Annotated in this window: 450 protein-coding genes, 5 tRNA genes, 7 pseudogenes, 1 riboswitch and 1 other annotated feature (1 of these 464 cut by a window edge); of the genes and pseudogenes, 303 read left to right on the top strand and 159 right to left on the bottom strand. The window is 54.2% G+C overall.

The annotated features are described in order from the left end of the window. The 6 genes from uvrY to LJA86_RS09950 all read left to right on the top strand — a co-directional run. A protein-coding gene (gene uvrY / locus LJA86_RS09975) for a UvrY/SirA/GacA family response regulator transcription factor (protein ID WP_008500346.1) crosses the window boundary here: on the top strand, positions 1–123 show its end. The gene continues 534 nt to the left of window position 1, outside the view; 123 of the gene's 657 nt are visible here — the last part of the coding sequence; the start codon falls outside the window, past its left edge; the stop codon is at positions 121–123. Further along, on the top strand, positions 120–1,952 hold the full coding sequence (uvrC, locus tag LJA86_RS09970; protein ID WP_008500347.1) for an excinuclease ABC subunit UvrC: 1,833 nt from the start codon (positions 120–122) through the stop codon (positions 1,950–1,952). The genes uvrY and uvrC overlap by 4 nt, the downstream gene beginning before the upstream one ends. A gap of 56 nt (positions 1,953–2,008) precedes the next feature. Further along, positions 2,009–2,557, top strand: coding sequence for a CDP-diacylglycerol--glycerol-3-phosphate 3-phosphatidyltransferase (pgsA, locus tag LJA86_RS09965; RefSeq protein ID WP_048029399.1), 549 nt, complete (start codon positions 2,009–2,011; stop codon positions 2,555–2,557). Positions 2,558–2,709: 152 nt separating this feature from the next. Then, a tRNA-Gly gene (locus LJA86_RS09960) sits at positions 2,710–2,785 on the top strand. Positions 2,786–2,831: 46 nt separating this feature from the next. Next, positions 2,832–2,905: transfer RNA gene (locus tag LJA86_RS09955), tRNA-Cys, on the top strand. Positions 2,906–2,916: 11 nt separating this feature from the next. Next, positions 2,917–3,003: transfer RNA gene (locus LJA86_RS09950), tRNA-Leu, on the top strand. Between the two features lie 283 nt (positions 3,004–3,286). On the opposite strand, the gene LJA86_RS09945 is transcribed toward LJA86_RS09950, so the two are convergent. From LJA86_RS09945 to LJA86_RS09920, 6 genes are all read right to left on the bottom strand, one after another. Then, complete coding sequence (locus tag LJA86_RS09945) at positions 3,287–3,748, bottom strand: OB-fold putative lipoprotein (protein ID WP_229226083.1); 462 nt, start codon at positions 3,746–3,748, stop codon at positions 3,287–3,289. Positions 3,749–3,954: 206 nt separating this feature from the next. Further along, the gene (locus LJA86_RS09940; RefSeq protein ID WP_229226082.1) at positions 3,955–4,671 is read right to left on the bottom strand and encodes an ABC transporter ATP-binding protein; all 717 of its coding nucleotides are present in this window, start codon (positions 4,669–4,671) and stop codon (positions 3,955–3,957) included. After that, positions 4,668–5,543, bottom strand: coding sequence for an ATP-binding cassette domain-containing protein (locus LJA86_RS09935; RefSeq protein WP_229226081.1), 876 nt, complete (start codon positions 5,541–5,543; stop codon positions 4,668–4,670). Before LJA86_RS09935 ends, LJA86_RS09940 begins: the two co-directional genes overlap by 4 nt. Then, positions 5,540–6,814, bottom strand: a complete 1,275-nt coding sequence (gene livM, locus LJA86_RS09930; RefSeq protein WP_229226260.1) for a high-affinity branched-chain amino acid ABC transporter permease LivM — start codon at positions 6,812–6,814, stop codon at positions 5,540–5,542. The genes LJA86_RS09935 and livM overlap by 4 nt, the downstream gene beginning before the upstream one ends. A gap of 11 nt (positions 6,815–6,825) precedes the next feature. Next, positions 6,826–7,740, bottom strand: a complete 915-nt coding sequence (locus LJA86_RS09925; protein ID WP_032646250.1) for an ABC transporter permease subunit — start codon at positions 7,738–7,740, stop codon at positions 6,826–6,828. 99 nt (positions 7,741–7,839) lie between these two features. Beyond that, positions 7,840–8,961: a branched-chain amino acid ABC transporter substrate-binding protein gene (locus tag LJA86_RS09920; protein ID WP_023312277.1), complete on the bottom strand. Its 1,122-nt coding sequence runs from the start codon at positions 8,959–8,961 to the stop codon at positions 7,840–7,842. A 423-nt stretch (positions 8,962–9,384) separates the two neighbouring features. On the opposite strand from LJA86_RS09920, the gene LJA86_RS09915 reads away from it, so the two are divergent. Next, on the top strand, positions 9,385–10,053 hold the full coding sequence (locus LJA86_RS09915) for a YecA family protein (RefSeq protein WP_048223766.1): 669 nt from the start codon (positions 9,385–9,387) through the stop codon (positions 10,051–10,053). A 156-nt stretch (positions 10,054–10,209) separates the two neighbouring features. Here LJA86_RS09915 and tyrP read toward each other — a convergent pair whose 3' ends face one another. Beyond that, on the bottom strand, positions 10,210–11,421 hold the full coding sequence (gene tyrP, locus LJA86_RS09910; protein ID WP_229226080.1) for a tyrosine transporter TyrP: 1,212 nt from the start codon (positions 11,419–11,421) through the stop codon (positions 10,210–10,212). Between the two features lie 229 nt (positions 11,422–11,650). Between tyrP and LJA86_RS09905 the strand changes: the two genes are divergently transcribed. Beyond that, complete coding sequence (locus LJA86_RS09905) at positions 11,651–11,992, top strand: hypothetical protein (RefSeq protein WP_048223763.1); 342 nt, start codon at positions 11,651–11,653, stop codon at positions 11,990–11,992. 36 nt (positions 11,993–12,028) lie between these two features. Here LJA86_RS09905 and ftnA read toward each other — a convergent pair whose 3' ends face one another. Together ftnA and yecR are read right to left on the bottom strand one after the other, a co-directional pair. Next, complete coding sequence (gene ftnA / locus LJA86_RS09900; RefSeq protein ID WP_014884366.1) at positions 12,029–12,526, bottom strand: non-heme ferritin; 498 nt, start codon at positions 12,524–12,526, stop codon at positions 12,029–12,031. A gap of 202 nt (positions 12,527–12,728) precedes the next feature. After that, a complete protein-coding gene (gene yecR / locus LJA86_RS09895; protein WP_045908178.1) occupies positions 12,729–13,067 on the bottom strand; it encodes a YecR family lipoprotein in 339 nt (112 codons plus the stop codon). 234 nt (positions 13,068–13,301) lie between these two features. On the opposite strand from yecR, the gene azuC reads away from it, so the two are divergent. After that, positions 13,302–13,385, top strand: a complete 84-nt coding sequence (gene azuC / locus LJA86_RS09890; RefSeq protein ID WP_014884364.1) for a stress response protein AzuC — start codon at positions 13,302–13,304, stop codon at positions 13,383–13,385. A gap of 109 nt (positions 13,386–13,494) precedes the next feature. Then, a complete protein-coding gene (locus LJA86_RS09885) occupies positions 13,495–13,746 on the top strand; it encodes a DUF2766 family protein (protein WP_008500405.1) in 252 nt (83 codons plus the stop codon). Positions 13,747–13,788: 42 nt separating this feature from the next. On the opposite strand, the gene LJA86_RS09880 is transcribed toward LJA86_RS09885, so the two are convergent. Both LJA86_RS09880 and LJA86_RS09875 read right to left on the bottom strand, forming a co-directional pair. After that, positions 13,789–15,132: an anaerobic C4-dicarboxylate transporter gene (locus LJA86_RS09880; RefSeq protein ID WP_069718974.1), complete on the bottom strand. Its 1,344-nt coding sequence runs from the start codon at positions 15,130–15,132 to the stop codon at positions 13,789–13,791. 156 nt (positions 15,133–15,288) lie between these two features. After that, the gene (locus LJA86_RS09875) at positions 15,289–15,792 is read right to left on the bottom strand and encodes a non-heme ferritin-like protein (protein ID WP_045908180.1); all 504 of its coding nucleotides are present in this window, start codon (positions 15,790–15,792) and stop codon (positions 15,289–15,291) included. A 787-nt stretch (positions 15,793–16,579) separates the two neighbouring features. On the opposite strand from LJA86_RS09875, the gene araF reads away from it, so the two are divergent. From araF to otsA, 5 genes and pseudogenes are all read left to right on the top strand, one after another. After that, a complete protein-coding gene (gene araF / locus LJA86_RS09870; protein WP_008500409.1) occupies positions 16,580–17,569 on the top strand; it encodes an arabinose ABC transporter substrate-binding protein AraF in 990 nt (329 codons plus the stop codon). A 71-nt stretch (positions 17,570–17,640) separates the two neighbouring features. After that, the gene (araG, locus tag LJA86_RS09865; protein WP_045908182.1) at positions 17,641–19,155 is read left to right on the top strand and encodes an L-arabinose ABC transporter ATP-binding protein AraG; all 1,515 of its coding nucleotides are present in this window, start codon (positions 17,641–17,643) and stop codon (positions 19,153–19,155) included. An 11-nt stretch (positions 19,156–19,166) separates the two neighbouring features. After that, positions 19,167–20,156: an L-arabinose ABC transporter permease AraH gene (gene araH, locus LJA86_RS09860; protein WP_175430159.1), complete on the top strand. Its 990-nt coding sequence runs from the start codon at positions 19,167–19,169 to the stop codon at positions 20,154–20,156. A 176-nt stretch (positions 20,157–20,332) separates the two neighbouring features. Beyond that, positions 20,333–21,138 (top strand): annotated as a pseudogene (otsB, locus tag LJA86_RS09855) (trehalose-phosphatase). Beyond that, a complete protein-coding gene (gene otsA, locus LJA86_RS09850; RefSeq protein WP_045908185.1) occupies positions 21,113–22,537 on the top strand; it encodes an alpha,alpha-trehalose-phosphate synthase in 1,425 nt (474 codons plus the stop codon). Before otsB ends, otsA begins: the two are co-directional and overlap by 26 nt. Before the next feature lie 15 nt (positions 22,538–22,552). Here otsA and uspC read toward each other — a convergent pair whose 3' ends face one another. After that, entirely contained in the window at positions 22,553–22,981 is a 429-nt protein-coding gene (gene uspC / locus LJA86_RS09845) for a universal stress protein UspC (protein WP_229226078.1), read from the bottom strand. Between the two features lie 795 nt (positions 22,982–23,776). Between uspC and flhD the strand changes: the two genes are divergently transcribed. From flhD to cheW, 6 genes are all read left to right on the top strand, one after another. Next, positions 23,777–24,127: a flagellar transcriptional regulator FlhD gene (gene flhD / locus LJA86_RS09840; RefSeq protein ID WP_008500415.1), complete on the top strand. Its 351-nt coding sequence runs from the start codon at positions 23,777–23,779 to the stop codon at positions 24,125–24,127. 2 nt (positions 24,128–24,129) lie between these two features. Continuing rightward, a complete protein-coding gene (gene flhC, locus LJA86_RS09835) occupies positions 24,130–24,708 on the top strand; it encodes a flagellar transcriptional regulator FlhC (RefSeq protein ID WP_008500416.1) in 579 nt (192 codons plus the stop codon). Between the two features lie 123 nt (positions 24,709–24,831). After that, entirely contained in the window at positions 24,832–25,719 is an 888-nt protein-coding gene (motA, locus tag LJA86_RS09830; RefSeq protein ID WP_008500417.1) for a flagellar motor stator protein MotA, read from the top strand. Next, a complete protein-coding gene (gene motB, locus LJA86_RS09825) occupies positions 25,716–26,645 on the top strand; it encodes a flagellar motor protein MotB (protein WP_032658606.1) in 930 nt (309 codons plus the stop codon). Before motA ends, motB begins: the two co-directional genes overlap by 4 nt. A 4-nt stretch (positions 26,646–26,649) precedes the next feature. Then, positions 26,650–28,677 carry a chemotaxis protein CheA gene (cheA, locus tag LJA86_RS09820; RefSeq protein ID WP_229226077.1) on the top strand — a complete coding sequence of 676 codons (2,028 nt, stop codon included), beginning with the start codon at positions 26,650–26,652 and terminating at the stop codon, positions 28,675–28,677. A 19-nt stretch (positions 28,678–28,696) separates the two neighbouring features. After that, complete coding sequence (gene cheW / locus LJA86_RS09815; protein WP_008500420.1) at positions 28,697–29,200, top strand: chemotaxis protein CheW; 504 nt, start codon at positions 28,697–28,699, stop codon at positions 29,198–29,200. A gap of 106 nt (positions 29,201–29,306) precedes the next feature. On the opposite strand, the gene LJA86_RS09810 is transcribed toward cheW, so the two are convergent. Further along, positions 29,307–30,566, bottom strand: a complete 1,260-nt coding sequence (locus tag LJA86_RS09810) for a dicarboxylate/amino acid:cation symporter (RefSeq protein WP_229226076.1) — start codon at positions 30,564–30,566, stop codon at positions 29,307–29,309. A gap of 430 nt (positions 30,567–30,996) precedes the next feature. Between LJA86_RS09810 and LJA86_RS09805 the strand changes: the two genes are divergently transcribed. The 16 genes from LJA86_RS09805 (at position 30,997) to LJA86_RS09730 (ending at position 49,366) form a co-directional block, all read left to right on the top strand. Beyond that, complete coding sequence (locus LJA86_RS09805; RefSeq protein ID WP_008500422.1) at positions 30,997–31,569, top strand: Csu type fimbrial protein; 573 nt, start codon at positions 30,997–30,999, stop codon at positions 31,567–31,569. A gap of 12 nt (positions 31,570–31,581) precedes the next feature. Continuing rightward, positions 31,582–32,130, top strand: coding sequence for a spore coat U domain-containing protein (locus LJA86_RS09800; RefSeq protein ID WP_045908190.1), 549 nt, complete (start codon positions 31,582–31,584; stop codon positions 32,128–32,130). A gap of 16 nt (positions 32,131–32,146) precedes the next feature. Next, the gene (locus LJA86_RS09795; protein ID WP_196347193.1) at positions 32,147–32,905 is read left to right on the top strand and encodes a molecular chaperone; all 759 of its coding nucleotides are present in this window, start codon (positions 32,147–32,149) and stop codon (positions 32,903–32,905) included. Beyond that, complete coding sequence (locus tag LJA86_RS09790) at positions 32,881–35,265, top strand: fimbria/pilus outer membrane usher protein (RefSeq protein ID WP_229226075.1); 2,385 nt, start codon at positions 32,881–32,883, stop codon at positions 35,263–35,265. Before LJA86_RS09795 ends, LJA86_RS09790 begins: the two co-directional genes overlap by 25 nt. Continuing rightward, positions 35,262–36,224 (top strand): spore coat U domain-containing protein, encoded by a 963-nt coding sequence (locus tag LJA86_RS09785; RefSeq protein WP_045908193.1) that lies wholly within the window; start codon positions 35,262–35,264, stop codon positions 36,222–36,224. Before LJA86_RS09790 ends, LJA86_RS09785 begins: the two co-directional genes overlap by 4 nt. An 84-nt stretch (positions 36,225–36,308) precedes the next feature. Further along, positions 36,309–37,976 carry a methyl-accepting chemotaxis protein II gene (tar, locus tag LJA86_RS09780; RefSeq protein WP_063621994.1) on the top strand — a complete coding sequence of 556 codons (1,668 nt, stop codon included), beginning with the start codon at positions 36,309–36,311 and terminating at the stop codon, positions 37,974–37,976. Positions 37,977–38,020: 44 nt separating this feature from the next. Continuing rightward, complete coding sequence (gene tap / locus LJA86_RS09775) at positions 38,021–39,622, top strand: methyl-accepting chemotaxis protein IV (RefSeq protein WP_229226074.1); 1,602 nt, start codon at positions 38,021–38,023, stop codon at positions 39,620–39,622. 19 nt (positions 39,623–39,641) lie between these two features. After that, complete coding sequence (gene cheR / locus LJA86_RS09770; RefSeq protein WP_008500429.1) at positions 39,642–40,508, top strand: protein-glutamate O-methyltransferase CheR; 867 nt, start codon at positions 39,642–39,644, stop codon at positions 40,506–40,508. Next, positions 40,505–41,554 carry a protein-glutamate methylesterase/protein-glutamine glutaminase gene (locus tag LJA86_RS09765; protein ID WP_032642396.1) on the top strand — a complete coding sequence of 350 codons (1,050 nt, stop codon included), beginning with the start codon at positions 40,505–40,507 and terminating at the stop codon, positions 41,552–41,554. Before cheR ends, LJA86_RS09765 begins: the two co-directional genes overlap by 4 nt. Positions 41,555–41,571: 17 nt before the next feature. Beyond that, the gene (cheY, locus tag LJA86_RS09760) at positions 41,572–41,961 is read left to right on the top strand and encodes a chemotaxis response regulator CheY (protein WP_008500431.1); all 390 of its coding nucleotides are present in this window, start codon (positions 41,572–41,574) and stop codon (positions 41,959–41,961) included. A gap of 10 nt (positions 41,962–41,971) precedes the next feature. Further along, positions 41,972–42,616 carry a protein phosphatase CheZ gene (cheZ, locus tag LJA86_RS09755; RefSeq protein ID WP_008500432.1) on the top strand — a complete coding sequence of 215 codons (645 nt, stop codon included), beginning with the start codon at positions 41,972–41,974 and terminating at the stop codon, positions 42,614–42,616. Between the two features lie 148 nt (positions 42,617–42,764). Further along, positions 42,765–43,913: a flagellar biosynthesis protein FlhB gene (gene flhB, locus LJA86_RS09750; protein ID WP_021240449.1), complete on the top strand. Its 1,149-nt coding sequence runs from the start codon at positions 42,765–42,767 to the stop codon at positions 43,911–43,913. Further along, positions 43,906–45,984 carry a flagellar biosynthesis protein FlhA gene (gene flhA / locus LJA86_RS09745; protein ID WP_045908197.1) on the top strand — a complete coding sequence of 693 codons (2,079 nt, stop codon included), beginning with the start codon at positions 43,906–43,908 and terminating at the stop codon, positions 45,982–45,984. Before flhB ends, flhA begins: the two co-directional genes overlap by 8 nt. Continuing rightward, entirely contained in the window at positions 45,984–46,376 is a 393-nt protein-coding gene (flhE, locus tag LJA86_RS09740) for a flagellar protein FlhE (RefSeq protein WP_196347196.1), read from the top strand. The genes flhA and flhE overlap by 1 nt, the downstream gene beginning before the upstream one ends. Positions 46,377–46,638: 262 nt before the next feature. Further along, on the top strand, positions 46,639–48,222 hold the full coding sequence (locus LJA86_RS09735) for an MFS transporter (RefSeq protein WP_045908199.1): 1,584 nt from the start codon (positions 46,639–46,641) through the stop codon (positions 48,220–48,222). A gap of 4 nt (positions 48,223–48,226) precedes the next feature. Further along, positions 48,227–49,366 carry a glycoside hydrolase family 88/105 protein gene (locus LJA86_RS09730; protein WP_111967061.1) on the top strand — a complete coding sequence of 380 codons (1,140 nt, stop codon included), beginning with the start codon at positions 48,227–48,229 and terminating at the stop codon, positions 49,364–49,366. Between the two features lie 76 nt (positions 49,367–49,442). On the opposite strand, the gene argS is transcribed toward LJA86_RS09730, so the two are convergent. Beyond that, a complete protein-coding gene (argS, locus tag LJA86_RS09725) occupies positions 49,443–51,176 on the bottom strand; it encodes an arginine--tRNA ligase (RefSeq protein WP_008500436.1) in 1,734 nt (577 codons plus the stop codon). Between the two features lie 239 nt (positions 51,177–51,415). Between argS and LJA86_RS09720 the strand changes: the two genes are divergently transcribed. Further along, a complete protein-coding gene (locus LJA86_RS09720) occupies positions 51,416–51,985 on the top strand; it encodes a VOC family protein (RefSeq protein ID WP_069718983.1) in 570 nt (189 codons plus the stop codon). Positions 51,986–52,054: 69 nt separating this feature from the next. Continuing rightward, positions 52,055–52,798 carry a copper homeostasis protein CutC gene (gene cutC / locus LJA86_RS09715; protein ID WP_045908202.1) on the top strand — a complete coding sequence of 248 codons (744 nt, stop codon included), beginning with the start codon at positions 52,055–52,057 and terminating at the stop codon, positions 52,796–52,798. 262 nt (positions 52,799–53,060) lie between these two features. Here cutC and cmoB read toward each other — a convergent pair whose 3' ends face one another. The 5 genes from cmoB to LJA86_RS09690 are packed head-to-tail and all read right to left on the bottom strand — an operon-like array spanning position 53,061 to position 56,641. Continuing rightward, positions 53,061–54,032: a tRNA 5-methoxyuridine(34)/uridine 5-oxyacetic acid(34) synthase CmoB gene (gene cmoB, locus LJA86_RS09710; RefSeq protein WP_045908203.1), complete on the bottom strand. Its 972-nt coding sequence runs from the start codon at positions 54,030–54,032 to the stop codon at positions 53,061–53,063. Continuing rightward, positions 54,029–54,772: a carboxy-S-adenosyl-L-methionine synthase CmoA gene (cmoA, locus tag LJA86_RS09705; protein WP_045908204.1), complete on the bottom strand. Its 744-nt coding sequence runs from the start codon at positions 54,770–54,772 to the stop codon at positions 54,029–54,031. The genes cmoB and cmoA overlap by 4 nt, the downstream gene beginning before the upstream one ends. 40 nt (positions 54,773–54,812) lie before the next feature. After that, complete coding sequence (locus tag LJA86_RS09700; RefSeq protein WP_021240443.1) at positions 54,813–55,208, bottom strand: MAPEG family protein; 396 nt, start codon at positions 55,206–55,208, stop codon at positions 54,813–54,815. Positions 55,209–55,259: 51 nt separating this feature from the next. Beyond that, positions 55,260–56,078, bottom strand: coding sequence for a DUF72 domain-containing protein (locus tag LJA86_RS09695; RefSeq protein ID WP_229226073.1), 819 nt, complete (start codon positions 56,076–56,078; stop codon positions 55,260–55,262). Continuing rightward, positions 56,075–56,641 (bottom strand): hydrolase, encoded by a 567-nt coding sequence (locus LJA86_RS09690; RefSeq protein ID WP_229226072.1) that lies wholly within the window; start codon positions 56,639–56,641, stop codon positions 56,075–56,077. The genes LJA86_RS09695 and LJA86_RS09690 overlap by 4 nt, the downstream gene beginning before the upstream one ends. A gap of 263 nt (positions 56,642–56,904) precedes the next feature. Here LJA86_RS09690 and aspS point away from each other — a divergent pair, with 263 nt between their 5' ends. The 6 genes from aspS to ruvB all read left to right on the top strand — a co-directional run bounded on the left by aspS (position 56,905) and on the right by ruvB (position 62,160). Continuing rightward, a complete protein-coding gene (gene aspS / locus LJA86_RS09685) occupies positions 56,905–58,677 on the top strand; it encodes an aspartate--tRNA ligase (RefSeq protein ID WP_032675040.1) in 1,773 nt (590 codons plus the stop codon). A 1-nt stretch (position 58,678) separates the two neighbouring features. Beyond that, on the top strand, positions 58,679–59,122 hold the full coding sequence (nudB, locus tag LJA86_RS09680; protein WP_008500446.1) for a dihydroneopterin triphosphate diphosphatase: 444 nt from the start codon (positions 58,679–58,681) through the stop codon (positions 59,120–59,122). 27 nt (positions 59,123–59,149) lie between these two features. Further along, entirely contained in the window at positions 59,150–59,890 is a 741-nt protein-coding gene (locus tag LJA86_RS09675) for a YebC/PmpR family DNA-binding transcriptional regulator (RefSeq protein WP_008500447.1), read from the top strand. A 34-nt stretch (positions 59,891–59,924) separates the two neighbouring features. Next, the gene (gene ruvC, locus LJA86_RS09670) at positions 59,925–60,446 is read left to right on the top strand and encodes a crossover junction endodeoxyribonuclease RuvC (protein WP_003859749.1); all 522 of its coding nucleotides are present in this window, start codon (positions 59,925–59,927) and stop codon (positions 60,444–60,446) included. Positions 60,447–60,526: 80 nt separating this feature from the next. Then, a complete protein-coding gene (gene ruvA / locus LJA86_RS09665) occupies positions 60,527–61,141 on the top strand; it encodes a Holliday junction branch migration protein RuvA (RefSeq protein WP_023617042.1) in 615 nt (204 codons plus the stop codon). An 8-nt stretch (positions 61,142–61,149) separates the two neighbouring features. Further along, entirely contained in the window at positions 61,150–62,160 is a 1,011-nt protein-coding gene (gene ruvB, locus LJA86_RS09660; protein ID WP_229226071.1) for a Holliday junction branch migration DNA helicase RuvB, read from the top strand. A 52-nt stretch (positions 62,161–62,212) separates the two neighbouring features. On the opposite strand, the gene znuB is transcribed toward ruvB, so the two are convergent. Together znuB and znuC are read right to left on the bottom strand one after the other, a co-directional pair. Next, positions 62,213–62,998 (bottom strand): zinc ABC transporter permease subunit ZnuB, encoded by a 786-nt coding sequence (znuB, locus tag LJA86_RS09655; RefSeq protein WP_048029424.1) that lies wholly within the window; start codon positions 62,996–62,998, stop codon positions 62,213–62,215. Further along, positions 62,995–63,750 (bottom strand): zinc ABC transporter ATP-binding protein ZnuC, encoded by a 756-nt coding sequence (gene znuC / locus LJA86_RS09650; protein WP_048029425.1) that lies wholly within the window; start codon positions 63,748–63,750, stop codon positions 62,995–62,997. The genes znuB and znuC overlap by 4 nt, the downstream gene beginning before the upstream one ends. Positions 63,751–63,827: 77 nt before the next feature. Here znuC and znuA point away from each other — a divergent pair, with 77 nt between their 5' ends. The 3 genes from znuA to lpxM all read left to right on the top strand — a co-directional run bounded on the left by znuA (position 63,828) and on the right by lpxM (position 67,199). Beyond that, positions 63,828–64,772 (top strand): zinc ABC transporter substrate-binding protein ZnuA, encoded by a 945-nt coding sequence (znuA, locus tag LJA86_RS09645; protein WP_045908280.1) that lies wholly within the window; start codon positions 63,828–63,830, stop codon positions 64,770–64,772. Positions 64,773–64,787: 15 nt separating this feature from the next. Beyond that, complete coding sequence (gene mepM, locus LJA86_RS09640; protein WP_048029426.1) at positions 64,788–66,107, top strand: murein DD-endopeptidase MepM; 1,320 nt, start codon at positions 64,788–64,790, stop codon at positions 66,105–66,107. Between the two features lie 120 nt (positions 66,108–66,227). Further along, the gene (lpxM, locus tag LJA86_RS09635) at positions 66,228–67,199 is read left to right on the top strand and encodes a lauroyl-Kdo(2)-lipid IV(A) myristoyltransferase (RefSeq protein ID WP_045908211.1); all 972 of its coding nucleotides are present in this window, start codon (positions 66,228–66,230) and stop codon (positions 67,197–67,199) included. 45 nt (positions 67,200–67,244) lie between these two features. Here the strand turns inward: lpxM and pyk are convergent, their stop codons facing one another. Both pyk and LJA86_RS09625 read right to left on the bottom strand, forming a co-directional pair. Then, positions 67,245–68,687, bottom strand: a complete 1,443-nt coding sequence (gene pyk / locus LJA86_RS09630; protein ID WP_008500455.1) for a pyruvate kinase — start codon at positions 68,685–68,687, stop codon at positions 67,245–67,247. Positions 68,688–68,827: 140 nt separating this feature from the next. Beyond that, a complete protein-coding gene (locus LJA86_RS09625) occupies positions 68,828–69,697 on the bottom strand; it encodes a MurR/RpiR family transcriptional regulator (protein WP_023312229.1) in 870 nt (289 codons plus the stop codon). Positions 69,698–70,053: 356 nt separating this feature from the next. Between LJA86_RS09625 and zwf the strand changes: the two genes are divergently transcribed. The 3 genes from zwf (at position 70,054) to kdgA (ending at position 74,255) form a co-directional block, all read left to right on the top strand. Continuing rightward, complete coding sequence (gene zwf, locus LJA86_RS09620; RefSeq protein WP_023312228.1) at positions 70,054–71,529, top strand: glucose-6-phosphate dehydrogenase; 1,476 nt, start codon at positions 70,054–70,056, stop codon at positions 71,527–71,529. A gap of 233 nt (positions 71,530–71,762) precedes the next feature. Continuing rightward, positions 71,763–73,574 (top strand): phosphogluconate dehydratase, encoded by a 1,812-nt coding sequence (edd, locus tag LJA86_RS09615; protein WP_048029427.1) that lies wholly within the window; start codon positions 71,763–71,765, stop codon positions 73,572–73,574. Positions 73,575–73,613: 39 nt separating this feature from the next. After that, positions 73,614–74,255, top strand: coding sequence for a bifunctional 4-hydroxy-2-oxoglutarate aldolase/2-dehydro-3-deoxy-phosphogluconate aldolase (gene kdgA, locus LJA86_RS09610; RefSeq protein WP_008500459.1), 642 nt, complete (start codon positions 73,614–73,616; stop codon positions 74,253–74,255). Between the two features lie 42 nt (positions 74,256–74,297). Here kdgA and purT read toward each other — a convergent pair whose 3' ends face one another. Further along, positions 74,298–75,476, bottom strand: a complete 1,179-nt coding sequence (gene purT, locus LJA86_RS09605; protein WP_229226070.1) for a formate-dependent phosphoribosylglycinamide formyltransferase — start codon at positions 75,474–75,476, stop codon at positions 74,298–74,300. Positions 75,477–75,647: 171 nt separating this feature from the next. Here purT and LJA86_RS09600 point away from each other — a divergent pair, with 171 nt between their 5' ends. Further along, the gene (locus LJA86_RS09600) at positions 75,648–76,298 is read left to right on the top strand and encodes a tellurite resistance TerB family protein (protein WP_008500461.1); all 651 of its coding nucleotides are present in this window, start codon (positions 75,648–75,650) and stop codon (positions 76,296–76,298) included. A gap of 85 nt (positions 76,299–76,383) precedes the next feature. Then, the gene (gene ptrB, locus LJA86_RS09595; RefSeq protein WP_045908214.1) at positions 76,384–78,444 is read left to right on the top strand and encodes an oligopeptidase B; all 2,061 of its coding nucleotides are present in this window, start codon (positions 76,384–76,386) and stop codon (positions 78,442–78,444) included. Here ptrB and exoX read toward each other — a convergent pair. From exoX to LJA86_RS09580, 3 genes are all read right to left on the bottom strand, one after another. After that, positions 78,441–79,103 carry an exodeoxyribonuclease X gene (gene exoX / locus LJA86_RS09590; protein WP_008500463.1) on the bottom strand — a complete coding sequence of 221 codons (663 nt, stop codon included), beginning with the start codon at positions 79,101–79,103 and terminating at the stop codon, positions 78,441–78,443. The two genes, ptrB and exoX, sit on opposite strands and share 4 nt — an antisense overlap. Before the next feature lie 24 nt (positions 79,104–79,127). Continuing rightward, positions 79,128–79,778: a carbon-nitrogen hydrolase family protein gene (locus LJA86_RS09585; protein WP_045908215.1), complete on the bottom strand. Its 651-nt coding sequence runs from the start codon at positions 79,776–79,778 to the stop codon at positions 79,128–79,130. A 110-nt stretch (positions 79,779–79,888) separates the two neighbouring features. Further along, positions 79,889–80,119, bottom strand: a complete 231-nt coding sequence (locus LJA86_RS09580) for a DNA polymerase III subunit theta (protein WP_008500465.1) — start codon at positions 80,117–80,119, stop codon at positions 79,889–79,891. Positions 80,120–80,256: 137 nt separating this feature from the next. Here LJA86_RS09580 and yobA point away from each other — a divergent pair, with 137 nt between their 5' ends. From yobA to LJA86_RS09560, 4 genes are all read left to right on the top strand, one after another. Continuing rightward, positions 80,257–80,628 (top strand): CopC domain-containing protein YobA, encoded by a 372-nt coding sequence (gene yobA, locus LJA86_RS09575; protein ID WP_048029432.1) that lies wholly within the window; start codon positions 80,257–80,259, stop codon positions 80,626–80,628. Between the two features lies 1 nt (position 80,629). Beyond that, the gene (gene copD, locus LJA86_RS09570; RefSeq protein ID WP_229226069.1) at positions 80,630–81,499 is read left to right on the top strand and encodes a copper homeostasis membrane protein CopD; all 870 of its coding nucleotides are present in this window, start codon (positions 80,630–80,632) and stop codon (positions 81,497–81,499) included. A 16-nt stretch (positions 81,500–81,515) separates the two neighbouring features. Continuing rightward, the gene (locus LJA86_RS09565) at positions 81,516–81,854 is read left to right on the top strand and encodes a YebY family protein (protein WP_229226068.1); all 339 of its coding nucleotides are present in this window, start codon (positions 81,516–81,518) and stop codon (positions 81,852–81,854) included. Between the two features lie 655 nt (positions 81,855–82,509). Further along, positions 82,510–83,001 carry a hypothetical protein gene (locus tag LJA86_RS09560; RefSeq protein ID WP_063621985.1) on the top strand — a complete coding sequence of 164 codons (492 nt, stop codon included), beginning with the start codon at positions 82,510–82,512 and terminating at the stop codon, positions 82,999–83,001. Between the two features lie 304 nt (positions 83,002–83,305). Here LJA86_RS09560 and LJA86_RS09555 read toward each other — a convergent pair whose 3' ends face one another. Beyond that, on the bottom strand, positions 83,306–84,247 hold the full coding sequence (locus LJA86_RS09555; RefSeq protein ID WP_229226067.1) for a VirK/YbjX family protein: 942 nt from the start codon (positions 84,245–84,247) through the stop codon (positions 83,306–83,308). A gap of 166 nt (positions 84,248–84,413) precedes the next feature. Here LJA86_RS09555 and pphA point away from each other — a divergent pair, with 166 nt between their 5' ends. Further along, on the top strand, positions 84,414–85,058 hold the full coding sequence (pphA, locus tag LJA86_RS09550) for a protein-serine/threonine phosphatase (RefSeq protein WP_048223724.1): 645 nt from the start codon (positions 84,414–84,416) through the stop codon (positions 85,056–85,058). A 34-nt stretch (positions 85,059–85,092) separates the two neighbouring features. Here the strand turns inward: pphA and LJA86_RS09545 are convergent, their stop codons facing one another. From LJA86_RS09545 to yebS, 4 genes are all read right to left on the bottom strand, one after another. After that, positions 85,093–85,332 (bottom strand): YebV family protein, encoded by a 240-nt coding sequence (locus LJA86_RS09545; protein WP_008500472.1) that lies wholly within the window; start codon positions 85,330–85,332, stop codon positions 85,093–85,095. A 105-nt stretch (positions 85,333–85,437) separates the two neighbouring features. Continuing rightward, the gene (gene rsmF / locus LJA86_RS09540) at positions 85,438–86,880 is read right to left on the bottom strand and encodes a 16S rRNA (cytosine(1407)-C(5))-methyltransferase RsmF (protein ID WP_229226066.1); all 1,443 of its coding nucleotides are present in this window, start codon (positions 86,878–86,880) and stop codon (positions 85,438–85,440) included. Between the two features lie 77 nt (positions 86,881–86,957). Next, positions 86,958–89,591, bottom strand: a complete 2,634-nt coding sequence (locus tag LJA86_RS09535; protein ID WP_045908226.1) for a PqiB family protein — start codon at positions 89,589–89,591, stop codon at positions 86,958–86,960. Further along, positions 89,560–90,843 carry a membrane integrity lipid transport subunit YebS gene (gene yebS, locus LJA86_RS09530; RefSeq protein ID WP_045908227.1) on the bottom strand — a complete coding sequence of 428 codons (1,284 nt, stop codon included), beginning with the start codon at positions 90,841–90,843 and terminating at the stop codon, positions 89,560–89,562. The genes LJA86_RS09535 and yebS overlap by 32 nt, the downstream gene beginning before the upstream one ends. Positions 90,844–90,975: 132 nt before the next feature. Here yebS and LJA86_RS09525 point away from each other — a divergent pair, with 132 nt between their 5' ends. From LJA86_RS09525 to htpX, 4 genes are all read left to right on the top strand, one after another. Continuing rightward, the gene (locus LJA86_RS09525) at positions 90,976–91,473 is read left to right on the top strand and encodes a GAF domain-containing protein (protein ID WP_008500476.1); all 498 of its coding nucleotides are present in this window, start codon (positions 90,976–90,978) and stop codon (positions 91,471–91,473) included. A 96-nt stretch (positions 91,474–91,569) separates the two neighbouring features. Further along, positions 91,570–92,256 carry an RNA chaperone ProQ gene (gene proQ, locus LJA86_RS09520; RefSeq protein ID WP_014884292.1) on the top strand — a complete coding sequence of 229 codons (687 nt, stop codon included), beginning with the start codon at positions 91,570–91,572 and terminating at the stop codon, positions 92,254–92,256. A 19-nt stretch (positions 92,257–92,275) separates the two neighbouring features. Then, a complete protein-coding gene (prc, locus tag LJA86_RS09515; protein WP_025910096.1) occupies positions 92,276–94,324 on the top strand; it encodes a carboxy terminal-processing peptidase in 2,049 nt (682 codons plus the stop codon). Between the two features lie 193 nt (positions 94,325–94,517). Beyond that, positions 94,518–95,399: a protease HtpX gene (gene htpX, locus LJA86_RS09510; protein WP_014884290.1), complete on the top strand. Its 882-nt coding sequence runs from the start codon at positions 94,518–94,520 to the stop codon at positions 95,397–95,399. Between the two features lie 50 nt (positions 95,400–95,449). Here the strand turns inward: htpX and LJA86_RS09505 are convergent, their stop codons facing one another. After that, positions 95,450–96,823: an MFS transporter gene (locus tag LJA86_RS09505; RefSeq protein ID WP_229226065.1), complete on the bottom strand. Its 1,374-nt coding sequence runs from the start codon at positions 96,821–96,823 to the stop codon at positions 95,450–95,452. Between the two features lie 178 nt (positions 96,824–97,001). Between LJA86_RS09505 and kdgR the strand changes: the two genes are divergently transcribed. Further along, positions 97,002–97,793 carry a DNA-binding transcriptional regulator KdgR gene (gene kdgR, locus LJA86_RS09500; RefSeq protein ID WP_111966417.1) on the top strand — a complete coding sequence of 264 codons (792 nt, stop codon included), beginning with the start codon at positions 97,002–97,004 and terminating at the stop codon, positions 97,791–97,793. Between the two features lie 66 nt (positions 97,794–97,859). Here kdgR and LJA86_RS09495 read toward each other — a convergent pair whose 3' ends face one another. Beyond that, a complete protein-coding gene (locus LJA86_RS09495; protein WP_045908230.1) occupies positions 97,860–98,099 on the bottom strand; it encodes a YobH family protein in 240 nt (79 codons plus the stop codon). 161 nt (positions 98,100–98,260) lie between these two features. Here LJA86_RS09495 and mgrB point away from each other — a divergent pair, with 161 nt between their 5' ends. The 7 genes and pseudogenes from mgrB (at position 98,261) to rlmA (ending at position 103,494) form a co-directional block, all read left to right on the top strand. Beyond that, a complete protein-coding gene (gene mgrB / locus LJA86_RS09490) occupies positions 98,261–98,404 on the top strand; it encodes a PhoP/PhoQ regulator MgrB (RefSeq protein ID WP_006175995.1) in 144 nt (47 codons plus the stop codon). A 74-nt stretch (positions 98,405–98,478) separates the two neighbouring features. Further along, positions 98,479–98,769 carry a YebO family protein gene (locus tag LJA86_RS09485; protein ID WP_024909723.1) on the top strand — a complete coding sequence of 97 codons (291 nt, stop codon included), beginning with the start codon at positions 98,479–98,481 and terminating at the stop codon, positions 98,767–98,769. A 23-nt stretch (positions 98,770–98,792) separates the two neighbouring features. Continuing rightward, the gene (locus tag LJA86_RS09480) at positions 98,793–99,782 is read left to right on the top strand and encodes an MBL fold metallo-hydrolase (RefSeq protein ID WP_229226064.1); all 990 of its coding nucleotides are present in this window, start codon (positions 98,793–98,795) and stop codon (positions 99,780–99,782) included. Between the two features lie 525 nt (positions 99,783–100,307). Continuing rightward, a pseudogene (locus tag LJA86_RS09475) lies at positions 100,308–100,452 on the top strand (DUF2627 domain-containing protein). 13 nt (positions 100,453–100,465) lie between these two features. Beyond that, a complete protein-coding gene (gene cspE / locus LJA86_RS09470; protein WP_001062678.1) occupies positions 100,466–100,675 on the top strand; it encodes a transcription antiterminator/RNA stability regulator CspE in 210 nt (69 codons plus the stop codon). A gap of 219 nt (positions 100,676–100,894) precedes the next feature. Beyond that, positions 100,895–102,613: a peptidoglycan glycosyltransferase FtsI gene (gene ftsI / locus LJA86_RS09465; protein ID WP_045908232.1), complete on the top strand. Its 1,719-nt coding sequence runs from the start codon at positions 100,895–100,897 to the stop codon at positions 102,611–102,613. Positions 102,614–102,678: 65 nt separating this feature from the next. Continuing rightward, the gene (rlmA, locus tag LJA86_RS09460) at positions 102,679–103,494 is read left to right on the top strand and encodes a 23S rRNA (guanine(745)-N(1))-methyltransferase (RefSeq protein WP_045908233.1); all 816 of its coding nucleotides are present in this window, start codon (positions 102,679–102,681) and stop codon (positions 103,492–103,494) included. On the opposite strand, the gene mntP is transcribed toward rlmA, so the two are convergent. From mntP to manX, 5 genes are all read right to left on the bottom strand, one after another. Beyond that, a complete protein-coding gene (gene mntP / locus LJA86_RS09455; RefSeq protein WP_045908281.1) occupies positions 103,491–104,057 on the bottom strand; it encodes a manganese efflux pump MntP in 567 nt (188 codons plus the stop codon). The genes rlmA and mntP overlap by 4 nt on opposite strands. 10 nt (positions 104,058–104,067) lie before the next feature. Further along, a riboswitch (yybP-ykoY riboswitch) is annotated at positions 104,068–104,257 on the bottom strand. Between the two features lie 198 nt (positions 104,258–104,455). Beyond that, positions 104,456–104,914, bottom strand: a complete 459-nt coding sequence (locus tag LJA86_RS09450) for a DUF986 family protein (protein ID WP_048223714.1) — start codon at positions 104,912–104,914, stop codon at positions 104,456–104,458. Between the two features lie 55 nt (positions 104,915–104,969). Next, positions 104,970–105,821: a PTS mannose transporter subunit IID gene (locus LJA86_RS09445; protein WP_176610059.1), complete on the bottom strand. Its 852-nt coding sequence runs from the start codon at positions 105,819–105,821 to the stop codon at positions 104,970–104,972. A 12-nt stretch (positions 105,822–105,833) separates the two neighbouring features. Further along, positions 105,834–106,634 (bottom strand): PTS mannose transporter subunit IIC, encoded by an 801-nt coding sequence (gene manY, locus LJA86_RS09440; RefSeq protein ID WP_024909729.1) that lies wholly within the window; start codon positions 106,632–106,634, stop codon positions 105,834–105,836. 47 nt (positions 106,635–106,681) lie between these two features. Further along, positions 106,682–107,647: a PTS mannose transporter subunit IIAB gene (manX, locus tag LJA86_RS09435; protein ID WP_045908235.1), complete on the bottom strand. Its 966-nt coding sequence runs from the start codon at positions 107,645–107,647 to the stop codon at positions 106,682–106,684. Positions 107,648–107,912: 265 nt separating this feature from the next. Here manX and LJA86_RS22270 point away from each other — a divergent pair, with 265 nt between their 5' ends. Continuing rightward, on the top strand, positions 107,913–108,122 hold the full coding sequence (locus LJA86_RS22270; protein WP_072052259.1) for a protein YoaL: 210 nt from the start codon (positions 107,913–107,915) through the stop codon (positions 108,120–108,122). Further along, positions 108,110–109,669, top strand: coding sequence for a CNNM family cation transport protein YoaE (gene yoaE / locus LJA86_RS09430; protein WP_008500492.1), 1,560 nt, complete (start codon positions 108,110–108,112; stop codon positions 109,667–109,669). Before LJA86_RS22270 ends, yoaE begins: the two co-directional genes overlap by 13 nt. Positions 109,670–109,675: 6 nt before the next feature. Here yoaE and LJA86_RS09425 read toward each other — a convergent pair whose 3' ends face one another. The 4 genes from LJA86_RS09425 to pabB all read right to left on the bottom strand — a co-directional run bounded on the left by LJA86_RS09425 (position 109,676) and on the right by pabB (position 114,865). Beyond that, entirely contained in the window at positions 109,676–111,274 is a 1,599-nt protein-coding gene (locus LJA86_RS09425; RefSeq protein ID WP_069719002.1) for a cyclic diguanylate phosphodiesterase, read from the bottom strand. A 130-nt stretch (positions 111,275–111,404) separates the two neighbouring features. Next, entirely contained in the window at positions 111,405–112,769 is a 1,365-nt protein-coding gene (gene sdaA, locus LJA86_RS09420; protein ID WP_008500494.1) for an L-serine ammonia-lyase, read from the bottom strand. A gap of 185 nt (positions 112,770–112,954) precedes the next feature. Continuing rightward, the gene (locus LJA86_RS09415) at positions 112,955–113,533 is read right to left on the bottom strand and encodes a CoA pyrophosphatase (protein WP_048029449.1); all 579 of its coding nucleotides are present in this window, start codon (positions 113,531–113,533) and stop codon (positions 112,955–112,957) included. Positions 113,534–113,539: 6 nt separating this feature from the next. Further along, positions 113,540–114,865, bottom strand: a complete 1,326-nt coding sequence (gene pabB, locus LJA86_RS09410; RefSeq protein WP_229226259.1) for an aminodeoxychorismate synthase component 1 — start codon at positions 114,863–114,865, stop codon at positions 113,540–113,542. Positions 114,866–114,926: 61 nt separating this feature from the next. Between pabB and LJA86_RS09405 the strand changes: the two genes are divergently transcribed. Beyond that, positions 114,927–115,109, top strand: coding sequence for a YoaH family protein (locus LJA86_RS09405; protein ID WP_008500497.1), 183 nt, complete (start codon positions 114,927–114,929; stop codon positions 115,107–115,109). 6 nt (positions 115,110–115,115) lie between these two features. Here the strand turns inward: LJA86_RS09405 and LJA86_RS09400 are convergent, their stop codons facing one another. Further along, positions 115,116–115,460, bottom strand: a complete 345-nt coding sequence (locus LJA86_RS09400; RefSeq protein ID WP_008500498.1) for a RidA family protein — start codon at positions 115,458–115,460, stop codon at positions 115,116–115,118. Between the two features lie 133 nt (positions 115,461–115,593). On the opposite strand from LJA86_RS09400, the gene LJA86_RS09395 reads away from it, so the two are divergent. The 5 genes from LJA86_RS09395 to rnd all read left to right on the top strand — a co-directional run bounded on the left by LJA86_RS09395 (position 115,594) and on the right by rnd (position 121,973). Then, positions 115,594–117,504 carry an ATP-dependent DNA helicase gene (locus LJA86_RS09395; RefSeq protein WP_229226063.1) on the top strand — a complete coding sequence of 637 codons (1,911 nt, stop codon included), beginning with the start codon at positions 115,594–115,596 and terminating at the stop codon, positions 117,502–117,504. Positions 117,505–117,570: 66 nt separating this feature from the next. Further along, on the top strand, positions 117,571–118,266 hold the full coding sequence (gene tsaB / locus LJA86_RS09390; RefSeq protein ID WP_024909864.1) for a tRNA (adenosine(37)-N6)-threonylcarbamoyltransferase complex dimerization subunit type 1 TsaB: 696 nt from the start codon (positions 117,571–117,573) through the stop codon (positions 118,264–118,266). A gap of 37 nt (positions 118,267–118,303) precedes the next feature. Continuing rightward, a complete protein-coding gene (locus tag LJA86_RS09385) occupies positions 118,304–118,885 on the top strand; it encodes a Slp family lipoprotein (protein WP_028018678.1) in 582 nt (193 codons plus the stop codon). Between the two features lie 203 nt (positions 118,886–119,088). Beyond that, complete coding sequence (fadD, locus tag LJA86_RS09380; protein WP_229226062.1) at positions 119,089–120,774, top strand: long-chain-fatty-acid--CoA ligase FadD; 1,686 nt, start codon at positions 119,089–119,091, stop codon at positions 120,772–120,774. Between the two features lie 71 nt (positions 120,775–120,845). Then, positions 120,846–121,973, top strand: a complete 1,128-nt coding sequence (gene rnd, locus LJA86_RS09375) for a ribonuclease D (RefSeq protein WP_229226061.1) — start codon at positions 120,846–120,848, stop codon at positions 121,971–121,973. Positions 121,974–122,046: 73 nt separating this feature from the next. On the opposite strand, the gene minE is transcribed toward rnd, so the two are convergent. The 3 genes from minE to minC are packed head-to-tail and all read right to left on the bottom strand — an operon-like array spanning position 122,047 to position 123,863. Then, complete coding sequence (gene minE, locus LJA86_RS09370; RefSeq protein WP_008500504.1) at positions 122,047–122,316, bottom strand: cell division topological specificity factor MinE; 270 nt, start codon at positions 122,314–122,316, stop codon at positions 122,047–122,049. Between the two features lie 3 nt (positions 122,317–122,319). Further along, entirely contained in the window at positions 122,320–123,132 is an 813-nt protein-coding gene (gene minD / locus LJA86_RS09365) for a septum site-determining protein MinD (protein WP_008500505.1), read from the bottom strand. 23 nt (positions 123,133–123,155) lie between these two features. Beyond that, positions 123,156–123,863, bottom strand: coding sequence for a septum site-determining protein MinC (minC, locus tag LJA86_RS09360; protein ID WP_045908243.1), 708 nt, complete (start codon positions 123,861–123,863; stop codon positions 123,156–123,158). Between the two features lie 123 nt (positions 123,864–123,986). On the opposite strand from minC, the gene LJA86_RS09355 reads away from it, so the two are divergent. From LJA86_RS09355 to LJA86_RS09345, 3 genes are all read left to right on the top strand, one after another. Continuing rightward, complete coding sequence (locus tag LJA86_RS09355; protein ID WP_008500507.1) at positions 123,987–124,262, top strand: YcgL domain-containing protein; 276 nt, start codon at positions 123,987–123,989, stop codon at positions 124,260–124,262. A gap of 47 nt (positions 124,263–124,309) precedes the next feature. Continuing rightward, a complete protein-coding gene (locus LJA86_RS09350; protein WP_024909871.1) occupies positions 124,310–124,969 on the top strand; it encodes a fumarylacetoacetate hydrolase family protein in 660 nt (219 codons plus the stop codon). 93 nt (positions 124,970–125,062) lie between these two features. Beyond that, on the top strand, positions 125,063–125,500 hold the full coding sequence (locus LJA86_RS09345) for a YcgN family cysteine cluster protein (RefSeq protein WP_229226060.1): 438 nt from the start codon (positions 125,063–125,065) through the stop codon (positions 125,498–125,500). Between the two features lie 102 nt (positions 125,501–125,602). Here LJA86_RS09345 and dsbB read toward each other — a convergent pair whose 3' ends face one another. Then, positions 125,603–126,133, bottom strand: coding sequence for a disulfide bond formation protein DsbB (gene dsbB / locus LJA86_RS09340; RefSeq protein WP_045908244.1), 531 nt, complete (start codon positions 126,131–126,133; stop codon positions 125,603–125,605). Between the two features lie 143 nt (positions 126,134–126,276). Beyond that, positions 126,277–127,815, bottom strand: coding sequence for a Na(+)/H(+) antiporter NhaB (nhaB, locus tag LJA86_RS09335; protein WP_229226059.1), 1,539 nt, complete (start codon positions 127,813–127,815; stop codon positions 126,277–126,279). Positions 127,816–128,016: 201 nt separating this feature from the next. Between nhaB and fadR the strand changes: the two genes are divergently transcribed. Next, positions 128,017–128,736, top strand: coding sequence for a fatty acid metabolism transcriptional regulator FadR (gene fadR, locus LJA86_RS09330; RefSeq protein ID WP_008500512.1), 720 nt, complete (start codon positions 128,017–128,019; stop codon positions 128,734–128,736). Positions 128,737–128,844: 108 nt separating this feature from the next. Here fadR and LJA86_RS09325 read toward each other — a convergent pair whose 3' ends face one another. Then, a complete protein-coding gene (locus LJA86_RS09325) occupies positions 128,845–130,377 on the bottom strand; it encodes a SpoVR family protein (protein ID WP_023293929.1) in 1,533 nt (510 codons plus the stop codon). Positions 130,378–130,698: 321 nt separating this feature from the next. Between LJA86_RS09325 and LJA86_RS09320 the strand changes: the two genes are divergently transcribed. Together LJA86_RS09320 and dadX are read left to right on the top strand one after the other, a co-directional pair. Further along, the gene (locus LJA86_RS09320; RefSeq protein ID WP_045908248.1) at positions 130,699–131,997 is read left to right on the top strand and encodes a D-amino acid dehydrogenase; all 1,299 of its coding nucleotides are present in this window, start codon (positions 130,699–130,701) and stop codon (positions 131,995–131,997) included. A gap of 9 nt (positions 131,998–132,006) precedes the next feature. Next, on the top strand, positions 132,007–133,077 hold the full coding sequence (gene dadX, locus LJA86_RS09315; protein WP_008500515.1) for a catabolic alanine racemase DadX: 1,071 nt from the start codon (positions 132,007–132,009) through the stop codon (positions 133,075–133,077). Positions 133,078–133,174: 97 nt separating this feature from the next. Here dadX and LJA86_RS09310 read toward each other — a convergent pair whose 3' ends face one another. Further along, on the bottom strand, positions 133,175–134,908 hold the full coding sequence (locus tag LJA86_RS09310) for a potassium/proton antiporter (RefSeq protein ID WP_229226058.1): 1,734 nt from the start codon (positions 134,906–134,908) through the stop codon (positions 133,175–133,177). A gap of 97 nt (positions 134,909–135,005) precedes the next feature. After that, positions 135,006–135,920 (bottom strand): muramoyltetrapeptide carboxypeptidase, encoded by a 915-nt coding sequence (gene ldcA / locus LJA86_RS09305; protein ID WP_223539152.1) that lies wholly within the window; start codon positions 135,918–135,920, stop codon positions 135,006–135,008. 106 nt (positions 135,921–136,026) lie between these two features. Between ldcA and emtA the strand changes: the two genes are divergently transcribed. After that, the gene (gene emtA, locus LJA86_RS09300) at positions 136,027–136,638 is read left to right on the top strand and encodes a membrane-bound lytic murein transglycosylase EmtA (RefSeq protein WP_024909815.1); all 612 of its coding nucleotides are present in this window, start codon (positions 136,027–136,029) and stop codon (positions 136,636–136,638) included. A gap of 38 nt (positions 136,639–136,676) precedes the next feature. On the opposite strand, the gene ycgR is transcribed toward emtA, so the two are convergent. After that, positions 136,677–137,408, bottom strand: a complete 732-nt coding sequence (gene ycgR, locus LJA86_RS09295; RefSeq protein ID WP_048029456.1) for a flagellar brake protein YcgR — start codon at positions 137,406–137,408, stop codon at positions 136,677–136,679. A 208-nt stretch (positions 137,409–137,616) separates the two neighbouring features. Here ycgR and LJA86_RS09290 point away from each other — a divergent pair, with 208 nt between their 5' ends. Beyond that, positions 137,617–137,871: a GlsB/YeaQ/YmgE family stress response membrane protein gene (locus tag LJA86_RS09290; RefSeq protein WP_008502662.1), complete on the top strand. Its 255-nt coding sequence runs from the start codon at positions 137,617–137,619 to the stop codon at positions 137,869–137,871. Positions 137,872–137,983: 112 nt separating this feature from the next. After that, on the top strand, positions 137,984–140,086 hold the full coding sequence (locus LJA86_RS09285) for a TonB-dependent siderophore receptor (RefSeq protein ID WP_045908252.1): 2,103 nt from the start codon (positions 137,984–137,986) through the stop codon (positions 140,084–140,086). Positions 140,087–140,150: 64 nt separating this feature from the next. Here the strand turns inward: LJA86_RS09285 and LJA86_RS09280 are convergent, their stop codons facing one another. After that, complete coding sequence (locus LJA86_RS09280; RefSeq protein WP_048223696.1) at positions 140,151–141,836, bottom strand: alpha,alpha-trehalase; 1,686 nt, start codon at positions 141,834–141,836, stop codon at positions 140,151–140,153. 425 nt (positions 141,837–142,261) lie between these two features. Here LJA86_RS09280 and LJA86_RS09275 point away from each other — a divergent pair, with 425 nt between their 5' ends. Next, positions 142,262–143,599, top strand: a complete 1,338-nt coding sequence (locus tag LJA86_RS09275; RefSeq protein WP_048029459.1) for a carbohydrate porin — start codon at positions 142,262–142,264, stop codon at positions 143,597–143,599. Between the two features lie 13 nt (positions 143,600–143,612). Here the strand turns inward: LJA86_RS09275 and LJA86_RS09270 are convergent, their stop codons facing one another. After that, entirely contained in the window at positions 143,613–144,569 is a 957-nt protein-coding gene (locus tag LJA86_RS09270) for an AraC family transcriptional regulator (protein WP_048029460.1), read from the bottom strand. 115 nt (positions 144,570–144,684) lie between these two features. On the opposite strand from LJA86_RS09270, the gene LJA86_RS09265 reads away from it, so the two are divergent. Then, positions 144,685–145,872 carry an MFS transporter gene (locus LJA86_RS09265; protein ID WP_048223694.1) on the top strand — a complete coding sequence of 396 codons (1,188 nt, stop codon included), beginning with the start codon at positions 144,685–144,687 and terminating at the stop codon, positions 145,870–145,872. Between the two features lie 41 nt (positions 145,873–145,913). Here the strand turns inward: LJA86_RS09265 and gap are convergent, their stop codons facing one another. Together gap and LJA86_RS09255 are read right to left on the bottom strand one after the other, a co-directional pair. Next, entirely contained in the window at positions 145,914–146,924 is a 1,011-nt protein-coding gene (gene gap / locus LJA86_RS09260; protein ID WP_048223692.1) for a type I glyceraldehyde-3-phosphate dehydrogenase, read from the bottom strand. A gap of 78 nt (positions 146,925–147,002) precedes the next feature. Beyond that, the gene (locus LJA86_RS09255) at positions 147,003–147,983 is read right to left on the bottom strand and encodes a GlxA family transcriptional regulator (protein ID WP_032675009.1); all 981 of its coding nucleotides are present in this window, start codon (positions 147,981–147,983) and stop codon (positions 147,003–147,005) included. 149 nt (positions 147,984–148,132) lie between these two features. On the opposite strand from LJA86_RS09255, the gene LJA86_RS09250 reads away from it, so the two are divergent. The 5 genes from LJA86_RS09250 to LJA86_RS09230 all read left to right on the top strand — a co-directional run bounded on the left by LJA86_RS09250 (position 148,133) and on the right by LJA86_RS09230 (position 153,544). Continuing rightward, positions 148,133–149,104, top strand: coding sequence for a fatty acid desaturase (locus tag LJA86_RS09250; protein ID WP_229226057.1), 972 nt, complete (start codon positions 148,133–148,135; stop codon positions 149,102–149,104). After that, a complete protein-coding gene (locus tag LJA86_RS09245) occupies positions 149,097–149,855 on the top strand; it encodes a phosphate/phosphite/phosphonate ABC transporter substrate-binding protein (protein ID WP_229226056.1) in 759 nt (252 codons plus the stop codon). Before LJA86_RS09250 ends, LJA86_RS09245 begins: the two co-directional genes overlap by 8 nt. 385 nt (positions 149,856–150,240) lie before the next feature. Beyond that, positions 150,241–151,158: a retron St85 family RNA-directed DNA polymerase gene (locus LJA86_RS09240; RefSeq protein ID WP_229226055.1), complete on the top strand. Its 918-nt coding sequence runs from the start codon at positions 150,241–150,243 to the stop codon at positions 151,156–151,158. Continuing rightward, positions 151,155–152,813: a retron Ec78 anti-phage system effector ATPase PtuA gene (ptuA, locus tag LJA86_RS09235; protein ID WP_229226054.1), complete on the top strand. Its 1,659-nt coding sequence runs from the start codon at positions 151,155–151,157 to the stop codon at positions 152,811–152,813. Before LJA86_RS09240 ends, ptuA begins: the two co-directional genes overlap by 4 nt. Continuing rightward, entirely contained in the window at positions 152,810–153,544 is a 735-nt protein-coding gene (locus LJA86_RS09230; RefSeq protein WP_229226053.1) for a retron system putative HNH endonuclease, read from the top strand. Before ptuA ends, LJA86_RS09230 begins: the two co-directional genes overlap by 4 nt. A gap of 439 nt (positions 153,545–153,983) precedes the next feature. On the opposite strand, the gene LJA86_RS09225 is transcribed toward LJA86_RS09230, so the two are convergent. Then, positions 153,984–154,901 carry a LysR family transcriptional regulator gene (locus tag LJA86_RS09225; RefSeq protein ID WP_229226052.1) on the bottom strand — a complete coding sequence of 306 codons (918 nt, stop codon included), beginning with the start codon at positions 154,899–154,901 and terminating at the stop codon, positions 153,984–153,986. Positions 154,902–154,923: 22 nt separating this feature from the next. Then, on the bottom strand, positions 154,924–157,212 hold the full coding sequence (locus LJA86_RS09220; RefSeq protein WP_229226051.1) for an FdhF/YdeP family oxidoreductase: 2,289 nt from the start codon (positions 157,210–157,212) through the stop codon (positions 154,924–154,926). Between the two features lie 1,004 nt (positions 157,213–158,216). Here LJA86_RS09220 and LJA86_RS09215 point away from each other — a divergent pair. From LJA86_RS09215 to comJ, 28 genes are all read left to right on the top strand, one after another. Continuing rightward, entirely contained in the window at positions 158,217–158,711 is a 495-nt protein-coding gene (locus LJA86_RS09215) for a hypothetical protein (protein ID WP_023344390.1), read from the top strand. Positions 158,712–158,734: 23 nt separating this feature from the next. Further along, positions 158,735–159,238: a type VI secretion system lipoprotein TssJ gene (gene tssJ / locus LJA86_RS09210; RefSeq protein WP_023618341.1), complete on the top strand. Its 504-nt coding sequence runs from the start codon at positions 158,735–158,737 to the stop codon at positions 159,236–159,238. Positions 159,239–159,266: 28 nt separating this feature from the next. Next, positions 159,267–160,610, top strand: a complete 1,344-nt coding sequence (gene tssK / locus LJA86_RS09205) for a type VI secretion system baseplate subunit TssK (RefSeq protein ID WP_029740099.1) — start codon at positions 159,267–159,269, stop codon at positions 160,608–160,610. A 17-nt stretch (positions 160,611–160,627) separates the two neighbouring features. Beyond that, positions 160,628–161,866, top strand: a complete 1,239-nt coding sequence (locus tag LJA86_RS09200; protein WP_045908263.1) for a DotU family type VI secretion system protein — start codon at positions 160,628–160,630, stop codon at positions 161,864–161,866. Positions 161,867–161,869: 3 nt separating this feature from the next. Further along, complete coding sequence (gene tssM, locus LJA86_RS09195; protein WP_229226050.1) at positions 161,870–165,490, top strand: type VI secretion system membrane subunit TssM; 3,621 nt, start codon at positions 161,870–161,872, stop codon at positions 165,488–165,490. A gap of 16 nt (positions 165,491–165,506) precedes the next feature. Next, on the top strand, positions 165,507–166,223 hold the full coding sequence (gene tagF / locus LJA86_RS09190; RefSeq protein ID WP_045908265.1) for a type VI secretion system-associated protein TagF: 717 nt from the start codon (positions 165,507–165,509) through the stop codon (positions 166,221–166,223). 11 nt (positions 166,224–166,234) lie between these two features. After that, positions 166,235–167,251: a type VI secretion system protein TssA gene (gene tssA / locus LJA86_RS09185; RefSeq protein ID WP_229226049.1), complete on the top strand. Its 1,017-nt coding sequence runs from the start codon at positions 166,235–166,237 to the stop codon at positions 167,249–167,251. Between the two features lie 75 nt (positions 167,252–167,326). Further along, positions 167,327–167,851: a type VI secretion system contractile sheath small subunit gene (gene tssB, locus LJA86_RS09180; RefSeq protein WP_008502644.1), complete on the top strand. Its 525-nt coding sequence runs from the start codon at positions 167,327–167,329 to the stop codon at positions 167,849–167,851. Between the two features lie 3 nt (positions 167,852–167,854). After that, positions 167,855–169,354, top strand: coding sequence for a type VI secretion system contractile sheath large subunit (gene tssC / locus LJA86_RS09175; protein ID WP_021240385.1), 1,500 nt, complete (start codon positions 167,855–167,857; stop codon positions 169,352–169,354). Between the two features lie 369 nt (positions 169,355–169,723). Next, on the top strand, positions 169,724–170,113 hold the full coding sequence (locus LJA86_RS09170; RefSeq protein ID WP_048224474.1) for a T6SS amidase immunity protein Tai4 family protein: 390 nt from the start codon (positions 169,724–169,726) through the stop codon (positions 170,111–170,113). Positions 170,114–170,293: 180 nt separating this feature from the next. After that, positions 170,294–170,776 (top strand): Hcp family type VI secretion system effector, encoded by a 483-nt coding sequence (locus tag LJA86_RS09165; protein ID WP_008502640.1) that lies wholly within the window; start codon positions 170,294–170,296, stop codon positions 170,774–170,776. Between the two features lie 593 nt (positions 170,777–171,369). Then, positions 171,370–172,359, top strand: a complete 990-nt coding sequence (locus LJA86_RS09160) for a hypothetical protein (protein WP_069719021.1) — start codon at positions 171,370–171,372, stop codon at positions 172,357–172,359. Beyond that, positions 172,353–172,769 (top strand): hypothetical protein, encoded by a 417-nt coding sequence (locus tag LJA86_RS09155; protein ID WP_083261442.1) that lies wholly within the window; start codon positions 172,353–172,355, stop codon positions 172,767–172,769. The genes LJA86_RS09160 and LJA86_RS09155 overlap by 7 nt, the downstream gene beginning before the upstream one ends. Positions 172,770–172,855: 86 nt before the next feature. Continuing rightward, positions 172,856–174,619, top strand: a complete 1,764-nt coding sequence (gene tagH, locus LJA86_RS09150) for a type VI secretion system-associated FHA domain protein TagH (RefSeq protein WP_229226047.1) — start codon at positions 172,856–172,858, stop codon at positions 174,617–174,619. Then, complete coding sequence (locus LJA86_RS09145) at positions 174,616–175,413, top strand: PP2C family protein-serine/threonine phosphatase (protein ID WP_008502637.1); 798 nt, start codon at positions 174,616–174,618, stop codon at positions 175,411–175,413. Before tagH ends, LJA86_RS09145 begins: the two co-directional genes overlap by 4 nt. A 16-nt stretch (positions 175,414–175,429) precedes the next feature. Continuing rightward, the gene (locus LJA86_RS09140; RefSeq protein ID WP_048029471.1) at positions 175,430–176,428 is read left to right on the top strand and encodes a hypothetical protein; all 999 of its coding nucleotides are present in this window, start codon (positions 175,430–175,432) and stop codon (positions 176,426–176,428) included. A 9-nt stretch (positions 176,429–176,437) separates the two neighbouring features. Further along, positions 176,438–177,250, top strand: a complete 813-nt coding sequence (locus LJA86_RS09135) for a type VI secretion system accessory protein TagJ (RefSeq protein WP_229226046.1) — start codon at positions 176,438–176,440, stop codon at positions 177,248–177,250. Further along, positions 177,243–177,806: a type VI secretion system baseplate subunit TssE gene (gene tssE, locus LJA86_RS09130; protein ID WP_024909842.1), complete on the top strand. Its 564-nt coding sequence runs from the start codon at positions 177,243–177,245 to the stop codon at positions 177,804–177,806. The genes LJA86_RS09135 and tssE overlap by 8 nt, the downstream gene beginning before the upstream one ends. A 2-nt stretch (positions 177,807–177,808) precedes the next feature. Beyond that, positions 177,809–179,680: a type VI secretion system baseplate subunit TssF gene (gene tssF / locus LJA86_RS09125; protein ID WP_048029473.1), complete on the top strand. Its 1,872-nt coding sequence runs from the start codon at positions 177,809–177,811 to the stop codon at positions 179,678–179,680. Then, complete coding sequence (gene tssG, locus LJA86_RS09120; protein ID WP_229226045.1) at positions 179,677–180,720, top strand: type VI secretion system baseplate subunit TssG; 1,044 nt, start codon at positions 179,677–179,679, stop codon at positions 180,718–180,720. Before tssF ends, tssG begins: the two co-directional genes overlap by 4 nt. A gap of 38 nt (positions 180,721–180,758) precedes the next feature. Further along, complete coding sequence (gene tssH, locus LJA86_RS09115) at positions 180,759–183,374, top strand: type VI secretion system ATPase TssH (protein WP_229226044.1); 2,616 nt, start codon at positions 180,759–180,761, stop codon at positions 183,372–183,374. A gap of 24 nt (positions 183,375–183,398) precedes the next feature. Next, positions 183,399–184,817: a serine/threonine protein kinase gene (locus tag LJA86_RS09110; RefSeq protein WP_229226043.1), complete on the top strand. Its 1,419-nt coding sequence runs from the start codon at positions 183,399–183,401 to the stop codon at positions 184,815–184,817. A 65-nt stretch (positions 184,818–184,882) separates the two neighbouring features. Next, complete coding sequence (gene tssI, locus LJA86_RS09105; RefSeq protein WP_229226042.1) at positions 184,883–187,588, top strand: type VI secretion system tip protein TssI/VgrG; 2,706 nt, start codon at positions 184,883–184,885, stop codon at positions 187,586–187,588. Positions 187,589–187,599: 11 nt separating this feature from the next. Then, positions 187,600–188,175, top strand: coding sequence for a hypothetical protein (locus LJA86_RS09100; RefSeq protein ID WP_229226041.1), 576 nt, complete (start codon positions 187,600–187,602; stop codon positions 188,173–188,175). 3 nt (positions 188,176–188,178) lie between these two features. Continuing rightward, positions 188,179–189,255, top strand: coding sequence for a hypothetical protein (locus LJA86_RS09095; protein WP_229226040.1), 1,077 nt, complete (start codon positions 188,179–188,181; stop codon positions 189,253–189,255). A 73-nt stretch (positions 189,256–189,328) separates the two neighbouring features. Next, the gene (locus LJA86_RS09090) at positions 189,329–189,769 is read left to right on the top strand and encodes a DcrB-related protein (protein WP_045418995.1); all 441 of its coding nucleotides are present in this window, start codon (positions 189,329–189,331) and stop codon (positions 189,767–189,769) included. 3 nt (positions 189,770–189,772) lie between these two features. Further along, positions 189,773–194,116: an RHS repeat-associated core domain-containing protein gene (locus tag LJA86_RS09085; protein WP_229226039.1), complete on the top strand. Its 4,344-nt coding sequence runs from the start codon at positions 189,773–189,775 to the stop codon at positions 194,114–194,116. Further along, positions 194,116–194,598 carry a competence protein ComJ gene (comJ, locus tag LJA86_RS09080; protein ID WP_229226038.1) on the top strand — a complete coding sequence of 161 codons (483 nt, stop codon included), beginning with the start codon at positions 194,116–194,118 and terminating at the stop codon, positions 194,596–194,598. The genes LJA86_RS09085 and comJ overlap by 1 nt, the downstream gene beginning before the upstream one ends. Positions 194,599–194,673: 75 nt before the next feature. Here the strand turns inward: comJ and ychF are convergent, their stop codons facing one another. Together ychF and pth are read right to left on the bottom strand one after the other, a co-directional pair. Continuing rightward, positions 194,674–195,768: a redox-regulated ATPase YchF gene (ychF, locus tag LJA86_RS09075; protein WP_003856650.1), complete on the bottom strand. Its 1,095-nt coding sequence runs from the start codon at positions 195,766–195,768 to the stop codon at positions 194,674–194,676. A 126-nt stretch (positions 195,769–195,894) separates the two neighbouring features. Beyond that, the gene (pth, locus tag LJA86_RS09070; protein WP_023336005.1) at positions 195,895–196,479 is read right to left on the bottom strand and encodes an aminoacyl-tRNA hydrolase; all 585 of its coding nucleotides are present in this window, start codon (positions 196,477–196,479) and stop codon (positions 195,895–195,897) included. Positions 196,480–196,753: 274 nt separating this feature from the next. Between pth and ychH the strand changes: the two genes are divergently transcribed. Then, positions 196,754–197,029, top strand: a complete 276-nt coding sequence (gene ychH / locus LJA86_RS09065) for a stress-induced protein YchH (protein ID WP_024907062.1) — start codon at positions 196,754–196,756, stop codon at positions 197,027–197,029. A 121-nt stretch (positions 197,030–197,150) separates the two neighbouring features. Beyond that, entirely contained in the window at positions 197,151–198,209 is a 1,059-nt protein-coding gene (locus LJA86_RS09060) for a MerR family transcriptional regulator (protein WP_048029738.1), read from the top strand. On the opposite strand, the gene dauA is transcribed toward LJA86_RS09060, so the two are convergent. From dauA to lolB, 4 genes are all read right to left on the bottom strand, one after another. Next, complete coding sequence (gene dauA, locus LJA86_RS09055; protein WP_048029739.1) at positions 198,195–199,874, bottom strand: C4-dicarboxylic acid transporter DauA; 1,680 nt, start codon at positions 199,872–199,874, stop codon at positions 198,195–198,197. The two genes, LJA86_RS09060 and dauA, sit on opposite strands and share 15 nt — an antisense overlap. A 124-nt stretch (positions 199,875–199,998) precedes the next feature. Further along, a complete protein-coding gene (gene prs / locus LJA86_RS09050; RefSeq protein ID WP_003856663.1) occupies positions 199,999–200,946 on the bottom strand; it encodes a ribose-phosphate diphosphokinase in 948 nt (315 codons plus the stop codon). Positions 200,947–201,071: 125 nt separating this feature from the next. Next, the gene (gene ispE, locus LJA86_RS09045; RefSeq protein ID WP_229226037.1) at positions 201,072–201,941 is read right to left on the bottom strand and encodes a 4-(cytidine 5'-diphospho)-2-C-methyl-D-erythritol kinase; all 870 of its coding nucleotides are present in this window, start codon (positions 201,939–201,941) and stop codon (positions 201,072–201,074) included. Then, positions 201,938–202,549, bottom strand: coding sequence for a lipoprotein insertase outer membrane protein LolB (gene lolB, locus LJA86_RS09040; RefSeq protein WP_048029741.1), 612 nt, complete (start codon positions 202,547–202,549; stop codon positions 201,938–201,940). Before lolB ends, ispE begins: the two co-directional genes overlap by 4 nt. Before the next feature lie 201 nt (positions 202,550–202,750). Here lolB and hemA point away from each other — a divergent pair, with 201 nt between their 5' ends. The 6 genes and pseudogenes from hemA to kdsA all read left to right on the top strand — a co-directional run bounded on the left by hemA (position 202,751) and on the right by kdsA (position 207,795). After that, positions 202,751–204,007: a glutamyl-tRNA reductase gene (hemA, locus tag LJA86_RS09035; protein WP_024907067.1), complete on the top strand. Its 1,257-nt coding sequence runs from the start codon at positions 202,751–202,753 to the stop codon at positions 204,005–204,007. A gap of 41 nt (positions 204,008–204,048) precedes the next feature. Beyond that, positions 204,049–205,131: a peptide chain release factor 1 gene (gene prfA, locus LJA86_RS09030; protein WP_021240360.1), complete on the top strand. Its 1,083-nt coding sequence runs from the start codon at positions 204,049–204,051 to the stop codon at positions 205,129–205,131. Then, the gene (prmC, locus tag LJA86_RS09025) at positions 205,131–205,961 is read left to right on the top strand and encodes a peptide chain release factor N(5)-glutamine methyltransferase (RefSeq protein ID WP_048223649.1); all 831 of its coding nucleotides are present in this window, start codon (positions 205,131–205,133) and stop codon (positions 205,959–205,961) included. Before prfA ends, prmC begins: the two co-directional genes overlap by 1 nt. After that, positions 205,943–206,065, top strand: a pseudogene (locus LJA86_RS09020) (siroheme synthase); the annotation flags it as partial. The gene prmC and the pseudogene LJA86_RS09020, both read left to right, overlap by 19 nt. Positions 206,066–206,094: 29 nt before the next feature. After that, on the top strand, positions 206,095–206,904 hold the full coding sequence (sirB1, locus tag LJA86_RS09015) for an invasion regulator SirB1 (protein WP_024907069.1): 810 nt from the start codon (positions 206,095–206,097) through the stop codon (positions 206,902–206,904). Between the two features lie 36 nt (positions 206,905–206,940). After that, positions 206,941–207,795 (top strand): 3-deoxy-8-phosphooctulonate synthase, encoded by an 855-nt coding sequence (gene kdsA, locus LJA86_RS09010; RefSeq protein WP_229226036.1) that lies wholly within the window; start codon positions 206,941–206,943, stop codon positions 207,793–207,795. A 114-nt stretch (positions 207,796–207,909) separates the two neighbouring features. On the opposite strand, the gene chaA is transcribed toward kdsA, so the two are convergent. Further along, complete coding sequence (gene chaA / locus LJA86_RS09005) at positions 207,910–209,010, bottom strand: sodium-potassium/proton antiporter ChaA (RefSeq protein ID WP_008499517.1); 1,101 nt, start codon at positions 209,008–209,010, stop codon at positions 207,910–207,912. A 270-nt stretch (positions 209,011–209,280) separates the two neighbouring features. Here chaA and chaB point away from each other — a divergent pair, with 270 nt between their 5' ends. Together chaB and LJA86_RS08995 are read left to right on the top strand one after the other, a co-directional pair. After that, positions 209,281–209,511, top strand: coding sequence for a putative cation transport regulator ChaB (gene chaB, locus LJA86_RS09000; RefSeq protein ID WP_045908986.1), 231 nt, complete (start codon positions 209,281–209,283; stop codon positions 209,509–209,511). A 177-nt stretch (positions 209,512–209,688) separates the two neighbouring features. Continuing rightward, on the top strand, positions 209,689–210,384 hold the full coding sequence (locus LJA86_RS08995; RefSeq protein ID WP_023618421.1) for a gamma-glutamylcyclotransferase: 696 nt from the start codon (positions 209,689–209,691) through the stop codon (positions 210,382–210,384). A 30-nt stretch (positions 210,385–210,414) separates the two neighbouring features. On the opposite strand, the gene LJA86_RS08990 is transcribed toward LJA86_RS08995, so the two are convergent. From LJA86_RS08990 to LJA86_RS08980, 3 genes are all read right to left on the bottom strand, one after another. After that, the gene (locus tag LJA86_RS08990) at positions 210,415–210,654 is read right to left on the bottom strand and encodes a DUF1883 domain-containing protein (RefSeq protein ID WP_008499520.1); all 240 of its coding nucleotides are present in this window, start codon (positions 210,652–210,654) and stop codon (positions 210,415–210,417) included. Between the two features lie 211 nt (positions 210,655–210,865). Next, complete coding sequence (locus LJA86_RS08985; RefSeq protein ID WP_229226035.1) at positions 210,866–212,650, bottom strand: methyl-accepting chemotaxis protein; 1,785 nt, start codon at positions 212,648–212,650, stop codon at positions 210,866–210,868. A 106-nt stretch (positions 212,651–212,756) separates the two neighbouring features. Continuing rightward, complete coding sequence (locus tag LJA86_RS08980) at positions 212,757–213,110, bottom strand: DsrE/DsrF/TusD sulfur relay family protein (RefSeq protein ID WP_045908984.1); 354 nt, start codon at positions 213,108–213,110, stop codon at positions 212,757–212,759. Between the two features lie 72 nt (positions 213,111–213,182). On the opposite strand from LJA86_RS08980, the gene nasR reads away from it, so the two are divergent. The 7 genes from nasR (at position 213,183) to LJA86_RS08945 (ending at position 225,498) form a co-directional block, all read left to right on the top strand. Beyond that, positions 213,183–214,367 carry a nitrate regulatory protein NasR gene (gene nasR / locus LJA86_RS08975; protein WP_045908983.1) on the top strand — a complete coding sequence of 395 codons (1,185 nt, stop codon included), beginning with the start codon at positions 213,183–213,185 and terminating at the stop codon, positions 214,365–214,367. Between the two features lie 228 nt (positions 214,368–214,595). Beyond that, complete coding sequence (locus tag LJA86_RS08970) at positions 214,596–215,843, top strand: CmpA/NrtA family ABC transporter substrate-binding protein (protein WP_045908982.1); 1,248 nt, start codon at positions 214,596–214,598, stop codon at positions 215,841–215,843. Between the two features lie 2 nt (positions 215,844–215,845). Beyond that, positions 215,846–216,724, top strand: a complete 879-nt coding sequence (ntrB, locus tag LJA86_RS08965) for a nitrate ABC transporter permease (protein ID WP_045908981.1) — start codon at positions 215,846–215,848, stop codon at positions 216,722–216,724. Positions 216,725–216,733: 9 nt separating this feature from the next. Continuing rightward, the gene (locus tag LJA86_RS08960) at positions 216,734–217,522 is read left to right on the top strand and encodes an ABC transporter ATP-binding protein (protein WP_021240347.1); all 789 of its coding nucleotides are present in this window, start codon (positions 216,734–216,736) and stop codon (positions 217,520–217,522) included. A gap of 13 nt (positions 217,523–217,535) precedes the next feature. Continuing rightward, positions 217,536–221,522 carry a nitrite reductase large subunit NirB gene (gene nirB / locus LJA86_RS08955; protein ID WP_229226034.1) on the top strand — a complete coding sequence of 1,329 codons (3,987 nt, stop codon included), beginning with the start codon at positions 217,536–217,538 and terminating at the stop codon, positions 221,520–221,522. Then, positions 221,519–224,044, top strand: a complete 2,526-nt coding sequence (locus LJA86_RS08950; RefSeq protein WP_229226033.1) for a nitrate reductase — start codon at positions 221,519–221,521, stop codon at positions 224,042–224,044. Before nirB ends, LJA86_RS08950 begins: the two co-directional genes overlap by 4 nt. Positions 224,045–224,091: 47 nt before the next feature. Beyond that, positions 224,092–225,498 carry a YchO/YchP family invasin gene (locus tag LJA86_RS08945; protein ID WP_229226032.1) on the top strand — a complete coding sequence of 469 codons (1,407 nt, stop codon included), beginning with the start codon at positions 224,092–224,094 and terminating at the stop codon, positions 225,496–225,498. 3 nt (positions 225,499–225,501) lie between these two features. Here LJA86_RS08945 and narL read toward each other — a convergent pair whose 3' ends face one another. Both narL and narX read right to left on the bottom strand, forming a co-directional pair. Continuing rightward, positions 225,502–226,152: a two-component system response regulator NarL gene (narL, locus tag LJA86_RS08940; RefSeq protein WP_008499531.1), complete on the bottom strand. Its 651-nt coding sequence runs from the start codon at positions 226,150–226,152 to the stop codon at positions 225,502–225,504. Further along, positions 226,145–227,941, bottom strand: a complete 1,797-nt coding sequence (gene narX / locus LJA86_RS08935; RefSeq protein WP_048029745.1) for a nitrate/nitrite two-component system sensor histidine kinase NarX — start codon at positions 227,939–227,941, stop codon at positions 226,145–226,147. The genes narL and narX overlap by 8 nt, the downstream gene beginning before the upstream one ends. Before the next feature lie 309 nt (positions 227,942–228,250). Here narX and LJA86_RS08930 point away from each other — a divergent pair, with 309 nt between their 5' ends. The 5 genes from LJA86_RS08930 (at position 228,251) to narI (ending at position 236,689) form a co-directional block, all read left to right on the top strand. Next, complete coding sequence (locus tag LJA86_RS08930) at positions 228,251–229,648, top strand: NarK family nitrate/nitrite MFS transporter (protein ID WP_196352995.1); 1,398 nt, start codon at positions 228,251–228,253, stop codon at positions 229,646–229,648. A 381-nt stretch (positions 229,649–230,029) separates the two neighbouring features. After that, complete coding sequence (locus LJA86_RS08925; protein WP_196352994.1) at positions 230,030–233,773, top strand: nitrate reductase subunit alpha; 3,744 nt, start codon at positions 230,030–230,032, stop codon at positions 233,771–233,773. After that, positions 233,770–235,305 (top strand): nitrate reductase subunit beta, encoded by a 1,536-nt coding sequence (gene narH, locus LJA86_RS08920; RefSeq protein WP_063621892.1) that lies wholly within the window; start codon positions 233,770–233,772, stop codon positions 235,303–235,305. The genes LJA86_RS08925 and narH overlap by 4 nt, the downstream gene beginning before the upstream one ends. Continuing rightward, on the top strand, positions 235,302–236,012 hold the full coding sequence (gene narJ, locus LJA86_RS08915) for a nitrate reductase molybdenum cofactor assembly chaperone (RefSeq protein WP_167211144.1): 711 nt from the start codon (positions 235,302–235,304) through the stop codon (positions 236,010–236,012). Before narH ends, narJ begins: the two co-directional genes overlap by 4 nt. Further along, positions 236,012–236,689: a respiratory nitrate reductase subunit gamma gene (gene narI / locus LJA86_RS08910; protein ID WP_023312107.1), complete on the top strand. Its 678-nt coding sequence runs from the start codon at positions 236,012–236,014 to the stop codon at positions 236,687–236,689. Before narJ ends, narI begins: the two co-directional genes overlap by 1 nt. Here narI and LJA86_RS08905 read toward each other — a convergent pair. After that, positions 236,686–237,582, bottom strand: a complete 897-nt coding sequence (locus LJA86_RS08905; RefSeq protein ID WP_229226031.1) for a DMT family transporter — start codon at positions 237,580–237,582, stop codon at positions 236,686–236,688. The genes narI and LJA86_RS08905 overlap by 4 nt on opposite strands. 107 nt (positions 237,583–237,689) lie before the next feature. Between LJA86_RS08905 and LJA86_RS08900 the strand changes: the two genes are divergently transcribed. Further along, entirely contained in the window at positions 237,690–238,133 is a 444-nt protein-coding gene (locus tag LJA86_RS08900; protein ID WP_021240337.1) for an Lrp/AsnC family transcriptional regulator, read from the top strand. Positions 238,134–238,210: 77 nt separating this feature from the next. Here LJA86_RS08900 and LJA86_RS08895 read toward each other — a convergent pair. The 4 genes from LJA86_RS08895 to LJA86_RS08880 form a co-directional block, all read right to left on the bottom strand. Then, positions 238,211–238,295, bottom strand: a tRNA-Tyr gene (locus LJA86_RS08895). Between the two features lie 35 nt (positions 238,296–238,330). After that, positions 238,331–238,415 (bottom strand) — tRNA-Tyr (locus tag LJA86_RS08890). A 157-nt stretch (positions 238,416–238,572) separates the two neighbouring features. Next, positions 238,573–239,415: a formyltetrahydrofolate deformylase gene (gene purU / locus LJA86_RS08885; protein WP_023312104.1), complete on the bottom strand. Its 843-nt coding sequence runs from the start codon at positions 239,413–239,415 to the stop codon at positions 238,573–238,575. Positions 239,416–239,461: 46 nt separating this feature from the next. Next, entirely contained in the window at positions 239,462–239,920 is a 459-nt protein-coding gene (locus tag LJA86_RS08880; protein WP_045908969.1) for a YchJ family protein, read from the bottom strand. 114 nt (positions 239,921–240,034) lie between these two features. Here LJA86_RS08880 and rssA point away from each other — a divergent pair, with 114 nt between their 5' ends. From rssA to galU, 3 genes are all read left to right on the top strand, one after another. Continuing rightward, complete coding sequence (rssA, locus tag LJA86_RS08875) at positions 240,035–240,937, top strand: patatin-like phospholipase RssA (protein WP_045908968.1); 903 nt, start codon at positions 240,035–240,037, stop codon at positions 240,935–240,937. Positions 240,938–241,028: 91 nt separating this feature from the next. Further along, a complete protein-coding gene (gene rssB, locus LJA86_RS08870; protein WP_032647605.1) occupies positions 241,029–242,042 on the top strand; it encodes a two-component system response regulator RssB in 1,014 nt (337 codons plus the stop codon). A 200-nt stretch (positions 242,043–242,242) separates the two neighbouring features. Beyond that, on the top strand, positions 242,243–243,151 hold the full coding sequence (gene galU / locus LJA86_RS08865) for a UTP--glucose-1-phosphate uridylyltransferase GalU (RefSeq protein ID WP_008502780.1): 909 nt from the start codon (positions 242,243–242,245) through the stop codon (positions 243,149–243,151). Positions 243,152–243,353: 202 nt separating this feature from the next. On the opposite strand, the gene hns is transcribed toward galU, so the two are convergent. Further along, positions 243,354–243,767, bottom strand: coding sequence for a histone-like nucleoid-structuring protein H-NS (hns, locus tag LJA86_RS08860; protein ID WP_008502781.1), 414 nt, complete (start codon positions 243,765–243,767; stop codon positions 243,354–243,356). Positions 243,768–244,316: 549 nt separating this feature from the next. On the opposite strand from hns, the gene tdk reads away from it, so the two are divergent. After that, entirely contained in the window at positions 244,317–244,931 is a 615-nt protein-coding gene (tdk, locus tag LJA86_RS08855; RefSeq protein WP_021240332.1) for a thymidine kinase, read from the top strand. Positions 244,932–244,999: 68 nt separating this feature from the next. On the opposite strand, the gene adhE is transcribed toward tdk, so the two are convergent. Continuing rightward, a complete protein-coding gene (gene adhE, locus LJA86_RS08850) occupies positions 245,000–247,678 on the bottom strand; it encodes a bifunctional acetaldehyde-CoA/alcohol dehydrogenase (RefSeq protein WP_028013432.1) in 2,679 nt (892 codons plus the stop codon). Positions 247,679–248,156: 478 nt separating this feature from the next. On the opposite strand from adhE, the gene LJA86_RS08845 reads away from it, so the two are divergent. The 7 genes from LJA86_RS08845 (at position 248,157) to LJA86_RS08815 (ending at position 256,042) form a co-directional block, all read left to right on the top strand. Next, complete coding sequence (locus LJA86_RS08845; protein ID WP_008502784.1) at positions 248,157–248,804, top strand: YchE family NAAT transporter; 648 nt, start codon at positions 248,157–248,159, stop codon at positions 248,802–248,804. 770 nt (positions 248,805–249,574) lie between these two features. Further along, on the top strand, positions 249,575–251,206 hold the full coding sequence (oppA, locus tag LJA86_RS08840; RefSeq protein ID WP_008502785.1) for an oligopeptide ABC transporter substrate-binding protein OppA: 1,632 nt from the start codon (positions 249,575–249,577) through the stop codon (positions 251,204–251,206). Positions 251,207–251,290: 84 nt separating this feature from the next. Beyond that, on the top strand, positions 251,291–252,211 hold the full coding sequence (oppB, locus tag LJA86_RS08835) for an oligopeptide ABC transporter permease OppB (protein ID WP_008502786.1): 921 nt from the start codon (positions 251,291–251,293) through the stop codon (positions 252,209–252,211). 12 nt (positions 252,212–252,223) lie between these two features. Then, on the top strand, positions 252,224–253,132 hold the full coding sequence (gene oppC / locus LJA86_RS08830; protein ID WP_008502787.1) for an oligopeptide ABC transporter permease OppC: 909 nt from the start codon (positions 252,224–252,226) through the stop codon (positions 253,130–253,132). Between the two features lie 11 nt (positions 253,133–253,143). After that, positions 253,144–254,157 carry an ABC transporter ATP-binding protein gene (locus tag LJA86_RS08825; RefSeq protein WP_024907097.1) on the top strand — a complete coding sequence of 338 codons (1,014 nt, stop codon included), beginning with the start codon at positions 253,144–253,146 and terminating at the stop codon, positions 254,155–254,157. Beyond that, positions 254,154–255,158 (top strand): murein tripeptide/oligopeptide ABC transporter ATP-binding protein OppF, encoded by a 1,005-nt coding sequence (gene oppF, locus LJA86_RS08820; RefSeq protein ID WP_008502789.1) that lies wholly within the window; start codon positions 254,154–254,156, stop codon positions 255,156–255,158. Before LJA86_RS08825 ends, oppF begins: the two co-directional genes overlap by 4 nt. Positions 255,159–255,172: 14 nt before the next feature. Next, on the top strand, positions 255,173–256,042 hold the full coding sequence (locus LJA86_RS08815) for an ion transporter (protein WP_229226030.1): 870 nt from the start codon (positions 255,173–255,175) through the stop codon (positions 256,040–256,042). Positions 256,043–256,073: 31 nt separating this feature from the next. Here LJA86_RS08815 and LJA86_RS08810 read toward each other — a convergent pair whose 3' ends face one another. Together LJA86_RS08810 and cls are read right to left on the bottom strand one after the other, a co-directional pair. Further along, complete coding sequence (locus LJA86_RS08810; protein ID WP_006810881.1) at positions 256,074–256,403, bottom strand: HI1450 family dsDNA-mimic protein; 330 nt, start codon at positions 256,401–256,403, stop codon at positions 256,074–256,076. 33 nt (positions 256,404–256,436) lie between these two features. Further along, positions 256,437–257,897, bottom strand: a complete 1,461-nt coding sequence (cls, locus tag LJA86_RS08805; protein ID WP_008502791.1) for a cardiolipin synthase — start codon at positions 257,895–257,897, stop codon at positions 256,437–256,439. 144 nt (positions 257,898–258,041) lie between these two features. Here cls and LJA86_RS08800 point away from each other — a divergent pair, with 144 nt between their 5' ends. Both LJA86_RS08800 and leuE read left to right on the top strand, forming a co-directional pair. Further along, positions 258,042–258,215, top strand: coding sequence for a YciY family protein (locus LJA86_RS08800; RefSeq protein WP_021240326.1), 174 nt, complete (start codon positions 258,042–258,044; stop codon positions 258,213–258,215). A gap of 111 nt (positions 258,216–258,326) precedes the next feature. Next, positions 258,327–258,962 (top strand): leucine efflux protein LeuE, encoded by a 636-nt coding sequence (gene leuE / locus LJA86_RS08795; protein WP_069719050.1) that lies wholly within the window; start codon positions 258,327–258,329, stop codon positions 258,960–258,962. A gap of 109 nt (positions 258,963–259,071) precedes the next feature. Here leuE and LJA86_RS08790 read toward each other — a convergent pair whose 3' ends face one another. Both LJA86_RS08790 and LJA86_RS08785 read right to left on the bottom strand, forming a co-directional pair. Beyond that, entirely contained in the window at positions 259,072–260,082 is a 1,011-nt protein-coding gene (locus tag LJA86_RS08790) for a tyrosine-type recombinase/integrase (RefSeq protein ID WP_032667446.1), read from the bottom strand. Positions 260,083–260,178: 96 nt separating this feature from the next. Beyond that, complete coding sequence (locus LJA86_RS08785) at positions 260,179–260,478, bottom strand: helix-turn-helix domain-containing protein (RefSeq protein WP_032667448.1); 300 nt, start codon at positions 260,476–260,478, stop codon at positions 260,179–260,181. A 120-nt stretch (positions 260,479–260,598) separates the two neighbouring features. Here LJA86_RS08785 and LJA86_RS08780 point away from each other — a divergent pair, with 120 nt between their 5' ends. From LJA86_RS08780 to LJA86_RS08760, 5 genes are all read left to right on the top strand, one after another. Beyond that, the gene (locus LJA86_RS08780; protein ID WP_032667449.1) at positions 260,599–260,874 is read left to right on the top strand and encodes a regulatory phage cox family protein; all 276 of its coding nucleotides are present in this window, start codon (positions 260,599–260,601) and stop codon (positions 260,872–260,874) included. A gap of 166 nt (positions 260,875–261,040) precedes the next feature. Continuing rightward, the gene (locus LJA86_RS08775) at positions 261,041–261,541 is read left to right on the top strand and encodes a replication protein B (protein WP_229226029.1); all 501 of its coding nucleotides are present in this window, start codon (positions 261,041–261,043) and stop codon (positions 261,539–261,541) included. Between the two features lie 66 nt (positions 261,542–261,607). Beyond that, a complete protein-coding gene (locus LJA86_RS08770; RefSeq protein ID WP_032665602.1) occupies positions 261,608–261,817 on the top strand; it encodes a DUF2732 family protein in 210 nt (69 codons plus the stop codon). Positions 261,818–261,848: 31 nt separating this feature from the next. Beyond that, on the top strand, positions 261,849–262,112 hold the full coding sequence (locus tag LJA86_RS08765) for a DUF5405 family protein (RefSeq protein ID WP_032667451.1): 264 nt from the start codon (positions 261,849–261,851) through the stop codon (positions 262,110–262,112). Position 262,113: 1 nt separating this feature from the next. Further along, positions 262,114–264,405: a replication endonuclease gene (locus LJA86_RS08760; protein WP_229226028.1), complete on the top strand. Its 2,292-nt coding sequence runs from the start codon at positions 262,114–262,116 to the stop codon at positions 264,403–264,405. Positions 264,406–264,637: 232 nt separating this feature from the next. Here LJA86_RS08760 and LJA86_RS08755 read toward each other — a convergent pair whose 3' ends face one another. From LJA86_RS08755 to LJA86_RS08745, 3 genes are all read right to left on the bottom strand, one after another. Continuing rightward, entirely contained in the window at positions 264,638–266,854 is a 2,217-nt protein-coding gene (locus LJA86_RS08755; RefSeq protein WP_229226027.1) for an AAA family ATPase, read from the bottom strand. A gap of 502 nt (positions 266,855–267,356) precedes the next feature. Continuing rightward, entirely contained in the window at positions 267,357–268,382 is a 1,026-nt protein-coding gene (locus LJA86_RS08750) for a phage portal protein (RefSeq protein WP_032674964.1), read from the bottom strand. Position 268,383: 1 nt separating this feature from the next. Beyond that, positions 268,384–270,153: a terminase ATPase subunit family protein gene (locus tag LJA86_RS08745; RefSeq protein ID WP_229226026.1), complete on the bottom strand. Its 1,770-nt coding sequence runs from the start codon at positions 270,151–270,153 to the stop codon at positions 268,384–268,386. A 166-nt stretch (positions 270,154–270,319) separates the two neighbouring features. Between LJA86_RS08745 and LJA86_RS08740 the strand changes: the two genes are divergently transcribed. The 11 genes from LJA86_RS08740 (at position 270,320) to LJA86_RS08690 (ending at position 275,994) form a co-directional block, all read left to right on the top strand. After that, positions 270,320–271,174: a GPO family capsid scaffolding protein gene (locus tag LJA86_RS08740; RefSeq protein ID WP_229226025.1), complete on the top strand. Its 855-nt coding sequence runs from the start codon at positions 270,320–270,322 to the stop codon at positions 271,172–271,174. 55 nt (positions 271,175–271,229) lie between these two features. Beyond that, positions 271,230–272,297: a phage major capsid protein, P2 family gene (locus tag LJA86_RS08735; protein ID WP_032674961.1), complete on the top strand. Its 1,068-nt coding sequence runs from the start codon at positions 271,230–271,232 to the stop codon at positions 272,295–272,297. Between the two features lie 3 nt (positions 272,298–272,300). Further along, a complete protein-coding gene (locus tag LJA86_RS08730) occupies positions 272,301–273,056 on the top strand; it encodes a terminase endonuclease subunit (RefSeq protein ID WP_032674960.1) in 756 nt (251 codons plus the stop codon). A gap of 99 nt (positions 273,057–273,155) precedes the next feature. Beyond that, on the top strand, positions 273,156–273,662 hold the full coding sequence (locus tag LJA86_RS08725) for a head completion/stabilization protein (RefSeq protein ID WP_050595300.1): 507 nt from the start codon (positions 273,156–273,158) through the stop codon (positions 273,660–273,662). Beyond that, entirely contained in the window at positions 273,662–273,865 is a 204-nt protein-coding gene (locus LJA86_RS08720) for a tail protein X (protein WP_229226024.1), read from the top strand. The genes LJA86_RS08725 and LJA86_RS08720 overlap by 1 nt, the downstream gene beginning before the upstream one ends. Further along, positions 273,856–274,077 carry a hypothetical protein gene (locus LJA86_RS08715; RefSeq protein WP_032674959.1) on the top strand — a complete coding sequence of 74 codons (222 nt, stop codon included), beginning with the start codon at positions 273,856–273,858 and terminating at the stop codon, positions 274,075–274,077. The genes LJA86_RS08720 and LJA86_RS08715 overlap by 10 nt, the downstream gene beginning before the upstream one ends. After that, positions 274,061–274,570 carry a lysozyme gene (locus LJA86_RS08710; protein ID WP_032666307.1) on the top strand — a complete coding sequence of 170 codons (510 nt, stop codon included), beginning with the start codon at positions 274,061–274,063 and terminating at the stop codon, positions 274,568–274,570. The genes LJA86_RS08715 and LJA86_RS08710 overlap by 17 nt, the downstream gene beginning before the upstream one ends. Beyond that, positions 274,567–274,992 carry an Rz-like lysis system protein LysB gene (gene lysB / locus LJA86_RS08705; RefSeq protein WP_229226023.1) on the top strand — a complete coding sequence of 142 codons (426 nt, stop codon included), beginning with the start codon at positions 274,567–274,569 and terminating at the stop codon, positions 274,990–274,992. The genes LJA86_RS08710 and lysB overlap by 4 nt, the downstream gene beginning before the upstream one ends. Continuing rightward, complete coding sequence (gene lysC, locus LJA86_RS08700; protein WP_074173243.1) at positions 274,880–275,125, top strand: Rz1-like lysis system protein LysC; 246 nt, start codon at positions 274,880–274,882, stop codon at positions 275,123–275,125. The genes lysB and lysC overlap by 113 nt, the downstream gene beginning before the upstream one ends. Next, entirely contained in the window at positions 275,088–275,555 is a 468-nt protein-coding gene (locus LJA86_RS08695) for a phage tail protein (protein WP_229226022.1), read from the top strand. The genes lysC and LJA86_RS08695 overlap by 38 nt, the downstream gene beginning before the upstream one ends. Beyond that, the gene (locus tag LJA86_RS08690) at positions 275,548–275,994 is read left to right on the top strand and encodes a phage virion morphogenesis protein (protein WP_229226021.1); all 447 of its coding nucleotides are present in this window, start codon (positions 275,548–275,550) and stop codon (positions 275,992–275,994) included. Before LJA86_RS08695 ends, LJA86_RS08690 begins: the two co-directional genes overlap by 8 nt. A 77-nt stretch (positions 275,995–276,071) precedes the next feature. Here the strand turns inward: LJA86_RS08690 and LJA86_RS08685 are convergent, their stop codons facing one another. Continuing rightward, positions 276,072–276,965, bottom strand: a complete 894-nt coding sequence (locus LJA86_RS08685; RefSeq protein WP_162790826.1) for a hypothetical protein — start codon at positions 276,963–276,965, stop codon at positions 276,072–276,074. Between the two features lie 276 nt (positions 276,966–277,241). On the opposite strand from LJA86_RS08685, the gene LJA86_RS08680 reads away from it, so the two are divergent. The 16 genes from LJA86_RS08680 to LJA86_RS08605 all read left to right on the top strand — a co-directional run bounded on the left by LJA86_RS08680 (position 277,242) and on the right by LJA86_RS08605 (position 291,344). Then, entirely contained in the window at positions 277,242–277,883 is a 642-nt protein-coding gene (locus tag LJA86_RS08680; RefSeq protein ID WP_032674954.1) for a phage baseplate assembly protein V, read from the top strand. After that, positions 277,880–278,230: a GPW/gp25 family protein gene (locus LJA86_RS08675; protein ID WP_063618480.1), complete on the top strand. Its 351-nt coding sequence runs from the start codon at positions 277,880–277,882 to the stop codon at positions 278,228–278,230. Before LJA86_RS08680 ends, LJA86_RS08675 begins: the two co-directional genes overlap by 4 nt. Before the next feature lie 5 nt (positions 278,231–278,235). After that, complete coding sequence (locus tag LJA86_RS08670) at positions 278,236–279,144, top strand: baseplate assembly protein (RefSeq protein ID WP_229226020.1); 909 nt, start codon at positions 278,236–278,238, stop codon at positions 279,142–279,144. Then, positions 279,137–279,670, top strand: a complete 534-nt coding sequence (locus LJA86_RS08665) for a phage tail protein I (RefSeq protein ID WP_229226019.1) — start codon at positions 279,137–279,139, stop codon at positions 279,668–279,670. Before LJA86_RS08670 ends, LJA86_RS08665 begins: the two co-directional genes overlap by 8 nt. Before the next feature lie 7 nt (positions 279,671–279,677). After that, on the top strand, positions 279,678–281,537 hold the full coding sequence (locus tag LJA86_RS08660) for a phage tail protein (RefSeq protein WP_229226018.1): 1,860 nt from the start codon (positions 279,678–279,680) through the stop codon (positions 281,535–281,537). 1 nt (position 281,538) lies between these two features. Then, positions 281,539–281,964 carry a tail fiber assembly protein gene (locus tag LJA86_RS08655; RefSeq protein ID WP_032674950.1) on the top strand — a complete coding sequence of 142 codons (426 nt, stop codon included), beginning with the start codon at positions 281,539–281,541 and terminating at the stop codon, positions 281,962–281,964. Positions 281,965–282,086: 122 nt separating this feature from the next. Beyond that, positions 282,087–283,280, top strand: coding sequence for a phage tail sheath protein (locus LJA86_RS08650; protein ID WP_032674948.1), 1,194 nt, complete (start codon positions 282,087–282,089; stop codon positions 283,278–283,280). 12 nt (positions 283,281–283,292) lie between these two features. Next, entirely contained in the window at positions 283,293–283,811 is a 519-nt protein-coding gene (locus LJA86_RS08645; RefSeq protein ID WP_032674945.1) for a phage major tail tube protein, read from the top strand. A 60-nt stretch (positions 283,812–283,871) separates the two neighbouring features. Further along, a complete protein-coding gene (locus LJA86_RS08640; protein WP_032674944.1) occupies positions 283,872–284,180 on the top strand; it encodes a phage tail assembly protein in 309 nt (102 codons plus the stop codon). Continuing rightward, positions 284,177–284,335, top strand: coding sequence for a GpE family phage tail protein (locus LJA86_RS08635; protein ID WP_240326290.1), 159 nt, complete (start codon positions 284,177–284,179; stop codon positions 284,333–284,335). Before LJA86_RS08640 ends, LJA86_RS08635 begins: the two co-directional genes overlap by 4 nt. Then, positions 284,325–286,772 (top strand): phage tail tape measure protein, encoded by a 2,448-nt coding sequence (locus tag LJA86_RS08630; RefSeq protein WP_032674943.1) that lies wholly within the window; start codon positions 284,325–284,327, stop codon positions 286,770–286,772. The genes LJA86_RS08635 and LJA86_RS08630 overlap by 11 nt, the downstream gene beginning before the upstream one ends. A 12-nt stretch (positions 286,773–286,784) precedes the next feature. Next, on the top strand, positions 286,785–287,249 hold the full coding sequence (locus LJA86_RS08625) for a phage tail protein (protein WP_032674942.1): 465 nt from the start codon (positions 286,785–286,787) through the stop codon (positions 287,247–287,249). Next, positions 287,246–288,415, top strand: coding sequence for a phage late control D family protein (locus LJA86_RS08620; RefSeq protein ID WP_032674941.1), 1,170 nt, complete (start codon positions 287,246–287,248; stop codon positions 288,413–288,415). The genes LJA86_RS08625 and LJA86_RS08620 overlap by 4 nt, the downstream gene beginning before the upstream one ends. Positions 288,416–288,491: 76 nt before the next feature. Then, a complete protein-coding gene (locus LJA86_RS08615; protein ID WP_014884122.1) occupies positions 288,492–288,713 on the top strand; it encodes a DNA-binding transcriptional regulator in 222 nt (73 codons plus the stop codon). Positions 288,714–289,088: 375 nt separating this feature from the next. Continuing rightward, a complete protein-coding gene (locus LJA86_RS08610; RefSeq protein WP_162790825.1) occupies positions 289,089–290,108 on the top strand; it encodes a ComEC/Rec2 family competence protein in 1,020 nt (339 codons plus the stop codon). A 282-nt stretch (positions 290,109–290,390) separates the two neighbouring features. Continuing rightward, entirely contained in the window at positions 290,391–291,344 is a 954-nt protein-coding gene (locus LJA86_RS08605; protein ID WP_229226017.1) for a bifunctional helix-turn-helix transcriptional regulator/GNAT family N-acetyltransferase, read from the top strand. 39 nt (positions 291,345–291,383) lie between these two features. Here LJA86_RS08605 and LJA86_RS08600 read toward each other — a convergent pair whose 3' ends face one another. Beyond that, positions 291,384–291,680: a YciI family protein gene (locus LJA86_RS08600; protein WP_023327637.1), complete on the bottom strand. Its 297-nt coding sequence runs from the start codon at positions 291,678–291,680 to the stop codon at positions 291,384–291,386. Between the two features lie 220 nt (positions 291,681–291,900). On the opposite strand from LJA86_RS08600, the gene tonB reads away from it, so the two are divergent. Next, the gene (gene tonB, locus LJA86_RS08595) at positions 291,901–292,623 is read left to right on the top strand and encodes a TonB system transport protein TonB (protein WP_048223630.1); all 723 of its coding nucleotides are present in this window, start codon (positions 291,901–291,903) and stop codon (positions 292,621–292,623) included. Positions 292,624–292,662: 39 nt separating this feature from the next. Here the strand turns inward: tonB and yciA are convergent, their stop codons facing one another. The 4 genes from yciA to LJA86_RS08575 all read right to left on the bottom strand — a co-directional run bounded on the left by yciA (position 292,663) and on the right by LJA86_RS08575 (position 294,932). Then, positions 292,663–293,058 (bottom strand): acyl-CoA thioester hydrolase YciA, encoded by a 396-nt coding sequence (gene yciA, locus LJA86_RS08590; RefSeq protein WP_008502796.1) that lies wholly within the window; start codon positions 293,056–293,058, stop codon positions 292,663–292,665. A gap of 104 nt (positions 293,059–293,162) precedes the next feature. After that, positions 293,163–293,702, bottom strand: coding sequence for a septation protein A (locus LJA86_RS08585; RefSeq protein WP_028018783.1), 540 nt, complete (start codon positions 293,700–293,702; stop codon positions 293,163–293,165). Positions 293,703–293,758: 56 nt separating this feature from the next. After that, the gene (locus LJA86_RS08580) at positions 293,759–294,502 is read right to left on the bottom strand and encodes a YciC family protein (protein WP_033145752.1); all 744 of its coding nucleotides are present in this window, start codon (positions 294,500–294,502) and stop codon (positions 293,759–293,761) included. A gap of 25 nt (positions 294,503–294,527) precedes the next feature. Further along, a complete protein-coding gene (locus tag LJA86_RS08575; RefSeq protein WP_032674935.1) occupies positions 294,528–294,932 on the bottom strand; it encodes a YkgJ family cysteine cluster protein in 405 nt (134 codons plus the stop codon). Between the two features lie 282 nt (positions 294,933–295,214). On the opposite strand from LJA86_RS08575, the gene ompW reads away from it, so the two are divergent. After that, complete coding sequence (gene ompW, locus LJA86_RS08570; RefSeq protein ID WP_032674934.1) at positions 295,215–295,847, top strand: outer membrane protein OmpW; 633 nt, start codon at positions 295,215–295,217, stop codon at positions 295,845–295,847. 46 nt (positions 295,848–295,893) lie between these two features. On the opposite strand, the gene LJA86_RS08565 is transcribed toward ompW, so the two are convergent. From LJA86_RS08565 to trpL, 9 genes are all read right to left on the bottom strand, one after another. Then, complete coding sequence (locus LJA86_RS08565; protein WP_196346458.1) at positions 295,894–296,232, bottom strand: hypothetical protein; 339 nt, start codon at positions 296,230–296,232, stop codon at positions 295,894–295,896. A 126-nt stretch (positions 296,233–296,358) separates the two neighbouring features. After that, positions 296,359–296,592, bottom strand: a complete 234-nt coding sequence (yedF, locus tag LJA86_RS08560; protein WP_003856774.1) for a sulfurtransferase-like selenium metabolism protein YedF — start codon at positions 296,590–296,592, stop codon at positions 296,359–296,361. Then, complete coding sequence (gene yedE, locus LJA86_RS08555; protein ID WP_229226016.1) at positions 296,589–297,800, bottom strand: selenium metabolism membrane protein YedE/FdhT; 1,212 nt, start codon at positions 297,798–297,800, stop codon at positions 296,589–296,591. Before yedE ends, yedF begins: the two co-directional genes overlap by 4 nt. Positions 297,801–297,981: 181 nt before the next feature. Then, complete coding sequence (trpA, locus tag LJA86_RS08550; RefSeq protein WP_045908897.1) at positions 297,982–298,791, bottom strand: tryptophan synthase subunit alpha; 810 nt, start codon at positions 298,789–298,791, stop codon at positions 297,982–297,984. Further along, a complete protein-coding gene (gene trpB / locus LJA86_RS08545; RefSeq protein WP_024907111.1) occupies positions 298,791–299,984 on the bottom strand; it encodes a tryptophan synthase subunit beta in 1,194 nt (397 codons plus the stop codon). The genes trpA and trpB overlap by 1 nt, the downstream gene beginning before the upstream one ends. 10 nt (positions 299,985–299,994) lie before the next feature. After that, complete coding sequence (trpCF, locus tag LJA86_RS08540) at positions 299,995–301,353, bottom strand: bifunctional indole-3-glycerol-phosphate synthase TrpC/phosphoribosylanthranilate isomerase TrpF (protein WP_229226015.1); 1,359 nt, start codon at positions 301,351–301,353, stop codon at positions 299,995–299,997. 3 nt (positions 301,354–301,356) lie between these two features. Continuing rightward, a complete protein-coding gene (gene trpD, locus LJA86_RS08535) occupies positions 301,357–302,952 on the bottom strand; it encodes a bifunctional anthranilate synthase glutamate amidotransferase component TrpG/anthranilate phosphoribosyltransferase TrpD (RefSeq protein ID WP_229226014.1) in 1,596 nt (531 codons plus the stop codon). Beyond that, positions 302,952–304,514, bottom strand: a complete 1,563-nt coding sequence (locus tag LJA86_RS08530) for an anthranilate synthase component 1 (protein WP_063621873.1) — start codon at positions 304,512–304,514, stop codon at positions 302,952–302,954. The genes trpD and LJA86_RS08530 overlap by 1 nt, the downstream gene beginning before the upstream one ends. A 25-nt stretch (positions 304,515–304,539) precedes the next feature. Next, positions 304,540–304,633: a sequence feature (Trp leader region), on the bottom strand. Beyond that, a complete protein-coding gene (gene trpL, locus LJA86_RS22265) occupies positions 304,610–304,654 on the bottom strand; it encodes a trp operon leader peptide (protein ID WP_106993556.1) in 45 nt (14 codons plus the stop codon). It overlaps the preceding feature by 24 nt. A gap of 139 nt (positions 304,655–304,793) precedes the next feature. On the opposite strand from trpL, the gene rnm reads away from it, so the two are divergent. From rnm to rluB, 3 genes are all read left to right on the top strand, one after another. Then, positions 304,794–305,675 (top strand): RNase RNM, encoded by an 882-nt coding sequence (rnm, locus tag LJA86_RS08525; protein WP_229226013.1) that lies wholly within the window; start codon positions 304,794–304,796, stop codon positions 305,673–305,675. After that, the gene (locus tag LJA86_RS08520; RefSeq protein WP_003856793.1) at positions 305,672–306,292 is read left to right on the top strand and encodes an L-threonylcarbamoyladenylate synthase; all 621 of its coding nucleotides are present in this window, start codon (positions 305,672–305,674) and stop codon (positions 306,290–306,292) included. Before rnm ends, LJA86_RS08520 begins: the two co-directional genes overlap by 4 nt. Positions 306,293–306,387: 95 nt before the next feature. Next, complete coding sequence (rluB, locus tag LJA86_RS08515; RefSeq protein WP_008502809.1) at positions 306,388–307,263, top strand: 23S rRNA pseudouridine(2605) synthase RluB; 876 nt, start codon at positions 306,388–306,390, stop codon at positions 307,261–307,263. A gap of 35 nt (positions 307,264–307,298) precedes the next feature. On the opposite strand, the gene cobO is transcribed toward rluB, so the two are convergent. Continuing rightward, positions 307,299–307,889 carry a cob(I)yrinic acid a,c-diamide adenosyltransferase gene (gene cobO / locus LJA86_RS08510; protein WP_229226012.1) on the bottom strand — a complete coding sequence of 197 codons (591 nt, stop codon included), beginning with the start codon at positions 307,887–307,889 and terminating at the stop codon, positions 307,299–307,301. After that, entirely contained in the window at positions 307,886–308,647 is a 762-nt protein-coding gene (locus LJA86_RS08505) for a YciK family oxidoreductase (protein ID WP_229226011.1), read from the bottom strand. Before LJA86_RS08505 ends, cobO begins: the two co-directional genes overlap by 4 nt. 251 nt (positions 308,648–308,898) lie before the next feature. Here LJA86_RS08505 and sohB point away from each other — a divergent pair, with 251 nt between their 5' ends. Then, positions 308,899–309,945 (top strand): protease SohB, encoded by a 1,047-nt coding sequence (sohB, locus tag LJA86_RS08500; protein WP_048029763.1) that lies wholly within the window; start codon positions 308,899–308,901, stop codon positions 309,943–309,945. A 34-nt stretch (positions 309,946–309,979) separates the two neighbouring features. Here sohB and LJA86_RS08495 read toward each other — a convergent pair whose 3' ends face one another. Continuing rightward, the gene (locus tag LJA86_RS08495; RefSeq protein ID WP_003856804.1) at positions 309,980–310,231 is read right to left on the bottom strand and encodes a YciN family protein; all 252 of its coding nucleotides are present in this window, start codon (positions 310,229–310,231) and stop codon (positions 309,980–309,982) included. Between the two features lie 399 nt (positions 310,232–310,630). Between LJA86_RS08495 and topA the strand changes: the two genes are divergently transcribed. From topA to acnA, 5 genes are all read left to right on the top strand, one after another. After that, complete coding sequence (topA, locus tag LJA86_RS08490; protein WP_059365098.1) at positions 310,631–313,228, top strand: type I DNA topoisomerase; 2,598 nt, start codon at positions 310,631–310,633, stop codon at positions 313,226–313,228. A gap of 187 nt (positions 313,229–313,415) precedes the next feature. After that, positions 313,416–314,390, top strand: coding sequence for an HTH-type transcriptional regulator CysB (gene cysB / locus LJA86_RS08485; RefSeq protein WP_008502814.1), 975 nt, complete (start codon positions 313,416–313,418; stop codon positions 314,388–314,390). A gap of 338 nt (positions 314,391–314,728) precedes the next feature. Continuing rightward, on the top strand, positions 314,729–314,869 hold the full coding sequence (locus LJA86_RS08480; protein ID WP_213327741.1) for a YmiA family putative membrane protein: 141 nt from the start codon (positions 314,729–314,731) through the stop codon (positions 314,867–314,869). A 310-nt stretch (positions 314,870–315,179) separates the two neighbouring features. Then, a complete protein-coding gene (ymiC, locus tag LJA86_RS08475) occupies positions 315,180–315,278 on the top strand; it encodes a small membrane protein YmiC (RefSeq protein ID WP_032623144.1) in 99 nt (32 codons plus the stop codon). 161 nt (positions 315,279–315,439) lie between these two features. Then, a complete protein-coding gene (gene acnA, locus LJA86_RS08470; protein ID WP_229226010.1) occupies positions 315,440–318,115 on the top strand; it encodes an aconitate hydratase AcnA in 2,676 nt (891 codons plus the stop codon). Between the two features lie 182 nt (positions 318,116–318,297). Here acnA and ribA read toward each other — a convergent pair whose 3' ends face one another. Next, positions 318,298–318,888: a GTP cyclohydrolase II gene (gene ribA, locus LJA86_RS08465; RefSeq protein WP_008501210.1), complete on the bottom strand. Its 591-nt coding sequence runs from the start codon at positions 318,886–318,888 to the stop codon at positions 318,298–318,300. A 197-nt stretch (positions 318,889–319,085) separates the two neighbouring features. Here ribA and pgpB point away from each other — a divergent pair, with 197 nt between their 5' ends. From pgpB to yciH, 5 genes are all read left to right on the top strand, one after another. Next, the gene (gene pgpB / locus LJA86_RS08460) at positions 319,086–319,853 is read left to right on the top strand and encodes a phosphatidylglycerophosphatase B (protein WP_229226009.1); all 768 of its coding nucleotides are present in this window, start codon (positions 319,086–319,088) and stop codon (positions 319,851–319,853) included. A gap of 148 nt (positions 319,854–320,001) precedes the next feature. Beyond that, positions 320,002–320,310, top strand: coding sequence for a LapA family protein (locus LJA86_RS08455; protein WP_008501212.1), 309 nt, complete (start codon positions 320,002–320,004; stop codon positions 320,308–320,310). 6 nt (positions 320,311–320,316) lie between these two features. Further along, the gene (gene lapB, locus LJA86_RS08450; protein WP_063621868.1) at positions 320,317–321,486 is read left to right on the top strand and encodes a lipopolysaccharide assembly protein LapB; all 1,170 of its coding nucleotides are present in this window, start codon (positions 320,317–320,319) and stop codon (positions 321,484–321,486) included. Positions 321,487–321,671: 185 nt separating this feature from the next. Beyond that, positions 321,672–322,409: an orotidine-5'-phosphate decarboxylase gene (gene pyrF, locus LJA86_RS08445; protein WP_229226008.1), complete on the top strand. Its 738-nt coding sequence runs from the start codon at positions 321,672–321,674 to the stop codon at positions 322,407–322,409. Further along, positions 322,409–322,735: a stress response translation initiation inhibitor YciH gene (gene yciH, locus LJA86_RS08440; RefSeq protein ID WP_045908885.1), complete on the top strand. Its 327-nt coding sequence runs from the start codon at positions 322,409–322,411 to the stop codon at positions 322,733–322,735. Before pyrF ends, yciH begins: the two co-directional genes overlap by 1 nt. A gap of 104 nt (positions 322,736–322,839) precedes the next feature. Here the strand turns inward: yciH and osmB are convergent, their stop codons facing one another. The 3 genes from osmB to LJA86_RS08425 form a co-directional block, all read right to left on the bottom strand. After that, complete coding sequence (gene osmB / locus LJA86_RS08435; RefSeq protein ID WP_008501216.1) at positions 322,840–323,058, bottom strand: osmotically-inducible lipoprotein OsmB; 219 nt, start codon at positions 323,056–323,058, stop codon at positions 322,840–322,842. 260 nt (positions 323,059–323,318) lie between these two features. Further along, positions 323,319–324,071 carry a DNA-binding transcriptional regulator YciT gene (locus LJA86_RS08430; RefSeq protein WP_045908884.1) on the bottom strand — a complete coding sequence of 251 codons (753 nt, stop codon included), beginning with the start codon at positions 324,069–324,071 and terminating at the stop codon, positions 323,319–323,321. Positions 324,072–324,115: 44 nt separating this feature from the next. Beyond that, positions 324,116–324,298, bottom strand: a complete 183-nt coding sequence (locus LJA86_RS08425; protein ID WP_045908883.1) for a hypothetical protein — start codon at positions 324,296–324,298, stop codon at positions 324,116–324,118. 193 nt (positions 324,299–324,491) lie between these two features. Here LJA86_RS08425 and LJA86_RS08420 point away from each other — a divergent pair, with 193 nt between their 5' ends. Beyond that, positions 324,492–325,361, top strand: a complete 870-nt coding sequence (locus LJA86_RS08420) for a crotonase/enoyl-CoA hydratase family protein (protein ID WP_032674921.1) — start codon at positions 324,492–324,494, stop codon at positions 325,359–325,361. On the opposite strand, the gene pdeR is transcribed toward LJA86_RS08420, so the two are convergent. The 6 genes from pdeR to LJA86_RS08390 form a co-directional block, all read right to left on the bottom strand. Then, the gene (pdeR, locus tag LJA86_RS08415; protein ID WP_111966564.1) at positions 325,358–327,349 is read right to left on the bottom strand and encodes a cyclic di-GMP phosphodiesterase; all 1,992 of its coding nucleotides are present in this window, start codon (positions 327,347–327,349) and stop codon (positions 325,358–325,360) included. The two genes, LJA86_RS08420 and pdeR, sit on opposite strands and share 4 nt — an antisense overlap. A 323-nt stretch (positions 327,350–327,672) precedes the next feature. Then, the gene (locus tag LJA86_RS08410; protein ID WP_032647557.1) at positions 327,673–329,607 is read right to left on the bottom strand and encodes an exoribonuclease II; all 1,935 of its coding nucleotides are present in this window, start codon (positions 329,605–329,607) and stop codon (positions 327,673–327,675) included. Between the two features lie 88 nt (positions 329,608–329,695). Next, positions 329,696–330,682: a CMD domain-containing protein gene (locus LJA86_RS08405; RefSeq protein ID WP_008501221.1), complete on the bottom strand. Its 987-nt coding sequence runs from the start codon at positions 330,680–330,682 to the stop codon at positions 329,696–329,698. Positions 330,683–330,836: 154 nt separating this feature from the next. Next, positions 330,837–331,625 (bottom strand): enoyl-ACP reductase FabI, encoded by a 789-nt coding sequence (gene fabI, locus LJA86_RS08400; protein WP_003856831.1) that lies wholly within the window; start codon positions 331,623–331,625, stop codon positions 330,837–330,839. A gap of 270 nt (positions 331,626–331,895) precedes the next feature. Then, on the bottom strand, positions 331,896–334,991 hold the full coding sequence (locus LJA86_RS08395; protein ID WP_229226007.1) for a multidrug efflux RND transporter permease subunit: 3,096 nt from the start codon (positions 334,989–334,991) through the stop codon (positions 331,896–331,898). Between the two features lie 95 nt (positions 334,992–335,086). Further along, positions 335,087–335,473, bottom strand: a complete 387-nt coding sequence (locus LJA86_RS08390; protein WP_229226258.1) for a transporter — start codon at positions 335,471–335,473, stop codon at positions 335,087–335,089. Positions 335,474–335,744: 271 nt separating this feature from the next. Here LJA86_RS08390 and LJA86_RS08385 point away from each other — a divergent pair, with 271 nt between their 5' ends. Both LJA86_RS08385 and LJA86_RS08380 read left to right on the top strand, forming a co-directional pair. Further along, positions 335,745–336,449 carry a response regulator gene (locus tag LJA86_RS08385; protein ID WP_229226006.1) on the top strand — a complete coding sequence of 235 codons (705 nt, stop codon included), beginning with the start codon at positions 335,745–335,747 and terminating at the stop codon, positions 336,447–336,449. Next, the gene (locus LJA86_RS08380; RefSeq protein WP_229226005.1) at positions 336,446–337,510 is read left to right on the top strand and encodes an ATP-binding protein; all 1,065 of its coding nucleotides are present in this window, start codon (positions 336,446–336,448) and stop codon (positions 337,508–337,510) included. The genes LJA86_RS08385 and LJA86_RS08380 overlap by 4 nt, the downstream gene beginning before the upstream one ends. On the opposite strand, the gene LJA86_RS08375 is transcribed toward LJA86_RS08380, so the two are convergent. From LJA86_RS08375 to sapA, 6 genes are all read right to left on the bottom strand, one after another. Next, positions 337,491–338,432 (bottom strand): ATP-grasp fold amidoligase family protein, encoded by a 942-nt coding sequence (locus LJA86_RS08375; RefSeq protein ID WP_229226004.1) that lies wholly within the window; start codon positions 338,430–338,432, stop codon positions 337,491–337,493. The two genes, LJA86_RS08380 and LJA86_RS08375, sit on opposite strands and share 20 nt — an antisense overlap. A gap of 148 nt (positions 338,433–338,580) precedes the next feature. Beyond that, positions 338,581–339,387 (bottom strand): putrescine export ABC transporter ATP-binding protein SapF, encoded by an 807-nt coding sequence (gene sapF, locus LJA86_RS08370; protein ID WP_008501227.1) that lies wholly within the window; start codon positions 339,385–339,387, stop codon positions 338,581–338,583. Between the two features lies 1 nt (position 339,388). Then, positions 339,389–340,381, bottom strand: coding sequence for a putrescine export ABC transporter ATP-binding protein SapD (sapD, locus tag LJA86_RS08365; protein WP_025756605.1), 993 nt, complete (start codon positions 340,379–340,381; stop codon positions 339,389–339,391). Continuing rightward, entirely contained in the window at positions 340,381–341,271 is an 891-nt protein-coding gene (gene sapC / locus LJA86_RS08360; protein ID WP_229226003.1) for a putrescine export ABC transporter permease SapC, read from the bottom strand. Before sapC ends, sapD begins: the two co-directional genes overlap by 1 nt. Then, entirely contained in the window at positions 341,258–342,223 is a 966-nt protein-coding gene (sapB, locus tag LJA86_RS08355) for a putrescine export ABC transporter permease SapB (RefSeq protein WP_023616846.1), read from the bottom strand. Before sapB ends, sapC begins: the two co-directional genes overlap by 14 nt. Then, entirely contained in the window at positions 342,220–343,860 is a 1,641-nt protein-coding gene (gene sapA, locus LJA86_RS08350; protein ID WP_048223600.1) for an ABC transporter substrate-binding protein SapA, read from the bottom strand. Before sapA ends, sapB begins: the two co-directional genes overlap by 4 nt. Before the next feature lie 377 nt (positions 343,861–344,237). On the opposite strand from sapA, the gene LJA86_RS08345 reads away from it, so the two are divergent. Then, on the top strand, positions 344,238–344,786 hold the full coding sequence (locus LJA86_RS08345; RefSeq protein WP_229226002.1) for a hypothetical protein: 549 nt from the start codon (positions 344,238–344,240) through the stop codon (positions 344,784–344,786). Positions 344,787–344,848: 62 nt separating this feature from the next. Here LJA86_RS08345 and LJA86_RS08340 read toward each other — a convergent pair whose 3' ends face one another. Next, positions 344,849–345,124 (bottom strand): hypothetical protein, encoded by a 276-nt coding sequence (locus tag LJA86_RS08340; RefSeq protein WP_008501233.1) that lies wholly within the window; start codon positions 345,122–345,124, stop codon positions 344,849–344,851. A gap of 81 nt (positions 345,125–345,205) precedes the next feature. Continuing rightward, positions 345,206–346,183: a phage shock protein operon transcriptional activator gene (gene pspF, locus LJA86_RS08335; RefSeq protein ID WP_229226001.1), complete on the bottom strand. Its 978-nt coding sequence runs from the start codon at positions 346,181–346,183 to the stop codon at positions 345,206–345,208. A gap of 166 nt (positions 346,184–346,349) precedes the next feature. On the opposite strand from pspF, the gene pspA reads away from it, so the two are divergent. The 15 genes from pspA (at position 346,350) to LJA86_RS08260 (ending at position 360,784) form a co-directional block, all read left to right on the top strand. Then, complete coding sequence (gene pspA / locus LJA86_RS08330) at positions 346,350–347,018, top strand: phage shock protein PspA (RefSeq protein ID WP_023617933.1); 669 nt, start codon at positions 346,350–346,352, stop codon at positions 347,016–347,018. Positions 347,019–347,067: 49 nt separating this feature from the next. Beyond that, positions 347,068–347,292 (top strand): envelope stress response membrane protein PspB, encoded by a 225-nt coding sequence (pspB, locus tag LJA86_RS08325; protein ID WP_023312045.1) that lies wholly within the window; start codon positions 347,068–347,070, stop codon positions 347,290–347,292. Further along, positions 347,292–347,651: an envelope stress response membrane protein PspC gene (gene pspC / locus LJA86_RS08320; protein ID WP_023617934.1), complete on the top strand. Its 360-nt coding sequence runs from the start codon at positions 347,292–347,294 to the stop codon at positions 347,649–347,651. Before pspB ends, pspC begins: the two co-directional genes overlap by 1 nt. A gap of 12 nt (positions 347,652–347,663) precedes the next feature. Next, complete coding sequence (gene pspD / locus LJA86_RS08315) at positions 347,664–347,888, top strand: phage shock protein PspD (protein ID WP_023312043.1); 225 nt, start codon at positions 347,664–347,666, stop codon at positions 347,886–347,888. Positions 347,889–348,084: 196 nt separating this feature from the next. Continuing rightward, complete coding sequence (locus LJA86_RS08310) at positions 348,085–349,782, top strand: alpha-amylase family glycosyl hydrolase (protein ID WP_267491593.1); 1,698 nt, start codon at positions 348,085–348,087, stop codon at positions 349,780–349,782. A gap of 14 nt (positions 349,783–349,796) precedes the next feature. Beyond that, positions 349,797–351,089: an ABC transporter substrate-binding protein gene (locus tag LJA86_RS08305; protein WP_063621847.1), complete on the top strand. Its 1,293-nt coding sequence runs from the start codon at positions 349,797–349,799 to the stop codon at positions 351,087–351,089. A 22-nt stretch (positions 351,090–351,111) separates the two neighbouring features. Beyond that, the gene (locus LJA86_RS08300; RefSeq protein ID WP_045908871.1) at positions 351,112–351,993 is read left to right on the top strand and encodes a carbohydrate ABC transporter permease; all 882 of its coding nucleotides are present in this window, start codon (positions 351,112–351,114) and stop codon (positions 351,991–351,993) included. After that, positions 351,980–352,822: a carbohydrate ABC transporter permease gene (locus LJA86_RS08295; protein WP_008501243.1), complete on the top strand. Its 843-nt coding sequence runs from the start codon at positions 351,980–351,982 to the stop codon at positions 352,820–352,822. The genes LJA86_RS08300 and LJA86_RS08295 overlap by 14 nt, the downstream gene beginning before the upstream one ends. Positions 352,823–352,850: 28 nt before the next feature. Beyond that, positions 352,851–353,903, top strand: a complete 1,053-nt coding sequence (locus LJA86_RS08290) for a zinc-dependent alcohol dehydrogenase (RefSeq protein ID WP_229226000.1) — start codon at positions 352,851–352,853, stop codon at positions 353,901–353,903. A 17-nt stretch (positions 353,904–353,920) separates the two neighbouring features. Beyond that, positions 353,921–354,709 (top strand): sugar phosphate isomerase/epimerase family protein, encoded by a 789-nt coding sequence (locus tag LJA86_RS08285; RefSeq protein WP_229225999.1) that lies wholly within the window; start codon positions 353,921–353,923, stop codon positions 354,707–354,709. An 11-nt stretch (positions 354,710–354,720) separates the two neighbouring features. After that, positions 354,721–355,779, top strand: a complete 1,059-nt coding sequence (locus tag LJA86_RS08280; protein ID WP_154818043.1) for a Gfo/Idh/MocA family protein — start codon at positions 354,721–354,723, stop codon at positions 355,777–355,779. After that, positions 355,773–358,052 carry a glycoside hydrolase family 65 protein gene (locus tag LJA86_RS08275; protein ID WP_229225998.1) on the top strand — a complete coding sequence of 760 codons (2,280 nt, stop codon included), beginning with the start codon at positions 355,773–355,775 and terminating at the stop codon, positions 358,050–358,052. The genes LJA86_RS08280 and LJA86_RS08275 overlap by 7 nt, the downstream gene beginning before the upstream one ends. After that, a complete protein-coding gene (gene pgmB / locus LJA86_RS08270; protein WP_045908866.1) occupies positions 358,042–358,707 on the top strand; it encodes a beta-phosphoglucomutase in 666 nt (221 codons plus the stop codon). The genes LJA86_RS08275 and pgmB overlap by 11 nt, the downstream gene beginning before the upstream one ends. Positions 358,708–358,720: 13 nt before the next feature. Further along, positions 358,721–359,803 carry an ABC transporter ATP-binding protein gene (locus LJA86_RS08265; RefSeq protein ID WP_048223583.1) on the top strand — a complete coding sequence of 361 codons (1,083 nt, stop codon included), beginning with the start codon at positions 358,721–358,723 and terminating at the stop codon, positions 359,801–359,803. 66 nt (positions 359,804–359,869) lie between these two features. Beyond that, positions 359,870–360,784 carry an OmpG family monomeric porin gene (locus tag LJA86_RS08260; RefSeq protein ID WP_048029790.1) on the top strand — a complete coding sequence of 305 codons (915 nt, stop codon included), beginning with the start codon at positions 359,870–359,872 and terminating at the stop codon, positions 360,782–360,784. A gap of 34 nt (positions 360,785–360,818) precedes the next feature. On the opposite strand, the gene LJA86_RS08255 is transcribed toward LJA86_RS08260, so the two are convergent. Next, a complete protein-coding gene (locus tag LJA86_RS08255) occupies positions 360,819–361,829 on the bottom strand; it encodes a LacI family DNA-binding transcriptional regulator (protein WP_032674909.1) in 1,011 nt (336 codons plus the stop codon). 155 nt (positions 361,830–361,984) lie between these two features. Here LJA86_RS08255 and LJA86_RS08250 point away from each other — a divergent pair, with 155 nt between their 5' ends. From LJA86_RS08250 to tyrR, 3 genes are all read left to right on the top strand, one after another. Then, on the top strand, positions 361,985–363,382 hold the full coding sequence (locus tag LJA86_RS08250) for a YcjX family protein (protein ID WP_223539060.1): 1,398 nt from the start codon (positions 361,985–361,987) through the stop codon (positions 363,380–363,382). Continuing rightward, a complete protein-coding gene (locus LJA86_RS08245) occupies positions 363,379–364,431 on the top strand; it encodes a YcjF family protein (RefSeq protein ID WP_229225997.1) in 1,053 nt (350 codons plus the stop codon). Before LJA86_RS08250 ends, LJA86_RS08245 begins: the two co-directional genes overlap by 4 nt. 112 nt (positions 364,432–364,543) lie before the next feature. Continuing rightward, complete coding sequence (gene tyrR, locus LJA86_RS08240) at positions 364,544–366,085, top strand: transcriptional regulator TyrR (protein ID WP_229225996.1); 1,542 nt, start codon at positions 364,544–364,546, stop codon at positions 366,083–366,085. A 44-nt stretch (positions 366,086–366,129) separates the two neighbouring features. Here tyrR and LJA86_RS08235 read toward each other — a convergent pair whose 3' ends face one another. Further along, complete coding sequence (locus LJA86_RS08235; RefSeq protein ID WP_229225995.1) at positions 366,130–367,338, bottom strand: aldose 1-epimerase family protein; 1,209 nt, start codon at positions 367,336–367,338, stop codon at positions 366,130–366,132. A gap of 275 nt (positions 367,339–367,613) precedes the next feature. Then, the gene (gene tpx / locus LJA86_RS08230; protein WP_023335907.1) at positions 367,614–368,120 is read right to left on the bottom strand and encodes a thiol peroxidase; all 507 of its coding nucleotides are present in this window, start codon (positions 368,118–368,120) and stop codon (positions 367,614–367,616) included. A 107-nt stretch (positions 368,121–368,227) separates the two neighbouring features. Between tpx and ycjG the strand changes: the two genes are divergently transcribed. Beyond that, complete coding sequence (ycjG, locus tag LJA86_RS08225; protein ID WP_048029793.1) at positions 368,228–369,193, top strand: L-Ala-D/L-Glu epimerase; 966 nt, start codon at positions 368,228–368,230, stop codon at positions 369,191–369,193. Here ycjG and mpaA read toward each other — a convergent pair. Further along, entirely contained in the window at positions 369,184–369,897 is a 714-nt protein-coding gene (gene mpaA, locus LJA86_RS08220; protein WP_048029794.1) for a murein tripeptide amidase MpaA, read from the bottom strand. The two genes, ycjG and mpaA, sit on opposite strands and share 10 nt — an antisense overlap. Positions 369,898–370,082: 185 nt before the next feature. Here mpaA and LJA86_RS08215 point away from each other — a divergent pair, with 185 nt between their 5' ends. The 3 genes from LJA86_RS08215 (at position 370,083) to LJA86_RS08205 (ending at position 374,810) form a co-directional block, all read left to right on the top strand. Continuing rightward, the gene (locus LJA86_RS08215) at positions 370,083–371,699 is read left to right on the top strand and encodes a peptide ABC transporter substrate-binding protein (RefSeq protein ID WP_229225994.1); all 1,617 of its coding nucleotides are present in this window, start codon (positions 370,083–370,085) and stop codon (positions 371,697–371,699) included. Between the two features lie 263 nt (positions 371,700–371,962). After that, the gene (locus LJA86_RS08210; RefSeq protein WP_229225993.1) at positions 371,963–374,380 is read left to right on the top strand and encodes a glycogen/starch/alpha-glucan phosphorylase; all 2,418 of its coding nucleotides are present in this window, start codon (positions 371,963–371,965) and stop codon (positions 374,378–374,380) included. Between the two features lie 91 nt (positions 374,381–374,471). Further along, on the top strand, positions 374,472–374,810 hold the full coding sequence (locus LJA86_RS08205; protein WP_069719078.1) for an STAS domain-containing protein: 339 nt from the start codon (positions 374,472–374,474) through the stop codon (positions 374,808–374,810). A gap of 133 nt (positions 374,811–374,943) precedes the next feature. On the opposite strand, the gene LJA86_RS08200 is transcribed toward LJA86_RS08205, so the two are convergent. From LJA86_RS08200 to LJA86_RS08185, 4 genes are all read right to left on the bottom strand, one after another. Then, a complete protein-coding gene (locus tag LJA86_RS08200; RefSeq protein ID WP_080347316.1) occupies positions 374,944–375,510 on the bottom strand; it encodes a DJ-1/PfpI family protein in 567 nt (188 codons plus the stop codon). 217 nt (positions 375,511–375,727) lie between these two features. Next, positions 375,728–375,868, bottom strand: a complete 141-nt coding sequence (locus LJA86_RS08195) for an Ecr family regulatory small membrane protein (protein WP_045909000.1) — start codon at positions 375,866–375,868, stop codon at positions 375,728–375,730. 74 nt (positions 375,869–375,942) lie between these two features. Next, positions 375,943–377,175, bottom strand: coding sequence for a sensor domain-containing diguanylate cyclase (locus LJA86_RS08190; RefSeq protein ID WP_229225992.1), 1,233 nt, complete (start codon positions 377,173–377,175; stop codon positions 375,943–375,945). A 92-nt stretch (positions 377,176–377,267) separates the two neighbouring features. Continuing rightward, complete coding sequence (locus LJA86_RS08185; protein WP_229225991.1) at positions 377,268–379,391, bottom strand: putative bifunctional diguanylate cyclase/phosphodiesterase; 2,124 nt, start codon at positions 379,389–379,391, stop codon at positions 377,268–377,270. A gap of 457 nt (positions 379,392–379,848) precedes the next feature. Here LJA86_RS08185 and LJA86_RS08180 point away from each other — a divergent pair, with 457 nt between their 5' ends. The 4 genes from LJA86_RS08180 (at position 379,849) to dbpA (ending at position 384,076) form a co-directional block, all read left to right on the top strand. Next, positions 379,849–380,991 carry a methyl-accepting chemotaxis protein gene (locus LJA86_RS08180; RefSeq protein ID WP_069719081.1) on the top strand — a complete coding sequence of 381 codons (1,143 nt, stop codon included), beginning with the start codon at positions 379,849–379,851 and terminating at the stop codon, positions 380,989–380,991. 243 nt (positions 380,992–381,234) lie between these two features. Then, the gene (zntB, locus tag LJA86_RS08175) at positions 381,235–382,218 is read left to right on the top strand and encodes a zinc transporter ZntB (protein ID WP_023292275.1); all 984 of its coding nucleotides are present in this window, start codon (positions 381,235–381,237) and stop codon (positions 382,216–382,218) included. A gap of 292 nt (positions 382,219–382,510) precedes the next feature. Beyond that, positions 382,511–382,675, top strand: a complete 165-nt coding sequence (locus LJA86_RS08170; protein WP_304665500.1) for a hypothetical protein — start codon at positions 382,511–382,513, stop codon at positions 382,673–382,675. Positions 382,676–382,702: 27 nt separating this feature from the next. Next, positions 382,703–384,076 (top strand): ATP-dependent RNA helicase DbpA, encoded by a 1,374-nt coding sequence (gene dbpA, locus LJA86_RS08165; protein ID WP_229225990.1) that lies wholly within the window; start codon positions 382,703–382,705, stop codon positions 384,074–384,076. Between the two features lie 42 nt (positions 384,077–384,118). On the opposite strand, the gene ttcA is transcribed toward dbpA, so the two are convergent. The 12 genes and pseudogenes from ttcA to LJA86_RS08105 form a co-directional block, all read right to left on the bottom strand. Further along, a complete protein-coding gene (gene ttcA / locus LJA86_RS08160) occupies positions 384,119–385,054 on the bottom strand; it encodes a tRNA 2-thiocytidine(32) synthetase TtcA (RefSeq protein WP_048223561.1) in 936 nt (311 codons plus the stop codon). Between the two features lie 49 nt (positions 385,055–385,103). Further along, on the bottom strand, positions 385,104–386,342 hold the full coding sequence (locus LJA86_RS08155) for a site-specific integrase (protein ID WP_229225989.1): 1,239 nt from the start codon (positions 386,340–386,342) through the stop codon (positions 385,104–385,106). Position 386,343: 1 nt separating this feature from the next. Beyond that, on the bottom strand, positions 386,344–386,556 hold the full coding sequence (xisR, locus tag LJA86_RS08150; RefSeq protein WP_072060267.1) for an excisionase family protein: 213 nt from the start codon (positions 386,554–386,556) through the stop codon (positions 386,344–386,346). Between the two features lie 64 nt (positions 386,557–386,620). Beyond that, the gene (locus LJA86_RS08145; protein ID WP_020882485.1) at positions 386,621–386,863 is read right to left on the bottom strand and encodes a DUF4060 family protein; all 243 of its coding nucleotides are present in this window, start codon (positions 386,861–386,863) and stop codon (positions 386,621–386,623) included. A gap of 38 nt (positions 386,864–386,901) precedes the next feature. After that, positions 386,902–387,987 (bottom strand): RecT family recombinase, encoded by a 1,086-nt coding sequence (locus LJA86_RS08140; RefSeq protein ID WP_214605186.1) that lies wholly within the window; start codon positions 387,985–387,987, stop codon positions 386,902–386,904. Between the two features lie 9 nt (positions 387,988–387,996). Continuing rightward, positions 387,997–391,134: a RecE family exodeoxyribonuclease gene (locus tag LJA86_RS08135; RefSeq protein WP_229225988.1), complete on the bottom strand. Its 3,138-nt coding sequence runs from the start codon at positions 391,132–391,134 to the stop codon at positions 387,997–387,999. A gap of 140 nt (positions 391,135–391,274) precedes the next feature. Beyond that, complete coding sequence (locus tag LJA86_RS08130) at positions 391,275–391,439, bottom strand: YdaE family protein (RefSeq protein WP_229225987.1); 165 nt, start codon at positions 391,437–391,439, stop codon at positions 391,275–391,277. Then, positions 391,432–391,587 (bottom strand): annotated as a pseudogene (locus LJA86_RS08125) (hypothetical protein); the annotation flags it as partial. The pseudogene LJA86_RS08125 and the gene LJA86_RS08130, both read right to left, overlap by 8 nt. A gap of 286 nt (positions 391,588–391,873) precedes the next feature. Next, positions 391,874–392,536 (bottom strand): hypothetical protein, encoded by a 663-nt coding sequence (locus tag LJA86_RS08120; protein ID WP_227160055.1) that lies wholly within the window; start codon positions 392,534–392,536, stop codon positions 391,874–391,876. Continuing rightward, entirely contained in the window at positions 392,536–392,922 is a 387-nt protein-coding gene (locus tag LJA86_RS08115) for a hypothetical protein (protein ID WP_148746213.1), read from the bottom strand. The genes LJA86_RS08120 and LJA86_RS08115 overlap by 1 nt, the downstream gene beginning before the upstream one ends. Then, positions 392,915–393,754: a ParA family protein gene (locus LJA86_RS08110; protein WP_229225986.1), complete on the bottom strand. Its 840-nt coding sequence runs from the start codon at positions 393,752–393,754 to the stop codon at positions 392,915–392,917. Before LJA86_RS08110 ends, LJA86_RS08115 begins: the two co-directional genes overlap by 8 nt. Before the next feature lie 55 nt (positions 393,755–393,809). Further along, positions 393,810–394,280 (bottom strand): helix-turn-helix domain-containing protein, encoded by a 471-nt coding sequence (locus LJA86_RS08105; protein ID WP_229225985.1) that lies wholly within the window; start codon positions 394,278–394,280, stop codon positions 393,810–393,812. Between the two features lie 13 nt (positions 394,281–394,293). On the opposite strand from LJA86_RS08105, the gene LJA86_RS08100 reads away from it, so the two are divergent. The 5 genes from LJA86_RS08100 to LJA86_RS08080 all read left to right on the top strand — a co-directional run bounded on the left by LJA86_RS08100 (position 394,294) and on the right by LJA86_RS08080 (position 397,616). Further along, positions 394,294–394,512, top strand: coding sequence for a transcriptional regulator (locus LJA86_RS08100; RefSeq protein ID WP_229225984.1), 219 nt, complete (start codon positions 394,294–394,296; stop codon positions 394,510–394,512). A 2-nt stretch (positions 394,513–394,514) separates the two neighbouring features. After that, a complete protein-coding gene (locus LJA86_RS08095; protein ID WP_229225983.1) occupies positions 394,515–395,066 on the top strand; it encodes a toxin YdaT family protein in 552 nt (183 codons plus the stop codon). A gap of 84 nt (positions 395,067–395,150) precedes the next feature. Then, positions 395,151–396,068, top strand: a complete 918-nt coding sequence (locus LJA86_RS08090; RefSeq protein WP_229225982.1) for a replication protein — start codon at positions 395,151–395,153, stop codon at positions 396,066–396,068. Then, on the top strand, positions 396,065–396,751 hold the full coding sequence (locus LJA86_RS08085) for a replication protein P (RefSeq protein ID WP_229225981.1): 687 nt from the start codon (positions 396,065–396,067) through the stop codon (positions 396,749–396,751). The genes LJA86_RS08090 and LJA86_RS08085 overlap by 4 nt, the downstream gene beginning before the upstream one ends. A 277-nt stretch (positions 396,752–397,028) precedes the next feature. Continuing rightward, positions 397,029–397,616 carry a LysE family translocator gene (locus LJA86_RS08080; protein ID WP_229225980.1) on the top strand — a complete coding sequence of 196 codons (588 nt, stop codon included), beginning with the start codon at positions 397,029–397,031 and terminating at the stop codon, positions 397,614–397,616. A gap of 57 nt (positions 397,617–397,673) precedes the next feature. On the opposite strand, the gene LJA86_RS08075 is transcribed toward LJA86_RS08080, so the two are convergent. Continuing rightward, entirely contained in the window at positions 397,674–398,567 is an 894-nt protein-coding gene (locus LJA86_RS08075; RefSeq protein WP_110973592.1) for a LysR family transcriptional regulator, read from the bottom strand. Between the two features lie 462 nt (positions 398,568–399,029). On the opposite strand from LJA86_RS08075, the gene LJA86_RS08070 reads away from it, so the two are divergent. Then, positions 399,030–399,248, top strand: a complete 219-nt coding sequence (locus LJA86_RS08070; RefSeq protein WP_229225979.1) for a hypothetical protein — start codon at positions 399,030–399,032, stop codon at positions 399,246–399,248. A 443-nt stretch (positions 399,249–399,691) separates the two neighbouring features. Then, positions 399,692–400,675, top strand: coding sequence for an MDR family oxidoreductase (locus LJA86_RS08065; protein WP_028013340.1), 984 nt, complete (start codon positions 399,692–399,694; stop codon positions 400,673–400,675). Between the two features lie 51 nt (positions 400,676–400,726). Here LJA86_RS08065 and LJA86_RS08060 read toward each other — a convergent pair whose 3' ends face one another. Together LJA86_RS08060 and LJA86_RS08055 are read right to left on the bottom strand one after the other, a co-directional pair. Beyond that, positions 400,727–401,383 carry a TetR/AcrR family transcriptional regulator gene (locus LJA86_RS08060; RefSeq protein WP_045903081.1) on the bottom strand — a complete coding sequence of 219 codons (657 nt, stop codon included), beginning with the start codon at positions 401,381–401,383 and terminating at the stop codon, positions 400,727–400,729. Positions 401,384–401,654: 271 nt separating this feature from the next. After that, positions 401,655–402,836 (bottom strand): diguanylate phosphodiesterase, encoded by a 1,182-nt coding sequence (locus LJA86_RS08055; RefSeq protein WP_229225978.1) that lies wholly within the window; start codon positions 402,834–402,836, stop codon positions 401,655–401,657. Positions 402,837–403,324: 488 nt separating this feature from the next. Here LJA86_RS08055 and LJA86_RS08050 point away from each other — a divergent pair, with 488 nt between their 5' ends. The 45 genes and pseudogenes from LJA86_RS08050 (at position 403,325) to LJA86_RS07835 (ending at position 437,242) form a co-directional block, all read left to right on the top strand. Beyond that, positions 403,325–403,774 carry a VOC family protein gene (locus tag LJA86_RS08050; protein WP_177317574.1) on the top strand — a complete coding sequence of 150 codons (450 nt, stop codon included), beginning with the start codon at positions 403,325–403,327 and terminating at the stop codon, positions 403,772–403,774. A gap of 365 nt (positions 403,775–404,139) precedes the next feature. Continuing rightward, complete coding sequence (locus LJA86_RS08045; RefSeq protein WP_028013336.1) at positions 404,140–404,364, top strand: DinI family protein; 225 nt, start codon at positions 404,140–404,142, stop codon at positions 404,362–404,364. Positions 404,365–404,469: 105 nt separating this feature from the next. After that, positions 404,470–404,712, top strand: coding sequence for a hypothetical protein (locus LJA86_RS22260; RefSeq protein WP_224065701.1), 243 nt, complete (start codon positions 404,470–404,472; stop codon positions 404,710–404,712). A 39-nt stretch (positions 404,713–404,751) separates the two neighbouring features. After that, the gene (locus LJA86_RS08035) at positions 404,752–405,354 is read left to right on the top strand and encodes a DUF1367 family protein (RefSeq protein ID WP_229225977.1); all 603 of its coding nucleotides are present in this window, start codon (positions 404,752–404,754) and stop codon (positions 405,352–405,354) included. Positions 405,355–405,358: 4 nt separating this feature from the next. After that, positions 405,359–405,553, top strand: a complete 195-nt coding sequence (locus tag LJA86_RS08030; protein WP_229225976.1) for a hypothetical protein — start codon at positions 405,359–405,361, stop codon at positions 405,551–405,553. An 8-nt stretch (positions 405,554–405,561) separates the two neighbouring features. Further along, complete coding sequence (gene rusA / locus LJA86_RS08025; RefSeq protein ID WP_229225975.1) at positions 405,562–405,924, top strand: crossover junction endodeoxyribonuclease RusA; 363 nt, start codon at positions 405,562–405,564, stop codon at positions 405,922–405,924. Then, the gene (locus LJA86_RS08020; protein WP_229225974.1) at positions 405,921–406,751 is read left to right on the top strand and encodes an antitermination protein; all 831 of its coding nucleotides are present in this window, start codon (positions 405,921–405,923) and stop codon (positions 406,749–406,751) included. The genes rusA and LJA86_RS08020 overlap by 4 nt, the downstream gene beginning before the upstream one ends. Before the next feature lie 204 nt (positions 406,752–406,955). Continuing rightward, positions 406,956–407,267, top strand: coding sequence for a hypothetical protein (locus tag LJA86_RS08015; RefSeq protein WP_072049799.1), 312 nt, complete (start codon positions 406,956–406,958; stop codon positions 407,265–407,267). A gap of 125 nt (positions 407,268–407,392) precedes the next feature. Beyond that, entirely contained in the window at positions 407,393–407,584 is a 192-nt protein-coding gene (locus tag LJA86_RS08010) for a hypothetical protein (protein ID WP_028013331.1), read from the top strand. A 1,080-nt stretch (positions 407,585–408,664) separates the two neighbouring features. Then, positions 408,665–408,967 (top strand): hypothetical protein, encoded by a 303-nt coding sequence (locus tag LJA86_RS08005; RefSeq protein ID WP_014832171.1) that lies wholly within the window; start codon positions 408,665–408,667, stop codon positions 408,965–408,967. Further along, positions 408,967–409,503: a lysozyme gene (locus tag LJA86_RS08000; RefSeq protein ID WP_229225973.1), complete on the top strand. Its 537-nt coding sequence runs from the start codon at positions 408,967–408,969 to the stop codon at positions 409,501–409,503. The genes LJA86_RS08005 and LJA86_RS08000 overlap by 1 nt, the downstream gene beginning before the upstream one ends. After that, a complete protein-coding gene (locus tag LJA86_RS07995; RefSeq protein ID WP_047652138.1) occupies positions 409,500–410,018 on the top strand; it encodes a hypothetical protein in 519 nt (172 codons plus the stop codon). Before LJA86_RS08000 ends, LJA86_RS07995 begins: the two co-directional genes overlap by 4 nt. A gap of 388 nt (positions 410,019–410,406) precedes the next feature. Then, positions 410,407–410,820: an Ivy family c-type lysozyme inhibitor gene (locus tag LJA86_RS07990; protein WP_229225972.1), complete on the top strand. Its 414-nt coding sequence runs from the start codon at positions 410,407–410,409 to the stop codon at positions 410,818–410,820. Positions 410,821–411,271: 451 nt separating this feature from the next. After that, a pseudogene (locus LJA86_RS07985) lies at positions 411,272–411,487 on the top strand (terminase small subunit); the annotation flags it as partial. Positions 411,488–411,489: 2 nt separating this feature from the next. Then, positions 411,490–411,561, top strand: a pseudogene (locus tag LJA86_RS07980) (lysozyme); the annotation flags it as partial. Positions 411,562–411,662: 101 nt separating this feature from the next. Then, positions 411,663–412,070 (top strand): lysis protein, encoded by a 408-nt coding sequence (locus LJA86_RS07975; RefSeq protein ID WP_229225971.1) that lies wholly within the window; start codon positions 411,663–411,665, stop codon positions 412,068–412,070. Between the two features lie 189 nt (positions 412,071–412,259). Then, positions 412,260–412,646 carry a hypothetical protein gene (locus LJA86_RS07970; RefSeq protein WP_095451522.1) on the top strand — a complete coding sequence of 129 codons (387 nt, stop codon included), beginning with the start codon at positions 412,260–412,262 and terminating at the stop codon, positions 412,644–412,646. Positions 412,647–412,703: 57 nt separating this feature from the next. Continuing rightward, on the top strand, positions 412,704–413,696 hold the full coding sequence (locus LJA86_RS07965) for a terminase small subunit (protein ID WP_229225970.1): 993 nt from the start codon (positions 412,704–412,706) through the stop codon (positions 413,694–413,696). Next, positions 413,674–414,981 carry a terminase large subunit domain-containing protein gene (locus tag LJA86_RS07960; RefSeq protein ID WP_229225969.1) on the top strand — a complete coding sequence of 436 codons (1,308 nt, stop codon included), beginning with the start codon at positions 413,674–413,676 and terminating at the stop codon, positions 414,979–414,981. Before LJA86_RS07965 ends, LJA86_RS07960 begins: the two co-directional genes overlap by 23 nt. A 1-nt stretch (position 414,982) precedes the next feature. Then, a complete protein-coding gene (locus LJA86_RS07955) occupies positions 414,983–416,371 on the top strand; it encodes a DUF4055 domain-containing protein (RefSeq protein WP_229225968.1) in 1,389 nt (462 codons plus the stop codon). A gap of 1 nt (position 416,372) precedes the next feature. Next, positions 416,373–417,470, top strand: a complete 1,098-nt coding sequence (locus LJA86_RS07950) for a phage minor head protein (protein WP_229225967.1) — start codon at positions 416,373–416,375, stop codon at positions 417,468–417,470. 80 nt (positions 417,471–417,550) lie between these two features. Then, a complete protein-coding gene (locus tag LJA86_RS07945; protein ID WP_024907199.1) occupies positions 417,551–418,321 on the top strand; it encodes a hypothetical protein in 771 nt (256 codons plus the stop codon). Between the two features lie 11 nt (positions 418,322–418,332). Next, positions 418,333–419,286, top strand: coding sequence for a major capsid protein (locus LJA86_RS07940; protein WP_046092056.1), 954 nt, complete (start codon positions 418,333–418,335; stop codon positions 419,284–419,286). Then, complete coding sequence (locus tag LJA86_RS22255; protein WP_420707831.1) at positions 419,268–419,567, top strand: Ig-like domain-containing protein; 300 nt, start codon at positions 419,268–419,270, stop codon at positions 419,565–419,567. The genes LJA86_RS07940 and LJA86_RS22255 overlap by 19 nt, the downstream gene beginning before the upstream one ends. A 36-nt stretch (positions 419,568–419,603) precedes the next feature. Then, positions 419,604–420,086, top strand: a complete 483-nt coding sequence (locus LJA86_RS07935; RefSeq protein ID WP_229225966.1) for a DnaT-like ssDNA-binding protein — start codon at positions 419,604–419,606, stop codon at positions 420,084–420,086. After that, on the top strand, positions 420,086–420,436 hold the full coding sequence (locus LJA86_RS07930; protein ID WP_229225965.1) for a hypothetical protein: 351 nt from the start codon (positions 420,086–420,088) through the stop codon (positions 420,434–420,436). Before LJA86_RS07935 ends, LJA86_RS07930 begins: the two co-directional genes overlap by 1 nt. Before the next feature lies 1 nt (position 420,437). Continuing rightward, on the top strand, positions 420,438–421,022 hold the full coding sequence (locus LJA86_RS07925; RefSeq protein ID WP_229225964.1) for a hypothetical protein: 585 nt from the start codon (positions 420,438–420,440) through the stop codon (positions 421,020–421,022). Beyond that, positions 421,019–421,429 carry a DUF4128 domain-containing protein gene (locus LJA86_RS07920; protein ID WP_100121980.1) on the top strand — a complete coding sequence of 137 codons (411 nt, stop codon included), beginning with the start codon at positions 421,019–421,021 and terminating at the stop codon, positions 421,427–421,429. Before LJA86_RS07925 ends, LJA86_RS07920 begins: the two co-directional genes overlap by 4 nt. 69 nt (positions 421,430–421,498) lie before the next feature. Continuing rightward, on the top strand, positions 421,499–422,170 hold the full coding sequence (locus tag LJA86_RS07915; RefSeq protein WP_229225963.1) for a phage tail protein: 672 nt from the start codon (positions 421,499–421,501) through the stop codon (positions 422,168–422,170). 65 nt (positions 422,171–422,235) lie between these two features. Next, on the top strand, positions 422,236–422,547 hold the full coding sequence (locus tag LJA86_RS07910) for a phage tail assembly chaperone (protein WP_045336376.1): 312 nt from the start codon (positions 422,236–422,238) through the stop codon (positions 422,545–422,547). Continuing rightward, entirely contained in the window at positions 422,544–422,858 is a 315-nt protein-coding gene (locus tag LJA86_RS07905) for a DUF1799 domain-containing protein (protein WP_229226256.1), read from the top strand. Before LJA86_RS07910 ends, LJA86_RS07905 begins: the two co-directional genes overlap by 4 nt. Continuing rightward, positions 422,855–425,767, top strand: coding sequence for a phage tail tape measure protein (locus tag LJA86_RS07900; protein ID WP_229225962.1), 2,913 nt, complete (start codon positions 422,855–422,857; stop codon positions 425,765–425,767). The genes LJA86_RS07905 and LJA86_RS07900 overlap by 4 nt, the downstream gene beginning before the upstream one ends. A 119-nt stretch (positions 425,768–425,886) precedes the next feature. Then, positions 425,887–426,243, top strand: a complete 357-nt coding sequence (locus LJA86_RS07895; RefSeq protein WP_229225961.1) for a hypothetical protein — start codon at positions 425,887–425,889, stop codon at positions 426,241–426,243. Positions 426,244–426,307: 64 nt separating this feature from the next. Beyond that, a complete protein-coding gene (locus LJA86_RS07890) occupies positions 426,308–426,655 on the top strand; it encodes a phage tail protein (protein WP_229225960.1) in 348 nt (115 codons plus the stop codon). Beyond that, positions 426,652–427,407: a phage minor tail protein L gene (locus tag LJA86_RS07885; protein ID WP_023344272.1), complete on the top strand. Its 756-nt coding sequence runs from the start codon at positions 426,652–426,654 to the stop codon at positions 427,405–427,407. The genes LJA86_RS07890 and LJA86_RS07885 overlap by 4 nt, the downstream gene beginning before the upstream one ends. A 1-nt stretch (position 427,408) precedes the next feature. Next, complete coding sequence (locus LJA86_RS07880; RefSeq protein WP_126287784.1) at positions 427,409–428,131, top strand: C40 family peptidase; 723 nt, start codon at positions 427,409–427,411, stop codon at positions 428,129–428,131. Next, positions 428,131–428,721, top strand: coding sequence for a tail assembly protein (locus LJA86_RS07875; RefSeq protein ID WP_046092069.1), 591 nt, complete (start codon positions 428,131–428,133; stop codon positions 428,719–428,721). The genes LJA86_RS07880 and LJA86_RS07875 overlap by 1 nt, the downstream gene beginning before the upstream one ends. A gap of 35 nt (positions 428,722–428,756) precedes the next feature. Beyond that, on the top strand, positions 428,757–429,491 hold the full coding sequence (locus LJA86_RS07870) for a YnfC family lipoprotein (RefSeq protein ID WP_227879205.1): 735 nt from the start codon (positions 428,757–428,759) through the stop codon (positions 429,489–429,491). Positions 429,492–429,544: 53 nt separating this feature from the next. Further along, complete coding sequence (locus LJA86_RS07865) at positions 429,545–432,733, top strand: host specificity protein J (protein WP_229225959.1); 3,189 nt, start codon at positions 429,545–429,547, stop codon at positions 432,731–432,733. Between the two features lie 41 nt (positions 432,734–432,774). Continuing rightward, positions 432,775–433,089 (top strand): hypothetical protein, encoded by a 315-nt coding sequence (locus LJA86_RS07860; RefSeq protein ID WP_229225958.1) that lies wholly within the window; start codon positions 432,775–432,777, stop codon positions 433,087–433,089. Further along, positions 433,090–433,761 carry a hypothetical protein gene (locus tag LJA86_RS07855; protein WP_069719125.1) on the top strand — a complete coding sequence of 224 codons (672 nt, stop codon included), beginning with the start codon at positions 433,090–433,092 and terminating at the stop codon, positions 433,759–433,761. Between the two features lie 107 nt (positions 433,762–433,868). Next, the gene (gene cor / locus LJA86_RS07850) at positions 433,869–434,102 is read left to right on the top strand and encodes a phage exclusion lipoprotein Cor (protein ID WP_119312063.1); all 234 of its coding nucleotides are present in this window, start codon (positions 433,869–433,871) and stop codon (positions 434,100–434,102) included. 62 nt (positions 434,103–434,164) lie between these two features. After that, complete coding sequence (locus tag LJA86_RS07845; protein WP_229225957.1) at positions 434,165–435,361, top strand: tail fiber domain-containing protein; 1,197 nt, start codon at positions 434,165–434,167, stop codon at positions 435,359–435,361. Positions 435,362–435,551: 190 nt separating this feature from the next. Then, entirely contained in the window at positions 435,552–435,971 is a 420-nt protein-coding gene (locus tag LJA86_RS07840; RefSeq protein WP_063618883.1) for a translesion error-prone DNA polymerase V autoproteolytic subunit, read from the top strand. A gap of 2 nt (positions 435,972–435,973) precedes the next feature. Further along, a complete protein-coding gene (locus LJA86_RS07835; RefSeq protein ID WP_229225956.1) occupies positions 435,974–437,242 on the top strand; it encodes a Y-family DNA polymerase in 1,269 nt (422 codons plus the stop codon). Between the two features lie 376 nt (positions 437,243–437,618). On the opposite strand, the gene LJA86_RS07830 is transcribed toward LJA86_RS07835, so the two are convergent. Both LJA86_RS07830 and LJA86_RS07825 read right to left on the bottom strand, forming a co-directional pair. After that, the gene (locus LJA86_RS07830) at positions 437,619–437,957 is read right to left on the bottom strand and encodes a hypothetical protein (RefSeq protein WP_126296580.1); all 339 of its coding nucleotides are present in this window, start codon (positions 437,955–437,957) and stop codon (positions 437,619–437,621) included. Positions 437,958–438,130: 173 nt separating this feature from the next. Continuing rightward, positions 438,131–438,358, bottom strand: a complete 228-nt coding sequence (locus tag LJA86_RS07825) for a hypothetical protein (RefSeq protein ID WP_025910815.1) — start codon at positions 438,356–438,358, stop codon at positions 438,131–438,133. A gap of 148 nt (positions 438,359–438,506) precedes the next feature. Between LJA86_RS07825 and LJA86_RS07820 the strand changes: the two genes are divergently transcribed. Further along, positions 438,507–438,671 carry a YnfU family zinc-binding protein gene (locus LJA86_RS07820; protein ID WP_213758942.1) on the top strand — a complete coding sequence of 55 codons (165 nt, stop codon included), beginning with the start codon at positions 438,507–438,509 and terminating at the stop codon, positions 438,669–438,671. A 247-nt stretch (positions 438,672–438,918) separates the two neighbouring features. Here the strand turns inward: LJA86_RS07820 and LJA86_RS07815 are convergent, their stop codons facing one another. Next, positions 438,919–439,137 (bottom strand): cold shock domain-containing protein, encoded by a 219-nt coding sequence (locus LJA86_RS07815; RefSeq protein WP_045370991.1) that lies wholly within the window; start codon positions 439,135–439,137, stop codon positions 438,919–438,921. 287 nt (positions 439,138–439,424) lie between these two features. Between LJA86_RS07815 and cspF the strand changes: the two genes are divergently transcribed. After that, positions 439,425–439,637: a cold shock-like protein CspF gene (gene cspF, locus LJA86_RS07810; RefSeq protein WP_071787680.1), complete on the top strand. Its 213-nt coding sequence runs from the start codon at positions 439,425–439,427 to the stop codon at positions 439,635–439,637. 51 nt (positions 439,638–439,688) lie between these two features. On the opposite strand, the gene LJA86_RS07805 is transcribed toward cspF, so the two are convergent. Both LJA86_RS07805 and LJA86_RS22250 read right to left on the bottom strand, forming a co-directional pair. Then, entirely contained in the window at positions 439,689–440,363 is a 675-nt protein-coding gene (locus tag LJA86_RS07805) for an SOS response-associated peptidase (protein WP_229225955.1), read from the bottom strand. A 313-nt stretch (positions 440,364–440,676) separates the two neighbouring features. Further along, positions 440,677–440,766 (bottom strand): annotated as a pseudogene (locus tag LJA86_RS22250) (hypothetical protein); the annotation flags it as partial. Positions 440,767–440,899: 133 nt separating this feature from the next. On the opposite strand from LJA86_RS22250, the gene LJA86_RS07800 reads away from it, so the two are divergent. Further along, complete coding sequence (locus LJA86_RS07800) at positions 440,900–441,634, top strand: YnfC family lipoprotein (RefSeq protein WP_229225954.1); 735 nt, start codon at positions 440,900–440,902, stop codon at positions 441,632–441,634. 94 nt (positions 441,635–441,728) lie between these two features. After that, entirely contained in the window at positions 441,729–442,244 is a 516-nt protein-coding gene (locus LJA86_RS07795; RefSeq protein ID WP_126533792.1) for a GNAT family N-acetyltransferase, read from the top strand. 33 nt (positions 442,245–442,277) lie between these two features. Here LJA86_RS07795 and LJA86_RS07790 read toward each other — a convergent pair whose 3' ends face one another. Then, positions 442,278–442,688, bottom strand: a complete 411-nt coding sequence (locus LJA86_RS07790; protein ID WP_045908849.1) for an ASCH domain-containing protein — start codon at positions 442,686–442,688, stop codon at positions 442,278–442,280. Further along, positions 442,682–442,984 carry a hypothetical protein gene (locus LJA86_RS07785; RefSeq protein WP_126533793.1) on the bottom strand — a complete coding sequence of 101 codons (303 nt, stop codon included), beginning with the start codon at positions 442,982–442,984 and terminating at the stop codon, positions 442,682–442,684. Before LJA86_RS07785 ends, LJA86_RS07790 begins: the two co-directional genes overlap by 7 nt. Before the next feature lie 405 nt (positions 442,985–443,389). Between LJA86_RS07785 and LJA86_RS07780 the strand changes: the two genes are divergently transcribed. The 8 genes from LJA86_RS07780 (at position 443,390) to LJA86_RS07745 (ending at position 448,998) form a co-directional block, all read left to right on the top strand. Continuing rightward, positions 443,390–444,913, top strand: a complete 1,524-nt coding sequence (locus tag LJA86_RS07780; protein ID WP_126533794.1) for a cyclic diguanylate phosphodiesterase — start codon at positions 443,390–443,392, stop codon at positions 444,911–444,913. 476 nt (positions 444,914–445,389) lie between these two features. Next, positions 445,390–445,734: a DUF1294 domain-containing protein gene (locus LJA86_RS07775; RefSeq protein WP_196346425.1), complete on the top strand. Its 345-nt coding sequence runs from the start codon at positions 445,390–445,392 to the stop codon at positions 445,732–445,734. Between the two features lie 72 nt (positions 445,735–445,806). Then, positions 445,807–446,247 (top strand): VOC family protein, encoded by a 441-nt coding sequence (locus LJA86_RS07770; RefSeq protein ID WP_045908846.1) that lies wholly within the window; start codon positions 445,807–445,809, stop codon positions 446,245–446,247. 152 nt (positions 446,248–446,399) lie between these two features. Beyond that, positions 446,400–446,849: a hypothetical protein gene (locus LJA86_RS07765; RefSeq protein WP_111966586.1), complete on the top strand. Its 450-nt coding sequence runs from the start codon at positions 446,400–446,402 to the stop codon at positions 446,847–446,849. Between the two features lie 258 nt (positions 446,850–447,107). Continuing rightward, positions 447,108–448,139: a methyltransferase gene (locus tag LJA86_RS07760; protein ID WP_196352180.1), complete on the top strand. Its 1,032-nt coding sequence runs from the start codon at positions 447,108–447,110 to the stop codon at positions 448,137–448,139. 89 nt (positions 448,140–448,228) lie between these two features. Further along, the gene (locus tag LJA86_RS07755; RefSeq protein ID WP_023616678.1) at positions 448,229–448,426 is read left to right on the top strand and encodes a hypothetical protein; all 198 of its coding nucleotides are present in this window, start codon (positions 448,229–448,231) and stop codon (positions 448,424–448,426) included. 3 nt (positions 448,427–448,429) lie between these two features. Beyond that, complete coding sequence (locus LJA86_RS07750) at positions 448,430–448,852, top strand: GFA family protein (protein WP_045908843.1); 423 nt, start codon at positions 448,430–448,432, stop codon at positions 448,850–448,852. A gap of 68 nt (positions 448,853–448,920) precedes the next feature. After that, complete coding sequence (locus LJA86_RS07745) at positions 448,921–448,998, top strand: hypothetical protein (protein WP_223239581.1); 78 nt, start codon at positions 448,921–448,923, stop codon at positions 448,996–448,998. Between the two features lie 337 nt (positions 448,999–449,335). Here the strand turns inward: LJA86_RS07745 and ompC are convergent, their stop codons facing one another. Beyond that, positions 449,336–450,445 (bottom strand): porin OmpC, encoded by a 1,110-nt coding sequence (gene ompC / locus LJA86_RS07740; RefSeq protein ID WP_045908842.1) that lies wholly within the window; start codon positions 450,443–450,445, stop codon positions 449,336–449,338. A 388-nt stretch (positions 450,446–450,833) separates the two neighbouring features. Then, entirely contained in the window at positions 450,834–454,358 is a 3,525-nt protein-coding gene (nifJ, locus tag LJA86_RS07735; protein ID WP_229225953.1) for a pyruvate:ferredoxin (flavodoxin) oxidoreductase, read from the bottom strand. A 271-nt stretch (positions 454,359–454,629) separates the two neighbouring features. On the opposite strand from nifJ, the gene LJA86_RS07730 reads away from it, so the two are divergent. Further along, positions 454,630–454,896, top strand: coding sequence for a DUF333 domain-containing protein (locus tag LJA86_RS07730; RefSeq protein WP_023312003.1), 267 nt, complete (start codon positions 454,630–454,632; stop codon positions 454,894–454,896). On the opposite strand, the gene hslJ is transcribed toward LJA86_RS07730, so the two are convergent. From hslJ to LJA86_RS07700, 6 genes are all read right to left on the bottom strand, one after another. Next, positions 454,897–455,334, bottom strand: a complete 438-nt coding sequence (hslJ, locus tag LJA86_RS07725) for a heat shock protein HslJ (protein WP_045908840.1) — start codon at positions 455,332–455,334, stop codon at positions 454,897–454,899. Between the two features lie 129 nt (positions 455,335–455,463). Next, positions 455,464–455,592, bottom strand: a complete 129-nt coding sequence (locus tag LJA86_RS07720) for a DUF2474 domain-containing protein (protein ID WP_008501283.1) — start codon at positions 455,590–455,592, stop codon at positions 455,464–455,466. Continuing rightward, positions 455,592–456,602 (bottom strand): cytochrome d ubiquinol oxidase subunit II, encoded by a 1,011-nt coding sequence (gene cydB, locus LJA86_RS07715; RefSeq protein WP_229225952.1) that lies wholly within the window; start codon positions 456,600–456,602, stop codon positions 455,592–455,594. Before cydB ends, LJA86_RS07720 begins: the two co-directional genes overlap by 1 nt. Further along, complete coding sequence (locus tag LJA86_RS07710; RefSeq protein ID WP_063621811.1) at positions 456,602–458,002, bottom strand: cytochrome ubiquinol oxidase subunit I; 1,401 nt, start codon at positions 458,000–458,002, stop codon at positions 456,602–456,604. Before LJA86_RS07710 ends, cydB begins: the two co-directional genes overlap by 1 nt. A gap of 120 nt (positions 458,003–458,122) precedes the next feature. Continuing rightward, positions 458,123–458,617 carry a YbjP/YqhG family protein gene (locus LJA86_RS07705; protein ID WP_229225951.1) on the bottom strand — a complete coding sequence of 165 codons (495 nt, stop codon included), beginning with the start codon at positions 458,615–458,617 and terminating at the stop codon, positions 458,123–458,125. Continuing rightward, positions 458,614–458,985 (bottom strand): hypothetical protein, encoded by a 372-nt coding sequence (locus tag LJA86_RS07700; RefSeq protein WP_045326584.1) that lies wholly within the window; start codon positions 458,983–458,985, stop codon positions 458,614–458,616. The genes LJA86_RS07705 and LJA86_RS07700 overlap by 4 nt, the downstream gene beginning before the upstream one ends. A 458-nt stretch (positions 458,986–459,443) precedes the next feature. Here LJA86_RS07700 and LJA86_RS07695 point away from each other — a divergent pair, with 458 nt between their 5' ends. Next, a complete protein-coding gene (locus LJA86_RS07695) occupies positions 459,444–459,632 on the top strand; it encodes a hypothetical protein (RefSeq protein ID WP_032645155.1) in 189 nt (62 codons plus the stop codon). An 82-nt stretch (positions 459,633–459,714) separates the two neighbouring features. After that, positions 459,715–461,124, top strand: coding sequence for a PLP-dependent aminotransferase family protein (locus tag LJA86_RS07690; RefSeq protein WP_032674890.1), 1,410 nt, complete (start codon positions 459,715–459,717; stop codon positions 461,122–461,124). Positions 461,125–461,373: the final 249 nt, after the last annotated feature.

Raw genomic sequence — 461,373 nt, 5'->3', positions numbered from 1 at the left:
AAAACGGTAAACAGCTATCGTTATCGGATGTTCAGTAAACTGAACATTCATGGTGACGTCGAACTGACGCATCTGGCCATCCGACATGGTTTGTGTAATGCGGAGACGTTGTTAAGTCAGTGAGTGATGTGTTCGATTCAAAAGCATTTCTGAAAACCGTAACCAGCCAGCCTGGCGTCTATCGCATGTATGACGCTGGCGGTACGGTTATCTATGTGGGGAAGGCAAAAGATCTTAAAAAACGCCTTTCCAGCTATTTTCGCAGCAACCTGGCCTCCCGTAAGACCGAAGCGCTGGTCTCACTCATCCAGAATATTGATGTCACCGTCACGCACACGGAGACAGAAGCGCTGCTGCTTGAGCACAACTATATTAAGCTGTACCAGCCGCGCTATAACGTCCTGTTGCGCGATGATAAATCCTATCCGTTTATCTTTCTGAGTGGCGACACCCATCCGCGCCTCGCCATGCACCGTGGTGCAAAACATGCGAAGGGTGAATATTTCGGACCGTTCCCCAACGGCTATGCCGTGCGTGAAACGCTGGCGCTGCTGCAAAAAATCTTCCCGATCCGCCAGTGTGAAAACAGCGTTTACCGTAACCGCTCGCGCCCGTGCCTGCAGTACCAGATTGGACGCTGCCTGGGGCCGTGCGTGGCTGGACTGGTGAGTGAAGAAGAGTATGCGCAGCAGGTGGAGTATGTGCGCCTGTTCCTGGCCGGTAAAGACGATCAGGTGTTAACGCAACTGATCGCGCGGATGGAAAAAGCCAGCGCCGCACTCGAGTTCGAAGAGGCCGCGCGTATCCGCGATCAAATCCAGGCGGTGCGCAGAGTCACGGAGAAACAGTTTGTCTCGAATACCGGTGACGATCTCGACGTGATCGGCGTGGCCTTTGACGCCGGGATGGCCTGCGTGCATGTGCTGTTCATACGCCAGGGCAAAGTGCTTGGCAGCCGCAGCTATTTCCCGAAAGTGCCTGGCGGTACCGAACTGGGCGAAGTGGTGGAAACCTTTGTCGGCCAGTTCTATCTGCAGGGGAGCCAGATGCGCACGCTGCCTTCTGAGATCCTGCTCGATTTTAATCTTGACGATAAAACCCTGCTGGCCGATTCGCTCTCTGAACTGGCGGGGCGCCGGGTCAATGTACAAACCAAACCGCGCGGCGATCGTGCGCGCTATCTGAAGCTGGCGCGGACCAACGCGGCAACGGCGCTGAGCACGAAGCTGTCGCAGCAGTCGACGGTGCACCAGCGTTTAACGGCCCTGGCGGCGCTGCTGAAGCTTCCGGAAGTGAAACGGATGGAGTGTTTCGACATCAGTCATACGATGGGGGAACAGACGGTCGCGTCCTGCGTGGTGTTTGATGCTAACGGCCCGCTGCGCGCCGAGTATCGCCGCTATAACATCACCGGCATCACGCCGGGCGATGACTATGCGGCGATGAATCAGGTGCTGCGTCGTCGCTATGGTAAAGCCATAGAAGAGAGCAAGATCCCGGATGTGATCCTGATTGACGGCGGGAAAGGGCAACTCGGCCAGGCGAAAGCGGTATTTGAATCGCTTGATGTCAGCTGGGATAAAAACCATCCGCTGCTGCTGGGCGTCGCAAAAGGGGCCGATCGTAAGGCCGGTCTGGAGACACTGTTCTTCGAGCCGGAAGGTGAGGGCTTCAGCCTGCCGCCGGACTCTCCGGCGCTGCACGTCATTCAGCATATTCGCGATGAATCGCACGATCACGCCATCAGCGGTCACCGCAAAAAACGGGCGAAGGTGAAAAACACCAGCTCACTCGAGACGATCGAAGGCGTGGGGCCAAAACGTCGCCAGATGCTGCTGAAGTATATGGGCGGATTGCAAGGATTACTCAACGCCAGCATGGAGGAAATTGCAAAAGTGCCGGGTATTTCGCAAGGGCTGGCAGAAAAGATCTACTACTCGTTGAAACATTGAGGGCTCTGTAGCAACATAGAGCTAAATTTTACTGACAACAAATAGTTACCGTCACTATGCAATATAACATCCCTACGTTGCTCACTCTTTTTCGTGTCGTACTCATCCCGTTCTTTGTGCTGGCGTTTTACCTGCCGGTTGTCTGGGCACCCTTTGCCTGCGCATTGATCTTCCTTATCGCAGCGGTAACAGACTGGTTTGATGGCTACCTTGCGCGCCGCTGGAATCAAAGCACCCGTTTCGGCGCCTTCCTCGATCCGGTGGCGGATAAGGTGATGGTCGCGATTGCGATGGTGCTGGTGGCTGAGCACTATCATACCTGGTGGGTGACGCTGCCTGCGGCAACCATGATCGGCCGTGAGATTATTATCTCTGCGCTGCGCGAGTGGATGGCGGAACTGGGGAAACGCAGCAGCGTGGCGGTCTCCTGGATTGGAAAAGTGAAAACGACGGCGCAGATGGCGGCGCTGGTTTGGATGCTCTGGCGTCCGAACGCCTGGGTTGAGTGGGCGGGGATTGCCCTCCTGTGGGTGGCGGCAGTCCTGACGCTGTGGTCAATGCTGCAATATTTGAACGCTGCGCGCGGGGATTTGCTTGATCAGTGATCGTTTCGCCGTAATTTTCAGCAAACGATCCGGGGATGCAAAAAATAACGTTGACTCATAACGTCATATCAGTAGAATGCAACGCATCGAACGGCGGCACAGCAAGCCGGACGATAGTGAAATCAAGTGGTTAGACGTTTACTTGATGACATGCGGGAATAGCTCAGTTGGTAGAGCACGACCTTGCCAAGGTCGGGGTCGCGAGTTCGAGTCTCGTTTCCCGCTCCAGATTAAAGACATGCGCAACAGCGGGTGTCAGTTTGAAAAGTTTTACGGCGCGTTAGCAAAGCGGTTATGTAGCGGATTGCAAATCCGTCTAGTCCGGTTCGACTCCGGAACGCGCCTCCACTTTCTTCCCTGGCCGGATGGTGGAATCGGTAGACACAAGGGATTTAAAATCCCTCGGCGTTCGCGCTGTGTGGGTTCAAGTCCCACTCCGGCTACCATGGGAAACAAAGAATAATCAAAGCAATAAGCAGTGTCGTATAAACCACCGAAAGGTGGTTTTTTATTTTCTGAATTTCACTCTTCCGTCATTCAAGCTATTCAATAGTATCCTGGCCGGCTACATATTTACGTCTTCATATGGATTTCTTGCCCCGATAATGCAACTCAACTGGTGCGTGGGGTGATGGGGTTTATGTAGGCATATCTGGAATCGATTAGGATTATGATGTTGAAGACATCATGAGCGGGAGAATGGAATGGGAGGGCAACCCTCCCGATTCGTTATTTTGCAAATAAACAATCTCGTCCAGCTGGTGCACCCATTACTCGGATCATTTTTTTACAAATCACAGTGACCTGCTGACCTTTTTTCAATGCTACGGCGGTGGACTTTTCTGAGTTTTCCATCTCCATTCGTGCAGGCATGAACTGGTTGTCTGTTTGTAAGCCGATGATAATGGAGTCTGTAAAATCTTTATCAATGGACTGTACAACACCCTTGACTGCGATGAGCTTACCCTTCATGTTTTCATCGGTTGCGACTTCATTCTCTTCATAAGCTTTAAAAAGCTCTTTCGCGGAGGTCGTATACACTTCTTTTTGCGGTACTGACTTCTGCGTATCCGTAACGGATGCAGAAGACGAAGTCGCGCCTGCTTGCGATTTGTCGTCTTTACCGACGATGTATCCCAGAACCATCAAAGCAATAAAGATATAGAAAATCCATTTAATAAATTTCTTCATGTAATTACCTGTTAGCTAATAGTTTTACTGTGTGAGAATGTGAAGATATCACTTTATTACTTTATCGCATAAGGACGCTTATTGCATATAAAAAGGATTTACACGAGTAAATTATTTTATCCCTTTTCAAGGGAAGCATTATTGGGATATCACGAAAGGGTAGCCTCGGACTATATGTGGTTTGTTGGTGCATGAACATTGTGTAGTTACACCCCGCCCAAATACGCCTTCCTCACCTCCTGATTCCCCAGCAATTCCTCACCGCTGCCGCTCAGCCGGATCTGTCCGTTCACCATCACATACCCCCGGTCAGACAGCTTCAACGCATGGTGCGCATTCTGCTCCACCAGAAAAATGGTCATACCGCTGCGGGCCAGCTCTCGCAGCGTCTGGAAGATCTGCTTCACCACAATCGGGGCTAAGCCCAGGCTGGGCTCATCCAGCAGCAGCAGCTTCGGACGGCTCATCAGCGCCCTGGCAATCGCCAGCATTTGCTGCTCCCCGCCGGACATGGTCATCGCGCGCTGTTTACGGCGCTCTTTAAGGCGAGGGAAAAGGTCAAACATGGTTTGCATATCTTCAGCTGCAAACTGATTGCCGATGGGAATGGTCCCCATCAGCAGATTCTCTTCAACGGTCATATCCGGAAAGATTCGTCTGCCTTCCGGTGCCTGCGCAATGCCGCCGGACGCGACGTAGTGGGTGGATTGATGGCTGATGTCTTCACCACAGAACATGATCTGCCCGCTGCGGATACGGGGTTGACCAAAGATGGACATCAGCAATGTCGATTTACCCGCGCCGTTTGCGCCAATCAGCGCCACGGTTTCCCCCTTATTCACCTCAAGAGAGACCTGCTTCAGCGCCTGAATGACGCCGTAAAACACATCCACTTCGCGAAAAGCCAGCAGCGGTTCGCTCATAGGGAGACCTCGCTTTCATCCGTGCCCAGGTAGGCGGCAATGACCTTTTCATCATGCTGGATCTGCTCGGGTTTCCCCCTGGCAATCACATCGCCGTGGTCGAGCACGATAATTTCGTCCGAAATTTCCATCACCATCCCCATATCATGCTCAATCAGCAATACCGTGATGTCATGATGATCTCGCAGAAAGCGAATAATCCCGCTCAGCTTGTGCGTTTCAACCGGGTTCAGCCCCGCGGCGGGTTCATCCAGACAGATCATTTCCGGCCCGGTACACATTGCCCGGGCGATTTCCAGACGCCGCTGCTGGCCGTAGGACATTTCTCCCGCCAGGCGATTGGCGCACTCCACCAGATCCACCACTTCAAGCCAGTAAAAGGCTCTGTCCAGGGCGTCGCTTTCCGCCCGCCGGTAGGACGGCGTATTCAGGATCCCGGCGAGCAGATTGCGGTTCACCCGCATATGCTGCGCCACCAGCAGATTTTCCACGACCGACATCTCGCGAAAAAGACGGATATTTTGAAACGTGCGCGCCAGCCCGGCTCGGTTGACCAGATGGGTTCCGCCTAACATTTTGTAGAAAAGACGCTGCCCGAGCTGCGCGGGGTTAATCCAGTCGCCGGGCTGGAATTTTTGCCCGAGTACCTGAATGACGTTGGTCGTTTTATGGCGGGTATTAAATAAAATGTTGCCGCCAGAGGCTCTGTAGAAGCCCGTCAGGCAGTTAAAGACGGTGGTTTTTCCCGCCCCGTTTGGCCCAATCAGGGCGGTAATGGAGCCGCGCTGCACGTCCAGGTTGACGTCATTCAGGGCCTTAATCCCGCCAAAATGCATCATCAGATGCTCAACGCGTAATATTGTTTCGTTCATGGCGCGACGCCCTTACGCACGGCAAATCCGCTGCGGTTAATGCGGATCAAACCGCGTGGACGCCAGATCATCATGACCACCATCAGCATGCCAAACAGCAGGACGCGGTACTCGGCAAAACTGCGCAGCAGTTCCGGCGTGACCGTGAGCACGAAGGCGGCCAGCACCACGCCCAGCGTCGAGCCCATACCGCCCAGCACCACAATGGCGAGGATCAGTGCCGATTCAAAGAAGGTAAAGGAGGTTGGATTCACGAACCCCTGATAGGTGGCGAAGAACACCCCGGCAATGCCCGCGGTCGACGCACCCAGCGTAAAGGCGGAAAGCTTCACCAGAACATGGTTCAACCCCATTGAGCGGCAGGCAATTTCGTCTTCACGCAGGGCTTCCCATGCCCGGCCAATCGGCATGCGCGTCAGGCGGTGCTTGATGTAGAGCACCAGCATCACCACCAGAAAGAGCACCGCGTAGATAAAGATAAACTTCATGTTCGGGTTGTAGGTCAGGTGGAAAAACTCGTGGAAGGGCACGCCGCCTTCTTTCGCGCGTCGTCCAAATTCCAGACCGAAAAAGGTCGGGGGAGGGGCAGACACGCCGTTGGGTCCGCCGGTGAAGGTCAGCCAGTTGTTCAGTATCAGGCGAATGATCTCCCCGAATCCGAGGGTGACGATGGCCAGATAGTCACCGTGCATGCGCAGCACCGGGAAGCCGAGCAGGGCGCCTGCGGCGGCAGCCATGATTGCCGCGAGCGGCAGCATGCTCCAGAACCCTAAACCGAGATACTGGTATCCCAGCGCCAGACCGTACGCACCAATCGCATAGAACGCGACATACCCCAGATCCAGCAGACCGGCCAGGCCCACGACGATGTTCAGTCCCAGGCCAAGAAGCACGTAGATCAGCCCGAGGATGGCGACGGTTAGCACATACTTTGTGGCGACAAACGGGAAGCAAACCGCAAGAGCAATCACCAGGGGAATGATCCAGCGCATGCGGCTTTTGTAATCCGGAGGTCGGACATAAACGCCCGCGCTGTCGGCCTCGAAGCGCGCCTGGAAACGGGCCCCGGCAGCGGTACCTAAAAAAGCGCTCAACAGAAAACGCCCGAACATGACGATGCCCACCATCCAGGCCAGGCGCTGCCCGGCGAAGGTAAAGCTATACCCGTCCAGCACCACGCCCGCGATGGGGCCGAAGATAATCAGCGCAATCAGCCCGGAAAAAATCGCGTCCAGAATGCCGCGTTTAAGTGAGAAACCGTGTGATGTCATCATTCTCTCCCTCACACTTTGGCCACTATTGGGCGCCCGAGCAGTCCCTGGGGACGGAAAATAAGGATCATGACCAGCAGGCCGAACGAGAAGACGTCTTTATAGTCCGAGTTCACCATGCCCGAGAACTGCGCTTCCGCCACGCCCAGGATAAGGCCACCGAGCATGGCGCCGGGAAGGGAGCCGATGCCGCCAAGTACCGCCGCCGTGAAGGCTTTAATACCGATCACAAACCCTACGTAGAAATCAAAGGTGCCGTAGTTCATGGTGATCAGCACCCCCGCCAGGCCCGCCATCGCCGCGCCGATGACAAAGACCAGCGAAATAATTCGGTCGGTGTTAATGCCCAGAATGGAGGCCATTTTGCGATCCTGCTGGACCGCGCGGCACATCCGTCCCAGCCGGGTACGGTTGATTATCCAGGTGAGCACCAGCATGCCGGCAAACGAGGCAACCAGGATAAACACTTTGGTGTAGGTTATCTGCACGAACCCTTCGCCCAGATGCAGGCGAATGACGCCGTCCAGCATGGTCGGTACCCCTTGCTGGCGCGGGCCCTGGCTCAGCTGCGCGTAGTTTTGCAGGATAAGCGACATCCCGATGGCGGAGATCAGCGGTGCCAGGCGCGTGGAGTTGCGTAGCGGCTTGTAGGCGATACGCTCGATAGTCCAGCCGTACACCCCGGTAACCACAATGGTGAACACCAGCGTGCCGAGGATCAGCAGCGGGAACGACTGCAGGCCGAAGAACGAGAGCAGCGCCAGGCCAATAGCGCAGAGATAGGCGGAAATCATATACACTTCGCCGTGGGCGAAATTAATCATGCCGATAATGCCGTACACCATGGTGTAACCGATGGCGATCAGGCCGTAGACGGAACCCAGCGTTAAACCATTGATTAACTGTTGCAGGAAGAATGTACTCATCTTAGCGCGCTCGTTTTATAGGCTGCGCGAGCCGCGCAGCCTGATGTTTATTACGCGCCGACGGGAGAGCCCGTCGGCGTTGAGCGTGACTCCGTCCCGTTACTGCACTTCCTTATACTTTCCTTTGTCGTCCCACTGGTAAACCACGTAGTCAGAGACCTTCAGATCGCCTTTGCTGTCCCAGGCTTTTTTGCCCATCACCGTGTCGACGGAATTGGCCTTCAGCCACTCGCTGGCTTTGGCAGAATCCTTGCCGCCGGTGGCCTTGAAGGCCGCGGCAATCGCCTGTACGGAGGCATAGGAGTAAAGCGTGTAACCTTCCGGCTCGAATTTACCGGCGCGGAATTTCTCGATAACCGCTTTGCCGTCCGGGATCAGGCGCGGGTCTTTACCGAAGGTCATGTAAATGCCGTTGGTATATTGCGGGCCGCCCGCGGCGGTCACCATCTCCTCGTTGACGATGCAGTCCCCGGAGAAGAATTTTGCCTGTACGCCCTGTTCACGCATCTGGCGAACCAGCGGACCGGCTTCCGGGTGACAGCCACCGAAGAACACGACGTCCGGTTTTTGCGCGCCGATTTTGGTGACCAGCGCGTTAAAGTCTTTTTCACCGCGGGATAACCCCTCGTACATCACATCCTGAACCCCGCGTTTCGCCAGCGCCGCTTTGGTGGCGTCAGCCAGACCCTGACCATAGGTGTCTTTGTCGTGAATGATCACCACGCGTTTGGCTTTCAGTTTGTCGATGATGAAGTCGCTGGCAACCTGACCCTGCTGGTCGTCACGGCCGCACATGCGGAACATATCGCTCATGCCGCGTTCGGTAATCAGCGGGTTGGTTGAACCGGGGGTAATGGCGATGATCCCCGCATCGCTATACACCTCGGAGGCGGGCATGGTGGAAGAGGAGCAGAAATGGCCGACCACGGCGTTGACTTTATCCTGGTCAACTAAACGGTTGGCAACGGCGACGGCCTGCTTCGGCTCGCAGGCATCATCTCCCTGAACCAGTTTGATCTTCTCACCATTAATGCCGCCGGCGGCATTAATGTCTTCAGCAGCCTGCGTTGCGCCGTGCCAGTATTGATCACCATAGGTCGCATTGGGACCCGTAAACGGCCCGGCCACGCCAATCACAATATCTGCCCGGGCGGAAAACGCCGTCACCAGACAACCGGCCAGCACAAGAGAAAGAGGAGTTCTGATAAATTTCAGCGACATTATTATGTTCCTTAGCAAAGAGGTTTTTGCACCACGGCGTAAACCCGAACGCCCGACGGCGCAGCCAATCCGAAACACGAACAAGAACAAAATGCACTAAACGAACAAGATACAGACGGCATCCTGCATATACGGCGAGGTATCCCTGCGCAGCGTCGCGCGAAGAACATTAAGCAAAAACGTTGCCAGAATGGTTAACCCCTTGACGGGCTTGTGACATGTTTGAGTATAGAGCGCCGCGTTATGCCGCCTTGCGGGAGGAGAAGAAATTACAGCGGAGATCACATATCGTTAACAATAAAGCCCATAAGTTGTGCAAAGGTCACGGTTTGCACGTTTTTGCAGCAATAAAGACCTAAACTTCAGCCCGGAGAGGCGTGAGATATGTGTTAGGATCTTTTCCTTTTTGCAGGAGTGTCAGCGATGACTGAAGGCCCATTGAATGAAAGCGAGATGGCGTGGCTTGAAGAGACGTTAATGTCTTACGGTCATGATGACGCGTCCGTGATTGACGTGTCCGAACTGGACGGCATGCTTACCGCAGTGCTTTCCGGCCCTGTTGTCGTTGAGCCAGATGCCTGGCTGGTGGCGGTGTGGGGCGGCGAGAAATATATCCCGCGCTGGAAAAACGATCGTGAGATGAACCGTTTTATCGATCTCTGCTTTAAGCACATGAACGATATTGCCGAGCGCCTGAGCGAATACCCGGATCAGTTCGAACCGATGTTTGGCTATAACGACGTGGACGGAGAGAGTTATACCGTGGTGGAAGAGTGGTGCTACGGCTATATGCGCGGCGTGGCGCTGACGGACTGGTCAGCTTTGCCGGAAGCCCTGAAGGCCGATCTTAATACGATTGCACTGCACGGTACAGAAGAGAACAGCGACAAGCTGGATGAACTGTCCGAAGAGGAGTACATCGCCAGCATCGAGAGCATCCAGCCTGCGGCACTGCGCCTGTATAACTACTGGGCGAACAACCCGCAGCAGCCGGAAGCGAAGAAGCCGATTGTGAACGGCACGAAGGTCGGGCGTAACGATCCGTGTCCTTGTGGCAGCGGGAAGAAGTTTAAGAGCTGCTGTTTGCACTGATCAATTTTATATTAACTTAGGTGGATTTGTTTCGTTCACCTCCATTCAGCAGGTAGGCCGGGTAAGCGCAGCGCCACCCGGCAAGAAAGACGGTATCAATATAAATGATGGGGTTTGTCATCAATCTCAAGGGGCTGATGACAGTCCCTTTTTTATTTAACCCACTTCCGGCAGTATCCCGGCTGCAATCAACACCTGCACCAGAATAATCACTACCCCGCAGCCAAACACAACGCACAGCAGCGGTTTTCCCCCCGCCACGCGGTAACCCTGCTGCGGATGCTGCTGGCGGCTCTTCCAGGCCAGCAGGGAGGGGAGGAGCAGAGCAAGGATCGAGAGCGCCACTCCCGCGTAGCCCAGCGCCATCACAAACCCGCGTGGATAAAACAGCGCGAACGCCAGCGGCGGCAGGAAGGTGATCGCCCCCGTCTGTACCCGTCCTGCGGCAGTATTGCGACGCTGGAACAGGTCGGCCAGATAATCAAACAGGCCAAGCGCCACGCCCAGGAACGAGGTTGCCAGCGCCAGGTCGGCAAACAGGTGTACCGCCAGCTCCACGTGCGGCGAGGTGACAACCTCGCGCAGTGCCAGCAGAAAACCGTTCAGTCCAGCGTGTTGCGCCATCAGCCCAATAAAGGTTGAAGAGTCGATGCTGCCCAGGGTCACCAGCTGCCAGAAAATATAGGCGATCAGCGGGATCGCGCTGCCAATCACAAAGACGCGGCGCAGCTTGCGAATATTGCCGTTCATATAGCTGACGATACTCGGCACGCTGCCGTGGAAGCCAAACGAGGTAAAAATGACTGGGATCGCGGAAAGCGCCAGACCTTTTTCCAGCGGCAACGTCAGCAGGTTGACCTTATGCACGTGCGGCGCCAGCAGGACCAGCATGACAATCAGGAAAAGAATTTTGGCGCTGAACAGAAAACGGTTAAACAGATCGACCAGCGACGTCCCGACGCAGACCACGCCGCCGCCGATGAGCGCAAAGAAGATGGCGCCCGTCGCAGGGGTAATGTCAGAGCCAAACCAGTCGTTGACGCTGGAGGCGATCAATTCCCCGGCGCCGCTGATATAGGCGGCGGTCAGGGCGTACATCAGGAACATCATGCTAAAGCCGGTTATCCATTGGCCATAGCGTCCCAGATAGCGCGCCGCAAGCGAACCCAGACCGGTATCGGCGGGTACGTGCTGGTAAACCTCAAGCAGCAGCAGGGCGGTGTAACACATCAGCGCCCAGAGCATGCCCAGCAGCAGCAGGGTCATGCCAAATCCCACGCCCGCGGCTGCCAGAGGCATTGCCAGCATTCCTGCGCCAATTGTCGTTCCAGCGACGATAAAAATACTTCCCAGAGTTCTGTTTTTCACGCTTTCCTCTACAACGCTTCTTAACCGCGACAAAATCTGCGGCGCAGAGTAAGGGAAAAGCCGTAACTCGTCAAATCACCGTTACAAGAGGTGTAAAAAATTGTTTACGAATTAATGACCCTCCAATCCTTTTTAGGCCTATGCCTACCTCATAAGGGCGATACTGCTGCACGACATTCCGGCGTAACGTAAACAATAAATATAAATTATCAAATAAAGTGAGGGTGTTATGGCGGGGGAGAATCCTTTTACCGCGGCATGGAGCCGGGGAGGCAACCTGTTGTGCCATGGCCACTGGATAATCAGCTGGCAGAACCAGCCCCTGAATCTTCCCGAGTCCCGTCGCGAAAAGGATATGGGCACCTGGGGGATCTATTCGGTTATTGATCCTGAAGATGAGACCTTTGCACAAGGCTTACAGGAAGATGAGTGGATTATCGAGAATGTCGACTGGTTGACGGATTTGTTCTACGAGAAGGGGATTCCGCTGGAGACGTGCAGCTACCGCTATTTTTACCAGGCCGTGAATCCCCACGACTGGCGCTGCACCAGCTGTGCCGGGTGTATGTAAATTAACGCGGTACCGGAAACCGGCACCGCGCTGAAATTAATTCTGCGTATCAAGCGTGGAAAGTTCTTTATCAATAAAGTAAAGACCTTCACCGGATTTACCCACCAGCGATAATTTATCCAGCACGGATTTAAACAGCTTCTCTTCTTCATGCTGTTCGGCTACATACCACTGCAGGAAATTAAAGGTTGGATAATCCTGGCTGGTCATCGCAGCATGAACCAGTTCGTTAATTTTCTGCGTGATCAGCTGCTCGTGCTCGTAGGTGGCGCGGAACAGTTCATCAAGAGAATTATATTCAGCAAAAGGGGAAGCCACGGTTTCAATGCGCGGCAGGCTGCCGGTATCCGTCAGATAATCAAACAGACGCTGCATATGGGTCATCTCTTCCTGCGCGTGACGACGCAGAAACGCGGCCGCGCCTTCGAAACTGTGGTAGCTGCACCAGGCGCTCATCTGCTGGTAGAGCAGGGACGAAAACAGCTCAAGGTTCATTTGTGCGTTGAGCTTGTCGATCATTTCAGTTTTCAGCATGGTGACGCTCCGGGTTATTATTTCTGGTTCACAATGAGCGACACTATAATTTGTTATTTAATTATTTGCAAAACGTAAAATCTTTATTTTATTTATTAAAAATACGAATGGGAATAAAACGCATTGGCGATTTATTATTTATTAATGAGAATTGTTTTTGTTCGTAATGAAATAAACTGCCAGCACAGGCTGGCAGTCTGGATTAATACCACGGATTATTTGACTTAGGGTTAACGGCGTAACCCAGGCATTTATACTGGATAGTCACGCTCTCGTTCAGACACAACGAACCGCTAATGAGGGTGCAGGTTTTGATGGGCTGACCATAGGCCGAGGCAGTGGCATACCCCATATTTTGACAGGCTTTTACCGCCGTGCCGTTGTTCACATACTCATCGGAATACGCATTTTGCAGCGCTGCCTGGCCGTAATCGAGGCGGACGATGCCGTTCGGCGCGTCGAGGCTGCTGACTTCAGCCTGGCGGTTAATACTGCACCCCGCGAGCAGCAGGAGTGTGCCGGCTACAATGACTCTTTTCATGGTTCGCTCTGAGTGGATGGAAATACGTTATCGTACCCGCAGATGCCCGCCGCAATGGCTGGAATAGCCGGACAATCTGCCCTCACTCTTCGCAACGGGTCAGAGGTGAACGCCATCAGGCCACTGGCTGATTAAATTGTGATGTTTGTCACAAAAGTATTGATTTTTGTGATGGCGGTCATATTATAAGCAGGTTGACGATAAAGTTGTATAACAAGTTAATGGAGCATCATCGTGAAACTGCGCAAAATCCTGAAAAGTATGTGGGCCAATTACTGCCGCACCTTCAAAGACGTGCCGCCGGGCGCCATGTTCTGATAAAAAAACCTGCTTCGGCGGGTTTTTTTGTACCTGCAGGCGATGAAGGGAAGATGTCAGGGGGCGTGTTTTGGTACTATGGCGGCCTTTAAATAAGGAGAAAGCCCCCATGTCACAAAACCTGAGCGCCGATCAGGAACTGGTCTCTGACGTTGTCGCCTGCCAGCTGGTTATCAAACAAATCCTTGATGTTCTGGACGTGATTGCGCCGGTTGAAGTGCGCGAGAAGATGTCTACGCAGCTGAAAAACATCGACTTCGCCAGCCATCCTGCTGCCGCTGACCCGGTAACGCTGCGTGCGATCCAGAAAGCCATCGCGCTGATCGAGCTGCGATTCACGCCGCAGGGTGAATCTCACTAAAGCAGGGAAATGGGCGACGGTATGTGTCGCCCTTTGATGTTGTCAGAAGAACGTCTGAACCAGCAGGTAGCTCGCCGCACAGGCGCAGCTCACCCCAATCAGCCCTGGCAAAATGAAGCTGTGGTTGATGATAAATTTCCCGATGCGGGTCGTGCCTGACCGGTCAAAGCCGATGCAGGCCAAATCGCTGGGATAGGTCGGCAGGACAAAATAACCGTATGACGCCGGGAAAAAGGCGATCAGCATTTTCGGATCGATGCCCAGCATCAGCCCCATCGGTGCAACCGCCGTCAGCGCCGCCGCCTGGCTGTTCACCAGTTTTGACACCAGAAACAGCACAATCGCATATGTCCACGGGTGGCTTTTCACCACGCCCTCCAGCGCCAGCTTTAACTCGTCGAGATGCGCCTGGAAAAAAGTATCGCTCATCCACGCCACGCCAAAGACCGAGAAGATCGCGACCATACCGGCCTTGAAGACCGCGCCGTTAGAAATCGCGGAGGCATTGACCTTACAGACCATCAGCATCACGGCACCCGCAATTAACATCATCATCTGGATGACAAGGTTCATCGACAGGGCCGTCATTTTGCCTTTCAGTTCAAAGGCAGGGCGCAGCTCAGGGAAGGCCCCCAGCAGAACGACCACGGCAATACCGGCAAAGAAAATCCACGTGGACCAGTAGGCCTGTTTTGGGAAACGCTGATTCATTAACGTCTCCGTTCCGCCATAGATAAATTCACGTTGTTTAGGATCGTTCAGCTTTTCCTGGAACTCCGTGTCGTCGGCCAAATCTTTCCCACGGCGTAAACTCCACAGGGCCGCAATGGCCACCCCGAAAAGTGACGCGGGAACCGACACGGCAAGTATTTCCAGGATCCCCCACCCGTGACCGATCCCATGCTGGGCCGCCAGGATGGAGACCAGCGACACGACGGCAACCGAAACGGGGGAGGCCGTAATCGCCATCTGCGACGCCACCGATGCCACGGCCATGGGGCGCTCCGGGCGGATCCCTTTTTTCAACGCGATATCCGCAATGATGGGGAACATGGTGTAGACCACATGGCCGGTGCCGCACAGAAAGGTCAGCATCCAGGTGGTAAACGGAGCGAGCAGGGTGATGTGCTGCGGGTGTTTGCGCAGCAGGCGTTCCGCAAACTGCATCATGACGTTGAGGCCCCCCGCCGTTTGCAGGGTAGCGGCACAACCAATCACCGCGAGTATGGTCAGCATGACGTCAACCGGGGGTTTACCCGGCTGCAGACCAAAGACGAAACATAAAATAAAAAGACCAATACCGCTGATTAACCCAAGCCCCATCCCGCCGAAACGCGTACCCGTCAGCAGGCAGAGGAGAATGACAACAAACTCAATGGTGATCATGATGCTCCCTCGTCAATGATTATGTAATTAAATAAATCATCACACGTTGTGTGGTTAATCATTGGGAGCCAGATCTGATTTGTTAAATTTCAGCAAAAGCAGAAGGTTGGAGAGGGGAAGGGGACCTGCTCCCCGGGACGGAAGCAGGCCAAAAACTCAGTGGTGCTGCACCGCTACAATGTCGAGCAGGTGACGGTCGGTCTGCTCAGGACATAAACCTGCCTGCTGTGCATTATGGATCTCATCCGCCAGCGTCTTCAGCAGCAGGCCATCCTGCTGCTGCTCTTTGTCCATATCGCGTAAGAATCTGAGCGTCGTAATATCCTGCTGCGCTTTGGCTTCATCAGCCAGTTTGTTGAGGGTGCTGCAGCGTTGTTCATACTCTTCAAGCGTCTTCTGAAACAGTTCTTCCAGGCAAGAATAGCTCTCGTTGATCCCATCAAGGGCTTTAACGACAGGATTTGCCCCTGAGGCCTTCAGGAAGTTAAAGACACGCATCATATGGGTGACGTTACTTTGCGCCTGAGAGCGAAAGAAGGTGGCAGACCCCGTGAGACTGTTCTCAGCGCACCACGCACTTAAGTGCAGGTGCAGGTTGGAGGCATAGAACTCAAGGTTCATCTGCGCGTTAAGTTTTTGCATCATCGTTTGGGTAGCCATACTCATATCCTTATTGACGGTGGGACGTGATGTCCGTTGCTTAACCTGAGCGCCAGGCAAATACGAAGAAAAGAGCAGAAATACGCTTTCTGCAGTAAACGAAGTCGACCGAAATTCACTTCCTGTGTTCGATATAAATAAGCATACCCTTGTCCGTGGTCTAAGAAAACTCTTAAATAGGCTGTGTTTACCATACATTACAAACTTTAATATAGTACATAAATACAATTAGCTCGCCATCAATTTCCCTCTCATTAATGCATTGATAATTAATGGCTTTTACCGAAGAGATATACTGTTACTCTTTTGGGGATATTAAGCCGGAATAATGCTCCGTAAAAGAATGAATTACGGATTAATTATTTCGAATATATGATGCATTAATAAAATTGCGCTAAATCAAATTCTACGAAATAAATAACGCTCCGGACGTGCTGCGTTTTTGATGAAAAACATGCTGCAGCGTTCTGACGTCTGGGGTCCTCACGCCTGTTAAAAGGCATCAGGGATATCTTAGCTAATCTTATGGATAATCCTGCTCACCCTCGTTTCATTTGTCTGACAAATCCTGCCTTTTTTATGTCATTTTTCGCTGAATGTATGTACGCAATTACTGTAATTCTGCGGTGTGATGGGGCTCTCTTATGGAGGATTAATTTCCCGCTAAAACTATCACCAGCAATAACGCTTATGACGAGGTAAGCGCTAATGCCTTGTTTTAAGTCCGATTAAATAAGAAGCACGCAAATATTCCCTACAGAAAAGAAAGCTAAAGCTGGAGTTTACCATGCACAAATTTACTAAAGCGCTGGCGGCCATCGGTCTGGCTGCCGTTATGTCACAATCCGCTATTGCTGAGAATTTAAAACTCGGTTTTTTGGTAAAACAGCCTGAAGAGCCCTGGTTCCAGACGGAGTGGAAATTCGCCGATAAGGCCGGGAAAGACTTAGGTTTTGAAGTGATTAAAATCGCCGTGCCTGACGGTGAGAAAACCCTGAACGCCATCGACAGCCTGGCGGCCAGCGGCGCGAAAGGTTTTGTGATCTGCACGCCGGATCCCAAGCTGGGCTCGGCCATCGCGGCCAAGGCCCGGGGCTATGACATGAAGGTCATTGCCGTTGACGATCAGTTCGTTAACGCCAAAGGCAAACCGATGGACAGCGTCCCGCTGGTGATGATGGCGGCGACCAAAATCGGTGAGCGTCAGGGCCAGGAACTCTATAAAGAGATGCAAAAACGCGGCTGGGATGTCAAAGAGACCGCTGTGATGGCCATTACTGCGGATGAGCTGGACACGGCACGTCGTCGTACGACCGGGTCAATGGACGCGCTGAAAGCAGCCGGCTTCCCGGAAAAACAGATCTATAAAGTCCCAACCAAATCCAACGATATCCCGGGCGCATTCGACGCCGCGAACTCCATGCTGGTGCAGCATCCAGAAGTCAAACACTGGCTGGTGGTCGGCATGAACGACAACACCGTGCTGGGCGGGGTGCGCGCGACGGAAGGTCAGGGCTTCAAAGCGCCTGACGTGATCGGGATTGGCATCAACGGCGTTGACGCCGTCAGCGAGCTGTCCAAAGCGCAGGCAACCGGCTTCTACGGTTCACTGCTGCCAAGCCCGGACGTTCACGGCTACAAATCCAGCGAGATGCTCTACAACTGGGTCACCAAAGGGGCTGAACCGCCGAAATTTACCGAAGTGACCGACGTGGTGCTGATCACCCGCGACAACTTCAAAGAGGAGCTGGCGAAAAAAGGACTGGGCGGGAAGTAATACGCGGTGATTGTGCCCCTCATCCTTCGTGAGGGGCCTGACGTACACACTACAGGAATCACGGAGACGTTATGCGACAGTCTGATCCGTATCTCTCTTTTCGCGGCATCGGGAAAACCTTCCCCGGTGTTAACGCGCTGACCGATATCAGCTTCGACTGCTATGCCGGCCAGGTTCATGCCCTGATGGGGGAAAACGGTGCGGGAAAATCGACGCTGCTGAAAATCCTCAGCGGCAACTACTCGCCCACGACCGGCACGCTGGCGATCCGCGGCGAAGAGGTCGCTTTTGCCGATACCACGGCGGCGCTCAATGCCGGGGTAGCCATTATCTATCAGGAGCTGCACCTTATCCCTGAGATGACCGTGGCGGAAAATATCTATTTAGGACAGCTCCCGCACAAAGGCGGCGTGGTGAATCGTTCGCTACTTAATTATGAAGCGGGGCTGCAGCTTAAACACCTGGGTCTGGATGTCGATCCCCAGACGCCGCTGAAATATCTCTCCATCGGCCAGTGGCAGATGGTTGAAATTGCCAAGGCGCTGGCGCGTAACGCCAGAATTATTGCCTTCGATGAACCCACCAGTTCGCTCTCAAAGCGGGAAATCGAAAATCTGTTCCGCGTGATCCGCGAATTGCGTCAGGAAGGCCGGACGATTCTGTACGTTTCGCACCGCATGGAAGAGATATTTGCCCTGAGCGATGCCATCACCGTGTTTAAAGATGGACGCTATGTGCGCACCTTTACCGACATGGCGCAGGTGAACCATGACCAACTGGTCCAGGCGATGGTCGGACGCGATCTGGGTGATATCTATCACTGGCAGCCGCGCCAGTACGGCCCGGAACGCCTGCGCCTCGATAGCGTAAAAGCGCCGGGCGTCAGAACGCCGATTTCGTTATCCGTACGCAGCGGTGAAATCGTCGGCCTGTTTGGTCTGGTGGGCGCGGGGCGTAGCGAGTTGATGAAAGGTCTGTTCGGCGGTACCCGTATTACCGATGGGCAGGTCTCCATTGACGGCGAGCGGATCGATATTCAGAAACCAGCCCACGCGATCAGGGCGGGGATGATGCTCTGTCCGGAAGACCGGAAAGCGGAGGGCATTATTCCGGTGCACTCGGTGCGCGACAACATCAATATTTCCGCCCGGCGTAAGTTTATTCGCGCCGGTTGCCTGATAAACGATAGCTGGGAGTCGAGTAACGCCGACCACCATATTCGTTCACTGAATATCAAAACGCCGGGTCCGGAACAGCTGATCATGAATCTGTCAGGCGGAAACCAGCAGAAGGCCATTCTGGGCCGCTGGCTGTCAGAGGATATGAAGGTCATCTTACTGGATGAGCCGACGCGCGGTATCGACGTGGGGGCAAAACACGAGATTTATAACGTGATCTATGAGCTGGCAAAACGCGGCGTGGCGGTGCTTTTCGCCTCCAGCGATTTGCCTGAGGTGCTTGGCGTGGCCGACCGCATTGTGGTGATGCGTGAAGGCGAAATTGCCGGCGAATTACTTCATGAACAGGCGAATGAACAACAGGCGTTGAACCTCGCCATGCCTAAAGTTAGCCAGGCCGTCGCCTGAGTAAGGAGTTAATGATGTCCTCTGTTACTACATCCGGAGTGCCGAAGTCGAAGTCGGCGTTGAGCGTTGGGCGTATCTGGGATCAGTACGGCATGCTGGTGGTCTTTGCCGCACTGTTCGTCGCCTGCGCGATCTTTGTTCCCAATTTTGCCACCTTCATTAATATGAAGGGGCTGGGTCTCGCCATCTCCATGTCCGGGATGGTGGCCTGCGGGATGCTGTTCTGCCTGGCCTCCGGCGATTTTGACCTGTCGGTGGCGTCGGTGATTGCCTGCGCAGGCGTCACGACGGCCGTGGTGATCAACATGACGGAGAGCCTGTGGATTGGCGTCCTTGCTGGTCTGTTACTCGGCGTCATCAGCGGTCTGGTGAACGGTTTTGTCATCGCGCGCCTGAAGATTAACGCCCTGATCACGACGCTTGCGACAATGCAAATTGTCCGCGGGCTGGCCTATATCATCTCCGACGGTAAAGCGGTGGGGATTGAAGACGAACGCTTCTTCACGCTGGGGTACGCCAACTGGCTGGGTCTGCCTGCGCCTATCTGGCTGACGGTGGCCTGCCTGATCCTCTTCGGCTTCCTGCTTAACCGGACCACCTTTGGCCGTAATACGCTGGCGATTGGCGGTAATGAAGAGGCCGCCCGTCTGGCCGGGGTGCCGGTGGTGCGCACCAAGATTATTATCTTTGTGCTTTCAGGACTGGTTTCTGCCGCGGCGGGGATTATTCTGGCGTCGCGTATGACCAGCGGCCAGCCAATGACCTCTATCGGTTATGAGCTGATCGTCATTTCGGCCTGCGTGCTAGGGGGCGTTTCCCTCAAGGGCGGCATCGGAAAAATCTCATATGTGGTGGCCGGTATCCTGATTTTAGGGACGGTAGAGAACGCCATGAACCTGCTGAATATTTCGCCGTTCTCGCAGTACGTGGTACGTGGTCTGATCCTGCTGGCAGCGGTGATTTTCGACCGTTACAAGCAAAAAGCGAAGCGTACCGTATAACCGTTTTGCACCTCTTTTATTGCTCAACTTATAACCATAGTTGACCCCTTAACCGCCCCGCCAGTAAAACTGGCGGGGCGGTTGTCAAATGGCGAGCGACGTCACACTGTCTATACTTACATGGCTATGAAAGAGGTAAAGGCGTTTGCCTCTCGTCAACCGTAAGGAGGAAAAGGGTGGCTGACTTGTTAACCGCACCGCCTGTACTGCCCGGACACTATGCTTTCTTTTTTGATCTCGACGGCACGCTCGCCGGGATAAAACCGCACCCCGATCAGGTGTCTATTCCGGAGGCGGTGTTACAGGATTTGCATCAGCTCTCGCTCATGAATGAGGGAGCACTGGCATTGATATCAGGGCGCTCAATGGCCGAGCTGGATCTGCTCGCCAGTCCATACCACTTTCCGCTGGCCGGTGTACACGGAGCGGAGCGCCGCGACATCCATGATCAAACGCATATCGTTTCACTCCCCGACGCACTCACGCAAACGCTTCAGAAGCAGCTCTCTGCTGCGCTGGCAGACCTGCCTGGCACCGAGCTGGAAGCCAAAGGCATGGCCTTTGCCCTGCATTATCGCCAGGCGCCGCAGCATGAAGCTGCCGTGCTTGCGCTTGCTCAGACGGTTGCGGATGAACATCCACAGCTGGCGCTGCAGCCGGGCAAATGCGTGGTGGAGTTAAAGCCTAAGGGGATTAATAAAGGCGCAGCCATCGCCGCATTTATGGCGGAGGCACCTTTTAAGGGCCGGACGCCTGTTTTCTTTGGGGATGACCTGACCGACGAGGCCGGGTTCCGTGTGGTTAATCAGGCCGGAGGGATCACCGTTAAGGTAGGGCCTGGTGACACTGTCGCCGAATGGCGGCTGGCGGATGTCGCCAGCGTTTGGCAGTGGGTATCTGATATCGCTAACCAGCAACAACAACAAAAATAGCGCAAAACAAAGGGGGAAACCATTATGGGTCGCTTAGTCGTCGTCTCTAACCGAATCGCACCGCCTGATGATAAAAAAGCCAGTGCGGGTGGCCTGGCGGTAGGGGTGTTAGGTGCCTTGAAAGCCGCTGGCGGGCTGTGGTTTGGCTGGAGCGGAGAAATCAGTGAAGAAGAGAAACCGCTCAAAAAAGTGACGCGCGGGAACATCACGTGGGCGTCGTTTGCACTGAAAGAGAAAGACTACGACGAGTATTACTCGCAGTTCTCGAATGCCGTCCTGTGGCCGGCGTTTCACTATCGTCTTGACCTGGTCAAATTCCAGCGTGAATCCTTCGAAGGCTACGCGCGCGTGAATGCGCTGCTGGCGGATAAACTGCTGCCTTTAATAGAAGAAGACGATATTTTATGGATCCACGATTATCACCTGCTGCCGTTCGCCAGAGAGCTGCGAAAGAGGGGAGTGAATAACCGGATTGGCTTCTTCCTGCACATCCCGTTCCCGACGCCGGAAATTTTTACCGCGCTGCCGCCGCATGAAGAGCTGCTGGAGGCGCTGTGTGACTACGATTTGCTGGGCTTCCAGACGGAAAATGACCGACTGGCATTCCTTGACTCCGTGTCAGGGAAAGCGCGTCTGGTGACCAAAGGCGGGAAAACCCATACGGCGTGGGGAAAAACGTTCCACACCGAAGTGTATCCAATAGGGATTGAACCTGACGAAATCGCGGAGCAGGCCGCTGGCCCGCTGCCGCCAAAGCTGGCGCAGCTTAAGAATGAACTCAAGCACGTGAAAAATATCTTCTCAGTCGAGCGTCTTGATTATTCCAAAGGCCTGCCGGAGCGCTTCCTGGCATATGAAACGCTGCTGGATAAATATCCGGAGCATCACGGTAAAATCCGTTATACCCAGATTGCGCCGACGTCGCGCGGTGAGGTTCAGGCCTATCAGGACATTCGCCATCAGCTGGAGACAGAAGCAGGGCGGATTAATGGCCGCTACGGGCAGTTGGGCTGGACACCGCTGTTTTATCTGAACCAGCACTTTGACCGTAAGATCCTGATGAAGGTCTTCCGCTACGCGGATGTCGGCCTGGTGACGCCGCTGCGCGACGGGATGAACCTGGTCGCGAAAGAATACGTGGCGGCGCAGGATCCCGCCGATCCGGGGGTACTGGTGCTCTCCCAGTTTGCCGGGGCCGCAAATGAGCTCACGTCGGCGCTGATTGTGAACCCTTACGATCGCGATGACGTGGCTAACGCCCTGAACCGCGCGCTGACCATGCCGCTTACAGAGCGTATTTCCCGCCATGCTGAAATGATGGAGACGATCCGGAAAAACGATATTAACCACTGGCAGGCGCGTTTTATTCAGGATCTCCGCGATATCGCCCCACAAAGCCATGAAGGCGATTTACAAAAAAAGATCGCAACCTTCCCTAAACTTGCCTGATATTTCCCTGGGGGGTTAACGCCCCCCAAGCGGTACTAACAGCACATCAACCTGGCTTGACGCGACAATAGATTTCGCCGCGCAGGCCGCGCGCGATAAAAAGCTGTAGTTATGATTCCCGCATATCACTAAATCAATATTCTGTTTACGACACATATCGAGAATATGGGCATTAAGTTCTCCTGTCGCAATAACGGTCTCAAAGACGGGATAATCTGCCTTTTCTACCAGCTCGCGCAGGAATTGCTGCGTTTCCTCCTGAAGTACCTCACGAATATCCTCCAGCATAGGGGCAGCCAGCTGATTATACATCTCCGGTTCGGCCGCAAGCGTGATGAGGCTGATGCGGGCATTGTGGGGTCTGGCAATGGACACCGCCCGGGCGACGAGTTGATGGCTTTCTGGGGAAGCAGCAACAGAAACAAGTAGATGGGAGTAACTCATGGCGCACTCCTTGGGTGTCTGACTGACAGCGTTTGATCACCTTTACCGCGAATTTCGGGGTTCTGCAAGGGCTGATTACGACATTAGTGTGAAGCTTATCATAATTATTCATTAATTATTCTTATAAGAAGAATAACTGAAAAATGGGCCTAAATGAAAAAAATTAACAACTTAACGTAAATCACACAAATTTATGCCTTGACTGTTGAATCGTTTTTACGCGTTACAAAATCATTTCGAATGATCACGGACTGAAACATCTTTTTTAGGCTCCCTGCATAACTCTATGTTTTTTCACAGTAAGAAAAATGTTTCCCTAAGGGGTGTTTGATGTAAATGTTTCCGCGCCATGCTCCCCGATGGAAAAGCACATTGCATGCCAGTTCTGATCCCCCTTCTGCATGAGTATTCGTCAATTAAGAATACAAAACAGTGCCGATTGGTCAATAAGTGAACAAATTACAAGTCATACTGATGGATTTATGGGTCATATTCACTTAAATTGTGTGACGTGGATCACATTTTTTTTAAATTTGAGGATGGCTGGATTGTATGTGTCAAAACTGACGAGTAGAGTTTGCGTCGAATTAGGAAAAATCTTAGTTATTTGTAAGAAATGATAAAACATGTAAGAGACGCATTCGCGTTTCCTCTCTTACGCGTTTCGATGAATACAAACCTAAATTCAACTATGCATTTAGCCTTTTCTTTTTTATACCGGGTGATTTCCCGGCGACATCACGGGGTGCGGTCTTTCCGCATAAAAATAATAGTTGGTTATTCGGGATGGGAACAATGCATACATCCGAGTTGCTAAAACATATCTATGACATCAATTTGTCGTATTTACTGCTCGCGCAGCGTTTGATTAGTCAGGACAAGGCGTCCGCGATGTTTCGTCTGGGTATTAACGAAGAAATGGCAACCATGCTGGGCGGCTTAACCCTCCCGCAGATGGTTAAACTGGCTGAAACGAATCAACTGGTTTGCCAGTTCCGTTTCGATGATTCACAGACAATAACGCGTCTGACGCAGGAGTCCCGTGTAGACGATCTTCAACAGATCCATACCGGTATTCTTCTTTCCACTCGCTTGCTTAACGAAATCAGCCAGCCTGATGACGTAGCCCGTAAGAAAAGGGCCTAGCAATGAGCGAGAAAAGCATTGTTCAGGAAGCGCGTGACATACAGTTAGCCATGGAGCTGATTACACTGGGTGCTCGTTTACAAATGCTGGAAAGCGAGACGCAGTTGAGCCGTGGCCGTCTGATCAAACTGTACAAAGAGTTACGTGGTAGTCCCCCGCCGAAAGGCATGCTGCCGTTTTCTACCGACTGGTTTATGACGTGGGAGCAGAATATTCATGCTTCCATGTTCTGTAATGCCTGGCAGTATCTTCTCAAAACCGGTTTGTGTAGCGGCGTTGACGCCGTGATCAAAGCCTACAAACTTTACCTTGAACAATGCCCACAGCAGGAAGAAGGCCCTCTGCTGGCGCTGACCCGCGCATGGACGCTGGTGCGTTTTGTTGAGAGCGGAATGCTTGAGCTGTCGCGCTGCAACTGCTGCAACGGCAATTTTATTACCCATGCTCATCAGCCTGCAGGCAGCTTCGCCTGTAGTTTATGTCAGCCTCCATCCCGCGCAGTAAAAAGACGTAAACTTTCCCGGGATGCTGCCGATATTATTCCACAACTGCTGGATGAACAGATCGAACAAGCTGTTTAACCCGAACGTGTGGGAAAGATTCCAGCAGCGGTAAGCGATTACCGCTGCTTTTTTTTACCCCGTAAACGGTCAACGCTGCGAGCTGGACGTCCTTGCCATAGTCACTAGCGGAAGGATGATGTCGTGCTTATCTTATTAGGTTACCTGGTAGTTCTCGGTACAGTTTTCGGCGGTTACATGATGACCGGCGGGCACCTTGGAGCACTCTATCAACCGGCTGAACTTATTATCATCGGCGGCGCAGGGGTAGGGGCTTTTATCGTTGGTAACAACGGTAAATCGATCAAGGGCACGCTGAAAGCAATTCCATTGCTGTTCCGTCGCTCGAAATACACCAAAAGCATGTATATGGATCTGCTGGCACTGCTCTATCGCTTGATGGCGAAGTCGCGTCAGCAGGGCATGTTCTCGCTCGAGCGGGATATTGAAAACCCGAAAGAGAGCGAAATTTTTGCCAGCTATCCGCGCATTCTTGCTGATGCCATGATGCTGGATTTCATCGTCGACTATCTGCGACTGATCATCAGCGGCAACATGAATACCTTCGAAATCGAAGCGCTGATGGATGAAGAAATTGAAACCCATGAAAGCGAATCTGAAGTACCGGCCAACAGTCTGGCGCTGGTCGGCGACTCGCTTCCGGCATTCGGTATCGTTGCCGCGGTCATGGGGGTGGTTCACGCGCTGGCCTCAGCAGACCGTCCGGCAGCGGAGCTCGGTGCGCTGATTGCCCATGCGATGGTGGGAACCTTCCTCGGTATTTTGCTGGCGTATGGCTTTATCTCTCCGCTGGCCAGCGTGCTGCGCCAGAAGAGCGCGGAAACCACCAAAATGATGCAGTGCGTGAAGATCACGCTGCTCTCTAACCTCAACGGTTATGCGCCACCGATCGCGGTTGAGTTTGGCCGTAAAACGCTTTACTCCAGCGAGCGTCCGTCGTTTATCGAGCTTGAAGAACACGTGCGTGCGGTGAAAAACCCAAACCAACAGACGACAACTGAGGACGCATGAAAAACCAGTCCCATCCGATCGTCATCGTAAAAAAACGCAAGCACAAGGGCGGTGGGCATGGCGCGCACGGCTCGTGGAAAATCGCGTACGCCGATTTTATGACCGCAATGATGGCGTTCTTTCTGGTGATGTGGCTGATCTCCATCTCCAGCCCAAAAGAACTGATCCAGATTGCCGAGTATTTCCGCACGCCGCTGGCAACGGCGGTGGCTGGCGGACCGCGTATCTCTAACAGCGAAAGCCCGATCCCGGGCGGCGGCGATGATTACACCCAGCAGAAGGGTGAGGTGAAAAAAGAGCCGAACATCGACGAGCTGAAGAGAAAGATGGAACAGGCGCGCCTGAAGAAACTGCGTGGCGATCTCGACCAGCTGATTGAAGCGGATCCGAAGCTGCGCGCGCTGCGACCGCATCTGAAGATTGATCTGGTGCAGGAAGGGCTGCGTATCCAGATTATCGACAGTCAGAACCGCCCGATGTTTAAAACCGGGAGTGCGGAAGTTGAACCGTACATGCGCGATATTCTGCGCGCAATTGCACCGGTGCTGAACGGCATTCCTAACCGAATCAGCCTGTCAGGACACACGGACGATTTCCCGTACGCCAGTGGGGAGAAGGGATACAGCAACTGGGAACTTTCTGCCGATCGTGCCAACGCCTCGCGTCGCGAGCTGGTGGTAGGTGGGCTTGATGATGGCAAGGTACTGCGCGTAGTCGGCATGGCCGCAACCATGCGCGTTTCCGACCGCGGGCCGGATGATGCCATCAACCGTCGTATCAGTCTTTTAGTGCTGAACCAGCAGGCGGAGCAGGCCATCCTGCATGAAAACGCCGAAAGTCAGAATGAGTCACTGGACGATTTAAAACAGCCTGGGGCCGTTCCTTCGGCTGCCGTTCCAACATCGCCACCAGCCAATCCGAGGTGATAGCGTGAGCATGGATATTAGCGATTTTTACCAGACATTCTTTGATGAAGCCGACGAATTGTTGGCCGATATGGAGCAACACTTGCTCGATTTGGTGCCCGAAGCACCGGATTCCGAGCAGCTCAATGCCATCTTCCGTGCGGCGCATTCCATTAAAGGCGGAGCCGGAACGTTTGGATTTACCATCCTGCAGGAAACGACCCATTTAATGGAAAACCTGCTTGATGAAGCACGACGCGGTGAGATGCAGCTCAATACCGACATTATCAACCTGTTTTTGGAAACCAAAGATATTATGCAGGAACAGCTCGACGCCTATAAAAGTTCGGCAGAGCCTGATGCCGCCAGCTTTGAATACATCTGCAATGCGCTGCGCCAGCTCGCGCTGGAAGCAAAAGGTGAGGTTGCCGCAGCCGTGGTTCCTGCCGCAAAACTGAGCGTTGTGGATACGGTTGCCGCGCAGGCGTCTGCCCCTGCTGACGCACCGGCAGGCAAGCTGCGCGTTGTGCTGTCTCGCCTGAAAGAGAATGAAGTTAACCTGCTGGAAGAAGAACTGGGTAACCTGGCGAAATTAAGCAACGTGGTAAAAGGCAAAGACAGCCTGGCCGCGACGCTTGATGACGGTATTGGCCAGGACGATATCGTGGCGGTGCTGTGCTTTGTGATTGAAGCCGATCAAATCGCCTTCGAAACCGAAACTGTCGCAGTTGACGCCCCTGTGGCTGCGGAAGAGGTGGCTGTTGTCGCCCAGGCCGCCGCACCGGCTGCGGCCCCGGCGCTGAAGGCGGTGCCAAAAGAAGCTGCTGCACCGGGCCGTGGTGAAAAACCTGCCGCGCGCTCCAGCGAGTCGACCAGCATCCGTGTTGCCGTTGAGAAGGTTGACCAGCTGATTAACCTGGTGGGCGAACTGGTGATCACCCAGTCGATGCTGGCGCAACGTTCAAACGAACTCGACCCGGTCACCCACGGGGATTTGATTACCAGCATGGGCCAGCTACAGCGTAACGCCCGCGACCTGCAGGAATCGGTCATGTCCATCCGTATGATGCCGATGGAATATGTCTTCAGCCGCTTCCCGCGTCTGGTCCGCGACCTTGCCAGCAAGCTGAACAAGCAGATTGAACTGACCCTGATGGGCAGCTCAACCGAACTGGATAAGAGCCTGATCGAGCGCATCATTGACCCGTTAACGCACCTGGTGCGTAACAGCCTCGACCACGGTATCGAACTGCCGGAAAACCGCATTGCCGCCGGGAAATCGCCGGTCGGCAACCTGATTCTCTCTGCGGAACACCAGGGCGGGAACATTTGTATCGAAGTGACCGATGACGGCGCCGGTCTGAACCGCGAGCGCATCCTGGCAAAAGCGATTTCGCAGGGGATGGCGGTCAATGAAAACATGACCGACGAAGAAGTGGGCATGCTGATCTTCGCGCCGGGCTTCTCTACCGCAGAGCAGGTGACCGACGTCTCCGGGCGCGGCGTGGGCATGGACGTGGTGAAACGTAACATCCAGGAGATGGGCGGCCACGTTGAAATCCAGTCTAAACAGGGTTCCGGCACCACCATTCGCATCCTGCTGCCGCTGACGCTGGCGATCCTCGACGGCATGTCCGTCAAGGTGGCGGACGAAGTCTTTATCCTGCCGCTGAACGCGGTGATGGAATCCCTGCAGCCGCGTGAGGAAGATCTGCATCCGCTGGCGGGCGGCGAGCGCGTGCTCGAGGTTCGCGGTGAGTACCTGCCGCTGGTGGAACTGTGGAAAGTGTTCGAAGTGGACGGGGCGAAGACCGAGGCCACGCAGGGTATCGTGGTGATCCTGCAAAGCGCGGGCCGCCGCTATGCGCTGCTGGTCGATCAGCTGATTGGCCAGCACCAGGTGGTGGTGAAGAACCTCGAAAGCAACTACCGCAAAGTGCCGGGTATTTCTGCCGCCACCATTCTGGGTGATGGTAGCGTGGCGCTGATCGTCGACGTGTCGGCGCTTCAGGGATTAAATCGTGAACAACGTGTGGCGTACACAGCCGCCTGATTAAGTAGAAGGTAATAACATGACCGGTATGAGTAATGTAACGAAACTGGCGGGCGAGCCATCAGGACAGGAATTTCTGGTATTCACTTTAGGCGATGAAGAGTACGGCATCGATATCCTGAAAGTGCAGGAAATCCGTGGTTACGACCAGGTTACCCGCATCGCTAACACGCCTGCGTTTATTAAAGGTGTCACCAACCTGCGTGGCGTCATTGTGCCCATCGTGGACCTGCGCGTGAAGTTCAGCCAGGGCGACGTTGATTACAACGACAACACTGTGGTGATCGTCCTGAACCTGGGGCAGCGCGTGGTAGGTATCGTGGTGGATGGCGTGTCTGACGTGCTTTCCCTGACCTCTGACCAGATTCGTCCTGCGCCGGAGTTTGCGGTCACGCTGTCGACCGAATACCTGACCGGTCTGGGCGCGCTCGGCGAGCGTATGCTGATTCTGGTGAACATTGAGAAGCTGCTGAACAGCGATGAGATGGCGCTGCTGGATATCGCCGCGAGTCACGTAGCGTAGGTAAATGCAAAACGGCAACCCAGGTTGCCGTTTTTTGTGTTTGCTCCCTCTCCCTGTGGGAGAGGGTTGGGGTGAGGGCATCAGGCCTCACCCTTTTTTCATACCCTTAAGCTTCCTGCTTTACCAGCTCAGCGTCCGCTTCCCGCGCACCTTCATTCTGCGACAGCATCGCGGTCGCAATACCATTCCCCAACACGTTAATCGCGGAACGGCCCATATCCAGGAAGTGGTCGATCCCCATCAGCAGCAAAATACCGGCGACCGGGATGTTGAAGCTTGGGATCGTCGCGGCCAGCACCACCAGCGAGGAGCGCGGTACGCCCGCAATCCCTTTTGAGGCCAGCATCAGGGTCAGCATCAGCACCGTCACTTCAGAGAAGCTCAGGTGAATGTTGTACGCCTGAGCGATAAACATTGAGGCGAAAGAGCAGTACACCATCGACCCCACCAGGTTGAAGGAATAGCCAATCGGCAGAACGAAAGAGGCGATGTTGCGCGAGCAGCCAAAACGCTCCAGCTGCTCCAGCGTTTTAGGGTAGGCCGCTTCAGAACTGCTGGTGGTAAACGCCACCAGAACTGGATCTTTCAGCATGCTGACCAGGCGGAACACCTCTTTTTTCAGCACCATGTAACCCACGGCCAGCAGCACCATGCAGGTGAGAAGAATGGCAACATAGTAGCCGCCAATAAAGGAGGCATAGTTCAACAGAATGCCCAGACCCTGCGTGGCGATAACGGAGGAGATTGCCGCGAAAATGGCCAGCGGCGCAACGTACATCACATAACCCGTGACCTTCAGCATGATATGGGAAACCACGTCCAGCGCAGCCACCAGTGGGGCATTGAATTTCTGCCCCAGCGACGCGCCGCCAATGCCGAAGAACATGGAGAACACCACAATCTGCAGGATCTCATTGTTCGACATCGCCCCCGCGATGCTGGTTGGAATGGTGTGTGACAGGAACGCTTTCAGCGTCATGCCCCCAACGGCCAGACCGGTATCCACCGCCTCAGTCGGGACGGTCAGGTTCAGCCCGCTTCCCGGATGCTCCAGCGTGACGATAAACAGGCCGACCAGAATAGAGAGCACGGATGAGCTGATAAACCATACCATCGCTTTGCCGCCCACGCGGCCAATGGTAGAGGTTTCGCCCAGCTTCATAATGCCGACGGTGAGCGTACTTAACACCAGTGGGGCAATGACCATTTTGATCAGTCGGAGGAAAATATCGGTCAGAAGGGTAATATTATCCGACCAGGCTTTGATGGCATCCGCAGATGCATATTCATGAATTGCTGCCCCTGAAAGAATACCCGCCAGCATGAATATCACGATGAAGAGTGTGAGTTTGTTTGCACTTGCCACGAAAAAAGACCCTCTATGCGCTTCAGATGTAGCCCGCGGCGATACATATAAATTTTTTATTACGACGCGGGAAATTATTCGGCACATAAATTGACGCAAAGCGTAGGGGGATACAACTCCTTTTTAAGTTTTATTAATTTTGTTGTTATTGCCATGACGATATATTGTGATCTACATCACACTTTAATGGATATATTCTCAGAAAATAAATTAAAAAAGCGGAAAAAATGATTTTAACTACATGTTATTTAAGGAAATAAGAAGTCAATAAGACAAAGTGCTTATGCGTTAAGGGGCAGGTGGTCGAAGCGATATCCGTAAACTAAATTCTCAATAACCCCCCTCAGAGGAACATTAAGCGGGGCTAACATCTTGAACGAAATAAATAAAATGTGGCAAGGGAACGGAGACGTCTTCTGGAGGGTGGTAAATGAAAAGAAAACTCCTTTTGATCTGCGCAGGCACCTTACTGACTGCGACAACGGTCCATCAGGCGCTGGCCGTTACCAGTAGCGGCACCATCGGCGCGACGCTGACACTCACGAACGGCTGTCTGATAAACGGATCGCCCACGCAAAACGGCATTAACTTCGGGACACTGGATTTCGGCACCCATCCCGCAACGTTTTCCACTCTGACCACCCAGCTCACCGGCGCCAGCGGCGGAAACACCTTCACCATTCAATGTACCACCGCCAGCTATACGGTGGCGATCACCGGCAACACCAACTCCACCGCTCCCGGTACCGTTGTTGGCACCCCAGGAACACCTGCCCGCTATCTGGTTAACACCGCCAACGCGGCACAGGGCGTGGCGTACAGCCTGTACAGCGATAGTGGGTTTAACAGCGTGATTGCCAATAACACCGCGTTGCCGATCGCCTCTACGGCGGGAGGGGTGGACAGTTACACCCTCTACGGACGTATTACCGGCGGCGGTAACAGCGTGACGGTCGTACCCGGAACCTACACCGACACGATTAACGTCAGCGTAACCTATTAATTCTGCACCGCCATGAAGGCAACTCTCACAGGTCTGCGCATATGCGCAGAGGGACACGTGCAGCCTTTTTTCGCGCTGATCGTCGGATTGCTGATGACGCCCGCGGCGAATGCGGTGACATCACAGTCCTTTAAAGTCAGCGCGACCATCGTCCCGGGATGTGTGGTGACGACCGGCAGCGGAGGGCTTCTCGGGACGCTGGATTTTGGCACCCATAACGGCGTCGAGAGCGCACCGGTCAGCACCAGTTTTGTGCCAAACGGGGCCTTATCTATCGCCTGCACGCCAGGCGTGGCGCTGAGCATGAGCATTAATGGCGGCCAGAATTATTCAACCGTTCGCCGCATGAAACGCTCGAACGGCGCCGACGTGGTGGGATACCGGCTTTACAGCAGCAGCTCGCTGGCCGCGAACAGCGAAATTGGCGTCAACCAGGCGATACCGGTGACCTATAGCAACAGCAATAACATCGCGCTGCCGCTTTTTGGCGTGGCGCTACTGACCGGATTTAGCCCGGCAGGAACATATTCCGATCAGCTCACTGTGACCTTGTCATGGTAATAAAGGGAGAGTGTTGATGAAGCCAATTTTCAGACCTGTTTGTCTGGCGGGCGCGTTGGGAATGGCTGTGGCAACCGGTCAGGCGCAGGCGGCAGCCACTATTCTGCTCTGGCCGATTGACCCGTGGCTTGCGGCAGACGCTAACGCCACGGAACTGTGGATCCAGAACCAGGGAAACAGCGCCACAACGATGCAGGTGCGCATTGTACGCTGGAAACAGGAGGACGGACACGAGCGCTACACCGCACAGCAGGATGTGGTCGCCAGCCCGCCCATCGTCACGATTGGCACAGGCAGCAAGCAGCTTATCCGCCTTATTAAGCAGGCTCCCGTTCCCGCAGGCATTGAACAAGCCTACCGCATTATCGTGGATGAAATTCCTCAGCCTGATGCCAAAGCAGAACCCACCATCGGCCTCAAATTGCAGATGCGTTACTCCATTCCGCTGTTTGTGTATGGTCAGGGGATCCCGACCATAAAAGAGGGGGCGCATCACGCCCTAGTGGAGACCCGAAACCTGAGCTGGCGGGTGACGCGAACGGATGGGCAGCCGGCACTGGAGGTCCGGAATCGGGGGGATGTCCATGTCAGGCTAAGCCAGGTGGCGCTGGAGCAGGGAGGACAGAAACGCACGGTTGCGGAGGGATTGCTGGGTTACGTACTTCCCGGTAGCACCCGCAGCTGGCCCGTACCCGCGGGCGTTCGTCAGCCAGAGCGGATGAGCGCGCAGATTAATGCCAGGGACGCACAATGGCAGTCGACGCCCGTCAACTGAAGCCGGCGATGATGATACTGCTTTGCGTCAGTTCCGCGACCTGGGCTGAGCCCGGCGATGACAGCCTGCCTCCGCCGCCCCAGGCACAGGCGATACATGATGAAGCGGTCTTCCAGCTTGCCCTCGTGCTCAACCACTACGACACCGGTCTGGTCGTGCCCGTGACGCAGCGTAAAGGCGCTTTCTTTATCTCCAGCGCCGACCTGCTGCGCGCGGGGTTGCCACCGGAGCATGTTCCTGCCGGAGAGGTGAATCTCTCTTCGCTTTCTCAGGTGAGGGTCGAGTACGACAGCGCCGCGCAGCGCCTGCTGCTGACCGTTCCCCGCGACTGGGTCGCGTCCCGTGTGACGCCGTTCAGCGCGCAAGCGACGCAGGCCAAACCGCACTTCGGGCGCGGCGCGCTGCTCAATTACGATCTTTACACCAACCACACGGAGCATATCGGCGGACAGGCGTCTCTCTGGCATGAGTTCCGCTACTTTAACGAGAACGGTTCGTTTTCCTCCACCGGCTATGCCCGGGAAAATTTCACCGGCAACGAGGGGCAGCAGGAGGGGTATGTCCGCTATGACACAACCCTGCTGTTCACCAATGAGGATGACGCGATGAGCTGGAGCGTCGGGGACGTGATCAGCGATGCCCTGAGCTGGAGTTCCAGCGTGCGGATGGGGGGGATCAGCGTCGGGCGGGATTTCTCCCTGCGCCCTGACCTGGTGACGTGGCCGCTGCCCGAGTTCGCCGGGGAAGCGGCGGTACCCACCTCGGTCGATCTTTTTATCAACGGGTATCGCTCCGGCTCAACCCAGCTTCAGCCGGGCCCCTTCACCCTGACCAATCTGCCCTATATCAACGGCGCCGGGGATGCGGTGCTGGTCACGACGGATGCGCTGGGGCGGCAGGTCAGCACCACGCTGCCGTTTTACGTCACCAGCGACTTGCTTAAAAAAGGGCTGAGCGACGGCGCCGTGACCCTGGGCAGCCTGCGGCGTAATTACGGTATCAGGAATTTTGATTACGGCTCGGCGGCAGGCAGCGGCTCGTATCGCTACGGGGTGACGGACTGGCTGACCCTGGAAGGGCATGCGGAAGGGGCGCAGGAGCTGGCGCTGGGCGGGGCAGGGACGGTGATAAAACTCGGCCAGTTTGGCGTGGTGAATACCGCTTACTCGCAGAGCCGCATGCGCGGGGATACGGGCGGGCAAATCAACTGGGGTTACCAGTACAGCACCAGCGAGTTCAGCGTCGCCACCCAGCACACGCGCCGTGACCGCGGTTTTGGCAATCTGGCCCTTTACGACCAGCCGACGGTGTATGACGAGAACAATAAACCCATCGCCAGCTTCAGCCGCAATACGGACCAGTATTCTCTGACCTTCAACCTGGGACAGTACGGCAACATCGGCGCGGCCTGGATCGGCGTGGAAAGTTTTGACAGTCAAAAAACCGAGCTGCTTAATCTCTCATGGAGCCGCAATTTGTGGGGCGCGAGCAGTATTTACCTCGCCGGAAGCCGGGACCAGCAGCGGGGAGACTGGACGGTCGCGCTGTCGCTGCAGGTGCCGCTGGGGGCACGCGACAGCGCCGCGTTCACCGTTGAAAACACCCCGGATGCCGGCAGTACCCAGCGCATCAACTATAACCACGCCATGCCGTCTGACGGCGGCTTTAGCTGGAACATGGCCTGGGCCAACCAGTCAAAATCCAGTGACTATCAACAGGGCACGCTGGGCTGGCGTAATAACAATATTGAACTGCAGGGCGGCGGCTACGGCGAAAGGGACATGATGACCTGGTGGGGCGAGGCGATGGGCGCGATTGTTCTGATGGACGGCGAGCTGTTTGCCGCGAATAAGATCAACGATGCGTTTGTCGTCATCAGTACCGACGGTCATCCGGACGTGCCCGTCAGCTATGAGAATCAGCCCGTCGGTAAAACGAATAACAACGGTTACCTGCTGGTCAGCGGGGTGTCGGCGTATTATCCGGCTAGCTACCGCATTGATACCCTGAACCTGCCGGCGGATACCCGTCTGAAAGAGACCGAGCGGCGGATCGCGATCCGGCGTCACAGCGGCTATCTGGTTGATTTCCCAATGGAGCAGGAGCGGGTGGCAAGCGTCATTCTGCACGATGTACGGGGCCAGGCGCTGCCGGTGGGAAGCCAGGTCCGACGCGCTTCGCGCAGCAATGCGGTGGTGGGGTATGACGGCATCGCCTGGCTGGAGAATCTTAGCGATGTGAACCCGCTGGAGGTGATCGCGCCTGATGGAAAACGCTGCAGGGCTACCCTGACCGTGGGAGCCAACCCGGAGCACAAGCTGCAAACCTACGGCCCGCTGGTGTGCCGGGAGGCGCCATGAAGCGCCTGCTGCTGTTGATACTGCTGCTGTTTTCCGGCGGCGGCTGGGCGGCGTGTACCGTCAGTACGGTCAACGCCTCGTTTGGCAGCGTCACGTCGTTTGCGCTCAGCGGAACCGGGGAGGTGGAAACCACCGGCACGCTGGTGGTGGCGTGCGATGCCATACTGAATCTGTTGACCAACGACTCGGTGACGCTGACCTATACCGCGGCATCGGTCTCGGGCAGCAGTCGGGCCACCATGAAACGCACGGACAACGCGGCCATCACGGACGTGATCCCCACCCGGCTGTGCGGACTCGCGGGCTGCGCGAGCAGCAGCGAGGTACAGATAAGCAAATCGTATACCTGGAGCGGGAATACGCTACTGGGGTTGCTGGGGTCAAAGCAGTACAACATCCCGCTCTATTTCCGTACCGTCGCCGGACAGAACGTTTCTGCCGGGCCGTATCAGGTGCAGTTAACCTTCAGCGTTAACTACAGCGTCTGCTCCGTGGGCGCGCTCGGTATTTGCACAATCAATCAGACGGGCACGGCGACGACCACCATTCTCCTTAACCTGACCGTGACCAACGACTGCAGCGCCATGACCACACCGGACGTCAACTTCAACAGCGCGCCGCTGGTGCAAAGTTTCCCTACCGTCTCGCAGGCGATTGCCGTCACCTGTACCAAAGGCAGCACGTATACCATCGGCATTAACAACGGTGCTAACGCGCTGAATAACGTGCGCCGGATGGTAAGCGGCAGTAACTACCTGAGTTATGACATCTATAAAGAAGCCACGGGTAACCGCTGGGGCGGCAGCGGCAGCGAACGCTGGACCAGCGCGACGTCGTCGCAGGTCAGTACCGACGGTCTCCTGCGTACCTACAACTACACCGCGAAAGTTCTGACCAATCAGGCCACGCCACCCGCCGGAACCTACACCGATACGCTGATTGTCGACGTGGCTTTCTAACCCCGCGCTTTTCCCTTTCGCAAATGTAAAGTTCCTGTTGGCTGTGCCGATAACACCGTTAATAAATCTATGAGAAGGTGTTGTATGTTGAACCGTATCCGCGTTGTCACAATGCTCATGATGGTGCTGGTCATTTTCGCACTTCTTCAGCTCATCTCCGGCGGGCTTTTTTTCTCGTCATTAAAACAGAACCAGGACAGCTTTGCGGCCTCGAACGATCTCCGCCTGCAGCAGAGTGAGCTCACCTCAACGTGGGATCTGATGCTGCAAACGCGTATCAACCTGAGCCGTTCGTCCGCGCGCATGATGATGGATCCCAACAATCAGCAGAGCAGCGCGAAAACCGATCTGTTGAAAAATGCCCGTGCCACCCTCGCTGACGCCGCAAAACATTACGACGCCTTCAAAAAGATTACCCCGCAGCCTGCGATGGAGCAGGTGAGTCAGAACATTGACGAAAAATACAACGCCTACCATGCCGGTCTGGCAGAGCTGATTCAGTTCCTTGAGAGCGGCAACATGGACGCCTATTTCGCGCAGCCGACGCAGGGGATGCAAAACGCCCTCGGCGCGGCGCTGGGGGAGTACGCGAAGGTCAGTGGCGATCTGTATCACTCCGCGTTTGCTGAAAGCCAGAATGACTACCGCTTTGCGAAATGGCAGATGGCGGTGTTGGCGCTGGCGCTGGTCATTGTGCTGATCGCGGTCTGGTACGGCATTCGCCATATCCTGCTGAACCCTCTCGGTCGCGTCATTGCCCACATTCGTGACATTGCCGGCGGTGACCTGACCAAAACGCTGACCGTGTCCGGGCGCAATGAGATCACCGAGCTGGCAAACAGCGTTGACCATATGCAGCGTTCGCTTATCGATACCGTCGCCAACGTGCGTAGCGGCACGGATGCCATCTATACCGGCACCAGCGAAATTGCGATGGGCAATAACGACCTCTCTTCGCGCACCGAACAGCAGGCGTCCGCCCTGGAAGAGACGGCGGCCAGCATGGAGCAGCTCACCGCGACCGTGAAGCAGAACGCCGATAACGCCCGCCAGGCCTCTCAGCTGGCGGAAAGCGCCTCCGAGACTGCACAGCGCGGCGGTCGCGTGGTGGATGGCGTGGTGAAAACCATGCACGACATTGCTGAGAGCTCGAAGAAAATCGCCGACATCATCAGCGTCATCGACGGAATTGCCTTCCAGACCAACATTCTGGCGCTGAACGCCGCCGTGGAAGCGGCGCGTGCGGGCGAGCAGGGACGCGGGTTTGCCGTGGTGGCCGGGGAAGTGCGCAACCTGGCCAGTCGCAGCGCCAACGCGGCAAAAGAGATCAAGTCGCTGATTGAAGATTCCGTCTCCCGCGTGGATACCGGCTCCGTGCTGGTAGAAAGCGCCGGGGAGACCATGAATGACATCGTGAATGCCGTCACCCGCGTGACGGACATCATGGGTGAAATCGCCTCTGCGTCTGATGAGCAGAGTCGTGGTATCGACCAGGTTGCCCTGGCGGTATCGGAAATGGATCGCGTGACACAGCAAAACGCCGCGCTGGTGCAGGAGTCCGCTGCGGCGGCCGCTGCGCTGGAAGACCAGGCAAGCCGTCTGAAGATGGCGGTCTCGGCGTTTCGTCTCGCTTCACTCGCTGGAAACACGGTCACCCCGCAGGCGACGTACCGCGCGCCAGCCGCTGAACCGGCTGCAAACCGTACGCGTACCGCGACGACCGGACAAGATGAAAACTGGGAAACATTTTGACTGACAATTAAACCGCGGCTGCTTGCCGCTTGATGGGAGCGTGGATGTTAAATCGTATTCGTATCTCGACCACACTGTTTTTGATTCTGATCCTTTGCGGTGTGTTGCAGGTTGGCAGTAACGGGTTGTCTTTTTGGGCGTTTCGCGATGGCTATCAGAATTTGCAGGACGTTGAGGCGAGTAATCAGCAGCGCTCCGCACTGGCACAAACCCGTGCCGTGCTGTTGCAGGCAAGCACTGCGCTGAACAAGGCGGGAACCTTAACCGCGCTAAGTTATCCGCCGGATGACATTAAGGCGCTGATGGCCACCGCGCGCGACAGCCTGAAACAGGCTGACGCACAGTTTAAGGCCTTTACGGCACAGGCCACCGGTAGCGAGAAAGAGAAAGCGCTGAAGGCCGCCATGAAGACCCATTTTGAACAGTGGTACAGCGATCTGGACCATCAGGCGACGTGGCTTGAGAACAACCAGCTGTCGGACTTTATGACCGCGCCGGTTCAGGCCTCGCAGGCCGCGTTTGACGGCAGCTTTAACGCGTGGCAGCAGGATATTAACCAGTCTGTACAGCGTGCCGGTGACCAGAGCCGTCAAAGCTATCACATGTCGGGCATCATCTTTGCCGTGGTGGTGATTCTGGCAGGGTTGCTGACCGGTGCCGCGCTGCTCTGGTCGCGCAGGATGATTGTGCAGCCGCTGGCGATTATCAGCAGCCATTTCGACAGTATTGCGAAAGGCGACCTGGCGCGTCCGGTGGCGGTGTTCGGCAAGAACGAAATTTCGGCAATTTTTGCCAGCCTGAAGGCGATGCAGGGATCGCTGCGGGAAACGGTATCCGACGTGCGTCAGGGCAGTTATGCCATGCACACCGGGATCTCAGAGATTGCGGCGGGTAACAACGATCTCTCGTCCCGCACCGAGCAGCAGGCGGCCTCGCTGGCGCAGACGGCAGCCAGTATGGAGCAGCTGACCGCGACGGTAAGCCAGAACGCCGATAACGCGCGTCAGGCGTCTGACCTGTCAAAACAGGCGGCGATGACGGCGAAGAAGGGCGGCGACCAGGCGTCCCACGTCGCCAGCACCATGCAGGAGATCGCCACCAGTTCACAGAAAATTGGTGACATCATCAGCGTGATTGACGGTATCGCGTTCCAGACCAACATTCTGGCGCTGAATGCCGCAGTAGAAGCCGCGCGTGCCGGGGAGCAGGGGCGCGGGTTTGCGGTGGTGGCGGGTGAAGTGCGTAACCTGGCGAGCCGCAGCGCCAACGCGGCGAAAGAAATTAAGGTGCTGATCGAAGAGTCGGTCTCACGCGTTCAGCAGGGCTCAACGCTTGTGGATACCGCGGCGAAAACCATGCACGAAATCGTCACCTCCGTGACGCGGGTGAACGACATCATGGGCGAGATTGCCTCGGCGTCGGATGAACAGCGTCGCGGCATTGAGCAGGTTGCCCAGGCGGTGAGCCAGATGGATCAGGTGACGCAACAGAACGCCTCGTTAGTTGAGGAAGCGGCAGCGGCAACCGATCAGCTGGCCAGCCAGGCGGATCGTCTGACCGGGCTGGTCGCGGTATTTAATGTGAAAGAGCACGTTGAAGCAGTAACAGAAGTCGGGCGGTCGCAGGCCGTGCCAGTTGTATCCTGAATGTAATTAAGAAGGCGCTATGACATCACCAATGCCCCCTGGGCAAACGTCATTATTGTTGCAGATGACACAGCGCCTCGCGCTGTCCGACGCGCATTTTCGTCGGATATGTCAGTTAATCTACCAGCGTGCGGGGATCGTGCTTGCGGATCATAAGCGGGACATGGTCTACAACCGTCTGGTGCGGCGCTTGCGTACGCTGGGGCTGGATGATTTTGGCCGCTATCTGAGCATGCTCGAGGCGAACCAGAACAGCGCAGAGTGGCAGGCTTTTATTAACTCGTTAACTACCAACCTGACGGCGTTTTTCCGCGAGGCTCACCACTTCCCGGTTCTGGCCGAGCATGCGCGCCGTCGCACCGGGGAGTATCGCGTCTGGAGTGCGGCCGCCTCGACGGGTGAAGAGCCGTACTCGCTGGCGATCACCCTTGCCGATACGCTGGGGATGGCGCCCGGGCGCTGGAAGGTCTACGCCAGCGATATCGATACCGAAGTGCTGGAGAAGGCGCGTAACGGCGTTTATCGCCAGGATGAACTGAAAACGCTGTCGCCGCAGCAGCTGCAGCGTTATTTCATGCGCGGGACGGGCCCGCATGAAGGCCTGGTACGCGTACGCCAGGAGCTGGCGAACTGCGTCGAATTCGCGCCCGTTAACCTGCTGGATAAGCAGTACAACGTGCCGGGGCCTTTCGACGCCATTTTTTGCCGTAACGTCATGATCTATTTTGATAAAACGACGCAACAGGACATTTTGCGTCGGTTTGTTCCGTTGCTCAAGCCTGACGGTTTACTGTTTGCCGGGCACTCGGAAAACTTCAGCAACCTCGTGCGTGAGTTTAGCCTGCGTGGGCAAACGGTATATGCGCTGAGTAAGGAAAAAGCATGAGTAAAATCAGGGTATTGTCTGTCGATGATTCAGCGCTGATGCGTCAGATCATGACTGAAATTATCAATAGCCACAGCGACATGGAGATGGTGGCAACCGCGCCTGATCCGCTGGTAGCGCGGGATTTAATTAAAAAATATAACCCCGACGTGCTAACGCTGGATGTCGAGATGCCGCGCATGGATGGCATAGATTTCCTCGAAAAATTAATGCGGCTGCGGCCCATGCCGGTGGTGATGGTCTCCTCCCTGACCGGGAAAGGATCGGAAATCACCCTGCGCGCGCTGGAGCTGGGGGCGGTCGATTTTGTCACCAAGCCGCAGCTCGGCATCCGTGAAGGGATGCTGGCCTACAGCGAGATGATCGCCGAGAAGATCCGCACCGCGTCGCGGGCGAAGCTTGCCGCCCACACGCCGATGGCCGCGCCGGCGACCCTGAAGGCCGGTCCCTTACTCAGCTCGGAAAAACTGTTGGTCATTGGGGCGTCAACCGGAGGAACAGAGGCAATTCGTCATGTACTCCAGCCATTGCCGCTCTCAAGTCCGGGTATTCTGATCACTCAGCATATGCCGCCAGGCTTTACCCGTTCGTTCGCAGAACGCCTGAACAAGCTGTGCCAGATCAGCGTGAAAGAGGCGGAAGACGGCGAGCGCGTGCTCCCGGGGCATGCCTATATCGCGCCGGGCGACAAGCATATGGAGCTGACGCGCAGCGGCGCTAACTATCAAATCAAAATTCATGACGGACCGCCGGTCAACCGGCACCGTCCGTCGGTGGATGTGCTGTTTCATTCGGTGGCGAAACATGCGGGGCGCAACGCCGTGGGGGTGATCCTGACGGGGATGGGCAACGACGGTGCCGCCGGAATGCTTGCAATGCACCAGGCTGGCGCCTGGACGATTGCGCAGAATGAAGCAAGTTGTGTGGTGTTCGGCATGCCGCGCGAGGCCATCAATATGGGTGGCGTGAGCGAAGTGGTCGATCTTAGCCAGGTAAGCCAGCAGATGCTGGCGAAAATCAGTGCCGGACAGGCAATACGTATTTGACTCAGGAGTATTATTTTATGGCGGATAAAGAGCTTAAGTTTTTGGTTGTGGATGACTTTTCCACCATGCGTCGCATTGTGCGCAACCTGCTGAAAGAGCTGGGCTTCAACAACGTTGAAGAAGCAGAAGACGGCGTTGATGCGCTGAACAAACTGCAGGCTGGCGGGTTTGGTTTTGTGATCTCCGACTGGAACATGCCAAACATGGACGGTCTGGAACTGTTAAAAACCATTCGTGCTGATGCGGGAATGGCGTCCATGCCGGTTCTGATGGTCACGGCAGAAGCGAAGAAAGAGAACATCATTGCCGCTGCACAGGCGGGCGCAAGCGGCTATGTGGTGAAGCCATTCACCGCGGCGACCCTGGAAGAGAAGCTCGGTAAGATCTTCGAGAAACTCGGCATGTGAGGTGTTGGTTATGATGCAACCTGCTATGAAACCCGTTGAAGAACACTCGCCGAGCGACATCATCGTCCGCATCGGCAGCCTGACGCGCATGCTGCGTGACAGCCTGCGTGAGCTGGGTCTGGATCAGGCGATTGCCGAAGCGGCGGAAGCGATTCCTGATGCCCGCGATCGTCTGGACTACGTCGTGCAGATGACCGCTCAGGCTGCTGAACGTGCGCTGAACAGCGTGGAAGCGTCGCAGCCGCACCAGGATGCGATGGAAAAGGGGGCGAAAGCGCTGACCAAACGCTGGGACGAGTGGTTTGAGAACCCTATCGAGCTGGCGGATGCCCGCGAGCTGGTGACCGATACCCGTCAGTTCCTGGGGGACGTGCCGGGTCACACCAGCTTCACCAATGCCCAGCTGCTGGACATCATGATGGCGCAGGATTTCCAGGACCTGACCGGTCAGGTTATCAAACGCATGATGGATGTGATCCAGGAGATTGAGCGCCAGCTGCTGATGGTGCTGCTGGAGAACATCCCGGAACCGGCAGCCCGTCCAAAACGCGAGAACGAAAGCCTGCTCAATGGTCCACAGCTCGACGCCAGCAAGGCGGGCGTGGTGGCAAGCCAGGATCAGGTGGACGACCTGCTGGACAGCCTCGGCTTCTGATGGTCCATTGCGCCTCAGGGGATGTATGCCCCCTGAGGCGGTTTGCGACAAAATCACCGAAAAGAGCCCGAATAAACGGGCTTTTCCCGCCATTGGATTTCCGCTGCGCTGGCATGATACCCGTGACGTAATGGGCTGAGCGTGCACAGTGGCAGAAGAGAACGACGACAAAACGGAAGCCCCCACACCCCACCGACTAGAAAAGGCGCGTGAGGAAGGGCAAATCCCCCGATCCCGAGAATTGACCTCCCTGCTGATCCTTATCGTAGGCGTGTGCATTATCTGGTGGGGCGGGGAGTCGCTCGCCCGCAAGCTGGCGGGCATGCTGTCAACCGGCTTACGTTTTGACCACAGTATGGTCAACGATCCGAATCTGATCCTCAGCCAGATTATTCAGCTGATTAAAGGGGCCATGGTTGCGCTACTGCCCCTGATCACCGGGGTTGTGCTGGTCGCGCTGGTCTCGCCGGTGATGCTCGGCGGTCTGGTCTTCAGCGCCAAATCGCTGCAGCCGAAATTTTCCAAACTGAACCCGCTGCCGGGCATTGCGAAAATGTTCTCTGCGCAGACCGGGGCCGAGCTGCTCAAAGCCATTCTCAAATCGGTGCTGATGGGCAGCTCCGCGGGGTTTTACCTCTGGTACCACTGGCCGGAAATGATGCGTCTCATCAGCGAATCGCCTCTCACCGCGATGAGCAATGCCCTGAATCTGGTCGGACTCTGCGCGCTGCTGGTGGTGCTCAGCATTATCCCGATGGTGGGTTTTGACGTGATCTTCCAGCTCTATACCCACTTCAAGAAACTGCGGATGTCACGTCAGGATATCCGTGACGAATATAAGCAGATGGAAGGTGACCCACACGTGAAGGGGCGTATCCGCCAGATGCAACGTGCCGCCGCCCGTCGCCGCATGATGGACGATGTGCCGAAGGCCGACGTCATCGTCACCAACCCGACACACTACTCCGTTGCGCTGCGCTATGACGAAAACAAAATGAGCGCGCCGAAAGTGGTGGCAAAAGGGGCGGGGCTGATCGCTTTGCGTATCCGGGAAATTGGCACGGAACACCGCGTGCCGATCCTGGAAGCGCCTCCGCTGGCGCGTGCCCTGTACCGCCATGCGGATATTGGACAACAGATCCCGGGACAACTCTACGCCGCCGTGGCGGAAGTGCTGGCCTGGGTGTGGCAATTGAAGCGCTGGCGTCTGGCTGGCGGTCAACGGCCTGTGAAACCTGAGAACCTTCCGGTGCCTGCCGCGCTGGATTTTATGAACGAGAAGGACACTGATGGCTAATCTGGTGGCAATGTTGCGCCTGCCCGGCAACCTGAAATCGACCCAATGGCAGATCCTGGCCGGGCCGATTCTGATCCTGCTAATTCTGTCGATGATGGTACTGCCGCTCCCGGCGTTCATCCTCGACCTGCTTTTCACTTTCAATATCGCGCTGTCCATTATGGTGCTGCTGGTGGCGATGTTCACCCAGCGTACCCTGGAGTTCGCCGCGTTCCCGACCATTCTGCTGTTTACTACACTGCTGCGACTGGCGCTGAACGTGGCGTCCACGCGTATCATCCTGATGGAAGGTCACACCGGGGCGGCAGCGGCAGGTAAAGTGGTGGAAGCGTTCGGCCACTTCCTGGTGGGCGGTAATTTCGCTATCGGTATCGTGGTGTTCGTCATCCTCGTGATCATCAACTTTATGGTCATCACCAAAGGTGCAGGGCGTATTGCGGAAGTGGGCGCGCGCTTTGTGCTCGACGGGATGCCCGGCAAGCAGATGGCGATCGACGCCGATCTGAACGCCGGTCTTATCGCTGAAGATGAAGCTAAAAAGCGCCGTGCGGAAGTGACGCAGGAGGCGGACTTCTACGGCTCCATGGACGGTGCGAGTAAGTTTGTCCGCGGTGACGCCATCGCGGGCATTCTGATCATGGTGATTAACGTGGTCGGCGGCCTGCTGGTGGGCGTGTTGCAGCACGGGATGGACATGGGCCACGCGGCGGAAAGCTATACGCTGCTGACCATCGGTGACGGTCTGGTCGCGCAGATCCCAGCGCTGGTGATTTCCACTGCGGCGGGTGTCATCGTGACCCGTGTGAGCACCGATCAGGACGTTGGCGAGCAGATGGTTGGCCAGCTGTTCAGTAACCCGCGCGTGATGCTGCTGGCCGCGGCGGTTCTCGGGTTGCTCGGTCTGGTGCCGGGTATGCCAAACCTCGTTTTCCTGCTGTTTACGGCGGCGCTGCTGGGTCTTGCCTGGTGGATGCGTGGCCGTGAAACCAAACCGGCAGCGGAACCTGTTCCGGTCAAAATGCCGGAGAATAACCAGGCCGTTGAAGCGACCTGGAACGACGTTCAGCTCGAAGATTCCCTGGGAATGGAAGTCGGGTATCGCCTGATCCCGATGGTCGATTTCCAGCAGGACGGCGAGCTGCTCGGCCGTATCCGCAGTATCCGTAAAAAATTCGCCCAGGACATGGGCTTCCTGCCGCCGGTGGTTCACATCCGCGACAATATGGACCTGCCGCCCGCGCGCTATCGCATCCTGATGAAAGGCGTTGAAATCGGCAGCGGCGATGCCTATCCGGGCCGCTGGCTGGCGATTAACCCCGGCACCGCCGCAGGCACGCTGCCGGGTGAGCAAACAATCGACCCGGCCTTTGGTCTGGCCGCGATCTGGATTGAAAGCGCGCTGAAAGAGCAGGCGCAGATCCAGGGTTATACGGTTGTGGAAGCCAGTACCGTGGTGGCGACCCATCTTAATCACCTGATTGGGCAATTCTCGGCGGAGCTGTTTGGCCGTCAGGAAGCGCAGCAGCTGCTTGACCGCGTCACGCAGGAGATGCCGAAGCTGACGGAAGATCTGGTCCCCGGCGTGCTGACCTTAACCACGCTGCATAAGGTGCTGCAAAACCTGCTCGACGAGAAGGTGCCGATCCGCGATATGCGCACCATTCTGGAAACCCTTGCCGAGCACGCACCGATACAAAGCGATCCGCACGAGCTGACGGCGGTGGTGCGCGTGGCGCTGGGACGGGCAATCACCCAGCAGTGGTTCCCGGGAACTGGGGAAGTGCAGGTGATCGGCCTCGATACGCCGCTTGAGCGTCTGCTGCTGCAGGCTCTGCAGGGTGGGGGCGGCCTGGAGCCGGGCCTGGCGGACCGTCTGCTGGCGCAAACCCAGGAGGCGCTGGCGCGTCAGGAGATGCTGGGGGCGCCGCCGGTGCTGCTGGTGAACCACGCGCTGCGTCCGCTGCTGTCGCGCTTCCTGCGTCGCAGCCTGAACCAGCTGGTCGTGCTGTCGAATCTGGAGCTGTCGGATAACCGTCATATCCGCATGACCGCGACGATTGGAGGAAAATAATGCGTAAGTGGCTTTGGATAGTGCTCTTCCCGCTGGCAGCGCAGGCTGCCGGGGGAGGGACCTGGCAGGCGAGCAGCATTGGGGTGACCCTCAGCAACCGCGGTGTTGCCATGTCGTCTAACCCGCTGTCGCCTTCGGAAGAGGTTTCCGGTCAGATGGGCCTTGTGGTCTGGAACTACCGGCTGATTGGCCCTACGCCAGCGGGCTTGCGGGTGCGCCTCTGCTCTCAGACGCGCTGTACCGAAATCGACGGCGAAAATGGAACAACGCAGGCGTTCAACGGCGTGCCAGCTATTGAGCCTTTGCGTTTCATCTGGGAAGTGCCGGGCGGAGGACGTTTGATCCCGGCGCTGAAGGTGCAGAGCAATTCTGTCATCGTAAACTATCGCTAACACCCTGCCTTTTCACCAGCCATCAGGCAATTTTGATGGCTGGCTCTCAAAACTGACCTCGCCTTTTGATCAAAAAGAAACACTGTTTTATAAATCAGTGACGCGCGTAACCATACTCTTTGTATTTTTGCCATTCCCCCTCTTTGCAATGGCAGAAACAGAAAGGTATCAACAAGCCGATGCAATTACTGTAGCCGTATTAAAGCTCCCGGACGAGGCTTGCTTGCAGGGAGTCTCCCAAAACTGATTAGGGTTGACGGCAATGAAAACACGTAAAATTGGACTCGCGAATTATCTTGCGTACGGATCAGGCGATTTCCTTGGGGCGGGTACCACCGCCCTGACGGCGGCCTGGCTTTTATATTTTTATACCACCTTCTGCGGACTCTCACCGATCGAAGCAACGTTCATCTTTGCCGCGGCAAGGGTGCTGGATGCCGTGGTTAGCCCGTTAATGGGCTTTTTAACCGATAACTTTGGTACGACCTGGCTCGGTAAGCGCTTTGGCCGTCGTAAGTTCTTTATCCTGCTGGGTATTCCGTGCGTGTTCAGCTACTCGCTGATGTGGGTTGGGGACATGAGCTTCTGGTATTACCTGCTGACCTATCTGGTGTTTGATATTGTCTACACCATGATTCTGGTGCCGTACGAAACGCTGGTGCCGGAAATGACTGACGACTTTAAACAGAAAACGAAGTTCTCCGGGGCGCGCATCTCTATGGCGCAGATGTCCGCCATTCTGGCCTCCTTCCTGCCGGGGATCCTGTTGACCCACTTCGGGAAAGACAACGCGGTTTCCTTCTTCTACGCAAGCCTGGTCTTCTCTGTGCTCTGCGCGCTGATGCTGACCTTCGTCTGGTGCTTCACCTGGGAGCGCCCGCGCGAAGAGTGGTCTGAAGCGGCGCTGCGTGCTGAAGAAGAGAAGAAGAAACTGACGCTGGGGCAGAGCCTCAACCGGCTGATCGTTGAGTTAAGCTCCACGCTGCGCATCAAAATTTTCCGTCAGCATCTGGGCATGTACCTCGGCGGCTATATCGCGCAGGACGTGTTTAACGCGGTATTCACCTACTACGTGGTGTTCGTGCTGATGCAGGAAGCGTCAATGGCGTCCAGTCTGCTGGGCACGATGGCTATCTTCCAGTTCATTGCGGTTATCGCCATGATCCCGCTGTGTATCCGCTTCGGGCCTGCACCGTCCTACCGCATGGTTGTGGTGCTCTTTGGCCTGGCGTCTCTCTCATACGCCGTACTCTATTACGCTGGCCTGAGCGACGTCTACGCTCTGCTGTTGCTGATCTCTGCGGTCGCAGGGCTGGGTCGTGGCGGTATCAACTACGTGCCATGGAATACCTACACCTACATTGCTGACGTGGATGAAGTGATCACCGGCCAGCGCCGCGAAGGGATTTTCGCGGGCATCATGACCCTGACCCGCAAGGCGTCGCAGGCCGGTGCGGTGATGCTGGTGGGCATCGTGATGCAGATGTCCGGCTTTGTCAGTGGTCAGAAAGTGCAGCCTGCGGAAGTGAGCCACACCATTTTGATGATCCTGAGCGTGGGCACCATCCTGGTGCTGTTCTGCGGCTTTCTTGTTTCCCTCCGCTTCAAACTCAACTTGCAAACCCACAGCACGCTGCGCGAGGAGACCGCGAAAATGCGTGAGAGTGGTCATGCGATGCCTGAGTCAGCGACGCCACACGCCCGCGCCACCGTCGAGATGCTGGCCGGTATGCCTTATGAGTCACTGTGGGGCAATAACAACATCGGTTATCTGAATCGCAATAAGCCAGCGGCACCTTCTCTCAAGGATCGCGCGGTACTGAATTCGACATACAACAGAGGTTAAGATGATGAAAGTTTGGCCTGTCAAACATAGCCCGTTATTACGTCAGCCAGAGCGCTTTATCGCCCGGGACGAGCTGAAATCGCTGATTCAAAAGGTGACGCATAATCTGGTCAATATCCGCGACAAAACGGGTGAATTTTTGCTGCGGCTGGACGACGGGCGCGTGATCGACACCAAAGGCTGGGCCGGATGGGAGTGGACGCACGGCGTCGGCCTGTATGGTATCTGGCAGTATTACTGCCAGACCGGCGACGAAGGTATGCGCGACATCATCGACTGCTGGTTTGCCGACCGCTTTGCGGAAGGCGCAACCACCAAAAACGTGAATACCATGTCGCCGTTCCTGACGCTCGCTTATCGTTACGAAGAGACCCAAAATCAGGCCTGGCTGCCGTGGCTGGAAAGCTGGGCGGAATGGGCGATGGCGGAGATGCCGCGCACTGAACACGGCGGGATGCAGCACATCACCCTGGCGGAAGAGAACCATCAGCAGATGTGGGACGACACGCTAATGATGACGGTGCTGCCGCTGGCGAAAATCGGCAAGCTGCTCAACAGACCGGAGTACGTTGAAGAGGCTGTGTATCAGTTCCTGCTGCACGTGCAGAATCTGATGGACCGGGAGACCGGACTGTGGTTCCACGGCTGGAGCTATGACGGTAATCATAACTTTGCCCGTGCCCGCTGGGCGCGCGGCAACAGCTGGCTCACCATCGTGATCCCGGACTTCCTCGAACTGGTGGATCTGCCGGAAAGCAACGCCGTGCGCCGCTACCTGGTGCAGGTATTGAACGCGCAGATTGCCGCGCTGGCGAAGTGTCAGGACGGGAGTGGTTTGTGGCGCACGCTGCTTGACGATCCACATTCTTATCTTGAGGCGTCCGCCACGGCAGGGTTTGCCTACGGCATTCTGAAAGCCGTGCGCAAGCGCTATGTTGGCGCGGAGTATGCCGAAGTGGCAGAAAAAGCAATTCGCGGTATCGTCAGGAATATCTCGCCGGAAGGCGAGCTGTTGCAAACGTCGTTCGGCACGGGCATGGGGAGCGATCTTGAGTTTTATCGTCAGATCCCGCTGACCTCAATGCCGTATGGGCAGGCGATGGCGATACTGTGTCTGACGGAGTATTTGCGGAAATACTTCTGAACCTGTGGATATCCCCGGTGGCGCTGTGTTTACCGGGGCTACAAAACAAAACCCGGCTTGCGCCGGGTTTTTTGCATTACATACGTTCTACGGTTTCGATACCCAGGGTATCCAGACCCAGCTTCAGGGTCTTCGCCGTCAGCTGCGCCAGCTTCAGGCGACTGTTGCGGACCGATTCATTCTCCGCGGAAAGAATAGGGCAGTGCTCGTAGAAGCCGGAGAACAGACCCGCCAGGTCGTACAGGTAAGCACACATCACGTGCGGCGTGCCATCACGTGCGACCACGGTCAGCGTCTCTTCGAACTGCAGCAGACGCGCTGCCAGCTGTGCTTCACGATCTTCCGTGATGGTCACGGTGGCATTCGCCAGCACGCTTTCGTCGATATTGGCTTTACGGAAGACCGACAGCACGCGGGTATAGGCGTACTGCATGTATGGCGCCGTGTTGCCTTCAAACGCCAGCATGTTATCCCAGTCGAAGATATAGTCGGTGGTACGGTTTTTGGACAGGTCAGCGTATTTCACCGCACCGATACCCACGGCGTTGGCCAGTTTTTCCAGCTCGTCGGCCGGCATGTCCGGATTCTTCTCGGCCACCAGACGACGGGCGCGTTCCAGCGCTTCGTCCAGCAGGTCGGACAGCTTCACGGTCCCGCCCGCACGGGTTTTGAACGGCTTGCCGTCTTTGCCCAGCATCATGCCGAACATATGGTGTTCCAGCGGAACGCTGTCCGGCACGTAACCGGCTTTACGAACGATCGTCCACGCTTGCATCAGGTGCTGGTGCTGACGGGAGTCGATGTAGTACAGCACGCGGTCGGCATGCAGCGTTTCGTAACGGTATTTCGCACAGGCGATGTCGGTCGTGGTGTAGAGATAGCCGCCATCCTTTTTCTGGATGATCACGCCCATCGGTTCGCCTTCCTTGTTTTTGTACTCATCAAGGAACACAACCGTTGCGCCTTCGCTCTCAACCGCCAGGTTTTTCGCTTTCAGGTCAGCCACAATGCCGGGCAGCATTGGGTTATACAGGCTTTCACCCATCACGTCGTCACGGGTCAGGGTGACGTTCAGACGGTTATAGGTCAGCTGGTTCTGAGACATGGTGATGTCAACCAGCTTGCGCCACATCTCGAGGAAGTATTGATCGCCGCCCTGCAGTTTTACCACGTAGCTGCGCGCGCGCTCGGCAAAGGCTTCGTCTTCGTCGTAGTGTTTTTTGGCTTCGCGATAGAACCCTTCCAGGTCCGCCAGCGCCATTTCGCCCGCGTTTTCCTGCTGCTGTTTTTCCAGGTAAGCAATCAGCATCCCGAACTGGGTACCCCAGTCGCCCACGTGGTTCGCGCGGATCACCTTATGACCGAGGAACTCGAGCGTACGCACCGCGGCATCACCGATGATGGTGGAGCGCAGGTGGCCAACGTGCATCTCTTTCGCCACGTTCGGGGCAGAGTAGTCGATCACGACGGTCTGCGCTTCCGGCTGGGAAACACCCAGACGGTCAGATTTCAGCGCCGCGTCAACGTGGCTTGCCAGGAAGGCAGGCTCAAGGAAGATGTTGATAAAGCCCGGGCCGGCGATTTCGGTTTTGCTGGCAATGCCGGCGAGATCCAGATGCGTCAGTACCTGCTCAGCGAGCTGTCGCGGCGGCATGCCCAGTTTTTTAGCCACTGCCATCACGCCATTAGCCTGATAGTCGCCAAACTGTACTTTTGCTGACTGACGAACCTGCGGTTCGCAATCCGCAGGCGCACCTGCGGCAATCAGTGCCTGACTGACTTTTTCGGAGAGAAGAGCCTGAATATTCACCTGGATACCTTACTTTTTTGATGCGGGCTCACAACCACCCGCGCCAGTTAGAGAATTTAGGGCGGGAGTATACTGCAAATGCCTTCTGCCGTCAGCATCGCGGGGCCTGAAGATTGCTCAGAATCCAGGCTAAGAAGGTGTGCATAAACATGCAATCATAAAAAGCCGGATTCTGCGGTTGGTCAAAACAGGGCAACAGAGTAAATTAGCGGCTTTGCGACACGAAAAGAGAGTGACTTATGGCGAACTGGCAATCCATTGACGAACTGCATGATATTTCCGCAGATTTACCGCGTTTCACCCAGGCGTTCACAGAACTTGCCACCCGTCTGGGTCTGGATATTGCGCCGCTTGAGGCCGATCACATCTCTTTGCGCTGCCATCAGAATGCCACCGCAGAGCGCTGGCGACGTGGGTTCGAACAGTGCGGCGAGTTACTGTCCGAGAACATCATTAACGGTCGGCCTATTTGCCTGTTCAGGCTGCGTGAGCCGGTGAACGTGGCCCACTGGCAATTCACCGTGGTTGAACTGCCGTGGCCGGGCGAGAAGCGCTATCCGCACGAAGGGTGGGAGCACATTGAAATTGTCCTGCCGGGCGAGCCGGAGACATTAAACGCCCGTGCGCTGGCCCTGTTAGCTGACGAAGGCTTAAGCCAGCCAGGGATTTTTGTGAAGACCAGTTCACCCAAAGGTGAGCGCGAGCGATTACCGAATCCGACGCTGGCCGTCACGGACGGGAAGGTCACGGTGAAGTTTCATCCCTGGACCATTGAGCAGATCGTTGCCAGTGAAGCGCAAGAGATGTGAGTTCCCGCCGGGACTGAAAGCGGACGGCATGTCATGATGGCGCGTTTGGTGGGAGTAAAGGAGGATTAAATGGCGCTGCTGGAGATTTGCTGTTACAGCGTGGAGTGCGCCGTCACCGCGCAAAAACACGGGGCTGACCGCATTGAACTGTGTGCGGCACCCAAAGAGGGCGGGCTGACGCCTTCTTACGGTGTGCTGAGGGCCGCCCGTCAGGCCGTCACCATTCCCGTTCACCCGATTATTCGTCCGCGCGGCGGTGATTTTTGCTACACGGCGGGCGAGTTCGGTGCCATGCTTGAAGACATCGCCCTCGTTCGCGACCTGGGGTTCCCGGGGCTGGTCACTGGCCTGCTGGATGAGGACGGCAATATTGATATCCCGCGCATGCGTCAGGTCATGAGCGCCGCGAAGGGGCTGGCCGTCACGTTTCATCGCGCATTTGATATGTGTAAAGATCCGCTTCAGGCCTTTGAAACGCTTGGAGAACTTGGCGTGGCGCGCGTTCTGACCTCGGGTCAACAGGCGTCCGCAGAAAAAGGAATGCAATTAATTACGGAACTAAACGCACATTCCCGCGTTCCAATAATAATGGCGGGTGCGGGAGTCCGTGCCAGCAATCTGGAACTGTTTTTAAACGCCGGGGTAAAAGAGCTGCACAGCTCGGCAGGCAAATGGATGCCGTCACCCATGCGTTATCGCAATACAGGATTGTCTATGTCGACGGATGCTGAAGCGGATGAGTATTCACGCTACGGTGTCGAGGGAGAGTCGGTTGCGGAAATGAAGTCGCTGATTGAGCGCCATCACGTGTAGCAACGTACCGATTTTTACCGCGCATCATGTCGCCCAATATGATGCTTGCTTGTACCAGGCCCCTGCAAATTACACAGGGGCCTTTTTTTCTCCTTCATATTTCAAGCCGCAGCCGCGTTGGCCGCCTCGCTCACCCCGGTCACTTACTGATGTAAGCTCCCGGGGATTCGCTGCGTTGCCGCCTTGCTGCAACTTGAACTATTTTGGAGAAAACGTGCGACGCGTAGGCCGGGTAAGGCGCAGCCGCCACCCGGCTAACAGGTTACGGCTTTGTCGCTATCAGCACCGCACGCATCGGGGCCGGATAGCCTTCGATGGTTTTGCTGTGATCGGTTGGGTCGAGGAACTGCTCCAGCGATTCGGTGATCATCCAGTCGGTGCGGCGCTGCTCTTCGATTGAGGTCACGCTGACATCGGCAATCCGCACGTCCACAAACCCGCATTTCTCCAGCCAGTTCTTCAGCGCCAGCGCGGAAGGGATGAAGTAAACGTTGCGCATCTGCGCGTAGCGATCGCCCGGCACCAGAACGGCATGTTCATCGCCTTCGATGACCAGCGTTTCCAGCACCAGCTCGCCGCCGCTGACCAGCTGATCTTTCAGTTGCCACAGGTGCTCCAGCGGGGAACGACGGTGGTACAGCACGCCCATGGAGAACACGGTATCAAATGCTTTCAGAGCGGGCAGTTGCTCAATACCCAGCGGCAGCAGGTGTGCGCGCTGGTCGTTACCCAGCAGCTTACGTACCGCTTCAAACTGGCACAGGAACAGCTGCATCGGGTCAATACCCACCGCCAGATGCGCACCCGCGCCAATCATGCGCCACATGTGGTAACCGCTGCCGCAGCCCACGTCCAGAATGGTGCGCCCGGTCAGGTCGGAAAGGTGGGGCAGAACGCGATCCCATTTCCAGTCTGAGCGCCATTCGGTATTGATGTTCACGCCGTACAGCGAGAACGGCCCTTTGCGCCACGGCATCAGGTTGCGCATCAGCGTTTCGATGCGGTTGATCTGTCCTGGCGGAAGCGGTTCTTCACTCTCTGCGGTGACGCTGTGCAGGAGATCCAGACGATGCGGGGTCAGCTCGGGCAGAAACTCCACCGCATTCGCCCACTGCTTTAACAGGCCGTGCTGCTGATCGCGCTGCCAGGCGGCAATCTGCGCAGGCAGCGTCTCCAGCCAGTGTGAGAGCTGATTTTTGGCAATCAACTGATAGAAGTTACTGAACTCGATCATGCCGGTTTCCCCGCTTTCAGCGCCACCAGCGAACCAAAGTTGAAGCACTGGAACCACAGTTCGCTATGCTCAAATCCGGCCTGACGCAGGCGCGCCTTGTGGGTTTCTACGGAGTCCGTCAGCATCACGTTTTCGAGCATGCTACGCTTCTGGCTGATCTCCAGCTCGCTGTAGCCGTTCGCACGCTTGAAATCGTGGTGCATATTGAACAGCAGCTCGCCAACCTCGGCATCTTCAAAACTGAATTTCTCTGAGAGCACCAGCGCGCCGCCAGGATTCAGCCCCTGATAAATTTTGTCCAGCAGCAACTGGCGGTCTTCCGGCACCAGGAACTGCAGCGTGAAATTCAGCACGACCATGGACGCGTTAGTGATCTCAATCTCGCGGATATCGCCTTCCACCACGTCCACTGGCACAGGGGCTTTGTAGGCGTCAATATGACGACGGCAGCGTTCAACCATCGCCGGGGAGTTATCGACGGCTATGATTCGGCAGCCTTCGTGGTGAACGTTACGACGAACCGACAGCGTTGCCGCGCCGAGCGAGCAGCCCAGGTCATAGACCTGCGTGCCGGGTTGAACGAAGCGCTCAGCCAGCATGCCGATCATAGAGATAATATTGGAATAACCGGGAACAGAGCGCTGGATCATATCCGGGAAGACTTCGGCTACCCGTTCATCGAAGGTCCAGTCGCCCAGGCTGGCGATAGGCGCGGAAAAAAGCGTGTCGCGATCTGACATAACGTAAAAATCCGGGAAAAATAAAGTGGCGTATTGTGCGCTAATGGAGGGAGAAAACCAACTCCCACGGCATATACCACAGGTTAGCCAGCACCATCAGCAAAAGTGAACACCAGGTCGCACTCATGCCGGAACGACGCCAGCGGATTAAGCGGTGGTGAAAACCGTAATAGTGCATCAGGCGGCCAGCGATAAGCAGCAGGCCACAGATGTGCACCATCCAGGTTTCTGCGCCATTCATCTCCATAAACAGCAGCAGGATTAAGGCCGCGGGGATGTATTCGACCGCATTGCCGTGAATGCGGATTGCGCTTTGCAGCTCGGAAAATCCGCCGTCACCGTAGGAGACGCGGTAGAGCGTTCTGAGGCGCACAACATCAAATGAAAATTTAATCAGCAGTAATGCACCTAACACCGCATACAGCGCGCTGACCATACAAACTCCCTGTTTTTGGCAGATGGCACTTCACTATGATAGGGGGTGATATCAGAAAAGAGAAGATTGTTGTGGGATGGAAGGGGCGCAGCCCACGGACGGCACCGCAGTCTGCAAGGCCTGCCACAGAGCATCGACCAGTTCGGGGGCCTGGGCAATATCCGGCGTGTGCAAAAAGAGATACGGCGTGGTGGTGTGTTCCCACGAGGCCAGTTTTTCCAGCCAGACGGCGAACAGCGCCTGGTTTTGCTGCATGTTATCGCTGCCGATAAACCTGACCATGGGGTTCTTCGCGGTCACCACAGCATGAACGGGCACTTTTGGCTTTTTACGCTGCGCCTCAATGATGGCCTCACTGTGCGGTATCGCGCTGTGCACCGGACGGCTATCGAGGATCACCCGGTTAACGGAACGCTCGAGAAGGCCGCGGTTGAGCGCTTTTTCTGCTTCGCCCTTCGCAAAGAAGTCCTGGTGTCGAACTTCCACGCCGTAGGTAAACTCCCGGGGCAGGGCGTCCAGAAATGTCCACAGTGCGGGCAGGTCGCGCGGGCCAAAGACGGCCGGAAGCTGCAGCCAGTACTGGCCAATGCGGTTTGCCAGAGGCGCCATCCGGGCAAAGAATTCGTCGGTCAACTCACCGCAGTTTCGCAGCGCGGCCTGGTGAGAAATGGTCGCCGGAAACTTGAAGCAGAAGCGGAAGTCGTCGGTCGTTTGTTCCCGCCAGCGCGCAACAATCTCGGCTTTCGGGAGCGCATAGAGGGTAGTGTTACCCTCGACGCAGTTGAAGTGTCGGGCATACTCTTCAAGGCTGGTGATGCCAAGGCGCACCCATTTCGGGTGCGACCACTGGGGTAAACCGACATACATCATAGCGCGCTGACAATCTCATCCGTGCTGCGCACGCGGCCGATGCGCGGGAAGATGTGGGTCATGCTGCCCTGGTGCTGTTCCGCGGAGGCCGCGCTGCAGGCATCTTCGGCGATCACCAGATTAAAGCCGAGCTCCCACGCGTTGCGGGCAGTCGACTCCACGCCGATGTTGGTGGAAATACCGCACAGTATAATGGTGTCAATGCCGCGACGGCGGAGCTGCAGCTCAAGATCGGTGCCGTAAAATGCGCCCCACTGGCGTTTAGTGACTTCGATATCGCTGTCGCGTTTGCCAAGCGAGACCGGGTACGTCCACCAGTTTTCCGGCAGGGCTCGCGCGGGTGCCTGCGCATCAACGGGCTGTTTTAACGCTTCGGCGTAATCCGCAGACCAGCCGACGCGCACCATGACAACCGGGGCACCGCTGGCGCGGCATTTTTCCGCCAGGCGGGCGGCGCGGCTGACTACATCGTCCGCGGTATGCGGGCCACCGGCGAAGGGCAAAATGCCTTCCTGTAAATCAATGACTACAAGCGCGGTTTTTCTGAGATCAAGGGTTAACATCGTTACTCCCGTTAAATTAATCACTTCCAGACACCATACGACGTGATGGCCTGTTATTGGTCGCATAATTTTGTTAATTTTTGTGAGAATGCGCAATAAGAGTGCAGCAAACGACCGCCTGGCCGTGGTTCACTCTTATCGTCCGGCGGAATTTCCAGTATAATAGCCGCCTTTTTTCATCCAGTTGTGACATACAGAAAGCTGCGACATAGTAGCCTGCATACCAGGCGACATTTAGCCTGCGGCTAATTAAGGGATATCTCATGCGTACAGAATATTGCGGGCAGCTGCGTCAGTCCCACGTCGGACAGCAGGTCACCCTGTGTGGTTGGGTCAATCGTCGTCGTGATCTTGGTAGCCTTATCTTCATCGATATGCGCGACCGCGAAGGTATCGTTCAGGTGTTCTTCGATCCGGATCGCGCAGATGCGTTGAAGCTGGCCTCTGAGCTGCGTAATGAGTTCTGCATTCAGGTCACCGGCACCGTACGTGCGCGTGACGAGAAAAACGTTAACGCCGACATGGCGACGGGTGCCATTGAAGTGCTGGCGTCCGATCTGACTATCATCAACCGTGCTGAAGCGCTGCCGCTGGACTCCAACCACGTCAACACCGAAGAAGCGCGTCTGAAATACCGCTACCTGGATCTGCGTCGCCCGGAAATGGCTCAGCGCCTGAAAACCCGCGCGAAAATCACCAGCCTGGTGCGTCGCTTTATGGATGACCACGGTTTCCTCGATATCGAAACCCCGATGCTGACCAAAGCCACGCCGGAAGGCGCGCGCGATTACCTGGTGCCATCCCGCGTTCATAAAGGCAAATTCTACGCGCTGCCGCAGTCTCCACAGCTGTTCAAACAGCTGCTGATGATGTCCGGATTCGATCGCTACTATCAGATCGTGAAATGCTTCCGCGACGAAGACCTGCGTGCTGACCGCCAGCCTGAATTTACCCAGATCGATGTGGAAACCTCCTTCATGACCGCCGAGCAGGTGCGTGAAGTGATGGAAGCCCTGGTGCGTAGCCTGTGGAATGACGTGAAAGGCGTTGAGCTGGGCGATTTCCCAATCATGACCTTCGCGGAAGCCGAGCGTCGCTATGGCTCTGACAAACCAGACCTGCGTAACCCAATGGAGCTGGTAGACGTAGCTGATCTGGTTAAAAACGTGGAGTTCGCGGTATTCGCGGGCCCGGCTAACGACGCTAAAGGCCGCGTAGCAGCGCTGCGTGTACCGGGCGGCGCGGCTCTGAGCCGTAAGCAGATCGACGACTACGGTAACTTCATCAAGATCTACGGCGCGAAAGGTCTGGCCTATATTAAAGTGACCGAGCGTGCGAAAGGTCTGGAAGGTATCACCAGCCCGGTCGCGAAATTCCTGAACGCAGACATCGTGGAAGCGATCCTGGAGCGCACCGGCGCGCAGGACGGCGACATGATCTTCTTCGGTGCAGACAACAAGAAAGTCGTTGCGGATGCGATGGGCGCACTGCGTCTGAAGCTCGGTAAAGACCTGAACCTGACCGACGAGAGCAAATGGGCGCCGCTGTGGGTTATCGACTTCCCAATGTTTGAAGACGACGGTGAAGGCGGCCTGACCGCGATGCACCACCCGTTCACCTCGCCTAAAGAGATGACGGCGGCAGAGCTGAAAGCGGCACCGGAAGAGGCGGTCGCCAACGCCTACGATATGGTCATTAACGGCTACGAAGTGGGTGGCGGTTCCGTGCGTATTCACAGCGGTGAAATGCAGCAGACCGTGTTCGGCATCCTGGGCATCAACGAGCAGGAGCAGCGTGAGAAATTCGGCTTCCTGCTGGACGCGCTGAAATACGGTACGCCTCCGCACGCGGGTCTGGCTTTCGGTCTTGACCGTCTGACCATGCTGCTGACCGGCACCGATAACATCCGTGATGTGATCGCCTTCCCGAAAACCACTGCCGCCGCGTGTCTGATGACCGAAGCGCCAAGCTTTGCCAACCCGGCCGCACTGGCTGAGCTGGGCATTGAGGTGGTGAAGAAGGAAGAGAAAAACTGATATGACATATAAGCTCCCCGTTTCGGTCCTGGTGGTCATTTATGCAGAAGACACGAAGCGGGTGCTGATGTTGCAGCGGCGCGATGACCCGGAATTCTGGCAGTCGGTTACCGGCAGTCTGGAAGAGGGGGAAACCGCGCCGCAGGCCGCCGCGCGTGAAGTAAAGGAAGAGGTCGCCATTGACGTTGCCCGCGAGCAACTGACCCTGAAGGACTGTCAGCGCACGGTGGAGTTTGAAATTTTTAGCCATTTACGTCATCGCTACGCGCCGGGTACCGAGCGCAATACGGAATCGTGGTTCTGTCTCGCGCTCCCCCATGAACGGGAGATCGTGTTTACCGAACACCTGACCTACCGCTGGGTGAATGCGGCGGATGCCGCCGCACTGACCAAGTCGTGGAGCAACCGGCAGGCGATTGAAGAATTTGTAATTAACGCAGCCTGAAAAGGCGCGATTTTTGGAGAACTTTTTATGGCAGGTCATAGTAAGTGGGCCAACACCAAACACCGCAAAGCGGCACAGGATGCCAAGCGCGGTAAGATCTTTACCAAAATCATTCGCGAGCTGGTGACGGCCGCGCGTCTGGGCGGCGGTGACCCGGCTTCTAACCCGCGTCTGCGCGCGGCGGTGGATAAAGCGCTGTCCAACAACATGACGCGTGACACCCTGAACCGTGCTATCGCACGTGGCGTGGGCGGCGATGAAGACGCGAACATGGAAACCATCATCTATGAAGGTTACGGTCCTGGCGGTACGGCGGTGATGGTTGAGTGCCTGTCCGACAACCGTAACCGTACCGTTGCGGAAGTGCGTCACGCGTTCACCAAAACCGGTGGCAACCTGGGCACTGACGGTTCCGTTGCGTACCTGTTCAGCAAAAAAGGCGTCATCTCTTTCGAGAAAGGCGACGAAGATGCGATCATGGAAGCGGCGCTGGAAGCCGGTGCGGAAGACGTGGTGACCTTTGACGACGGTGCTATCGACGTTTACACCGCGTGGGAAGAGATGGGTGCCGTGCGCGATGCGCTGGAAGCGGCTGGCCTGAAAGCGGACAACGCTGAAGTATCCATGATCCCGTCCACCAAAGCGGACATGGATGCGGAAACTGCACCAAAACTGCTGCGTCTGATCGACATGCTCGAAGACTGCGACGACGTTCAGGAAGTGTACCACAACGGTGAAATCTCTGATGAGGTTGCAGCGACTCTCTGATGAGAGCGTGTAGATCCGTTACAGGAGACGCGTGATGTCGATTATTCTCGGGATTGACCCAGGCTCACGCGTCACCGGGTATGGCGTTATCCGTCAGGTGGGACGCCAGTTAACCTACCTCGGCAGCGGCTGTATTCGCACCAAAGTGGACGATCTGCCGTCGCGCCTGAAGCTCATTTATGCGGGCGTGTCGGAGATCATCACCCAGTTTCAGCCGGACTATTTCGCCATCGAGCAGGTCTTTATGGCGAAAAACGCCGATTCGGCGCTAAAGCTCGGTCAGGCGCGCGGAGTGGCCATCGTGGCTGCGGTAAACCAGGATTTGCCGGTATTTGAATACGCGGCACGTCAGGTCAAGCAGACGGTGGTGGGCATCGGTAGCGCGGAGAAAAGTCAGGTGCAGCACATGGTGCGTACCCTGCTGAAGCTCCCTGCAAACCCGCAGGCTGACGCCGCGGATGCGCTGGCGATTGCGATTACCCACTGTCACGTCAGCCAGAACGCGATGCAAATGAGCGAGTCGCGGCTCAATCTGGCGCGAGGCAGGTTACGATAATGACAAATCAGGCTGGATGTTTATCCAGCCTTTTTTTATTATGTCGGCAGTTAATTTCTTCCAGAACGCAGGAGCGTCACGTGATAGGCAGACTCAGAGGCATCATCATTGAAAAACAACCCCCGTTAGTGCTGCTGGAAGTGGGTGGCGTGGGCTATGAAGTCCATATGCCGATGACCTGCTTCTACGAGCTGCCGGACGCGGGCAAAGAGGCGATCGTCTTTACTCAGTTTGTAGTGCGTGAAGATGCTCAACTGCTGTACGGCTTCAACAACAAACAGGAACGCACGCTGTTCCGCGAGCTGATTAAAACCAACGGCGTCGGGCCAAAGCTGGCGCTGGCGATCTTATCCGGCATGTCCGCGCCACAGTTTGTGAATGCCGTTGAGCGTGAAGATCCTGCTGCGTTGATTAAGCTTCCGGGCATCGGCAAGAAAACGGCAGAGCGCCTGATTGTCGAGATGAAAGACCGCTTCAAAGGCCTGCATGGCGATCTCTTCACGCCGGCGGCCGATCTGGTGCTGACCTCCCCAGGCGCGCCTGCGACGGATGATGACGCCGAGCAGGAAGCGGTTGCCGCGCTGGTGGCGCTGGGCTATAAACCTCAGGAGGCCAGCCGCATGGTAAGTAAAATTGCCAAACCGGACGCCAGCAGTGAAACCCTGATTCGTGAAGCGCTGCGCGCTGCATTGTGAGGTAAAGGATGATTGAAGCAGACCGCCTGGTTTCGGCAGGCACTGTTCAGGCAGAGGATGTGGTGGATCGCGCGATTCGCCCAAAACTGCTTGATGAGTACATTGGCCAGCCGCAGGTTCGTTCCCAGATGGAGATTTTTATCCAGGCGGCAAAACTGCGCGGCGATGCGCTCGATCACCTGCTGATTTTTGGCCCTCCGGGGTTGGGCAAAACCACGCTGGCGAATATCGTCGCTAATGAAATGGGCGTAAACCTGCGCACCACCTCCGGCCCGGTGCTGGAGAAGGCGGGCGATTTGGCGGCCATGCTGACCAACCTCGAACCGCATGACGTGCTGTTTATCGATGAGATCCACCGTCTGTCACCGGTGGTGGAAGAGGTGCTCTATCCGGCGATGGAAGATTATCAGCTGGATATCATGATTGGTGAAGGTCCGGCGGCACGCTCCATCAAAATCGATCTGCCGCCGTTTACCCTGATTGGCGCAACAACACGAGCCGGGTCGTTGACCTCTCCACTGCGCGACCGCTTCGGTATCGTGCAGCGTCTGGAGTTTTACCAGGTGGCCGACCTCCAGCACATCGTTGGCCGCAGCGCCCGCTATATGGGGCTGGAGATGAGCGAAGAGGGGGCGCTTGAAGTGGCGAAACGGTCCCGTGGTACGCCGCGTATCGCCAACCGCCTGCTGCGCCGCGTGCGTGACTTTGCTGAGGTGAAGCACAACGGTTCGATCTCCGCAGAGATCGCCGCGCAGGCGCTGGATATGCTGAACGTCGATGCCGAAGGTTTTGACTACATGGACCGCAAGCTGCTGCTGGCGGTGCTGGACAAGTTCTTTGGTGGCCCGGTCGGGCTGGATAACCTGGCGGCGGCAATCGGGGAAGAGCGTGAAACCATTGAGGATGTGCTTGAACCGTATCTGATCCAGCAGGGCTTCCTGCAGCGCACACCGCGTGGACGTATGGCGACGGTGCGGGCGTGGAATCATTTCGGCATTACGCCACCGGCAATGCCGTAAGCAGCGATAATTTGTAGCCCCGGTAAGCGAAGCGCCACCGGGGACATGTCCACTACTGCGCGGTCTTCTTCATCATACTGAAGATAAACAGCACCGCTGCACTCAGCACCACGGACGGCCCCGCAGGCGTGTCATAGAACGCCGAGAAGGTGAGTCCACCCGTTACCGCAATCATTCCGACAATCACGGCCACACCGGCCATCTGCTCCGGCGTACGGGCAAAACGACGCGCCGTAGCCGCAGGGATGATCAGCAACGACGTAATAATCAGCGCCCCGACAAACTTCATCGCCACGCCAATGGTTAACGCCGTTACCAGCATCAGCAGCAGCTTAACGCGCTGCAGCTTCACGCCGTCGACAAACGCCAGGTCCGGGCTGACGGTCATGGCCAGCAGGTTACGCCACTGCCAGAGCAGAATGCCGAGCACCACCACAACGCCAATCGCGATAGCGATGAGATCGTCTGGCGTGACGGCCAGCAGGTCACCGAACAGGTAAGCCATCAGATCCACGCGGATATTCGACATCAGGCTGACCACCACCAGGCCCAGCGACAGGGCACTGTGCGCCATGATGCCAAGCAGGGTATCGATGGCGAGGTGAGGGCGCTTTTCCAGCCAGACCAGACCGGCCGCCAGCAGCAGCGTGACCACAATCACCGCGTAGAACGGGTTGACGTTCAGCAGCAGGCCAAAAGCCACGCCCAGCAGGGACGCGTGCGCCAGGGTATCACCGAAGTAAGACATTCTGCGCCACACCACAAACGAGCCGAGCGGGCCCGCGGCGCAGGCAAGCATAATCCCGGCCAGCCAGCCGGGCAGTAACAGTTCAATCATGAGTGTCCATTTCCCCGACGCAGAACGATTCGTCCCTGCAAATCATGGCGATGATTATGATGATGGCGATAGATGCCGAGCTGTTCAGCGCCGCGAGGGCCGAACATGGAGATAAATTCCGGGTGCATGGAGACCACTTCAGGCGTGCCGGAGCAGCAGATATGGTGGTTAAGACACAGCACTTCGTCAGTCTTTGCCATCACCAGATGCAGGTCGTGGGATACCATCAGCACCGCGCAGTTCAGTTCCCGGCGCAGCTGGTCAATAAGGTCGTATAGCGCGACCTGGCCGTTGACGTCTACACCCTGCGTCGGCTCATCCAGCACCAGCAACTGCGGGCTGCTGAGCAATGCGCGGGCAAGTAAAACGCGCTGTGTTTCTCCGCCGGACAGTTTTTGCAGCGGCGCATCGACAAGATGGCCCGCCTGCACGCGCTTCAGCGCCGGGAGAATATCGGCTTTACGCGTGCCGGGACGCAGGCGCAGGAAACGGCTCACCGTCAGCGGCAGTGTGGCGTCGAGGTGCAGTTTTTGCGGCACATAGCCGATGCGCAATTTTTCCTCGCGCGTGATCACGCCTTCATCGGGTGCGACCAGACCCAGCACCACACGTACCAGAGTGGATTTGCCTGCGCCATTGGGGCCGAGCAGCGTCAGAATTTTGCCGGGCTTCAGATCGAGCGACACGTCAGAGAGGACGCGGCGCTGGCCAAATGAGACCGAAATATTTTCAAGGGAAACCAATGTCGTCATGTCATTTTAAGCTTGAAGAAGTCAACGAATGTTATAATATCACATTCCACGCATTCACTACGATGATTAGTCGCATTATGTTACATAAAAATACGCTTCTTTTCGCAGCATTATCCGCTGCCCTTTGGGGTACAACCGCACAAGATGTTAACGCTGCGGTTGTCGCTTCGCTTAAACCACTCGGGTTCATCGCGTCAGCCATTGCTGACGGGGTAACAGAAACCCAGGTTCTGCTCCCGGATGGTGCATCGGAGCATGATTATTCCCTGCGCCCTTCCGATGTAAAACGCTTACAAAACGCGGACTTAGTTGTCTGGATCGGTCCGGAAATGGAAGCGTTTATGCAGAAGTCAGCAAAACAGGTGGCGGGTGAAAAACAGGTCGCGATTGCCGACCTCCCCGGCGTGAAACCGTTACTCATGAAAGGGGCGGATGACGACGGCGACGAACATGACCATCATGCTGCCGACGGTGAAAAAGGTGATGGAGATCACCATCACGGCGAGTACAACATGCATCTTTGGTTATCCCCAGAGATAGCGCGGCTTTCAGCGGTTGCAATCCATGACAAATTAGTGGAACTTATGCCGCAAAGTCGAGCCAAACTAGACGCCAACCTGAAAGATTTTGAGGCACAATTAGCCGCAACCGATAAGCAGGTTGGTAATGAGCTCGCACCGTTGAAAGGAAAAGGGTATTTCGTTTTTCATGACGCCTACGGCTATTACGAAAAACACTACGGTTTGACCCCGTTGGGTCATTTTACCGTCAACCCTGAAATTCAACCTGGTGCGCAGCGTTTACATGAAATCAGAACACAGCTGGTTGAGCAAAAAGCGACATGCGTTTTTGCTGAGCCACAGTTCAGGCCAGCGGTCGTAGAAGCCGTGGCCAGGGGGACATCCGTGCGCATGGGGACCCTTGACCCGCTAGGAACGAATATCCAGTTGAGCAAAGCGAGCTATTCGCAGTTCCTCAGCCAACTGGCGAACCAGTATGCGAGCTGCCTGAAAGGAGATTAACGAGGAAGTGAATACGTGCAACAGATAGCCCGCTCTGTCGCCCTGGCATTTAACAATCTGCCCCGACCCCACCGCGTCATGCTGGGGTCGCTTACAGTACTCACCTTAGCGGTCGCCGTCTGGCGGCCCTATGTTTACCACCCGAGTTCTGCCCCTATCATCAAAACCATCGAGCTTGAAAAGAGCGAAATCCGCTCTTTGCTGCCTGAAGCCAGCGAGCCTATCGACCAGTCGGCTCAGGAAGATGAAGCTATTCCACAGGATGAACTGGACGATAAAACCGAGAACGAAGCGGGTATTCACGAATATGTTGTTTCTACCGGGGACACGCTGAGCAGCGTGCTGAACCAGTACGGCATCGACATGGGGAATATCAGCCAGCTGGCGGCGGCAGATAAAGATCTTCGCAACCTGAAAATTGGGCAACAGCTCTCCTGGACGCTAACGGCCGATGGCGATCTGCAGCGTCTGACCTGGGAAATGTCCCGCCGCGAAACCCGCACCTACGATCGCACGGCAACGGGCTTTAAAATGACCAGCGAAATGCAGAAGGGCGACTGGGTAAACAGCGTTCTGAAAGGCACCGTGGGGGCAAGCTTTGTTTCCAGCGCGCGTGATGCAGGCTTGACCAGCGCTGAAATCAGTTCGGTGATCAAAGCCATGCAGTGGCAGATGGATTTCCGCAAACTGAAGAAGGGCGATGAGTTCTCCGTTCTGATGTCCCGCGAAATGCTGGACGGCAAGCGCGAGCAAAGCCAGCTGCTGGGCGTGCGTCTGCGCTCCGAGGGCAAAGATTACTACGCGATCCGTGCCGAAGACGGTAAGTTCTACGACCGCAGCGGTACGGGCCTTGCAAAAGGCTTCCTGCGCTTCCCGACGGCTAAACAGTTCCGCGTCTCCTCCAACTTTAACCCGCGTCGTCTGAACCCGGTAACCGGGCGTGTCGCACCGCACCGTGGCGTTGACTTTGCCATGCCGCAGGGCACACCGGTTCTGGCGGTAGGGGATGGTGAAGTGGTGGTGGCCAAACGTAGCGGTGCCGCCGGGTATTACGTCGCGGTACGCCATGGCCGTACGTATACGACCCGCTACATGCACCTGCGTAAGCTGCTGGTTAAACCGGGCCAGAAGGTGAAACGTGGCGATCGTATTGCGATCTCTGGTAATACCGGACGCTCTACCGGCCCGCACCTGCACTATGAAGTGTGGATTAACCAACAGGCAGTGAACCCGCTGACGGCGAAACTGCCGCGCACCGAAGGCCTGACAGGTAAAGATCGTACTGATTATCTGGCGCAGGTGAAAGAGGTGTTGCCGCAGCTGAGCTTAGACTAAGCCCTCTGTTTTTGTTAAAAAAGCCGGCGCACACTGACGCCGGCTTTTTCTTTTGTGCGCGGACGACTGCCTCGCTACACTATCTGAATTAATTTTGCGTCATCAGACCCTGGATCCAGCATGGAAACCCAAAAAAACAATATTGAATACATTCCTGAGTTTGAAAAATCCTTTCGTCATCCGCGCAACTGGGGCGCCTGGCTTGGCGTTTATGCCTTTGCGGGGATAGCGATGCTGCCGGCTTCCGTCCGCGATCCTGTCCTGGGTAAAATTGGCCGTCTGGCCGGGCGTTTTGGCAAGAGTGCCCGCCGTCGCGCGCAGATCAACCTCTATTACTGTTTTCCGGAAAAGAGTGATGCCGAGCGCGAGGCAATCATTGATGAGATGTATACCACCGCACCGCAGGCCATGGCGATGATGGCGGAGCTGGCGCTGAAAGGGCCGGATAAAATTGTCGATCGCGTTGACTGGAAAGGGCTGGAAATCATCGAGGAGATGCGTCGCAATGACGAGAAAGTCATTTTCCTTGTCCCACACGGCTGGGGCGTTGATATTCCGGCGATGCTGATGGCCTCTCAGGGCCAGAAGATGGCGGCGATGTTCCACAATCAGGGCAATAAGATCTTCGATTTTGTCTGGAATACGGTGCGTCGTCGTTTTGGTGGACGCCTGCATGCCCGTAACGATGGCATTAAGCCCTTCATTCAGTCGGTACGTCAGGGATACTGGGGCTACTATCTGCCGGATCAGGACCACGGCCCCGAGCACAGCGAGTTTGTCGATTTCTTTGCGACCTATAAAGCGACGCTCCCCGCGATTGGTCGCCTGATGAAAGTGTGTCGTGCCCGGGTGATCCCGCTGTTCCCGGTCTATGACGGCAAAACGCATCGCCTGAGTATTGAGGTTCGTCCGCCGATGGACGATCTGCTCACCGCCGATGACCACACCATTGCGCGTCGGATGAACGAAGAGGTGGAGATTCTGGTGGGACCGCATGCCGAACAGTACACGTGGATTTTGAAGCTGCTTAAAACGCGCAAACCGGGCGAAACAGAGCCGTATAAACGCAAAGAGCTGTATCCAACGAAATAAAAAAAGCCCTCTCCATCTGGAGAGGGCTTTTTAACAGAGACGTTATTACTCGACGGTCATAACGCGGGTGGTGTTGGTTGAGCCGATGGTGCTCATCACATCGCCCTGGGTCACAATGACGATATCACCGGACACCAGATAGCCTTTGTCGCGCAGCAGGTTTACGGCATCGTGCGCGGCGGCCACGCCGTCATTGGTGCTGTCGAAGTGAACCGGCGTCACGCCGCGGTAGAGCGCCGTCAGGTTCAGCGTACGTTCGTGACGGGACATGGCGAAGATTGGCAGACCCGAGCTGATACGCGAGGTCATCAGCGCGGTGCGGCCAGATTCGGTCATGGTGATGATCGCGGTAACGCCCTTAAGATGGTTTGCCGCATACATTGCCGACATCGCAATCGCTTCTTCCACGTTGTCGAACTGCACGTCCAGACGGTGTTTAGAGACGTTGATGCTAGGGATCTTTTCAGCGCCCAGGCAGACGCGCGCCATGGCGGCCACGGTTTCTGCCGGATACTGGCCCGCTGCGGTTTCTGCGGAGAGCATCACCGCATCGGTTCCGTCCAGCACGGCGTTTGCCACGTCCATGACTTCGGCACGGGTTGGCATCGGGTTAGTGATCATCGATTCCATCATCTGAGTCGCGGTGATCACCGCGCGGTTCAGCTGACGTGCGCGACGAATCAGGGCTTTCTGAATACCGACCAGCTCAGGGTCGCCGATTTCCACACCCAGGTCGCCGCGCGCAACCATCACCACGTCAGACGCGAGGATCACGTCGTCCATGGCGTCCTGATCGCAAACGGCTTCCGCACGCTCAACTTTGGCGACGATTTTGGCATCGCAGCCTGCATCGCGTGCCAGGCGACGCGCATAGTTCAGATCTTCGCCGCAGCGCGGGAAGGAGACAGCCAGGTAATCAACGCCGATCAGCGCAGCCGTTACGATGTCCGCTTTGTCTTTATCGGTGAGCGCTTCTGCAGAGAGGCCGCCGCCCAGTTTGTTGATGCCTTTATTGTTGGAGAGCGGGCCGCCGACGGTAACTTCGGTGAACACTTTCATGCCCTGAACTTCCAGCACTTTCAGCTGTACGCGGCCATCATCAAGCAGCAGGATATCGCCAGGTACGACGTCAGCCGGGAGGCCTTTATAGTCGATACCGACTTTTTCTTTATCGCCTTCGCCTTTGCCCAGGTTGGCATCCAGCAGAAATTTGTCGCCGATATTGAGGAAAACTTTCCCCTCTTTAAAGGTGGAGACACGAATTTTTGGACCCTGCAAATCGCCGAGGATAGCAACGTGGCGGCCCAGTTTTGCTGCGATTTCACGCACTTTATCGGCACGTAATTTATGGTCTTCTGGCGTACCGTGAGAGAAGTTCATACGCACCACGTTGGCACCGGCGGCGATAATTTTTTCGAGATTATTATCGCGATCGGTGGCCGGGCCTAAGGTGGTTACGATCTTGGTTCTGCGAAGCCTTCTGGACATGTAATACTCCGTTGACTGAAACAACTTTGGTGTTGCGTGAACATTGAATCGGCCTTCATCTGCTGCAAGGCAGCGGCGAGGGGACCGAATGCCGTAAATCGTTACATCGTCATTATTCGTGACGTATTCGTTATCAACTATCAGGGAACATCGCTCTTTATAAGCAATTCTTTATCAAAACGCGATTCCTTCAGCGCTTCCTTGACCCGCTTCAAGTTATCCCGGAATTTTGCCCCCCGACGTAAGGTAAAACCGGTCGCGAGCACGTCAATCACGGTGAGCTGGGCCAGGCGGGAGACCATCGGCATATAAATGTCGGTGTCTTCCGGCACGTCGAGGGTGATCGCCAGCGTTGCCTCACGCGCCAGCGGCGTGCCTGCCGTTGTGAGGGCAATCACCATGGCATCGTTTTCACGGGCCAGCTGCGCCAGCTCTACCTGACTCTTGGTGCGGCCGGTATGCGAAATCAGTACCACGACGTCATCTTCACTGCAATTCATACAGCTCATGCGTTGCAGGACAATGTCATCGGAATAAATCACCGGGACGTTAAAGCGGAAAAATTTGTTCATGGCGTCATGCGCGACGGCTGCCGACGACCCGAGCCCAAAGAACGCAATTCGCTTGGCCTGGGTGAGTAAATCCACCGCGCGATTCACGGAGCTCATGTCCAGTGACTGACGGACGTGGTCGAGCGAAGCCATGGCCGACTCAAAAATTTTCGCGGTATAGGCATCAACGCTGTCGTCTTCATCCACATTACGATTAACATAAGGGGTGCCGTTAGCCAGACTTTGCGCCAGATGCAGTTTAAAATCAGGAAAGCCGCGCGTTTCCAGGCTGCGGCAAAAGCGATTGACCGTGGGTTCGCTAACACCCGCTTCCTGTGCCAGAGCGGCGATGCTTGAATGAATCGCCTGAGCGGGAGAGGCGAGAATGACCTCGGCCACTTTTCGCTCGGATTTGCTAAGGTGTTCCAGTTGAAACTGGATTTTTTCCAGCATGTTCATGTTAACAGGATGCTCATGGGTGTAAACGATTTCATAAATTGATGAAATCGTGATTCGATTTAGCCGATATTACCCTTGTGGCTTCCATTAAGGGTAACAATCGACAAGATAATGTTGTTGTTTTTTTTCATTACTTGATCGGTGTCGGGTTTTGCTATGACCCTGTTGCGCAAAGAAACGACGGTTGTTGCGTCATTAAGCCGTCGAAATCATACGAAGGGTGAAAAATCGCGGTATCGCACGCGACGATAAGCGCTAATGGTTTCGGGAATGACGTAAAAGCAGTACAGTGCATTGTAATAAAATTACAACGATACCTGGCAGAAGTACCAGGTGATCCAACTGAGGAGAATGACATGGCGGTAACGCAAACAGCCCAGGCATGTGACCTGGTCATTTTCGGCGCGAAAGGCGATCTTGCACGCCGAAAATTGCTGCCTTCCCTGTATCAACTGGAGAAAGCGGGCCAAATTCATCCGGATACCCGTATCCTGGGTGTAGGGCGCGCCGACTGGGACAAGGACGCTTATACCAAAGTCGTCCGCGAGGCGCTCGAAACTTTCATGAAGGAAAAAATTGATGAAAGTTTGTGGGATACCCTGAGTGGACGTCTCGATTTCTGCAACCTGGACGTTAATGACGTCAGCGCGTTTACCCGCTTAGGCGCGATGCTGGATCAGAAAAACCGTGTCACGATTAACTATTTCGCCATGCCGCCAAGCACCTTCGGCGCCATCTGCAAAGGCTTGGGCGAAGCCAAACTGAACGCCAAACCGGCGCGCGTCGTGATGGAGAAGCCGCTGGGTACGTCGCTGGCAACCTCGCGTGAAATCAACGACCAGGTGGGCGAGTTCTTTGAAGAGTGCCAGGTCTACCGTATCGACCACTATCTCGGTAAAGAGACGGTACTGAACCTGCTGGCACTGCGTTTTGCCAACTCGCTGTTTGTGAATAACTGGGACAACCGCACTATCGACCACGTGGAAATCACCGTGGCAGAAGAGGTGGGTATTGAAGGCCGCTGGGGTTACTTTGACCAGGCCGGCCAGATGCGCGACATGATCCAGAACCACCTGCTACAGATTCTGTGCATGATTGCCATGTCTCCACCGTCTGACCTGACGGCGGACAGCATCCGTGACGCAAAAGTGAAAGTGCTGAAATCGCTGCGCCGCATCGACCGCTCCAACGTGCGTGAGAAGACCGTTCGCGGCCAGTACACCGCCGGGTTTGCGCAGGGCAAAAAAGTGCCGGGCTACCTGGAAGAAGAGGGCGCGAACAAGTCCAGCAACACCGAGACGTTCGTGGCGATCCGCGTGGATATCGACGACTGGCGCTGGGCGGGTGTTCCGTTCTACCTGCGTACCGGTAAGCGTCTGCCTGCGAAATGTTCCGAAGTGGTTGTCTACTTTAAGAACCCGGAACTGAACCTGTTCAAAGAGTCCTGGCAGGAGCTGCCGCAGAACAAGCTGACCATTCGTCTGCAGCCGGACGAGGGCGTGGATATCCAGATCCTGAACAAAGTGCCGGGCCTGGATCATAAACACAACCTGCAGACCACCAAGCTGGATCTGAGCTACTCCGAAACCTTCAACCAGACGCACCTGGCCGATGCGTACGAGCGTCTGCTGCTGGAAACCATGCGAGGTATTCAGGCGTTGTTCGTGCGTCGCGATGAAGTGGAAGAGGCGTGGAAATGGGTCGACTCCATCACCGAAGCCTGGGCTGCCGATCAGGATGCGCCAAAACCGTATCAGGCGGGTACCTGGGGACCTGTTGCGTCGGTGGCGATGATCACCCGCGATGGCCGCTCCTGGAATGAGTTTGAGTAAGATAATCCGCTAGCCCGAAAGTGTTATTTTACCGGTAACATGATCTAACACAGCTCGTGGCACAATTTTCAACTTTTAAGCTCCGCGTGGATTCACCCGCGGAGCTTTTTTTATTACACTGCCGGAAGTGATTTTGCCCCTGAGCTCCGGACAGCAAGCGTTTCAGCGTTGTTAACAACTGCCAGCGACTTTGTAAACTCCCGAGCCCGGACAGATAAATGAGAGGAGCTTTTATGAATCCGACATTGTTACGCGTAACACAGCGCATTATTGAGCGCTCGAAAGAGACCCGTTCGGCCTACCTCGCCCGGATTGAGCAGGCAAAGAGCAACACCGTCCACCGATCTCAACTGGCCTGCGGTAACCTGGCGCACGGCTTCGCCGCCTGCCAGCCTGACGATAAAGCGTCGCTGAAAAGCATGTTGCGTAACAATATCGCCATCATTACCGCCTATAACGATATGCTCTCCGCGCACCAGCCCTATGAGGTTTACCCGGATATCATCCGTAAAGCGCTGCACAGCGTGAATGCGGTCGGCCAGGTGGCGGGTGGGGTACCCGCCATGTGCGACGGCGTAACGCAGGGGCAGGACGGTATGGAGCTCTCCCTGCTGAGCCGCGAAGTGATTGCCATGTCCGCGGCGGTGGGCCTGTCACATAACATGTTTGATGGCGCGCTCTATCTCGGCGTGTGCGATAAGATTGTTCCGGGCCTGGTGATGGCCGCGCTGTCGTTTGGTCATCTGCCTGCGATCTTCGTGCCCTCGGGCCCAATGGCAAGCGGCCTGCCGAACAAAGAAAAAGTCCGTATCCGCCAGCTGTACGCGGAAGGGAAAGCAGACCGTCAGGCGCTGCTGGAGGCGGAAGCCGCGTCCTACCATGCGCCGGGCACCTGTACGTTCTACGGTACCGCAAACACGAACCAGATGGTGGTGGAGTTTATGGGGATGCAGCTTCCGGGCTCATCCTTTATCCAGCCGGACGCGCCGCTGCGCAAAGCGCTGACCGAGGCCGCGGCCCGTCAGGTCACGCGTCTGACCGGAAACGGCAACGAATGGATGCCGATGGGCAAAATGGTCGACGAAAAGGTCATCGTCAACGGGATTGTCGCGCTGCTGGCAACTGGTGGGTCAACCAACCACACCATGCACCTGGTGGCCATGGCGCGTGCTGCGGGCATTCTGATTAACTGGGATGACTTCTCCGAGATCTCTTCCGTGGTGCCGTTGATGGCACGCCTGTACCCGAATGGCCCGGCGGACATCAACCACTTCCAGGCCGCGGGCGGCGTACCGCTGCTGATGCGCGAGCTGCTGAAAGGCGGTCTGCTGCATGAAGATGTCAACACCGTGGCGGGCTTTGGCCTACAGCGCTACACCCAGGAGCCATGGCTGAACAACGGCGAGCTGGACTGGCGTGATGGGGCGAGCGCGTCTCTTGATGCGCAGGTTATCGCCACCATCGACAAACCGTTCTCTCCTCACGGTGGCACCAAAGTGCTCAGCGGTAACCTCGGTCGCGCGGTGATGAAGACCTCTGCCGTACCGGAAGAGAACCAGATTATCGAAGCGCCGGCGGTGGTATTTGAAAGCCAGCACGACGTATTACCTGCCTTTGACGCCGGTCTGCTCGATAAAGACTGCGTGGTGGTGGTGCGTCATCAGGGGCCTAAAGCCAACGGGATGCCAGAATTACATAAACTTATGCCACCACTTGGTGTATTATTGGACCGCCGTTTCAAAATTGCACTGGTGACCGATGGACGCCTCTCTGGCGCCTCAGGTAAAGTGCCTTCAGCCATCCACGTGACGCCGGAAGCGTACGACGGTGGCCTGCTGGCGAAAGTGCGTGACGGTGACATGATCCGCGTTAACGGTCAGACAGGCGAGTTAACCCTGCTGGTGGATGATGCCGAACTGGCGGCACGTCAGCCCCATATTCCTGACCTGAGCGCGTCGCGCGTGGGAACAGGACGCGAAATGTTTGGCGCGCTGCGTGAGAAACTCTCCGGTGCTGAGCAGGGCGCAACCTGTATTACGTTTTAAGACGACTTGATTTTAACGATCTGGCGAGAGAAAACTCTGATGAAAAACTGGAAAACAAGTGCAGAAGCAATCCTGACCACGGGCCCTGTCGTGCCGGTTATCGTGGTAAACAAGCTGGAGCACGCTGTACCGATGGCGAAAGCGCTGGTTGCGGGCGGCGTTCGCGTTCTGGAAGTGACCCTGCGTACCGCCTGCGCGATGGACGCCATTCGCGCCATTGCTAAAGAAGTGCCGGACGCCATCATCGGTGCGGGTACCGTGACGAACGCAAAACAGCTGGCTGAAGTGACCGAAGCGGGCGCACAGTTTGCCATCAGCCCGGGCCTGACCGAGTCGCTGCTGAAGGCCGCGACCGAAGGCACTATTCCGCTGATCCCGGGTATCAGCACCGTCTCTGAACTGATGCTGGGCATGGACTACGGTCTGAAAGAGTTTAAATTCTTCCCGGCGGAAGCGAACGGCGGCACCAAAGCGCTGCAGGCGATTGCGGGTCCATTCTCTCAGGTACGCTTCTGCCCGACAGGCGGTATCTCTCCTGCCAACTACCGTGACTACCTGGCGCTGAAAAGCGTGCTGTGCATCGGTGGCTCATGGCTGGTTCCGGCGGATGCGCTGGAAGCGGGCGACTGGGATCGCATCACCAAACTGGCTCGCGAAGCGGTGGAAGGCGCGAAGCAGTAAGTCATTCGTCGCATGAAAAACGGGCCTTTCGGCCCGTTTTTTTTATCCCTCTACCTTAACGCTTGCTGCGGCCGCTTTCGCTCTCGCCACGGCGTCGTCAACGTTATCCCCGGTGGCTAATGCCACGCCAAGACGACGGGTCCCGTCGATCTCCGGCTTACCGAACAAACGTACCTGCAACCCGGCACCCACCGCCGCGTCGACGTTATCAAACGTAACGTTCTGGCTGGTTAACTGCGGCAGGATCACCGCCGAGGCGGCCGGGCCGAACTGACGGATACCGCCGACGGGCAGGCCGAGGAAGGCACGCACGTGCAGAGCGAACTCGGAAAGATCCTGCGAAATGAGCGTGACCATGCCGGTGTCATGCGGGCGCGGGGAGACCTCGCTGAAAATCACCTCATCACCGCACACAAACAGCTCCACGCCGAACAGGCCATAGCCGCCCAACGCCAGGACGGTTTTACGGGCGATCGCCTGCGCACGTTCCAGCGCCAGAGCGCTCATCTGCTGCGGCTGCCAGGATTCGCGGTAATCGCCATCCTCCTGGCGGTGGCCAATAGGGGCGCAGAAATGGACGCCGTCAACGGCGCTGACGGTCAGCAGGGTGATCTCGAAATCAAACTTCACCACGCCTTCGACGATGACGCGACCGGCACCGGCGCGGCCACCCTGCTGGGCGTAATCCCACGCCTTATCGAGCGTGCTGCTGTCGCGAATGAAGCTCTGTCCTTTACCGGAGGAGCTCATCACCGGCTTAACGATGCACGGGTAACCAATCTCCTCTACGGCCTGCAGGAATGCGGCCTTATCGCCAGCAAAACGATAGCCCGAGGTGGGCAATTCCAGCTCTTCCGCCGCCAGGCGACGAATGCCTTCGCGGTTCATGGTTAGCTTTGCGGCTTTCGCGCAGGGCACCACGCGCTGGCCTTCCTGCTCAAGCGCAATCAGCGTATCGGTGGCGATGGCTTCAATTTCCGGTACAACGAAATCGGGTTTCTCGCGCGTAATCAGCTCGCGAAGGGCATCACCATCCAGCATGTTAATCACATAAGAACGATGGGCGACGTGCATGGCGGGCGCATCGGCGTAACGGTCTACGGCAATGACTTCCACGCCTAAACGCTGGCACTCAATGGCGACCTCTTTTCCCAGCTCGCCCGATCCCAACAACATCACTCGCGTCGCCGCAGGTCGCAGCGCGGTTCCTAAACGAATCATAACAATCCCCCTGAAAAAGTTGCGGGCAGTATAAACGAAAACGTTTGCGTCTGTCTTGTGCACTGCTAAGCGCGGGAGGAAGAAATTTGCGCTTCTTTAGCCCGGCCAGACATTTCCTGACGCCTGCTCGCTTACGCTGTGGAACATATTCACCGTTAAGTGAGGGAAACCATGTCTGGCTGGCTAAATCAATTGCAATCACTGTTAGGGCAGAAAACATCGTCTTCCGGCGAGCGGGACCTCAGTAAACTGCTGGTACCCGGGGCGCTCGGCGGCTTGGCTGGCCTGCTGGTCGCGAATAAATCCTCGCGCAAGCTGCTGGCAAAGTACGGGACAGGCGCGCTGCTGGCCGGTGGGGGCGCCATTGCGGGCACCGTCCTGTGGAATAAATACAAGGACAGGGTCCGGACCGCGCACAGCGACGAACCGCATTATGGCGAGCATACCTCGCCGCTGGATCTGCGTACTGAACGGTTGATCCTGGCGCTGGTTTTTGCCGCGAAAAGTGACGGGCATATTGACGATAAGGAACGACTGGCGATCGAACAGCAGTTGCGTGAAGCTGGCGTTGAAGAGAAGGGCAGAGCGCTGGTGGCGCAGGCCATTGAACAGCCTCTGGAGCCGCAGCGTCTGGCGCAAAGCGTGAAAAATGAGGAAGAGGCGCTTGAACTCTATTTCCTCAGCTGTGCCGCCATCGATATCGATCACTTTATGGAACGCAGCTACCTGAATGCGCTTGGAGACGCGCTGAAGATCCCCCAGGACGTGCGTGAGGGCATTGAGCGGGATATCCGGGAACAAAAACAGGCGTTACAGGGCTAGTGCTCGCCGTTGCGATCCGGTTTCGCTTGCATCATGCGTGGGTTTTGCCAACCTTATAGGGTGTAAAACTAAAAAGAATGATGACATGCCACCGAAAGCCCGACGTATACCTTATGCGATCACCACGCATGGCGATACGCGTATAGACAACTATTACTGGCTACGGGACGATTCGCGCTCCCGGCCAGAGGTGCTCGACTACCTGCACGAGGAAAATGACTACGGCCGCAAGGTCATGTCCAGCCAGCAGACGCTTCAGGACCAGCTGCTGAATGAGATGGTGCAGCGTATTCCTCAGCGCGATATCTCGGCGCCCTGGACCAAAAACGGCTATCGCTACCGCCATATTTACGAGCCCGGCAACGAGTATCCCATCTACCAGCGTCAGTCGGTGCTCAGCGCCGAATGGGATGCGTGGGATATTCTGCTGGATGCCAACCAGCGCGCTGCCCACAGCGAGTTTTATACTCTGGGCGGCATGTCCATTTCACCGGATAACGCAGTAATGGCGCTGGCGGAGGATTATCTCTCGCGTCGCCAGTACGGCCTGCGTTTTCGCAATCTGGACACCGGCAACTGGTATCCTGAAATGCTGGAAAACGTCTCCCCGGATTTTGTCTGGGCGAATGATTCCGAGACGGTTTACTACGTCAAAAAGCATGCCTCTACGCTGCTGCCCTATCAGGTATGGCGGCATACCGTGGGAACGGACTCTGCAGACGACGAGCTGGTCTATGAAGAGAAAGACGAAACGTTCTATGTCAGCCTGCATAAAACCTCCTCGCGCCATTATGTGATTATCTTCCTGGCCAGCGCCACGACGTCGGAAGTCCTGCTGCTGGATGCCGAACTGCCCGATGCCCAGCCGCTCTGTTTCCTGCCGCGCCGGAAGGATCATGAGTACAGCCTGGATCACTTTCAGCACAGCTTTTATCTGCGCTCGAATCGCGAGGGTAAAAACTTTGGTCTCTATAAAACCAAAGTGCGCGATGAGCGCAAATGGGAGGTGCTTATCCCCGCGCGGGATCAGGTGATGCTGGAAGGGTTCACCCTGTTCACCGACTGGCTGGTGGTGGAGGAGCGTCAGCGGGGGCTGACCAGCATCCGGCAAATCAACCGTAAAACGCGGGAAGTGGTGGGGATCGCGTTCGACGACCCGGCCTATGTGACGTGGATTGGTTTCAACCCGGAACCTGAATCCTCGCGGCTGCGCTACGGCTACTCATCGATGACCACACCGGACACCCTGTTTGAGCTGGACATGGATACGGGGCAGCGCCAGGTGATTAAACAGACCGAGGTCAAAGGGTTTGAGTCTGAAAACTACCGCAGCGAGCACCTGTGGGTCACCGCCCGGGATGGCGTCGAGGTCCCCGTCTCGCTCGTCTATCACAAAGCCCATTTCCAGAAAGGCAAAAACCCGATCCTGGTGTACGGGTACGGCTCCTACGGCTCAAGCATGGATGCCGATTTCAGCAGCAGCCGATTAAGCCTGCTCGACCGCGGCTTTGTTTTCGCCATCGCCCATATTCGCGGCGGCGGTGAGCTGGGGCAGCACTGGTACGAGGACGGGAAATTCCTGAAAAAGAAAAACACCTTCAATGACTACCTCGACGTCTGCGATGCGCTGATTGAGCAGGGCTATGGCGATCCGCAGCTCTGCTTTGGCATGGGCGGCAGCGCGGGAGGCATGCTGATGGGGGCGGTGATCAACCAGCGCCCCGAGCGCTTTAAGGGGATTGTCGCGCAGGTGCCGTTTGTCGATGTGGTGACGACTATGCTCGATGAATCCATCCCGCTTACAACAGGGGAGTTTGAAGAGTGGGGCAATCCGCAGGATGAGATTTACTACCGCTATATGAAAACGTACAGCCCGTACGATAACGTGGAAGCGAAAGCCTATCCCCACATGCTGGTCACCACCGGTCTGCATGATTCTCAGGTGCAGTACTGGGAGCCGGCAAAATGGGTAGCGAAACTGCGGGAGCTGAAAACCGACGACAACCTGCTGCTGCTGTGTACCGATATGGACTCCGGTCACGGCGGGAAATCGGGTCGATTTAAATCCTACGAAGGGGTTGCTCTGGAATATGCCTTCCTGATTGGCCTGGCGCAGGAGACGCTGCCAGGCCGTGCGGAGCGTTAAGCTTCGCCCAGATAGTGCTTCAGCGTCAGGCGCAGTTCCGGGCTCATTTTGTCGAGGTTGTTATACAGCCAGCGCAAATAGCCCGGGTCTTTATCCGCAATATCCGACACCGCTCTGCCCCGGTATTTACCAAAAGTAAACGTGGTCAGCAGTGCGGGGCGTCCGGTAATCGTTGCCATATCGTCCGGCGTCCAGCCCGAGGTGTTCATAATATCGATGAGTAGCGCGGCGGTGATATAGCAGTCATACAGGGCCCGGTGATGGTGAAGCCCTTCAGGCGTGCGCACGCTGAGCTTGCGGGACTTGTACAGCGCCATATTGCTGTATTTAATGCCTGGCCAGAGGCGACGTGCCAGCTTCATGGTACAAATCCATTCTCCCGGCATCTCAGGTAGCACCCGGCGGTCAAAACTGGCGTTATGCGCGACGTACCAGGGGCTACCGTAATAGTGGGGAATGATCTCTTCGATCCACGGCTTGTCCGCCACCATCGATTCGGTAATGCGATGGATAGCCATCGCCTGAGGGCTGATGGGGCGATCGGGACGCACCAGATGGCTCATTGGGTTGACGATTTTACCATCAACCACGTCGACAGAGGCCACTTCCACAATTCCGCCCTGAAGATCGCAAGTTTCGGTATCGATGACGCGCAGCATTGAACACTCCTGAGCTTAAAACGCCTAGCCTAAAGGAATGATATCGCCTTGCCAACCCTCTCCGCCGAGCGTGCCGGTCAACAGCAGCTCGCCCCGATCGGCGCGGACGATCAACTGACCTTTTTCATCCCACAGCGCGCTACCGCCGCAGGCGTTCGCCATCAGCACCGCAATGGCATATTTATGCGCGAAGCGCTGCAGGGTACTGATGGACTGCCGCCAGCGGTGATCCTCCACGGACTGGCTGCTGGTAAACAGCGACGCTCTGGGATCGAGATTGGGGGAATCGGCATGCGCATCAATAATGCTGAGCTGTTTTTCCCCCGGCACCAGGCTGGCACCGCTACCTTGCGGGTAGCGCAGGATGCGGTGACGGGCGGGCGTGAAGAGTGCGAGGCCTTTCTGGCGCTGACCGTTCCGTTCCAGGGGGAGCCCGGCAATCACGGTAATCCGGTAAAAATGCGCCGCGTCCAGCAGCGGTTCCAGCTGCGCGTCATCGGGTGGGGGAGGTAGCGTAGTGTTACCCGAGCCTGTTAATGAGAGTTCAGGGAACACCAGCAGATCGCACCGCTGCCGTGCTGCTTCGGCGATGAAGCGCAGGTGGTGCGTGATATGGTCATCGACACTCTGATGCTGCCCACCATACTGGGCTGCCGCTATATTCCAATGTGACATCGTGACTTCCTTATACACTGAGTCGCAGAGATTTAAGAATACACCTAAATTTATCAGGGTTTTCTTATCCTGCCAGATTCAGCGTAAGGAAGTGTAACGGCTCGTTAAGCTTATTTAACTTTAGGTTCGTACGGTAAACGGGAGAGGTTAACCGAGGCGAGACGGTGGGCGATGAGTCTTTCGCGAAACCAGTCGCGCAGATGGGCGGGCTGTTCCCGTTCAACGACTTCAGCCACGACAGGCATGTTGTAGCGCTCTTTGAACGCGACGCCAGCGGCAGCGAGATCGACATTCACTTTATCCATCTCGTCCTGTGGAAGGGCGGCCAGATTAATCTTCATTACCTTCTCCTTTTTCTGCGGCGGCAACGTTACCGCGATTGCACGACGATGACAAGCGGAGGCAGGATGTTCCTCGACTCGTTTATTATACAGCGTTATTCTTTAGCATACAGACATAACAAAAAGGAATGATTGCGATGGGTTTCTCCGCTTCCCGCGCGGTATGCGCACTGGTTTTTCTGACCTCTACAATGATGACCTCTTCCGCGCTGGCGCATGCGCATCTTAAGCAGCCGATCCCGGCAGCGGACAGCGTGGTAAGCGCTCCGCAGGCACTTACACTGCATTTTTCAGAAGGCATCGAACCGGGATTTAGCGGTGTGGTGGTGACGGACGCACAAAAGCAGGTCATCAAAACGGGTACCGCTACGCGAGATGAAAAGAACAAGGCGCAACTCACCGTTCCGCTGGAACAAACGCTGACGTCAGGGACGTACCAGGTAGACTGGCATGTCGTCTCTGTAGACGGCCATAAAACCAAAGGCAGCTATCACTTTAGCGTGAAATAGCATGCTGGCGCTGTGTTATATCGGGTTGCGCTTTGTCCATTTCGGGGCGCTGATGCTGGTTTTTGGCAACGCGCTTTACAGCGTCTGGTTTGCCCCTTCCTCTCTCCAGCGGCTGATGTCCCGGCGTTTCCAGCTGCAGCAGAAAGTGGCGGCCTTAGTGAGCCTGGCGGCTGCACTCCTGATGTTTATGCTTCAGGGCGGACTGATGGGTAACGGCTGGGGAGATGTGTTTGCCCCGCAGGTCTGGTACGGCGTGATGAGGACACAGTTTGGCGGCGTCTGGCTGTGGCAAACGATTCTTGCTGTGATGACGGTCGCTGCAGCATGGCTCGCGCCGCTGAAAGGTTCGCGGCTGCTGCTGCTCGCCATGGGCCAGCTTATCCTGTTGGCGGGGGTAGGGCACGCGGCGATGAACGACGGTCCGATGGGGGCGTTGCAGCGCCTTAATCACGCGTTTCACCTGATCTGTGCCGCAGCCTGGCTGGGCGGATTACTGCCCCTGCTGTTCTGCATGCGTCTGGCGAAAGGGCGCTGGCAGAATGCCGCCATCTATACCATGATGCGCTTCTCGCGCGTGGGCCATTATGCCGTCGCGGGTGTGCTGCTCAGCGGAGCGATCAATGCGCTCATGATACTGGGCGTCCATATTCCCTGGCAGGCTGACTACGTGCAGTTTTTGTTGTTCAAATGTGCGCTGGTGGCGTTGATGGTGGTAATTGCGCTGGCAAATCGGTATTTTCTGGTGCCACGGTTTCGTCCGGAGACCGGGCGAGCAAAACAGATTTTTATCAGGATGACACAGGCAGAAGTGGTGCTGGGGGCGCTGGTACTGGCAGCGGTCAGTCTGTTCGCCACCTGGGAACCCTTTTGACAAGGTTAAATATCATATGAAAAAGACAGTACTTTCTCTCATATTGGTGGCCTGCACGGGGAGCGCGTTTGCCGCACCGCAGGTTATCACCGTCAGCCGTTTTGAAGTGGGTAAGGATAAATGGGCGTTCAATCGCGAAGAGGTGATGCTGACCTGCCGTCCGGGCCATGCGCTGTATGCCATCAACCCGAGCACGCTGGTGCAATACCCGTTAAATGAAACCGCCGAGCAGCAGGTGGCCAGCGGAAAGAGCAGCGGCCAGCCGATTAGCATTATTCAGATCGATGACCCGGCGAATCCGGGCCAGAAAATGAGTCTGGCCCCGTTTATCGAGCGCGCCGACAAGCTCTGCTAACTGTTCAGGTTTCCAATAAAAAACCGCAGATGCTTGCGAAAGCACTGCGGTTTTTCACATTTTATGATGCTCTGGCGCTTTTTTTCCGACCGCTTTAGCTGTGGACTGGAAAACCTGGCGTCGTCATCTATTCTTAAAAGGCAAGGCGACTTAGCCTGCATTAATGCCAACTTTTAGCGCACGGCTCTCTCCCAAGAGCCATTTCCCTGGACCGAATACAGGAATCGTATTCGGTCTCTTTTTATCTATTTGTTTCTATAGGGTTTTCCGGTCTTTATACGAAATGCCCCGAAAATTACTCGAATATTCCATATCCTGTCTAAACCATAACATACTCTGCACCGCGTGCGTCCAGGTATTTTTGGGTCATTGTTAAATTTTTGTGGCCGAGTAAGCATTGAGCAAACTCCTCTCCGCGCTCCTTTTCATAGGGTCTGTTTGCGAGGCTTCTGCTCTCATGTAAAGGTGGCGAGTTAGGTCCGAATTTCAACCCGGGTGAATCCCTTATCTCTCGAACGCCCGGGGAAGACAGTCAGGAGTTAGCGGTCCAGGTTTTCTTACTCCGCAGAGCGGGGTTCGAACATATGGATAAAATAAGTTGGGTAAATCCAAAATCTGCCGATATGTTAAGAGATATTTTTAGGGAATGGCGTCCATGAAAACACAGAATTTACTCCTGTTTATACTCTTAACCGTGGCCCAGGGCAGTCATGCTCAAGAACAATACAATTTTGAAGCTGTAAAACCTGCAGTGATTGAATTCTTTAAGCGCGGGGCAGGAAATCCTGATAGTTGCAATGTGTTCAAAGAGCAGCTAGCAAGAAATTTTGAAGATAAGCAAACAAGGAAAATGATGATTGGTCTCTGTGACAGCGACTTAGATACAACCAAGCCAGTTTCTTTTACGGAAATGTCATTACATCATTCTGAAGGGCATCCCTATGTTTGCGGCATTCTCTCTGGTGAGACTCAACTAGGCCGAAAAATAGGTGCTCGTTTTATTGCTGCCGAACCATATCATTTGGTTCTGGGCTTCAAGTATTCACGACGACCGATAGCTTACGCAACTGATGATAAATTTCTGGTCGATGAAGTTCGATCTCAGATCAAAGCATTTAATGAACTTTATGCAAAAGCATGTAACTGAATTAAAGCTCTCTGCTTGTTCTTCAGTTCGATAATATTTTGGAACTCAGCGTACACCGACATTCAGATCGAATGGATGTATTGGTAAGCATTAAAACCCGTATTTGACGGGTTTTAAATGCTTAACTCTTTGAATGGTAGAAGGTTTATTGTGGCGTAAAAGAAATCGTTTCGAACACTACCTTTACGATACAGAGCATCCCTTAAGAACTTTTTTGTAATTCACAACACGACATAGCTAAATTCAGCCCGTTTGCCTGCCTTGTTAATTTTTCTATAGCAATTCAACAAAGTGGGTGCGGGGTCTAAAAGTGCGACTTAACCGACGCCTCAATTTCATCAAGCAGCTCAAAGCGACGGCGGTATTCAGCGCGTTTTTTACTGGCGATCTCTTCAAGGGATTTGCGTGACATCTGCAGCGGCAGTTGCCAGCAGAAAGCGGAGAGTTTTTTACCGTCCAGTGATGCCCAGAATTCATCATAGCTGGCGTGGAAATGGCGGCCTTTGCTGAGGCGATAGCGCAACGCGCGGAACACGTGGCCCTCATCGCTGACGGCAAAAATCGCCCGGACAGAGGACTGTGCAGCCAGTTGGAAAAGCACTTCCATCAACACGCGCTTTGGAAACAAGCCGTGGCAGGCGCGGGTGGCCTGTTTAATCACGTCACGCGTTACGCTGCGGCGGGGACCCTGAAGCCCGCCAATGACCATGACTTGCTGACCATTGCTGCGCGCGACGCTAAAGGTCAGGCTGGCCAGCAGCGTATCCTCGTTGTCGCGAAGCCACAGCGTGCTTTCACCTTCACGCTCGGCTTTCCCCGCAGAGGACGCATTGACCGTATAGATAACACCGTCTTTTGCATGGAACTGCGCAACGGGTTGCTCCTGCGGGCTGGTCAGGGCCTGGGCGAGGCAGCTCTCTTTCAGGCTATCAATCCAGTAATAATGGCTAACGATCGCGTCGGCGCGATCGTTAGCCGTCAAACCGCGCATCAGGTACTGCCGGTGGGTTTTGCTTGGCAATGTAATTTGAGAGGCCAGCAGTTTGTCGAAATCGTCGCGACCAGAAAGCGCCTCCAGCATTCGATGGGTAGAAGACCAGAACACCAGCGAACGTAACAGGAACTTCAGGCGATATTCGCGTTTGCGCCAGATCGGTCCCGGGACGCGTTTGCCGTTCACCAGCTCGGAAATAATATTTGTGCGATGCGGATAGAAAACATCGTTATGCAGGTGCGTATTAGACACGTGAAGACCCCTCTTTTTTTCTCCCTTTATTCTAAAGAGCCAGGAAAAAGGGATTAATAGCGCGAGGATCTTTATTTCTGTTTGGTTTACCGTTTGTTTCACTTCGTGAGGACCACGCCCGCCTGTTGCATTTTCTGCGGCGGCTATACTGTTAACAGGAGGGGCTATGTATCAGCGAATTGAAGGTGGGATGTGGCGTCACGTCTGGGTTGTCAGCGATATACATGGCTGTTATCAGTGGCTTATGGAGGAGCTTAAACGCCGTCATTTTAACCCGTATGAGGATTTGCTTATTTCCGTTGGGGATATGATCGATCGTGGGCCTGATAGCGTGAAATGCCTGCAGTTAATTCATGAAAAATGGTTTCGTGCCGTCCGGGGCAACCATGAGCAAATGGCGCTCGACGGTCTGGATAATAACGATTTTTCTCTCTGGATGATGAATGGCGGAATGTGGTTTGCGCAACTTGAACGCGACCAGCAACAGCTTGCGCTGTCGTTGCTCGAGGCCTGTCGCGATTTACCGCATATCATTGAGATAACCTGTGCGAACGGTCTGAACGTGATTGCCCATGCGGATTATCCGGCAGCGGAATACTGCTGGCAAAAACCGGTCAGTGCCCATCGCGTTTTATGGGACCGCGATCGGTTGATGGGGTTTATGGTGGGCAAAGGGCAGGGCATCAGCGGTGCGGATCATTTCTGGTTCGGACATACGCCCGTCGACAGAAGGTATGATTTTGACAATCTTCACTACATTGATACGGGCGCCGTATTTGACGGTTACTTTACGCTGGCACAGCTGCAGTAATAAATAACCCGCCTTCGGGCGGGTTCTCTTTAGGTCAGGCAAGACGCATGACCCAGGCATCGGTTTTACTATCGTAATGCTCACGGTAAAGGACAGAGTGTTCACCATCAAGTATTGCCGGGACGCTGGTGTCTGCATCCCATGCATCAAGCTGCATGCACAAATCCGGGTCGGATTTGCAGGGAATACTTAACGTTCGATCGCCTTGTGCTTCGCCGCGCAGCTCTGCGTCGTCGATCTCAAAAGCGCCAATACGCACGCTGGTTTTCGTCATAGTGCTCTCCGGGTCGGTTGTCAAAATCTGGTATGACCAGTGCGGCCACCCATTTTTGATCGTAGACAAGGAGAGCAAAATCGCCAGTAAAAAAATGCGCTTTTTTCAGGCTGTGCGATCGTTACCGGTAAACAGCCGTCCATCGCGAACCAGCTCGCGCGGATAGCTGTTTTTCAGTCGTGAACCGACTTTTTTTGCCAGCCCGAGCGGGTATCCCTGATACGTCACGATCACTTCATCGCCTGATGGCGTGCTGTCCGGATAGACATCGCGACCACGATACCACTCTTCGGCTTCCTGATGCGTCAGGGCAAAGGTATTCTCGCGTCCGGCAAGGGCGATGACGGCCTCATGCTGCCAGCGATAGCCTTTATTATGCACTTCCGCCAGGCGGATCCCGTTTCGGGAAAAACGGACCTTTCCGATGAGCGGTTCGATCTCAGCCGGGAACAGCCATACCTCTTTATCCCGCATCCAGAGGTGCAGGCTCTCATCCCAGACCAGGCCAACTTTTTCGGCGGCGGCGACAAGCTGTGCTGCATCGCGACCTTTGAGGGGGGCAAACGGGAAGGTGCCGACCTTGAATTTGGGTGCGGGCAGGGGAGCAACCGCCTGCGTTTTACGCAGACGTGCCACAAAGAAGCCTTCGCAGTCGTAAATCTGTGGGAACACATGAAGGAAACCCTCAGGGGTGACCGCCTCCTGTGCTGAGGCAAACAGATCGTCGAGCGGCAGGAATTCGACCGCATCCGGGTATTGCGCTTTCAGCCACAAACAGACGTCTTCGTTTTCATCGCGGTTTAAGGTGCACGTTGAATAGACCAGCGTGCCGCCAGGGCGCAGGGCATGGAATGCGCTCTCGATCAGCTCCCGCTGCGTGGCGGCGATCTCAAGGTTGCTTTCCACGGACCAGTTCTTTAACGCATCGGGATCTTTACGCACCACCCCTTCGCCGGAGCAGGGGGCGTCCAGCAGGATGGCGTCGAAGGCTTCCGGCAAGGCGGCGCCAAACACACGTCCGTCGAAGTGCGTCAGGGCAACATTATGAATACCGCAGCGGCTGATGTTGGCATGCAATACCTTCACGCGGCTGGCGGAAAACTCGTTGGCGAGGATCGCACCGCGGTTACCCATGCGGGCGGCAATCTGCGTGGTTTTTGAGCCAGGCGCCGCGGCCACATCCATCACGCGATCGGGCGCGTTGCCCTCTGCGAACAGGGCAGCCACAGGCAGCATCGAGCTGGCTTCCTGAATATAGAACAGACCGCTCAGATGTTCCGCGGTGCTTCCCAGCGGCACGGCGTCTTCGTCATCGCGCTCGATCCAGAACCCCTCTGCGCACCACGGTACCGGCGTAAGCTGCCAGCGGTACGGCGAGACCAGCGCCAGAAAATCTTCGACGCTGATTTTCAGCGTATTGACGCGAATACTGCGGCGTAACGGACGCTGGCAGGCGGCGATAAAATCGTCCAACGACAGGTGAGAAGGAAGCGCCTCGCGCATCTGCGCCAGGAATTGTTCAGGAAGAAATACGGAGTTTTGAGCCACGGGCACACCACAGGGAAAAGTTCAGGTGCGCAGTGTAGCATAAAGGCTCCGGTGCGTTGACACCGGAGCCTTGCAGATTAACGCGGCAGGGCGGTTCCCCATTCGCGCCACTCTTTCGGTTCGCTTTCGAGCAGCAGGAAGTGTTTACCCGGCTGCGCTTTCGGTGCCAGCGGCGTTCCCGGCGGCGTGGCAAAAGCAATGCCACCGCGAATGAACTGGTTGAAGGTGCCGGTTTTCACCACGCCTCCCGTCAGGCCAAAGTCCAGCGAATAGCCGGATGCCAGCCAGAATACCGAGTTATTACGTACCAGGTGCTGGTAGCGTTCACTGATGCGCAACGCCACCATTACGCGGTCGGAGAGCGTACCGAGCGTCAGGCCCGTGACCGTACCTACTTCAATACCGCGGAACAGTACCGGGGTGCCGATGCTCAGCGAGCCCGCTTCCGGCACTTCCACCACGATGCTCAGGCCGCCAAGGTAGCGCGAGTCGGTGATCGTGGCTTCCTGCAGCTCGAAATCACGACGGGCATTGCCCTGGCCTGGCTCCACGTTGATGTACGGCTGCAAAATGGTATCGAGATGCTCAACGCCTGCGGCCGAGATCTGCGGCGTGACCACCGAGAAGCGCGTACCCGTCCGGGCAAAGGTCTGCACATATTCCGGGTAAAGTACGGCGGTGGCCTGCACCTCGTTACGCGAGGTGATCAGCGTCAGCTTCTGGATCTGCCCGATATCAATACCCAGATAGCGGATAGGCATACCTTCCGCCAGCTTACCGGCGTCAAACGCGTGGAGGGTAATCTGCCCACCTACGGCACGGGCGGCGGTCTCGGACGGGAAGAGAATACGTTTATCGCCCTTGCGCAGATTCGCGCCCGCACCGCTGAGGTTATCGAAGCTAATCGCCCCCCGCAGCGCGCGTGACAGCGGAGAGGCCTGCACGGTCAGTCCGTTACCGTTCAGCTGAACTTTCGCGCCGCCTTCGGCCCAGAAGACGCTGTTTGGCGTCAGCAGCTTGCGGTACTCCGGCTTGATGTGCAGTTCGATATCAAAGGCGTCGGCACGCGGGCGAACGGTAATCACTTCCCCGACTTCAAACTTGCGATACAGCACCACGGAGCCCGCCTGAACGTCCGGCAGGGTCTCAGCGCTTAACGTCAGCGTGGTGGTAGGAAGATCGCTCAGGCTGTTTTCAATCGCTTTCTCCAGGTTGGCATACAGCGGGTAGCTGTCGCGCACGGGGCCTTTATCCCCCGGTAAAATGCGGATACCGCCGTTGACCCATTCGCTGGCGCTGGCACCGAGAAACTCCACGCCGTCCAGACCCACCTTCACGTCGACGCGACTGTTCACCACGAATTTACTGTCACCGTGCACCAGGTCTCTGTATTGCGGGTCGATGGCGACGGAGAATTGCACCCCATCCGCGGAGAGCTTGCGCTCCAGCACCTGTCCCACCTGCACGCCATGTAAAATCAACGGCTGACCGGCTTCTATCCCATAGCTTTCAGGCGCATTCAGGGTAACCGTCACCACGCCCGGTTTTTGCAACAGAGCTTTATCCGCCGGAGCAATCACGAAGCTGTTGCTGGGCTGTCCTTCACCCGGGATCAGCTCAAAAGTATTGCCGGTCAGCAGCGTGCTGAGGCTGGTATCGTTCAGGGAGATCTTTGGACTGCGCATTTCGATGCGCGTTTTCTCGCGCAGGAGATCGACCACGCTCGGATCGACCGTCATTTCGCCGGTGACCGACCCGCCCGGGTTGAGCGTCATTTTGGTGAGCTGGCCGACCTGCAGACCCTGATACATCAGCGGCGTTGAACCCGCTTTTAGCCCCTTAGCATCGGGCAGGGCAAGCTTGACGATCACGCCGCGTTGGCTGTGCGCCAGGTCGGCGTACAATCCGAACGTGTCATCAGCGGTGGCAGGGCTCGAGTTTTCCGGGGAGTCAAAGGCAATGGCGCCGTTCACCAGGGCGGCCAGACTTTCCAGCTTCACTTTGGCGCCGCTCAGGCTGAGGTCGGCATCCACGCCGGACACGTTCCAGAAGCGGCTGCCCTTTTTCACCAGATTGGTGAAGCGACGCTCGATCAGCACATCAATGGTGACGCCCTGTTTGTTCGGGTTAATCGAGTAATCGTACACCCGGCCAACCGGGATCTTACGGAAATAGACCAGGGAGCCACTGTTCAGGGAACCGAGGTCCGGCGCCTGGAGATGAATCATCAAATCGCCGTTATTGAGGCGGTATTTGGGCTGCGTATCCAGGGCCACAAAGTGATCCTGCGGTTCGCCTTTACCCGGCATCATGCCGATATAGTTGCCGCCCACGAGCGCATCCAGCCCGGAGACACCGGCCAGAGAGGCTTTGGGCGTCACCAGCCAGAACTGCGTTTCGCTGCGCAGGGCATCCTGCATGTCAGATTTGATACTGACCCGCACCTGAATCTTGTTCAGCCCTTTTCCAAGGGAGATATCCTGCACCGTACCGACCTCAACCCCCTGGAAGCGAACGGGCGTTCGTCCGGCGACGATGCCGTCGGCGGTCTGGAAATCAATGGTGACTGTACTCCCGCGATCTTCATAGCTTGTCCAGATAAGCCAGCCTGCAATCATCAGGGCGATGACGGGCAGCAACCAGAATGGCGAAATGCGGCGTTTTGTTTTAATTCTCGCTTCAGTCGGCGAAGCGGGGGTTTCCTGACTCATGTGCATCCCAAAGTAAGCGGCTATCCAGCCATTCCACAGCAAGAATAGTCAATATCACCGCAGAGCCGAAATAAAAAGCCGCGGGTCCCATTGTAAAAGCAAGTAACTGATCGCGATTGATGAGCGACATCATCAGCGAAATCACGAACAAATCTAACATTGACCAGCGGCCAATCCAGGTGACGAATCGCAGAAGCAGAATGCGGGTCCGTAAACCTTGTTCACACTTTAAGTGAATGCTGATGAGCAGGGTAATCATCACTACCACTTTGGTAAAGGGAACCAGGATACTGGCAATAAAGACGATCGCCGCCACTCCGACATTGCTGTGCGCAAGGGAGATAATCCCGGAGAGGATAGTATCCTCCTGACGTCCGCCATTCACGTAAATGATGGAAATCGGCAGCATATTGGCGGGGATCAGGAACACCAGGGAGGCGATCAGCGCGGCCCAGCATTTTTGCAAGCTGTTGTTGCGCCGCAGCCGTAATGGAATGTGGCACCGCGGGCAGCGTCCGCGCGGGTCGGGCAACCCGGTATAGTGACATCCCAGACAGACGCGCAGATTTTCATCGGGCCGCGTGGCGGGGCGCTGAGGGTAAAAACGCTCCCAGAGCTGTTCAACGTTCAGGTGGATCAGCGTCAGGATGCTCAGCAACACCAGACAGATGAAAGCAAAGAGTCCAATGCCGGGCTGCAAAAAGGCGTAGTCCTGGACTTTTATGGACGCAACGCCCACGCCGACCAGATAGATATCCAGCATGACCCACTCTTTGAGCTTATCCAGCATCAGCAGTACCGGGCGAAGGTTCATGCCAAGAATATTGCCAAACCAGAGATAGGCAATGGCGGCAACCAGCACCAGCGGTGCGCCAACGGTGCAGAACAGCACCATCGCGGCGGTAATCGGATCGCCCTGACGGGTCATCTGCCAGATACCCTGCAGCACGTTAGCATCAATGCGCACGCCAAGCAGGTAGAGCTTCAGCAGCGGTTCGCTCCAGGCGAAGGGCATCAGCAGCAGCATAGTGACGGCCATGGCGGCGAGGCGGGTCAACGACCAGTCGCGGCCATCGCGAATTTTAGCGTCGCAGCGGGGACAGAAGGCACTTTGGTGCGATTTCATCTTCGGCAACATAAAAAGCGTATCGCACTGGGGGCAACGCTGATAATGTGCACGAGGCAAAGCTTCGCTTACCGTATGGACAGTTATCTTTCTCGTCGGCGTAATTTTGGTTGTTTTTAAGGCCATCAGCTGCGCACAAATAAGTATTGTTGAAAGTTATAATAACTCATGAACGGATTCATCTTGAGCATGAGCGCATTTAATGCTTATTTTAATAGGCTATGCGGTAATTTTGTAAGACAACTAAGTGATTGAATAATGAACAAAACAGAATTCTACGCGGATCTGAACCGCGATTTTAAGGCATTGATGGCGGGTGAGACCAGCTTCTTAGCCACTCTGGCAAATACTAGCGCATTGCTGTTTGAACGTCTCTCTGACGTAAACTGGGCGGGCTTTTACCTTCTGGAAGGTGAAACGCTGGTGCTTGGTCCGTTCCAGGGCAAACTGGCCTGCGTGCGTATCCCGGTTGGGCGTGGCGTATGCGGCACGGCGGTGGCCGAGAATCAGGTCCAGCGTGTGGAAGACGTTCATGCGTTTGACGGACACATTGCCTGTGATGCTGCCAGTAATTCTGAAATCGTTCTGCCGCTGGTGGTCAAAAATCAGATTATTGGCGTTCTGGACATCGACAGTACGGTCTTCAGTCGCTTTACAACCGAGGACGAACAGGGGCTGCGCGAGCTGGTGGCGAATCTGGAAAACGTACTCGCAGCAACCGATTATCAAAAATTCTTTGCGAGCGTCGCAGGATAATCAACGGATAACGTAGCATTTACTGATAGCGTCATTATAATGACGCCTGTTCATGCCTGCGCTTGTTGGCAACGTCCGTTGTAATCAGGAAATTTCATGGAAAATCAACCTAAGTTGAATAGCAGTAAAGAAGTTATCGCATTTCTGGCCGAGCGTTTCCCGCAGTGCTTCAGCGCGGAAGGCGAAGCTCGTCCCCTGAAAGTCGGTATTTTTCAGGATCTGGTGGCACGTGTTGAAGGGGAAATGAACCTCAGCAAAACTCAGCTGCGTTCCGCCTTACGTCTTTATACTTCGAGCTGGCGTTACCTGTACGGTATCAAACCTGGCGCGACTCGCGTGGATCTCGACGGCAACCCTTGCGGTGAGCTGGACGAGCAGCACGTTGAGCATGCGCGCAAGCAGCTGGAAGAAGCCAAAGCACGCGTTCAGGCACAACGTGCGGAACAGCAAGCGAAAAAACGCGAAGCCGCCGCGGCAAACGGCCAGGAAGAAGCGCCTCGTCGTGAGCGTAAACCACGCCCTGCGCCGCGTCGTCACGATAATAACGATCGCAAACCGCGTGCAGACAAACCAGCAGCAAAAGCCCCACGTGCGCCTCGTGAAGAGCCGCGCCATACTCCGGTTTCTGACATTAACGCCCTGAGCGTCGGTCAGGCACTGAAGGTAAAAGCGGGTAACAATGCTATGGACGCCACCGTACTGGAAATCACCAAAGATGGCGTTCGTGTACAGCTGACTTCTGGTATGTCAATGATTGTACGCGCAGAACACTTGTTGTTCTGAAACGGAGGCCAAGCCTGGCATGAACACTTTTTTTAAGCTCACCGCGCTGGCGGGTCTGTTTGCTATAACAGGTCACGCTTTTGCAGTGGACGATATCACGCGTGTTGATCAAATTCCGGTACTCAAGGAAGAGACGCAGCACGCGACGGTGAGCGAGCGCGTGACCTCACGTTTCACCCGTTCGCACTATCGTCAGTTCGATCTCGATCAGGCCTTTTCGGCCAAAATCTTTGACCGCTATCTGAACTTGCTGGATTACAGCCATAACGTTTTGCTCGCCAGCGATGTCGAGCAGTTCGCTAAGCGAAAATCCGAGGTGGGTGACGAGTTGCGTTCAGGCAAGCTGGATCTGTTCTACGATCTCTACAACCTGTCGCAAAAGCGCCGCTTCGAACGCTATCAGTACGCGCTGAAAGTGCTGGAACGTCCAATGGACTTCACCGGCAACGACACCTTCAATCTGGACCGCAGCAAAGCGCCCTGGCCAAAAGATGAAGCCGAGCTGAATGCGCTGTGGGACGGCAAAGTTAAATACGACGAACTGAGCCTTAAGCTCACCGGCAAAGACGAAAAAGAGATCCGTGACACGCTGACGCGTCGTTACAAATTTGCCATTCGTCGCCTGGCCCAGACCAACAGTGAGGATGTCTTCTCGCTGGCCATGACGGCCTTTGCGCACGAAATCGATCCGCACACCAACTACCTCTCACCACGCAACACCGAACAGTTCAATACCGAAATGAGCCTGTCTCTGGAAGGTATCGGCGCGGTGCTGCAGATGGACGATGATTACACGGTGATCAATTCGATGGTCGCGGGTGGCCCGGCATCTAAAAGCAAAGCGATTAGCGTAGGCGATCGTATTGTGGGTGTGGGACAAACCGGCCAGAACATGGTCGACGTGATCGGCTGGCGTCTTGATGACGTGGTTGCGCTGATCAAAGGTCCGAAAGGCAGCAAGGTTCGTCTGGAAATTCTGCCAGCCGGAAAAGGCACCAAAACCCGTATCGTTACCCTGACCCGTGAGCGTATCCGTCTGGAAGACCGCGCGGTGAAAATGTCGGTGAAAACCGTGGGTAAAGAGAAGGTGGGCGTCCTGGATATTCCTGGCTTCTACGTCGGGCTGACTGACGATGTGAAAGTTCAGCTGCAGAAGCTTGAAAAGCAGAACGTCAGCAGCATCATCATCGACCTGCGCAGTAACGGCGGCGGGGCGCTGACGGAAGCGGTTTCTCTCTCTGGCCTGTTCATCCCATCTGGCCCGGTGGTTCAGGTGCGCGATAACAACGGTAAAGTGCGCGAAGATGCGGACAATGACGGTGTGGTCTACTACAAAGGTCCGCTGGTTGTTCTCGTTGACCGCTTCAGCGCTTCCGCGTCTGAGATCTTTGCCGCAGCCATGCAGGACTACGGCCGCGCGCTGATCGTCGGTGAGCCAACCTTCGGGAAAGGCACTGTTCAGCAGTACCGTTCTCTGAATCGTATTTACGATCAGATGCTGCGTCCGGAATGGCCTGCACTGGGCTCGGTTCAGTACACCATTCAGAAATTCTACCGCGTAAACGGCGGCAGTACGCAGCGTAAGGGCGTCACGCCGGACATCATCATGCCGACTGGCACCCAGGAGACGGAAACCGGCGAGAAGTTTGAAGATAACGCGTTGCCGTGGGACAGCATCAATGCCGCGACCTACGTGAAAGCGGGTGATATGACGCAGTTTGGCCCTGAGTTGCTGAAGGCGCATAACGACCGCATCGCGAAAGATCCGGAGTTCCAGTACATCATGAAGGACATTGCGCGATTCAATGCTCTGAAGGATAAGCGGAATATTGTTTCTCTGAACTACGCTCAGCGTGAAAAAGAGAACAACGAAGACGATGCAACCCGCCTGGCGCGTATCAACGATCGCTTCAAGCGTGAAGGCAAGCCTCTGCTCAAGAAACTGGACGATCTGCCAAAAGATTACCAGGAGCCGGATCCGTATCTCGACGAGACGGTACATATCGCTCTCGACCTGGCGAATCAGGAAAAAGAGAAACCTGCCGTACAGCCCGCTCCGGCAAAATAACCTCCCAACAGGCACAAGACATTGTGCCTGTTTCTTTTTGTACTTTATCCTTCCGTCAGTCAGATTTTCAATTGTGTAAAGTTGTGTCTTTCTGGTGACTTACGCCCGCCGGATGCTTGAAAATAGCCGCAATACCCATACGATGTGGGTAATCGCATAGTGCGTTTTGTTAAACTGAGGTAAAAAGAAAATTATGATGCGAATCGCGCTCTTCCTGCTCACCAACCTGGCGGTGATGGTGGTTTTCGGGCTCGTGCTAAGCCTGACAGGAATTCAGTCGAGCAGCGTTCAGGGTCTGTTGATTATGGCGCTGCTGTTTGGTTTTGGTGGCTCGTTCATCTCCCTGCTGATGTCAAAGTGGATGGCCCTGAAATCGGTAGGGGGTGAGGTCATTGAGCAACCCCGTAACGATATGGAACAGTGGCTGATGAATACGGTGGCTCAGCAGTCCCGTCAGGCCGGGATCGCCATGCCGCAGGTGGCCATTTACCATGCTCCGGATATCAACGCGTTCGCCACGGGTGCCCGTCGCGATGCGTCACTGGTTGCTGTCAGCACCGGACTGCTGCAGAACATGAGCCGTGACGAAGCCGAAGCGGTTATCGCCCACGAAATCAGCCATATCGCCAACGGTGACATGGTGACCATGACCCTGATTCAGGGCGTAGTAAACACCTTCGTGATCTTTATCTCCCGTATTCTGGCGCAGATTGCCGCGGGCTTTATGGGCGGCAACCGCGACGAAGGCGAAGAGAGCAACGGCAACCCGCTGATCTATTTTGCCGTGTCGATGGTTCTGGAACTGGTATTTGGTATTCTGGCCAGCATCATCACCATGTGGTTCTCCCGTCACCGTGAATTCCACGCGGATGCCGGCTCTGCGAAGCTGGTTGGTCGTGAGAAGATGATTGCCGCGCTGCAGCGTCTGAAAACCTCCTACGAGCCGCAGGAAGCGAACAGCATGATGGCCTTCTGCATTAACGGTAAATCCAAATCGCTGAGCGAGCTGTTTATGTCTCACCCGCCGCTGGATAAGCGTATTGAAGCGCTGCGCAGTGGGGAATACCTGAAGTAACGCAACAAAACACAAGAAGCCGGGCGGGAGAACACTCCGCCCGGCTTTTTTTATGCCTGAACTCTGGGCTGGGTCACCCGCAGGCCGCTGACGATGGCCGCGAGAGTGGCAAGGGCGCCAGCGGTGAGGAGCGCAAGATGGTTACCGTTTTGTCCGGCAAGGTTAAACATCAGGGCGACCAGTGCCGCACCGCTGCTTTGGCCCAGCAGACGCGCGGTTCCCAGCATACCGCTTGCCCCACCGCTGCGATGCCGCGGCGCTGAGGTGATAATGGTGTGATTATTGGGGGACTGGAACAGGCCAAACCCTGCGCCGCAGAGGATCATGCGCCAGATGATGTCCAGATCCGAAGGCGACGAGGGCAACAATGCTAACGCGAAAAGGCCTGTCGCCATCACCGCCAACCCCAAAGCGCCCAATAAACCGGCATGAACACGTTCAATTAAATAACCTGCCAGCGGTGCCATCACCATCGTCGCCAGCGGCCAGGGGGTGAGCAGCAGCCCGGTTTCCACTTCTGAGCGGCCAACTACGCTCTGCAGAAAGAAGGGCAGGGAGACCAGAGCCAGCATCTGGGCGCAGAACGAACAGACAGACGTGCAGATGGAGAGCGAAAAGAGGGGAATACGCAGCAGGTCAACGGGCAGCAAAGGAACTGGCAGGGTGAGCTGGCGGCGTACAAAGAAGAAGCCGATCGCCAGCAGGGCGATGAGCTCCGCGGCGGTAATCATCAGAGATTGTCCCTGCGCAAAGCCGCTCAGCGCCGTAATCAACAGGCCGAAGGTCAGGGCATTCATCACCGCACTTGCCACGTCGAAGCGCGGCATGCTGCTTTTGGGACCGTTAGCGGGAAGAAAGCGCAGGGCAAAGAAGATGGCGACGATACCCAGCGGCACGTTAATGGCGAACAGCCATTGCCATGACGCAACGGAGAGGATCGCCGCCGCAATTGTTGGCCCGGCGGCAGAAGAGACGGCGACAATAAACGAGTTTATCCCCATTCCGCGCCCCAGATGACGCTGCGGATAAATTAAGCGGATCAGCGCCGTGTTTACGCTCATGAGCGCCGCGCCGCCAAAACCCTGCGCAATACGCGCAAGCGTCAGGGTATGCAGTGAATCTGAAAGGGCACAGAGCAGGGAGGTAAAAGTGAAAACCACCAGACCGCACTGATATACCCGGCGGTAGCCGAACATATCGCCGAGGAAAGAGAACGAGAGCAGTGACACCACAATCGCAATCTGGTAGGCGTTAACAATCCAAATCGAACTGGCGGGTGAGGCATGCAGGTCGCTGGCGATGGTTGGCAGGGCAACGTTTGCAATCGCACCGTCAAGGACGGCCATTGAGATACCGATAATGATGGTCGCTATTGCGCCATACCGTTGGGGTAATGGCAGGCCATCAGAAAGATTCTTTTCCATCAGGAGTAAAAAGCTCAGCGTGAAATTATTCTCAGGGTAACTATTTTAGCATTGTTACAGCCGCGATATGTCGCAGATTTGTAACGAAGTAAACGAGGATTGATTGCAGGTGACATGACGGGAACTTATAATAAAAACCGGTTCTGATTTTTATAAAACACTCGCTATGAGGTGGTAAATGGCTATTGCGGATTTGGATAAACAGCCAGATTCTGTTTCTTCCGTGCTGAAGGTGTTTGGCATCTTACAGGCGCTTGGAGAAGAGCGTGAAATAGGTATTACAGAGCTGTCGCAGCGCGTGATGATGTCAAAAAGCACCGTTTATCGCTTTTTGCAAACCATGAAGTCACTGGGTTACGTCGCGCAGGAAGGCGAATCTGAAAAGTATTCTCTGACGCTGAAGCTGTTTGAATTGGGTGCGCGTGCGCTACAAAATGTTGACCTGATCCGCAGCGCTGACATTCAGATGCGCGAAATCTCTCGCCTGACCAAAGAGACCATTCATCTCGGTGCCCTGGATGAAGACAGCATCGTTTACATCCATAAAATCGACTCCATGTACAATCTGCGCATGTATTCGCGCATTGGTCGCCGCAACCCGCTCTACAGTACCGCCATTGGTAAAGTTCTGCTGGCGTGGCGCGATCGCGAGGAAGTGAAGCAGATCCTCGAAGGCGTGGAATACAAACGCAGCACGGAACGAACCATTACCAGCACGGATGCGCTGCTGACGGTGCTTGACCGCGTGCGCGAGCAGGGATATGGCGAAGATAACGAAGAGCAGGAAGAGGGGCTGCGCTGCATCGGCGTTCCGGTATTTGACCGCTTTGGCGTGGTGATCGCGGGCTTGAGTATCTCCTTCCCAACCTTACGCTTCTCCGAAGAGCGTCTGCATGAGTATGTGGCTATTCTGCACACAGCGGCACGGAAAATTTCTGAACAGATGGGATATCACGAGTACCCGTTTTAATCCCTGCTGGTAGAAAAAAACGCCGCATCTGATGCGGCGTTTTTTGTATGTCATTCACCAGGCTGATTAGCCATTATCAATCACGACGGATGTTTTACGCAGTACAGGGCAGTGGGTTAAGCCAACGATCCCGCTGTCAGTATGCAGATACTGGGCAGTGCTCATTCCCTGTGCTGTGAGGTATTTACACTGAATGCCTAGCCCGGCTGCGTTTTCGGTGCTCCCCACGAGCACGCCATAGCCCGTCAACAGAAGGCCAATCCAGACAAGGGCCAGTGCAATAATTGTTCGAATGATGAATCGCATCATTACCTCTTTTATCGTTGTTATCGTAATGCTAGCGTAAAGCGTTTACGCGATGAAACAAGTGCAGGATTCTGAAAAAAAGCGCGATGGAGGCACAGTTAGTCCTTGTTTAAGATAAGCGTGATAATCTCGTTACATCAGGTCCTTAGACGGAGTGTGGAGTGAAAAAAATACGCTGGGTAATTCTGATTATCGTGCTGATAGCGTGCGTGGTGTTATGGACGCAGACGATCAATGTGATGTGCGATCAGGATGTACAGTTTTTTAGCGGCGTTTGCGCAATAAACAAGTTTATTCCGTGGTAATAGACATTTTTTCTCAACGTGATTTCCTTCCTTCGCGCCAGTGGTAAAATAGACGTTTTTATTGAGGTGGTGAAATGGGTGAGTTACTGAATTCAGGGCTGCTGAATATAGCATCCCTGATGATTTCTTTGGTGGTTCTGCTTGTGGGGCTGGTCATCTGGTTTTTCGTGAACCGCGCCAGTTCCCGTACTAACGAGCAGATCGAACTGCTGGAAGCGCTGCTCGATCAGCAAAAACGTCAGAATGCGCTGCTACGCCGTCTGTGTGAGGCTAACGAACCGGAAGAGAAAGACGCGCCGAAAGACGCGGTCGCTGAAGATAACAAAGACGAAGACGACTTTATCCGCCTGGTGGCTGAGCGTTAATCTTTTTGTCCTGGGAGGTGGCTGTGGTCTGGAAAAATCCCTGGTATGACCCCTCCCTGAAACATCACACCCCAAACGGTTTTTGTAATACCGATCCTGTCGGACATCAACCCGGCGACCTTGACCGTTGGCGTAAAGCGCGTAAAGAGGCCGGATTACCGAAGCCGCCCGCGCTGGGTTATGAAGACTTTATCCGCCAGTGGTGGCAACCGGTTGAGCTTACGCAACCTCAGGAAGATGGGGTATGGTGGCTCGGACACGCGAGCGTGTTGCTGCAGCTGGACGGCAATATCATCATTACCGATCCGGTGTTTTCTCGACGCGCTTCTCCGCTGCCTTTTCTGGGACCCCAGCGTAAGACACCCCCCGTACTGTCTGTCGCGCAACTTCATCAGCTGGATGCGGTCGTCATTTCCCATAATCATTACGATCATCTTGATGACGCAACCCTTCGCCGAATCCTCAAACGCTTTCCCGACGTCAGTATTTTTGTTCCGTTGGGCCTCGCCGACTGGTTTCGTCGCCGGGGAGCAAAACGCGTGGTCGAACTCGACTGGTGGCAGAGTTTCACCTGGCAGGGGATGACCCTGACCGCCGTACCGGCACAGCACTGGAGCATGCGCACGCCATGGAACCGCAATCGTTCCTTATGGTGCGGCTGGGTGATGGAAGGACGACATCACCGTTTCTGGTTTAGCGGTGATACCGGTTATTCACCTGAGCTGCTGTTAATTCCTGAACGCCTGGGCCAGATAGATGCCGCCGCGTTACCGATTGGTGCCTATGCCCCACGATGGTTCATGGCTGTCCATCATATGGATCCGCAATCTGCGGTGGCATTGTGGCAGCAGCTGGGCTCACCTCTGGCGTTCCCTATTCACTGGGGCGTGTTCGAACTGGCAGATGAATCCTTAGATGAACCTGTGCAGGAGTTAACTCACGCACTCGATAATTTAGCACCAGTTAACCATTCTTTCAGGATACTGAAAATTGGTGAATATTTATCCTTATAAACGAAGCGATAAATTGTTGCATATATTGTTGATGTAAACGCGCGCAGGAATGTTTTATTTTTATCGAAACGTTTTGCTTGCCTTCTTTTGATGCAGAGTCATAAAAATTTCATTATTTTGGTGCATAACGCTGTTTATTCGCTGGTGCATTTTAATACAGCTGGGCGCGGGTTATTAACACTGTTTTTTCTCTGAAACAATTTGGTCGCGTTACAATGATTTAAGCATAAGTTTTCACAAATTGTTCTAACTCAATCAAGACGTAAGATTTCTTTTCCCGTTTGCTGGACGGTTCGTAATGATTGAGCTATGTTAAAAAAGTCTTAGATTACAGCGGGTGTGAAAGCAACGCTGGGTCTTTGTTACGCAGCAGGGCTGTCTGTACGTGATGCGCATAATTGTGCAAAACCTGACAGGCACTGTTCGAATTTGTGCGGCGGATCGAGACATGTTTAAAAATGGCTTGCCATATTAAACATAGTGTGTGATAACACGTTTTGGGTCAAACGAGGTACAGTTCTGTTTATGTGTGGCATTTTCAGTAAAGAAGTCCTGAGTAAACACGTTGTCGTTGAATACCGCTTCTCTGCCGAACCTTATATTAGTGCCTCATGCAGTAATGTCTCAGTTTTATCTCAGTTAATGCCTGCGGGCTAAGAAAACACTCTAAGGAATTTTGCAAAATGGCAAAGATTAAAGGTCAAGTTAAGTGGTTCAACGAGTCTAAAGGTTTTGGTTTCATTACTCCTGCTGACGGCAGCAAAGACGTGTTCGTACACTTCTCTGCAATCCAGGGTAACGGCTTCAAAACTCTGGCTGAAGGCCAGAACGTTGAGTTCGAAATTCAGGACGGCCAGAAAGGCCCAGCTGCAGTTAACGTAACTGCTATCTGATCGAACCGCTGTTGACTGAAGTGCCCGGCACTTCACTCTCAGACATAAAGCCTCGCCTGTCGCGGGGCTTTTTTATGTCCCTTATCTTTCAAAATATTACCATCCGCGCTCTTGTTAGTAACTTGTTGCAAAGCTGCGAGGTTAGTAGCACTGTTTCGCCACCTTCTCGCCGTCTTTTCCCGTTAAATCAGGGCGTTGTTTTACAGCCCTGGGGTTCAGGTGAAGAAGACATTGATAACAGCAACTGGAAATTTCACGCCGGCGCGTTTTGCTCTGCTCTGTTTAGCTATTTTTTGTAGTCTGGCTTTTCTGCTGGGCCGCGTTGCCTGGCTGCAAATCATCAAGCCTGACAATCTGGTGAAGCAGGAGGATATGCGATCCCTACGCCAGCTGGCGATTGATGCGCCGCGCGGCATGATAATGGATCGTGAGGGTCGCCCCCTGGCGGTGAGCGTGCCTGTCCAGGCCGTTTGGGCCGATCCTAAAACGGTGCTGGCAAAAGGGGGCGTTGGGCTTGATGAGCGCTGGCAGGCGCTGGCCAGCGCGCTGCATCTCTCCCTCGGCACACTCTCTGCACGCATCAACGCCAACCCACAGGGCCGTTTTATTTACCTTGCCCGTCAGGTCGATCCTGCGCAGGCAAAGTGGATCGACAAACTGAATCTGCCCGGCATCAATTTGCGCGATGAGTCCCGCCGTTTTTATCCTGCTGGCCATGTGGCAGCGAACCTGATTGGCTTCACCAATATTGACGGGCAGGGCATCGAAGGTGTGGAAAAGAGCTTCAACGCGCAACTCACCGGCAAGCCAGGTGTGCGTCAGGTAAGGGAAGATCGCTATGGACGTGTGGTTGAAAACCTGACCGAAATTGCGCCCGCACCGGCGCATAACATCCAGTTAAGTATTGACGAGCGACTACAAACCATCACCGAAGATGCGCTCGACAATGCCGTGGCCTGGAACAAGGCCGAGTCGGGGGCGTCGGTGCTCATTAATATCCCAACCGGGGAAATCCTCGCCATGGCGAGCTACCCGGATTTTAACCCCAATAATCGTGAAGGGGCGACGATAAACGATTTTCGCAACCGCGCAATCAGCGATACGTTCGAACCTGGTTCGACCGTCAAGCCGCTGGTGCTGATGACGGCCCTGCAGCAGGGGCTGGTCCAGCCGGACAGCGTGATTGACACCCACCCGTATACCCTTGACGGACATCGCATTCGCGACGTGGGCTTTTACCCTGAGCTGACGATGACCGGGATCCTGCAAAAATCGAGCGACACCGGCGTTTCCCGACTTTCGCTGGCGATGCCTGTCCAGCATCTCATCGATACCTATCGAAACTTTGGTTTTGGCACCAATACGGGGCTTGGCTTAACGGGGGAAAGCTCGGGGCTGTTGCCACAGCGTAAATACTGGAGCCAGCTCGATCGCGCGACTTTTGCCTTCGGCTACGGGCTGATGGTTACGCCGCTCCAGCTGGCCCACGTCTACGCCACGATTGGTGGGTACGGGCTTGAGCGTCCGCTCTCGATCACCCGCATCGATCCCCCCGTTATCGGGCATCGCGTCATGCCGGAAGAGATTGCCCATGAAGTGGAGCACATGATGGAGAGCGTTGCGCTGCCGGGCGGCGGAGGCGTTAAGGCTGCCGTACGTGATTACCGGGTGGCGGTGAAAACCGGTACGGCGAAGAAAATTGACGATAGCGGGAAGTATGTCGATAAATACGTCGCCTACACGGCGGGGGTTGCCCCTGCCAGCAATCCGCGTTTTGCCCTGGTGGTGGTGATTAACGATCCGCAAAACGGGGCTTACTACGGCGGGGCCGTCTCTGCCCCTGTCTTCAGTGAGATTATGGGTAACGTGCTGCGTCTGGAGAATATCAAACCTGACGGGTTACCGGCGGGGTCCGATCACCTTATCGTCATGCGCTAACCGGGCGTTTATAACAGGGGCGAATAGCGGTACACTTCGCCCTTTGATTATGCTCCGGAGTTGCCATGTCCTTCAGCTGTCCCCTTTGCCACGCCCCCCTGACGCACTCAGACAAACGGTATACCTGCCCGCAGGGGCATCAGTTTGACCGGGCAAAAGAAGGCTACGTGAATCTTCTGCCGGTCCAGCATAAGCGTTCCCGCGATCCTGGCGACAGTGCTGAGATGATGCGGGCGCGCCGCGCGTTTCTCGATGCCGGACACTATCTGCCGCTGCGGGAGGCCGTCACGCAGATGCTCAATGATATTCTGCCTGCTTCAGCCACCGCCATGCTCGATATCGGCTGTGGGGAAGGATACTACACAGCACGGTTTGCGGAGGTTGCTCGTGAGAAGGGCGCGCAGACATTCGGTCTGGACGTGTCGAAAGTGGCCATACGTGCGGCGGCAAAGCGTTATACCGACGTGACGTTCTGCGTGGCCTCCAGCCACCGGCTGCCGTTTGACGATGCCAGCATGGACGCGGTTATCCGTATCTACGCGCCGTGTAAGGCAGAGGAGCTGGCGCGCGTGGTGAAGCCGGGCGGATGGGTGGTCACCGTGACCCCAGGCCCGCGTCATCTGATGGAGCTGAAAGGGCTGATCTACGACGAAGTGCGTCTGCATGCCCCGCATTCAGAGCAGCTGGGCGGTTTTACCCTGAAGCAGGCGGAATCAGTGGCGTACGAAATGACGCTCAAAGGGGAAGAGGCCGTCGCGTTATTGCAGATGACGCCGTTCGCGTGGCGGGCAAAACCGGAGGTGTGGGAAACGCTGGCGGCACATTCAACATTTCGCTGCCAGACGGACTTCAGCATCCACATCTGGCAGCGCGAAGATTAACCGGCGAAGTGTGCCCAGAGGATCTGGGCGCCAATGCCAATCAGCACAATCCCCCCGAGGATCTCGGCGCGTTTACCCAGCAGCGGGCCGATAAACCGTCCGACCATCATGCCCAGCGTGGACATAATCAGGGTTGCACAGCCAATAGCCAGCGCGGTGGCGATAATATTGACCTGCAGAAATGCCAGACCTACACCAACGGCCATCGCATCAAGGCTGGTGGCAATGGCCGTGGTGACCAGCAGCCAGAAGCCGTGGCGATGCTGCGGCTCCTCGTGTTCATCATCACCGCCGCGAAAACCTTCAATGACCATTCGGCCTCCGAGGAACACCAGCAGGACGAAGGCAATCCAGTGGTTCCACTCCAGCACGAACTGGCTGGCGAGCATGCCAAGTCCCCAGCCGATAAGCGGGGTCAGCGTTTCGATAGCGCCAAAAATCAGTCCGGTACGCAGGGCTTCTGAGAATTTAGGTTTGTGTAGCGTGGCGCCTTTTCCGATGGAAGCAGCGAAGGCGTCCATGGACATGCCAAAAGCGAGAAGGATCGTAGCGGAGATATTCATAACAGCGTCCAGACCGGGGATATCCATATGACACATCACTGCCCCCAGTAAACAGCAGTTGATGTATCTATGGTCTCGCCTGATCGCAATGCACATAAGATGTGCGGTAAGCGATCCGTACGTGCCACGTTTTTCAACGAGTATGTTGACACGTACATTTCCTGTGAACAGGAAATCGGCTACTCCCCAACGACGGGCGCAACCTTAACATATTTTGAGAATATAAAACAACAATGAAAAGGCATTATTTAAAACGTTTGTTGATAACGATTTTCATTTGTCTTTAATCGTGAAAATATCGTTAACAAATAGCGTTCAAATTAGCGGTGGGGATATAGCTTCGGCTATATTTCTTGCGCAAAATAAACACAGGATATAGCCGTTGCTATATATCTAACTCATTGAGTTTTAACGAGTAACTTGTATATCTTTTCCAGGTCATCAATATTCTTCACCCGAATAAGCAGGCGGCGTTGTTCTAATTGCATCACCAGCACGCCGTCTTCGGATAAATTCATCTCTTTAATACGGTTATATTCTATCCATACATTGGCGAAGAAGAATCCGTGGGATTTAAAAATGATTTTTGGCGTGCGGATCCAGAACAGATAAATCGCCATTAATGCCAGCGCACATAATAACCATGTGGTTAATAATGCACCATGGCTGGTGACGTTATTGTAAATAAGAATGGCGATGAGACCCACGAAGATAAAGGCATCCACGCGCCCGCGTCGTAGCAGGGGAAGGGAGAGCAGCGTCTCGCCGTGACGGCGGAGCATAATGAACTCGTCATAGATCGCGTAAGCCAGAAGGGCAACAACAAATAAAACCAGTACGATGTCCGTGACAGTCATTCATCCTCCAGATAAAAAAAACCGGGGGCAAGCCCCCGGCCTATAGCATTGATAATTACAGACCCAGCAGGCCGACGGCGTAGCCCACAATACCGATGACGAAGAAGCCAACGATGATCCACAGCGGGTTCACTTTCTTACGCAGCAGCCACATACAGGCGAAGGTCAACAGCAGCGGGACCAGGCCCGGCATCAGCTGATCCAGAATCGTCTGCACGGTGGTGACGCGGGTCTGACCATCCTGTCCGGTGATGGTCGATACCACCAGCGGGATGTTCACGTGCGTCCACTTGTTTACCAGCGCGCCCATGACAAACAGGCCGAGGATTGACGCCCCCTCAGTCAGTTTCTGCAGGAAGCCGCCGCCCATGTCCTTAACGATGTCCACCCCTTTACGGTAGCCGTAGGCCACGCCGTAGTAACGGGTCAGCAGACGCACGGCGTTGAACAGGATGAAGAACAGCAGCGGGCCAAGCAGACTGCCGCTCATCGCGATACCGGCACCCAGTGCCGCGAAGACCGGACGCACGGTACCCCAGAAGATAGGGTCACCGACACCGGCCAGCGGACCCATCAGACCGACTTTGATACCGTTGATGGCACCATCGTCAATCTCTGCGCCGTTTGCACGCTGCTCTTCCATCGCCAGCGTTACGCCCAGTACCGGGGCCGCAACGTAAGGATGGGTGTTAAAGAATTCCAGGTGACGCTTGATGGCCTGACGGCGTGCTTCGTTGTTTTCCGGGTACAGGCGTTTGATCGCCGGTACCATGGAGAAGCAGAAACCCAGCGCCTGCATACGTTCGAAGTTCCATGAACCCTGAAACAGGTTAGAACGGATGAACACGCCACGAATATCACCCGGAGTGAGTTTTTTCTCGGTGGTAGTTTTTGTCATATCAACCATTTCGCTCACCTGTTAGTCCAGTTCGTTATCGAGATCGTTGTTACCAGCAGCCTGCGCTGGGGCACCCGCAACGCGGTTATATTTCGGGCTGAGCTGGATGTAGAGAATCGCCATCACCGCACCGATCACACCCAGTGCAACCAGGTTGAAGTTGGTGAAGGCCGCGGTCACGAAGCCGAGGTAGAAGAACGGCATCAGGTAGCCTGCGCGCATCATGTTGATGACCATCGCATAACCAACGACCACGATCATACCGCCCGCGATGTTCAGGCCGCCGGTGACCACTTCAGGAATGGCGTTCAGCATGCTCTGGACTTCACTGGTACCCACAGAGATCGCGACGATAACCGCCGGGATTGCGATACGCATCGCCTGCAGGAACAGGGATGAAACGTGGATCCATGACAGGGCCGTGAGGTTGCCGTTGTCGGCCGCCTTATCCGCCGCGTGCTGGAAGGCAACGGTGATAGTACGAACGATGATGGTCAGAACCTGGCCTGCGGCTGCCAGTGGGATTGCCAGGGCGATACCTGCACCAATACTCTGGTGACCGGCAATAACCAGAACGGTAGAAATGATAGAGGCCAGCGCGGCATCGGGCGCAACCGCCGCACCGATGTTCATCCAGCCCAGGGCGATCATTTCCAGGGTACCACCGATGATGATACCGGTTTTCATGTCACCCAGAACGGCCCCAATCAGCGTACAGGCCACCAGAGGACGGTGGAACTGAAATTCATCAAGTACGGATTCCATACCCGCAATACATGCGACCACGAACACCAGCACAATCTGAAGAGTGGTAATCTCCATTGTACTTCTCCTATTACATAAGCATTATGTGAAAAACCGGCGCGGGCTTATTTCCCAACTTTGCCGATCAAATCCATCATTTTCAGTTTCTGGTCCGTGGAAACCTTACGGGCTTCCAGCTCAATACCACGTGCATTCAGCTTGTTGAATGCTTCGATATCTTTCGCATCGACTGAAATGGCGTTGTTGACCTGCGTTTTGCCCTGACGGAATGCCATACCACCAATGTTAACGGAGGTGATTTTCACGCCGCCTTCAACAATGCGCTCAACGTCTGTCGGGTTAGTGAACAGGAGCATCACGCGTTCGCCCGCATATTTCGGGTTGTTGTAAACGCGAATCATCTTGGCGACATCCACAACGTGCGCGGTAACGCCAGGAGGAGCAACCTGAGTCAGAAGGGTTTTACGTACGGTATCAGCGGCCACTTCGTCGCTGACCACGATAATGCGTCGAACGTTGGTCTCTTTGGTCCAGCGCGTGGCAACCTGACCGTGGATTAAGCGGTCATCAATACGCGCAAGGCCGATCACCATGTAATCATTCGGGCCCATCGGTTTTGCCGGTGCCGCCGCTTTCGGTGCCGCTGCAGGCGCAGGGGCAGGTTTTTCAACCGGCTGTGCCTTCAGGGCCTTAACCCCTTCGCGGCCGGTTTCAACGGCCAGTGCAACCAGCTCATCGAAGGACGGATTGTCGTCGCGTGCCATGAGGGTTTCCACCAGCATGGGAATATTGACCCCGGCGACAACTTCATAGTGCTCTTTATCGACGACAATGCGGCTGGCAGCATTGAACGGGCTGCCGCCCCATGTATCAACGAGAAACAGCACGCCTTTGCTGGTATCCAGCTTCTCGAGCTGAGCGTTGTACTTCTCTATCAGCGTCTCGGCGTTTTCACCGGGAACGAAATCGATCCAGCCGACGTTTTCCTGCTCGCCCAACAGCATCTCTGCCGTTTTGAGTAGCTGCTCAGCAGCCCAACCATGTGTGCCTATGACAATAGCAATGGTCACTTGCTACCTCCTTTTATTATCATTAATACGCCTGCCAGGCAGTCGTACTGAGAATCGTATTGGCGAACCGAATCGATTCAGATAAGGGTTAGAGTTCAAAAAACTAAGACTTCCGCGAATTATTTTAGATAGTGAAAAAATAATTTATGTGATGAAGATCCGTAATTTAGCCACGCGTTACAGAATTATCTGTAGCGTAAAGCCGCTGTGTTACAGAACTTTGCAAAGGAACGTAAATCTTTGCTAAAAACACAGTCTCTCTGATATGTTTAGCCTCCGTTTAATTGTTCAGGAGTATAGGGCTCCAGCCCACTATATGGACCGTCACCGACGTCAGTCATCTTCCAGGCCATTTCGCGCCTTTTTCACCGGCGATCCTCGCCACGTATCGACTCTGTCTGCCTCTGTTTTGCCCACATTGAGTGGGGCACCGTTTCGTCATTCCTTTAGCAGGAGCTTGTCATGGAATTCTTAATGGACCCGTCAATCTGGGTGGGATTGCTCACGCTGGTCGTGCTGGAGATCGTTCTCGGCATTGATAACCTGGTGTTTATCGCCATCCTTGCGGATAAGCTGCCGCCAAAACAACGTGATAAAGCGCGTCTCATTGGACTCTCGCTGGCGCTGGTCATGCGACTGGGGCTGCTCTCCGTCATCTCGTGGATGGTCACGCTGACCAAACCGCTGTTCTCCGTCATGGATTACACCTTCTCCGGCCGTGATTTAATCATGCTGATCGGGGGGATATTCCTGCTCTTCAAAGCGACGACAGAACTTCATGAGCGGCTGGAAAACCGTCAGCACGATGATGGGCACGGTAAAGGCTATGCCAGTTTCTGGGTGGTGGTGCTGCAGATCGTGGTGCTGGATGCGGTCTTCTCGCTGGATGCGGTGATCACGGCGGTCGGCATGGTGAACCATCTGCCGGTCATGATGGCTGCGGTGGTTATTGCGATGGCGGTCATGCTGCTGGCGTCGAAGCCGCTGACGCGTTTCGTGAACCAGCATCCAACGGTGGTGGTACTGTGTCTGAGCTTCCTGCTGATGATTGGTCTGAGTCTGGTGGCGGAAGGCTTTGGCTTCCATATTCCGAAAGGCTACCTGTACGCCGCGATTGGCTTCTCGATCCTGATCGAGCTGTTCAACCAGATTGCGCGCCGTAACTTTATCAAGCAGCAGTCAAATCAGCCGCTGCGCGCCAGGACCGCGGATGCCATTCTGCGCCTGATGGGCGGTCGTCGTCAGGTGAACGTGCAGTCTGATTCCGAAAACCACAACCCGGTTCCGGTCCCGGAAGGGGCGTTTGTGGAACAGGAACGCTACATGATTAACGGCGTGCTCTCTCTGGCCTCCCGTTCGCTGCGCGGCATCATGACGCCGCGCGGGGAGATCAGCTGGGTCGATGCTAACCTGAGCGTTGATGAAATTCGCCAGCAGCTGCTCTCTTCACCGCACAGCCTGTTCCCGGTATGTCGTGGTGAACTGGATGAGATCATCGGCGTGGTGCGGGCGAAAGAGATGCTGGTCGCCCTGGAAGAGGGCGTTAACGTCGAAGCCGTTGCTGCTGCATCGCCTGCGATTGTGGTGCCGGAAACGCTGGATCCGATCAACCTGCTCGGGGTGCTGCGCCGCGCTCGCGGTAGCTTTGTTATTGTCACCAACGAGTTTGGCGTGGTGCAGGGGCTGGTGACGCCGCTGGACGTGCTGGAAGCGATCGCCGGTGAATTCCCGGATGAAGACGAAACGCCGGAAATTGTTGCCGATGGCGAAGGCTGGCTGGTTAAAGGTACCACCGACCTGCACGCGCTCTCGCACACGCTGGGGCTGGAAAACGTGGTCAACGATGAAGAAGACATCGCGACCGTTGCCGGTCTGGTTATCGCCGTAAATGGCCAGATCCCGCGTGTTGGCGATGTGATAGAGCTGCCGCCGCTGCACATTACCATTGTCGAAGCCAACGACTATCGCGTTGATATGGTCCGTATTGTTAAAGAACAATCTGCCCACGACGAAGATGAGTAAGTCTGCTTAACGCAGCGGCATTAAGGGTACGATGTGCCCGTTATGACGCGCTGGCGGGGGAGCACTTCCCGCCAGCCAGTCTGGAAAGTCCCGTAGCGGCATCGGCCGCGCATAGAAAAAGCCCTGCAGGACTGGAACGCCATGACGGCGTAAATAGCGCGCCTGCTCTTCCGTTTCGACCCCTTCCGCAACCAGCTCGATATTCAACCGCTGGCCAAGCGCAATGATCATGTCCGTCACCGTTGAATTCACGGCATCCGTGCCAATGGCGGTGGTAAAGGACTGGTCAATTTTCAGGACGTCCGGATGCAGCTTTTCAAGCCAGGAGAGGGAGCTGTTCCCGGTGCCAAAATCGTCGATAGCGAGCTTCACCCCTTTGCGATGCAGTTCGCGCACGATGCGATAATCCGCGTCCAGCAGCGCATCCCGTTCCGTGAGTTCAATCACCAGCTGCTGTCGCGGATTGGCGCTGAACCAGAGACGGTTCAGGTCCTGTACCAGTACAGCGTGACGGAAGTGGCTGGCGGCAACGTTAATGCCGATGTGGAAACCGGCGCTGGACGGGAAGTAGCCTATCTGGCGCACCGTTTCGGCGATGACATAGCGGGTCAGGGGGACAATCTGGTTATGTTCTTCTGCCAGAGGGATAAACACCTCCGGAGTGATCCAACCCTGACGGGGGTTATTCCAGCGCAGCAGGATCTCAACGCCCGTGCACGCCTGGGTGCGGGCATTCACCAGCGGCTGGCAGAAAAGCTCAAATTCCCGCGCCGCAATGCCCATATCGATCTCCCACGTAAAGCTCATCCGGTTTGCCGTCGCCAGCCAGGCGAGATAGCCCAGCAGCAGGCTGAGCATCAGCCCCAGCGGCAGCTGGGCGGGCAGGCTTTTTAAGGCTAACTCACCGGGGCCAGGTCCGCTGACCGTAATGGTGAAAGGATTTCGGGTTGATGACTGCTGGAAAAGGGCGCTCTCTTCATCAAACGTCAGACTGTCGGTGACGCGTTGACCGTAGCGTAAAAAACGATCGCCGACTGTCAGCACCACGTCATTGATGAGCGGACGCTGGGGCTCGAGGATCATTCTGGCGATCAGGTCGATATTAATAATCTCGACGACGCCTTCTTCACCGTCCTGGGAGACGGGATACCACTGGATCAAAACAGGGCTGCCCTTAAGCAGCCACTGGTCGGTCGATAAAATCAGCTTCGCCGTGCTGGCGGGGAGTTCCTGAAGGAAGTCACGGACAGGCTCGCTGCGGCTGCCGAAAATACTCGAACAATACAGGATTCCGTCTTTAATCAGGGCGATAGAACGTACCGTCTGCAAAATGGCTGCCTGCTGTCGCAGCGCCAGCTGCACCTGCGGGCAGGGCTGTCCCACCAGCGGCTGCAGCACGTTGCGGTGGTTTTCCAGGGAAAGCAAAACGTTATCAAGGGCGCGAACGGTATGGCTGGTAAAATCGAGGATCCGCTGTTGGTTAACGTTGCGCTGGGAAATAAAGCGAATGCCCAGCGTCAGGATGAGCGTGAGGAGCGCAACCGTCACACAGACGATAACGCGTTTTCGGCGATAGTTTTTAATGATCGTTTGTGCAGTTTGCATGAACGGTCGCCTGATAAGCCACCAGCCACAAAAGCCGGACGCAACAGTAAAAGTGTAGTGGGGAAAGCAGAAGGAGACGAGGAAGAAGAGGGAAATTCGCCCATCCGTTGCAGATGGGCGAAAGGCAGTATTAGTCGCACTGCACCTTAATGGCCAGGCCACCACGGGACGTCTCGCGGTATTTCGCGTTCATGTCTTTGCCCGTTTCGTACATGGTTTCAATCACCTTATCCAGCGATACGCGAGGTTCGCTGGTACGGCGCATCGCCATACGTGAGGCGTTGATGGCTTTCACCGAGGCAATCGCGTTACGCTCAATGCACGGCACCTGCACCTGGCCCGCGACCGGATCGCAGGTCAGACCGAGGTTATGTTCCATACCGATTTCAGCCGCCACGCAGACCTGCTCAGGGCTTGCACCCAACAGCTCTGCCAGACCTGCTGCCGCCATGGAGCAGGCCACGCCGACTTCACCCTGACAGCCCACTTCCGCACCGGAGATGGAGGCATTCATCTTGTACAGCGCGCCGATGGCACCTGCTGCCAGGAAATAACGGATATAGATGTCCGGCGTCACGGGCTCAATAAAGTGGTCGTAATACGCCAGCACCGCAGGAACAATGCCGCACGCGCCGTTGGTTGGCGCCGTCACGACGCGGCCACCGGCGGCGTTCTCTTCGTTAACCGCAAGTGCAAACATATTCACCCAGTCGACCACGTTCATCGGGTCGTTGGAGAATTTGTCCGTGGTCACCAGCATACGGCGCAGAGCAGAGGCACGACGCGGCACGCGCAGCGGACCCGGCAGAACCCCTTCAGTGTTCATCCCGCGATCGATACAGGCGCGCATGGTTTGCCAGACGTTGGCAAAATAGTCTTCAATCTCTTGTTTGCTGTGCAGCGCCAGTTCGTTCTGCATCACCATGCCGGACAGGGAAAGACCGGTCTGTTTGCAGTAACCCAGCATCTCGGTCGCCGATTTGAACGGGTACGGTACGCTGACGTCGCCGACGCTGTCTTTGCCAAAATGCTCTTCATCCACGATGAAACCACCGCCGATGGAGTAGTACGTTTTGCTGTAAATCTCTTTTTCACCGCTATAAGCGTGAATGGTCATGCCGTTTTCATGCAGCGGCAGGTTGTCGCTACGGAAACGCATGCCGTCATCCTGCGGAAAATCAACTTCCTGCTGGCCGTTTGCCAGCAGCAGGCGGCCGCGTGTTTCCACGTCGCGGATGAATGCCGGGATGGCATCAATATCAACGGTATCTGGCATATTGCCTGCCAGACCCATAATAATGGCGATATCGGTGTGGTGGCCTTTACCCGTTAATGACAGCGAGCCGTAAACATCCACGGCGACACGGGTAACGCTTTCCAGTAATCCTTTTTCGACCAGATCATCGACGAACTGTTTACCGGCCTTCATCGGGCCAACAGTATGGGAAGACGAAGGGCCAATTCCCACTTTGAACATGTCGAATATACTAATCACTTTCACACTCCTGACAGGGTTACCGGGGTTCCAGTAACGATGTTATAACTGCGCATAGTGTAAGAGGGAACACCGACCTCGGCTTAACTATTCACATGAATTAAACTAATGGTTAACGATGGGTTTTGCTAATAGCGCGACGCAGATCGCAAACCTGGCAGAAGAGGGCGGAATGTAAAGTATAGTCAAGGCTTCAGGCCGATTTGCAACGCCAGCTCACGAATAATGCCCGCCGTCATGCCCCAGACAAAATAATGCTGATACCAGGACAACCAGACCCGATGGTCATGCCCACGACGCTGAATATCCAGCGGGTGATAACGACTCAGTCGGAGGGCTTCTTCCAGCGGCATTTCAAACACCGCGGAGACTTCATCGACGCTGGCGTGATACTGCAGGCCCGGCGGGATAATGCCGACCACCGGCGTGACCTGAAAACCGGTGACGCTGTCGACGGGTGGCAGCACGCCGATGACCTCAACGGCCTCTGGCGGAATGGCAACCTCTTCCTGCGCTTCGCGCAGCGCGGCGGCAATCAGCGAGGCGTCGGAGCTGTCTACCGCGCCCCCCGGAAAAGCGACCTGACCCGCGTGCTTGCGTAAATGGGCGGAACGCTGGGTGAGCAGCAGGCCCGGTTGCGCGCGACGCACGACCGGGATCAGCACGGCCGCCTGACGTTGATTCAGCGCTTCGCGGTTGACCTGCGGCCTTAGTAGCTGAAAGCGAGATAAAAAGTCATCCAGCGTCAGATTCTCTTTTTCCACCCGTGTTTACTCCAGTTGTTTCAGAATACGGTTAACTTTATCAAAGGTTTCCTGATATTCCGCATCGACCTGGCTGTCGGCAACAATGCCGCCCCCGGCCGAACAGTAAAGGTTTCCGTTGCAGGCGGTCAGCGTACGGATGGTAATGCTGGTATCCAACGTGCCGCACAGGCTGATATAGCCGATGCTACCGCACCAGGCATTACGGCGGTGGGGCTCCAGCTCATCAATGATCTCCATTGCCCTCACCTTCGGCGCGCCGGTGATGGAGCCGCCCGGGAACGCGGCGCGCAGCAGGTCGCAGGCCGTGCGCGAGTCAGGCAGCCGCGCGGTAATGGTGCTGACCAGATGATGCACCGCCGGGAAAGGCTCAACGACAAACAGTTCCGGCACGCGGACGCTGCCCGGCACGGCCACCCGGCCAATGTCGTTACGCATCAGATCGACAATCATCAGGTTTTCGGCGCGGTCTTTTGGCGAGGCGGCCAGTTTTTCCGCCTGCTGACGATCGGCATCAGGATCGGCAAGGCGTGGAAGCGTGCCCTTAATCGGGCGGGTTTGAATGGTGCCCTCGGCCAGATGAATAAAGCGCTCGGGCGACAGGCTGAGGATCGCCCCCTGTTCCAGACGCACAAAGGCGCTGAACGGCGCCTTATTGCTGGCATTAAGACGGGTAAACGCCTGCCACTCATCTCCCCGATAGGTCGCCTCGAAGCGCTGGGCGAGGTTAACCTGATAGCAGTCGCCGCTTTGCAGATACGCCTGAACGCGCGCGAATTTTTCGCCATACTCCGCGGCGCTCATGTTGGAGCGCCAGCCGGAGGTCAGCGTGAACGTCTCAGCGGGTGCAGCCTGTTGCGCCTCAAGCCAGGCCAGACGCGCCTGCACGTCACGATGGCTCAGCAGGGAAACCGTTTTTTTCTGATGATCGACAATTAACGCCCAGTCATACAGCCCCACGGCCATGTCGGGCAGGGGAATATCAGCCTGCGCATGCTCGGGCAGCGTTTCGAAACGGCGACCCAAATCGTAGCCAAACAGGCCCAGCGCGCCCCCCTGAAAAGGAAGGTCCGGGTTGGGTGTGGCAGATAAGCCCAGCGCGTTAATGTCGTGCTGAAGCTGCGCCAGCGGATCGTCCGTTAACGACAGAACATCGGTTGTCAGCGTCTTCAGCGGATCGGCGACCAGAATATCAAAGCGGCTATAGGGATGGTCCGCATGGCCGGAGTGCAGCAGCATCGCAAACGGAAGATGGCTCAGGCGGGCAAACCAGTATTCAGCGGCGTCTGTCCGCCAGGGCAGGGTAATAACAGTGGGGAAGCGCATGTTCATGTGTGGCATACTACCGGGCAGCGTGAAATAATTAGCGCGAATAATTTAGCAGGAGTTGACGATGTTTGCAGGTTTACCTTCTCTGAGCCATGAACAGCAGCAGAAAGCGGTTGAGCGAATTCAGGAACTGATGTCCCAGGGGATGAGCAGCGGACAGGCGATTTCCCAGGTGGCGGAAGAACTGCGCGCCACGCATACCGGCGAGCGGATCGTGGCGCGTTTCGAGGATGAAGATGAAGAGTGATCGGGCTTAAACCGCCGCGATAATCTTAATCTCTACCTTGTATTCCGGCTTCATCAGCGTGGCCTGTACGGTGCAACGTACAGGCGCGTGACCCGCCACCACCCACGCGTCCCAGGCTTTGTTCATTGCCGCGAAGTCATCTTTGTTTGCCAGGAAAATCGTCGCATCCAGAATGCGGGATTTGTCGCTGCCCTGTTTTTCCAGCACCGCGTCAATCTGCGCCAGGGTATTGGCCGTCTGCTCGAACGCATCCGCGTCCAGGTTAGCCGGGACGCCGGTGTAGTAGAGCGTCTGGTTATGGATCACCACATCAGACCAGCGGGCTTCGGCATCAATGCGCACAATTGTCATAAACGTTTCCTCGTTATTTTTCGTCGTCAGGCGGCAAGACTGCCATATTGTTCATCTGTCGTCACTATTTGGGGTGGCACATGAGAGGATGGGCTGACATAATCCCTGTGCAAAAATACAGTGAGAGAGCACCGTGGCAGACGATTTTTCCCCTGAAGGTCAATTAGCGCAGGCTATCCCCGGCTTCAAACCCCGTGAGCCTCAGCGACAGATGGCGCACGCCGTTGCACGCGCCATCGATAAGGCTCAGCCGCTGGTGGTCGAAGCCGGTACCGGCACGGGTAAAACCTATGCTTACCTTGCGCCGGCGCTGCGGGCGAAAAAGAAGGTGATTATTTCCACCGGTTCGAAGGCGCTGCAGGATCAGCTCTACAGCCGTGATTTGCCCACCGTGGCAAAGGCACTGAAATATAAAGGCCGTCTGGCCCTGCTGAAGGGGCGCTCCAACTATCTTTGCCTGGAACGCCTTGAGCAGCAGGCGCTGGCGGGCGGCGACCTGCCGGTGCAAACCCTGAGCGACGTCATTATCCTTCGCGCCTGGGCGAACCAGACCGAAGAGGGCGATATCAGCACCTGCGCGAGCGTGTCGGAAGACTCTCCCGCCTGGCCGCTGGTGACCAGCACCAACGACAACTGCCTCGGCAGCGACTGCCCGCTGTATAAAGACTGCTTCGTGGTGAAAGCGCGCAAAACGGCGATGGATGCGGATGTGGTGGTGGTGAACCACCATCTGTTCCTTGCGGATATGGTGGTTAAGGACAGCGGCTTTGGTGAGCTGATCCCGGAAGCGGACGTGATGATCTTCGACGAAGCCCACCAGCTGCCGGACATCGCCAGCCAGTACTTTGGTCAGTCGCTCTCCAGCCGTCAGCTGCAGGATCTGGCGAAAGATTTCACCATTGCTTACCGGACCGAACTCAAAGATACCCAGCAGCTGCAGAAGTGCGCCGACCGTCTGGCGCAGAGCGCGCAGGATTTCCGTTTACAGCTCGGCGAGCCGGGCTATCGTGGTAACCTGCGCGAGCTGCTGGCGGACAAAAACATCCAGCGCGCGCTGCTGCTGCTCGATGATGCGCTTGAGCTCTGCTACGACGTGGCAAAACTGTCACTCGGCCGCTCCGCGCTGCTGGATGCGGCCTTCGAGCGCGCCACGCTCTATCGCGGGCGGCTCAAACGGCTGAAAGAGATTAACCAGCCGGGTTACAGCTACTGGTACGAGTGCACTTCGCGCCACTTTACCCTGGCGCTGACGCCGCTGACTGTGGCGGATAAATTTAAAGAGGTGATGGCGCAGAAGCCGGGCAGCTGGATCTTTACGTCGGCAACCCTGTCGGTGAATGACGATCTGCACCACTTCACCGAGCGCCTCGGCATTGAGCAGGCGGAATCGCTGCTTCTGCCCAGCCCGTTCGATTACGAAAAGCAGGCGCTGCTCTGCGTGCCGCGCAATTTGCCGCTTCCCAACCAGCCGGGTGCGGCCCGTCTGCTGGCGGCGATGCTGAAGCCAATGATCGAGGCCAATAACGGCCGCTGCTTTATGCTCTGCACCTCCCACGCCATGATGCGCGACCTCGCCGAGCAGTTTCGCGCTACGATGACGTTGCCGGTGCTGTTGCAGGGCGAAACCAGCAAAGGCCAGCTTCTGCAGCAGTTCGTGAGTGCCGGTAATGCCCTGCTGGTCGCAACCAGCAGCTTCTGGGAGGGGGTGGACGTGCGCGGCGACACGCTTTCGCTGGTGATCATTGATAAGCTACCGTTTACCTCCCCGGACGATCCGCTGCTGAAGGCGCGGATGGAAGACTGTCGTCTGCGCGGCGGCGATCCGTTTGACGAGGTTCAACTGCCGGATGCGGTCATTACGCTTAAGCAAGGGGTAGGGCGCCTAATCCGTGACGTCACAGACCGCGGCGTGCTGGTCATCTGCGATAACCGGTTGGTGATGCGTCCTTACGGTGCGACTTTCCTTGCAAGCCTGCCGCCCGCGCCGCGGACGCGGGACATAAAACGCGCGGTGCGTTTCCTGGCAAACCCAACGGCGGAGTAATTTACCCCGGAGTGTGCTAAGATGCGCGCCATTTTGTGACTGACCCTTGCGAGAGCGCGACGACCGATGCGAATTCTGGCTATTGATACCGCGACAGAGGCTTGCTCTGTTGCTCTGTTGAACGACGGTGCTGTTTCTGCCCATTTCGAAGAGTGCCCCCGGGAACACACCCAACGCATTCTGCCCCTGGTAAAAGCCATTTTAACCCAGGGAAACACCTCCTTAACCGACCTCGACGCGCTGGCCTTTGGCCGCGGCCCCGGCAGCTTTACGGGCGTACGTATCGGGATTGGCATTGCGCAGGGGCTGGCGCTGGGCGCCGAACTGCCGATGATCGGCGTCTCTACCCTCGCCACCATGGCGCAGGGCGCATGGCGCATGACCGGGGCAACGCGCGTCCTGGCAGCGATTGATGCCCGCATGGGCGAAGTCTACTGGGCCGAATACACCCGTGACGAGCAGGGCGTGTGGCACGGTGAAGAGACGGAAGCCGTGCTTAAGCCAGAAGCGGTGACAGAACGACTGAAGCAGCTGTCCGGCGAGTGGGCGACCGTCGGTACGGGCTGGCCGGCGTGGCCTGAAATGGCGAACGACACCGGGTTGACGCTGGTGGACGGCAACATGCTTCTGCCGGCTGCGGAAGATATGCTTCCGATTGCCAGCCAGCTGCTCGCAGCAGGCAAAACCGTGGCTGTTGAACAGGCGGAACCGGTTTATTTGCGAAACACCGTCGCGTGGAAGAAACTTCCGGGCCGCGAGTGAATCTCAGTAACAGGAACTGAGAAAAAGGAGTCGCATCATGGCGGTTCAGACTAAAGTAGTACGCCTTATTATGGCAGGCGCGGTTGCCATAGCACTGAGCGGATGCGTTTCCGTTCCTGATGCGATTAAGGGCAGCAGCCCGACGCCACAGCAGGATTTGGTTCGGGTGATGAATGCGCCTGAGCTGTACGTCGGCCAGGAAGCGCGCTTTGGCGGTAAGGTGATTGACGTACAAAACCAGCAGGGGAAAACCCGCCTGGAGATCGCCACCGTTCCGCTGGACAGCGGCGCGCGGCCTGTACTGGGCGAGGCCTCCCGGGGACGTATCTATGCGGACGTCAGCGGGTTCCTCGATCCGGTCGATTTTCGCGGACAGCTGGTGACCGTCGTCGGACCGATTACCGGCGCCGTGCAGGGCAAAATTGGCAACACGCCGTATAAATTTATGACCATGCAGGTCAACGGATACAAGCGCTGGCGGCTGGCCCAGCAGGTGATCATGCCGCCGCAGCCGATCGATCCATGGATGTGGGGTCCGCATCCTTATCGCTATGGCTACCCGGGCTGGGGTTGGTATAACCCGGGACCTGCACAGGTACAGACGATCGTTACTGAGTAACTTACTGTTATTGTTAGAAAAGAGACAGCGGCTCAGCCGCTGTCTCTGTTTTTTTACGGATAAAACGAAAAAAAAGAGTGACGCGCTTCGCAACCTTAAATCTGAACAATTAATAAACTGGTACGCTGAGTTAATATAATGTTAACAAACTGTTTATTATCGGGGTTGTGATGACGACGAACACTCATTTCAGAGGTGATGCATTGAAGAAGGTTTGGCTTAACCGTTATCCCGCAGATGTTCCTGCTGAGATCAATCCTGACCGTTATCAATCCCTGGTGGAATTATTTGAACACTCGGTAAGGCGCTACGCGGATCAGCCCGCATTTGTGAATATGGGCGAGGTGATGACGTTCCGTAAGCTGGAGGAGCGCAGCCGGGCGTTTGCGGCGTATCTGCAGGAAGGGCTGGGGCTGCAAAAAGGGGATCGCGTCGCGCTGATGATGCCGAACCTGCTGCAATACCCGGTGGCGCTGTTCGGTATCCTGCGTGCCGGGATGATCGTCGTCAACGTCAACCCGCTGTATACCCCGCGCGAGCTCGAGCATCAGCTGAACGACAGCGGCGCGGTTGCGATTGTCATTGTGTCCAACTTTGCCCATACGCTGGAAAAAGTGGTCGACAAAACCCAGGTGAAACACGTCATCCTGACGCGCATGGGGGACCAGCTCTCTACCGCCAAAGGCACGCTGGTTAACTTTGTCGTCAAATACGTCAAACGTCTGGTGCCAAAATACCATCTGCCGGACGCTATCTCCTTCCGCCGCGCGCTGCATGCGGGCTATCGGATGCAGTACGTCAAGCCGGAAGTGGTCTCAGAAGATCTCGCCTTCCTGCAGTATACCGGTGGCACCACCGGCGTGGCGAAAGGCGCTATGTTGACCCACCGCAACATGCTGGCGAACCTTGAGCAGGTCAACGCAACCTACGGGCCGCTACTGCATCCCGGCAAAGAGCTGGTCATCACGGCGCTGCCGCTGTACCACATTTTCGCACTGACCATGAACTGCCTGCTGTTTATTGAGCTCGGCGGTCAAAACGTGCTGATTACCAACCCGCGTGATATCCCGGGGCTGGTGAAAGAGCTGGCAAAATACCCGTTCACCGCCATGACCGGGGTAAATACCCTTTTCAACGCGCTGCTTAATAACAAAGAGTTCCAGCAGCTGGACTTCTCCACGCTGCACCTCTCTGCGGGCGGCGGTATGCCGGTTCAGCAGGCGGTAGCCGAGCGCTGGGTGAAGCTCACCGGACAGTATCTGCTCGAGGGCTATGGCCTGACGGAATGCGCGCCGCTGGTCAGCGTTAACCCGCATGACATCGACTACCACAGCGGAAGCATTGGTCTGCCCGTTCCTTCCACTGAAGCGAAACTGGTCGATGATAACGATAATGAAGTTTCGCCGGGTGAGCCGGGTGAGCTGTGCGTCAAAGGTCCACAGGTAATGCTGGGCTACTGGCAGCGTCCCGACGCGACTGACGAAATCATCAAAGACGGCTGGCTGCATACCGGTGATATCGCGGTGATGGATGACGAGGGCTTCCTGCGCATTGTCGATCGCAAGAAAGATATGATCCTGGTCTCCGGCTTCAACGTCTATCCGAATGAGATCGAAGACGTGGTCATGCAGCACAGCGGCGTACTCGAAGTGGCAGCGGTCGGCGTGCCTTCCGGCAGCAGCGGTGAAGCGGTGAAGATATTTGTGGTCAAGAAAGATCCTTCTCTCACCGAGGAAGCGCTGGTAACGTTTTGTCGTCGTCAGCTGACGGGCTATAAAGTGCCGAAGCTGGTGGAATTCCGCGATGAGCTGCCGAAATCCAACGTTGGGAAGATATTACGACGAGAATTACGTGACGAAGCCCGTGCCAAAGTAGACAATAAGGCCTGAGCTACACGTTAATCGCCCAGACGCCGGTTAAGCCGGCGTTTTTTATGGGCGCAAACAAAAGAGAATCCGATTTGAATTACCAGATGATCACGACTAACGACGAGCTGGCTTCGCTGTGCGAAGTGACGCGCGACTTTCCTGCCATTGCCCTGGATACCGAGTTTGTCCGTACCCGGACGTACTATCCGCAGCTGGGGTTGATTCAGATGTATGACGGTAAAAACGTGTCGCTGATTGACCCTCTCGGCATTACCGACTGGACGCCGATGCGCGACCTGCTGCTCGATACCGCCGTCACGAAATACCTGCACGCAGGCAGTGAAGATCTGGAAGTCTTTCTGAATACCTTTGGCATCATGCCTCAGCCGCTGATTGATACGCAGATCCTCGCGGCGTTCAGCGGTCGCCCGCTCTCATGGGGCTTTGCCGCCATGGTGGAGGAGTATACGGGCCTGACGCTGGATAAAAGCGAATCCCGTACCGACTGGCTGGCGCGTCCGCTTACCGCCCGCCAGCTGGAGTATGCGGCGGCTGACGTGTTTTACCTGCTGCCGATCGCCGGACAGCTGATGAAAGAGGCGGAAGCCTCCGGATGGCTCCCGGCAGCGCTGGATGAGTGCCGTATGACCCAGCAGCGTCGTCAGGAAGTGGTGGATCCGAAAGAGGCCTGGCGCGACATCAGCAACGCCTGGCAGCTGCGCACGCGTCAGCTGGCATGCCTGCAGCTGCTGGCAGACTGGCGCTTGCGTAAAGCACGCGAGCGCGATCTGGCCGTTAACTTTGTCGTCCGCGAAGAACATCTCTGGGCGGTGGCGCGCTATATGCCGGGCAGCCTTGGCGAGCTGGACAGCATTGGGCTTTCGGGCAGCGAGATCCGTTTCCACGGCAAAACCCTGCTGGCGCTGGTCGCTAAAGCGCAGGAATTACCCGACGACGCGCTGCCGGAACCGCTGCTGAACCTGATGGATATGCCGGGCTATCGCAAAGCGTTTAAAGATATCAAAGCGCTGGTGCAGACGGTGGCAACGGAAAGCAAGCTGAGCGCGGAGCTGCTCGCTTCACGCCGTCAGATTAATCAGCTGCTTAACTGGCACTGGAAGCTGAAGCCGCAGAATGGCGTACCGGAAATGGTTGCGGGATGGCGCGGGGAATTGATGGCCGATCGCCTGAATACGCTGCTGGAAGGTTATCCGCGATAAAAAATATGCCGGGGGTTAACCCGGCATATTCCCCCGGTGGCGCTGCGCTTACCGGGGCTACGAAATCACAAACCTACGGACGCGACTCTTCCGCTTCCGGGAGCGTCACGTTCAGCTCCAGAATCGAAATATCCCCGTCTTTTTGTTCCAGCTGCACCGTCACCATCTCCGGGTCAATCTGCACGTACTTACAGATCACTTCCAGGATGTCCTTACGCAGCTGCGGCAGGTAGTGAGGCTCGGCGTCGCTACGACGACGCTCCGCAACGATAATTTGCAGACGTTCTTTTGCGATGTTGGCGGTGTTCTTTTTCCGCGAGAGAAAAAAGTCCAGTAATGCCATAACTTATCCTCCGAACAGGCGTTTGAGGAAACCTTTCTTCTCTTCTTCAATGAAGCGGAAAGGACGTTCTTCTCCCAGCAGACGGTCAACGGTATCGGCGTAAGCTTTACCTGCATCTGCCATTGTATCCAGGATCACTGGCTCGCCCTGGTTAGAGGCGCGTAACACGGACTGATCTTCCGGGATAACGCCCACCAGCTTAATGCGCAGGATCTCCAGCACGTCTTCCATGCTCAGCATGTCACCTTTGTTCACGCGGCCCGGGTTGTAGCGGGTGAGCAGCAGGTGTTCTTTAATCGGGTCTTCGCCATTTTCCGCACGACGGGATTTAGAGGCGAGGATCCCGAGAATGCGGTCTGAGTCACGCACGGATGAAACTTCAGGGTTGGTGGTGATGATCGCTTCATCAGCGAAGTAGAGCGCCATCAGAGCACCGGTTTCGATGCCGGCAGGGGAGTCACAGACGATGAAGTCGAACTCCATTTTTTTCAGCTCGTCGAGCACCTTTTCTACCCCTTCACGGGTCAGGGCGTCTTTGTCACGCGTCTGAGAGGCCGGGAGAATGTAGAGGTTCTCGGTGCGCTTGTCTTTAATCAGCGCCTGGTTCAGCGTGGCATCGCCCTGAATGACGTTCACGAAGTCATACACGACGCGACGCTCACATCCCATGATGAGGTCGAGGTTACGCAGGCCGATATCGAAGTCGATAACGACGGTTTTCTTTCCCTTCTGGGCCAAACCAGTAGCGATGGCCGCGCTGGAGGTGGTCTTGCCAACGCCTCCTTTACCCGAAGTAACAACAATAATGCGTGCCATAGAAATTCCTTGTTAAAAAGGGATCAATTCAACGGTTGAACGGTCAACGCGTCGTCTGCCAGAAGCAGGCGAGCCGCTTTGCCATAAAATTCGGCTGGGATCTTGTCGCTCAGCCAATATTCACCTGCGATGGACACCAGTTCCGCCGTCAGGTGAGTACAAAATATTTGCGCGTCCCGATCGCCACTTGCACCCGCGAGCGCACGTCCACGCATCATACCGTATACGTGAATATTGCCATCTGCAATCAGCTCAGCGCCAGCGCTGACGTGGCTTGTAACAATCAGATCACAGTTTGGTGCATAAATGCGCTGACCGGAACGAACCGGCACATCAATCATTCGCGTTTTTGTGATGGTTGTAACGTTTTGCGCCGCAGGAGGGGGCGTTTCGACGGCAACGGGTGCCGCACGGGGGGCTTTTTCTTTGCCTTCATTCAGAAGCGGCAGCCCCGCACGGTCGATTTCCGCTTTCAGTTCAGTATCTTTGCAGCCGCTGATGCCGACAATACGCAGTCCGGTAGAGGAGACGGCCTGCTGGAGAAGTTTCCAGTTAACCGGCGCCTCAAGACCGCTGACGTTGATCACAACAGGGGCGTGCTTCAGAAAGGCGGGAGCCTGGGCGATTTTGTCTTCTAACGCCTGACGAATAACCTCGGGTTTTGCATCATGCAAATGTACCACTGATAAGGTGAAGCTACTGCCTTTAAGCTCGATGGGCGTGTTTGACATCCTGGCCTTACTCAATTTGCTATTAACCGCAACCACTCGCTGCGATATTCCGAAGAGTATCAGGCATGTTATAGTCAGGAGTATATTGAGGCAAGCAACCACCCATTAATTCAGAGTAAAAACATGTTTTGTGTGATCTACAGAAGTACAACCCGTGACCAGACCTATCTTTATGTCGAAAAGAAAGACGATTTTTCACGCGTGCCTGAAGAATTAATGAAGAGCTTTGGCCGACCGCAGATGGCGATGCTGCTGCCGCTTGATGGTCGCAAGAAACTGGTGAATGCCGATCTGGAGAAAGTGAAAACGGCATTAGCCGAGCAGGGCTATTATTTACAGCTTCCGCCGCCACCGGAGAATTTATTAAAACAGCATCTTGAGGCGAACGGAAAAAAATAGTCTCAACTGTTTTTGAGCACAACACATCAACCGTTTAGGGGTCGACCATGTATCAACATCATAACTGGCAAGGTGCATTACTGGATTATCCCGTCAGCAAAGTGGTTTGCGTGGGCAGCAACTATGCAAAACATATTCAGGAGATGGGCAGTGCGACGCCAGAAGAGCCGGTTCTGTTTATTAAGCCTGAAACGGCGCTTTGCGATATCCGCCAGCCGCTGGCCCTGCCGCAGGGGCTCGGCTCGGTGCATCACGAGGTTGAGCTCGCCGTACTGATTGGCGCGACGCTGCGTCAGGCTTCCGAAGAGCATGTTCAGAAAGCGATTGCCGGATACGGCGTGGCGCTGGATCTGACGCTACGCGACGTGCAGGGCAAAATGAAGAAAGCCGGACAGCCGTGGGAAAAAGCCAAAGGGTTTGATAATTCCTGCCCGATTTCGGCGTTTGTGCCGGTGAGCGAATTTACCGGCGATCCGCAGGATACCCCGCTCAGCCTGAAGGTTAACGGTGAAATCCGCCAGCAGGGCACCACGGCAGACATGATCCATAAGATTGTGCCGCTGATCGCCTACATGAGCCGCTTCTTTACCCTGAAACCGGGTGATGTGATCCTGACCGGCACGCCGGAAGGCGTTGGTCCGCTCGTGAGCGGTGATGAACTGGAGGTCGGTTTTAACGGCCTGTCGCTGAAAACCCGCGTGCTGTAACTTCCTCTTGCCGCCTGAAAAGGGCGGCAAAACTTGCAACGACGTGCCAGACTCGTTATAAGGTGCGCTTTCTTTTGACGTGTGGACATCCTGATGAACGACATCCCTTTCTGGCAAAGCAAAACTCTCGACGACATGACGGACGCGGAATGGGAATCCTTATGCGACGGCTGCGGTCAGTGCTGCCTGCACAAGCTGATGGATGAAGACACGGATGAAATCTACTTCACCAACGTTGCCTGCAAGCAGCTCAACATTAAGACCTGCCAGTGCCGCAACTATGAGCGCCGCTTTGAGTTCGAGCCGGACTGCATCAAGTTAACCCGGGATAATCTGCCCACCTTCGAATGGCTGCCGCATACCTGCGCGTATCGCCTGCTGGCGGAAGGGAAAGACCTGCCGGCCTGGCATCCGCTGCTGACCGGTTCAAAAGCGGCGATGCACGGTGAGCGTATCTCCGTGCGCCATATTGCGGTGAAAGAGTCCGAGGTGCGTGACTGGGAAGACCACATCATGAACCACCCGACATAATAAAAAACCCGCCGAGGCGGGTTTTTTATTATGTCGGGTGGCGCTGCGCTTACCCGCCCTACAAAACCGTAGGCCCGCGCAAGCGAAGCGCCGCCGGGCGAATTAGCGCCCAAATAGATCGCGTTTCTTCGGTTTGAACGGCTGGGCAATCAGCACCAGCAGCGCCACGACGAAGTAGGCGGCAAAAATGCCCACCAGCCACTGCGGCATCTCGAGGGTCAGGAATTCCCACTGGCGAACGGAACAGTCACCGGATGCAACAAACACCTGAGGCAGCCATTTATCCAGCGGCAGCCAGCTCGGGAAGCGGGCGGCGAAATCACAGGTCATAAACGGTGACGGATGCAGCTGCATCATGGTGTGCTGCCAGGAGAGTTCAATGCCTTTCCAGGCGCTGTACAGCCAGATCGCGATAGCGGCGTAGCGAAGCGGCGATTTCGGCGCAATTGCGCCCACCAGGCCCGCACCCATAATGCCGAACAGGGCGCAGCGTTCGTAAATACAGAGTACGCAAGGTTTCAGTCCCATCACGTGCTGGAACCATAGCGCCACCATTTCCAGCGCAAAGGCGGTCAGGGCCATTAACAACCACGCTCCGCGACCGCGGGAGCACTGGTTTAAAAATCTCAACATAATCATTTCCCTGGAACATGCTTAGAAATCGCAGTGTAAACGAATTCGTTTTTCGCGCCACCTGTACCTGGCGAAATAAAACGTAATTGGATGTTTATCGTGCGAAAAGGCAAACGGGCAGCGAACTGCCCGAGTTGCAGTATTTACTGCGCCGCAAGTATACCCGCTTGTATCAACCATTGCGTACAGGGAATGAGGGTAATTTTGACGCAAAGCAATCCCACGATCGTGAGCACCAGCGTGTAGGGCAGCGCCATCCACACCATCCGGCCATAAGAAAGACGTATGAGGGGGGCGAGGGCGGAGGTCAGCAGGAACAGGAAGGCGGCCTGTCCGTTTGGCGTCGCCACCGACGGCAGGTTGGTACCGGTGTTGATCGCCACGGCCAGCAGCTCAAACTGTCCGGCGCTAATCACGCCTTGCTCCATGGCCGCTTTGGCCTCGTTGATGTAGACCGTCCCGACAAAGACGTTATCTGAGATCGACGAGAGCAGGCCATTAAACAGGTAAAACAGCGACAGTTGAGCATCCGGCGACGCCTTTAAGACAAAGGCAATAATCGGCGCGAACAGATGCTGGTCGATAATCACCGCCACGACAGCAAAGAACACCGCCAGCAGGGCGGTAAACGGCAGGGCTTCGGTAAAGGCTTTGCCGATGGCATGCTCATCCGTTACGCCGGTAAAGGTGGTGGCGAGAATAATGACCGACAGGCCAATCAGCCCCACTTCAGCCAGATGGAGCGCCAGCGCGGCGATCAGCCAGACGCCGATGATCCCCTGTGCAATCAGGCGCAGCGTCTCCTGGCGCGTCCGCTGGCGTCGGCTCTGCAGATCAAATTTATGCAGCTCCTGGCGCACCGGCTCCGGAAGTTGTGCTCCGTACCCAAAGAGGCGAAACTTCTCCACCAGCAGACAGGTCGCCAGACCGCAGATCAGCACCGGCACGCTCACCGGCGCCATTCTCAGGAAGAAATCACCGAAGTGCCAGCCCGCCGCTTTGGCAATGATCAGGTTTTGCGGCTCGCCCACCATCGTCATCACGCCCCCCAGAGCGGTACCGACGCCGGCATGCATCATCAGGCTGCGCAGGAAGGCGCGAAACTGTTCCAGAACCTCGCGGTTATGCGCATCGACGTGGCTGTCATCCTGCAAATCCTCGCCCGGACGAGAGGAGGCCACGCGGTGATAAATACCGTAAAACCCCACCGCTACGCTTATCACCACCGCGACGACCGTCAGCGCGTCCAGGAAGGCCGACAGGAAGGCAGCCGCAAGGCAAAACGCCAGCGAGAGGAACATTTTCGACGGAATGCTGAGCAGCAGACGCGTGAAGATAAACAGCAGCAGCTGTTTCATAAAGTAGATGCCCGCCACCATAAACATCAGCAGCAGAAGCACTTCAAGATTGGATGCCAGCTCGGCCTTAACGTGCTCAGCGCGGGTCATGCCGATGACGACGGCCTCAAACGCCAGCAGTCCGCCCGGCAGAAGGGGATAACATTTCAGCGCCATCGCCAGGGTGAAGATAAATTCCGCCACCAACAGCCACCCGGCCATAAACGGGTTCACGCTAAAGAGGAGGGGGTTTACGACCAGGAACACCAGAAGTATAAGTTTGTACCAGTCAGGAGACTGGCCTAAAAAATTGCGCCACAGCGCGCGCCCAAATGAAATTTCCACGACAGACGTCCTTCCCCGTCAAGTAAGACAAAACATCAGTATACGCAAAAATCGCGGGCCGGAGGCGGATAACGCTGCAGTGTAAATTTCACAAAAATGAAACGGCGATCCCTCTTTTCTCTCTTTGCCGCGCTACCTGCCACTGCGTGCCTCTGGTATGATGAGTCCAATTTGCTAAAGCTGTGTAATGGAAATCTCACTATGGTCATTAAGGCGCAGAGCCCGGCGGGTTTCGCGGAAGAGTACATCATTGAAAGCATCTGGAATAATCGTTTCCCTGCGGGGTCCATTCTTCCGGCTGAACGCGAACTCTCTGAACTGATTGGCGTCACTCGCACCACGCTGCGTGAAGTGCTTCAGCGACTGGCGCGCGATGGCTGGTTGACGATCCAGCACGGCAAGCCAACAAAAGTGAACAACTTCTGGGAAACCTCCGGGCTGAACATTCTTGAAACGCTGGCGCGTCTCGATCATGAAAGCGTGCCGCAGCTCATTGATAATCTGCTCTCCGTTCGCACCAACATCGCGACGATCTTCATTCGCACGGCCTTCCGTCAGCATCCGGAAGATGCGCTTGCGGTACTGGCCAGTGCCAACGAAGTGGAAGATCATGCCGACGCGTTTGCCACCCTCGATTACAACGTCTTCCGTGGGCTGGCGTTTGCCTCCGGCAACCCGGTGTACGGTCTGATCCTCAACGGCATGAAAGGGCTCTACACCCGCATTGGTCGCCACTACTTTGCCAATCCAGAAGCCCGCAGCCTGGCGCTGGGCTTCTACCATAAGCTGAGCAAGCTGTGCTCTGAAGGCCTGCACGATCAGGTTTATGAGACGGTGCGCCGCTACGGTCACGATTCCGGTGAAATCTGGCACCGTATGCAGAAAACGCTGCCGGGCGATTTGGCGATTCAGAGCCGCTGAAATAAAAAACCTCTCGTATGAGAGGTTTTTTTTCGCCCGGTGGCGCTTCGCTTACCGGGCCTACAAAACCCGTAGGCCGGGTAAGGCGTAGCCGCCACCCGGCAAAAACTACAGCGTATTTAACCGCGCCGGGCAGCGTTCCAGCAGCTCGACGCTCCCGTCTTCATTTTGCTGCTCCAGCTGCACGTCAAAGCCCCACAGGCGATGCACATGCTTCAGCACCTCTTTACGCCCTTTATCCAGCGGCGCGCGATTGTGCGGGATATAGCGCAGCGTCAGGGAGCGGTCACCGCGTAAATCCACGTTCCAGACCTGAATATTCGGTTCAAGGTTGCTCAGGTTGTACTGGGAAGAGAGGCGAGAGCGGATCTCACGGTATCCCTCCTCGTTGTGGATTGCGGAGATCTCCAGATAGTTGTTGCGGTCATCGTCCAGCACGGTGAAGAAGCGGAAGTCACGCATGATCTTCGGCGACATAAACTGGCTGATGAAGCTCTCATCTTTAAAATCGCGCATCGCAAAGTGCAGCGTTTCCAGCCAGTCAGAGCCAGCGATATCCGGGAACCAGTACTTGTCTTCTTCCGTCGGCGACTGGCAGATACGCTTGATGTCCTGGAACATGGCAAAGCCAAGCGCATACGGGTTAATGCCGCTGTACCACGGGCTGTTGTAGGGCGGCTGGAACACCACGTTGGTATGGCTGTGGAGGAACTCCATCATGAACCGCTCGGTAACTTTCCCCTCGTCATACAGGTGGTTGAGGATGGTGTAGTGCCAGAATGTCGCCCAGCCTTCGTTCATCACCTGCGTCTGCTTTTGCGGATAGAAATACTGGCTGACCTTGCGCACGATACGCAGGATCTCACGCTGCCACGGCTCCAGCAGCGGGGCGTTCTTCTCCATAAAATAGAGCAGGTTTTCCTGCGGCTCGGACGGATAGCGACGCGCTTCGGCGATCGTTTTTTCCTCCTCACGCTTCGGCAGGGTACGCCATAGCATGTTCACCTGGCTCTGGAGATACTCTTCGCGGCTTTTCTGCCGCGCTTTCTCCTCCTGCAGGGAGATTTTCTGCGGACGTTTATAGCGGTCTACGCCGTAGTTCATCAGCGCGTGGCAGGAGTCCAGCAGTTTTTCCACTTCGTCCACGCCGTAGCGCTCTTCGCAGTCGGTAATGTATTTACGGGCGAAGATCAGGTAATCGACGATGGAGCTGGCATCCGTCCAGCTGCGGAACAAATAGTTATTCTTGAAAAAAGAGTTATGCCCGTAGCAGGCGTGCGCCATCACCAGCGCCTGCATGGTAATGGTGTTCTCTTCCATTAAATAGGCGATACACGGATTGGAGTTGATGACGATTTCATACGCCAGACCCTGCTGACCGTGCTTATACAGCCGCTCCGTTTCAATAAATTTCTTACCAAACGACCAGTGCGGATAGTTGATCGGCATCCCGACGCTGGAGTAGGCGTCCATCATCTGTTCGGACGTAATGACTTCAATCTGATGGGGGTAAGTATCCAGGCGATACAGTTTTGCGACCCGGTCGATCTCGGCGAGGTAAACATCCAGCAGCTCGAAGGTCCAGTCGGGTCCATCGCTCAGACGTGTGTTGTCCTTGTTCAGGGAATCAATAGTAGCCATTAGCGCGCCCTCGTTGTGGGTGCTCTCTCTGTCTGGAGAGCCTCCTTTCAAGCATAGATCAACGTGTTAAAAAGCGTGCTGAGGCAGAAATTTTTTCTTTGCGATTTCGCGTTTTTGATACGGCATAAAAAGGGCATCCATCAGCATATTATGCTGGTTAAAAATAACGCGCAGCAGGAGATCCCAAATTAGCACTATCCCCTGATGCTGGGGGATGTGTGAGGTAAGTCACCATAAAAAAGTCGTATGTTGAATAATATTTTCAACTAGGTTATCAATCTGTAATTAGAAGATTGTTCTTTTGCACATAATGGAGTGGCTATGCGTGTTGTCATACTGGGAAGTGGTGTCGTTGGGGTAACCAGCGCCTGGTATTTAAGTCAGGCGGGACATGACGTCACCGTTATCGATCGTGAGTCGGGCCCTGCGCTGGAAACCAGCGCGGCGAACGCCGGGCAAATCTCTCCCGGCTATGCGGCACCGTGGGCAGCGCCGGGCGTTCCGCTGAAGGCGATTAAATGGATGTTCCAGCGCCACGCGCCGCTGGCCATCAGCCTTGACGGCACGCAGTTCCAGCTGAAGTGGATGTGGCAGATGCTGCGCAACTGCGACACCCGCCACTACATGGAGAATAAAGGGCGCATGGTGCGCCTGGCGGAATACAGCCGCGACTGCCTGAAAGCGCTGCGCGCGTCGACGGGGATTGAGTACGAAGGCCGTCAGGGCGGAACGCTGCAGCTGTTCCGCACGGCGCAGCAGTACGAAAATGCCACCCGCGATATCGCCGTGCTGGAAGATGCTGGCGTACCGTACCAGCTGCTGGAAGCCAGCCAGCTTGGTCAGGTTGAACCGGCGCTGGCGGAAGTAGCGCATAAGCTGACGGGCGGCCTGCGCCTGCCGAACGACGAAACCGGCGACTGCCAGCTCTTTACGCAGCGTCTGGCGCAGATGTGCGAGCAGGCGGGGGTGAAGTTCCGCTTTAACACCGCTGTCGACAAGCTGCTGTCGGAAGGGGAAAAAATTTACGGCGTGAAGTGTGGCGAAGAGGTGATCAAAGCGGATGCTTACGTCATGGCGTTTGGCTCGTACTCCACCGCCATGCTGAAGGGCATTCTCGATATTCCGGTCTACCCGCTAAAAGGCTACTCGCTGACCATTCCGGTTAAAGAGGAGAGCGGTGCACCGGTTTCTACCATTCTGGATGAAACCTACAAAATCGCCATTACCCGCTTCGATAACCGCATCCGCGTAGGCGGCATGGCGGAGATCGTCGGCTTCAATACCGAGCTGCTGAAACCGCGTCGTGAAACGCTGGAGATGGTGGTTGGGGATCTCTTCCCGCGCGGTGGCTTTGTCGAGCAGGCGACGTTCTGGACCGGTCTGCGTCCGATGACGCCGGACGGTACGCCGATTGTGGGGCGCACGCCGTTCAAAAACCTGTGGACCAATACCGGACACGGCACGCTTGGCTGGACGATGGCCTGTGGCTCCGGCCAGCTGCTGAGCGACCTGATTTCCGGACGCACGCCAGCCATTCCGTTTGACGATTTAAGCGCCGCGCGCTATCAATCGGGGTTTACGCCGTCGCGTCCACAGCACCTGCACGGCGCGCATAACTAAGGAGTTGTCATGTCCCGTCCTGTTCTGGCTCAGCTGAACCTGCAGGCCCTGAAGGATAACCTGCAGATTGTTCGCCGGGCGGCACCTGGCGCACGCGTGTGGTCGGTGGTGAAAGCGAATGCCTACGGCCACGGCATTGACCGTATCTGGAGCGCGCTGAGCGCCACCGATGGCTTTGCGTTACTTAATCTGGAAGAGGCTATTCTGCTGCGCGAGCGCGGCTGGAAAGGGCCCATACTGCTGCTCGAGGGCTTCTTCCACGCCGACGATCTGCCGCTGCTGGATAAGTACCGGCTGACCACCAGCGTTCACAGCAACTGGCAGATCAAAGCGATTCAGGATGCGAAGCTCCATGCTCCGCTGGATATCTATCTCAAGGTGAACAGCGGCATGAACCGCCTGGGCTTCCAGCCTGAGCGGGTGCATACGGTCTGGCAGCAGCTGCGCGCGCTGAAGAACGTGGGTGAAATGACGCTGATGGCGCATTTTGCCGACGCGGAAAAACCGGACGGCATTGCCGATGCCATGGTCCGCATTGAGCAGGCGGCAGAAGGGCTGGACTGTCCGCGCTCGCTGTCCAACTCGGCGGCCACGCTCTGGCATCCCGAGGCGCACTACAACTGGGTGCGTCCGGGGATCGTTCTGTACGGCGCGTCGCCCTCGGGCCAGTGGCAGGACATCGCCAACAGCGGCCTGAAGCCTGTGATGACTCTGCGCAGTGAAATCATTGGTGTGCAAACCCTGAAAGCCGGCGACACGGTGGGCTACGGTAGCCGCTATCGGGCAAAGGGCGAGCAGCGGATTGGTATCGTGGCGGGCGGCTATGCCGACGGCTACCCGCGCATTGCGCCGACCGGCACGCCTGTGTGGGTCGATGGTGTCCGCACGGGGACGGTAGGCACCGTATCAATGGATATGCTGGCCGTTGACCTGACGCCCTGCCCGCAGGCGGGTATCGGTTCGCCGGTTGAGCTGTGGGGTAACGAAATCAAAATTGATGACGTGGCGGCCGCAGCAGGAACGGTAGGGTATGAACTGATGTGTGCTCTGGCACCAAGGGTGCCGGTTGTGACGGTGTAACAAATGTTTGTGTCGGGTGGCGGCTTCGCCTTACCCGACCTACAAAACCCTCGAGTGTAGGCCGGGTAAGCGTTAGCGCCACCCGGCAAAAAAACCGCTACTCCGCTTCCTCTTCCATCGGCCTCAAACCGACTTTCCTCACAGCGTTATCTTCTTTCTCTGCTACCGTCCAGATCATCCCGGCAAACTCGACCTGATCGCCCACGACCGGGGCAGCGCCAAGCCGCTGCTGGATGATTTCGCCCAGCGTTTGCTGGCTATCTCCGTCTTCAGCACGTTCATCCAGACCGTAAATCAGCGCGACATCGGCAAACCTGGCGCTGGCTTCCAGAATGAAATCGCCGAAGAAACGCTGGTCCAGCGCCACCGGAGGCGACTGGCTGAACAGCTTGCCCAGCGCGGGCAGGTCGCGCTCGCGGCCAATTACGCAGAGAATGTCCCCTTCGCGCAGGCGGGTGCTGCCGGTAGGGTGCAGCAGAACATTGTCGCGGAACAGGGCGGCAATGCGCGTTTCGGCTGGCATGTGCAAATCGCGCAGCGAAGCCCCCACGCACCATTTGTCGGCGCTTAGCTGATAAACGAACTGTTCCCACGGGTTTTCCGGATGGATGTCGAGCCCCACGCGGGAAACCGGCCAGCCCACGGGAGGCACCACCACTTTAGCTTTTTTCGCCGCCCACCCGAGGGACGTTCCCTGGAACAGCAGCGAAATCAGCACCACGAAGAACGCCACGTTAAAGAACAGCCGGGCGTTATCCAGACCCGCCATCATCGGGAAGACGGCAAGGATAATCGGCACCGCGCCGCGCAGGCCCACCCAACTGATGAATATCCGCTCGCGCAGGTTGAAGCCGCGAAACGGCAGCAGGCCTGCAAATACCGACAGCGGACGGGCGAAGAAGATCATCCACGCGGACAGCAGCAGCGCCGGAACCGCGATGGGCAGCAGGTCTGAGGGGGTGACCAGAAGCCCCAGCACCAGGAACATGCCGATCTGCGCCAGCCAGGCCAGACCGTCGAAGTTCTGCAAAATGGCATGCCTGTTGCGAATAGGGCGGTTGCCCATCAGGAACCCGCAGAGGTAGACGGCGAGAATGCCGCTGCCGTCGAGCGCCGTGGTAACGGCAAAAATGAGGATGCCGCCGCTCAGCGCCAGCAGAGGGTAAAGCCCCAACGGCAGCGATATGCGGTTGATTGTCTGCTGAAGCAGATAGCCGCCCGCCAGGCCGATAACAATCCCCAGGCCAAATTGCTGCAGGATATGCCACGCAAACGTCCAGCTCAGCCCGCTTTCGTGCTGCTGAATCATCTCGATAAGCGTAATGGTGAGAAACACCGCCATCGGGTCGTTACTGCCGGATTCAATCTCAAGCGTGGAGCCAACGCGTTCGTTGAGCCCTTTTCCACCAAGCAGAGAAAACACCGCTGCCGCATCGGTTGAGCCGACAATCGCGCCAATCAGCAAACCTTCCATGATATTGAGATGGAAAAGCCACGCGGCCATCATTCCGGTGAGGCCGGAGGTTATCAACACGCCAACCGTCGCGAGCGACAGCGCAGGCCCTAAGGCCACGCGGAAGGAGCTTGCCTGAGTGCGCATGCCGCCGTCCAGCAGGATCACCGCCAGCGCCAGGTTACTCACCATGTAGGCGAAAGGATAGTTATCGAATGGGATACCGCCAATGCCATCAATGCCGGCCAGCATGCCGATGGCGAGGAAAATAACAAGAATAGGTATGCCGAGACGCGATGAAAATGAACTTAATAAAATACTGCTGGTTACAAGGACCGAACCCAGAATGAAAAGGCTGATTATCGCTGCGGCATCCAATGTTCTCTTACTCCCACCTCAATGTTAACGCTGTTACTAAAACCCTAACATATTAACGACGGCAACAGCGTTTTATTAAGGGGGTATAACGGCTTTTTTATGCCTTTATGACAGGATGGCCGCTGATGGTCAGCCGGGAGCCGGAATCATTATGGATCAGGGAGGCGTGCGCCCCCAGCGCCAGGGTCACGGTGCGCTGCTCATGGCCGAAATCCAGACCGGCGATCACCGGAACATCCAGCCGCGAGCGAATGAACTCAATCATGGTTTCCAGGGAGTAACCCGCGTCATAGTCATTCGGGGCAGAGCCGCTGAAGCTGCCCAGCACGATCGCGGACTGGCGCTCAAGAATACCGGCATGATAGAGCTGCAACAGCATGCGCTCGACGCGGAACGGATGTTCGTTGATATCTTCCAGCACCAGAATGCCGTCCTCGATGTGCGGCATCCACGGCGTACCGATAAGCGAAACCAGCATCGCCAGGTTGCCGCCCCAGAGCTGGCCTTCACATTCCCAGTGCGGTCCATTCCCCTGCCACTCCACGCTGTAGGTGGGATTGCGCAGCGCGCGCCAGAAGTGTTCCACGGTGAACGCATTCAGCTCCGGGGCGCCGAAATTACCGGCCAGCATCGGGCCGCTGAAGGTGATAACGTTATGCAGCGCCAGCAGCCCAAGCTGGATGACGCTGAAATCGCTGTGGCCGCATATCAGCAGCGGATCCTGCTGCTGGCGCTGCGCCAGGCCCTGCCAGTCAATGCTCTCCAGCAGCCTGCTCGCGCCATATCCGCCGCGCACCGCCAGCACTATACTATTTTCACCCTTCAGGCTGACCAGGCTGTTGATATCATTCAGCCGCTGCGCTTCGGTACCGGCAAAACGCTGCTGGCGGCGGGGGATAATCGTCTGATTTTCTACCCGGTGGCCCGACTCCAGCAAACGCTGAACGCCCCGCTGCGCGGCGTCCTGGTTAATGCAGTAGCCCGACGGCGCGATGAGATGAAACTGAGACATGGCAATTCCTTGCTGAATGAGAAACTAATTGTCTATATCATGCCGCTTATACGCCGCCTGCTTCAAGAGCGGCGCACCGCGATGACCGGCTATAAGGATAGATGACGTGAAATTGAGATGGTTTGCTTTTTTGATTGTGCTGCTCGCTGGCTGTAGTTCAAAACATGATTATCAAAACCCGCCCTGGAACCCGGAAGTGCCGGTGAAGCGCGCGATGCAGTGGATGCCGATCAGTGAACAAGCCGGGAAAGCCTGGGGCGTCAGTCCGCGTCTCATCACGGCGATCATTGCGGTGGAGTCCGGCGGTAATCCCACGCTTGTCAGCAAATCCAACGCGGTGGGGCTGATGCAGCTTAAAGCGTCAACGGCGGGGAAAGAAGTTTACCGCTATATGGGCTGGAGCGGTCAGCCGTCGACCAGCGAGCTGAAGAATCCGGAACGCAACATTTCAATGGGCACGGCCTATCTGAGCATCATGGAGCACGGCGTGCTGAAGGGCATTAAGGATCCGGAGGTGATGCAGTACGCGCTGGTGGTCTCTTACGTTAACGGTGCCGGCGCGTTGCTGAGAACCTTCTCCTCTGACCGCAAAGAGGCGATAGAAGAGATTAACGGCATGGACAAAGACGAATTCTTTGAACATGTGGCGAAAAATCACCCGGCACCACAGGCGCCTCGTTATATCTGGAAAGTACAGAAAGCGATGGATGCCATGTAATGCCGCAGACGGGCGGCGGTCACGCTGCCCGATGTTCCTTACAGAACTTTATTTGCGCGTTCCCGCGCCTCGCGCTCCAGGGAGTAGATAATACGCTGCAGCTCGCGCTCTGCGCCGGGCCCGACATTCAGGAAACGGAAGCTCAGACGCGGCGTGGTGATGGTTTCATTTTTGCTGTCCACGACGGTGCGGTCGCTGATGGCAATCAGCTGTGCATCGAAATAAAAGCGCCCCCAGCCCCCCATATCCAGTTCAATTTGCGTGAAACGCATGCCCTCTACCAGTCCGTCAGGCTTCGGCGTATCCATCAGCGCGCCCATACCGCCCAGCGACAGATCGAAGAGACGGAAGCGGATCTCTTTTTTGTCCGGCATTTTGGCCTTGCAGAAGTAAGCGGGATGAAGCGGGGCGTTGATGCGGAAATATTCGCGACGCTGGACAAACCAGAGATTGCCAGGAAGGGGGGTCACAAAGGCCGGAAGCCCCTGATATTCGCTCAGTTCCAGTCGCGACAGGACAAACTCCACTTTGGCGCCCTGCGTTTCGGCCATCACGGCGATATTCTCCGCCTTCAGCGCCGCGCGGTTTTCATACTCCTGACTGCCCAAATCAATCACCAGCCGCTCCTGCGAGGCGTCAAGGATCTTGCTGATGAACTGATTATTCGACCAGCTGATGCGCAGCGGCACTTCACCTTTTTGCAGGTCGCGTAATACCCCTAATACAGCCAGCGGATTTTGCTTGAGGAACTGCTCACTGTAATGACTCACGCCGGATGGCTCCTTGATAGATGACAGACTGTCTTAGCGTTATCGGCAATCTGCGATGAAACTTAATACAAACCGGTGAGTTTTTTTTGCCTGTTTAGACAAAGATAAGTCGGTGAGAAGAAAATGATTTTCCGGCGATGACCTATACTTATGTTAGCTGTGCAGAAGGTTTTCTGCGCATGCGTTAAACCTGCAAGAGGGCATCGCTATGGGTATCATCGCCTGGATTATCTTTGGTCTTATTGCTGGCGCTATCGCGAAATTGATCATGCCGGGAAACGATGGCGGCGGCTTTATTTTGACCTGTGTACTCGGGGTCGTTGGTGCGGTTGTGGGCGGCTGGCTGGCGACGATGTTTGGCTTCGGAGGCAACATAAGTGGTTTTGACCTGCACAGTTTTCTGGTCGCTGTCGTGGGCGCCATTGTGGTGCTGGGCATATTCAGGTTACTGCGACGAGCATAACATGACGTAAACGGCTCTCTGCGGAGGGCCGTTTTTTTGCCTGCGTATTGATTTGTTAATCTAAATGATAATAATTGTCGTTCCGTATCGCATCTAACAACAAGACGACATTATGACTCCTTCACGTTTTACGCTATGCGCCCTGGCAGGCGCCGTCTCGCTCGCACTGCACGTTCCGGCATTCGCCGAAGAATCCACTATCGTCGTCACCGGCGCAGAGCAGGGCAGCGCGCTGCCGGCCTGGACGAACAGCGCCACGAAATCGGCCGTTGCTGAAAGTAAAACGCCGCAGGTCATCACGACCCTCTCTGCGCCGGAAATTGACAAGCGCCATGCGAATTCCGTGAATGAAATCCTGCGCTATGCGCCTGGGGTCTCAACCGAGGTGCGGGGAAATACCTCCTACATGAGCGAATATAAAATTCGTGGCTTTACCGTCGACCAGGAGTTCTACAACGGGCTGCAACTGCCCTATAACGTCACCGGCAATACCAAAGCCCGCATCGATCCGCTGTTGATTGACAGCGTTGATATCCTGAAAGGCCCCTCATCGGTTCTCTACGGCGGCGGCTCGCCGGGCGGGCTGGTGAATATCCAGAGTAAAAAGCCGCAGCGAGAAGCGCGAACCGAATTCGGTTTTAACACCGGCAACCGCAACCTGAAAGAGGGCTATCTCGACTCAACCGGGCAGATTGCCGACAGCGACTGGAACTACCGTCTGCTGGGGAAAGCGACGGAAAATGACGATCAGCCGCACACCACCCGGTATGAAAATTACCTGGTTGCCCCGTCCGTCACCTGGCAACCCGACAGCAAAACCCGCCTGACTCTGGATGCGCTGGCGCAGAACTCCCCGAGCCTGACGCCGTCGAACCCGCTGCCGCTCGCCTACCTGCGCTCGAAATACGCGGGCAAGCGCGACTACGCCGGTGATGAGTGGAACGGATTTAAGCAGCGCCAGTGGATGCTGGGCTACAGCTTTGAACATGCGTTCGACAGCGGCTGGGGCTTTAACCAGAAGGCGCGCTATTTCGACGTCGATACGCATCAGCGCAGCGTCTATGCGACGGGCACGGGAAGCGAGGTCTATCAGCTCAACCGCTTTGCCTACACCACCGATGAAGATCTGCAGAGCTTCAACATCGATAACCAGGTGACGAAAACCGTGGCGCTGGGCGACTGGCAACACCATCTGCTGGCCGGGTTTGACTATCAGAAGCTGAATTCCCATTTCCACTACCGTTACGCGTCGGCCACGCCGGGCATGGATATGCGCAACCCTGACTATTCGCAGATCGGCGAAAGCGCGCTGGGCCTGTATACCGCCCAGAAAAACCGTCTGAGCTATCAGCAGAACGGCTACTACCTGCAGGATCAGGTGGAGTGGGGGGGCTTAAATCTGCTGGGCAGCCTGCGCTACGACGATTATCGCTCCGTCACCACCAATTATCTGCAAAACGGTGATAAGGACTGGGTCTCTCAGGATCGCGTCACCAAACGCCTGGGCGCGCTTTACGCTTTTGATAATGGTCTGTCACCGTTTATCAGCTATTCCGAAGGCTTTGCACCGGTGTCGCCGAAGGGAACGCTCGCGGCGAAAGACGTCAAACCGACCACCAGCAAGCAGGTGGAGGGCGGCGTAAAATATCTGCTGGCCGACTACGCCACCACCTTTACCGCCTCGGTGTTCAACATCCGTCAGAAAAATGTCGTCACCTCCGATCCGGGCTTCCTGAACTATCGTCAGACCGGGGAGGTGGAATCCAAAGGGGCTGAGCTGTCTGCCATCAGCCGCCCGACGGACAACCTGACGCTGATTGCGAACTATGCCTACACCCACGCGATCAATACGGAAGATGATAAGTACAAAGGGAAACGTCCAACGCAGGTGCCGGAGAATGCCTTCAATCTCTGGGGGGATTACACCTTTGAGAACACGCCGCTGAAAGGGTTGATGCTGGGGGCAGGGGCGCGCTATACCGGCCCGATGGAAATCTCACCGGCTAACGATGCGGGTAAGCTGGGCGGTACCACCCAGTACGATCTGGCGGCATCCTATCGGATGGGCGAAATCCTGCCTTCGCTGGCAGGGCTGACGCTTAAGGCCAGTGCGCAGAACATCACCAACAAAGAGACGCTGACCTGCTACGACGCGACCAACTGCTGGATTGGGCGCGACAGAACGTATCAGTTAGGGGCGAGTTACAGTTTCTAAGCAAAGCCCTGTGAGTTTAAAAAGTAGGCCGGGTAAGGCGTAGCCGCCACCCGGCAATACTCACTTACTGCGCCGTCGCCTTCACCGGCGCCACCTCATCATTCGCGGCAGGCCGATTCTCCGGCACGCTGTCGCATGGTTTCTCTTTCGGGCAGACCCGATCCAGCATCTTCAGCGTCACGCCGTTGCTCCAGCCGAAGCCGTCCTGCAGCGGATACTCGCCGCCGCCGCCGCCCGTACCGGTTGTCGACACGTCGTATTTCTCGACCAGTTTCTTTTCCCGGTCATAAGTATGCTGAACGTTTTTCAGGAAGCGCCAGGTCACATCCATCGAGACCTTCTCTTGCCCGTAATTCTGCAACCCTTCCGCCGCCACCCATTGCAGCGGGGCCCAGCCGTTAGGCGCATCCCATTGCTGACCGCTGTTGACGGTGGTGGTCGCTATTCCGCCCGGCTGCAGCAGACGTGAGGAGGTTGCCGCGGCGACTTTATCGGCACGATCCTGCGCCGCCGCCTTCACGTAAAGCGGGAACAGGGCCGCAGCCGTGAGCTGATTGCGTACCTTCTTACTCTTCAAATCGTAATCGGCGTACCAGCCCTCTTTATCATTCCACAGGTGGCTCTCGATGGCTTTCTGGCGCGCGGTGGCCAGCGCCTCATATTTGTTTGCGCTGGCGGCATCGCCGCTTTCCTGGCTTGCCCGGGCCAGCAGTTTTTCCATCTTGAACATCAGGGCATTCAGGTCCACGGGCACAATGCTGGTGGTCCGGATGGTGCCGAGTTTTTGCGGATCGTCCATCCAGCGGGAGCTAAAGTCCCATCCCGAGGCCGCGGCGGAACGCAAATCACGGTAGATCTCGGTTGCCGGTCGGTTAGGGTTACTTTTCGCGGTATTCACATCGTCAAGCCAGGACTCCGGGCGCGGGGTGTCGCGATCGTCCCAGTAGCGGTTGAGGATCGCGCCGTCATCCAGTTTCACCACGCGTTTGCTGGCCTGGCCCGGCTGCAGGGCATCGACGCCGTCCATCCAGTAGGCATACTCTTTCTCCATCTGCGGACGATATTTCTTCAGCGCATCGCTGTCATGGGTCGCCAGCAGTTCAACCATCAGTGAGAAAAACGGCGGCTGGGAGCGGCTCAGGTAATAGCTGCGGTTGCCGTTGGGAATGTGGCCGAAGGTGTCGATCTCATACGCAAAGTTATCCACCATGTCGCTGATTTTGTCCCAATGATCGCTCTCAGCCAGGCCCAGCATGGTGAAGTAGCTGTCCCAGTAGTAGACCTCGCGGAAACGACCGCCGGGCACAACGTAAGGCTTCGGTAACGGCAGAAGGGAATCCCATTTGTTGCTGGCTTTATCGGTGGTGCGCGTCAGTACGGGCCAGAGATCGTCAATGTGCTCACGTAACGATTGCCCCGCCGGTGGAACATACTTTTCTCCCTCTTCTGGGAGGGTGAAATTCATCTCGACAAAATGGCGCAGGTCAAAGCTGGACTGCGCGTGCTGCATCCTGTAATCCGCCAGAATCATCAGCGGGTCACTTTTGGGGACTGCATCCGCAAAGGTTTTTTGATCGGGAAACAGTTTAGCGCTTTGCACATCACTGAAGAGGGGCCCCAGTAAAATATCGGGCGGGGTTGTCTGAGTCGCAGGCTGTTCGTTGGCATAGCCAAACGTTGCGACACCGAGCAGCGCGCCTCCCAGCGCGAGATGTAAACAAGCGGGGCGCAATGTACGAGGTTTTATCATCTTTTCGTCTCCTGTCTTTACCGGGCAGCGTGACCGCTGTTGTCAATCACCTGAAAACCTTAGACGAATATTGCCCGCTTCGCGTGTTGAATATCCCATTTTGCGCAGAACCAGACAAATTACCGCGTTCTCAGGCAGGCTGCAGGACGTTTGATAATTTGTTGTGGGAATGAAACCGGTCTAATTATTATCTTAAATAATTATATTTGTATTTTATATAATTAACGTCGGGTAAGTCGATGAAATAATAATGTGAGGCGGGTTGTGTTTCTCTCGTTAATAATAAAGGAATTATTCTGCCCGGTTCACACAAGTTAAAATTCGTAATTCAGTTATCAAAAAACATAATAGCGTTCCTGACTGTATTTGTACGAAATGGCGAAACTCAATCTTTGGGTATTTCCTTTTTAATCAGGACGGAATCTATGAAATTAAAGAAAATGGTTATATTGACAGGTGCGCTCTATTCCGGGGCGCTTTTAGCCGCCCAGTCCTCAGCAAGCGTGGAGGAAAAGCTGGCGCAGCTGGAAGCGCAAATCGAAGTGCTTAAGCAGCAACAGGCGACGGTACAGCAAGCAGCGACGGTCACCGTGCAGTCAGAGGAGCCGGTCAACAACGAGGCGCCACCGAAACTGACGCTGTCAGGTTTTGGCGATATTAAATTTTATGGTGACGTTGAGCTTAATATGGATGCCGCCAGTAAAACGGGTAGCCTGACGTCTGTTAAGCAAAGCGCTAATAACGACTGGGCACCCGGGGATAAAGAACGCTGGGATATTAATGGCCGTATTCTGCTGGGTTTTGATGGTTATCGTAAAATGAATAACGGCAATTATGCCGGATTCTCCGTTCAGCCGCTCGGCGATCTTGCTGGGCAAATGTATCTGGATGACGCCGTATTTTTCTTCGGCTCTGAAAAAGACTGGGAAATTAAGGTTGGCCGCTTCGAAGCGTATGATATGTTTCCGCTCAATCAGGATACCTTTGTGGAATACTCGGGCAATACGGCAGACGACCTTTACAGCGACGGCTACGGCTATATCTATATGCTGAAAGAGGGGCGTGGCCGAACCGACAGCGGCGGTAACTTCCTGGTGAGCAAAACGCTGGACAACTGGTATTTCGAACTGAATACCCTGTTTAAGGACGGCAGCGATCTGTACGTCGACCAGCGTTATCACGGCGCGGAGCTTGAGAACGATAAAAACGTCGCCTACGTGCGCCCGGTTGTCTCATGGCAGAGCGGACCGTTTTCAACCGCGTTCGCTATGGAGACCAACCTGGTAAACAACGCTTACGGCTATCGTGACGATGCCGGGCGCTGGGTCGATCAGTCAGACCGGACCGGCTACGGGTTTACTATGACCTGGGACGGACTTAAAACCGATCCGGAGAACGGGGTGGTCATGAACTTCAACACGGCTTACCTGGACGCCACGGGCGAAACCGACTTTACCTCAGGCATCAATGCCCTTTGGCGTAATTTTGAGCTGGGCTATATCTATGCTCATAACGAAATCGACGAGTTTAATACCTCAACCTTTGACGCCGAGTGTGAAAACGACTGCTGGATCAGCGACCCGGGCGAGTACGACATTCATACCATCCATACGTCGTACCTCATTCCGAACGTCATGAAGATGAAGAACTTCAACATCTATCTGGGCGCGTATGCGTCCTGGGTCAACGCCTCTCCAAAAGAGGGTGACAATAAAAACGACGATCGCTACGGCGGACGCGTACGCTTTAAATACTATTTCTGATGCCGTACGCCAGTCAGGCTTCTTCCGGAGTCTGGCTGGCTTCCCGCAGCGTGCCCGGCGCATGGCCAATGATGCGCTTAAATGCCCGGCTAAAAGCCGCCAGCGATCCGTAACCCAGCCGCAGCGCGACGGTTTCGATCGGCTGGTTTTCATGACGAATATACTGAATGGCCAGCCGCATTCTCAGCTCGCTGAGATATTTTGCCGGTGTCGTTCCCGTCGCCGCGAGAAACCGTTCCGCGAAAACGGATCGGGATGTCCCGGCTTCTTTTGCCAGATCGGCGACGCTCCAGTTCAGGCCTGGCTGCTGGTGCATAGCGTAAATGGCCCGGCTCAGGCGCGGGTCGCGCAGCACCTGCACCCAGCCGGTGGCTTTGCCGCAGCCGCCTTCAACCCAGCCCCGCACAATTAACGCCGCCACCACATCGGCCAGCCGCGCAAGGATCCCGGCATACCCGGCCTGACGCGCCGCGGATTCCCGCTCCATTGCCGCCAGCAGCGGATGAATTTCCGGCCAGGTGGACATCAGCCGGCTGACCATCATCACTTCCGGCATCGCCTTGATCAGCGGCTGCATGCCGCCCAGCTCAAAATCCATGCATCCGCTAAAGATAAGGGTGTTCTCGCTCTCCGGGCAGGGCTCGCAGGTGATAGCACAGACCGAGCTGCAGATAGGCTCGCTCGGAAAGGCGTTGACAGGAGTAAGGGTGGCCTGTTCGTCAGAGAGCAGGGCATGGGAATTCCCGCCGGGAATAAAGAGGGCGTCGCCACCGCTCAGTTCGAACGTTGCACCGCTCTCCATGCGCAACAGGGCGCTACCGTGGCTCACAAAATGAAACTGCGCCCTGCCGGGAGCCTGATGAAACGCGACGCCAAATGGCGCACTGGCTTCAATCCGCCGGTATTTCACGCCTGACAGGCGCATGCCGCGTAAAAGTTCGCTGATCAAATCGGGTGACTGTACGGTCATGGCGCAACTCCGGACGAATAATCAATAAGTGGAGATTATATGTCATAGATCGTCCTGGGTGAACCTTCTATTCTTTTGCGACACTAGTCACATTTTTATAACGGGAGATCAACAGATGAATTCATGTGTCGCGGCGAGCGAGGCGGTAGCGCCTGCAAAACCCGCCTGGCGGGCCGTCTATTCACTGGGGCTGGGGGTATTTGGTTTGATTACGGCCGAATTTCTGCCCGCCAGCTTGTTAACCCCCATGGCCGCGAGCCTGGGCGTTACTGAGGGGATGGCTGGACAAGCCGTCACCGCCACCGCGCTGGTGGCGCTGGTCACCGGATTGCTGATCACCCCGGCAACCAAGAGTATCGACCGCCGCTGGGTTCTGATGTTTTTCTCGGTGCTGCAAATTATCTCCAGCCTGCTGGTGGCCTTTGCGCCCAATCTGCACGTCCTGCTAATGGGGCGCCTGCTTCTGGGGATAGCGATCGGGGGATTCTGGGCGATGTCGACGGCCACGACGATGCGTCTGGTTCCGGCAGATAAAGTGCCGAAAGCGCTGGCGGTGATCTTCTCCAGCGTATCGATTGCCACGGTAGTCGCGGCGCCGCTGGGCAGCTATCTGGGCAGCCTGATCGGCTGGCGCAACGTCTTTGTGCTCTGCATTCTGCCGAGCATGCTGGCGCTGCTGTGGCAGCTCTGGGTGCTGCCGTCCATGAAGCCGGAGAGCAGCGGTAGCCTGAGTACGCTGTTCCGCGTGCTGCGCCGTCCGGGGATGATCGGCGGCATGCTGGCAACCATCCTGATCTTCAGCGGCCATTTCGCTTTCTTTACCTACCTGCGTCCGTTCCTGGAGACGGTAGGCCAGGCGAGCGTGGAGACCATTTCACTGATCCTGCTGGGTTTTGGTATCGCCAACTTTGTGGGCACCTCCGTGGCCGGGCATCTGCTGGCACGTAATCTGCGCCTGACGCTGGCGCTGGTGCCGTTTGCGATGGGCGTTCTCGCGCTCATGATGGTCGCCTTTGGTCATCTGGCCATGCTGGACGGGCTGCTGGTTGCGCTGTGGGGCTTCGCATTTGGCCTGGTTCCGGTGGGCTGGTCCACCTGGCTTGCGACCACTGTTCCGGATGAAGCCGAAAGTGCAGGGGGGCTGCTGGTGGCCTCAATCCAGCTGGCGATAAGCGCCGGTGCGGCCGGAGGTGGGGCAGTGTTTGATCTTAACGGCGCCAGCGGCGTGTTCGCGGGCAGCGGTTTCCTGCTGGTGACGGCGATGGTAATTGTGTTTATGGGTGTGAAAGTGAAAGCGGAGTGATTTTGTAGCCGGGTGAGCGTTCGTGCCACCCGGCCTCAGGTTTACAGCCCTTTCTTATCCATCAATACCGCCAGATCCACCAGGCGGTTAGAGAAGCCCCATTCGTTGTCATACCACGCCAGGATCTTCACCATGTTCCCGCCAATCACCAGCGTGGAAAGCCCGTCGATAATTGACGATCGCGGGTCGCCCTGGTAATCGCTGGAAACCAGCGGTTCATCGCTATAGCCCAGGATATCTTTCAGGGGGCCGCTGGCGGCCGCGTTGCGGAACGCGTCATTCACCTCTTCGGCGGTCACGTTGCGGCTCAGCGTCACGGTTAAATCGACAATCGACACCACCGGCACCGGCACGCGCAGGGAGTACCCGGTCAGCTTGCCGTCCAGGGAGGGGATCACTTTCCCCAGCGCTTTCGCCGCGCCGCTGGAGTAGGGCACAATCGACAGCGCCGCCGCGCGTGCGCCGCGCAGATCTTTTTCCGGCTGATCGTGCAGCGCCTGGCTGTTGGTGTAGGCGTGCGTCGTGTTCATCAGGCCATGCTCAATCCCGAACTGCTGGTGCAGCACCTGAGCGGCCGGTGCCAGACCGTTCGTGGTGCAACTCCCGTTGCTTACCACCGCGTGCCGGTCGGGATCGTACTGATCATGGTTGACGCCCATCACAATCGTCAGGTCGTCGTTTTTCGCGGGAGCGGAAATGATGACGCGCTTAGCGCCGCCGTGGGTGATATGCACCGCCGCTTTCTCCCGTTCAGTGAAGAAGCCGGTGGCTTCAATCACCACGTCTACTCCGGCATCACGCCACGGGATATTCGCCGGGTCGCGTTCGCTAAATACGGCGATCCGCTGGCCGTCTACCTGCAGCGCGCCGTCAGCCGCTTCAACGGGCGCGGGCAGCTTGCCCAGAAGGGAATCATGTTTCAGCAGATGGGCGAGGGTTTTACTGTCTGTCAGATCGTTGATGGCCACAATCTGAAGCGCCGGGTTGCCCAGCGCCGCGCGCAGGACATTACGTCCGATACGGCCGAAACCGTTAATACCGACCTTAACCATGGTGCACTCCTTATCTCTGTTGTCTGGAGTCACTGTAGGCGTCGGGCCGGTTGGCGTAAACGACAAAAAAGGATCAGATTACGCCATCTTGCGGCAATGAAAGCGCTGGCGGTATTCTCCGGGCGTGAGGTGAAGCTGTTTCTCAAAGATGCGGCGCAAGTTAATGCTGGTGCCAAAGCCGCTTTGCTCAGCAACGCGTTCAAGGGGATCGCGGGTCTGTTCAAGCAGCTGGCGGGCGGCGGCCAGACGCGCCTCGGTCACGTAGCGGGCAGGCGAGACCCCGGCCTCGCGGGTAAACACGCGGGTGAAGTTACGCGGGCTCATCGCCGCTTTCTCGGCCAGGTTCTCCACGCACAGATCGGCGGTGAGGTTCTGCAGGATCCAGCTTTGCACCTCGCCTATCGGTCCTGCTGTGCCGGGCTGTTGCAGGCTGTAGCGGCTGAACTGCAGCTGTCCGCCGGGACGTCGCAGATACATCACCATATCCTGCGCCACGTCGCGGGCGAGGGTAAATCCGTAGTCGTCCTCCACCAGCGCCAGGGTCAGGTCGAACCCGGAACTCACGCCGCCGGAGGTCCAGATGGGGCCGTCCTGAATGTAGAGTGGGCCGCCTTCAACCTGGATTGACGGGTACTGGGCTTGCATGGTCTCCAGCAGCCGCCAGTGGGTGGTGGCGCGACGACCGTCCAGCAAGCCGGTCTGGGCCAGCAGCATCGCGCCGCCGCAGATCGAGGCGATCCGCCGGGCGTGCGGCGCAGCGAGGTGCAGCCAGTCGACTACGGCTATGCTCTCCTGCTCGTTCATACCGCGTCCGGTGATGATAATGGTGTCCAGCGGTTCGCGCGGATCCAGCTCCGGAAGCCGATAGTCCGCAAGCAGGTTCAGACCGGACTGGCCGTGGATCACCTGGTGAGGCTGCGTGGTGGCGATGATAATCCGGTAGCGGGGCTGCGCAAGCCCTTCCGGATGCAGCCGGTTGGCCTGCATCAGAATGTCGGCGATACCGGCGGCTTCAAACAGCATGCCGCCGTCGGGAACGATAATCAGGATCTTCTTCATGTCCTGAAAAGTACCTTTAATACAGAATAAGTCAAGCGACGCGTGCGCTCTGTGTTTCTGGCAAAGCAAAGCGATTTAAGTTCTTTGTTATTTCAGGCGTAATCCCCGATCTTCAGGGCTCTGTCTCTGGCGAAACGGCGTCTGAAGGAATGGGTAAACGAAGCTCCCTCTATTTACATCCACAACAACGCAATCAAATCCACCGCCTCGCGTCGGGTTTCTTGTGGCGAAGCGAACTGCCCACCTGGCTGGTAATGTTCACGATTTATGCGGGCTGGTTTGCCACGCTGGCGTTCTGGCAAACGCTCGGCCTGCTGCCCGCCACGCTGCTGCTCATCGGGTTTACCGCCTGGTATATGTCGTTGCAGCATGAGCTGATCCACGGGCATCCCACCCGTTTTGCCTGGCTTAACCAGCTGTTCGGCACGCTCCCGCTGGCGGTCTGGTACCCGTACGGCCTGTACCGGGATTCCCATCTGGCCCACCATCGGTACGATAGCCTGACCCATCCGGTGGATGACCCGGAGTCGTACTATTTTACCGAGGCGAGTTGGGCGCGCTTTTCCCCCTGGCAGAAGCGCCTGATCCGGGCCCGAAATACCTTTGCCGGGCGGCTTCTGCTGGCGCCGCTGCTGGATATCGTCCAGACGCTGGGCAGCGCCGTGGCGGCGTTTCGTCATCTTCACCTGCGGGCGATGACGATGTGGCTGGTTCACATCACGCTGCTGGCGGCACTCTTCGCCTGGATGACGGACGTTGGTTTTTCACCTGTCTGGTTTGTGCTGGCGGTCAGTTATCCGGCGCTGGCGCTGACCAAGGTACGATCGTTTTTCGAACATCGTGCGGCGGACGATCCGCTGGCGCGCTCCGTCATTAACGAGGCCGGGCTGTTCTGGCGGATACTGTTTTTAAATCTCAACTATCATTCAGTACATCATGATCTACCGGGCGTGCCGTGGTACGGACTGAAGGCGATCTACCAGCAAAACCGGGAGGCGTACCGGGAGCGAAACCGCGGTTTTCTGGTCAGGGGCTACGGTGAATGGCTGCGCCGGTTCTGGTTCAGTCCCGTCGACGTCACCGTTCACCCCGGAAAGCAACAGGGAGAAGGGTATGAGTAACCTGCTGGCGTTTCCCATGTATGCGGTGGATCGCGCCGACACGCGCGCGCTCTGGCTGGCGGTAAAGGGGCTGCTGGCCGCACGCGGTGTGCCCGTCGATGATGTCCCCGACGGGCCGGAGTCCGATCTGCTCACGCACTGGCAACAGCCCGGGCTTATCCTCAGCCAGACCTGCGGTTACCCGCTGGTCACGCAGCTTCCGGACGTGCAGGTTGTCGGCTGTTTTCACTACGCGGCCCCGGGCTGCGAAGGGATCCAGTACCGCAGCTTTCTGGTGGTGCGCGAGGCGGATCGGCATCTCACGCTGGCGGATTTTCGCGGCCGACGAGCGGTCTGTAACTCTGCGGACTCGCAGTCCGGCTACAATGCGCTGCGAAAAAAAGTAGCGCCTCTGGCGGCGGACGGTCCGTTTTTCGCGCAAACGTCCTTTAGCGGCAGCCATCGCCAGTCGCTGAAGGATGTCAAACGCGGAGCAGGGGATATCGCGGCCATCGACTGTGTCACCTGGGCACTGCTGCAGCGTCACGAACCGGAAGGTCTGAAGGGGCTGGCGGTCATTGACCGTACCCCGCTGACGCCAGGGCTGCCGCTCATTACCTCGCCCCACACTTCGCCTGACACCCTGAACGCCCTTCGCGATGCGCTCCACGCGCTGGTGAGTTTGCCGGAACACCGGGCCGTTTGCGACGCGGTACTGATTGATAATTTCAGCGAAGCTGAAAGGAAAGTGTATATGACAATATTCAATTAACTTGATAGGATTTAAAAAAACCTTATAAATCAAAAGATTAATCAAGGTGTGAACGCCAAGGCAAAACACTACTAAAAAGAGGCATTATTTAATTTCATTTTGCGATGTTTGGCTAAACACTTCATTACTAACTTCAAAGTTACATTGTTTTGCTCAAGATGATGGCATACAATGATCTAGTCTTTAGCGTAAACGAGTTACAATGTCGGGTGTTTAGCCAGACTCTAATTTATTGAACGAGTTACACGTGCGATGTGTTCGCATCCCAAACTCGTTGCCTCGTTTGGGATGCGAACACATCGCAAACCTTAGTAAAGATTCTTAGTGCCCTAGTGAGGTCGAACTCTTATAAGATCGGCCTCACTAGAGACTTTGAGGATAATTAATGGAATTGGTAGCACAACTAGCACATATTTTGAGCATCTCGGAGCAGGATACACTCCGCTTGATTCTCAATGCTCCATATAAATATCGAGTTTATACAATACCGAAACGTACGCATGGTCGTAGAGTGATTGCTCAGCCTACTAAGGCGGTTAAAAAATTACAGAAAAGTTTTTTACATCTGTATGATTTCCCGGTGCATTCAAAATGCATGGCTTATCGTAATGGAATAAGCATTAAAGATAACGCTGAGAAACATTTAGAAAACCCATATCTCCTTAAGTTGGACCTTTCAGACTTTTTTAATTCACTTACGCCAAAGATTTTCTGGAATACCTGGCAGAAATTCCAACAGGTTCCTGATGCTCTGGAACAACGATTGATAGAAAATATTGTTTTTTGGAATAACAATTCCAAATTAACTCTTAGTGTTGGCGCCCCAAGTTCTCCGGTAATTTCTAATTTTTGTTTGTATTTTTTTGACGAAAAATTAGAAGCTTATTGCCTCAAAGAAGATATTGTATTCACACGCTATGCTGATGATTTAACTTTTTCAACGAAAAAGAATAATGTTTTATTTAACTTGCCAAACATTGTTTCAAAGTATCTAAATGATATTTTTGATGGTGCTCTCACTTTAAATAATAATAAAACTGTATTTTCATCAAAAGCACACAACAGGCATGTTACTGGTATTACTATTACTAACGAAGGAAATGCTTCGATTGGAAGAGAACGTAAAAGATATATTAAACATTTACTTCATAAATATAAATTAAATCATTTAAATTATAATGATATTAATCATCTGCGAGGCTTGCTGGCTTTTGCATTTTACATCGAACCAAACTTTGCGACCACGCTAAGCAAAAAATACACTCGCGAGTTATTAGAAAAATTAAATGAGGAGAGAGGATGAAGGATACAAATATCAAAAAAAATCAAGAGAATAAGATAAGAGCACTAAAGCGTAATGCTCTTAAGGGAAATATTTCTTCAATGTTTGAGTTAATGGGAGGGTACGAAGCTGGCATTGACATTCCTATCGACTTGAAGCTATCAGATGAATATTTTAAAAAATGTGTAGATGCCTTAGGTTTCGATTTAATCTCTAATATTGAAGTTCCAAAAAATAAAATTAAACTTGATTCGCTTCGATTGGTAAATTTCAGAAAGTTCAGCAAGGTTGATATTAATTTCGATAACAAAGTCACTGTTTTCATTGGTGATAATGGGGCCGGTAAAACGACATTACTGGATGCGATTGGTCGTACTTTCTCATATATTAATGCTAGAATAATTTCGAAAAATCGTAATGGTAGAGCTTTAGATGATTTTGATGTTAAAGTTGGCTGTAACGATAATGCAGAAGCAATAACTTCCATATCTCTTGGCCGACACACAAAATATTCCGGTTCACTAGCTAGGGCTGCCAAAGGGATAGAAAATTCGAAAGTAAGTGATTTAGAAAGCTATACTCAGTTATCAGCTTTATTTCGGATAATTAATTTTAGGCTTATGCAAGCGGTTAATAGCCCTATTAATATACCTTTATTTGCTTACTATCCTGTTGAAAGGTCATTTGTAAAGTCAAACCAAACTTTTGATATTGAAAAATTTGATGCTGTCAGTATAGAATCTCGTTTTGACTCTTTAGATAAATCTGCGATTGATGGGGCGTCAAACATTGAAGAGTCGCTCAAATGGTTTATTTATAACGATAATCTTATCAACAATGATCATTTAGTGAATGAAAGGCGTGTAATTGAGACGGAAATAAAGGCGTTAAGTTCTATTGCTAATCTTCCGAATGCTCTTTCAGAAGAGTTAACAAAAAGAATAACAAGATTAAAATATCTTGATGAGAACATTTCCGGTTCTACACAAAGTTACTCAAACAAAGTTGTAAGAGTTTTTAAAGATGCAATTATTAAATCCGTGCCAAGTGTGTCGGATATTTTTATTGATAGATCGTCTGGCCGCCTTGAAGTTAAAATTATTAATGACAACGAAACTATAAATATATTTCAAGCTTCTAAAGGGCAGCTTGTTTATCTTGCGTTGATAGCTGATCTTGCCAGGAGGCTTATATCACTTAACCCAACATTAACCAATCCTTTAAATGGTCAAGGTATTGTATTAATTGATGAGATTGAATTACATCTTCACCCTGAATGGCAACAAAATATAATTCGTAGTCTTACGGAAACTTTTCCTAATGTACAGTTTATTGTTACAACGCATAGTCCACAAGTACTTTCAACTGTTTCTAAAAAAAATATAAGGAAATTAAGCGAAAATATTCACGGTGAGGAAATTATAGCGATACCTATGGCTGAAAGTTATGCTCGTTCTTCATCTGAAGTTTTAAGCACGGTCATGCATGTTGAGCCTATACCAAATTTTCCAGAAAGAAAAAAGCTTGAAAGATATAGAAAAATTATTGAACAAGGTGACTTTAGATCTGAGGAAGCTACAAACCTTCTTCATGATCTGACTTTAGCATTAGGTAGTGACCATGAGGAGTTAATTAGCCTTTCTATCGTTAGAAGAAGAAGAGAGAAACTCGAATGAGACATATAATAAAAACTAATGGAGATTATTTTCTTTTACAGAGAAATAAAAATAAACCTAGAACTGGCATTGAAGCCAGAAGCGCATGGAGTCGCTTTGCTCACAAGAACGCAACAGCTAAAATATGCCTAAAAGAACAATATGGATTGTGTTGTTATAGTGAAATATGTCTACTTGATCAATTTGACATTATTGATTCTAATGGTTCTGGTATTAATGTTGATTATGGTTATCATATTGAACATATAGAACCAAAATCTAAAGTTCCGCTCAAAACTTTCGAGCATACTAACCTTGCTTTATCAGCAATAAATAGTGGGTGTCTAAGAACATTAGATAAGAAAGATGTTTTTGGTGGTCATTTCAAAATTAATCGTTATAGCGTTCAGGCTTTTATATCACCGTTGTTTGTAAATGCTCAAGATTATTTTCATTATGAAGCTTCAGGTCGTATTGTACCCAAAGATAGTTTACCTAGTCGCCGAGAAAAAGCAAAGGCTCGATTTACAATATATCTTTTAAACCTAAATGCCCCTGTGCTTGTTAATTGGCGTAAAGTATGGCTAGGTGTTTTGACAAAGCTAATAGAAGAGAATGATTTTGATGTTTTGAGCGATATTGCTGATCTTGAATTGTCTCCTGTAAATGGTTCACTTAGACCTTTTCATTCTGCTCAAAAACAATTTTTTGGAAAGCTTGGAGAAGAAGTATGTAAAAAAAACAATCTTTGAAAAAGTTAGCTTTTAAACAGGGAGGTTTAAATGAGGCTTTCTTTACCTATTGGTAATCAATATGCTAGTGTATTAAATAAATTTGATGCTAGTTAACTGAGTAAGCTTTGTGATTTTTACAGAAGAAAAAACAATTCAACGATATATGATATAATCATTGCAAGTAATACCCTGTTTTGACAAGTTGATCTGGTGGATTTGATGTTATAAGTTATTTTTAGGCATGTTTAAATGGGGCGTTTATTAAAGTGGGCAGGTAATGAATGATGTCAATTAAAATCTCTAAGCTAGAAAGAAAATAGTTATCGCACTAGTTTATTTTTCGAGGTGAAAAAGCGTTTCATTGGCTGTATCGAGAAGAATATCTTCATTTCGTTTGTATTAAGTGGGGATGTATAATTTTATTTTAATAATCTCGCAACGATTTTTGGGGGCGAAATTAAATATAATCGACATTTTTATCATCATTACTTTCCGAATGAAATATCTCCTGCGCGTCGGTAAAGCAGCGCAGCGCCAGCGAGGAGACCGGTTTTTGCCTGCGCATAATCAGGCCGACAGGGGCCTCAATGTTCGCATCGGCGATGGGGACAATCCTGAAATGGCTGTTCAGATCTTCCAGTCCGTTGTTCAGCGGCATCACGGCGCAGCATACGCCGCTTTGCACCGCCTGAATGATCTGGAACGTGGAGTCGCTCTCGAAAACGGACCTCGGTTCAATGCCAGCAGACTGAAAGCTGGCCTCCATATGCGCCCGGTAATGCATCCCTTTGGTCAGGAACCCCAGCGGAAAATCCGTCAGGTCGCGCCAGGTCAATTTCTCCTGGCCGAGCTGGAAATGGCGGACGTCGTGCAGCAGGCCCATCTTCGTTTTGGGAAGCTGGATAATATCGAACTGGCTGGTGTCGATGCTGTTGAGATAGCAAATCCCCAGCTCAAGCTGATTGCGGCTGACGCCGTCGGCAATCTGCGCGGAGGACATGGAATAGAGGCTATAGGTCAGCTCCGGGTATTTTTGCGTCAGCAGGCGAATAAAGATCATCGGATCCACACTCGCCAGCGGCACCATCCCCAGACGGAGTTCCCCCACCACCTGGCCTTTGCACAGCGCGGCTTCCGCCTGTAGCCCGTCGTGCGCGGCCAGCAGCGCGCGGGCCCATGCGAGGATGCGTTCACCCTCCGGCGTAAACCCTTCAAAGCGCTGCCCGCGCACAATCAGCACCAGCCCCAGTTCCTCTTCCAGGCTGCGGATGCGCATGGAGAGGGTCGGCTGGGTGATGTTGCACTGCGAGGCCGCCTTGCCAAAATGGCGGGTCTCGTCGAGCGCGATTAAATATTTTAACTGTTTAATATCCATCTTTTTCTCTGCGCGAACAGCCTTACAGCATGCGGATCTCTTTTGAGCGCAGGGTGATGCGAACCGGAACGGATTTATACGACGGCGTACCGCTGTCCTTATCCAGATAATCAAGCGGTACCAGCACGTTGGCCTCCGGATAATAGGCCCCGACGGTCCCCGGCGCGATGTTGTACGCCACCACGGTAATATCTTCCAGACGCTGTCCGTTGCCGGGCAGGGCGGTTTCGATATCCACGCGGTCGCCGTGTTCCAGCCCTGACTGCGCCATATCGTCTTCGTTCATAAACAGCACGTCGCGACGGCCAAACACGCCACGGTAGCGGTCATCCAGCGCGTAAATGGTGGTGTTGTACTGGTCGTGGCTGCGCAGCGTGATCAGGCGCAGAACGTGCTCTCCTTCACCGCTGGCGTTCTCATGTACGCCGTCGAAGACCGAGAACATCGCTTTTCCCGTCGCCGTTGGCCAGAGACGTTGCGTTGGCGGCAGCGGCATACGGAAGCCGCCGGGAACGCGGATCCGCGCGTTGTAGTTCTCAAAGCCCGGAATGGTCTGCTCGATCAGATCGCGGATCCGGTCGTAATCCTCAACCAGCGTCAGCCAGTCTACGCGGGTATCCGGCAGGGTGGCTTTCGCCATGCCCGCGACGATAGCGGGTTCTGACCGAAGCAACGGCGAGGCGGGTTTTAACTTGCCGGATGAGGCATGGACCATCGACATCGAGTCTTCGACGGTAATGGACTGGCGGCCGGTGGCCTGAATATCCAGCTCGGTACGGCCAAGACACGGGAAAATAAAGGTCTCTTTGCCCACCAGCAGATGGGTACGGTTCAGCTTGGTGCCGACGTGAACGCTCAAATCGAGGGAGCCCATGGCCGGAAAGCCGCGTTCATGATCGGGCATCGCCACCGCAAAATTACCGCCGAGGCAAATGAGCGCTTTTGCGCGGCCGTCGATCATCGCCTGCGTGGCCTGCACCGCGTCATGGCCGTGGTGAGACGGTGGCTCAAAGCCGAATACATCCTTCAGACTGTTAAGGAAGGCTGGCGTGGGTTTCTCGCTAATCCCGACGGTACGGTTCCCCTGCACGTTTGAGTGACCGCGCAGCGGGCATATTCCCGCGCCGGGCTTGCCGATATTCCCGCGCATCAGCAGCACGTCAGCGATCAGGCGGACGTTGGCCGTCCCTTTATTGTGCTGGGTAATGCCCATCCCGTAGGTAATGATGGTGGCATTCGATTTCGCATAGGCCTCAGCCACCTGTTTGAGTGCCGCCTGGCTCAGACCCGACTCGCGCTCAATGTCGTCCCAGCGGGTTTGCGCGATATCGTCGGCAAAGTCCTCAAAGCCCTGGGTGTGTTCGGCAATAAACGCGCGATCGAGCACGTCCCCGCGTTCGGCCTCCATTTCCAGCAGGTGTTTGGCAATCCCTTTCAGCGCGGCGGCATCGCCTCCGGCCTTCACCTGGAAATAGGTCGAGGCGATATCCGTGGAGCTGTAGGTCGCCATTTCAATCACGCTCTGCGGATCCGCAAAACGTTCCAGGGCGCGCTCGCGCAGCGGGTTAAAGACGATAATCGGCACGTTGCGGCGGGCCAGCTCGTGGAGGGTCCCCATCATGCGCGGATGGTTAGTGCCGGGGTTATGGCCGATGGAGATCACCAGTTCAGTCTTATCAAAGTCATCCAGCGAGACGGTCCCTTTCCCAATCCCGATCGAACGGGGCAAACCGACGCTGGTGGCCTCGTGACACATATTCGAGCAGTCGGGGAAGTTGTTGGTGCCGTATTCGCGAGCAAACAGCTGGAACAGATAAGCTGCTTCGTTAGAGGCGCGTCCGGAGGTATAGAACTCGACCTGGTCCGGCTCGAGCCCGCGCAATACTTCGCCGATGCGTTGAAACGCCGCGTCCCAGTCGACGGGGCGGAAGGTGTCACTCGCCCGATCATAGCGCAGGGGGTGCGTGAGTCGACCGTAGCCTTCCAGCTCAAAGTCCGATTTTGCCAGCAGCGAGGAGACGCTGTTTTCGGCCAGAAACGCGGGGGTGACGCGTTTGCTGGTCGCTTCCCAGGTCACCGCTTTGGCGCCGTTCTCGCAGAACTGGAACGTCGATTTGTGTTCTTTATCAGGCCACGCGCAGCCCGGGCAGTCGAAGCCGTCAGGTTGGTTGGTGCGCAGCAGCGTCGCGGGGGCGTCAAGGGTATCCATTTGGGTGCGTACCGCAATGGCCGTTGCTTTCAATGCGCCCCAGCCGCCAGCAGGGCCGTCATAGTGTCTGATGCCTGGCACCGAGCGTCTTTTCTTGTTCATACCCACTCCTGATTTGTTCGATCACACAACGCCTGAGCTCAAAAAATCACTGACGAGAGCAATAGGTGAAAGCAATGACGACCGAATGGCAACGCACATACGGAACGGAAAAGCGCCTTAACGCAAACTCTTTTTATTACAGTAATTTATCTGGTCTGGTGTTTAAATATTTAAAGAAATTATAACGAATTTTTATCATTTTAATAATAAATCTTATCTATCGTCCGGTAGGCGAGATAGATGGCGGTGAGCAGGAAAGTATGTAGCGCCAGTAAAACTTCGAATGAAGCTGATGCGCTGGAGATATCGCCGCGATTCGCGGCTGGTGGGCTGCTGGAGGCATTTTTCAATTGAGAGAATGGCAGGAAGGTTTACTCACGCTTAATGAATAATAGATATAAGGTATACCTGACAGTGGAATTATTACGGCCGAAAATATACGCTTTTTTTGCGGCATGAAATTAACATCTTGCTGCATAAGTGAAATATTCTCACCCAGGCGATGAAGCGTCTTCAATATTAAAGATACCCTGTTAGTGCAACAAATAATTCATCAGAGATATATTCCTTTGACATCAAAAAAACGCGAATTCTACTAATTATGGTAGTGGCGATAATAGCGTGATTGCGTTAATGAAAGTGGTTCTCCTTTATGTTTTTTAATATATAAAACATAAACTTATGTCGTTTTGTGGTGAAGAAATAAGAAAGGGTGGGCCATAACGTTTTTTATCATAGGATTAATCCTATAATTTTCCGACTGCTTCATTTACCAACAGTTACGCGGCGGTAAATATTGAATTGATACGAAGCTCATGTAAACTTGTTTACCGTTTGTCAAAATATGTCAGGAAGACACTGGGCCTTATTCTGAAAGGCTCGTGCGGTAGCTATGCCCTTAAAGTAGTAACGCCCCGAAAATATCCTGGCTATTTTAACAATAGCACTTAAGTCAAACTTCATCCCCTTATCTCCATCATCGAAATATCGCTACGGAAAAGCATATGAAAATGCGCGTACTGTTTTCACTTCTGTTTGTAATGGCGGTGGCGGGCTGTAAAGCACCGCAGAAACCTGTGATCAACGACGATACGATCGAGACCAGCCAGGTCAACGGCGTCACCTTAACCCACCGTCACGCCGTGACGGCGCCGACGGAGTTCAACCCGGTTAACGAGCCGTATCGTGCCATGTATCCGGCCTCCCTGATGAGCCGTCCTGACTTTGGCGGTAAAGTTATCCGCACTCTCGAGACCGGAAAAACGTACGTGGTGCTGGGGCAGGTTGAACACTACTGGATGGCGCTTGCCGATGAAGGTAACGAACAGCTGATTGGTTACGTTCCGATGCGCGCTGTTATCAAGGCCGACCAGTACGAAGCCACCGTGCGTAAACAGGCTATTCGTCCAAAGGCGCGTAAAAAAGCGACCTGTGTTGATGTCGACGGTAACAGCAAAGCCTGCAAAGACAGCGCTAACGGTACCTGGATCCTGAACTAAACGGCTTTCATGAGCGCATTTTTATGAATAATAAAAATTTTCATAAGCTGTGGTTACCCTTTTACGCGATGATTTTCGCGCTGGTCAGTGGTTGTACGTCGTCTTCACACAGCGACCCCTCCCGCTACAATCTGCAGTTTCAGGCTCATCCACAAATCAATGAATCTGCGCCGCTTAAGGTCCGGGTACTGTTGCTGAAATCCGATGCGGATTTCATGTCCAGCGACTTCTACTCCCTGCAGAACAACGCGTCAGCTACGCTTGGCGCGAATCTGCTGAACAGCGATGTGTTCTTCCTGATGCCGGGACAGCTGTCGAAAACCCTCAGCGGGCAAAGCTCGCCGGAGGCTCGCTATATCGGCGTGATGGCGGAGTATCAGGTGCTGGATGGCAAAAAATGGCGCGTTTCACTCCCTCTGCCCGTGCCTGGCGAAAATCATATCTACCAGTTCTGGAAATGGTCCGCAGATGAACTTCAGGCCAACGTTTTTCTCGACGTGAACGGCATTCGGGTCATCAGCCAGTAACGCGCTTCAAAACAGGAAACACATCATCATGACGAAAGCAGAAAAGGTCGTCTGGACCGAAGGCATGTTCCTGCGTCCACACCATTTTCAGCGGACTGAAAGCTATCTGCTCAACCATGTTCGTGAATGGGGCGCGCTGCAGCGATCGTATCTCTGGGGCTTTCTCGACGTTGAACTGGATGAAGCGATGCTTCGTCAGGGATGCATAGCTCTGAGCTACTGCAGTGGGCTGCTGCCGGACGGCACCTTTTTCCAGGTCCGTAATGGGCGCAACGGTCCTGTACCGTTGAAAATTCCTGACAATCTCACCAACGAAAAAGTGGTGCTCGCACTGCCGGTTCGTCGTGGTGAGAGAGAAGAGGTGATTTTCAGCGAAGAGCCAGCCTCGCTGGCGCGCTTTATTGCGTTTGAGCAAGAGGTGGAAGACGATAACGCCATGTCGGTGGGGGATGCCACCGTTCAGTTTGGCCGCCTGCGTCTGACCCTGATGCTCGAAAAAGACCTCACGGCAGAGTGGACCGCCATCGGCGTGGCGTTTGTGACCGAGAAGCGTAACGACAACCACGTGCGGCTCGACAACAGCTACATCCCGCCGATGCTGAATGCCAATAACAGCCCGCAGATCTACAGCATGATCAACGATCTGCACGGCTTGCTGGTGCAGCGCAGCCAGCAAATTGGCGGCCGTTTGCGCCAGCCCGGCCGCTTTAACACCTCTGAACTGATCGAGTTCACGCTGCTGTCGCTGGTTAACCGTCACCTTGGCGAGGTGTCTCATTTAAAAACCCTTCCGCTGCTGCACCCGGAAACGCTCTGGCGCAGCTGGTTGCCGTTCGCGACCGAACTTGCCACCTGGACATCGCAGCGGACCGCTGAAAGCGTACTGCCGATTTACGATCATGACGATCTGGCAAACTGCTTCAGCAAGCTGATGCTGATGCTGCGTCAGGGGCTGTCGCTGGTGATGGAAGACCATGCGATCCAGCTGCCGCTTAACGAACGCTCTCACGGCCTCAACATCGCCACGGTGCCTGAAACCAGCATGGTGCGTGAGTTCGGCTTCGTGCTGGCGGTCAAAGCCAATGTGCCGGGCGAACACCTGCAAACCCATTTCCCGGCGCAGATGAAGGTCGCACCGGTGTCGAAAATCCGCGATCTGGTTCAGCTTCAGTTGCCGGGCATTATGCTGCGCGCCATGCCGGTCGCACCGCCGCAGATCCCGTGGCATGCCGGCTACAGCTACTTCGAGCTCGAGAAGGGCAGCGAGCTGTGGCACGAGATGGATAAGTCCGGCGCATTCGCCCTGCACCTTGCAGGGGAGTTCCCGGGGCTGGATATGGAGTTTTGGGCCATCCGTAGCCCGACAGAATAATAAAGCGAGCGCTTAATATGCAGGAACGACAGGATACCGGCAGCGATGCCGCGTTCACCGGGGCCAGTAGCAATAATCAGCTGGTGGCGGCCGCCAATCCGCTGCTCAATGCGATTCCGCAGATCCGTCATTCGGTATCGCATGACGATCAGGTGGCGCTACGCCAGCGCCTGATCGATGAAATTCGCCGTTTCGAAGTCCGTTGCCAGCAGGCGGGGCTGCCCTACGAAGTGATCGTCGGGGCACGCTACTGCCTGTGTACGGCGCTCGATGAGGCTGCCGCGCTCACCCCCTGGGGCAGCAGCGGGGTCTGGTCAAGCAATGGCCTGCTGGTGACGTTCCATAACGAAACCTGGGGCGGCGAGAAGTTTTTCCAGCTGCTGGCGCGCCTGTCGCAAAACCCGCGCGAGCACATTCTGCTGCTGGAGATGATCAACTACTGTCTGCTGCTCGGTTTCGAAGGGCGCTATCGGGTGCTGGACAATGGCCGCACCCAGCTTGAGACCATCAAGCAGCGGCTGTGGCAGATGATCCGCGGCGTGCGCGGCAGCTATCCGCCGCCGCTTTCTCCTCATCCGGAAGACCGTCCGGTGCTGCGCAAGCTCTGGCGGCCCATGGTCCCCCTGTGGGCCTGCGTGGCGCTGGCCGGGTTTATCGCCTGCCTGTTTTATATCGTGCTTAACTGGCGTCTTGGCGACAGCACCAACCCGGTGCTGGCGAAGATTTACCAGTCCCAGCTGCCGGAAACCACTATTCAGCAGCCGGCGCGTCAGCTTCCGGCGGTGCTGAACCTGCGCGGCTTCCTGAAACCGGAAATCGAGGCTGGCCTCGTCGCGGTGAAAGACGAAGCGGATCGCAGCGTGGTTATCCTGAAAGGCGACGGGCTGTTTGCCTCTGCCTCGACCGTCGTGCGTGACCGCTATGAACCGGTCATCCACCGCATCGCGCAGGCGATGAATAACGTGAGCGGCAAAATTCTGGTGGTGGGCTACAGCGACAACGTGCCGATCCGCAGCGCGCGCTTTGCCTCTAACTATGAACTCTCGCTGGAACGCGCCCGCTCGGTACAGAAAATGCTGCAGGGAAGCCTCTCTCAGCCTGGCCGCGTGAAAGCGGAAGGGCGGGGCGAGATTAACCCGGTGGCGCCGAACACGACGCCTGAAAACCGCGCCCGTAACCGCCGTGTGGAAATTACTCTGCTGGTGTCGCCTGAAAATACCCAGGCCGAGCTGAACGGATTGCCGCAAGGAAACTAAGGAATGCTGACGACTCTTCTTTCCATACTGACTAACCGCATTCTGTGGAGCTTCCTCGGCGTCACGGCGCTGGCGGCGGTGATCTGGATGATTGGACCGCTGCTGTCCATCGTGGACACCCGACCGCTTGAATCTGAACAGAACCGCATCATCAGTATCGCCGTGGTCTATCTGCTCTGGGCGCAGGGCCATATTCTGCCGCGCCTGTACAACGCCTGGCTGAACCGCAAGCTGATGGATAAGCTCAAAGAGAATACCGCCAGCCCGGAAGCGGCGGATCCGCAGAAGCGACTGAACAGTGAGGAGCAGATCCTCGCCAGCCGTTTTGATGAAGCCGCGCAGATGCTGAAAAAAGCGCACTTCAGCAAGGCGGGACAGGGCGCCCAGTGGACGCAGCGCTTCAGCACGCAGTACCTCTACCAGCTGCCGTGGTACGTCATTATCGGCGCGCCGGGATCCGGTAAAACCACTGCGCTGGTCAACTCCGGGCTGCAGTTCCCGCTGGCCGACCGTTTCGGTAAGACCGCCCTGCGGGGTATTGGCGGCACGCGTAACTGCGACTGGTGGTTCACCAACGAGGCCGTGCTGCTGGACACCGCGGGTCGCTATACCACCCAGGAGAGCGAGCAGGTGCAGGACGCCGGGGAATGGCTGCAGTTTATGGGGTTACTGCGTAAGTATCGCCGCCGCCAGCCGATCAACGGCGTGATCGTTACCATCAGCATTTCTGACCTGCTCACCCAGTCAGCCGAGGCGTCCCGCCAGCAGGCGGTAAACCTGCGTCAGCGTCTGTCCGAGCTGCATGAACAGCTGGGTATCCGCTTCCCGGTCTACGTGATGGTGACCAAGGCCGACCTGCTTAAAGGCTTCCGCGCCTGGTTTGCCGACTACGACAAAGCGCAGCGCGATCAGATCTGGGGCTTCACGCTGCCGTGGGAACAAACTAAACACGCCGATTACGACCTGATGGGCAACTTCCAGCAGGAGTTTTCGCTGCTGCAGCAGCGCCTCGACGCCGGGCTGCCGGAAACCATGCTCAAAGAGCATGACGCGAAAACCCGCGCAGAAGCGTATCTCTTCCCGCAGGAGTTCGCCGCGCTGCGTCCGCTGCTGGCGGATTACCTGAGCACGGTCTTCGCCCGCTCCAACTTCGAAACCGAATTCTCCCCGCGCGGGATCTACTTCGCCAGCGGGACGCAGGAAGGCATGCCGTTCGACCGCGTGATGGGCGAACTGAACCGCGCGCTGTCGCTGCCGGAAGGGGCAGAGAGCGATAACTGGGATTCGGTCAGCAAAGAAGCGCCAATCCCGGGTGCAAAAGGCCAGAGTTTCTTCATCAAGAACTTGCTGCAAAACGTCATCTTCCAGGAAGCCGGGATCGCCGGGGAAAACCGTTGGTGGGAGCTGCGCAACCGGGCGGTGATCTGGTCAGGCTATGCGGCGCTGCTGGCTCTGCTCGCGATCCTGGGCGGGCTGTGGCTCACCAGCTATGCCAAAAACAAGGCCTATCTGGAAGAGGTGGATGCAAAGGTTCCGCTGCTCGATCAGCAGAGCAAAGCCCTACAGAACCAGACTCAGCGTGACCTGTTCGAACTGCTGCCGCTGCTGAATAGCCTGGTGGATCTGCCGAAAAGCGATGCCTTTGATGTGAACGATCCGCCAATCTCCCGCCGCATGGGTCTTTATCGCGGGGATGACGTCAGCGACGCCTCCCAGTCCCTGTACCAGAAAGCGCTGGATCAGATGCTACTTCCTGCCGTCGCCATGCACATCACCACCTGGCTGCGCAACGACAACGGCAGCGATGTGGAATACAGCTATGAAGCGCTGAAAGCCTATCAGATGCTGTATCAGCCGAAACACTATGACGGCAAATTCCTGCATTCATGGGTGATGCTCAACCTGCAGCGTAACCTGCCGCAGAACGTCACGAAGGCGCAGCTGCAGCAGCTTGAATGGCACCTGACGCAGCTGCTGGAGCCGAAAATTCAGGCCTCGCCGTACGCGCAGGACGAATCCCTGGTCGCACGCGAAAGAGCGATGATCAACCAGCAGCCGCTTTCCACGCGCGTCTATGGCCGCCTCAAGCGCCTGCTGGAACATGATGACAACCTGAAGCCGGTCTCCCTTTCCGACCTCGGCGGACCGCAGAGCGAGCTGGTGTTTTCGCGCAAAAGCGGCAAGCCGGTGAGCGAGGGCGTACCGGGTCTCTATACGCCGGACGGCTACTGGAAAAGCTTTAACGGCCAGATTGACAGCGTCACTACGGCGCTGCACGAGGACGACGCCTGGGTGCTGGGGGCCGCCACCGCGCAGGAAGATAAGCAGCAGATCGATAACGCCGTGCGCCAGCTCTATATGCGCGACTTTATCGCCAACTGGGATCGCTTCCTCGCCGACATCCAGCTCAATAACAGCGCCGACCTTTCCCAGCGCATCAACACCGCGCGCCTGCTCTCCGGCGCCAACTCGCCGCTGCGCCGTCTGGTGCAGAACCTGAGCCAGGTCCTGACGCTGTCACGCAATGCGCCAGCGCCAGAAGATGCGGGTAAAGCGCAGGATCAAAGCAACCGCGCCACCCGTACGCTGGAAGCCCTGTTCAGCAACAACGATGCTGCGCCGACGCAGGCCGCGGTGGTTACGCAGGCACCGGAACAGCTGGTGACCGACCACTATGCGCCTATGATTGAGCTGGCGCAGCCGCTGGAGAAGGGCGGAAAGACCATCGTGTTTGATGATTTTCTCAAGCAGGTGGATGAACTCTATCGCTACCTGACCGCCGTTCAGGATGCGGCCAACAGCGGCATGCCTGCGCCGGGCGGGGAGGCGATCAGCCGTCTGCAGGCCAGCGCCGGTCGTCTGCCGGGCGGGCTGCAAACCATGTTCAGCAACATGGCGGTAGGCGCCAGCAGCGACACCCAGCGCCGTGACCTGGAAAACGTACGTAAGCGCATTAACGTTGAAGTGGGCGGATTTTGCCGCCAGGCAATTGCCGGTCGCTACCCGCTGGTGCGCAGCGCCAGCACCGAGGTGACGCCGGACGATCTCGCGCGCATGTTTGCGCCGGGAACCGGGCTGATGGATACCTTCTTTCGCGATAACCTGACCAACAAGGTGGATACCACGCAGGCCAACTGGCGCTTTATGCCGGGCATTGACGGGAAAACGCTGCCGGGAAGTGAAGGGCTGCTGAGACCGTTCCAGCAGGCCCAGTCGATTCGCGACGCCTTCTTTGCTAACGGCGCAACCACGCCGTCTTTCAAGGTGACGGTTCGTACCGTGCGAATGGATAACACCATTCTGAACCTGACCCTGGACGTTGACGGTCAGCTGCTGCGCTACAGCCACGGCCCGCAGGCCGTGCAGATCATGAACTGGCCGGGGCCGGGCGGCACCAACCAGGTCCGTATGCAGCTGGGGCTGGCGAACGGCAGTACGGCGACGCTGGTCACCAACGGCGCCTGGGCGCTGAACCGCTTTTTCGATAAAGCGAGCACCAGCCCCGGCACGGGTAGCCTGAGCCGTCAGGCCACCTTCAACGTCGACGGACATCAGGTCACGCTGGAATTTGCGCCGAACAGCATTCGTAACCCGTTCCAGCTTCCCCGTTTCTCATGCCCATAACCGCAAGGACAGCCGTATGACGAATACCCCTGCGATGAACCGCTACAGCTGGTATGGCAAGTTACCCAGCGCCGGAGATTTTTTGCAGCGTCGCTTTCCTGACACCTTACAGCGCCAGTGGTCGCACTGGTTCCAGGTCGGTCTGCTGGCCTGGCAGCAGGAAGAGCAGCGCAGCGGCGAGCGCCCGTTTCAGAAAGCGCCAGTCTGGAATTTTGTGGTACCGCCCATGCTGGGCAGCCAGATGATCCAGATGGGCTGTCTGCTGCCCGGCCGCGACAGCGTTGGCCGACAATATCCGGTTTGCCTTCAGCTGAGCTTCGCGCCGTCCGAATGGTCGACCAGCCTGCTCAGCCAGGCCGAAAGCTGGTATCAGCAGATTGGGCGCCTGGGGCTGCACGCGGTGCGCAACAGTTTTTCCGCCTCGCAGCTGGATGAGATGTTGATGACCATTCCGGCGCCGCAGCCGGTCGAGCCGCAAAAGCGCTCCGACATCCTGGATGTGATTGGCTATGACGAGGACGGTCAGAGCACGCTGGGCTGGCCGCAGGCGGCAGAGTGTTTTGATCCGCTGCGTCAGACCAGCTACTGGTGGACCAACCGCTGCGACGGTTACCCGCTGTACACCCACGTTCACAGCGGTAACTTCACCGGGCAGCTTTTCACCCTGCTGTTCGATCCGGCAGGGGGGGCCCGTCCGGGCCGTCACGGTCTCTATCCGCCTATGTTTGAATAAGCAGGGATCACATGAATATCGAAGAATTTCTCGCGCCGATAAGCCCCGACAAGCCCTGCGGCGAAAACCTGGAATATGACGCCGACTTTCAGGCGATGAACCAGGCAAGCCTTGGGAAAGCGGAACAGCAGTTTGGCGACACCATTATCCCGGCGGAGCCTGCTGACTGGAACACGGTCGAAAAATACGCCACCAGCTTGCTGACCCGCACCAAAGATCTTCGCGTCCTGCTGGCGTTAACCCATGCCTGGACCCGCCGTCGCGGGCTGGCGGGCTATGCGGACGGATTACTGCTGGTGCAGGAGGCGATCGCCCGTTACTGGGAGCCGCTCTATCCGCTGCTGGAAGAGTATGGCGAAACCGATCCGTTCTACCGCATTAACGCCCTGGCAGGACTGAGCGATAAATCTGACCTCACCGTCGCCGTGCGTAACGCCTCGCTGCTGCGTTCAAACGGCGATGAAATTTCGCTCAGGGATGCCCAGGCCCTGCTGGACGGCAGTAAGACGGAGTGTCCCGACTATCCAGGCGGCCGTCCACGGCTGATTGACGAGCTTTCCCGCGGCGACCAGCCGGGAACCGCAGCGGTTATCGTCATCAACGAACGTCTGCTGGCGATTCGCGAGCTGCTCACCGGGCATCTCGGTGAAAGCGGCGTGCCTGAGATGGAACAGCTGCTGAAAACCGTGGGGCTGGTGGCCAGCGCCTGTCAGGTGACCGACATCAGCAAGCTGCTGCCGAACCGTGAGGCGCAGGCTGAACCCCAGACTGAGCAGCAGCCGACGGCAACGCAGCCCGTTCAGCCGGTCACCGACTGGCGCAGCGTGCAGGTCACCAGCCGCGCCGACGCCCAGCTGATGCTGGAAAAAGCGAAGCAGTATTTTGCACAGTACGAACCGAGTCACCCCGCGCCGCTGATGATTGAACGGGTGCAGCGGCTGTCAGAACTTAACTTTATGGACATTATTCGCGACCTGGCGCCAGACGGCGTTAACCAACTGGAAAACATCTTTGGGCGCCGCGAATAGCGCGTCCAGGCATTATGACGTCAGGCATGGAGCCTGGCGTTTCACCTTCACCGCGCATCTTTGATGGAGAACATCATGGCAATGAGTAACAGTGGGCAGAAATTCATCGCACGTAACCGTGCCCCCCGCGTGCAGATCGAGTATGACGTAGAGATCTACGGTGCAGAACGTAAAATTCAGCTGCCGTTTGTGATGGGCGTTATGGCCGATCTGGTCGGCAAACCGGTGGAAAACCTGCCGGCCGTCGACGAGCGTAAATTCCTGGAAATTGACATCGACAACTTTGACGAACGCATGAAGGCGCTGAAGCCGCGTGTGGCGTTCCAGGTGGATAACACCCTGACCGGCGAAGGTAAGCTCAACGTGGATCTGACCTTCGACAGCATGGACGACTTCCTGCCGGACGCGGTGGCCCGCAAGGTTGAGCCGCTGAACAAGCTGCTGGAAGCGCGCACCCAGCTCTCCAACCTGCTGACCTATATGGACGGCAAAAACGGTGCGGAAGAGCTGATCGCAAAAATTCTGCAGGATCCGACGCTGCTCAAATCCCTGAGCCAGTTGCCGAAAAATGACGAAAGTGCGAAAGGTAGCGAGGAATAATCGATGAGCAACCAGACTCAACAACACGAGCAGCAGGCGGGTCAGGCGTTCAGCCAGGATGAATTCAGCGCGCTGCTGAACAAAGAGTTCCGCCCGAAAACCGACCAGGCCCGCTCCGCCGTAGAAAGCGCGGTCAAAACCCTGGCGCAGCAGGCGCTGGAAAATACCGTCACCTTCTCGAACGATACCTACCGCACTATTCAGAACCTGATTGCCGGTATTGACGAGCAGCTGTCGCAGCAGGTGAACCAGATCATTCACCACGAAGAATTTCAGAAGCTGGAGAGCGCCTGGCGCGGTCTGAGCTACCTGGTGAACAACACTGAAACCGACGAGATGCTGAAGATCCGCTTTATGAGCATCTCCAAGCAGGAGCTGGGCCGCACCCTGAAGCGCTACAAGGGCGTGGGCTGGGACCAGAGCCCGATCTTCAAGAAAATCTACGAGCAGGAGTACGGTCAGTTCGGCGGCGAGCCGTTTGGCTGCATCGTCGGCGACTACTACTTCGACCACAGCCCGCAGGACGTTGAGCTGCTGGGCGAAATGGCGCGCATCGGTTCTGCAGCGCACTGTCCGTTCATTACCGGTACCGCACCGGGCGTGATGCAGATGGAGTCCTGGCAGGAGCTGGCCAACCCGCGCGACCTGACCAAGATCTTCCAGAACACCGAATACGCCGCCTGGCGTTCACTGCGTGAATCGGAAGATGCCCGCTATCTGGGCCTGGTGATGCCGCGCTTCCTGTCGCGCCTGCCGTATGGCATTCGCACCAACCCGGTCGACAGCTTTGACTTTGAAGAGCAGACCGACGGCGCGAACCACAACAGCTACTCGTGGGCGAACGCCGCGTACGCGATGGCCGCCAACATCAACCGCTCCTTCAAAGAGTACGGCTGGTGCACCTCGATTCGCGGCGTGGAGTCCGGCGGGGCGGTGGAAAACCTGCCGTGCCACACCTTCCCGAGCGATGACGGCGGCGTGGATATGAAATGCCCGACCGAGATCGCCATCAGCGATCGTCGTGAAGCCGAGCTGGCGAAAAACGGCTTTATGCCGCTGGTTCACCGCAAAAACTCCGACTTTGCCGCCTTCATCGGCGCGCAGTCCCTGCAAAAACCGGCGGAGTACCACGATCCGGATGCGACCGCTAACGCGCGCCTGGCATCACGCCTGCCGTACCTGTTCGCCTGCTGCCGTTTTGCTCACTACCTGAAGTGCATCGTGCGCGACAAAATCGGCTCCTTCCGCGAACGCGAAGAGATGGAACGCTGGCTGAACGACTGGGTCATGAACTACGTCGACGGTGACCCGGCGAACTCCTCCCAGGAAACCAAGTCCCGTAAACCGCTGGCCGCTGCGGAAGTGCAGGTGCAGGAGATTGAGGACAACCCAGGCTACTACGCCGCGAAGTTCTTCCTGCGTCCACACTACCAGCTGGAAGGTCTGACCGTTTCCCTGCGTCTGGTATCTAAACTGCCGTCGCTGAAGACGAAAGACGCGTGATGATGAGTGCCGGCCCTGGAGGGCCGGCTACATTTCGGTGAATATGAGATAGCTAATGAATTTGACTATGACAGCGTTAATACGAAAATTCATCAGCTATTTAGCCATTTATACATTGCTAATAATTTCATTCATGCTGTTTGTGACGGTATCTGGCTACTATTTGTTTATCTTTGACTGGCCGGCAGATTTCCCGCGAATCGCAATGCATGCATTTCTATGCGCTGGACTTAATGCATTAGCGATAGGGATATACGTTGTCGCAGAAAAACGGAAAGAGAAAAATTAGTATTTTACGCGGACTGATGCGCTGCGGATCCTATGGCAAAGGATATTAAGGTGAAACGTTTCTGTTTTTTCCTCGTATTTATGACCTCTTATGTGTGTGCCGGAAATAACTATCCTGATTTTTATCATCAGCAAACATACCGGCAGGTTTTAAAAGATTTAGTTCTGGCGCGATGCCTCGCGCAGGTGGCAGATAAAGGCAGCCAGTTTTCTGCTGATGCGGCCCGCAGTGCGAGTGCATTCATTGAGTGGATACCTTTTGATGCCGAAAATGGCACTGATAAAGTGGATGCCCTCATCGGAAAATATAAAAATCAAATTAACGGTTTTCATTCAGAGCGAAAACCCGATGTCAAAGGCGTAACCTTAAACTGTTTACGTCTTTATCATAGCGATGAGCTGAACAAACTGGTTCCGCAGGTCATCATAGGCGATCCTGAACGTACCTGGATTCAGGATAATCCGCAGTAGCAAAAGACTTCACATTCTTTCCGTTCATTCAGGGAGAATGTAAGACTGTCAAATGACACGGGTCATTTGATATGAGGCAGAGGTAAAATATGGACGGTTTTATTCAGCCCCATGCTTTCCTGTTTGCCATATAAGTGCTTTTTCGAAAGCAATATTGTTCATCCACGAAGAGTAGATATTATGGCTATTGATATGTTTCTGAAGGTCGAGGGTGTTACGGGCGAATCTAAAGATTCTAACCACACCGGCTGGACTGATATTACCTCCTTCTCCTGGGGCGCTTCCCAGCCAGGTAATATGAGCGTTGGCGGTGGCGGCGGTGCCGGTAAAGTTAACTTTAACGACCTGCACGTTAACGCGCTGATCGACAAATCCACCACCGCTATCCTGAAACACTGCGCCAGCGGTAAACACCTGACCAAAGTCGAACTGTCCGTTTGTAAAGCGGGCGGCCAGCAGGTGGAATACTCCCGCATTACGCTGGAAGATGTGCTGGTGACCTCTGTTCAGTACACCGGTGCAGACAACGGCGATACCGTTGGTGTGACCTACGCATTCCAGGCTGCGAAAGTGAAACAGCAGTACTGGGAGCAGACCACGTCGGGTGGTAAAGGTGCTGAAAGCAGCGCTGGCTGGAACATCAAAGAAAACAAAGAAGCATAATTGCGTATGTGGCCGGGGAGTTTTCCCCGGTCATTATGGTTGCTTCACTATTCGGCGTGTATTTGCGATGGAAAGAGCGTTAACGTTAATACCCATTGTATTATCATGTAGCGCCTGCATATCCCACCCTGCTCAGTTTCAGAGTTTAACTGTTAAGGTGGAAAAAAATGCCCCCTGTTTTGGCGTTTCGAATGACACTGAACCAGGTGAGGCTGTGTTAGTTTATGAACCCTCGATATCTCGACGTGTAGGTAACGAATGGGAAAGCATCTTCTCTCCAGGAGCATTTCCTTCCAGCCGCTTTTTGAAATCTGAAGAGTGCCTACGCTGGGATAAAGTAGACTGGCAGTCAGGGGAGTATGATGTGGTATTACAATCGAGAAATCACAATACTATTTTTCGATATGCTACTCGCTTTATTCTAAGTGTAAGTTCCAGAGGCGAATTATCGCTGGCTAGAATAGAATAGAAGCGTTTTCAAATGTTGATGTCTTTAAGGAAGTGTCAACCTTTGGATATTAATTCAACTCCGCTTTTATTTAAATGGGTATGCTTATTTGTGAGCGCTTTTGCAAAAAACAAAGGGAATGAATATGGCTAACCAATCATTAGTTAATCCGGGATATTGTATTGTTCAGCAACCCGGAACCCTGGATTTCCAGACAAGGCTTTTATTCAACGATCCAAATAGTGATGCTGCGCGTTATTTCATGAAGGTTAATAGTGATGTGCAGTGGTCAAAACCTGGGCAGATGTTGATTCTTGGTGCTCCGGGAAGTAATAATTCTGTGCAGCTTAAGCAATTACAGCTTGCTAAAAAGAAAGTCAATGGTGCTCTGGCCGATCTTAACTCTGGAGAAGCGAATTTCTTTAATCAACATTTTAGTACCATTGCTGCTGTCACTAATTTTATGGATAAGTCCCTTGGTGTCGTTGCTGATGCAGGCGAAAAATATTTTAGCGAAATAGAAAAAAATCTTAAATCCATTGAGTTGGCTTACCAGAATCAGTACAGAGCACAAGGGACATTGATAAGCCAACAGTTTTTTGTTGAGCGTCAGCGCCTCTTTTCTGAGTTGGATGGTTTATTGAACAAATTGTCCCGACTGACCTTAAAGATGAAACCCTATAACGAATTGAAGCATGCATTAGGCTTGTCAAGCAGATCCATTGTACATGAATGGAGTACAGCCGGAGTCGCTTCTATTCGTGGTTATTCAACTTATATCGATAATGCCTCTAAGGCTGCTCGTTTTCTTAAAGCGGGAGGGTGGCTTGCAATAGGTTTTGCAGGTGCAAATACCACTAATGAAGTTTACAATGCCTGCACCGCGGGACGAGAGCAGAGTTGCTCTAAAGTCGCTGTGAAAAAATACAGCAGCTTTGGTGCAAGCCTGGCAGGGGGTATTTACGGTGGTAAATACGGAGCCATGGCAGGTGCTGGTGTATGCGTTGCGCTTGGTGTTGCGACGGGGGGCGCAGGACTGCTCGCTTGCTCCATTGTCGGGGCTGCTGCAGGAGGATACGTTGGTGGCGAGATAGCGGGCGGAGCGACTGAGTATATGATGGATAAAATATGGTGAATATAGAGAACTTACTATTACTACTTATCGTGGTTTTATTGCTGATTGTTGTAATTATGGACCTGCGCAGTTCTCGTTATTTCAAAAAACACGAGGCTGATTATAATCAGTTACTTTCAGACTATCGGCACAAGGGATATGATCTGGATCTTGTAACCGACTATGCTTCTTTTTTTGGTTCTCTGGCCAATTATCAAAAAATAATTTGGTTTGTTCGCCTTTATAAAGGCGTTAAAATGAAATTTACGCGTGAACGGCTTGTTCAGGAAGATGCTTATAAATATGTACAGTCGTTACCAGAAGAAAAAATTGGTTGGATACTAAAGTTACATCGCCGTTATAAGTTACAGGCGTTAATATTCACTCTATGGCTCATTGTTGGATTATATTTTATCATCTTCATTAAATAGTTTTGATATTCAATTTCTCAAACGCCGCCGTTCTCGCTCCGAGAGCGGCAGCGTTTGAGCGCTAATCATACCAGCAGGAATACGCCATGCGATTCACGATTATTTCTACGAAACCCGGTCATCAGCCGCCGCAAAGCAGCTGTGATTTTTACGCCCCGGGCGGCACCATTGGGCGCGGTACGGATAACAATCTGGTGTTGCCGGACAATGACCGCACCATCTCTCGTCTGCAGGCCATTGTTCACGTTGACGCCCAGGGCGAATGCCGCGTGACCAACCGTGGCAGCGTCACCCGCGTGGTATTAAATGACATTCCGCTGGAGCGGGGACGTCAGGTTGAGCTGCAGGATGGCGATATTCTCGGTATTGATGACTACCGTATTGAAGTGACCGAACTGATCCACGATACGCAGCCCGTAAGCCGCATGGCGGCCAGCCTGCACCAGCAGGCGCGTCCGACGGTCGCCCCTGCGCCAGCGCAGCAGCCGAAACCGGCGAATGCCGCACCGCGCGGGAAAACCGAGCCGACCGCCGTGCCAACGGAGATCTGGGATAGCCTGATGCAGGAGTTCTCCATCTCCGACAGCATCTCCAGTAACCGCACAAAGCCGCAGCCTGCTGCATCGCACGATCCGTTCTCCCAGCCTGCGGCTCCGGAGCGTAACGCCGAAGATCCGCTGGCGATGTTCAACGACAGCGATCCGACGCTCGAGCGTAAGCATGTTGATCCGGATACGCTGTTCAGCGATGAAGCGTTGTTCAAAAAAGAGAGTATTTTTGACGACGTCACCCCGTCAACCCTGGTGCCGCCGGGCGAGACGAGCCCCGTTAAGCCAGAAGAAGAGGCGACGGACGAGCTCGATCCGCTGGCCCTGTTTGGCGGTAAAGCCAGCGCGCCAGCCGCGCGCAATGACGACCCGCTCGGGCTGATGGGCGGCGCGCCGTTAACCCATCCGGATGACATTATCAACGAGAAGCCTGCTCCCGTGCCGGAACCTGAGCAGGAAGAGGACGTGCTGGCCGATTCCCCGCTGTTCGCCCCTGAGCCGCAGGAAGAACCGCGTGCTGAAGAAGAACCCGCGCGACCGGATTACGCAGGCTTCACCATGCCAACGCCACAGGCCGTTGCGCGCAGCAGCGCGCAGGCCCCGAAGGGCCGCCTGCGCATCGACCCGGTCAATAACGCCGCCTCGCCAACCGCCACGGCAAACAGCGGTGAGAAGGGTGAAGTGCTGCAGGGCGAGCTGCTGGAGGCGCTGCTGGAAGGCATGGGGCTCAGCGAAATGCAGCCCGTTCCGCAGTTTGACCGTGAAAATATGCGTCAGCTGGGGCAGATCCTCGGTATGTTCTCTCAGGGGACCGTGGCGCTGCTCTCCTCGCGCTCTATCCTCAAGCGCGGCGTAAAAGCCGACATGACCATGGTGCTGGACGATGCCAACAACCCGTTCAAGCTGTTGCCGACCGGCAAAACCGTATTAATCCAAATGTTCGGCACCCCGATGCCGGGCTTTATGCCACCAACCAAATCCGTGCGCGATGCGCTGATCGATCTGCAGGCGCACCAGCTGGGTATGATCTCCGGCATCCGCGCCATCATTGCCGCGATGCTGCAGTCCTTTAACCCGGAGCAGCTGGAAGAGCAGGCGAAGCAGAACGGCATGACCTCGCGTCTGGCGCTGCCGGGCAGCCGCAAAGCCGCCCTGTGGGACTACTTTGTTCGCAGCTATGGCGAGACGGCGGGCGAGATTGAGGACGACTTCCACACCCTGTTCGGCGAGGCCTTCCTTCATGCCTATGACATGGAGGTCAATCAGTACAAAGACTCACAGAGCGGATCGGAAGACAAATGAATATCGCAACGGCTTCTCTCTCCCGCCAGGGGACGCGCGCCAGCAACCAGGATCAGACGGGAGAAACCATAGGGGAACGTTCAGCCTGCTTTGTCGTCTGCGACGGCATCGCGGGGCTGCCGGGCGGCGAGGTGGCCGCCGCGCTGGCCCGCAACAGCATTATCTCCCGCTTCGATGGCGACAAACATCTTAATGCGCAGCACATCCGCGACTACGTGCAGACGGCGAATCGCACCATTCTCAGCGAACAGCAGGCCGTTCAGGACTATCGCCGGATGGGCACGACGCTGGTCAGCCTGTTCATTGACCGTGATTACGGGCTGGCCTACTGGGCGCATGCCGGAGACAGCCGCCTGTACCTGTTCCGCCGCGGATGGCTGTGGCATGTGACCACCGACCACAGCCTGGTGCAGCAGATGAAAGATGCCGGACACCAGACCGACAACCTGAACAGCAATCTGCTCTATCTGGCGCTCGGGATTGAAAACGGCGGGCCGGAAGCGAGCTACAGCGACGTGGTGCAGGTTGAAGACGGCGATGCATTCTTACTCTGCACCGACGGATTCTGGCACGGCGTCAGCGAAGAGCAAATGAAGCAGTCGCTGCACATGGTGAATACGCCGCAGGAGTGGCTCACCTTAATGAACCAAATCATTCAAAAGAATGGCGAGCAGGAGGGGAATGCTCAGGATAACTATACTGCCCTGGCGGTATGGATGGGCAACCCTCAGGACACCACTTTGCTGCACACCCTCTCTGACGCAGCACAATTTCTTCCCTGCGGAACTGATTAGACACACAAGGAACGATATGAAACTTTGGCTATCGGGTTTGGCACTTCTGGCGGCGACCTCCACCGCGCAGGCTGAAAATTTCCGCATCGTGCAGTCTCCTGCGCAGAAGCTGGATATCTGGATCGACAACATCAAAGACAACACGCCGCAGAGCTGGTGTAAGCCTGAGGTGGCGCTGCGTATTGTGGCGAACGGCAAGAAAGACGTCTCCGTGCTGGAGAACTTTGTGCCACGTCTTGGCTCACTGCTGGAACACCAGTGCAGCAAAGTGAATAAACTCAGCTGGACGCTCAACGATCCGGCGGGTACCACGCTGGCACAGGGCACGGCAGGCAAAGCGCAGGACTGGGCGCTGGTGGTGAAACAGGAGCAGGCCGCGTCTGCCGCGACCGTCACCGCGACCCCAGCCAGCGGCGCGTTACTGCCGCCCGACCAGAACGTGGCTTCCCGCACCGTTGCCGCCGACCGTACGCCGTGGCAGGAGTTTACGCTTCAGGACGGCTGCCACCTGCGCACATTCTGGGAAGGGGGCGCTTCTGCACCGGCGCTCTTTATTCCGGATTCTGACACCACCCGCTGCGGGAACGGCAGCTGGCTGAGCGGACACACCGTTGTGTCGCAGTCCCGCAACGGTGGGCAGAAAGAGATGGCGGTAACATACATTCATGGCTTCCCGGTCACCGGGCTGAATCAAAGCGCCGACCCGGAAAACGCGCTGATCACCTCCGTCAACAAAGAGCGCATGGTATTCAGCACTCCAAACAGCGACCAGAGCTGGATGATCCTGCCTTACGACAACGCCCTGAACAGCTGGAAGAGCAACGGCACGGTCGCGGTGGAGATTTCCCGTGAAACCGCCAGCGATGATGCAAAACTGCAGGCGCGTATCGCGGCGGTGAAAAAAACCTGGAGCGCCTGGGTGGCACCCGGCACCCCGCTGAATATCGTTCTGATTGACACCCTGCGTCCTCAGCTGCGCGATCCGGCCGTCGGCGCATGGCGCGCGGCAAATTAAGGAATGGCAATGAATACGCTCTATCAACACCTGGCGGGTGAGTCGCTTAACGACGCGCTCGCGCGTCTGGAAGCAGAAATCAAAGCCCGTCCGGCAGATGCCGACCTCCGCGCCGCGTTCGTGCAGTTTTTAACCCTGAGCGGCAACTGGACGCGTGCCCTGACCCAGCTGAAAAGCTGGCTGGCGTTGAAGCCGCAGGCGAAGCCCACCGTCACGCTGCTGGAGCAGTCCATTCAGGGCGAGCTGCAGCGCGCGCAGGTGATGGCGGGACAGGCGCGTCCGGCGATGCCTGAAACCCAGTGGCCGTGGCTGACCACCCTTGCCGCGGCGCTGAGCGAGGAGGGCGAGCGCGCGCAGGCGCTGCGTCTGGAAGCCCTTGAACAGGCGCAGGCAAACCCTGGTAGTGTCACCCTTGAAAACGAGGAGACGCAGGCCTTTGACTGGCTGATGGACGGCGATGCCCGTCTCGGCCCGGTGTGCGAAACCATCGTCAACGGCCGCTATTTCTGGCTGCCGTTTAACGCCATCGCGGAGATCCGTTTCCAGGCGCCTGCCAGCGTCACCGATCTGGTCTGGCGTCACGCGCTGGTGCGCCTGACCGACGGAACGGAACAGGTGTGTCAGATCCCGGCGCGTTACCCGTTTGCAGCCGATGCCTCCGATGCGGTCAAACTGGGGCGCACCACCGACTGGCACCCGCTCGATACTGACGGCACGCTGTATGAAGGCCAGGGCCAGAAGGCCTGGCTGAGCGAGCAAAGCGAAAGCCCGCTGCTGTCCTTGAGCCTCGTGACGTTAGCGACGGATGGAGCCGATGAGTAATCCCGCTGGCGAAGGCGATCTGCTGCGCAGCGGCTGGCAAGCCCGCAGCAAGCAGGAGAAGGTGGGGGCGCGCGACAAAATGCAGCCTTCGCTGCTCGATCGCCTCACCGATAACGATCCGGAAAAAAAGCGCGAGTCGGCCAACAGCAATCTGATCACCCACGCCGCCCTGCGTCGCAATGTGCTGCGGGATCTGCAGTGGCTGTTTAATACCATCAACCACGATGCCTCCGGTGATTTGAGCGCGTTACCGCACGTGAGCCGCTCGGTGGTTAACTTCGGCGTCGCGCCGCTGGCCGGGAAAAGAATGTCGGACATCGAATGGCACGACATTCAGCGCAAGCTCACCGAGGCCATCATTAATTTTGAACCACGCATTTTGCCGCAGGGGCTGCAGGTCCGCTGCGTGTCGGATACCTCCTCGCTGGATCTGCACAACGTGCTCTCCATCGAGATAAAAGGGCGTTTATGGTGTGTGCCGTACCCGCTGGAGTTTCTGTTTCGTACCGATGTCGATCTGGAAAACGGCCATTTTGAACTGAAAGATGCGGGGTAATCATGGAAAGTAAACTGCTCGAATACTACAACCGTGAGCTGGCCTACCTGCGCGAAATGGGGGCCGAGTTTGCCGAACGCTACCCTAAAGTCGCCGGACGGCTGGGCATGCGCGGCATCGACGTGGCGGACCCGTATACCGAACGCCTGATGGAAGGGTTCGCCTTCCTGACCTCCCGCGTGCAGATGAAAATGGACGCGGAGTTTCCGCGCTTCTCCCAGCGTCTGCTGGAGATGATTGCGCCGAACTATCTTGCGCCCACGCCGTCGATGGCGATTGCGGAGATTCAGCCCGACAGCAGCCGGGGCGACCTGAGCAAGGGATTCATTGTGCCGCGCGGTACCATGATGGACAGCCTGGCGCTGAAAAAAACCGGCGTGACCTGCAGCTATACCACGGCGCACGAAGTCAACCTGCTGCCGCTGAAAATCGACAAGGTCGAGTTGGGCGGTGTCCCCGCCGATTTGCCGCTCGCACAGCTGGGTCTGAGCCAGCGGGGGATCGGCAGCGCCCTGCGGATCCGCATCGCCTGCGACGGCCCGCAAAATCTCGGGCACCTGGATTTCGACCGACTGGAATTTTTCCTCGCCGGTCCGGATATCGAGGCGCTGAAGCTGCTGGAGCTGGTGATGGAGCACCACGCCGGGATTGTCTGTCAGACGGTCAGCCCGCAGCCGCAGCGACAGCTGCTGGCGTCGGACGCGCTGCGTCAGGAGGGCTTTGAGCCTGACCAGGCGCTGCTTCCGGACGATCTGCGCAACTTTGACGGCTATCGTCTGCTGCAGGAGTATTTCGCCTTTCCGGCCCGATTCCGGTTCATCAGCCTCAGCGGCCTGAGCACGCTGATCCAGCGCTGTGAAGGTGAGAAAGCCTTCGACATCTTCATCCTGCTGGATAAGTCGGATGAACAGCTGGAGCGCGTGGTCGATGCCAGCCACCTGGCGCTGCACTGCACCCCGGTCATCAACCTGTTCCCAAAGGTCGCGGCGCGTCAGAAGCTGAATGAAGGCCAGCATGAATACCATCTGGTGGTCGATAACATCCGTCCGCTGGATTATGAGATTTACGCGGTCAAAAAAATCTATGGCAGCGCGGATGGTCAGCGCGATGACCAGACGTTTCGCCCGTTCTGGAGTACCTGGAGCGGCGATGCGGGCAACTACGGAGCCTATTTTTCCCTGCGCCGTGAACAGCGCGTGCTGTCCGAGCATGCCCTGCGCTACGGCACCCGTACCGGCTATATCGGCTCGGAGGTCTTTGTCTCGCTGGTGGATGAACAGCACGCCCCCTGGCAGGAAAACCTGCGCTATATCTCTGCCGAGGTGCTCTGCACCAGCCGCGACCTGCCGCTGATGCTGCAGCAGGAGCTCGGGCAGTTCATTATGGCGGACTCCATGCCGGTGAAATCCCTCACGCTGCGTAAAGGGCCGACGCCCCCGCGTCCGGCGCTGGCGGAAGGGTTCAGCACCTGGCGGCTTATCAGCCAGCTGCAGATGAACTACCTGAGCCTGATGGACAGTGACAATGAGGAGGGGGCTGCCGCGCTGCGCCAGCTGTTAGGACTGTACGCTAACCTGGCCGAAACGCCCGTTGCGCGTCAGGTGGAAGGCGTTCGTCACTGCGTGCTGGAGCCGGTTCACCGCCGCGTGCCTGAACCCGGCCCGGTGGTGTTCGCCCGCGGGATCGGCATTACCCTGACGGTGGATGAGCGAGCCTTTTCGGGGGCCAGTCCGTGGCTCTTCGGCAGCGTGATGGAGCGTCTTTTTGCCCGCCTGGTCTCTATCAATAGCTTTACGGAGTTCTCCCTGAAGAGTCAGCAGCGCGGCGAGATTGGCTACTGGGCGCCGCGCATGGGTAAAAGGGCGCTGATATGAGTGACGCCGCCACTGTACCGCTGCGCGTGCATCGCCTGACGAAGCTGCCGGATGCGTTCTGGCACGGCGTCCGTGAGACGCCCTGGCGCTACGATCTGTTTCAGCTGTTAAGGCGCATTGATGCCCAGGGCGGCGAGCGCTACCCGCTGGGCCGCGCGCCGCTGCCAAAATTTGAACCGCTGCGCATCGGCCAGCAGCCGTCGATGAGTTTTGCTCCGTCGACGCTGGCCAGGGTGCGTCAGCGGGAAGAGAGCGGGCTGCATGAGGTGTCTATCCTCAGCTTCGGCCTGTTTGGCCCGAACGGCCCGCTGCCTGTCCACATGACCGAGTACGCCCGCGAGCGTATTTATCATCATCAGGACACCAGCCTGAGCGCGTTTGCCGATCTGTTCCACCATCGTCTGGCGCTGCTGTTTTACCGCGCCTGGGCGGATGCGCAGCCCACCGTCTCGCTGGACCGCGCCGATAACAAGCGCTTTGAGGGCTATCTGGCGTCGCTGATTGGGATGGGCCAGCCGGGTCAGATGGACAACGGCAGCCTGAGCGCGCACGCGCGCTTTACCCACGCCGGGCACCTGACCCGTCATGGGCGGGATCCGGAGGGGCTGGAGAAGATCCTGCGCAGCTATTTTCAGGCGCCGGTCAAACTGGTCAGCAACGTGCCGCAGTGGATGCCGCTCTCCACGCGCGAGCAAGCGCAGCTGGGAGCAGGACGCCGCATGCCGCGCATGGGTGAATCCGCCTTTCTCGGCGTCGCCGTCCGCGACGTGCAGCATAAGTTTCGCATCGAGATTGGCCCGCTGAGCGCGGAGGAGTACAACCGCTTTCTGCCGGGTGAAGCGTGGGTCACCGAGCTGCGCGACTGGGTGCGTCAGTACGCCGGAGTGGAGTTTGAATGGGAAACGCGGGTGATCCTGCGCGCAGACGCGGTGCTGGGCGCCACGCTCGGCGGTCATGCGCGATTAGGCTATAACACCTGGCTGGGCCTTCAGCCGCAGCCTGTCCCGCGCGGCGATCTGGTGTATCGCGCAGAGCGGTAATCCTTCCGTATACCGAATCATTGTTAATGGAAACTAACATGTCAGAAATTAGCCGTGCCGTGCTTTTCGGCAAACTGGATACGCTGTTATTTACCTCTCTGGAAAGCGCCACTGCGTTCTGCAAGCTGCGCGGCAACCCCTATGTTGAGCTGGTGCACTGGCTGCATCAGCTGATGCAGCAGCAGGATGGCGATCTGCAGCAGGTCATCCGCCACTTTGCCCTTGATGAACAGCAGCTGACGCGCGATATCGTTGCCGCGCTAGATGTGCTCCCGCGCGGGGCGAGTTCCGTTTCCGATCTCTCCGAGCATATCGACAGCGCTGTGGAGCGCGCATGGGTGTTCGGCTCGCTGAAGTTTGGCGTCAGCCGCATTCGCGGCGGCCATTTGCTGATCGGCATGCTGAAAACCTGGAATCTGGCCAACGTGCTGAAAAGCATTTCGGCGCAGTTTACCCGCCTTAACGTCGAGGTATTGATTGAGCAGTTCGATACCATCTGCGCCAACAGTAAAGAGACACAGCAGGCCGCTGCTGCCGTCGATGCACCGGCGGGTGCGGTACCGGCTGCGCAGGGGACGCTGGCCCAGTACGGCCAGGACCTGACCGCCCGTGCCCGCGACGGGAAGATTGACCCGGTTGTCGGGCGCGACGAAGAGATCCGCCAGATGGTCGATATCCTGATGCGCCGTCGTCAGAACAACCCGCTGCTGACCGGGGAAGCCGGGGTCGGCAAAACGGCGGTGGTGGAAGGTCTGGCGCTGCGTATCGCCGACGGCGACGTGCCGGAGCCGCTGCAGAACATTCAGCTGTGGCTGCTGGATATCGGCATGCTGCAGGCCGGTGCAGGCATGAAAGGCGAGTTTGAAGCCCGTCTGCAGGCGCTCATTAACGAAGTCCAGTCCAGCGCCACGCCGATCATTCTGTTTATCGATGAGATCCACACCCTGATTGGCGCAGGTGGCCAGCAGGGGACCGGCGATGCGGCGAACCTGCTGAAGCCCGCGCTGGCGCGCGGCCAGCTGCGCACCATCGGCGCCACCACCTGGGCGGAATACAAAAAGTACATTGAGAAAGATCCGGCGCTGACCCGTCGTTTCCAGACGGTGCAGGTGCACGAGCCGGACGAAGCGAAAGCCATCCTGATGCTGCGCAGCACCGTGTCGCCGCTGGAGACGCACCACCAGGTGTTGCTGCTCGACGAAGCGGTCAGCGCGGCGGTGAAGCTGTCGCATCGCTACATTCCGGCGCGTCAGCTGCCGGACAAAGCCGTGGCCCTGCTCGACACCGCCTGCGCCCGCGTCGCGGTCAGCCAGAGCGCACCGCCGGCGCAGCTGGAAGACTGCCTGCGCCATCTTGCCGCGCTGGATGTGGAAATTGAGATTGCCGAACGCGAAGCGCGCGTGGGGGCCGGTGATGCCGAGCGCGTCACGGCATTACGCGCCGAACGCGACGCGTATGAGACAAAACGCGCAGCCCTGGCCGAGCGCTGGGAAGAAGAACGCAGCCTGGTGCAGGAGATTATCCGCCTGCGCGCCGCGCTGTTCGCGGCGGGCGAGGAAGATACCGCTGAGCTGCGCGGCAAGCTGGCGGAACAGCAGCAGGCGCTGAACGCCTTACAGGGTGACGAGCCGCTGCTGTTTGCCGCGGTGGATGAAAACGTGGTTGCCGCGGTGGTCTCTGACTGGACCGGGATCCCGCTGGGCCGGATGGTGAAAAACGAGATCGACGCGGTACTCAACCTTGCCGACACGCTAAACCAGCGCGTTATCGGCCAGCGTCACGGTCTGGATCTGATTGCCCGCCGCGTGAAAACCTCGCGGGCTAAGCTCGACGACCCGAACAAACCGGTGGGCGTCTTTATGCTGTGCGGCCCATCCGGCGTCGGTAAAACCGAAACCGCGCTGGCGCTCGCCGAATCTCTGTACGGCGGCGAGCAGAACGTCATCACCATCAACATGAGCGAGTTCCAGGAAGCGCACACCGTCTCCACCTTAAAAGGTGCGCCTCCAGGGTACGTAGGGTATGGTGAAGGCGGGGTTTTAACCGAGGCCGTCCGCCGCCGTCCATACAGCGTGGTGCTGCTGGACGAAATTGAGAAAGCGCACCCTGATGTCCACGAAATCTTCTTCCAGGTCTTTGATAAAGGCTGGATGGAGGACGGCGAGGGACGCCACATTGATTTCCGCAATACCATCATTATTCTGACCTCCAACGTCGGCACTGAGCTGATTAGCGCCATGTGCGCCGATCCGGAGTTGATGCCGGAGCCGGACGCGTTAAGCGGTGCCCTGCGCCAGCCGCTGCTGGAGGTCTTCCCACCGGCGTTGCTGGGCCGCCTGCTGGTGGTGCCGTATTACCCGCTCAGCGACGAGATGCTGGGGCAGATTGTTCGCCTGCAGCTCAGGCGCATTCAGCGTCGTCTGGAAGAGAATCACAGCATTATTTCTGAGTTTGACGACAGCGTGGTGGAACAAATTGTTCAGCGCTGTACCGAGGTGGAGTCGGGTGGACGCATGGTGGATGCTATTCTGACCAACACCCTGCTGCCCCAGATGAGCCAGATCTTACTTACCGCCAGCCGCAGCGACGAACAGTACCGACGTCTGCACGTCACCTGCGAGCAGGGCGAGTTTCACTGTCAGTTTGCCGCGTAATAATCATCAAGAGAACTGTAAAAGATGACGGATAATGATAACAATCGGACTGTCCCAAACGCGCTCCCGGTCGGGTACCGCTTCAACGAGTTTGAAATCAAAGAGGTGATCGGCGGCGGCGGTTTTGGCATTGTCTATCGCGCGTGGGATCACCAGCTCGAACGCACTATCGCTATCAAAGAATTTATGCCTTCCTCGCTCGCCGTACGCGGCGACGACATGACCCTGGTGCTGCGCAGCGAGCGCTTTGGCAAAGCGTTCTCCGCGGGCCTGAACAGCTTCATTCAGGAAGCGCGTCTGCTGGCGCGCTTTAACCACCCGAACCTGCTGCACGTCCTGCGCTTCTGGGTGCAAAACGACACGGCCTACATGGGGACGCTGTTTTACAGCGGCACCACGCTGTCACGCCTGCGTGAAGAAAAGCCGGAGCTGATCAACGAAGCCTGGATCCGCCGCACGCTACCGATGCTGTTCGGTGCGATCAAGACCATCCACGACGAAGGCTACCTGCACCGCGACATCTCTCTGGATAACATCCAGATCCAGGATAACGGCCTGCCGGTGCTGCTCGATTTCGGCTCCGCGCGCCGCACGATTGGTAACCTTTCCGACGAAACGGAAACCATGCTGCGTCCGGGCTTTGCGCCGATTGAGCAGTACACCGACGACAACGAAAGCGAGCAGGGCCCGTGGACGGATATTTACGCCCTCGGCGCCGTGCTGCGTACCCTGATTGTGGGTTCTCCGCCGCCGGTCAGCGTGGTGCGCTCTATTCAGGATACCTGCAAACCGCTGGTGGAAATCATGCCGCAGGGCTATTCCATCCCGCTACTCCAGGCCATTGACCGCGCGCTGGCGCTGCACATGGAGGATCGTCCGCAGTCCATCGACGAGTTCGCCGCGCTGATTGAAATGCCGGTCGCGGGTATCAACGATGTGCTGACGGCGAAAAAGCCCGGCACGATGCTGATACCGGTGGAGGAGGAACAACCTGCTTCGCTGCTCGACTGGCGTCGCTACAGGATCCCGGGCATGGTTGCCGCAGGCGTGCTGGTCGGCGTTGTCGCTGGCGCGATGCTGTTTAGCGGCGGTAACGATACGCCAGAGCAGGCTGCGCAGGCACCGGCAGAGACGCGTCCAACCGAAACCGCCGCGAACGCCCCAGACGTGAAGCCAGAAACGGCGAAGGTGAGCGAACCGGCGACGGCACAGCAGACGCCACCGCCTGCCGCGAGCCCTGTTGCGTTGGTCTATATCCGCATCCTCGACGGCGAAACGCTGAAAGTAAACGGCGAGCCAAAAGCGCTGCGCCCGGGAACCAACGGCTATGCATCGCTCAAGCTGCCGGCCGGTGAGGCGAAGATTGAACTGCAGGGCAACGGAAGAACGCGTGGCCAGACGCTGGATATTGCCAAGCCGGGCACCTGGCTGGTGAATCCGTAGAATGACGCTCAGTTACTGATGCGAACCTCTTTTCTGAATCGCATAAGCTAGATGGAATAAAGATTATGCTCAACCGAATTACCGTTCAGCTCCCGGTGGAGGGGCTTCTGTTCTGGAAACTGACGGGCCGCGAGGCGATGTCCGAGTCGTTCGCGCTGACGCTGACCGTGCTCGGCACGGACGCGCGCATTGACCGCAGTAAACTGCTGGGCCAGCCGGTCACGGTGGCTATCCCGACGCAGAATTTGCTGACGTCCCGCTATATTAACGGCAAGATTACCCGCGTGGCGGTCAGCGCCGTTGAGCTGACGGGCACCCGCTATGCGGTGTACCAGCTGACGGTGGAGCCGGATCTGTGGCCAATGAAGCGCGACCGTAACCTGCGTATCTTCCAGGGTCAGACGGTGCCGCAGATTGTGAAAACCCTGCTGGGTGAGCATCAGGTCAACGTTGAGGACAAACTCACCGGCAGCTACCGGGTGTGGGACTACTGCGTGCAGTATCAGGAGTCGAGCCTGGACTTCATCAGCCGCCTGATGGAGCTGGAGGGGATTGCGTATCACTTCCGCCATGAGGCGGACAAGCACACCCTGGTGCTCACCGACGCCGCCACGCAGTACCAGCCGTTCAGCGGCTATGAGGTCATTCCTTACCATCAGACGCCGTCAGGCGGCAGTACGGACGAAGAGGGCATCAGCCAGTGGGCGCTGGAGGACAGCGTGACGCCGGGGATTTACAGCCTCGACGACTATGACTTCCGCAAGCCGAACGCGTGGCTGTTTCAGGCCCAGCAGAACCCGGCGTCGCCGAAGCCGGGCAGCATCGACGTGTACGACTGGCCGGGTCGCTTTGTGGACAAGGGGCACGGGGAGTTCTATGCCCGTATCCGCCAGGAGCGCTGGCAGGTGGAGCATCAGCAGATTCAGGCCACCGCGACGGCGGCGGGGATTGCGCCCGGGCACACCTTCACCTTAACCAACGCGCCGTTCTTCAGCGACAACGGTGAGTATCTGGTGACGGCGGCGGGTTACCACCTCGAAGAGAACCGCTATGCCAGTGGCGAGGGGGAGACCATTCACCGCACCGATTTTACGGTCATTCCTGCGTCGGTGGCCTACCGTCCGGCGCAGAGCACGGCGTGGCCGCGCACCTACGGCCCGCAGACGGCGAAAGTGGTGGGGCCGAAGGGCGAGAGTATCTGGACGGACAAATACGGTCGGGTGAAGGTGAAGTTCCACTGGGACCGTCTGGCGAAGGGCGATGACACCAGTTCCTGCTGGGTGCGCGTGTCGAGCGCGTGGGCGGGCCAGGGCTACGGCGGGGTGCAAATCCCGCGCGTCGGCGATGAGGTGGTGGTGGACTTTATCAACGGCGACCCGGACCGTCCGATCATTACCGGTCGCGTGTACAACGACGCGAGCATGCCGCCGTGGGCGCTGCCGGCTGCGGCGACGCAGATGGGCTTTATGAGCCGCACGAAAGACGGTTCCGTGGACAATGCCAACGCCCTGCGGTTTGAGGATAAAGCGGGTGCAGAGCAGGTGTGGATCCAGGCCGAGCGCAACATGGACACCAGCGTTAAAAATGATGAAACACACAGCGTCGGCGGCGAGCGCAGCCATTACGTGAAGAAAAATGAGCTGCATCGCGTGGAAGCGAACCAGACTCAGGCCGTGAAAGGTGGCACCGAGATCCTGACGGGGAAAGGCAAGCTGGATGCGGCGGTGGAGCAGTACGTCATTGCTTCCGGGACGAAGCTGCGGCTGGTCTCCGGTGAGAGTGCCATTGAGCTGAATGCTAACGGCAAGATTAACCTCATCGGCAAAGAGTTTAACTTCTTCGTGGAAGGGGATGGGTATATCACCACGGGCGGTAAGCTTCACCTGAACACGTCGGGAACCAAGCCGGGCACGACGGCGCCGGGATCGGGGCATAAGGGGGATATTGATGCGGCGGTGCAGGCGTATTTCTCTCCGGATCAGGCTAAAAAATCTGCCGGTGTTGGAGTTGCCGGGGGATCAGGTAAAGCGGTACCTGCGCAAAACAATTCAGCTGCATCAACCGGCACAGACAAAACCAGTGAATATAATTATTCGTTGCAGGACATGGTGGATAAGCAAAAGAATTTAAAGGCTAAACCTCAAAAGTGGACGCGACGCGGCTTTGTTAACGCCTCTGAAGATGATATTAAGAAGTATGCAAACCCGGATAATTTCAATACAGGAACTGATAAATATCAGTTCCTGGATCTCTCATCTTCATCAGGTGTTTCTGAAACTGATATGGCTTCCTTCCTGAAAGGGAAAGGCGTACTTGAAGGTCAAGAAAAAACATATCTTGATGCAGCAAAGAAATACAATGTCAGTGAAGTTTACCTCGCCTCGCATTCTGCTCTCGAAACAGGTAATGGAGCGAGTGAACTGGCAAAAGGTGTCGAGGTCAATGGTGTAAAAGTTTATAATATGTACGGTATTGGCGCTTTGGATGGTAATGCCGTTAAAACAGGTTCCAATTACGCATATAAAATGGGATGGACTTCGCCAGAAAAAGCGATAGACGGTGGTGCGAAATGGATTTCCGAAAAGTATATTAATAATGCGGATTATGCCCAAAATAATCTTTATAAGATGCGATGGAACCCAGCATCGCCAGGGACGCATCAGTATGCAACTGATGTCAACTGGGCTGTAGCACAAACATCAAACATGAAGAAAATGTTTGATAATTTCCCTGGTGCAAACCTATCATACGATATTCCAAAATTTAAGTAATGGAACAACTTATGAGTAAGAAAATTCTGAGTGTTTTCTGTTCTGTTCTGGTGCTCTGCAGTTTGAACAGTTATGCGGCGACTGCTCCAATCAATAAAGAAGTTGGAAATTCATCACGTACTCTTTTAGCAACTCCCGATTTTTCTGTACAAATAAACAAACAGTCTGTCGCATTGGGCGACAGATGGACTAATGACGTTGCAGGTAAAATTGAGTTGCCGGTTGAAGGCCGTTTTGTCGGAGAGGTTCCTTTTGACGGAACAAATTATAAATTTTTCCAGCATCAAAAGTCTGGGTTAGAAATATTTAGTTCCAACCTTTGGTGGGATAAGGCCGAGAGAAGTGTTGATGATTATATTGTGTCACAGATTACGCTAACTGCTGCGGATGGCAAAACAGCTCGCGGAATTCATATTGGTTCAACAATAAATGAACTTAATAAAGCTTACGGTAGTGGCCAGGTCGAAAATGATTCCGGGGAGCAGTGGGTTTCCTATGAATTGGGTAAGAAATTGCTCTCTTTTGAGGTTAAAGACAATAAGGTTGTAAAAATAACAATGAATTACGAAAATGGTACTTCAGAGTAATTTATGACCAAAAAATATCTGGCAGTCGTATTGTTCACGGCTTTATTGACAGGCGTCGTTGAAACGTCATCGGCACTTGAATTATCGCAATACAATAAGCTCGATACGGTAAGTCGCATCCTTAACGACAGTGAAGTGACAGACAATCTCAGGACGCTGTTGGGAAATCATTACCAAACCTTTATTGATAACTTTGACGTCTTTGGCGAACCGCACACCACCGCAGGTGGCGGATTGTTTGTTGAAGGCTGGCTAAAAGATCTTTATCTGGAGAACGCATCCGCGCTGGTCATCAATCCTGATGGCAAAATCTTTGCGGCCTGGGTGGTTCCGGAGTCGGACGTAATTCATTACCAATCCTCTGATAATAGCCCGGGTATTAATGCTGATATCCAGCAATGGGCCGCCAGATTCCATACGATGCAGTTTGCAACGAACAGCCAATCGAGACCTGTGTTTGACGGGGTTTGGGCAGGCGGGGTTGGCAACGACTCGACGTTAACCCTGCAGTTAGCTGAATCAAGCAACCGTATCACCGGGTCTTATTGCTATATCTCCCAGAGAGGGAATCGCATTGACTGCCCGGAAGAAGATGAGCGAAATCTTAGCGGTACGATCGCGGGAAACCGTGCGAACGTAGAGTTCAACTCATCGTTTGGCGGCGCAGGCGGACGGGCTGTTCTGGAAATAAAGGAGAGTGAAATGGAATGGTGTCTGGTAACGCCTCCACAAAAAGGAAATGATTATACTCCGCTGCGTTATACGTTACGTAAAGCCGCTTCGGTTCATCACGCTGAAACCAGAAAACTGGACACCGACAAGTTCACTATCTCTCTGATAAACAAGTGCGGGCGTTTCGAGGGTGAATGTGACCAGATGGTTTATCTCGGTGTGCGCAAAAGCGATAACAGTACGATCTCCTTAAAGGGAAAAACGTTACACGACCCCGCAGGTAAAATAATCGGCTCAACGTACAAGAATGGCGAGATCACTTATACCGTGACGTATGCACCCGTGAAATTGGTTGTCAGCAAAGGCAGCCATGTTTTAGTCGAACAGTCAGGCCAGTGGCTTAAATAACTATAGCCAGCCAAAAGGCCAGCATCGATTGGCCTTCTTGTTTCTCTCAATATTAATCATCCCGAGTTCACTTATGAAATACACCCTCCAGGAAGGTTCATTTTCCCTTTTTCCTGCTGCCTGGCAGGATAACAGCATGAACATCATTCGCGATGACGAAAGCGGGCTGTCCGTGGTGGTCAGCCGCGGCGTGATTCCCGATGGCAGCGACTACGAACAAGAGTTTCACCGCCAGTGGGATGTGTTGCGTCCTCAGATGGGTGAGATCGCCCAGAGCGAATTCCGGAACGTAAACGCCGGGCCTGACGGAAAAATTAACGGGCTGGAAGTTGAGACCACGTTTGACCGCAACGGGCAACGCCTGTGGCAAAAACAGCTGGCCTTGCAGACGCCGGGCAAACCGGTATTGATGATTTTTACCCTCTCGGCATTAAGAGCTTTTACCGAAGAGGACGAGGTGCGCTGGAGCGCGCTTAAGCAGAGTCTGACGCTAAACGACAACCGGAATGTGTAAGGCATGAGCGATAACAACGCGGCCCGTAAGGGCGACGAGATTATTCACTCCAGCATTTTTGCTGATATCACCAGCATTGTGGCGGAAGGTGCCGCCTATGCGGTGATCGGTGCGGCAGTGGGGCTGGCGGCTACGGCCGCCGCGCCACTCCTCGGTGCCGGAGCCGCCGCAGCGGGCGTGGCGGCGATTGGGTCCAGCTGTCTGTTAAGCGGGATTATCGGTGGCGTGCTGGCGAACGTGGCGGGGATTACCGACGACATCAGCAACGCCGCGGAAGGGTTAGGCAATGCGCTTTTCCCGCCGTCGCCTGCGGGTAAAATTACCACCGGTTCGAACAACGTACTGACCAACGCAATCCCCGCCGCACGTGCGGCAGGCACGCTGACGCCCGCCGATACACCGTCCCCTGAGCCGCAGTCGCCGGGCAGCTTTGCTGATTACGCGGGCATGCTGCTTTCCGCCGCCGGACAGTTTGGCAGCGAAATGTGGCAGCCGAGCGTGGCCTCTGCCGCCGCGGGAACCTCGCCGCTGGAAGAAGACAAGGTGGCGTGTGAAAAGCACTCCGGGCCGCAGTATCTGGCGGAAGGTTCTAAAAGCGTCTTCATCAATGGCCAGCCCGCGGTGCGTGCGAAAGATCGCACCACCTGCGAAGGCACCGTTTCCGACGACGTCTCCCCGAACGTGATCATCGGCGGGGACACGCTCACGGTCCGCGATATCAAGAGCGGTAAAACGCCGGGTCTGGCGCTGGGGATGATTGCGCTCTCCCTGCTGCGCGGGCGTCCGGGCAAGATCCTGAAAAACATGCCCTGCGCGCTGGCCGCAGCCGGTGGCGGGATGCTGGCGGATATGGCGGTCAACGCCGTGTTTGGCTCCTCGCACCCGGTCCACGCCGCCACTGGCGTGAAGGTGCTGAACGACGACGATGAGCTCGACTTCTCGCTGCCGGGGCGCTTCCCGCTTCGTTGGCAGCGCAGCTACAACAGCCTGACTACCCGCGAAGGGCTGTTCGGCCAGGGCTGGGCAACGACCTTTGACAGCTATCTGGCGCTGGAAGATAACAATGCGACCTGGTTCGATGAAACAGGGCGCGAGCTGAGCTTTGAACTGCCGCCTGTCGACCGCGCGTTTTACAGCATCAGCGAAGGCATCATTATCCGCCGCAATGAGAACGGCGACGTGGCGATTGCCGACGATGACGGTGCGGTGTGGCGTCTGTATAAACCGACACGGGCGAATCCCTCCATCCTGCGTCTGGTCTCCCTCAGCGACGAATACGACAACGCGTTGCTGACGGAGTGGGACGAGCACGGCAGGCTGGTTGGTCTTCACGACGAGCCGCGGGCGATAGACGTCACCCTGCGCTATGAAGATGAACGATTCCCCCATCGCGTGACCGCTGTCAGCCATTTCGACGGCAACCAAACCTGGCCGCTGATGCAGTGGGGCTACGATGCGCGCGGCCAGCTGGCGAGCGCGACGGACGCCTCCGGCGTGGTGACGCGTGAATACCGTTACAACGACCACGGCCTGATGGTCTGGCACCGGATGCCGGGCGGGCTGGAGAGCGAATACCGCTGGCAAAAATTCGACCACTGGCGCGTGGTGGAAAACCGCACCAGCACCGGCGACGGCTGCCGCTTTAGCTATGATTTAGCCGCCGGGCTGACGACCGTCGAGCACTACGATGGTCAGACGCGCCGCCACTACTGGAACGCGCAAAATCTGATTGTCCGCTACGTAGACGAGCGCGGTGAAAACTGGCGCTACGAGTGGGATGATAACGAGCTTCTCACGCGTCGCATCGATCCGCTCGGCAACGCCGTCACCTTCGTCTACGACGAGATGGGCAACCGGGTGCAGGAGACCGATGCCGACGGCAATACCCGCACCACCACCTGGCTGGAGCACCGCGCGCTTCCCGCGGCCATTATCGAAGCCGACGGCAGCGCCACCCGGTTCTGGTACGACGAACATCACGGGCTGAAGCGGGTGGTGGACCCGATGGGGCAGACGACGCAGCTGCGCCGGGACGAGTTTGGCCAGGTCGTTGAAGAGGTCGATGCCGCTGGCAACAGCCGCTACCAGGAGTACAACGAGGCCGGGCAGATTGTCCGTTCGACGGACTGTTCCGGGCGTATTACCCGCTATCGCTATCATCCGCTGGGCTGGTTGGTGGCTGAGACTGGCGCCGACGGTGAAGAGACGCGCTACCGCTACGACGCCGCAGGGCGTCCGGTGCAGCTCGATCGCCCGGAAGGCTGGACGGAATCGCTCAAATGGAACGAACGCGGTCTGCCGGTGAAGCATGCGGGCGCCGACGGGAAAGAAAGTGAGTTCAGATACGACGAGGCGGGGCGCTTAACCGCCACCCGTAATACGCAGGGCGAAGAAGTGCGACGCCGCTGGGACAGCCGCGGGCGTCTGATTGCCCTGGAAAACGAGAACGGCGAAGCGTATCAGTTCCGCTGGGGGCCAGACTCGCTGCTGATGGAAGAGGTGGGGCTCGATGGCGTAGCCTCGCAGTATCGCTATGATGCCTGCGGGCGCACGATTGCTCGCACCTTTGCCGCTGGTCATCCGGAGGCTATCACCCACGCCTTCGCCTGGAGCGCGAGCGGCCAGCTGGTCGCCCGCACCACGCCGGAAGGGCAGACCCGCTACCATTACACGCCGTCCGGGCTATTAAGCCGGATTGGTCTGTATCCTGCGCTTTCAGCCGACGCGTGGACCACCGAGGCAGAGCAGGAGCTTGCCTTTGAGTATGACGCACTCGGTCGCGTGACGCGCGAAGCGGGCGAGCACGGTGAGCTGGCGTGGGAGTATGACGCGCTGGGCAACCGCACCTCCGTCACGCTGCCCGATGGCCGCGAGCTGAAGCAGTTCTACTACGGCAGCGGACATCTGCTCAGCATTGCTCTCGATAAGCTGTCGGTCTCCGATTTTACTCGCGACGAACTCCACCGTGAGACCAGCCGCACCCAGGGGCTGTTGACCACCCGCAGCGAGTATGACCGCCTCGGCCGACTGCACCGCCGGGACGTCTTTACCGGCAATGCGCAGCGCCCGTCGCCGCGCCGCTGGTCCCGCCGCTGGGATTACGACTACCGTAATAATTTGGTGCGCGAAGAGCGGGACGATAACCCGTTCAGCTGGTACCGCTGGCAGTACGACAGCGCCGGGCGCCTGCTCGTTCAGGACGGCACGCTGCCTGGCCAGGAGCAGTGGCGCTGGGATGCAGCCGGTAACCCGCTCAACGGATCTGCTGAGAAGGTTACACACAACCGCCTGACGCAGCTGAACGGCATTCGCTGGCGTTATGACATCCACGGCCGCACCGTTGAGAAGGATAACGGCCAGACCCGCTGGCACTACCGCTACGACGGCGAACATCGCCTGACGGAAGTCATCAGCCAGCCGCGGGATCGCAACAAACCGCAGACGCAGGTCAGCTTCCGCTACGATCCGCTCGGTCGCCGCATCAGCAAAACGCGCCGCCAGATGCTGGGCGGACAGCCAACCGGCAAGCCGGTCACCACCCGGTTTGTCTGGGAAGGGTTCCGGCTGCTGCAGGAAGTGCACGGGGATGTGCCGCTGACCTACGTTTACAGCGATCAGGACAGTTACGACCCGCTGGCGCGTATTGACGGCGTTGATGCTCCGGAGATTTTCTGGTTCCACTGCCAGCCGAACGGCACGCCGGAGCGGATGACGGATATCGAAGGGCAGGTGCGCTGGGAAGGGGTAAACAGCGCCTGGGGCAAGCTGCTGCGGGAAAGCGAGACGCAGGTATCAGGATATTCTCAGAACCTGCGCATGCAGGGGCAATACCTGGACCGTGAGACAGGGCTGCACTACAATCTGTTCCGGTATTACGACCCGGACTGCGGGCGGTTTACGCAGCAGGACCCGATAGGGCTGGCGGGGGGGATTAACTTATATAAATATACTGTTAACCCTCTTACCTGGATAGATCCTCTGGGTTTAGCTGGTTGCACTTTAACAAAATCGAAGTCAAAAAATTACGAATACGTTTTGAAACTGAAACGCTCTGAATATCCTGCAACGTTTGGTCACATATCAGACGCGATCGATTTAGGACATGCAAAGGTTGTAACAATTCAACGAGGCACTGCGAAAGCTAACAGGAAAACGAGTCTAAAAAATATCAAAACAAAGCCTGGTTATGATCGTGATGAATGGCCTATGGCGATGTTTAAAGAAGGCGGTGATGGCGCTAGCGTAAGATATATAGATCCTAGTGACAACCGTGGTGCAGGTTCAAGTATTGGTAATGTTTTATCAGAACTGCCAGATGGAACAAGAATAAAAGTCGAGGTAATATAATGAGTGATAAGAGCATGCAAACAGTAGATCTACTTATTTCGCATAGTCAAATATTGTTACGATCCCGAGATTATGACGAAAAGCTGAGTCAGTGGGGAAAAGGCAATGTTTCTCAAGGTGCTGTTCTACACAAGGATTATGTTATATTCGATCCATTACCAGAGGACGCGTTTGGAGCAAACGTCAATATCAAAAAAGAGAATGCTTTCACAATGGATGAAAATGCTCAGCGCTGTATTGTTGTGCCATTTTTCATTACGGATAAAGATAAGCTGCAAATCGCTTCTGCAACTGAGAAATTTGATTTAAATATAGATGTGAACGATAAAGTTTATTCACTCTTTTATGAGATCTGTGAAGGAGATGAAATTTACTATAATTTCACTCTTGTACCGGCAAAAGAAGCTATTGATGCTAAGTTTTTGCTAGATGACCCTTGGGGAGGAATAAAAGACCATCCTCTCAAAGAAGGTATTTTTTAAATTTAATACTATCTGGGAAATTTATTTCGGAAAAAAATCCACGCCGAAGCGTGGATTTTTTTCATTCAAGACGAATCAAACGTTAAACAGGAAGTTCATCACATCGCCATCTTTAACGATGTAATCTTTCCCTTCCGCACGCATCTTGCCTGCTTCTTTCGCGCCTTGCTCACCCTTGTAGGTGATGAAGTCTTCAAACGCGATAGTCTGCGCACGAATAAAGCCTTTCTCGAAGTCGGTATGGATCTTACCGGCCGCCTGAGGCGCAGTCGCACCCACAGGGATGGTCCACGCACGCACTTCCTTCACGCCAGCGGTGAAGTAGGTCTGCAGGTTCAGCAGCTCATAGCCCGCGCGGATCACGCGGTTCAGGCCCGGCTCTTCCAGACCCAGCTCGGCCATGAACTCTTCACGGTCGGCGTCGTCCAGCTCGGCGATGTCGGATTCAACGGCAGCGCACACGGCAACAACCACAGAACCTTCCGCCGCGGCGATTTCACGCACTTTGTCCAGGTACGGGTTGTTCTCGAAACCGTCTTCGTTAACGTTGGCGATGTACATGGTCGGCTTCAGGGTCAGGAAGCTCAGGTATTTGATCGCCGCTTTGTCTTCGTCAGTCAGGTTTTTCAGCGCGCGCAGCATGCCGGCGTTTTCAAGCTGTGGCAGGCATTTTTCCAGCGCAGCCAGTTCCGCTTTCGCGTCCTTGTCGCCACCTTTGGCTTTCTTCTGCACGCGGTGAATCGCGCGTTCGCAGGTGTCGAGGTCAGAGAGCGCCAGCTCGGTGTTAATAACGTCGATGTCGTCAGCCGGATCCACTTTGTTGTTAACGTGGATGATGTTGTCGTTCTCGAAGCAGCGCACAACGTGGCCGATCGCTTCGGTTTCACGAATGTTGGTCAGGAACTGGTTACCCAGACCTTCGCCTTTGGATGCGCCTTTTACCAGGCCCGCGATGTCCACGAATTCCATGGTGGTTGGCAGAATGCGCTGCGGCTTCACGATTTCCGCGAGCTGGTCCAGACGCGGATCAGGCATTGGCACAACGCCAGTGTTAGGTTCGATGGTACAGAACGGGAAGTTCGCCGCTTCGATACCCGCTTTGGTAAGCGCGTTAAACAGGGTGGATTTGCCCACGTTTGGCAGACCGACGATACCGCATTTGAATCCCATTTCTAAATCACCTTAATATCTTGATAATCAATCCGTTAACGATAACCGATTGATGAAAAGTAAATAACTACGCCTATTATACACGTAACCCGCATGACGCGCGGTAAAAAAGCCGTATCGGGCGGATTATTGCGCTTTGAAAGCGTGTAAGCGGTTTGTCGCTTTGGTTAAGCCGTCTTTAAGCCAGATTTCCGTGCAGCGTGCCGCTTCGTCTACCGCCTCGTCAATCAGTTTCTGCTCAGAAACCGGTGGCTTACCGAGCACGAAACCGACAACTTTGTTTTTATCGCCCGGATGGCCGATTCCGACGCGCAAACGGTGGAAATTCGGGTTATTGCCCAGCTTGCTGATGATGTCTTTAAGACCGTTGTGGCCGCCGTGCCCGCCGCCCAGCTTGAATTTTGCCACGCCAGGGGGAAGATCCAGCTCATCGTGGGCCACCAGAATTTCATCCGGATTGATGCGATAAAACGTCGCCATTGCCGCCACGGCTTTACCGCTCAGGTTCATAAAGGTGGTAGGCACCAGTAAACGAACATCCGCGCCAGCAAGGTTGATACGTGAGGTATACCCGAAGAATTTAGGTTCTTCACGCAGGGGAGCACGTAACCGCTCGGCCAGCAGATCGACGTACCATGCCCCGGCATTGTGGCGGGTGGCCGCATATTCTGCGCCCGGGTTGGCGAGGCCGACAATCAGTTTAATCGTCACGATTCAATTCCTAATGGGTTCCAGATCTGGCGCGTAGTTTACTGTCTGGCGCGCCGCTTGACAAAATTCTGCGATCGTCCCAGCGAAATACGAATAATTACTTATCTGAACAATTAGAATTTCAAGCTGTTCAACGTGTTATTTGTAAACTTTTGTTTGGGAGTTATCTGTAATTGTGATCATTCACGCAACTCATAAAAGGGGCGTTGTCTATACTTTACACACAAGGATTAGGGGCTTTTCCCTTGACAACCCAAAGTTCCGGAGGTGACACATGAAACGCAAAAACGCTTCGTTACTCGGTAACGTGCTCATGGGGTTGGGGCTGTTCGTGATGGTAGCCGGCGTGGGTTATTCAATTTTAAACCAGTTGCCGCAGCTTGATCTCCCGCAATACTTTGCGCATGGTGCGATATTGAGCATCTTCATTGGTGCAGTGTTGTGGCTGGCGGGAGCACGCGTGAGCGGCCATGAGGAAGTGTGTGACAAATACTGGTGGGTGCGCCACTACGATAAACGCTGTCGTCGCGATCAGCATAAGCACAGCTGACGCTACCTTAAAGAATACCGAAACGGCTCCTCAGTGAGTCGTTTTTTTTTGCATCAAGGGTTGACCCTCACGTAACGTAAGGCTCCAGAGTAGCGGCACTGGCAAAGTAAAAGGAGCAGTTATGTTGATTCAGGTGGGTGAGCTGGCAAAACGGGCCGGGATCACCGTACGCACATTGCATCACTATGAGCAAACAGGGTTGTTGCTGCCTTCTGCCAGAAGCGCGGCAGGTTACCGGCTCTACAACCTGGCGGATGTTCAGCGTCTGCATATGATCCAGGCGCTGGCAAAGGCGGGGCTGGAACTTGCTGAAATCAGGGATTTCCTGGAACAGGAGTCGCTGTCGTTAACCGAGTTACTTGATGCGCAAATCACGCTGCTGGATAAACAGCTGCGCAGCATACATACGCTGCGCGACCGGCTGGTCGAACTGCGCACCGGGCTGCTCAACGATGCGACGCCGGATCTGGAATCCTGGCTACAGACTCTGGAGTTAATGAATATGTACGATCGCTGGTTTAGCAAAGAAGAGTTACAGCAGCTGCCGTTTGCGGTGCAGAAGGATGCGCTGACAGCCATCTGGTCAGGGCTGGTTGCGGAAGCAAACACGCTGTTGAAACAGCACATACCCGTCTCGGACCCGCGGGCGATGGACCTGGCGACGCGCTGGATGGAACGCCTGGAGCAGGACACGGCGGGCAAGCCGGAGTTTCTCACCCGGCTGAACGAGATGCACAGCGTGGAGCCACAGATGCAGGTGCAGACCGGCATCACGCCGGAAATGACTGATTACATTACGCGAGCGTTCGCCGAGTCGAAGCTGATTATCTGGGAAAAATATCTTTCCGCCGAGGAGATGGCCTTTACCCGGAAGCACTACTTTGACCGCATGATGGAGTGGCCACCGCTGGTGGCAAAACTGCATCAGGCGCAGCGGGAAAATCGCGATCCCACCTCGGAGGAGGCGCAAAAGCTGGCTGAAAACTGGCTGGCGTTATTCCAGTCGTACGCGGGCACCCGTCCGGAGACCCAGCAAAAGTTTCGCACGGCCATGCAGCAGGAGCCGCATCTGATGAAGGGAACATGGATGACGCCTGCCGTGCTTGGGTGGCTTCAGCAGGCGATTGGGGTAATGATGCAGAGACGTTCCTCTGCATCAGGCGGCTCACAGATCCGCTAACGCGGCTTCACGGTTAGGATAAAAGGCAAGGCGGCCAGGGATCGGCTGCACGCCCGCGCGCGCCATGGTGCGCAGGGGCTGAAACTCCAGGTTACTCACCCGCAGCTCGCAGCCTTCCGGCAGACGCGCAACAAAGCGCTGGAAGGCATCCAGGCCGCCAGCGTCCAGCACCGGCACGGCATCCCATTTCAGCACCACAATCCGCTTGCCCGCGATGCGGGACTCCAGATCGCTGAACAAACCTTCCGCCGCGGCGAAGAACAGCGGGCCAATCACGCGCAGAACCAGCACATCGTCAGGCACCTCTACGTTGACCGGGGAGAGGCGCGTCATCTGCGCGATACGGCGCATAAACAGCAGGGACGCCAGGACGATCCCGACGCTGATAGCGATGACCATATCGAACAGCACGGTCAGCGACATACAGATCAGCATCACGATGATGTCGTCTTTCGGCGCACGACGCAGCAGGTTTACCACCTTGTGCGCCTCACTCATGTTCCAGGCCACCATCAGCAGCAGGGCGGCCATGGCGGAAAGTGGTAGCCAGGAGAGCAGCGGGGCGAGGATCAGCAGGGCGAGGATCACCAGTACGGAATGGATAACTGCCGAAACGGGTGACGTTGCCCCCGCGCGCACGTTAGCTGCGGAACGGGCGATGGCTGCCGTTGCGGTAATACCGCCAAAGAACGGCGCAACGAGGTTCCCCAATCCCTGACCGACCAGTTCGCTGTTAGCTTTGTGCTTGGTGCCGGTCATCCCGTCCAGAACGACGGCGCAGAGCAGGGATTCAATCGCCCCCAGCATCGCCATCGAGAACGCGGCGGGAAGCAGGGCGCGTAGGGAGTCCCAGCTTAAGGTAAAGCTGGAGCCGGGCATATCCCACGGCAGCACCAGCTGCGGCAACAGTTGAGGAATGCCGCTGCCCTGTGATCCGTCCGCCAGAACATAGTGGAACTGTGAGCCGATAGTCGCGACATGACCACCGAACATATTCACGATAGCCATCACCGCGCAGCCCAGCAGCAGCGCGGGCAGATGGCCCGGCAGTCGAATGCCCAGACGAGGCCAGACGATCAGCGTGCCCAGCGTCACCATCCCGATGGCGGCGTCGCCGAGGTTCGCAGTCGGCAGCGCCATAAACAGCGCGCCCACTTTTTGCAGATAGTGTTCAGGGACGTGAGCCATTTGCAGGCCGAGGAAATCCTTGATCTGCATGGTTCCGATGGTGATCCCAATCCCCGAGGTGAACCCCAGCGTCACGGAAAGGGGGATGTACTCAATCAGCCGCCCAAAACGGGCCAGGCCAAACAGAATTAAAAAGACCCCGGACATCAGGGTGGCGACCAGCAGGCCTGCCAGACCAAACTGCTGTGAAACCGGGTAGAGGATCACCACAAAGGCGGCAGTCGGGCCGGAGACGCTGAAGCGCGAGCCGCCGGTCAGAGCGATGACGATCCCGGCCACGGCTGAGGTGTACAGGCCGTACTGCGGCGCAACGCCGCTGCCAATCGCCAGCGCCATCGCCAGCGGGATGGCAATAATGCCGACGGTGATCCCGGCAATCAGGTCACGCACAAAGCGTGAGGAGGTGTACTTCTCTTTCCAGCAGGCGTCGATGAGGGCGCGAAAGGGCAGAACATGTGAGGAGGCTACGTTTTTCACAATTATCTATCATCCGTATGCGCATCATCTGTCATATGAATGGCAGGTGAAGGAGGCATTAATCATACAAATAAAACCCAGAGACAAAAAAACCCGCCGCAGCGGGTTTTTTGGCCGTGCTCGATCAGTGTTCGAACATTGCAGAGATGGATTCTTCGTTGCTGATACGACGAATCGCTTCTGCCAGCATCCCGGACAGGGTCAGGGTACGCACGTTTGGCAGTGCCTTGATCTCGTCGCTCAGTGGGATGGTATCGCATACCACAACTTCGTCAATCACGGAGTTGCGCAGGTTGTTTACGGCATTGCCGGAGAAGATCGGGTGGGTCGCGTACGCGAATACGCGCTTGGCACCACGCTCTTTCAGCGCTTCAGCCGCTTTACACAGCGTACCGCCGGTATCGATCATGTCGTCAACCAGCACGCAGTCGCGGCCAGCCACGTCACCGATGATGTGCATCACCTGAGAAACGTTAGCGCGCGGACGACGTTTGTCGATGATCGCCATGTCGGTATCGTTCAGCAGCTTAGCGATAGCACGGGCACGTACCACGCCGCCGATGTCCGGAGAAACCACGATTGGGTTATCCAGGTTCAGCTGCAGCATGTCTTCCAGCAGGATTGGGCTGCCGAATACGTTATCAACCGGGACGTCGAAGAAGCCCTGGATCTGCTCTGCGTGCAGGTCAACGGTCAGTACGCGGTCAACGCCAACGCTGGACAGGAAGTCAGCGACAACTTTCGCGGTAATTGGCACACGCGCGGAACGGACGCGACGGTCCTGGCGGGCATAGCCGAAGTAAGGGATTACAGCAGTGATACGGCCTGCGGAAGCGCGACGCAGGGCGTCGACCATAACAACCAGTTCCATCAGGTTGTCGTTCGTTGGAGCACAGGTGGACTGGATGATGAAAATATCACCACCGCGTACATTTTCGTTGATTTGTACGCTGACTTCGCCGTCGCTAAAGCGACCTACGGCGGCGTCGCCGAGGGAAGTGTACAGGCGGTTGGCAATACGTTGTGCTAGTTCCGGGGTGGCGTTACCAGCAAAAAGCTTCATATCAGGCACGAGAAGAACCTCAGGCATGCGTCCAGTGGTGGATAGCGTTCGCCGTAAACTGTGCGGGCCAGGCAAAGGCTATCCAGGCGGTGTATTAAAGAGCGCGATGCAACGTCTGGAACAGGGTGACGTTGTCACCGAAACTCAGTCTGCGCCAGAATGGCCTGCTGTAGGGGAGAAATGTTCATCCCACGCGCTACAAAACCATGCAGCCAAACCGGCGCTTGCTCAAGCACCTGACGAGCGGCGGATTCGGTGTCAAATTCAGCAAAGACACAGGCCCCTGTACCAGTCAGGCGCGACGGCGCGTATTCTAACAGCCAGGAAAGCACCGCATCAACCTCGCGAAAACGTTTTCTTGCGATATCCTCGCAATCGTTGCTGAATTCACAATTTAATAACGTTTCTATTGACCGAATCGGGGTATTTCTTTTCAGGTCAGGATCTTTAAAGATGACCGGGGTCGGAATGCTCACGCCGGGGTGAGCAACCAGATACCATTTTTCCGGCGGGTTGACCGGGGAGAGGATTTCCCCCACGCCCTCGGCAAAGGCCGCATGACCGCGAACAAACACCGGAACATCCGCGCCCAGCGTCAAGCCCAGGCCTGCCAATTCGTCCTGCGACAGTCCGCAGCCCCAGAGGTGGTTCAGGGCAACCATCACGGTGGCGGCGTTAGATGAGCCGCCGCCCAGACCGCCGCCCATCGGCAGACGTTTCTCGATACGAATATCCGCACCGCTTCCCGCAGGCAGACGACCTGATTCCGCTGCGGCGTTCATCAGCAGACGCGCGGCGCGCACAATCAGGTTGTCCTCATGCGCCACGCCGTCGACCGGCGTCAGGAGGCAAATCTGCCCGTCCTGACGCAGTTCAATGGAGATCGTGTCGCCATAGTCAATAAACTGAAACAGCGTCTGCAGGGTGTGATAGCCGTCAGCGCGCTGGCCGGTAATGTATAAAAACAGATTCAGTTTTGCCGGAGAGGGCCAGTGGGTCATCATTTAACGATCCAGTTGTCCATTTTCAGCTTGATGCGCTGGCTGCCCTGGGTCAGTTCCATATTCGATGGCAGCGACGGTTTACTCTTGCTGTCATAGTCGCTGTACACCACTTTCCAGGTTTTGCCGTTCTGGGTGTAGTTGACCTGGCTCAGACGATATTGATTGTCAAGCGTGTAGTCGGTGGCATCGCCCGGCAGGCCAAGGATCCACTGGCGAAGACTGTTCAGCGGGATAGGCATTCCGGTCAGCTTGCCAATCATCTCTTCGGCATCGGTTGCGGTGTAGTGCTGGCCTTTGTTATCGGTGATCTGCGCTTCGCCCGGTTTCGCGATAAGCTCCAGCTCGGTGCTGCCCAGCGGGTTCAGCAGCAGCAGGCGATAGTTGTCCTGACCCGTTTGTTGCCAGAAGAAGCGTGCATACACTTTTTGCTCATCCGAGAGATAAGCAAACGCGCCGCGGGTCTGGTACTGGTTCAAATTACGGACGTCCTGCTGGTGCTGACGCCACTGTGGCGAGTCAGGGCTTTTGCCCGGGCCTTTTGGTTGAGTGACGGTACACGCGGTCAGAACCAGTGCCGCCAGGGGCAGCAGGCGAATCAGTCGGGTCATAATGAGGACAAATCCTTGAGATACGTTGCAGTTATAACTGTTAATGCTAGCGTCGAAGGGGGCTACCGTCTACGTTCAAATTATCTCAAAGCGTTGTGTAACCTATTACTCCGAAAGGGGGCTGTCTCTTTTATTGATCTCGCGCATCCTGTATGATGCGTTCTGCTAACCTTATTAACGCTGGTACTACTCCCGCTCAACATGACCCTATTAGCACTCGGCATCAACCACAAAACGGCCCCGGTTTCGCTGCGAGAACGCGTAACGTTTTCGCCAGATACGCTCGACCTGGCGCTGGACAGCCTGCTTGCACAGCCGATGGTGCAGGGTGGCGTGGTGCTCTCGACGTGCAACCGTACCGAGCTCTATTTAAGCGTGGAAGAGCAGGATAACCTGCACGAAGCGCTGATCCGCTGGTTATGCGACTACCACAATCTCAATGAAGACGAGCTGCGCAACAGCCTGTACTGGCATCAGGACAACGATGCCGTCAGCCATCTGATGCGCGTGGCCAGCGGGCTGGATTCGCTGGTGCTCGGCGAACCGCAAATTCTGGGTCAGGTGAAAAAAGCCTTTGCGGATTCGCAAAAAGGGCATCTGAAGGCCAGCGAGCTGGAGCGCATGTTCCAGAAGTCGTTCTCCGTGGCGAAGCGTGTGCGAACCGAAACCGACATTGGTGCCAGTGCGGTTTCCGTTGCTTTCGCGGCCTGCACCCTTGCGCGCCAAATCTTTGAATCCCTCTCTACCGTCACCGTGATGCTGGTGGGCGCGGGCGAAACCATCGAACTTGTGGCGCGTCATCTGCGCGAGCATAAAGTGAAAAAGATGATTATCGCTAACCGCACTCGCGAACGCGCGCAGGTGCTGGCGGATGAAGTGGGCGCAGAGGTGGTTGCCCTGAGCGACATCGATGAACGTCTGAAAGAGGCGGACATTATTATCAGCTCGACCGCCAGTCCGCTGCCGATTATCGGCAAAGGGATGGTGGAGCGCGCGCTGAAGTCCCGTCGTAATCAGCCGATGCTGCTGGTGGATATTGCCGTCCCGCGCGATGTTGAGCCGGAAGTGGGCAAGCTGCCTAACGCCTACCTCTACAGCGTGGATGACCTGCAAAGCATCATTTCGCACAACCTCGCCCAGCGTAAAGCGGCGGCGGTGCAGGCGGAAACCATTGTTGAGCAGGAAACCAGTGAGTTTATGGCCTGGCTGCGCGCGCAAAGCGTCAGCGAGACCATCCGCGAGTATCGCGGACAGGCGGAGCAGGTGCGTGACGACCTGACAGCCAAAGCGTTAGCGGCCCTGGAGCAGGGCGGCGACGCACATGCAATTATGCAGGATCTGGCGTGGAAACTGACCAACCGCCTGATCCATGCGCCAACCAAATCTCTTCAGCAGGCTGCCCGTGACGGGGATGATGAACGCCTGACTATTCTGCGCAACAGCCTCGGGCTGGAATAGCGCCCTATACCCATTTTCTAAGACAAGGTGCACTTACGCCTATGAAGCCTTCTATCGTCGCTAAACTGGAAGCTCTGCACGAGCGCCATGAAGAAGTCCAGGCGCTGCTCGGCGATGCCGGGACCATTGCGGACCAGGAGCGTTTTCGCGCGCTCTCACGTGAATACGCGCAGTTAAGTGATGTTTCTAAATGCTTTACCGACTGGCGACAGGTTCAGGAAGATATCGAAACCGCGCAGATGATGCTCGACGATCCTGAAATGCGCGAGATGGCGCAGGAAGAGTTGCAGGATGCGAAAGCGCGTTCTGAGGAGATGGAGCAGCAGCTTCAGGTGCTTCTGCTGCCAAAAGATCCGGACGACGAGCGTAACGCGTTCGTGGAAGTCCGCGCCGGGACCGGCGGTGATGAAGCGGCACTGTTTGCCGGGGATCTGTTCCGCATGTACAGCCGCTACGCCGAGTCGCGTCGCTGGCGCGTGGAGATCATGAGCGCCAACGAAGGCGAACACGGTGGCTACAAAGAGGTTATCGCCAAGATCAGCGGCGACGGCGTATACGGTCGTCTCAAGTTTGAATCCGGCGGTCACCGCGTGCAGCGCGTTCCGGCCACCGAATCTCAGGGCCGTATCCACACCTCCGCCTGTACGGTGGCGGTGATGCCGGAGCTGCCGGAAGCGGAGCTGCCGGACATCAACCCGGCGGACCTGCGTATTGATACCTTCCGCTCCTCCGGGGCGGGTGGCCAGCACGTTAACACCACCGACTCCGCCATCCGTATTACCCACCTGCCAACCGGTATCGTGGTGGAGTGTCAGGACGAGCGTTCCCAGCATAAAAACAAAGCCAAAGCGCTGTCCGTGCTGGGCGCGCGTATCCACGCGGCCGAAATGGCGAAACGCCAGCAGGCGGAAGCGTCTACGCGTCGTAACCTGCTGGGGAGCGGCGATCGCAGCGACCGTAACCGCACCTATAACTTCCCACAGGGGCGCGTGACCGACCACCGCATCAACCTGACGCTGTATCGTCTGGATGAAGTGATGGAAGGCAAGCTGGATATGCTGATTGAGCCTATCGTGCAGGAATACCAGGCCGACCAGCTGGCGGCACTGTCCGAGCAGGAATAATGGATTTTCAGCGCTGGTTACGTGAGGCTGCCGGTGAGCTTTCCGAAAGCGAAAGCCCGAAACGCGATGCCGAAATTTTACTTGAGCATGTGACGGGCAAAGCCCGCACGTACCTGCTGGCCTTCGGTGAAACCGAACTGACCGCTGAGCAGGAAGCACGGCTCGCCACGCTGCTTGCCCGCCGTAAGCACGGCGAGCCGGTGGCGCACCTTGTCGGTGAGCGCGAGTTCTGGTCGTTACCGCTTTACGTCTCGGCGGCGACGCTGATCCCGCGTCCCGATACCGAGTGTCTGGTCGAGCAGGCGCTGGCGCGTTTACCGACGGCGGCCTGCCGCATTCTCGATCTCGGCACAGGCACCGGGGCCATCGCGCTGGCGCTCGCCAGTGAAAGACCCGACTGCGCGGTGACGGCAGTGGATGTGATGCCCGACGCGGTGGCGCTGGCGCAGCGCAACGTGGAACGTCTTGGCCTGACCAACGTAACGGTGCTGCAAAGCAGCTGGTTTAGCGCGCTGGAGAACCAGACGTTCGGCATCATTGTCAGTAACCCACCCTATATTGACGAGCATGATCCGCACCTTGCGCAGGGTGATGTGCGCTTCGAACCCCTGACGGCGCTGGTCGCCGCCAGGGAAGGTTTAGCCGACCTCGATCACATTGTGACAACGTCACGACAACATTTACTTTCCGGCGGCTGGCTTCTCGTGGAGCATGGCTGGACGCAGGGAGAAAGCGTGCGGGCATTGTTTACCCAGGCGGGTTACGCCGACGTCAAAACCTGCCGCGACTACGGCGGCAACGAACGCCTGACGCTGGGGCAGTGGCTATGAGTGCAGGCTATCTGCCATTTACTGATAAAGGCGTAAGGCTGACTGAAAGGCGGTTTGGCGTTATCATCTACATCGTTTTGAGTTTTATCTCGTCCGGGCGTCGCTGTGCGCTCGGTCGTTACTGGGGTAAGTCATGAGGTCCTTAGCCGATTTCGAATTTAATAAAGTGCCGCTTTGCGATGGCATGATCCTGATTTCTGAGATGATTCGCGACGATTTTACGTCGCAGTTTGTCTACGATGAGCTGGAGAATCTGGTCAGCCTGGCGCGTGAAGAGATTAATCAGGCGCGACCGCAAGACTGGCAATTAGAGAAGCTGCTTGAGCTTTTCTACGGCGAATGGGGTTTCTGCGACACGCGGGGCGTGTATCGCCTGTCTGACGCATTATGGCTGGACCAGGTCTTAAAAAATCGTCAGGGCAGCGCCGTTGCGCTGGGCTCTATTTTACTGTGGGTCGCGCATCGCCTGGATATTCCGCTGGTGCCGGTTATTTTCCCGACGCAGATGATCCTGCGTGCGGAGTGGCTGGACGGCGAGATGTGGCTCATTAATCCCTTCAACGGCGACACGCTGGATGAACATACGCTGGACGTGTGGCTGAAAGGCAACATCAGCCCGGTGGCTGAGCTCTTCAACGAAGATCTCGACGAGGCGGATAACGCAGAAGTGATCCGCAAGCTGCTCGATACGCTGAAGTCAGCGTTAATGGAAGAGCGTCAGATGGAGTTGGCCCTGCGCGCCAGCGAAGTGCTGCTGCAGTTTAATCCGGAAGACCCGTACGAAATTCGCGACCGCGGGCTGATCTATGCCCAGCTCGACTGTGAGCACGTGGCGCTAAACGATCTGAGCTATTTCGTCGAGCAGTGTCCGGAAGACCCCATTAGCGAAATGATTCGTGCGCAGATCAACGCGATCTCGCACAAGCAAATTACACTGCATTAATCTTAATTCCGATTCACACCTGAATAAGGCGATCCTATGAAACAAAAAGTGGTTAGCATTGGTGATATCAAGGTAGCAAACGACCTGCCTTTCGTGCTGTTTGGCGGCATGAACGTGCTGGAATCCCGCGACCTCGCCATGCGTATCTGCGAGCACTACGTGACCGTGACCCAGAAGCTGGGCATCCCGTACGTGTTTAAAGCCTCTTTTGACAAAGCCAACCGCTCCTCCATCAACTCTTACCGTGGCCCGGGCCTGGAAGAGGGGATGAAGATTTTCCAGGAGCTGAAGCAGACCTTTGGCGTGAAAGTGCTCACCGACGTGCATGAAGCCTCTCAGGCGCAGCCGGTGGCAGACGTGGTTGACGTGATTCAGCTCCCGGCATTCCTGGCTCGCCAGACCGACCTGGTTGCCGCGATGGCGAAAACCGGTGCCGTGATCAACGTGAAAAAACCACAGTTCGTGAGCCCGGGTCAGATGGGCAACATCGTCGATAAGTTTATCGAAGGTGGTAACGATCAGGTGATCCTGTGCGACCGTGGCGCTAACTTCGGTTACGACAACCTGGTGGTGGACATGCTGGGCTTCAGCGTGATGAAAAATGTCTCCGGCCAGTCTCCGGTGATTTTCGACGTGACCCACGCGCTGCAGTGCCGCGACCCGTTTGGCGCCGCGTCCGGTGGCCGTCGTGCTCAGGTGACCGAACTGGCGCGTGCCGGTATGGCAACCGGTCTGGCAGGTCTGTTCATTGAAGCGCACCCGGATCCGGATAACGCAAAATGCGACGGTCCATCCGCGCTGCCGCTGGATAAGCTGGAGCCGTTCCTGAAACAGATCAAAGCGATTGACGATCTGGTGAAGAGCTTCGACGAGCTGGATACCAGCAAATAATAAAAAACCCGCTTCGGCGGGTTTTTTTATGGGGCATATTGCCGGGTGGCGCTTTGCTTACCCGGCCTACAAAACCCGTAGGCCCTGCAAGCGAAGCGCCGCCGGGCAAACAGACTACGCAAAAATCGTCATCAAGTAAGCCACAAACAGCGCCATATGCGCAGCCCCGTTAAGCACGTTGGTGCGCCCGGTTGAGAACGAAATCTGGCACAGCAGCAACGAGGCTACCATAACAATCATCTCCGGCGCGCCCAGCGCAAACTGCAGCTCGTTACCGGTCATAAAGGCAATCAGCGTCACCACCGGCACGGTGAGTGAAATAGTCGCCAGCACGGAGCCGAAGAACAGGTTCATTGCGCGCTGTACCTGATTGTTTAAGACGGCTTTCAGCGCGCCCAGCCCTTCAGGAGACAGGATCAGCAGCGCCACCAGGAAGCCGGTAAAGGCTACCGGCGCGTTCAGCTCGGTTAACAGCGTTTCCAGCGGGTTGGCATTCATCTTGGTGACGGCAATCACCGCAATCAGATGCACGATCAGCCAAACCGTATGCCACGCGCTGCTGTGGGCCGACGGCTTACCGTGGTGCGGGTCATCGTCGTCGCTGTCGTCTTCATGCTCATACACAAACAGGCTCTGGTGCGTTTTGGTCTGAATCAACAGGAACACGCCGTACATGGCTGCGGAAATCAGCGCGACCAGCAGCGCCTGACCGGTGGAGAAGTTTGCACCCGGCAGCGCCATCGGGAAGACCAGCACGATAATCGCCAGCGGGAAGAGGGCAATCAGATACTGTTTAATGCCGAACAGGTTCATATACTGGGTCGCGAATTTACGCCCGCCCAGCAGCAGAGAGAAGCCCACCAGGCCGCCCGTCACAATCATGATGATCGAGTAAAGGGTGTCGCGCATCAGCGTCGGCGCGGCATCGCCGGTCGCCATGAGCGCGGAAATCAGGCTGACTTCGAGAATAACGACGGAAAGGCTGAGAATTAACGATCCGTAGGGCTCGCCCAGACGGTGGGCCAGTACGTCCGCATGGCGAACGACGCTAAAGGCGCTGGTTAAGATACCGACCAGGGCAAGAATATTGATACCAACCACCACTGGCAGTGACTGACTGCTTCCCCAGAAGAGCAGCACAGCCAGTGCCAGAACCGGGAAAATGAGAGACGTCTCCTTGTGGCGGGTCTTTACCGCCTCGTGTGTTGCTGTCATGTGCTTCTCCATCAATGCAGGTGCTTGTAATTATAGATAGATTTTTGAGGGCATTAAATTAACAGATCTCTGTTAAATACCCTTAACTTTTTACTTAATTTTACCCTTTGTCATAAATTTAATGTCTGACTCCTGTAATTGACGGTTTTCACATAATATTTATTAAATAACAATTAATTAGATATAAAGTTAATCCATAAATTAAGACCGGGTGGCACGCTGACATATCGTCGTCCACACTTATCTCTTTAAGCAAAAGAGAGGTGAGTGATGCCATATAAAACGAAACGCGAATTACCCGATAACGTGCAAAACGTGCTGCCCGCTCACGCGCAGGATATCTACAAAGAGGCGTTTAACAGTGCCTGGGATCAGTACAAAGATAAGGAGGATCGCCGGGATGATGCCAGTCGTGAAGAGACGGCACACAAAGTCGCCTGGGCCGCCGTAAAACATGAATATGAAAAAGGAGACGACGATAAATGGCACAAAAAGAAATAGCCGTGAAATAATTCGCTGCCTTCATTTTGACTTTTCAGGCGGTTGAACTGCCGTTGTATTGCAACTGGTCCGCTAATTGCTTATCGTTATTTAACTGCTGGCAAAATGACCAGCACCTAAGGCCCGGAAGGCGAATTACAGATGTCGCAAGGAAGCATGCAGTGGCGGAGGTGGAAAGTGTTAACGCGTGATTTCTTAATGAAGGCAGATTGTAAGACGGCATTTGGTGCTATTGAGGAATCGCTTCTCTGGTCAGCTGAACAACGTGCGGCGTCACTTGCTGCCACGCTTGCCTGCCGCCCGGATGATGGCCCGGTATGGATTTTTGGCTACGGTTCCCTGATGTGGAACCCGGCTCTGGAATTTGTCGAATCGGCAACGGGAACGCTGCCTGGCTGGCACCGCGCATTTTGCCTGCGTCTGACGGCCGGACGCGGCAGCGCGTGCCAGCCAGGACGTATGCTTGCACTGAAAGAGGGCGGGCGCACCACGGGCGTGGCGTATCGCCTCCCGGATGCCACCCTGGAAGAGGAGCTTACGCTGCTCTGGAAGCGTGAGATGATCACCGGTTGCTATATGCCGAGCTGGTGCAAGCTGGAGCTGGACGACGGTCGCACCGTCAATGCGCTGGTGTTTATCATGGACCCGCGCCATCCGCTGTATGAAGCGGACACCCGCACGCAGGTCATCGCCCCGTTGATTGCTGCCGCCAGCGGACCGCTGGGTACCAACGCGCAGTATCTCTTCTCCCTCGATCAGGAGTTGACCCGCCTCGGCATGCAGGACGACTGTCTGAATGAGCTGGTGGCGAAGGTGAAGGCGCTGCTGGAAGGGAACCCGCTCAACGGCACGCTGCGACCGGGTTTTGCCTGAAAATACGCCCGGCTTGCCGGGCGTTTGACGTTATGCTGCTACGTAACTGACAGAATGTTCCAGTGACTGGCTGTGGCTGTCGATCAGCACATCCCACGTGCCGGTATATGGCACGGTAAGCCAGGCGTTATCGTCCTGCACGGTCAGAATATCCGCCTGGGATTGTTTTTGTGCTTTCGCACTCATGAGATGAATACGACAGCGCTCTGAGCAACGCACCACAACCGTATCCCCGCCAAACAGCTTCAAACTTGTTTTTACCAGTGCCATTTTTTACCCCGTAGTCTTAAACAACGCTCTCCCTGCTGCCATATCCGAGCGTGATGTTGTTCACAATTCACTCATGGCATAACACCAAAGGGGAGGGTGTGGGATGCTGATTTTGATCAAAAAATGGCATAACGATTAAACAAAAATGACAAAATTCCTCAAAATTTCCGCTGGCGCGCGTTTTACCCGCTAAACGCGCGCCGCGAGAAAATTAAATGCGGAAATGGCCGGCAGTTTCAGCAAGGTCGCCCGCCTGGCTCTGCAGGGCGCCCGCAGCGGCGGCGGATTGCACCACCAGCTCGGCGTTCTGCTGGACCATGCGGTCGAGATGGGTCACCGCGTGGTTGATCTCGTGAATACCCTTCATCTGCTCGCTGGTGGCGATGGAGATTTCGCGCATGATGCCGGAGACGCTACCGATGCTGGAGCGGATCTCGTCCATGCTTTCCCCGGCCAGATGCACGTAGCGGGAGCCGGTGGCCACGCTGTCGGTGGTGGAATCGATCAGCGATTTGATCTCTTTCGCCGCCTGGGCGCTACGGCTCGCCAGGTTACGCACTTCGCCTGCTACCACGGCAAACCCGCGCCCCTGCTCCCCGGCACGGGCCGCCTCGACGGAGGCGTTCAGCGCCAGAATGTTGGTCTGGAACGCGATACCGTCAATCACGCCGGTGATGTCGCCAATTTTAGCCGACGCGACTTCGATGGACTGCATGGTGCTGATCGCCTGGGATACCACTTCGCCGCCGCGCGCAGCGGCCGCAGAGGCCTTGCTCGCCTGGTCGTTCGCTTCTGCCGCCGACTCGTTCGACTGAGTCACGGAGGCGGTGATCTGCTCCACGGCGCTGGCCGTCTCGCGCAGGCTGGACGCCGCCTGCTCGGTACGTCCGGAGAGATCCTGGTTACCCGCCGCAATCTCCTGGGCGGCGTTTTTCACCGACTCACTGGCATCACGGAGCTGCACCATCACCACCGACAGCTTATCGCTGAAGGCGTTAAAGGCCTGGGCAATCTGCGCCACCTCGTCTTCGCCGCTGTCCGGCAGACGCTGCGACAGATCGTTAGTCCCGTTGGCAATGTTGTGCATCGCGTCGCGAATGTCAGACAGGCGCTTCAGCAGACGGGCAATCAGGAGGTGAACAATGGCCGCGCTCAGCAGCGCCAGGATCACCAGCGAAATCGCCGATGCCTTAAGCAGGGAACGCATGCCGGAGGTGGCGTCACCGTTGTCGAGGGCGACGACCAGCAGCCAGTTTGTGCCCGGCACGGCTGTCGCCACGAAGGTTTTTTCGACGTCGTTCAGCGTACCGTCGACAAGGTTACCGCTTTTCAGCGCAGCAAAATCGATGCCTTTGATGGTCTCAGCAAACGGTTTAAGCGTCAGCGCCGGATCGTTAGCCGCTATCACGCTGCCGTCACTGTTCAGAAGCAAGCCGCTGCTGGACGGAGTTGGATGGATCCCGCGCACGTTCGCCACCACGCTGTCCATGGCCACGTCGCCCGCCACCACCGCTTTCAGGGCGCCATTCTCTTTCACCGGCACGGCGAAAGTCACCACCAGTTTACCGGTACCCGCATCAACGTAGGGCGCGGTGACGACCGGGCCGTCCGTGCTGACCACCTGCTGATACCACGGGCGAATGGTCGGGTCATAATCCGCAGGTACGCCCGCAGGCTCAGAGAATTTCGCCGTTTTGCTGGCGTAGCCTACATAAACGTTGGTGAATCCACCCGCCTGCGCAAGCTGTTTAAACACCGGAACCGGATCGTCACTCAGCGCAACGGTCTGGGCAGAGGCAATCACCGTCATCTTGCTTTTGACCCAGTCGGCAATCGCCATGTTATGGCTGGCGCTGGTGCTGGTCAGGATATCGCGCTGTGACTGCTGGTTATCCTGACGTGTGACCTGGAAGTTAATAACGGTATTGAGGAGAAGGGCGACGACCAGACAGCCTGCCGTCGCCGCGATGATGCGTGCACGAATCGATCTGAACATAAGTGAAATACCTGCTGTGTTGTTTCCATGCCTATCGGCAACCCCGCAGGTAAACTTGATGCTGAAACCGCGTCCATAAGAAAATAATATTTTTACGGGTTTATTATTAAAAAGTTAATACTTTATCCGCGGACAGCGTCCACTCGGCCAGTTCAACCAGCGTACCAATTTCTACGCCATCAATCAGCGGCAGGCCGGTGATGCCGCGCCCGTCGGTGCAGGTTTTGCACAGCTTCACCGGCACGTTTTGCGCGGTCAGGATCTCCAGCATCTGCTGAATGTTATAGCCCTCGGCCGGTTTTTGTCCCTTCAGCCCGGCGGTGACCGCGTCCGACATTAAAAAGAGGCGTAACGCCAGGTCGCTCTCTTTTTCACGTAGCGCGATTGCCAGGCGCAGGCTGTTGAAAAGGGATTCGCTGCCGTAGGCCGCACCGTTGGCGATGATCACAATCTTCTGCATGTTGACTCCTGTTCTTATAAAGGCACGAATATTGCTTAATTTCCTGGAGTTTCGCTGTCCGGGAGAGTAAGCATGATATTAATGGCAGGCATTTCGCCAGGCGCTGCCGAATGGCTCACGCGCGCAAAGATGATGCGCCAGGAGCAGTTCAGCAAGCTGGCACAGCTGGGTGTGCTTGTGCACGGCATTAGCCAACTGGTGCACATGTTACAGTGCGAGCGCGGGGCGTCCAACGTCTGGCTCTGCTCACAGGGCAAGCTGTACGCCCCCGAATGCAAAGCCAGCCGGGCGCTGGTGGATGAAAACCTCGCTGCCCTTTACGGCATTCTTGAAACACAGTCGCCGATCCCAGGAAGTGCCGTCTGTGAACGCATCGGCGGCGCGCTCCTGAGCCTGGATACACTTCCCGCGCTGCGTGACGGTGTGATTCAGCAGACTGTAACGGCACCCCAGGCGATGGAACACTACTCCCGCATGCTTCGCCATCTGCTCAGTATCGTGCCGCAGCTTAATGACAGCATTGACGATCCGCAAATCGCAGGACGTTTTGTCGCGCTTTATAGCCTGATGCAGGGAAAAGAGCTGGCAGGACAGGAGCGGGCGCTGGGGGCGATTGGCTTCACGCAGGGTTTTTTCGATGATGTGACTCGTCAGAGGCTGGTTGACCGCATTGACGGGCAGCAGGCCTGCTTTGAGATCTTTCTCTCACACAGCTCCACTGACGTTCAGACCACCTTTTCAATGCACTGTCAGCCCGATCGTGAAACGGAGCAACTCCGGCGCGTGGCCTGTACCCGCCAGCCTGCCGCCGATAACGGCCTTACCGCACTGGCCTGGTTTGCTCTGCAAACCGCGCGCCTTGAGCATCTGCGCACGCTGGAGGAGACGATCATCGCCGATCTGATGGTCGCGGTGGACGAATGCATTCACCGTGACGATGAGTACGCGCTCCCCGGCGATGAACAGGATGATCCGCCGATCCGCTATCCGGAAAAACCGTTGCTTACCCTGGTTCGCCAGCAGGCGCGCGAGATAGAGCAGCTCTCACGTCAGCTTGCGTCGCTGCGCGATACGCTTGAAGAGCGCAAAATCATTGATAAAGCGAAGAGCGTGCTGATGACCCACCAGAATATGAGTGAGGAACAGGCCTGGACGGCGCTGCGCAAAATGGCGATGGACAAGAACCAAAGGATGGTGGATATCGCCCGCGCGCTGCTCATGGTGAAGAATGTATGGCAGGTAACACCAAAGGAGTAGCTGCACGGTCAGTGGGCATTTTATGCCTGTTTGCGGTGCGTAAAGGCGAGGGAAGAACGGTAAGCACCGCAAGAAACAGTGTGTTAAAACCTGGCATTCACTTTGCATTATCAGATTAACCATTTTTGACGATGCGCCAACGGCGGTGCATCCGTCTTCGGGATAAAGGCGTCCACTGGTGCTTCGGCACCGTGGGCGCTTTTTTTTGGTTTTTTTTCAGGAGTGGTCATGGCGGATTTGTCGAGACGGCGTTTTTTGCAGGCCAGCATGCTGGCGAGTGGTGCAATTCTGTTGCCGGGTGTCATGCAGGCCGCATGGGCGGCAGGCTCGGATAAACCGGAGCAGGAAACAGTGCGCATCGGGTTTATCCCGCTGACCGACTGTGCCCCGGTGGTTATCGCTGCGCTGAAAGGGTTTGATAAAAAATACGGTATTACCATCCTGCCCACCAAAGAGGCGAGTTGGGCGGCGGTGCGCGACAAGCTGGTGGCGGGCGAACTCGATGCCGCGCACATTCTTTACGGCCTGCTGTACGGACTGGAGCTAGGCATCGCTGGCAAGCCACAGCAGATGGCTAACCTGATGACCCTCAACCAGAACGGCCAGGCGATTACGCTCTCCAGCGATTTGGCAGAGAAGGGCGTTCGTGACCTTGACGGGCTGAAAAAGCTGATTGGGCAGCAGGCGCCTGGCACCTATACCTTCGCGCACACCTTCCCGACCGGGACGCACGCCATGTGGCTCTACTACTGGCTGGCCAGCGCGGGCATTCACCCCTTTGACGACGTGCGTACGGTGGTGGTGCCGCCGCCGCAGATGGTGATGAACATGCGCATTGGCAACATGGTCGGCTTTTGCGTCGGCGAGCCGTGGAACGCGCGTGCCATCAACGACCGCATCGGTTTTACCGCCGCCACGTCGCAGTCTATCTGGGCCGACCATCCGGAAAAAATCCTCGGGACGCGTCGCGACTGGGTGGAGAAAAATCCGCACACCGCCCGGGCGCTGGTGAGCGCAGTGCTGGAGGCGGCGCGCTGGATTGAGGCCTCCCCGGAAAACAAACGCGAAACCGCGCAGATCCTCTCCCGCCGGGCGTGGCTCAACTGCAAAGAGCAGTATCTCACCGGACGCATGCTCGGCGAGTACGACAACGGCCTGGGCCAGCGCTGGCAGGACGCGCACCCGATCCGCTTCTTCAACGAGGGGGCCGTCAGCTACCCGTATCACTCCGACGGCATGTGGTTCTTAACCCAGTTCCGCCGCTGGGGCTTGCTCAAAGCCGCCCCGGACTATACGGGCATCGCACAGCGCATTAACCAGACGGCGGTCTGGCAGGATGCAGCCACGGCGGTGGGGGGCATTACCACACCGACTTCACCACTACGCAGCAGCACATTGATGGACGGCACCGTCTGGAACGGTACCGACCCGGAAGGATACGCCAGCCGTTTCGCCATTCACCGTAAAGGGGCCTGATTATGCAGCATCTGCAAAAGACAAAATCACACGAGACGCCGGAGAGTGGAGAGGTGATTCTCCTGCCTCCGGTGCAGGTTCGCCGCCGTACGCCGACGTTTGTGCGTCGTATTAACGCGATCCTTCAGCGCATCATTCCGGCTTTTCTGGGGCTGGGACTGCTGGTGGTGCTCTGGCAGCTGGCGGCGATTAACAGCAAAGGTTTCCCGACGCCGCTCAGCACGCTCGATTCCGCTATTACCCTGTTTGCCGATCCGTTTTATCGCGACGGGCCAAACGACATGGGCATCGGCTGGAACGTGCTCGCCTCATTACAGCGCGTGGCGGTGGGGTTTGGCCTGGCCGCGTTCGCCGGGATCCCGCTTGGTTTCCTGATTGGCCGCTTCACCTTTTTTTCGCGCATGTTCGGCCCGCTGATCGCGCTGTTACGCCCGGTTAGCCCGCTGGCCTGGCTGCCCATCGGCCTGCTGCTGTTCCAGAAAGCGGAGCCCGCGTCGAGCTGGACCATTTTTATCTGCTCCATCTGGCCGATGGTGATCAACACCGCCGAAGGCGTGCGGTGTATTCCGCAGGACTACCTTAACGTCGCCCGGGTGCTGCAGCTTTCAGAGTGGACCATCATGCGCCGCATTCTCTTCCCGGCGGTGCTGCCCGCGGTGCTGACCGGGGTGCGCCTCTCTATTGGCATCGCCTGGCTGGTGATTGTCGCCGCCGAGATGCTGACCGGCGGTTTAGGGATCGGTTTCTGGATCTGGAACGAGTGGAACAATCTCAACGTCGAAAACATTCTCATCGCCATCGTCATCATTGGCGTGGTCGGGCTGCTGCTCGAGCAGGGGCTGATGCTGATCGCCCGTCGCTTTAGCTGGCAGGAAAAATAAGGAGCGAACATGAAACCATTAATCCAGGTCCAGGCCGTGAGCCAGCGTTTTTCCACCGCCAGCGGCGAATTTCTGGCGCTGCAGAACGTCTCCTTTGATATCCATGAGGGCGAAACCGTCAGCCTGATTGGGCACTCCGGCTGCGGTAAATCGACGCTGCTTAATCTTATCGCTGGGATCACGCTGCCGACGGAAGGCGGGCTGATTTGCGACAACCGCGAAATTGCCGGGCCGGGTCCGGAGCGCGCGGTGGTATTCCAGAACCATTCGCTGCTACCGTGGCTCACCTGCTTCGACAACGTGGCCCTGGCGGTAGATCACGTGTTTCGCCACAGCATGAGCAAGGCGGAGCGCCGGGAGTGGATTGAGCACAACCTCGACCGCGTACAGATGGGGCACGCCTTGCACAAGCGCCCGGGGGAGATCTCCGGCGGCATGAAGCAGCGCGTCGGGATTGCCCGCGCGCTGGCGATGAAGCCGAAAGTCCTGCTGATGGATGAACCCTTCGGCGCGCTGGATGCGCTGACGCGCGCCCATCTGCAGGACTCGGTGATGCAGATCCAGCAGGCGCTGAACACCACAATCGTGCTGATTACCCACGACGTGGACGAGGCGGTGCTGCTCTCCGATCGCGTGCTGATGATGACCAACGGCCCGGCGGCGACCGTCGGGGAGATCCTGCACGTTGACCTGCCGCGCCCGCGTAACCGGGTGCAGCTGGCTGACGACAGCCGCTATCACCACATGCGCCAGCAGATCCTGCATTTCCTCTATGAAAAGCAGCCGAAAGCGGCGTAGCGAGGGGGCTTTGATGCGACTGGTCATTATCGGAAATGGCATGGCGGCCACGCGGCTGATTGCCTCGCTCACCGGGCGTGCTGCCGATCGTTTCGCAATTACCGTCATCGGTGACGAGCCGGAGCATGCCTATAACCGCATCCAGCTTTCGCCGGTGCTGGGCGGTGAAAAAACGGCGGCGGGCATCAGTCTTCAGAATGACGACTGGTACCAGGAACGGGGCGTGACGGTGCTGCGGGGCGAAAAGGCGCTCGCCGTGAATGTGGACACGCGGGAAGTGCAAACCACCGTCCGCACGCTGGGCTGGGATGCGCTGGTGTTTGCCACCGGATCAACGCCCTTTGTTCCGCCAATTCCCGGCTGCGATGCGCCGCATGTCTTCACGTTCCGTACCCTTGAGGATATCCGGGCCATAGGGGCGATCGCCGGTCCGGTGGTAGTGCTGGGCGGCGGCGTGCTCGGGGTTGAGACGGCGGCAGCGCTGGCGCGCTCAGGGGACAACGTCATCCTTGTTCATCGCGGTCTGTGGCTGATGGAGCAGCAACTGGATGAGCAGGCGGGCGTGCTGCTGGAAGAGGCGCTGGCGGCGCGGGGCGTGCGCTGTGAGCTCGCCTCTGGCATCGCGGCGATTGACGGGAATAGCGTGACGCTGCTGAACGGACGCAGCGTCACCGCCGCGCGCGTGGTGCTGGCGACGGGCGTGCAGCCTAACGTCGTACTGGCGCAGGCCAGCGGCATTCGCTGCGCGCGCGGCATCGTGGTGGATCACCAAATGCAAACCTCCGTGCCGGACGTCTACGCCATTGGCGAATGCTGTGAAATTGACGACCAGACGTTTGGCCTGGTCGCCCCCTGTCTGGCGCAGGCGGATATCCTCGCCGCACGGCTGGCCGGAGACGTCACCGCGCCATTTGCCCTGACCGACAACGGCATGCGCCTCAAGGTGACCGGCGTGGAGTTGTTCAGCCTTGGTCGCGCGGCAGAGCAGAAGGGCGATGTGGTCTGGAGCGCATGGGATCCGCTGACCCGTCACTATCGTCGTTTACTGATCCATCAGGGGGCGCTGGCTGGCGTGCTGCTGATGGGGGACTGCCGCAGCGCGGCGACATTTACCGAATTACTGGCAACGGCTGCGCCCGCGCACGCGGACTGGCTGTTTGATCGTTTCACTACGCAACCGCAGGTTGCAGGACAGCACGCTATGACAAAACCTACTCTGGTGGTGGTTGGGCACGGTATGGTCGGCCATCATTTCCTCGAAGATTGCGTGAACCGCAATCTGCATCAGCAGTATCAGATCGTTGTCTTTGGCGAGGAGCGCTATGCCGCCTACGACCGCGTGCATCTGTCGGAATATTTTGGCGGCCGTAGCGCGGCGTCGCTTTCGCTGGTGGAAGGGGATTTCTTTGCCGACAACGGCATTGAGCTGCGCCTGTCGCAGCAGATTGTCGCTATCGATCGTGACGCGCGCGTGGTGCGTACCGCCAGCGGGCATGAGATCCACTGGGATAAACTGGTGCTGGCGACCGGGTCCTATCCGTTTGTCCCACCGGTGTCGGGCCACGATCTACCGGGCTGTTTTGTTTATCGCACGCTTGACGATCTGGACAAGATTGCGGCGCATGCGGCGGGCTCACGCCGGGGTGTAGTGATTGGCGGCGGGCTGCTGGGGCTGGAGGCGGCGAATGCCCTGAAGCAGCTCGGGCTGGAAACTCACGTGGTGGAGTTTGCGCCCAATTTGATGGCGGTCCAGCTCGACAACGACGGCGCGGCGATGCTGCGCAAGAAAATCGAGGCGCTTGGCGTCGGTGTGCATACCAGTAAAGCAACGACGGAGATCGCCGCCGCGGACGGCGGGCTGGTGCTGCGCTTTGCCGATGGCGAACAGCTTGAAACAGACATGGTGGTGTTTTCTGCCGGCATTCGTCCGCAGGACGCGCTGGCGCGCAGCAGCGGGCTGGCTATCGGCGAACGCGGCGGGATCGGCATTGACGACCGCTGTCAGACCTCCGATCCGGACGTGCTGGCCATTGGTGAATGCGCCCTGTGGGAAGGGAAAATCTTCGGGCTGGTTGCGCCCGGCTACCAGATGGCGCGGGTGGCCGCCGCCGCGCTGGCGGGAGAGGAGAAAACCTTCGCCGGCGCGGATATGAGCACCAAACTCAAGCTGCTGGGCGTGGACGTGGCCTCGTTCGGCGATGCTCACGGCCGCACGCCGGGGGCGCTGAGCTACCAGTGGACGCACGGCCCGCAGCAAATCTACAAGAAAATCGTGGTCAGCCACGACGGCAAAACGCTGCTCGGCGGCGTGCTGGTGGGTGATGCCAGCGAATACGCCACGCTGGTACAGATGATGCTCAACGGGATAGCCCTGCCAAAAGAGCCGGAAACGCTGATATTACCCGCGTCGTCAGGCAGTGCGCCAAAAGCGCTCGGCGTGGCAGCGCTGCCGGAAAGCGCACAAATCTGTTCGTGTCATAACGTCAGCAAAGGCGATATCTGTCAGGCGGTAAGTGCGGGCGCAACGGATATCGGCGCGATTAAGCAGTGCACCAAAGCGGCGACCGGCTGCGGAGGATGTAGCGCACTGGTGAAGCAGGTGATGGAGTTCCAGCTGGCGGCGCAGGGCGTGGAGGTGAAAAAGGACATCTGCGAACACTTCCCGTACTCGCGTCAGGAGATTTACCACCTCGTGCGCGTCAACCATATCCGCACCTTTGACCAGCTCATTAGCCGCTACGGTCAGGGACACGGGTGCGAAATTTGTAAGCCACTGGTGGGGTCAGTGCTCGCCTCCTGCTGGAACGAGTATCTGCTGAAACCGTCACACCTGCCGCTGCAGGATACCAACGACCGCTACTTCGCCAATATCCAGAAGGACGGTACTTACTCCATCGTGCCGCGCATGCCTGCGGGGGAAGTGACCGCCGACGGGCTGATCGCCATCGGCCAGATTGCGAAACGCTACAGCCTGTACAGCAAAATCACCGGCGGCCAGCGTATCGACCTGTTTGGCGCCACGCTGGAACAGCTGCCGGAGATCTGGCAGGCGCTGGTGGAAGCCGGATTTGAAACCGGGCACGCCTACGGCAAATCTCTGCGAACGGTGAAATCCTGCGTCGGGTCGACCTGGTGTCGCTACGGCGTGCAGGACTCCACCGGCCTCGCGGTCAGGCTCGAGCACCGTTACAAAGGCCTGCGCGCCCCGCACAAAATCAAAATGGCGGTCTCAGGGTGTACCCGCGAATGCGCCGAGGCGCAGAGTAAAGACGTGGGGGTGATTGCCACCGATAAGGGGTGGAACCTCTACCTGTGCGGCAACGGCGGCATGAAGCCTCGCCATGCGGATCTCTTCGCCAGCGATCTCGATGATGACACGCTGATCCGCACCGTCGATCGATTCCTGATGTTCTACATCCGCACGGCGGATCGCCTGCAGCGCACCAGCACCTGGATGGACAACCTGGAAGGCGGTCTCGACTACCTTCGGGAGGTGATCCTCAACGATAGCCTGGGCATCGCCCACGAGCTGGAGCAGGAGATGGCCCGGGTGGTGGAGACCTACCAGTGCGAATGGCAAACCACGCTTAACGATCCGAACCGTCTGGCGCTGTTCCGCACGACGGTGAACGACATCACAGCGGATCAAGGTAAACGCTGGCAGGAAATCTGTGGCATCGACGATATCCCCGAGCAGGCGGGCATTGGCGCGCGGCTTGGGCGTAAGCCGATTGCGTTGTTCCGATTTGGCAAAACCGTCTATGCCCTTGACGACCGGGAGCCTGGCAGCAGCGCGAACGTGCTTTCCCGAGGCATTCTTGGCGATGCGGCGGGGGAGCCGGTGGTGATCTCTCCGCTCTACAAGCAGCGTATTCGCCTGCGCGACGGCTGTCAGGTGGAGAACGGCGAACCCGCGGTGCGCGCCTGGCCGGTCAAAATTGAGAACGGCAAGGTGTGGGTCGGTAATGATGCCCTGGTAATGCGTGCGGAGGCCTCATGACGGAAACCCGGACAACGTGTCCCTACTGCGGGGTCGGCTGCGGCGTGGTCGCCCGCGTGGACGGTGAAACGGTCAGCGTTCGGGGGGATGAAACCCATCCTGCGAACTTTGGCCGCTTGTGCGTGAAAGGATCGGCCCTGGGGGAAACAATGGGGTTACAGGGGCGATTGCTGCGCCCCGTTGTTGACGGTGCTGAGGTGGCCTGGGCGGAGGCGCTGGGAGCGGCAGGCGAGCGCCTCCAGGACATTATCGACAAATGGGGGCCGCAGGCGGTGGCGTTTTACGCGTCCGGGCAATTGCTTACCGAGGATTATTACGCCGCCAATAAGCTGATGAAAGGGTTTATCGGCGCGGCGAACATTGATACCAACTCCCGGCTCTGCATGTCATCGGCGGTCGTGGGCTACAAGCGCGCCTTTGGTGAAGATGTCGTGCCGTGCAGCTACGAGGATGTGGAAAACAGCGATCTGGTGGTGCTGGTGGGCTCAAACGCGGCCTGGACGCATCCGGTGCTGTATCAGCGCCTGGTACAGGCAAAGCACAACAATCCGGAGATGAAAGCGGTGGTCATCGATCCGCGCAGAACCGCCTCCTGTGATATTGCTGACCTGCATCTGGCGCTCACTCCCGGCAGCGACGCCGGGCTGTTCGTCGGTCTGCTCAATGTGATTCAGGGAACGGACGCGTGGCCGATATCCCGCGTGGCGGCGTTTTGCGGCCTCTCGCCGCAGGATATTGGTACGTTTTACGACTGGTTTATGACGGCGCCCAGGGCCATCACGCTCTACACCATGGGAATCAACCAGTCCTCCAGCGGCAGCGACAAATGCAGCGCCATCATTAACGTGCACCTTGCCAGCGGGAAATTTAACCGTCCGGGCTGCGGCCCGTTTTCGCTGACCGGACAGCCAAACGCGATGGGCGGAAGAGAGGTGGGCGGGCTGGCAAATCAGCTGGCGGCGCACATGAACTTTGAGCCGGACGATCTCTCGCGGGTGGCGCGTTTCTGGGGAACGGAACGGCTTGCTCAGACGCCGGGCTTGATGGCGGTGGAGCTGTTTGACGCCATTGCCCGCGGCGAGGTGAAGGCGGTGTGGATCATGGGCACCAATCCTGCCGTCTCGCTGCCGGACAGCCACGCGGTGTGTCAGGCGCTGGGGCGCTGCCCGCTGGTCATTGTCTCTGAGGTGATGAACGATACCGACACCAGCCGGTTTGCCCATATTCGCTTTCCGGCGCTGGCCTGGGGAGAGAAGGACGGTACGGTAACCAATTCCGAGCGACGCATTTCGCGCCAGCGCGCGTTTCTGCCCGCGCCCGGTGAGGCAAAGCCGGACTGGTGGATCGTCGCGCAGGTGGCGAAACGGCTGGGGCACGGCGACGCCTTTGCCTGGCAGCATCCCCACGAGATTTTTTGCGAGCATGCGGCGCTGACGGCCTTTGAAAATGACGGCGCGCGGGCCTTAAACCTTCACGACCTGGCTACGTTAACCCGTGAGGAGTGGGAGCGGCTTGAGCCCTGGCAGTGGCCTGGGGGGGATTTTCCGTGCCGAAACATTGTTCCCGTTGACCCACAGTCGCACGGTGCGACGGTCAGCGCGTTGTACCCGCTGATTCTCAACTCCGGGCGCATCCGCGATCAGTGGCATACCATGACGCGAACAGGATATGTGGCCAGACTCATGCAGCATATCACCGAACCCTTTGTTGAGGTTTGCCCCGCAGACGCCGTTCGGTTTTCCCTGTGCGGCGGCCAGCTGGCGCGCATCAGTTCGCCGCGCGGCGTCATGGTAGCAAGAGTACGCATCAGCGACGCTCAGCGTGAAGGGAACGCTTTTGCCCCGATGCACTGGAACGCTGAGTTTGCCCGCCAGGGAAAGGTGAATGCGCTGGTGGAAGGGCGCTGCGATCCGGTTTCGGGGCAGCCGGAGAGTAAACAAACCGCCGTCAGAATCCAGCCCTGGCAGCCCGCCTGGCAGGGAGAACTCTATGCCCGCGAAGGACTGGAAATGCCCTCTCCGATTTACTGGTGGCGTAAAGCTTCACGCCTGACGGTGGCGTGCGATAAACCGCTGCTGTCGTGGGTAATGGAATACGCCAGCGGCCGGGGCTGGCAACTGCAGGTTGCTCAGGCCGGTGAACGCAGCAGCGTGCTGGCCTGGTATGAAGGCCAGCTTATGCTGGGTTTCTGGGAAGGTACCGCGTTACCGGCGCTGGCGCATACGGTGATTGAAGCCGCTTTTCATTCACCACCCGTGCTGCCCGCAGAACGCCACGCCCTGTTGAACGGGCAGAGCGTCGGGAGGGCGACGGATCCGGGACGCATTATCTGTAGCTGTTTCAGCGTCGGGGAAGAGGCGATACGGGAGGCGATTGCCGGAGGGTGTGATTCCGTCACCGCGCTGGGGGCTAAGCTGCGCTGTGGTACGAACTGTGGTTCCTGCGTGCCGGAGCTGAAAGGGCTGTTTCAGGATAATCCTGAAATGTCCGCCAGGACTGCATTTCAGGGCTTATCGCGTTAACATAATAAGAGTTTATTCATAAACACAGGTTCTTATTGACGACGTTGATGGCTGTATCGTCCCGCATTCGTTTGCTGTTTTTACTCCCCCTTCTTACGGCCGGAGCCGTTCACGGTGCGCCGAATTCCTTTATGCATCAGGCGCAGCACCCCTTTGATAATAACGGGGACAGTCTGCCCGATCTCGGCATGGCGGCGCCCACCGGCGAAGGGGAAAAACACCTGGCCGAAATGGCGAAAGCCTTTGGTGAAGCCAGCATGACCGACAATGGCCTGACGACCGGCGAGCAGGCGCGTCAGTTTGCCTTTGGTCAGGTGCGCGACGCGGTAAGCGGGGAAGTGAACCAGCAGATTGAGTCCTGGCTGTCGCCCTGGGGAAACGCCAGCGTGAACCTACTGGTGGATAACGACGGCAAATTTAACGGCAGCAGCGGGAGCTGGTTTATCCCGTGGAATGATACTAACCGCTACCTGAGCTGGAGCCAGCTTGGCCTGACGCAGCAGACGGATGGCCTGGTCAGCAATGCCGGAATCGGTCAGCGCTGGGTCGCCGGGAAGTGGCTGCTGGGCTACAACACCTTTTACGATAATCTTCTGGATGAAAATTTGCAGCGTGCCGGGCTGGGAGCGGAAGCGTGGGGGGAAAATCTGCGCCTGTCAGCGAACTATTATCAGCCCTTTGCCGGATGGCGCGCGCGATCTGACGTTCAGGAGCAGCGCATGGCGCGCGGATATGACGTGACCGCTAAAGCCTGGCTGCCGTGGTTCCATCATCTGAATACCAGCGTCAGCTTTGAGCAATATTTTGGCGATAACGTCGACCTGTTCAACAGCGGCACCGGCTACCACAACCCGGTTGCGGTCAATCTGGGGCTTAACTATACCCCCGTTCCGCTGGTGACGTTGACCGCCGGGCACAAGCAGGGCGAAAGCGGCGAGAGCCAGAATAACCTCGGACTGAAGCTCAACTACCGCTTTGGCGTGCCGCTGGCTAAGCAGCTTTCCGCCGATGAGGTCGCCGCGACGCGATCCCTGCGCGGCAGCCGCTACGACTCACCGGAGCGCACCAGCCTGCCGGTGATAGAGTTCCGCCAGCGTAAAACGCTGTCCGTCTGGCTGGCCACGCCGCCGTGGGATCTGAAAGGGGGCGAGACCGTGATGCTGAAGCTTCAGGTTCGCAGCACGCACGGCATCCGTCAGATCCACTGGCAGGGCGATACGCAGGCACTGAGCCTGACGTCGCCGGCCAAAAGTAACAGCAGCGACGGCTGGAGCGTGATTATCCCTGCCTGGGATGATCGGGAAGGGGCGACAAACCGCTGGCACCTGTCGGCGGTGGTGGAAGATGAGAAAGGCCAGCGCGTCTCGTCCAATGAGATCACGCTGGCCGTGGTGCAGCCGCTGGTCGCACTGCCTGACGACGATCCGCGCTGGAAGCTGCTGCCGGAGGAGTAGTCCTTAGAAGATGCGTTCCTGATGCACCCACACGGCGGCTTCAACGCGAGATTTTAACTTCATTTTCTTCAGCATATGCTTCACGTGCACTTTGACCGTGCTTTCGGTGATATCCAGACGGCGGGCAATCATTTTGTTCGGCAGCCCCTGGGCAATCAGTTTGAGAATGTCGCGCTCGCGCGGCGTGAGCTGGCTGACGTCACGGTCAGAGGTGGCGCGGTTGGCACGGAGGCTGGCGGCCAGGACCGGCGTTAAGGCTTCGCTGAGCACCATCTCGCCCGCCGCCGCCTGCTGCAGCGCCTTAAGCAGATCTTCCGGCTCCATGTCTTTCAGCAGATAGCCATCCGCACCGCGCTTCAGCGCCGTGACCACGTCCTCTTCATGGTTCGACACGCTAAAGACGACGATGCGGCCTGAAAGCGATTTTTCCCGCAGCTTGTCGAGGGTCTCCAGACCGTTCATGCCCGGCATATTCAGATCGAGCAGGATCAGATCGGGATCGAGGGATTCGGCAAGCTCAATGCCCTGTTCACCGTTACTGGCTTCGCCCACCACGGTGATATCGGGTGCCATGCTGACCAGCTGTTTCACGCCAGTACGCAGCATCGGATGGTCGTCGATCAACAGGATGGATGCCGGTTCCTGATTAGTCATGGGTTTCTCCTTGAGCAGTTGTGAGCGGTTTCTCGGGAATAAAGGTGACGACAACTTCCGTGCCGCCCGTTTCTCTCCGGCGAACCTGGCAATCACCGCGCAGGCTTTGGGCGCGGTCTCGCATAATGATTAAACCATAGTGGTTAGTGCGTTCGGCATTTTCCGGCACGCCGCGGCCGTTATCGTGAACCGTCAGTTTCACCTGATTGTCGTGCTGGCTGACGGTGACCGTGACCGCCGTTGCTTCAGCGTGTTTAAGCACGTTGCTCAGCGCTTCGCGGGCGATCTGCAGTAGATGGATGGCCTGATGGGAGGGGACAAACCGCGGCGGCAGCTGATAATCCAGCTTCACCGGGAACCCCAGTCGGGCGCTAAATTCGTGACAGCTGGATTCCAGCGCCGGGCGCAGGCCTGGCTCGGTCAGCTGCAGGCGGAAGGTGGTCAGCAGCTCGCGCAGTTGCACCCAGGAGGTGTTCAGCTCGTTGCGGATCTGGCTGAGCAGTTGTTTGTTGCTTTCGGGCATCTCCGCATCCTGCATCTGCAGGCAGCTCACCTGCATTTTCATACAGGAGAGCGACTGGGCGATGGAGTCGTGCAGCTCGCGGGCGATGGTCGCGCGCTCTTCCATGACGATAAGCTGCTGCTGTTTTTCCTGATGCCTGTCGAGCGCCAGCGTGGCCGTCAGCTGTTCAACCAGCGTATCCACCAGCTGCTGCTGGTCGTGGCTCAGGTGGCGTCCGGTTGGCAGGGTGGCCAGCAGAATGCCGTACTGGGTGTGGCTGTCCGTCAGGCGCCACTTCAGGGTCGTGCCGCCGGAGGTCAGCGGCGGCAGGCCGCGAGGGCAAAGATGGCAGCCTTTGTCATCGCAGGACATATCGGATTGACAGGTAAATTCCTGGTGGTTCTCTTCGTCTTCCACATCGTAGACCCGCAGCTCCAGGTCGCGCAGCAGGGTCAGATTTTGCAGGCCGTTCAGCACCGGCGAAAGGCGCTCACACAGCGGCACCTGCATGTGCAGCCGACGGTTGGCCTGCCAGAGGAAGGAGAGGATCTCGTTTTTCTGCTCCAGCCCGGCCGTTTTTTCCTGAACGCGCTGTTCCAGCACCGCGTAGCTCTCGGAGAGCTCTGCCGACATGGTATTGAGTGCCTGGCCGAGCATGGCCATCTCGTTGCGCCCGCTGATGTGTGTGCGCTGGGTAAAATCGCGTGCGGTCACCGCGCGGGCCATTGCCAGCAGTTGTTTCCAGGGATTTAACAGCCGCGCGCGGAGCCACACGATGGTGAAGATCAGCAGCAGCCCCATAAACAGGGCCATGGCCCGGTGTACCATCACCACCCGGTCAATGCGTAATTCGGTCGTCTGGTCAAAAGCGGAGACCAGCGCATCAATGCGGGAGACAAACCCCGCCACGTCCTGGGCAACGGCTTCTGTACTGCGCGCCTGTTTCAGGCCGGGCTGCAGCTGGGTGTGCCAGTACCCCTGAAGGGCCTTAAGCTGGGATTGCTGGCCTGCGCGGATAGCGGCGTTTTCCAGCTCGGGGCTGAACGCCGTGCGCTCCATTTCATCGATTAAAGGCCGATCGTCCTGCGTCAGGGGAACCGCCGCCAGCAGGCGATAACTCTGCATGCGTAGTGAGCCTGCCTCGTTGATGGCATGCGCATTACCCTGTACCCCTTGTACCAGCCAGCCGGAGATCGCCATGCCGGTCACGCCGATGGCGGTGGACAGCAAAACAATCAGGGCGAGCTGATTCACGAGCGTTAGCGGAGATAAGCATCTTTTTAACATTGAGTGGGCGTGCTCCTGACGTGGCCTGCTTGCAGGAATGGCGCTATTCTGGTGCATACCCTGGAGTATACCCATACCAATAAAGGATTACCCCTAAATTGCCAACGGAGTAGGGGGCAAGAGGTGGGCGTTGCAGGGAATCGTCAGTGCCGTGAAAAACCACGTCTTTTTTACCGAATTAGCCTACTCACTAAGGATAACACCTTTTTTTGTGCCGCAAATCCTCCCACTTTTCCTTTGATTTATATCAACTTACCGCCGCCCTAAAACCCTAATGTTTGCAGCATCATTCGAGAATCAGAGGTGTCTATGAGTCACTCATCCGCTCCCGAAAGGGAAAATGGTGCCGTTATTACTGACTGGCGTCCAGAGGATCCGGCGTTCTGGCAACAGCGCGGCCATCGTGTAGCAAGCCGAAATCTGTGGATTTCCGTGCCGTGTTTGTTATTAGCGTTTTGCGTATGGATGTTGTTTAGCGCGGTGGCAGTAAACCTGCCTAAAGTCGGCTTTACGTTCACGACCGATCAGCTGTTTATGCTGACCGCGCTGCCGTCGCTGTCAGGCGCGTTGCTGCGCGTCCCTTACGCGTTTATGGTGCCGGTCTTTGGCGGCCGTCGCTGGACGGCATTCAGTACGGGCATCATGATCGTCCCCTGCGTGTGGCTGGGCTTCGCGGTGCAGGATACCTCCACGCCGTTCAGCGTGTTCGTGATTATCTCCCTGCTGTGCGGCTTTGCCGGGGCGAACTTCGCCTCCAGCATGGCCAACATCAGCTTCTTCTTCCCGAAAGCGAAGCAGGGCGGCGCGCTGGGGATTAACGGCGGTCTGGGCAATATGGGCGTGAGCGTGATGCAGCTGATCGCTCCCCTGGCGATCTCGGTCTCGATTTTTGCAGCCTTTGGCGGCGCTGGCGTTGAGCAGGCGGACGGTTCTTCCCTCTATCTGCAAAACGCAGCCTGGATCTGGGTGCCGTTCCTCGTGGTCTTCACCCTCGCAGCCTGGTTCTTTATGAATGACCTGTCCGCGTCGAAGGCGTCGCTGAGCGAACAGCTGCCGGTGCTGAAGCGTGGACACCTCTGGGTGATGGCGCTGCTGTATCTGGCGACCTTCGGTTCGTTTATCGGCTTCTCGGCGGGCTTCGCGATGCTGTCGAAAACGCAATTCCCGGACGTGCAGATCCTGCAATTCGCCTTCTTCGGCCCATTTATTGGCGCCCTTGCTCGCTCGCTGGGTGGCATGGTGTCTGACCGTCTGGGCGGTACCCGGGTGACGCTGGTTAACTTCGTCGTGATGGCGGTCTTCTGTGCGTTGCTGTTCCTCACGCTGCCGGCCGACGGACAGGGCGGTAACTTCATCGCCTTCTTCGGCGTGTTTATGGTGCTGTTCCTGACGGCCGGGCTGGGGAGCGCGTCCACCTTCCAGATGATCTCCGTGATCTTCCGTAAGCTGACCATGGACCGCGTAAAAGCGCAGGGCGGAAGCGAAGAGCAGGCCATGCGCGAAGCGGCGACGGATACGGCTGCGGCGCTGGGCTTTATCTCCGCCATCGGCGCGATTGGCGGCTTCTTTATCCCGAAAGCGTTCGGTATCTCTCTGGACCTGACCGGCTCTCCGGCCGGTGCCATGAAAGTCTTCCTCGTCTTCTATATCGCCTGCGTCGTGATTACGTGGCTGGTATATGGCCGTAATACCAAGAAAAATAAGTAAGTATGATTATCCGTTTACGCGGCCTTCGGGCCGCGTTTTTTTTTGGCGTCAAAATAGTTACAACATACTGGTTGGCATGCAGAGGAAATCCACAGCCAGCACTGTGATCGCCATCGCTTTACAGGGCGCTCTACCCCTTAATACCTGTGAGGTTGAATTTTGCCTGGCGGTTTGTACGATAAATTAAAAATAACGATATATTTCATATGGATATGAAATTTTAAATGATACCGCTTTGGTGGTATTCGGTGTAACCCCTCGCCTGAAAGTCCCTCGTCGTCTTGATCGTTATCAATTCTCCCCCTCTTTCAGGGCGTTACCTTCGCTGCAAATCAGCAATGTCGATTTAGAGAGCCACAGGCTCCACACAGGAGATACCCGATGAGCAAATTTTTGGACCGGTTTCGCTACTTCAAGCAGAAGGGCGAAACGTTTGCCGATGGGCACGGCCAGGTTCTGGATACCAACCGGGACTGGGAAGACGGTTACCGCCAGCGCTGGCAACATGACAAAGTCGTCCGTTCGACCCACGGCGTGAACTGCACCGGCTCATGTAGCTGGAAGATTTTCGTTAAGAACGGTCTGGTGACCTGGGAAATGCAGCAGACCGACTACCCGCGCACCCGCCCGGATATGCCGAACCACGAACCGCGCGGCTGCCCGCGTGGCGCCAGCTACTCCTGGTATCTCTACAGCGCGAACCGTCTGAAATACCCCCTGATGCGCAAGCGCCTGATGAAAATGTGGCGTGAAGCGAAAGTGCAGCACAGCGATCCGGTGGATGCCTGGGCCTCTATCATTGAAGACGCGGATAAAGCGAAAAGCTTCAAGCAGGCTCGCGGCCGCGGCGGCTTTGTACGTTCCTCCTGGAAAGAGGTGAACGAGCTGATTGCCGCCTCCAACGTCTACACCGTGAAAACCTACGGTCCAGACCGCGTGGCGGGCTTCTCGCCGATCCCGGCGATGTCGATGGTCTCTTATGCCTCCGGCGCGCGCTATCTCTCCTTAATCGGCGGTACCTGCCTGAGCTTCTACGACTGGTACTGCGACCTGCCGCCGGCGTCTCCGCAGACCTGGGGCGAGCAGACCGACGTGCCGGAATCCGCGGACTGGTACAACTCCAGCTACATCATCGCCTGGGGCTCTAACGTGCCGCAGACCCGTACGCCGGACGCACACTTCTTTACCGAAGTCCGTTACAAAGGCACCAAAACGGTGGCGGTGACCCCAGACTATGCGGAAATCGCTAAGCTTTGCGATCTGTGGCTGGCACCGAAGCAGGGTACCGATGCGGCGATGGCGATGGCAATGGGCCACGTCATGCTGCGCGAGTTCCATCTGGATAAACCAAGCCAGTACTTCACCGACTACGTCCGTCGCTACACCGACATGCCGATGCTGGTGATGCTGGAAGAGCGTGACGGGTACTACGCAGCAGGCCGTACGCTGCGCGCCGCCGATCTGGTGGACGCGCTGGGCCAGGAAAATAACCCAGAGTGGAAAACCGTTGCCTATAACAGCAACGGCGAGCTGGTGGCGCCAAACGGCTCTATCGGCTTCCGCTGGGGCGAGAAGGGCAAGTGGAACCTTGAGCAGCGTAACGGCACGACCGGTGAAGAGACGGAACTGCGCCTGAGCATGCTGGGTAGCCAGGACGAGATCGCCGAGGTGGGCTTCCCGTACTTCGGCGGTGAAGGTTCCGAGCACTTCAACAAGGTTGAACTGAAAAACGTACTGATGCACAAGCTGCCGGTAAAACGCCTGCAGCTGGCCGACGGGTCTACCGCGCTGGTCACCACCGTTTATGACCTGACTATGGCGAACTACGGCCTGGAACGCGGCCTGGGCGATGAAAACTGCGCCACCGGCTATGACGACGTGAAAGCCTACACCCCGGCATGGGCAGAGCAGATCACCGGCGTTCCACGTGCGCAGATCGTGCGTATCGCCCGCGAATTCGCGGAAAATGCCGACAAAACCCATGGTCGTTCAATGATCATCGTCGGTGCGGGTCTGAACCACTGGTATCACCTCGATATGAACTACCGTGGCCTGATCAACATGCTGATCTTCTGTGGCTGCGTTGGACAGAGCGGCGGCGGCTGGGCGCACTATGTGGGCCAGGAAAAACTGCGTCCGCAGACCGGCTGGCAGCCGCTGGCGTTTGCCCTCGACTGGCAGCGTCCGGCACGCCACATGAACAGCACCTCCTACTTCTATAACCACTCCAGCCAGTGGCGCTACGAGACGGTCACCGCGCAGGAGCTGCTGTCGCCGATGGCGGATAAATCCCGCTACAGCGGCCATCTGATTGACTTCAACGTGCGCGCCGAGCGCATGGGCTGGCTGCCGTCTGCGCCGCAGCTGGGCACTAACCCGCTGCGCATCGCGGAAGCGGCGAAGAAAGCGGGCATGTCACCGGTGGATTACACCGTGAAATCGCTGAAGGATGGCTCAATCCGCTTCGCGGCGGAACAGCCGGAGAACGGTAAAAACCACCCGCGTAATCTGTTTATCTGGCGCTCCAACCTGCTGGGCTCGTCCGGTAAAGGCCACGAGTACATGCTGAAATACCTGCTTGGTACCGAAAACGGTATCCAGGGTAAAGATCTCGGCAAGCAGGGCGGCGTGAAGCCGGAAGAGGTGGAGTGGAAAGACAACGGTCTCGACGGCAAGCTGGATCTGGTGGTCACCCTCGACTTCCGCCTGTCCAGTACCTGTCTGTACTCCGACATCGTGCTGCCTACCGCCACCTGGTACGAAAAAGACGACATGAATACCTCGGATATGCATCCGTTTATTCATCCGCTGTCTGCGGCCGTTGACCCGGCGTGGGAATCGAAAAGCGACTGGGAGATCTACAAAGACATCGCGAAGACCTTCTCCGAAGTCTGCGTGGGGCACCTCGGCAAAGAGACCGACGTGGTGACGCTGCCCATCCAGCACGACTCTGCCGCCGAACTGGCGCAGCCGCTGGACGTGAAGGACTGGAAAAAAGGCGAATGCGACCTGATCCCGGGCGTGACCGCACCGCACATCATTCCGGTTGAGCGTGACTACCCGGCAACGTACGAGCGCTTTACCTCTATCGGCCCGCTGATGGAGAAAATCGGGAATGGCGGCAAAGGGATCGCCTGGAACACCCAGAGCGAAATGGACCTGCTGCGCAAGCTCAACTACACCAAAGCGGACGGTCCGGCGAAAGGCCAGCCAATGCTGAACACGGCAATTGATGCGGCAGAGATGATCCTGACCCTGGCACCGGAAACCAACGGCCACGTGGCGGTGAAGGCCTGGGCAGCGCTGAGCGAGTTCACCGGTCGTGACCATACGCACCTGGCGACGAATAAAGAGGAAGAGAAAATCCGCTTCCGCGATATTCAGGCCCAGCCGCGCAAGATTATCTCCAGCCCGACCTGGTCAGGCCTGGAAGACGAGCATGTGTCCTATAACGCCGGCTACACCAACGTTCACGAGCTGATCCCATGGCGCACCCTGTCCGGCCGCCAGTCGTTGTATCAGGATCACCAGTGGATGCGCGACTTCGGTGAAAGCCTGCTGGTGTACCGTCCGCCAATCGACACCCGCTCCGTGAAAGCGGTGATGGGCGCGAAATCGAACGGTAACCCGGAGAAGGCGCTGAACTTCCTGACGCCGCACCAGAAGTGGGGGATCCACTCCACCTACAGCGACAACCTGCTGATGCTGACCCTGTCGCGCGGCGGTCCGATTGTCTGGATGAGCGAAACGGATGCCAAAGATCTGGGTATTGAAGATAACGACTGGATCGAAGTGTTCAACAGCAACGGTGCCCTGACGGCGCGTGCGGTGGTGAGCCAGCGCGTACCGGCTGGGATGACCATGATGTACCACGCGCAGGAACGTATCGTTAACCTGCCGGGTTCAGAGATCACCGAGCAGCGCGGCGGGATCCACAACTCCGTGACCCGCATTACGCCGAAGCCGACCCACATGATCGGTGGCTATGCTCAGCTGGCCTACGGCTTTAACTACTACGGCACCGTAGGATCGAACCGCGATGAGTTCGTGGTGGTACGTAAGATGAAGAATATTAACTGGTTAGACGGCGAAGGTAATGACCAGGTACAGGAGAGCGTAAAATGAAAATTCGTTCACAAGTCGGCATGGTGCTGAATCTGGATAAATGCATCGGCTGCCATACCTGCTCGGTCACCTGTAAAAACGTCTGGACCAGCCGTGAAGGGATGGAATACGCCTGGTTCAACAACGTGGAAAGCAAGCCGGGCACCGGCTTCCCGACCGACTGGGAAAACCAGGAGAAGTGGAAGGGCGGCTGGATCCGCAAAATCAACGGCAAGCTGCAGCCGCGCATGGGTAACCGTGCGATGTTGCTGGGAAAAATCTTCGCTAACCCGCATCTGCCGGGCATCGATGATTACTACGAGCCGTTTGATTACGACTACCAGAACCTGCACAACGCGCCGGAAGGCAAACACCAGCCGATCGCCCGTCCTCGTTCGCTGATCACCGGTCAGCGCATGGACAAAATTACCAGCGGTCCAAACTGGGAAGAGATTCTGGGCGGCGAGTTCGAGAAACGCGCCAAAGACCAGAATTTCGAGAATATGCAGAAGGCGATGTACGGCCAGTTCGAAAACACCTTCATGATGTATCTGCCGCGCCTGTGCGAGCACTGCCTTAACCCGGCGTGCGTGGCGACCTGCCCGAGCGGCGCCATCTACAAGCGTGAAGAAGATGGCATCGTGCTGATCGATCAGGACAAATGCCGCGGCTGGCGTATGTGCATCACCGGCTGCCCGTACAAAAAGATCTACTTCAACTGGAAGAGCGGCAAGTCTGAGAAGTGCATCTTCTGCTACCCGCGTATCGAAGCCGGTATGCCGACCGTCTGTTCCGAAAGCTGCGTAGGCCGTATTCGCTACCTCGGCGTGCTGCTGTACGACGCGGACGCGATTGAAAACGCAGCGAGCACCGAGAACGAGAAGGATCTGTATCAGCGTCAGCTGGACGTGTTCCTCGATCCGAACGATCCGAAGGTCATTGAGCAGGCGCTGAAGGACGGCATTCCGCAGAGCGTGATTGACGCCGCGCAGCAGTCTCCGGTGTACAAGATGGCGATGGACTGGAAGCTGGCCCTGCCGCTGCATCCGGAATACCGCACGCTGCCGATGGTCTGGTACGTGCCGCCCCTGTCGCCGATTCAGTCTGCCGCTGACGCGGGCGAGCTGGGCAGCAACGGCATTCTGCCGGACGTGGAAAGCCTGCGCATTCCGGTGCAGTACCTGGCAAACCTGCTGACCGCAGGGGATACCCAACCGGTCCTGCTGGCGCTGAAACGAATGCTGGCGATGCGCCACTTCAAGCGTGCCGAAACCGTGGACGGCGTGACCGATACCCGCGCGCTGGAAGAGGTTGGTCTGACCGAAGCGCAGGCGCAGGAGATGTACCGCTATCTGGCGATTGCCAACTACGAAGACCGTTTCGTGGTGCCGAGCAGCCACCGTGAGCTGGCCCGCGAAGCCTTCCCGGAGAAAAACGGCTGTGGTTTTAGCTTCGGCGACGGTTGCCACGGGTCAGACAGCAAATTCAACCTGTTCAACAGCCGCCGCATCGACGCCATGGATGTGACCAGTAAAACGGAGCCGCACTCATGATTGAACTTGTCATTGTTTCTCGACTGCTTGAGTACCCGGATGCGGCGCTAGCGCAGCATCAGCAGGAACTCTTTGATGCACTCGCGTCTTCAGAAAACCTGGATAAAGAGGATGCCCAGAAGCTTGGCGTTTTCCTCCGTGACCTGTTAGCGCGCGACCTTCTGGACGCGCAGGCGGACTACAGCCAGCTGTTTGACCGTGGACGTGCAACGTCCCTGCTGTTGTTTGAACACGTTCACGGTGAATCCCGCGACCGCGGTCAGGCGATGGTGGATCTGATGGCCCAGTACGAACGGCACGGCCTGCAGCTCGACAGCCGCGAGCTGCCGGACCATCTGCCGCTCTATCTGGAGTATCTGGCGCAGTTGCCGAAAGAGGAGGCGCTGGGTGGTCTGCAGGACATCGCGCCGATCCTGGCGCTGCTCGGCGCGCGTCTTCAGCAGCGTGAGAGCCGCTATGCGGTGCTGTTCGATCTTCTGGTGAAGCTGGCCAACGCCGCGGTCGACAGTGAAAAAGTGGCGGAGAAAATCGCCGATGAAGCCCGTGACGATACGCCACAGGCACTGGATGCGGTATGGGAAGAAGAGCAGGTGAAATTCTTTGCTGACCAGAACTGCGGGGAATCCGAAATCTCAGCGCATCAGCGTCGTTTTGCCGGTGCCGTGGCCCCGCAATATTTGAATATCTCTAACGGAGGACGGCACTAATGCACTTCCTGAATATGTTCTTCTTTGACATTTACCCGTATATCGCGGGCACCGTGTTCCTGGTGGGAAGCTGGCTGCGTTATGACTACGGCCAGTACACCTGGCGTGCCGCCTCCAGCCAGATGCTGGATCGCAAAGGGATGCATGTGGGCTCTAACCTGTTCCACATCGGTATTCTGGGCATTTTTGCCGGTCACTTCCTCGGGATGCTGACGCCACACTGGATGTATGAAGCGTGGCTACCGATTGAGGTGAAGCAGAAGATGGCGATGATCGCCGGCGGTGCCTGCGGGGTGATGACCTTAGTCGGTGGCCTGCTGCTGCTGAAACGTCGTCTGTTCAGCCCACGCGTGCGTGCTACCACGACCGCTGCGGACATCCTGATCCTCTCCCTGCTGATGGTGCAGTGCGCGCTGGGTCTGTTGACCATTCCGTTCTCGGCGCAGCATATGGACGGCAGTGAAATGATGAAGCTGGTGGGCTGGGCGCAGTCCGTGGTGACCTTCCACGGCGGAGCGTCTGCGCACCTGGACGGCGTAGCGTTTATCTTCCGTGTTCACCTGGTGCTGGGGATGACGCTGTTTGTGCTGTTCCCGTTCTCCCGCCTGGTGCATATCTGGAGCGCGCCGGTGGAGTACCTGACGCGCAAATACCAGATAGTACGCGCCCGTCGCTAATTTGCCGTTTTGATACCAACCCCGCACTCGCGGGGTTTTTTTTCGCCCCAGCCCAGGTTGTTACCCGCGGCAGCAAACAGGATAAACGCGCCACCCGCCAGCTGCGTCAGGCTCAGCGCATGTCCGAACAGCAGATTATCAACCACAATTGCTACCACCGGATAGATAAACGACAGGGAGCCGGTAATGGGCGTCGGCAGCTTCTGAATCGCGCTGTAGAGCAACTGGTACATAATGCCGGTATGGACAATGCCCAGCGTGAGCAGGATCGGCCAGGGGAAATCACCGGAAAATGACGGCAGGCTGGCAAACGGCAAAAGCATCACGACGCCCGTCAGTACCTGGATAAAGGCGATATGCTGCGGTGCGATGGATTTCAGCTTGCGGGCAATCATGGCCGTTAGCGCGTAGAAGAAGGCCGCGGCCATGGCCAGACCGATTCCGGCGAGCCATTCACCGCCATGCGCGCCGGTCAGCTCGCTGGAGAGCAGTATCACCACGCCGCCAAAGGCGAGAAACAGCCAGCCCCATTTCACCAGGCTGACGCGTTCCCCTAAAAACATCCCCATCAAGACCAGCATAAACGGCTGGGTGTTATAGACCACGGTCGAAAGGCCAATCGAGATCCGCTCATAGGCTGCGAAGAGCAGCAGCCAGTTCACCACGAGCGCCACGCCGCCGAGAATAGCCAGCAGCAGCGTGGTGCGGGTGAGGGGACTAAAGGGCTTTTGACTGACCCGGATAAAAATAAAAAGCGCCATAGCCCCGATAAGACAGCGCCAGAACACCACTTCCGTCACCGGCAGACCGGAGAGCAAAACAAACGCGCCGATAGAGCCGGAAATTAACATCGCCAGGCTCATTTGCCAGACGCCTTTATGTAAATCACGCATCACCCACCTCCTGATTAATGACGCTATTGTCGAAAATCGCTGTCGGGTTTTACAGGGGTGATATAAGGTTGAAAAGGTAAATGACTTTTTAAAATTAGGTGAAAAGAATGGAATGCCTTATCGATGATATCGACCGACAAATTTTAGCCTGTCTGGTTGAGGATGCGCGCATGTCGTTGAAGGTGCTCAGCGGCCGCATCGGTCTGACGTCCCCCAGCACGGCAGAACGCCTGAAGAGGCTGGAAGAGCGCGGTGTGATCCAGGGTTATGGTGCACGGGTGAATCTGGCGGCGCTGGGGTATACGCTGCAGGCGCTGGTACGGGTTCGCCCCTTACCGGGTCTGTTGCATAAGGTGGATAAGTACATTCAGGCGATGCCGGAGTGTATTGAGAGCGACAAAGTGACCGGGGAAGATTGCTTTGTGATTAGGCTGGTGGTGCGATCGATAGAGCAACTGGATGCGCTGCTGGACGGTCTGGCAGAGCATGCTCAGTGTAATACGTCGATTGTGAAGAGTTCGCCGGTCAGGCGTCGTTTGCCGCCAATGTAGCCATTTTTCGCCGGGTGACGGCTGCGCCTTACCCGGCCTACAAAGGCGGACTTGGTTTTTTTATGTTGGGGAAGTGATGGTGGTGGGGGAAGGATTCGAACCTTCGAAGTCGATGACGGCAGATTTACAGTCTGCTCCCTTTGGCCGCTCGGGAACCCCACCAGGGGTAATTCAAATTTTGAGGTCGTGCTGAGAGATGGTGGTGGGGGAAGGATTCGAACCTTCGAAGTCGATGACGGCAGATTTACAGTCTGCTCCCTTTGGCCGCTCGGGAACCCCACCACGGGGTAATGCTTTTTACTGGCCTGCTTCCTGCTGGAAGCGGGGCGCATCATATCAAATGAGACGCCCCTGTAAAGCATTCCTTTAGGGAAACGAAGTTGTTTGCCTGCTTTTTATCCGTAAAGGCGCAAAGCTAATCAATTCATTTTCCGAAAGATTAAAGAATGATGGTTCTGTTACCGTAAACGAAGACTCGCTGAGCCAGCACCTGATACAGCGCGCGGCTTAACACATTCTTCTCAACGTCACGGCCTGCGCGCATCATGTCCTCAGCGGTGTAGGTGTGATCCACATGAATCACGTCCTGCATGATGATGGGACCTTCGTCCAGGTTGTCATTCACGTAATGGGCTGTCGCGCCGATGATCTTCACGCCGCGCTCGTAGGCCTGGTGGTATGGACGCGCGCCAATAAAGGCCGGCAGGAACGAGTGGTGGATGTTGATAATCTTGTTCGGGAAACGCGCCACGAAAGATGGCGTTAACACGCGCATGTATTTCGCCAGCACCACATAGTCCGGGTTATGCGCTTCAATGGCCTGCGCCATCAAATCGTCGTGCTCTTCACGGGTATGACCTTCATGGCTGACCAGCTCGAACGGAATATCAAAGCGCTCGACCAGCGTACGCAGCGTCTCGTGGTTGCCAATCACGGCAGCAATTTCAACGTCCAGACCGCCGTAGTTGGCCTTCATCAGCAGGTCACCCAGGCAATGTGCTTCTTTGGTCACCAGGATCACGATGCGGCGTCGGCCCGCAGGGGTCAGCTCGCGTACGGAGCCTTCCGGAAGCGCGCTGTCCAGATCGGCCAGCAGCGTGGTGTCGTTGAAAATACCTTCCAGTTCGGTACGCATGAAGAAGCGGCCGGTACGGTGGTCAACGAACTCGTTGTTCTGCACGATATTCAGTTCATGTTTGTAGCAAATGTTGGTAATTCGTGCGATCAGCCCTTTTTGATCGGGACAGATGGTGCGCAGAACTTTACGTTGTAATGATTGCATCGCCGGGAAATCCTGTTTGTATTTGCGAAGTCTGGGTTGTCAGGCATTACTGCCCGCAACACTTTTTAAATTTTTTACCTGAACCACACGGGCAGGGATCGTTACGACCAAACTGTGGGCGCGTTCCGTCAATATAATACCATTGCCCGCTTTCCTTTAAGAACCGGGAACGCTCGATAATGGCACCCGGTTTATTATTCTCGGTAAAACGGGCAACAAAGCTGACGTAACCTTCATCCACATGACTGCCTGGAGAGGACTCATAGACGGTGAGGCCGAGCCACTGCGTGTTCGCAAACCCGGCTTCGATGTCCTGTTTGAAATCGGCTGCGCGGCAGGATGGATGCCAGGTTTTAATCAGATAGTCTGCGTCTTTGATCACAAAAGCAGTGTACCGTGAACGCATAAGGTGTGACGGGTCTGGTGCAACCTGATCGCCAGAAAGATATCGCTGGCAACATAGGCTATACTCCAGAGCGCTACCACAAGGGCAGAGTTGAGACACGATTCTCTTCCTGGAACAAAATATAAAGGCGTAAAACGCTTCGGGTAGCACTATGTTAACTGAGGCGTTGCGTTGACGCTATGTCAGGAATCCAGGGGAAGTAAAACAGGACTAATGAGAAAGGTTAAAATTGGGCTGGCGCTGGGTTCAGGTGCCGCCCGGGGATGGTCGCACATCGGCGTGATTAATGCCTTAAATCAGATGGGCATTACCGTCGATATTGTTGCAGGGTGTTCAATCGGATCGCTTGTCGGCTCCGCTTACGCGTGCGGGAAGCTTCCGGAGCTCGAGACATGGGTGCGCTCCTTCAGCTACTGGGACGTGCTGCGTCTGATGGACCTCTCCTGGCAGCGTGGTGGACTGCTGCGCGGCGAACGCGTCTTTAACCAGTTCCGCCAGGTCATGCCTCTCGAAGACTTCACTGATTGTCAGATGCCTTTCGGCGCCGTCGCGACAAACCTCAGCACAGGACGCGAGCTCTGGCTCACCGAAGGCGATATCCATCTTGCCGTGCGTGCCTCCTGCAGTATGCCGGGACTCATGGCGCCTGTCCCACACAACGGTTACTGGCTTGTTGATGGTGGCGTCGTTAACCCGGTTCCGATCTCTCTGACGCGTGCTATGGGGGCGGACATTGTGATTGCCGTCGACTTGCAGCACGATGCCCACCTGATGCAACAGGATCTCATGCCGGTCAATCTCCAGAGCGAAGATGCTGAGGGCGAGAAACTGGCCTGGCATGAACGCCTGCGCGGAAGAATCGGGCGTCTGGCCGCGCGTCGTTCGGTTGCCGCGCCGACGGCGATTGAAATCATGACCACGTCAATTCAGGTTCTCGAGAACCGCCTTAAACGTAACCGTATGGCAGGCGATCCTCCGGATATTCTTATTCAGCCGTACTGTCCGCAAATCTCTACCCTTGATTTCCATCGGGCTGAGGCCGCCATCGCAGCGGGCTCGTTAGCCGTCGAAAAGAAAATGGACGAATTGTTGCCTTTTGTGCAGACCGCACGTTAAGCACCTTTTTTTGACTACTTCAGCAAAATCTGACAGGCGATAGTGCCGATCGCATGCCACTATTTAGTTACTGTCAGCCAGGGGAGGAACCATGACGCAGCCATTGGCCGGAAAACACATTTTGATTGTTGAAGACGAGCCCGTTTTCCGATCGCTACTGGATTCGTGGTTATCCTCGCTGGGCGCAATGACGTCACTGGCTGAAGATGGCATCGACGCCCTGGAAAAAATGATCAGCATTACGCCCGATTTGATGATTTGCGACATTGCGATGCCGCGCATGAATGGACTAAAGCTGGTTGAACATCTGCGTAACGAAGGCAATCAGACGCCGATTCTGGTGATCTCTGCCACCGAGAACATGGCGGACATCGCAAAAGCATTACGTCTTGGGGTACAGGATATCCTGCTTAAGCCGGTCAAAGATTTGCATCGGCTGCGAGAAACGGTCCTGGCGTGCCTTTATCCGAATATGTTTAATTCCCGGGTAGAGGAAGAGGAGCGTCTTTTCCAGGACTGGGACGCTTTGGTGAGTAATCCGCCTGCCGCGGCGAAACTGTTGCAAGAACTCCAGCCACCCGTCCAGCAAACTATTTCACATTGTCGCGTAAATTATCGGCAGCTGGTGGCCGCTGACCAGCCAGGACTGGTGCTGGATATTGCGCCACTGTCAGATTCCGACCTTGCGTTTTATTCTCTGGATGTCACCCGGGCGGGGGATAACGGTGTATTAGCGGCGTTACTTCTTCGTGCGCTATTTAATGGTTTGTTGCAGGAACAGTTATCCCATCAGGGACAACGGTTGCCTGAGTTAGGCAGTTTACTCAAACAGGTAAACCAGCTTTTTCGTCAGGCCAATCTGCCTGGACAGTTCCCGCTATTGGTTGGCTATTACCATAGCGGTTTAAAAAATCTGATCCTCGTTTCAGCCGGTCTCAATGCATCACTGAATACCGGTGAACACCATATTCAGGTGAGTAACGGTGTACCGCTTGGGACGTTGGGAACGGCGTATCTTAATCAAATTAGCCACCGCTGTTCCTCGTGGCAGTGCCAAATTTGGGGCGCCGGAGGACGGTTACGCTTAATGTTGTCCACGGAATAAGCAATTGGATCGTCATTTTAAGATTGCTTTACCTGTGTTTTACGGGGAGTGCTACTATCGCTGCCCGGTTTCATGCGTATTTATCCTAATTGATCGGCAACGCGTTCTTTTCAGACCCGGACTGCGGGGCGAGACTGATATACTCAACGCGTTATTTATTGCATAAAAGTTCAAAACTTGAACAGCTCAGGAGAATTTGAATGGCTGCCCTAAATTCGAAAGTCAGAAAGGCCGTTATCCCGGTAGCGGGATTGGGGACCAGGATGTTACCAGCAACTAAGGCGATTCCTAAAGAGATGCTGCCTCTGGTTGATAAGCCATTAATCCAGTATGTCGTGAATGAATGTATCGCAGCCGGCATCACTGAAATTGTGCTGGTTACGCATTCATCTAAAAACTCTATCGAAAACCATTTCGATACAAGCTTTGAACTTGAAGCCATGCTGGAAAAACGTGTTAAGCGTCAGCTGTTAGAAGAAGTTCAGTCTATTTGCCCTCCACACGTCACCATTATGCAGGTTCGTCAGGGGCTGGCTAAAGGTCTGGGCCACGCTGTTATGTGCGCGCACCCTGTCGTGGGTGATGAGCCTGTAGCGGTAATTCTGCCTGACGTTATTCTGGACGAATACGAATCCGATCTTTCTCAGGATAACCTGGCTGAAATGATCAAACGTTTCGACGAAACCGGCAGCAGCCAGATTATGGTTGAGCCTGTTGAAGACGTAACGGCATACGGTGTGGTTGACTGCAAAGGCGTTAACCTGGAGCCGGGTGAGAGTGTGCCAATGGTGGGCGTCGTAGAGAAGCCTAAAGCCGATGTCGCGCCTTCAAACCTTGCTGTTGTAGGTCGCTATGTCCTGAGTGCTGAAATCTGGCCTCTGCTGGCTAAAACGCCTCCAGGAGCGGGTGATGAGATCCAGCTGACGGATGCCATCGATATGCTGATCGAGAAAGAGACCGTTGAGGCCTACCATATGAAAGGTAAGAGCCATGACTGCGGTAATAAGCTCGGTTATATGCAGGCGTTTGTTGAATATGGTATCCGTCACAATACCCTTGGCGAAGAATTTAAAACCTGGCTCAAAGAGAGCGTAGGTATTAAGAAATAAGCCACGGTTGTAAATGTTCGAAACCGGTGAGGCGTTGCCCACCGGTTTTTTTATGCCCATAACACTCCCGAAAACCTGTCTGAAAGTACAGTCGATGAAATTGCTAAATAATGCTTTATGACAGAGTGTAAGAGGATGTTTGTGACAAATTTAGGTTAAAAAAAATCCCGCAATATGCGGGATTTTTCTGAATGAGGCTCGATTAATCCTTGATCAGGAAGTCGTCCAGCTGTTTACCCTGCTCATCCATCGCTTTCTTGATAACAGCAGGAGTACGACCCTGGCCAGTCCAGGTTTTAGTTTCGCCGTTCTCATCAACGTAGCTATATTTAGCAGGACGGGCAGCACGCTTAGCTTTAGTACCGGTTTTAGCGGCAGCCATGCTGTTCAGCAATTCATTTGGATCGATACCATCAGCAATCAGCATTTCACGATATTGCTGCAGTTTACGAGTACGTTCTTCGATTTCAGCCGCAGCAGCGCTTTCTTCTTCGCGACGTTCATTAACTACAACTTCTAATTTTTCCAGCATTTCTTCAAGCGTTTCGAGGGTACATTCTCTTGCCTGCGCACGAAGAGTACGGATGTTGTTCAGAATTTTAAGTGCTTCGCTCATTGTAGTAATCTCAAACTTATAATGGGGGGTGGTTTGTTGACCTAATAATAGAGCCATAAATTCAGATGTGCAATAGCCAGGAATGTAAGGAATTCAAAAAATACTAAATAATGCCGCTATTATTAATTACGCTAACTTAAATTCCACCACCCAGCTGTCTCGGTTGTTATCACCGGAACCTGCTTAACCCGGTCGATTGCGTCTTTTTTTTGTGACATTTCCCGCAGGAATTATAGTTGCGGCGGAGAAATATCAGCCTTTTGTATTAGTTCTCACCCCTGGTGTTAAGCCTGAAATAGTTAATAAATAGTGAATTTTAAAGGGCCGGGATTCCACTATAAAAAGAAGTGTTATGTTTGGCTTAACTTATAACATATTGGCGTGGCTGAATGGGTTTACTTCATGTTTTAGCGGGTTATTTTCAGAAACAGAAGGTACTGAACGCGGCACTGAACCGCATCCTCTGTGCGCTGCATCGCTGATGACCGGACAAAATATGGTACAATGACTCATCGGGAATATTACACATTGATTAGGGTTTTACGGCCAATGGCACAACTTTATTTCTACTATTCGGCAATGAATGCCGGGAAATCCACCGCGCTGCTGCAATCCTCGTACAATTACCAGGAACGCGGGATGCGTACCGTTGTTTATACGGCTGAAATTGACGATCGCTTTGGCGCAGGGAAGGTGAGCTCCAGAATAGGGCTCTCGTCGCCTGCCAGGCTGTTTAACCCGAAAACCGATCTGTTTGAAGACATTCGTGCAGAACATGCGGCACAGCCCATTCACTGCGTACTGGTCGATGAGAGCCAGTTTCTGACGCGTGAACAGGTCCATGCCCTGTCAGAGGTGGTCGATGAGCTTGATATCCCCGTGCTCTGTTACGGCCTGCGTACGGATTTCCGCGGGGAGCTTTTTGAAGGGAGCCAGTATTTGCTCGCCTGGTCGGATAAACTTGTCGAACTGAAAACGATCTGCTTCTGCGGTCGTAAAGCGAGCATGGTGCTTCGTCTCGACCAGTCCGGGAAACCTTATGCAGATGGCGAGCAGGTGGTGATAGGCGGTAATGAACGCTATGTTTCGGTCTGCCGTAAGCATTATAAAGAAGCGTTGTCTGTAGGCTCGCTGACGGCGATTCAGCACGACAACAGAAAATAATGTCAGTCTTATTATTCAGACATAAAAAAACCCGCCATTAAGGCGGGTTTTTCATCTGCTGCTGTCAATTAAGCGCTTTTCTTCGCTTTCTTGTCAGCTTTGATGACTGGGGCTTCTGTTTTCACAGCGGCAACGTCACCTTCTTTGAACTCACGACCGTAGTAGGTATCCAGCAGAATCTGTTTCAGCTCGGAGATCAGTGGGTAGCGCGGGTTAGCACCAGTACACTGGTCATCAAATGCATCTTCAGACAGTTTGTCTACGTGAGCGAGGAAGTCAGCTTCCTGTACGCCCGCTTCACGGATTGATTTAGGAATACCCAGTTCAGCCTTCAGGCTTTCCAGCCATGCCAGCAGTTTCTCAATCTTCGCAGCAGTGCGGTCGCCCGGTGCGCTCAGACCAAGGTGGTCAGCGATTTCAGCATAGCGACGACGGGCTTGTGGACGGTCGTACTGGCTGAAAGCCGTCTGCTTGGTTGGGTTGTCGTTAGCGTTATAACGGATAACGTTGCTGATCAACAGGGCGTTCGCCAGACCGTGAGGAATGTGGAACTGTGAGCCCAGTTTGTGCGCCATTGAGTGGCAAACACCCAGGAAGGCGTTGGCAAACGCGATACCGGCGATGGTTGCTGCACTGTGGACACGTTCACGTGCTACAGGGTTTTTAGAGCCTTCGTTGTAAGACGCTGGCAGGTTTTCCTTCAGCAGTTTGAGAGCCTGCAGGGCCTGACCGTCTGAGAACTCAGACGCCAGCACAGAAACGTAAGCTTCCAGGGCGTGAGTCACCGCATCCAGACCACCGAATGCACACAGTGACTTCGGCATCTCCATGACCAGGTTCGCATCAACGATGGCCATGTCTGGCGTCAGCGCATAGTCAGCCAGTGGGTATTTCTGACCTGTTGCATCGTCGGTTACTACCGCGAATGGCGTAACTTCTGAACCGGTACCGGAAGTGGTGGTGACCGCGATCATTTTCGCTTTTACGCCCATTTTCGGGAACTTGTAGATACGTTTACGGATGTCCATAAAGCGCAGCGCCAGTTCTTCGAAGTGCGTTTCTGGATGCTCGTACATAACCCACATGATTTTCGCGGCGTCCATTGGGGAACCACCACCCAGTGCGATAATCACATCTGGTTTGAAGGAGTTAGCCAGTTCAGCACCTTTACGTACAACGCTCAGGGTTGGGTCAGCTTCAACTTCGAAGAATACTTCAGTTTCGACGCCAGCCGCTTTCAGCACGGAGGTGATCTGGTCAGCGTAGCCGTTGTTAAACAGGAAACGGTCAGTCACGATGAGCGCACGTTTGTGGCCATCAGTAATCACTTCATCCAGCGCGATTGGCAGAGAGCCACGGCGGAAGTAGATAGATTTCGGAAGTTTGTGCCACAACATGTTTTCAGCTCGCTTAGCAACGGTTTTCTTGTTGATCAGGTGTTTTGGACCAACGTTTTCAGAGATGGAGTTACCACCCCAGGAACCACAACCCAGAGTCAGGGAAGGTGCGAGTTTAAAGTTGTACAGGTCACCGATACCACCCTGAGAAGCAGGGGTGTTGATCAGGATACGCGCAGTTTTCATCATCTGACCGAAGTGAGCAACACGCTCTGGCTGGTTGTCCTGGTCAGTGTACAGACAAGAGGTGTGACCGATACCGCCCATGGCAACCAGCTTCTCTGCTTTCTCAACCGCGTCTTCGAAATCTTTCGCACGGTACATGGCAAGCGTAGGAGACAGTTTTTCGTGAGCAAACGGCTCGCTTTCGTCAACAACTTTCACTTCACCGATCAGGATTTTGGTTGTTGCCGGAACGGTAAAGCCTGCGAGTTCAGCAATTTTGTAGGCTGGTTGACCCACGATAGCGGCGTTCAGCGCGCCATTTTTCAGGATGATGTCCTGAACTGCTTTCAGCTCTTTGCCCTGCAGCAGGTAGCCGCCGTGGCTGGCGAAACGTTCGCGAACCGCGTCATATACGGAATCTACGACCACAACAGACTGTTCAGATGCACAGATCACGCCGTTATCGAAAGTTTTAGACATCAGCACAGACGCGACAGCACGTTTGATATCAGCGGTTTCATCGATAACAACAGGGGTGTTACCCGCGCCCACGCCGATAGCAGGTTTACCGGAGCTGTATGCGGCTTTAACCATGCCTGGACCACCGGTCGCCAGAATCAGGTTAATGTCCGGGTGATGCATCAGCGCGTTGGAGAGCTCAACAGAAGGTTGGTCGATCCAGCCGATCAGGTCTTTTGGTGCACCCGCAGCGATAGCCGCTTGCAGGACGATATCTGCAGCTTTGTTAGTCGCGTCTTTCGCACGTGGGTGTGGAGAGAAGATGATTGCGTTACGGGTCTTCAGGCTAATCAGTGATTTGAAGATTGCAGTAGACGTTGGGTTAGTGGTCGGAACAATACCGCAGATGATGCCGATAGGTTCAGCGATGGTGATGGTACCGAAGGTGTCGTCTTCGGACAGCACGCCACAGGTTTTCTCATCTTTATAGGCGTTGTAGATATACTCGGAAGCGAAGTGGTTTTTAATCACTTTATCTTCCACGATACCCATGCCGGATTCGGCAACGGCCATTTTAGCGAGAGGGATTCGAGCATCTGCAGCAGCCAGTGCGGCCGCGCGGAAGATTTTATCAACCTGTTCTTGGGTGAAATTGGCATATTCACGCTGGGCTTTTTTAACGCGCTCGACGAGGGCGTTCAGTTCAGCGATATTAGTAACAGCCATAATGCTCTCCTGATAATGTTTAAACTCTTTTAGTAAACCAGCGCTCGATACGTCACACAGTATAGACAGAGCCGATACGACTTGCGTAACACAAAGTAAAACAAAGAGTTACTTTCTGCGTCAGCACACTAATTTACTAAAAGAGCCTTACCTTAGCATCATCCCTTTTTGTCAGGTGACCTCCCTGGGGGTGTAACCAAGATTACTCACTTCTGAGTACGAAAATCATGATCTGTGTCAATTTTCCCCCAAGCTGATACCTTTCAGCAGGGTTATTTCGTGCTGATTTTTCCAGTGTTAAATAATTACGTAAGTATTGGAAGCGGCGCTATCATTGATTATACATATGTTTAACATCCTGAAATGATAACGTTTTGGTACAGATTTCAAGTGAAGTATGCTGATAAAAAGGGTATCTTCAGCGCGATTTCTCACGACAAATTGTCAGTCCAGGGCATGTGTATAAGCGGAGCAAAACGTGATCCAAACGCTCTTTGATTTTCCAACGTATTTTAAATTTTTTATTGGTTTGTTTGCCCTGGTCAACCCGGTGGGGATCATTCCTGTCTTCATTAGTATGACGAGTTACCAGACAGCGGCGGCCAGGAACAAAACCAACCTCACCGCTAACCTGTCGGTAGCGATCATATTGTTGACCTCTCTTTTTCTCGGCGACACGATTCTTCAGCTGTTCGGGATTTCCATTGATTCTTTCCGTATTGCCGGCGGGATCCTGGTGGTGACCATCGCCATGTCCATGATCAGCGGTAAGCTGGGCGAGGATAAGCAGAATAAACAAGAGAAGTCAGAAACCGCTATTCGCGAAAGCATTGGCGTAGTGCCGCTGGCCTTACCGCTGATGGCCGGTCCGGGTGCCATCAGTTCAACCATCGTCTGGGGGACGCGTTACCATAGCCTGATGCACCTGATTGGCTTTTCAGTGGCTATTGCCATTTTTGCGCTCTGCTGTTGGGGTGTGTTCCGCATGGCACCCTGGCTGGTGCGCTTGCTGGGTCAAACGGGCATCAACGTCATTACGCGTATCATGGGCCTGTTGCTGATGGCATTAGGGATCGAATTCATCGTCACGGGTATTAAAAGCATTTTCCCCGGTTTATTGCATTAATACTTCATATGAAAGGACGGAGCGACGGCTCCGTTTTTTTACGTGATTATCAGCAAATCATATAACTAAAGTTGAAATGCTCACATATCATAATAAATTCTACTAATAATGTTCATTGCTTGTATTTCAATAGGTTATTAATTCCGCCTCAACCCGCCTGCACAGAAAATCTTCGATCGCTCTGTTATTTTACTCACATGATACTCTTGGGCTTGCTGAGAGATAACCGAAATGATATTAGTAATTTCAACATTCCCCTAGACGAATGTGCTAAATAATAACCAGTTGTTAAATTTTTGTACAAAGTCACTCGATGATAGCGCAGCGACGCGCTTGTAGAGAAAATTTTCTCTATCCTGTTGAATGTCATGTTGTTTTACTGATATTCGATGTCTGGCAGGGCTGCCCTCAACGATACGGTACTCACCGTAAAAGAGAATTGCTTAACAAATTTGCAAAATGTATTGGCGCACGTTTACGCCATTTGATACTTTCCGGCCTAATATTTTGCAGCATAAAACAATCAGATGAGAATTATTTTCATATAGTTCTCTTCTCAGATATCCAGCGCAGGCCTCAAACAGGGGAGGCCTGTAAAGAATCGACGCAAGACGGCCATACGAGCGGTCAGTAATAAAAAAGTCGGTGATAGCAAGCAGTAAAAGAAGAACCTGACAGCAGCAAAAAAAACTCCTGCGCTGTACAGGCCCCAACAGGGGATTACACAGCTGGCGAAGGCCAGTCATTATAATGAGTGGAGTACCAACACAATGTCCATCATCACAAAAAAAAATCTGGTAGCGGCGGGGATTTTAACTGCGCTAATCGCGGGAAACGCTGCAATGGCTGCGGACGTTCCTGCAGGTGTTCAGCTGGCGGAGAAGCAGACGCTGGTGCGTAACAACGGTGCGGAAGTTCAGTCTCTCGACCCGCACAAAATTGAAGGTGTTCCTGAGTCTAACGTCAACCGCGACCTGTTCGAAGGTCTGCTGGTAACGGACGTAGACGGCCACCCGGCACCGGGCGTGGCAGAAAAATGGGAAAACAAAGATTTCAAAGTCTGGACCTTCCATCTGCGTAAAGATGCGAAATGGTCCGACGGTACGCCGGTGACGGCTGAAGATTTCGTTTATAGCTGGCAGCGTCTGGCGAATCCAACGACCGCCTCTCCGTATGCGAGCTACCTGCAATATGGCCATATTGCCAATATTGATGACATCATCGCGGGCAAAAAACCGATCACCGATCTGGGCGTTAAGGCGATCGATGCCAATACCTTCGAAGTCACGTTGAGCGAACCTGTTCCGTACTTCTATAAGCTGCTGGTTCACCCGTCTGTCTCCCCGGTACCAAAATCCGCCGTGGAAAAATTTGGTGAAAAATGGACCCAGCCTGCCAATATCGTGACCAACGGTGCCTATAAGCTGAAAGACTGGGTGGTCAACGAGCGTATGGTGCTTGAGCGTAACCCGCAATACTGGGACAACGCGAAAACCGTTATTAATCAGGTTACCTACCTGCCAATTTCGTCCGAAGTGACTGACGTTAACCGCTACCGCAGCGGCGAAATCGACATGACCTATAACAACATGCCGATTGAACTGTTCCAGAAACTGAAGAAAGAGATCCCTAAAGAAGTTCACGTCGACCCGTACCTGTGCACCTACTACTATGAAATCAACAACCAGAAAGCACCGTTCACCGACGTACGCGTTCGTACGGCGCTGAAGCTGGCACTGGATCGCGATATCATCGTGAACAAAGTGAAAAACCAGGGCGATCTGCCGGCATACAGCTATACCCCTCCATACACCGATGGCGCAAAACTGACCGAGCCAGACTGGTTCAAACAGACGCAGGAACAGCGTAACGCAGAAGCGAAGAAACTGCTGGCCGAAGCGGGCTATACCGCGGATAAGCCGCTGACCTTTAGCCTGCTGTACAACACCTCCGATCTGCACAAAAAACTGGCTATCGCCGTTGCCTCGATCTGGAAAAAGAACCTGGGCGCGAACGTGAAGCTGGAGAATCAGGAGTGGAAGACCTTCCTCGACAGCCGTCATCAGGGCACCTTTGACGTGGCGCGTGCTGGCTGGTGTGCGGACTATAACGAACCGACCTCCTTCCTGAACACCATGCTGAGTGACAGCTCAAACAACACCGCGCACTATAAGAGCCCGGCGTTTGACAAGCTGATCGCCGACACGCTGAAAACCACTGACGAAGCACAGCGTACTGAACTGTACTCTAAAGCTGAGCAGCAGCTGGATAAAGATTCCGCGATCGTTCCGGTTTACTACTACGTTAACGCCCGTCTGGTGAAGCCGTGGGTAGGTGGATATACCGGTAAAGACCCGATGGATAATATCTACGTTAAAAACTTGTATATTATCAAGCATTAATGGCAATGAGTGGGGCGGGCATGCTCGCCCCACGGTGTCTAACCAACGTCACATTATATAGGCACACGCCAGAAGGTACGGGCAATGTTGAAATTTATCCTACGTCGCTGTCTGGAAGCGATTCCGACGCTATTTATTCTCATCACGATTTCCTTCTTCATGATGCGCCTTGCGCCGGGAAGTCCATTTACCGGTGAGCGTACGCTGCCGCCAGAAGTCATGGCGAATATCGAAGCGAAATACCACTTAAACGATCCTATCTCCACCCAGTACTTCAACTACCTGAAGCAGCTGGCGCACGGGGATTTTGGACCGTCATTTAAATATAAAGACTATTCCGTTAACGACCTGGTGGCGTCCAGCTTCCCGGTGTCGGCGAAATTGGGTGCTGCGGCATTCATTCTGGCGATCGTTTTCGGGGTCACCGCAGGCGTCATCGCCGCGCTCAGACAAAATACCAAATGGGATTATGCCGTAATGGGGGTGGCAATGACCGGGGTAGTCATACCCAGTTTCGTTGTCGCGCCATTACTGGTGATGATATTTGCCATCACGCTGAAGTGGCTGCCTGGCGGCGGCTGGAACGGCGGGGCACTCAAGTTCATGATTTTGCCGATGGTGGCATTATCTCTGGCGTACATCGCCAGTATCGCGCGTATCACCCGTGGTTCAATGATCGAAGTGCTGCACTCGAACTTCATTCGTACCGCGCGCGCGAAAGGGCTGCCGATGCGTCGGATTATCTTCCGCCACGCGCTTAAACCGGCGCTGTTGCCCGTGCTCTCCTACATGGGCCCGGCATTCGTCGGGATCATCACTGGCTCGATGGTTATCGAAACCATTTACGGCCTGCCGGGCATTGGTCAGCTGTTTGTTAATGGCGCGCTCAACCGCGACTATTCGCTGGTACTGAGCCTGACCATTCTCGTCGGTGCGCTGACCATTCTCTTTAACGCAATCGTCGATGTGCTGTACGCCGTCATCGACCCGAAAATCCGTTACTAACTGGAGCACGCCATGATGTTGAGTAAGAAAAACAGCGAGGCGCTGGAAAACTTCAGTGAAAAACTGGAAGTAGAAGGTCGTAGCCTCTGGCAGGACGCGCGCCGTCGCTTTATGCACAACCGCGCGGCGGTGGCGAGTCTGGTGGTTCTGGTGATCATCGCACTGTTTGTGACCCTGGCGCCGATGCTGTCGCAATTTACCTATTTCGACACCGACTGGGGCATGATGTCCAGCGCGCCGGATATGGAATCAGGCCACTATTTCGGCACGGACTCTTCCGGACGCGATCTGCTGGTGCGTGTTGCTATCGGGGGGCGTATCTCGCTGATGGTCGGGATTGCTGCCGCGCTGGTGGCGGTGATCGTGGGGACGCTCTACGGCTCACTGTCCGGCTACCTTGGCGGTAAAGTGGACTCGGTGATGATGCGTCTGCTGGAAATCCTGAACTCCTTCCCGTTTATGTTCTTCGTCATCCTGCTGGTGACCTTCTTCGGTCAGAATATCCTTTTGATCTTCGTGGCCATCGGGATGGTATCCTGGCTGGATATGGCGCGTATTGTCCGCGGCCAGACGCTGAGCCTCAAACGCAAAGAGTTTATCGAAGCCGCGCAGGTCGGCGGTGTCTCTACCGGGAATATCGTGGTTCGCCATATCGTTCCTAACGTGCTGGGCGTGGTGGTGGTCTATGCCTCACTGCTGGTGCCAAGCATGATCCTGTTTGAATCCTTCCTGAGCTTCCTCGGTCTGGGTACGCAAGAGCCGCTGAGCAGCTGGGGCGCGCTGCTGAGTGACGGTGCAAACTCAATGGAAGTGTCACCGTGGCTGCTGTTATACCCGGCGGGTTTTCTGGTCGTTACCCTGTTTTGTTTTAACTTTATCGGCGATGGCCTGCGTGATGCCCTCGACCCGAAAGACCGTTAAGGAGCGCCGTCATGACAATGATTGAAACGGCAACCGCGCCACAGGCGCAGCAGCGGAGCGACCTTCTGCTGGACGTAAAAGATCTTCGCGTCACCTTTAAGACCCCGGACGGGGATGTGACCGCCGTGAACGATCTCAACTTCAACCTGCGCGCGGGCGAAACGCTCGGCATCGTGGGTGAATCCGGATCCGGGAAGTCCCAGACAGCCTTTGCGCTAATGGGCCTGCTGGCCGCTAACGGTGTGATTGGCGGTTCCGCGAAATTCAACGGTCGTGAAATCCTCAACCTGCCGGAGCACGAGCTGAACAAGCTGCGCGCCGAGCAGATCTCGATGATTTTCCAGGATCCGATGACCTCGCTGAACCCGTATATGCGCGTCGGTGAGCAGCTGATGGAAGTCCTGATGCTGCACAAAGGTCTGGGCAAAGCCGAAGCCTTTGAAGAGTCGGTCAAAATGCTCGATGCGGTGAAAATGCCGGAAGCGCGCAAGCGCATGCGAATGTTCCCGCACGAGTTCTCTGGCGGTATGCGTCAGCGCGTGATGATTGCGATGGCGCTGCTGTGCCGGCCAAAACTGCTGATTGCCGACGAACCGACCACCGCGCTGGACGTTACCGTTCAGGCACAAATCATGACCCTGCTGAACGAGTTGAAGCGTGAGTTCAACACGGCGATTATCATGATCACCCATGACCTGGGCGTGGTGGCGGGCATCTGTGACAAAGTGCTGGTGATGTATGCCGGCCGTACCATGGAATACGGCAAAGCGCGTGACGTGTTCTATCAGCCAGCGCATCCTTACTCGATTGGCCTGCTGAACGCGGTACCGCGTCTCGATGCGGAAGGGGAGTCCCTGCTCACCATTCCAGGCAACCCGCCAAACCTGCTGCGCCTGCCGAAAGGCTGTCCGTTCCAGCCGCGCTGCCCGCACGCGATGGAAATCTGCAACAGCGCACCGCCGCTGGAAGAGTTTGCACCAGGCCGCCTGCGCGCCTGCTTTAAGCCGCAGGAGGAGCTGGTATGAACGCATTAGATGAAAAACGCAACGTGCTGCTCGAGATTGCTGACCTTAAGGTGCATTTCGACATCAAAGACGGCAAACAGTGGTTCTGGCAGCCGTCGAAGACCCTGAAAGCGGTGGACGGCGTCACGCTGCGCCTGTATGAGGGGGAAACCCTGGGCGTGGTGGGCGAGTCCGGCTGCGGTAAATCGACCTTTGCGCGCGCCATTATCGGTCTGGTGAAAGCCACCGACGGTAAAGTGGCCTGGCTGGGTAAAGATCTGCTGGGCATGAAACCCGACGAGTGGCGCGACGTGCGCAGCGATATCCAGATGATTTTCCAGGATCCGCTGGCGTCATTAAACCCGCGTATGACCATCGGTGAGATTATTGCCGAGCCGCTGCGGACCTATCATCCGAAGATGTCCCGTCAGGAAGTGCGCGATCGCGTTAAGGCGATGATGCTGAAAGTCGGGCTGTTGCCTAACCTCATCAACCGATATCCGCACGAGTTCTCCGGCGGTCAGTGTCAGCGTATTGGTATTGCGCGCGCCCTGATCCTCGAACCGAAGCTGATTATCTGTGATGAGCCGGTTTCCGCGCTCGACGTCTCCATTCAGGCGCAGGTGGTTAACCTGCTGCAGAAGCTGCAGCGCGAAATGGGACTGTCGCTGATCTTCATCGCGCATGACCTGGCCGTGGTGAAACACATCTCTGACCGCGTGCTGGTGATGTATCTGGGGCACGCCGTGGAGCTGGGCACCTATGACGAGGTGTACCACAATCCGCTGCACCCTTACACCAAAGCGCTGATGTCGGCAGTGCCGATCCCCGATCCCGATCTGGAAAAGAATAAGACCATCCAGCTTCTGGAAGGGGAATTGCCTTCACCGATTAACCCGCCGTCGGGCTGTGTCTTCCGCACGCGCTGCCCAATGGCCGGGCCGGAATGTGCGAAAACGCGACCGGTTCTGGAAGGCAGTTTCCGACATGCGGTTTCCTGCCTGAAAGTAGACCCGTTATAATCGCAAGGGCTGACATGATGTCAGCCCTTATATTTTGCGAGGTCACTGTGTCGCGTTTATTCACGTCAGCCCGTCGGCGGCTTTATCATGTTTTATTCGATCCTGAAACGGTATCCGGGCGACGCTTCGAAGGTCTTTGCGGTTTATTTGCGCTCCTCAGCGTGGTGGTCATCTTTATTGAGTCAGGCGCCGGGACGCAATACCACCTGACGTTTGACGAATGGCATGTCTTTGTCTGGCTTGAGCTGGCGATAACCCTTGTTTTTACCGCTGAATATCTGCTCAGAGTAATTGCCTGGCCCAACCCGGCCCGATATGTTTTCAGCTTCTGGGGATTTATTGATTTAGCCACCATTCTACCGCTCTACGTCATGTGGCTGTGGCCGGAAATCAGCCTGAGCTATGTCTTTGCCTGGCGAGCGATGCGCGTTATTCGCGTATTACGTATTCTGAAATTACTGCGCTTTATGCCCTCACTGCGCGTGTTCTGGAGCGCAATTGTCAGCGCGCGGCATCAGCTTATTCTCTTCTACTCGTTTATTGCCATCGTCATGATCGTTTTTGGCGCGCTGATGTATCTGATAGAGGGGCCGAAATATGGTTTCACGACGCTCAATGCGTCCGTTTATTGGGCGATAGTGACCGTGACGACTGTCGGGTACGGTGATATCACGCCCCATACGCCGCTGGGCCGCATTGTGGCCTCAGTGCTGATTTTGATTGGCTATTCGGTCATTGCTATTCCGACCGGGCTTATTACCACGCACATGAGCAGCGCATTTCAGAGCCGCAAGCAGCAGCGCAAATGTCCGGCATGTCACCAGGGTGAACATGACCTTAACGCGCGGTTTTGTAACCGCTGCGGAAATGCGTTGCCGGAGTAAATAAAAAAGGCTGCAATCGCAGCCTTTTTTATTATTCGCGCCAGAGAATATGGCACAGCTTGTGGTCTTTCTCTCGACAGAGCAGGACGCGGGCGAAAATATCGTTAATCTCGCCACCGTCTTCATCGGCCAACCCGATGACCACTTCGGCAAAGAAGTCAGGATTCAGATCGAAATCCACATGTTCAGCCCAGTCTTCTGAAGGGTCGAACAGTTCGGCACCGCCGCGCTCTTCGAACTGCAGATTAAAGAGGATCACGTCTGCGGGATCGAGGTTATCAACCGCCAGTTCGAGAAAAATGTCATAGGCCTGCTCGAGCGTTTCGTCTTCGGTCAGGCGATTGTTCAGATCCATTTCCATGATGACTACCTGTTTAACATCGTTGGGCACGTTTTACAGCAACGGACTAAAGAAGTAAAACAGTCGTTCGGCAATTCTCTGCCACAGCGGACGTTTTACCCACAGTCTGGCATCCAGCAGCCGCGAGCGGGAGATATAATCATCCTGCACCGCCGCGAGATCGCCGCCAAAGCCGGCATCATCAATAACCAGCGTGATTTCAAAGTTGAGCCACAGGCTGCGCATATCCAGGTTCACTGTCCCCACCAGGCTTAACTCGCCGTCGACAAGCACGCTTTTGGTGTGGAGCAATCCGCCTTCGAACTGGTAGATCTTCACCCCTGCAGCCAGCAGTTCGCTAAAGAATGCCCGGCTGGCCCAGCCCACCAGAAGGGAGTCATTTTTGCGTGGCAAAATAATGCTCACATCGACGCCGCGCTGCGCCGCGGTACAGATCGCGTGCAGGAGATCATCGCTGGGAACAAAGTAGGGCGTCGTCATGATCAGGTATTCACGCGCCGAGTACGTCGCCGTCAGCAGCGCCTGATGGATCAAATCCTCCGGGAAGCCCGGCCCGGAAGCAATGGTATGAATGGTGTGACCGCTGGCCTCTTCAAACGGCATAATATTGCCGTCCGGCGGGGGCGGCAGAATGCGTTTGCCGGTTTCTATCTCCCAGTCGCAGGAGTAAACGATGCCCATCGAGGTGGCAATCGGCCCCTCCATTCGCGCCATCAAATCCACCCACTGGCCCACGCCCGAGTCCTGCTTGAAGAAGCGCGGATCAACCATGTTCATGCTGCCGGTGTAGGCAATATAGTTATCGATCATGATCATTTTGCGATGCTGACGGAGATCCATCCGGCGCAGAAACACGCGCAGCAGGTTAACCTTCAGCGCCTCAACCACCTCGATACCGGCATTGCGCATCATGCCCGCCCAGGGACTGCGGAAAAATGCCACGCTGCCTGCGGAATCAAGCATCAGACGGCAGTGAATGCCGCGTCGCGCCGCGGCCATCAGCGATTCAGCGACCTGGTCAGCCATCCCGCCAGGCTGCCAGATATAAAAAACCATCTCGATATTATGACGCGCCAGCTGGATATCGCGGATTAATGCCTGCATGACGTCGTCGGACGAGGTCAGCAACTGGAGTTGATTGCCTTTAACACCACCAATCCCCTGACGGCGCTCGCACAGCTTAAACAGTGACGAGGCGACGCTGCTGTTCTCCTCGGCAAAGATATGCTTGCAGGCCTTAAGATCGTTTAGCCACTTTGCGGTTGAGGGCCACATGGCGCGGGCACGCTCGGCGCGGCGTTTGCCGAGATGAAGCTCACCGAAAGAGAGATAGGCAATAATTCCCACCAGCGGCAGGATGTAGATGATCAGAAGCCAGGCCATGGCAGAGGGTACGGCTCTGCGCTTCATCAGGATGCGTAACGTCACACCCGCGATTAACAGCCAGTATCCTAAAATGACCAGCCAACTCACCACGGTGTAGAAGGTTGTCATAGGTAAAAAAATCCTTTTGAAAGCGTATTGTTATGAGTGTACGCATCAGGATTCATCTGGCAAATAAAAACGCCAGGTAAAAGCGCTGGTTTGCTGCCAGCATGGGTTTATAATGTCGTCTCTGTTAGAGAAAGAGTTGTAGACATGAAGCGCAGTAGAACAGAAGTAGGGCGCTGGCGCATGTTGCGACAGGTGAGTCGTCGCAAGGCTCGTTGGCTGGAAGCACAATCCCGCCGCAATATGCGTATTCACGCCATCAGAAAATGTGGAATGACCCGGCATCGCAACGCGTTGCTGTTCGCAGTCCAGGATATCTGAGTACCATGAGGGCACCGTAATGGTGCCCAATGATTTTATAGAGTCTGATTTTTAGGAGTAGCGTATTTGCAGCGCTATTCCTGCTGTATTGAGCAAAAGGAGGGAGAAGAAGTGTTTGCGGAGTTTGGCGTACTGAATTTCTGGACGTATGTTGTTGGCGCGTTTTTTATCGTGCTCGTACCGGGGCCGAATACCCTGTTTGTGCTTAAAACCGGAATTGGACACGGCGTTAAAAAAGGGTATCTTGCCGCGTCGGGCGTATTTATCGGCGATGCGGTACTGATGTTTCTGGCCTGGGCGGGCGTCGCGGCATTAATCCAGACCACGCCGGTACTGTTTAATATCGTGCGCTATCTCGGCGCCTTCTATCTGCTGTGGCTGGGCGGCAAAATGCTCTGGTCGGTGGTGAACCGTCAGAAAAACGCGCATGAGAGCGGCCCCGAACCTGCCAGTATGATCATGAAACGTTCGCTGGTATTGAGCCTGACGAATCCAAAAGCGATTCTGTTCTACGTATCGTTCTTCGTTCAGTTCATTGACGTGAACGCACAGAGCACTGGCACCTCTTTCCTGATCCTCGCGACGACGCTTGAGTTAATCAGCTTCATGTACATGAGTTTCCTGATCTTCTCCGGTGCGTTTGTCACGCGTTATCTCAAAACGAAAAAGAAACTGGCAAAGCTGGGGAACGGGCTGATAGGGCTGCTGTTTGTCGGGTTTGCGGCGAGGTTGGCGTCGCTGCATTGATTGATGAAAGGCTCCTGCGGGAGCCTTTTTAATGTCTGGCGTAACTGGAAAGCCGCGCCAGACAAGGCTTCACGTTTTACTACTAGCAGTCAAAAGCCATAAAAAGCGGCTAGGGTGTGGACACATTGTGGACACTCTGACCACCATTAGCACCCTTCAACGGGTTAAGCGAAATCGCGTCCTGCAGGTACTGAGGAGCGAAGTGCGCATAGACCATTGTCTGAGCAATTTTTGTATGACCTAAGATCCTCTGCAGTGTGATGATGTTGCCCCCGTTAATCATAAAGTGCGTCGCGAAAGAGTGTCGTAGCGCATGTGTTGCTTGTCCGGCCGGTAAATCGGGCTTAACCTCTTTGAGGGTTCGCCTGAAGTCAGCATAACTGGCCTCAGGAAACAGAAAACCTCGTGTTTTGCCGACTACGTAAGCCGCAACGTCATCAGAGATCGGGACCGTGCGCGGTGTGTTGGTTTTCGTCTTAACGAAAGACACTCGGTTATGAATCACATTCTCCGCCTTCAATCGCGCAGCTTCTCCCCATCTTGCTCCGGTACTCAAACACAAAACCGCAATTTTACGATTATCACCTGAGAGCGCAGCAAGTAAGGCGTCAATTTCCTCAAGAGTGAGATAGCCCGTTTCGGCTGTCTGCTCTTTCAGTTTTTTGAATCCCCTGAATGGATGCTCACCGTTATACAGTTCTGACTCAATCAGGGTTGTGAACATCCCACCTAGCGTGATCAGGTCGCGGTTGATGGTAGTTGGCTTAATACCTTCACCCCGACGTTGAGCACAATATTGCGTTATCAGGCTCTTGGTGATCTGGAAAGCGCATGGGTTACCGGTCATCGTTTCGAAACGCTCAATTTTCCTGAGATACGATTGACCGTGCTCCTCATGTTTACCTTTCAGCTTCCACCACAACTCTTTCAGTTCTGACAATTGGCGTTTGTCCGTTGGTTTTGAAAGCCATTCCTTTGAGTGATGGTTATATTGAGTGTGCTTTTCAAAAGCCATCGCCTCGCTTTTCTTGTCGAACTTCCGACGGATGCGTTTTCCGTTACGCCCGCTCGGTCTAATGTCCACTTCATATCGACCATCATCGAGCTTTTTAACAGACATAAAGCCTCCCGATGATGTTACTGCGTACTTCAATTTCCTGATTTAAATAGCAAAAACTCACTGTGCATTTACTGCACAAAAAAGCGCCGTAAATGGTTAGCCAGTTTTCTGGTCTGAGTGGGGTGACGTTGTTGTCTGCTGCCCAAAGTGCGCGAGAGCCGGTGCAATTTGCCCAGCTTCAGGTGTTATTTGATCGGCCATGAACCACAACGTGTACTTTGTGAACCGGGGGTGTTGCAGGATTTTCATGATTTGCTCTACTCCTGGCTTTTTGTCGCCGGATTCATAACCAGCAAGGGAGCTATACGCTATCCCTGTTAACTCACTGAATTGTCTCTTGTTTAATCTCTCTGACTCTCTAATCAGCTTTATCTTCTCAAATACCGGGGTTGACATAGTTACTCCTATGGAAGAATATTGCCCCTATCGGGATGTTTTACTCTTATTGGGTTATCTAGTGAGAGCAATTAAAGCCCATTAAGAGCAATTAATCACACTAAAGGAGAATCGTAGCAGATGAACAACCAGCTTGTAAGTAGAACAGATGCGGTTCCATATCAGGAATTCGCGCGCCTCATTGGTAAAACACCTGCAGCCGTTAAAGGCATGATTGAAAAGGGCAAGCTGCCTGTAGTCGAGATGACTGATCCGCAGTCAACGAGTGGGCGCGCAGGGGAATATTGGGTTTATCTGCCCGCCTGGAACAAGGGTATGAAGATGGCCTACGACAGCCGCCCGAAGGAAATTCGTGATGGTTGGCTGATGTGGCTCGGGTTAGGGGAGCCAGTATGAATAATGAACCTCGCTGTATTGCACAGTTGCTTCGAAGAGAAAGCCCTAAACCTACCAACTTCACTATCACTCACGGTCGTGGACGTAAGGGCATCATCATCCGAACCCGAAAGCCGGGCGTTATCGAGAAGCTTCGTCGCGTGGTCAAAAAGAGAGGACTGTGGTTATGACGGTGATGACACTTGATGTGATCCAGAAACAACCAACAGCGCTTCGTGGTCTGGTCTGCAAGTATCTGGCTCAGCCTCGCTGGCAGGACACTTGTGATTTTTACAATCAGATGATGGAGCGGGAGCGTCTTACGGTTTGTTTCCACGCTCAATTAAAACAGCGTCACTCTGTGATGCGCTTAGAGGAAATGGCTGAAGCAGATCGTGAGCGTCTTGTTTGTGCGCTTGATGAATTGAGAAATGCATTTGCCCGGCACCGCCAAATTGGCTCGTCAAAAGCAACTTTCATCAGTCGCCTGACTGTTAGCCAAAGGCGCTCATTGTTTCTTCATGCGGGACTGACAGAACAGGAATTTATGATGCCGCACTGGTGTTTAAATGAAGAGGACTGTTATTGGCGTGACAAACTTTTCCGCGCTTTGCGAGAACTGTTTAGCCTTTTTGAGTACGCACCAACCATTTTAACCTCGGTAAAACCTGAGCAGTATTTACATTAATTAATCTGGATTCGTTTTATTACGCGCCTTACAGCGTGGGGACTCCTTTTGTCTGGAGATAGGCAAATGCAAACACAAAACACAGTACCAGATGGCATGTTTTCCGCTCTCCTGGAGCAGGCAGTAAACGAAGCACAGCGCGACCTCGCGACACGTTTCTCTTCTCGATTTGACGGGCTTATCGCGCATATCAGCAAGTCTGAGCTCAATCGTACCGAGATTATCGAGTTATTAGGTCAAGAGTCGGCAAATCTGCACAACTCAATTTTCGATTGAGCGGGCTAACCACTTTTTAAAGGAAGCCAGAATGAGCATACGCATCGAGATAAATAACCAGTACGTGATCACCAGTGACCGCTATCAATTCATTTTGCAGGAAAAAAAGACCGCTACATCCGGGAAGAACGAAGGAAAGGAATGGTTGGACGTTGTGGGTTACTACCCAACTATCCCTAAGCTCATCTCAGGCTTGGTTTTGCATGATCTTTTAACCAGCGATCTTACCGGCTTCGCAGCTTTGGAAGCTCGGATTGAACGCATGGGTAAGCAATGTCTGGACGCTTTTAAATAATATGTCCAACGAACCTCGGGGGCGTGTTGCCCCCTCGCCACCACCACCATTTTTGAAGGGCACCAGTGATTCATTCGTTGGTGCTTATCCCTGGAATAACGTCACAAAAGAGGCCATTGGTCGCGACAGACCCCTTACACGTGCCGAACTCCGTCAGGTGCAAGGTGTTTTAAACCGGATTGACCGTCTACCGTTTTTCCTGCAAACGCTGTTTACATCGCGTTATAACTTCATCCGCCGTAAAAAGAGCCCTTTAGGTGGGTTGTATTTCCTTAAAAACACGTTTGAGCGCAAGCTGCTGCCACGTCTTGAGCGTGTTAATGAACTGTGCGGGATGAATGAATCCGCCTCGATTGGTTTTCTGTCTGCGCGGGATGAATATGCACGCCTGCCGGATATGAACGACAAAGAGCTCAGGAAATTTGCTGCCAGAATTGCCTCTCAGTTCTGGAGCAAATATGAGGAGTTAAGCGACGCATGGGCGGAGGCTCACGGCGGGAAAGAGACACTTTTCACCGATGAAGCTCAGTCGCACGTATACGGGCAAGTGGCCGGTATTGCTCGCGCATTTAACATCACTCCGATGTACTGGAAAAAATACCGTAAGGGTCAGATGACGATCCGCATGGCATTTTCCGCTATTTCACGACTGATAAAAGACGAGTGGTGGGTTAATCAGCTTAAGGCGCAGAGGATGCGCTGGCGCGAGGCGCTGCTCATCGCTGCCGGTGAGGTCAACAAAGACCGTTCACCTTACGCAAGCAAAATGGCGATCCGCGATGTTCACTCGCGCCGCCTGGCTAATCTCGAATACCTGAAATCCTGTGAACTGGAAAACAAAGTCACCGGCGAACGTATCGACCTAATCACTAAGGTCATGGGGAGTATTTCTAACCCTGAAATACGCCGCATGGAGCTGATGAACACTATCGCCGGGATTGAACGTTACGCGACCAGAGTTGGTGACGTGGGGATGTTTATCACGCTGACCACGCCATCGAAGTATCACCCGACCCGTCAGGTTGGCAAAGGTGAAAGCAAAACGGTGCAGCTCAATCACGGCTGGAACGAAACAGCATTCACACCCAAAGACGGCCAGCGCTATCTATGCCGAATCTGGAGCCTGATGCGTACAGCTTTCAAAGATAACGATTTAGAAGTTTACGGGATGCGCGTTGTCGAACCGCACCACGACGGCACGCCACACTGGCACATGATGCTGTTTTGCAAACCCGGTCAGCGTAAAGCCATTAACGAAATTATGCGTCGTTATGCCCTCAAAGAGGATGGACACGAGAAGGGCGCGGCAAAACAGCGCTTTGAGTCACGCCATCTTAATCAGGGCGGAGCGGCGGGTTATATCGCTAAATACATTGCAAAAAATATCGACGGTTACGCGCTCGACGGCCAGCTCGATCACGACACCGGCAAGCCTCTGAAAGATACGGCCGCAGCCGTCACCGCATGGGCGTCAACATGGCGTATCCCTCAGTTTAAACCGATTGGTCTCCCGACGATGGGCGCTTATCGCGAACTGCGCAAACTGCCGCGGGGGGTAAGTATTGCCTGCGAGTTTGACGACAGGGTCGAGGCCGCGCGAGCTGCAGCAGATGAGGGTGACTTTGAGCTGTACATCATCGCGCAGGGTGGGGCAAACATGCCGCGTGATGCTCAGGTCGTCAGGGTCGCCCGTAAGGTGGCGGATGAGGTTAACGAGTACGAGGAAGATATCGAGAGGGTGGTCGGTATTTATGCCCCTCATCTCGGGGCTGACCGTGTCCATGTAACCCGTACAGCCGAATGGCGAATCGTTCCAAAGGTTTTGGCCGTTGAGCCTTTGACCTTAAAAAGCGGCTCTGCCGCGCCTCGGAGTCCTGTCAATAACTGTGGAAAGCTCACCGGCGGCGGCGATCCAGTTATGACCCCCACACCGTCTGAGCAAGCCGCAGCGGTGTTAAATCTGATTGAGCGCGGGGTTATCGGCTGGAATGAGCCGGACGTCGTGAAGGTGCTTAACGGAGCGTTAAAAGCTGGCGTACCGCGTGAGAATCGCCAGCAAAGAAGGAATGCGCCGCTCAAAACGAGCGAGCTAGCGCCATCAGCCAGGATGACAAAAGCCGAAAGGGATCGCGTCGCAAAAATTCGTTTCGATTTAGCTCTGGAAGGGATTAACCCGGAACGGTGGGAACTTAACGCGCTGACGCGTGGTGCAACAGTAGTTTATGGCAATAAGTCTTTTAGCTACTCGTGTGCTCAGGAGTGGGATGAAATCAAGTTAAATTTTGACTTCTGAAAAAAATTTAATAGAATGTCCGTGCTACCGCTTGGGATATCTACATTGCATTACTCTTCGTATTAGCTTTATACAGAGGGTATAAAGGCTGCTATTGGCAACAATGGCGCTTGCATGGAGATAAACTCATGTTAAAGCTAGTGAATGTACGCCAGTACAACCGCTACCGCTTCGGGCGTTGGGAGACGGTGCGCAAGCACCGTCGTTCATACCCGAATCGATAATATGCGGCCTAAGCGGTAGCGATTTCCTCATCGATTTCATCCATCATTTTAGCATAATGTTTTTCATCTCCTGTTGCTGAGAATATACTTTTTAGCTGTTTGAGGTACTTGTCTGGGTCAATGTCACCCATATCGGTGATATTCACAGAGTCAGAATGAGAACCTCGGTTTATGTATCGATAAAACGCCCTAAAATCGCTATTGTTCTCATCTTTTTCGAGTTTAGTTAGTTCATCTTGTAAGGAGTCTGTTCTGTGAACAAAGCCAAAATAGTATTCTAAAATGTTTCTCATTATGTTTGGTATTATGATTTTATTGACCTTTTCTTCTTTAGCGTCTTTTAATATTTGCCAAAGTGATTGATACTCATTTTGTATACTATTTTTTTGTATTTCGGTGATGGTGCTAAATTCATTCTTAGTGATTCTAAAAAGACGGTAATCACGCTTGAAGTTTTTGTCATTTTTACTTTTAGGAGATAATTTTATCAACTCATGGAAAAAATAGAGATTGTGAGTGAGTATTAGTATTTTTTTTGTGGTTTCATTTTTAATTAGTTCATGATGAATGATTGATGCTATATCATAAACATAATTTTGTGAAAGGCTAGATATTGGGTCATCAATGATTATTAAATTATCTCTGTTATCTTCGTCGTCTTTATCCGTTTTCCCTTTGCAACATTCCAAGAAATAAAGAAAAGTAATTAATGTTTTCTCTCCTTCACTAAGGGATTTGTATACATCATCATTTTCATCATTGTCTGAACGGGAAATGATGTACATATCCTTATTTTCTTCGTGTTTTTTTACACTAAAGCCATATATGCCTAAACTTTTCAGTCTCAAGTTGATAGACTCGATTGTTTCATCGATGTTCGAAATCTGTTCTCTCAGTTCTTTAATGTTTTTAGTATTATCCTTTCCTTGATTTTCAATTTCTTTCATTTCATCAAGAATCTTTTTGTGGTTATCTTGAAAGGTCTTTTCGTGAGCAGCTAAGGCATTTAATTCTGGATTGCAAAAGTTTCTAAGAGCTGGCCATATTTTACTTTTAACTGCGTTTTCGGTTTCCTTGAACTTTGCAACTTTAAGATTAATATCTTTAATTATTGTATTATAATCTGCAATGCACTTAATTATCTTTTGTTCGATTGACTCATCACTCTCAAGTATGATGATAGATGAAGGGTTATGAAGTTTGCTGATTATTTGATCTATATTCCTACTTGCAATTTCATCTAAAATTTTGATGTAAGAAGTGGTGATTTCTCTATCCTCTTCAGTTATCAGTTCACAAGTAGATATTTCTTGAGTTAATTTTTGATAAATTGGTTTCGTAGCTAACTCATAAGCTGATTTAATTGCGCTTATTTGATTTGTTTTATTAGAGTAACTTTCATCAAAGATAGACTCAATTGCCTCTATGAATTTAGCATTGATTGTGCTTTCTTGGCAGAATGGGCATAAATTATCTTTAAGATAAAGTTCTTTCCCTTTTTTTACCCAGTCAAGATTTTGAAGTCGTTTTATTGTTTCTGATAAATAACTGTTACTTGAGTCTATAATAGGTGTGGCTAATAGTTTCTTATCTTCTTCTGAAAGTGCAAATGATAACAAAGCAGTGATGAGAGGTATTTCTTTATTTTTGTACTTTATCAGTTCGCTGTACTCTTTAGATAGTTGCTCCAAGTTTGCGATTGGTAATGCAAGTGTTTTTTGTAATTGAGCGAAAAAAGCCTTTTTGCTCCCTAGTGGACCTCGCATGACGTTTTTTAGATCAGACGATCTTATCGATTCTGTTTTTACCCAAATGGCCTCGATGCAGTCATTTTCTTTGGTGTTTTGTTCTTCTTTTAATTTTGTTGCTGCATCTCTTTTATTCCGGTATTGTTCTTTTAAATCTTGTCTTAAGCCTTCTTTTATTGCTAGATCCTTTTCTATATCTGCATTTTTCTTACTTAGAGTGAATACACCTTTTTGTTCTTTTGCATGATAGAAGTTATCTTCGATAAATTTTGAATTATAAACGATTGGGCGATAGTCGTTTAGTGATGGACATTCGCATTCTGCAAAATCTTTGTGGGTCGTATTGTAAAAGAAATTTGAGATTGTAGATTTCCCACAACCGTTTTGACCATATAGAATATTTATTTTCTTTGAGAGGTCTACATTCGTGAAAATGTTTTTATTGTAACTTGTGACATTTTTTAGCCTAAGTTCCATGTTTACGCCTCATTTGTCATATATGATTTGTGTGTAGTGTTAGGTTGCTAACTAGCCCCCTAAAGCATAAAGATCTATCTTAAGTCTGTGGGGGTTTCAAGCGCAAAAATAGTAGGGCTCATAACTACTTATAATTTTAGTGATATAGCGCAACCTTGAGTTGAAAATCATTCAAATTCAGCAGCTTTAGCAGTGCATGACATCGGTGCGTGAATTTGCATACATTTTTTATTAAGGAGTTTACCTGCCAGCGCCAGCACTGACGCGGTTCGGCACTTCAGATGCACGTGCATTAAATCCGCCACATTAAGCGGGCAGGCGAGGCGGGGATAGCACTGCGCGCCAGACGTGGTGACAGGATTTATTTTGCGCGTCTGTGCGCGTCGTGATGTGGTGCTGTGATGTGAAGTCGATCAAGGTGATGTCGGGGCGCTTGCGTCGTATGTGCAGCGTCTGACGTGCTTTGAGGGTTTGCCGCCCGGAGGCGGCATTTTGGGCGGGGTTAGTCGGTCTCGATGCTGTAATCCTTAAAGCGGATCACCTCCATCCCGAGCCAGTCGTTTATCTCTTTGAAACGCTCCTGCAGCGGCGTTAGCTCGTTACGCACAAACACCCGCGCCACCTTCTCGATATCCCCCATTGAGCCGATATTTTCAGGCTTGCCGCCCATGAGCTGGAACGGCACGCGGTGCGCATCGAGCAGGTCGGCGGCGCTCACCTTCTTGATGTTAAAAAAATCATCCTTCGTGGCGACTTCACTCAGCGGCACGATCTTAATGCCGTCCGGTTTCCCGTTCGGGGCGTAGAAAAACAGGTTTTTAAAATTCCCGAGCCCTTTCGAGTCGCGCATCGCGGAGCGCAGCGCCTCGACGTCGGTGCTGCTTTGCGCCGCGTCGGTCACGTACATGATGTAACCCGCGTGCGCGCCGTTCTGGTAATACTTGCGACGAAACAGCGTGGCGGATTCATTCAGCCAGGCGGAATTGAGCGCGCTCAGGTATTCCGGCATCCCGTAGAGCTCCTGATTGATATCGGGCTCAAGCAGATGGCACACCGAACCGGGGGCGAACTGATGCGGGTGCGTATAGTCCGACACGTACCAGTAAACGCCATCCTCCACTCCACGGCGTGTGTATTTGGCCGGTGAGGTTTCAAGCTTCATGAGCTGGCCGGTCACGCTCATACGCTTTTCAAGGTAGCCGTTGGCAAACACCAGATAATCGAGCACGAGGCGGCTAAAGTCCTGACGCGACAGCAACGGGTGCGGGATAAACGTGCTGGTCAGAATGTTGCGTTTGACGTAAATCGGGGAGCTGTGGTGCACGGCGGCGCGCAGGCTTTTTGCCAGTCCCGAGAAGTTGACCGGCGGCTCGTACCATTTGCCGTTGTTGATGCATTCGACATAATCGAGAATGTCGCGGCGATCCAGAACGGGGGAGGGCTCACCAAAGGTGAACGCCTCTATTTTCTGCGACGCGCTGGCGGTCATGTTGGTCTGTTTTGGCTGTTTCTTTTGGCGCTTTTTCATCTTAGTTAATATCCAGAATTGAGCTTGATTGCATACCGCTTCCGGCGGAAAGCGGCTCGTTTAACAGTGCGTGCATGGTCGCCCACGCGATATCCGCGTGGCTGGCTTCCTCGCTGCGGCTGGCTTCATAGGTCGCGCTGCGGCCGCTGCTGGTCATGGTTTTGCGGATAGCCATAAATGACTGAGTGATGTCGGTCGCACCGGCGTCATATTCCAGACATCCGCGCCTGATGGTGTCTTTTGCTTTCAGCACCATTGCGGTTTTCATTTCCGGCGTGTAGCGGATGGCGCGCGCCGCGGGGAAGAATGAGCGCACGAGCTGGTAAACACCCTGGCCGATGCCGGTCGCATCGATGCCGATATAGTCAACGGTGTATTTCTCGGTCAGCGCCCGGATGGCCTCGGCTTGTGCGGCAAAGTCCATACCTTTCCACTGGTGACGCTCAAGGATGCGGAACTTGCCACCGGCAACCAGCGGCGGAGCCAGTACCGCACAGCCTGCGCTGTCGCCGGTGTGTGACGGGTCATAGCCAATCCAGACAGGACGCCAGTTAAACGGACGGTCGGCGAACGGCTCGAAGTCCTCCCATTCTTCCATCGCATCGACCATGCAGCGCTGCAGCTCCTCGAACGGGAATACCGACGCCTTATCGTCGACGAACTCGCACATAAACAGGTTACGGAAGTCATCCGCGCTGTTTTCCTGCTTAAGCTGGTCGAGGTTAAACAGGGTACAGCCACCGACAAGCGCGTCCTCAATGGTGACAATCTGCCGCCACTGTCCATCACCGCACAGCACGCCACCGGCGAGCGCCTGATGACTGATATCAATGTCGACACGTTCGTCGCGGTTGCTGCGGCCACGGTTAAACAGCTCGCCTGACCAGAACGGGTACGCGCCGTGCGCCAGCGTCGACGGCGTCGAAAAATAGGTGGTGCGCAGGTGCGACTGCGAGGCCATGCCCGAGGCGACTTTGCGCAGCTTCTGAAAATTGGGGATCCAGAAAATTTCATCGACATACAGGTCGCCGTTGTGGCTCTGCGCGGTGTTGGAATTGGTCCCGAGAAAAATCAGCTCAGCGCCATTGTTGCCGATGACGATCGGGTCGCCTGACAGGTCGACGTCAACCAGACGGGCAAAGGCGATGATGTACTTACGGAAAACGTAAGCCTGCGTTTTACTGGCCGACAAAAATATCTGGTTTTGCCCGGTTTTGAGCGCGCGCAGGAGGGACTCGCGCGCAAAGTAGAATGTCGCGCCAATCTGTCGCGATTTCAGGATGTGGCGGATGCGGTGCTCTAACCCCGCTTTATGCCAGCGGAGCTGATAGTCAAACGACTGGTCGAAGAAAATCTCCTCCAGTTTCTCTATGGCCTCCTCGCTGAAATAATTTCGTTTCGGCTTTTTGCGATCCCCTTTGTTGCGGCTGGCGATATTGGGGTTTAAATCCACCTCGTTTCCGGTCTGGCCGTAGCGGTTAACGCGCGCGAGCCGCTCCATCTGGCGCGACAGAAAATCAGCGACTTTGAAGTCATGCGCGGTCAGGTCTGGCTTTGCGTAGAGCTGGATAAGTCGCGCCTCTAGCGTCGATTCCACGCGGTTAATCGGCGCGGTTTCTTCCCATCCATCACGCTGTTTCCAGCTCTGCACGGTCGGGCGCTTGAGCTGCAGCATGTCGCTGATTTGCGGCACGGCGAACCCCTGCCAGTACAACAGCCGCGCCTGTCGTCGCGGGTCATTTAACAGAGAAAGGTCAGTTGAAATGGTCATGCTTGCCTCGTTTTTGGTATGACGTGGCAAGGCTAAGGAAATGGGGAACTATTCGCGCTAAGTGCCTGTTGTGTCAGATCTAATCAGATCGTAAGCGGTGGCTGATACGGGGCAGAGTCGGGAAACTAAACCCGACCCGAAAACCCAACATCAGGACACCTGAACAATGGCAAAGAAAGTTTCTAAATGGTTTCGCATCGGCGTCGAGGGTGACACCTGCGATGGCCGCGTCATTAGCGGCGATGACATTCAGGATATGGCCGACACGTTCGACCCCCGCGTCTACGGCTGCCGCATTAACCTCGAACATATCCGGGGGCTGATGCCTGACAGTCCGTTTAAACGCTATGGCGATGTAACCGAGCTTAAGGCGGAGATTATCGGTGATGACTCTGTCCTCAACGGCAAAAAGGCGCTGTTTGCCAAAATTGCCCCGCTTGACGAGCTGGTCAGCATGGTGCGTGCCGGGCAGAAGGTTTACACCTCCATGGAGATCCGCCCGAACTTCTCGAACAGCGGCAAGTGCTACCTCATCGGGCTGGCCGTCACCGATGACCCGGCAAGCCTCGGCACGGAATACCTCGAATTCTGCAGCCGCGCCGCGCAGAACCCGCTCGCCGGTAAAAAAGACCAGCCGGACGACGTTTTCTCTGTGGCCTCACTGGCTGCGCTGGAGTTTGAGGACGTTCCCGACACCATGTTCAACAACCTGACCGATAAGGTTAAAGCCATTTTTGGCCGTAAGCAGGCCAGCGATGACGCCCGTTTCGCCGATGTACATGAGGCGGTGACCACAGTTACCGAGCAGGTACAAACCAATCTCAACGCCACCGACCAGCGCGTCACCGAGCTGGAGACCGCTTTTGCGCTGCTTAAGCAGGACGTGACCAGCAAAGTTGATGAAAACGCGCAGGCGTTTACCTCCCTGAAAAGCTCCCTCGATAACACCGAAAGCCAGAGCCAGCCGCGCCGCGAGCTTTCAAAAGGCGGCATGGGCGACGAGCTGCTGACCAACTGCTGATAACGCGCCGGGCGCGTTGCCCGGCCTGAACCCTTTTACCCGAACAGGAAAAACCATGCGTAAAGATACCCGCTTCAAATTTAATGCCTACCTGTCCCGCGTCGCGGAGCTGAACGGTATTTCCACCGATGATGTGGCGAAGAAATTCACAGTCGAGCCGTCGGTCACGCAAACCCTGATGACCACCCTGCAGATGTCATCCGCGTTTCTGACCAAAATCAACATCGTGCCGGTCGACGAGCTGAAAGGCGAAAAAGTCGGCGTCGGCGTTAACGGTACGATTGCGAGCACCGCCGACACCGCCGGTGATGATGAGCGTAAAACCGCTGATTTCACCGCGCTGGAGTCATTCAAATACGAGTGTGACCAGATTAACTTCGACTTCCATATCCGCTACAAACAACTCGACCTGTGGGCGCGATTCCAGGACTTCCAGACCCGTATCCGTGACGCCATCATCAAACGTCAGTCGCTGGATTTCATCATGGCTGGTTTCAACGGCATCGAGCGCGCTGCTACCTCCGACCGCAAAAAAAATCCACTGCTGCAGGACGTCGCCATCGGCTGGCTGCAGAAATACCGCAATCAGGCACCCGCGCGCGTGATGTCCAAAATCACCGACGAGGACGGCAAGGTCATTTCCGAGGTGATCCGCGTGGGTAAAAACGGCGACTATGCGAACCTCGATGCGCTGGTCATGGATGCCACCGGCAACCTGATTGACGAGATTTATCAGGATGACCCGGAGCTGGTTGTCATCACCGGCCGTAAGCTGATGGCAGATAAATATTTCCCTATCGTCAACAAAGAGCAGGAAAACACCGAGTCGCTGGCCGCTGACATCATCATCAGCCAGAAACGTATCGGCAACCTGCCAGCCGTGCGCGTGCCTTACTTCCCGGCAAATGCCCTGATGGTGACGCGTCTCGACAACCTGTCTGTCTACTTCATGGATGACGCGCACCGTCGCAGCATCATCGAGAACCCGAAGAAAGACCGCATCGAAAACTACGAGTCAATGAATGTTGACTATGTGGTCGAGGCTTACGCCGCAGGTTGCCTGATTGAAAACATCAAGCTCGGTGACTTCACCGCACCTGCAGCACCGGAAAGCGGAGAGTAAGCCATGACGAGTCCCGCAGCGCGTCACATGATGCGGGTCTCGGCCTCTGAAACTGCGCAGCGGGCTGCCGTCCCGCTGCGCAATGCAACTGCCTATGAGCAGATGCTCGTTAAGCTGGCCGCAGACAACCGCACGCTGAAACAAATCCGATCCAATGAGCGCAAGGCAGACAAAAAGCGCGAACTACTGCCGTTCTATCTGCCGTGGGTCGCTGGCGTCCTCGAAAACGGCAAAGGCGCGCAGGATGACATCGTCATGACGGTGATGCTCTGGCGTCTCGATGCTGACGATATCGCCGGGGCGCTGGAAATTGCCCGTTATGCCATGACCTACGGCCTGACCATGCCGACCGGTCGACGTCCGACGCCTTACCTTCTGGCCGAAGAGGTGGCACTGGCCGCGCAACGCCTGCTTGCTGCTAAACAGCCGGTCGAACTGGCGAACCTGCTCGACACCCTCGCGCTGACCGAGCGCGCGGATATGCCCGACATCGTGCGCGCGAAGCTGCACAAAATCACCGGCTACGTGCTGCGTGATGCGGAGCAACTGCCGGAGGCGCTGGCGCACCTGCAGCGTGCGATCCAGTTAGAGAGCACCATCGGCGTACGAAAAGACATTGAGCAGTTAGAGCGTCAGCTCAGGCCAAAGCCTGAACCGGCAGCGAAAACGAAAACGACTCAACCGCGCACGCGCAAAGTCGCCGCTAAACCGGCGGCACGGCGCGGGCGTCCACCAAAGGCGGCAAAAGCCGCAGGTTAAACGAGCGCTCCCCGAGCCGGGCGGCACGCCGGTCAATGCGGGTATCAATTGCCCTGACTGCGACCGGCGTCCACCGCCCACCCATTACCCGAGGTTGTCATGACGACGCTGATTATTGAGCCAAAAAAAGAGCCGCAGGATGTGCTGGGCGTGGTGATACCGCCACCGGGCGTGAGCGAGCCGGTAATCAAAAACACCCCGTTTTTTCCTGACGTTGATCCGAAGCGCGTGCGGGAAGAAATGCGACTGGAGCAGACCGTTTCCCCCGTTCGCCTGCGCCGGGCGATTAAGACCGCGATCGCGGAGACTAACGCGGAGCTGAGCGACTGGCGCGAAATTCAGCTCAATGCCGGTTACGCCACGCTGGCGGATGTCCCGACCGACAAGCTCGACGGCGAGAGCGTGCGCGTTTTCCACTACTTCAACGCCGTGTGCTCGATGACGACGGCCACGCTTTATGAACGTTTTCGCGGCGTGGATGCGACCGCCAAAGGCGACAAAAAAGCCGACAGCATCGACAGCACTATCGATGAAATGTGGCGGGATATGCGCTGGTCTGTGGCGCGCATCCAGGACAAAGCGCGCTGCATTGTGGGGCAAATCTGATGAAAGCGTATGCGCTGCAGGGCGACACCCTCGACGCGATTTGCGCCCGGTGCTACGGGCGCACTGAGGGCGTGGTCGAAACCGTCTTAGAGGCAAATCCCGGTCTGTCTGAGCTCGGCGTTATCCTGCCGCACGGCACGGCAGTAGAGCTGCCCGAGACCGAGAGCGCGGCCAGAACAGAAACGGTGAATCTATGGGACTGAGTATGGAAAAAATCACCACGTTTATCGCCTACTGGCTGGCCGTGGGGCTGGCATATGTCGGGGCAATGTCCCCCGAAAAGATGGCGCTTTACGTGGGCGGCGGATGCGCCATTTTTACCGCGCTGACGAACTACTGGTTTAAGCGCAAGACGTACCTCTATCTGACATCGCTCGGACTCGATAAAGGGGCTATTCGTGAAATCAATTGTTAAAAAATGCAGTGTGGCTGCCGTGCTGGCGCTGGCAGCGCTGATGCCTGACTTTCGTCTGCTTAACACCTCGCCCGGGGGGCTGGCGCTGATTGCCGACCTCGAAGGTTGTCGCCTGACGCCTTACCAGTGCAGCGCGGGAGTGTGGACGTCGGGCATCGGCCACACTGCAGGCGTCGTGCCGAAGGGAGAAATCACCGAGCGTCAGGCGGCGGCGAACCTTGTCGCGGATGTGCTGAACGTCGAGAAACGTCTGGCCGTATGCGCGCCGGTGAAAATGCCGCAGCACGTTTACGACGCGCTGGTCAGTTTCTCATTCAACGTGGGAACCGGCGCGGCCTGCCGGTCGACGCTGGTCTCGTTTATCAAACGCCAGCAATGGCCGCAGGCGTGCGACCAGCTCACCCGCTGGGTTTACGTGAATGGCGAAATTAACAAGGGGCTGGAAAACCGCCGCGCGCGCGAGCGTGCCTACTGTCTCAGGGGGATTCAATGAAAGTGATGTTGTTTTTACTGGCCGCGCTGATGGCGGTTGTGCTCTGGCTGCGTCATGAAAACGGCAACCTGACGCGCTCTTTTGAACGGACAAACAGGGTCGCGACGGAACAAAAAAACGTGATCGGGATGCTGGAAAATCAGCTTTCCGTATCGAGACGAATCGCCAGGACAAACGAAACCGCGCAGGTCAGTTTACGCGGCGAACTGCTGGCCGCCGGTGCGATGGCCGTGCGGCGTGAAGAAACCATTACGAGGCTGATTAATGAGAATGAAACGTTACGCCGCTGGTACAGCGCTGAGCTGCCTGATGTTGTGCGTCGGCTGCACACCCGCGCCGCCTGTGCCTCCGCCGGTCATTGTTTACAGCGCCTGCCCGAAAGTGAGCTATTGCCCGATGCCGGGAAGCGACCCGGCCACTAATGGCGACCTGAGCGCAGATATTCGCAGGCTTGAGCACGCGCTCGCCGCCTGCGCGCTGCAGGTTGAAACCGTCAAAGACTGTCAGGATAAACTCGATGAAGAAAGCACGCAGCCTGCGCGAAGCGCTGATTAAAGCCGTTCCACAACTGGAAACAAACCCCGAAATGATGCGCATTTTTGCCGATGAGGGAAATATCGACGCGCGGCTCGCGGCCTCGCTGTCGCACGAGAAAATTTATACCCTGAATGTGATCGTGTGTGACTTTGTCGGTGACCCTGACCTGATTTTCGTGCCGGTGGCCGCATGGCTCAGGGAAAACCAGCCGGATATCAGCACGCTTGATGACGGCCGCAAAAAGGGCTACCGTTTCCAGATGGATTTGAACGACGGGGACAGCGTCGATATCAGCATCAGCCTGCGGCTCACCGAGCGCACCCTCATCAAAGAGGAAAACGGCGCGCTGCACGTAAGCTATGCCCCTGAGCCTCCGCTGCCGGAGCCCGTCACCCGGCCTAAAGAACTCTATATCAACGGCGAACTGGTGAGCAAATGGGATGAGTGAATTTAAGCCCTTTGAAGACAGGCTCAATGGTCTGATTGCTGCCCTGTCACCGGCATCGCGCAGGAAGCTGGCCGGGGAGATTGCAAAGGAGCTGCGCAAGTCGCAACAGCAACGTATCAAACAGCAAAAAGCCCCGGACGGCTCACCGTATCAGGCGCGAAAGCGTCAGCCTCTCAGGGCTAAGACCGGGCGGATTAAACGGGCGATGTTTCAGAAGCTCCGCACAAGCCGGTACATGAAAGCCACTGGCCGCGAAAGCAGCGCCGTGGTGGAGTTTATCGTCAAAGTGCAGCGTATCGCGCGTGTCCATCAGTACGGCCTCAAAGATCGGCCAAATGCGCACGCGCAGGACGTGCAGTACGCAGAGCGCCAGCTACTCGGACTCAGCATGGCGGATAAAAAAATAGTCGATGTATTGGTGTTAAAATATTTTGAATAAGTTTGCAATGATTATCCGGGCTAAAGTTGAATTGCTGCCCGGATAATAAATAGGTGAAAAGTGAGGTGGTGAAAATGCTACCTTTTTTTTCGTAATTTACGATTTTGATATGAAAGTTTTATATTGCTACCGATAGTTAATAATCTACCAAGGATTTTATATGTAAACCAATTGATATGTTCTGCCTCAAAAGTATCTTTGAACCTGTGATGGTAGTTTCTCTCTCTAACACTTTCAGCATCTATCACTTCTACTTTAGTACATTTCAGATGTCCATTAATTGCTTGCTCAAGCAGGAAATTTTCCAAGTTCTCACGTGTTGAAATTGCTTCTGATGTAAGTTCGATGTTTCCAAATCTAGGGTAGTGGGTGTCTGACGAGTAGACAGGTGTCGAATTGATATATCCATCCTCGGTGGTTAACTTTACTAAATATTTGAATTCGTTTCCGTAATGACCTATTTTCTCATGTGGGTACATTGGCTGTATACAGATGGTTAAATGATTGCGAAAGAAATCGAAAACCGGATCCCATCGTTTAATGCGTTTTTTGACTACATATTTTCCTTGGGAAGTGGAAAGTACAATATTTATTTTTGAATTTCTGGAGGTAAGGAGTTTATTTAATTTTACCCTAACCATGTTTGAACAGTAGAGATCAACGGGGTCATAATTGTATGTGAAGGATTCGTATGATTTTAGAATTTTGGGGTCGCCTTCAAAATCATTCATCTCAATGTAATAGTTGTGGCCTATTTTTATAAATATTTTAAAGATGATTACTGACCTATCCTTGAAATTTTCAAGGGTTATGCTTCCTACGTATTTATCTTCCGCGTAAATGGTTGAATGTATGTTGAATTGCCCTCTAATGTACATTCCGGATTTTCGTCTGTAATTCCTTACTGCAAAATAAAGTGCGAATAATCCAATGAAAGGGGCAAGTTCTTTAAGGTTTAATGTTAACTCCAAAGAATTTCTCTCCATGAATGTTAGTAGCAGTTAGAGATTTGAGGTTGCTAGTTGATGGATGTGAAACATTATGTCATCAGAGAGCTACGCTGACCACTGGTAGATAAATTAATTTATATCAGCCAATGAATTGGATAAACATAAATTTTGAGGTAAACAGTGAATAGTGCTGAGTCAAAATTCTTTTCCTGCGTACATGAATTCATGAGCGTTGTAACAGACACCACAAAACACCGTTAAATTGCCGCTGGCCCCGCCCGGCGGCATCCTTTCCCCATGAATAATCTAAATTCTCTGCAGGAAATCGCACGCGCGATCCGCAACCTTATCCGCACCGGCATCGTGACCGACGTCGACCACGACGAGGGGCTTTGTCGTGTCCAGACCGGCGGCATGGAAACAACCTGGCTGAACTGGCTTACCTGTCGCGCCGGTCGCTCGCGCGTATGGTGGGCTCCGTCCGTTGGTGAGCAGGTGCTTTTACTGGCTGTCGGCGGCGAACTCGACACCGCGTTTGTGCTGCCCGGTATTTTCTCGGATGACCATCCCGCACCGTCTGCCTCCCCTGATGCGCTTCATGTGTCTTTTCCTGACGGGGCGGTTATCGAGTACGAACCCGAAAACGGCGCGCTCACCGTGTCAGGTATCAAAACCGCAGACGTCACCGCGTCGGACTCCATTACGGCCACCGTGCCGGAGGTGCTGGTGAAAGCGTCGAGCCGCATCACGCTCGACACGCCGGAGGTGGTTTGCACCAACAAGCTGACGACCGGCACGCTCGAAGTGAAGAAAGGCGGCACCATGCGCGGGAACATCGAGCACACCGGCGGGACACTGAAATCAAACGGCGTGCAGGTGGATAACCACGCGCACGGCAACGTACAGAGCGGCGGAAGCTGGACTAAGGGGACGCAATGACGGTGCGTTATCTGGGAATGAACAGCCAGACCGGCCTCAGTATCTCTGAGGTTGAGCATATCCGGCAAAGCGTGCGCGACATTCTGGTCACGCCGGTTGGCTCGCGCGTCATGCGCCGTGAATACGGCTCGCTTCTGTCGCAGATGATTGACCAGCCGCAAACCCCGGCGCTGCGCCTGCAGATTATGGCCGCGTGCTATTCCGCGATCCAGAAGTGGGAGCCCCGCGTAAATCTCACGACCATCACCTTTGAACGGTCGGAGACCGACGGCGGGCTGTATGTCGACATCACCGGCACCCGCTCCACCGGCGGCCAGCCTTTTTTACTCACCATTCCACTGAGTTAAACGCTATGGCAATTGTTGACCTTAACCAGCTCGCCGCGCCTGACGTCGTGGAAGAACTGGACTATGAAACCATCCTGAGCGAGCGAAAGGCGACGCTCGTTTCGCTGTACCCGGAAGACCAGCAGGACGCGATCGCGCGCACGCTGTCGCTTGAGTCCGAGCCGCTGGTGAAGCTGCTGCAGGAAAACGCCTACCGGGAAGTTATCTGGCGACAGCGCGTCAACGAGGCCGCGCGTGCGGTCATGCTGGCCTACGCCACCGGCGCAGACCTCGACCAGATAGGCGGAAATTACAACGTTGAGCGCCTTGTCATCACCCCTGCAGAAGACACGACGTTACCGCCGACGCCTGCCGTGATGGAGTCGGACACCGACTACCGTCTGCGCATTCAGCAGGCCTTTGAGGGGCTGAGTACCGCAGGCTCTACCGGCTCCTATCAGTTTCACGGTCGCAGCGCTGACGGGCGGGTCGCTGATATTTCGGTCATCAGTCCCGCGCCTGCGTGTGTCACGGTCACGGTGCTGTCACGCGAAAATAACGGCGTGGCATCTGACGAGCTGCTCGCCATCGTGCGCACCGCGCTGAACGATGAGGACGTCAGGCCGGTCGCAGACCGCGTGACCGTGCAGTCGGCAAACATTGTCGACTATAAAATCACCGCATCGCTTTATCTTTACCCCGGTCCTGAAAGCGAACCGGTGCTCAGTGCGGCGAAAGCAAAGCTGCAGGCGTATATCACCGCGCAGCACCGCCTCGGGCGCGATATCCGCAAATCAGCGATTTATGCCGCGCTCCATGTCGAAGGCGTGCAGCGTGTCGAGCTGGCCGAACCGGTGGCCGACATAGTGCTCGATGACACGCAGGCGTCATGGTGCAGTGAGTACGGCGTGACGATCGGGGGCAACGATGAATGATACCCGCCTGCTGCCGGTGGGCTCGTCACCGCTTGAGGTGGCGGCGGCGCGCGCCTGCGCTGAGATTGAAAATACCCCCGTTCCGCTGCGTCGCCTCTGGAGTCCTGACGACTGCCCGGCAAACCTGCTGCCGTGGCTGGCGTGGGCGTTTTCCGTTGACCGCTGGGATGAGAACTGGCCGGAGGCCACAAAGCGGGATGTGATCCGCGCGGCGTGGTTTATCCATGCGCACAAAGGAACGATTGGGGCAGTGCGCCGCGTGGTGGAGCCCCTCGGCTACCTGATTAACGCTTCCGAGTGGTGGGAAACTAACGACCCGCCCGGCACGTTTCGCCTCGATATCGGTGTGTTAGAGACCGGCATCACCGAGGAAATGTACTACGAGATGGAGCGGCTCATTGCCGATGCAAAGCCAGCCAGTCGCCATCTTATCGGCCTCAACATTATTCAGGACGTGCCGGGTTATCTGTACACCGGCGCGCTGACGTATGACGGCGACACCATCACGGTTTACCCGGATAAGTGAGAACACCATGACAGTAAAATATAAAACGGTCATCACCAAAGCCGGTGCGATTAAGCTTGCTGCAGCGACCGTCCCGAACGGGAAAAAAGTGATTTTTACGGCGATGGCCATCGGTGACGGTGGCGGCACATTGCCAGTGCCTGATGCCAGCCAGACAAAGCTCGTCAATGAAGTCTGGCGCCATACGCTGAACAAAATCAGCCAGGACAACAAGAATCAAAATTATGTGATCGCCGAGCTGCTCATCCCGCCAGAAACCGGCGGTTTCTGGATGCGCGAAATGGGTCTATATGACGACACCGGCACGCTGATTGCCGTCGGCAACATGGCGGAAAGCTACAAGCCGGAGCTGGCTGAGGGATCAGGCCGCGCGCAGACCGTGCGTATGGTCATCATGGTAAGCGACATCGAGTCAGTCGAGCTGACGATTGACACCTCAACGGTGATGGCAACGCAGGACTATGTCGACGACAGGCTCGCGGAGCATGAGCAGTCCCGCCGTCATCCTGACGCCACACTGACCGAAAAGGGTTTCACGCAGCTCAGCAGTGATACCGACAGCACCTCTGAGACGCTCGCAGCGACGCCGAAAGCGATCAAGGCCGCGTATGACCTTGCTAATGGTAAATATACGGCTCAGGACGCGACCACGGCGCAAAAGGGTATCGTCCAGCTCAGTAGCGCCACCGACAGCACGTCTGAGACGCTCGCAGCCACACCAAAGGCCGTGAAGACCGTCAATGATGACGTGACAAAGCTCAAAAAAAGCCTTGGTACCGCCGCAGGTAAAAATGTACAGGAGAGCCGCGACGACATTACGCCGGGGCGCGTGCTGGTTAACGGTGGTGCGCTCGCGATTCGGTCTGTTGCAGCAAGAGCAGGCACAGCTCTTGCTGATGCCAGCGCCCTCCCGGCTAACTCTGTGAGCTTCTGTTATGCCGATGCAGCATTTTCACCGGGTTATGAGGCGACGATTCTTGATGTGGGTGGGCTCGGTGGCGATGGCTATCGTGTGCAATATGCCGCGTCTTATTCCGATGGCGGGAAACGGCTTAAATTCCGTACGCTGAATGCAGATAATGGCTACTGGGGAAGCTGGACGAGTGTCTTAACGAATTACGGCGGAAGTGTTGAATATTTAGATAATGCAAATTACTACAGCTGCAAGTCAGATTACTGGATGGGAGGCGGCGGTTTTGCACATCAGTACACTAACAGAACTGCACCGTTCTATGTTCCGGGTTTTACCGCGCCAGCAGGTGTTTCGAATTATTTTCCACTTATTAAAGGGTCTACGACAATAGCGGGACAAGGTTGGGGCTCTGCCGTTAGTTTTGGAATACTGCGCAGCGGCAGTAACGATTTTGGCTCGGCAGTGATCCATATCATTGGGGATTCTGGCAGTGGTGCCCTTTTTGGATTTGACGCCAACGGTACATTTAATAGTCAGGGAGAAGTAAGAGCCGGGTCAAACGTTGTTGCCTCACAAGCCCTTTATGAATCTGGCGGGCTGGTAAGGGTCTACTCTTCAAATAACCCGCCGCCAAAAGTTGCGTACACCCCGGCGGAGAGCGATTACCGTTATAACCTTAAAAATTCGGCAGCCTTAGGCGGATTCGGGTGGGAGAAAGACAATTCAACAGGTGTGATAAAGCAATGGGGCATCGCAACGCGTGCGGCGAATTCGACGCGTATCACCTTCCCAACTGCTTTCCCCAATGGCTGCACCAATGTGCAGTTAACGTTAGTCTGGGCTGGGGGATTCCACGACCAGAATATCTACGTTCAGGATGCTGATGCATGGGGGTTTACCTTTGTTGCAGGCAGTGGCGAGCCCAATGCCTACTATGAGGCGCGAGGTTATTAAAATGGGATATGTTTATCGCCCCAAAACGGGGGCATTTTACAGCGATCTACTGGAAGCTGATTACCGCGCCGCCGGAACGTGGCCGGGATTTTTTGTGCGCGTAACTGATGAAGATTACCGCAATCTTATGGATGGGCTTGCACAGGGGAAAATCATTGTCCCGAATAAGCAGTGCTATCCGGTATTGCAGGAGCCACCGGCTCCAACACGTGACGAACTTATCGCGGAGGCGGAGGAAAAACGCAGGGATTTGATTGAGTCGGCGCTGCAGTCGGTTTCCGTTATCCAGCTCAAGCAAATGAACGGGCGCAGTTTAACCGACAAAGAAGTCGCCAGACTGAATGACGTGCTCGATTATATTGACGCGGTTGAGGCGACCGATACCCAAACCGCCCCGGATATTCACTGGCCTGAATTAGCCGCGTGACCAGAGCCCTCCACCCGGAGGGCTTTTGTTTGTTGTTTTATCCCTCCGCCAACGCCATTGTATCGCGCCTGCAGAATACACAACAGAAAATAGTCGCACCCCTTAACCACGGAGTTAAACAGATGGGCGACTATCATCACGGCGTCGAGGTCATCGAGATTAATGATGGCACGCGCACCATTTCCACCGTCTCGACGGCCATCATCGGCATGGTCTGCACGGCCAGCGATGCTGACGAAAAGACGTTTCCCCTTAACGAGCCGGTGCTGATTACCAGCGTGCAAACGGCTATCGGTAAAGCCGGTATAAAAGGCACGCTGTCAAAATCCCTGCTGGCCATCGCCGACCAGTGCAAGCCGGTCATTGTGGTGGTGCGCGTTCCCGAAGGCACCGACGACCCGTCAGACCCGGAAGCGGCGCAGAAAGAAACCATTTCGAACATCATCGGCACGACCGACGAAAACGGCAAATACACCGGGCTGAAAGCGCTGTTAACGGCGAAAACCGTCACCGGCGTTAAGCCGCGCATTCTCGGCGTGCCGGGGCTGGATACGCAGGAAGTGGCGACCGCCCTTGCGTCAACCTGCCAGAGCCTGCGCGCGTTCGGCTATGTGAGCGCGTGGGGCTGTAAGACCATTTCCGACGCCATCAAATACCGTGAGAACTTCAGCCAGCGCGAGCTCATGGTGATTCACCCTGATTTTCTGGCATGGGACACCACGGCGAACGAAACCGATATTGCATGGGCGACCGCCCGCGCGCTCGGCCTGCGCGCCAGAATCGACCAGGAAACCGGCTGGCACAAAACGCTGTCTAATGTGGGCGTAAATGGCGTCACCGGCGTCAGTGCCTCGGTGTCATGGGATTTGCAGGAGCGGGCCACCGACGCGAACCTGTTAAATCAGGCCGGTGTCACCACGCTGATTCGAAACGACGGCTTTAAATTTTGGGGTAACCGCACCTGCTCGGACGATCCGTTATTCGTGTTTGAAAACTACACCCGCACGGCGCAGGTGCTGGCCGACACAATGGCTGAGGCGCACGCGTGGGCGATGGATAAGCCCGTTTCCGCAACGCTTATCCGCGACATCGTCGCCGGCATCAATGCCAAATTCCGCGAGCTGAAAAATAACGGCTATATCGTTGACGGCTCCTGCTGGTACGACCCGGAGTCAAACAGCGTGGAAACCCTCAAAGCCGGGAAGCTGTATATCGATTACGACTACACCCCCGTCCCGCCGCTGGAAAACCTGACCCTGCGCCAGCGCATCACCGATACCTATCTGGCAGACCTGTCAGACTCGGTCAACAGCTAAGGAGCTCAGAGCATGGCGTTACCACGCAAACTGAAATACCTGAATATGTTTAACGACGGTCTCAGCTACATGGGCGTCGTTGAATCCGTCACCCTGCCAAAGCTGACCCGCAAGCTTGAGAAGTATCGCGGCGGCGGGATGCCGGGCTCGGTCTCTGTCGACCTCGGCCTCGACGACGACGCGCTGTCGCTTGAGTGGACGCTGGGCGGCCTGCCTGACGTCGCGCTGTGGGCGCAATATGCGTCACCGGGTGCCGACAGCGTGCCGCTGCGCTTCACCGGCTCATTCCAGCGCGATGACACCGGCGCAATTTCCGCCGTTGAGGTGGTCATGCGTGGCCGTCACAAGGAGTACGACGGCGGCGAAAACAAACAGGGCGAAAGCGGCACGACCAAAATCGCGACCGAGTGCTCTTACTACCAGCTCACGATCGACGGCAAAGAGGTCATTGAGATTGACGTCGTCAACATGGTGATGAAAGTCGACGGCGTCGACCGTCTCGCTGAGCACCGCCGGGCGATTGGCCTGTAACCGGTTAACCGGTCAGCCAGGCTGGCCGGTAACTTACTCACATTCAAAGAGAGCAACATCATGGAAAACATCAACGAAACCGCCACCACCGAAACCGAAAACCCGAGCATTGTGATCCTCGATAATCCCATCATGCGCGGTGAGCAAAAAATCGAACAGGTGACCGTGTCCAAACCCAACGCCGGGACTCTGCGCGGTGTGAGTCTGGCCTCGCTGGTTAACTCTGACGTCGATGCGCTGATTAAGGTGTTGCCGCGCATGACGTACCCGGCGCTGACCGAGCCCGAGGTCATGCGTCTGGAAGCGTCAGACCTGATTTTGTTCGCCGGTAAGGTGGTCGGTTTTTTGTCGCCATCTTCGGCTCGCTGACCTTCCCCGATAACCTTTCGGTCGATGACCTGATGGCGGATATCGCGGTGATATTTCACTGGCCGCCATCAGAGCTAAATTCCCTGAGCGTGACCGAGCTCATCACATGGCGCGAAAAGGCGCTGCAGCGAAGCGGACACCACCATGAGCAATAACGTCAGGATTGAGGTACTGCTGAACGCAGTAGACCGGGCAAGCCGACCGCTCAAAGCTATCCAGACTGCCAGCAAGACCCTTGCTGGCGATATCCGCACTTCTCAAAACAGCTTGCGCGATCTGAATGCGCAGGCTGGCCGAATTGACGGATTCAGGAAAGCGAGCGCACAGCTTGCCGTGACAGGCCAGTCGCTTAACAAGGCGAAACAGGAAGCCGCCGCGCTGGCCGTCCAGTTTAAAAACACGCAGAACCCTACAACCGCGCAGGCGCGCGCGATGGAGGAGGCAAAGAAATCCGCCGCTGACCTGCAGCTCAAATACAACAGCCTCAGGCAGTCGGTACAGCGCCAGCGCACCGAGCTCGCGCAGGCCGGGATTAACACCCGTACTCTCTCGGCGGATGAGCGCCGCCTGAAAACCAGCGTCAGTGAGACGACCGCTCAGCTTAACCGGCAGCGCGAGGCGCTAGCGCGGGTCAGTCAACAGCAGGCGCGGCTGAGTCGCGTTAAAGAGCGTTATCAGGCCGGTAAGTCCCTTGCCGGAGGCGCTGCAGCAGCAGGCGCGGCGGGCGTCGGTATCGCCACGGCGGGAACGATCGCCGGAGTAAAATTACTCACACCCGGTTATGACTTTGCACAGAAAAACTCTGAACTGCAGGCCGTGCTCGGAGTCGATAAACAGTCACCCGAAATGGAGGCGCTGCGCAAACAGGCGCGCCAACTCGGGGACAATACCGCTGCGTCTGCAGATGATGCGGCGAGCGCACAGATTATCATTGCGAAAAGCGGCGGGGATGCCGCAGCGATTCAGGCGGCGACGCCGGTCACGCTGAATATGGCGCTGTCTAACCGGCGCTCGATGGAAGAAAACGCCGCGCTGCTGACGGGGATGAAATCCGCGTTTCAGATGTCTAACGACCAGATCGCGCACATTGGCGACGTGCTGTCGATGACGATGAACAAAACGGCCGCTGACTTTGACGGACTGAGCGATGCGCTGACGTATGCTGCGCCAGTGGCAAAAAATGCCGGGGTCAGTATCGAGCAGACCGCCGCAATGGTCGGCGCACTCCATGACGCCAAAATCACCGGCTCGATGGCGGGGACGGGCAGCCGTGCCGTCCTGAGTCGCCTGCAGGCTCCGACCGGTAAGGCATACGAGGCCATTAAAGAGCTCGGCGTTAAAACGTCTGACAGCAAGGGCAACACGCGCCCGATATTCGCCATTCTGAAAGAAATGCAGCGCAGTTTTGAGAAAAACAATCTCGGAACAAGCCAGAAGGGCGAGTACATGAAAACCATCTTTGGTGAGGAAGCCAGCTCGGCGGCGGCGGTACTGATGACCGCGGCCTCAAACGGCAAACTCGACCAGCTCATGGCGGCGTTTAAAGCCTCGGACGGGAAAACCGCTGAGCTGGTCAAAATCATGCAGGACAACCTCGGCGGCGACTTTAAAGAATTCCAGTCAGCCTATGAGGCCGTCGGTACTGACCTGTTTGACCAGCAGGAAGGCTCACTGCGTGAGCTCACTAAAACCGCCACGAAATATGTTTTAAAGCTCGACGGCTGGATCACCAATAACAAAACACTTGCGTCAACCATCGGGTTAATTGCAGGTGGTGGGCTGGCGCTGATTGGCGTGCTGGGCGGGATTGGCCTGATAGCGTGGCCGGTGGTAACGGGTTTCAACGTGATTATGGCCGCTGCCGGTGTTCTCGGTGCAAATCTGGCCGCAATGGGGGCAGCCATTGTCTCTGTGCTCGGGGCGCTTACCTGGCCGATTGTGGCTATTGGCGTTGCCATCATCGCCGGTGCGCTGCTCATCCGCAAATACTGGGAGCCAATAAGCGCATTTTTCTCAGGCGTAATGGAGGGGATAAAGCAGGCTTTTGCCCCTGTAGTGGAGTTATTCGAACCGTTAAAGCCGGTTTTTGACTGGCTGGGTGACAAACTTAAAGCGGCGTGGCAGTGGTTTAAAGACCTGATTGCACCGGTTAAGTCGACGCAGGAGACGCTCGACAGCTGCAAAAATGCGGGTGTGATGTTCGGTAAGATGCTGGCCGAAGCGCTGATGTTACCGCTCAAAAGCTTTAATACATTGCGTACCGGCGTTAACTGGCTGCTGGAAAAGCTCGGGGTTATCAATAAAGAATCGAGCGACCTTGACCAGAAGGCCGCTAAAGCCAGTGCCGCCACCGGCTCGCAAAATGGGTCTTATATTCCGGCAACCTCAGCATATGGCGGTTATCAGGCATATCAGCCGCTAACGGCACCCACTGGTAAGACTTACGTCGACCAGAGCAAGCCTGAATACAACATCAACCTGAATGGTGGCATCGCGCCGGGCAGCGACCTTGACCGGCAGCTCCGCGAGGCCGTCGATAAACTCGACCGTGAAAACCGTGCGCGTCAGCGCTCAAGTATGCGTCATGACTGAGGGGGATAAAGCATGTTAATGGTTTTGGGTTTGTTTGTGTTTGAGCGCCGCACGCTGCCCTATCAGTCCATGCAGTATTCGAAGGATTACCGCTGGGCGTCAAACGACCGTATCGGCAAGCCACCTGCTTACCAGTATCTCGGGGAAGGTGAAACCACGCGCACGCTGTCGGGTGTGCTCTATCCCGAAATTACCGGCGGACGTCTGTCACTGACCGCCATCGAGCTGATGGCAGACGAGGGGCGAGCGTGGCCGCTGATTGACGGAACGGGCATGATCCACGGCATGTATGTCATCGACAAAGTGACGCACACGCACACCGAGCTATTCAGCGACGGAGCGGCGAGAAAAATCGAGTTTAGCCTTTCCCTTAAGCGGGTCGATAAATCGCTGGCGGCCATTTATGGCGACCTGAAAACGCAGGCCGACAATCTGGTCACGTCTACCGGTGACTGGCTGGGAGGGCTGGCAGGATGATTACAGGAATGGATATTCAGGCCGGGGCGAAGATTGCCCCGGCGTTTATGCTCAAGCTCGATAACGACGATATCACCCAGGATTTTAGTGACCGCCTTATCAGCCTGACCATGACCGACAATCGCGGATTCGAGGCCGACCAGCTCGATATCGAGCTCGATGACACTGACGGCCAGATAGCTTTGCCACCGCGTGGCGCAACGTTGACGCTGTGGTTAGGCTGGCAGGGATCCGCGCTGATAAAAAAAGGTACGTTCACGGTTGACGAAATCGAGCACAGGGGCGCACCTGATACGCTTACCATCCGGGGGCGAAGCGCCGATTTTCGCGGGTCGCTGAACTCGCGCCGGGAACAGTCATGGCATGACACCACGCTCGGGCAAATTGTCGAGACGATTGCGGCACGCAATAAGCTGACGGCCAGCGTGGTCGACACGCTGAAAGCCGTCGCCGTGCCTCACATTGACCAGTCGCAGGAATCGGACGCGGTGTTTCTTTCCCGCCTGGCTGACCGGAACGGTGCGGCGGTTTCGGTAAAAGCGGGAAAACTGTTATTCCTGAAAGCGGGGAGCGGTAAGACGGCCAGCGGAAAGCCCATTCCGCAGATGACGCTTGAGCGCGGCGACGGCGATCGTCATCAGTTTGCGATTGCTGACCGGGAAGCCTATACCGGCGTGACGGCAAAGTGGCTGCACACCAAAGACCCGAAGCCGCAAAAGCAAAAGGTGACGCTCAAGAGAAAGCCCAAAGAGAAACACCTCCGCGCGCTGCAGCACCCGAAAGCGACCAAAGCCCCGGCAAGGGCCAAAGCCAAAAAAGAGCAGGAAGCGCGCGAGGGTGAGTATATGGCCGGTGAGGCTGACAACGTGCTGGAGCTGACGACCATTTACGCGACAAAGGCGCAGGCCATGCGCGCCGCTCAGGCGAAGTGGGACAAGCTGCAGCGCGGCGTCGCGGAGTTTTCAATCTCGCTGGCGATTGGCCGGGCAGATTTATTTCCTGAAACGCCGATAGCGGTCAAAGGCTTTAAGCGCGTTATAGACGAGCAGTCTTGGATAATCAGCCGGGTGGTGCATAACCTCAACGGGAGCGGCTACACGACGGGCTTAGAGCTTGAGGTTAAGGTTTCGGATGTGGAGTACGAAAGCGAAGAAGTAACGCAGTGATTTGTTTTTAAGTATTTGTTATATATGGGTAAAGTGAGTAAAATTAATGCATCGGAAATTAATTGAGGTGCTCGCCATGTTTCACTGTCCAAAATGTCATTTTGCCGCTCACGCCCGCACAAGTCGCTATTTTACCGACACGACCAAAGAGCGCTATCACCAGTGCACAAACATCAACTGCAGCGCGACGTTTGTGACCACCGAAACGGTCGAGCGCTTTATTGTATCGCCGGGAGTAGTAGTACCAGCGGCACCGCACCCGACATCATCCGGCCAGCAACAAATCCATTGGCAGTGACTAAAAGAAAGCCCCGCAATGCGGGGCTTTTGTGTGTTTTAAATTACATAAATATCGGTAAAGGGCCAGAAGCGCAAATTGACTTAATGTAATTAACTGTATGCAGACTATGATTTTTCAGAATATTTCACTATTCGTTCAGTTATTCAAATTATTTTGCATTAAGTCTCATTCTGGTTTGACTTTGGGTGGCGCAAAAGTCCGAACGTTAATGCTTATATGAATTCATCATCAACTGCTGTAAGCATATCATTTTACGTAACTCAGGGTAGGGACGTTTGAGGCTAATTGAGTAAATCAATAGAAAGTGGGTTTTTTTCATGCTATGTTTTTAGTGTTTAGATCTCACGCTATAGTTTTAAACTAAGAGGGAATATGTTAACTGTATTTAATTGCGGACAAGGTGATGCAATAATGCTTGAAAGTGACTCTTGTGTGTTTAATTCACAAAAGCCACTCTACATTGATTTGGGGCCGTCAAGTTTTACATGCAATATTAATTCACCGGTGATAGATCTTCTTATAACACATTCTCACGATGACCATATATGTGGGAAATTTAATGGCAGCAACTTCATTGTAGACACCCTTTATATACCCGCTTACTTTCCCGAAATATACAAAATATTAAATAAATTATTGAGGGGGCAGTTCATTAAAATACCAACAGCATTCCAGCGTGTTGAATTATTGTGTGAAGGATCAACATTTGGAGGTTGTGGACATATGGAAGTATTGAACCCTCCCTTGGATCCAAATAAAATCTTCAGCAAAAAAGATACATCAGAAGTTTCACTTCAAGAGATTGAATTGTTTTTACAAGATAATGGAACAAGTGTAAATGACATTCTAAATCAGGATACTCCATTTAACAATATAACATATCCTGAAGGATATTCAGGGAGAACCTTTGTAATAATAGCGATTAATATAATAAAAAAATTAACGCGCAATGGTAATGTTACTATAGAGAAAGCAATTAAGAGATTTCTTGAGTTCGATGCGAATAAAATTAGTGTGGTATTCAAATATCATGAGGAAAACGTAGGTTTAGTATATTTAATGACTGGTGATGCGGATCGCTCTGTTTTTAATCGCTTAATTAATAGTAAGTATTGTTTAAAAGCAGATGTTCTAAAAGTCCCTCATCATGGGAGTATAAAAAACTTAAGTAAAACAATCTTATCAAAAATTTCACCGAGCGTGGCTATTATCTCGCATAACAATGGCAAGTTTGGCAGGGCAAGAGATACTCATCCAAACACTGAAGTAATTGACATGTTAAATAAATCAGGTTCGGCGGTATACTACACTAACGATGTGATTAAAAATGGGGTTTTAACTGAGAGTGCTCACTCTGGACCAATAGCAAATGCTGCTGCAGTTATTATATAAGGTGTTAACAAAGCGTCCGTAGCTCCCTTTGAGTAGGCGCCCAAACTGCTCAAGTTACTTTCTATATGTATTGTTATTTTATCCAGACCATTGAGAGGTTAGCCCCGCATTTGCGGGACTTCCTCTATCGATGTGGTCAATCTGTGGACGCGGCATGAAATAAATCCTTTTATTTCATTCTGTTGAAGCGTTTTCAAAAGCTCCTGCGGGAGCCTTTTTTATTATGTTTGACAATCCCTCACCATTTAGTTGTATAGTACAACTAAATGGTGAGGATATAACATGCACAGTGAAACCCCGGTAGTCAGTGTTATTCGACGTTCCTCGCGCCTGATGGTGCGAGAGTTAGGTTTTATGGGGTCTACCCTGGCCTCAACGAATTACTCGCCTTCGGCCGTCCATACTCTGGTCGAAATTGCTCTACGCAAAGAGATGACGGCGAGCCAGCTGGTGCAACTGCTGGGCCTGGAAAAGTCCAGCGTCAGCCGGATGCTGGCTCGCCTGATTGCCGCAGGCGAACTCGAGGAAGTCATTTCTGTTGAGGATGCGAGAGCGAAGAGCCTCAGGCTGACTGCGAAAGGTCACGAGACGGTCAGCAAAATTAATGCCTTCAGCAATGAGCGCGTGGTCACAGCAATAAAGCGTCTTGCTCCTGCTCAGCAGCAGACCATTTCTGAGGGGCTCTCCCTTTATGCCAACGCGCTGCTGGCATGCCGTGAAGCGGGCAGCGATATGCAGCCCGACGAGCTGAAGATAGTGCAGGGGTACATCCCCGGCATGATTGGCCGTATCGCGGAGATGCATGGCAGCTATTATTCGCGCGAACATAACTTTGGTCGCTTCTTCGAGGCTAAAGTGGCTTCAGGGCTGGCCGAGTTCAGTGAAAGACTGGAGAAGCCCTGTAATCAGATTTGGCTGGCAGTGCTCAACGATAAAATTGTCGGCTCGGTGGCAATCGATGGCGAGGATCTGGCGCCGGGTGAAGCCCATCTTCGCTGGTTTATTCTTGATGATGGCTGCCGGGGACACGGCGTGGGGAAAAAACTGCTGAATGAAGCGATGCGGTTCTGCGACAGTGGCGGTTTTTCTGCCGTGCACCTCTGGACGTTCAATAAGCTGACCGCCGCCCGGCGTCTGTACGAGTCGTTTGGGTTTACGCTGGTAAAGGAGTGGGAAGGCGACCAGTGGGGGAGCCTGATTACAGAGCAGCAGTTTACCCGGTACAGAGGGGCGTAATCGCGCCTAAAAAAGGCTCCTTTCGGAGCCGATTTGGTATCAGAACACTTTCTTGTACGGTCTGACCGTCACTTTTGCATACACACCCGCTGCAACGTACGGGTCTGCGTCAGCCCAGGCCTGAGCGGCTTCCTGGGATTCAAATTCAGCAATAACCGTGGAGCCGGCGAAACCGGCAGCACCCGGATCGTTGCTGTCTACTGCGGGCATGGGGCCAGCGGTCAGTAATCGGCCTTCATCCTGAAGCAACTGCAAACGTGCCAGATGCGCAGGGCGCACAGACTGGCGTTTTTCGAGCGAATCAGCAACATCTTCAGAGTAAATCACGTAAAACACGGCGGAGCTCCTTAACCGGTAAAAGTGTCAGTTACGTTATGTGAAAGGGCAAACGACTGCAATGTAAAATAAAAACAATGTTAATACCCTGATCTGAATGCGCCTTTTTTGGCCTCTCAGGCGCTAAAATTGCGCCAGAGCAAAGTGTCTTATTGAATATGATTGCTATTTGCATTTAAAATCAGGGTTCGGTTTTTTAACGTTGATGAATATGACTTCGATGACCCTTGATTTACCTCGCCGCTTTCCCTGGCCGACGCTGCTTTCTGTCGTGATTCACGGTGCCGTTGTGGCGGGGCTGCTGTATACCTCGGTTCATCAGGTTATTGAAATGCCCGCGCCCGCGCAGCCGATTTCCGTGACGATGGTATCGCCAGCGGATCTTGAACCGCCGCAGGTTGCCCCTCCGCCGCCACAGCCGGTGGCTGAACCGGAGCCAGAACCCGAACCCGTTCCGGAGCCACCGAAGGAAGCCCCGGTGGTGATCCACAAACCTGAACCGAAGCCAAAACCTAAGCCGAAGCCAAAGCCGGTGAAGAAGGTTGAGGAGCGTCCGAAACGCGAGGAACGTCCGGTTGAACCGCGCGCGACCCAGCCGGTAGAAAATTCAGCGCCTTCACGTCCGGTGATGAACAATACGGCAACGACGTCAAAGCCAACGGTTACCGCGCCAGCGGGCCCGCGAGCCGTAAGCCGCAATCAGCCTCAGTATCCGGCGCGAGCTCAGGCCTTGCGTATTGAAGGCCGCGTACGGGTGAAGTTTGATGTCACTGCGGATGGCCGCGTGGATAACGTGGAAATCTTATCTGCGCAACCTTCTAATATGTTTGAGCGCGAAGTGAAATCTGCTATGCGCAGATGGCGCTATGAGCCAGGCAAGCCGGGTAGCGGATTGATCGTCAATATTGTTTTCCGCCTGAACGGCGGGGCGCAGATGGAATAAAAAAAGCCTCCGAAAGGAGGCTTTTTTTTTGCCTGTCGATCAGGCCTGTGGAAGTTGACGAGGTTTACCCTCGCTGTCCACGGCGACATAAATAAACAGCGCTTCAGTGGCCTTATAACGTTGCCCAATCGGCTCAGAAGAGACTTTCTTGACCCAGACTTCGATGTTGATGGAAATGGAGGTATTACCGCGTTTCACGCAGCGCGCGTAGCAGCAAACCACATCACCCACCGCAACCGGGCGCAGGAAGGTCATGCCGTCCACTCTCACGGTGACCACGCGCCCGTGGGCAATCTCTTTTGCCAGAATTGCGCCGCCCATATCCATCTGCGACATCAGCCAGCCGCCAAAAATATCGCCATTGGCATTGGTGTCAGCGGGCATTGCCAGTGTGCGTAAAACCAGTTCGCCCTGAGGGGCGTTAGTTGTTGTCATTGTTTTAACTCGTAACGGAAGACTTCAGGCGGGATGCTACTATGATTCGCGTGCGGAGAGAATAGACCAGAACGCCCGTCGTTGACGTTCTGGTCAGTCAGTAATCAGTGGTTGTCGTCCTGCGGCATATGACGATAGATGTATACACCGCTTAACAGCGTGAAGATAAGCGTCAGCGCAGTCAGGCCAAAGACCTTAAAGTTGACCCAGATATCCTGCGGCAGCCAGAAGGCGATATAGATATTAGCGAGACCGCAGAGAATAAAGAAGATTGCCCAGGCAGTATTCAGACGCGACCAGACTACCTGCGGCAGCGTGAGTTCTTTACCTAACATGCTCTGGATAAGGGGCTTTTTCATGAACCATTGACTGAACAGTAATGCTGCTGCAAACAATGCATAAATAACAGTCACCTTCCACTTAATAAATTCAACATCATGCAAGGCAATGGTCAATCCACCGAACACCGCCACTAGGATGAACGTAATAAGCGCCATTTTTTCGACTTTGCGATAGCGAATCCAGCTATAGATCAGCACAACGGCGGTCACAACGATTAATGCTTTTGTTGCAGCAAAAATGTCGTACAACTTATAGACAGCGAAAAACACCGCGAGTGGTAAAAAATCAAGAAACTGCTTCATTCTGTGATTCCATCTTCTGAGCGGGGCGGGAGACAGCGATGCCCCCCGCCTCGGGATTACTGACGAATTAACATATACAGGCGGAACAGATAGACGAGCAGTACCGCTGAAATGAGATTGCTCAGCGTATTCGCCACCACGGCGCCAACATTAGGCGTTAATACCGCAAAATTCGGCGCAAACAATAACAGCAGCGTTTTGGCCAGCAGCCAGCCGATCACGGCGGGCGCCACCAGACGCATATTAGCCCATGCCAGTCTGATGCTGCTGCGCATCGCGGTAAAAATACCCATCTTATCCTGCACGACCATCACCGGGGCAAATGAGAGCACGATAGCCAGTAATACCCCCGGCACCACGACCAGCATAATCCCCATCTGCACCAGCAGGGTGGTCAAAAAGATCAGGATAAACAGCTTCGGTAAGACCGGCGCGCTGGCACCAATCGCCCGTAAGGCGCTGACCCGGTGACCTGCCGATACCAGTTGAATCATCAGCAAAACGCCGCCCGCCAGAACCGCATTACCAATCAGGCCTGAGAACGTGGACGCGGCAGAAGCGCGCAGCAGAATTTGCTGCTGCTCAGGCGTCATGTTTTGCACCAGCTCAAACAACCCCACGCTGCCCGCAAGATGGTCGCCCTGGCTCAGGCTGGCAATCTGTTCTTCACTCGGTGAGAACGCATGACCCAGCACCACCGTGATAAAGGCGCAAAGCAACGCGATCAGTAAAAAGGTAATGAACTGATTGCGGAAAAAGTTTCCCGTGTCACGGTAGACAGACTTCGCCGTGATAGACATGCACTCTCCTTGAGTATTGCAGGTGTTAATTAGCCGGCAATTGTACACCGGATGCACCTGCTGTGGCAGCATCAAGGCTTGTATGGAAAAGCATATCTTTGTAAAGCGGCGGTAATCCAACGCGGGCGCGGGCGCGGTTACAGGCTTCGTTGACCTGCCCATCTTCCCCCGACATGGCAAATTCCCGGCACGGGCTGGGGCGATCCTCATAGATGGAACAGCGGGTCGCGACCCCAGGCTCACCCTGTAGCGCCACACAGCGGGCCTGCTTTTGGTTCGTGCCGCTCATGCAGCGCAGAAAGGGGGTTAACGGCTCGGTAAGATGAACCGGAACGGTACCGCCGCCATCGCTGGCTTCGGCCCAGTAGAAAGAGACTCGAAAATACGCACAACAGGCTCCGCACGTCATGCACGGGTTAATATCACTCATGGCACACCTGCAAAAGAAGAACGCATCAAATCAACTTGTGAGAGCGATAAATTATCCAGCCGCCAGAGGAAGAGCAAGAGGGGGAAAAGGGAAAATTTTGTAACCGTGAAATGCCAAAAATTGACATGGAAACAACTTACTGGTTTTGGATGCGTAACAAAAAATTAATCCAGATCAATGAATGTTAAGTTACTGGTTTTAATGTGATCTGTGGCAGATCACTTATTACCCTTTTGTGAGTATATTCTCATCCGCGATTAAAACCACAACGATGGAGCGGATATGAAAAAATTAGCGGTGGCAGCCCTTGTATTAAGCAGTCTCTCTGGCGGCGCGTATGCGCATGAAGCAGGCGAATTCTTTATTCGTGCCGGTTCGGCTACGGTTCGCCCAACTGAAGGATCGGATAACGTGCTGGGAATGGGCGGTTTTAACGTCAGTAATAACACCCAGTTAGGTTTAACCTTTACCTGGATGGCGACGGATAACGTGGGCGTTGAGCTTCTGGCCGCAACGCCGTTCCGTCATCGCGTCGGTTTAGGACCAACCGGTGATATCGCCACGGTTCACCATTTACCGCCAACGCTGATGGCGCAATGGTACTTTGGCGACTCAAGCAGCAAGGTGCGTCCATATATTGGCGCCGGTGTGAACTACACCACCTTCTTTGATGAGAAATTCAACGATACCGGTAAAGAGGCGGGTCTGACGGACCTCAGCCTGAAAGATTCGTGGGGCATGGCGGGACAGGTCGGTCTGGATTACCTGATTAACCGCGACTGGCTGATCAACGCCTCGGTCTGGTATATGGATATTGATACGGACGTACGCTTCAAGGCGGGCGGCCAGCAGCAAAGTATCAATACTCGCCTGGATCCGTGGGTGTTTATGTTCTCTGCGGGTTATCGTTTCTGATCCCACGTCAAACTGGCCACAGGGTGGCCAGTTTGCTTTGCTCACATCAAAACGACGGATAAACCGGCCGCTCATCAAGCTTTACGCAGTGCCTCAGGATCGTTTCCCCATCATATAAATAGCTGAAAGCGTCGCTGGACAGGGAATGGAAGAGAATATCGCCGTTGGCAAACGGGATAATTTCGGTATCACCCGCACGTTTATGTCCCGCGCCGGTTTCAAAATGACCGCGCCACCGTTCCTGGGTATGGTCATAAACGTGAAGAATAACCTCGACAAGTCCTCTTTGCGGACAATTAAGGCGCAGGAAGGTAGAAGAAAAATTCAGGGACAGCGCATGGAAGGGAATCAATAAGGCGAAAACCAGTAAAGCTCGTAAATACATCAAACCGCGAAAACCTCCTTCAAAAGGGAAATGAGATTTTACTTAAGTCAAAAATCACGTTTTTGCCGTGGATCAAGATGTCTTATAATTCAATACGATAAAGGCCCCTGACGAGGCCCTTAACGATCATTTTTGAATCAGATAGCGAATGGTTGGGCCATCCTGCTGGATATCCAGCACCGTATAACCGTGGTTTTTCGCATCCAGCGGTATGTTGTTGATGGACTGCGGGCAGTCGCTGACCACCTCCAGAATTTCACCTTTCTTAAGCTGCGGCAGCGCTTCAAGCGTAGCCACCGCCGGATATGGACAGGGCTCGCCAACCATATCCAGACGATAATCAGGCACAATCTCTTTCATGCTGCATTCTCCTGCGTTTTTGTTTTAACGCTCGCACGGCGGAAGAAACGTCTCTCCTGTGCGACGACCAGTAAAAAAGCGACCAACAGCAGGGCGTAGGTGACGAGCAGGCCGCCGAGAGGCCCGAAGGTTTTCAGCAGGTTGACCTTATCCCAGTTGGTGGCCAGGACGGGAGACACGTCATCCCAGTAGTACGCCAGGATCGTCGAGCCAATCACATTTCCCAGACCCACCCACCAGTAGTGCACCTGGCCTTCGACGGCGCGATACATCCAGCCGGTTTCACACCCGCCAGCCAGCACGATCCCGAAGCCGAACAGCAGGCCGCCAATGACCGCGTTAGGACCGGCCCACATGATTTTTGGTTCGACGCCCAGTTGAACATAGCTGAAGATGCCGATGGCGCTGACCGCCATCCCGGCGATAATCGCCTTCGCCATCATCGTGCGCCCGGTGATCCACATATCGCGAAACGCGGAGGTAAAGCAGATCTGCGCGCGTTCAATGAGCAGACCAAAACCCACACCGAACAGCATCGCCAGACCGAGCTTAGGTTGGTTCAGGGCGGTGCAGAGCGCCCATGCCACCATGGCGAAAAAGACCAGCATCCCGAGGCGGAAACGGCGGCGGGCCTGAGAGGGCTTCTGGGTTAACGGAGATGCTGCGCTGACTTTTGTCATTTTCACTGGAATACGAAACAGCGGCAGCAGGGTGAATTTTGCGCCAAAGTAAGAGCCGATGGCCGTGGCGACGGCAAAGAACCAGGCGTGAAGCGAAAACTGCGGGATCCCGGTAAAGAAGGCGGCAAGGTTACACCCCATCGCCAGACGCGCGCCGAATCCGGCAATCATGCCGCCGACAACCGCCTGCACAATGCGGATCCGGCTTTTGGGCATACGCAACTTAACGTTGTTTGCCCACAGCGCGGCAGCGAAGCAGCCGCCGAACATGCCGATGATCATCATCCCGTCGATGCGGGTGAGCGGCGTACCGTCCAGATGAATGAGTTTAAAGTAGCCCCACTCTTCGGCATGTACGCCAGCGAGTTGCAGCAGTTGGCCACCCCAGCGGGTGAACTCGCCGGTTACGGCCCAGAAGGTACCGGTAATGCCAAAATAATAAGTAGAGAGAATGCCTGCCGCGATAACGGCCGGAACGGGTGACCAGAACTTAACCAGGTAAGCCTGTTTGAAGGATTGCCATGACATGAATAAGCCTCTGAACTCAGAAGGATTAAAGATAAAAAAGAGTCCAGATCATACGCTTACACGACAGTTTGAAAAGCCATTCACACCGAAAATATCGAAAGGATCAATTTTAACTTCATCCTTTGTTGATGGCGGGGAATAAAGGCTAACCGTCTGGCAGGGATGCCAGACGGTGGAGGGATCAGACTTTACGCGTCGCCGCCTTCATGGCGGTCACAAACGCCTTCAGCTCGGCCAGCATCTGCTCGGGCTTGTCCACGTTCTTCTCGATGATCTTCACAATCGCAGAGCCGGAAATGGCACCCGCAGCCTTCGCGTCAATCGCCGCGGTGACTTGATCCGGAGAGGAGATCCCGAAGCCCTGCAGCGGCGGTGCGGCATGGTACTCGGCCAGCTTCTCCACCAGATGATGCAGCGGCAATGCGGCCTTATTCTCGGCACCGGTCACGCCTGCGCGGGAGAGCAGGTAGGTATAACCGCGCCCGTAAGAGGCAATCTGGCGCAGCAGCTCATCGTCCGCGTTTGGCGGGCAGATGAAAATAGGGGCGACATTGTGACGCATCGCAGCCTGGCGGAACGGCGCGGACTCTTCAACCGGCACGTCGGCGACCAGAACGGAGTCGACACCCACGCGTGCGCACTCTGCGTAAAACTCATCGATACCGCGGTTGAACACCAGATTGGCATACATCAGCAGGCCAATCGGGATAGTGGGGTGCTTCTGACGGATCGCCGCCAGCATCTCGAAGCACTGGGTCGGCGTGACGCCTGAGGCAAACGCGCGCAGCGTCGCATTCTGGATGGTCGGGCCATCCGCCAGCGGGTCAGAGAACGGGATCCCCAGCTCCAGCGCATCGGCACCGGCTTCAATCAGGGTGTCGATGATCTTCAGCGACTGTTCAGGGCCCGGATCGCCCAGGGTGACGAAGGGAACGAACGCGCCTTCCTGGCGGGATTTCAGTTCTGCAAATACGTTATCGTAGCGTTCCATCAGATTTCCCCTCGTGCTTTCAGAATATCGTGAACGGTGAAGATATCTTTGTCACCGCGTCCGGAAAGGTTGACCACCAGCAGCTGCTCTTTTTCCGGATTGTCTTTCATCATTTTCAGCGCATGGGCCAGAGCGTGTGAAGACTCCAGCGCCGGGATGATCCCTTCGCTGCGGCACAGCGTTTTGAACGCTTCCAGCGCTTCGTCATCGGTAATGGAGACATAGTCCGCACGACCAGTGCTGTTCAGATAGGCGTGCTGCGGCCCGACGGATGGGAAGTCGAGGCCGGCAGAGATAGAGTAAGACTCTTCAATCTGGCCTTCATCGGTCTGCATCATCGGGGATTTCATGCCGAAGTAGATCCCCACGCGGCCATGCTTCAGCGGCGCGCCGTGTTCACCCGATTCAATGCCGTGACCCGCAGGCTCGACGCCAATCAGACCCACGCTGGTGTCGTCGATAAAGTCTGCGAACATGCCGATGGCGTTAGATCCGCCGCCGACGCAGGCGATGACCGCATCCGGCAGACGACCCTCTTTTTCGAGGATCTGCGCTTTGGTCTCTTCCCCGATCATGCGCTGGAATTCACGCACGATGGTCGGGAACGGGTGCGGGCCCGCCGCGGTACCGAGCATATAGTGCGCGGTTTCGTAGCTGCCAGACCAGTCGCGCAGCGCTTCGTTACAGGCATCCTTCAGCGTCGCGGAGCCGCTGTGCACCGGGATCACTTCTGCACCCATCAGACGCATACGGAAAACGTTTGGAGACTGACGCTCAACGTCTTTCGCCCCCATATAGATGCGGCATTTCAGACCGAGCAGGGCGCTGGCGAGCGCCGAGGCCACGCCGTGCTGGCCTGCGCCGGTTTCGGCGATGATTTCGGTTTTGCCCATACGCTTCGCAAGCAGCGCCTGGCCCAGCACCTGGTTAGTCTTGTGCGCGCCGCCGTGCAGCAGGTCTTCACGCTTAAGATACAGCGTGGTTTTCGTGCCTTCCGTCAGATTGCGGCATTTGGTCAGGGCCGTTGGGCGGCCTGCATAGTTTTTCAGCAGGTCGGTAAATTCGGCCTGAAATGCCGGATCCTTCTGTGCGCTCACAAACGCTTCTTCCAGCTGGCGCAGCGCGGGCATCAGGATTTGCGGGACGTACATCCCGCCGAACTCACCAAAATACGGGTTAAGTAATGTCGTCATCTTCTCTTCCTTAATATGCACGCAGAGTTTTAAAAACCGAGGCCAGTTTGCTGGCATCTTTAATACCCGGCTGGGACTCTACGCCTGAATTGAAATCGAGGCCTGCGCAGCCGGTTTTCGCGGCTTCTACACAGTTGTCCGGGCTTAAACCGCCCGCCAGCAGGACGTTGTCCAGCTTTTCACCGTTCAGCAGAGACCAGTCAAAACGCTGGCCGGTTCCGCCCTGGCCGTTATCGAGGACGTATTTGTCCACGTGGTTCAGGTTACGCGGGGGCAACGTATCGTCAACGCGTTGCGCTTTCCAGATCTGTACCTGCGGTGCCAGCGTGGCGCGCAGGGCATCGATATAGGCCTGATCTTCATCGCCGTGAAGCTGCACCGCGCTCAGGGATAACGCGTCGGCTTTTTCAACCACCTCTGCGATATCTGCATTGCGGAACACGCCAACATAGCTGAGCGGAGCCGCGGCGATGACCTTACGCGCCTGCTCTTCGCTGACCGCGCGAGGGGAGGAATCCACAAAAATCAGCCCGCCATAAATCGCTCCGGCTTCATACACGGCCTGGGCGTCCTGTTCGCGGGTTAAGCCGCAGACTTTGTTTTCACCCAGCAGCACGCGACGTACTGCCGCATTGAGATCGTCATGTTCCATCATGGCGGAGCCAATCAGGAAACCGTTGGCGAAGTGGCTCAGCTCGCGCACCTGGGCGTAGCTGTTAATGCCGGATTCGCTGATCACTGTGACGCCAGATCCCAGACGCGGCGCCAGCTGGCGCGTGCGGTTCAGGTCAATGGACAGATCACGCAGATCGCGGTTGTTAATGCCTACCACTTTGGCTTCCAGCGCAATCGCGCGCTCCAGCTCCTCTTCATTACTCACTTCGGTCAGCACGCCCATTTTCAGGCTGTGCGCGACGGCAGAGAGCTGGCGATACTGCTCGTCGTCAAGCACCGAGAGCATCAGCAGGCAGGCGTCAGCCTGGTAAAAGCGCGCCAGCCAGATCTGATACGGATCAATGATAAAGTCTTTGCACAGGATCGGCTGCGGCGCGATGCCGCTGACGATCGGCAGAAAATCGAAGCTGCCCTGAAAATATTTCTCATCCGTCAGCACGGAGATGGCGGACGCATGATGCTTATAAATGCCGGCAATACGTGCCAGGTCGAAATCGTCACGGATAACGCCTTTAGACGGAGACGCTTTTTTGCACTCAAGAATAAACGCGGTGCGCGCACCCTGCAGGGCGTCATAGAAACGACGGCTGCTCGGGACGACGTCATTCTGAAAACTGGCAAGCGGCTGCTGTTGCTTGCGGGCTTCCACCCAGATGGCCTTATCGGCAACGATTTTCGCTAAAACGGTCTGCATTCTTTACCCTCTTGCCGCAAGTGCGGTAACGCGATCGTAAGCTGCACCGGAGCGCAGTACATCCAGAACTTTTTGAACGTTGGCCTTCAGGTCCTCCTCGCCGTGCAAACGCATCAGCATGGCGACGTTGGCAGCAACGGCGGCCTCATGGGCAACCTCTCCCTTACCTTGTAATAAGCGCGTCAGAATGTCACGGTTTTCTTCCGGGGTACCGCCGGCCAGCGCTTCCTGGTGATACGGGGTTAAACCAAAGTCAGCGGCTTCCAGCTGGTAGCTCAGGATTTCACCGTCGCGCAGTTCAGCTACCAGCGTCGGCGCATGCAGTGACACTTCATCCATTCCGCCGCTGTGCACCACGGCGGCACGCTGGTAACCCAGCACGCGCAGCGTCTCTGCAATCGGCAGGACCAGTTCCGGACTGTAGACACCGATCAGCGCCAGCGGCGGATGGGCCGGGTTGATCAGGGGGCCGAGCACGTTAAACAGCGTGCGGGTTTTAAGCTGCTGACGAACCGGCATTGCGTGGCGGAAACCGGTGTGATACTTCGGCGCAAACAGGAAGCAGACGCCGAGGTCATCCAGCGCTTCACGGGAACGTTCGGCGTTCATATCGAGATTAATGCCGAATGCCGCGAGCAAATCAGACGAGCCCGACCGGCTGGACACGCTGCGGTTACCGTGTTTCGCCACTTTCAGGCCACACGCTGCGGCCACAAAGGCGCTGGCGGTTGAAATATTGATACTGTTGCTGCCGTCACCGCCGGTGCCGACGATATCGGCAAACGGATAGTCCGGACGCGGGAACGGGGCGGCATTTTCCAGCAGGGCCGTGGCGGCACCGGCGATCTCCTGCGGGCTTTCACCGCGGACCTTCATGCTCACCAGCGCGGCCGCCAGCTGTTCCGGCTTCAGTTCGCCGCGAACCACGGCGGAGAAGAGCTGGTGGCTCTCCTGCTGGCTCAGGGTTTGCGCCTGATACAGTTTTTCCAGAATCGGCTGGAGGGTGTTGGTCTGCTCCAGCTTCTGTAACGCCCAGTCGAGGGTCTGCTCCAGCAGGCGGGCACCGTGGGAGGTCAGGATGGATTCCGGATGGAACTGCATCCCGCAGACGCGATCCGCGTCGTGACGTACCGCCATCACCATCCCTTCAAACGAGGCGTTGATCGTCAGCCCGGCGGGAATGTTGCTGCCGACCAGCGAGTGGTAGCGCGCGACCGGGAGCGGATTCGGCAGCCCGGCAAACATCGCCTGGCCGTCATGTTCGATGCTGGACGCTTTACCGTGGAGGATTTCACCCGCCTGGCCAACGTAGCCGCCATAGGCTTCAACAATCGCCTGATGACCGAGGCAGATGCCGATAATCGGCAGCTTGCCGCGCATACGGGTCAGCAGCTCCGGCATACAGCCTGCTTCGCTCGGTGCGCCTGGCCCCGGAGAGAGCATCAGCACCGGGTTTTGCATGGTGGCCAGACGGTCAACCAGGGTCTGCGCCGGTACGTGGTTGCGATAGATAACGACGTTATGGCCATTCGCACGCAGCTGATCTGCCAGGTTATAGGTAAAGGAGTCGATATTATCGAGCAGCAGAATGTCAGCCATCAGAAAATCTCCTGTGCGTGGTGTGCGGTAGCAATGGCGCGAAGGACCGCACGGGCTTTACTGCGCGTTTCGTCAGCTTCAGACTGCGGAACAGAATCAAGAACAATCCCGGCACCCGCCTGGACGGTGGCAATACCGTCTTCGACATAGGCGGAGCGGATCACGATGCAGGTATCGAGGTCACCGTGGGCCGTAAAATAGCCCACTGCGCCGCCGTAGCTGCCGCGACGACGCCCTTCGGCGGCGGCAATCAGCTGCATGGCGCGCACTTTCGGCGCACCGCTCAGGGTGCCCATGTTCATGCAGGCGCGGTAGGCGTGAAGCACGTCGAGGTCCTGGCGCAGCTCACCGACCACGCGGGAGACCAGGTGCATCACGAACGAATAGCGGTCGACTTTAGTCAGGTCCGCCACGTAGCGGCTGCCTGGGGTGCAAATACGAGCCAGATCGTTACGCGCCAGGTCAACCAGCATCAGGTGCTCGGAGAGCTCTTTATGGTCGGTGCGCATTTCCAGCTCGATGCGGCTGTCGAGATCGCGATCCAGCGAGCCGTCTGCGCGACGTCCACGTGGACGGGTTCCGGCGATCGGGTAGATCTCAATCTGACGGCTGGTGGCGTCATATTTCAGCGAGCTTTCCGGCGAGGCGCCGAACAGCGTGAAGTCGTTGTCCTGCATAAAGAACATGTACGGGCTTGGGTTGCTCTTTTTCAGCACGTCATAAGCGGCCAGCGGAGACGGGCAGGGCAGAGAGAAGCGACGGGACGGTACAACCTGGAAAATTTCCCCGGCGCGAATCGCTTTTTGCATCTGGCGAACCACGGCACCGTACTGATCGTCGGTCTGGTTCACATCGCAGGTCATTTTTTCCACGCGCTGTACCGGCAGTGCAGGTGGCGCTTCCGTCATCTGCTGCTGAAGCTGCGCGATACGGTGCTCAAGACGGTTTTTCTCAGCGGTCGAAGGCGTGAACAGGCTGGCCTGGATACGGGTGTACTGTTTCTGATGGTCGATCACCAGCAGGGTTTCGGCCAGATAGAAGCAATAGTCCGGGCAGCGATTGCCCTGCTCGGTTTCCGGTAAATCTTCAAATCCGGCGACCAGGTCGTAGGCAAACAGTCCGCCAAAGAACATCGCTTCACGCTCATCGTGCGGAACGGTGACCAGGTTCTGCAGCAGGCGGAAGGCATCAAAGACGGAAAGGGAGCACAGGCGCGCGTCTTCATCCAGCAACTGGCTAACCGGCGGGAAATGCAGAATGCGCATTTCTGGATGACGTTCGTTTTCGATGCCTGAAGGCAGGGCGGCATCCAGCAGTGGCAGCAGCGAGGCGCCGTTGTCTGATAAGGCCTTAATTGTGACAGTGTCACCTAGAGCGGTAATGCGCAACGCGCTGTCGACCAGCAGCAGGCTCTTGAGATCGTCCTTGCTGTCAATGTCCGCAGATTCCAGCAGCAGCGTTGCCGGGCGTGCCCCGCACACCTGATGAAACAGCGCGGTCGGGTTGTGGCGATAGGCCGCCTCGCAGGTCAGCAATTCGAGATGGGGTTTGGCTGTTTGCATGTTGGTGTTCTCATTTATTCTGTTCAAAAAAAAGCCCGCTGGGTAGCGGGCGGGTATCTGTTTGCATTTCGCAGACGCGTGACACTGCCCGATGATCAGGAAGTACGCCACCAACCGTGCAGAGTGAAATGTGCTGTCATTTTCAGATACCTTTCTCGTGTGAACTTGCGTACTAGTTAACTAGTTCGATGGCGTGTTGTCAACCCTTGATTTCAGAATTTAGATATAAGTCGGTATCATGATGGTTTCGGATGTCTCCAACCTGTTATGGGAAGTGCTTTGAGCGATACCACCTACGCTATTATTTATGATTTACACAGCCATACTCAGGCCTCTGATGGCCTGCTGACACCCGAAGGCCTGGTTCATCGTGCCGTTGAAATGCGCGTCGGTACGCTGGCGATAACCGATCACGATACGACGGATGCTATTCCGGCGGCGCGCGCCGAGATCGCCCGCAGCGGGCTGGCGCTTAATCTGGTGTCCGGTGTCGAAATTTCGACCGTCTGGGAAAACCATGAGATTCATATCGTTGGCCTGAACATCGATATAGACCATCCGGCACTGACTGCTTTTTTGCAAGAACAAAAAACGCGCCGCAACCAGCGCGCAGAGATGATCGGCGAGCGTCTGGAAAAGGCGCATATTCCGGGCGCGCTGGAAGGTGCCCAAAAGCTGGCGAACGGCGGGGCGGTCACGCGCGGTCATTTCGCCCGTTTTCTGGTAGAGGCGGGTAAAGCCACGACGATGGCGGATGTCTTTAAAAAGTATCTGGCGCGCGGGAAAACCGGATACGTTCCGCCACAGTGGTGTACAATAAAACAAGCTATTGATGTGATTCATCATTCTGGCGGTAAGGCCGTGCTGGCCCATCCGGGGCGGTATAATCTTTCTGCTAAATGGCTGAAAAGGCTGCTGGCGCACTTTGCCGAAAACGGTGGTGAGGCGATGGAAGTCGCCCAGTGTCAGCAGGCGCCCAATGAGCGCGCGCAGCTCGCGACCTATGCCCGACAGTACGGTCTGCTTGGCTCACAGGGTTCTGATTTCCATCAGCCCTGCGCCTGGATCGAACTGGGGCGCAAGCTCTGGCTGCCCGCTGGCGTTGAGCCGGTCTGGCAGCTCTGGGAACAGCCGCAGCAAATTGAAGAGAGGGAAGTATGAGTCAGTTTTTCTATATCCATCCGGACAACCCGCAGCCACGTCTGATTAACCAGGCCGTGGAGATCGTCCGCAAAGGCGGCGTGATTGTCTACCCGACCGATTCCGGCTACGCGCTGGGCTGCAAAATTGAAGATAAAGGGGCGATGGAACGCATTTGCCGTATTCGCCAGCTGCCGGACGGGCATAACTTTACCCTGATGTGCCGCGATCTCTCTGAGCTGTCCACCTATGCTTATGTGGATAACGTGGCGTTTCGCCTGATCAAGAACAACACGCCGGGCAACTACACCTTCATCCTGAAAGGGACGAAAGAGGTGCCGCGCCGCCTGCTGCAGGAAAAGCGTAAGACTATCGGCATGCGCGTGCCGTCGAACCCGATTGCGCAGGCGCTGCTGGAAACCCTCGGCGAGCCGATGCTCTCTACCTCGCTGATGCTGCCGGGCAGCGAGTTTACCGAGTCCGATCCGGAAGAGATCAAAGATCGTCTGGAGAAGGTGGTCGAGCTGATTATTCATGGCGGTTATCTCGGCCAGCAGCCGACCACCGTGGTCGACTTAACCGAAGATGCACCGGAAGTGATTCGAGAAGGCGTGGGTGACGTAAAGCCTTTCTTGTAATGGTATAAGCAGATATACTACGCGGCCATCAAAGCAGGGCTCAGCCCTCTTTGACCTGATTCGACGCCTGTGAAGGCGACACCTGAGGAAGCTCAATGAGCGAGAAGTTACAGAAAGTGCTGGCGCGTGCCGGCCACGGTTCACGCCGTGAAATCGAAGCCATTATTGAAGCGGGCCGCGTGAGTGTGGACGGTAAAATCGCCACGCTGGGTGACCGCGTAGAAATCGTACCGGGGCTTAAGATCCGTATCGACGGTCATCTTATCTCCGTGAAAGAGTCTGCTGAACAAATCTGCCGCGTGCTGGCTTACTACAAGCCGGAAGGCGAGCTGTGTACCCGCAATGACCCGGAAGGTCGCCCGACGGTGTTTGACCGTCTGCCTAAACTGCGTGGCGCTCGCTGGATTGCCGTTGGTCGTCTGGACGTGAATACCTGCGGTCTGCTGCTGTTTACCACCGATGGTGAACTGGCAAACCGTCTGATGCACCCAAGCCGTGAAGTGGAACGTGAATACGCCGTGCGTGTGTTCGGCCAGGTTGACGAGAATAAACTGCGCGACCTGTCGCGTGGCGTTCAGCTGGAAGACGGTCCTGCGGCGTTCAAAACCATCAAATTTACCGGTGGGGAAGGCATCAACCAGTGGTACAACGTGACCCTGACCGAAGGCCGCAACCGCGAAGTGCGTCGTCTCTGGGAAGCGGTAGGCGTGCAGGTTAGCCGCCTGATCCGTGTCCGTTACGGCGACATCCTGCTGCCAAAAGGCCTGCCGCGTGGGGGATATACCGAACTGGATCTGACCCAGACCAACTACCTGCGCGAGCTGGTCGGCCTGACGCCGGAAACCACCTCTAAAGTGGCGGTGGAGAAAGATCGTCGCCGCATGAAGGCGAACCAGATTCGCCGTGCGGTGAAGCGTCACAGCCAGGTGAGCAGCAACCGCCGCTCTGGCAGCCGTAATAACAACGGTTAATGTAAAAGCCCGGTGAAGACACCGGGCTTTTTTCTTTAGTAATCAATCCCTATTTGCGCTTTGATGCCCGCATCAAACGCATGTTTAACCGGACGCAGCTCGCTGACGGTATCTGCCAGTTCCAGAATATCCCGATGACACCCGCGGCCCGTGATGATAACCGTCTGATGGGCGGGACGGTCTTTCAGTGCATTAAGCACGTCTTCCAGCGACAAATAGTCGTAGGCGACCATATACGTGATCTCATCCAGCAGAACCATATTGAGTGAAGGATCGGCCAGCATTCTTTTAGCGTGTTCCCAGACGGCCAGACAGGCTGCGGTATCGGTTTCGCGGTTCTGGGTGTCCCACGTAAATCCGGTCGCCATCACCTGGAACTCAACGCCGTGGGGCTCAAGCAGATTACGCTCGCCGTTAGGCCACTCACCTTTAATAAACTGGATAACGCCGACCTTCTGCCCGTGGCCGACGGCGCGTGTCGCCGTGCCGAATGCGGCCGTGGTTTTCCCTTTGCCGTTGCCGGTAAAGACGATGACGATCCCGCGCTCATCCTGAGCGGCCGCGACGCGCGCATCAACCTGTTCCTTCAGACGCTGCTGGCGCTGCTGGTGACGTTCTTCACTCATTGCGATATTCCTGGTTTACGGCCTGGCTGGGCGTCAAAGGTCATCCCGGTTTTGCGGCGGCTGTCGTCGCCCATTAGCCAGAGATAGAGCGGCATAATGTCTGCCGGCGTTTTCAGCTTCTGCGGATCTTCCGTTGGGAAGGCGCTGGCGCGCATTTTGGTGCGCGTACCGCCCGGGTTAATGCAGTTTACGCGCAGATGGCGGCTTTGGTACTCCTCTGCCAGCACCTGCATCATGCCTTCGGTCGCGAATTTTGAAACGGCATAGGCACCCCAGTTTGCACGCCCCTCACGGCCTACGCTGGAGGAGGTGAATACCAGTGAACCCGAATCCGATTTGAGTAATAAAGGAAGCAGTGCCTGGGTCAGGAAAAACGTCCCGTTGACGTTGACCTGCATGACCTCCTGCCAGATCTCGGGATCCTGTTCATCCATCGGGCGAACTTCGCCAAGCAAGCCGGCATTGTGCAGCACGCCGTCGAGACGCGGATAATGGGTGCTGATGCGGTGAGCAAGCTCCTGACATGACGCGGGCGTGCAGGTGAGCAGATCGAGCGTGTACCAGCGAGCAGGAGTCCCACCTGCGGCTTCAATCTCCTGCGCCACCCCTTTAAGTTTTTCTTCGTTGCGGCCGGTCAGGATGAGGCTCGCGCCATACTCAGCGTAGGTCAGCGCCGCTTCACGGCCAATCCCGTCGCTGGCCCCAGTGACAAGAATGATGCGGTTCTGCAGCAGATTTTTTTGCGGTTGATAATGCAAGGTGACTCCTCGGCGCACGGTGACTCAAAGACGCCTTCTTTTGTGACTTTTCGGCTTTATGCCCGAATTCGCCTGATAATTCAATCAGTCTACAGGACGCATTGCTGTAAAATTAACAATTTGCAAATATTTAAACGCCAGACCGGGGTTTTTTGAAGGCGGCTCGCAGAGGTAATGTCACGAGCGAGACGCATGGGCAGGGCTGTTGTACACTGCCGTGAAAGATTCGTGGTTAAATCAAGGTGGAACGCGTGGAATTACTTTCTCAATATGGGTTGTTTTTGGCGAAAATCGCGACGGTGGTGATTGCCATTGCGGTGGTTGCCGTTCTGATTGTCAACCTGACGCAGCGCAAGCGTCAGCGTGGGGAGTTACGCATCACCCGCCTGAGCGAGCAGTATAAAGAGATGCAGGAAGAGATGTCTCTGGCGCTGCTTGACAGTCATCAACAGAAACTGTGGCTCAAAGCGCAGAAGAAAAAGCATAAACAGGAAGCCAAAGCGGCAAAAGCAAAGGCGAAGCTCAATACGCCACAGGATAAGGTCACGCCCCGCGTCTACGTGCTCGATTTTAAGGGCAGCATGGATGCGCATGAAGTGTCCTCTTTGCGGGAGGAAGTGACGGCCGTTCTGGCCGTGGCGACGCCGCAGGATCAGGTTGTTGTTCGTCTTGAAAGCCCGGGAGGTGTCGTGCATGGCTACGGCCTGGCCGCGTCTCAGCTACAGCGCCTGCGTGAAAAACAGATCCCGCTGACCGTAGCCGTAGATAAAGTGGCGGCGAGCGGTGGCTACATGATGGCCTGCGTGGCGGACAAAATTGTGGCCGCACCGTTTTCTATTATTGGCTCGATCGGCGTGGTCGCGCAGATCCCGAACTTTAATCGCTTCCTGAAAAATAAAGAGATTGATATCGAACTTCACACGGCGGGTCAGTACAAACGCACCCTGACGCTGCTGGGGGAAAACACGGAAGAAGGGCGCCAAAAATTCCGTGAGGATCTCAACGAAACGCATCATCTCTTTAAAGACTTTGTGCACCGTATGCGCCCGACGCTGGACATTGAGCAGGTCGCGACGGGTGAGCACTGGTACGGCGTTCAGGCGCAGGAGAAAGGGCTGGTGGATGAAGTCGGAACCAGTGACGATCTGCTGCTCAACCTGATGGAAGGCCGGGAACTGGTAGGCGTCCGCTTTGCCCAGCGCAAGCGACTGCTTGACCGCTTTACCAACAGTGCCGCAGAAAGCGCGGACCGCCTGCTGCTCCGCTGGCTACAGCGCGGACAAAAACCGCTGCTGTAAACAAAAACGCGAGGCTTATGCCTCGCGTTTTGCGTTAATCGACCAGGTGATATTTCTCGGAAAGCGTGTGCGCCAGGTATTTAAACATGTTAAACACGGCGGTGCTTTTCGGGGTCGGCAAGCCCTGTTCATCAAGGAAGTATTCGCCGCTGAAAACCAGCACGCCATTTCGCTGCTCTACGCCGGTGGCTTCAATGCCTGCCAGCGTATCTTCATGGTCACGAATAAGCTTGTTTGCTTCGATAAGCAGAGAGGCTCGGTCAATAGGTTGGGTCGTATTCTGCATAATCCACTCCTTAAACAGTGACAATAGTCTACGCCGAGGGCGCTTTGGGGGCAAATTTTCCCTGTATTGTGAGGGGATAAGCTGCAGGGGCCTGGCTGGCAGGATTTGCTTTTGCATGCTAATAAAGTTGCGTAACGAATTTTATCAGGTAGAGTGTGCGCTTTCGTCATTCTGGCAACAGAATTGCTTGACATTCAACCGGGAATTCGTCACGAATTACACGAGATGTGAGAAAAATACCCGAGAACTCAATCACCTGGGCGGCTTTTCTTTAACGCCCGGTAAGACAAAGGGGTTGATATCTCCTGACGCAGTCGCAATATCATTGGCTCGTCGTCAGCGGAAGGGAAATCAACGTGCGGCGTATTCCTGGAAGAATTAAATTAGGTAAAGGTGAATATGGGTAAAGCTCTCGTCATCGTTGAGTCCCCGGCAAAAGCCAAAACGATCAATAAGTATCTGGGTAATGACTACGTGGTTAAGTCCAGCGTTGGTCATATCCGCGATTTGCCGACTAGTGGCTCAGCCAGCAAAAAGAGCGCAGACTCTACCTCCACCAAAGGGGCTAAAAAGCCTAAAAAGGATGAACGTAGCGCGCTTGTCAACCGCATGGGTGTTAACCCATGGCATAACTGGGATGCACAATATGAAGTGCTTCCAGGGAAAGAAAAAGTCGTTAACGAGCTGAAGCAGCTGGCTGAAAAAGCAGACCACATCTATCTCGCAACCGACCTTGACCGCGAAGGGGAAGCCATTGCGTGGCACCTGCGGGAAGTGATCGGGGGTGATGACAAACGCTACAGCCGCGTAGTGTTTAACGAAATTACGAAGAATGCGATTCGTCAGGCGTTTGAGAAGCCGGGCGAGCTGAATATCGACCGCGTCAACGCCCAGCAGGCGCGTCGCTTTATGGACCGCGTCGTGGGTTACATGGTTTCTCCACTGCTGTGGAAGAAAATTGCCCGTGGCCTGTCCGCAGGTCGCGTGCAATCCGTCGCCGTGCGTCTGGTCGTTGAGCGTGAGCGCGAAATTAAAGCCTTCGTGCCGGAAGAGTTCTGGGAAGTTGATGCCAATGTGACCACGCCGGGCGGTGACGCTCTGCCGCTGCAGGTAAGCCATCAGAACGATAAGCCTTTCCGTCCGGAAAACCGCGACCAGACCATGGCCGCCGTGGCGCTGCTGGAAAAGGCACGCTATCAGGTACTGGAACGTGAAGACAAACCGACCAGCAGCAAGCCTGGTGCGCCGTTTATCACCTCCACCCTGCAACAGGCGGCAAGCACCCGTCTGGGTTACGGCGTGAAGAAAACCATGATGATGGCCCAGCGCTTGTATGAAGCAGGTTACATCACCTATATGCGTACCGACTCAACCAACCTGAGTCAGGACGCGGTCAACATGGTGCGTGGCTACATCAGCGACAACTTCGGTAAGAAATACCTGCCGGAAAGCGCTAACCAGTTTGCCAGCAAAGAGAATTCTCAGGAAGCGCACGAAGCGATTCGTCCTTCTGATGTCTCTGTGCTCGCTGAATCACTGAAAGATATGGAAGCCGACGCGCAGAAGCTGTATCAGCTGATCTGGCGTCAGTTTGTGGCGTGCCAGATGACCCCGGCCCAGTACGACTCCACCACGCTGACCGTCGGGGCGGGTGATTTCCGTCTCAAGGCGCGCGGTCGTATTCTGCGTTTCGACGGCTGGACGAAAGTGATGCCTGCGCTGCGTAAAGGTGATGAAGATCGAACGCTGCCTGCGGTGAACAAAGGTGATGAACTGTCTCTGGTTGAGCTGATCCCGGCTCAGCACTTCACCAAGCCACCTGCACGATTCAGTGAAGCATCTCTGGTAAAAGAGCTGGAAAAACGCGGTATTGGCCGACCGTCGACCTACGCATCAATTATCTCGACGATTCAGGATCGTGGTTACGTCCGTGTTGAAAACCGTCGTTTCTATGCGGAAAAAATGGGTGAGATCGTCACCGATCGTCTGGAAGCAAACTTCCGCGAGCTGATGAACTACGATTTCACCGCGCAAATGGAAGACAGTCTCGACCAGGTTGCCAGCCACCAGGCGGAATGGAAAAAGGTCCTCGACAGCTTCTTCAGCGATTTCACCGACCAGCTTGAAAAAGCGGAGAAAGACCCTGAAGAGGGCGGCATGCTGCCTAACCAGATGGTTCTGACCAGCATCGACTGCCCAACCTGTGGCCGCAAGATGGGGATCCGTACTGCCACCACGGGCGTGTTCCTCGGCTGCTCCGGCTATGCGCTGTCGCCAAAAGAGCGCTGCAAAACCACCATCAACCTGGTGCCAGAGAACGAAGTTCTCAACGTGCTGGAAGGTGACGATGCGGAAACTAACGCTCTGCGTGCCAAGCGCCGCTGCAAAAAATGCGGCACGGCAATGGACAGCTACCTGATCGATCCAAAACGCAAGCTGCACGTGTGTGGTAATAACCCAACGTGTGACGGGTATGAGATAGAAGAGGGCGAGTTCCGCATTAAAGGCTATGACGGCCCGATTGTGGAGTGCGAGAAGTGTGGTTCTGAAATGCACCTGAAAATGGGGCGTTTCGGTAAGTACATGGCCTGCACCAACGACGAATGTAAAAACACGCGCAAAATTCTGCGTAACGGTGAAGTGGCTCCGCCGAAGGAAGATCCGGTTCCGCTGCCAGAGCTGCCATGTGAGAAATCTGACGCGTACTTCGTGCTGCGTGACGGCGCGGCAGGTGTCTTCCTGGCCGCCAACACCTTCCCGAAATCGCGTGAAACCCGCGCGCCGCTGGTGGAAGAGCTGCATCGCTTCCGCGATCGTCTGCCGGAGAAACTGCGTTATCTGGCCGATGCGCCACAGCAGGATCCGGAAGGCAACAAAACCGTGGTGCGGTTTAGCCGTAAAACTAAGCAGCAGTACGTTGCGGCAGAGAAAGAGGGTAAAGCGACCGGATGGTCAGCCTTCTTTGTCGATGGCAAATGGGTTGAAGGCAAGAAATAATCTTCCCTAACCGTAACTTACCTGTGAAAGGGCCGGATTTCCGGCCCTTTTTTATTACCTTGTTATTATTTTTTGTTCCGTACTATACAGTCAGGCTATAAATGATATAGTGGTTATAGTTAACCTGTTTCTTATTATTAAATCGTCTTAAGCGATTGACCGCATGCGCTAAATCGGATGGTCTGGCATGAAATTACAGCAGCTTCGTTATATCGTTGAGGTGGTGAATCATAACCTTAACGTCTCTTCTACCGCCGAGGGGTTGTATACCTCGCAACCGGGCATCAGCAAACAAGTTCGTATGCTGGAGGATGAATTAGGCATTCAGATCTTCGCCCGCAGCGGTAAGCATCTTACCCAGGTGACGCCGGCGGGGCAGGAAATCATCCGCATTGCGCGGGAAGTCCTCTCCAAAGTCGATGCGATTAAGTCTGTGGCAGGGGAGCATACATGGCCGGATAAAGGCTCGCTGTATATTGCCACCACGCATACGCAGGCGCGCTATGCGCTGCCCGGCGTGATCAAAGGCTTTATCGAGCGTTATCCTCGCGTCTCGTTGCATATGCACCAGGGCTCGCCAACGCAAATCGCTGAAGCCGTCTCCAAGGGGAATGCAGACTTTGCCATCGCCACCGAAGCGCTTCACCTCTATGACGATCTGGTCATGCTCCCGTGCTACCACTGGAACCGTTCTATTGTGGTGACCCCCGATCACCCCCTGGCGGGTAAAGGGTCGGTCACTATCGAAGAGCTGGCCCAGTATCCTCTGGTGACGTATACCTTTGGCTTTACCGGGCGTTCTGAGCTTGATACGGCCTTTAACCGGGCAGGATTAACGCCGCGCATTGTCTTTACCGCGACGGACGCCGACGTGATTAAGACCTATGTCCGGCTTGGATTGGGGGTGGGCGTCATTGCCAGCATGGCGGTGGATCCGGTGTCAGACCCTGACCTGGTGCGTCTTGATGCGCACGACGTTTTCAGCCATAGCACCACAAAAATTGGTTTCCGCCGCAGCACCTTCCTGCGCAGCTATATGTATGATTTTATTCAGCGCTTTGCCCCTCATTTAACGCGTGATGTGGTTGATACCGCCGTGGCATTACGCTCAAATGAAGATATTGAAGAGATGTTTAAAGACATCAAACTTCCCGAAAAATAATCACACCCGGTATCTTTCCCCCAGGGAAAGATACCGAAATAACCTCTCAAAGCTAAATTAGAATTATCATCATCTGCGATTCCCCTGCCATATAATGTCATTATCCATTTAATACGTAAGGTTATAATGTCGTGAATTGGCAACAAAAGTAGAAACTAATTTACGCCTTCGCAAATTTTTCTTTTCAATTATTTATTTCTGGTCAAAAGATTGAATATTTCATACCTCCCGGTGCGTAAATTCACTGGCTTTTCGGCTAAAGTTTCTTTAGGATTTATCTCAACAGATGATTAATTGTACCAATTGTTTGGTCCTAAATGATAAGCGATGTCGATTGTATGAGGTTAGCAATGCCTTCAGGAAGTGAAGAACCGCAAAGGGATCCTGCGCTCAAGCGTAAAGCCTGGCTGGCGGTCTTTCTCGTCTCTACCCTGTTTTGGGTGGTGGTTGCTCTCCTGGCCTGGAAATATTGGGGTTAAATATGTCAGTGACGGTACGTACAGCTTCGGTAAAACAGATGTGTCAGCATCGTGACAGCGGCCACAGAGGGCGTAAAGCACCTGCGACTGTTGTACCCGCGTCCTGGAAACTGACGCCGCAGCAGCAGGCTTTTATTGATGTGTTCGCAGAAGACGAACCCAAAAAACAATAATTTAGTTTATTGCGTAATGATGCAAATAGTCTGAATATCGACTCTGCGCTTTTGTACTCTTTAATAAATACACATCAGCAATATAGCACTGAGGAACGACCTCGGAATTTTTATAAATAATGCCTGGTGTCCCTATGATGAATAACATGACGTCTCACAAATACTGGTCGTGGATCGGCGTTTTTACCGTGTCGATTCTGTTCTGGAGTCAGCTCATCTGGCTGGCGCTCCACTAAATTGTAAAACCTCGCTACGGCGGGGTTTTTTGTTTCCCCGCGCTGGACCAATCCTAAATTTATCAATTTGGGTTGTTATCAAAACGTTACGACATCTTTGTGTTATCTTTAATTACGGCCCTGATGATTGTCAGGGCATCTCTGTGATTAAGGAGGAGCTTATGTCGTTAACCCTACGCGAAGCCAGTAAGGACACATTACAGGCAGAAAATAAAACCTGGCATTACTACAGCCTTCCGCTGGCTGCCAGAACGCTTGGGGACATTTCGCGTTTACCCAAGTCATTGAAAGTTTTACTGGAAAACCTCTTGCGCTGGCAGGACGGTGACTCTGTCACGCTTGATGATATCCAGGCGCTGGCAGGGTGGCTTGAGAAGGCCCATGCCGACAGAGAAATCGCTTACCGCCCGGCAAGGGTGCTCATGCAGGACTTTACCGGTGTTCCGGCCGTGGTTGATTTGGCCGCGATGCGCGAAGCCGTTAAGCGTCTCGGCGGGGATACGGCAAAAGTTAACCCGCTTTCCCCGGTTGACCTCGTCATTGACCACTCCGTCACCGTTGACCACTTCGGTGATGATGACGCCTTTGGCGAAAACGTGCGTCTGGAGATGGAGCGTAACCACGAGCGCTACGTATTTCTGAAGTGGGGACAGCAGGCGTTCAGCCGGTTTAGCGTGGTCCCGCCAGGCACCGGCATTTGCCACCAGGTGAACCTTGAATATCTGGGTAAAGCCGTCTGGAGCGAATTGCAGGATAAAGAGTGGGTCGCTTATCCGGACACCTTGGTGGGCACGGATTCGCATACCACCATGATCAACGGTCTGGGCGTGCTGGGCTGGGGCGTCGGCGGTATTGAAGCGGAAGCCGCCATGCTCGGCCAGCCGGTATCCATGCTTATCCCGGATGTGGTGGGCTTCAAGCTGACCGGAAAGCTTTCTGAAGGCATTACCGCCACCGATCTGGTGCTGACCGTCACCCAGATGCTGCGTAAGCATGGCGTGGTGGGCAAGTTTGTTGAATTCTACGGTGACGGTCTGGATTCGCTGCCGCTGGCCGACCGCGCCACCATTGCCAATATGGCGCCGGAATACGGTGCTACCTGCGGCTTTTTCCCCATTGACGACGTCACGCTGGAGTACATGCGCCTTAGCGGCCGCAGCGAAGAGCAGGTCGCGCTGGTGGAAGCGTACACCAAAGCGCAGGGCATGTGGCGCAATCCGGGCGATGAGCCTGTTTTCACCAGCACGCTTGAACTCGATATGGGAAGCGTCGAAGCGAGCCTCGCGGGGCCGAAACGTCCGCAGGATCGGGTTGCTTTGTCTGAGGTGCCGAAAGCGTTTGCCGCCAGCAATGCCCTGGAAGTGAACGTGGCGCAGAAAGACCATCGTCCCGTCGATTATGTTCTGAACGGGCATCAGTATCAGCTTCCGGATGGCGCGGTTGTTATTGCCGCCATTACCTCCTGCACCAACACGTCCAACCCAAGCGTATTGATGGCAGCCGGTCTGCTGGCTAAAAAGGCGGTCGAGCTTGGGTTAAAACCTCAGCCGTGGGTTAAGGCCTCGCTGGCGCCGGGATCCAAAGTGGTGTCGGACTACCTGGCTCAGGCCAAACTGACGCCGTACCTGGACGAGCTGGGCTTTAACCTCGTGGGCTACGGCTGTACGACCTGTATTGGTAACTCCGGGCCACTGCCTGAACCCATCGAAACGGCGATCAAGCAGGGTGACCTGACGGTAGGCGCCGTTCTTTCCGGTAACCGAAACTTTGAAGGGCGCATTCACCCGCTGGTAAAAACCAACTGGCTTGCTTCGCCGCCGCTGGTCGTGGCGTACGCTCTCGCGGGGAACATGAATATCAATCTGGTGACCGATCCGATTGGCCACGATCGCAAGAATGACCCTGTCTATCTGAAAGATATCTGGCCATCCTCTCGAGAAATCGCGCTGGCCGTTGAGAAGGTCTCTACCGAGATGTTCCGCAAAGAGTACGCGGAAGTCTTTGAAGGCACGCCGGAATGGAAAGCCATCAATGTTGCAGGTTCGGATACCTATGGCTGGCAGGATGACTCGACCTATATTCGTCTGTCGCCGTTCTTTGATGAGATGCAGGCCGAGCCCGCGCCGCTTAAGGATATCCACGGCGCGCGCATCCTGGCCATGTTGGGGGATTCCGTCACGACGGACCATATCTCTCCGGCGGGGAGCATCAAAGCCGATAGCCCGGCAGGCCGTTACCTGCAAAGCCGGGGTGTCGAACGCCGCGATTTTAACTCTTACGGCTCGCGCCGCGGTAACCATGAAGTCATGATGCGCGGGACCTTTGCCAACATCCGCATTCGTAACGAAATGGTGCCGGGTGTGGAAGGGGGCATGACGCGTCATCTGCCTGGAACGGAAGTCGTGTCGATCTATGATGCGGCCGTTAAATACCAACAGGAAGGGACGCCTCTGGCGGTGATTGCCGGGAAAGAGTACGGTTCCGGCTCCAGCCGCGACTGGGCGGCGAAAGGTCCGCGCCTGCTTGGCGTTCGGGTGGTCATCGCCGAATCGTTCGAACGTATTCACCGTTCGAATTTGATCGGCATGGGGATCCTGCCGCTGGAGTTCCCGCAGGGCGTGACGCGTAAAACGCTGGGCCTGACCGGGGAAGAGCAGATTGACATTAGCGGCCTGCAAAACCTGCAGCCGGGTAAAACGGTGCCGGTAACGTTAACGCGGGCAGACGGGAAAACCGAGGTGCTAGATTGCCGGTGCCGTATTGATACGGCAACCGAGCTGACCTACTACCAGAACGACGGCATTTTACATTACGTGATTCGTAAGATGCTGGATTGATGAAACGAGCCCGGCACGCGTGCCGGGCTCAGACTGCTGACAAAGTGCTGATGTACGTTTCGCCCGGCGGCGCTACGCTTGCACGGGCCTACAAATTACCGTAGGCCGGGTAAGCGCAGCGTCACCCGGCAAAAAACGACTAAGCTGTTGATAACAGGGCTTGTCATCAATTTCAGGTAGCATCACTCTTTCAGCAGATGGCCCATTTTGGCGGCTTTGGTATCAAGGTAGTGGGCATTTTTCGGGTTACGGCCGACAATCAGCGGTACGCGTTCAACGATGTTGATCCCGGCTTCGGTCAGGATCTCCACTTTTTTCGGGTTATTGGTCAGCAGACGTACTTCGTCCACGCCCAGCAGCTTGAACATATCGGCGCACAGGGTGAAATCACGTTCGTCGGCGGCAAAACCGAGCTGATGGTTCGCTTCAACCGTATCGTAGCCCTGGTCCTGAAGCGCGTAGGCGCGAATTTTATTCAGCAAACCAATATTACGTCCTTCCTGACGGTGATAAAGCAGCACGCCGCGGCCTTCTTCAGCAATATGAGAAAGGGCTGCTTCCAGCTGGAAACCGCAATCACAGCGCAGGCTGAACAACGCATCGCCGGTGAGACACTCTGAATGGACGCGGGACAGCACCGGTGTCTGCCCTGAAATGTCGCCATACACCAGTGCGACATGATCCTGTCCGGTTGCCAGTTCTTCAAAACCCACCATCAGGAAATCGCCCCATGGGGTTGGCAGTTTGGCTTCTGCCACACGTTTAAGCTGCATGTGATTCTCCAGAGTAGGCTGACACGTTTCGTGCCTGTGCCCTGTTTTGCTTTCTGTATCAGTTTATTTTGCCACAAGCTCAGCATGTTCGCCTAATGGGCACCATGCTATATGAACGTTAAACGCACGATCCGACATCTCCACCAGGTGAATAAATTTCAGTTATGATTGTGACGCTTAGCGAAAAAGGAGAAGACATGCATTCAATCGCCAGACGTACGGCAGCAGGTGCGGCCATTTTACTGATTATGCCTTTGGCCGTATGGCTTTCCGGGTGGATGTGGCAGCCCGGGCAGAACGCCACGTGGTTGAAAACGTTATACTGGATTACGGAAACGGTCACCCAGCCCTGGGGAATTATTACCCACGTTCTCCTCTGCGCCTGGTTTCTGTGGTGCCTGCGCTTTCGTCTGCGCGCGGCGCTGATGCTCTTTGCGATCCTCGGTGGGGCTATCCTTATCGGTCAGGGCGTAAAATCCTGGGTGAAAGATCGCGTACAGGAGCCGCGTCCTTTTGTCGTCTGGCTGGAAAAAACGCACCATGTTCCGGTGGATGAGTTCTACACTTTAAAGCGTAAAGATCGCGGCGCGCTGGTCAAAGAACAGCTTGCGGAACAGCAGGATATCCCGAAATTCTTGCGAAAACACTGGCAGAAAGAGACCGGGTTCGCGTTTCCTTCTGGCCATACCATGTTTGCCGCCAGCTGGGCGCTGCTGGGGGTTGGGCTGCTTTGGCCAAGACGCCGAACGGTCACTATCGTGATTCTGCTGGTCTGGGCGACAGCGGTCATGGGCAGCCGCTTACTGCTGGGGATGCACTGGCCACGGGATCTGGTCGTTGCCACGCTCATCTCGTGGCTGCTGGTGATGCTGGCGACCCGGCTGGCTGAACGATTCTGCGGCCCGCTAACGCCACCGCCGGAAGAGAAAGAAGAAATAGCCGAAAGGGACCAAACGGACGCCTGACGGTTGATATTCCGCATTTTGCCCATAGATCCATGACGTGCGCGTCACTTTTTCCGTTTCGCGCCCGTCACTAAAATGGTAGTTTATAAGGCTGATTGCGGTAAGTTGAACACACTTTATTCGCTTGAACCACATAACGGGAAGTAATGTGAAATATTTACTCATTTTCTTACTGGTATTGGCGATTTTTGTCATTTCAGTCACATTGGGTGCACAAAACGATCAGCAGGTGACGTTTAACTATCTGCTGGCTCAGGGTGAATACCGTGTGTCGAGCCTGCTCGCGGTCTTATTTGCTGCAGGCTTTGCCATTGGCTGGCTGGTTTGCGGTTTGTTCTGGTTAAAAGTCCGTGTTTCGCTTGCGCGCGCAGAACGTAAAATCAAACGACTCGAACATCACATTGCGCCTGCTTCCGACATGCCGGAAAGCTCTGGCGTGCCGGTCGTGAAGGAATAATCGACGATGCTGGAGTTGTTGTTTCTGCTTTTGCCTGTCGCCGCAGCCTATGGCTGGTATATGGGCCGCAGAAGTGCGCAACAAACAAAACAGGATGAGGCCAACCGACTCTCCCGCGACTACGTTGCGGGGGTAAACTTCCTCCTGAGCAATCAGCAGGACAAAGCGGTGGACCTGTTCCTCGACATGCTGAAAGAGGATACGGGGACCGTTGAAGCGCATCTTACCCTGGGTAACCTGTTCCGCTCGCGCGGCGAGGTTGACCGCGCCATTCGTATTCACCAGACCCTGATGGAAAGCGCCTCGCTGACCTACGATCAACGGCTCCTGGCCGTACAACAGCTGGGACGAGATTACATGGCCGCGGGGTTGTACGATCGCGCTGAAGATATGTTCGCTCAGCTGGTGGATGAAACAGATTTCCGCATCGGCGCGTTGCAGCAGCTCCTGCAGATTTATCAGGCCACCAGCGACTGGCAAAAAGCCATTGATACGGCCGAACGTCTGGTGAAGCTGGGTAAAGATAAGCAGCGCGTTGAGATAGCCCATTTCTACTGTGAACTTGCCCTTCAGCAGATGGGCAACGACGACATGGATAAGGCCATGACGTTGCTGAAGAAAGGTGCCGCCGCGGACCGCAACAGCGCCCGTATCTCTATCATGATGGGGCGCGTCTTTATGGCGAATGGCGACTACGCCAAAGCCGTTGAAAGCCTGCTGCGGGTTATCGATCAGGACAAAGAGCTGGTCAGTGAAACGCTGGAGATGCTGCAAACCTGCTATCAACAGCTGGACAAGCAGGAAGAATGGGTGGCGTTCCTGCGTCGCTGCGTGGAAGAGAATACCGGCGCAACCGCGGAACTGATGCTCGCTGACGTTGTTGAGCAGTATGAGGGTGGCGACACCGCGCAAGTGTATATCACTCGACAGCTTCAGCGTCATCCGACGATGCGGGTCTTCCATAAGCTGATGGATTACCACCTGAACGACGCGGAAGAAGGGCGCGCCAAAGAGAGCCTGATGGTGCTGCGCGACATGGTTGGCGAACAGGTGCGCAGCAAGCCGCGCTACCGTTGCCAGAAGTGTGGTTTTACCGCCTATACCCTCTACTGGCATTGTCCTTCATGCCGGGCCTGGTCAACCATCAAGCCAATCCGCGGCCTGGACGGGCAGTGATTTTTTAAAAGTCTTCATTTTAGTTACAACATACTGATAGCTTTTAGCACTTTCTCAACACCGTGCGGTTTGCCAGCCTGGCAGGGACATAAATGGCTTCTGTCAATTTGCGGCGGCGGCAGGTAGAATGCTGGCCGTTTATCTGTTCCGCGCCGCTGCGCGCCCATAGACGAAAAGGGCTGGTCATGACGTCTGTTACATCCTCCACTTCCCGCGTAATTACGGATTCTCCTGTTGTTGTTGCGCTTGATTACAATAAGCGTGACGCTGCACTGGCGTTTGTCGACGGTATCGACCCTCGCGACTGCCGTCTGAAAGTTGGCAAAGAGATGTTCACGCTGTTTGGACCGCAAATCGTTCGCGATCTGCAACAGCGCGGCTTTGACGTTTTCCTCGACCTCAAATTCCATGATATTCCGAATACCACGGCCCACGCCGTTGCTGCAGCCGCAGAGCTGGGTGTATGGATGGTCAACGTCCATGCGTCGGGTGGGGCAAGAATGATGACCGCCGCTCGTGAGGCGCTCCTGCCGTTCGGTAAGGACGCGCCGCTGCTGATCGCCGTCACTGTGCTGACCAGCATGGATGAAAATGATTTACGTGACCTCGGCGTGACGTTGTCACCTGCGGAACATGCTGAACGTCTCGCGCGTCTGACGCAGCAGTGCGGCCTGGATGGTGTTGTCTGCTCCGCGCAGGAAGCGGTACGTTTCAAATCAGCACTGGGCCAGGATTTTAAACTCGTCACGCCAGGGATTCGCCCTGCGGGCAGCGACGTGGGCGATCAGCGCCGCATTATGACGCCTGAGCAGGCGCTGGCGGCAGGCGTTGACTATATGGTTATCGGGCGTCCGGTGACGCAGTCTGTAAACCCGGCTAAGACGCTTAAGGCTATCAATGCATCGCTGAACAAGGGGGCGTAATGACCGATTCCAACAGCCGCCTGGTCTACTCAACCGATTCCGGGCGGATAGACGAACCGAAAGCTAAAGTGGAGCGTCCAAAGGGAGATGGTATCGTTCGGATTCAGCGTCAAACCAGCGGACGTAAGGGGAAAGGGGTCTGCCTTATCTCCGGCATTGATCTGGATGATGCAGAACTGACTAAGCTGGCTGCCGAGCTGAAAAAGAAATGTGGCTGCGGCGGTGCCGTAAAGGACGGGGTTATTGAAATCCAGGGTGATAAACGTGATTTAATAAAATCACTGCTGGAAGCCAAAGGCATGAAAGTTAAACTGGCAGGCGGCTAAATAAATGAGCCACGGCAAATGCCGTGGCTCGTGTTATATACGTGCGTATGTTAGACCTGAAATGCGTTTAAATATCGCAATATCGAGGAAGGCTTAGATAATAATTATTTGCCAACCTGGTGACCGATAATACCACCGACAGCAGCGCCACCTAATGTACCCAGCGTACTACCATCCGTTAATACTGCACCACCGAGAGCACCGGCACCGGCACCAATCGCGGTGTTACGGTCACGTTTAGACCAGTTAGAGCATGCGCTCAGGGACATTGCTACAGTGATTGCCAGAACAGCGGCGGCTAATTTTTTGCTGGTTAAGGTCATAATACTTTCTCCTGAATTATCGATTCACGGAAAGATGTACACGATAAGTATAGACGAATCGAATACTTAATTCTTTTCCCCGTGAAAGCTGGTCGCGCAGGCGTTACTTCATCACGCAGGTGATAGTCACTTCCTGTTATATCGCTAACAGTAATTTTACGACTTTAGGGCAGGTTATACAGGTAAAAACTCTTAAAGCAGGGTTAAGAATCATCTCAGAGAAAGAACATGCGCGCCCGAAATTCGGGCGCGGAGGGAAATCAGGCGCTGGTTTCAATAATATTGACGATCAGACCGCTCTCTTCGAGTTTATTGCGATGCGCTTCGCTCAAACGATCATCGGTAATCACGCGGCTAAAGCGTGAAGCGGGACCCATCGTGTAAGGATGAACGGCACCAAATTTAGAGCTGTCGGTGAGCACAATGGCTTCGCACTCCTTTTCCAGTACGGCATTGACCACGTCAGAGCGCATCATATCCCGGCCGGTAAAACCTGTCTCCGGCTGCCAGCCGTCAATCCCGATAAAGGCCTTGCTGAAATGAACCTGCTGGACGTACTGACGGGTCAGCGGGCCAACCATGCTTTCGCTTTTTTTCTGATAAATACCGCCCAGCAGAATCACCTCGCAGCGCGTCTCTTTAAGCAGATGCGCGATATAGCTACTGACGGTGATGATGGTAACGTCTTTTTGATCGGCAAGTGTTCGCGCGAGAAGGGCATTACTGCTGCCGTTTTCAATAAAGACGGTCTCACCGTTGTTCACCAGGGAGGCAGCAAATTCCGCCAGTTCACGTTTGAGCGCGTAGTTGTTCATCATGCGCGTCTCAACGTCATCACTGTCCAGCGGGACCGCATAGCCGTGCGCGCGACGCAGGTAGCTCTGTTTTTCCAGCAGATTAAGATCCTGACGGATGGTGACTTCAGAAACGCCAGTGGTTTTCGCGAGATCGACTACGCTTACGCGTCCCTGATCGATGACCATCTGCAAAATGAGTTGTTGTCGGGAATTCATAGCATCCATTTAATAAAGCGAAACGAGGTCGGAAACGGTGGGCGTTAAACTTCCCACGGCGCTTTTGGCTGTCTGTTTTCGGGCGCAGCGTCAGCGCCATGCTGAGCAAGAAGTTCAGACTTCAGGATCTCAAGATTACGGATAGCAGAGTGATAATCGCCCGCCACCAGGATATCCAGCACGGTATCAATTCGTTGTGCTACAGCTTGTGCGTCAATCGTAGACATAATCTCACCCCAGGCGCGAAAAGTTAATATTTTCAATGATGCAGAAATTGGGTTCAAAAGAGAAGGGAAAAAATGCAATAACTAAATTACATAAACGGAAGTGATAAAATTATTCCCCCTCATACAGCGGGCTTATTGAGTGGATTAGTCTAAAACTGCGCGCAACGCGCTTTTTTATAGGAGGAAGTAGACTATGACAGTTATCAATCAGCCTACCTGTACACTGTTTACCGATACTGAACGGTTCACCCAGCTGTCAGGGTATTACGAGGCGGAGCGACATACCGTCTGGATGATGTTACGGGCTCAGCCACGGCCTTGCTTCAACCATGCGTTGATAGAGGAGATCATGAATTTTTCATGGCTCGTCCGCCAGTCTGGTTTTGCGGTTGATTTTTGGGTGACCGGATCGCTGGTTCCCGAAATGTATAACGCGGGCGGTGACCTGCAGTTCTTCGTTGAGTGCATTCAGCACGGTCGACGTGAAGCGTTACGGGCCTATGCGCGCGCCTGCGTTGATTGCGTGCATGCGGCCTCGCGGGGATTTGATACGGGGGCCATCTCTCTGGCCATGGTCGAAGGCAGCGCGTTAGGGGGCGGGTTTGAGGCCGCTCTTGCGCACCATTTCGTTCTGGCTCAGCGCGACGCCCGCTTAGGTTTCCCCGAAATTGCCTTTAACCTGTTTCCGGGCATGGGGGGATATTCCCTGGTTGCACGCCGTTCAGGCATGAAGCTGGCAGAGGAGCTCATCTACAAAGGGGAGTCCCATACGGCGGAATGGTACGAACAGCACGGCCTGGTGGATCTCCTGTTTGAACCCGGACAAAGCTATGTCTCCACCCGAACCTTCATCGACACGCTACGGCCAAAACTGAATGGCGTGAGGGCGATGCTGCGCGCCCGGACGCGCGTTCTGCAATTGCCGCGCAGTGAACTGATGGACATCACGGAGGACTGGGTAGACGCGGCTTTCTGCCTTGAACCGAAAGATATCGCCTACATGGAGCGTCTGGTGATGCTGCAAAACCGCCATCACGCGGCGGGCTTGCGTAAAGCCAGTTAATGCTGTTTTCGCACCTGATAGCGTTTTAGCCATCGCTCGAATGCGGCAGCGGGCATCGGCTTAGCAAACAGAAAACCCTGCCGTTCGTTGACGCCGTTCTTGGTCAGAAAGGCGTCTTCTTTTGCATTTTCGACCCCTTCGGCAATCACCTGCAGGTTTAACGCCTGCGCCACCGCGACGATGGCGCGCACCAGTGACTGGGAGATGGACTGCTTATGAATATCCCTGACAAACGATTGATCGAGTTTTATGGCGTCAATAGGGAAGCGGGCCAGCTGCGACAGGGAGGAGTAGCCGGTACCAAAATCGTCGAGATGAATTTGCGCCCCCAGCCTGCTGAACTGCTGGATCACGGAGAGCGCCAGCTCTTCGTTCTCGATAAGACAGCTTTCGGTTAATTCGACGTCCACCGGGCAGTATTCAAAGTTCAGATCCTTCAGCGCCTGCTTTAAATCGCTAAAGATAGTCTGGTCGGCCAGCTGACGCGCAGAGACGTTCACGGCCACGCGCAGGTTTATTCCCTTATCGCGCCATTTTGCCACCTGGCGAACCACATCGAGCATCACCCAGCGGCCCAGCGGCACGATCAACCCCGACTCCTCGGCATAAGAGATAAACTCCAGCGGTGGGATCAAACCGCGTTCGGGTGATTGCCAGCGGACCAGCGCTTCCAGGCTTCTGACCTCGCCGCGCCAGGTGATTTTCGGCTGGTAGTGGATCAGGAGCTGATCGTTATCCAGCGCTTTACGCAGGTTGGTATCCAGCCAGAGATACTCAAACACGCGTTGGTTCATCTCGGGCGAGAAGACGCAGAACTTGCCCCGGCCGTTCTCTTTGGCGGTGTACATGGCGGTATCGGCGTTACGAATCACGCTTTCCCGGTCATTGCCATGCTGCGGGGCGAGGGCGATGCCCAGGGAACAGCCGGTGTAAATTTCAATCAGACCGATTCGGAACGGCTGGCGCAGGCGGGTTAAAATGCGCGACGCCATCGCTTCCAGAGATCCCTGAGAGGTATTGGTGGCCATGACGATAAACTCATCACCGCCAAGTCGCGCCAGCACCTGTTCCTCATCCAGACAGCTCAAAATGGCGAGCGCGACAGCCTGTAACAGCTGATCGCCAAACATATGCCCGTAAGCGTCGTTGACCTTTTTAAAGTTGTCCAGATCGAGATACACCACGCCAACCTGCGTGTCGCCGCGGTGGCTGATGGCGTCAGAAATCAGGTCGTGGATCGCATTGCGGTTTGGCAAGCCGGTGATGGTATCGGTATTGGCCAGCACGCGCAGCCGTTCCTGAGCGCGGCGTTCCTCGGTAATATCGGTACCGGAACAGATAAGGAAAATTTCATTTTTACCGCTGCCGCTGTGAACGAATTTGTTTCTGAACAGAAACAGTCGTTGCCCTTTACGCGTTTTGATCCAGCGCTCGACTTCGTAGGAACTGCCGTTGCGGAAGAAACCGGAAATATTGCGCTTTGAGGCTGCCGCTTCGCTTCGGCTCATAAACAGCTTAAACACGTTCTGGCCAATCACTTCCTGCTCTTTCAGGCCGGTATATTCTTCGCTTAGTCGGTTAAAGCGCTGAATATTGCCGTTCTGATCGAGGATCACAATGACGGAGTTAGCCTCTGAAACGACCTGTTCCGCGAAAGAGAGTCCCTGAGCCAGGTCGCGCGCCACGGAGGGGGTATCATGCCAGGCGGAAGCGGTACCGGCCCACTCGTTACGCGTAATTTTCCGCCCAACAAGGTGAACCGGGAGGTCTTCCCCGAATAATGAGAGCGTCATGGAAATGCTGGAGGTAATCACGGTTAAGTGACGGATAAGATCGGCCTGATCGTCGTCCAGCGCAATCACCTGAGTGACATCGGCATTTTCACTGGCGGCAAGGTGCAGAGCATTGCTGTCAGCTGACAAACGCCACCATGGGCTGTGAGTCCCCATGTAGCGAAACAGCAAATTCTGCTCCAGATCGTCCATCATGTTTTCTCCCGCAGCTGTTCATTAGCGCACAAATTATTCATTTGCAGTCGACTTTTCCGTTGAGAAACAGCGGTAAAACCGAAGTGAACTTATTGTTTTTCCCTGATTTCTGATAATAAAACGAGTCAGGTTAAAAAGGATACTGGGCGTATAAAAATTCACGTAACCGAATATAACAACACTCTTTTACTGTAGATAATTATGGCGAATTTGGGCGAAGGGAGACTGAAAATAGTAAGAAAAAATAATGCTTTTGTGGCGGGGGTAAAAAGAAAAATTGTCGGCCCTTCCGGAAAGGAAATGACCGACAATTGAACAGGTTATCAGGCGACAGGACGCGCGATAATACTGCGGGTTTCCATACGGACTTCAGCAATGGTGACGTCAATCACGTCGGTGACTTTGTAAACTGTTTCACCTTTAATTTGCACCGTACCGTTTTCCTGACTACAGACCATTTCATCGCGCACTGCATGCAGGAATGGCGCAGGAATAAACGCGACAGCACCGTTATCGACCAGACGGACGCGCATCCCTCCGCGGCTGATATCGATGATTTCTGCGGCGAAACGGGTATCCGTACCGGCTTTATCCTGCAGGAAGCGTGCGTACAGCCAGTCGCCAACGTCACGTTCCGCCATGCGGTTCAGACGACGGCGATCGGCCATCTGCAGCGTGGTGTCCTCCTGAGGACGGGCAACGGTTTCGCCTTTGATAATCGCTTTCAGCAGACGGTGGTTAACCATATCGCCATACTTACGGATCGGTGACGTCCAGGTCGCGTAGGCTTCGAGGCCGAGACCAAAGTGCGGGCCAGGCTCGGTGCTAATTTCTGCGAAGGACTGGAAGCGACGAATGCGGCTGTCCAGGAAGCCCGATGGCTGCGCGTCCAGTTCGCGGCGAAGCTTGCAGAAGCCCGGCAGCGTGAGCACTTCTTCCGGATCGACGTGCACGTCGTGATTCTTCAGCAGGGCTGCCAGCGCTTCAGTATTCGCCGGATCAAAGCCGGTATGGACGTTGTAAATGCCAAAGCCCAGCTTGTCGCGCAGCACGCGTGCGGCACAGATGTTGGCGGAGATCATCGCCTCTTCAACGATGCGGTTCGCAATGCGTCGCGGTTCGGCCACGATATCCAGCACTTCGCCTTTCTCACCCAGAACAAAGCGATAATCCGGGCGATCTTTGAACACCAGCGCATGGGTTTGACGCCACTCGCCGCGGTTCAGACAGATGCGATGCAGCAGACGGATCTGCGCGGCAATGGCGTCTGATTCAGGTTTCCAGCTACCGGTATTTTCCAGCCAGTCGGAGACGTTATCGTAGGCCAGCTTGGCTTTCGACTCGATGGTGGCGGCAAAGAACTCGATATCGTCTTCAATCGCGCCATCCGCAGCAATGGTCATGCGGCAGGCAAGGACCGGACGCACTTCATTCGGACGCAGCGAGCAGAGATCGTCTGACAATTCGCGCGGCAGCATTGGGATGTTGAAGCCCGGCAGGTAGTTCGTGAACGCACGGATTTTCGCCGTTTCGTCAAGCTTGCTGCCTTCAACAATCCAGGCGGTGGGATCGGCAATGGCAACGGTCAGGTGCAGTTTACCGTCGGCACTCTCTTCAGCGTACAGCGCATCGTCCATATCTTCGGTGCTGGCGCTGTCGATGGTGACAAACTCCAGCGCGGTAAGATCGCGACGCGTCAGACCTTCGTCCTGCATCTCGGTTGCCACGCCGTTCGGCGCTTCTTTTTCAAGATTGTGGCGTGCCAGCGTGACCCACCATGGCACGAAATGATCGGCGCCAAAGGTAATGAACTGGGTCAGTTCCGCATAAAAACCGCGATCGCCTTTCAGAGGATGACGGCGCATTTCTGCTACGGCCCAGTCACCTTCTTTAAAATCATGCTCAACACCACGGGCGGCGCGGCAGGGAATGGCATCTTTCAGCAGAGGATGATCCGGCACGATAGAAAGGCGATCGTCTTTTCGCTGCACCTTACCCACAAAACGGGTCAGGAACGGTTCGATCAGTTCTTCCGGTTCGGCGGACTCGCGATCCTTCTCGGTATGAATGACGGCCATGACGCGATCGCCATGCATCACTTTCTTCATCTGCGGTGGCGGAATGAAGTAGCTTTTCTGCGCGTCAACTTCAAGGAAGCCAAAGCCCTTTTCCGTGGCTTTTACGACCCCTTCTGCACGCGGCGTCTGGGAATGCAGTTGCTGTTTAAGCTGCGCTAGCAGCGGGTTGTCCTGAAACATAATGTTCTATTTTCGTAGCCATTGAGCGGCTGACAGTTTTACGCGATTCTCACTGTCTCAGCAAGCGGTCTTTGGGTAATGAGTGTGGTTATTCCTCTTTACCAAACGCCACTTTCAGACGATTGAGCCAGCCATCAAACGCACTTTGGGTAAGCAGCGTGATGGCATATTCGCCCTGGAGTCCTTGATCCGTGAGCGGGGTAAACTGCGCGGCGCTGAAGCGGTCCGGAGAGCGGGTCAGCAGTTCGACCGCTGCCGAAAGTGCGGGGGAGGTCTGCGGTATCTCCGCGCGGCTGTTTAACAGGATTTCTCCGGTCAGGTCGAGCAGCGTCGGCTCATGACAAAGCACCGGCGTCAACGCCTCGAGCGCGGGTTCGGCCTGCCAGCGGGACAGGGACTCCAGCTGATGCGCATTCGCGTAGCGCAGCTCGACGACGGGTAAAAGCGGCATCCACGCATCGTGGCTCGCGGGAAGCGTGTGCGGCTGAATATGGTGCCCCGGCAACCAGCGAACAGGATGTCCCAACAGGGCCTGAAAAATCGCGACCACGCGCGCCTGAAAACCGATAAAGCCGATAATCTGGTTAATCACCACGATGTCGTACGTGGACAGGCCCACCTCATCAAGCTGGTTCCGGGCTTTATCATCAATGACATCAGGTGAGCTGGCGAGCTGGCGGGCATACTGGGTGATTTGCGCCAGGCGGCGGTTGCTTTCGCGCGAGGAGTCCGGGCCGGGAAGCGGGGCGAGGAGGGCGGCGTAGTGGTTACAGAGCCGCTGAACGCCGCAGGCCTGTGCGACCGTTAACGCGGTACTGAGCCGATCGTAAGCGCTGAGCGTATGCAGTCGGTTCACGGGAATTGAGAGTGGAAACAGCTGGTGGCATAAGGCTCTGGCAGGAGTAAGCCAGCCAGAACAGGCGGCGACAATCTCATCAGGCAGGGCTAAATCGAGCAAAAAACGATCGTCGACGTTAGCGGCTTCGGGCACCAGGGGCAGAACATCCGTCTGCGCGTGGTTTGACTGGGTTTCATGATACCAGTGGCCTTTGCCGGAAAAACGGCGTTGTTCCATGTGCGTTCCTTGATCTCAAAATGGCGATCAATATCCTGGCGTAAGGCAGATAAAGGGAAAAATATTGTTAGGTGATAACAAATAGCAGAACGGAATAACGAAGGGGGGACGCGGGGGGAAATACTCTCTTCCCGGGCGGGAAGAGAGTCACAGCTTATTTAATTTCCAGTTCGTTCATTGCAGCGATGTTGAAGCCGCCGTCAACGTGAACCACTTCGCCGGAGATACCCGCGGAAAGGTCAGAGCACAGGAATGCTGCAGAGTTACCCACATCTTCAATGGTAACGGTACGACGAATCGGGGTAACCGCTTCGCAGTGCGCCAGCATTTTACGGAAATCTTTAATACCGGAAGCGGCCAGGGTGCGGATAGGACCCGCAGAGATGGCGTTAACACGCACGCCTTCAGGACCCATTGCGTTCGCCATGTAGCGTACGTTGGCTTCCAGAGACGCTTTAGCCAGACCCATAACGTTGTAGTTAGGGATAGCACGTTCAGCGCCCAGGTAGGACAGGGTCAGCAGGGCTGCGCCCGGGTTCAGCATCGCGCGGCAGGATTTCGCCATCGCAACGAAGCTGTAGGAGCTGATGTCGTGCGCGATTTTGAAGCCATCACGGGTTACCGCGTTCACGTAGTCGCCGTCCAGCTGGTCGCCAGGAGCGAAGCCGATGGAGTGAACGAAACCGTCGAATTTCGGCCATGCTTTTGCCAGTTCAGCAAACATGCCGTCGATGCTTTCGTCTTGTGCAACGTCACATTCCAGAACAATGCTGGAACCCAGCTGCGCGGCAAACTCTTCAACACGGCCTTTCAGCTTGTCGTTCTGGTAGGTGAACGCCAGCTCAGCGCCTTCGCGATGCATTGCCTGTGCGATGCCGTATGCGATGGACAGTTTGCTGGCAACGCCAGTCACCAGAATGCGCTTACCGGAAAGAAAACCCATAGCTTTAATCCTTATATTCATTGCTTATTTTGCCTTGTAATTCATAGCGTTACAGGCAGTATTTCAAAATCATTCGAAATTAGCTCGAAATTATAGCCCACTCACAGCCCCTTGTGTCACGATATTTCTCGCACTTCTCCGAAGTCGTATGCCCCGAAGAATGCGTCGCGGACACGCGGGGGCGCGAAATTTCAGCATTCGTCCAGTATATCACCCGGCAACAGCTTCGCCTCATCCAACCAGCGAGGAGGCGCGATCCTGCAAGGGTGTTCACGCTTTCCTGATGTTGCCGATGAAGCGCGCAATAACGATAAAGAAAACCGGTACGAAGAAGATCGCGAGAAGCGTACCGCTAATCATGCCGCCAAACACGCCGGTACCGATGGCATGCTGCGTACTGTCGCTTGCACCACTGGCCAGCATCAGAGGAACAACCCCTAAGGTAAAGGCTAACGATGTCATCAGAATGGGGCGCAGGCGCTGACTGGCGGCATGAATGGTCGCCGCCAGCAGGGGTTGCCCTTCGCGATGCAGCTGCCTGGCAAACTCCACAATCAGAATGGCGTTCTTGGCCGACAGGCCGATAAGCGTAATCAGACCGACCTTAAAGAACACGTCATTGGTCATGCCGGCAACAAACACCGCTATCACCGCGCCGATAAGGCCCAGTGGAACAACCAGCATGACCGCAAAAGGAATAGACCAGCTCTCATACAGGGCGGCGAGCACCATAAACACGACCAGTATCGACAGGGCGATCAGGCCCGGAAGCTGCGATTCCGATTTTTTCTCCTGCAACGAACTCCCGGCCCACTCACCCGCCATGCCCTGAGGCAGGCTCCTGGACAAACCCTCCATGATCTTCATTGCGGTGCCGCTGGATACGCCTGACGCCGCAATTCCGGTAATCCGTATAGCAGAATAACCCTGGTAGCGCGTCAACTGCTGCGGCGCAACGTTCCAGGAGATCGTCGCAAACGTTGATACCGGCACCATCTCACCCATCCGGTTTTTCACTGATAGTTTCAGTATCTGTTCAGGCTGCATTCGGTAGGGGGCATCGGCCTGCATAATCACCTGTTGAACGCGGCCGTTGTTGGTATAGTCGTTGACGTAATTTGAGCCCAGGGTGACGGAGAGCGTCTGGTTGATTTCATCGAATGGGACGCCCATCGCTTCCGCCTTTTCCCGGTCAACCAGAAGCGCAAGGCTGGTTCCTTCCGGCAGACCGTCTATATAGACATCACTGAGTTCAGGGCGTTGATTAGCCTGCAGAACCAGCGCGTCGGCGGCCCTCTTTAGAGCCTCATAGCCCGCTCCCGCTCTGTCCTGAACGTACCAGGTGAAGCCCGAGGAGGTGCCCATATCCGAAATGGCCGGCGGGAGCAGGCTCATTGTGACGGCATCAGTGACGTTCGTCATGCTGGCCTGTATGTGGTCGGCTTCATCCTGCGCCGTCGAGCCCTGCCGATTTTTCCAGTCCTTCAGCGTGGTGAAGGCCATAGCCGAATTCGGTCCAGAACCTGAAAAGCCAAACCCCAGGATCATAATGTTGCTTTCAATGTCCGGCCGGGCCGCAATTTCCGCTTCAAATTTTTTAACCACGTTGAGGGTGCGCTGCATCGTGGCATCAGAAGGCAGCTGGATAGAGGACATAAAGTAGCCCTGATCTTCATCCGGCAGAAAGGACGACGGTAACGAAGACAATCCAACAAACAGCGCCGTGCAAAGCGCAACGTACAGGAGCAGCATACGTCCGCTTCGCTTCAGAAAGGCACTCAGCCCGGCTTCGTAACAGACGGTGAGCAAACGGAAGCGCGCGTTAAACCTGGCCGCGAACCTTCCACTTCCGCTCTTTCCTGCCTTGTGCGGCTTGAGCAACGTGGCGCACAGGGCAGGCGTTAGCGTCAGGGCCAGAAACGCGGACAGCAGTATGGAGACCGCCATGGAAATACAAAATTGTCGATAAATAATCCCGACCGAACCCTCCGCAAACCCCATGGGGATAAAGACGGCAGTGAGCACCAGCGTGATCCCGATAATCGCCGGGGTGATCTCCTGCATGGCCTGCCGGGTAGCATCCCGTGGGGAGAGGCTTTTTTCCGTCATCAGTCGTTCGACGTTCTCCACAACCACAATGGCATCATCAACGATAATCCCTATCGCCAGCACCATGCCGAACATCGTCAGAATATTTATGGAGTATCCGCTCAATAACATCACCGTGAAGGTGCCAAGAAGTGCGACGGGAGCAACAATCGCCGGGATAAGCGTACAGCGTATCTTATGCAGAAACAGAAGCATCACCAGGAAGACCAGGACCATCGCTTCTACAAAGGTCTGAACCACCTTCATGATAGACAGTTTCACAAACGGCGCGGTATCGAAGGGAACCGTAAACGTCATTCCTTCCGGTAATACCTGGGAAAGCTCGCCGATGCGCGCGCGTACGCCTGAAGCCGTACTCATTGCGTTGGCACCCGGCGAGAGCTGGATTGCCGCAGCCGTTGCAGGCACGCCATTTTCGCGGATACCGAAAGCGTAACTTTGCAGGCCGGACTCAACGCGCGCGACGTCGGACAGTTTCAGCCTCGCGCCCGATGCATCTGATTTCAGGGTAATGTTTCTGAACGCCTCTACCGAAGTGAGTTGCCCCTTCACGGTGATGGGATATGTTACGCCTTGTCCCGCAGATGCTGGCTCATCTCCCGTTTTGCCGGGCGAAACCAGGGCATTTTGCTGGCCAACAGCAGTAAGCACATCGCTCACCGAAAGGCCGTAGCTGTGGAGCTTCATCGGATCCAGCCAGATACGCAGCGCTTTTTCGCCGCCAAACAGCTGAACTTTCCCTACGCCGGGCACGCGACGAAGCTCGTCACTGACGTTTCGGGCAAAATAATCGCTTAAGTCGGCTTCCTCGAATTGACCGTTGGTGGACTTCAGCCCCACCATCATTAAAAATCCAGAATTAGCGGCTTCGACGTTAATGCCGTTTTGTCTTACCGCCTGAGGAAGACGAGGCTCGACGATCTTTATCTGATTCTGCAGATCCATCTGTGCCAGCTTGATGTCCGTGCCGGGTTTAAACGTGACGGTAATCGATGCCGAACCGGTTGTGTCGCTGGATGATTCGAAGTAGAGCAAATTATCTACGCCAGAGATTTCGCGTTCGATTAACGATATCACCGACGTATTCATGATATCGGGGCTGGCCCCCGGGTAACTGACGGAAATAATGATGCCTGGCGGAGCCACCGCCGGATACTGCGCAACCGGCAAACGAGGAATAGACAGGAGACCCGTCAGGACGATAAACAGCGCCACAACCCAGGCGAAAATGGGACGTTCGATAAAAAAATGAGGCATTGGGTTATTTTTGTGCAAAAGAGTGAGGCAGAGACTCTACCGCGCACCTGTTTAGCGGAAGTGGGCGGTTTATGGAGGCCGTGTGGAGCAAGGGCTCAGATCATTCTCATAATGAGGTACAGCGGTGCTCCACCAAAAAAAATGATCAAATAACATTCATAGTAAAAGATCAGATCCTCAATATCGGGCATCGCGTTTAACAGCACGGTGAACGTAATAATGAGATAAACAAAAATCACCATCAGCCAGAAGGCGATGATAAGTAGCTCAATGAACGCGCCGGCTTTATTTTGTATGACCAGAAAAATCACTGACAATGCGATGCAGCCATAGATAAGGGGTGAGGAGAGCAGCGTCGAGGCGACTTTCTCATCCATTCTGTGTACCAGCACCAGCCAGGTATAAAGTAACCCCCACGACAGCAGCAGAAACAGGGAATATATACCCAGTTTTTTAGGAGAAAAATATTTAGAAAGTTCCATATTCATTATTTCAGCCAACTTCATAAAATCTTTAAGAAACAGTGGTAATTTGCAGCGCGCAATGCACAACGCGTTATGCCTCATTAGCGATTTTGAACGGACATTGTCGAGTCTTTATTGACTGAATGTGTAGGCTGTGTGGAGAAATAACCGGGCATTTAAATCAACCGGGAAATTTTCGTGTCTACGGCACTTTTCCCCGGAGGCTGTGTCTTATTGTGCTCAAGATATCTGATAGCGTGCTTAAAGGGATTTCACCCGCGGAGATAATATGAACAAAAATACGCTGATCCTTGTTGTTGAAGATGAAGACGAAATCGCCGATATACTGATGAGCTACTTAGAGCGTTCGGGAATGAAAACGCTCAGGGCCAGGCAGGGCGAGCAGGCGATAACGCTCAATCGCCTCCATAAACCGGATCTCATCTTGCTGGACATTCACCTGCCCGAGTGTGACGGCTGGAGCGTGCTTACCACGCTTCGCCATGAAAGTGCTGTCCCCGTCATTATGGTTTCCGCTCTCGATCAGGACGTCGATAAACTTATGGGTCTGAGGCTCGGCGCGGATGATTACGTCATCAAACCCTTCAACCCTTCGGAAGTTGTCGCACGGGTTGAGGCGGTGCTACGTAGAACAAAGCCTGCGCTTCAGCAGGCGGGGGCTCTGCCGCTCAGAACGCCATTCATTACGGTCTATCCGGATGATTTCTACGTGGAGGTTACTGCGGGGCCCGAGGTTATCTCCCCGGTCTTAACGACGACCGAATTTAAATTGCTTTCTTACCTGGTGCGGTATCCGCGCAAGGTCTGTTCCCGTGAAGAGTTGCTCAACGCGTGTTTGCCGGAAGGCGATACGCTCGACAGAACCGTCGACAGCCATATGAGCAAGCTGCGAAAAAAACTGGAGCAGGCCGGTCTTTATGGCGTTCCCGAGAGCATCAGGGGCATGGGTTACCGGCTTGGGGAAAAGAAATGAATAAAGAATCTGTCCTGAGTCGTCAGATCTTAACGTATATGCTGTTGCTGACGTTTACGATAATTGCCATCGCCATACTGGGCTCCTGGTTTTTTTACTCCTTTATTCTGGATCATCTTCCCGGCGGCCCTGCTGCGGGCGATGACGAGCAGATGACGATGTGGGACTGGGTATGGATTGGGACCGCGACAACGATCAGCCTGATCATTGCCGTATTCTTTACGGTCAAACTTTCATCGCGAATACTCACCCCGCTGAACGCGGTCGCGTCCAGCCTGAAAAAAATTTCCCAGGGCGATCTGGACGCCAGGGCATTCTGTGCCAGTTCCCGGCTGGGAGAGATCAATCACCTGGTTACGGATTTCAATGAAATGGCAGAAAAGCTGCAAACGCTGGATATCCAGCGGAAATCCTGGAATGCTGCGATTGCGCATGAACTCAGAACCCCGGTCACCATTTTACGCGGAAGGCTTCAGGGGCTGGTTGACGGGGTGTTTACCCCGGACCCGGTGCTGTTTAGTAACCTCCTCAAACAGACGGAAGGATTAACCCGTCTGATTGAAGATCTCCGGGTTATCAGTTCGGATGGCGGGGCAGGATACACGTTATACCAGGCCAAAACGGATCTGAAAGGGACAATACAGGACGCGCTCGATACCTTCATGCCCGAGTTCAACCGTAAGGCATTTACCGTCCATACTGAACTGAGGGAGCAACAGTGCGTATTCGATCCCTTACGCATCAATCAGTGTCTGACCGTTTTATTTGACAATGCCTTACACTATTCAACTTCGCGCAAGCTCACGATAAAAAATGGTGTTTCGGATAAAGGCAATTTTATCCTGATTCAGGATGGGGGACCGGGTATTCCCAGGGAGTTTCATGACTTCCTGTTTCAGCCCTTTCAGCGCGATAACGGCGCCAGACAGTTGAACCCGGAAGGCTGTGGTTTGGGCTTGTCGGTGGTAAAAGCCATCATGCTGGCGCATGGTGGCGATGTTACCTATACCTTATCAACGCAAAACCACTCGATATTTAAACTCACCTGGCCCGACTCGTGAGCGTCAGCGGCAGGTCAAATGTGCCTGCCGGCGGTAAATGCCATATTTTTCCTAGCTTAGCATCCCATTCCTGCGGTGTAATCGACAGTTTACCGCGTCTCGGGCTTAAGGTTATTTCACTGAAATAGATTTCATCTTTTTTTAGCATGAGGTCAACGCGGCAGTAGTCAATGCCATCCGCCAGCTCCTGGGATGCCAGCAACGCTTGTCGGAACAAAGCCGGTTCGCCTGGCGCCAACGGTGTATTCGGATATTCCATCTGAAAGGGTTGTAAGTTCCAGTACCTGCCGTAAACGTTGATGAAACCTTTGCCGTTGTCATCCGTAAAATCCGCTTCAACATAGTGGGCAACGCCATGAAAGCAATGGATCCTCAGCATTTCGGGCGCTGTGTTCCTGTCTGCATCATCGAAGAGATCGACAAACGGTTCGCAAAGTATTTTTGGCGTAATGTTTTTGTATTGCCATTCGCGCGTGGTGTAGTACATATTTTTCTTTAACGCGAGACTGAGTTTTTTACACGCTTCCCTGACGTTAAATTGCGCTTTGTTCGTACATATTATTGTGCTGCCACTGTCATGGTTGCACTTAAGGACGAATTTTTCAGGGAGCGTCGAAAAATCAATCTGGGACACCTTACTGTACACGCCAAGTAATGGCACCGTTTTGACTCGCTTTGTTCTGGAGATTACGTATTCCCGAACGGCGAGTTTATCGGCAAGCAGGGTATAGACGTTATTATGGTCATAAACCAGACGATGACATATTTTTTCACTCAACGTCGTGGGGGATTTAATATCAGGATGCTGCCCCGATGTTTTCTTGAGCCTCACAGTATGAAAGTACAGGTCTGTCATTAAAAATGAACGACATTTTCTGATGAGATACTCGGTATATTTGAGAATGTAAGTGGCGTTGTTCATTTCTTCTCCTCCGTAATGTCCGGATATTCTGGAGAAGAACTGTTGATGTATTTTGCTGAGAGTATGGAGCAGCAATGGAGATGAAAAAGTTAAGGATTAAACAGCGTATTAAGGCTATTTAATCCTTATTAAGCGTTGCAACGTTTGTTTACCGGTCTTTGCGCCACGCATCGGCTGTCAGTGCTTCACCAAAATGACCGGCTATCAGCCGTTTTGTCAGCTCGTGAAGCGGCGAGGCCATCACGTCCGCCGTGCTGCCGCGCTCGACCACTTCACCCTGGTGCATAACCATCACCTGATCGCTGATGTGTTTCATCATCCCCAGATGCTGGGTGACGTAGATATACGAGATGCCCTGTTTTTCCTGCAGCTCAAGCATCAGGTTAATCAGCTGCGAACGCATCGACATATCCAGCGAGGCAAGCGCTTCGTCAGCAATGATCACTTTCGGGCGCAAAATCAACGCACGCGCCAGACCCAGACGCTGTTTCTGGCCGGGGGCCAGCATGTGTGGGTAGTAGCTTTCGTGGTCCGGTAATAGCCCAACCATGCGCAGGGTTTCGAAGATACGCTTGCGGCGCGCCTCGGGCTCCAGGTCAGTGTTCAGACGCAGCGGAAAATCGAGGATCTGCGAAATGCGCTGGCGAGGATTGAGTGAGGTCGATGGATCCTGGAAGATCATGCGGATGCGCTGACTGCGGAAAGAGTAATCCCCGAACGTCAAAGGGTGATCGTCAATCAATACTTCGCCAGCCGTGGGTTCAACCATGCCAGCAAGCATTTTCGCCAGGGTTGATTTCCCGGAACCGTTCTCGCCGATGATCGCCAGGGTCTGTTTTTCACGCAGGGTAAAGCTGAGCGGTTTTACCGCGTCGACAGTTTGACGATGAAACAGCCCCGTGCGGTAGCGAAAGGTCTTACTCAGGTTGCGGACTTCCAGCAAGGTTTCGACCATTTCATTCTCTCTCCATGTTCAGCGGGAAATGACAGGCGTAAAGATGATTTTTGGCCCCGGTCAGGCGTGGCGTCTCGATACATTTACGCTGAGCATACGGGCAACGCGGCCCCAGACGACAGCCTATCGGCAACGATTCCAGCAGCGGAATCGCCCCGGGCAGGGTATTCAGGCGGCTCTTATGCGGCATGGCGCTGCCAAAATCCGGAATCGCGCGGATAAGCGCCTGCGTATACGGATGATGCGGCGCGGTGATCAGGTCTTCACTCGGCGCGGTTTCGACCGTTTGTCCGCAGTACATCACGTCAATTTTATCCGCCCATTTGCTGAGCATTTGCAGGTCATGGCTGATCAGCAAAATGGTGGTGTTGTTGTTCTGGTTGAGACGCGACAGCAGGCGGAAGATTTGCGCCTGCGTGGTGGGTTCCATCGCGTTCGTCGGTTCATCAGCAATCAGCAAACGCGGCTGATTAGCCAGCGCGATGGCAATCATCACTTTCTGACATTCACCGTCGGTCAACTCGTACGGGAAGCTGCGCATCGCATCTTTGTGATCTTTGATCCCGACGCGGTGTAAAAGCTCAATGGCACGACGCTTGCGCCAGCCAATGCGCTGCCACCAGCGGCCTTTATAGGTCCAGCCGGGGATGTTCTGCATCAACTGTTTGCCCACGCGTTCGGACGGGTCGAGACAGGACTGCGGCTCCTGGAAAATCATCGAGACGTTATGCCCGACCAGCTTACGCCGCTCGCGGGGAGAGAGGCGCAGCAGGTCGATGTCATCAAACCGCATACGGTCGGCGGTCACGCGCCAGTTATCTTTCGCCACGCCGCAGATGGCTTTGGCGATCAGGCTTTTGCCTGAGCCGGATTCCCCCACCAGCCCGCGGATTTCACCTTCCGCGAGGGTGATACTGATGCGATCGACGGCTTTAACCCAGCCTTCACCGGTTTTGAATTCAATGGTGAGGTTGCGAATATCAAGAAGCGGCATTATTGCACCCCCGCGTTAATTGCACGGCGAATACCGTCGCCCAGCAGGTTGATCAGCAGCACGCTCACCATAATGGCCGCACCCGGCAGCATAACCGTCCACGGCGCCACGTAAATTAACTCCAGCGCATCACCAAGCATCGCACCCCATTCAGGCGATGGCAGCTGCGCGCCGAGGTCGAGGAAGCCGAGCGCCGCGATGTCCAGAATCGCCATCGACAGGGCGCGGGTGATCTCGGTGACCAGCCCGGACGCGATGTTAGGCAGCACGGCAAACCACAGGATGTTGAAGGTGGTCGCGCCGTCCAGACGCGCAGCGACGACATACTCTTTTTCCAGCTCGTCATGCACCATGCTGTAAACCGAGCGCACGATGCGGGGCAGGATAGCCAGCCAGACGGCGAACATGGCATGCGACAGGTGCGGACCGGCAAAGGCAACCACAATGATCGCCAGCAGCAGAGACGGAATCGACAGCAGCGTATCCAGAATGTGGTTAAGCACCGCCGAGCGGAGGCCATGCGTGGATCCCGCAAAAATACCCAGCGCCAGCCCGCAGATCGTGGCCGCGAGCGTCACCACAAACGCGCCGCCCACCGTCGGGGCCGCACCGCTCAGCAGGCGGCTCAACACGTCACGTCCGAGGTCGTCCGTTCCCAGGAAGAAGGAGACTTCCCCGTAGCGGGACCAGGACGGCGGCAGCAGCTGATAGCCAAGGAACTGCTGGTCAATGCCATACGGCGCAAACCAGGAGCCAAAGACGCACAGCAACACCAGACCGGCACAGCCATAAAGGCCGATCATTGCCGTGGTATCGCCATAGAATTTACGCAACACGGTACGCAGCACACCGGGCGTGCGCTTTTCACTGTATACGCTATCGTAAGGCATACCATTCCTTATGCTTCAATGGGTTGGCCATGGCACCCAAAATATCGGACAACACGTTGACAATAATCACCAGCGAACCAATCACCATCACGCCTGCGGAAATCGCGGCGTAGTCCTGCTGGCGGATAGCGTTAATCAGCCACCGCCCCAGGCCAGGCCAGCTAAAGACCATCTCGGTGATCATGGCCAGCGTGAGCATGGTGGAAAACTGTAATCCCAGACGCGGAATAACCGGCGGCAGCGCGTTATGCAGGACGTTGCGGCGCAGGATGGTCAGGCGCGACAGTCCGCGCGTGGCGGCGGCTTTGACATAGTTCTGGTCAAACACCTCGATGGTGCTCAGGCGCATCAGGCGGATCACTTCGGTTGTTGGCGCAACCGCCAGCGTCAGCACCGGCAATACCATATGGCGCAGGGCGCTGACGATCATCTCGTGACGCCACACCGAATCAGACAGCCACGCATCGATGATGGCAAAGCCCGTCACCGATTTAACCGTGTAGAGCAGGTCAAAACGGCCAGAAACCGGTAGCCAGCCCATCGTCAGCGAGAAGAAAAGCGTCAGCAGTAGCGCCAGCCAGAAGACAGGGATGGAGAAGCCGAGCAGGGCGAGGGCGCTGATAAACTTATCCTGCCATTTGTTGCGATATATCCCGGCCAGCATGCCCACGGGGATCCCGACCATCAGGGCAAAACCGAAGGCCAGAATGCACAGTTCCATCGTGGCCGGGAAAACCTCTTTCAACTGATCGGAAATAAGCTGCCCGTTAATGCTGGATACGCCGAAATCCCAGTGCAGCAGCCCGTTAAACCAGAAGAGCCAGGCATCCCACAGCGACGATCCCTGGAGCGGGGCGTGGGGCGTGAAATAGCTCAGGCTAAAGCCGACAAAGTTCAGGAAAAAGAGCGTCACCAGCAGCAAAAGGAGCCGACGCAAGGTAAAAATAATCATGGTTTTTTCACCTCTTGTTCTTTTTCACGCGACACGCCAGCGAACGAGGCGTTGCCAAACGGGCTCAGGACCAGGCCTTTAATATCATAGCGATACGCCTGAAGGCGCAGGGAAGAAGCCAGCGGCAGCACCGGCAGTTCCTGAGCAAGGATCTTCTGCGCTTCATCATAGGCGTCGATGCGCGAGGCCAGCTGTTGGGAAGCCAGCGCTTTTTGCAGCACGGCGTCAAACTCCCGGTTACACCAGTGGGCGTAGTTGGTCTGCGAGTTTATCGCCGCACAGCTCAGCAGCGGCCGGAAGAAGCTGTCCGGGTCGTTGCTGTCGGTGGCCCAGCCGGTGAGGGTTAAATCATGATTCATATCCATCAGGCGCGCCTCCTGGAAACGGCCCTCTACCGGTACGATGATCACTTTAACGCCTACCTGCGCCATATCTGCCTGCAGCAGTTCGGCGGTCTTGAGCGGGCTGGGGTTCCACGCCTGGGAACTGGTGGGCACCCAAAGTTGCAGCGTCAGGTTTTCCGCCCCCAGCGCCTTCAACTGTTCACGCGCTTTTGCCGGATTGTATTCCGTAATTTTAGCCTCACCGTCGTAGGCCCACGAGGCGCGCGGTAAAATTGAGGCGGCGGTTTCCGCCGTGCCGTAGTAGATCGACTGCATCAGGCGCTGGTTGTTAATGGCCAGCGCCAGAGCGTGACGAACGGCAGGGTTATTCAACGGCGGCTTATCCGTGTTAAAGGCCAGATAAGCGATATTCATACCGGGGCGTAACGTCAGGCGCAGACGCGGATCGTCGCGCAAAATCGTGAGCTGGCTGGCTGCGGGCCAGGCAAGCACGTCACATTCCCCGGTGAGCAGTTTCGAGAGCCGCCCCGTTCCGCCAGAGCCGAGATCGACCACCACCTGCGGCATCAGCGGCGTACCGCGCCAGAAGTGTTCATGGCGCTGCAGACGAATATATTGACCGGCGCGATATTCGGCCAGCTGGAACGGACCGGTGCCAACCGGCTGGCGATCGAGCAGTTCCTGACGATCTTTTTTCGTCAGCTGAGCCGCGTATTCGGCTGACATGACGGATGCATAGTGCGTTGCCAGGTGCCAGAGGAAGGAGGCATCCGGGCGCGTCAGCGTGAATTCAACCGTGCGGTTGTCGAGCTTACGTACGCTTTTCACGGTGTCGGCAAACTGCAGACTGTCGAAATAGGGGAAATTGCTGCCGTTAACGTTATGCCACGGATGGTTGCGGTTGAAGATACGCTGGAAGGTGAAGACCACGTCATCCGCGTTCAGCTTGCGCGAGGGGGTAAACCACGGCGTACGCTGAAACGCGACATCATCGCGCAGGTGAAAACGGTAGGTTGCGCCGTTATCCAGCACTTCCCAGCTTTCTGCAAGCTCGGGCACGAGACGGTAGGTGTACGGGTCAACATCAAGCAGACGATCGTAAAGCTGCGCGGCAAGGGTATCCACAATCAGGCCGCTACCCGCTTTTTGCGGGTTGAAGGTATCCACCTGGCCGCTTACGCAATAGACGAAGCCGCTGTCACGAATGTCAGGCTGCGGCGTTTGCCCGGGCGCGGCAAAGGCCTGGCTGCTAAACAGACCAAGTGCAAAAAAGGACGATAAAAACAGACGCATAATTTTTAAGGTATTATATATGAAGTGGCTATCCTACTAATTTTAAACGACATTATCCAGTGTCGTTTAAGCCTGAGGGCATCATGGGGGCAGTAACATTTGCAGTCGGTCACTCAGCGTCACAACCAGATGCACGTTCATACCTGCAATCCACTTTGAATATACCTCATGGACTATCTTAGCATTTTCGTGGCGCATCTGACTCGCTATAAACGAAGGATTTAACCCGGCAGACAGGGTTTCGCAAAGTCGGTCGGTATAGTTACGTCTTCGCTGGGTAAAATGACAGGAATGCAGGGTACATTCCAGGTGCGATATCATTTTAATTCTAATATGTGTCTGATATATTATGATTTTTTACTAAAGTAAAACAAATTATGGCATTCAGACTACCCGCCAAACGCGAAGTGTTTGCATACTTTTGCCTGGGATTATGGTTTTACGGGATGTGTCGGCTTGACATCTATACAAGCGATGCGTACTTGATAGAACCAGGTTCTGTGTATTGGCCAATTATCTTGATTTCAGTCGCTATAGGTGCCTTTGCATCATGGCGCGTTTCGTCACGCGTCAAAAGCAAAGAGGGTAAACTGGAGCGCGTTAAGTTTTTCCTGGCTTGTTTTGTGTTTGTAGTGGGTGTCGTATCTTTCACACTCTGGGAAAGCACTGAAGCAATCATCGTTTCAAGTGCAACGCAAACAGTTAGCGGAACTTACCCTTTCAGGATGAACTACCCAGGACCTTCATGCGGAAAACATTGCCGTTGCAAGGCTGGGGTTGTCTATTATGACGAATTCTTAAAGCGTGAAATTGAATTCTGCCAGTGGGATGACGCTTCGTCTTTTTTCTACACAGACTCTATTCGTGTGGTCAAAAAAGTCAATGCTCACGGCGGTAAAATAATAAGCCATGAGGCAATTCACTAATTCAAAAGAGTATCCTGAGATAGCTACATAATGAATAATAAGAGTGCCCAGAAGCAAGCGCATCACTGGAATAGTGAGCTTAGTGTCTTGAAAATAAAGTTTTTTTGATCAAGTGAAATGATGCCGACAGCTAAAAGTAACGAACCACCGCTCGCCATGGTTAAAAGGTTAAAATAGAATTTCCAGGGGTGTTTAGAGCAATAAACATAATACTTCTCATAGGTTCCGTTGAGCCAGCCAATAAAAACTCCTGTCCTCAGAGCTTTACTTGTATGCCAGATGTAGAAAATACCGCCTAAGCAGAATGCGAGAGAAATCAAAAAATCTAAAATAGCCATCTTAATAATATCCTTATTCTTCTTGATTCATCTATTGCTTTTTTTTCATAAAATAAGTGAATTTTAAAGTGATAGACACTGTCATCGCATTTGATGCTTTTTGAGCAATGCCCTTAACTGATGGTAGGTCAAACCCAGCAGTTCAGCCGCCCGTTTCTGGTTGTATTTCGCCATCTTCAGGCTTTGCTCCAGCAGCTGTTTCTCCTGGTCGTGCTGGAACTGGCGCAGATCAAGGGGAAGAGCAGGGGCGTCGCCTGGAGATGCTGGTGCGGGCAAGGGCGGGGCGCTGCGCTGAAAAGGATCGATAATGATGTTGTCCAGCTCCGTCTCGCTGCTGCCGTGGCGATAGACAGAACGCTCCACGACGTTTTTCAGCTCGCGGATATTGCCCGGCCAGTGGTACGAGAGCAGCGTCTCCCGTGCATAATCGCTGAAGCCGGGGAACAGCGGCAGTCCGAGCTCGCGGCACATCTGAATCGCAAACTGGTCTGCCAGCAGCATAATGTCGCTTCTTCGCTCGCGCAGCGGAGGAAGCTGCACGACGTCAAAGGCCAGGCGGTCGAGCAGGTCGGCACGGAATTTCTCCTGTGCCACCCTCTCCGGCAGGTTGGCGTTAGTGGCACACACCAGGCGCACGTTCACCTGCAGCGGCTGGCTACCGCCGACGCGCTCCAGCTCGCCGTATTCAATCACGCGCAGCAGTTTCTCCTGCACCAGCATGGGCGCGGTGGCCAGTTCATCAAGAAACAGCGTACCGCCGTCGGCGCGCTCAAAGCGTCCGGGATGGCGTTTCTGGGCACCGGTAAACGCACCCGCTTCATGGCCGAAGAGCTCGGTGTCGAGCAGGTTTTCATTCAGCGCCGCGCAGTTAAGGGAAATGAAGGGGCCGTCCCAGCGCCCGGATAAGTAGTGGAGACGGTTGGCGATGAGTTCCTTACCCGTACCGCGCTCGCCGATAATCAGCACCGGTTTATTGAGCGGCGCCAGGCGAGAAACCTGTTCCAGCACTTCCAGAAAACTGTTTGCTTCGCCGAGTAAATTGTCTTTGTATCCAGGCATGATGAAATTAACCACTCCTTAGCGATATTCACCAGGCAAGAATAGTTCTTCACTGCATGAAAATCAACCATGGCCTGTTAAATCAATAAGATAAAAAGTTGGCATGAGATTTGTATTATCTGTGCAGCAGGGCATCGCCCGATAACAGAACTATGAGGAGTCAATTATGGGTATTTTTTCTCGTTTTGCCGACATCGTGAACGCCAACATCAACTCACTGCTGGAGAAAGCGGAAGATCCGCAGAAGCTGGTGCGTCTGATGATTCAGGAAATGGAAGACACGCTGGTTGAAGTCCGCTCTACCTCCGCCCGCGCGCTGGCGGAGAAAAAACAGCTTACGCGTCGTATTGAACAGGCCACCGCTCAGCTGAACGAATGGCAGGAAAAAGCAGAGCTCGCGCTGCGCAAAGACAAAGAGGATCTGGCCCGTGCGGCGCTGATCGAAAAACAGAAGCTGGCAGACATGGTCGCGACGCTCGAGCATGAAGTGACGCTGGTGGATGACACGCTCACCCGCATGAAGAAAGAGATTGGCGAGCTGGAAAACAAACTGAGCGAAACCCGCGCGCGTCAGCAGGCGCTGACCCTGCGTCACCAGGCGGCAAGCTCTTCCCGCGACGTACGTCGCCAGCTCGACAGCGGTAAGCTGGATGAAGCGATGGCCCGTTTTGAGTCGTTTGAGCGTCGTATCGACCAGATGGAAGCGGAAGCCGAAAGTCACGGTATCGGTAAGCAGAAGTCGCTGGATCAGCAGTTTGCTGACCTCAAGGCCGATGATGAAATCAGCGAGCAACTGGCGGCACTGAAAGCCAAAATGAAGCAAGATAACCAATAATAATTCGTGCGGCACCTGAACGTGCCGCATCGTAAGACAAGGAGTACACATGAGCGCGCTTTTTCTGGCTATTCCCCTGACTATTTTCGTGCTGTTCGTTTTGCCGATTTGGCTATGGCTGCACTACAGCAACCGTTCCTCACGGGGCGAACTCTCCCAGAGTGAACAACAGCGTCTGGTACAGCTCTCCGATGAGGCGAACAAAATGCGTGAACGCATTCAGGCGCTGGAAGCCATCCTGGATGCTGAACATCCAAACTGGAGGGACCGTTAATGTCTGGACTGAATCTGAACAAAAAGCTGTGGCGAATTCCACAGCAGGGCATGGTACGCGGCGTCTGTGCCGGGCTGGCTCATTATCTTGACGTCCCGGTTAAGCTGGTGCGCGTGGTGACGGTGCTGTCGATCTTCTTTGGTCTGGCATTTATTACCCTGGTCGCGTACATCGTGCTGTCGTTTGTTCTTGACCCGATGCCGGAAGGAGAACTGGCGGCGGAAGGCGCCCCCACCAGCAGCGATCTCCTTAATGCTGTTGATGAACAACTCGCTGCCGGGGAGAAGCGGTTACGGGAAATGGAACGCTATGTCACGTCGGATACTTTTACGCTGAGAAGTCGTTTTCGTCAGCTTTAAGAGAGAGAAGAGATGAAACAACACTGGCAACAGGCCGGTCAGAAGGTTAAACCCGGCCTCAAAATCGCAGGTAAACTGGTCCTGCTGACCGCGTTACGTTTCGGCCCGGCAGGCGTGGCGGGGTGGGCGATAAAATCCGTTGCCCGCAAGCCGGTCAGAATGGTTCTGGCCGTGGCGCTCGAACCGCTGTTGCAAAAAGTGGCAAAACGGCTGTCGCGCCGCTACTTGTCCCAGTAATTCCCTCACGCGTTAGCCCTTACTCTTCCAGGAGAGGGGCTGGCGATGATTAACCGCACTTCCTCGTTAACCCTGCTTTCTTTGCGGCAGCTCACAATATTGTGCTGAGCTGCTTTGCAATCGTGTTTTTCTCCTGCCCGGTCCGTTGACAGATATTTTTCATGGGAGTAGATTGCCACTCCGTGGGACCGCTACCATGGAAAATAAAGTGAACGAAAAAATCAAAGCACTCATTGATCTTGTTTATGGAAAAACGTTTTCTGAAGCACATCTTCATGTGCTGCTGGAAAATATTGAAAAGGCCGCCTCTGTTATTACAGAAAAGCGTAAAATGGGCTGGGATGAAAAAGATGTCGTTCTGATAACCTACGCCGACCAGTTTTCAGCGAAAGGGGAGAAAGCACTCCCTGTTTTTACACGTTTTTATAACAAATGGCTTTCGCGTTCTTTTTCTCATGTCCATCTTTTGCCTTTTTATCCGTGGTCCTCGGACGACGGCTTTTCTGTCATTGATTATCATGAAGTTGCGCCTGAAACCGGAACATGGCGAGATGTTGCTGAATTAAAACAGTCAGCCAGCCTGATGTTTGATTTCGTCTGCAATCATATGTCGGCCAAAAGTGCCTGGTTTGCTAATTACCTGAAGCAAATGCCAGGGTATGATGATTTCTTTATTTCTGTCGATCCTGAAACAGATTTATCCGCGGTGACGCGTCCGCGTGCCTTACCGCTTCTTACGCCTTTCGCGCTGCATGATGGTAGCGTGCGACATTTGTGGACCACCTTCAGTGAGGACCAGGTTGATCTCAACTTCGCCTCTCCGCAGGTGCTGATTGCGATGGTCGACGTGCTGCTGCATTACCTTATTGAAGGGGCGCGATATATTCGACTGGATGCCGTTGGGTTCATGTGGAAAATACCGGGAACGAGCTGCATTCACCTTGAGCAAACCCACCAGCTCATCCAGCTTTTCCGCGCCATTACCGAGGCGGTTGCCCCCGGCACGGTGATAATCACCGAGACGAACGTTCCGCATAAAGATAACGTCTCTTACTTCGGTGACGGCGAAAATGAAGCGCAGATGGTTTATCAGTTCTCGTTGCCCCCGCTGGTGCTGCATGCGGTGCATTGTCAGGATGTGCGCACGCTGAGCCAGTGGGCGGCGTCGCTGGCGTTGCCTTCCACAAAAACGACCTGGTTCAACTTCCTGGCCTCGCATGATGGCATTGGTCTTAACCCATTACGCGGAATATTACCTGAGTCGGAGATCCTCTCGCTTGTAGAGAAGCTTCAGTCTGAAGGCGCGTTAGTTAACTGGAAAAATAACCCGGATGGCACACGAAGCCCTTATGAAATTAATGTGACCTATCTGGATGCATTAAGTACGCGAGAAAGTCATGATAGCGATCGCATAGCCCGGTTTATTCTGGCCCATGCCGTCCTTTTAAGCTTCCCCGGTGTGCCTGCGATTTATATCCAGAGTATTCTCGGCTCCCGTAATGATTATGACGGCGTAGAGCGTCTGGGATATAACCGTGCGATAAATCGCGAAAAATATACCGCAGGACAAATTGATAGCGCGCTTGAAGATAAAAGCAGTCTGCGTTATCAGGTCTATTGTGCGTTAAGCCAGTTAATCATACTTCGTCGTGCGGAAAAAGCATTCCACCCGGACAGTCAGGCTTATTTTAGCACGTCAGGTGAGCATGTTTTAAAAATTGTTCGCGTGGCGGATTGTGGTGAAAAAATAACAGCGCTATTTAATTTCAGTGATGCTCCTCAAACGGTTGAGTCTGATATTCACGCCGGAAGGGAATTGATTAGCGGAGAAGATATTACCGATACGACTCTGACCCTAAATCCATGGCAGGTTTTGTGGATTAAAGAAAACTAAAAAGGACCTTAAACATGAAAACACCCAGAATTGTGCTGATATCAGCACTGGTTTCGTGCGCCCTGTTATCAGGCTGTAAGGATGACAAAGCGTCCTCTGTCACCATTGAGTTTATGCACTCGTCGGTAGAGCAGGAGCGTCAGGCCGTTATTACGAAACTGATCGAAAAATTCGAGAAAGAGAACCCTGACATTACGGTAAAACAGGTACCGGTGGAAGAGGATGCCTACAACACCAAGGTGATTACGCTGGCAAGAACCGGCGCGCTGCCTGAAGTGATTGAGGTCAGCCATGACTACGCAAAAGTGATGGATAAAGAACAGCTTCTGGATCGTGACGCTATCGCTGAGGCCGTTAAGGCGGTGGGGGAAAACACCTTCTATGACGGAATCTTACGCGTAGTCCGTACGGAAGATGGCGCAGCCTGGACGGGCGTGCCGGTCAGCGCCTGGCTTTCCGGCGTCTGGTATCACAAAGATGTGCTGGCCGCGGCGGGCATTGAGGAGCCGCATAACTGGGAACAGCTTCTGCAAGCCAGCCAGCGCCTGAACGACCCGGCTAAAAAGCATTACGGCATCGCGCTGCCGACGGCGGAAAGCGTGATGACCGAGCAGTCATTCTCTCAGTTTGCCCTTTCCGGTGGCGCGAACGTGTTTGATGCAAAAGGCAATGTCGATATCGATACCCCGGAAATGGCAAAAGCGCTGGCGTTTTATAAAGCGCTGGCTGCGACCACCATGCCGGGTTCGAACGATGTCATGGAGATCAAAGACGCCTTCATGAACGGTTCTGCGCCGATGGCGGTTTACTCCACCTACATCCTGCCTGCCGTCTACAAGGACGGAAACCCTTCTAATCTGGGCTTCGTTGTCCCGACTGAAACGTCATCGGCGGTGTACGGCATGATCACCTCGCTCACGATCACCACCGGACAAACCGAAGCGGAGACCAAAGCGGCCGAGAAGTTTGTTACCTGGATGGAACAGGCTCAAAACGCGACGGACTGGGTCATGATGTCGCCGGGCGCGGCGCTGCCGGTAAACAAACTGGTGGTGGGCACGGAGACCTGGAAAAACAACGATGTGATTAAAGCGTTTGGGCAGTTGCCTTATGAGCTGATTGCGCAGTTCCCGAACGTGCAGGTGTTTGGCGCCGTGGGGGATAAAAACTTCACCCGCATGGGCGACGTGACGGGCTCCGGCATTATCAGTTCCATGGTGCATAACGTCACGGTGGGGCAGAAGGACCTTAACACAACGTTAAGCAGCAGCCAGAAGCGACTGACTGATCTCATTACACAACGATAGGAGCGCTCTGCGGAAGGAAATTATGAAGACGTTGTTTTCTGGTCGTTCAGATATGCCTTTCGCCATGCTGCTGTTGGCCCCCAGCCTGATTCTGCTGGGGGGCCTGGTGGCCTGGCCAATGATTTCCAATATTGAAATCAGTTTTTTACGCTTGCCGCTCAATCCGCGCATTAGCGCCGTGTTTGTCGGACTGGACAATTACATTCGCATTCTCAGCGATGCTGCTTTCTGGCACTCGCTGTGGATGACTTTCTGGTACACGGCGCTGGTCGTAATTGGTAGCACGGTGCTGGGTCTTGCCGTCGCCATCTTCTTTAATCGTGAGTTTCGCCTGCGCAAGACGGCACGTTCACTGGTGATTTTATCCTACGTCACGCCGTCTATTTCGCTGGTGTTTGCCTGGAAATACATGTTCAACAACGGCTACGGCATCGTGAACTATCTGGGTGTAGACCTGTTGCACCTGTATGACCAGGCGCCGCTGTGGTTTGACAACCCGAACAGCAGCTTCGTACTGGTGGTGCTGTTCGCTATCTGGCGTTACTTCCCGTACGCATTTATCTCATTCCTGGCGATTTTACAGACCATTGATAAATCCCTGTATGAAGCGGCGGAAATGGACGGCGCAAATGCCTGGCAGCGTTTTCGTATCGTCACGCTGCCCGCGATTATGCCGGTGCTGGCCACGGTGGTCACGCTTCGCACCATCTGGATGTTCTACATGTTTGCTGACGTCTACCTGCTGACCACGAAGGTCGATATTTTGGGCGTCTATCTCTACAAAACCGCATTCGCTTTCAACGATTTGGGCAAAGCAGCGGCGATCTCTGTGGTGCTGTTCGTGATTATCTTCGCTGTGATTCTGCTGACCAGAAAAAGGGTGAACCTCAATGGCAACAAATAAACGCGTACTGAGCCGTATTGGTTTTTATCTGGGGCTGGCGGTATTTCTGATCATCACGCTTTTCCCGTTCTTCGTGATGCTGATGACGTCATTCAAGAGCGCCAAAGAGGCGATCTCGCTCCATCCGACCATTCTGCCGCAGGCGTGGACGCTGCAGCATTACATCGACATCTTTAACCCGCTGATCTTCCCGTTTGTGGATTACTTCAGAAACAGCATGGTGGTGTCGCTGACCTCATCGGTGATTGCCGTGTTTCTCGGTACGCTGGGCGCTTACGCCTTGTCCAAGCTGCGTTTTAAGGGCCGCACGACGATCAATGCGAGTTTTTACACCGTCTACATGTTCTCCGGCATCTTGCTGGTGGTGCCGTTGTTCAAAATCATCACCGCGCTGGGGATCTACGACACCGAGCTGGCGCTGATTATCACCATGGTGACGCAGACGTTACCGACGGCGGTGTTCATGCTGCGCAGCTACTTCGACACCATCCCGGACGAAATAGAAGAAGCCGCAATGATGGACGGCCTTAACCGCCTGCAAATCATCTTCCGTATTACCGTGCCGCTGGCGATATCCGGGCTCGTATCGGTGTTTGTCTACTGCTTCATGGTAGCGTGGAACGACTATCTGTTTGCGTCCATTTTCCTGTCCAGCGCCAGCAACTTCACCTTGCCGGTCGGGCTGAACACGCTCTTTAGCACACCTGATTATATCTGGGGTCGCATGATGGCGGCATCGCTGGTGACGGCACTTCCGGTGGTCATCATGTACGCCCTGTCTGAACGTTTTATTAAAAGTGGTTTGACCGCCGGTGGCGTGAAGGGCTGAGGCGGCCAATTTTAACAAGGAGTCAATCATGAAAAAATTAGTTGCGACAGCGCCACGCGTGGCGGCGCTCGTAGAGTATGAAGATCGCCCGGTTGCGGGACATGAAGTGAAAATTCGTGCCTGCTTTGGCGCACCGAAACACGGTACCGAAGTGGTGGATTTCCGCGCGGCAAGTCCGTTTATCGATGAAGAGTTCAATACGGAGTGGCAGATGTTTACCCCGCGCGAAGAGGGGGCGGCCCGCGGGATCGAATTCGGTAAGTTCCAGCTGGGTAATATGATTGTCGGCGACATTATCGAATGCGGCGCTGACGTCACGGAATACCAGACGGGCGATCGCGTCTGCTGTTACGGGCCGCTCCAGGAGACGGTCATCGTGAATGCCGTCAACAACTACAAGCTGCGCAAAATGCCGCAGGGTGCCTCCTGGAAGAATGCCGTCTGCTACGATCCGGCACAGTTTGCTATGAGCGGCGTGCGTGATGCCAACGTGCGGGTCGGGGACTTTGTCGTGGTGGTAGGCCTCGGCGCGATTGGGCAGATTGCGATCCAACTGGCGAAAAAAGCCGGCGCGTCAGTCGTCATCGGCGTGGATCCTATCGAACACCGTTGCGACATTGCCCGCCGTCATGGCGCAGACCATTGCCTGAACCCAATCGGCACAGATGTCGGTCTGGAAATTAAAAAGCTGACCGGAAAGCAGGGCGCAGACGTGATCATCGAGACCAGCGGCTTTGCCGATGCGCTGCAGTCCGCACTACGCGGCCTCGCCTACGGCGGCACCATTTCCTACGTTGCGTTCGCTAAACCGTTCGCTGCAGGCTTCAATCTGGGGCGTGAAGCGCACTTCAACAACGCGAAGATTGTCTTCTCCCGCGCCTGCAGTGAGCCAAACCCGGACTACCCGCGCTGGAGCCGCAAGCGTATTGAAGAGACCTGCTGGGAACTGCTGATGAACGGTTATCTGAATTGTGAAGATCTGATCGACCCGGTCGTGACCTTCACCAGCAGCGCTGAAAGCTACATGAAATATGTGGATCAGCATCCGGAACTGAGCATCAAAATGGGCGTCACTTTTTAAGCTAAGGAAAGCAACTCATGAAAATCGCAACACAAAATCAGGCCTTTTTCCCGGGCAATATCCTGGAGAAATTCGAGTACATCAAAGCGATGGGTTTTGATGGCTATGAAATTGACGGCAAGCTGCTGGTGGAAAACCTCGCCGAGGTGAAAGCGGCGATTAAGGCCACCGGCCTGCCGGTCACGACCGCCTGCGGCGGATACGATGGCTGGATTGGTGACTTTATCGAAGAGCGTCGTCTGAACGGCTTAGCCCAGATTGAACGCATTCTGGAAGCGCTGGCCGAAGTGGGCGGCAAGGGCATTATCGTGCCTGCAGCCTGGGGCATGTTCACCTTCCGTTTACCGCCTATGACTTCACCACGCAGCCTCGAAGGCGACCGCAAAGCGGTAAGTGCTTCGCTGCGCCGGTTGGATGAGGTGGCAGCGCGCACCGGAACCACCGTCTATCTGGAGCCGCTGAACCGCTATCAGGATCACATGATCAACACCCTGGCTGACGCACGACGCTATATCGAAGAGAACGCCCTCAAGCACGTGCAGATCATCGGTGATTTCTATCATATGAACATTGAAGAAGATTCGCTGACGGAGGCGCTGCATCAGCATCGCGATCTGCTGGGCCACGTGCACATCGCTGATAACCACCGTTACCAGCCGGGAAGCGGTAGCCTCGATTTTGCCAGCCTGTTCGATCAGCTGCGTGCGGATAATTACCAGGGCTATGTGGTTTACGAGTGCCGCGTACGTGCTGAAGATCCCGCTCAGGCTTATCGGGATTCCCTCACTTATTTACGTGAATGCTAAGGATGACGAGCGTGATGAGTGCTTCAACAACGTCGCCACTGCGCGTCGCCATCATTGGCGCCGGGCAGGTTGCGGACAAAGTGCATGCCTCGTATTACGCCACGCGCAGTGATGTTCAGATGGTGGCTGTCATGGACAGCCGCCTCGAACAGGCACAGGCTTTTGCGGAGCGTCATGCCATACCGTCGGCGTGGCAGGACGCGTGCGCCATGCTGGAGGCGGTTAAGCCGGACGTGGTGAGCGTTTGTTCGCCAAACCGATTTCATTTTGAGCATGTGATGGCGTCGCTGGAGGCTGGCTGTCATGTGATGTGCGAAAAACCGCCCGCCATGACGCCGCAAGAGGCCGATGAGATGCGGATGGCTGCACGCAAGGCGGGGAAGGTGCTGGCATATGATTTTCATCACCGCTTCGCGCTCGACACGCAGCTGCTGCGCGAGGCCGTGATGAACGGAACGCTGGGCGAAATCTACTTCACCTCGGCGCAGGCGCTGCGGCGCTGCGGCGTGCCGGGCTGGGGCGTCTTCACTAACAAAGCGCTGCAGGGCGGTGGGCCACTGATTGACATTGGCATTCACATGCTGGATGCCGCGATGTACGTACTGGGTTTCCCGGCGGTCAAAAGGGTCACGGCGCACGGCTTCCAGAGGCTGGGAACCCAAAAAAGCAGCGGCCAGTTCGGCGCGTGGGATCCCGCACAGTTTACGGTGGAAGATGCCCTGTTTGGCACTATCGAATTCTGCAACGGCGGCATTTTGCGTCTGGACACCTCGTTCGCGCTGAATATCCGCGAGCAGTCGATCATGAATGTCGCCTTTTGCGGTGAAAAGGCGGGGGCGACGCTTTTCCCGGCCCACGTTTATCAGGACGACGCCGGGACGTTACAAACCCTGGTTCAGCGTGAAGAGGCTGACGACCAGCGCCATTTACGCAGCATGGAGGCCTTTGTTCGCCACGTGCAGGGAGAGCCCGTAATGATTGCAGATGCTGAACAGGGGCTGGTGATTCAGCAGCTTGTCGCGGCGCTTTATCAATCGGCAGAAACAGGGGAAAGCGTAACATTATGCTGAGCGTGTCTGTATTAACCGATCCGGGCTTTTGTCCGCACAGTCTGAATAAGTACGCATCCATTATGGCATGCGGTAACGGCTACATGGGCATTCGCGCTGCGCATGAAGAAGATTACACCCAGCAAACCCGAGGAATGTATCTTGCGGGCCTCTATCATCAGGCGGGACGTAACGAGACCACTGAGCTGATCAATTTGCCCGATATCACCGGTATCGAGGTTGAGCTGGACGGGGTGAATTACACCCTTCTGGCCGGGGACATTCTTGAGTGGCAGCGCGAGCTGGCGTTTGCCAACGGCGAACTGCATCGCCGCGTCGTCTGGCGTTCGCCCAACGGAAAGCGCTATCGCCTGGAGAGTCGTCGTTTTGTCTCTTTGGATCAGCTGCCGCTTGTGGCCATGCAGCTTGCGATCACCCCGCTGGATGATGCCTCGCAGGTGGTGATGAAAACTGGCATTGATGCGACACAAACCAATACGGGCCGGCAACATCTGGATGAAATTTCCGTCAGGGTGTTCGACCAGCACTATATGCAGGGTGTGTATGAAACGCAGGACCGGGCCGCTGATGTTGTCATCTCAGCCTTTTGTCAGCTATCAGCCGACAGCGAAAGCTGCTTTACCGCTAAAAATCGTCGGCTCTCTGCTCACTATTCCCTGACGATACCGCAGGGTGACACTGTCACGCTGGATAAGTTTGTCTGGGTGGTCCATCGCAGCGATAAAGCCCTGTCGCAGGAATCTTTCGCGCGCGGCGCGCTGGCGGATCTCAAGGTTTGTGCGGCAAGGGGTTATGCCTCGCTGCTGGAAAGTTCAGCCTGCGCATGGGAAGACGTCTGGCGTGACGCCAGGGTGGAAGTGGCTTCTGCATCTCCTGACGATCAGATGGCGCTGGACTATGCCGTCTGGCATCTAACCACCATGACGCCAGCCCATGATGAGCGGAGCAGCATTGCCGCTAAGGGATTGACCGGCGAGGGGTATAAAGGCCATGTCTTCTGGGACACCGAAATATTCCTGCTGCCTTTCCATCTTTTCACTCGTCCGCAGGTGGCCCGCAGTCTGCTGCGCTATCGCTGGCTGAACCTGGCCGGGGCCCGGGAAAAAGCCCGCCGCAACGGCTGGCCGGGCGCGCTGTTCCCGTGGGAGAGTGCCGCGAGCGGCAAAGAGGAGACGCCGGAGTTTGCGGCTATCAACATCCGTACGGGCATGCGGCAGAAAGTGGCCTCCGCCCTGGCCGAACACCACATTGTGGCGGACATTGCCTGGGCCGTTGTGGCCTACTGGCAGGCCACGCGCGATGACGCGTTTATGCGTAATGAAGGGCTGACCCTGCTGGTGGAGACGGCAACGTTCTGGATGGGCCGCGCCACGGAGGTCAACGGGCACCTGGAAATTCATGATGTGATTGGGCCGGACGAATACACCGAGCATGTGAATAACAACGCCTACACCAACTATCTGGCCTGGCACAACGTGGCCAGCGCATGCCGGTTTATGTCGATGTTTGAGCGTGAAGAGGCCTGCTTCATGGAGAAGGCGACCACCTTCCTGGCCCGCTTGTGGCTGCCGGAAGCCGACGCCGGGGGAGTGATCCCGCAGGACGATTCGTTCATGGCGAAACCCGCCATCGATTTAAGCCGCTATAAAGCCAAAGCGGGTAAGCAGACCATCCTGCTGGATTACTCTCGCGCGGAAGTTAACGAGATGCAAATCCTCAAACAGGCTGACGTGGTGATGCTTAACTACCTGTTGCCGGAGAAATTTACCCCAGCCCAGTGCGCGGCCAACCTGGCGTTTTACGAGCCGCGGACGATCCATGACTCTTCACTGAGCAAGGCTATTCACGGCATTGTGGCCGCCCGCTGTGGCGATACGGAAGGGGCTTACGCCTTCTGGCGCGCTGGCGTGGCTATCGATCTGGGCGACGATCCGCACAGCAGCGATGACGGCATTCATGCCGCGGCCACGGGGGCCATCTGGTCCGGCGTCATTCAGGGGTTTGCCGGCATGCAGATTGTTGAGGGCGAGCTACACCTTGCGCCGAAGCTACCCGCTCACTGGCGAAAACTTGCCTTCCCGCTGCGCTGGCAGAACTCACGCCTGCGCTTCACGTTTGAAAATGACGTTTTAACCCTCGATACCTCCGCGCCCGTCACGTTAACGCTGTGGGGAAAAAAGGTTTGCGTATCGGAGCGGCAGGCATTCTCTCGTAGGGAATTTCTTACATCTTTTAATGGGACCGCTACCACGGAGGCTAGCGATGAAGCCTGAAGCGGTTGTATTCGATCTTGATGGGGTTATCACCGATACCGCACATCTGCACTTTCTCGCCTGGCGTTCGGTCGCGCAGGAGATCGGCATTACTATCGATGAGGTGTTTAACGAGGAGCTGAAGGGAATTAGCCGCATGGAATCCCTGCAGCGGATCCTGCGACACGGTGGGAAAGAGGGGGCGTTTGACGATAAACAGTGCCTGGCGCTGGCGGGGAAGAAAAATGCGCTCTACGTCGCATCGCTGTCGTCATTGACCGAGGCGTCGCTGCTGCCGGGTATCCGGGAGGTGCTGGCGGACATTCGGGCGGCAGAGGTGAAAATTGGGCTCGCCTCCGTTTCCCTCAATGCACCTGGAATACTGCATGCCCTGGGTATTCATGACGCCTTTGATTTTTGCGCTGATGCCTCCCGCATTGTCTGTTCAAAACCGGATCCGGAGATCTTCCTCGCCGCGTGTGCTGGCCTGAACGTCCGCCCTGGTGCAGCCATCGGGGTCGAAGATGCGCCCGCAGGCGTGGCGGCGATCAACGCGGCGGGCATGCTGTCGGTCGGGATTGGCTCAGGCCTGACCCATGCGGGATTACAGCTTCATTCAACGCAGGAACTGACCTGGAAATGTCTGACCGATTTCTGGGCCTCCCGGGCGTATTGATAAGGAATTAAAAATGGCACAACTGTCACTGAAACATATTCAGAAAATTTACGATAACCAGGTCCACGTGGTGAAGGATTTTAATCTCGAAATCGAGGACAAGGAGTTTATCGTTTTTGTCGGTCCGTCTGGCTGCGGTAAATCGACAACGCTGCGCATGATTGCCGGGCTGGAGGAAATCTCCGCCGGCGAACTGGTCATCGACGGCGTTTGCATGAACGACGTGCCCGCCAAGTCACGCGACATCGCCATGGTGTTCCAGAACTATGCGCTTTACCCGCATATGACGGTCTACGACAACATGGCCTTTGGCCTGAAGATGCAGAAAATCGCCCCGGCGGTTATCGAAGAGCGCGTTAACTGGGCGGCACAGATCCTCGGCTTACGGGAGTACCTCAAGCGTAAACCCGGCGCGCTGTCCGGTGGTCAGCGTCAGCGCGTGGCGTTGGGCAGGGCGATAGTTCGGGAAGCGGGCGTCTTCCTGATGGATGAACCGCTCTCCAACCTCGATGCTAAGCTTCGCGTGCAGATGCGGGCTGAAATCAGCAAGCTCCATCAGAAGCTCAATACCACGATGATTTACGTGACCCACGATCAGACGGAAGCCATGACGATGGCGACCCGGATTGTGATCTTAAAAGACGGCATTATTCAGCAGGTTGGTGCACCGAAGCAGGTATACAACGAGCCGGCAAACATGTTTGTTGCGGGGTTCATTGGCTCGCCAGCCATGAACTTTGTTCGTGGCGCCATCGACGACCGCTATTTCGTCACGGAAACGCTGCGTCTCGAGATCCCCGAAGACAAACTCGCGTCACTGCATGCCGCAGGGTATCAGCGTAAAGCCGTGGTCTTTGGGATCCGCCCGGAAGATATTCTCACCCAGCAGAGTAGCGGTGAAAACATCGCGGCAAAAGTCAGCGTGGCCGAACTGACCGGTGCAGAGTTCATGCTCTACGCCACCGTTGGCGGCCATGAACTGGTTGTTCGCGCGGGAGCCGCGAATGATTATGCCGCGGGGGATAATATCGGCATCCAGTTCGATATGAATAAGTGCCATTTCTTCGACGCTGAAACCGAAGCGGCTATTAGATAAGAAAGGTGTTCGCCGGAAATACCCATTTCCGGTTTTTTTGTTTGTTACTTATAAAGGGAATATTTGATGAGTACTCTACTAAAAAGTGCTGCGCTCGTGCTGTGCGCAGGGGTTAGCTGTGCACATGCAACAGAAACGGCTAAACAGTGGGAATTTAATATTGGCGCGATGTATGAAATAGAAAACGTCGAAGGCCAGGGGGAGGATAAAGACGGGTTATATGAACCTTCCGTGTGGTTTAATGCAACCTGGGATGCCTGGACTATTTCGCTGGCAATGTATCAGGAAGGGCCGGTTGATTATAGCAGCATGACCCGCGGCACCTATTTTGATCGCCCGGAATTTGAATTACGCTATCGCTTTATCGGAACCGATGATTTTACGTTCGGTCTGACCGGCGGCTTCCGTAATTATGGTTATCACTTTAAGGATGAACACGGCGCCAGAGACGGCAGCGCAAATATGCAGCGCTACAAAATTCAGCCTGACTGGGATATAAAATTAACCGACGACTGGCGTTTTGGCGGCTGGTTTGCCATGTATCAGTTTGCCAACGATCTGGAAAAAACCGGCTATTCAGACAGCCGTGTCGAAACCGAAACGGGCTTTACCTGGACCATTAACGAAACCTTTGCCGCTAAAGTAAATTACTATTTAGAGCGCGGTTTCAATATGGACGGTTCACGTAATAACGGCGAGTTCTCCACCCAGGAAATTCGCGCCTATCTCCCTATTTCGTTGGGCCAGACGACCTTAACGCCTTATACGCGACTGGGGCTCGATCGTTGGTCGAACTGGGACTGGCAGGACGATCCTGAGCGTGAAGGGCATAATTTCAACCGCCTGGGTATGCAGTACGCCTATGACTTCAACAACGGTTTATCCATGACGCTTGAATACGCCTATGAATGGGAAAACCATGACGAGGGTGACAACGACCGCTTCCACTATGCGGGCGTTGGGGTAAATTACGCGTTCTGACCGAGGGGCTTCCAGGGGCTACAAGCCCCTGGTTTTAGCGCAGCGAGGCCGCCAGTAAAAAATGCGTATCGACAAGCACTTTTTGCGGGGCGGGATGGCCCGCGATACGCCTGAAGAGAAGATCGCAGCTCTCTTCCCCCAGTTTTCGGGTGGGGATATCAAAGCCGCCAGGTGCGGGCGTTAAAATGAGAGACAGCATCGGGTCGCTGTATCCGGCTATCACCACCTGTTCCGGAATCATCAGATTCAACTCATCCGCCGCGCGATAAAGGCCGAGTAATTTCATGCTGTCGGTAGCAAATACGGCATCAGGCGGCGTGGGTGATGAGAGCAATTCCAGAGCCGCTTTAAGCGCACTCTCATGAGTATAACCGCCGTCCATGATCCAGTCCGGGTTCATCGCAATATGGTGCTTTTCCAGACTGGCTTTATAACCCGCCAGGCGATCGATCGAAACGTGATAATCAAGCGGCGCATGCAGACAGGCAATTTTCTTGCGTCCGTTTTTAATAAAGGTTTCCGTCAGCGTGGCGCTGTCATGAAAATTATCCGTGTCGACGGAGTAAATATTCTGATACTCACCTTCCACTTTACCGATAACCACTACCGGTACGCCATACGCATCCAGCGTGGTGAAAAAGGATTCATTTGCGGGCGAACTCAGCATGATGATCCCTTTGATCATCTTCTGTTTTATTTTACTCACGCATTTCAGCAGATCGTCTTCACTGCTTTTTGAGGTTTGTAAAATAACATCGAATCCTTCTTCTTCCGCTTTTGCCGTAATGGCATGAAGGACATCGGAGAAAAAAGGGTTGCCGGCAGTGGTTTTGGTTGAACGGGTCGAAATAACCATAATGGCATCGAATCCTGAAGAGGTCAGGGCGCGAGCCAGTTTATTGGGCTGATAATTTAATTCATCAATCGCCTTCAGCACTTTGTCACGTGCTTCGGGAGAAATATTCGTTTGTTTATTCAGAACGCGGGAAACGGTTGATTTCGATACGCCCGCAACCCGTGCGATATCATAAATGGTGGGTGACATACACCTTACTCACTCAGAACTGACAGCAATGTCGTTCATCTTACTGGAGAAAAAACGGCAATAGCAATAAATAAGAATTGATAATCAACGATCTGCCCCCATTTATTGTATTCTGAAGCCATGCATTCAAGGCTTCCAGGCAACGAAGGACGGCGATGAAGCGACTTAAAAACGAAATCAATTCACTGGTAAACCGCGGCGTTGACCGTCATCTGCGACTGGCGGTGACAGGATTGAGCCGCAGCGGTAAGACGGCGTTTATCACCGCGATGGTGAACCAGCTCCTGAACCTGCACGCAGGGGCGCGTCTGCCGTTGCTTGGCGCGGTGCGGGAAGAGCGTTTGCTGGGCGTTAAGCGCGTCCCTCAGCGCGATTTTGGTATTCCCCGTTTTACCTATGACGAAGGGCTGGCGCAGCTTTATGGCGATCCGCCCGCGTGGCCGACGCCGACGCGAGGGGTCAGTGAAATTCGTCTTGCGTTGCGTTTCCGCTCGAATGAATCCCTGATGCGCCATTTCAAGGATACCTCCACGCTATACCTTGAAATCGTCGATTACCCCGGCGAATGGCTGCTCGACCTGCCAATGCTGGCGCAGGATTACCTCAGCTGGTCACGCCAGATGACGGGATTGCTGCAGGGGCAGCGCGCCGGGTGGTCAGCCAAATGGCGGCAGCTGTGCGAAGGACTGGACCCGCTTGCCCCAGCAGATGAAAACCGTCTGGCGGCCATTGCCGACGCCTGGACGGCGTATTTACATCAGTGTAAACAGGAAGGGTTACACTTCATTCAGCCGGGGCGCTTTGTTCTGCCGGGTGATTTAGCAGGCGCGCCTGCGCTTCAGTTTTTCCCCTGGCCAGATGTGGACGGGGTTGGCGAGTCGACGCTGGCGCAGGCTGATAAGCACACTAACGCCGGGATGCTGCGCGAGCGTTACCATTACTACTGTGAAAAAGTGGTTAAGGGATTTTATAAGAACCACTTTTTACGATTTGACCGTCAGATTGTGCTGGTGGATTGTCTGCAGCCGCTCAACAGCGGGCCACAGGCATTCAACGATATGCGCCTTGCCCTGACGCAGCTGATGCAAAGTTTTCACTACGGGCAGCGGACGCTGTTCCGCCGTCTTTTCTCACCGGTGATCGACAAACTGCTCTTTGCGGCCACAAAAGCCGATCACGTCACGGTCGATCAGCATGCCAATATGGTGTCGCTGCTGCAGCAGCTGGTGCAGGACGCCTGGCAAAACGCCGCCTTCGAAGGGATCAGCATGGATTGCCTTGGGCTCGCGTCGGTGCAGGCAACGCAAAGCGGGCTGATTGACCTTAACGGCGAGAAAATACCGGCATTACGCGGGAACCGACTCAGCGACGGTGAACCGCTTACCGTGTATCCGGGCGAAGTGCCTGCGCGGCTGCCGGGTCAGGCCTTCTGGCAGAATCAGGGCTTCCAGTTTGAAGCCTTCCGCCCGCAGACAATGAGCGTCGACAGGCCATTACCGCACATCCGTCTGGATGCGGCGCTGGAGTTTTTGATTGGAGATAAATTGCGATGACGGAACCGTTAAAACCGCGCATTGACTTTACCGGAACGCTTGAGCAGGACGCTCAGGAGGCGTTCAAAACGGCGCAGACGTTCAGCGGAACCCAGGCCGATAACTTTGCCCCGGCGCTGCAGGACGAGCCCGCTGTTGAGGACGGTCCGGCGGAGGCGGTCGTGGACGCCGCGCTGCGTCCAAAACGCAGCCTGTGGCGCAGGATGGTTACCGCCGGTCTGGGGCTGTTTGGCGTAAGCGTGGTGGCTCAGGGCGTGCAGTGGACGATGAATGCCTGGCAAACTCAGGACTGGGTCGCGCTGGGCGGATGCGCCGCGGGCGCGCTGATTGTGGGGGCGGGCGTCGGGTCGGTTGCCACCGAGTGGCGTCGGCTCTGGCGTTTGCGCCAGCGCGCGCATGAGCGTGATGAAGCGCGGGATCTGCTCCACAGCCACGGCACCGGGAAAGGTCGCGCGTTCTGTGAAAAGCTGGCGAGTCAGGCCGGAATCGATCAGTCGCACCCGGCGCTTCAGCGCTGGTACGCCGCCATCCATGAGACCCAGAATGACCGGGAAGTAGTGACGCTCTATTCCCACATGGTTCAGCCGGTGCTGGATGCTCAGGCGCGGCGCGAAATCAGCCGGTCTGCGGCGGAATCCACCCTGATGATTGCCGTCAGCCCGCTGGCGCTGGTCGATATGGCCTTTATCGCCTGGCGTAACCTGCGCCTGATCAACCGTATCGCGAACCTTTACGGTATAGGGCTGGGTTACTACAGTCGGCTCAGACTGTTTAAGCTGGTCCTGCTCAATATCGCGTTTGCCGGGGCGAGTGAGCTGGTGCGCGAAGTGGGAATGGACTGGATGTCGCAGGATCTGGCGGCGCGTCTCTCTGCCCGTGCGGCTCAGGGCATCGGTGCGGGATTATTAACCGCACGCCTGGGGATTAAAGCGATGGAAGTCTGCCGTCCGTTGCCGTGGATCGATGGCGATAAGCCCCGTCTGGGAGATTTCAGACGTGAACTGATCGGCCAGCTCAAAGAGACGCTCAATAAAAAACCTGCGCCATAAGGTTTTGTTCACTAATCGTGCTGGCTGTCAATATTTGTTGACAGCCATCTTCCGGATCACCGTGTTCTGACATATCATTTTACTGTTATTGGCTTAAAACGGTGAATTTCCCATGCGTCTTGAAGTCTTCTGTGAAGACCGTCTCGGTCTGACCCGCGAATTACTCGATCTTCTTGTTTTACGTAGCATTGATTTACGTGGCATTGAGATCGATCCTGTCGGGCGAATTTACCTCAATTTTGCCGAAATTGAATTTAATACCTTCAGTAGCCTGATGGCGGAAATCCGCCGTATCGCTGGCGTTACGGATGTGCGCACCATTCCCTGGATGCCGTCCGAGCGTGAGCACCTGGCGCTGAGCGCGCTGCTGGAAGCCATGCCTGAACCGTTCCTCTCCCTGGATTTGAAAAGCAAAGTTGAACGCGTTAACCACGCGAGCTGCCAGCTTTTCGCACAGAGTCAGGAGAAGCTGAGCAATCATCACGCCGCGCAGCTGATCCCCGGTTTTAACTTCCAGCGCTGGCTGGACAGCAATCCGCAGAACACGCACAGCGAGCATGTGGTGATTAACGGGCAGAATTTCCTGATGGAGATCACGCCGGTCTATCTGAAAGGGGAAGGGAATACCCGCGTGTTGACCGGGGCGGTGATCATGCTGCGCTCGACGCTGCGCATGGGTCGTCAGCTGCAAAACCTCTCCAGTCAGGACGTTGGCGCATTCAGCCAGATTATTGCCGTCAGCCCGAAAATGCGTCATGTGGTTGGTCAGGCGCGTAAGCTCGCAAGCCTGACCGCGCCGCTGTTGATTACCGGGGATACCGGCACCGGGAAAGACCTGCTGGCTCACGCCGTGCATCTGGCGAGCCCGCGTGCGGCCAAGCCTTACCTGGCACTCAACTGCGCCTCGATACCGGAAGATGCCGTTGAAAGCGAGCTGTTTGGTCACGCGCCGGAGGGCAAGAAAGGGTTCTTCGAGCAGGCTAACGGTGGCTCCGTGCTGCTGGACGAGATCGGCGAAATGTCGCCGCGTATGCAGGCTAAGCTGCTGCGTTTCCTGAATGACGGCACGTTCCGCCGCGTCGGTGAGGATCACGAAGTGCATGTGGACGTGCGCGTCATTTGCGCCACCCAGAAGAATCTGGTGGAACTGGTGCAAAAGGGGATCTTCCGCGAGGATCTCTATTACCGCCTTAACGTCCTGACGCTGAACATTCCGCCGCTGCGCGATTGCCCGCAGGACATCATGCCGCTTACGGAGCTGTTCGTCGCCCGCTTTGCCGACGAGCAGGGTGTGCCGCGTCCGAAGCTTTCAGCCGACCTAGGCACGGTGCTCATGCGCTACGGCTGGCCGGGCAACATTCGTCAGCTTAAAAACGCCGTTTATCGCGCGCTGACCCAGCTTGAAGGGTATGAGCTGCGTCCGCAGGATATCCTGTTGCCGGATTACGACGCCGGGACGGTATCCGTAGGCGAAGAGGCGATGGAAGGGTCGCTGGATGATATCACCAGCCGTTTCGAGCGCTCTGTGCTGACGCAGCTGTACCGCAGCTATCCCAGCACCCGCAAGCTGGCAAAACGCCTTGGCGTGTCGCACACCGCGATCGCAAATAAGCTACGTGAATATGGTTTGAATCATAAGAAAGGTGACGAATAACAAAAAAGCCTCTGCAAAGAGGCTTTTTACTTTTCACTTTAGATTTATTCCTTCGCCAGCGGCGTGTTAACGATGTCTGTTTTTGTCTCGCCCTGAATCGACGCAATCCTGCTTTCAACCTCTTTCACCTGCTGCGGGCTGTGGAGCAGGGTATAGGTCAGATCAAACTGCGCGCTGGCGCCAGGCTGCAGCTGCTTGACCCGCTTCTGTTCGCGTTCAATCGTGACGGGGTAGGCATAGCTGGTGCCCGGTTCAATGCCCGTGACATAACCCTGCTTCAGCGTGTCGGTGTTTTTCCATAAGGTCAGCACGGGCAGCTGGCGCGTATCAAACTGGATTGACGCGCCTTTATCGCCGGCTTTATTGACCACTGCTGCGAGCGTTTCATGGTTGTTGTCGGCGAGCGGCTGAATATTAAAGACCATCTCATCAAAGCCTTTTGTCGGCCCGGCGTAGGTTTGCCAGTCGTTAACGCCCGCTTTGGCGTAGTCATTGAATGGGCTCACGCTCGCCGCTGGCGCAAGGAAACGTGCGCCTTCTTCGAGGATCGGTGTCCCGAAGTTGCTGTGATAGATGATTTGATAATCATGAGGGTAATCGGCATGGTTGGTCAGAACATCATGCAGGCTGAACTGGTTGGTCCCTGGAACGTAGCGCAGTTCGGTCATGGTTTGCAGATCCGCTTTTTTGAACGTGCTCTCTTTGATTAAACCCCGAACGCGGATCTCATGCGGGGCGGTATCCGCCACCTCAACTTCCACCTGCGATACCGGTGTATTTCCGGCCCTGCCGTGAAGGGTGTAAATTTGCCCATCTGCGGTGACCGGATGACCTGTCCACTCGTAGCCACAGCGCACCATCATCTCGTTGAATCCATCCAGCCAGCCGAGACCGTTTCGGCTTTCAAGATTGATATAGGCAGGATTGACGACCTCTTTGACGGGTGAATTCCATCCCAGTCGGGTGCCAAACCCTTCAACGTGCAGAAGGTTCATGCCGCGTGTCGGGCTCAGGGTAATCGTCAGGCCATCTTTACTGCTAATAATGATGACTTTACTGCCTTCCTGCTTGCCGCCGTGTAAGATTTTTTGCTCAATGCTGAACGTCTGATCTTTAACTTTCAGCTCATCACTGGAAATCTTCCAGTTTCCTTTCTCTACGCTGCTTTCAGCACTTGTCAGCACCCAGGTTTTAGCCGCGGTCTGGCCAGAAACCAGGACCGCCAGAAGCGTAAAAGCGAATTTGATCTTCATATTTTATCCTTTTTGCTGAAACGATTATTTTCTTTCGTAAGCAAATCTAATGTTTAGACAAAAAGGGAAATGTGATGGGCTTCACTCGGGATGAAAATAGAGGATTTTAACGATTATTATGCGTTGTTGATCACGATCATGTTACATATTGTTCTGATTATTGCAGGATTAATGTGACATGCGAGCATTTAAGCTTTAACGATTCAGCTTTGAAATAATAAAAAACCCCGCCGAGGCGAGGTTGAGAATAAGTTGTATAGAATGCTAAGGACTTATTATGCTTTCAGCACGTCCAGCGCGGCAGTGTAGTCCGGCTCGGTGGTGATTTCGTTAACCAGTTCGCTGAAGACGACAGTGTCGTTTTCGTCCAGAACCAGTACAGCACGTGCTGCCAGACCTTTCAGTGGGCCTTCCGCAATGCTGACGCCGTATTTCTCGAGGAAATCTGCGCTGCGCAGGGTGGAGAGGGTGATAACGTTGCTCAGGCCTTCGGCACCGCAGAAACGGGACTGGGCAAACGGCAGGTCAGCGGAAATGCACAGCACAACGGTGTTGTCCATTTCAGTCGCCAGCTGGTTGAATTTACGCACGGATGCGGCACAAACACCGGTATCAATGCTTGGGAAAATGTTCAGTACTTTGCGTTTGCCCGCAAACTGAGCCAGTGTGACGTCAGACAGATCTTTAGCCACCAGAGTAAATGCCTGCGCTTTGCTGCCAGCCTGCGGAATGGAACCTGCTACAGCAACCGGGTTGCCCTGGAAATGAACGAGTTGTGACATAGATATCTTCCTGTTTACATATAGTTAACGTCGTGGCTAGTGTATGCCATCAGCAGATAACACGGCAAACCAAATTTTTCGCCTTTCCGGGCCGCAAGGAGTCAGTGATGAGAAGCGTTAAGGTCTATGAAGAAGCCTGGCCATTGCATACCCCGTTTGTGATCTCGCGCGGCAGCCGAAGTGAAGCCAGCGTGGTCGTGGTTGAAATTGAAGAAGAGGGTGTGAAAGGCGTCGGGGAATGTACGCCTTATCCGCGCTATGGGGAAAGCCTTGCATCTGTGATGGCGCAGATCATGACCCTGGTGCCAGACCTGCAAAAAGGGCTCACGCGCGAGGCATTACAGCAGCGTTTACCCGCCGGAGCGGCGCGCAACGCCATCGACTGTGCGCTCTGGAGCCTTGAAGCCGCTCAGCAGCAAAAATCGCTGACGTCATTGCTTGGCGTGGTCGTGCCCGAATCGATCGTGACCGCGCAAACGGTCGTGATTGGTGAGCCGGAGCAGATGGCCGCCAGTGCGAAAGCGCTCTATGACGCCGGAGCCACGCTGTTAAAAGTGAAGCTAGACGATCGTCTGATAAGCGAGCGGATGGTCGCTATTCGCTCGGCGGTTCCTTCAGCCACGCTGATTGTGGACGCCAACGAGTCGTGGCACCCCGAAGGGCTCGCCGCGCGATGCCAGCTGCTGGCCGATCTGGGGGTGGCGATGCTGGAACAGCCTCTGCCGGTAAAAGAGGATGCGGCGCTGAAGAATTTTATCCATCCGTTGCCTGTGTGCGCGGATGAAAGCTGCCACACACGCGAGAATTTGAGCGAGCTTAAGGGCCGCTATGACATGGTCAATATCAAGCTCGACAAGGCAGGCGGACTGACTGAAGCCCTGGCTCTGGCGGCGGACGCCAGGGCGCAGGGGTTCGACCTGATGTTGGGATGCATGCTTTGCACCTCCCGGGCGATCGGTGCGGCGCTGCCGCTGGTCAATCAGGTCCGTTTCGCCGATCTGGATGGCCCGACGTGGCTGGCGGTAGACGTTTCACCGGCCCTGAAATTTACCAGCGGCGTGCTTCATCTCTGAGGTTGCCAGCGCAGAAGCTCCATCATGGCTTTTAAGTATTTTTCGCTGGCTTCGTCGGAGGAGATCGCCGGGAACTCAGCGGTAATGCAGGGCAGGCTTAAGTCGGCGCACCAGCTCCCGAATGATCCGGGTGTTTCATAACCCACGCTGGTGACGAGCGGCAGGTCGAACGCCCGTGCCAGCCACGCGCCCAGGTCAGAGTGGCGCGGATCTTCAATGCAGGCCAGCGGATCGTGAAAGGAGACAACCCAGGCGGGGTGGATCTTATGGATAAGCTGGCACAGCGCCTGCGTTTCCGGCTCTGAGCCAGGGTTGTCTCCCGTCAGCAACACCACGTCTCGCTCCTCGGCGGAGCTGTTCCAGCGATAAACCGTTTCGCCAGCGCGCCAGTTTGCTGCCGGGAAATTACGGTTCAGGTCGATGCCCCGCGCATTCGCCCGCAATCCCAACTGACAGCCATCCGGATTGACGGCAAGAATCACGTGATGACGTCGTAATGAAGGGGTCAATGTCCGCAGCGCGCACGAGAGCGTGACGACAGACGAGTTTTCATCACCGTGCGTGCCGGCAATAATCAAACCGCTGTCGCGATCGGCATCGGGTGCCGGGAACCAGATCAGCGATGCGCCTAAAAATGAGCGGCCATATTGTTCAGCGCCCGGAGGGAAGGCGCCGCGTTCCGCGCGGGGTCGGGTGGTTGCCATACGAAATCCTGATAAAGAAGTCTCTACTGGCAGTGTTGTGCAAAAGCCGCTGTTAATCAAATAGTTTCCGTAGCGGCTGAGAATTGCCTTAAATCACTATTCAGGCGTAAGTTATTTGCATTTCTTATTGTCGAAACAAATAATTACGCATCTGCTTGTTACCTGAATTTTTTAAAGGGGATCTTATGAAGCATCCTGTTTCGCGTCTTTTCACCGCACTGTGCCTGTGCGGGCTCTCTACACTCTCATACGCTGCTGATGTCCCACAGGGCACGGTGCTGGCGCAAAAACAGGAGCTGGTCAGACATATTAAAGATGAACCGGCTTCGCTCGATCCGGCAAAAGCGGTGGGGTTGCCAGAGATTCAGGTGATTCGCGATCTTTTCGAAGGGCTGGTGAATCAGAATGAGAAAGGGGAACTGACCCCGGGGGTGGCGACGCGCTGGCAGAGTAACGATAACCGTACCTGGACGTTCACCCTGCGTGATAACGCAAAATGGTCTGACGGTACGCCGGTCACCGCGCAGGATTTTGTCTACAGCTGGCAGCGTCTGGTTGACCCAAAAACGACCTCTCCGTTTGCCTGGTTTGCAGCGCTGGCAGGTATCAACAATGCGCAGGCTATCATCGACGGTAAGGCAGCGCCTGATACCCTGGGCGTGACGGCGATGGATGCCAGGACGTTGCGCGTCCAACTGGATAAACCGCTACCGTGGTTTAGCAACCTGACGGCAAACTTCGCCTTCTATCCGGTGCAAAAAGCGAACGTTGAAAGCGGAAAAGAGTGGACGCGTCCGGGAGCGCTGGTCGGTAATGGCGCCTACGTCCTGAACGACCGCGTAGTGAATGAAAAACTGGTTGTCGTGCCGAACACCCACTATTGGGACAATGCGAAAACTGTCCTGCAAAAAGTGACCTTTATTCCGATTAACCAGGAATCGTCCGCCACGAAACGCTATCTGGCAGGGGATATCGATATTACCGAATCGTTCCCGAAAAACATGTATCAGAAGCTCCTGAAGGACATTCCGGGACAGGTGTATACGCCGCCTCAGCTCGGAACCTACTACTACGCGTTTAATACGCAAAAGGGGCCGACGGCCGATGCCCGGGTTCGTCTTGCCCTGAGTATGACTATCGATCGCCGCATTATGGCGGAAAAGGTACTGGGTACCGGCGAAAAACCGGCCTGGCATTTTACCCCTGACGTGACGGCGGGCTTCACGCCTGAAACTTCGCCGTTCGAGCAGATGTCCCAGCAGGAGCTGAACGCTCAGGCCAAAACCTTGCTCCAGGCCGCAGGCTACGGCCCTCAGCGTCCGCTGAAGCTGAACCTGCTGTACAACACGTCGGAAAACCACCAGAAAATCGCTATTGCGGTGGCGTCCATGTGGAAGAAAAACCTCGGTGTGGATGTCAAGCTGCAAAATCAGGAGTGGAAAACCTACATTGACAGCCGCAATACCGGCAATTTTGATGTGATCCGCGCGTCATGGGTGGGGGATTACAACGAGCCCTCGACCTTCCTGTCCCTGCTGACCTCAACCCACAGCGGCAATATCTCGCGTTTCAATGACCCGGCTTACGATAAAATAATCCACCAGGCGACGCTTGAAACCACGGCTAAAGCGCGTAACACGGATTACAACATGGCGGAGAAAATCCTCATGGAGAAAGCACCCATCGCGCCTATTTACCAGTACACCAACGGTCGACTGATTAAACCCTGGGTGAAAGGGTACCCGATAAATAACCCGGAAGACGTGGCGTATAGCCGGACGATGTATATTGAGAAGCACTGACGAGTAGGGGTTCGCTGCTACCAAATCCAGAACTGGCGCGGAGCTTAGCGCCAGTTGCTCCTTCTGATTCTCTCCCGCCACAGCAGAAAGTCGCACTTTCCTGACGATACTTACTGCTGATATTTCTCAGGCGATGCAAAAACAACACCATACGCAATGGTGGGTAAAAATTGCATGAGTTGAATATCGCCGTCTACACTTGAACAAAATAATATCTTGTGTTCTGCATATTAAAAATATGCAGTAACTCCAGTGAGGTCAACATGTCTTTCACTAACAGAGAGTTGCGTGAACTTGTCGAAACACAATTAAAATATACGTTATGCGTTAGCATAGACAAGGCCACCAACGGCGATATATTCAATGCTGTGGCGCTGGCATTGCGGTATTTTCAGCAAGATCGCTTTCTCGATAGTCAGGCCCGGCAACGCTTGGAAAAGAAAAAACGCGTTTATTATCTCTCGATGGAATTTTTGCTTGGGCAGTCATTACGCAATAACCTGATGAACCTGAATTTGCTTGATGATATGCGTCAGGTTGTCACTGACCTGGGGTTTGATTTCGATGGTATTCTTGACGAAGAGCCCGATGCCGCGCTTGGAAATGGTGGCCTTGGGCGGTTAGCTGCCTGCTTTATTGACTCAATGGCAACGTTAGACATTGCTGCCTCAGGTCATGGCATTAAATACGAATATGGTTTATTCAGGCAGTCTTTTCAGAATGGTCAGCAAATCGAACATCCGGACGACTGGCATTCCATGCATTCCCCCTGGCTGGTTGAACATCATAGCCAGGCAATGCTGATCCCAATTGGTGGATATATCGAGCATGCAGATGATGCTGACGGGAATTATAATCCAATGTGGTTGGGGTGGAATACCATCGTTGGTATCCCAAATGACTATTTCGTTTCTGGCTACAGAGGTAGCACCACGAATAAGCTTCGTTTATACAGTGCCGTAGCCTCTAACTCTTTTGATATTCATATTTTCAACCATGGCGATTACATCAAAGCGGTCAGTGAAAAAATCGCCTCCGAGAATATTTCAAAAATACTCTATCCTTCTGATGAGATCCTCTCGGGCAAGGAGCTGCGACTGACTCAGGAGTATTTTCTTGTCGCATGTACCTTGCGAGATATTTTTCGCGAATACGCTGAGATTGAAACTGACATTTCGTTACTGCCGCGGCATGTCGCCATCCAGCTAAATGATACGCATCCCGCGCTGGCTGTTGTCGAGTTGATGCGAATACTTGTCGACGAATACAGCCTTCCCTGGCACCAGGCCTGGGATATCACCCAAAGAACCTGTGCTTACACCAACCATACGTTGATGCCCGAGGCTCTGGAGACCTGGCCAGTGGCCTTGTTTGAAAAACTGTTGCCGCGACACTTGCAGATTATTTTTGAGATTAACCACCGTTTTCTTGCGGATGTCGCCTCCCGATGGCCAGACAAACCGCATTTGTTGGCCTCCTTGTCTCTGTTTGCGGGGGATAACGAGAAAAGTATCAGAATGGCAAATTTAGCCATCGTCGGGAGTCATTGTGTAAATGGGGTGGCGATGCTCCATTCCGAGCTTATCAAAACGCACCTGGTTCCCGATTTTTATTTTATTACGCCAGATAAATTCATTAATCAGACCAACGGCATTACGCCGCGCAGATGGTTGCAGCAGGCTAACCCAAATCTTGCCGCGTTTCTGAATCAGCAATTGGGTAACCGATGGCCGACGGATTTACATATGCTTCGACAGCTGGAGAAGCATGCGGATGATACGGGGGTGATCGATCATATCCGCGGCATTAAATTCAAAAATAAATCCGCGTTGAGCCAGATTGTTTCACAACGTTATGGGATTATGTTGGACCCGATGGCAATGTTTGATTGCCAGGTAAAACGCATTCACGAATACAAGCGCCAGCTTCTGAATATTCTGCACGTCATTTCTCTCTATATTGATATTAAAGAGAATGGGAGAACCATAGCGCCTAAGGTGCATCTTTTTGCAGGTAAAGCGGCACCTGGTTATCGAATGGCAAAGCTTATTATTCAGTTAATTAATGCTGTAGCGAATAAAATCAACAGTGATGCGCGTATTGCCGGGCAGCTGAAAGTCATTTTTCTTGAGGATTACAAAGTCTCCTTAGCCGAAAGCATAATACCGGCAACAGACCTGTCTGAACAAATATCCACAGCAGGCACGGAGGCATCTGGAACCAGTAATATGAAGTTCGCGCTCAACGGTGCGTTAACAATGGGTACGTATGATGGTGCCAACATTGAAATTCTTAATGCTGTTGGGGCAGAAAACTTCTATCTTTTCGGCGCGACGGCTGAAGAAGTCAATGAAATGCGTTCAAATGGCGATAATAATCGTTTCTATCGTCAGAGCGATCCTCGAATGATGCGTATAGTGGATACGCTTATTTCTGGTGAATTTAGCGCCGATCGCGAAATTTTTGCACCGCTACACCATATGTTGACAACAGCCGATCATTATTGTCATCTGCTGGATTTTGACAGCTACAGTCAAACCCAACGTCAGGCAATGGCGGATTTTGAACATCCCCGCCAGTGGCATCGAAAAGCGTTGCTAAATATTAGCCGAATGGGAGAGTTTTCGAGTGACAGAACCATTCAGGGCTATGCAAGGGATATTTGGGGAATAAATTGCTGATGGTCATGCTTCCGGTTGCCTTCCGGGAGCGATATCGGTGCACTATGATCATCATTCGGGAACACGTTACGCCCCTGATGCGAGGCTGATTATGAACTTTGAAATACAGAGTGAAAATGACGTACAGATTGTCGTTCCGCTGGTTCGCAGGCTGGATGCTTCTGTCGAGCAGACCTTTAAGCAGCAGGTGCTGGAGGTGATTGAAAAAAGTAATAAAAAGATATTGCTGGATTTCAGCCACGTAGATTTTATTGACAGCAGCTGTCTCGGCGCGCTGGTATCCATACTCAAGAGTTTAAACGGCAAGGGTGAGCTGGTGCTGTGTTCGCTTAACAGCAATACACACGCTCTCTTTAAGCTGACCAGGATGGATCGTATTTTTTCTATCAGGGCCAATCGGCAGGATGCCCTGCAGGTGTTGATGGGCTAATATCACAGCGCTCTTCGGGGAGAAAGCGGGATGTGCCAACGGTTAAAACGAGAACTGACGCATTCTCGCGCCAGTCCTGAAAACATGGCTCCGCTCCACCCGCACGGTATTCACCCGGGCTGATACCGGCTCGCTATTGTGCTAATAACGCACTAAACTTCGCCAGCCACTGCGGATGGGCGGGCCAGGCGGGAGCCGTCACCAGGTTGCCGTCGACATGGGCCTGATCGATGCCGATCGTGGCGTAGTGTCCACCTGCTAGGCGTACCTCAGGTGCACAAGCCGGGTAGGCGCTACAGGTACGGCCTTTCAGGATGCCCGCGGCAGCGAGCAGCTGCGGGCCATGGCACACTGCAGCAATCGGTTTGCGCGCGGCGTCAAATGCCTGTACCAGCTTTAACACATCCTCATTTAGCCGCAGATACTCGGGCGCTCTGCCGCCGGGGATGAGCAGTGCGTCGTAGTCCTGCTCCTTTACGGCGGAAAAGTCGGCGTTGAGGGTAAAGCGGTGACCGGGTTTTTCGCTATAGGTCTGGGCGCCGTCGAAATCATGGATTGCCGTCATGATGTAGTCGCCTTTTGGTTTGTCGGGGCAGACTGCATCCACCTGATGGCCAATCATCTGCAAAGCCTGAAAAGGCACCATGGTTTCGTAATCTTCGGCATAATCGCCCACCAGCATCAGGATCTTCTTGCTCATCATTCCTCTCCCTTGTCATTAAAGATGATTAAGATATAGCCTGGCGTGGCTGAAATGCCGGAAATAAAAAAGCCCGTCAGAGCACGGGCAACATAAGCAAATGAATAAGTGATTCGTTATCAACGTAGTTGGAGGATAACGGCGCGTATCTTACGCGGCTGTCAGGCTTGCAGATACCTGACAAATTCGGTAGGTGAAACAAGATATTAAACGTGCGTTATGGTGCATCGAAGGTCGGGTAAAGACTATTTTCGAGAAATTCGACGAGATACCAGATCTCACCGCTAAAAATAAACCATAAGCCAAATATAATAAGGAGCAAAATAATTAAGGTGAGTATTATTTCTGTTTTTCCCATTGCAGATTTTACCCACCTGAAGTTAATTGAGTCGAGGCAGGCATTGTAGCGGGGCTTTCTCGTATACTCCAGTTTCATGCTGCAAGGACTTTATTGCGTCCGTCATTTTTAGCGCGATACAGCGCGTCGTCTACCCGCTTAAACAGCTCATCAATCGTCTCGCCCTGGTTATGTCGCGCCACGCCAATGCTAACGGTAAACCGCGGTAAGCCCGGAATCGTAATGCGGGCAACGGCTGCACGGATCGACTCGGCAATCTGCAACGCGATGTCGAGAGGGGTATGCGGCAGCAGGATAACGAACTCTTCGCCTCCCCAGCGGAACACCAGATCATTCTCCCGGCTACAGGCTTCCAGCGTTCGGGAGAGGGCGATAAGCACCTCATCGCCCTTCAAATGACCAAACAGGTCGTTGATGTTTTTGAAGCGATCGGTATCCACCAGCAGCAGGCTAAACTGCTGTTGGGCAGGAAGATGATTCAGGTTGTTGGGATCGGTAATCGCGTAGAACTGGCGCCGGTTGAGTAACCCGGTCATGGAGTCACGTAACGCGGCATGTTCCAGCTCTTGCTCCAGTCTTTTTTGCTCGGTGATATCGTGGATGATGCACAGCATCAGCTTGTCACCGTAGATCTCAATGGGGCCGGCATACGTCTGAACGTGGCGGGTAGAGCCATCGGCAAGGCGGTGAACAAAGTTGAGCGGCTTATGGCCGCCGGGCAGCGCGGCAATCGCAGTCATAATGGGCAAGACGTCTCGCCCCAGGGTATTGATTTCCCAGGTATGTTTACTGCACATGTCATCATGTGAGTAACCGTAAAAATTGAGCGCGGCCAGGTTAGCATCAACAATCTGGCCATCGCGGGCCGGATCGATTAACAGCATCGGCGCGCTATTGGTCTGAAAAAAACGGGCGTAAAACCCCTGTTTTTTCCGCCGGTAAGTTGCGGAGCGGCTGGCCTTTAGCCCAGAGAGAATGTGCTGGGCGATCCCCTCGAAAACAATCACATCCCCCCAGGGGGCATAATGGGCAAGCGAGAGACGACAGCTTAGCGGCGTATCCTGTCCATCCCGGCTTATTGTCCAGATTTCGACGATCTCCTGCCCGGTTTTCAGTTCAGGTACATACATCGACAGGAGGTGCTGTGCATTCGCGGAATAGAGGCCTTTACGCAGCTGGTCCAGCGTCTTCTCTCCCATAAGCTGCGTTGCGGTCACATTCGCAAAAACGATCGCTTCCGAAGCGGGGGAAATCAGCCACACGGGTGTTTTAATGACGTTCAGCGCTTCAAAACCGTTTTGCGACATAGGCATTTCCTGTTCATCGGCTCAATGCGCCTGACAATGATGACAGACGTGACGAGTGTCTACTGCTTTGAAACATACTCTACTCAACCCCGTCAGGCATGGTTTTTTTGCGAAATAAATGCGGGGTCCGTTTGAATTTTATTAATGGGTATAATTTGCCTGTCGGAGTTTATCTGCAGAAGCAGCCACGGCACCTGTTCGGCAGGTAAGGGACGGGAGAAAAGATAACCCTGCAGGTAGTCACAGCCGAGACGGGTGAGAACCTCCTGCTGCTCTTGCGTTTCAATCCCTTCAGCCACCACGTTCATCTCCATGGTTCGGGCGATACTCATGATGGTTTCAACCAGCTTGTAGCTTTTTTCATTTTCCAGCATCGACGTCACAAAGCTTTTGTCGATCTTGAGCTCTTTTGCCGGCAGCACGCTCAGCATCAGCAGGTTCGAGTAGCCCGTACCGAAATCATCAATCGAGACGGTGATCCCCGCATGATTAAACGCGTTGAGTAACTCAATGCTGCGGTCGAGATTTTTCAGCGCGGTGCTTTCCGTAACCTCAAGGATCAGCCTGGACGGGGACAAGCTATATTTTTCCAGCATCGACGATACGATATAGAAAATGTCCGGCTGTTCGAACTGGACGGGGGATAAGTTGAGCGACAGCGTCCACTGGCTAAACCCTTGTTCAGTCCAGAAATGCAGCTGTCGACATGCCGCTTCAATGGCCCAGTTGCCCACCGGAATAATTAAGCCGGTTTGTTCCAGCGAGGGGATAAACAGGCCCGGCAGAACAACGCCTTGCTCAGGGTGCCGCCAGCGCAGCAGGGCTTCAAAACCATGGATAGTCTTCTCTTGCGCATACCAGGTTGGTTGGTACCAGAGTTCAAACTGATCGCGCTCAAGCGCCTGAGAGAGTTCCTGCAGAAAACCGGGTTTTGCCGGGATTGCTGTCGACATCTCGGATCGGTAGTGCGCCCAGCCGTTCCGGCCGTCGTCTTTGACGTGATGCAGGGCTGCATCCGCCTTGAGCTTTAGCTCATGCAGCGTTTCGCCATCCTGAGGATAGAGGCTGACGCCCGCACTGATTGTCGTGCTTAGCGTATGACCACAGATCGAAAGAGGACGTCGTACATCCTCGAGCAACGACGCGAGCAGTGCGTTGAGTTTGTCGTCGTCACATTCCGGTACCAGCAGGATAAAGGCGTCACCTCCCAGCCTTGCCAGGGTCATCTCACGCGTGAGACGGGAAGTGATGCGCTGTGCAACGGTGATCAATAACTCATCTCCGACGCTGTGACCCCAGGTATCGTTGACGCGTTTGAAATGATCGACGTTCAGGAAAATGACGGCAAATTGCCTGTTACTCAGCAACGCGCTACGCAGGCAGTCCTGCATGCGGATGTCCATCTGATGGCGATTCGCGAGTCCGGTGAGCGCATCAAAGCGCGCCTGCAGCTCAAGCTGCCGATTGAGCTGCCGCAGATTGTCCGTCAGCCGGCCGGTACGCCGGTGAGAGTCGACAAGGGAAATAATTAACATCACGCCAAGCAGGCAGAGCGTGGTGACAGAAACCCAGATGGATAACCCGAGCTCGCCGATCCCACCGGGAAGGGTATGCGACATTTCCGGGTAATGCGCGGCACTCATGCCGGTATAGTGCATCGCACAAATGGCGGCGGCCATGACCAGGGCCGCGAGAAGGCGCTCGATAAAAACCCCTTTGTCTCGCAGGCGGAAAGCCAGCCACAGCGCAGTGCCGGAAGCCACCACGGCAATGACCACGGACAACCCCACAATACGGCGATCCCAGATGATGCTGCCATCCAGCATCAGGGCCGCCATACCGATATAGTGCATGGATACCACGCCTGCGCTCAGGATTGCGGTGGCAACGATGGGGCGAAAGAGAGACCGTTTTTTTCCCGCGACGGCAATATCAAGGGCCGTGGTCGACGCAATAACCGCGACGCCCAGCGATGCAAGGGTTAACCAGAGGTCATAGCGCATCATCATGGGCATTTGCATCGATAGCATGCCGATAAAGTGCATCGACCAAATGCCGATGCCGAGCGAGATGCCGCCGGCCATACGCCAGAACAGGGCAGCCTTTCGGCTGGAAAGGGGGATCTTTCCGGCACTGTCCAGCGCCACAAAGGAGGCGATAAACGCCACCAGATAAGAGACAGCGATTAACACAGGGTCCCACGATATATTGAGCATTATGCAATCCCACGCCTGAGAGGGTTACCGATTTCGCCTGCCGGGCACATCTTTATCTGGCAACGAACATGCGCATTCAAACAATATTAGTTTTTTATCGTGTAAAATGACCAGTCATATTAATACTCTAAAACGTATTAAGAATATAAAATATATTCTCATTGTTAACGTATTAAGCATTGCTAAACAAGAGCGAATAAAAGTAGCAAAGCTCCTTAAATATAACGGCGATTGTATCAGTGCGCCGCAGCGGATGGTATCGCTTAACGTGGCGGCAGACCAGTATCACAGCACGCTGCGAAGAACATTTTCACTAATACGCTCTTTTTATCTGACTTAAGCTAAATCCCAGGTTGCTAACGGCGAAAAAACAATCCCGTGAAGTTTGCGAGGAAAAACGTCTGAGCCAATGCTATAAGTCTAGATGCCGACCAAAATATAAAACGTGGGTATCATCATGCTAAGAAATATTAGTGTCAGGACCTTTATTATCGGGTTCCTTTTATCGCTATTTTTGGTAAACGCAGGTGTCGTTGTTCTAATTTCCAGCAAGTCCTCTCTCTTTATTTCCCTTAACGTTATCAATTTCGTTGCGCTATTTTTGCTTTGGGTCTACATGACCCGCTATCTTGTGACGCCGATCAATACGGTAAAGAGAAGTATTGAAGAGGTGACAGCAGGCAACCTTGGGGTTTCTATCCCGGAGTTTGGCAATAACTGCGCGGGTCGACTTATTCCCGGGATCAATAGCCTTTCCGGCAACATTGCGACGCTGGTGCGCGAGATCAGGGCGTCGTCGCAAACCGCCATGACCTTATCGGATCAGCTCTCGGCCCGTAGCGCTCAGCTCTCGGTGAAAACCGAACAGCAGTCTGCGTCTTTAGTGCAAACCGCAGCCAGCATGGAGCAAATGGCTGCGAGCACCAAAAACAATGCCGATAACACCCGCCTGGCGAGCGAACAGGCGAATGTGGCGACGCTGCAGGCGCGTAAGGGCGGGGAGCTGATGGGGCAGGTCGCCAACAATATGCAGTCCATTACCGAATGCGCCCAGCAGATGACGGAGATTATTTCATTGATTGACGGCATTGCGTTCCAGACCAATATTCTGGCGCTCAACGCGGCCGTTGAGGCGGCAAGGGCAGGCGACCACGGAAAAGGTTTTTCTGTCGTTGCGGAGGAGGTAAGAAACCTGGCACACCGCAGTGCAGAGGCCGCGAAGAATATCAAAGCGCTGATTGAAGTCACCAGCAGTAACGTCACCCAGGGCGCGACCGTGGTGTCACAGGCAGAGAAGAATATGCATGAAATCGTGACGGGGTCGGGGAACGTCAGCCGCTTGATGGATGAAATATCCGCGTCGACCTCTGAGCAGGAGAAAGGCATTTCCCAGATCACGCTGGCTCTTTCGGAGCTGGAGCGGGTCACGCAAAGCAACGTGGCGATGGCGGAGGAACTCAACGGCTCCTCTGATGTCCTGCGCAATCAGGTGATTGAGCTCCAGGCCCGCACGCGTAATTTCAGACTGGATCAGGGATCGTTGTCCTCATTACCTGGCGGCTCGCCATCCTTCCTCCCGCGGCCAGAGCACTCTCTCTGACAAAATCGCAACTCTCTCGCCATATTTCTTGCCGGGTGGCGCTGCGCTTACCCGGCCTACACTCTGCCACAATATCAATATATTACACCCTTCACTGTAGGCCCGTGCAAGCGTAGCGCCGCCGGGCGAAACGCATGGTATGTACATTTCATGAACGATTTCAGCGCGATGGGATACATAGTTGTTGCTTAACCCCTGATGAAAGCTAGACTGACACCGAAAGAGCTAAAAGGCGGAGGAGCTGTGGAAAGCATTAAAGGATCTGAACTAAACGTTCCAGACGCAGTTTTTGCGTGGGTGCTGGACGGTCGCGGCGGTGCCCGGCCGCTGGAAGACAATGATGTGATCGATAGTGCGCATCCCTGCTGGCTGCATCTGAACTACACCCACCCGGACAGCGCTGACTGGCTGGCGTCGACCCCGCTCTTGCCTAACAACGTGCGCGATGCGCTGGCCGGTGAAAGCCTGCGCCCCCGCGTGAGCCGAATGGGGGACGGGACGCTGATCACCCTGCGCTGTATTAACGGCAGCACGGATGAACGTCCGGATCAGCTGGTTGCGATGCGGGTCTATATGGACGATGGGCTGATTGTCTCCACCCGACAGCGTAAGGTTCTGGCGCTGGATGACATCGTCAACGATCTGAAAGAGGGCACCGGGCCGATCGACTGCGGCAGCTGGCTGGTGGACGTCTGTGACGCGCTTACCGATCACGCGAGCGAGTTTATCGAAGAACTGCACGACAAAATCATCGACCTGGAAGATAACCTGCTCGATCAGCAGATCCCGCCGCGCGGTTTTCTGGCCTTGTTGCGTAAGCAGTTGATTGTGATGCGCCGCTACATGACGCCGCAGCGCGACGTGTATGCGCGGCTGGCCAGCGAAAGGCTCGCCTGGATGAACGACGACCATCGACGCAGAATGCAGGATATTGCCGACAGGCTGGGCCGCGGGCTGGATGAAATTGATTCCTGTATTGCCAGAACGGCGGTGATGGCGGACGAAATCGCGCAGGTGATGCAGGAGTCGCTGGCGCGAAGAACCTATACGATGTCCCTGATGGCGATGGTGTTTTTACCCAGCACGTTTTTGACCGGGCTGTTTGGCGTCAATCTGGGGGGAATTCCCGGGGGCGCTTATCGATACGGCTTTACGGCGTTTTGCGTGATGTTAGTTGTTTTGATTGGGGGTGTTGCATGGTGGTTGCATCGTAGTAAATGGCTGTAAATTTACGCTTTTTTCGTCTTTTTCCGGGATTAAAACGCTCTTTTAATTGAGCGAAGTCAATAAACATATACCCCGTAAGGTGCAATATTACTCCCGCAGGTGAATGCAACGTCAAGCGATGGGCGTTGCGCTCCATATTGTCTTACTTCCTTTTTTGAATTACTGCATAGCACAATTGATTCGTACGACGCCGACTTCATAGTCGGCTTTTTTTTTGCCTCCTGATTCTCAGCGTCTACCCTAAAAGGGACGACAGCAAATTCTGGAGGGAATGATGAGCATCCTTAACGCTCTGCTACTGCCACAATCGCGTCAGTCCGATCCTATCCCCAGCGATCCGGTACCCATGCCCGATCCTATCCCGCGTCCGCAGCCGATGCCGGACCCGCCGCCCGATGAAGAACCGATTAAATTGTCGCATCGAACCGCGAGATCTGCGAGGATACGCGCCATCTGACTGCAAAGATCACCACGAGAGACTACAGTGACCGCTTTTTCTACCCTGAATGTTCTGCCCGCCGCCCAACTCGATAATCTCAACGAGTTGGGATACCTCACGATGACGCCTGTTCAGGCGGCCGCCTTACCTGCCATTCTCGAGGGCCGTGACGTGCGCGTGCAGGCGAAAACGGGCAGTGGAAAAACGGCGGCATTCGGCCTTGGCCTGTTGCAGCATATCGATGCGGCGCTTTTTCAGACCCAGTCTCTGGTGCTGTGTCCGACCCGCGAACTGGCAGACCAGGTCGCGGGTGAACTGCGTCGCCTGGCGCGTTTCCTGCCCAATACCAAGATCTTAACCCTCTGCGGCGGGCAGCCGTTCGGCGCCCAGCGTGATTCGCTCCAGCATGCCCCGCACATTATTGTCGCGACGCCTGGCCGTCTTCTCGATCATCTGCAGAAGGGCACCGTCTCGCTGGATGCGCTACAAACGCTGGTCATGGATGAGGCCGATCGCATGCTGGACATGGGTTTCAGCGATGCCATTGACGAGGTGATCCGTTTTGCACCGGCCGATCGCCAGACGCTGCTGTTCTCCGCAACCTGGCCGGAAGCCATTGCCGCCATCAGCGGCCGCGTGCAGAAAAATCCCCTTACCATTGAAATTGACAGCGTAGATGCGCTGCCCGCGATCGAACAGCAGTTCTTTGAAACCTCGCAGCAGGGGAAGATACCGCTCCTGCAGAAATTGCTGAGCCAGCATCAGCCTGCCTCCTGCGTGGTGTTCTGTAATACCAAAAAAGACTGTCAGTCGGTTTGTGATGCCCTGAATGCCGCCGGGCAGAGCGCGCTGTCGCTGCATGGCGATCTGGAACAGCGCGATCGCGATCAGACGCTGGTCCGTTTCGCGAACGGCAGCGCCCGCGTGCTGGTTGCGACCGACGTTGCTGCGCGCGGTCTGGATATTAAATCGCTTGAACTGGTGGTGAACTTTGAGCTGGCGTGGGATCCGGAAGTACACGTGCACCGTATTGGCCGCACCGCGCGCGCAGGAAACAGCGGTCTGGCGATCAGCTTCTGCGCACCTGAAGAGGCGCAGCGCGCCAATATTCTCTCTGAGATGCTGCAGATTAAGCTGAACTGGATGAATCCCCCAGCCGGCGTCAGCCTTGTGCCGCTGGAGGCCGAAATGGCGACCCTGTGCATTGATGGCGGTAAAAAAGCCAAGATGCGTCCTGGTGATGTACTCGGTGCACTGACCGGGGATGTGGGGCTGCACGGGGCGGATATCGGTAAGATTGCTGTCCATCCGGCGCATGTCTATGTGGCGGTTCGCCAGGCGGTTGCCCATAAGGCATGGAAGCAGCTGCAAAACGGGAAAATTAAGGGTAAAACCTGCCGCGTACGCCTGCTGAAATAAAGCATGAGGCGTCTCAGAAGGTGTTTCTGAGACGCTAACCGCTTACTTCACTTCAAGCACGTTCAGACGCAACTCTTCAAACTGATTGTCATCGTCTTCCGGCTGCCAGCCTGCTGGCTGCATCGGGATCTCTTCCCGGTCAAACGCCAAATCGCCACCATTCACCACGTCTGAGTCATGGTTGATGCCTTTAAAGTCGAACAGCTCCACATCCGCCAGATGGGAAGGGACGACGTTCTGCATGGCGCTGAACATGGTTTCGATACGACCCGGATAGCGCTTATCCCAGTCGCGCAGCATGTCGCCAATCACCTGACGCTGCAGGTTCGGCTGAGAGCCGCAGAGGTTACATGGAATGATCGGGAACCCTTTCGCCTGAGAGAAACGCTCAATGTCTTTTTCACGGCAGTAGGCAAGCGGGCGGATGACAATATGTTTACCGTCATCGCTCATCAGCTTAGGCGGCATGCCTTTCATCTTGCCGCCGTAGAACATATTGAGGAACAGCGTTTGCAGGATATCGTCGCGGTGATGGCCCAGCGCAATTTTGGTCGCGCCCAGCTCCGTCGCGGTACGATACAGAATGCCGCGGCGCAGACGAGAGCACAGAGAACAGGTGGTTTTCCCTTCCGGGATCTTCTCTTTCACAATACCGTAGGTATTTTCTTCGACGATTTTGTACTCAACGCCCAGCTTCTCGAGGTATTCCGGCAGAATGTGTTCCGGGAAGCCCGGCTGTTTCTGGTCAAGGTTGACCGCCACCAGAGAAAATTTCACCGGCGCACTTTGCTGAAGATTACGCAGGATCTCCAGCATGGTGTAGCTGTCTTTACCCCCTGACAGGCAAACCATGATGCGGTCGCCTTCTTCAATCATGTTGAAGTCTGCAATGGCTTCGCCCACGTTACGGCGCAGTCGCTTTTGCAGTTTGTTCAGGTTGTATTGCTCTTTCTTTGTATTTGATTGATTTTCTTGCATTTATTACTACCTTCGGAGCCAATAGGGGCATAATAGGGGCAAAAATTTTTCAGCGTGCCAGCTTATCATTAAGCATCAGCACCTGTTCGCCATTCATTTCTTCAATCCACGCACCGTAGACTTCATAAACCATTTGCGCGTTTTCATGCCCCATCTGGCTGGCTATGAAAGACGGGTTAGCGCCGGCAGATAAAAGCCAGCAGGCAAAAGTATGCCGCGTATGGTACGGATTCCGGCGGCGAATACCAGCACGTTTTACAGCTGCGTTGAATCTCGCACCGATGCTCGATAAAGAGTAGTAGGCTTTCTGTTCTCCTTTGCGCATCCGGGGTATGAAAACGAATCGCAGGCTTTGATGTTCCACTGCGCCATACTCGCGATGATTAAAGACAATTTCGGTTTTTGGCTGTAGCGCTGTCAGCTTGCGCTGTGCTTTCAAGGCTTCAAGTGCCGGCTCTAATAGGGTAATAACCCGGTTACCTGCTTCGGTTTTTGGTGGGCCGAACATGCCCAACGCATTAAGATTGCGCTGTATATGAGCCGTACCTTTTTCCCAGTCGATATCTTCCCAGGCAAGAGCTGCAAGCTCCCCATGACGGACACCGGTATAAACTGCGAATGTCCACATATTGAGGCTTTGGCCACGCTCGGATTCCGCAAGCAAACTAAACTCCTGCTTCGTTAAAGGATCCGGTTTTACTTTCCCTTTTTGTAGTTTCTTGATGCCTTCAAAGGGTTTGCCACTGATAAAGCCTGATTTGTGTGCAAACCGAAGCAGGGAGCACAGTAGCGATATATAGTTGTTCACGGTACGCACAGTGCGTCCCTGTTTATTGCTTCTGGGATTTGCCAGGTAAAGTGTCTCACCGTTCAACAGCTCCTTCCTGTATTTCAGAATGTCGCTGTGGCGTATAGTTGAAACAGGCGTATCTCCGTTGATGATGTGCATTAACGTACCGAGTTGTGAGCGCGTCTTACGCATCGTGTTCGTGCTAATTTCGGTTTCTTTAATGCTCGTCCACAGTTCACACAGCTCTGAAAAGGTTTGAACTGAAACAGTGGTTACGGTTTTTTTTGCTCTGGAAGATGAAGGAAAGCGCTGGTTGTAATCAAACTCTCCAAGGTTGATCTCACTAACGATCACAGCCCGAAGATTCCCGGCTTTTTTGATGTTTGCCGGGGTGTTAATCCAACCTTTGAGAATTTCGCGGCAACGCTTTCCCCGGTACATAAACCAGATACAAATCTTATTGTTTCTGATTTCGACACCTGTAGGCAAAGCTGCCATCTTACGCATCCCTTATTAACTGATTAATTCTCGGATAGTTATACCAGGTTGTGCCACGCAAGGTTTTTTCTCCAGAAGGAGAAACCCGTTTAAAATGGATACCTTCCACCCAACAGCCCTGGCGATACTTCTCAATCTGTCGTTCGGTCAGGCCTGTTTTTTCTGTGAGCCTTGCGCCAACAACCCATTCTTCGTTAAAAATTACCTGCGACATGGTTCACCTCAGGTAACCGGCATGAGTATAGATATGCCGGTCTGTAGTCGTTGATATTTCAGTTTCAGTTTGCCTGGCCGGGCAGGGAACGCAGTCGGCGCATGCCGGTCATTGCTGTTGCCACGTAACTTGCCTTGCAGTTGACCACTTCAACCCAGACCTTCACGCCTTCCACTCTCACCGTATAAGTCTCTTTCATCTTGCTGCGCCCATAGTCACCGTATCTTTGCTGGTGGGCTGCGAGTGCGATTTCACATGCCTGGCGAGCCAAAGGGGATTGCTTACTGCCTCTATTAATCAGTCGCATTTCTTCTCCTTGAGGGAGGGTTTCCCCTCCCGATCTCGTTAGTCCACGTATTCCGGTTTCATATCCGCCAGGGTGATGCTGAACTGACCATGCAATTCGTCGCCCAGATGGCGTTTCGACGATGCAAGAACGCGCTCTACCTCTGCGAACCGCGCAGCTGCATCGGGTTCATCTGAAGGTGGCAAGGAATTGATGGCTGCTTCGACTTTGTTCCGTGCATCAACCAGGTAATAACGCTTCACAGCCTTGTTTTTCAGCTCAGTGAACAGGGCAGAACCCAGCGTTACTTTCACGGTTTCAATATCTGCGCGCAGAGCTTTAGCGCTATCCACATCCTGAGCCGCCTCGATGCGATCACGGAAATCATCAGCAAGTGCATCGATGTTTTGAGCTGATTCCTGAGCCGTTTGAGTAGTAGTGACGTTGTCACCTGAAATGTCTGCAAGGCTAACGTGCTGCGCCGGTGCTGGATTTACCTCTCGTTCTTCACGGCGATCATCGAGTTCATCCGGGGTATAAACTCCCAGAATTACATCCGGGCAGAACAGTCTCGCCCAGCGTTTGACGGCCAGGTAAGCCAGCTGCTGGCGAGGATCGTCTGCCCACAGGGTAGAGTTTCGGGTACGGGCCTGAGCTAGCAGCAAATCGAGTTCTCTTGGCTGATCCTCACCTTTCAGGGTTGCGCGGATAATGATGCCGATCCCGGCTTCGTCAGCCAGGGTCCAGCCCGGGACGCGGTACTCGCCTTTGTCTCCTTTACGGATATGGAATTTTCCAACGACCTTTTCCCATGGCCCAAACCACTCATATTCAAAACGACTGGCCAGCACGCCGCTGCGTGAAATTACGGCATTAACCAGCTGCGCTTCATACCCGAGCACACCGTTAATCAGGTGCGTTTTCTGCGCTACGGCAAAGGGATTCATCTGCCACTGTGCCGCTTGCATCGCGACAGCCATGCAGTCGGCCTGATTGCCCTGCAGATGCTTAGGAACTGTAGCGGTGCCCTGCGCCATAATCTGTGCGAACGTGCTGATGGCATTCAGATATTGGGAATCGAACAAAGCCACGTTGGAGTTAATAACGGTGTTCTGGTCAGCAACGGTAACGTTAGTGTTATGCATAAATCCCCCTTAAGCCTGAGCGCGCAGCGCTTCGAGGCGGCGCAGGTCGAAGTCGTTCAGTTCATCGGTGTAATCGGTAGTGATCGGCGCTGGCCATTCGCCCGTGTCGAATCCGGTTGCGATGGCGCGCATTGTTTTGCGGTACTCGAGCATGCCCAGTTCCAGCAGTTCGGTTGACGCCTCGATGATGGCGATCCAGTGGTAGTTCTCGTCTTTGTTGACGAAAATCCAGAAGAACTGGTCCAGCGCCGCGGTCTCGCAATACATTGCCGCGCTGAGGTGGTAGTCCCGGTCAATGATTTCCCGGTGCAGCCTGGCCCGCAGGTTTTCTTGCTTCACATTCCACATGCTGATGGTTTTCAGGTCAGCACCGATGCGCACGCCGTCCAGTTCAATCTCGAGGTCAGGGCGTACACGCACTTCTAATCCGGTTTCGTCGTCGAAACCGAAATAGCTCACTTCAACGGCGCGGCTTGGATGTGTCAGCAGCATGCCCGCGGTCGGGTGCGTCAGGAGTGCAGACTGAATTGCCCGCGCTGTGGCCAGCTGCTGGCGGGTAACCAGAATCTTTTCGCCAGGGTTGTCGCGCCAGGCATCCAGCAGTTCGTCGGCGAATATGGCATCGGGCTTAACCGACTTAACAGCCTGGATCATGTCTGCTTTGCTGCCGGACACTTTCAGCGGTGTCGGTTTCTGCGCTTCTTGCGCCACCAAGTCTGGATTGATGCTTGCTAATTGCTCAAGTAACGCATCACGGCTGCCGCTGGTTTTAACCGGCACGGGCAGGGTTGCGTTGTACTCTTTGATGCACGCCTTCATTGCCGTTGCCGTTTGCTTCTGGCCTTCTTCAATACGCTGGTACTCAGCAGGGAGAGCCATATAGCTTTGAGCCGTTTCTTCCAGGCTGGCGCCAAGCGGCACTGGAGCGGGAAGGGACGCGTTATGTTCTTCAAGTAACGCTTTAATCTCGTCTGCGCTTAGCAGCGCCGGCAGGCTGGCGTTGTACGCTTCGATGAACTCGCGCAGAGTTGCTGTGGTGGTGAAAGCACCCTCTGGGATCTCAGGTTCTACGCTGAATTCTGCTTCGAGGTTTTCCGGCTGCAGTGCAAGGGCGTGCACCAGATTTCCCATGTCCAGTACTTTGGATGCTGTGCGCGGGATAGTTTTAGCCACATGGCGCGCGTTGAAGTACATCAGGCTGACGCGGGCATCTTTCACCTGGGTTGAGCTAATGCCGTTCGCTGCGTGATAAACTTCATTCGGTAGGCCTTCATAGCGACCAGGTTCGAAGTAGGCTGGGTATTCGATTACTGACTTCGACTGCTGCTCTTCCGGGGCTATGGAATCTGTCTGCGAATTAGCTGCATCAGTGCTTTCGCTCGGTGGTACCGAACCAACATCTTCGTCTTTCTCTGGCTTAGCCGTTTCCATCTGCACATCGTTGGTGGTCTCCGCTGCGTTTTCCGTTTTTTCGACTTCATTTGAGGAGGTATCGGCGACCGGTTCGGTATTTCCGCCCATCAGGCAATCGATGGAGAACACTCCACTGCCGAGATTTTCAACCTGCGGTTGTTCAACTGGGGCTTCAGTCTCAACTGCAGGAGTAGGCAACGGCAGTAGCTCCACAGCAGAGTTAAACTCAGCCGTCATGGTTTTATTCACAAACTCAAGATGAGCCGCTGGCGTGTGATGAATGTTCTCTGGTGCGATGCGGATCAGATTGAAGATTGTCGCACGGTTAACCGCCAGTACGCCGGGCTGATTACGCAGGATTGCGCTCCATGATTTCCATGGTTCTTCTTTCTTAGCCACGATTTCTTTGGCTCGTCGTAACACGCTCGAAGGAATTTCGAAATGGTGGAAGTCCATAGGCAGTAGTGCACAGGCAATTTCAAGATCGAGAGAGTCCAGAGTGTGGTGCGCGCCTTCGCCGCGATCCGTTACATAGCCGCCGTCGGCATTGGTACCAGAATCGGTACGCTGAACATTACTGATGCGATTACCGGCTGCCCACTCGCGAACGAGAATGCCGCGGTCAATATAATCAGTCGCCGCCCAGATTCGGGTAAAACGGAGGACCAAAGCGAGTTCGTGGCGCTTCTCCTGGCTGAACACCTTGCGAATGGCGTCGGTGTAGCGCCACAGGTCTTTGGTATCGTAACCCTTAACCTCTTCGCAGTTTTCAGCCGCCAGCAGCAGGTTCTGGGCATAGCTGTTGTCTGTGTCCATCTCCAGCGCGCTGATACCTTCGTATTCTTCGCGGGTTAAGTGGTGACGCAGTTCTTCGGCGGTAAACTGAGCGAGTAGCTGCTTGCGGAAGGGCATACGAACGACTGGATAACGTGTGGCTTCGTCATCATTCTCGTCAATCTGGATACCGTTATCAGGTTCTGGATCATGACCGGTTGTTACGCCGGTGTTGCTGGTGTTTTCTGATTTGAGCAGAGAAAGCTTACCGTCTCTCCACTCTGTCACTAACTGATTGCGGTCGCCGGTATCTACTCTCAACCAGTCGGCCATGAAAGCAGCAAGCAGCTTTACTTCGTGCGCTTCATCTGGCGCGAATACCTGCTTAATCGCCTGAACCAGTTTCCACTCAGCGTTCAGGCTGAGTTCGGCAACTTCAGGGATGTCGTTTTTCGCCAGCAGCAGGTTCTGGAGATAGGTGTTACCTTCATCCAGTGACATTTCGCTGGCAGCCAGCTGCTGCTCTTTAGTGATATGTGACTGGTATTTGTCGCTTGTCAGGTGGACGGCATAACGAACCGCTGGAGTGCGGTTTTCAACCGGAACACTCTCGACGGTAGTTTCGACTTTAACTGTCGGTTCCGGTGCGGCAGTGTTGTCTACGGCTCCACTAGACTCAGCACCAGCCTTTGGTAGCCAGGTGCGTCCATCGTCCTGGAGTTCGTAGCGTTTGCACCAGGTGTAATCCACTGTGCTTTCTTCAGGCAGATCGTTGTAAACAGGGAAATCGGTGCGAACCGGTTTTGAGTAATCCTTACCGCGGCCGGTTTCAATACCTGCATCTTCCAGCTCGACATCGAGCTGCAGGTTGGCACGGGCTTCTGATTTAGCAGTGAACCAAATCACTGCGTCTTCTTTGCCAGATTTCTGCGTAGCCTTCACTACATAGAAAAATTCCATGTGAGATCCTCTTTTTTGGATGTAAGATCCCCGGGCCAGAGATAGCGCCCATTGGGTGAACTTTGGTTTTTTAAGTAGTTTTCCGGTGTAACTTTGGTCGGGAGCACCGGACGTACGGGCCGCCTTGCGCGGCTTTTACGTTATGCCTCGTGGGCTATCTGGTCGTACGAAGCACAACGTTCAGAGCAGTATTCTTTATCTTTGCGCGCCAGCTGTGCGCCGTTGCAATAGAGAAGGGTACTTTTGACTACTTCCCCCGGTTTAACCGGCTTGCCGCAGTACCCGCATTTCGTTGAGTTACACATCTGGATTCCCCTTTTGCGCCAGCAGGTAGCACAGGCGGCGAAGGATCACCTCGAAGAAGTTCAGTTTTACGGCTTGCTGCCGTCCTGGTTTGCGTGCGAAATCAATCATTTTCACCCTCGTTTGCCTTATCGCCGGCCAGCGGAACGTTTACACCTGATGCGCGTTAATCTATCCACTCATCCGACTCTTCATATGCCGTCGGCGGCTACTTCGTGGGCTCCATGCCTTGGTGGTTCGTAGTGCGTCATATGTTTTAAGTAAAACACTACTTTACCCGCATGTCAATCCATGCAATACCGTAAAGTACACCAACACTTTACCTGGTGTTTTGTTGTATAAAAAAATGCAGGATTTGGGCAAAAAAAATCCCAGCGCTGCGGCTGGGATCACGAGTAATTGAAGATAAGTAAGGCTGTTGGGCTAGAGGGATGGATCAGTTTAGCCCTTTGAATTTGGTAAACAAACTATTGCCAAGAAGATACTTCAGGTCTGCCATAGATCTATAAAATGTGCTTGCAACCTCATCATGAAAATAAATCATGTATGTTTCCATTACGGAACTTGTTAATCTATGTAAATTACGAATGAGATTTTTTTGTGATGAATGGCAATCATTAACTATCAATTGTAAGAAAGTTGCTGAGGTATTGAGGTTTGCTTGCGGTGAAAAATGGACATAATGACAGGCATTAATATAAACATTATGTAAGTAATTCCAATTTTCATTTCTTCTATTAGTTTTTAGGTAATCGAAATCTCTTCTACGCACAGTTCCATCAAAGTCACCACCAGAATATGTCTTATTCAAAGCAATTCTTGCTATATGTTCTATCATTGAGCGGAGATTTAATTGTAAATATCGTTCTCTTTTATTTAGAATTGCGATAATCGAATTTAAAGAATCATATATTATACCCTTTACATGTGATTTATGTGACAGATTATTATTCAATTCAATAATCATGCTAAAAATTCTAACATGTTTAAAAACACTCACTAAGGTATTTATATCTGATTCATCTTTAAAATACGCTGCTACCTCGCGGCGGAATCTTTCAGTTTCCGCTCTATTGCCATAGGGATCGTTCGAAAGCATTAGTTATCGCCTTTCTTAAGCATTCTGGATACCCACAGTTCCATATTTGAAAGCGCTGTGCTTCTTTTTTTATTACTTTGAAGTTCATACTCTTTTGAAAAAATATTTTCAAAATATGAACGAGTCATAATGCCAAAGTAATTTATTTCTTTTCTGTCTTTGTTTACTAAGAAACGGCACATTTTTGCACAAATAAGAGTTCTTGAGCGAGTTATGTACGGTAATAAGATAATATTGAAAACACTTTCAACAAAATCTTTTACATCTTGATTCGTTTTTAACAGTTCTTTATCAAGGACTATGGTCACAAACAGACCTATCGCAGACTCCTTTGTGACTCCGCCATGGGCAAATCTTGTTAGAGTGCTATATTGTTCTTTATCCATTATCACTCACCATTAGTTGGCTAACTCTTAACATGAACTCTGTCGAAATTGCGCTTATATCACTTCTTGACTTAGCATAGCAAGAAGGGATATTACCTTGTTGCCCAACCATTAAATCTCTTACGTATGATAACTTGTTCTCAAAAAAATAAAATGCATTAAATTGCTCTTCGAAGTTATCTTTTATTTTACTTGTTTTTAATGTCAGTTCTTCGTCTGTGTTGGTGTACACAAATCCTAAATGTTTGATATTCGGGTTATGATTATGTCTTACATTTCGCACCACGCTAACAAGACTGGTCGCGCCTAAAATTGAATAGTGATCGATTTTTACAGGGACCACATAAAAATCAGAAGCAACAAGAGAAGCATCAGTGAAAATAGATATTGTTGGAGGACTATCCAAGAAAATGTAATCATAATGGTCACGAAGATTATTATCGTCGATAAATCTCTTGATTTTGAATATTCTCACTGATTCTTGAGAAGTATCAAAGATTATATTTATGTCACCAAGAATCACATCCAGGTTTTCAGAAACTTTCGTAATGACATCTGAAGGGGAAACGGCTTGGGCCGTATCCATAATAGATGTTGGAACCTCAAAAATTCTACGTATTGTTACTTTATTTGTTTGTAATTGATCAAGATATTCATCTACACGACCATAATGTCCTAGGAGAGACTGAGTTGCATTGAATTGTGGATCAACATCAATCACAAGGACTTTTTTTCCAAGATAGTTAGCCATAAACTCCGCAATACCAACACAGAGCGTTGTTTTACCTACCCCACCTTTCATATTTATAAAGCTAATTACCGATGCTGGCATAATCTTTCCTTGCTAAAATTCGGGTTATAAATTCAATTATTTATACGTTTTTAATCTAATCATCTTGCGAACGAATCCTTCCTCTCATGTACTTCTCGTACATGGCATCCAACTCTCTCAAGCGAAGAGATAAAACTCGAAGGAAGTTTTGTTTCTCCTCGTCATCAGGGAGTTGTCGATACAATTCTAATAGCCTTTGCTCATCCGCTTTTAAGCCGTCTTTTTCGCCAACATCCTCACCCAAAAGCCAGGGAACAGAGACCCCTGCAGCCTCTGCAACTGCCAGTGCAGATTGCTTGCTTATTTTCCCGGTTCGGAACCAGCCGGTGACTGCTTGTTTACTGACATTAGCAACCTTGGCCATCTCAGTTTTTGAGAAACCTTTTTTGTTCAACTCGGTCAGCCGGGTTATCAGGCCTTGGTTCGTATCTTTAGTGTTCATTCCTGAATTGTAAACAATAGCTTTACTTGAAGGTAGGCATGCGTTGATTGACTTTGTGGTAAATGGGTGCTTTACTTCGCTCAATTAAGGAGGTCCTATGACTGGTATTGAACATGCAATTCTCCAATCTGGTTCGGCCAGTGCGCTCAGTAGATTGGTTGGTGTTTCCAAAATGGCTGTTTCGTTGTGGCGAAGTAATGGAATTCCCGCTGAGAGAGTACTTCAAGTTTATGAAGCCACAGGTGTCACTCCCCACGAACTACGCCCTGATCTCTACCCAAACCCAACAGACGGTTTACCTAAACAGGAGCCTTAACAATGCAAACTGTTTCATTTCAACAGAGTAGCAGAGCTTCCTCTAATCCTCTGATATTCCGGTGTCATCAAAGCGAATCGGCAGTGCTGGATATTGATCATCGCGATATTTGTTCTGCAGTCCGGGCGTGGGCAGCGGCAGAAGGGCGCGTAGCTGTTGCGCTTCAAATCCAAGAAGCGGCGGAAGAACTTCAACTTCATGGCGTGGATTTCTCAGGCCAGGCCGATGTCTGGAACGTGAAGCTGTTCCGCTGGCTGGATAACAAAGAAGACTCTGCATCGTACCGGAGAAACGTCGAACAGCTAGTGCCCGCGATCATGTCTGTATTACCGCTTCGATATCGCGACCGTGTCGTAAAGAACGAATCGTTCTCTTATCGCATGGCCAGGATGGAAAAAGAGGTGAGTGAGGCGAAGCAAGCTCTGATGCTCGATGCACCGAAGAAGGAAAGGCTAAAGGAGTTAGGCGAGGGGATTTTCGAAATGTTCAGAGTCGATCCGGACCTTACGGCGCCGCTGCTGGCGATGGTGACAACCATGCTGGGGGCAATGTGAATACTCTAGAAAAGGCGAAAGCCGCGGTGCTCGAACACCAACGGCTTTCAGGTGCAAAAACGGAGTGTAATTGCGGAGATAAGTATGTCAAACACAGCTGAAATTATCAATTTCCCCCACAGAACCGAACAACCGGGAGGTCGTATGGCCGACCTGTCGAACGGGTATACCAAGGTCGCTAACGAGATCCAACAGCTCAAGCCTCGTCTGAGAATGTCAGGCCGGGAGTGGCAATGTTTTGAGGCGGTGATCTGGCTTACCTACGGCTGGAACAAGAAACAGGACCGCGTTACGAACACGGTGATCGCTGAGCTTACAGGGCTGAGTGACTCGCATGTTTCTGATGCGCTCAAATCACTCGCAGAACGCAAAATCATCTTCAGTCAAAAGCAGGGCGTAATGAAAACGGTCGGTATAAATACTGACCTTTCCGCCTGGATTTTAGACAAACCGAAAACGGGAAAACTCTTCCCGAAATCGGGAAAAGTGTTACCGAAAACGGGAAAAACCTTCCCGGAAACGGTAGACACCCAAGACTATAACAAGAACAATATTAAAAGATCCTCGTCTCGGAATTCTGACGAATCCCGAAACCAGAAAACTCAAAAGTTTCTCTCACGCCATCCAGAAGCTGCCGCCGGGATATACACCCCAGCAGGTAAATCATGGGGATCCGCTGACGACCTCAAGGCCGCACGCTGGATTTACGACAGGCTTCTCACCGTCAACGCATCGCTATCTGAGCCAAACTGGGCGGAATGGGCAAACACCATCAGGCTGATGCGTGTCCAGGACAAGCGCACGCACTACGAAATTTGTGACCTGTTCCAGTGGGCCAACCGGGACGAGTTCTGGAAAGACAACATCCTGAGCCCTTCGAGTCTGCGCAAGCAGTGGGATCAGCTCACCACCAAGCGGCTGCGTGCAACCGGAACGGTAAAGCCATCCCGGGGCAGCATCGACCTGCATAACACCGACTGGATTGACGGGGTGCTGGAATGAAAAATCTTGCCGAGAACATGCGCAATTTTGACCGGGAACAGGCTCGCCGCGTTGCGCACAACATGCCTGAGCAGTACACCGAACGCGAACAAACGCAGCAGGTGGCGCAGATTATCAACGGGCTTTTCGTACAGTTGGCGGCCGCGTTCCCGGCAAGCCTGGTTAATCGCAGTCAGGAAGACGTGAATGAGATCCGCCGTCAGTGGGTGCTGGCCTTCAAAGAAAACGGGATCACCACCCTGGAACAGGTTGAAGCGGGCATGCGAATGGTGCGTCGCCAGGAGCGCCCATTCCTGCCTTCGCCAGGCCAGTTCATCAAGTGGTGCAGGGAAGGGCACAGCGTACTGGGGATCACCGTCGCTGATGTGATGGCCGAATACTGGAAGTGGCGCAAGCTGGTGTTTCGGTACCCGAGCAGCGAGCAATATCCGTGGCTTAAGCCGGTTTATTACCACATCTGTCTGGAACTGCGGCGCCGGGGAACTGATGGCCAGCTGTGTCACAAAGAACTCGAGCGTGAGGCCGGTGATCTTCTGGGTATGTGGGAAAAGCGGGTGCTGGCCGGTAAGCCGATTCCGCCTGTTCGGCGGGCGTTGGCAGCGCCGGTATCGCCGAAGGGGCCGACACCGGCAGAGCTTTTGAAAGCCAAATATCAGCTGATGAAAGCCGATGGCAGGGCATAGTGAGGAAATGGTCTGTTATGAGCGAAGAGCGGACATTATGCTGCATTCATTAGATGAATCCCAAAGGGTAATAGTTGGTAGCTGAACATGAGGAACTTGCTAATAATAATTGGCTGGTTAAATCCCCGACATTATTAAAAGATTATGTGAAAAAATCAAATACACTCTTTTAGAAATCCTACTTTATCTGCCTGTTTTTTACGATAGACTATGAGGATAGTCAGGAACGTAGTCATTCAATAAAAACGCTTTATTATATAATGCATATGGAGAGAAAATGACTTTAATAATAGCAATGTTTTTGTTCTCCCTTACCATGTCAATTTCTCCAGGGCCAGTCAATATGGTCATTATATCATCTGGAGCGAGCTATGGATTCAGAAGAACTTTCCCATTCGTCTCAGGTGCTACAATAGGATTTACTCTATTACTTATAGTCATTGGTTTTGGGTTCTACGCTTCCATTGAGAAATATCCACTTTTCTTCAAATATCTCAACGTGGCTGGCTCAGCTTTTATAATATACATAGGTTATAAGATAGCATCATCAAGATCTGAGTTATCATTAACAAAATCAGAGGCGCCTAGTTTCACTCAGGGTTTTTTACTTCAATGGCTCAACCCAAAAGCCTGGATTGCCTGCGCATCCGGAGTGGTATTATTTTCTGAACCATCAAATAACACTTCGTTAATAATCTTCATAATAATATATTTTATCGTTTGCTACCTCTCTTTAGCTGCATGGGCTGTCCTTGGAAAGAATATCTCAACATTGCTTAATAGCATTGGACGCATCCGTGCATTTAATTTCTGCATGGGTGGGATACTGATTACCACTGCCTTCTACATGTTTCTGGCTCAATAAGCCACTTTCCCTTATTGGCTGGAATTGCTCTTTTACATTATTGAAGTCTTAAATCAATCATAATATTTTGAATTCAAAGGAGTTGTAAATACTATTAATTAACGTGTAAGCGACACTGTTGGTAGATATATTAGAAGGCCAGGTTGCATAGACTTTTAGTGGTTCCAATGACCAGTCAGGGAGAACCAACTGTATTTCATCTCGCTTAATATCCTCTTTGCTGAGATAGCAAGGAGGGGCTGCGATTCCAACCTGATGTTTTGCTAGAGTGTAGGCAGCCTCGACATTATCAACGTACACCGTTGGCGTATACTTAATTAAAGCTATCTCTCCATTTTTGTGCCTGAACTCTCGACTGCCCTTCAGCATGCTCAGACCAATCCAGGGCATTTTTTCTAAGTCATTAGGATGGTTGATAGGCTGATAATTGCTAAGAAGTTTCTTTGAAGCAACAACGTGTCGGGGTAATACAAAAAGATGCCGTGCTTTGAGTGTGCTGTCGGGCAGTTCGCCAATTCGAAATGCAACATCTATACTATCGGCAATAATATCTTTACGAGTGTCGCTATAAGAAATACTCAGGGAAACGTCCGGATGTTCCTTTATAAATCCTGCAAGATGACGAGTAAAAACACTATTTATAAAAACTGCAGGAATTGACAGATTCAGCTTATTACTTGTTGAAATAGAGCGCTGTTTAAACTCGATAAACCCCTTTTCATACAGTTCTAACATAGAGTTTGCAGTTTCGAGCAAACTTGCCCCATCATGGGTCAGCGATAATTTTCGCGTGTTTCTGTATAGCAAAGCACTTCCCAGATTTCTCTCCAGCTTAGAAAGATGTGTGCTTGCTGTCGCGGTAGTGAGCCCTAAAGCGTCTGCGCCACCTGAAATCGATCCAGCTTGTACAATTTTTGCAAAAACAATCAGGTAACGGATATCATCAATCATTACTATTCCTGAGTTCACTCATTAACTTTAAGCGTGAGAGTTGTTCTATCAACCATAAAACTATCATGTTTTTATTTACCGCCAAAGTTTCTTTTTTTATCGAAGATTCCCAAAGTTGGAAACCTGAACATTGAAAAATATCATTAGTAATGAGAGGTAATGATCTGCTCCCCGCAAACTAACATAGCACGATGTTAGCAATGTCCGCTCCTGGCACAAAGCTGACGTCTCAGCCTGTGTATGACCGTAAACACTACCTTCACGTGATAAGCCGCTTCGGGTTATGACGAGGCGCTTGTGTGACATGCTGGAAAATCAACTTAGATGTTTACTGAAAGCCTGATTGTCTTCAAGCGAAACGACCCTTAGAAAATTTCTATGGCGAAATAAACACATAAGTCTTCTCCACGTGTGTTATAACCGAGTTTGAAATCGCCACCACTGGCGGTTAAGAGGCATCTCATGAAACTACGCATCACAAGAGCAATCGGCCTCAGCAAGTTCTCGCCACGTTGGGTTAAGGTTATCTGTTTACGGTTGACTAAAAACGATATTGAGCACTCCCTCAACGCTCTTCTGGCCACAATCGATGAATCTGAACTTACCCCTGAGCAAGTCAAAGCATTAAGGGAATGCATTGACAGAATTAACATCGCAAGGGGGAAGGGTATGCAGGCGTGAGCACTTTTGATTAAAGGTAAGCCAACACTGTATTTGCGCGGCGCGTTTGCTGCGCAAGTATCGCTGACCGTTCGATACCAGCTGAGCTTTTAAAGCCAAATTTAATTGGATCAATGCTGGTGGGAGGGGGTAGAGATGAACTGGTTCCTGTGAGCGAAAATGAGGCCAACAATCTAAGCCTGCTGGGTTTACCGTTATCAACTGAGTACTGAAGCATTGCCTTTGCACCCGCCGGATCCGCTTACATTTCGCTATGTATTAGTTTACCCACCTCCAGCTTGACACTGATCAATTATGACTGCGTTAAGCCTATGAAAAAAATAATAAGTCTTGAATCCTGACAAAATACTGGGATAGTAGGATTGATTATTAGACGATCGGTCAATATTATTTGTACATGACTTAATAACTGAACGATAAACGCCCAAATAGACGAGGTGAAAGTGTTTAAATCTTTATTAATAAACAAAGCAGATGAACGCTACAGTGCGCAACTTGTTGAAATTGCTGAAAGTGAGCTGCCGCAGGGGGATGTTGAGGTAAATATTGAATATTCCTCCATCAACTACAAAGATGCGCTTGCCATTACGGGCCGAGGCCCAATCGTCCGACACTTTCCAATGGTGCCAGGCATTGATTTTGCCGGTACGGTGTCCGCCAGTTCACATCCTGAATATCAGCCCGGAGATAAGGTTCTACTGACAGGCTGGGGTGTAGGGGAAAAACACTGGGGTGGGCTGTCTGAAAAAGCACGAGTGAAAGGCGACTGGCTGACGCCGCTTCCGGCAGGCGCAAATAGCAAACACGTCATGGCTATCGGGACGGCTGGGTTTACCGCGATGCTGTGTGTCGACGCGCTGCTCAATCATGGTGTTAAGCCTGAAGATGGGTCCGTACTTGTTACCGGTGCCAGTGGAGGTGTCGGTAGTATTGCGGCCATGATCCTTTCGTCTATGGGCTTCCATGTGACCGCTTCTACCGGTCGGCCGGAAGAATCCTCGTGGCTATATAAAACGGTCGGGGTGAACGACATCATTAACCGTGCTGAGCTTTCAAGCCCGGGCAAACCTTTACAAAAAGAACGCTGGGCTGCTGCCATTGATACAGTCGGCAGCCACACGCTCTGTAACGCCTGTGCAGGGGTACGCTATGGCAGTATTGTTGCAGCCTGTGGCATGGCTCAGGGTATGGAGTTGATGGGAAATGTGGCTCCGTTTATTCTTCGTGGTGTTACGCTGAAAGGGATTGATAGTGTCATGTTCGCGAAAGAGAAAAGAGCGGCGATCTGGCAGCAGGCGTTAAAGCATTTACCAGAGTCCAGGCTGGATAGCCTGACGACTGTATATCCGCTAAGTGAGGCCATCACTGTAGCCGAAAAACTTCTGAATGGCGGAATTCGCGGCCGAGCGGTAATTGAATGTAGCTAATTATAGATACGGAGTTGCAGATCGAACGAGGGGCCGCTAACGGCTCCTCTTTTACTGTACTTCAGTTGCTTCCTGCGACGACTGGTAACGGACAGATGTTTTGAAATAGTTCCAGAAATCGTACACAGGTTGGGTTGAACTATAAAGTTTGGAACGCATAACGGCACCCTCCCAGCCACTCCAGAAAATTGCTGCCAGTTGTTTGTCGTTCATTTCGGAGCAAATTTCGCCTGAAGTTAGTGCATCGGACAGACAGGAAGCAACAAGTTCTTGCCAGCTCTCAAGAACATCTTGTAGCTGCTGGATAAAGGATTGTGGCAGTCCCGGACTTTCCTGCATCATATTTCCAACAAGGCAGCCTCGGGTAAAATTGTACTTTTTAATCCCGTTGCAGGCATCGTGGATAAAATTTTCCAGCCGTAACATTGGTTCGCATAAAGGTTCATGAAGGTGTTTTTTAAGTTTATGCTCGAAGAAACTGTCATAGGCATGGAGGACGGCCTGCGCATACTCCTCTTTGCTCTTGAAGTAATAATAAAATGAGCCTTTAGGCACACCGGCATTTTTGACAATGGCATCGACTCCAGTTGCAAGAAAACCATTCTGCGTCAGCAACTCAAGACCGCTGCGGATCAGATCATTACGAGTATCTGCATAGGTGCTCTCTGTTTTACGTGGTCTTCCCCGTCTGCGGATTTCACTGGTCATGGCTCTTCTCCTACATGTTTAGCGGCAAAGAATAAGTGATTTTGCCTAACAGCTACAACCAGTTTCACCTCGGCATTTTTGAAGGGCACCATTGCCAACTACAAGTCTCAATACCGTCTTACTTAACTCAACTTCAGCGCATATGAGCGACCTTGCTGTCCCTCATGTCAAATTTTATTAGTGAGTGCAGCAACGAATTGGCTGCGCCCGCTTTGTGTACTTATCGGACATTACACTTTGCTTATCACAGAAGAATGTCTCAAGTTTCATTTTAACATTCTTTAAACTCATTAGATTCTGGCCAGAAGATCGTTAAAGATCCATTTTTATCATATTTTGAAAAAAGATTGCCCTGGAAGCAAAATATCCCAGCGGATTCTAACCACATCCATTCTTCTGGTTGTTCGACACCTGTTGCACAAATCCTTATCTCTAAAAGTTCGCCGCAACGTATTAAGCTTTGCAGTATCGCCTGTTTGGAACCGTCTTTATGTATGTTTTGGATTAGTTGAGGGTGTATTTTTAGCTTCTCAGGCTGAAATTTTGAAAGAAACAATAAACCTGCATTTCCTACACCAAAGTCATTAATAGCAACGCTTAAACCGCAACTTTTGAGTATCTGCACTGAATGCGCGAACTCATCAATTTCAGGGATTATTTCGCTCTCTGAAAACTCAACTATAACTTGTTCTGGGTATAAGTTACTTTCTCTGATGTAATCGAGCAATATCTCAATCGCATTAGGTACCCTCAGTAAGGTTAAAGGCAGGAGTGTTATTGATACTCGTTGTGAAGAGGTAATGAAACTCCCTGCGATTTTTAACAAATCTCTCTTCGATTCCAAATCAAAAAATAAATTATTGGCTTTTATATCGTCTTTATCTGATTTTGCACTCAAGACAAAAGAATGAATTTGAGCAGCCAGAGGGTCTATAACTGCATGCATGTCTTCGATAATATCGGGATCAACCGATGATACATTTATTTGATCGGATGAAAAAAACCAACTGTATCTATCAGGAAGTTCATAATAGCTGTCTGTCTCAGCAGAATCTATAAATGTACGGAAAAACCGTAATGCTCTGTCGTTGTAAAGCAATTTATGTTTGGTTGTTCCACGTTGAAGAACCCTGTCCAGACACTCTTCTTTACTGAATAGTCTTATATCAATTAATTCCATGCCTGAGCGACCAAATCGTCGATAGGGGGCATAATCGGATAAGAGTTCTACAATGTTAAAGTGAAGTGCATCCATACAAATTTTTTTATAGATTTGCCTTACAGCGGTTTCATCTCCTTCCAGAAGCTGGAAGAAATGAACGCCATTAAAAAGTAAAACACCAGTTACCCCCGCACGTTCATTTCGGGAATTGGCTTCACTAACCATGTCAACTATGGATTGAATTGGTGTATCAGCTCGCAGGTGGCTTCGGTAGATGAGAGTGGTAAGCATAGTTGCACACTTTAAAGGATTTTCTACTAAAGTAGCATGCGAAAGGTCAGTTAGTGCTATTTTACTGAAAAAATTTACAAAAAAGAGTTCTGTGACCTTAAAATTGTCTATGAAGGGTAAAATGCTTCACAAAAAAACCAATCAATAAACGTGGTTAAAGCCCGCGAGATATGTTTGGCTCTGCAACATCAAATCGCCTGGTGTGCACACGTGATAAAGTAAAAATTAATTCTAAGATTGTGGTAGTAAAAATGATTACATGGAGTTTCGAATGGTTTTTATTGCGGCTTTAACTTTATCTTTTCTTCTGTGTGTAGCGGGCCTTATCTTCATTTTGCTGGAGTTAGTTAGCATAGGCTGCAACCCTGAACGACATTGAACAATACGTGCAAGAAATCCAGCAAAATCACTGATTGAAAGTCTCTTGACCTCAAGTTAACTTGAGCTTTTAAAATGGCGATTCTGGAGATAGTTAAAGGATTAGCCTAATGAAAGAGATTGATGTCGGTTTTACGCACGTTGCGTTTGTTGTTAGAGATTTGGAAAAAAGTATCGATTTTTACGGCCGTTATGCTGGCATGGAAGTCGTACACAGGCGAGAGCCTGACCTTCCGGAGGCACGTAAAGTCGCGTGGTTAAGTGACCTAACTCGCCCTTTTGCGCTTGTCCTTGTCCAGGTTGATGCTGTGGCTGACACCCCTTTAGGTAATTTTGGTCACTTGGGAGTAGCTTGTTCAAGCATTGAAGAAATCGACAATAAGGTAGCGATGGCCAGAATGGAAGGCATCTTGCGAAAAGAACCGGTTCAGGCAGGAGAACCGGTAGGTTATTATGTCTTCTTCGCTGATCCTGATGGTAACACACTTGAACTTTCTTATGGTCAGAAAGTCGGGATCGAGGCTTTTCGTCATTATGATACAGTGCCTGCATCTCAGTAAATTTCGATAACCGGTTGGATTACATTACGCTCTGGTAATGTTTCATATCGTTTTAGAGCTTGCTGATTAATTTGTTGCTAGTAACAGCAAGCTCCATATTAGCCTTTACAGATTTTCATTTTATTAATCTCATTTCTAAGCCACAATTTAGTAGCGAAACTGCACCAAACTCTGCTGAAATCTATTCAACATAACTATTGTGTAGACCTCCAAATCTGAGATCTGCCCCATATCGTACTTAAAACATATACCTGTAAGCCTGCAGGCGATCCATCCTTCTAACACTCTTTAATCGTTGCAAAATCCGTAAGATATGTTTATAAATATCCTGTATATGCATACAGTTGTTCATTGCGGAGGGAAAAATGAAAATCGAGTTAACCATTGATCGCATGAAGAAACTTCCTGTTGGAGCTATACCTGCGCTCGAGTCAGAACTGCTCAAAAGACTTAGCAAGCAGTTTGATGATTGTCAGTTAACGATCAGGCGTGCCAGCAATGATGGGCTGACTGTTTTCGGAGGCGATAAGAAGGAGGTCGAACATATCCTGCAGGAGACCTGGGAGAGCGCGGACGAGTGGTTTTATTAATCGCGTGAATTTCACTGGAGCAGTTTCAAAGAGTATCGCTGTTTGCGTTCCCCTGGCTGTTCCCGATTACTGTTTACCGCGTCATAAGTCGCTCTGGGGGAAAAAGTGTGTAGTGCAGATGCCTTTAATGCAGATGATCAATGGTACGACGTGGTCAGAAGGGCCGATAAAGCAGTTATCTATAGCTTCCCGGCGGAAGGGAGATATCTGGTTTATCGAGTAAATGGAATAGTTTCATTAAGACCGTTACTCGAAGAGGAAGAAATCTTCACTCTGAATGGGTTTATGCAATTTGCAAAACGGCTGGGGTACCGAGTTACACCACCGTCTGATATTATTCTTTCATAGGCCTGAACACCCTATACCTGATGCGCCACGGAGAGAACCATGGCGCTAGAATTACAACTTATCAAACACCACTCAGGAATACTGATCCCGGCTACGCCCGAGACCAGCGATATTCTGCAATCAAAAACCCGGCTCGGCGATCTTCTTGTTGCCGAGTTCAGGCGGGTACGTAACCCGGCATTCCATCGGCGCTTTTTCGCGCTTCTCAATCTCGGTTTTGAATACTGGGAACCAACCGGCGGGGCTATCTCGAGTAACGAGCGGAAGCTGATCACCGGCTACGCCAAGTTCCTGGCTTCTTATGGCGGGAATGAGGGGGCGCTTATCGATGCTGCCGAGCAGTATCTTGAGCAGGTTGCTTACCGGCGCGTCACGAATGGCATTAGCCTGTGCAAATCCTTCGATGCTTACCGCTCCTGGGTGATCGTCGAGGCAGGGCACTTTGATGCCATTCAGTTGCCAGACGGAACACTCAAAAAGCATCCTCGCAGCATCTCGTTTGCCATCATGGACGAACTCGAGTTTCAGCAGCTCTATAAAGCTGTGCTCGATGTACTCTGGCGCTGGGTCCTGTCGCGTTCATTCCGCAGCCGTGACGAGGCCGAAAACGTCGCCGCGCAGCTGCTTGGTTTTGCGGGGTGATGGAATGAAGAAGACCTGGTTCCACCACAACGATTGCAGCACCGAACAGGCCGACGAGCTGGTTAAGCGTTACAAAGCGCGCGGCGTGCGAGTTGAGCGCAGCCTTAACCCGGATTACGTGACCTGGACTGTCAGTGCATTCCTTCCGACATCTAACACACCAGCGCGCCCGGATAGCCGCTGGCGAAACCGGTTATGAGGGTGAACATGAAGACATATCAAATCACTTTGCCCTGGCCGCCGAGCAATAACCGGTATTACCGGCATAACCGCGGGCGCACTCACATTAGCGCTGATGGCGTCGCGTATCGATATGCGGTCGCCAGTGTCATTCGAAGCGCCCGGCTTAATATCCGAACGGCTGCACCACTCAAAATCCGAATTGAATGTCACATGCCTGACCGCCGGCACCGTGATCTGGATAACCTGCAGAAGGCAGCTTTTGACGCTTTAACCAAGGCGGGGTTCTGGCTGGATGACTGCCAGGTTGTCGACTATCGCGTTGTGAAAATGCCTGTCGTTAAGGGCGGGAAATTAGAACTCACCATTACCGAGCTGGAGACCGCATGAATCTTGATAATATCCTCAAATATCACTTTGCCAAATCGACGATGATTAGCGACTCCCCTCGTGCTACGGCATCAGATGCATTAACCGGAACAGATATCATGGCTGCCATGGGGATGACGCAGGAACGGGCCGCCATGGGGTACAGTGCTTTTCTTGGGAAGATGGGTATCAGCAACAATGACCGGGAGAGGGCTATCGAACTGCTGGCCCAGTACGCATTGATTAAGTGCGATCGGGTTGCGGCATTACGGAAGCTTGATGCAGAGATTAAACCACTGGTGTTGCATCAGTTGGCCACTTTCGCTTTCGAGGACTATTCCCGCAGCGCCGCAAGTGTGAAGCATTGCGTATGTTGCGACGGACATGGGTTCATTGACGCAGATGTGTTTACGATGAAGACCAGCACCCCTTGGCACGCAAAAGATGTTATTAAAAAAACTACCGCTTGGGGGGTGAAAGTTATCCCTTCTCAATACGAAAACAAACGCAAGGTGCGAGAAGTGGCTCGGGTGCTGTGCCCGGAATGCAAGGGGAAGAAGGTTGTCAGTTGCGCCTGTAATGACTGTCATGGACGCGGGAAAGCCATTAATCAGGCTCTTACAAAACAGCAGGGCGTTCCGGTTCTGGCTAATTGCAAACGCTGCAGTGGCCGAGGTTATGAACGAATTCCATCAACTGAGGCTTACGCAGCTGTATGTGGGATAACGGATGCAATCAGCCTCGATACATGGAAGAAATCTGTTAAACCATTCTACGATCAGCTCATCACCAGGTTTGACATCGAAGAGGCCTGGGCTGATGCGCAGCTGAAGCAGATAACAAAATAGAGCGTGAATTTATCGTGAGCTATTTACTTTTCCCGAATCTGTGGTAATTTTGCTCTAACGATGGGTTATTGCCTTCGTTTAAAGCCCTGCGGTTAACCCCGTGGGGCTTTTTTATGACGTCAGAATGCATTTTAAACCCCCAAAGAGATTAAATATTATGATATTGTGAATATAAATTCACTTTCAGACATTTAATGGAGGGGTATGATTGTAAGAACATGGCATGGTTGCGTACCAGTACGACACGGTGATGGGTTTGCTGCGCATCTTGAATTAACGGGAGTTAAGCACTCTAAAAGTGTTAATGGCAACCAAGGTGCATACGTACGGCGTGAACGACAGGGAGAATGGGAGCATTTCTTTCTGGCAACTTATTGGCGTGATCTCTCATCCATTAAGGCTTTCGCAGGTGAAAATTACCACGTAGCGGTAACCTATCCAGACGATGAGCAATTTGAGCTTCTTTCTGATCCCTATGTCTTTCAGTTTGAAGTATCTGAGATGAATGAGATCTGACTGAGTAGTTCGGCAACAGTGATGAGGAAGTCCTATCCTCATGACAGAAATAAATACTGAGTATATCTAACGCCATTCATCTCAACTCAGCAATATACTCATCTCATCATGTTAAGGAGATGATCATGCAAGAAGGTTACTACTGGATTCAGCACAACGGCAGGATTCAGGTTGCTTACTACAGCAATGGCGTTACTGAAGACCTTGAGACGGGACTTACTTTTAATGGTATTTGGCATCTGACACAGGGTGACGACATCTGCGACAACGGAGAGGCCGAGGTGATTGAAGGCCCTCTTCCTGTACCATTTAAATGAATATATTCATTTGATTACGTGGCAGATTCTTCATACTGCACATATGCTTCTTAAGCATCCTGCAGAATGGATGTTTCTGAAAGCGTTTTAGTGGTGGATCCCCCTAAGCGGAGGGGCGGTTCAGCAGGACATTTCTCCAGAGTGTCCAACCAGCGCGCGGGAATGAATGCTGTGATCATTTCCACCGGGAGGCACCCGGCACCACTCCCTCAGTTATTGCCAACTTAGCTATTTATGCCTGCTTGTCCGAGCAGGCTTTTTTTTGCGAATGTTGAATAGTATTGACCGGGTGAATGCTTCATGAGTAATTTATGCATGTGGTGAATCCTTTCTAAGCGAAAGGGCGTTCCAGTCAACTGTGCTCTGCAGGTATGCACGCGGCCTTGCTGACTGGGGTAGGGTCACCGGGAGGCACCCGGCACCATGACAACAACAATAAAAGATTAAAATTCCTTGAGAGCCTGCCATAAAACGCAGGCCTTTTTTTATGGCTTGGAAAACTACTGCTACTCTTTAAGTCGTGAGAAATTACTGAATGCCCGGTAATTCTCCTGGACCGATAGTGAATCAGCCGATACAGCTTCACCTCTGAGCATAAGTCTTACTCACACCTACCTTACAAATAGTCAACTCATTGGCCCGCTTCAAAAGAGCGGGCTTTTTTTCTCTCCATTCAAATTTTCTGAATGGGGTAGCCAAAGAAAGAGGGGGCTAAATGTCTGATCATGTTTCTGGCACTAATGTAATAGCTGGTGGACATTTGATAGCTAGCTCAGTGCACAAAAAAGTGCGGAGAACGACATCAATCTTCTCCGCATGAATAATGCCAGTGCTACCTGCTTGTATCTCTTTTTTCCCTGCGAGGATAAGTCATTAACTTAACGCAAATGATAACATTTAAAAATTATGTGAAAAGTTAATTATTTTAAGGAGTTAAATAGCTCTTCTTAAGGATTATTTAATCTATTGCACTTCTCAGGAGAAGGAAGCTGCAGCAGATTTAAATCCTCACAAGGCAGCCGTTTGGCAGCCTTTTTTTTATTCCAAAATCAGCACCCGCGCCTAGCGAGGTGAGAGACCATGAAAATGAATGATTCAGGGAACATCTTCACGCAGTTCTTCGCGTGGGTAGCAGCTCTGGCGTCAGCAATTGGATTTACCACTCAGGATCTGGTGTTCATGTTCTTTGGCGCTGCTGGTCTGCTTATCTCGCTAGCCTCGTACATTAACGGGCGGGTAGATGCAAACCGCAGGCGTAGAGAGGATGAGAAGCGAACAAAAATGGTCAATGACTACCTGAAAGGCGTTGGTGATAAACCCCTCCACGAGCGTCCCGCTGCTGCAAGCGTGGTCGTTGAGGCATTACAAAAGGAAGGTGAGTGATGGGATCCAGAGCAAAGTTGAGTACCGCAGTTCTAGGGCTGATACTGGCTGGTGCTCCTGCATCCGTAATCCTTGACCAGTTTCTGAATGAGAAAGAGGGTAACAGCCTCACGGCCTACAAAGATGGCGGCGGTATCTGGACTATTTGCCGCGGCGTAACGATGGTTGATGGTAAACCGGTTGTGCAGGGCATGAAATTGACACAGGCCAAATGCAATCAGGTAAACGCCATCGAACGCAATAGGGCTCTGGCGTGGGTTGACCGCAATATTACGGTACCGCTTACCGAACCTCAGAAAGCTGGGATCGCTTCTTTCTGCCCGTACAACATCGGGCCAGGTAAGTGCTTCCCGTCCACGTTCTACAAGCGCATCAATGCCGGTGACCGCCACGGGGCATGCGAGGCAATCCGCTGGTGGATTAAAGACGGTGGCCGCGACTGCCGCCTGACTAAAGGCCAGAAGAATGGCTGCTACGGTCAGGTAGAACGACGAGACCAGGAAAGTGCGCTGGCGTGCTGGGGGATAGACCAGTGAAAATTAATCCGGGTATTATCGGCGTTGTCATTATTGCTGGCCTTTCGGTTGCCCTCGTTCGGAGCTGCTCGGAGGCCAGTAATCTTCAAAGCGAAAACGACGTTCTGCGAAGTGACAATTCTCTGCAGGGGCAGGTTATCGCTACCCAGGCATTCAACTTCAATCGATTCAATCAGGTTGCAGAACATGCCAATAGGCTCAACTCCCTGATTGATACCAGCACCGAAGAAACCGTAATCGAATACCGGGAGATTTTCCGCCGTGAAAAAACCTGTGATCTGCCTGTTCCTGCTGACATTGCTGGTGGGTTGCTCAAATACGCGCACCGTTTACGTGCCAGCGCCATGCACACCGATTCCAATGGACCTGACACAGCCGATGATCGTGCCGTTGCCACCAACTCCATGACGTACTGCCAGGCAGTATTGTGGATTAAGCCGCTACTGGCTGTAATTGAAAAGGGCAACAATAATTTCGCTGGCATAAGGCAGATCGAGTTGGAAAGAAAGAATTAGGGATGGCTCGTCCTTGAGCACACGGGTATTCCTGAACGACGGCTTTACCTGACATAGCAAAGCACTATTAAATTGTAGAAAAGACTCAATATTTAACAAGCGAAGCGCAGCATTGTAAAAAAATGCCCTCACAAGGAGGGCTACCAGAGTCTCAGTTTCACTTGCTCTTTTTATGGATGTTTCCCTGGAGTTGGCAAACTCCTCATCAGAGTCTTGAATAGTCTGGCAAGCAGTCCGTAATCAACAAGCATAAGCGGTAGCTATTAGGATGATTCTGAGTTAATCACTTGGGATAGGCAGTAATATGGAATCCTCTAGCTAACTGTAGGGCTGACATAGTAGCCGCTAAGGTATAGTGTTGAGATGTCTTTATGGAATGAGGATTAATATGAAAGGTAAAGTGTTTATCGCTGCTATGGCTTTTGTATCTTTCAGTGCTCTTGCCGACGAGGGGCAGTATCTTTCTGATTTCGCCAGTGCAAAAAGCACGTCTAAAAGCTACTCCCAGCTGATTAGTAAAAACAAACTACCTGCATGGGTAAAAAATGGTGGCACGAGCACGCCATCAACCGAAGTAACAGTTGCGGGCAAAAAGTATATTGCACTGTCAGGGTGTAAACCACACAGTTGTCCAGAACAGAATATTGCTGTTCTCTACTCACCTGATAGCGGTGATATTCATGGTGTGTTTTCTGATTTCAATGCAGAAAAGAATCGTGAGACATTGACCTGGTTAAACGTGGATCCGATTGATTCTAATGCGATGAAAAATGCGCTTTTCAATCGACTGTACGGCAATTAAATAACCCAAGCTTCAAACTGTAATCCACCAGTTTGAAGCTTCAAAACACAAATCAATCGCCACTTAGTGTGTTGCTCGCTCACATCGCATCCTCATTCCGCTTAACTTTAGCAATGAATTCCTCTGTGATTGATAGACCCGCTATGATTTCCGAATTTAAGACGGAAGCTCCAAATTGGCTTACAAGGTCTAGAAGCGTTTCATATGTCTGGATGAGTTCCATTAGATCGGAAATCACTAATTGGTCATGCTCAGTGCGCAAATGAGACCGGGCAGAGGCTTGATGCACTATCCACTCGAGATTGGCCTTGATTTTCTGTACGTCATCGTAGTTATACATATTTCATAAGCTTAAATCCTCATTTCAAGATTTCTTTGAGAAAAATACTTCATTGCTTCAAATACTGAAGCTGTGAGTGACGTCTAAAGTTCATTCAGTTTAGAGGTAACAATGGCTAAGCCGGACTGGGGCGAGCTGCAGAAGCGGTTCCTGTCTGATCACGCTGCTACTGGCATATCCCCTAAGGAATGGTGCGAGGCGCATAATCTTAATTATGTAACTGCTCGCCGCTATATCAAGAAAACTGCTGCGCAAAATACAAAAATTTACCCGAGAAAGATAGTGCGCACTGCGCAGAAAGATAAAAGCGCAGAAGAGCTGGTGGACATGGGAACCAGAAAGGCGCATGCGATCTGCTGCGGCGCTGGACTCATGCTGGAGGCAAACAGTGGAAAGGGTGAGTAACGCGCCGGGAGAATGAGCGCGAATTCTGCATGTGGGACCATAAATGAGCTGATTAACCGCGATCATCTGCGCTGTCGTTATCTGCCTGCTGGTCTTTATGGCTTGGGCGATTAACCACTACCGCGACAACGCCATCACCTACAAAGAGCAGCGCGATAAGTCGACTGAGAAACTCAGCTTGGCGAACGCCATCATCAAAGATATGCAGACCCGGCAGCGAGATGTCGCTGCACTGGATGCTAAATACACGAAGGAATTAGCCGATGCGAAATCTCAGCTTGAAGATCTTCAGCGTTGCGTTAACACTGGTAAGTGTGGGCTGCACCTCAACGCCAGTTGTCCCGCGAACGGAACGGCCGGTGCCAGCAGCATGGGCGATGCTTCCGGCCCCAGACTTACTGACTCCGCTGAACGGGATTATTTCACCCTCAGAGAGCGAATCGTCACAGTGACGAAGCAGGTTGGCTATCTGCAGGACTACATCAAACAGCAGTGTCTCAAATAGTGCCTCTTCCGTAAGTTTCTGACATTATCTATCTGCTGGACACTAAAAATAGCAAATATTTTAAGAGCATTTTGATAGGTTGGGTGATGCCAAAAAAAACCTCTGGTACGGGGCAAGTATGATTAAAGTTTATATAGCATATGCCGATGAACCAATTACAGAAAACTCCCTGATGTTCAAGGTAATAAAATGACTAATGAAACTAATAACGACGATTATAAATCCAATATTAAAAATATTGGCGAGGGTGTTGCTGTAGGTGTCGGTGCCGGCGCAGGAGCTGGGATTGGGGCGGCTATAGGAGTTAGTGGTGCGATTGCTACTGCTGCTGCCGAAGCTGCGGCTGCAGCTGCTATAGCCACGGGCGCATCAGCTTCAGCGACTACCGCAGCCTTGGCGACTGCAGGTGGTGGAGCAATTGCCGCCGGAGGGACTGGAATGGCAGGTGGAGTAACTGCGATTGCATCTGCTGCTGCTAGTAGCGCTGTAGTGCCCGTAGTTGGTTGGGCCATTGCAGGTGCAGCTGTAACAGGTCTGGCAGCCTGGGGCACATATAAATACTTTACAAAAGACTGAATTGATCACGTTTGTTAAACCAAGCCACCTTCGTGTGGCTTTTTTATTGGAGCAAAAATGGCAAAACCGGACTGGGGCGAGCTTCAGCAACGGTTCCTGTCCGACCATGCCGCAACCGGCGTATCACCAAAGGAATGGTGCGAAGCGCAAGGACTGAACTACGCTACCGCCCGTCGATATATCAAAAAACCTTATGCGCAAACTGCGCAAAAACCTGCGCAGAAAAAAATGCGCACTGCGCAGAAAGATAAAAGCGCAAATGAGCTGGTGGAAGATGATGGACTTACCGCTCAGCAGCGTTTATTTGTCGCGGAGTACCTGAAGGACAATAACGCCACCGCTGCCGCTGCACGTGCTGGTTATAGCGACCCAAATTACGGTCGTCAGCTCATAGCGAATCCTAACGTTGCGCAGGCCATTGCGCAGCAGCAAAAAGCGTCCATTGCGCGCACGCTTGGAAGTGCTGATGAAGTCCTCGCGCAGATGTGGCAGCTCGCCACCTTCGATGCAAACCAGCTTTCACAGTATCGCCGCGGCGCGTGTCGTTACTGCTGGGGCTTCGGTCACCACTACCAGTGGCGCGATGCAGTTGAGTTTGATGAGGAAACGGCAAAAGTCGAGGGGCGGGAAGGTGCCAGGCTGCCGCAGGATACTGGCGGCTATGGTTACGACCACAACCGAGAGCCAAACCCAGAATGCCCGCGCTGCAACGGCGACGGCATTGGCCAGCCTTATTTCCCCGATACGCGCAAACTCCCGGCAGCTTCTCGTCTCGCTTACTCCGGCGTGAAGGTCGGCAAAAATGGCGTCGAAGTCACAGCAATCAGCCGCGAGCGGATGTTCGAAGCGGTAATGAAGCGCCTGGGCCTGGCCGATAGCGAATTTGCGCAGCGCCTGCAGCAGATTGAAATCGAACGTCGGCAGCTGGAGGTTGAGAAACTCCGCAAGGAGTTGGCCGGAGATGGTGAGGACGACGAGCCAACCCCTGTTCAAATCAATATCAACGTAGTGGACGCGAGGGCGGACGATGGGGATCAGCCCGACACTTAACATTCCTCAGGCGCGCTTCCTCGCGATGCAGCACAAATTCAAGGCCTATGTTGCCGGGTTCGGTTCCGGTAAGACTTGGGTGGGCTGTGGCGGCATCTGTAAGGGGATGTGGGAACACCCGAAAATCAACCAGGGCTACTTCGCGCCAACATATCCGCAGATTCGTGACATCTTCTACCCGACGATTGAAGAGGTGGCCTTTGACTGGGGTCTGAGCGTCAAAATCAACGAGGGGAACAAAGAGGTTCACTTCTACGAGGGGCGACGGTACCGCGGGACGACAATATGCCGCTCGATGGAGAAACCCGGCTCGATAGTCGGTTTCAAAATCGGTAACGCGATGGTGGATGAACTGGACGTCATGGCGTCTCCTAAGGCGCAGCAGGCGTGGCGAAAAATCATCGCTCGTATGCGCTACAACATTCCCGGCCTGAGGAATGGCATCGATGTAACGACAACCCCAGAAGGATTCAAGTTCGTCTACCAACAGTTCGTGAAGGCGGTGCGTGAAAAGCCCCAACTGGCAGCCCTGTATGGGCTGATTCAGGCCAGCACATTCGACAATGCAAAGAATCTACCGCCTGATTACATTCCATCGCTGCTTAGTTCTTACCCTGACGAACTGATTCAGGCCTATCTGCGCGGGAAGTTCACCAACCTTAACAGCGGGACCATTTACCACACCTTCAACCGTAAGCTGAATAACTGTTCTGACGAGATTCAGGACGGGGATCCGCTGTTTATTGGTATGGACTTCAACGTAGGGAAAATGGCCGCAATTGTTCACGTAAAGCGTAATGGCCTGCCGCGTGCGGTTCGTGAACTCGTGAAGGTCTACGATACTCCGGCGATGATTAAGCGCATCCAGGAAGAGTTCTGGCGCTACGAGGATGGTCGCTACGTTAAAAACCGGGAGATTTACATCTATCCGGATGCATCAGGGGATTCACGCAAATCCCAGAACGCAAGCAAGACCGATATCGCTCAGCTCAACGATGCAGGATTCAGCGTCATTGTTGATGATGCCAACCCGCCGGTTAAAGACCGCATCAACTCGATGAATGCCATGTTCTGTAACGCCAACGGCGAGCGCCGCTATCTGGTGAACGTCCAGAACTGCCCGGTTTATACCGAGAGCCTTGAGCAGCAAATCTGGGCGGCAAATGGCGAACCGGACAAATCAGCAGATAACGATCACCCCAATGATGCTGGTGGGTACTTCATCGTGAAGGATTACCCGATCGTGAAACCGGCATATTCAATCACCATGGACACCACTTTCTGATATGGCAAATGACGACATCACCTGGGTTCGACCAGAACACCGGGCGGCCTCTGCTGCCTGGCGGAAATACAGGGACTTCTGCAAAGGGGCCGAGGCTGTAAAGGCGGCGGGTAATAAGTATCTGCCTTATCTCGACCCAACCGATAAATCCACGCGCAACCGTAAGCGCAATGAGGACTATCTTAGCCGCGCGGTTTTCTATGCCATTGCAGGCAATACGAAGATCGGCATGCTTGGGATGGCGTATCGCAAGGACCCCACGTTTAACGGTCCGGAGAAGCTGAAGTACCTGTTGGACAATGCTGACGGGGCCGGAACCAGCATCTATCAGCAGTCGCAGCTGGTGGCCGAGAACGTGCTGGAAGTTGCGCGAGAGGGACTTTATGTCGATTACGCAGAAGCCTCCGATGAGGCGATCATCCTCCGCTATCCGGCAGAGAACATCATTAACTGGCGAACGAAGCGAATTAACGGACGCGATCAGCTGGTGCTGGTGGTCCTGCGCGAATGCGTAGAAGAGCCGGATGGTTTCGCTTACAAGGATGAAATCCAGTACCGCGAGCTGGCGCTGGAAGAAGGGCGGTTCATATGCCGCGTATGGCGCCGGGCTGGTGGCACAGCAAGCGGAACCTACACCGTCGACAGCGAATATCATCCGAAGCCTAAAGGAAAGGACTACTGGGATGAAATTCCGTTTACCTTCGTCGGCGCCCAGAACAACGATCCTACCATTGATGATTCACCGCTGGCTGCGCTGGTGGAAATAAACCACGGTCATTACCGTAACAGTGCTGACTATGAGGACAGCGTGTGGTTCTGTGGCCAGGTGCAGCCGTACATGACAGGGCTCGATACCAACTGGCGCGACCACCTCGAGAAGAAGGGCGTAAAAATTGGTTCCCGATCACCGCTTTTGCTTCCCAAAGAAGGCTCGTTTGGCTATGCCCAGGCGCAGCCGAACATGCTGGCTAAAGAGGCCATGGACAGTAAGCGCGATTACATGGTGCAGCTGGGCGCCCGACTGATTGAGCAGAATGCCACAGCGAAGACTGCTACCCAGGCGAGTGGTGAGCAAACATCCTCAACATCAGTGCTCGGTATCTGTGTTTCAAACGTTTCTGAGGCATACACACTTGCTCTTGGCTGGTGTGCGAAATACCTCGGCATCAAGGGCGAAACGACGAGTTACACCATAAATCAGGAATTCATAGCGAAGGTTGCCGAGTCGGGCATGGTGACGGCAATCGTCAACGCCTGGCAGTCCGGTGCGCTGCGTGATAGCGATATGATTCGCGCGCTGCAGAAGCTCGATCTCATTGACCCGGCCGACAGCCCGGAAGAGGTGATTGACGCGCTCCGCAATCAGGCCCCCACGCTGACCGGGGGCTGATATGGCAACCGTAAACGAAAGCCTGCGCGATGAGTCGATCGCACATTCCGTCTGGTTAAGCCGCTATGCAACAGGCGTGGCAAACCGGATGGTGAAGTTGCTCAACGAGACGGACGCAGACCTGTCGGCACGCCTGCTCGATGCGCTCGACAGATTGCCTCCTGAGAGCTTCACCGTTAGCCGTCTGCAGAGTTTACTGGGCAGTGTGCGCGATCTTAACCATCAGGCCGTAGCCACCATGCAGGCAGGGCTCGAGAGTGAGCTGGTGGCACTGGCAAAGAACGAGGCCAGTTATCAGATGAGCCTGTTCGATTCCCTTCTGCCTTCACAGGTCCTGTCTCACTATCCGCTGCAGGGCATCACCGCCGATATGGTATATGCCGCGGCGATGGCGCAGCCCTTTCATGGGCGGCTGCTGAGTGAGTGGGCGGAGAATCTGGAATCGGACAGGCTGGCGCGGATCGTGAACGCCGTCCGCAGGGGGTATCTTGCCGGCGACACTGTAGAGACTATCGCGCGCAGTGTTCGCGGCCACGCCAATAAAGATTATCGCGACGGCGCGCTACAGATGAGCAGGGCAAATGCCGCCAGCATCGCTAAAACAGCTGTGAATCATCTGGCTGCCACAGCGCGCAACAGCTTCACCAGTGCCAACAGCGATATCGTGAAAGGCAAACAGTGGCTGTCTACGCTGGACAATAAAACCAGCCACGACTGCATTATTCGTGACCTGCTGCGCTATACCCTTGATAACAAACCGGTCGGGCATAAGGTGCCTTACCTACAGGGACCCGGGAAAATTCATTTTTGCTGTCGTTCTACTGAAACCCTGATCCTCAAGTCGTGGCGCGAACTTGGCATCGATATCGGCGAGATGGACGAGGGGATTCGAGCTAGCATGGATGGACAGGTACCGGGGAAAACTTCGTATCTGGAATGGCTCGCGCGCCAGCCAGCACAACGCCAGGATCAGGTTCTGGGTGCCGAGCGTGGCCGTTTGTTCCGCGCGGGTGAAATCAACCTGGCTGATATGTTTACTGACAAAGGCGAATGGATATCCCTGGAACGTCTTAAGCAGCTCTCAGGCACAGACAACTAACAACCACATCTTACTTCACGCCCTGGTATCCGCCGGGGCTTTTTTATGGGCGAGGCCCGGCAAAATCCCGAGGGGAAAATATGTTAATTCGAAACATGCTTCTGAAATTCTATGCACCAGAAAGCGGCGGAGAGGGCAGCGGTGGCGGTGGTATCGAAATCACCCCTGAAATCCAGAAGCTTATTGATGAGCGTGTGACCAGCGAAGTCACTGGCTTGAAATCAAAAAACTCAGAACTGCTGGGCACCATCAAGCAACAAAAAGAAAACCTGTCTCGCTTTGATGGTATCGATCCTGATGCAGTACGCGGGATCCTCCAGCGTTTTTCCGACGACGAAGAGGCAAAGCTGATTGCCGCCGGAAAAATCGATGAGGTGCTCGATAAGCGCACCGAACGTCTGCGTGCTGACGTTGATAAGCAGATTAAAGCCGCAAATGAACGCGCGGACAAAGCCGAAGCGTTCTCCAACAAATTCCGGGATCGAGTTCTGGGGGATGCAATCCGTGCAGCAGCGTCCAAAGCTGGCGCGCTACCGGAAGCATCTGACGATCTGATTCTGCGTGCCAAAGGCACATTCCAGCTCAACGACGAAGGCGAGGCCGTAGCAGTTGATGCAAATGGCGACGTTCTGTTCGGTAAAGACGGCAAAACTCCACTAAGCCCGCTTGAGTGGGCGGAGTCTCTTAAGGAGACGGCTCCGCATCTTTTCCCACGCGCAGAAGGCACCGGCGCGGGCGGACACAAACCAAACGGCGGTGGCAGCCTGAAACGTTCCGAAATGAGCGCCAGCGACAAAGCGGACTACATCCGCAAGCATGGCCAGCAGGCCTTCCTCAAACTTCCGAAATAAGGGATTAACCCATGTCTACCACTGTTAATAGTGACCTGATCATTTATGACGATCTGGCGCAGACCGCTTTCCTCGAGCGCCGCCAGGACAACCTGGCAATTTTCAACGCGTCCTCCAACGGTGCGATCCTGCTGGATAACGAGCTGATTGAAGGCGATTTCCGCAAGCGAGCCTTCTACAAAGTGGGTGGCTCAATCGAATCGCGTGACGTTAACTCCACCGAAAAGGTGACGGGTAAGAAGATTGGCGCCGGTGAAGCCGTATCCGTCAAAGCGCCGTGGAAATACGGTCCATACGAAACTACAGAAGAAGCGTTCAAACGCCGCGGCCGCTCGGTTGACGAGTTCTCCGAAGTGATCGGCACTGATGTGGCTGACGCGACGCTGGAAGGCTACGTGAAATACGGCCTGAAAGCGCTGACTGCGGCGATTGGTGCTAACGCCGACATGGTTGTAACCGCCGACATTGAGACCGACGGTAAAAAGACCCTGACGCGCGGCCTGCGCAAATACGGGGACAAGTTTAACCGCGTGGTCCTGTTCGTGATGCACTCTGCCACCTACTTCGACATTGTTGATGAGGCGATCGCCAACAAAATCTACGAAGAAGCGGGCGTGGTGGTTTACGGCGGGCAACCAGGCACGCTGGGTAAACCTGTGCTGGTGACCGACACCATGGACGCTGATGCGATCCTTGGGCTGGTAGCCGGAGCGGTTACCGTCACCGAGTCTCAGGCGCCGGGGTTCCGTTCCTACGACATCAACGATCAGGAAAACCTGGCGATCGGGTACCGTGCTGAAGGCGTGGTGAATGTCGACCTGCTGGGTTACAGCTGGGATACCTCCAAAGGTGACAACCCGGACCTGACCAAAATCGGCACCGCAGGTAACTGGAAGAAGCACTTCACCAGTAACAAATCTACGGCTGGCGTGCTGATTAAGCTGGGATCCGCAGCGGGGGAGTAACGCTGTCAGCGGATAAAACCTCCGCAACCGCTGACAGCACAGATGCGGTCACCATTTCCCTGAAGTACACGCTAAATGGCGCAGGTGTTTCCGGCAAAACTGTTGCCTGGAGTTCAACGGGCGGTACGCTCAGCACGGCCAGCTCTCAGACCGGTTCTGCTGGTGGGGCGACGGTCAAACTTACCTCTGATACAGCAGGTACTTTCACAGTCACCGGTACTGTTGATGGTATTGCTAAATCCAGTGAGGAGATCACCTTCACCCCGCCTGCCGCTGGCTAACCGATGGGGCATAAGCCCCATTCAACGGATGCTCAGATGATTATTACTGATATCACCGCCGCTGACATTAACAGTTACGCCAGCGAAGATGAACTGGCGTCATTTGCCACGCTGAGAGGAGTTGAGCTGCCTGAAAAGCTCGCGCCTTTACTGATTAAGGCGATGGACTATCTGGAAGGGCTTGATTGGGTAGGTTCCAAAGCAGACCCTCGACAGCCTCTGGCATGGCCACGCGTGAATGTCGTTCTGGATGAACATGATTTCCCGCCGGATGAAGTACCACGGCAGGTTATCACCGCACAATGCATGCTGGCTATCGAGGCAATTGATGGCGATTTGCTTTCAAGCGTTCGTGAGGCCGCGGTGAAAACCGAACGTGTCGAAGGCGCCGTTACCATGACCTATGCGGTTGCCGATGGAGAGGCGTTTACACCTTCTTACCCGGCGGTAATGGCTATTCTCGGCGACCTGGCTGGTGGGCGTGGATATGCAATCAATGCTTTCGCGGAGCGCGCGTAATGGCCATCAAATATCAGCGAATGCAGGCGATAACGACTCGGATGCTCAAGCAGAACGGCATTGCATACAACGTCACGCGTAAGGGCACGTTAATCGTCATGGGTGGTGTGGAGCATCGTTCCGAGGATATCCAGTTCACCGCCACAGGAGTGAAGACGGATTACGTACCTGGAGAAATTGACGGAACGGTCATAGAAAACGGCGATGTTCGGATTGTCTTCACTGCCGAGCAGGAAATCAAAACCGGCGATCTTATCGACGTGGACGGCGTAAGGCATCGAGTGGTTAAGCCTAATCCGGTGAAACCGGGCGGTGTGGTGCTCTGCTACAAAGCTCAGTTGAGGGCATAACATGAACGATAATAAGGCGTTCACGGCTGCCGTCAGCGCGTTTGTGGACAAAGCCAAAGCGAATCAGGAAGCAGTCGTACGCGCAGTCGGCATTCGGATCCTTAATCAACTGGTGATGATGTCTCCTGTCGGCAACCCCGAACTCTGGGGTATCAACCAGACGGCAGCCTCTTACAATCAGGCGGTATACGACCATAACGAAGCGCAAAAATCGGACCCTAATAATCTGACTAAAACCGGGCGACTTAAGAAGAAAGCTCGGCTGGTGGATGGGATGGATATCAAAGCGCCGCCCGGGTATACCGGTGGACGGTTTAGGGGCAACTGGCAGGTGTCTTTTGATGCACCGACCACAGATGAAACGGGCCGTGTCGATAAAACCGGAAATCTGACAAAAGCCGCAGGGAATTACACGCTGTCGCTGTTCAAAGTCGGGATGAAGGCTATTTATTTCTGCAACAACGTCCCTTACGCGTATCGACTGGAGATGGGGCACTCTTCCCAGGCTCCGGAAGGGATGGTACGCATTACTGCTGCTGAGTTTCAGCGATTTTTTGAGGAAGCATTAAGGGAGGTGACTAAATGATTCCCGATATCGCGGCGGCGCTGGCCGCAAGGCTCGGCGAGTGGGCTGATACTGAAGGTATCCCGGTTGCCTGGGAAAACGTGCCTTTTACACCGCCGTCTAATGGGCTCTATCTTGCAGTCCATGACATGCCCGCCACGCCGCGTACGCTGGACCTAGGATTGCGCTGCCGCATTTATTCAGGTGTATACCAGATTAACGTTGTGGCCCCAGCTGGCACAGGCCGTAACGATGTTGTGGCCCTGGCAGACCGTGTGGCTGAATTGTTCCCCGAGGGGCAGGAGATTGAAGGCAGGGGCTTTACGTGCTGGATTAGCAGCGAGCCTGGTATATTCCGCGGGATCCCTACACCAGTGTCCTACACCGTCCCTGTCAGCCTGAATTATCGGGCAGACATTACCAGCTGATTCCCTCTCTGATGTTCCACAACTTACCGGCCTTGAGCCGACTTTCCCGTTTCTAAAGGAGTAACCAATATGGGCTTTGCATTGCCTAACGGCGCTCACGTCTATCTGGCATCGGGTTATGGCCCAGCCATTACTTTCACCGGGGCGACGAACGCCGAAAATATGGTGATCACCGTGAGTGAAGCGGACGCACTCAAGGTGGGTGATATTGTTCATGTGAACTGCAACTGGTCCGGTGTTGATAACGTCATTGCAAAAATTGATGCGATTGCAGAAAACGCCGTAACTCTTCGCAACATCAATACCACCAACAAAAACAAATATGCCGCTGGTGGCGGTACCGGTTCGATCCGTAAGGTGCTTGAATGGACCGAGCTGCCGCAAATAACTGAGGTGTCGAAATCTGGTGGCGATCAGAACACCACACAGATTCAGTTCCTCAGCGATGATCGCCAGCGCAACCTGAATACCTATAAATCCGCAGTCTCCCAGACCTACTCGATCGCGCATGACTCAACTCTCCCGGTATATCCGTTGCTGCGCCAACTGGACGAAGACGAAGAGACGGTTGCGGCTTACATGTACGTGCCGAAGGCGAAGGAAAACCGTTACTGGGCGGCCACGGCGTCCTTTGACGATACGCCAACTACTGCGGTTAACGAGGTAGAGACAGTAAGTGTTGTGCTGAACCTGCAGTCACCGGCGATGACGTTCTACAAGGTGACTGACGCTGCCGCCTGACCCGTCAGAGCTTTCACTATTCCAAGCCTCCCATAACGGAGGCTTTTTTTCGTTAAGAGGTATCGATGGCGACCAAATTCACTCTTCAGCCCAAACCAACATTTAAGGCCAATGTCTCAATCCCCCGAGCCGGCGATGAGGATGGCGTGCTGACGTTCACGTTTAATCACAAACCACTTAAAGAACTGGCTGACCTGGAAAAACTCGAAGGCAAAACTGCCACTGATTTTCTGATGGAAATCATTTCTGGCTGGGCACTTCCCGATGCATTCAACGCGGAAAATCTGTCGGTGCTGCTGGATAACTATCCGGCTGCAATGAAGGCTATCCCTGAAACCTACTATCGCGAACTGATGGGGCAGCGCGAAAAAAACTGATAGCGGTTGCCTCTGCATTCTATACGCCTGAACCCACAGCGGCAGACCTGGCGCCCTATGGCCTTTCCCCGGATGACTACGACGATCAATACATCGACGTCTGGCCAGATGTATGGACTTCATTCCTGGTGTTTCAGGCTGTCAGCACGCAGTGGCGCACGGGCATGGGAGGCGCATCAGGGCTTGATTACAATGTGCTGCCCTGGGTGATGCGCCTGCACCACGTCGACGACGAGGCAACCGCGCTTTCGGACATCCGAATCATGGAGAGCGCCGCACTAAAAGTTATGCATAAAGAGAGGGCGGAATGAGTAACGACATCGCCACGATTTCCCTGCGCGTAAATACCACTGAGCTGGAGCGTGGTAACCAGGCACTGGATCGCTTTCAGGAGACCGCGACCACCGCTGCAGGTAAAGCGGATGACCTGAACAGTACGTTCCGCACCGGCATCGATAACCAGAAGAAGAACAGCGAAAGCCTGAAGCAGCAGCGTCAGGAACTGCAGAACCTGCTGAATAAAATTAGCCCGGTAAACAAGGCGCTGGATGAACTGGACACGATCCAGGAGAGCCTGGCGAAGTTTCGTGGTAAAGGGCTGGTAGGGGATGAAGACTTTACTCGCTACAACAGCGTGCTTGAGACGACCCGAGTTAAACTGGCGCAGGTCATGGAGTCGGAGACCGCAGAGGGGCGGGCTCGCATTGAACAGGCTCAGGCAGCGCAGCGTGCAGCTGCTGCGGGCAAAACCTTTATCGATTCGCTGGAGGAGCAGGTCACAGCAATCGGAAAAACGCGCGCAGAACTGTTAGAGCTAAAAGCAGCCCAACTTGGCGTGTCAGATCGTGCTGCACCGATGATCGCCCGACTGAAAGTGCAGGAGGAAGCGTGGAAGTCAGGAGCGATCAGCGCGGGGCAATACCGCAACGCGATGCGTTATCTACCAATGCAAATGACCGACATCGTAACTTCATTGGCGTCCGGCATGCCGGTTTATATGGTAGCCATTCAGCAGGGCGGCCAGCTGCGCGATTCGTTTGGCGGTGTAGGCAATGCTCTGAAAGCGATGTTGTCGATGGTGACTCCTGCCCGAGTGGCTATTGGTGGCCTGGCCGGTGCTGTTCTGATTGCTGCAAAAGCGGGAGCGGACTACTTCACCGCCTACGACGAAATTAACAAGGCCATTATCAGGACAGGCAACATTGCAGGCACGTCAGCGCTCCAGGTTATGGCTTCCTCCCAGTCTATAGCTGCCTCTACTGGCGCGACTGTAGGAACCGTTCAGAGTTTGATGACTGAGCTGGTTGGCATGGGATCGCTGACACAGCAGCAACTTGAAAAAGCAGCGGGCTCCACGGCGCTGGCGGTTCTGACCGGTATAGTCTCGGCGCATGACATCACCAAAGCCTATAAGGACATCGAAAAAGACCCTGTTAAAGCGCTGCAGAGTCTCAACGAACAATATAATTTCCTGACAGTTTCACAACTTAAGCATGTTGACGATCTGGTTAAGCAAAAGGACCAGACCGGGGCCGTTACGCAGGCTATGGACCTGTTTGGCGATACGATGGCAAAACGTGGAGAACAGGCTTACGACTCGCTGACGCCGTTTGGCCGCCTGTGGCTGGATATCAAGGGCTGGGCGTCTGAGGCCATGCAGAGTATCGGTCAGTGGGTAGCTGAGCTGGCATCAAACACTCTGAAGGAATTCAACGCAATTTATTACAGCGTTGCGATCGTTTTCCAGAAGCTGAACCAGACCATTTCTTCCTCTATCGCTGCAGCGATTAACCTCGTTCCCGACTGGGCGAAAACAGATACTCTGCAGGGATGGCAGGAATATAACGAACAAATGGCCGGCGCTTATGGCGACAGCGTCTCTCAGCTGAAAAAAGACTGGGATTCGGCTGATATCAGTGCAGGTAAGTACCTCGATACGACCAGAAAGATAAGTACTGCAACCACCCAGAAGGATCGGGAAGAGGTTGCTGCTTTTGGCAAAAAAACGAAAACCGGAAAGCAGGGCACTTTATCGGCTGGCGATCGCAGTACGGATGCTGCCCAGGCCGAGCTACTGGCGCTTCAGGCACAGCTACGCGCGCTGCAGCAGCATAAAGGGCTGAACGACACTATCAGCCAGCAGCGCAAAGAACTGTGGACGACTGAAGCGAAATTTCAGGTGCTGGAGGAGGCCTCGCGTTCACGTTCACTGACAAAGCAGGAGCAATCCCTGCTGGCGAGTAAAGACCAGGTGCTTCAGTTGGCACGGCAGAAAGCCCTGTTGGGTGATCAGATTACCGCACAGGAACAGCTGAACAAGCGAATGGATACCTCGCAGAAATACGTCACGCAGATGGCAGAAAAGCAGGCTGCATTAGTGAACGGTGCCGGGATGAGTGACCGTCAGGCACAACGTGAACTGGCAAAGAGCCAACTATCTTCTGGCTGGATCAACTCCGGCGGTACGCTTGACGACGAGGGCTATCAGAAACAGCTTAAAGCGGCGAATGATTACTATGAGGCAGAGGACAGGTTACGTGGCGACTGGCTGACCGGCGCGAAAAAGGGCTGGGCTGAACTTGAGGACAGTGCGACCAATGTTTACTCGCAGGTTCAGACGATTACCAGCAATGCTTTCACCGGGATGGCCAGCACCCTGACTGATTTCTTCACGACCGGTAAATCTAACTTCTCAGATTTCCTGTCTACCTTCCTCAAGGGCATCGCCCAGATGCTGACACAACTGGCTTTGGTTAATGGAATGAAGTCAGCGTTTGGTGGCACAGGTATCGGCGCGTTCTTTGGTTTTTCAGGCGGTGGTGTGGTTCCCGGTTTTGATGGCGGCGGTTACACCGGCGATGGCGGTAAATACCAACCGAAAGGCGTAGTTCATGGCGGTGAGTTTGTGTTTACGAAGGAAGCGACTCGTGCACTGGGGATCGGCAATCTCTATGCGCTTATGCGTGGAGCTCAGGGCTATGCAAACGGCGGTTATGTTGGTACTGCCCCAATGCATGGGCTGCATTCGCATGCAGCTGGTGGCGTAACAGTTCAAACGTCTGTGGTAGTTCAAAGCCAGAACTCTCAGCAGCAGACTTACGGCAACAATGATGATATTTCTCGGGCTTACAAACAGACCATCGATCAGTCTGTTCGTGCAGGGATTGCCAAACAACTTCAGCCAGGAGGTCTTATCTGGAATGCGACGAAATCGAGATGATTAATAGTGACCGTTATTTGTTATATCCCTTTTTGGTAATCGTGTCATAAATAACCACCATCCGGGCATTGTGAATGGTATGATTATGTCACTGAAATTAATGGGTTAAGGGACAAGAAATGGCTTCAGTTAAGGTGACGGCTCTGTGGGTAGGGGATGAAAAATCGAGTATTTCATTCGTTTCTCCAGTTCTGAATGACAACAAACTCAATTATGACGATGCTTCCTTCGGTTTTGGCGTTGTAGAAAACTACGAGACATGGGGAGTCGAACGATACCCATTTGTAATGGAAGAATTTGGGAAAGGTTTAGCCCTTCTTGATTGGGGGTCAACAATCCAAAAGAACATTGCCACAATTGATGTTTTGGATGTACCTCTAAATGTTGACGGCATCATTACATACAACGAAATTGACGAGAACGGATCGCAACGTGGGCCTTATGTCTACCGAATTTCGACTGTGGAATCGTTTTAATAATAAATAGGTTTTCACGTGATTAACCCAGCCTTCGCTGGGTTTTTTTATACCCGGAGGAAAGTTGGCGATCGAAACATTTACCTGGCGAACCCAGATTCAGGCGGGAATGGAAGGGGAGTTCACTTACGCAACACGCTCCGCATCCTTTGGAGACGGATTCGAACAGATCGCCGGTGAAGGCATCAACCCTGAAAAACAGTCATGGCCGATGACCTTAACGGGAAAAAAGGCAGAGATGCTCGATGCGCTGAGTTTTTGCCGCAAGCACATCACAAAATCCTTTATCTGGACGTCTCCTGTTGGCGAAACCGGTTTGTACCGGATTGAAGCTGATTCCATTAAAGCCCAGCCGCTATCCAGCAAAGTGATGACCTTAAAAGCAACCTTCAAACAGGCATACGCACCATGATTACTGAAGATTATCAACGCCTCGAACCGGGTGAGAAAATACGTCTTCTTGAGGTAGACGGTTCTGCGTTTGGTCTGGACGACGTTCTGCGCTTTCACGCTTATAACCTCCCGCATACTGAAGAAGAGATTGCGGCTGCTGGTGGCGACGAATCAAAGTTAAAGGCGAAGAGTATCTGGTGGCAGGGCGAAGAGTATGGTGCCTGGCCATATAAGCTCGAGGGACTGGAAGCTTCAACCGATGGCAGCAGCGCCCAGCCGACGCTCACCGTTGCCAACATTGACAGCTCTATCACTGCGCTCTGTCTGGCCTATGACGATATGCTGCAGGCCAAAGTTACGATTCATGACACTTTTGCGCATTACCTGGATGAGCGCAATTTCCCTGATGGAAATCCAACAGCAGATCCCTTGCAGGTGAGAAAGCGGGTTTTCTATATCGACGGTAAAAATAGCGAGCTTCCCGGTGAAAGTATCGAGTTTGTTCTTACCAGCCCGATGGATCTGCAGGGGTTGATGATCCCGACGCGCCAGCTTCATTCCCTGTGTACCTGGTGCATCCGGAATAAGTATCGCACCGGCGATGGGTGCGATTATACGGGCACGCTTTACTTCGACAAAAACAACAATCCGGTAAGCGATCCCTCATTGGATGAATGTAACGGCACGCTCACCGCCTGCAAGCTTCGGTTTGGTGAACACAATGAACTTTCTTTCGGTGGTTTTCCGGGAACATCTTTGATCAGGAGTTAACATGCGTCAGAAAACAATTCAGGACATCCTGGCGCATGCAGCGAAAGACTATCCCCACGAATGCTGCGGCGTGATAGCGCAGAAAAGCCGGGTGGAACGCTATTTCCCATGCCGTAATCTGGCTGTCGAAGCAACGGAACAGTTTCACCTTTCGCCAGAGGACTACGCTGCTGCTGAAGACTGGGGGACGATAACGGGAATCGTACATAGTCACCCTGATGCGACAACCCAACCAAGCGAACTGGACAAGGCTCAATGCGATGCAACGTTGCTGCCCTGGCATATTGTCAGTTGGCCGGAAGGAGACTTTCGTACCATTACTCCCCGCGGCGAATTGCCTCTACTCGGGCGCCCGTTTGTGCTCGGACACTACGACTGTTGGGGGCTGGTGATGAGCTATTTCAGGCAGGAACACGGCGTTGACTTGAACGATTATCGGGTGGATTACCACTGGTGGGAAAAGGAGTATCCGGAAAATTTCTATCAGGATTGCTGGTACGAATGTGGTTTCCGCGAATTTAGTGGATCACCAATGCCGGGCGATTTGATCATCATGCAGGTGGAATCGAATAAGTGGAACCATTCAGGGATCTTGCTGGAGGGGAACATGCTTCTCCACCATCTTTATGGTCACCTCAGTCAACGTGTGCCATATGGAGGTTACTGGATGGAGAGAACCATGAAAATTGTCAGGCATAAAAGCCTAATCATGCAGGAGGGATAATGTGCGAATCCGTCCGTACTGTTCGCCTATATGGTGTTTTGGGTACTACGTTTGGCCGCGAATTCCAACTTTCGGTAGCTTCACCAAAAGAAGCCATCCGCGCATTGTGCGTTATCGTGCCAGGCTTCGAGCGGTTTTTGAATACCAGCAAGCAGCGTGGGCTTACTTACGCTGTATTCAGTGGAAAGCGTAACCTGAACGATGACGAACTCTCTATGGATCAGAGTAGTGCTGATATCCGTATTGCTCCGGTTATCCTCGGGAGTAAACGTGGTGGAGTATTCCAGACCATCTTAGGCGTGGCTTTGGTCGCAGTTGGTGCTGTGGCGTCATACTTTGGCGGTGGTGCTGTCGGCGTTCCTCTAATGCAATTTGGCGCTGCGATGGCCCTTGGCGGTGTCGTTCAAATGCTTTCTCCACAGACAACCGGACTTGCCAGCAAGCAATCGGCAGACAACAAGGCTAGTTATGCCTTTGGTGGAGTAACAAATACGACAGCTCAGGGCAATCCGGTACCGCTCTTGTACGGACGGCGCCGTATAGGTGGCGCGATCATCTCCGCCGGTATCTATGTTGAAGATCAGCAGTAAGCATGCTGTAATGGGCTTACTTAATATGGGGTAACTTGAGCTTAGATTCAAAAATGAAAAAAATATCTACTCTTTTCCTTTGTACTTCCTTATTTTCAGGCATGGCTTTAGCTGATAACCATTACATACCTCTCCTCTATAATTTATCTACTATTTTTGATTTCAATCCAGTTAAAGGAGCTGTCAAATCATTAGATACTAATCTTGAAGAAAATGGTAAGGTCACTTATAAAATCTCCATCAGACTAGCTAAGAATGGTTGTGTCGAAAGCTTAGATCTTGATAACGTTTCGTCTGGTCATGAAACAAATCTAAAAAATAGTAATGGAAGTCTTGTTGGCCAAAGAGATGGTAAGCCTTTTTCTATACAGCTCGATGAAAAATGTAATATTTTGACTCAAAATGAAAATGGTGACGAGTTGCGATATAGTCTTTACTCGAATGGCTTAATTAAAGACACCTATTATTTGGGTAAGAAAATATCTGAGCATTTTTATGATGATAATTCTAATTTGATACGTTCTGAGTTTTATGGTTCTGGTAAGGTCCTCTCTAAAAACGAAATATCTTATGTTGATAAAGACAGGAAGCCTCTTGATTATAAAATTATAAACACATCAGTTTACTCGGAAGGTTATACAGCAACGAATACTTGTCATTATAGCGAAAAGCTTGTTCCAGAAATATGTAAAGTAACAATGCAGAGCGCAGGGAATCCTGTGCCGAAGCCAGTACTAATGACAGCGAATACGAAAGTTGAATTCTACTAGATTAAACACATTTCAATAAGCCACCTCCGGGTGGCTTTTTTTATGGGCGCAATATGGCTATAGCAACCGCTATTAAAGGCCGCAAGGGCGGCAGTTCAAGCTTAAGAACTCCTACAGAACAGCCAGACGATCTGCAGTCAGTAGCCAAGGCAAAAATCCTTCTCGCGCTGGGAGAGGGTGAACTTGCTGGTGGCCTTACTGCGCGCGATATTTATCTCGATGGCACTGCACTTGAAAACGCAGATGGTTCGCAGAACTTCAGCGGTGTGGCGTGGGAGTTTCGTTCTGGAACTCAGGCGCAAAAATACATTCAAGGGATCCCGGGTACTGAAAACGAAATTAACGTGGGTACCGAAGTTTCCAGCACCACTGCATGGACGCGCACGTTCACCAATACGCAGCTTTCAGCTGTTCGCCTGCGTCTAAAATGGCCTTCTCTCTTCAAACAGGAGGACGATGGCGATCTGGTTGGCTATTCGGTCAACTACGCAATTGACCTGCAGACAGATGGTGGCACCTGGCTGACGGTGCTAAATACCAGCGTGACCGGGAAAACCACCTCTGGTTATGAACGCAGCCACCGTATTGATTTACCTCAGGCGGGCAGCACCTGGACCATCAGGCTGCGCAAGATTACAGCCGATGCCAATAGCGCGAAGATTGGCGACACGATGACGCTGCAAAGCTATACGGAAGTAATCGACGCGAAACTGCGTTATCCGAATACCGCGCTTCTGTACATTGAATTTGACTCGAGCCAGTTCAATGGTTCAATTCCGCAAATTTCCTGCGAGCCCAGCGGGCGTGTTATTCGTGTGCCCGATAACTATGACCCCGAAACACGAACGTACAGCGGTACCTGGACGGGCGCTTTTAAGTGGGCATGGACGGATAACCCTGCGTGGATATTTTACGATCTGGTGGTCACTGACCGCTTCGGCCTTGGTAATCGGCTAACGGCAGCCAATATCGACAAATGGACGCTTTATCAGGTCGCTCAATATTGTGATCAACCGGTACCGGATGGTAAGGGTGGTAGCGGAACTGAACCTCGTTACACCTGCAACGTATACATTCAGGATCGAAATGACGCTTACACCGTCCTGCGTGACTTTGCCGCCATTTTTCGAGGCATGACCTACTGGGGAGACGACCAGATTGTTGCCCTTGCAGACATGCCCAGAGATGTTGATTTTACCTACACGCACGCTAACGTAGTCGACGGCAAATTTGTATATTCCAGCAGCACAACCAAAAGTCGCTACACAAACGCTCTTGTTTCCTGGTCTGATCCGGCAAATGGGTATGCTGATGCAATGGAGCCAGTCTTCGAACAGGAGTTGGTGGCGCGCTATGGTTTCAACCAGCTTGAGATCACCGCCATCGGTTGCACCCGGCAGTCTGAGGCTAACAGAAAAGGGCGCTGGGGGATCCTGACCAACAATAAAGACAGGGTTGTAACGTTTGACGTTGGCTTGGACGGCAATATTCCTCAGCCGGGCTACATAATTGCTGTTTCTGACCGAAATCTTTCAGGGAGAGATTTAGGCGGTCGATTATCCGCGGTTAATGGTCGTGTACTCAAACTTGACCGGGTACCAAGTGCTAAGGCCGGTGACAGGATAATGGTAAACCTGCCGTCGGGTATCACCCAATCCCGAACGATTCAGTCCCTGTCAGGTGAAATGGTCACCGTGACCACCGCTTTTAGCGAGCTTCCACAGGCCGAGGCTGTATGGGTTATTGAAAGTGATGAACTCTATGCGCAGCAGTACAGGGTGGTTAGTGTCACCGATAACAATGACGGGACATATACCATCACGGGGGCAAATCACGATCCGGATAAATATGCCCGTATCGATACAGGTGCCGTTATAGATCAGCGGCCGGTGAGTGTCATTCCTCCTGGTAACCAGTCGCCACCAGGCAACATCGCGATCAATTCGTTTTCCGTGGTGCAGCAGAATATCAGCGTCGAAACCATGCGCGTGAGCTGGGACCAGGCTCAAAATGCTATCGCCTATGAGGCGCAATGGCGCCGCAACGACGGGAACTGGGTTAACGTGCCGCGCAGCTCCACCACATCATTCGACGTCCCGGGGATTTATGCCGGGCGCTACCTGGTGCGCGTGCGTGCAATCAATGCCGCTGAAATTTCCTCAGGATGGGGATATTCAGAAGAGAAGACGTTGACCGGCAAAGTTGGCAATCCACCTAAGCCAGTAGGATTCACAGCCACGGGCATTAACTGGGGGATTCGTCTTAACTGGGGTTTCCCGGCAAACACCGGCGATACGCTAAAAACGGAAATTCAGTACACAGCAAACAGTGACTTTTCAGATCCATTTTTGCTCTCAGACGTGCCTTATCCATCTGCGGAATACACCCAGCTCGGCCTTAAAGCAGGGCAGGAATTCTGGTACCGCGCACAGCTTGTCGACAGAACGGGTAACGAGTCCGGGTATACCGACTGGATCCGGGGGATGTCTAACGATAACGCCGATGATTATCTGGGTGATATCGCTAACGATTTTCTTACCTCTTCTGATGGGGATCGCCTCACTGGTGACATAGATACAAACATTGAGGGAATACTACAAAACGCCCTGGCGAACCACGGAACAGTTGAGCACCAGTGGGCACAATACGGGGAAGTGCGCGCCGATATTCTGGTTGTTAAAACGACGATTGCTGAAGTTGATAAGGCAATGGCCGAACTTTCGACGCAGGTACAGGCGCAGATAGAGGACGTCACCGCTTCCCTGGAAGACAAGCTTACAGCCGTCGTAGATGCCTCCGGTGCTTCGGCAATCTACACCCTCAAAACAGGTGTGAGAATAAACGGGGTGATGTACAACGCCGGGATGTCTATTGCAGTGCTTGCAGAGGCGGGGAAGCCGGTAGTCACCCGAGTTGGTTTCAACGCTAACCAGTTTGTACTGATGAGCGGCAGCGGTGATACCCAGTACTCTCCGTTCGCTGTCATCAATGGTCAAGTCTTTATGAGCTCCGCATTTATTCAGGATGGCACGATCACCAATGCCAAAATCGGCGACTTCATCCAGTCCAATAACTACGTTGTTGGGTCTGTCGGATGGAGGCTGGATAAATCAGGAACATTCGAGAACTACGGTTCGACAGCTGGAGAGGGAGCCATGAAACAGACAAACCAGACAATCAGTGTGCGTGACGCCAACAATGTGTTGAGGGTGCAGATCGGGAGAATCACGGGAACATGGTAAACATTGGGCCTCAGGTGGGGCCCTTTTTAGGATGAACAGCTATGGCTCAGTACGGTGTTGAAACCTGGGACGCCTCAGGCAGGGTGAACAACTATGGGATTAAGCCAGTCAGTGTAAGTGGATATCTTCAATTGGCTCAGAACCAGAAAACAGGCTTTTACTCAGTCGTGCTTCCACCGGGGTGTAAGCTGACTTATTTTCAGATCATGAACGGTGATCAGTGGGGAACGAGCCGGAGGAAGATCACTATTTCAGGTGGCACCGCAACGGTATCGGCAGTAGGCGATACCGACTACTCCGCAGGGACTGAGCCTGCGGCTGCGGCGTATCTCATTTTCCAGATAGAGAGGGCATAAATGGCGCAGTATGGCGTTTTACTGACGACTACGGCCGGAGAAGTATGGGTCACCGCTAACAGTTCGCCTATTTCGTTGCAGGCACGGAAGACAGCAGAACTACAGGGGACATCGGGTTTCAATACCAAAGTGACGCACACATTTCCCTCAGGGCAGCCCGTTGCCGCCTTCGTTCATTGCACGGTTGAGGCGGAAATCACCCAGACGATAAGCGGGAACACTATCATGGTTGATTTCCTCAGACCAAATGCAACCGGCACAGCGTACGTTTATTTTTTCTCTATTTTCCCACAGACAAAGCCTGACTACGGGCTGGCCGTCTGGGATGCGTCAGGGACGCTTATTTTGACAAACGAAACGCGCACACTCAGTGATGTGGTAACCCTCGGTACTGCCGGGGTAGATGCAAGTTCAGGTTATAACATCAATACCACGCTGGCGGGGAAATGGGCCTGTATGCCTGCCATGCTGGGTCTAATTACTGGAGTTATATCGGCCGGCGGCCAGCCGCAGCCCTACTCGGCGATTTACAAGAGTATGGCAAAACTTGAGGGAGGCAATACGCGAATATTCGCCAGACCACAAACAACGCCCAGCGGAAACCTTCAGAACGTCGCGTATTCAAATCTGAGAAACGTGATAATGGCCATCAACTGCGCCAACTACGATTGATCGTTTTCAGCGATCAATCTTATGAAATTGATCTACAAAATCAATTATATCCCTTTGATTCATCTTGTTATTGTTTAATCTCTTGAATACCCTGGGATATAACCACTATGAAAAACATGATTCTTTGCCTGGCGGTGGCTGTATTGCTCTCCGGTTGCGCTGGCGTGCTTCAGAAGCAGCAACCCATATGTACCGGAACGGCCCTAATCGGCGGACAGGAAAACATCGTCCAGATTTACGGCGTGCGTAAGCAAAGTAACCAGACCCAGTACCGCGCCGGTTATCCATTTAACTGGTCATGGGTTAGCGCAAACACTTTCAGTAGTACCACGTGCCAGTAACTCAAGCATTTTTGAATAAACCTCGCCCCGGCGGGGTTTTTTATTGCCCGAAAGGAGCGCATATGTCTGCAGGAACTATCACCCTGACAAACGGGTCCGCTATTGTTGGCGGTTCCGGAACCTCATTCGCAACAGAACTCGCCGCAGGTGACTTTATTGTCTCTACTGTGGGCGGTGTACCGTATACATTGCCCGTAAAATCGGTTGAGAGTAATGCGCAACTTACGCTGGTCAGCAACTTTACCGGGCCAACGCAATCCGGCGCAGCATGGTCAACTGTTCCCCGTGTGGCGCTGAACATGGTCACTGCCGCGCTGGTGGCGCAAAGTGCTGAAGCACTGCGTGGACTGAATTACGACAAACAGAACTGGCAAAGCATTTTTTCTGGAAACGGCAATATAACGATAACTCTGCCTGATGGAACAACATGGACGGGACCTGCCTGGAATAGCATTACCACTTCTCTCGCAGGTAAGGCGGCAAAAGGTGCAAACAATGACATTACCTCGCTCAATGGACTCACTACAGCGCTTTCTGTAGCTCAGGGTGGCACCGGTTCGACAACCGCGTCAGGCGCTCGCACAAACCTCGGTTTGGGAGACAGTTCCACGAGGAACGTCGGAACCGCGGCGGGAACGGTTGCCGCCGGGGATGACGATCGACTCAGCACTCTTGAAGGTAAAACGGGAGGGTCAATCAAAGGGGCGGTGATTGCTAAAAGAACTTCTGATTCCAACCCTGCATCAGGCGGTGAGCTTGAGTCCGTTCTTCAAAACTCTGGCGGTGCTGCTCTTTCACAGTTTCACATGTTTACTCAGATGGCTGGTAATACCCGCTATGGATTCCTTCGCGTATGGGATTCTTCGACATTTAAAGATTGGTACTTCGACCATTCCAGCGGAAATGCTTATGCTGCAGCGTCATGGGTAAATAACTCAGATCGCCGGATTAAAGATGACCTCAACCCGATTGACGACCCGCTGGGAAAAATGAAAAAAGTACGCGGCTATACCTGGGTGCGGAAAGATGACCAGATGAAAGGCTCTTTTGGGATTGGTTTTGTGGCCCAGGAGGTGCAGGAGATATTCCCAGAAGCTGTATCACATGCCCAGGAGGGTTCTTTGACAGTAGATGGCCGAGTGATAGAGCAGCCATTGGCGCTATCACCTGGTGATGTGGCTGCGGCTCTCCATCATGAAGCTATCCTTGCGTTGATGGAGAAAATCGAAAATCTGCAGCGCCAACTCGGAACAGCTTAATATGTTCTGGCGTCCAAAATCTGCTCACAAAGAACGGCTATCTAAAAATTTACAAAATTCATAATTCGAAGCGTGAGAAAAGCTTAGAAGCGAAGCGGCGAAGCTTTCAGCAGAGACGGTAGGGTCTCTATCTTGCGGACACTTACAAATAAAACTACTGTATATAAAAACAGTATTCGAGGTGTGTGCAATGGAATTCATCAGGCCAACAGAACTGCGAGAAATTATCGCTCTTCCGCTTTACAGTGACTTAGTACAGTGTGGTTTTCCAAGCCCCGCGGCAGATTACGTGGAACAGCGCATCGATCTCAATGAGTTACTTGTCGCTCACCCGAGCTCCACATATTTCGTCAAAGCCGCGGGTGATTCTATGATCGAAGCCGGGATCAGCGACGGCGATCTGCTGGTGGTCGATAGTTCGCGTACAGCTGAGCACGGTGACATTGTCATCGCCGCGGTGGAAGGGGAATTTACTGTTAAACGCCTGCAGCTACGCCCGACAGTCCAACTCATCCCAATGAATAGCGCCTACAGTCCGATTGTTGTAGGCAGCGAAGATACGCTGGACGTTTTCGGCGTTGTTACTTTTATCGTCAAATCGGCGAGCTGAGTATGTTTGCGCTCTGTGATGTGAATTCGTTCTACGCATCATGCGAGACCGTATTCAGACCTGATCTGAGAGGGCGCCCGGTTGTCGTTCTCTCGAACAATGACGGCTGTGTAATAGCACGCAGCGCCGAGGCTAAAGCCGCTGGAATTACTATGGGAGAGCCGTTCTTCAAGCAAAAAGAGCTTTTCCGGCGGGCTGGCGTTGTTTGCTTCAGCAGCAACTATGAGCTGTATGCTGATATGTCTAACCGGGTAATGACAACGCTTGAAGAAATGAGCCCCCGCGTTGAAATTTACAGTATCGATGAAGCTTTTTGTGACCTGGCGGGTGTCAGGAACTGCCGGGACCTGACTGACTTCGGCAAAGAAATCCGCGCTACAGTTCTGAAGCGTACGCACCTGACTGTCGGGGTTGGCATTGCGCAGACAAAAACACTCGCTAAGCTGGCAAACCACGCTGCAAAGAAATGGCAGCGGCAAACAGGCGGGGTAGTGGACCTGTCCAATCTCGATCGCCAGCGCCGACTGCTTGCTCTGGTTCCGGTGGAGGACGTCTGGGGCGTCGGCAGGCGCATCAGTAAGAAGCTTAACGCCATGGGCATCAAAACGGCTTTGGACCTCTCAGAACAAAGCACCTGGATTATCCGCAAGCACTTTAACGTGGTACTCGAGCGAACGGTCAGGGAGCTGCGCGGCGAGCCATGCCTCGAGCTGGAGGAGTTTGCACCAGCTAAGCAGGAAATCGTCTGCAGCCGGTCTTTTGGTGAACGCGTCACAGAATATGAGCAGATGCGTCAGGCCATCTGCAGCTATGCGGCCCGTGGTGCTGAAAAGCTTCGTGGTGAGCACCAGTATTGCCGGTTTATCTCTGCGTTCGTGAAAACCTCTCCCTTTGCGCTTAACGAGCCGTATTATGGTAACAGTGCGTCCATCAAGCTTCTTACCCCCACTCAGGATTCACGCGACATCATTAACGCCGCGGTAAAGTGCCTGGACAAAATCTGGAAAGACGGACACCGTTACCAGAAAGCCGGCATTATGCTGGGTGACTTCTTTAGCCATGGTGTGGCCCAGCTCAACTTGTTCGACGAGAACGCGCCGCGTGCTGGTAGCGAGAGGTTGATGGAAGTTCTGGATTATCTGAACGCGAAAGATGGAAAGGGAACACTTTATTTTGCCGGGCAGGGCATACAGCAGCAATGGCAGATGAAACGGGATATGTTATCTCCACGATATACTACGAGGTATTCAGACCTAATAAAAGTTAGATGATTCTTTAAACGGTATATTCATTCGAACCTAATTATCGGCTATGAGTATTAAGAGTAATATGTCTACTACTATGCTTTTGTAATGTAAATAAGCCCCTGCAATTATACAGGGGCTTATGGATATGATGCCGGGTGCCTCCCGGTGAGTCATTGAGCTAACCACTCGTGACTCGCTGCTTCAGAAATTCACGATGAGCCGCTTGATATACAAATCATCAGGTTAGTTAGCCCTGCCGCTGAGGAGGATTCATCATAAAACCGAATGTAACAGCAATGCTTAGCAAATGATACAAAATTTACTGATGTGCCTCATGATTTTCTTTCGCAGTTTTCACGGTCACGGTATTTTCAGATGGTGAAGGTTAAAATATCGATGTTCATTTTTTTACTTTAAGTCTTGAAACAAAGGTTAAGGTTTTATCTTCTGGGCAAATCATTAGAAAAATTGCTGTGGGAGACTCTTCTAAACGTGTAATTCCATGCAGCATCTGGTAGAGTCTTTTTTTTAGTTTTTCTGCTCCATCTTTTTCAGACTCCCACTCTAAAACTGCCTGACCCTCTGAACCAATGAATGCATGGGATGGTAGTTTAACGCCTCGGTTTGACTTACTTGAATAGTTTCGGTCATGCAAGAGACCTAAGATAAGAGGGTTGATATTATTATCTGAGAATGGGGCTTCAATAACTATTAATACTGTGTAATGTAGGATTTTCATGGAAGCCTTATGGTTGCTTCAGCAATAAAGTCATATTGCCATGGCGTTGGATGTACAAGTCTTAATTATAAATGTTTATGTGGGGGTAAAAAAAGGCCTGCGTTAAGCAGGCTATAATAATTAAACGTAGTTATAATAATGATTTCATGAATGTTGGCGTTGAATCCCAAGCGTCAAAGATACTTCTGCGCCGCATCTAATATTTCCTGAGAGGTAAGCTCTCGATCTGAAGCCACATAGACCACTTCATGGTCACCTGTTAAAGAAGGAAAACCTGCTGACATTATCTGAAGGTTTATCACTTCTCCATTAGGATATTCTTCGCGTATTGATGTCACACCTTTAAGCACAGTGATAACTTTACTTGGCTTACCATTAAAAAAAATGATTACTTTTTTCATATATCACCATGTATTTTGAGGGCTTTTAGCCCCTGCAGGTGTTCGAAAGGGGGCTGTTTGTTCATTTTTTTTGCCTCTTTCGAAATTAAAACAAGCATTATACTGACTTAACGTGTACTGTAACGGTCCATTTGAACTGGAGAAGTCTATGTCAGCACGTAAAAACACTCAATTCCGCCGAAATTATTTAGTAAAATGCCCTTGTCCAAACTGCTCAAAAGATTCCGAACATAGTTACAATCGTGTACAAAAGGGGGCTCAATTGGTGTGCCCATACTGCTGTGCTTTATTCAAATCTCCCCAGCGCTTCTAAAAAATTAATAAAAAAATAAGAAGTGATGCTTTTAGAGGCTGCCTAACCTCTTACGCACTTTAATATTTTATAAGCAGTTAGCTTCTGCTTTGAGACTGTTCATGCAGCAGTCCTGCATTTCATCACATCGGTCAGCAAACTTGATGGTAAGTAAACATGCTGGCCTGTTGTAATGATGTGCGTAACCGAACAATCACCTTCCACTGATAAAGTCATGCTGGCTTAAGTTAAGTAAACCATCTAAAAATTATCTATCGCAAAGTGTTACATTGGCGGCGATTGGACCTTTAGTTCCAGCTATGATAGCGAATTTGACTTTTTGTCCTTCAAATAGAGTATTAAATGTTTCTCCCAGCAGGGAAGAAGTGTGAACAACAACATCTTTACTTCCATCGAGTGGGGAGATAAAACCAAACCCCTTATCTTCGTTAAACCACTTAACAAGACCTATGATTTTAGATGACATACAAACTCCGTTTGAACATTTCAACTGACAAGCAAGCTCATGATAAGAAACGTATGCTGGTATATGTATGGACTCAAGAGGAGGAGGTATCAGAGATAACACCTGGTTATGAGAACGGCTTTTGGAAAAGTTAGATTCATCATCGCAACGAATCAGTCAAACCATTAAGGCACGTGCTGAATGATTAAGCAAATTTTATTTTAGCCTTCCGGAAGGCCAATAAAATAGGATTAGCTATTATTAACCAATCCTGTATAGTCAAATCTGGATTGCCATTAGGAAAATATTTGTCTCGTAAAATGACAGGAATTGTCAAAAGTTTTGACTTCAAGAGCGGAAAGGGATTGATTATCCCATCAGATGGCAGAAAAGATGTTTTTTTACATATTTCTGCATTAAGAAATAATGAAAGCCAAACGTTAAAACCTGGCGTTCGTGTTGAATTTTATCGTATAAATGGGCTTAGTGGTCCGATGGCTGCAAATATATTTCTTTCTTAAAGTGAGATAATATTGAACCAAATATAAAGTACACATCAAAAGTACATCAGATTATATATCTATTTGTTCTATCAATTTCCTCCCCTGATTTTTTACATTTCCTACTTCACGGGTCACAGCATGCCAGATAAACATCTCAGCTGGTACAGAGCCGTCAGATACAATCTCTTCCGCTTCTTTCCCTCCAACGTCCTGGCGCATCCATTCCCGGGCCGCTTCTGGCGATAGGACCAGGGGCCGGCGGTCGTGAATATCCACTAGGCCTTTGTCAGCGGCAGACGTTACTATCAGAAAACCTTCTGCCTCATCGCCTCGCTCAAACGGTGTGCTGCCGATCGCCGCCATAAAAATCGGCTGACCGTCTGCCCGATGGATAAAATAAGGCTGTTTCTTGTCACCTTCTTTCTTCCATTCGAACCATCCATCTGCAAAGCAGATCGCCCGGCCATGTTGCCACAGAGGTTTAAACATTCTGCTTGCGGCCGCGGTTTCGACGCGAGCGTTAATCAGTGGCGGCTTATCCCACCATCCAGGCGCATAACCCCAGAAAACCGGATCAATATGCAGCTGCTCGTCGCGTTCGCTCAACAGCAGCACTTTGGTGCCGGGCGCGACGTTGTATCGGCCAATAGGTTCAGGGTCGTATGCGATGTCGCGATCAGCTTCATCGGACAGGTAAGCCAAGTATTCTTCACGCGTTTGAGCTTGTGCAAAACGTCCACACATAGAAACCTCCTGCCAGATGTCAGACTTAAATTATAGGGCAGGGAGAAAAAGGGGGGCGCACTGGCTAGTGTTAGGGGCAAATTTAGGGGCAAAAATGCGAAATAGGGACAAAAAAAGGGCATTAAAAATGTAGTTCTGGGTAGCTTTAGGGAGAAGTTATTATGCTATAACTAATTGAATTCAATGGTAAAGTAAATGATATCAATGAGTTGGCAAAATCAGCGTAGCTTATTCAGGTTGTATTGCTCTTTTTTGTTAATCTCTTGATTCTCTTGCATTGAGTACTACCTTCGGAGCCAGCAGGGGCAAAAATTGTATGCCGCGTATGGTACGGATTCCGGCGGCGAATGCCAGCACGTTTTACTGCTGCGTGAAATCTGGCGCCGATACGTGATAAAGGGTAGCGTTCAGACGTTTGGATACGATAGCGACTTTACGGCAAACGGCGCAGTTGTGGTGCAATCATCTCCGCCAGTATCAATATTGAAGATTAGCAGTAAGCATGCTGTAATGAGCTTACTTAATTTGAGGGTAACTTGAGCTTAGATTTAAAAATGATAAAAACTTCTACTCTTTTCCTTTGTTCCTCCTTATTTTCAAGCATGGCTTTTGCAGAAAATCACTACATACCTCTACTTTATAACTTATCGACTATGTTTGATTTCAATCCAGTTAAGGGGGCTGTTAAATCCTTAGATACTGATGTTGAGGAGAATGGAAAAATCACTTATAAAATCTCCATCAGACTGAATAAAAATGGTTGTGTTGATAGCTTAAACCTTGATAATGTTTCTTCCGGGCATGAAACCATTCTAAAATATACAAATGGAAGTCTTATTGGCCATAGAGATGGCAAGCCTTTCTCAATACAACTTGATGAAAAATGTCACATTTTGAGTAAAAATGAAAACGATGACGAGTTGCGTTACACTCTTTACTCGAATGGATTAATTAAAGACACCTATTTTTTAGGCAAAAAAATATCTGAACATTTTTATGATGAAGACGATAATTTGACGCGCTCTGAATTTTATAGTTCAGAAAGCGTTATGTCTAAAAATGAAATATCTTATGTTGATAAAAAAAGAAAGCCTCTTGATTATAAACTAATAAACTCATCAGTTTTCTCGGAGGGGTATACAGCAACCAGTTCTTGTCATTATAACGAAATGCTTGTGCCTGAAATATGTAATGCCACAGTACAGAACGCAGGTAATCCGGCAGCGAAACCAGTTTCAATGACAGCACATACGAAAGTTGAATTCTACTAGATTAAAACGATTCCAATAAGCTACCTCCGGCGTCATGGTGTTTTATCGGGACGAGTTCAATGAAGGCACTGGCTTAATGTAAGAGGAATTTAAGATGAATGTAGAAACGGTCCGCTTAATCCTGGAACCCTATAATGATTCACATTATGAAGGCTTAAGGGTAATGGATAGTGATGCTGAGGTGATGCGCTATATCAATAAGGGTATTGTTAAAACGCCCGAAGAAACCTGGGAGGGCATCAGAAGGGTGCAGGCTCGCTGGGATAAGTATCACTTCTCGTGGTGGGCTATCAGAGAGAAATCTTCTGGTGCGATCGTTGGTGCAGCATGCCTCCAGCACCTGGCAAACGTGGAGGGTGCACCATTAGAGATTGGCTGGCGCCTCGTTCCTGAACACAATGGCAAAGGCTATGCTACAGAGGCAGCGAAAGCGATCGTTGATTACGCTGTAGAACGGGTGGGAGCATCTTATCTGGTGGCCGTGGCCGATCCCGAAAATATCGCATCGCAGCGTGTTATGAAAAGGTTAGGTATGACTTATAAAGCAATAGAGCAGCATTACGATACGGAATGCGTAGTCTATGAGCTTAATATTGGTAAGCCTGCTTAAGTAACAGATACACCTCTGTCACTTTATCTCCGCTTACAGCACCTCAACCAATTCAAATTCTTCTGCGACCAGTTCCATATCTTCAGAAAAATGGCCTTCGCGGAAGAAAAATCGCTGATGCTCTGTCTGCCAGTATTCAAGGCTTAAATCACCTTCACCCTCTTTGCGAGCGAATTCCTCATTAACATCGCAAAAACGCACCAGTCGCATGGAAACCAGCCGGATCACACAGACCGGGACATTCTGACCATCAAGGATTATGTTGTAGCTTCCTATCCGTGGAGCAGACACATCCTGCGAGTACGAGGCAAAAGATCCGCAGGTGGCCGTTTTGAGCCCTTTTTTAATCAGGTCCGCTAGTTCGTTCGCCAGTGCCGGGCTGTCACCCATTTGCCAGGCCTGTGCGCCCGGGTATTTCATTTTTAATTCCTCAACCGTCACCATTCAACTTCCCTTATAGCTTTTATCAAAAGAAACATACCAGCGGTTTTAGCATAAACATCGTCGATACCAGAAGCGTACTCTGCTTTCCTGACACCTTTTTTCACTGGTGGGCAGGAAAACAAAGCGTTGCGCTTATTGCTCGAGTAAATATATCCTTGCGGGGTTATCTGCGTGGTGAATCTGTTGTCGGTAGCCAGGCGCGTGACGTTGTATAACAAAGAAAAGTCACCGGGATAGAACCGACACCACGCTTTTTCTGTAACTTTTATCCCATTGGAAGGGGTTAACGTGTTCAAGCTTAATTCTTCGCTACTAGCGGTGTTGCTACTGTCAGGCTGTAGCTCCGATCTGGTTCTCAGCCCACCTCAGCAACCTGAATACAAGTCGATGCCTGAAATAACGCAGTCTGTGACGCCATCACAACAGCGCGCAATCATGGCAGGCGAGCGGCCTGACTGGTCAGAAAGAACGCCGGTCAAGACAATAAAGCAGTACTAATAAGCACGTATCAACCAGGGCTGCCGTTCGGCGGCCTTTTTATTTCCCCATTTGAGAAGGTGCAAAGATGGAGGCTGGCTTGCGGGAAAATTTCTGTCGCCTGACATGGTATTTCTTTCTTTATCAACCATGCTTAAGACGAAGACAATTCAATCACTTCAGGATCGCTGAAGGAACAACATACCCATAATCGAGAACTCAAAATGCGCCATGCATCTATTCCCTTAGCTGCAGCCACAACAATTTTTATCCTGGGCGTTTTTATCATCAATTTACAGGTTTGGTATTCTGCACGTGCTGACAGCCTTGCCGGGGCGCACTATGTCGTCAGGAATATTAACGTCATTCTTAAAGAGGCGCATCATGCCAGTCAGATGGCAATGCAGCTTGCTGACAACGAGTGTGATGTGGAAGGGCAGTATCGGCTAGGGACTGAGGCTGCGTTACAGCCCCATCTCAGAACGATCATGATTCTGAAAAAGGATGCGGTCTGGTGCTCCTCGTTGCCGGGAAACCGCGTTCTGCTGGTCAACAGCTCTGCGTTACCAGAATCACCCTTGCTGCTCGTTCCTTCAGAAAGTACAGTCAACGGGCTGCCCGTTCTTGTCTATCAGACAAATCATACCGGAAGTCGGGTGATGGTGAGCATCAGCGACAGCCATATCCGGGATGCCCTGGACATGCCATTAAAGGGTGTTAAGTATTCATTACGAGTAGGAAACCGTATTTTAGGTTTGTCAGGTGATGTGGCGACTGCATTCCATTCGGATAAAGAGGTATTAGCCTTAAAAGCGTCTGATTATCCTTTCTCGATTGAGTTTAACCCGCCGCCATTTTTTAGCCTGACCAGATTATTCAATCGGGCCGGAGGGGTGCTGTTATTCCTTCTGCTTATTTCCGCTTTTTCTGCGTATCTTCTTCAGCGATATCTTTCTAAGGACATTTCACCTGCAGAGTCGCTGCGCACCGCCATTGACAGAGATGAGATTATTCCCTATTACCAGCCCGTTGTGAGCGGTAAAGAGGGATCGTTGCGCGGGGTAGAAGTGCTGGCCAGATGGAAGCATCCACAGTCAGGGTTTATCTCTCCCGCTTCATTTATTCCTCTTGCGGAGAAATCAGGCTTAATCATTCCCTTAACCCAGAGTTTAATGCGCCAGGTTGCCGCGCATATGAATTCGATCTCTACATTGCTGCCAGAAGGGTTTCATGTCGGCATTAACTTCAGTGCGTCTCATATTGTCTCCTCCACCTTTTATGAGGAGTGTCTGCATTACAAGCGCAGCTTTGTGCAACAGGATCTTAACCTTGTCGTTGAGGTGACCGAGCGTGAACCGCTTCATGTTGATGAACATCTTGTGAAGACCCTGAATGCGCTACATGAAATAGGGTTTGCCATTGCCCTGGATGATTTTGGGACGGGATATTCTGGTCTGTCCTACCTGCAGGATCTGCACATCGATTACATTAAAATCGACCAGAGCTTTGTTGCGAGGGTGAATGCCAGCGAGGATTCAACCGTGATACTGGATTCGGTACTGGAACTGGCAAAAAAACTGTCAATCAGTATTGTGGCGGAAGGGGTTGAAACACAAGAGCAACTTGATTATCTCACCCGAAATCACATTAAGTTTTTACAGGGTTTTTACTTCTACAAACCCACCCCGTTCAAGGAGCTGGTAAAAATTCTTTTGTCGAAGCCGAAAGTGAAGGTCATGGTGGAATGAGGCTTATCACAGCGTAAAAAATGGGGGGACATCACCCCCCTAAAGGAATGCAGACATTATTCTTTTAACTACGGTGATATTTTGTTGTTTATTGACTATCTGGTCAAATTAATTGTGTGCAACAGTAATTTTAAACTCCGGGGATTACGCGATACGCCTGAAAATTCTCTGGCTCTATTTTAAATTGATTTTCATCAATATTCCTTCCCCGTGTTTTTAAACAACCGGTGCAGTCGTTTTGATCTTGTTAAAGGGTTGCGCTGGCAATGTGTTTTTGCGGTGAGACGTTTCAGGATAATTTTTAAAGAAAAAAATGTTAACTCCCTAATTATAATGAAAGGATGCTTTACTGATTAAAACTGTATAAATGTTAATCTGAAAGCGACAGGCGATCACTTTGTTTTACAGAATTAAACTTCATCTATATTGGGTATAATGCGGCTTCGCAATTGCTAAACAACCCGGTGGCTGGTGCTATGACCCTCAATCGCTTTTGTTATTTACTCCTGATCTTTGCTGCAATCGGCAGCCTTTTTGCCTCTAACCCTTTGGCTATGTGGTTTCTGCTGATCAATGTGCTGACGATGGCTATGTATGGCGCCGATAAACAGGCAGCGCGTAAGGGTATGCGCAGGGTACCGGAAGCCACGCTGCTGGTATTTGGCGTAACCGGCGGCTGGCCTGGCGCGATTGTGGGCCAGCAGCTCTTTCGCCATAAAACGCAAAAGCAGCCCTTTAAAACCTACTTTTTCTTAAGCATTGTCGTTAGCATTGCCGTGATGGCGGCGGTTTACCATTTCTCGCCTGTTTCTTCTTTATGAGCGTATTGACATCAAGTTAACTTGAGCTTTTAAGATGTCAGCACTACGTTGATAAAGGAGTAACATCTTAAAATGAAAGACATTGATGTAGGTTTCACTCATGTCGCGTTTATGGTCAGGGACCTGGAAAAGAGTATTGCCTTCTATCGTCGCTATGCCGGTATGGAGGTCATTCATTTACGTGAACCCGACATGCCTGATGCAAGAAAAGTCGCATGGCTTAGCGACCATACCCGTCCTTTTGCACTGGTTCTTGTACAGGCCGATACCGTGACCGATACGCCGCTGGGCAGTTTCGGGCATCTGGGAATTGCCTGCGCGACCCGCGAAGAAATTGACAGAAAAACCGCGATGGCCACCGCTGAAGGTGTGCTAAGGAAGGCGCCTGAGAATGTAGGCGACCCCGTCGGATACTATGTCTTTTTTGCCGATCCCGATGGAAATACGTTAGAGCTGTCATTCGGACAGCGCGTCGGTCTGGAAGCGATCCGAACGGCCAGTCGGAATAAATAAAGCGAAGATACGTTAGCAACAGGAAACAGACCGCGTCGCGCGTCGTTAATTGATCCTCCATCACTGCCAATAGTAGTAGGACTATTCTTAAGTTGTTGCTGTTTTTTGCACAATCTGAATAATACGTGCAACACCACGGACGATAACATCCCATGAAAATAGTATCTATTATGCTGGCAGTGCTGGCGCTTTTTTCTGCGCCTGCCTGGTCCGCTTTTCAGGAGCGGGAATATAATACCTGGTATATGAAAAATGCGGTGCTTTATGATATGACGCAGACCTCGGAAGGTTATCCCGTCATGGTGAGCGTATCCCAGCCCGGGAGGAAATCCGCTAATTTGCTGGTGTCATATATTACGGAAGGGCGCTGTGGTGAGAATAAGCTGCCACTCAATGTGAATGGTACAGTGCTTCCCGCCAAATATGCTTGTGTTCAGATAGGGAAGAACAGAATTGAACATTTTTCAGTTGTGGATGCGGACAGCGTCAATGGCATGGTGACGCATTTGAAATCTGATTTCACTATTCTCCTGCAAAACGATATCAAAATTTGGGCGGCAAATATCAAAACGCCAAAATACGGGCTGGCACCGAGATTCTGACGATGAAATGTCTGTCTCACGACAGGTATTATTTCTATCATGGTAATCATTTATGAAATAATAGTGTCATGGTGTTATTAATCAAAATATGGAGTAAGTGGCCCTGTTTTTTTACGTATTGAAATGGACTGTATGCTAAACGGTACGAAACCGCACAAATAATCCTTACTGACATTATGGATAAAGCTCGCTACCAGACTTACGCTTGCTAACGGCGTTTTAGTTGTTCAGCACATCTTTATTGGTAAGGAGTAGAAAATGTCACATCCTAATAGTCTGGATTTGCTAAGCCGTAAAGAAGGAATGTGTTTGTTAGAGCAAAGCATGGGTTTTGTCTGGCAGGCAGCACTTCGGGCTGTCGCAGTATTAGGCGTTGCAGATCGTCTGGTTGAAGGAAAAAAATCCGTTACGCAACTGGCGGAGGAGCTTAATGTCGATGGCGACTATCTTCATCGGATCATGCGCGTATTATCCTCTCGTGGAGTATTCAACGAACTGTCCGAAGCTGAATACAGCCTTAGCCATTCAGCACAGTTCCTGTGTTCTGAGCATGAATTTTCATTGCGTGCGGCGGTGCTCATGCTGACAGACCCAACATTCTGGCAGCCAGCGGCTAAAATGGATGAGATATTGCAAGGCAAACCTGTTTTTAATGATTTGTTTGGCAAGCCTTTTTACGACTACTGGCAGCATGATGACACGATGACTGACAGCAACATTTTTCATGCGGGTATGGCCTCTATGTCATCCGTAGAGAATGAAGTCATAGCCGATAGCTATTCGTTTCCTCAAAATGCTATCGTTGCCGATATTGCCGGTGGGCTGGGTAATTTATTGCTGGCTGTTTTACGCCGAAATCCGACCTTAACAGGGATCCTGTTCGATCAAAAAGACGTGCTTGAGCGGAATCGACTGTACCTGTTAAATGACAATCGTCGATGGAAGGCAGTTGAGGGTGACTTTTTTGAAGCCTGTCCTGTAGCGGATATTTACCTGCTTAAATATATTTTGATGGACTGGCCTGATGAGAAAGCGGTTCAGATACTTCAATCGTGTAGAAATGCAATGAAAGAAAATTCCCGATTATTAATTTTTGAACCACTTATAAAAAAAGAAAATAATGAGCAGGGACGATTTGAAATTGACCTTCTTCTTTTAACAAGCTTTGATGGAGGGCGGGCAAGAACGGAGTCTGAGTATCAGACCTTGTTTGAAAAGACCAGTCTGAAGCTAAACACTATAATAGACACCCGTTCGTATCTGTCGATTTTAGAAGTCGTACCTGTCTGAACTACGTAAATTATATTCACAAAGCGAGTGTCCTCATTCCGTTTTACCGGATTCCTGCTACGCTTGTCTGTTGTATCAGGAGCATGAGCATGATGAACAAAGACGAACAAACAGGTTTAGTGGGGCTGGCGATTGGGGCCGCCGTCATTGGGCTGGTTTCAGCGCAGAAACCGATCCATCGCAACAGTATTGTCGATGAACTGGTCAGGCTCGGCAGGCAAAAAGGCGATGGTGTAGAAGACGAGGTTTTCGTCAAAGCCGCCGAGCTGGTGAGAAAAGGGGTATAGCCTATGGCTGAATGTCGTAATGCGCAGTGCCATTGCGGTGCGGTGGCCTTTACCGTTGCGCTCACGGATGGCCTGAATACCGCGCGGCGCTGCAGCTGTTCCTTTTGTCGCATGCGGGGCGCGGTCGTCGTCTCTGCGCCGCTGTCAGGGATTACCGTGACCAAAGGTGAGGATAAGCTTACGGAGTATCGCTTTAACACGGGGACGGCACGGCACTTCTTCTGCTCGGTGTGCGGGATCTACACGTTCCATCAGCGGCGTTCCAATCCAAACGAATACGGCGTGAACGTTGCCTGCTTCGAAAACGTCTCACCGTTCGATTTCCCTGAAGTGACGGTAATGGACGGGGTAAACCATCCCTCGGATGGAGACAGTGGGGTGTTTGGCTACCTCTCTTTTCGCAAGAAAGGGGCAGTTGAGGCGTAATTGCCGCCTGGCCACTCTGTAATCAGCCTGGCTATAGTGGAGGGTGGTTATCTGAAACAGGAGAAATTATGCTCTGTGTTGAAAAAGACGATCCGCGTGAGGCCCCTGAATCAGGTGATAAAAAGCCTCAACCCGTGAAAAAATAACGCGAACTGCGCGTTTACCCGCCACCGGCACTGCTGGTGGCTTTTTATTTCCGCGGGAGCAATATTAAACGCCATCGAGGTGGTTCAACACCGCGCCCAGATGACCGACAATATCAGCAAAATCAAAAATTAACGCTATCCAGATAAGCGCTAAAAGAGTAAGTACGGCAACGGATACACGACCAAACAACGCTGTTATCCCTGGTGATGAAAAGGTTATCACCTGAGTTTAACCAGCTTTCCCTCAACTTACCCTCAACCACACGATTCCTGAACCTGTTTTTTGTGACGAGCGTCAAAAAGGGGGGAGCCCGCATCATCATGCGGGCTCTGGCAATCAGAACTGGTAAACCAGGCCCAGTGCCACGACATCATCCGTGCCGATGCCGTTGTTTTTGTAGAAGCTGTCATCTTCATCCAGCAGGTTGATTTTGTAATCAACGTAGGTGGACATGTTTTTGTTGAAGTAGTAGGTCGCGCCGATGTCAGCGTATTTAACCAGATCCTGGTCGCCCTGGCCGTTGCCGAGGTCCTTACCTTTAGACTGCAGGTAGGAAAGGGACGGGCGCAGGCCGAAGTCGAACTGGTACTGTGCGGTCACTTCGAAGTTCTGGGTTTTGTTGGCCACGGCGTCGGTGTTATCACCGTAAGGCGTCATATTGCGGGTTTCAGAGTACATTGCCGCCAGGTAGATATTATTGGCGTCATATTTCAGGCCCGCAGTCCAGGCATCCGCTTTATCGCCGCCCGCAGTGGTATTCATCACCTGCTCGTTGGTACGGTCAGAAGAGGTATAGGCTGCACCTGCGGTAATCCCCATGCCGAAGTCATAGGTGGTAGAAATACCGAAGCCGTCACCGTTCTCGTGACGCGTGTCGCGACCGTTGTTGGTGCCTTCCTGATTGTTGCTGGCATCTTCATTTTTGCCCTGATACTGCAGCGCAAAGTTCAGACCCTGCACCAGACCATAGAAGTCGGTGTTACGGTAGGTGGCCACGCCGTTGGCACGGCCGGTCATGAAGTTATCGGCTTTGGTGTAGGAGTCCCCGCCGAACTCAGGCAGCATATCGGTCCAGCCTTCTACGTCGTACAGAACACCGTAGTTACGACCGTAATCGAAGGAGCCATAATCACCCACTTTGATACCGGCGAAGGCCAGACGCGTCCAGGACTGGTTATCAGACCCTTCGGTGTTATTAGCCTGAATGTTGTACTCCCACTGCGCGTAGCCGGTCATCATGTCGTTGATCTGGGTTTCGCCTTTGAAGCCCAGACGCATGTAGGTTTGATCCCCGTCAGCGCCTTTATCGTCGGAGAAATAGTGCAGACCATCTACTTTTCCGTACAGATCTAATTTGTTACCGTCTTTATTATAAATCTCTGCTGCATGAGTTGCGCCAGCCATTAACAGAGCCGGAATCATCAGGGCCAGTACTTTTCTTTGCATTATGATATTCCTTTGCGGTTGTTTTTATTTAATTACCTGTTGAACTTCCTGAATGAGAAAGTTGTCTCATGCTAAATCACTCCTGAGTAAGAGTAATAAATTATAATTGTTACGAACTAAGTAAAATCTAAACCGAATAAATCAACGGTAATAGTCATTGGTTTGATGAATGTCTTAATGCAAAGTATATAAAATTAAAATTATTAATCAGGCGTTAAGTAAGCTATTCTTGGCGGCGTTATATGCCTTTAAGATTATTTATCCATAATTCACGTGAATATCATTTAGGGGACTAAATAGATATTTAATGATTATCTGGATTCGCCCGGTGTGAATACACCGGGTTTTTTTATGGCAAAAAAAAGCCCGGACACGCCGGGCTGAGAAACTAGTCGCTGGTCGATTTTTCGGCTTTACCCGCTAGCTGCGCCAGGAAGTCATACCGTTTTTGCAGATCGGCCGCGGCGTCTTTCCATAGCTGTTCGGCCACTTCCGGCTGCTGCGCGTTAAGGCGACGGAAGCGCTGTTCCTGCATTAACGTCTCGGCCAGGGCATCTGACGGTGGACGAGAGTCCAGCGCCAGCGGTAACTTACCTTCGTCCGCACGGCGCGGATCGAACCGGTACAGCGGCCAGAAGCCGGTCGCGGTCAGCTGTCGCATTTGATCGTGGCTGAGTGCCAGGTCGTAGCCATGCTCTTCACACGGGCTGTAGGCAATGATCAGCGACGGGCCTGGATACGCTTCCGCTTCCTGGATAGCCTTCACCGTCTGGTTAAGCTGGGCACCGAGCGAGATTTGTGCGACGTAAACGTGACCGTACATCATCATGCTCACGCCGAGATCTTTACGTGCCTTGCGTTTGCCGTGTTCACCGAATTTCGTGACTGCGCCAAGCGGCGTCGCTTTAGACGCCTGACCACCGGTGTTGGAATAACACTGCGTATCCAGAACCAGGATATTGACGTTTTCGGTCAGGCTCAACACGTGATCCAGTCCACCGAAGCCGATATCGTAAGCCCAGCCGTCACCGCCAATCAGCCAGATTGATTTTTCAACCAGCGCGTCCGCGTCGGTCAGCAGCTGTTCAGCGCCCGCCACGCCCTGAAGCGCCTGACGTAGCTCAGCAACCTGCTCACGACGTACCTCTGGCGTCGCGTCCGCGTGAAGCGCGTCATTGAGCCCGGCGGGGATCTGCCCGGCAAACTGTTCCAGCAGGCGCATCACGCGTGCACGGTGCTGGTCAACGGTCAGGCGGAAGCCCAGGCCAAATTCGGCGTTGTCCTCGAACAGCGAGTTTGCCCACGCGGGACCGCGACCGTTGGCATCAGTGGTGTACGGCGTTGAGGGCAGGTTACCGCCATAGATAGACGAACAGCCGGTAGCGTTGGCAATCAGCATCCTGTCGCCGTACAGCTGGGTAAGCAGCTTGATATACGGTGTTTCACCGCAGCCTGAACAGGCGCCGGAGTATTCAAACAGCGGCGTGATCAGCTGTGAAGTGCGAATATCAATGCGTTCCAGTTTGCTGCGATCGATTTCCGGCAGATTCAGGAAGAAGTCATAATTAACCTTCTCCTCTTCAACATGCTCCAGACGCGACATCATATTGATGGCTTTGATCTCCGGGTTCTGCCTGTCTTTCGCCGGACAGACCTCGACGCACAGATTACAGCCGGTGCAATCTTCCGGTGCGACCTGCAGAACGTATTTCTGTCCGCGCATGTCGCGTGATTTCACATCCAGAGAGTGCAGGCTGGCCGGCGCGGCCTCCATCTCTTCCGGTGACACCACTTTGGCGCGAATGGCAGAGTGCGGGCAGGCTGCCACGCAGTGGTTGCACTGGGTACACAGCTCTTCCTTCCAGATGGGGATCGCTTCGGCGATGTTTCGTTTTTCCCAGCGGGTGGTGCCCATCGGCCAGGTGCCATCTGGCGGCAGCGCAGAGACGGGCAGGGCATCACCCAGCCCGGCCAGCATCGCCGCCGTCACGGTCTTCACGAAATCAGGCGCCGCATCGGACACGACTGGAGGGCGGTTCGGGCTTGCGGCATTGACCGGCTGCAGCGGCACCTCGAACAGCGACTCGCGCGCCAGCGCCAGCGCCTGCCAGTTACGTTCGACCAGCTCCTGGCCCTTGCTGCTATAACTTTTGGCAATCGCGCCCTGCAGTTCCACTAGCGCGCTGTCGCCCGGCAGGATATTTGTCAGATGGAAGAAGGCCATCTGCATAACGGTATTGATACGCGCGGCAAGGCCACATTCGCGGGCAATTTTCGCCGCGTTCACTACAAAGAAACGGGCTTTTTTCTGGTTCAGCACCGCCTGCACTTCCTGCGGCAGGCGCGACCAGACCTCATCTGCGCTGTATGGCGTATTCAGGAGGAAAATACCGCCAGGCTTCAGGCGCTCGGCCATCTGGTATTTATCGATAAACTGCAGCTGGTGACAGCCAACAAAATCAGCCTGAGAAATAAGATACGCAGAGCGGATGGGCTGTTCGCTCACCCGCAGATGGGAAACGGTCAGACCGCCGGCTTTCTTGGAGTCATAGACGAAGTACCCCTGGGCGTACCACGGCGTGGAGTTACCGATGATTTTGATGTTGTTTTTGGTCGCAGAGACGCTGCCGTCACTGCCCAGACCATAGAACAGCGCCTCGAGTTTGGCGGTTGAGGGCAGGGTGTTTTCTGGCAACGACAGGGACAGATTGGTCACATCATCATAAATGCCGACGGTAAAGCGCGGCTTGGGCTTCGCTTCGCTGAGCTCGTTGAATACCGCCAGCACGCAGTCCGGTCCGAACTCTTTGGAGGACAAACCATACCGCCCTCCGATCACGCGCGGCAGCGTTTCACGTTCGCCATGATTAAAGGCTTCGGCCAGGGCCGTCATCACATCCAGATACAGTGGTTCCGCCTGCGCCCCCGGCTCTTTGGTGCGATCGAGTACCGCAACGATACGCGCGCTCTCCGGCAGCGCAGAGAGTAGATGTTTCGCCGAGAACGGCCGATAGAGACGCACTTTAAGCGCGCCAACCTTTTCGCCGCGCGTCAGCAGCTCGTCAACAACTTCCTCGCAGGTGCCAATGGCAGAGCCCATCAACACAATGACCCGTTCCGCCTGTGGATGGCCGTAATACTCAAAGGGTTTGTATTCCCGACCGGTCGCAGCGGCAAAGTCATTCATCGCCTGTTCAACATGGTCGTAAACCGCGTTGTACCACGGGTTCGTGGCCTCGCGGGACTGGAAATAGGTATCCGGGTTCGCCGACGTGCCGCGAATCACCGGGTGTTCCGGATTCAGGGCGCGGGCGCGATGCGCGTCGATATCCGCCTGCGGGAGGAGATTCAGGATTGTCTCGTCAGCCAGCGGGACGATTTTGTTAATTTCGTGAGAGGTGCGGAAACCGTCAAAGAAATGAATAAACGGCACCCGGCTTTTGAGCGTGGCGATATGCGAGATTAAGGCAAAGTCCTGGGCTTCCTGAACGCTGCTGGCGCACAGCATCGCGCAGCCGGTCTGGCGCACGGCCATCACGTCTGAGTGATCGCCAAAGATAGAGAGCGCGTGGGTGGCAACGGTCCGCGCAGCAACGTGCAGAACGAAGGGGGTCAGTTGCCCGGCGAGTTTGTAGAGCGTCGGGATCATTAACAACAATCCCTGAGAAGAGGTGAACGACGTGGAAAGCGCGCCGGTCTGAAGCGCGCCGTGCACCGTGGCAATCGCACCGGCTTCAGACTGCATCTCAACCACTCTCGGGACATCGCCCCAGACGTTTTTTAACCCGTTACCCGCCCAGGCGTCTGCCTGCTCAGCCATGGTCGAACTTGGCGTAATCGGGTAGATGGCGATAACTTCACTGGTGCGAAACGCGACTGAGGCAACTGCACCATTACCGTCAATAGTTTGCATAGGACAATACCCTTACATTGCGCAAAAAATAGGGGTCTGTATTACGACGACAAACCCTGAATATTATCTGTGTATTCTAGCAAACGGGGGATTTTACGATTTTCGCTTTTGTGTCCTCGGTATTCTCGCCATCAATGAGTAGATCAAACTTTTGGCGAAAAAATTGCGAGAAATTGTTTCTGAAGCGCATAAATACGCACTTCCGCTCTCGACGACACGGGATGGGATGCCTATTATGCATAGGTTTCGCATTATTCATGGGGGAGAGAGCATGCGCTCAGCATTTTGGGTAGGGTGTGCCGCATTATTGTTGTCGGCATGTAGCAGTGAACCCGTTCAGCAGGCAACGGCAGCCCACGTGGCGCCGGGAATGAAAGCGGCGATGTCCAGCTCGGGTCAGGCTAACTGCGCGATGATTGGCGGCTCGCTGTCGGTTGCCCGCCAGCTTGATGGTTCTGCGATTGGGATGTGCGCCTTGCCAAACGGCAAACGCTGTAGTGAACAGTCGCTTGCCGTTGGAAGCTGCGGTAACTACTGATTATTCTACACGCTTAAACATCAGCGTTTTATCGGCTGTCGCCAGCGTTAACTGGTCTTCCGTCAGGTCGACCTGCGCCCCTTTGCGCAGCATGTCGCCGATGGCCTGATCCAGCTCATTCAGCTGCGGTTCAGTACAGAGCTTGCGCGTCATGGCCAGCGTTTTCACTTTAAGCTCGCCTTCGGACAATTTCCCCTGTCCGTTGAAGCGGTTACACATCTGGCCAGAAACGCTGATGTTATTCACCAGGCTGATATCAGGCAGGGCACTAAAACTGATCTCAGGTTGCGTTGTCGCGGTCTTAACCGCCTTACCGTTCACGTTTTCCAGCACAAAGCGGTGGTTCTGAAGTTGCTCCGGCTGAACGGAGGCTTTACCCGGATTAACGCACCCGGTAAGGGCAAGACTGATAACACTTAACGCAATGAGCTTTTTCATTTTTCTTCTCAAACTATAAATACTGTGAATCTTTTTCCAGTGTAACGATACTCTGCCGTGCGTTAATGGGGTTTATCTGAAAGTGCGGGGGGAAGGAGACGGGCAACGCTGCGGTTGCCCGGGATGAAGTTAATGCGATTTAAACCCTGCTGCCGTCATCAGCATACGGAAGAGCATACTGACCGCAGCCAGCGCCAGTACGCTGCCGCCCCAGATAATGGCCAGCCACAGCAATCTTTTCCAGACCGGTTGTTGCATCAGTGATAACCCTCCCCATGCTGAACTTTGCCGCGGAAAACGTAGTAACTCCAGAAGGTGTAGACCAGAATTACGGGAATGATCAACAGCGCGCCGACCAGCATAAAGCCCTGGCTTTGCGTCGGTGCGGCGGCCTGCCACAGGGTGATCGACGGTGGAATAATATGCGGCCAGATGCTGATCCCCAGCCCGCTAAAGCCGAGGAATATCAGCCCCAGCGTCAGGATAAACGGACGGCTATGGCTGGCTTGATTATTCAGGCAGCGCCACTGGTACAGGCTAAAAATCAACACCAGAGCAGGGACGGGCAGCAGATAAAACAGGTTCGGCAGCGTAAACCAGCGCGCGGCGATGGCCGGTTGCGCCAGCGGCGTCCAGAGGCTAATGGCGGCAATAAACGCCAGCAGCACGATTAACAGTGTTTTCGATACTTCACGCATCCGCTGTTGCAACGCGTTTTCGCTTTTCATCACCAGCCAGGTCGAGCCTAACAGCGCGTAGGCCACCACCAGGCCCGCGCCGCAAAACAGGTTAAACGCGGTAAACCAGTCAAAGGGGCCGCCGGTATAGGCCCGGCCGGTGACGGTAAAGCCGTTAATGACGGCGCCCACCGTCACGCCCTGGGTAAACGTCGCCAGAATGGAACCACCTATAAACGCCTTATCCCAGAACGGACGGTGCGCCGGCGTGGCTTTAAAGCGAAACTCAAATGCCACCCCGCGGAAAATAAGTCCGATCAGCATTAATGTCAGCGGAATGGTCAGGGCATCAACGATGACCGCATAGGCCAGCGGGAATGCGCCGAACAGGGCGGCACCGCCCAGCACCAGCCAGGTTTCATTCCCGTCCCAGACCGGCGCGACGCTGTTGACCATCACGTCGCGATCGTCGGCGTTTTGCGTGGCCGGGAACAGAATGCCGATCCCCAGATCAAAACCGTCCATCACGATATACATCAGCGTGGCAAAGACGATGATCACAAACCAGATAATGGAAAGATCGATACCCATTATGGCTGCTCCTTATATTCAGTTGTGACGGCAGAAAGCGGGCGCGCCGGACGTCCATCGGACTCGGTGGCGAAAGACTCATGCGGCTGCGGGCCTTTTCGGATGAGGCGCACCATATAGCTGTAACCCACGCCGAATACCGAGGTGTAAACGATGAAGAAGGCCAGCAGGCTCACGCTCATATGCAAATCACCATGGGCAGAAACCGCATCCTTCGTTCGCTGAAGCCCATAGACCACCCACGGCTGGCGGCCCACTTCCGTGGTGATCCACCCGGCCAGAATGGCAATCAGCCCGGATGGCCCCATCAGCAGCGCAAACCACAGGAAAGGGCGCGATGAATAAACGCGCTTTTTATAGCGCAGCCAGAGTGCCGTTACCCCAAGCAGCAGCATCAGCATGCCCAGGCCCGCCATAATGCGGAACGACCAGAAGACGATGGTGGAATTCGGGCGGTCTTCCTTTGGAAACTCTTTCAGCGCCGGAACCTGTTTATCCAGACTGTGCGTCAGAATAAGGCTGCCGAGCGCGGGGATCTCCAGTCCAAAGCGGGTGCGCTCCTGCTCCATATCCGGCCAGCCAAACAGCAGCAGCGGGGTCGGCTCACCCGGCGGGTTTTCCCAGTGGCCCTCAATGGCGGCGATCTTGGCGGGTTGGTGCTTTAAGGTGTTCAACCCGTGCATGTCGCCAACCAGGGCCTGGATGGGGGCGACAATCAGCGTCATCCACAGTGCCATCGAAAACATTGCCCGGATGGCGGGGGTATTATTCCCACGCAGCAGATGCCATGCCGCGGATGCGCCAACAAACAGGGCGCTGCTCAGGAACGCGGCTATCGACATGTGCAGCAGGCGGTAAGGGAAGGAGGGGTTAAACACCACCGCGAACCAGTCCACCGGCACCACCTGACCGTTGACGATCTCATAGCCCTGCGGGGTCTGCATCCAGCTGTTTGAAGAGAGGATCCAGAAGGTAGAGATGATGGTCCCCAGCGCGACCATGCAGGTAGCGAAGAAGTGCAGTCCCGGTCCGACTTTATTCCAGCCGAACAGCATTACGCCGAGGAATCCGGCTTCGAGGAAGAAGGCGGTAAGCACTTCGTAGGTCAGAAGCGGGCCGGTAATACTGCCCGCAAACTGTGAAAAACCGCTCCAGTTGGTGCCAAACTGGTAGGCCATCACCAGCCCGGAGACCACGCCCATGCCAAAGTTGACGGCAAAAATCTTCGACCAGAAATGGTACAGCGAGCGCCAGACCGGATTTTTTGTTTTCAGCCACAGCCCTTCGAGCACGGCTAGGTAGCTTGCGAGACCAATGGTGATGGCCGGGAAAATAATGTGAAAGGATACGGTAAAGGCAAACTGTATCCGCGCAAGGTGAAAAGCATCCAAACCAAACATGCAAAACTCCGCGATGTAATTATGTCGATGCCATTCTAAGCCGCGCCAGCTCTGGGTTGCAGAAACAGACCCGGCATATTTACCTATAACAGTTTGCCAGTGTATTGTTTATAGATGTGCTTAAAGTCCGCTTTCCGCTAATGACTTTGCTCGAGTAATTGCTCCAGCATTAAATATGGGGTGCTCGTAGTGATCGGTTACGTCACTCACGCGGTAAATTTTCCACTTTCCGTCTTCACGACGCATATAGACTTCAAGATTAAGAAACCCGCCGTTCTCAATACCAATCCTGACAGGAAGAACTTCGCCATTGATGAACTGATGCGCCACACCAACCTCAAGCCCCTTCACCCAGGATGGATCATAATCCTGAATATAAGCGAAATAATCTGACCCCAGGATTTCCTGTTCAGGAATCGACTCTATCTCGTTAAGTCGGGATAGTGTATCTGCCGCAACGTACTCTCTAAGCTGAGGGTATTCACCATCACTTTCCGCAAAAAACGTCAGATATGTGGAATAAAATTCTTCCGCCCGTTCGGCAGCATTCTGCTGAGGTACGCACGTACAAGCTGATAATAATAACGGCAAAGTAATTATAATCCCCCTCATCATCGACTCATCCTGTAAATCTTATAGGTTGGTTGTGCGCGGCGGTAACCCGGCCCGGGGTACATACTGAGCTGGGTAAAATCTGAGATCCACCGGGTGCCGTCGAACATTGTCATATGGCCGCTTGAATTTCCCCCAGGATAGGGCTGAATTACAGCGACATCTCCGCTAAGCAACGTCGAACCGGGAGGAACCTCCCTAAAACCTGCACGCAAAAGTTTTGGTCCATAATCCTTCGCATCATGTGTGCGTTCAAGCGTAATGCCGCCAGCGATTATGGCACGACGTGTAAACTTCGCGCATTCGTTATGAGAGTGTCCAAGCGCATGCGAGCGGAGGTAAGAAACAGCCGCGTCTTTATTCCAACTCATTGATAATTCCTTTCTGTAAGGTAAGGGCGCAATTCCTGCTTGAGCAAGACAAGTAGCAGAGTGTTCATTAGCCTGTTGTTAATACTCTGTGGTTGGTGAGATGAGTAGGCAAAAAATGTTATATATTATATTTATATTTCATTAGGTTATGTATGCATGGTCGAGGATTGTAAACATCAATATTTAAAAACATGGACGAACATCAGGGAATAAAAACATTCTTTTTATGAATTTTCCGCATTAAACCGCTTGCTTTGTCGTCAGCGCCGTGCGTTAATGGTCTTCTGGTTTTGAGTCCAAATAAATATCTGACGTAGTTTTTAAAGCAGTTCTCATCACGTTGTGCCTCTCCGCAGCCTCTCTTGGGTCTTTATCTACATTCCGATTCGTTTTGTTTAAAACCATTATGCCCAATCGGCCCATTAGTAATTTACGTTTTAACGTTTCAGGAGAATCCTATGACTTCTTATATCCATTTTCGCTGCCCATGCTGCCATGGTTCGCAGTACCGTACCTCAGCCTTTGACGTGTCTGAGAAAAACCCGTTTGGCGCGAAATGCATTTTTTGCAAATCGCCGATGATCACGCTCGACCACTTGGCCGCCGCGCATTCCGCTCAGAGCCACGTGACCGAATACCGTAAGTAATTCATCTTCCAGACTATAACAGTTAGCTAAATCTTCTCTTTTTCTCCTGCTGATATACACTATCGGTCATAAGGAGAATCTGATGAAAAAATACCAGCGTCTGGCGCAACAAATTATCTCGCAGATTGAGCTTGGCGTATGGCTGCCGGGCGATAAGCTGCCTTCCCTGCGAGAGCAGGTGGCGAGCAGCGGCATGAGTTTTATGACCGTTGGCCACGCGTATCAGATGCTGGAAAGTCAGGGGCGCATCGTCGCCAGACCGCAGTCGGGCTATTACGTTGCCTCGCGCCCGACCGCACAACAGCCTGCGCCACCCGCTCAGGTGATGCGTGACGAAGCGGTGGATATCAATACCTATATCTTCGATGTCTTACAGGCCAGCCGCGACCCCTCCGTAGTTCCCTTTGCTTCCGCGTTTCCCGATCCCCGGCTTTTCCCGCTTCAGCAGCTCAACCGCTCGCTGGCTAACGTCAGTAAAACCGCGACGGCGATGAGCGTGATTGAGAACCTGCCGCCGGGTAACGTCGATCTCCGCCACGCCATTGCCCGTCGTTACGCTCAGCAGGGAATGAACATCTCCCCGGAAGAGATCGTGATCACCGCAGGCGCGCTCGAGGCGCTGAATCTTAGCCTGCAGGCGGTGACCGAGCCGGGTGACTGGGTGATTGTCGAAAACCCCTGTTTTTACGGCGCGCTGCAGGCGCTGGAACGCCTGAAGCTTAAAGCGTTGTCGATTGCGACAGACGTCCGCGAGGGGATCGATCTCAACGCCCTTGAACAGGCGCTGAATGAGTACCCGGTTAAAGCCTGCTGGATCATGACCAACAGCCAAAATCCGCTCGGCTTCACGCTGAGCGCGGAGAAAAAAGCGCAGCTTGTCGCGCTGTTAACACAGCACAACGTCCCGCTGATTGAAGATGACGTCTACAGCGAACTCTATTTTGGCCGCGAAAAGCCGCTCCCGGCGAAAGCGTGGGATCGTCAGGACATGACGCTTCATTGCTCGTCCTTTTCAAAATGTCTGGTGGCCGGTTTTCGCATCGGCTGGGTGGCGGCAGGAAAACACGCGCGTCGCATTCAGCAGCTGCAACTGATGAGCACGCTCTCAACCAGTTCTCCCATGCAGCTGGCGCTGGTGGATTACTTGGCGACCAAACGCTACGACGCCCACCTGCGCCGCCTGCGGCGTACGCTGGCCGAGCGGAAGCAGCAGGCCTGGCAGTCACTTCTGCGCCATATGCCTGCCGGTGTCAAAATTCACCATAACGACAGCGGCTACTTTTTATGGCTGGAATTGCCGGCACCGCTGGATGCGGGGCTGCTGAGCGAAAAGGCCTTAACGCACCACATCAGCATTGCCCCGGGAAAGATGTTTTCCACCTCTGACGCGTGGACGCCGTTCTTTCGATTTAATACTTCCTGGGCCTGGGGAGAGCGGGAAGAGCAGGCGGTCATTCAGTTAGGAAAATTAATTAGCACGATGCTGGAATAATCCTTTCTCCGTTTTTTAAATAATCAATTCTTATCCTGATGACGGCACTGCGAATATTTCGTGGTGACCTGTCATAGGAAATCTGCATACCGTCTCTCGCGCCTAACTCCTTGTCTATAATCCAGTTAACGGGGAATGCGCCCTCGGTCACACCTTGATGAAATTTCCTGAAGCCGTACGGTGCGGCGCATTTGCGCGGTCTACGTTTAATAAGGGAGATATTTTTACGGCACGGCTGCCGCTAAATTT

Origin of the sequence: Enterobacter sp. TCD1-1 (assembly GCF_020567405.1) — a bacterium.
GTDB lineage: Bacteria > Pseudomonadota > Gammaproteobacteria > Enterobacterales > Enterobacteriaceae > Enterobacter > Enterobacter quasiroggenkampii.
The sequence above is the reverse complement of the archived record's forward strand: the minus strand, read 5'-3'. Positions and strand labels throughout refer to the sequence as shown.

Bases quoted from the DNA above. Each gene is read 5' to 3' on its own strand.
- pgsA (WP_048029399.1), top strand. From the start codon at position 2,009: ATGCAATATAACATCCCTACGTTGCTCACTCTTTTTCGTGTCGTACTC.
- LJA86_RS09945 (WP_229226083.1), bottom strand. From the start codon at position 3,748: ATGAAGAAATTTATTAAATGGATTTTCTATATCTTTATTGCTTTGATG.
- LJA86_RS09940 (WP_229226082.1), bottom strand. From the start codon at position 4,671: ATGAGCGAACCGCTGCTGGCTTTTCGCGAAGTGGATGTGTTTTACGGC.
- LJA86_RS09935 (WP_229226081.1), bottom strand. From the start codon at position 5,543: ATGAACGAAACAATATTACGCGTTGAGCATCTGATGATGCATTTTGGC.
- livM (WP_229226260.1), bottom strand. From the start codon at position 6,814: ATGACATCACACGGTTTCTCACTTAAACGCGGCATTCTGGACGCGATT.
- LJA86_RS09925 (WP_032646250.1), bottom strand. From the start codon at position 7,740: ATGAGTACATTCTTCCTGCAACAGTTAATCAATGGTTTAACGCTGGGT.
- LJA86_RS09920 (WP_023312277.1), bottom strand. From the start codon at position 8,961: ATGTCGCTGAAATTTATCAGAACTCCTCTTTCTCTTGTGCTGGCCGGT.
- LJA86_RS09915 (WP_048223766.1), top strand. From the start codon at position 9,385: ATGACTGAAGGCCCATTGAATGAAAGCGAGATGGCGTGGCTTGAAGAG.
- LJA86_RS09905 (WP_048223763.1), top strand. From the start codon at position 11,651: ATGGCGGGGGAGAATCCTTTTACCGCGGCATGGAGCCGGGGAGGCAAC.
- ftnA (WP_014884366.1), bottom strand. From the start codon at position 12,526: ATGCTGAAAACTGAAATGATCGACAAGCTCAACGCACAAATGAACCTT.
- yecR (WP_045908178.1), bottom strand. From the start codon at position 13,067: ATGAAAAGAGTCATTGTAGCCGGCACACTCCTGCTGCTCGCGGGGTGC.
- LJA86_RS09885 (WP_008500405.1), top strand. From the start codon at position 13,495: ATGTCACAAAACCTGAGCGCCGATCAGGAACTGGTCTCTGACGTTGTC.
- LJA86_RS09880 (WP_069718974.1), bottom strand. From the start codon at position 15,132: ATGATCACCATTGAGTTTGTTGTCATTCTCCTCTGCCTGCTGACGGGT.
- LJA86_RS09875 (WP_045908180.1), bottom strand. From the start codon at position 15,792: ATGGCTACCCAAACGATGATGCAAAAACTTAACGCGCAGATGAACCTT.
- araF (WP_008500409.1), top strand. From the start codon at position 16,580: ATGCACAAATTTACTAAAGCGCTGGCGGCCATCGGTCTGGCTGCCGTT.
- araG (WP_045908182.1), top strand. From the start codon at position 17,641: ATGCGACAGTCTGATCCGTATCTCTCTTTTCGCGGCATCGGGAAAACC.
- araH (WP_175430159.1), top strand. From the start codon at position 19,167: ATGATGTCCTCTGTTACTACATCCGGAGTGCCGAAGTCGAAGTCGGCG.
- otsA (WP_045908185.1), top strand. From the start codon at position 21,113: ATGGGTCGCTTAGTCGTCGTCTCTAACCGAATCGCACCGCCTGATGAT.
- uspC (WP_229226078.1), bottom strand. From the start codon at position 22,981: ATGAGTTACTCCCATCTACTTGTTTCTGTTGCTGCTTCCCCAGAAAGC.
- flhD (WP_008500415.1), top strand. From the start codon at position 23,777: ATGCATACATCCGAGTTGCTAAAACATATCTATGACATCAATTTGTCG.
- flhC (WP_008500416.1), top strand. From the start codon at position 24,130: ATGAGCGAGAAAAGCATTGTTCAGGAAGCGCGTGACATACAGTTAGCC.
- motB (WP_032658606.1), top strand. From the start codon at position 25,716: ATGAAAAACCAGTCCCATCCGATCGTCATCGTAAAAAAACGCAAGCAC.
- cheW (WP_008500420.1), top strand. From the start codon at position 28,697: ATGACCGGTATGAGTAATGTAACGAAACTGGCGGGCGAGCCATCAGGA.
- LJA86_RS09805 (WP_008500422.1), top strand. From the start codon at position 30,997: ATGAAAAGAAAACTCCTTTTGATCTGCGCAGGCACCTTACTGACTGCG.
- LJA86_RS09800 (WP_045908190.1), top strand. From the start codon at position 31,582: ATGAAGGCAACTCTCACAGGTCTGCGCATATGCGCAGAGGGACACGTG.
- LJA86_RS09795 (WP_196347193.1), top strand. From the start codon at position 32,147: ATGAAGCCAATTTTCAGACCTGTTTGTCTGGCGGGCGCGTTGGGAATG.
- LJA86_RS09790 (WP_229226075.1), top strand. From the start codon at position 32,881: ATGGCAGTCGACGCCCGTCAACTGAAGCCGGCGATGATGATACTGCTT.
- LJA86_RS09785 (WP_045908193.1), top strand. From the start codon at position 35,262: ATGAAGCGCCTGCTGCTGTTGATACTGCTGCTGTTTTCCGGCGGCGGC.
- tar (WP_063621994.1), top strand. From the start codon at position 36,309: ATGTTGAACCGTATCCGCGTTGTCACAATGCTCATGATGGTGCTGGTC.
- tap (WP_229226074.1), top strand. From the start codon at position 38,021: ATGTTAAATCGTATTCGTATCTCGACCACACTGTTTTTGATTCTGATC.
- cheR (WP_008500429.1), top strand. From the start codon at position 39,642: ATGACATCACCAATGCCCCCTGGGCAAACGTCATTATTGTTGCAGATG.
- LJA86_RS09765 (WP_032642396.1), top strand. From the start codon at position 40,505: ATGAGTAAAATCAGGGTATTGTCTGTCGATGATTCAGCGCTGATGCGT.
- cheY (WP_008500431.1), top strand. From the start codon at position 41,572: ATGGCGGATAAAGAGCTTAAGTTTTTGGTTGTGGATGACTTTTCCACC.
- cheZ (WP_008500432.1), top strand. From the start codon at position 41,972: ATGATGCAACCTGCTATGAAACCCGTTGAAGAACACTCGCCGAGCGAC.
- flhA (WP_045908197.1), top strand. From the start codon at position 43,906: ATGGCTAATCTGGTGGCAATGTTGCGCCTGCCCGGCAACCTGAAATCG.
- flhE (WP_196347196.1), top strand. From the start codon at position 45,984: ATGCGTAAGTGGCTTTGGATAGTGCTCTTCCCGCTGGCAGCGCAGGCT.
- LJA86_RS09735 (WP_045908199.1), top strand. From the start codon at position 46,639: ATGAAAACACGTAAAATTGGACTCGCGAATTATCTTGCGTACGGATCA.
- LJA86_RS09730 (WP_111967061.1), top strand. From the start codon at position 48,227: ATGAAAGTTTGGCCTGTCAAACATAGCCCGTTATTACGTCAGCCAGAG.
- LJA86_RS09720 (WP_069718983.1), top strand. From the start codon at position 51,416: ATGGCGAACTGGCAATCCATTGACGAACTGCATGATATTTCCGCAGAT.
- cutC (WP_045908202.1), top strand. From the start codon at position 52,055: ATGGCGCTGCTGGAGATTTGCTGTTACAGCGTGGAGTGCGCCGTCACC.
- cmoB (WP_045908203.1), bottom strand. From the start codon at position 54,032: ATGATCGAGTTCAGTAACTTCTATCAGTTGATTGCCAAAAATCAGCTC.
- cmoA (WP_045908204.1), bottom strand. From the start codon at position 54,772: ATGTCAGATCGCGACACGCTTTTTTCCGCGCCTATCGCCAGCCTGGGC.
- LJA86_RS09700 (WP_021240443.1), bottom strand. From the start codon at position 55,208: ATGGTCAGCGCGCTGTATGCGGTGTTAGGTGCATTACTGCTGATTAAA.
- LJA86_RS09695 (WP_229226073.1), bottom strand. From the start codon at position 56,078: ATGATGTATGTCGGTTTACCCCAGTGGTCGCACCCGAAATGGGTGCGC.
- LJA86_RS09690 (WP_229226072.1), bottom strand. From the start codon at position 56,641: ATGTTAACCCTTGATCTCAGAAAAACCGCGCTTGTAGTCATTGATTTA.
- aspS (WP_032675040.1), top strand. From the start codon at position 56,905: ATGCGTACAGAATATTGCGGGCAGCTGCGTCAGTCCCACGTCGGACAG.
- nudB (WP_008500446.1), top strand. From the start codon at position 58,679: ATGACATATAAGCTCCCCGTTTCGGTCCTGGTGGTCATTTATGCAGAA.
- LJA86_RS09675 (WP_008500447.1), top strand. From the start codon at position 59,150: ATGGCAGGTCATAGTAAGTGGGCCAACACCAAACACCGCAAAGCGGCA.
- ruvC (WP_003859749.1), top strand. From the start codon at position 59,925: ATGTCGATTATTCTCGGGATTGACCCAGGCTCACGCGTCACCGGGTAT.
- ruvB (WP_229226071.1), top strand. From the start codon at position 61,150: ATGATTGAAGCAGACCGCCTGGTTTCGGCAGGCACTGTTCAGGCAGAG.
- znuB (WP_048029424.1), bottom strand. From the start codon at position 62,998: ATGATTGAACTGTTACTGCCCGGCTGGCTGGCCGGGATTATGCTTGCC.
- znuC (WP_048029425.1), bottom strand. From the start codon at position 63,750: ATGACGACATTGGTTTCCCTTGAAAATATTTCGGTCTCATTTGGCCAG.
- znuA (WP_045908280.1), top strand. From the start codon at position 63,828: ATGTTACATAAAAATACGCTTCTTTTCGCAGCATTATCCGCTGCCCTT.
- lpxM (WP_045908211.1), top strand. From the start codon at position 66,228: ATGGAAACCCAAAAAAACAATATTGAATACATTCCTGAGTTTGAAAAA.
- pyk (WP_008500455.1), bottom strand. From the start codon at position 68,687: ATGTCCAGAAGGCTTCGCAGAACCAAGATCGTAACCACCTTAGGCCCG.
- LJA86_RS09625 (WP_023312229.1), bottom strand. From the start codon at position 69,697: ATGAACATGCTGGAAAAAATCCAGTTTCAACTGGAACACCTTAGCAAA.
- zwf (WP_023312228.1), top strand. From the start codon at position 70,054: ATGGCGGTAACGCAAACAGCCCAGGCATGTGACCTGGTCATTTTCGGC.
- edd (WP_048029427.1), top strand. From the start codon at position 71,763: ATGAATCCGACATTGTTACGCGTAACACAGCGCATTATTGAGCGCTCG.
- kdgA (WP_008500459.1), top strand. From the start codon at position 73,614: ATGAAAAACTGGAAAACAAGTGCAGAAGCAATCCTGACCACGGGCCCT.
- purT (WP_229226070.1), bottom strand. From the start codon at position 75,476: ATGATTCGTTTAGGAACCGCGCTGCGACCTGCGGCGACGCGAGTGATG.
- LJA86_RS09600 (WP_008500461.1), top strand. From the start codon at position 75,648: ATGTCTGGCTGGCTAAATCAATTGCAATCACTGTTAGGGCAGAAAACA.
- ptrB (WP_045908214.1), top strand. From the start codon at position 76,384: ATGCCACCGAAAGCCCGACGTATACCTTATGCGATCACCACGCATGGC.
- exoX (WP_008500463.1), bottom strand. From the start codon at position 79,103: ATGCTGCGCGTCATCGATACCGAAACTTGCGATCTTCAGGGCGGAATT.
- LJA86_RS09585 (WP_045908215.1), bottom strand. From the start codon at position 79,778: ATGTCACATTGGAATATAGCGGCAGCCCAGTATGGTGGGCAGCATCAG.
- LJA86_RS09580 (WP_008500465.1), bottom strand. From the start codon at position 80,119: ATGAAGATTAATCTGGCCGCCCTTCCACAGGACGAGATGGATAAAGTG.
- yobA (WP_048029432.1), top strand. From the start codon at position 80,257: ATGGGTTTCTCCGCTTCCCGCGCGGTATGCGCACTGGTTTTTCTGACC.
- copD (WP_229226069.1), top strand. From the start codon at position 80,630: ATGCTGGCGCTGTGTTATATCGGGTTGCGCTTTGTCCATTTCGGGGCG.
- LJA86_RS09565 (WP_229226068.1), top strand. From the start codon at position 81,516: ATGAAAAAGACAGTACTTTCTCTCATATTGGTGGCCTGCACGGGGAGC.
- LJA86_RS09560 (WP_063621985.1), top strand. From the start codon at position 82,510: ATGAAAACACAGAATTTACTCCTGTTTATACTCTTAACCGTGGCCCAG.
- pphA (WP_048223724.1), top strand. From the start codon at position 84,414: ATGTATCAGCGAATTGAAGGTGGGATGTGGCGTCACGTCTGGGTTGTC.
- LJA86_RS09545 (WP_008500472.1), bottom strand. From the start codon at position 85,332: ATGACGAAAACCAGCGTGCGTATTGGCGCTTTTGAGATCGACGACGCA.
- LJA86_RS09535 (WP_045908226.1), bottom strand. From the start codon at position 89,591: ATGAGTCAGGAAACCCCCGCTTCGCCGACTGAAGCGAGAATTAAAACA.
- yebS (WP_045908227.1), bottom strand. From the start codon at position 90,843: ATGGCCTTAAAAACAACCAAAATTACGCCGACGAGAAAGATAACTGTC.
- LJA86_RS09525 (WP_008500476.1), top strand. From the start codon at position 90,976: ATGAACAAAACAGAATTCTACGCGGATCTGAACCGCGATTTTAAGGCA.
- proQ (WP_014884292.1), top strand. From the start codon at position 91,570: ATGGAAAATCAACCTAAGTTGAATAGCAGTAAAGAAGTTATCGCATTT.
- prc (WP_025910096.1), top strand. From the start codon at position 92,276: ATGAACACTTTTTTTAAGCTCACCGCGCTGGCGGGTCTGTTTGCTATA.
- htpX (WP_014884290.1), top strand. From the start codon at position 94,518: ATGATGCGAATCGCGCTCTTCCTGCTCACCAACCTGGCGGTGATGGTG.
- LJA86_RS09505 (WP_229226065.1), bottom strand. From the start codon at position 96,823: ATGGAAAAGAATCTTTCTGATGGCCTGCCATTACCCCAACGGTATGGC.
- kdgR (WP_111966417.1), top strand. From the start codon at position 97,002: ATGGCTATTGCGGATTTGGATAAACAGCCAGATTCTGTTTCTTCCGTG.
- LJA86_RS09495 (WP_045908230.1), bottom strand. From the start codon at position 98,099: ATGCGATTCATCATTCGAACAATTATTGCACTGGCCCTTGTCTGGATT.
- LJA86_RS09485 (WP_024909723.1), top strand. From the start codon at position 98,479: ATGGGTGAGTTACTGAATTCAGGGCTGCTGAATATAGCATCCCTGATG.
- cspE (WP_001062678.1), top strand. From the start codon at position 100,466: ATGGCAAAGATTAAAGGTCAAGTTAAGTGGTTCAACGAGTCTAAAGGT.
- rlmA (WP_045908233.1), top strand. From the start codon at position 102,679: ATGTCCTTCAGCTGTCCCCTTTGCCACGCCCCCCTGACGCACTCAGAC.
- mntP (WP_045908281.1), bottom strand. From the start codon at position 104,057: ATGAATATCTCCGCTACGATCCTTCTCGCTTTTGGCATGTCCATGGAC.
- LJA86_RS09450 (WP_048223714.1), bottom strand. From the start codon at position 104,914: ATGACTGTCACGGACATCGTACTGGTTTTATTTGTTGTTGCCCTTCTG.
- LJA86_RS09445 (WP_176610059.1), bottom strand. From the start codon at position 105,821: ATGGTTGATATGACAAAAACTACCACCGAGAAAAAACTCACTCCGGGT.
- manY (WP_024909729.1), bottom strand. From the start codon at position 106,634: ATGGAGATTACCACTCTTCAGATTGTGCTGGTGTTCGTGGTCGCATGT.
- LJA86_RS22270 (WP_072052259.1), top strand. From the start codon at position 107,913: ATGTTTAGCCTCCGTTTAATTGTTCAGGAGTATAGGGCTCCAGCCCAC.
- yoaE (WP_008500492.1), top strand. From the start codon at position 108,110: ATGGAATTCTTAATGGACCCGTCAATCTGGGTGGGATTGCTCACGCTG.
- LJA86_RS09425 (WP_069719002.1), bottom strand. From the start codon at position 111,274: ATGCAAACTGCACAAACGATCATTAAAAACTATCGCCGAAAACGCGTT.
- pabB (WP_229226259.1), bottom strand. From the start codon at position 114,865: ATGAACATGCGCTTCCCCACTGTTATTACCCTGCCCTGGCGGACAGAC.
- LJA86_RS09405 (WP_008500497.1), top strand. From the start codon at position 114,927: ATGTTTGCAGGTTTACCTTCTCTGAGCCATGAACAGCAGCAGAAAGCG.
- LJA86_RS09400 (WP_008500498.1), bottom strand. From the start codon at position 115,460: ATGACAATTGTGCGCATTGATGCCGAAGCCCGCTGGTCTGATGTGGTG.
- tsaB (WP_024909864.1), top strand. From the start codon at position 117,571: ATGCGAATTCTGGCTATTGATACCGCGACAGAGGCTTGCTCTGTTGCT.
- LJA86_RS09385 (WP_028018678.1), top strand. From the start codon at position 118,304: ATGGCGGTTCAGACTAAAGTAGTACGCCTTATTATGGCAGGCGCGGTT.
- minE (WP_008500504.1), bottom strand. From the start codon at position 122,316: ATGGCATTACTGGACTTTTTTCTCTCGCGGAAAAAGAACACCGCCAAC.
- minD (WP_008500505.1), bottom strand. From the start codon at position 123,132: ATGGCACGCATTATTGTTGTTACTTCGGGTAAAGGAGGCGTTGGCAAG.
- minC (WP_045908243.1), bottom strand. From the start codon at position 123,863: ATGTCAAACACGCCCATCGAGCTTAAAGGCAGTAGCTTCACCTTATCA.
- LJA86_RS09355 (WP_008500507.1), top strand. From the start codon at position 123,987: ATGTTTTGTGTGATCTACAGAAGTACAACCCGTGACCAGACCTATCTT.
- LJA86_RS09350 (WP_024909871.1), top strand. From the start codon at position 124,310: ATGTATCAACATCATAACTGGCAAGGTGCATTACTGGATTATCCCGTC.
- LJA86_RS09345 (WP_229226060.1), top strand. From the start codon at position 125,063: ATGAACGACATCCCTTTCTGGCAAAGCAAAACTCTCGACGACATGACG.
- dsbB (WP_045908244.1), bottom strand. From the start codon at position 126,133: ATGTTGAGATTTTTAAACCAGTGCTCCCGCGGTCGCGGAGCGTGGTTG.
- fadR (WP_008500512.1), top strand. From the start codon at position 128,017: ATGGTCATTAAGGCGCAGAGCCCGGCGGGTTTCGCGGAAGAGTACATC.
- LJA86_RS09325 (WP_023293929.1), bottom strand. From the start codon at position 130,377: ATGGCTACTATTGATTCCCTGAACAAGGACAACACACGTCTGAGCGAT.
- LJA86_RS09320 (WP_045908248.1), top strand. From the start codon at position 130,699: ATGCGTGTTGTCATACTGGGAAGTGGTGTCGTTGGGGTAACCAGCGCC.
- dadX (WP_008500515.1), top strand. From the start codon at position 132,007: ATGTCCCGTCCTGTTCTGGCTCAGCTGAACCTGCAGGCCCTGAAGGAT.
- ldcA (WP_223539152.1), bottom strand. From the start codon at position 135,920: ATGTCTCAGTTTCATCTCATCGCGCCGTCGGGCTACTGCATTAACCAG.
- LJA86_RS09290 (WP_008502662.1), top strand. From the start codon at position 137,617: ATGGGTATCATCGCCTGGATTATCTTTGGTCTTATTGCTGGCGCTATC.
- LJA86_RS09285 (WP_045908252.1), top strand. From the start codon at position 137,984: ATGACTCCTTCACGTTTTACGCTATGCGCCCTGGCAGGCGCCGTCTCG.
- LJA86_RS09280 (WP_048223696.1), bottom strand. From the start codon at position 141,836: ATGATAAAACCTCGTACATTGCGCCCCGCTTGTTTACATCTCGCGCTG.
- LJA86_RS09275 (WP_048029459.1), top strand. From the start codon at position 142,262: ATGAAATTAAAGAAAATGGTTATATTGACAGGTGCGCTCTATTCCGGG.
- LJA86_RS09270 (WP_048029460.1), bottom strand. From the start codon at position 144,569: ATGACCGTACAGTCACCCGATTTGATCAGCGAACTTTTACGCGGCATG.
- LJA86_RS09265 (WP_048223694.1), top strand. From the start codon at position 144,685: ATGAATTCATGTGTCGCGGCGAGCGAGGCGGTAGCGCCTGCAAAACCC.
- gap (WP_048223692.1), bottom strand. From the start codon at position 146,924: ATGGTTAAGGTCGGTATTAACGGTTTCGGCCGTATCGGACGTAATGTC.
- LJA86_RS09255 (WP_032675009.1), bottom strand. From the start codon at position 147,983: ATGAAGAAGATCCTGATTATCGTTCCCGACGGCGGCATGCTGTTTGAA.
- LJA86_RS09250 (WP_229226057.1), top strand. From the start codon at position 148,133: ATGGGTAAACGAAGCTCCCTCTATTTACATCCACAACAACGCAATCAA.
- LJA86_RS09245 (WP_229226056.1), top strand. From the start codon at position 149,097: ATGAGTAACCTGCTGGCGTTTCCCATGTATGCGGTGGATCGCGCCGAC.
- LJA86_RS09240 (WP_229226055.1), top strand. From the start codon at position 150,241: ATGGAATTGGTAGCACAACTAGCACATATTTTGAGCATCTCGGAGCAG.
- ptuA (WP_229226054.1), top strand. From the start codon at position 151,155: ATGAAGGATACAAATATCAAAAAAAATCAAGAGAATAAGATAAGAGCA.
- LJA86_RS09230 (WP_229226053.1), top strand. From the start codon at position 152,810: ATGAGACATATAATAAAAACTAATGGAGATTATTTTCTTTTACAGAGA.
- LJA86_RS09225 (WP_229226052.1), bottom strand. From the start codon at position 154,901: ATGGATATTAAACAGTTAAAATATTTAATCGCGCTCGACGAGACCCGC.
- LJA86_RS09220 (WP_229226051.1), bottom strand. From the start codon at position 157,212: ATGAACAAGAAAAGACGCTCGGTGCCAGGCATCAGACACTATGACGGC.
- LJA86_RS09215 (WP_023344390.1), top strand. From the start codon at position 158,217: ATGAAAATGCGCGTACTGTTTTCACTTCTGTTTGTAATGGCGGTGGCG.
- tssJ (WP_023618341.1), top strand. From the start codon at position 158,735: ATGAATAATAAAAATTTTCATAAGCTGTGGTTACCCTTTTACGCGATG.
- tssK (WP_029740099.1), top strand. From the start codon at position 159,267: ATGACGAAAGCAGAAAAGGTCGTCTGGACCGAAGGCATGTTCCTGCGT.
- LJA86_RS09200 (WP_045908263.1), top strand. From the start codon at position 160,628: ATGCAGGAACGACAGGATACCGGCAGCGATGCCGCGTTCACCGGGGCC.
- tssM (WP_229226050.1), top strand. From the start codon at position 161,870: ATGCTGACGACTCTTCTTTCCATACTGACTAACCGCATTCTGTGGAGC.
- tagF (WP_045908265.1), top strand. From the start codon at position 165,507: ATGACGAATACCCCTGCGATGAACCGCTACAGCTGGTATGGCAAGTTA.
- tssA (WP_229226049.1), top strand. From the start codon at position 166,235: ATGAATATCGAAGAATTTCTCGCGCCGATAAGCCCCGACAAGCCCTGC.
- tssB (WP_008502644.1), top strand. From the start codon at position 167,327: ATGGCAATGAGTAACAGTGGGCAGAAATTCATCGCACGTAACCGTGCC.
- tssC (WP_021240385.1), top strand. From the start codon at position 167,855: ATGAGCAACCAGACTCAACAACACGAGCAGCAGGCGGGTCAGGCGTTC.
- LJA86_RS09170 (WP_048224474.1), top strand. From the start codon at position 169,724: ATGACCTCTTATGTGTGTGCCGGAAATAACTATCCTGATTTTTATCAT.
- LJA86_RS09165 (WP_008502640.1), top strand. From the start codon at position 170,294: ATGGCTATTGATATGTTTCTGAAGGTCGAGGGTGTTACGGGCGAATCT.
- LJA86_RS09160 (WP_069719021.1), top strand. From the start codon at position 171,370: ATGGCTAACCAATCATTAGTTAATCCGGGATATTGTATTGTTCAGCAA.
- LJA86_RS09155 (WP_083261442.1), top strand. From the start codon at position 172,353: ATGGTGAATATAGAGAACTTACTATTACTACTTATCGTGGTTTTATTG.
- tagH (WP_229226047.1), top strand. From the start codon at position 172,856: ATGCGATTCACGATTATTTCTACGAAACCCGGTCATCAGCCGCCGCAA.
- LJA86_RS09145 (WP_008502637.1), top strand. From the start codon at position 174,616: ATGAATATCGCAACGGCTTCTCTCTCCCGCCAGGGGACGCGCGCCAGC.
- LJA86_RS09140 (WP_048029471.1), top strand. From the start codon at position 175,430: ATGAAACTTTGGCTATCGGGTTTGGCACTTCTGGCGGCGACCTCCACC.
- LJA86_RS09135 (WP_229226046.1), top strand. From the start codon at position 176,438: ATGAATACGCTCTATCAACACCTGGCGGGTGAGTCGCTTAACGACGCG.
- tssE (WP_024909842.1), top strand. From the start codon at position 177,243: ATGAGTAATCCCGCTGGCGAAGGCGATCTGCTGCGCAGCGGCTGGCAA.
- tssF (WP_048029473.1), top strand. From the start codon at position 177,809: ATGGAAAGTAAACTGCTCGAATACTACAACCGTGAGCTGGCCTACCTG.
- tssG (WP_229226045.1), top strand. From the start codon at position 179,677: ATGAGTGACGCCGCCACTGTACCGCTGCGCGTGCATCGCCTGACGAAG.
- tssH (WP_229226044.1), top strand. From the start codon at position 180,759: ATGTCAGAAATTAGCCGTGCCGTGCTTTTCGGCAAACTGGATACGCTG.
- LJA86_RS09110 (WP_229226043.1), top strand. From the start codon at position 183,399: ATGACGGATAATGATAACAATCGGACTGTCCCAAACGCGCTCCCGGTC.
- tssI (WP_229226042.1), top strand. From the start codon at position 184,883: ATGCTCAACCGAATTACCGTTCAGCTCCCGGTGGAGGGGCTTCTGTTC.
- LJA86_RS09100 (WP_229226041.1), top strand. From the start codon at position 187,600: ATGAGTAAGAAAATTCTGAGTGTTTTCTGTTCTGTTCTGGTGCTCTGC.
- LJA86_RS09095 (WP_229226040.1), top strand. From the start codon at position 188,179: ATGACCAAAAAATATCTGGCAGTCGTATTGTTCACGGCTTTATTGACA.
- LJA86_RS09090 (WP_045418995.1), top strand. From the start codon at position 189,329: ATGAAATACACCCTCCAGGAAGGTTCATTTTCCCTTTTTCCTGCTGCC.
- LJA86_RS09085 (WP_229226039.1), top strand. From the start codon at position 189,773: ATGAGCGATAACAACGCGGCCCGTAAGGGCGACGAGATTATTCACTCC.
- comJ (WP_229226038.1), top strand. From the start codon at position 194,116: ATGAGTGATAAGAGCATGCAAACAGTAGATCTACTTATTTCGCATAGT.
- ychF (WP_003856650.1), bottom strand. From the start codon at position 195,768: ATGGGATTCAAATGCGGTATCGTCGGTCTGCCAAACGTGGGCAAATCC.
- ychH (WP_024907062.1), top strand. From the start codon at position 196,754: ATGAAACGCAAAAACGCTTCGTTACTCGGTAACGTGCTCATGGGGTTG.
- LJA86_RS09060 (WP_048029738.1), top strand. From the start codon at position 197,151: ATGTTGATTCAGGTGGGTGAGCTGGCAAAACGGGCCGGGATCACCGTA.
- ispE (WP_229226037.1), bottom strand. From the start codon at position 201,941: ATGATGACCCACTGGCCCTCTCCGGCAAAACTGAATCTGTTTTTATAC.
- lolB (WP_048029741.1), bottom strand. From the start codon at position 202,549: ATGACCCGACTGATTCGCCTGCTGCCCCTGGCGGCACTGGTTCTGACC.
- hemA (WP_024907067.1), top strand. From the start codon at position 202,751: ATGACCCTATTAGCACTCGGCATCAACCACAAAACGGCCCCGGTTTCG.
- prfA (WP_021240360.1), top strand. From the start codon at position 204,049: ATGAAGCCTTCTATCGTCGCTAAACTGGAAGCTCTGCACGAGCGCCAT.
- prmC (WP_048223649.1), top strand. From the start codon at position 205,131: ATGGATTTTCAGCGCTGGTTACGTGAGGCTGCCGGTGAGCTTTCCGAA.
- sirB1 (WP_024907069.1), top strand. From the start codon at position 206,095: ATGAGGTCCTTAGCCGATTTCGAATTTAATAAAGTGCCGCTTTGCGAT.
- kdsA (WP_229226036.1), top strand. From the start codon at position 206,941: ATGAAACAAAAAGTGGTTAGCATTGGTGATATCAAGGTAGCAAACGAC.
- chaA (WP_008499517.1), bottom strand. From the start codon at position 209,010: ATGACAGCAACACACGAGGCGGTAAAGACCCGCCACAAGGAGACGTCT.
- chaB (WP_045908986.1), top strand. From the start codon at position 209,281: ATGCCATATAAAACGAAACGCGAATTACCCGATAACGTGCAAAACGTG.
- LJA86_RS08990 (WP_008499520.1), bottom strand. From the start codon at position 210,654: ATGGCACTGGTAAAAACAAGTTTGAAGCTGTTTGGCGGGGATACGGTT.
- LJA86_RS08985 (WP_229226035.1), bottom strand. From the start codon at position 212,650: ATGTTCAGATCGATTCGTGCACGCATCATCGCGGCGACGGCAGGCTGT.
- LJA86_RS08980 (WP_045908984.1), bottom strand. From the start codon at position 213,110: ATGCAGAAGATTGTGATCATCGCCAACGGTGCGGCCTACGGCAGCGAA.
- nasR (WP_045908983.1), top strand. From the start codon at position 213,183: ATGATATTAATGGCAGGCATTTCGCCAGGCGCTGCCGAATGGCTCACG.
- LJA86_RS08970 (WP_045908982.1), top strand. From the start codon at position 214,596: ATGGCGGATTTGTCGAGACGGCGTTTTTTGCAGGCCAGCATGCTGGCG.
- ntrB (WP_045908981.1), top strand. From the start codon at position 215,846: ATGCAGCATCTGCAAAAGACAAAATCACACGAGACGCCGGAGAGTGGA.
- LJA86_RS08960 (WP_021240347.1), top strand. From the start codon at position 216,734: ATGAAACCATTAATCCAGGTCCAGGCCGTGAGCCAGCGTTTTTCCACC.
- nirB (WP_229226034.1), top strand. From the start codon at position 217,536: ATGCGACTGGTCATTATCGGAAATGGCATGGCGGCCACGCGGCTGATT.
- LJA86_RS08950 (WP_229226033.1), top strand. From the start codon at position 221,519: ATGACGGAAACCCGGACAACGTGTCCCTACTGCGGGGTCGGCTGCGGC.
- LJA86_RS08945 (WP_229226032.1), top strand. From the start codon at position 224,092: ATGGCTGTATCGTCCCGCATTCGTTTGCTGTTTTTACTCCCCCTTCTT.
- narL (WP_008499531.1), bottom strand. From the start codon at position 226,152: ATGACTAATCAGGAACCGGCATCCATCCTGTTGATCGACGACCATCCG.
- narX (WP_048029745.1), bottom strand. From the start codon at position 227,941: ATGTTAAAAAGATGCTTATCTCCGCTAACGCTCGTGAATCAGCTCGCC.
- LJA86_RS08930 (WP_196352995.1), top strand. From the start codon at position 228,251: ATGAGTCACTCATCCGCTCCCGAAAGGGAAAATGGTGCCGTTATTACT.
- LJA86_RS08925 (WP_196352994.1), top strand. From the start codon at position 230,030: ATGAGCAAATTTTTGGACCGGTTTCGCTACTTCAAGCAGAAGGGCGAA.
- narH (WP_063621892.1), top strand. From the start codon at position 233,770: ATGAAAATTCGTTCACAAGTCGGCATGGTGCTGAATCTGGATAAATGC.
- narJ (WP_167211144.1), top strand. From the start codon at position 235,302: ATGATTGAACTTGTCATTGTTTCTCGACTGCTTGAGTACCCGGATGCG.
- narI (WP_023312107.1), top strand. From the start codon at position 236,012: ATGCACTTCCTGAATATGTTCTTCTTTGACATTTACCCGTATATCGCG.
- LJA86_RS08905 (WP_229226031.1), bottom strand. From the start codon at position 237,582: ATGCGTGATTTACATAAAGGCGTCTGGCAAATGAGCCTGGCGATGTTA.
- LJA86_RS08900 (WP_021240337.1), top strand. From the start codon at position 237,690: ATGGAATGCCTTATCGATGATATCGACCGACAAATTTTAGCCTGTCTG.
- purU (WP_023312104.1), bottom strand. From the start codon at position 239,415: ATGCAATCATTACAACGTAAAGTTCTGCGCACCATCTGTCCCGATCAA.
- rssA (WP_045908968.1), top strand. From the start codon at position 240,035: ATGAGAAAGGTTAAAATTGGGCTGGCGCTGGGTTCAGGTGCCGCCCGG.
- rssB (WP_032647605.1), top strand. From the start codon at position 241,029: ATGACGCAGCCATTGGCCGGAAAACACATTTTGATTGTTGAAGACGAG.
- galU (WP_008502780.1), top strand. From the start codon at position 242,243: ATGGCTGCCCTAAATTCGAAAGTCAGAAAGGCCGTTATCCCGGTAGCG.
- hns (WP_008502781.1), bottom strand. From the start codon at position 243,767: ATGAGCGAAGCACTTAAAATTCTGAACAACATCCGTACTCTTCGTGCG.
- tdk (WP_021240332.1), top strand. From the start codon at position 244,317: ATGGCACAACTTTATTTCTACTATTCGGCAATGAATGCCGGGAAATCC.
- adhE (WP_028013432.1), bottom strand. From the start codon at position 247,678: ATGGCTGTTACTAATATCGCTGAACTGAACGCCCTCGTCGAGCGCGTT.
- oppA (WP_008502785.1), top strand. From the start codon at position 249,575: ATGTCCATCATCACAAAAAAAAATCTGGTAGCGGCGGGGATTTTAACT.
- oppB (WP_008502786.1), top strand. From the start codon at position 251,291: ATGTTGAAATTTATCCTACGTCGCTGTCTGGAAGCGATTCCGACGCTA.
- oppC (WP_008502787.1), top strand. From the start codon at position 252,224: ATGATGTTGAGTAAGAAAAACAGCGAGGCGCTGGAAAACTTCAGTGAA.
- LJA86_RS08825 (WP_024907097.1), top strand. From the start codon at position 253,144: ATGACAATGATTGAAACGGCAACCGCGCCACAGGCGCAGCAGCGGAGC.
- oppF (WP_008502789.1), top strand. From the start codon at position 254,154: ATGAACGCATTAGATGAAAAACGCAACGTGCTGCTCGAGATTGCTGAC.
- LJA86_RS08815 (WP_229226030.1), top strand. From the start codon at position 255,173: ATGATGTCAGCCCTTATATTTTGCGAGGTCACTGTGTCGCGTTTATTC.
- LJA86_RS08810 (WP_006810881.1), bottom strand. From the start codon at position 256,403: ATGGAAATGGATCTGAACAATCGCCTGACCGAAGACGAAACGCTCGAG.
- cls (WP_008502791.1), bottom strand. From the start codon at position 257,897: ATGACAACCTTCTACACCGTGGTGAGTTGGCTGGTCATTTTAGGATAC.
- LJA86_RS08800 (WP_021240326.1), top strand. From the start codon at position 258,042: ATGAAGCGCAGTAGAACAGAAGTAGGGCGCTGGCGCATGTTGCGACAG.
- LJA86_RS08790 (WP_032667446.1), bottom strand. From the start codon at position 260,082: ATGTCTGTTAAAAAGCTCGATGATGGTCGATATGAAGTGGACATTAGA.
- LJA86_RS08785 (WP_032667448.1), bottom strand. From the start codon at position 260,478: ATGTCAACCCCGGTATTTGAGAAGATAAAGCTGATTAGAGAGTCAGAG.
- LJA86_RS08780 (WP_032667449.1), top strand. From the start codon at position 260,599: ATGAACAACCAGCTTGTAAGTAGAACAGATGCGGTTCCATATCAGGAA.
- LJA86_RS08775 (WP_229226029.1), top strand. From the start codon at position 261,041: ATGACGGTGATGACACTTGATGTGATCCAGAAACAACCAACAGCGCTT.
- LJA86_RS08770 (WP_032665602.1), top strand. From the start codon at position 261,608: ATGCAAACACAAAACACAGTACCAGATGGCATGTTTTCCGCTCTCCTG.
- LJA86_RS08765 (WP_032667451.1), top strand. From the start codon at position 261,849: ATGAGCATACGCATCGAGATAAATAACCAGTACGTGATCACCAGTGAC.
- LJA86_RS08760 (WP_229226028.1), top strand. From the start codon at position 262,114: ATGTCCAACGAACCTCGGGGGCGTGTTGCCCCCTCGCCACCACCACCA.
- LJA86_RS08755 (WP_229226027.1), bottom strand. From the start codon at position 266,854: ATGGAACTTAGGCTAAAAAATGTCACAAGTTACAATAAAAACATTTTC.
- LJA86_RS08750 (WP_032674964.1), bottom strand. From the start codon at position 268,382: ATGAAAAAGCGCCAAAAGAAACAGCCAAAACAGACCAACATGACCGCC.
- LJA86_RS08745 (WP_229226026.1), bottom strand. From the start codon at position 270,153: ATGACCATTTCAACTGACCTTTCTCTGTTAAATGACCCGCGACGACAG.
- LJA86_RS08740 (WP_229226025.1), top strand. From the start codon at position 270,320: ATGGCAAAGAAAGTTTCTAAATGGTTTCGCATCGGCGTCGAGGGTGAC.
- LJA86_RS08735 (WP_032674961.1), top strand. From the start codon at position 271,230: ATGCGTAAAGATACCCGCTTCAAATTTAATGCCTACCTGTCCCGCGTC.
- LJA86_RS08730 (WP_032674960.1), top strand. From the start codon at position 272,301: ATGACGAGTCCCGCAGCGCGTCACATGATGCGGGTCTCGGCCTCTGAA.
- LJA86_RS08725 (WP_050595300.1), top strand. From the start codon at position 273,156: ATGACGACGCTGATTATTGAGCCAAAAAAAGAGCCGCAGGATGTGCTG.
- LJA86_RS08720 (WP_229226024.1), top strand. From the start codon at position 273,662: ATGAAAGCGTATGCGCTGCAGGGCGACACCCTCGACGCGATTTGCGCC.
- LJA86_RS08715 (WP_032674959.1), top strand. From the start codon at position 273,856: ATGGGACTGAGTATGGAAAAAATCACCACGTTTATCGCCTACTGGCTG.
- lysB (WP_229226023.1), top strand. From the start codon at position 274,567: ATGAAAGTGATGTTGTTTTTACTGGCCGCGCTGATGGCGGTTGTGCTC.
- lysC (WP_074173243.1), top strand. From the start codon at position 274,880: ATGTTGTGCGTCGGCTGCACACCCGCGCCGCCTGTGCCTCCGCCGGTC.
- LJA86_RS08695 (WP_229226022.1), top strand. From the start codon at position 275,088: ATGAAGAAAGCACGCAGCCTGCGCGAAGCGCTGATTAAAGCCGTTCCA.
- LJA86_RS08690 (WP_229226021.1), top strand. From the start codon at position 275,548: ATGAGTGAATTTAAGCCCTTTGAAGACAGGCTCAATGGTCTGATTGCT.
- LJA86_RS08680 (WP_032674954.1), top strand. From the start codon at position 277,242: ATGAATAATCTAAATTCTCTGCAGGAAATCGCACGCGCGATCCGCAAC.
- LJA86_RS08675 (WP_063618480.1), top strand. From the start codon at position 277,880: ATGACGGTGCGTTATCTGGGAATGAACAGCCAGACCGGCCTCAGTATC.
- LJA86_RS08670 (WP_229226020.1), top strand. From the start codon at position 278,236: ATGGCAATTGTTGACCTTAACCAGCTCGCCGCGCCTGACGTCGTGGAA.
- LJA86_RS08665 (WP_229226019.1), top strand. From the start codon at position 279,137: ATGAATGATACCCGCCTGCTGCCGGTGGGCTCGTCACCGCTTGAGGTG.
- LJA86_RS08660 (WP_229226018.1), top strand. From the start codon at position 279,678: ATGACAGTAAAATATAAAACGGTCATCACCAAAGCCGGTGCGATTAAG.
- LJA86_RS08655 (WP_032674950.1), top strand. From the start codon at position 281,539: ATGGGATATGTTTATCGCCCCAAAACGGGGGCATTTTACAGCGATCTA.
- LJA86_RS08650 (WP_032674948.1), top strand. From the start codon at position 282,087: ATGGGCGACTATCATCACGGCGTCGAGGTCATCGAGATTAATGATGGC.
- LJA86_RS08645 (WP_032674945.1), top strand. From the start codon at position 283,293: ATGGCGTTACCACGCAAACTGAAATACCTGAATATGTTTAACGACGGT.
- LJA86_RS08640 (WP_032674944.1), top strand. From the start codon at position 283,872: ATGGAAAACATCAACGAAACCGCCACCACCGAAACCGAAAACCCGAGC.
- LJA86_RS08630 (WP_032674943.1), top strand. From the start codon at position 284,325: ATGAGCAATAACGTCAGGATTGAGGTACTGCTGAACGCAGTAGACCGG.
- LJA86_RS08625 (WP_032674942.1), top strand. From the start codon at position 286,785: ATGTTAATGGTTTTGGGTTTGTTTGTGTTTGAGCGCCGCACGCTGCCC.
- LJA86_RS08620 (WP_032674941.1), top strand. From the start codon at position 287,246: ATGATTACAGGAATGGATATTCAGGCCGGGGCGAAGATTGCCCCGGCG.
- LJA86_RS08615 (WP_014884122.1), top strand. From the start codon at position 288,492: ATGTTTCACTGTCCAAAATGTCATTTTGCCGCTCACGCCCGCACAAGT.
- LJA86_RS08610 (WP_162790825.1), top strand. From the start codon at position 289,089: ATGTTAACTGTATTTAATTGCGGACAAGGTGATGCAATAATGCTTGAA.
- LJA86_RS08605 (WP_229226017.1), top strand. From the start codon at position 290,391: ATGCACAGTGAAACCCCGGTAGTCAGTGTTATTCGACGTTCCTCGCGC.
- tonB (WP_048223630.1), top strand. From the start codon at position 291,901: ATGACCCTTGATTTACCTCGCCGCTTTCCCTGGCCGACGCTGCTTTCT.
- yciA (WP_008502796.1), bottom strand. From the start codon at position 293,058: ATGACAACAACTAACGCCCCTCAGGGCGAACTGGTTTTACGCACACTG.
- LJA86_RS08585 (WP_028018783.1), bottom strand. From the start codon at position 293,702: ATGAAGCAGTTTCTTGATTTTTTACCACTCGCGGTGTTTTTCGCTGTC.
- LJA86_RS08580 (WP_033145752.1), bottom strand. From the start codon at position 294,502: ATGTCTATCACGGCGAAGTCTGTCTACCGTGACACGGGAAACTTTTTC.
- LJA86_RS08575 (WP_032674935.1), bottom strand. From the start codon at position 294,932: ATGAGTGATATTAACCCGTGCATGACGTGCGGAGCCTGTTGTGCGTAT.
- ompW (WP_032674934.1), top strand. From the start codon at position 295,215: ATGAAAAAATTAGCGGTGGCAGCCCTTGTATTAAGCAGTCTCTCTGGC.
- LJA86_RS08565 (WP_196346458.1), bottom strand. From the start codon at position 296,232: ATGTATTTACGAGCTTTACTGGTTTTCGCCTTATTGATTCCCTTCCAT.
- yedF (WP_003856774.1), bottom strand. From the start codon at position 296,592: ATGAAAGAGATTGTGCCTGATTATCGTCTGGATATGGTTGGCGAGCCC.
- yedE (WP_229226016.1), bottom strand. From the start codon at position 297,800: ATGTCATGGCAATCCTTCAAACAGGCTTACCTGGTTAAGTTCTGGTCA.
- trpA (WP_045908897.1), bottom strand. From the start codon at position 298,791: ATGGAACGCTACGATAACGTATTTGCAGAACTGAAATCCCGCCAGGAA.
- trpB (WP_024907111.1), bottom strand. From the start codon at position 299,984: ATGACGACATTACTTAACCCGTATTTTGGTGAGTTCGGCGGGATGTAC.
- trpCF (WP_229226015.1), bottom strand. From the start codon at position 301,353: ATGCAGACCGTTTTAGCGAAAATCGTTGCCGATAAGGCCATCTGGGTG.
- trpD (WP_229226014.1), bottom strand. From the start codon at position 302,952: ATGGCTGACATTCTGCTGCTCGATAATATCGACTCCTTTACCTATAAC.
- LJA86_RS08530 (WP_063621873.1), bottom strand. From the start codon at position 304,514: ATGCAAACAGCCAAACCCCATCTCGAATTGCTGACCTGCGAGGCGGCC.
- LJA86_RS08520 (WP_003856793.1), top strand. From the start codon at position 305,672: ATGAGTCAGTTTTTCTATATCCATCCGGACAACCCGCAGCCACGTCTG.
- rluB (WP_008502809.1), top strand. From the start codon at position 306,388: ATGAGCGAGAAGTTACAGAAAGTGCTGGCGCGTGCCGGCCACGGTTCA.
- cobO (WP_229226012.1), bottom strand. From the start codon at position 307,889: ATGAGTGAAGAACGTCACCAGCAGCGCCAGCAGCGTCTGAAGGAACAG.
- LJA86_RS08495 (WP_003856804.1), bottom strand. From the start codon at position 310,231: ATGCAGAATACGACCCAACCTATTGACCGAGCCTCTCTGCTTATCGAA.
- topA (WP_059365098.1), top strand. From the start codon at position 310,631: ATGGGTAAAGCTCTCGTCATCGTTGAGTCCCCGGCAAAAGCCAAAACG.
- cysB (WP_008502814.1), top strand. From the start codon at position 313,416: ATGAAATTACAGCAGCTTCGTTATATCGTTGAGGTGGTGAATCATAAC.
- LJA86_RS08480 (WP_213327741.1), top strand. From the start codon at position 314,729: ATGAGGTTAGCAATGCCTTCAGGAAGTGAAGAACCGCAAAGGGATCCT.
- ymiC (WP_032623144.1), top strand. From the start codon at position 315,180: ATGAATAACATGACGTCTCACAAATACTGGTCGTGGATCGGCGTTTTT.
- acnA (WP_229226010.1), top strand. From the start codon at position 315,440: ATGTCGTTAACCCTACGCGAAGCCAGTAAGGACACATTACAGGCAGAA.
- ribA (WP_008501210.1), bottom strand. From the start codon at position 318,888: ATGCAGCTTAAACGTGTGGCAGAAGCCAAACTGCCAACCCCATGGGGC.
- pgpB (WP_229226009.1), top strand. From the start codon at position 319,086: ATGCATTCAATCGCCAGACGTACGGCAGCAGGTGCGGCCATTTTACTG.
- lapB (WP_063621868.1), top strand. From the start codon at position 320,317: ATGCTGGAGTTGTTGTTTCTGCTTTTGCCTGTCGCCGCAGCCTATGGC.
- pyrF (WP_229226008.1), top strand. From the start codon at position 321,672: ATGACGTCTGTTACATCCTCCACTTCCCGCGTAATTACGGATTCTCCT.
- yciH (WP_045908885.1), top strand. From the start codon at position 322,409: ATGACCGATTCCAACAGCCGCCTGGTCTACTCAACCGATTCCGGGCGG.
- osmB (WP_008501216.1), bottom strand. From the start codon at position 323,058: ATGACCTTAACCAGCAAAAAATTAGCCGCCGCTGTTCTGGCAATCACT.
- LJA86_RS08430 (WP_045908884.1), bottom strand. From the start codon at position 324,071: ATGAATTCCCGACAACAACTCATTTTGCAGATGGTCATCGATCAGGGA.
- LJA86_RS08425 (WP_045908883.1), bottom strand. From the start codon at position 324,298: ATGTCTACGATTGACGCACAAGCTGTAGCACAACGAATTGATACCGTG.
- LJA86_RS08420 (WP_032674921.1), top strand. From the start codon at position 324,492: ATGACAGTTATCAATCAGCCTACCTGTACACTGTTTACCGATACTGAA.
- pdeR (WP_111966564.1), bottom strand. From the start codon at position 327,349: ATGATGGACGATCTGGAGCAGAATTTGCTGTTTCGCTACATGGGGACT.
- LJA86_RS08410 (WP_032647557.1), bottom strand. From the start codon at position 329,607: ATGTTTCAGGACAACCCGCTGCTAGCGCAGCTTAAACAGCAACTGCAT.
- LJA86_RS08405 (WP_008501221.1), bottom strand. From the start codon at position 330,682: ATGGAACAACGCCGTTTTTCCGGCAAAGGCCACTGGTATCATGAAACC.
- fabI (WP_003856831.1), bottom strand. From the start codon at position 331,625: ATGGGTTTTCTTTCCGGTAAGCGCATTCTGGTGACTGGCGTTGCCAGC.
- LJA86_RS08395 (WP_229226007.1), bottom strand. From the start codon at position 334,991: ATGCCTCATTTTTTTATCGAACGTCCCATTTTCGCCTGGGTTGTGGCG.
- LJA86_RS08390 (WP_229226258.1), bottom strand. From the start codon at position 335,473: ATGGAACTTTCTAAATATTTTTCTCCTAAAAAACTGGGTATATATTCC.
- LJA86_RS08385 (WP_229226006.1), top strand. From the start codon at position 335,745: ATGAACAAAAATACGCTGATCCTTGTTGTTGAAGATGAAGACGAAATC.
- LJA86_RS08380 (WP_229226005.1), top strand. From the start codon at position 336,446: ATGAATAAAGAATCTGTCCTGAGTCGTCAGATCTTAACGTATATGCTG.
- LJA86_RS08375 (WP_229226004.1), bottom strand. From the start codon at position 338,432: ATGAACAACGCCACTTACATTCTCAAATATACCGAGTATCTCATCAGA.
- sapF (WP_008501227.1), bottom strand. From the start codon at position 339,387: ATGGTCGAAACCTTGCTGGAAGTCCGCAACCTGAGTAAGACCTTTCGC.
- sapD (WP_025756605.1), bottom strand. From the start codon at position 340,381: ATGCCGCTTCTTGATATTCGCAACCTCACCATTGAATTCAAAACCGGT.
- sapC (WP_229226003.1), bottom strand. From the start codon at position 341,271: ATGCCTTACGATAGCGTATACAGTGAAAAGCGCACGCCCGGTGTGCTG.
- sapB (WP_023616846.1), bottom strand. From the start codon at position 342,223: ATGATTATTTTTACCTTGCGTCGGCTCCTTTTGCTGCTGGTGACGCTC.
- sapA (WP_048223600.1), bottom strand. From the start codon at position 343,860: ATGCGTCTGTTTTTATCGTCCTTTTTTGCACTTGGTCTGTTTAGCAGC.
- LJA86_RS08345 (WP_229226002.1), top strand. From the start codon at position 344,238: ATGGCATTCAGACTACCCGCCAAACGCGAAGTGTTTGCATACTTTTGC.
- LJA86_RS08340 (WP_008501233.1), bottom strand. From the start codon at position 345,124: ATGGCTATTTTAGATTTTTTGATTTCTCTCGCATTCTGCTTAGGCGGT.
- pspF (WP_229226001.1), bottom strand. From the start codon at position 346,183: ATGCCTGGATACAAAGACAATTTACTCGGCGAAGCAAACAGTTTTCTG.
- pspA (WP_023617933.1), top strand. From the start codon at position 346,350: ATGGGTATTTTTTCTCGTTTTGCCGACATCGTGAACGCCAACATCAAC.
- pspB (WP_023312045.1), top strand. From the start codon at position 347,068: ATGAGCGCGCTTTTTCTGGCTATTCCCCTGACTATTTTCGTGCTGTTC.
- pspC (WP_023617934.1), top strand. From the start codon at position 347,292: ATGTCTGGACTGAATCTGAACAAAAAGCTGTGGCGAATTCCACAGCAG.
- pspD (WP_023312043.1), top strand. From the start codon at position 347,664: ATGAAACAACACTGGCAACAGGCCGGTCAGAAGGTTAAACCCGGCCTC.
- LJA86_RS08310 (WP_267491593.1), top strand. From the start codon at position 348,085: ATGGAAAATAAAGTGAACGAAAAAATCAAAGCACTCATTGATCTTGTT.
- LJA86_RS08305 (WP_063621847.1), top strand. From the start codon at position 349,797: ATGAAAACACCCAGAATTGTGCTGATATCAGCACTGGTTTCGTGCGCC.
- LJA86_RS08300 (WP_045908871.1), top strand. From the start codon at position 351,112: ATGAAGACGTTGTTTTCTGGTCGTTCAGATATGCCTTTCGCCATGCTG.
- LJA86_RS08295 (WP_008501243.1), top strand. From the start codon at position 351,980: ATGGCAACAAATAAACGCGTACTGAGCCGTATTGGTTTTTATCTGGGG.
- LJA86_RS08290 (WP_229226000.1), top strand. From the start codon at position 352,851: ATGAAAAAATTAGTTGCGACAGCGCCACGCGTGGCGGCGCTCGTAGAG.
- LJA86_RS08285 (WP_229225999.1), top strand. From the start codon at position 353,921: ATGAAAATCGCAACACAAAATCAGGCCTTTTTCCCGGGCAATATCCTG.
- LJA86_RS08275 (WP_229225998.1), top strand. From the start codon at position 355,773: ATGCTGAGCGTGTCTGTATTAACCGATCCGGGCTTTTGTCCGCACAGT.
- pgmB (WP_045908866.1), top strand. From the start codon at position 358,042: ATGAAGCCTGAAGCGGTTGTATTCGATCTTGATGGGGTTATCACCGAT.
- LJA86_RS08265 (WP_048223583.1), top strand. From the start codon at position 358,721: ATGGCACAACTGTCACTGAAACATATTCAGAAAATTTACGATAACCAG.
- LJA86_RS08260 (WP_048029790.1), top strand. From the start codon at position 359,870: ATGAGTACTCTACTAAAAAGTGCTGCGCTCGTGCTGTGCGCAGGGGTT.
- LJA86_RS08255 (WP_032674909.1), bottom strand. From the start codon at position 361,829: ATGTCACCCACCATTTATGATATCGCACGGGTTGCGGGCGTATCGAAA.
- LJA86_RS08250 (WP_223539060.1), top strand. From the start codon at position 361,985: ATGAAGCGACTTAAAAACGAAATCAATTCACTGGTAAACCGCGGCGTT.
- LJA86_RS08245 (WP_229225997.1), top strand. From the start codon at position 363,379: ATGACGGAACCGTTAAAACCGCGCATTGACTTTACCGGAACGCTTGAG.
- tyrR (WP_229225996.1), top strand. From the start codon at position 364,544: ATGCGTCTTGAAGTCTTCTGTGAAGACCGTCTCGGTCTGACCCGCGAA.
- LJA86_RS08235 (WP_229225995.1), bottom strand. From the start codon at position 367,338: ATGAAGATCAAATTCGCTTTTACGCTTCTGGCGGTCCTGGTTTCTGGC.
- tpx (WP_023335907.1), bottom strand. From the start codon at position 368,120: ATGTCACAACTCGTTCATTTCCAGGGCAACCCGGTTGCTGTAGCAGGT.
- ycjG (WP_048029793.1), top strand. From the start codon at position 368,228: ATGAGAAGCGTTAAGGTCTATGAAGAAGCCTGGCCATTGCATACCCCG.
- mpaA (WP_048029794.1), bottom strand. From the start codon at position 369,897: ATGGCAACCACCCGACCCCGCGCGGAACGCGGCGCCTTCCCTCCGGGC.
- LJA86_RS08215 (WP_229225994.1), top strand. From the start codon at position 370,083: ATGAAGCATCCTGTTTCGCGTCTTTTCACCGCACTGTGCCTGTGCGGG.
- LJA86_RS08210 (WP_229225993.1), top strand. From the start codon at position 371,963: ATGTCTTTCACTAACAGAGAGTTGCGTGAACTTGTCGAAACACAATTA.
- LJA86_RS08205 (WP_069719078.1), top strand. From the start codon at position 374,472: ATGAACTTTGAAATACAGAGTGAAAATGACGTACAGATTGTCGTTCCG.
- LJA86_RS08200 (WP_080347316.1), bottom strand. From the start codon at position 375,510: ATGAGCAAGAAGATCCTGATGCTGGTGGGCGATTATGCCGAAGATTAC.
- LJA86_RS08195 (WP_045909000.1), bottom strand. From the start codon at position 375,868: ATGGGAAAAACAGAAATAATACTCACCTTAATTATTTTGCTCCTTATT.
- LJA86_RS08190 (WP_229225992.1), bottom strand. From the start codon at position 377,175: ATGTCGCAAAACGGTTTTGAAGCGCTGAACGTCATTAAAACACCCGTG.
- LJA86_RS08185 (WP_229225991.1), bottom strand. From the start codon at position 379,391: ATGCTCAATATATCGTGGGACCCTGTGTTAATCGCTGTCTCTTATCTG.
- LJA86_RS08180 (WP_069719081.1), top strand. From the start codon at position 379,849: ATGCTAAGAAATATTAGTGTCAGGACCTTTATTATCGGGTTCCTTTTA.
- ttcA (WP_048223561.1), bottom strand. From the start codon at position 385,054: ATGCAAGAAAATCAATCAAATACAAAGAAAGAGCAATACAACCTGAAC.
- LJA86_RS08155 (WP_229225989.1), bottom strand. From the start codon at position 386,342: ATGGCAGCTTTGCCTACAGGTGTCGAAATCAGAAACAATAAGATTTGT.
- xisR (WP_072060267.1), bottom strand. From the start codon at position 386,556: ATGTCGCAGGTAATTTTTAACGAAGAATGGGTTGTTGGCGCAAGGCTC.
- LJA86_RS08145 (WP_020882485.1), bottom strand. From the start codon at position 386,863: ATGCGACTGATTAATAGAGGCAGTAAGCAATCCCCTTTGGCTCGCCAG.
- LJA86_RS08140 (WP_214605186.1), bottom strand. From the start codon at position 387,987: ATGCATAACACTAACGTTACCGTTGCTGACCAGAACACCGTTATTAAC.
- LJA86_RS08135 (WP_229225988.1), bottom strand. From the start codon at position 391,134: ATGGAATTTTTCTATGTAGTGAAGGCTACGCAGAAATCTGGCAAAGAA.
- LJA86_RS08130 (WP_229225987.1), bottom strand. From the start codon at position 391,439: ATGTGTAACTCAACGAAATGCGGGTACTGCGGCAAGCCGGTTAAACCG.
- LJA86_RS08120 (WP_227160055.1), bottom strand. From the start codon at position 392,536: ATGCTTTCGAACGATCCCTATGGCAATAGAGCGGAAACTGAAAGATTC.
- LJA86_RS08115 (WP_148746213.1), bottom strand. From the start codon at position 392,922: ATGGATAAAGAACAATATAGCACTCTAACAAGATTTGCCCATGGCGGA.
- LJA86_RS08110 (WP_229225986.1), bottom strand. From the start codon at position 393,754: ATGCCAGCATCGGTAATTAGCTTTATAAATATGAAAGGTGGGGTAGGT.
- LJA86_RS08100 (WP_229225984.1), top strand. From the start codon at position 394,294: ATGACTGGTATTGAACATGCAATTCTCCAATCTGGTTCGGCCAGTGCG.
- LJA86_RS08095 (WP_229225983.1), top strand. From the start codon at position 394,515: ATGCAAACTGTTTCATTTCAACAGAGTAGCAGAGCTTCCTCTAATCCT.
- LJA86_RS08090 (WP_229225982.1), top strand. From the start codon at position 395,151: ATGTCAAACACAGCTGAAATTATCAATTTCCCCCACAGAACCGAACAA.
- LJA86_RS08085 (WP_229225981.1), top strand. From the start codon at position 396,065: ATGAAAAATCTTGCCGAGAACATGCGCAATTTTGACCGGGAACAGGCT.
- LJA86_RS08080 (WP_229225980.1), top strand. From the start codon at position 397,029: ATGACTTTAATAATAGCAATGTTTTTGTTCTCCCTTACCATGTCAATT.
- LJA86_RS08075 (WP_110973592.1), bottom strand. From the start codon at position 398,567: ATGATTGATGATATCCGTTACCTGATTGTTTTTGCAAAAATTGTACAA.
- LJA86_RS08070 (WP_229225979.1), top strand. From the start codon at position 399,030: ATGAAACTACGCATCACAAGAGCAATCGGCCTCAGCAAGTTCTCGCCA.
- LJA86_RS08060 (WP_045903081.1), bottom strand. From the start codon at position 401,383: ATGACCAGTGAAATCCGCAGACGGGGAAGACCACGTAAAACAGAGAGC.
- LJA86_RS08055 (WP_229225978.1), bottom strand. From the start codon at position 402,836: ATGCTTACCACTCTCATCTACCGAAGCCACCTGCGAGCTGATACACCA.
- LJA86_RS08050 (WP_177317574.1), top strand. From the start codon at position 403,325: ATGAAAGAGATTGATGTCGGTTTTACGCACGTTGCGTTTGTTGTTAGA.
- LJA86_RS08045 (WP_028013336.1), top strand. From the start codon at position 404,140: ATGAAAATCGAGTTAACCATTGATCGCATGAAGAAACTTCCTGTTGGA.
- LJA86_RS08035 (WP_229225977.1), top strand. From the start codon at position 404,752: ATGGCGCTAGAATTACAACTTATCAAACACCACTCAGGAATACTGATC.
- LJA86_RS08030 (WP_229225976.1), top strand. From the start codon at position 405,359: ATGAAGAAGACCTGGTTCCACCACAACGATTGCAGCACCGAACAGGCC.
- rusA (WP_229225975.1), top strand. From the start codon at position 405,562: ATGAAGACATATCAAATCACTTTGCCCTGGCCGCCGAGCAATAACCGG.
- LJA86_RS08020 (WP_229225974.1), top strand. From the start codon at position 405,921: ATGAATCTTGATAATATCCTCAAATATCACTTTGCCAAATCGACGATG.
- LJA86_RS08015 (WP_072049799.1), top strand. From the start codon at position 406,956: ATGATTGTAAGAACATGGCATGGTTGCGTACCAGTACGACACGGTGAT.
- LJA86_RS08010 (WP_028013331.1), top strand. From the start codon at position 407,393: ATGCAAGAAGGTTACTACTGGATTCAGCACAACGGCAGGATTCAGGTT.
- LJA86_RS08005 (WP_014832171.1), top strand. From the start codon at position 408,665: ATGAAAATGAATGATTCAGGGAACATCTTCACGCAGTTCTTCGCGTGG.
- LJA86_RS08000 (WP_229225973.1), top strand. From the start codon at position 408,967: ATGGGATCCAGAGCAAAGTTGAGTACCGCAGTTCTAGGGCTGATACTG.
- LJA86_RS07990 (WP_229225972.1), top strand. From the start codon at position 410,407: ATGAAAGGTAAAGTGTTTATCGCTGCTATGGCTTTTGTATCTTTCAGT.
- LJA86_RS07975 (WP_229225971.1), top strand. From the start codon at position 411,663: ATGGCTTGGGCGATTAACCACTACCGCGACAACGCCATCACCTACAAA.
- LJA86_RS07970 (WP_095451522.1), top strand. From the start codon at position 412,260: ATGACTAATGAAACTAATAACGACGATTATAAATCCAATATTAAAAAT.
- LJA86_RS07965 (WP_229225970.1), top strand. From the start codon at position 412,704: ATGGCAAAACCGGACTGGGGCGAGCTTCAGCAACGGTTCCTGTCCGAC.
- LJA86_RS07960 (WP_229225969.1), top strand. From the start codon at position 413,674: ATGGGGATCAGCCCGACACTTAACATTCCTCAGGCGCGCTTCCTCGCG.
- LJA86_RS07955 (WP_229225968.1), top strand. From the start codon at position 414,983: ATGGCAAATGACGACATCACCTGGGTTCGACCAGAACACCGGGCGGCC.
- LJA86_RS07950 (WP_229225967.1), top strand. From the start codon at position 416,373: ATGGCAACCGTAAACGAAAGCCTGCGCGATGAGTCGATCGCACATTCC.
- LJA86_RS07945 (WP_024907199.1), top strand. From the start codon at position 417,551: ATGTTAATTCGAAACATGCTTCTGAAATTCTATGCACCAGAAAGCGGC.
- LJA86_RS07940 (WP_046092056.1), top strand. From the start codon at position 418,333: ATGTCTACCACTGTTAATAGTGACCTGATCATTTATGACGATCTGGCG.
- LJA86_RS07935 (WP_229225966.1), top strand. From the start codon at position 419,604: ATGATTATTACTGATATCACCGCCGCTGACATTAACAGTTACGCCAGC.
- LJA86_RS07930 (WP_229225965.1), top strand. From the start codon at position 420,086: ATGGCCATCAAATATCAGCGAATGCAGGCGATAACGACTCGGATGCTC.
- LJA86_RS07925 (WP_229225964.1), top strand. From the start codon at position 420,438: ATGAACGATAATAAGGCGTTCACGGCTGCCGTCAGCGCGTTTGTGGAC.
- LJA86_RS07920 (WP_100121980.1), top strand. From the start codon at position 421,019: ATGATTCCCGATATCGCGGCGGCGCTGGCCGCAAGGCTCGGCGAGTGG.
- LJA86_RS07915 (WP_229225963.1), top strand. From the start codon at position 421,499: ATGGGCTTTGCATTGCCTAACGGCGCTCACGTCTATCTGGCATCGGGT.
- LJA86_RS07910 (WP_045336376.1), top strand. From the start codon at position 422,236: ATGGCGACCAAATTCACTCTTCAGCCCAAACCAACATTTAAGGCCAAT.
- LJA86_RS07900 (WP_229225962.1), top strand. From the start codon at position 422,855: ATGAGTAACGACATCGCCACGATTTCCCTGCGCGTAAATACCACTGAG.
- LJA86_RS07895 (WP_229225961.1), top strand. From the start codon at position 425,887: ATGGCTTCAGTTAAGGTGACGGCTCTGTGGGTAGGGGATGAAAAATCG.
- LJA86_RS07885 (WP_023344272.1), top strand. From the start codon at position 426,652: ATGATTACTGAAGATTATCAACGCCTCGAACCGGGTGAGAAAATACGT.
- LJA86_RS07880 (WP_126287784.1), top strand. From the start codon at position 427,409: ATGCGTCAGAAAACAATTCAGGACATCCTGGCGCATGCAGCGAAAGAC.
- LJA86_RS07875 (WP_046092069.1), top strand. From the start codon at position 428,131: ATGTGCGAATCCGTCCGTACTGTTCGCCTATATGGTGTTTTGGGTACT.
- LJA86_RS07865 (WP_229225959.1), top strand. From the start codon at position 429,545: ATGGCTATAGCAACCGCTATTAAAGGCCGCAAGGGCGGCAGTTCAAGC.
- LJA86_RS07860 (WP_229225958.1), top strand. From the start codon at position 432,775: ATGGCTCAGTACGGTGTTGAAACCTGGGACGCCTCAGGCAGGGTGAAC.
- LJA86_RS07855 (WP_069719125.1), top strand. From the start codon at position 433,090: ATGGCGCAGTATGGCGTTTTACTGACGACTACGGCCGGAGAAGTATGG.
- cor (WP_119312063.1), top strand. From the start codon at position 433,869: ATGAAAAACATGATTCTTTGCCTGGCGGTGGCTGTATTGCTCTCCGGT.
- LJA86_RS07845 (WP_229225957.1), top strand. From the start codon at position 434,165: ATGTCTGCAGGAACTATCACCCTGACAAACGGGTCCGCTATTGTTGGC.
- LJA86_RS07840 (WP_063618883.1), top strand. From the start codon at position 435,552: ATGGAATTCATCAGGCCAACAGAACTGCGAGAAATTATCGCTCTTCCG.
- LJA86_RS07835 (WP_229225956.1), top strand. From the start codon at position 435,974: ATGTTTGCGCTCTGTGATGTGAATTCGTTCTACGCATCATGCGAGACC.
- LJA86_RS07830 (WP_126296580.1), bottom strand. From the start codon at position 437,957: ATGAAAATCCTACATTACACAGTATTAATAGTTATTGAAGCCCCATTC.
- LJA86_RS07825 (WP_025910815.1), bottom strand. From the start codon at position 438,358: ATGAAAAAAGTAATCATTTTTTTTAATGGTAAGCCAAGTAAAGTTATC.
- LJA86_RS07820 (WP_213758942.1), top strand. From the start codon at position 438,507: ATGTCAGCACGTAAAAACACTCAATTCCGCCGAAATTATTTAGTAAAA.
- LJA86_RS07815 (WP_045370991.1), bottom strand. From the start codon at position 439,137: ATGTCATCTAAAATCATAGGTCTTGTTAAGTGGTTTAACGAAGATAAG.
- LJA86_RS07805 (WP_229225955.1), bottom strand. From the start codon at position 440,363: ATGTGTGGACGTTTTGCACAAGCTCAAACGCGTGAAGAATACTTGGCT.
- LJA86_RS07795 (WP_126533792.1), top strand. From the start codon at position 441,729: ATGAATGTAGAAACGGTCCGCTTAATCCTGGAACCCTATAATGATTCA.
- LJA86_RS07790 (WP_045908849.1), bottom strand. From the start codon at position 442,688: ATGGTGACGGTTGAGGAATTAAAAATGAAATACCCGGGCGCACAGGCC.
- LJA86_RS07780 (WP_126533794.1), top strand. From the start codon at position 443,390: ATGCGCCATGCATCTATTCCCTTAGCTGCAGCCACAACAATTTTTATC.
- LJA86_RS07775 (WP_196346425.1), top strand. From the start codon at position 445,390: ATGACCCTCAATCGCTTTTGTTATTTACTCCTGATCTTTGCTGCAATC.
- LJA86_RS07770 (WP_045908846.1), top strand. From the start codon at position 445,807: ATGAAAGACATTGATGTAGGTTTCACTCATGTCGCGTTTATGGTCAGG.
- LJA86_RS07765 (WP_111966586.1), top strand. From the start codon at position 446,400: ATGAAAATAGTATCTATTATGCTGGCAGTGCTGGCGCTTTTTTCTGCG.
- LJA86_RS07760 (WP_196352180.1), top strand. From the start codon at position 447,108: ATGTCACATCCTAATAGTCTGGATTTGCTAAGCCGTAAAGAAGGAATG.
- LJA86_RS07755 (WP_023616678.1), top strand. From the start codon at position 448,229: ATGATGAACAAAGACGAACAAACAGGTTTAGTGGGGCTGGCGATTGGG.
- LJA86_RS07750 (WP_045908843.1), top strand. From the start codon at position 448,430: ATGGCTGAATGTCGTAATGCGCAGTGCCATTGCGGTGCGGTGGCCTTT.
- LJA86_RS07745 (WP_223239581.1), top strand. From the start codon at position 448,921: ATGCTCTGTGTTGAAAAAGACGATCCGCGTGAGGCCCCTGAATCAGGT.
- ompC (WP_045908842.1), bottom strand. From the start codon at position 450,445: ATGCAAAGAAAAGTACTGGCCCTGATGATTCCGGCTCTGTTAATGGCT.
- nifJ (WP_229225953.1), bottom strand. From the start codon at position 454,358: ATGCAAACTATTGACGGTAATGGTGCAGTTGCCTCAGTCGCGTTTCGC.
- LJA86_RS07730 (WP_023312003.1), top strand. From the start codon at position 454,630: ATGCGCTCAGCATTTTGGGTAGGGTGTGCCGCATTATTGTTGTCGGCA.
- hslJ (WP_045908840.1), bottom strand. From the start codon at position 455,334: ATGAAAAAGCTCATTGCGTTAAGTGTTATCAGTCTTGCCCTTACCGGG.
- LJA86_RS07720 (WP_008501283.1), bottom strand. From the start codon at position 455,592: ATGCAACAACCGGTCTGGAAAAGATTGCTGTGGCTGGCCATTATCTGG.
- cydB (WP_229225952.1), bottom strand. From the start codon at position 456,602: ATGGGTATCGATCTTTCCATTATCTGGTTTGTGATCATCGTCTTTGCC.
- LJA86_RS07710 (WP_063621811.1), bottom strand. From the start codon at position 458,002: ATGTTTGGTTTGGATGCTTTTCACCTTGCGCGGATACAGTTTGCCTTT.
- LJA86_RS07705 (WP_229225951.1), bottom strand. From the start codon at position 458,617: ATGATGAGGGGGATTATAATTACTTTGCCGTTATTATTATCAGCTTGT.
- LJA86_RS07700 (WP_045326584.1), bottom strand. From the start codon at position 458,985: ATGAGTTGGAATAAAGACGCGGCTGTTTCTTACCTCCGCTCGCATGCG.
- LJA86_RS07695 (WP_032645155.1), top strand. From the start codon at position 459,444: ATGACTTCTTATATCCATTTTCGCTGCCCATGCTGCCATGGTTCGCAG.
- LJA86_RS07690 (WP_032674890.1), top strand. From the start codon at position 459,715: ATGAAAAAATACCAGCGTCTGGCGCAACAAATTATCTCGCAGATTGAG.